Annotated in this window: 404 protein-coding genes, 29 tRNA genes, 9 rRNA genes, 2 pseudogenes, 2 riboswitches and 1 other annotated feature (1 of these 447 cut by a window edge); of the genes and pseudogenes, 381 read left to right on the top strand and 63 right to left on the bottom strand. The window is 46.5% G+C overall.

Annotated features, from left to right (window positions below):
- Positions 1-27 precede the first annotated feature (27 nt).
- The 28 genes from PTQ21_RS02520 to PTQ21_RS02385 all read left to right on the top strand — a co-directional run bounded on the left by PTQ21_RS02520 (position 28) and on the right by PTQ21_RS02385 (position 30,055).
- Positions 28-1,248, top strand: coding sequence for an FtsW/RodA/SpoVE family cell cycle protein (locus tag PTQ21_RS02520; protein WP_072733630.1), 1,221 nt, complete (start codon positions 28-30; stop codon positions 1,246-1,248).
- Positions 1,249-1,461: 213 nt separating this feature from the next.
- On the top strand, positions 1,462-2,682 hold the full coding sequence (locus PTQ21_RS02515) for an FtsW/RodA/SpoVE family cell cycle protein (protein ID WP_079695629.1): 1,221 nt from the start codon (positions 1,462-1,464) through the stop codon (positions 2,680-2,682).
- Positions 2,683-3,440: 758 nt separating this feature from the next.
- The gene (locus PTQ21_RS02510; RefSeq protein WP_274568708.1) at positions 3,441-5,000 is read left to right on the top strand and encodes a glycosyl hydrolase family 18 protein; all 1,560 of its coding nucleotides are present in this window, start codon (positions 3,441-3,443) and stop codon (positions 4,998-5,000) included.
- A gap of 290 nt (positions 5,001-5,290) precedes the next feature.
- Entirely contained in the window at positions 5,291-5,950 is a 660-nt protein-coding gene (gene spoIIR / locus PTQ21_RS02505) for a stage II sporulation protein R (RefSeq protein ID WP_079695631.1), read from the top strand.
- A gap of 319 nt (positions 5,951-6,269) precedes the next feature.
- Complete coding sequence (locus tag PTQ21_RS02500) at positions 6,270-7,391, top strand: L-threonylcarbamoyladenylate synthase (protein WP_420800368.1); 1,122 nt, start codon at positions 6,270-6,272, stop codon at positions 7,389-7,391.
- Positions 7,392-7,564: 173 nt separating this feature from the next.
- The gene (locus tag PTQ21_RS02495) at positions 7,565-8,125 is read left to right on the top strand and encodes a manganese efflux pump MntP (protein ID WP_063568347.1); all 561 of its coding nucleotides are present in this window, start codon (positions 7,565-7,567) and stop codon (positions 8,123-8,125) included.
- 124 nt (positions 8,126-8,249) lie between these two features.
- Positions 8,250-8,822, top strand: a complete 573-nt coding sequence (locus PTQ21_RS02490) for a low molecular weight protein arginine phosphatase (RefSeq protein ID WP_063568348.1) — start codon at positions 8,250-8,252, stop codon at positions 8,820-8,822.
- Between the two features lie 116 nt (positions 8,823-8,938).
- A riboswitch (ZMP/ZTP riboswitch) is annotated at positions 8,939-9,020 on the top strand.
- Positions 9,021-9,161: 141 nt separating this feature from the next.
- Positions 9,162-9,755 (top strand): TIGR01440 family protein, encoded by a 594-nt coding sequence (locus tag PTQ21_RS02485; protein ID WP_274568706.1) that lies wholly within the window; start codon positions 9,162-9,164, stop codon positions 9,753-9,755.
- 233 nt (positions 9,756-9,988) lie between these two features.
- Positions 9,989-11,236 carry a serine hydroxymethyltransferase gene (locus tag PTQ21_RS02480; protein WP_162842473.1) on the top strand — a complete coding sequence of 416 codons (1,248 nt, stop codon included), beginning with the start codon at positions 9,989-9,991 and terminating at the stop codon, positions 11,234-11,236.
- A 423-nt stretch (positions 11,237-11,659) separates the two neighbouring features.
- Complete coding sequence (gene upp, locus PTQ21_RS02475) at positions 11,660-12,289, top strand: uracil phosphoribosyltransferase (protein ID WP_053782842.1); 630 nt, start codon at positions 11,660-11,662, stop codon at positions 12,287-12,289.
- 223 nt (positions 12,290-12,512) lie between these two features.
- A complete protein-coding gene (wecB, locus tag PTQ21_RS02470; protein ID WP_072733625.1) occupies positions 12,513-13,670 on the top strand; it encodes a non-hydrolyzing UDP-N-acetylglucosamine 2-epimerase in 1,158 nt (385 codons plus the stop codon).
- 186 nt (positions 13,671-13,856) lie between these two features.
- Positions 13,857-14,111, top strand: coding sequence for an AtpZ/AtpI family protein (locus PTQ21_RS02465; RefSeq protein ID WP_063568352.1), 255 nt, complete (start codon positions 13,857-13,859; stop codon positions 14,109-14,111).
- Positions 14,104-14,484 (top strand): ATP synthase subunit I, encoded by a 381-nt coding sequence (locus tag PTQ21_RS02460; protein WP_063568353.1) that lies wholly within the window; start codon positions 14,104-14,106, stop codon positions 14,482-14,484. Before PTQ21_RS02465 ends, PTQ21_RS02460 begins: the two co-directional genes overlap by 8 nt.
- A 41-nt stretch (positions 14,485-14,525) precedes the next feature.
- Entirely contained in the window at positions 14,526-15,344 is an 819-nt protein-coding gene (gene atpB, locus PTQ21_RS02455; protein ID WP_063568354.1) for a F0F1 ATP synthase subunit A, read from the top strand.
- A gap of 76 nt (positions 15,345-15,420) precedes the next feature.
- Entirely contained in the window at positions 15,421-15,645 is a 225-nt protein-coding gene (gene atpE / locus PTQ21_RS02450; protein ID WP_062321699.1) for a F0F1 ATP synthase subunit C, read from the top strand.
- A gap of 114 nt (positions 15,646-15,759) precedes the next feature.
- Positions 15,760-16,248, top strand: a complete 489-nt coding sequence (gene atpF, locus PTQ21_RS02445) for a F0F1 ATP synthase subunit B (RefSeq protein ID WP_063568355.1) — start codon at positions 15,760-15,762, stop codon at positions 16,246-16,248.
- Complete coding sequence (locus PTQ21_RS02440) at positions 16,245-16,793, top strand: F0F1 ATP synthase subunit delta (RefSeq protein ID WP_064641894.1); 549 nt, start codon at positions 16,245-16,247, stop codon at positions 16,791-16,793. Before atpF ends, PTQ21_RS02440 begins: the two co-directional genes overlap by 4 nt.
- A gap of 16 nt (positions 16,794-16,809) precedes the next feature.
- Entirely contained in the window at positions 16,810-18,324 is a 1,515-nt protein-coding gene (gene atpA / locus PTQ21_RS02435) for a F0F1 ATP synthase subunit alpha (protein WP_063568357.1), read from the top strand.
- A 168-nt stretch (positions 18,325-18,492) separates the two neighbouring features.
- The gene (atpG, locus tag PTQ21_RS02430) at positions 18,493-19,365 is read left to right on the top strand and encodes an ATP synthase F1 subunit gamma (RefSeq protein WP_063567727.1); all 873 of its coding nucleotides are present in this window, start codon (positions 18,493-18,495) and stop codon (positions 19,363-19,365) included.
- A 94-nt stretch (positions 19,366-19,459) separates the two neighbouring features.
- The gene (gene atpD / locus PTQ21_RS02425) at positions 19,460-20,863 is read left to right on the top strand and encodes a F0F1 ATP synthase subunit beta (protein WP_063567728.1); all 1,404 of its coding nucleotides are present in this window, start codon (positions 19,460-19,462) and stop codon (positions 20,861-20,863) included.
- Between the two features lie 59 nt (positions 20,864-20,922).
- Positions 20,923-21,327 (top strand): F0F1 ATP synthase subunit epsilon, encoded by a 405-nt coding sequence (locus PTQ21_RS02420; RefSeq protein WP_062321712.1) that lies wholly within the window; start codon positions 20,923-20,925, stop codon positions 21,325-21,327.
- Between the two features lie 603 nt (positions 21,328-21,930).
- Positions 21,931-22,188, top strand: a complete 258-nt coding sequence (locus PTQ21_RS02415; protein ID WP_062321714.1) for a DUF1146 family protein — start codon at positions 21,931-21,933, stop codon at positions 22,186-22,188.
- A 520-nt stretch (positions 22,189-22,708) separates the two neighbouring features.
- Positions 22,709-24,055 (top strand): UDP-N-acetylglucosamine 1-carboxyvinyltransferase, encoded by a 1,347-nt coding sequence (gene murA, locus PTQ21_RS02410; RefSeq protein WP_083678749.1) that lies wholly within the window; start codon positions 22,709-22,711, stop codon positions 24,053-24,055.
- A 461-nt stretch (positions 24,056-24,516) separates the two neighbouring features.
- Positions 24,517-25,863, top strand: coding sequence for a stage II sporulation protein D (spoIID, locus tag PTQ21_RS02405; RefSeq protein WP_274568697.1), 1,347 nt, complete (start codon positions 24,517-24,519; stop codon positions 25,861-25,863).
- A 788-nt stretch (positions 25,864-26,651) separates the two neighbouring features.
- Positions 26,652-27,389 carry a M23 family metallopeptidase gene (locus PTQ21_RS02400; RefSeq protein WP_063567731.1) on the top strand — a complete coding sequence of 246 codons (738 nt, stop codon included), beginning with the start codon at positions 26,652-26,654 and terminating at the stop codon, positions 27,387-27,389.
- A 172-nt stretch (positions 27,390-27,561) separates the two neighbouring features.
- A complete protein-coding gene (spoIIID, locus tag PTQ21_RS02395; RefSeq protein ID WP_024632710.1) occupies positions 27,562-27,849 on the top strand; it encodes a sporulation transcriptional regulator SpoIIID in 288 nt (95 codons plus the stop codon).
- A gap of 219 nt (positions 27,850-28,068) precedes the next feature.
- Positions 28,069-29,067 (top strand): rod shape-determining protein, encoded by a 999-nt coding sequence (gene mreB / locus PTQ21_RS02390; RefSeq protein WP_063567732.1) that lies wholly within the window; start codon positions 28,069-28,071, stop codon positions 29,065-29,067.
- A 103-nt stretch (positions 29,068-29,170) separates the two neighbouring features.
- On the top strand, positions 29,171-30,055 hold the full coding sequence (locus tag PTQ21_RS02385) for a flagellar hook-basal body protein (RefSeq protein WP_063567733.1): 885 nt from the start codon (positions 29,171-29,173) through the stop codon (positions 30,053-30,055).
- Positions 30,056-30,468: 413 nt separating this feature from the next.
- Here PTQ21_RS02385 and PTQ21_RS02380 read toward each other — a convergent pair whose 3' ends face one another.
- Positions 30,469-30,633, bottom strand: coding sequence for a hypothetical protein (locus PTQ21_RS02380; RefSeq protein WP_274568685.1), 165 nt, complete (start codon positions 30,631-30,633; stop codon positions 30,469-30,471).
- A gap of 61 nt (positions 30,634-30,694) precedes the next feature.
- Here PTQ21_RS02380 and PTQ21_RS02375 point away from each other — a divergent pair, with 61 nt between their 5' ends.
- From PTQ21_RS02375 to PTQ21_RS02300, 16 genes are all read left to right on the top strand, one after another.
- Complete coding sequence (locus PTQ21_RS02375) at positions 30,695-31,534, top strand: flagellar hook-basal body protein (protein ID WP_072733622.1); 840 nt, start codon at positions 30,695-30,697, stop codon at positions 31,532-31,534.
- 12 nt (positions 31,535-31,546) lie between these two features.
- Complete coding sequence (locus tag PTQ21_RS02370) at positions 31,547-31,771, top strand: DNA-directed RNA polymerase subunit beta (RefSeq protein ID WP_024632706.1); 225 nt, start codon at positions 31,547-31,549, stop codon at positions 31,769-31,771.
- 482 nt (positions 31,772-32,253) lie between these two features.
- Positions 32,254-32,685 (top strand): 3-hydroxyacyl-ACP dehydratase FabZ, encoded by a 432-nt coding sequence (gene fabZ / locus PTQ21_RS02365; protein WP_064641900.1) that lies wholly within the window; start codon positions 32,254-32,256, stop codon positions 32,683-32,685.
- 57 nt (positions 32,686-32,742) lie between these two features.
- Positions 32,743-34,464: a phospho-sugar mutase gene (locus PTQ21_RS02360; RefSeq protein WP_163758053.1), complete on the top strand. Its 1,722-nt coding sequence runs from the start codon at positions 32,743-32,745 to the stop codon at positions 34,462-34,464.
- Between the two features lie 239 nt (positions 34,465-34,703).
- Complete coding sequence (locus tag PTQ21_RS02355) at positions 34,704-36,725, top strand: DUF5693 family protein (RefSeq protein WP_274568681.1); 2,022 nt, start codon at positions 34,704-34,706, stop codon at positions 36,723-36,725.
- Positions 36,701-37,855 (top strand): polysaccharide pyruvyl transferase CsaB, encoded by a 1,155-nt coding sequence (csaB, locus tag PTQ21_RS02350; protein ID WP_274568680.1) that lies wholly within the window; start codon positions 36,701-36,703, stop codon positions 37,853-37,855. Before PTQ21_RS02355 ends, csaB begins: the two co-directional genes overlap by 25 nt.
- Before the next feature lie 6 nt (positions 37,856-37,861).
- Positions 37,862-38,620 (top strand): WecB/TagA/CpsF family glycosyltransferase, encoded by a 759-nt coding sequence (locus tag PTQ21_RS02345; protein WP_274568678.1) that lies wholly within the window; start codon positions 37,862-37,864, stop codon positions 38,618-38,620.
- A gap of 372 nt (positions 38,621-38,992) precedes the next feature.
- Positions 38,993-40,120 carry a glycosyltransferase family 4 protein gene (locus tag PTQ21_RS02340; protein ID WP_072733618.1) on the top strand — a complete coding sequence of 376 codons (1,128 nt, stop codon included), beginning with the start codon at positions 38,993-38,995 and terminating at the stop codon, positions 40,118-40,120.
- Positions 40,121-40,283: 163 nt separating this feature from the next.
- A complete protein-coding gene (locus PTQ21_RS02335) occupies positions 40,284-44,195 on the top strand; it encodes an S-layer homology domain-containing protein (RefSeq protein ID WP_274568677.1) in 3,912 nt (1,303 codons plus the stop codon).
- Positions 44,196-44,400: 205 nt separating this feature from the next.
- The gene (locus tag PTQ21_RS02330; RefSeq protein WP_274568676.1) at positions 44,401-44,742 is read left to right on the top strand and encodes a hypothetical protein; all 342 of its coding nucleotides are present in this window, start codon (positions 44,401-44,403) and stop codon (positions 44,740-44,742) included.
- Positions 44,743-45,260: 518 nt separating this feature from the next.
- On the top strand, positions 45,261-48,326 hold the full coding sequence (locus PTQ21_RS02325) for an S-layer homology domain-containing protein (RefSeq protein WP_274568675.1): 3,066 nt from the start codon (positions 45,261-45,263) through the stop codon (positions 48,324-48,326).
- A 204-nt stretch (positions 48,327-48,530) separates the two neighbouring features.
- Complete coding sequence (locus PTQ21_RS02320) at positions 48,531-51,131, top strand: hypothetical protein (RefSeq protein WP_274568673.1); 2,601 nt, start codon at positions 48,531-48,533, stop codon at positions 51,129-51,131.
- 146 nt (positions 51,132-51,277) lie between these two features.
- Positions 51,278-51,844, top strand: a complete 567-nt coding sequence (locus tag PTQ21_RS02315; RefSeq protein WP_274568671.1) for a hypothetical protein — start codon at positions 51,278-51,280, stop codon at positions 51,842-51,844.
- A 137-nt stretch (positions 51,845-51,981) separates the two neighbouring features.
- On the top strand, positions 51,982-52,254 hold the full coding sequence (locus tag PTQ21_RS02310) for an alpha/beta-type small acid-soluble spore protein (protein WP_274568670.1): 273 nt from the start codon (positions 51,982-51,984) through the stop codon (positions 52,252-52,254).
- Positions 52,255-52,511: 257 nt separating this feature from the next.
- Positions 52,512-53,714 (top strand): methionine adenosyltransferase, encoded by a 1,203-nt coding sequence (metK, locus tag PTQ21_RS02305; protein WP_274568668.1) that lies wholly within the window; start codon positions 52,512-52,514, stop codon positions 53,712-53,714.
- A 217-nt stretch (positions 53,715-53,931) separates the two neighbouring features.
- Positions 53,932-57,660, top strand: a complete 3,729-nt coding sequence (locus tag PTQ21_RS02300; protein ID WP_274568667.1) for a SwmB domain-containing protein — start codon at positions 53,932-53,934, stop codon at positions 57,658-57,660.
- A gap of 95 nt (positions 57,661-57,755) precedes the next feature.
- On the opposite strand, the gene PTQ21_RS02295 is transcribed toward PTQ21_RS02300, so the two are convergent.
- Positions 57,756-58,906, bottom strand: a protein-coding gene (locus PTQ21_RS02295; RefSeq protein ID WP_420800367.1) for an IS3 family transposase whose coding sequence is annotated in 2 segments (ribosomal slippage) — positions 57,756-58,645 and positions 58,645-58,906 — 1,152 coding nt in all. Because the reading frame shifts where the segments join, the coding sequence is not laid out codon by codon here.
- Positions 58,907-59,272: 366 nt separating this feature from the next.
- On the opposite strand from PTQ21_RS02295, the gene PTQ21_RS02290 reads away from it, so the two are divergent.
- The 36 genes from PTQ21_RS02290 (at position 59,273) to PTQ21_RS02120 (ending at position 94,703) form a co-directional block, all read left to right on the top strand.
- Positions 59,273-61,996 (top strand): stalk domain-containing protein, encoded by a 2,724-nt coding sequence (locus tag PTQ21_RS02290; RefSeq protein WP_091001287.1) that lies wholly within the window; start codon positions 59,273-59,275, stop codon positions 61,994-61,996.
- Between the two features lie 47 nt (positions 61,997-62,043).
- Entirely contained in the window at positions 62,044-63,204 is a 1,161-nt protein-coding gene (locus PTQ21_RS02285) for a sensor histidine kinase (RefSeq protein WP_274568662.1), read from the top strand.
- Between the two features lie 4 nt (positions 63,205-63,208).
- Positions 63,209-63,931 (top strand): response regulator transcription factor, encoded by a 723-nt coding sequence (locus tag PTQ21_RS02280; protein ID WP_024631627.1) that lies wholly within the window; start codon positions 63,209-63,211, stop codon positions 63,929-63,931.
- Between the two features lie 326 nt (positions 63,932-64,257).
- Entirely contained in the window at positions 64,258-64,638 is a 381-nt protein-coding gene (locus tag PTQ21_RS02275; protein WP_274568660.1) for a hypothetical protein, read from the top strand.
- A gap of 551 nt (positions 64,639-65,189) precedes the next feature.
- Entirely contained in the window at positions 65,190-65,597 is a 408-nt protein-coding gene (locus tag PTQ21_RS31375; protein ID WP_338020305.1) for a hypothetical protein, read from the top strand.
- A gap of 460 nt (positions 65,598-66,057) precedes the next feature.
- Positions 66,058-67,083, top strand: a complete 1,026-nt coding sequence (locus tag PTQ21_RS31370; protein WP_338020304.1) for a helicase-related protein — start codon at positions 66,058-66,060, stop codon at positions 67,081-67,083.
- Between the two features lie 109 nt (positions 67,084-67,192).
- The gene (locus tag PTQ21_RS02265) at positions 67,193-67,387 is read left to right on the top strand and encodes a hypothetical protein (protein ID WP_274568659.1); all 195 of its coding nucleotides are present in this window, start codon (positions 67,193-67,195) and stop codon (positions 67,385-67,387) included.
- Between the two features lie 457 nt (positions 67,388-67,844).
- Complete coding sequence (locus PTQ21_RS02260; protein WP_274568658.1) at positions 67,845-68,330, top strand: ComF family protein; 486 nt, start codon at positions 67,845-67,847, stop codon at positions 68,328-68,330.
- A gap of 312 nt (positions 68,331-68,642) precedes the next feature.
- The gene (locus PTQ21_RS02255) at positions 68,643-69,050 is read left to right on the top strand and encodes a TIGR03826 family flagellar region protein (protein ID WP_063568399.1); all 408 of its coding nucleotides are present in this window, start codon (positions 68,643-68,645) and stop codon (positions 69,048-69,050) included.
- A 152-nt stretch (positions 69,051-69,202) separates the two neighbouring features.
- Positions 69,203-69,487, top strand: a complete 285-nt coding sequence (gene flgM, locus PTQ21_RS02250) for a flagellar biosynthesis anti-sigma factor FlgM (RefSeq protein ID WP_063568400.1) — start codon at positions 69,203-69,205, stop codon at positions 69,485-69,487.
- Positions 69,488-69,498: 11 nt separating this feature from the next.
- A complete protein-coding gene (locus PTQ21_RS02245; RefSeq protein WP_269053933.1) occupies positions 69,499-70,002 on the top strand; it encodes a flagellar protein FlgN in 504 nt (167 codons plus the stop codon).
- Positions 70,003-70,021: 19 nt separating this feature from the next.
- Positions 70,022-71,578 (top strand): flagellar hook-associated protein FlgK, encoded by a 1,557-nt coding sequence (flgK, locus tag PTQ21_RS02240; protein ID WP_274568657.1) that lies wholly within the window; start codon positions 70,022-70,024, stop codon positions 71,576-71,578.
- A 25-nt stretch (positions 71,579-71,603) separates the two neighbouring features.
- The gene (gene flgL, locus PTQ21_RS02235) at positions 71,604-72,524 is read left to right on the top strand and encodes a flagellar hook-associated protein FlgL (protein WP_274568656.1); all 921 of its coding nucleotides are present in this window, start codon (positions 71,604-71,606) and stop codon (positions 72,522-72,524) included.
- A gap of 17 nt (positions 72,525-72,541) precedes the next feature.
- A complete protein-coding gene (locus tag PTQ21_RS02230; protein ID WP_274568655.1) occupies positions 72,542-73,111 on the top strand; it encodes a DUF6470 family protein in 570 nt (189 codons plus the stop codon).
- Positions 73,112-73,215: 104 nt separating this feature from the next.
- Complete coding sequence (fliW, locus tag PTQ21_RS02225; RefSeq protein ID WP_269053929.1) at positions 73,216-73,644, top strand: flagellar assembly protein FliW; 429 nt, start codon at positions 73,216-73,218, stop codon at positions 73,642-73,644.
- A gap of 1 nt (position 73,645) precedes the next feature.
- Positions 73,646-73,891 carry a carbon storage regulator CsrA gene (gene csrA / locus PTQ21_RS02220; protein ID WP_269053928.1) on the top strand — a complete coding sequence of 82 codons (246 nt, stop codon included), beginning with the start codon at positions 73,646-73,648 and terminating at the stop codon, positions 73,889-73,891.
- A 143-nt stretch (positions 73,892-74,034) separates the two neighbouring features.
- On the top strand, positions 74,035-74,850 hold the full coding sequence (locus PTQ21_RS02215; RefSeq protein WP_269053927.1) for a flagellin N-terminal helical domain-containing protein: 816 nt from the start codon (positions 74,035-74,037) through the stop codon (positions 74,848-74,850).
- A 300-nt stretch (positions 74,851-75,150) separates the two neighbouring features.
- The gene (locus tag PTQ21_RS02210; RefSeq protein ID WP_274568653.1) at positions 75,151-78,591 is read left to right on the top strand and encodes a glycosyltransferase; all 3,441 of its coding nucleotides are present in this window, start codon (positions 75,151-75,153) and stop codon (positions 78,589-78,591) included.
- Positions 78,572-79,636: a pyridoxal phosphate-dependent aminotransferase gene (locus tag PTQ21_RS02205; RefSeq protein WP_269053925.1), complete on the top strand. Its 1,065-nt coding sequence runs from the start codon at positions 78,572-78,574 to the stop codon at positions 79,634-79,636. Before PTQ21_RS02210 ends, PTQ21_RS02205 begins: the two co-directional genes overlap by 20 nt.
- Positions 79,637-79,662: 26 nt before the next feature.
- The gene (locus PTQ21_RS02200; RefSeq protein ID WP_269053924.1) at positions 79,663-80,391 is read left to right on the top strand and encodes a phosphocholine cytidylyltransferase family protein; all 729 of its coding nucleotides are present in this window, start codon (positions 79,663-79,665) and stop codon (positions 80,389-80,391) included.
- A gap of 5 nt (positions 80,392-80,396) precedes the next feature.
- Entirely contained in the window at positions 80,397-81,194 is a 798-nt protein-coding gene (locus tag PTQ21_RS02195; protein WP_274568651.1) for a LicD family protein, read from the top strand.
- A gap of 51 nt (positions 81,195-81,245) precedes the next feature.
- Entirely contained in the window at positions 81,246-82,001 is a 756-nt protein-coding gene (locus PTQ21_RS02190) for a class I SAM-dependent methyltransferase (RefSeq protein WP_274568649.1), read from the top strand.
- A 36-nt stretch (positions 82,002-82,037) separates the two neighbouring features.
- A complete protein-coding gene (locus tag PTQ21_RS02185) occupies positions 82,038-82,637 on the top strand; it encodes an HAD-IB family phosphatase (protein ID WP_269053921.1) in 600 nt (199 codons plus the stop codon).
- Positions 82,610-83,305, top strand: coding sequence for a phosphocholine cytidylyltransferase family protein (locus PTQ21_RS02180; RefSeq protein ID WP_269053920.1), 696 nt, complete (start codon positions 82,610-82,612; stop codon positions 83,303-83,305). The genes PTQ21_RS02185 and PTQ21_RS02180 overlap by 28 nt, the downstream gene beginning before the upstream one ends.
- The gene (locus tag PTQ21_RS02175) at positions 83,295-83,930 is read left to right on the top strand and encodes a class I SAM-dependent methyltransferase (RefSeq protein WP_274568647.1); all 636 of its coding nucleotides are present in this window, start codon (positions 83,295-83,297) and stop codon (positions 83,928-83,930) included. The genes PTQ21_RS02180 and PTQ21_RS02175 overlap by 11 nt, the downstream gene beginning before the upstream one ends.
- Positions 83,931-84,024: 94 nt before the next feature.
- Positions 84,025-84,411 carry a flagellar protein FlaG gene (locus tag PTQ21_RS02170; RefSeq protein WP_269053918.1) on the top strand — a complete coding sequence of 129 codons (387 nt, stop codon included), beginning with the start codon at positions 84,025-84,027 and terminating at the stop codon, positions 84,409-84,411.
- Positions 84,412-84,424: 13 nt separating this feature from the next.
- Positions 84,425-85,900 (top strand): flagellar filament capping protein FliD, encoded by a 1,476-nt coding sequence (gene fliD, locus PTQ21_RS02165; RefSeq protein ID WP_274568645.1) that lies wholly within the window; start codon positions 84,425-84,427, stop codon positions 85,898-85,900.
- A 23-nt stretch (positions 85,901-85,923) separates the two neighbouring features.
- Positions 85,924-86,301 (top strand): flagellar export chaperone FliS, encoded by a 378-nt coding sequence (gene fliS / locus PTQ21_RS02160; RefSeq protein WP_269053916.1) that lies wholly within the window; start codon positions 85,924-85,926, stop codon positions 86,299-86,301.
- A gap of 1 nt (position 86,302) precedes the next feature.
- Positions 86,303-86,656: a hypothetical protein gene (locus PTQ21_RS02155; protein WP_269053915.1), complete on the top strand. Its 354-nt coding sequence runs from the start codon at positions 86,303-86,305 to the stop codon at positions 86,654-86,656.
- A 70-nt stretch (positions 86,657-86,726) separates the two neighbouring features.
- Positions 86,727-87,428 (top strand): hypothetical protein, encoded by a 702-nt coding sequence (locus tag PTQ21_RS02150; RefSeq protein ID WP_269053914.1) that lies wholly within the window; start codon positions 86,727-86,729, stop codon positions 87,426-87,428.
- A 242-nt stretch (positions 87,429-87,670) separates the two neighbouring features.
- Positions 87,671-87,868 carry a cold shock domain-containing protein gene (locus tag PTQ21_RS02145; protein ID WP_024631599.1) on the top strand — a complete coding sequence of 66 codons (198 nt, stop codon included), beginning with the start codon at positions 87,671-87,673 and terminating at the stop codon, positions 87,866-87,868.
- A gap of 417 nt (positions 87,869-88,285) precedes the next feature.
- Positions 88,286-88,849, top strand: a complete 564-nt coding sequence (hpf, locus tag PTQ21_RS02140) for a ribosome hibernation-promoting factor, HPF/YfiA family (RefSeq protein ID WP_053779540.1) — start codon at positions 88,286-88,288, stop codon at positions 88,847-88,849.
- 784 nt (positions 88,850-89,633) lie between these two features.
- The gene (gene secA, locus PTQ21_RS02135) at positions 89,634-92,066 is read left to right on the top strand and encodes a preprotein translocase subunit SecA (protein WP_274568637.1); all 2,433 of its coding nucleotides are present in this window, start codon (positions 89,634-89,636) and stop codon (positions 92,064-92,066) included.
- 2 nt (positions 92,067-92,068) lie between these two features.
- Positions 92,069-92,149 (top strand): SEC-C metal-binding domain-containing protein, encoded by an 81-nt coding sequence (locus tag PTQ21_RS31435; RefSeq protein WP_274570430.1) that lies wholly within the window; start codon positions 92,069-92,071, stop codon positions 92,147-92,149.
- Between the two features lie 435 nt (positions 92,150-92,584).
- Positions 92,585-93,698, top strand: a protein-coding gene (gene prfB / locus PTQ21_RS02125) for a peptide chain release factor 2 (protein WP_274568636.1) whose coding sequence is annotated in 2 segments (ribosomal slippage) — positions 92,585-92,656 and positions 92,658-93,698 — 1,113 coding nt in all. Because the reading frame shifts where the segments join, the coding sequence is not laid out codon by codon here.
- A 99-nt stretch (positions 93,699-93,797) separates the two neighbouring features.
- A complete protein-coding gene (locus PTQ21_RS02120) occupies positions 93,798-94,703 on the top strand; it encodes a YitT family protein (RefSeq protein WP_274568634.1) in 906 nt (301 codons plus the stop codon).
- Between the two features lie 225 nt (positions 94,704-94,928).
- Here the strand turns inward: PTQ21_RS02120 and cls are convergent, their stop codons facing one another.
- Positions 94,929-96,377, bottom strand: a complete 1,449-nt coding sequence (gene cls, locus PTQ21_RS02115; RefSeq protein ID WP_072733585.1) for a cardiolipin synthase — start codon at positions 96,375-96,377, stop codon at positions 94,929-94,931.
- A 330-nt stretch (positions 96,378-96,707) separates the two neighbouring features.
- Here cls and argC point away from each other — a divergent pair, with 330 nt between their 5' ends.
- From argC to argH, 8 genes are all read left to right on the top strand, one after another.
- Positions 96,708-97,757: an N-acetyl-gamma-glutamyl-phosphate reductase gene (gene argC / locus PTQ21_RS02110; RefSeq protein ID WP_269054042.1), complete on the top strand. Its 1,050-nt coding sequence runs from the start codon at positions 96,708-96,710 to the stop codon at positions 97,755-97,757.
- Positions 97,758-97,873: 116 nt separating this feature from the next.
- A complete protein-coding gene (gene argJ, locus PTQ21_RS02105) occupies positions 97,874-99,112 on the top strand; it encodes a bifunctional glutamate N-acetyltransferase/amino-acid acetyltransferase ArgJ (protein ID WP_274568629.1) in 1,239 nt (412 codons plus the stop codon).
- Positions 99,113-99,203: 91 nt separating this feature from the next.
- On the top strand, positions 99,204-99,356 hold the full coding sequence (locus tag PTQ21_RS02100; protein WP_274568628.1) for a hypothetical protein: 153 nt from the start codon (positions 99,204-99,206) through the stop codon (positions 99,354-99,356).
- Between the two features lie 74 nt (positions 99,357-99,430).
- On the top strand, positions 99,431-100,270 hold the full coding sequence (gene argB / locus PTQ21_RS02095) for an acetylglutamate kinase (protein ID WP_274568627.1): 840 nt from the start codon (positions 99,431-99,433) through the stop codon (positions 100,268-100,270).
- Between the two features lie 365 nt (positions 100,271-100,635).
- Positions 100,636-101,892 (top strand): acetylornithine transaminase, encoded by a 1,257-nt coding sequence (locus PTQ21_RS02090; protein ID WP_274568626.1) that lies wholly within the window; start codon positions 100,636-100,638, stop codon positions 101,890-101,892.
- A gap of 199 nt (positions 101,893-102,091) precedes the next feature.
- A complete protein-coding gene (gene argF / locus PTQ21_RS02085) occupies positions 102,092-103,060 on the top strand; it encodes an ornithine carbamoyltransferase (RefSeq protein WP_072733580.1) in 969 nt (322 codons plus the stop codon).
- Between the two features lie 93 nt (positions 103,061-103,153).
- Positions 103,154-104,389: an argininosuccinate synthase gene (locus tag PTQ21_RS02080; protein WP_274568625.1), complete on the top strand. Its 1,236-nt coding sequence runs from the start codon at positions 103,154-103,156 to the stop codon at positions 104,387-104,389.
- A gap of 107 nt (positions 104,390-104,496) precedes the next feature.
- Positions 104,497-105,900, top strand: coding sequence for an argininosuccinate lyase (gene argH / locus PTQ21_RS02075; protein ID WP_269054041.1), 1,404 nt, complete (start codon positions 104,497-104,499; stop codon positions 105,898-105,900).
- A 168-nt stretch (positions 105,901-106,068) separates the two neighbouring features.
- Here argH and PTQ21_RS02070 read toward each other — a convergent pair whose 3' ends face one another.
- Complete coding sequence (locus PTQ21_RS02070; protein ID WP_274568624.1) at positions 106,069-106,857, bottom strand: alpha/beta hydrolase; 789 nt, start codon at positions 106,855-106,857, stop codon at positions 106,069-106,071.
- 221 nt (positions 106,858-107,078) lie between these two features.
- On the opposite strand from PTQ21_RS02070, the gene PTQ21_RS02065 reads away from it, so the two are divergent.
- The 4 genes from PTQ21_RS02065 to PTQ21_RS02050 all read left to right on the top strand — a co-directional run bounded on the left by PTQ21_RS02065 (position 107,079) and on the right by PTQ21_RS02050 (position 110,804).
- The gene (locus PTQ21_RS02065; protein WP_274568623.1) at positions 107,079-107,702 is read left to right on the top strand and encodes a YhbD family protein; all 624 of its coding nucleotides are present in this window, start codon (positions 107,079-107,081) and stop codon (positions 107,700-107,702) included.
- Positions 107,703-107,716: 14 nt separating this feature from the next.
- On the top strand, positions 107,717-108,442 hold the full coding sequence (locus PTQ21_RS02060; RefSeq protein WP_063567513.1) for a polymer-forming cytoskeletal protein: 726 nt from the start codon (positions 107,717-107,719) through the stop codon (positions 108,440-108,442).
- Between the two features lie 33 nt (positions 108,443-108,475).
- A complete protein-coding gene (locus PTQ21_RS02055) occupies positions 108,476-109,171 on the top strand; it encodes a hypothetical protein (RefSeq protein ID WP_143038172.1) in 696 nt (231 codons plus the stop codon).
- A 73-nt stretch (positions 109,172-109,244) separates the two neighbouring features.
- On the top strand, positions 109,245-110,804 hold the full coding sequence (locus PTQ21_RS02050) for an MDR family MFS transporter (RefSeq protein ID WP_063567511.1): 1,560 nt from the start codon (positions 109,245-109,247) through the stop codon (positions 110,802-110,804).
- 160 nt (positions 110,805-110,964) lie between these two features.
- Here the strand turns inward: PTQ21_RS02050 and PTQ21_RS02045 are convergent, their stop codons facing one another.
- Positions 110,965-112,398: a VanW family protein gene (locus PTQ21_RS02045; RefSeq protein ID WP_063567510.1), complete on the bottom strand. Its 1,434-nt coding sequence runs from the start codon at positions 112,396-112,398 to the stop codon at positions 110,965-110,967.
- Positions 112,399-112,650: 252 nt separating this feature from the next.
- Between PTQ21_RS02045 and ftsE the strand changes: the two genes are divergently transcribed.
- From ftsE to PTQ21_RS02020, 5 genes are all read left to right on the top strand, one after another.
- On the top strand, positions 112,651-113,337 hold the full coding sequence (ftsE, locus tag PTQ21_RS02040) for a cell division ATP-binding protein FtsE (protein ID WP_024631580.1): 687 nt from the start codon (positions 112,651-112,653) through the stop codon (positions 113,335-113,337).
- Positions 113,327-114,244, top strand: coding sequence for a permease-like cell division protein FtsX (ftsX, locus tag PTQ21_RS02035; protein WP_063567509.1), 918 nt, complete (start codon positions 113,327-113,329; stop codon positions 114,242-114,244). The genes ftsE and ftsX overlap by 11 nt, the downstream gene beginning before the upstream one ends.
- A gap of 153 nt (positions 114,245-114,397) precedes the next feature.
- On the top strand, positions 114,398-115,675 hold the full coding sequence (locus PTQ21_RS02030) for a murein hydrolase activator EnvC family protein (RefSeq protein ID WP_063567508.1): 1,278 nt from the start codon (positions 114,398-114,400) through the stop codon (positions 115,673-115,675).
- Positions 115,676-115,809: 134 nt separating this feature from the next.
- Positions 115,810-117,279, top strand: coding sequence for a S41 family peptidase (locus PTQ21_RS02025; RefSeq protein WP_063567507.1), 1,470 nt, complete (start codon positions 115,810-115,812; stop codon positions 117,277-117,279).
- 64 nt (positions 117,280-117,343) lie between these two features.
- Positions 117,344-118,669: a PDZ domain-containing protein gene (locus PTQ21_RS02020; protein WP_274568622.1), complete on the top strand. Its 1,326-nt coding sequence runs from the start codon at positions 117,344-117,346 to the stop codon at positions 118,667-118,669.
- 52 nt (positions 118,670-118,721) lie between these two features.
- Here the strand turns inward: PTQ21_RS02020 and PTQ21_RS02015 are convergent, their stop codons facing one another.
- Both PTQ21_RS02015 and PTQ21_RS02010 read right to left on the bottom strand, forming a co-directional pair.
- On the bottom strand, positions 118,722-119,411 hold the full coding sequence (locus PTQ21_RS02015) for a response regulator transcription factor (protein ID WP_274568621.1): 690 nt from the start codon (positions 119,409-119,411) through the stop codon (positions 118,722-118,724).
- Positions 119,412-119,430: 19 nt separating this feature from the next.
- On the bottom strand, positions 119,431-120,705 hold the full coding sequence (locus tag PTQ21_RS02010) for a sensor histidine kinase (RefSeq protein WP_274568620.1): 1,275 nt from the start codon (positions 120,703-120,705) through the stop codon (positions 119,431-119,433).
- 209 nt (positions 120,706-120,914) lie between these two features.
- On the opposite strand from PTQ21_RS02010, the gene PTQ21_RS02005 reads away from it, so the two are divergent.
- From PTQ21_RS02005 to PTQ21_RS01995, 3 genes are read left to right on the top strand one after another with little or no spacing between them, the layout of a single operon-like run.
- Positions 120,915-121,850: an ABC transporter ATP-binding protein gene (locus PTQ21_RS02005; RefSeq protein ID WP_274568619.1), complete on the top strand. Its 936-nt coding sequence runs from the start codon at positions 120,915-120,917 to the stop codon at positions 121,848-121,850.
- 11 nt (positions 121,851-121,861) lie between these two features.
- Positions 121,862-123,052, top strand: coding sequence for an ABC transporter permease (locus PTQ21_RS02000; protein ID WP_274568618.1), 1,191 nt, complete (start codon positions 121,862-121,864; stop codon positions 123,050-123,052).
- Positions 123,045-124,223 (top strand): ABC transporter permease, encoded by a 1,179-nt coding sequence (locus PTQ21_RS01995; protein WP_274568617.1) that lies wholly within the window; start codon positions 123,045-123,047, stop codon positions 124,221-124,223. Before PTQ21_RS02000 ends, PTQ21_RS01995 begins: the two co-directional genes overlap by 8 nt.
- Before the next feature lie 180 nt (positions 124,224-124,403).
- Here the strand turns inward: PTQ21_RS01995 and PTQ21_RS01990 are convergent, their stop codons facing one another.
- Both PTQ21_RS01990 and PTQ21_RS01985 read right to left on the bottom strand, forming a co-directional pair.
- Positions 124,404-125,246, bottom strand: a complete 843-nt coding sequence (locus PTQ21_RS01990; protein WP_090811903.1) for a flagellar motor protein MotB — start codon at positions 125,244-125,246, stop codon at positions 124,404-124,406.
- Positions 125,230-126,027: a flagellar motor protein gene (locus tag PTQ21_RS01985; RefSeq protein WP_063567500.1), complete on the bottom strand. Its 798-nt coding sequence runs from the start codon at positions 126,025-126,027 to the stop codon at positions 125,230-125,232. The genes PTQ21_RS01990 and PTQ21_RS01985 overlap by 17 nt, the downstream gene beginning before the upstream one ends.
- A 169-nt stretch (positions 126,028-126,196) precedes the next feature.
- Between PTQ21_RS01985 and uvrB the strand changes: the two genes are divergently transcribed.
- The 15 genes from uvrB to ligA all read left to right on the top strand — a co-directional run bounded on the left by uvrB (position 126,197) and on the right by ligA (position 152,913).
- Complete coding sequence (gene uvrB / locus PTQ21_RS01980; protein WP_274568616.1) at positions 126,197-128,188, top strand: excinuclease ABC subunit UvrB; 1,992 nt, start codon at positions 126,197-126,199, stop codon at positions 128,186-128,188.
- Between the two features lie 730 nt (positions 128,189-128,918).
- The gene (uvrA, locus tag PTQ21_RS01975; RefSeq protein WP_072733565.1) at positions 128,919-131,777 is read left to right on the top strand and encodes an excinuclease ABC subunit UvrA; all 2,859 of its coding nucleotides are present in this window, start codon (positions 128,919-128,921) and stop codon (positions 131,775-131,777) included.
- Between the two features lie 322 nt (positions 131,778-132,099).
- Positions 132,100-132,312 (top strand): hypothetical protein, encoded by a 213-nt coding sequence (locus PTQ21_RS01970; RefSeq protein WP_063567497.1) that lies wholly within the window; start codon positions 132,100-132,102, stop codon positions 132,310-132,312.
- A gap of 272 nt (positions 132,313-132,584) precedes the next feature.
- Positions 132,585-133,751 carry a S1C family serine protease gene (locus PTQ21_RS01965; RefSeq protein WP_274568615.1) on the top strand — a complete coding sequence of 389 codons (1,167 nt, stop codon included), beginning with the start codon at positions 132,585-132,587 and terminating at the stop codon, positions 133,749-133,751.
- Positions 133,752-133,794: 43 nt separating this feature from the next.
- Complete coding sequence (locus PTQ21_RS01960) at positions 133,795-135,693, top strand: stalk domain-containing protein (protein ID WP_274568614.1); 1,899 nt, start codon at positions 133,795-133,797, stop codon at positions 135,691-135,693.
- 343 nt (positions 135,694-136,036) lie between these two features.
- Positions 136,037-138,550 (top strand): U32 family peptidase, encoded by a 2,514-nt coding sequence (locus PTQ21_RS01955; protein ID WP_274568613.1) that lies wholly within the window; start codon positions 136,037-136,039, stop codon positions 138,548-138,550.
- Between the two features lie 167 nt (positions 138,551-138,717).
- A complete protein-coding gene (locus PTQ21_RS01950) occupies positions 138,718-142,338 on the top strand; it encodes a DEAD/DEAH box helicase (protein WP_274568612.1) in 3,621 nt (1,206 codons plus the stop codon).
- A gap of 72 nt (positions 142,339-142,410) precedes the next feature.
- A complete protein-coding gene (gene galU, locus PTQ21_RS01945) occupies positions 142,411-143,289 on the top strand; it encodes a UTP--glucose-1-phosphate uridylyltransferase GalU (protein ID WP_274568611.1) in 879 nt (292 codons plus the stop codon).
- 183 nt (positions 143,290-143,472) lie between these two features.
- On the top strand, positions 143,473-144,021 hold the full coding sequence (gene rfbC, locus PTQ21_RS01940) for a dTDP-4-dehydrorhamnose 3,5-epimerase (RefSeq protein ID WP_064641968.1): 549 nt from the start codon (positions 143,473-143,475) through the stop codon (positions 144,019-144,021).
- Positions 144,022-144,076: 55 nt separating this feature from the next.
- Positions 144,077-145,102, top strand: coding sequence for a dTDP-glucose 4,6-dehydratase (gene rfbB / locus PTQ21_RS01935; protein ID WP_072733562.1), 1,026 nt, complete (start codon positions 144,077-144,079; stop codon positions 145,100-145,102).
- Entirely contained in the window at positions 145,099-145,980 is an 882-nt protein-coding gene (gene rfbD, locus PTQ21_RS01930) for a dTDP-4-dehydrorhamnose reductase (RefSeq protein WP_063568269.1), read from the top strand. Before rfbB ends, rfbD begins: the two co-directional genes overlap by 4 nt.
- Positions 145,981-146,170: 190 nt before the next feature.
- Positions 146,171-147,046 (top strand): phosphatidylinositol-specific phospholipase C/glycerophosphodiester phosphodiesterase family protein, encoded by an 876-nt coding sequence (locus PTQ21_RS01925; RefSeq protein WP_274568608.1) that lies wholly within the window; start codon positions 146,171-146,173, stop codon positions 147,044-147,046.
- 288 nt (positions 147,047-147,334) lie between these two features.
- A complete protein-coding gene (pcrB, locus tag PTQ21_RS01920) occupies positions 147,335-148,021 on the top strand; it encodes a heptaprenylglyceryl phosphate synthase (protein WP_413640698.1) in 687 nt (228 codons plus the stop codon).
- A gap of 428 nt (positions 148,022-148,449) precedes the next feature.
- A complete protein-coding gene (pcrA, locus tag PTQ21_RS01915) occupies positions 148,450-150,813 on the top strand; it encodes a DNA helicase PcrA (RefSeq protein ID WP_090811933.1) in 2,364 nt (787 codons plus the stop codon).
- 81 nt (positions 150,814-150,894) lie between these two features.
- Positions 150,895-152,913, top strand: coding sequence for an NAD-dependent DNA ligase LigA (ligA, locus tag PTQ21_RS01910; protein WP_063568265.1), 2,019 nt, complete (start codon positions 150,895-150,897; stop codon positions 152,911-152,913).
- A 131-nt stretch (positions 152,914-153,044) separates the two neighbouring features.
- Here ligA and PTQ21_RS01905 read toward each other — a convergent pair.
- Both PTQ21_RS01905 and PTQ21_RS01900 read right to left on the bottom strand, forming a co-directional pair.
- Positions 153,045-154,189 (bottom strand): IS3 family transposase gene (locus PTQ21_RS01905; protein ID WP_274568604.1). Its coding sequence is split into 2 segments (ribosomal slippage): positions 153,045-153,916 and positions 153,916-154,189, totalling 1,146 coding nucleotides; the frame shifts between segments, so codons are not numbered across the junction.
- A gap of 164 nt (positions 154,190-154,353) precedes the next feature.
- A complete protein-coding gene (locus PTQ21_RS01900) occupies positions 154,354-155,706 on the bottom strand; it encodes a molybdopterin-dependent oxidoreductase (RefSeq protein ID WP_274568603.1) in 1,353 nt (450 codons plus the stop codon).
- A gap of 751 nt (positions 155,707-156,457) precedes the next feature.
- Here PTQ21_RS01900 and PTQ21_RS01895 point away from each other — a divergent pair.
- From PTQ21_RS01895 to pssA (PTQ21_RS01840), 12 genes are all read left to right on the top strand, one after another.
- Positions 156,458-158,010 (top strand): 16S ribosomal RNA (locus tag PTQ21_RS01895).
- A gap of 102 nt (positions 158,011-158,112) precedes the next feature.
- Positions 158,113-158,188, top strand: a tRNA-Ala gene (locus PTQ21_RS01890).
- Between the two features lie 254 nt (positions 158,189-158,442).
- Positions 158,443-161,369: ribosomal RNA gene (locus PTQ21_RS01885) — 23S ribosomal RNA — on the top strand.
- Positions 161,370-161,513: 144 nt separating this feature from the next.
- Positions 161,514-161,630: ribosomal RNA gene (gene rrf, locus PTQ21_RS01880) — 5S ribosomal RNA — on the top strand.
- The 16S, 23S and 5S rRNA genes sit together here with 1 tRNA gene alongside, the layout of an rRNA operon.
- Before the next feature lie 200 nt (positions 161,631-161,830).
- Positions 161,831-163,006, top strand: coding sequence for a GNAT family N-acetyltransferase (locus PTQ21_RS01875; protein WP_090811983.1), 1,176 nt, complete (start codon positions 161,831-161,833; stop codon positions 163,004-163,006).
- Between the two features lie 472 nt (positions 163,007-163,478).
- Positions 163,479-163,940 (top strand): CtsR family transcriptional regulator, encoded by a 462-nt coding sequence (locus PTQ21_RS01870; RefSeq protein ID WP_063567405.1) that lies wholly within the window; start codon positions 163,479-163,481, stop codon positions 163,938-163,940.
- A 30-nt stretch (positions 163,941-163,970) separates the two neighbouring features.
- A complete protein-coding gene (locus tag PTQ21_RS01865) occupies positions 163,971-164,495 on the top strand; it encodes a protein-arginine kinase activator protein McsA (RefSeq protein WP_063567406.1) in 525 nt (174 codons plus the stop codon).
- A 28-nt stretch (positions 164,496-164,523) separates the two neighbouring features.
- Complete coding sequence (locus PTQ21_RS01860; protein ID WP_053779232.1) at positions 164,524-165,594, top strand: protein-arginine kinase McsB; 1,071 nt, start codon at positions 164,524-164,526, stop codon at positions 165,592-165,594.
- 186 nt (positions 165,595-165,780) lie between these two features.
- Positions 165,781-168,243: an ATP-dependent protease ATP-binding subunit ClpC gene (gene clpC, locus PTQ21_RS01855; RefSeq protein ID WP_063567408.1), complete on the top strand. Its 2,463-nt coding sequence runs from the start codon at positions 165,781-165,783 to the stop codon at positions 168,241-168,243.
- A gap of 295 nt (positions 168,244-168,538) precedes the next feature.
- Positions 168,539-169,906, top strand: coding sequence for a DNA repair protein RadA (radA, locus tag PTQ21_RS01850; protein WP_063567409.1), 1,368 nt, complete (start codon positions 168,539-168,541; stop codon positions 169,904-169,906).
- Positions 169,907-169,919: 13 nt separating this feature from the next.
- Entirely contained in the window at positions 169,920-170,996 is a 1,077-nt protein-coding gene (disA, locus tag PTQ21_RS01845) for a DNA integrity scanning diadenylate cyclase DisA (RefSeq protein WP_063567410.1), read from the top strand.
- Between the two features lie 43 nt (positions 170,997-171,039).
- A complete protein-coding gene (gene pssA, locus PTQ21_RS01840; protein ID WP_090811987.1) occupies positions 171,040-171,771 on the top strand; it encodes a CDP-diacylglycerol--serine O-phosphatidyltransferase in 732 nt (243 codons plus the stop codon).
- Positions 171,772-171,894: 123 nt separating this feature from the next.
- Here pssA (PTQ21_RS01840) and PTQ21_RS01835 read toward each other — a convergent pair whose 3' ends face one another.
- Entirely contained in the window at positions 171,895-172,290 is a 396-nt protein-coding gene (locus PTQ21_RS01835; protein ID WP_024633611.1) for a nucleoside triphosphate pyrophosphohydrolase family protein, read from the bottom strand.
- A 174-nt stretch (positions 172,291-172,464) separates the two neighbouring features.
- Between PTQ21_RS01835 and PTQ21_RS01830 the strand changes: the two genes are divergently transcribed.
- From PTQ21_RS01830 to PTQ21_RS01520, 63 genes and pseudogenes are all read left to right on the top strand, one after another.
- A complete protein-coding gene (locus PTQ21_RS01830) occupies positions 172,465-173,550 on the top strand; it encodes a PIN/TRAM domain-containing protein (protein ID WP_063567412.1) in 1,086 nt (361 codons plus the stop codon).
- 102 nt (positions 173,551-173,652) lie between these two features.
- Positions 173,653-174,345 (top strand): 2-C-methyl-D-erythritol 4-phosphate cytidylyltransferase, encoded by a 693-nt coding sequence (ispD, locus tag PTQ21_RS01825; RefSeq protein ID WP_090811989.1) that lies wholly within the window; start codon positions 173,653-173,655, stop codon positions 174,343-174,345.
- Positions 174,342-174,818, top strand: coding sequence for a 2-C-methyl-D-erythritol 2,4-cyclodiphosphate synthase (gene ispF / locus PTQ21_RS01820; protein ID WP_053779226.1), 477 nt, complete (start codon positions 174,342-174,344; stop codon positions 174,816-174,818). Before ispD ends, ispF begins: the two co-directional genes overlap by 4 nt.
- Before the next feature lie 33 nt (positions 174,819-174,851).
- Positions 174,852-176,315: a glutamate--tRNA ligase gene (gltX, locus tag PTQ21_RS01815; RefSeq protein ID WP_090811991.1), complete on the top strand. Its 1,464-nt coding sequence runs from the start codon at positions 174,852-174,854 to the stop codon at positions 176,313-176,315.
- A gap of 592 nt (positions 176,316-176,907) precedes the next feature.
- Positions 176,908-177,573, top strand: coding sequence for a serine O-acetyltransferase (gene cysE / locus PTQ21_RS01810; RefSeq protein ID WP_063567438.1), 666 nt, complete (start codon positions 176,908-176,910; stop codon positions 177,571-177,573).
- 29 nt (positions 177,574-177,602) lie between these two features.
- On the top strand, positions 177,603-179,003 hold the full coding sequence (gene cysS, locus PTQ21_RS01805) for a cysteine--tRNA ligase (RefSeq protein WP_063567415.1): 1,401 nt from the start codon (positions 177,603-177,605) through the stop codon (positions 179,001-179,003).
- Entirely contained in the window at positions 179,000-179,524 is a 525-nt protein-coding gene (locus tag PTQ21_RS01800) for a Mini-ribonuclease 3 (protein ID WP_079697651.1), read from the top strand. The genes cysS and PTQ21_RS01800 overlap by 4 nt, the downstream gene beginning before the upstream one ends.
- 86 nt (positions 179,525-179,610) lie before the next feature.
- Positions 179,611-180,357, top strand: coding sequence for a 23S rRNA (guanosine(2251)-2'-O)-methyltransferase RlmB (gene rlmB / locus PTQ21_RS01795; protein WP_063567416.1), 747 nt, complete (start codon positions 179,611-179,613; stop codon positions 180,355-180,357).
- 5 nt (positions 180,358-180,362) lie between these two features.
- Positions 180,363-180,884, top strand: coding sequence for an NYN domain-containing protein (locus PTQ21_RS01790; RefSeq protein ID WP_063567417.1), 522 nt, complete (start codon positions 180,363-180,365; stop codon positions 180,882-180,884).
- A gap of 171 nt (positions 180,885-181,055) precedes the next feature.
- Positions 181,056-181,700, top strand: a complete 645-nt coding sequence (gene sigH, locus PTQ21_RS01785) for an RNA polymerase sporulation sigma factor SigH (RefSeq protein ID WP_024633601.1) — start codon at positions 181,056-181,058, stop codon at positions 181,698-181,700.
- 304 nt (positions 181,701-182,004) lie between these two features.
- Complete coding sequence (rpmG, locus tag PTQ21_RS01780) at positions 182,005-182,154, top strand: 50S ribosomal protein L33 (protein ID WP_072735843.1); 150 nt, start codon at positions 182,005-182,007, stop codon at positions 182,152-182,154.
- 21 nt (positions 182,155-182,175) lie between these two features.
- Positions 182,176-182,367 carry a preprotein translocase subunit SecE gene (secE, locus tag PTQ21_RS01775; protein WP_053779219.1) on the top strand — a complete coding sequence of 64 codons (192 nt, stop codon included), beginning with the start codon at positions 182,176-182,178 and terminating at the stop codon, positions 182,365-182,367.
- 22 nt (positions 182,368-182,389) lie between these two features.
- Positions 182,390-182,923 (top strand): transcription termination/antitermination protein NusG, encoded by a 534-nt coding sequence (gene nusG, locus PTQ21_RS01770; protein WP_024633599.1) that lies wholly within the window; start codon positions 182,390-182,392, stop codon positions 182,921-182,923.
- A 68-nt stretch (positions 182,924-182,991) separates the two neighbouring features.
- A complete protein-coding gene (gene rplK / locus PTQ21_RS01765; protein ID WP_024633598.1) occupies positions 182,992-183,417 on the top strand; it encodes a 50S ribosomal protein L11 in 426 nt (141 codons plus the stop codon).
- A gap of 95 nt (positions 183,418-183,512) precedes the next feature.
- Complete coding sequence (gene rplA / locus PTQ21_RS01760; RefSeq protein ID WP_063567418.1) at positions 183,513-184,205, top strand: 50S ribosomal protein L1; 693 nt, start codon at positions 183,513-183,515, stop codon at positions 184,203-184,205.
- A gap of 67 nt (positions 184,206-184,272) precedes the next feature.
- Positions 184,273-184,421, top strand: a sequence feature (ribosomal protein L10 leader region).
- Between the two features lie 23 nt (positions 184,422-184,444).
- Positions 184,445-184,948 (top strand): 50S ribosomal protein L10, encoded by a 504-nt coding sequence (gene rplJ, locus PTQ21_RS01755; protein ID WP_063567419.1) that lies wholly within the window; start codon positions 184,445-184,447, stop codon positions 184,946-184,948.
- Positions 184,949-185,021: 73 nt separating this feature from the next.
- Complete coding sequence (gene rplL, locus PTQ21_RS01750; protein WP_024633595.1) at positions 185,022-185,384, top strand: 50S ribosomal protein L7/L12; 363 nt, start codon at positions 185,022-185,024, stop codon at positions 185,382-185,384.
- A 96-nt stretch (positions 185,385-185,480) separates the two neighbouring features.
- The gene (locus tag PTQ21_RS01745; RefSeq protein WP_063567421.1) at positions 185,481-186,098 is read left to right on the top strand and encodes a class I SAM-dependent methyltransferase; all 618 of its coding nucleotides are present in this window, start codon (positions 185,481-185,483) and stop codon (positions 186,096-186,098) included.
- A 392-nt stretch (positions 186,099-186,490) separates the two neighbouring features.
- On the top strand, positions 186,491-190,036 hold the full coding sequence (gene rpoB, locus PTQ21_RS01740) for a DNA-directed RNA polymerase subunit beta (protein WP_063567422.1): 3,546 nt from the start codon (positions 186,491-186,493) through the stop codon (positions 190,034-190,036).
- Between the two features lie 112 nt (positions 190,037-190,148).
- Entirely contained in the window at positions 190,149-193,763 is a 3,615-nt protein-coding gene (gene rpoC, locus PTQ21_RS01735; protein WP_063567423.1) for a DNA-directed RNA polymerase subunit beta', read from the top strand.
- Between the two features lie 214 nt (positions 193,764-193,977).
- Complete coding sequence (locus PTQ21_RS01730) at positions 193,978-194,226, top strand: ribosomal L7Ae/L30e/S12e/Gadd45 family protein (RefSeq protein WP_024633591.1); 249 nt, start codon at positions 193,978-193,980, stop codon at positions 194,224-194,226.
- A 152-nt stretch (positions 194,227-194,378) separates the two neighbouring features.
- Positions 194,379-194,801: a 30S ribosomal protein S12 gene (gene rpsL / locus PTQ21_RS01725; RefSeq protein WP_056697677.1), complete on the top strand. Its 423-nt coding sequence runs from the start codon at positions 194,379-194,381 to the stop codon at positions 194,799-194,801.
- An 87-nt stretch (positions 194,802-194,888) separates the two neighbouring features.
- Complete coding sequence (gene rpsG / locus PTQ21_RS01720) at positions 194,889-195,359, top strand: 30S ribosomal protein S7 (protein WP_024633590.1); 471 nt, start codon at positions 194,889-194,891, stop codon at positions 195,357-195,359.
- Between the two features lie 47 nt (positions 195,360-195,406).
- A complete protein-coding gene (gene fusA, locus PTQ21_RS01715) occupies positions 195,407-197,485 on the top strand; it encodes an elongation factor G (RefSeq protein ID WP_274568593.1) in 2,079 nt (692 codons plus the stop codon).
- A gap of 97 nt (positions 197,486-197,582) precedes the next feature.
- Complete coding sequence (gene tuf / locus PTQ21_RS01710) at positions 197,583-198,773, top strand: elongation factor Tu (RefSeq protein WP_024633588.1); 1,191 nt, start codon at positions 197,583-197,585, stop codon at positions 198,771-198,773.
- A gap of 436 nt (positions 198,774-199,209) precedes the next feature.
- Positions 199,210-199,518 carry a 30S ribosomal protein S10 gene (gene rpsJ, locus PTQ21_RS01705; RefSeq protein ID WP_017692074.1) on the top strand — a complete coding sequence of 103 codons (309 nt, stop codon included), beginning with the start codon at positions 199,210-199,212 and terminating at the stop codon, positions 199,516-199,518.
- Positions 199,519-199,564: 46 nt separating this feature from the next.
- The gene (gene rplC / locus PTQ21_RS01700) at positions 199,565-200,188 is read left to right on the top strand and encodes a 50S ribosomal protein L3 (protein WP_024633587.1); all 624 of its coding nucleotides are present in this window, start codon (positions 199,565-199,567) and stop codon (positions 200,186-200,188) included.
- Positions 200,189-200,213: 25 nt separating this feature from the next.
- Positions 200,214-200,837 carry a 50S ribosomal protein L4 gene (gene rplD, locus PTQ21_RS01695; RefSeq protein ID WP_063567425.1) on the top strand — a complete coding sequence of 208 codons (624 nt, stop codon included), beginning with the start codon at positions 200,214-200,216 and terminating at the stop codon, positions 200,835-200,837.
- Positions 200,837-201,127 carry a 50S ribosomal protein L23 gene (gene rplW, locus PTQ21_RS01690; RefSeq protein WP_024633586.1) on the top strand — a complete coding sequence of 97 codons (291 nt, stop codon included), beginning with the start codon at positions 200,837-200,839 and terminating at the stop codon, positions 201,125-201,127. Before rplD ends, rplW begins: the two co-directional genes overlap by 1 nt.
- Positions 201,128-201,157: 30 nt before the next feature.
- Positions 201,158-201,988, top strand: coding sequence for a 50S ribosomal protein L2 (rplB, locus tag PTQ21_RS01685; protein WP_063567426.1), 831 nt, complete (start codon positions 201,158-201,160; stop codon positions 201,986-201,988).
- Between the two features lie 71 nt (positions 201,989-202,059).
- Entirely contained in the window at positions 202,060-202,338 is a 279-nt protein-coding gene (gene rpsS / locus PTQ21_RS01680) for a 30S ribosomal protein S19 (RefSeq protein ID WP_053779207.1), read from the top strand.
- Positions 202,339-202,373: 35 nt separating this feature from the next.
- Positions 202,374-202,706: a 50S ribosomal protein L22 gene (gene rplV, locus PTQ21_RS01675; RefSeq protein WP_024633583.1), complete on the top strand. Its 333-nt coding sequence runs from the start codon at positions 202,374-202,376 to the stop codon at positions 202,704-202,706.
- 15 nt (positions 202,707-202,721) lie between these two features.
- On the top strand, positions 202,722-203,387 hold the full coding sequence (gene rpsC, locus PTQ21_RS01670; RefSeq protein WP_024633582.1) for a 30S ribosomal protein S3: 666 nt from the start codon (positions 202,722-202,724) through the stop codon (positions 203,385-203,387).
- Positions 203,388-203,389: 2 nt separating this feature from the next.
- Positions 203,390-203,824 (top strand): 50S ribosomal protein L16, encoded by a 435-nt coding sequence (gene rplP / locus PTQ21_RS01665; protein WP_024633581.1) that lies wholly within the window; start codon positions 203,390-203,392, stop codon positions 203,822-203,824.
- Positions 203,814-204,011, top strand: a complete 198-nt coding sequence (gene rpmC / locus PTQ21_RS01660) for a 50S ribosomal protein L29 (RefSeq protein WP_017692083.1) — start codon at positions 203,814-203,816, stop codon at positions 204,009-204,011. The genes rplP and rpmC overlap by 11 nt, the downstream gene beginning before the upstream one ends.
- Positions 204,012-204,059: 48 nt before the next feature.
- A complete protein-coding gene (gene rpsQ, locus PTQ21_RS01655) occupies positions 204,060-204,326 on the top strand; it encodes a 30S ribosomal protein S17 (RefSeq protein WP_017692084.1) in 267 nt (88 codons plus the stop codon).
- A 35-nt stretch (positions 204,327-204,361) separates the two neighbouring features.
- Entirely contained in the window at positions 204,362-204,730 is a 369-nt protein-coding gene (gene rplN / locus PTQ21_RS01650; RefSeq protein ID WP_024633579.1) for a 50S ribosomal protein L14, read from the top strand.
- A gap of 39 nt (positions 204,731-204,769) precedes the next feature.
- A complete protein-coding gene (rplX, locus tag PTQ21_RS01645) occupies positions 204,770-205,123 on the top strand; it encodes a 50S ribosomal protein L24 (protein WP_024633578.1) in 354 nt (117 codons plus the stop codon).
- 32 nt (positions 205,124-205,155) lie between these two features.
- Positions 205,156-205,698, top strand: a complete 543-nt coding sequence (gene rplE / locus PTQ21_RS01640; RefSeq protein ID WP_024633577.1) for a 50S ribosomal protein L5 — start codon at positions 205,156-205,158, stop codon at positions 205,696-205,698.
- A gap of 73 nt (positions 205,699-205,771) precedes the next feature.
- Complete coding sequence (locus PTQ21_RS01635) at positions 205,772-205,957, top strand: type Z 30S ribosomal protein S14 (RefSeq protein ID WP_013312154.1); 186 nt, start codon at positions 205,772-205,774, stop codon at positions 205,955-205,957.
- Between the two features lie 32 nt (positions 205,958-205,989).
- The gene (rpsH, locus tag PTQ21_RS01630; protein ID WP_017692088.1) at positions 205,990-206,388 is read left to right on the top strand and encodes a 30S ribosomal protein S8; all 399 of its coding nucleotides are present in this window, start codon (positions 205,990-205,992) and stop codon (positions 206,386-206,388) included.
- 30 nt (positions 206,389-206,418) lie between these two features.
- Positions 206,419-206,961, top strand: coding sequence for a 50S ribosomal protein L6 (gene rplF, locus PTQ21_RS01625; protein WP_024633576.1), 543 nt, complete (start codon positions 206,419-206,421; stop codon positions 206,959-206,961).
- A 117-nt stretch (positions 206,962-207,078) separates the two neighbouring features.
- Positions 207,079-207,447 (top strand): 50S ribosomal protein L18, encoded by a 369-nt coding sequence (gene rplR / locus PTQ21_RS01620; RefSeq protein ID WP_063567427.1) that lies wholly within the window; start codon positions 207,079-207,081, stop codon positions 207,445-207,447.
- Positions 207,448-207,474: 27 nt separating this feature from the next.
- Entirely contained in the window at positions 207,475-207,972 is a 498-nt protein-coding gene (rpsE, locus tag PTQ21_RS01615; protein WP_017692091.1) for a 30S ribosomal protein S5, read from the top strand.
- A 13-nt stretch (positions 207,973-207,985) separates the two neighbouring features.
- Complete coding sequence (rpmD, locus tag PTQ21_RS01610) at positions 207,986-208,171, top strand: 50S ribosomal protein L30 (RefSeq protein ID WP_017692092.1); 186 nt, start codon at positions 207,986-207,988, stop codon at positions 208,169-208,171.
- A gap of 43 nt (positions 208,172-208,214) precedes the next feature.
- Positions 208,215-208,655 carry a 50S ribosomal protein L15 gene (gene rplO / locus PTQ21_RS01605; protein ID WP_062836188.1) on the top strand — a complete coding sequence of 147 codons (441 nt, stop codon included), beginning with the start codon at positions 208,215-208,217 and terminating at the stop codon, positions 208,653-208,655.
- Complete coding sequence (secY, locus tag PTQ21_RS01600; protein WP_063567428.1) at positions 208,655-209,953, top strand: preprotein translocase subunit SecY; 1,299 nt, start codon at positions 208,655-208,657, stop codon at positions 209,951-209,953. The genes rplO and secY overlap by 1 nt, the downstream gene beginning before the upstream one ends.
- Positions 209,954-210,043: 90 nt before the next feature.
- Positions 210,044-210,688 carry an adenylate kinase gene (locus PTQ21_RS01595; protein ID WP_024633570.1) on the top strand — a complete coding sequence of 215 codons (645 nt, stop codon included), beginning with the start codon at positions 210,044-210,046 and terminating at the stop codon, positions 210,686-210,688.
- A 4-nt stretch (positions 210,689-210,692) separates the two neighbouring features.
- Positions 210,693-211,445, top strand: a complete 753-nt coding sequence (map, locus tag PTQ21_RS01590; RefSeq protein ID WP_053779202.1) for a type I methionyl aminopeptidase — start codon at positions 210,693-210,695, stop codon at positions 211,443-211,445.
- Between the two features lie 10 nt (positions 211,446-211,455).
- The gene (locus PTQ21_RS01585) at positions 211,456-211,764 is read left to right on the top strand and encodes a KOW domain-containing RNA-binding protein (RefSeq protein ID WP_024633568.1); all 309 of its coding nucleotides are present in this window, start codon (positions 211,456-211,458) and stop codon (positions 211,762-211,764) included.
- 3 nt (positions 211,765-211,767) lie between these two features.
- Positions 211,768-211,983: a translation initiation factor IF-1 gene (infA, locus tag PTQ21_RS01580; protein ID WP_017692098.1), complete on the top strand. Its 216-nt coding sequence runs from the start codon at positions 211,768-211,770 to the stop codon at positions 211,981-211,983.
- 152 nt (positions 211,984-212,135) lie between these two features.
- Entirely contained in the window at positions 212,136-212,249 is a 114-nt protein-coding gene (gene rpmJ, locus PTQ21_RS01575; RefSeq protein WP_003333770.1) for a 50S ribosomal protein L36, read from the top strand.
- A 20-nt stretch (positions 212,250-212,269) separates the two neighbouring features.
- Complete coding sequence (rpsM, locus tag PTQ21_RS01570) at positions 212,270-212,638, top strand: 30S ribosomal protein S13 (RefSeq protein ID WP_053779200.1); 369 nt, start codon at positions 212,270-212,272, stop codon at positions 212,636-212,638.
- Positions 212,639-212,657: 19 nt separating this feature from the next.
- Positions 212,658-213,053 carry a 30S ribosomal protein S11 gene (gene rpsK, locus PTQ21_RS01565; RefSeq protein ID WP_017692100.1) on the top strand — a complete coding sequence of 132 codons (396 nt, stop codon included), beginning with the start codon at positions 212,658-212,660 and terminating at the stop codon, positions 213,051-213,053.
- Positions 213,054-213,189: 136 nt separating this feature from the next.
- Positions 213,190-214,134 (top strand): DNA-directed RNA polymerase subunit alpha, encoded by a 945-nt coding sequence (locus tag PTQ21_RS01560; RefSeq protein ID WP_017692101.1) that lies wholly within the window; start codon positions 213,190-213,192, stop codon positions 214,132-214,134.
- Between the two features lie 34 nt (positions 214,135-214,168).
- Positions 214,169-214,534, top strand: a complete 366-nt coding sequence (gene rplQ / locus PTQ21_RS01555; protein WP_017692102.1) for a 50S ribosomal protein L17 — start codon at positions 214,169-214,171, stop codon at positions 214,532-214,534.
- Positions 214,535-214,693: 159 nt separating this feature from the next.
- Positions 214,694-215,467 carry a tRNA pseudouridine(38-40) synthase TruA gene (gene truA, locus PTQ21_RS01550; RefSeq protein ID WP_074096562.1) on the top strand — a complete coding sequence of 258 codons (774 nt, stop codon included), beginning with the start codon at positions 214,694-214,696 and terminating at the stop codon, positions 215,465-215,467.
- A gap of 205 nt (positions 215,468-215,672) precedes the next feature.
- A complete protein-coding gene (gene rplM / locus PTQ21_RS01545; protein WP_024633564.1) occupies positions 215,673-216,110 on the top strand; it encodes a 50S ribosomal protein L13 in 438 nt (145 codons plus the stop codon).
- A gap of 19 nt (positions 216,111-216,129) precedes the next feature.
- A pseudogene (rpsI, locus tag PTQ21_RS01540) lies at positions 216,130-216,523 on the top strand (30S ribosomal protein S9).
- Between the two features lie 670 nt (positions 216,524-217,193).
- Positions 217,194-217,886, top strand: a complete 693-nt coding sequence (locus tag PTQ21_RS01535; protein ID WP_063567430.1) for a phosphoadenylyl-sulfate reductase — start codon at positions 217,194-217,196, stop codon at positions 217,884-217,886.
- Positions 217,887-217,971: 85 nt separating this feature from the next.
- Positions 217,972-219,141, top strand: coding sequence for a sulfate adenylyltransferase (gene sat, locus PTQ21_RS01530; RefSeq protein WP_079697656.1), 1,170 nt, complete (start codon positions 217,972-217,974; stop codon positions 219,139-219,141).
- A 68-nt stretch (positions 219,142-219,209) separates the two neighbouring features.
- Entirely contained in the window at positions 219,210-219,965 is a 756-nt protein-coding gene (gene cwlD, locus PTQ21_RS01525) for an N-acetylmuramoyl-L-alanine amidase CwlD (RefSeq protein ID WP_063567432.1), read from the top strand.
- A 79-nt stretch (positions 219,966-220,044) separates the two neighbouring features.
- Positions 220,045-221,145 (top strand): Mrp/NBP35 family ATP-binding protein, encoded by a 1,101-nt coding sequence (locus PTQ21_RS01520; RefSeq protein WP_063567433.1) that lies wholly within the window; start codon positions 220,045-220,047, stop codon positions 221,143-221,145.
- Positions 221,146-221,242: 97 nt separating this feature from the next.
- Here PTQ21_RS01520 and gerD read toward each other — a convergent pair whose 3' ends face one another.
- The gene (gerD, locus tag PTQ21_RS01515) at positions 221,243-222,004 is read right to left on the bottom strand and encodes a spore germination lipoprotein GerD (protein ID WP_063567434.1); all 762 of its coding nucleotides are present in this window, start codon (positions 222,002-222,004) and stop codon (positions 221,243-221,245) included.
- A 125-nt stretch (positions 222,005-222,129) separates the two neighbouring features.
- Here gerD and PTQ21_RS01510 point away from each other — a divergent pair, with 125 nt between their 5' ends.
- On the top strand, positions 222,130-222,759 hold the full coding sequence (locus PTQ21_RS01510) for a KinB-signaling pathway activation protein (RefSeq protein ID WP_063567435.1): 630 nt from the start codon (positions 222,130-222,132) through the stop codon (positions 222,757-222,759).
- A gap of 140 nt (positions 222,760-222,899) precedes the next feature.
- On the opposite strand, the gene pdaB is transcribed toward PTQ21_RS01510, so the two are convergent.
- Positions 222,900-223,676: a polysaccharide deacetylase family sporulation protein PdaB gene (gene pdaB, locus PTQ21_RS01505; protein ID WP_063567436.1), complete on the bottom strand. Its 777-nt coding sequence runs from the start codon at positions 223,674-223,676 to the stop codon at positions 222,900-222,902.
- A gap of 121 nt (positions 223,677-223,797) precedes the next feature.
- On the opposite strand from pdaB, the gene PTQ21_RS01500 reads away from it, so the two are divergent.
- From PTQ21_RS01500 to glmS, 27 genes are all read left to right on the top strand, one after another.
- A complete protein-coding gene (locus tag PTQ21_RS01500; protein ID WP_269055111.1) occupies positions 223,798-224,415 on the top strand; it encodes a stage II sporulation protein M in 618 nt (205 codons plus the stop codon).
- Positions 224,416-224,625: 210 nt separating this feature from the next.
- Positions 224,626-224,856, top strand: a complete 231-nt coding sequence (locus tag PTQ21_RS01495) for a hypothetical protein (protein ID WP_017692114.1) — start codon at positions 224,626-224,628, stop codon at positions 224,854-224,856.
- Positions 224,857-225,401: 545 nt separating this feature from the next.
- A 16S ribosomal RNA gene (locus PTQ21_RS01490) occupies positions 225,402-226,954 on the top strand.
- 105 nt (positions 226,955-227,059) lie between these two features.
- Positions 227,060-227,176: ribosomal RNA gene (gene rrf, locus PTQ21_RS01485) — 5S ribosomal RNA — on the top strand.
- A gap of 37 nt (positions 227,177-227,213) precedes the next feature.
- Positions 227,214-227,290, top strand: a tRNA-Ile gene (locus PTQ21_RS01480).
- 22 nt (positions 227,291-227,312) lie between these two features.
- Positions 227,313-227,388 (top strand) — tRNA-Ala (locus PTQ21_RS01475).
- Between the two features lie 199 nt (positions 227,389-227,587).
- Positions 227,588-230,514, top strand: a 23S ribosomal RNA gene (locus PTQ21_RS01470).
- A gap of 143 nt (positions 230,515-230,657) precedes the next feature.
- Positions 230,658-230,774 (top strand): 5S ribosomal RNA (rrf, locus tag PTQ21_RS01465).
- A gap of 84 nt (positions 230,775-230,858) precedes the next feature.
- Positions 230,859-230,934: transfer RNA gene (locus PTQ21_RS01460), tRNA-Asn, on the top strand.
- 3 nt (positions 230,935-230,937) lie between these two features.
- Positions 230,938-231,010, top strand: a tRNA-Thr gene (locus tag PTQ21_RS01455).
- A gap of 10 nt (positions 231,011-231,020) precedes the next feature.
- A tRNA-Glu gene (locus tag PTQ21_RS01450) sits at positions 231,021-231,092 on the top strand.
- 6 nt (positions 231,093-231,098) lie between these two features.
- Positions 231,099-231,174 (top strand) — tRNA-Val (locus PTQ21_RS01445).
- A 10-nt stretch (positions 231,175-231,184) separates the two neighbouring features.
- Positions 231,185-231,259 (top strand) — tRNA-Gln (locus tag PTQ21_RS01440).
- 16 nt (positions 231,260-231,275) lie between these two features.
- A tRNA-Lys gene (locus PTQ21_RS01435) sits at positions 231,276-231,348 on the top strand.
- A gap of 10 nt (positions 231,349-231,358) precedes the next feature.
- Positions 231,359-231,440 (top strand) — tRNA-Leu (locus PTQ21_RS01430).
- 8 nt (positions 231,441-231,448) lie between these two features.
- Positions 231,449-231,523, top strand: a tRNA-Gly gene (locus PTQ21_RS01425).
- A gap of 20 nt (positions 231,524-231,543) precedes the next feature.
- A tRNA-Arg gene (locus tag PTQ21_RS01420) sits at positions 231,544-231,620 on the top strand.
- A 16-nt stretch (positions 231,621-231,636) separates the two neighbouring features.
- A tRNA-Pro gene (locus PTQ21_RS01415) sits at positions 231,637-231,710 on the top strand.
- A gap of 9 nt (positions 231,711-231,719) precedes the next feature.
- Positions 231,720-231,790, top strand: a tRNA-Gly gene (locus PTQ21_RS01410).
- A gap of 576 nt (positions 231,791-232,366) precedes the next feature.
- The gene (gene ppc, locus PTQ21_RS01405; protein ID WP_064640681.1) at positions 232,367-235,159 is read left to right on the top strand and encodes a phosphoenolpyruvate carboxylase; all 2,793 of its coding nucleotides are present in this window, start codon (positions 232,367-232,369) and stop codon (positions 235,157-235,159) included.
- A gap of 254 nt (positions 235,160-235,413) precedes the next feature.
- Entirely contained in the window at positions 235,414-235,980 is a 567-nt protein-coding gene (gene sigW / locus PTQ21_RS01400) for an RNA polymerase sigma factor SigW (protein ID WP_017692117.1), read from the top strand.
- A gap of 134 nt (positions 235,981-236,114) precedes the next feature.
- Positions 236,115-236,729 carry a zf-HC2 domain-containing protein gene (locus PTQ21_RS01395; RefSeq protein WP_063567043.1) on the top strand — a complete coding sequence of 205 codons (615 nt, stop codon included), beginning with the start codon at positions 236,115-236,117 and terminating at the stop codon, positions 236,727-236,729.
- A 425-nt stretch (positions 236,730-237,154) separates the two neighbouring features.
- Positions 237,155-237,994, top strand: coding sequence for a diadenylate cyclase CdaA (gene cdaA / locus PTQ21_RS01390; protein ID WP_063567044.1), 840 nt, complete (start codon positions 237,155-237,157; stop codon positions 237,992-237,994).
- The gene (locus tag PTQ21_RS01385; RefSeq protein ID WP_274568589.1) at positions 237,987-239,468 is read left to right on the top strand and encodes a CdaR family protein; all 1,482 of its coding nucleotides are present in this window, start codon (positions 237,987-237,989) and stop codon (positions 239,466-239,468) included. Before cdaA ends, PTQ21_RS01385 begins: the two co-directional genes overlap by 8 nt.
- Positions 239,469-239,542: 74 nt before the next feature.
- Positions 239,543-240,883, top strand: a complete 1,341-nt coding sequence (gene glmM / locus PTQ21_RS01380) for a phosphoglucosamine mutase (protein ID WP_064640679.1) — start codon at positions 239,543-239,545, stop codon at positions 240,881-240,883.
- A gap of 330 nt (positions 240,884-241,213) precedes the next feature.
- Complete coding sequence (locus PTQ21_RS01375) at positions 241,214-241,381, top strand: hypothetical protein (RefSeq protein WP_170867960.1); 168 nt, start codon at positions 241,214-241,216, stop codon at positions 241,379-241,381.
- A 244-nt stretch (positions 241,382-241,625) separates the two neighbouring features.
- The gene (gene glmS, locus PTQ21_RS01370) at positions 241,626-243,458 is read left to right on the top strand and encodes a glutamine--fructose-6-phosphate transaminase (isomerizing) (protein ID WP_274568588.1); all 1,833 of its coding nucleotides are present in this window, start codon (positions 241,626-241,628) and stop codon (positions 243,456-243,458) included.
- A gap of 366 nt (positions 243,459-243,824) precedes the next feature.
- Here glmS and PTQ21_RS01365 read toward each other — a convergent pair whose 3' ends face one another.
- Positions 243,825-244,475, bottom strand: coding sequence for a nitroreductase family protein (locus PTQ21_RS01365; RefSeq protein WP_090811292.1), 651 nt, complete (start codon positions 244,473-244,475; stop codon positions 243,825-243,827).
- Between the two features lie 129 nt (positions 244,476-244,604).
- Between PTQ21_RS01365 and PTQ21_RS01360 the strand changes: the two genes are divergently transcribed.
- A complete protein-coding gene (locus PTQ21_RS01360; RefSeq protein ID WP_063567050.1) occupies positions 244,605-244,970 on the top strand; it encodes a MerR family transcriptional regulator in 366 nt (121 codons plus the stop codon).
- A 43-nt stretch (positions 244,971-245,013) separates the two neighbouring features.
- Here PTQ21_RS01360 and PTQ21_RS01355 read toward each other — a convergent pair whose 3' ends face one another.
- Together PTQ21_RS01355 and PTQ21_RS01350 are read right to left on the bottom strand one after the other, a co-directional pair.
- Positions 245,014-245,688 carry a VOC family protein gene (locus PTQ21_RS01355; RefSeq protein ID WP_274568587.1) on the bottom strand — a complete coding sequence of 225 codons (675 nt, stop codon included), beginning with the start codon at positions 245,686-245,688 and terminating at the stop codon, positions 245,014-245,016.
- A gap of 22 nt (positions 245,689-245,710) precedes the next feature.
- Positions 245,711-246,592: a LysR family transcriptional regulator gene (locus PTQ21_RS01350; RefSeq protein ID WP_090954850.1), complete on the bottom strand. Its 882-nt coding sequence runs from the start codon at positions 246,590-246,592 to the stop codon at positions 245,711-245,713.
- 160 nt (positions 246,593-246,752) lie between these two features.
- On the opposite strand from PTQ21_RS01350, the gene PTQ21_RS01345 reads away from it, so the two are divergent.
- Positions 246,753-247,946: an MFS transporter gene (locus PTQ21_RS01345; protein WP_274568586.1), complete on the top strand. Its 1,194-nt coding sequence runs from the start codon at positions 246,753-246,755 to the stop codon at positions 247,944-247,946.
- Positions 247,947-248,011: 65 nt separating this feature from the next.
- Here the strand turns inward: PTQ21_RS01345 and PTQ21_RS01340 are convergent, their stop codons facing one another.
- A complete protein-coding gene (locus PTQ21_RS01340) occupies positions 248,012-249,016 on the bottom strand; it encodes a helix-turn-helix transcriptional regulator (protein ID WP_274568585.1) in 1,005 nt (334 codons plus the stop codon).
- 88 nt (positions 249,017-249,104) lie between these two features.
- On the opposite strand from PTQ21_RS01340, the gene PTQ21_RS01335 reads away from it, so the two are divergent.
- A complete protein-coding gene (locus tag PTQ21_RS01335) occupies positions 249,105-249,548 on the top strand; it encodes a VOC family protein (protein WP_063567055.1) in 444 nt (147 codons plus the stop codon).
- An 89-nt stretch (positions 249,549-249,637) separates the two neighbouring features.
- Here PTQ21_RS01335 and PTQ21_RS01330 read toward each other — a convergent pair whose 3' ends face one another.
- The 4 genes from PTQ21_RS01330 to PTQ21_RS01315 all read right to left on the bottom strand — a co-directional run bounded on the left by PTQ21_RS01330 (position 249,638) and on the right by PTQ21_RS01315 (position 254,050).
- Complete coding sequence (locus PTQ21_RS01330; protein ID WP_111620603.1) at positions 249,638-250,417, bottom strand: PHP domain-containing protein; 780 nt, start codon at positions 250,415-250,417, stop codon at positions 249,638-249,640.
- Positions 250,418-250,481: 64 nt separating this feature from the next.
- Positions 250,482-251,309 carry an energy-coupling factor transporter transmembrane component T family protein gene (locus PTQ21_RS01325; RefSeq protein WP_274568584.1) on the bottom strand — a complete coding sequence of 276 codons (828 nt, stop codon included), beginning with the start codon at positions 251,307-251,309 and terminating at the stop codon, positions 250,482-250,484.
- Entirely contained in the window at positions 251,284-253,170 is a 1,887-nt protein-coding gene (locus PTQ21_RS01320; RefSeq protein ID WP_274568583.1) for an ABC transporter ATP-binding protein, read from the bottom strand. Before PTQ21_RS01320 ends, PTQ21_RS01325 begins: the two co-directional genes overlap by 26 nt.
- Positions 253,163-254,050: a DUF8171 family membrane protein gene (locus PTQ21_RS01315; protein ID WP_063567058.1), complete on the bottom strand. Its 888-nt coding sequence runs from the start codon at positions 254,048-254,050 to the stop codon at positions 253,163-253,165. Before PTQ21_RS01315 ends, PTQ21_RS01320 begins: the two co-directional genes overlap by 8 nt.
- 204 nt (positions 254,051-254,254) lie before the next feature.
- Here PTQ21_RS01315 and PTQ21_RS01310 point away from each other — a divergent pair, with 204 nt between their 5' ends.
- The 7 genes and pseudogenes from PTQ21_RS01310 (at position 254,255) to mmuM (ending at position 262,951) form a co-directional block, all read left to right on the top strand.
- Complete coding sequence (locus tag PTQ21_RS01310) at positions 254,255-255,088, top strand: MurR/RpiR family transcriptional regulator (RefSeq protein WP_079697702.1); 834 nt, start codon at positions 254,255-254,257, stop codon at positions 255,086-255,088.
- Positions 255,089-255,392: 304 nt separating this feature from the next.
- The gene (locus tag PTQ21_RS01305) at positions 255,393-256,343 is read left to right on the top strand and encodes a methyl-accepting chemotaxis protein (protein WP_063567060.1); all 951 of its coding nucleotides are present in this window, start codon (positions 255,393-255,395) and stop codon (positions 256,341-256,343) included.
- Positions 256,344-256,500: 157 nt separating this feature from the next.
- A complete protein-coding gene (locus PTQ21_RS01300; RefSeq protein ID WP_063567061.1) occupies positions 256,501-258,219 on the top strand; it encodes a spore germination protein in 1,719 nt (572 codons plus the stop codon).
- 53 nt (positions 258,220-258,272) lie between these two features.
- Positions 258,273-259,373, top strand: coding sequence for a GerAB/ArcD/ProY family transporter (locus PTQ21_RS01295; protein ID WP_072735605.1), 1,101 nt, complete (start codon positions 258,273-258,275; stop codon positions 259,371-259,373).
- A complete protein-coding gene (locus PTQ21_RS01290) occupies positions 259,370-260,569 on the top strand; it encodes a Ger(x)C family spore germination protein (RefSeq protein WP_090811307.1) in 1,200 nt (399 codons plus the stop codon). The genes PTQ21_RS01295 and PTQ21_RS01290 overlap by 4 nt, the downstream gene beginning before the upstream one ends.
- A 100-nt stretch (positions 260,570-260,669) precedes the next feature.
- Positions 260,670-261,923, top strand: a pseudogene (locus PTQ21_RS01285) (amino acid permease); the annotation flags it as partial.
- Positions 261,924-261,967: 44 nt separating this feature from the next.
- Positions 261,968-262,951: a homocysteine S-methyltransferase gene (gene mmuM / locus PTQ21_RS01280; protein ID WP_274568582.1), complete on the top strand. Its 984-nt coding sequence runs from the start codon at positions 261,968-261,970 to the stop codon at positions 262,949-262,951.
- A 165-nt stretch (positions 262,952-263,116) separates the two neighbouring features.
- Here the strand turns inward: mmuM and PTQ21_RS01275 are convergent, their stop codons facing one another.
- The 8 genes from PTQ21_RS01275 to PTQ21_RS01240 form a co-directional block, all read right to left on the bottom strand.
- Positions 263,117-264,268, bottom strand: a complete 1,152-nt coding sequence (locus PTQ21_RS01275; protein ID WP_274568580.1) for a PQQ-binding-like beta-propeller repeat protein — start codon at positions 264,266-264,268, stop codon at positions 263,117-263,119.
- Positions 264,269-264,301: 33 nt separating this feature from the next.
- Positions 264,302-265,267: a hypothetical protein gene (locus PTQ21_RS01270; RefSeq protein WP_274568579.1), complete on the bottom strand. Its 966-nt coding sequence runs from the start codon at positions 265,265-265,267 to the stop codon at positions 264,302-264,304.
- 266 nt (positions 265,268-265,533) lie between these two features.
- Positions 265,534-265,731, bottom strand: coding sequence for a hypothetical protein (locus PTQ21_RS01265; protein ID WP_274568578.1), 198 nt, complete (start codon positions 265,729-265,731; stop codon positions 265,534-265,536).
- Between the two features lie 174 nt (positions 265,732-265,905).
- On the bottom strand, positions 265,906-268,308 hold the full coding sequence (locus PTQ21_RS01260) for an ABC transporter permease (protein WP_274568577.1): 2,403 nt from the start codon (positions 268,306-268,308) through the stop codon (positions 265,906-265,908).
- A gap of 3 nt (positions 268,309-268,311) precedes the next feature.
- Positions 268,312-269,070: an ABC transporter ATP-binding protein gene (locus PTQ21_RS01255; RefSeq protein ID WP_274568575.1), complete on the bottom strand. Its 759-nt coding sequence runs from the start codon at positions 269,068-269,070 to the stop codon at positions 268,312-268,314.
- A gap of 124 nt (positions 269,071-269,194) precedes the next feature.
- Positions 269,195-270,637, bottom strand: coding sequence for a sensor histidine kinase (locus PTQ21_RS01250; RefSeq protein WP_274568574.1), 1,443 nt, complete (start codon positions 270,635-270,637; stop codon positions 269,195-269,197).
- A gap of 21 nt (positions 270,638-270,658) precedes the next feature.
- Positions 270,659-271,363, bottom strand: coding sequence for a response regulator transcription factor (locus tag PTQ21_RS01245; RefSeq protein ID WP_274568572.1), 705 nt, complete (start codon positions 271,361-271,363; stop codon positions 270,659-270,661).
- A gap of 199 nt (positions 271,364-271,562) precedes the next feature.
- The gene (locus PTQ21_RS01240; RefSeq protein ID WP_274568571.1) at positions 271,563-272,381 is read right to left on the bottom strand and encodes a helix-turn-helix domain-containing protein; all 819 of its coding nucleotides are present in this window, start codon (positions 272,379-272,381) and stop codon (positions 271,563-271,565) included.
- A 143-nt stretch (positions 272,382-272,524) separates the two neighbouring features.
- Here PTQ21_RS01240 and PTQ21_RS01235 point away from each other — a divergent pair, with 143 nt between their 5' ends.
- Together PTQ21_RS01235 and PTQ21_RS01230 are read left to right on the top strand one after the other, a co-directional pair.
- Positions 272,525-273,301 carry a sugar phosphate isomerase/epimerase family protein gene (locus PTQ21_RS01235; RefSeq protein WP_063567070.1) on the top strand — a complete coding sequence of 259 codons (777 nt, stop codon included), beginning with the start codon at positions 272,525-272,527 and terminating at the stop codon, positions 273,299-273,301.
- A gap of 27 nt (positions 273,302-273,328) precedes the next feature.
- Entirely contained in the window at positions 273,329-274,348 is a 1,020-nt protein-coding gene (locus PTQ21_RS01230; RefSeq protein WP_063567071.1) for a Gfo/Idh/MocA family protein, read from the top strand.
- 330 nt (positions 274,349-274,678) lie between these two features.
- Here PTQ21_RS01230 and PTQ21_RS01225 read toward each other — a convergent pair whose 3' ends face one another.
- Together PTQ21_RS01225 and PTQ21_RS01220 are read right to left on the bottom strand one after the other, a co-directional pair.
- Positions 274,679-275,626 carry an aldo/keto reductase gene (locus PTQ21_RS01225; protein WP_063567072.1) on the bottom strand — a complete coding sequence of 316 codons (948 nt, stop codon included), beginning with the start codon at positions 275,624-275,626 and terminating at the stop codon, positions 274,679-274,681.
- Between the two features lie 21 nt (positions 275,627-275,647).
- Positions 275,648-276,652, bottom strand: a complete 1,005-nt coding sequence (locus tag PTQ21_RS01220; RefSeq protein ID WP_076291178.1) for a Gfo/Idh/MocA family protein — start codon at positions 276,650-276,652, stop codon at positions 275,648-275,650.
- 118 nt (positions 276,653-276,770) lie between these two features.
- Between PTQ21_RS01220 and PTQ21_RS01215 the strand changes: the two genes are divergently transcribed.
- From PTQ21_RS01215 to PTQ21_RS01205, 3 genes are all read left to right on the top strand, one after another.
- On the top strand, positions 276,771-277,607 hold the full coding sequence (locus tag PTQ21_RS01215) for an AraC family transcriptional regulator (RefSeq protein ID WP_072735596.1): 837 nt from the start codon (positions 276,771-276,773) through the stop codon (positions 277,605-277,607).
- A 109-nt stretch (positions 277,608-277,716) separates the two neighbouring features.
- Positions 277,717-278,124, top strand: coding sequence for an Rrf2 family transcriptional regulator (locus PTQ21_RS01210; RefSeq protein WP_076291179.1), 408 nt, complete (start codon positions 277,717-277,719; stop codon positions 278,122-278,124).
- Between the two features lie 320 nt (positions 278,125-278,444).
- Positions 278,445-278,894, top strand: coding sequence for a nuclear transport factor 2 family protein (locus tag PTQ21_RS01205; RefSeq protein ID WP_064640655.1), 450 nt, complete (start codon positions 278,445-278,447; stop codon positions 278,892-278,894).
- A gap of 127 nt (positions 278,895-279,021) precedes the next feature.
- On the opposite strand, the gene PTQ21_RS01200 is transcribed toward PTQ21_RS01205, so the two are convergent.
- On the bottom strand, positions 279,022-280,236 hold the full coding sequence (locus tag PTQ21_RS01200) for a sugar efflux transporter (protein ID WP_079697141.1): 1,215 nt from the start codon (positions 280,234-280,236) through the stop codon (positions 279,022-279,024).
- A 209-nt stretch (positions 280,237-280,445) separates the two neighbouring features.
- Complete coding sequence (locus PTQ21_RS01195; RefSeq protein WP_274568570.1) at positions 280,446-281,822, bottom strand: MFS transporter; 1,377 nt, start codon at positions 281,820-281,822, stop codon at positions 280,446-280,448.
- Positions 281,823-282,033: 211 nt separating this feature from the next.
- Between PTQ21_RS01195 and PTQ21_RS01190 the strand changes: the two genes are divergently transcribed.
- The 5 genes from PTQ21_RS01190 to PTQ21_RS01170 all read left to right on the top strand — a co-directional run bounded on the left by PTQ21_RS01190 (position 282,034) and on the right by PTQ21_RS01170 (position 285,137).
- Positions 282,034-282,357 carry an ArsR/SmtB family transcription factor gene (locus tag PTQ21_RS01190; RefSeq protein WP_063567079.1) on the top strand — a complete coding sequence of 108 codons (324 nt, stop codon included), beginning with the start codon at positions 282,034-282,036 and terminating at the stop codon, positions 282,355-282,357.
- Positions 282,358-282,498: 141 nt separating this feature from the next.
- Entirely contained in the window at positions 282,499-282,687 is a 189-nt protein-coding gene (locus PTQ21_RS01185) for a hypothetical protein (protein ID WP_072735590.1), read from the top strand.
- Between the two features lie 84 nt (positions 282,688-282,771).
- Complete coding sequence (locus PTQ21_RS01180; protein ID WP_274568569.1) at positions 282,772-283,077, top strand: hypothetical protein; 306 nt, start codon at positions 282,772-282,774, stop codon at positions 283,075-283,077.
- Between the two features lie 25 nt (positions 283,078-283,102).
- Positions 283,103-284,101: a cysteine peptidase family C39 domain-containing protein gene (locus tag PTQ21_RS01175; protein ID WP_274568568.1), complete on the top strand. Its 999-nt coding sequence runs from the start codon at positions 283,103-283,105 to the stop codon at positions 284,099-284,101.
- Positions 284,102-284,120: 19 nt separating this feature from the next.
- Positions 284,121-285,137 (top strand): hypothetical protein, encoded by a 1,017-nt coding sequence (locus tag PTQ21_RS01170; RefSeq protein ID WP_274568566.1) that lies wholly within the window; start codon positions 284,121-284,123, stop codon positions 285,135-285,137.
- A 175-nt stretch (positions 285,138-285,312) separates the two neighbouring features.
- Here PTQ21_RS01170 and PTQ21_RS01165 read toward each other — a convergent pair whose 3' ends face one another.
- Positions 285,313-286,875: an FAD-dependent monooxygenase gene (locus tag PTQ21_RS01165; protein WP_274568565.1), complete on the bottom strand. Its 1,563-nt coding sequence runs from the start codon at positions 286,873-286,875 to the stop codon at positions 285,313-285,315.
- Between the two features lie 177 nt (positions 286,876-287,052).
- Between PTQ21_RS01165 and PTQ21_RS01160 the strand changes: the two genes are divergently transcribed.
- Complete coding sequence (locus PTQ21_RS01160; protein ID WP_274568564.1) at positions 287,053-287,763, top strand: MarR family transcriptional regulator; 711 nt, start codon at positions 287,053-287,055, stop codon at positions 287,761-287,763.
- A 272-nt stretch (positions 287,764-288,035) separates the two neighbouring features.
- Positions 288,036-288,218, top strand: a complete 183-nt coding sequence (locus tag PTQ21_RS01155; protein ID WP_063567084.1) for an aspartyl-phosphate phosphatase Spo0E family protein — start codon at positions 288,036-288,038, stop codon at positions 288,216-288,218.
- A 61-nt stretch (positions 288,219-288,279) separates the two neighbouring features.
- Here PTQ21_RS01155 and PTQ21_RS01150 read toward each other — a convergent pair whose 3' ends face one another.
- Positions 288,280-289,158, bottom strand: a complete 879-nt coding sequence (locus tag PTQ21_RS01150; protein WP_063567085.1) for a carbohydrate ABC transporter permease — start codon at positions 289,156-289,158, stop codon at positions 288,280-288,282.
- 12 nt (positions 289,159-289,170) lie between these two features.
- Positions 289,171-290,130, bottom strand: coding sequence for an ABC transporter permease (locus tag PTQ21_RS01145; protein ID WP_371129284.1), 960 nt, complete (start codon positions 290,128-290,130; stop codon positions 289,171-289,173).
- Positions 290,131-290,395: 265 nt separating this feature from the next.
- On the opposite strand from PTQ21_RS01145, the gene PTQ21_RS01140 reads away from it, so the two are divergent.
- The 7 genes from PTQ21_RS01140 (at position 290,396) to PTQ21_RS01110 (ending at position 300,673) form a co-directional block, all read left to right on the top strand.
- Positions 290,396-292,156: a sensor histidine kinase gene (locus tag PTQ21_RS01140; protein ID WP_063567086.1), complete on the top strand. Its 1,761-nt coding sequence runs from the start codon at positions 290,396-290,398 to the stop codon at positions 292,154-292,156.
- Positions 292,131-293,723 carry a response regulator transcription factor gene (locus PTQ21_RS01135; RefSeq protein ID WP_063567087.1) on the top strand — a complete coding sequence of 531 codons (1,593 nt, stop codon included), beginning with the start codon at positions 292,131-292,133 and terminating at the stop codon, positions 293,721-293,723. The genes PTQ21_RS01140 and PTQ21_RS01135 overlap by 26 nt, the downstream gene beginning before the upstream one ends.
- Positions 293,724-293,822: 99 nt before the next feature.
- Positions 293,823-295,475, top strand: coding sequence for an extracellular solute-binding protein (locus tag PTQ21_RS01130; protein WP_274568560.1), 1,653 nt, complete (start codon positions 293,823-293,825; stop codon positions 295,473-295,475).
- Between the two features lie 304 nt (positions 295,476-295,779).
- A complete protein-coding gene (locus PTQ21_RS01125; RefSeq protein ID WP_274568559.1) occupies positions 295,780-297,468 on the top strand; it encodes a DUF6138 family protein in 1,689 nt (562 codons plus the stop codon).
- Between the two features lie 40 nt (positions 297,469-297,508).
- A complete protein-coding gene (locus PTQ21_RS01120) occupies positions 297,509-298,585 on the top strand; it encodes a hypothetical protein (RefSeq protein ID WP_274568558.1) in 1,077 nt (358 codons plus the stop codon).
- 51 nt (positions 298,586-298,636) lie between these two features.
- On the top strand, positions 298,637-300,307 hold the full coding sequence (locus PTQ21_RS01115) for a hypothetical protein (protein WP_274568557.1): 1,671 nt from the start codon (positions 298,637-298,639) through the stop codon (positions 300,305-300,307).
- Positions 300,308-300,673: a hypothetical protein gene (locus PTQ21_RS01110; protein ID WP_274568556.1), complete on the top strand. Its 366-nt coding sequence runs from the start codon at positions 300,308-300,310 to the stop codon at positions 300,671-300,673.
- 234 nt (positions 300,674-300,907) lie between these two features.
- Here PTQ21_RS01110 and PTQ21_RS01105 read toward each other — a convergent pair whose 3' ends face one another.
- Complete coding sequence (locus PTQ21_RS01105) at positions 300,908-302,011, bottom strand: stalk domain-containing protein (protein WP_269054182.1); 1,104 nt, start codon at positions 302,009-302,011, stop codon at positions 300,908-300,910.
- 652 nt (positions 302,012-302,663) lie between these two features.
- On the bottom strand, positions 302,664-302,870 hold the full coding sequence (locus PTQ21_RS01100) for a hypothetical protein (RefSeq protein WP_063567093.1): 207 nt from the start codon (positions 302,868-302,870) through the stop codon (positions 302,664-302,666).
- 337 nt (positions 302,871-303,207) lie between these two features.
- On the opposite strand from PTQ21_RS01100, the gene PTQ21_RS01095 reads away from it, so the two are divergent.
- From PTQ21_RS01095 to PTQ21_RS01050, 10 genes are all read left to right on the top strand, one after another.
- Positions 303,208-304,836 (top strand): copper amine oxidase N-terminal domain-containing protein, encoded by a 1,629-nt coding sequence (locus tag PTQ21_RS01095; RefSeq protein ID WP_274570429.1) that lies wholly within the window; start codon positions 303,208-303,210, stop codon positions 304,834-304,836.
- Positions 304,837-305,146: 310 nt separating this feature from the next.
- Positions 305,147-305,599, top strand: a complete 453-nt coding sequence (locus PTQ21_RS01090) for a disulfide oxidoreductase (protein WP_269054181.1) — start codon at positions 305,147-305,149, stop codon at positions 305,597-305,599.
- A gap of 17 nt (positions 305,600-305,616) precedes the next feature.
- Positions 305,617-306,060: a FixH family protein gene (locus PTQ21_RS01085; protein WP_079697130.1), complete on the top strand. Its 444-nt coding sequence runs from the start codon at positions 305,617-305,619 to the stop codon at positions 306,058-306,060.
- Positions 306,061-306,149: 89 nt separating this feature from the next.
- Entirely contained in the window at positions 306,150-307,130 is a 981-nt protein-coding gene (locus PTQ21_RS01080) for a LacI family DNA-binding transcriptional regulator (protein ID WP_079697129.1), read from the top strand.
- 207 nt (positions 307,131-307,337) lie between these two features.
- Complete coding sequence (locus PTQ21_RS01075; protein ID WP_218670791.1) at positions 307,338-308,657, top strand: ABC transporter substrate-binding protein; 1,320 nt, start codon at positions 307,338-307,340, stop codon at positions 308,655-308,657.
- A 201-nt stretch (positions 308,658-308,858) separates the two neighbouring features.
- Entirely contained in the window at positions 308,859-309,743 is an 885-nt protein-coding gene (locus PTQ21_RS01070) for a carbohydrate ABC transporter permease (protein WP_079697128.1), read from the top strand.
- Positions 309,743-310,570 (top strand): carbohydrate ABC transporter permease, encoded by an 828-nt coding sequence (locus tag PTQ21_RS01065; protein ID WP_079697127.1) that lies wholly within the window; start codon positions 309,743-309,745, stop codon positions 310,568-310,570. The genes PTQ21_RS01070 and PTQ21_RS01065 overlap by 1 nt, the downstream gene beginning before the upstream one ends.
- A 45-nt stretch (positions 310,571-310,615) precedes the next feature.
- Positions 310,616-312,169 (top strand): glycoside hydrolase family 32 protein, encoded by a 1,554-nt coding sequence (locus tag PTQ21_RS01060; RefSeq protein WP_274568551.1) that lies wholly within the window; start codon positions 310,616-310,618, stop codon positions 312,167-312,169.
- A 202-nt stretch (positions 312,170-312,371) separates the two neighbouring features.
- Complete coding sequence (locus PTQ21_RS01055) at positions 312,372-313,853, top strand: alpha/beta hydrolase family protein (RefSeq protein ID WP_274568550.1); 1,482 nt, start codon at positions 312,372-312,374, stop codon at positions 313,851-313,853.
- 24 nt (positions 313,854-313,877) lie between these two features.
- The gene (locus tag PTQ21_RS01050) at positions 313,878-314,285 is read left to right on the top strand and encodes a MerR family transcriptional regulator (RefSeq protein ID WP_063567097.1); all 408 of its coding nucleotides are present in this window, start codon (positions 313,878-313,880) and stop codon (positions 314,283-314,285) included.
- Positions 314,286-314,399: 114 nt separating this feature from the next.
- On the opposite strand, the gene PTQ21_RS01045 is transcribed toward PTQ21_RS01050, so the two are convergent.
- From PTQ21_RS01045 to PTQ21_RS01030, 4 genes are all read right to left on the bottom strand, one after another.
- Positions 314,400-315,077 carry a M14 family metallopeptidase gene (locus PTQ21_RS01045; protein ID WP_090811335.1) on the bottom strand — a complete coding sequence of 226 codons (678 nt, stop codon included), beginning with the start codon at positions 315,075-315,077 and terminating at the stop codon, positions 314,400-314,402.
- A 95-nt stretch (positions 315,078-315,172) separates the two neighbouring features.
- Positions 315,173-316,141, bottom strand: a complete 969-nt coding sequence (locus tag PTQ21_RS01040) for an ABC transporter ATP-binding protein (RefSeq protein WP_274570428.1) — start codon at positions 316,139-316,141, stop codon at positions 315,173-315,175.
- Positions 316,142-316,163: 22 nt separating this feature from the next.
- Entirely contained in the window at positions 316,164-316,964 is an 801-nt protein-coding gene (locus PTQ21_RS01035; protein WP_072735579.1) for an ABC transporter permease, read from the bottom strand.
- Positions 316,961-317,737 carry an ABC transporter permease gene (locus PTQ21_RS01030; RefSeq protein ID WP_274568549.1) on the bottom strand — a complete coding sequence of 259 codons (777 nt, stop codon included), beginning with the start codon at positions 317,735-317,737 and terminating at the stop codon, positions 316,961-316,963. The genes PTQ21_RS01035 and PTQ21_RS01030 overlap by 4 nt, the downstream gene beginning before the upstream one ends.
- Positions 317,738-318,042: 305 nt before the next feature.
- Between PTQ21_RS01030 and PTQ21_RS01025 the strand changes: the two genes are divergently transcribed.
- The 10 genes from PTQ21_RS01025 to PTQ21_RS00980 all read left to right on the top strand — a co-directional run bounded on the left by PTQ21_RS01025 (position 318,043) and on the right by PTQ21_RS00980 (position 327,073).
- On the top strand, positions 318,043-318,885 hold the full coding sequence (locus tag PTQ21_RS01025) for a DegV family protein (protein WP_274568548.1): 843 nt from the start codon (positions 318,043-318,045) through the stop codon (positions 318,883-318,885).
- Between the two features lie 135 nt (positions 318,886-319,020).
- Complete coding sequence (locus PTQ21_RS01020) at positions 319,021-319,740, top strand: response regulator transcription factor (RefSeq protein ID WP_275078665.1); 720 nt, start codon at positions 319,021-319,023, stop codon at positions 319,738-319,740.
- Positions 319,737-320,669 (top strand): sensor histidine kinase, encoded by a 933-nt coding sequence (locus tag PTQ21_RS01015; RefSeq protein ID WP_420800352.1) that lies wholly within the window; start codon positions 319,737-319,739, stop codon positions 320,667-320,669. The genes PTQ21_RS01020 and PTQ21_RS01015 overlap by 4 nt, the downstream gene beginning before the upstream one ends.
- 129 nt (positions 320,670-320,798) lie before the next feature.
- A complete protein-coding gene (locus PTQ21_RS01010) occupies positions 320,799-321,722 on the top strand; it encodes an ABC transporter ATP-binding protein (RefSeq protein ID WP_079697120.1) in 924 nt (307 codons plus the stop codon).
- Positions 321,715-322,413 carry an ABC transporter permease gene (locus PTQ21_RS01005; RefSeq protein ID WP_274568547.1) on the top strand — a complete coding sequence of 233 codons (699 nt, stop codon included), beginning with the start codon at positions 321,715-321,717 and terminating at the stop codon, positions 322,411-322,413. Before PTQ21_RS01010 ends, PTQ21_RS01005 begins: the two co-directional genes overlap by 8 nt.
- A 104-nt stretch (positions 322,414-322,517) precedes the next feature.
- A complete protein-coding gene (gene thiD / locus PTQ21_RS01000; protein WP_063567104.1) occupies positions 322,518-323,330 on the top strand; it encodes a bifunctional hydroxymethylpyrimidine kinase/phosphomethylpyrimidine kinase in 813 nt (270 codons plus the stop codon).
- A 243-nt stretch (positions 323,331-323,573) separates the two neighbouring features.
- Entirely contained in the window at positions 323,574-324,254 is a 681-nt protein-coding gene (locus PTQ21_RS00995; protein ID WP_064640631.1) for a response regulator transcription factor, read from the top strand.
- Positions 324,203-326,008 (top strand): sensor histidine kinase, encoded by a 1,806-nt coding sequence (locus PTQ21_RS00990; protein ID WP_143038168.1) that lies wholly within the window; start codon positions 324,203-324,205, stop codon positions 326,006-326,008. The genes PTQ21_RS00995 and PTQ21_RS00990 overlap by 52 nt, the downstream gene beginning before the upstream one ends.
- A gap of 20 nt (positions 326,009-326,028) precedes the next feature.
- Complete coding sequence (pssA, locus tag PTQ21_RS00985; protein ID WP_063566539.1) at positions 326,029-326,574, top strand: CDP-diacylglycerol--serine O-phosphatidyltransferase; 546 nt, start codon at positions 326,029-326,031, stop codon at positions 326,572-326,574.
- Between the two features lie 13 nt (positions 326,575-326,587).
- Positions 326,588-327,073: a DedA family protein gene (locus PTQ21_RS00980; protein ID WP_063566540.1), complete on the top strand. Its 486-nt coding sequence runs from the start codon at positions 326,588-326,590 to the stop codon at positions 327,071-327,073.
- A gap of 142 nt (positions 327,074-327,215) precedes the next feature.
- Here the strand turns inward: PTQ21_RS00980 and PTQ21_RS00975 are convergent, their stop codons facing one another.
- Positions 327,216-328,406: a cation:proton antiporter gene (locus PTQ21_RS00975; RefSeq protein ID WP_274568544.1), complete on the bottom strand. Its 1,191-nt coding sequence runs from the start codon at positions 328,404-328,406 to the stop codon at positions 327,216-327,218.
- Between the two features lie 373 nt (positions 328,407-328,779).
- On the opposite strand from PTQ21_RS00975, the gene PTQ21_RS00970 reads away from it, so the two are divergent.
- From PTQ21_RS00970 to PTQ21_RS00950, 5 genes are all read left to right on the top strand, one after another.
- Positions 328,780-329,364 (top strand): DUF420 domain-containing protein, encoded by a 585-nt coding sequence (locus PTQ21_RS00970; protein ID WP_170867957.1) that lies wholly within the window; start codon positions 328,780-328,782, stop codon positions 329,362-329,364.
- Between the two features lie 72 nt (positions 329,365-329,436).
- Positions 329,437-330,180, top strand: a complete 744-nt coding sequence (gpmA, locus tag PTQ21_RS00965) for a 2,3-diphosphoglycerate-dependent phosphoglycerate mutase (protein ID WP_063566542.1) — start codon at positions 329,437-329,439, stop codon at positions 330,178-330,180.
- Positions 330,181-330,407: 227 nt separating this feature from the next.
- Complete coding sequence (locus PTQ21_RS00960; protein ID WP_161490622.1) at positions 330,408-330,581, top strand: hypothetical protein; 174 nt, start codon at positions 330,408-330,410, stop codon at positions 330,579-330,581.
- Between the two features lie 152 nt (positions 330,582-330,733).
- Positions 330,734-331,642 carry an aldo/keto reductase gene (locus tag PTQ21_RS00955; protein ID WP_274568540.1) on the top strand — a complete coding sequence of 303 codons (909 nt, stop codon included), beginning with the start codon at positions 330,734-330,736 and terminating at the stop codon, positions 331,640-331,642.
- A gap of 84 nt (positions 331,643-331,726) precedes the next feature.
- Positions 331,727-332,053, top strand: coding sequence for a thioredoxin family protein (locus tag PTQ21_RS00950; RefSeq protein ID WP_063566544.1), 327 nt, complete (start codon positions 331,727-331,729; stop codon positions 332,051-332,053).
- A 206-nt stretch (positions 332,054-332,259) separates the two neighbouring features.
- Here the strand turns inward: PTQ21_RS00950 and PTQ21_RS00945 are convergent, their stop codons facing one another.
- Positions 332,260-333,048, bottom strand: coding sequence for an undecaprenyl-diphosphate phosphatase (locus PTQ21_RS00945; RefSeq protein ID WP_063566628.1), 789 nt, complete (start codon positions 333,046-333,048; stop codon positions 332,260-332,262).
- A 239-nt stretch (positions 333,049-333,287) separates the two neighbouring features.
- Between PTQ21_RS00945 and PTQ21_RS00940 the strand changes: the two genes are divergently transcribed.
- From PTQ21_RS00940 to PTQ21_RS00920, 5 genes are all read left to right on the top strand, one after another.
- The gene (locus tag PTQ21_RS00940) at positions 333,288-333,920 is read left to right on the top strand and encodes a TetR/AcrR family transcriptional regulator (protein WP_090811345.1); all 633 of its coding nucleotides are present in this window, start codon (positions 333,288-333,290) and stop codon (positions 333,918-333,920) included.
- A gap of 176 nt (positions 333,921-334,096) precedes the next feature.
- The gene (locus tag PTQ21_RS00935) at positions 334,097-334,930 is read left to right on the top strand and encodes a substrate-binding periplasmic protein (RefSeq protein WP_090811428.1); all 834 of its coding nucleotides are present in this window, start codon (positions 334,097-334,099) and stop codon (positions 334,928-334,930) included.
- 31 nt (positions 334,931-334,961) lie between these two features.
- Entirely contained in the window at positions 334,962-335,606 is a 645-nt protein-coding gene (locus PTQ21_RS00930; RefSeq protein WP_090811347.1) for an amino acid ABC transporter permease, read from the top strand.
- Between the two features lie 16 nt (positions 335,607-335,622).
- Positions 335,623-336,369: an amino acid ABC transporter ATP-binding protein gene (locus tag PTQ21_RS00925; RefSeq protein WP_274568537.1), complete on the top strand. Its 747-nt coding sequence runs from the start codon at positions 335,623-335,625 to the stop codon at positions 336,367-336,369.
- 18 nt (positions 336,370-336,387) lie between these two features.
- Complete coding sequence (locus PTQ21_RS00920; protein WP_024631426.1) at positions 336,388-336,810, top strand: OsmC family protein; 423 nt, start codon at positions 336,388-336,390, stop codon at positions 336,808-336,810.
- A gap of 97 nt (positions 336,811-336,907) precedes the next feature.
- Here the strand turns inward: PTQ21_RS00920 and PTQ21_RS00915 are convergent, their stop codons facing one another.
- The gene (locus PTQ21_RS00915) at positions 336,908-337,519 is read right to left on the bottom strand and encodes a TetR/AcrR family transcriptional regulator (protein WP_090954796.1); all 612 of its coding nucleotides are present in this window, start codon (positions 337,517-337,519) and stop codon (positions 336,908-336,910) included.
- Between the two features lie 143 nt (positions 337,520-337,662).
- Between PTQ21_RS00915 and PTQ21_RS00910 the strand changes: the two genes are divergently transcribed.
- From PTQ21_RS00910 to PTQ21_RS00760, 31 genes are all read left to right on the top strand, one after another.
- Positions 337,663-338,841 carry an MFS transporter gene (locus PTQ21_RS00910; RefSeq protein ID WP_274568536.1) on the top strand — a complete coding sequence of 393 codons (1,179 nt, stop codon included), beginning with the start codon at positions 337,663-337,665 and terminating at the stop codon, positions 338,839-338,841.
- A gap of 192 nt (positions 338,842-339,033) precedes the next feature.
- Positions 339,034-340,824: a sensor histidine kinase gene (locus PTQ21_RS00905; RefSeq protein WP_079697115.1), complete on the top strand. Its 1,791-nt coding sequence runs from the start codon at positions 339,034-339,036 to the stop codon at positions 340,822-340,824.
- Positions 340,817-342,421: a response regulator transcription factor gene (locus tag PTQ21_RS00900; RefSeq protein WP_274568535.1), complete on the top strand. Its 1,605-nt coding sequence runs from the start codon at positions 340,817-340,819 to the stop codon at positions 342,419-342,421. Before PTQ21_RS00905 ends, PTQ21_RS00900 begins: the two co-directional genes overlap by 8 nt.
- Positions 342,422-342,778: 357 nt before the next feature.
- Positions 342,779-343,762, top strand: coding sequence for an ABC transporter permease (locus tag PTQ21_RS00895; RefSeq protein ID WP_063566552.1), 984 nt, complete (start codon positions 342,779-342,781; stop codon positions 343,760-343,762).
- Positions 343,763-343,777: 15 nt separating this feature from the next.
- Entirely contained in the window at positions 343,778-344,680 is a 903-nt protein-coding gene (locus tag PTQ21_RS00890; RefSeq protein WP_063566553.1) for a carbohydrate ABC transporter permease, read from the top strand.
- A 186-nt stretch (positions 344,681-344,866) separates the two neighbouring features.
- Positions 344,867-346,555, top strand: coding sequence for an ABC transporter substrate-binding protein (locus tag PTQ21_RS00885; RefSeq protein ID WP_063566554.1), 1,689 nt, complete (start codon positions 344,867-344,869; stop codon positions 346,553-346,555).
- 381 nt (positions 346,556-346,936) lie between these two features.
- Positions 346,937-348,640 (top strand): ABC transporter substrate-binding protein, encoded by a 1,704-nt coding sequence (locus PTQ21_RS00880; protein ID WP_063566555.1) that lies wholly within the window; start codon positions 346,937-346,939, stop codon positions 348,638-348,640.
- A gap of 330 nt (positions 348,641-348,970) precedes the next feature.
- Positions 348,971-350,656 (top strand): ABC transporter substrate-binding protein, encoded by a 1,686-nt coding sequence (locus tag PTQ21_RS00875; protein WP_063566630.1) that lies wholly within the window; start codon positions 348,971-348,973, stop codon positions 350,654-350,656.
- A 265-nt stretch (positions 350,657-350,921) separates the two neighbouring features.
- The gene (locus PTQ21_RS00870; RefSeq protein WP_274568534.1) at positions 350,922-353,303 is read left to right on the top strand and encodes a glycoside hydrolase family 95 protein; all 2,382 of its coding nucleotides are present in this window, start codon (positions 350,922-350,924) and stop codon (positions 353,301-353,303) included.
- Between the two features lie 16 nt (positions 353,304-353,319).
- A complete protein-coding gene (locus PTQ21_RS00865) occupies positions 353,320-354,666 on the top strand; it encodes a GH1 family beta-glucosidase (protein ID WP_063566557.1) in 1,347 nt (448 codons plus the stop codon).
- Between the two features lie 398 nt (positions 354,667-355,064).
- Positions 355,065-355,328 (top strand): hypothetical protein, encoded by a 264-nt coding sequence (locus PTQ21_RS00860; RefSeq protein WP_024631414.1) that lies wholly within the window; start codon positions 355,065-355,067, stop codon positions 355,326-355,328.
- Positions 355,329-355,645: 317 nt separating this feature from the next.
- Complete coding sequence (gene cyoA / locus PTQ21_RS00855; RefSeq protein WP_063566558.1) at positions 355,646-356,599, top strand: ubiquinol oxidase subunit II; 954 nt, start codon at positions 355,646-355,648, stop codon at positions 356,597-356,599.
- A 21-nt stretch (positions 356,600-356,620) separates the two neighbouring features.
- A complete protein-coding gene (locus tag PTQ21_RS00850; protein WP_063566559.1) occupies positions 356,621-358,591 on the top strand; it encodes a cbb3-type cytochrome c oxidase subunit I in 1,971 nt (656 codons plus the stop codon).
- Positions 358,592-359,212 carry a cytochrome o ubiquinol oxidase subunit III gene (gene cyoC, locus PTQ21_RS00845; RefSeq protein WP_063566560.1) on the top strand — a complete coding sequence of 207 codons (621 nt, stop codon included), beginning with the start codon at positions 358,592-358,594 and terminating at the stop codon, positions 359,210-359,212.
- Positions 359,213-359,542: a cytochrome o ubiquinol oxidase subunit IV gene (gene cyoD, locus PTQ21_RS00840; protein WP_063566561.1), complete on the top strand. Its 330-nt coding sequence runs from the start codon at positions 359,213-359,215 to the stop codon at positions 359,540-359,542.
- Between the two features lie 210 nt (positions 359,543-359,752).
- Positions 359,753-360,769 carry a LacI family DNA-binding transcriptional regulator gene (locus tag PTQ21_RS00835; RefSeq protein ID WP_063566562.1) on the top strand — a complete coding sequence of 339 codons (1,017 nt, stop codon included), beginning with the start codon at positions 359,753-359,755 and terminating at the stop codon, positions 360,767-360,769.
- Positions 360,770-360,924: 155 nt separating this feature from the next.
- Entirely contained in the window at positions 360,925-363,255 is a 2,331-nt protein-coding gene (locus PTQ21_RS00830) for a glycoside hydrolase family 65 protein (protein WP_274568533.1), read from the top strand.
- A gap of 26 nt (positions 363,256-363,281) precedes the next feature.
- Entirely contained in the window at positions 363,282-364,568 is a 1,287-nt protein-coding gene (locus tag PTQ21_RS00825) for an ABC transporter substrate-binding protein (protein ID WP_064640611.1), read from the top strand.
- Between the two features lie 59 nt (positions 364,569-364,627).
- Positions 364,628-365,524 carry a carbohydrate ABC transporter permease gene (locus PTQ21_RS00820; protein WP_053780124.1) on the top strand — a complete coding sequence of 299 codons (897 nt, stop codon included), beginning with the start codon at positions 364,628-364,630 and terminating at the stop codon, positions 365,522-365,524.
- A 14-nt stretch (positions 365,525-365,538) separates the two neighbouring features.
- Complete coding sequence (locus tag PTQ21_RS00815) at positions 365,539-366,381, top strand: carbohydrate ABC transporter permease (RefSeq protein ID WP_063566566.1); 843 nt, start codon at positions 365,539-365,541, stop codon at positions 366,379-366,381.
- A 56-nt stretch (positions 366,382-366,437) separates the two neighbouring features.
- Positions 366,438-368,639: an alpha-L-rhamnosidase-related protein gene (locus tag PTQ21_RS00810; protein ID WP_274568531.1), complete on the top strand. Its 2,202-nt coding sequence runs from the start codon at positions 366,438-366,440 to the stop codon at positions 368,637-368,639.
- Positions 368,640-368,657: 18 nt separating this feature from the next.
- Positions 368,658-369,347 (top strand): beta-phosphoglucomutase, encoded by a 690-nt coding sequence (gene pgmB, locus PTQ21_RS00805; RefSeq protein WP_072735563.1) that lies wholly within the window; start codon positions 368,658-368,660, stop codon positions 369,345-369,347.
- A 21-nt stretch (positions 369,348-369,368) separates the two neighbouring features.
- Positions 369,369-371,012 carry a glycoside hydrolase family 13 protein gene (locus tag PTQ21_RS00800; RefSeq protein WP_274568529.1) on the top strand — a complete coding sequence of 548 codons (1,644 nt, stop codon included), beginning with the start codon at positions 369,369-369,371 and terminating at the stop codon, positions 371,010-371,012.
- Between the two features lie 140 nt (positions 371,013-371,152).
- The gene (gene kduI, locus PTQ21_RS00795; protein ID WP_063566631.1) at positions 371,153-371,992 is read left to right on the top strand and encodes a 5-dehydro-4-deoxy-D-glucuronate isomerase; all 840 of its coding nucleotides are present in this window, start codon (positions 371,153-371,155) and stop codon (positions 371,990-371,992) included.
- 37 nt (positions 371,993-372,029) lie between these two features.
- Positions 372,030-372,788, top strand: coding sequence for a DeoR/GlpR family DNA-binding transcription regulator (locus PTQ21_RS00790; RefSeq protein ID WP_177031288.1), 759 nt, complete (start codon positions 372,030-372,032; stop codon positions 372,786-372,788).
- A gap of 81 nt (positions 372,789-372,869) precedes the next feature.
- Complete coding sequence (gene kduD, locus PTQ21_RS00785; protein WP_090811430.1) at positions 372,870-373,622, top strand: 2-dehydro-3-deoxy-D-gluconate 5-dehydrogenase KduD; 753 nt, start codon at positions 372,870-372,872, stop codon at positions 373,620-373,622.
- 34 nt (positions 373,623-373,656) lie between these two features.
- On the top strand, positions 373,657-374,502 hold the full coding sequence (locus tag PTQ21_RS00780; RefSeq protein ID WP_274568527.1) for a sugar phosphate isomerase/epimerase family protein: 846 nt from the start codon (positions 373,657-373,659) through the stop codon (positions 374,500-374,502).
- The gene (locus PTQ21_RS00775; protein WP_274570598.1) at positions 374,481-374,708 is read left to right on the top strand and encodes a hypothetical protein; all 228 of its coding nucleotides are present in this window, start codon (positions 374,481-374,483) and stop codon (positions 374,706-374,708) included. Before PTQ21_RS00780 ends, PTQ21_RS00775 begins: the two co-directional genes overlap by 22 nt.
- 40 nt (positions 374,709-374,748) lie before the next feature.
- The gene (locus tag PTQ21_RS00770; RefSeq protein WP_063566572.1) at positions 374,749-376,056 is read left to right on the top strand and encodes a homocysteine synthase; all 1,308 of its coding nucleotides are present in this window, start codon (positions 374,749-374,751) and stop codon (positions 376,054-376,056) included.
- A gap of 371 nt (positions 376,057-376,427) precedes the next feature.
- On the top strand, positions 376,428-378,440 hold the full coding sequence (locus PTQ21_RS00765; protein WP_274568526.1) for a heavy metal translocating P-type ATPase: 2,013 nt from the start codon (positions 376,428-376,430) through the stop codon (positions 378,438-378,440).
- Positions 378,441-378,621: 181 nt separating this feature from the next.
- On the top strand, positions 378,622-379,437 hold the full coding sequence (locus PTQ21_RS00760) for an alpha/beta fold hydrolase (RefSeq protein ID WP_274568525.1): 816 nt from the start codon (positions 378,622-378,624) through the stop codon (positions 379,435-379,437).
- Between the two features lie 154 nt (positions 379,438-379,591).
- Here the strand turns inward: PTQ21_RS00760 and PTQ21_RS00755 are convergent, their stop codons facing one another.
- Positions 379,592-380,323, bottom strand: a complete 732-nt coding sequence (locus tag PTQ21_RS00755) for a ZIP family metal transporter (RefSeq protein ID WP_053779008.1) — start codon at positions 380,321-380,323, stop codon at positions 379,592-379,594.
- A gap of 253 nt (positions 380,324-380,576) precedes the next feature.
- Here PTQ21_RS00755 and trxB point away from each other — a divergent pair, with 253 nt between their 5' ends.
- Positions 380,577-381,518 (top strand): thioredoxin-disulfide reductase, encoded by a 942-nt coding sequence (gene trxB / locus PTQ21_RS00750; protein WP_063566574.1) that lies wholly within the window; start codon positions 380,577-380,579, stop codon positions 381,516-381,518.
- Positions 381,519-381,578: 60 nt separating this feature from the next.
- Positions 381,579-381,809 carry a glutaredoxin family protein gene (locus PTQ21_RS00745; protein WP_024631391.1) on the top strand — a complete coding sequence of 77 codons (231 nt, stop codon included), beginning with the start codon at positions 381,579-381,581 and terminating at the stop codon, positions 381,807-381,809.
- Between the two features lie 219 nt (positions 381,810-382,028).
- Here the strand turns inward: PTQ21_RS00745 and PTQ21_RS00740 are convergent, their stop codons facing one another.
- Together PTQ21_RS00740 and PTQ21_RS00735 are read right to left on the bottom strand one after the other, a co-directional pair.
- On the bottom strand, positions 382,029-382,226 hold the full coding sequence (locus PTQ21_RS00740) for a hypothetical protein (RefSeq protein ID WP_053779005.1): 198 nt from the start codon (positions 382,224-382,226) through the stop codon (positions 382,029-382,031).
- A gap of 145 nt (positions 382,227-382,371) precedes the next feature.
- A complete protein-coding gene (locus PTQ21_RS00735; protein WP_274570426.1) occupies positions 382,372-383,538 on the bottom strand; it encodes an ROK family protein in 1,167 nt (388 codons plus the stop codon).
- A 200-nt stretch (positions 383,539-383,738) separates the two neighbouring features.
- Here PTQ21_RS00735 and xylA point away from each other — a divergent pair, with 200 nt between their 5' ends.
- The 8 genes from xylA (at position 383,739) to PTQ21_RS00695 (ending at position 395,974) form a co-directional block, all read left to right on the top strand.
- Positions 383,739-385,055, top strand: a complete 1,317-nt coding sequence (gene xylA, locus PTQ21_RS00730; RefSeq protein WP_063566575.1) for a xylose isomerase — start codon at positions 383,739-383,741, stop codon at positions 385,053-385,055.
- A 525-nt stretch (positions 385,056-385,580) separates the two neighbouring features.
- Positions 385,581-387,074, top strand: a complete 1,494-nt coding sequence (gene xylB / locus PTQ21_RS00725; RefSeq protein WP_274568522.1) for a xylulokinase — start codon at positions 385,581-385,583, stop codon at positions 387,072-387,074.
- 292 nt (positions 387,075-387,366) lie between these two features.
- Positions 387,367-388,083 carry a glycosyltransferase gene (locus PTQ21_RS00720; protein WP_274568521.1) on the top strand — a complete coding sequence of 239 codons (717 nt, stop codon included), beginning with the start codon at positions 387,367-387,369 and terminating at the stop codon, positions 388,081-388,083.
- A 19-nt stretch (positions 388,084-388,102) separates the two neighbouring features.
- Positions 388,103-390,070: a glycosyltransferase gene (locus PTQ21_RS00715; RefSeq protein ID WP_063566577.1), complete on the top strand. Its 1,968-nt coding sequence runs from the start codon at positions 388,103-388,105 to the stop codon at positions 390,068-390,070.
- A 234-nt stretch (positions 390,071-390,304) separates the two neighbouring features.
- Positions 390,305-390,937 (top strand): bifunctional 4-hydroxy-2-oxoglutarate aldolase/2-dehydro-3-deoxy-phosphogluconate aldolase, encoded by a 633-nt coding sequence (locus tag PTQ21_RS00710; RefSeq protein WP_063566578.1) that lies wholly within the window; start codon positions 390,305-390,307, stop codon positions 390,935-390,937.
- Between the two features lie 157 nt (positions 390,938-391,094).
- Positions 391,095-392,045, top strand: coding sequence for an alpha/beta hydrolase (locus PTQ21_RS00705; protein ID WP_244552238.1), 951 nt, complete (start codon positions 391,095-391,097; stop codon positions 392,043-392,045).
- Positions 392,046-392,248: 203 nt separating this feature from the next.
- Positions 392,249-394,648 carry a YcdB/YcdC domain-containing protein gene (locus PTQ21_RS00700; protein WP_274568520.1) on the top strand — a complete coding sequence of 800 codons (2,400 nt, stop codon included), beginning with the start codon at positions 392,249-392,251 and terminating at the stop codon, positions 394,646-394,648.
- Between the two features lie 198 nt (positions 394,649-394,846).
- Positions 394,847-395,974, top strand: a complete 1,128-nt coding sequence (locus PTQ21_RS00695; RefSeq protein ID WP_063566580.1) for a transglutaminase domain-containing protein — start codon at positions 394,847-394,849, stop codon at positions 395,972-395,974.
- Positions 395,975-396,140: 166 nt separating this feature from the next.
- On the opposite strand, the gene PTQ21_RS00690 is transcribed toward PTQ21_RS00695, so the two are convergent.
- Positions 396,141-397,607: an amino acid permease gene (locus PTQ21_RS00690; RefSeq protein WP_072735555.1), complete on the bottom strand. Its 1,467-nt coding sequence runs from the start codon at positions 397,605-397,607 to the stop codon at positions 396,141-396,143.
- A 114-nt stretch (positions 397,608-397,721) separates the two neighbouring features.
- Positions 397,722-397,939: riboswitch (Lysine riboswitch) on the bottom strand.
- 142 nt (positions 397,940-398,081) lie between these two features.
- Positions 398,082-399,224 carry a virulence factor gene (locus PTQ21_RS00685; protein ID WP_064640596.1) on the bottom strand — a complete coding sequence of 381 codons (1,143 nt, stop codon included), beginning with the start codon at positions 399,222-399,224 and terminating at the stop codon, positions 398,082-398,084.
- Positions 399,225-399,449: 225 nt separating this feature from the next.
- Here PTQ21_RS00685 and PTQ21_RS00680 point away from each other — a divergent pair, with 225 nt between their 5' ends.
- Complete coding sequence (locus PTQ21_RS00680; RefSeq protein WP_090811386.1) at positions 399,450-399,890, top strand: hypothetical protein; 441 nt, start codon at positions 399,450-399,452, stop codon at positions 399,888-399,890.
- Between the two features lie 40 nt (positions 399,891-399,930).
- On the opposite strand, the gene PTQ21_RS00675 is transcribed toward PTQ21_RS00680, so the two are convergent.
- Positions 399,931-400,629: a response regulator transcription factor gene (locus PTQ21_RS00675; RefSeq protein WP_064640594.1), complete on the bottom strand. Its 699-nt coding sequence runs from the start codon at positions 400,627-400,629 to the stop codon at positions 399,931-399,933.
- Positions 400,630-401,008: 379 nt separating this feature from the next.
- On the opposite strand from PTQ21_RS00675, the gene PTQ21_RS00670 reads away from it, so the two are divergent.
- From PTQ21_RS00670 to PTQ21_RS00645, 6 genes are all read left to right on the top strand, one after another.
- Complete coding sequence (locus PTQ21_RS00670) at positions 401,009-403,810, top strand: PAS domain S-box protein (protein WP_274568519.1); 2,802 nt, start codon at positions 401,009-401,011, stop codon at positions 403,808-403,810.
- Positions 403,811-404,155: 345 nt separating this feature from the next.
- The gene (locus PTQ21_RS00665; RefSeq protein WP_063566586.1) at positions 404,156-405,502 is read left to right on the top strand and encodes a cytochrome ubiquinol oxidase subunit I; all 1,347 of its coding nucleotides are present in this window, start codon (positions 404,156-404,158) and stop codon (positions 405,500-405,502) included.
- A complete protein-coding gene (locus PTQ21_RS00660; RefSeq protein ID WP_063566587.1) occupies positions 405,499-406,533 on the top strand; it encodes a cytochrome d ubiquinol oxidase subunit II in 1,035 nt (344 codons plus the stop codon). The genes PTQ21_RS00665 and PTQ21_RS00660 overlap by 4 nt, the downstream gene beginning before the upstream one ends.
- A gap of 8 nt (positions 406,534-406,541) precedes the next feature.
- Positions 406,542-406,739 (top strand): cytochrome bd oxidase small subunit CydS family protein, encoded by a 198-nt coding sequence (gene cydS, locus PTQ21_RS00655; RefSeq protein ID WP_063566588.1) that lies wholly within the window; start codon positions 406,542-406,544, stop codon positions 406,737-406,739.
- A 71-nt stretch (positions 406,740-406,810) separates the two neighbouring features.
- Entirely contained in the window at positions 406,811-407,875 is a 1,065-nt protein-coding gene (locus PTQ21_RS00650; RefSeq protein ID WP_064640592.1) for an MBL fold metallo-hydrolase, read from the top strand.
- Positions 407,876-408,090: 215 nt separating this feature from the next.
- Positions 408,091-409,716 (top strand): ABC-F family ATP-binding cassette domain-containing protein, encoded by a 1,626-nt coding sequence (locus PTQ21_RS00645; RefSeq protein ID WP_063566590.1) that lies wholly within the window; start codon positions 408,091-408,093, stop codon positions 409,714-409,716.
- Positions 409,717-409,883: 167 nt separating this feature from the next.
- On the opposite strand, the gene PTQ21_RS00640 is transcribed toward PTQ21_RS00645, so the two are convergent.
- Positions 409,884-410,072, bottom strand: coding sequence for a hypothetical protein (locus PTQ21_RS00640; protein WP_063566591.1), 189 nt, complete (start codon positions 410,070-410,072; stop codon positions 409,884-409,886).
- Positions 410,073-410,364: 292 nt separating this feature from the next.
- On the opposite strand from PTQ21_RS00640, the gene PTQ21_RS00635 reads away from it, so the two are divergent.
- Complete coding sequence (locus PTQ21_RS00635) at positions 410,365-411,255, top strand: cation diffusion facilitator family transporter (protein ID WP_063566592.1); 891 nt, start codon at positions 410,365-410,367, stop codon at positions 411,253-411,255.
- Positions 411,256-411,360: 105 nt separating this feature from the next.
- Here the strand turns inward: PTQ21_RS00635 and PTQ21_RS00630 are convergent, their stop codons facing one another.
- Positions 411,361-411,864 (bottom strand): hypothetical protein, encoded by a 504-nt coding sequence (locus PTQ21_RS00630; protein ID WP_090954767.1) that lies wholly within the window; start codon positions 411,862-411,864, stop codon positions 411,361-411,363.
- 396 nt (positions 411,865-412,260) lie between these two features.
- Positions 412,261-412,425, bottom strand: coding sequence for a DUF1328 domain-containing protein (locus PTQ21_RS00625; RefSeq protein WP_017692264.1), 165 nt, complete (start codon positions 412,423-412,425; stop codon positions 412,261-412,263).
- A 219-nt stretch (positions 412,426-412,644) separates the two neighbouring features.
- Here PTQ21_RS00625 and PTQ21_RS00620 point away from each other — a divergent pair, with 219 nt between their 5' ends.
- The 12 genes from PTQ21_RS00620 (at position 412,645) to PTQ21_RS00565 (ending at position 424,933) form a co-directional block, all read left to right on the top strand.
- Positions 412,645-413,157 carry a DUF948 domain-containing protein gene (locus PTQ21_RS00620; RefSeq protein WP_063566593.1) on the top strand — a complete coding sequence of 171 codons (513 nt, stop codon included), beginning with the start codon at positions 412,645-412,647 and terminating at the stop codon, positions 413,155-413,157.
- Positions 413,158-413,223: 66 nt separating this feature from the next.
- The gene (locus PTQ21_RS00615) at positions 413,224-413,757 is read left to right on the top strand and encodes a hypothetical protein (protein WP_274568517.1); all 534 of its coding nucleotides are present in this window, start codon (positions 413,224-413,226) and stop codon (positions 413,755-413,757) included.
- Between the two features lie 93 nt (positions 413,758-413,850).
- Positions 413,851-414,195 (top strand): YflT domain-containing protein, encoded by a 345-nt coding sequence (locus PTQ21_RS00610; RefSeq protein ID WP_064640589.1) that lies wholly within the window; start codon positions 413,851-413,853, stop codon positions 414,193-414,195.
- 39 nt (positions 414,196-414,234) lie between these two features.
- Positions 414,235-414,402, top strand: coding sequence for a hypothetical protein (locus PTQ21_RS00605; protein WP_176854780.1), 168 nt, complete (start codon positions 414,235-414,237; stop codon positions 414,400-414,402).
- A 184-nt stretch (positions 414,403-414,586) separates the two neighbouring features.
- Entirely contained in the window at positions 414,587-415,756 is a 1,170-nt protein-coding gene (locus PTQ21_RS00600; protein WP_079697098.1) for a PP2C family protein-serine/threonine phosphatase, read from the top strand.
- Positions 415,753-419,472 carry a response regulator gene (locus PTQ21_RS00595; protein ID WP_090811397.1) on the top strand — a complete coding sequence of 1,240 codons (3,720 nt, stop codon included), beginning with the start codon at positions 415,753-415,755 and terminating at the stop codon, positions 419,470-419,472. The genes PTQ21_RS00600 and PTQ21_RS00595 overlap by 4 nt, the downstream gene beginning before the upstream one ends.
- A 71-nt stretch (positions 419,473-419,543) precedes the next feature.
- On the top strand, positions 419,544-420,416 hold the full coding sequence (locus PTQ21_RS00590) for a CheR family methyltransferase (protein WP_063566598.1): 873 nt from the start codon (positions 419,544-419,546) through the stop codon (positions 420,414-420,416).
- Positions 420,417-420,432: 16 nt separating this feature from the next.
- The gene (locus tag PTQ21_RS00585; RefSeq protein WP_063566599.1) at positions 420,433-422,109 is read left to right on the top strand and encodes a response regulator; all 1,677 of its coding nucleotides are present in this window, start codon (positions 420,433-420,435) and stop codon (positions 422,107-422,109) included.
- A gap of 86 nt (positions 422,110-422,195) precedes the next feature.
- A complete protein-coding gene (locus PTQ21_RS00580; RefSeq protein WP_063566600.1) occupies positions 422,196-422,534 on the top strand; it encodes an STAS domain-containing protein in 339 nt (112 codons plus the stop codon).
- 18 nt (positions 422,535-422,552) lie between these two features.
- On the top strand, positions 422,553-423,005 hold the full coding sequence (rsbW, locus tag PTQ21_RS00575; RefSeq protein ID WP_063566601.1) for an anti-sigma B factor RsbW: 453 nt from the start codon (positions 422,553-422,555) through the stop codon (positions 423,003-423,005).
- Positions 423,002-423,775: a sigma-70 family RNA polymerase sigma factor gene (locus PTQ21_RS00570; RefSeq protein ID WP_024631358.1), complete on the top strand. Its 774-nt coding sequence runs from the start codon at positions 423,002-423,004 to the stop codon at positions 423,773-423,775. The genes rsbW and PTQ21_RS00570 overlap by 4 nt, the downstream gene beginning before the upstream one ends.
- Positions 423,776-423,904: 129 nt before the next feature.
- On the top strand, positions 423,905-424,933 hold the full coding sequence (locus PTQ21_RS00565; RefSeq protein WP_240321509.1) for a magnesium transporter CorA family protein: 1,029 nt from the start codon (positions 423,905-423,907) through the stop codon (positions 424,931-424,933).
- Between the two features lie 25 nt (positions 424,934-424,958).
- Here the strand turns inward: PTQ21_RS00565 and PTQ21_RS00560 are convergent, their stop codons facing one another.
- The 4 genes from PTQ21_RS00560 to PTQ21_RS00545 all read right to left on the bottom strand — a co-directional run bounded on the left by PTQ21_RS00560 (position 424,959) and on the right by PTQ21_RS00545 (position 426,966).
- Positions 424,959-425,324: a DUF5665 domain-containing protein gene (locus PTQ21_RS00560; RefSeq protein WP_082935221.1), complete on the bottom strand. Its 366-nt coding sequence runs from the start codon at positions 425,322-425,324 to the stop codon at positions 424,959-424,961.
- 81 nt (positions 425,325-425,405) lie between these two features.
- Positions 425,406-425,813, bottom strand: a complete 408-nt coding sequence (locus tag PTQ21_RS00555; protein ID WP_063566603.1) for a YtxH domain-containing protein — start codon at positions 425,811-425,813, stop codon at positions 425,406-425,408.
- Between the two features lie 65 nt (positions 425,814-425,878).
- The gene (locus PTQ21_RS00550) at positions 425,879-426,136 is read right to left on the bottom strand and encodes a GlsB/YeaQ/YmgE family stress response membrane protein (RefSeq protein ID WP_063566604.1); all 258 of its coding nucleotides are present in this window, start codon (positions 426,134-426,136) and stop codon (positions 425,879-425,881) included.
- A gap of 134 nt (positions 426,137-426,270) precedes the next feature.
- Positions 426,271-426,966 (bottom strand): phosphatase PAP2 family protein, encoded by a 696-nt coding sequence (locus PTQ21_RS00545; RefSeq protein WP_274568514.1) that lies wholly within the window; start codon positions 426,964-426,966, stop codon positions 426,271-426,273.
- A gap of 179 nt (positions 426,967-427,145) precedes the next feature.
- On the opposite strand from PTQ21_RS00545, the gene PTQ21_RS00540 reads away from it, so the two are divergent.
- Together PTQ21_RS00540 and PTQ21_RS00535 are read left to right on the top strand one after the other, a co-directional pair.
- On the top strand, positions 427,146-428,165 hold the full coding sequence (locus tag PTQ21_RS00540; protein WP_274568513.1) for an asparaginase: 1,020 nt from the start codon (positions 427,146-427,148) through the stop codon (positions 428,163-428,165).
- Between the two features lie 143 nt (positions 428,166-428,308).
- Positions 428,309-429,034 (top strand): pirin family protein, encoded by a 726-nt coding sequence (locus tag PTQ21_RS00535; RefSeq protein ID WP_063566607.1) that lies wholly within the window; start codon positions 428,309-428,311, stop codon positions 429,032-429,034.
- 122 nt (positions 429,035-429,156) lie between these two features.
- Here the strand turns inward: PTQ21_RS00535 and PTQ21_RS00530 are convergent, their stop codons facing one another.
- The gene (locus tag PTQ21_RS00530; RefSeq protein ID WP_063566608.1) at positions 429,157-429,381 is read right to left on the bottom strand and encodes a DUF1128 domain-containing protein; all 225 of its coding nucleotides are present in this window, start codon (positions 429,379-429,381) and stop codon (positions 429,157-429,159) included.
- Positions 429,382-429,541: 160 nt separating this feature from the next.
- Between PTQ21_RS00530 and yyaC the strand changes: the two genes are divergently transcribed.
- From yyaC to PTQ21_RS00505, 5 genes are all read left to right on the top strand, one after another.
- Entirely contained in the window at positions 429,542-430,084 is a 543-nt protein-coding gene (yyaC, locus tag PTQ21_RS00525; RefSeq protein WP_079697093.1) for a spore protease YyaC, read from the top strand.
- Between the two features lie 76 nt (positions 430,085-430,160).
- On the top strand, positions 430,161-430,952 hold the full coding sequence (locus PTQ21_RS00520) for an alpha/beta fold hydrolase (protein WP_274568512.1): 792 nt from the start codon (positions 430,161-430,163) through the stop codon (positions 430,950-430,952).
- A gap of 240 nt (positions 430,953-431,192) precedes the next feature.
- A complete protein-coding gene (locus PTQ21_RS00515) occupies positions 431,193-431,882 on the top strand; it encodes a DUF6483 family protein (RefSeq protein WP_063566640.1) in 690 nt (229 codons plus the stop codon).
- A 90-nt stretch (positions 431,883-431,972) separates the two neighbouring features.
- Positions 431,973-433,250: a class I SAM-dependent methyltransferase gene (locus PTQ21_RS00510; RefSeq protein ID WP_090954861.1), complete on the top strand. Its 1,278-nt coding sequence runs from the start codon at positions 431,973-431,975 to the stop codon at positions 433,248-433,250.
- Positions 433,251-434,520: 1,270 nt separating this feature from the next.
- Positions 434,521-435,699, top strand: a complete 1,179-nt coding sequence (locus tag PTQ21_RS00505) for an O-antigen ligase family protein (RefSeq protein ID WP_338020303.1) — start codon at positions 434,521-434,523, stop codon at positions 435,697-435,699.
- A 186-nt stretch (positions 435,700-435,885) separates the two neighbouring features.
- On the opposite strand, the gene PTQ21_RS00500 is transcribed toward PTQ21_RS00505, so the two are convergent.
- Entirely contained in the window at positions 435,886-436,233 is a 348-nt protein-coding gene (locus PTQ21_RS00500; RefSeq protein WP_064640579.1) for a hypothetical protein, read from the bottom strand.
- Positions 436,234-436,393: 160 nt separating this feature from the next.
- On the opposite strand from PTQ21_RS00500, the gene uptA reads away from it, so the two are divergent.
- The 17 genes from uptA (at position 436,394) to PTQ21_RS00415 (ending at position 449,956) form a co-directional block, all read left to right on the top strand.
- Positions 436,394-437,008, top strand: a complete 615-nt coding sequence (gene uptA / locus PTQ21_RS00495; protein WP_063566612.1) for an undecaprenyl phosphate transporter UptA — start codon at positions 436,394-436,396, stop codon at positions 437,006-437,008.
- Between the two features lie 2 nt (positions 437,009-437,010).
- Complete coding sequence (locus PTQ21_RS00490; protein WP_079697089.1) at positions 437,011-437,580, top strand: thioredoxin family protein; 570 nt, start codon at positions 437,011-437,013, stop codon at positions 437,578-437,580.
- A 6-nt stretch (positions 437,581-437,586) separates the two neighbouring features.
- A complete protein-coding gene (locus PTQ21_RS00485) occupies positions 437,587-438,219 on the top strand; it encodes an MBL fold metallo-hydrolase (protein WP_274568509.1) in 633 nt (210 codons plus the stop codon).
- A 271-nt stretch (positions 438,220-438,490) separates the two neighbouring features.
- Positions 438,491-438,742, top strand: coding sequence for a hypothetical protein (locus PTQ21_RS00480; protein WP_143021589.1), 252 nt, complete (start codon positions 438,491-438,493; stop codon positions 438,740-438,742).
- Positions 438,743-438,840: 98 nt separating this feature from the next.
- Positions 438,841-439,377: an RNA polymerase sigma factor SigY gene (gene sigY, locus PTQ21_RS00475; RefSeq protein ID WP_231952702.1), complete on the top strand. Its 537-nt coding sequence runs from the start codon at positions 438,841-438,843 to the stop codon at positions 439,375-439,377.
- A 2-nt stretch (positions 439,378-439,379) separates the two neighbouring features.
- On the top strand, positions 439,380-439,715 hold the full coding sequence (locus PTQ21_RS00470) for a YxlC family protein (protein WP_063566616.1): 336 nt from the start codon (positions 439,380-439,382) through the stop codon (positions 439,713-439,715).
- On the top strand, positions 439,708-439,944 hold the full coding sequence (locus PTQ21_RS00465) for a hypothetical protein (protein WP_063566617.1): 237 nt from the start codon (positions 439,708-439,710) through the stop codon (positions 439,942-439,944). The genes PTQ21_RS00470 and PTQ21_RS00465 overlap by 8 nt, the downstream gene beginning before the upstream one ends.
- Before the next feature lie 126 nt (positions 439,945-440,070).
- Entirely contained in the window at positions 440,071-440,454 is a 384-nt protein-coding gene (locus PTQ21_RS00460; RefSeq protein ID WP_024631336.1) for a hypothetical protein, read from the top strand.
- Positions 440,455-440,757: 303 nt separating this feature from the next.
- Positions 440,758-441,045 (top strand): Asp-tRNA(Asn)/Glu-tRNA(Gln) amidotransferase subunit GatC, encoded by a 288-nt coding sequence (gatC, locus tag PTQ21_RS00455; RefSeq protein ID WP_063566618.1) that lies wholly within the window; start codon positions 440,758-440,760, stop codon positions 441,043-441,045.
- Positions 441,046-441,072: 27 nt separating this feature from the next.
- Complete coding sequence (gene gatA / locus PTQ21_RS00450; RefSeq protein WP_063566619.1) at positions 441,073-442,530, top strand: Asp-tRNA(Asn)/Glu-tRNA(Gln) amidotransferase subunit GatA; 1,458 nt, start codon at positions 441,073-441,075, stop codon at positions 442,528-442,530.
- A 26-nt stretch (positions 442,531-442,556) separates the two neighbouring features.
- Positions 442,557-443,996 carry an Asp-tRNA(Asn)/Glu-tRNA(Gln) amidotransferase subunit GatB gene (gatB, locus tag PTQ21_RS00445; RefSeq protein WP_063566620.1) on the top strand — a complete coding sequence of 480 codons (1,440 nt, stop codon included), beginning with the start codon at positions 442,557-442,559 and terminating at the stop codon, positions 443,994-443,996.
- A 120-nt stretch (positions 443,997-444,116) separates the two neighbouring features.
- Positions 444,117-444,581: a GNAT family N-acetyltransferase gene (locus PTQ21_RS00440; RefSeq protein WP_063566621.1), complete on the top strand. Its 465-nt coding sequence runs from the start codon at positions 444,117-444,119 to the stop codon at positions 444,579-444,581.
- A gap of 32 nt (positions 444,582-444,613) precedes the next feature.
- Entirely contained in the window at positions 444,614-445,324 is a 711-nt protein-coding gene (locus tag PTQ21_RS00435) for an MgtC/SapB family protein (protein WP_063566622.1), read from the top strand.
- A gap of 146 nt (positions 445,325-445,470) precedes the next feature.
- The gene (locus tag PTQ21_RS00430; RefSeq protein ID WP_063566623.1) at positions 445,471-446,064 is read left to right on the top strand and encodes a hypothetical protein; all 594 of its coding nucleotides are present in this window, start codon (positions 445,471-445,473) and stop codon (positions 446,062-446,064) included.
- Between the two features lie 26 nt (positions 446,065-446,090).
- Positions 446,091-447,491 (top strand): DUF4097 family beta strand repeat-containing protein, encoded by a 1,401-nt coding sequence (locus tag PTQ21_RS00425; RefSeq protein WP_274568499.1) that lies wholly within the window; start codon positions 446,091-446,093, stop codon positions 447,489-447,491.
- Between the two features lie 174 nt (positions 447,492-447,665).
- Positions 447,666-448,088, top strand: a complete 423-nt coding sequence (gene perR, locus PTQ21_RS00420) for a peroxide-responsive transcriptional repressor PerR (protein ID WP_024631328.1) — start codon at positions 447,666-447,668, stop codon at positions 448,086-448,088.
- Positions 448,089-448,225: 137 nt separating this feature from the next.
- A complete protein-coding gene (locus tag PTQ21_RS00415) occupies positions 448,226-449,956 on the top strand; it encodes a glycosyl hydrolase family 18 protein (protein WP_274568495.1) in 1,731 nt (576 codons plus the stop codon).
- Positions 449,957-450,078: 122 nt separating this feature from the next.
- Here the strand turns inward: PTQ21_RS00415 and PTQ21_RS00410 are convergent, their stop codons facing one another.
- Positions 450,079-450,483 (bottom strand): YgzB family protein, encoded by a 405-nt coding sequence (locus PTQ21_RS00410; RefSeq protein ID WP_053778954.1) that lies wholly within the window; start codon positions 450,481-450,483, stop codon positions 450,079-450,081.
- A 122-nt stretch (positions 450,484-450,605) separates the two neighbouring features.
- Between PTQ21_RS00410 and PTQ21_RS00405 the strand changes: the two genes are divergently transcribed.
- The 19 genes from PTQ21_RS00405 to PTQ21_RS00315 all read left to right on the top strand — a co-directional run bounded on the left by PTQ21_RS00405 (position 450,606) and on the right by PTQ21_RS00315 (position 459,635).
- The gene (locus PTQ21_RS00405; RefSeq protein WP_244552237.1) at positions 450,606-451,487 is read left to right on the top strand and encodes a nucleotidyltransferase-like protein; all 882 of its coding nucleotides are present in this window, start codon (positions 450,606-450,608) and stop codon (positions 451,485-451,487) included.
- A 465-nt stretch (positions 451,488-451,952) separates the two neighbouring features.
- A 16S ribosomal RNA gene (locus tag PTQ21_RS00400) occupies positions 451,953-453,505 on the top strand.
- Positions 453,506-453,749: 244 nt separating this feature from the next.
- Positions 453,750-456,676 (top strand): 23S ribosomal RNA (locus PTQ21_RS00395).
- 68 nt (positions 456,677-456,744) lie between these two features.
- Positions 456,745-456,820, top strand: a tRNA-Asn gene (locus tag PTQ21_RS00390).
- A 3-nt stretch (positions 456,821-456,823) separates the two neighbouring features.
- Positions 456,824-456,915: transfer RNA gene (locus PTQ21_RS00385), tRNA-Ser, on the top strand.
- Positions 456,916-456,921: 6 nt separating this feature from the next.
- Positions 456,922-456,993: transfer RNA gene (locus PTQ21_RS00380), tRNA-Glu, on the top strand.
- Between the two features lie 68 nt (positions 456,994-457,061).
- Positions 457,062-457,137, top strand: a tRNA-Val gene (locus tag PTQ21_RS00375).
- An 18-nt stretch (positions 457,138-457,155) separates the two neighbouring features.
- A tRNA-Met gene (locus PTQ21_RS00370) sits at positions 457,156-457,229 on the top strand.
- 27 nt (positions 457,230-457,256) lie between these two features.
- Positions 457,257-457,334 (top strand) — tRNA-Asp (locus tag PTQ21_RS00365).
- 96 nt (positions 457,335-457,430) lie between these two features.
- Positions 457,431-457,506: transfer RNA gene (locus PTQ21_RS00360), tRNA-Phe, on the top strand.
- Positions 457,507-457,524: 18 nt separating this feature from the next.
- Positions 457,525-457,600: transfer RNA gene (locus PTQ21_RS00355), tRNA-Thr, on the top strand.
- A gap of 9 nt (positions 457,601-457,609) precedes the next feature.
- Positions 457,610-457,695: transfer RNA gene (locus PTQ21_RS00350), tRNA-Tyr, on the top strand.
- 6 nt (positions 457,696-457,701) lie between these two features.
- Positions 457,702-457,775: transfer RNA gene (locus PTQ21_RS00345), tRNA-Trp, on the top strand.
- Positions 457,776-457,804: 29 nt separating this feature from the next.
- Positions 457,805-457,877: transfer RNA gene (locus tag PTQ21_RS00340), tRNA-His, on the top strand.
- Positions 457,878-457,888: 11 nt separating this feature from the next.
- Positions 457,889-457,963: transfer RNA gene (locus PTQ21_RS00335), tRNA-Gln, on the top strand.
- A 4-nt stretch (positions 457,964-457,967) separates the two neighbouring features.
- Positions 457,968-458,042: transfer RNA gene (locus tag PTQ21_RS00330), tRNA-Gly, on the top strand.
- Positions 458,043-458,048: 6 nt separating this feature from the next.
- Positions 458,049-458,122 (top strand) — tRNA-Cys (locus PTQ21_RS00325).
- Positions 458,123-458,147: 25 nt separating this feature from the next.
- Positions 458,148-458,226 (top strand) — tRNA-Leu (locus PTQ21_RS00320).
- 488 nt (positions 458,227-458,714) lie between these two features.
- Positions 458,715-459,635 carry a class I SAM-dependent methyltransferase gene (locus tag PTQ21_RS00315; protein WP_274568486.1) on the top strand — a complete coding sequence of 307 codons (921 nt, stop codon included), beginning with the start codon at positions 458,715-458,717 and terminating at the stop codon, positions 459,633-459,635.
- A 183-nt stretch (positions 459,636-459,818) separates the two neighbouring features.
- Here PTQ21_RS00315 and PTQ21_RS00310 read toward each other — a convergent pair whose 3' ends face one another.
- Positions 459,819-461,373: the 3' portion of a helix-turn-helix domain-containing protein gene (locus PTQ21_RS00310; protein WP_274568484.1), read on the bottom strand. Its footprint extends 806 nt past the window's final position; 1,555 of the gene's 2,361 nt are visible here — the last part of the coding sequence; the start codon falls outside the window, past its right edge; its stop codon occupies positions 459,819-459,821.

Genomic DNA, 461,373 nt, shown 5'->3' with positions numbered 1-461,373 from the left:
GCTGAATGCTTGGAGGAACATAACTACATGCTGCATAAATTCAAAAAAATAGACTATTCGATTGTTTTTATATTGCTCATACTGATGGCTATTAGTATTTTGTCGATTTATAGTACCACCTTCGGCAGACCAAAGCTGGAGGGACTCACGAAAAGTGCAGTGATGTATTATATTTTGGGCTTCGTGGTCTTTTTTGGGATGTCGATGATCAACTACAAATTCATTATCAAAAATTATTTGTATATCTATGGCGTGGGTATGCTGCTGCTCATTTTCGTTATGTTCTTTGGTAAAGAATATTATGGCGCCAAAGGTTGGCTATCCATATTCGGAGTCAGTTTGCAGCCTGCTGAATTGTTCAAGTTATGCCTGATTGTTTTTTTATCGGCCTTTTTAGCCAGAAAAAAGAATCGTCCGCTTTATTTTGGACGTGATGTCATTCCGATCTCACTCTGTGTACTGCCGCCATTACTACTCGTATTACTTCAAAATGACTTGGGGAATGCGTTAAGTTATGTGGTCATTCTTGTGGGGCTATTATGGATTGGTAATATTAAATTTACTCATGCCCTTATTGGTTTTATTATCGCTGTGGCTGCTTTTATCGGTGGTATACAGGCTTATATTCATTATCACGATGAGATTGTCAAATTTCTGAAGGATGTTGGACGTTCGCACTGGGCAGATCGTTTCGATCCATGGCTTGTGCCGGATTTGACCTCAAGAGATGTTCTCTGGCAGACGTATAACGCGAAGCTTGCAATTGGTTCTGGCGGCATTACGGGAAAAGGGTATTTGGAAGGAACAACGATTCAGTCGAATCGGGTGCCACTGGCATATGCCGATTCGATCTTTGTACAGATTGGGGAGGAATTCGGTTTTATAGGTGCATCCGTGTTGCTGCTACTGTACTTTATTCTTATTCACAGGCTTGTGCTGATTGCGTTGGAATGTAAGGACAGGGCAGGGCCATATCTGATTGTCGGTATTATAGCGATGCTGCTCTACCAGATTTTTGTTAATATCGGTCCGTTCATTGGTCTGATGCCGCTGACTGGGATTACCTTGCCGTTTATTAGTTCGGGTGGTACCTCAATTATGATCAACATGATCAGTATGGGGATTGTGATGAGTATCAAGGTTCACACGGAAGAGAACGAGGATATCCTTGGTTCCGCAGAACAACCAGGCATTACAGAACTGGTCATGAAGCTAGTTAGACGCAAATCAACACAGCAGGAGCAATAGTCTTTATCCTAGGACAGACTCTTTGCAAATGAATACGATACAAGCTAACCCTGGATCAACAGATCGGAGCAAGATAGATCTGTTAATCCAGGTTTTTTTTCGTTGTTTTGTTTGACGGATTTCCATTTTCTCTTCCAATTCTATACAATGGTAATATTAAATACTAATGGAAATAATTATTGGGTGTTGAGCCTCAGGGGGATACGTGGGAACATGCTGAGAATGCTGAAGAAGATGGACGGGGTTATTCTGTTTGTGTTGCTGCTGCTTATGGTCATGAGTGTATTTACGGTATACAGTGCGATTCAGTCCGATCCGAAATTGGGCAATCATCATATCAAAACCTTGCAGTTTTACGGAATTGGATTCGTAGCCCTCATTGGTATTGGATTGGTCAATTATAAACTGTATATCCAATATGCGTTTTATATTTACGGGTTTGGGATTGTCCTGTTGATTCTTGTTAATTTCATAGGGGGCACGATCAATAATGCGAATGGCTGGATAAAGATTAATGATTATCTTTCTTTTCAACCTGCAGAGTTGTTTAAAATGATCTTGATTCTGTTTCTGGCTCATGTATTGGTCAAAAGAAAAAATTCTACGCTTCGTTTCTGGAAAGACATCGTACCTATTGGTTTATGGACGTTCGTTCCCTTTGCACTCGTAATGATTCAGAATGATCTGGGCAACGCCCTTGGATACATCGTGATTCTGGTCGCTGTGTTATGGATAGGGAATATCAAGTGGTCGCATGCACTAATTGCTCTTGCCATTGTGGGGATTACCTTTTTTGGATTCGTCAAAGCATATACGTCATATCACGATGAGATTTTTACCTTTCTGGAAAAGGCGAACCGGGAGCACTGGGCCGAGCGTATTGATCCTTGGCTTGTACCGGATAAAGCAACGTCGAAAGCTTCCTGGCATACGAAAAATGCGGGTCTCGCCATAGGCTCGGGAGGCATAACAGGCAAAGGCTACATGCAAGGCACATCTGTTCAATCGGGGCGTGTACCGTATACATATTCGGATTCCATTTTTGTGGTCATTGCCGAGGAGTTTGGTTTTGTAGGTGGATCTGTTCTGCTCTTAATGTATTTTATCCTCATTCATCGTATGGTGTTAATCGCTTTACACTGTAGAGACCGGGCGGGACCTGTCGTGATTGTGGGGATTATCGGCATGTTGTTATATCAGGTGTTTGAAAATATTGGTGCTTTCCTTGGGCTGATGCCGCTTACGGGCATTACGCTGCCATTTATCAGCTATGGAGGCACCTCGTTGCTCATTAATATGGCATGTATCGGGCTGGTGATGAGCATTAAATTGTATGGCCAGGAAGAAGAGGACGAGCTTCTTATAGGTGAACAACGACCTACCTTACTGGAACGTTTATGGAGTATGGTCAAAAAGGAAAAGACAACAGCGTAATCTTGAAGTTTGGTATGATTCATCTCTGCTATGGACATCCAGCTTCTCATTAAGAGGGGGGGAGTATGTTATAGAGCAGTAAGTGATTTGTTTGTTATTCCGATCTTTGCCTGCGGCAGTCAGGTGAAGGTCTTTTTTTTGTTAAAAAGGCATGGCGATCTTTGGAACTTTGAATGAATGCCAAATTTAAATTTTATTGACAAATATTTCAATTCTGTATTATCCTAATTTTAACTAGATTATATACGTATTTTACCCGCCTTACTTACACTCTAGACGTCAGACAGTAATCAATACTTTTGAAAGTGGGTTATCAACCTACTCCTCATCCATGCAACCAGTCATGCCAATGATGAATGTAATTGTAATTTCGTTGGTGTACTTCTTCCCTAGATTATCAAAATTGTTCAGCTACAAATTTCCTTTGATATCCCATTGCCCTTCAGCTCAACGTACTATGATCCTTTTTGAGTTAGCCTATTTTTTCTGCGAATCTATGTATTCCATCCACGAATGTTCAGCGGCTCAGATTCCTTTTTCTTTAAATGAAATCGATTACATTTAATTGTAAACGCTTCCTTTATTTCGAGTCTGATTGGAACAGAAAGGGTGGAAAAGCGATGTGGATCAACAAACATAGCCTTTCAGCGGCATTAACGAGAGAAGCAGCAGGGAGTACAGGGCGTGATCCTCCTGCTAACCAAAACGTAAGGCTACTGCTGAATTCCTAAAATTAAAACCCAAAGGAGAGTTAAGTGATGAACCTAAATCGAGTTGGTACGATCCCTTCATTTGTAAAAGTGTTCATGCTCTTGTTTTTATCTTTTGCACTAACCGTTTCAACATTTGCTATCGGACCGGCGAAACAAGCTGAGGCAGCTCCTCTTCCAAAGAAAATTATTGCTTATGTGGCTGGTTGGGCCAATTGGACCGCGAATGATATCAAGGCAGAACAGCTCTCTCATATCAATTACTCCTTTGCACTCATCTCTAACGGCAAAGCAACCATTACAAACTCGGATCGTACCAAACTGCAACTTATGGTTGGACTGAAATCCAGAAACCCTGATCTGAAGGTGATATTGTCTGTTGGTGGCTGGGGAGCTAACGGTTTTTCAGACGCAGCGCTAACAGACGCCTCACGTACAACCTTTGCCGATAGCATTGTGCAGTTGGTAACCTCCAATAATCTGGATGGTGTCGATCTGGATTGGGAATATCCGACCAACCCTGCTGCCGGTACAACTGCACGGCCACAGGATAAACAAAATTTCACACAACTGCTCTCGAAGGTGCGTGAGAAGCTGAATGCTCAAGGACAAATGAATGGCAAACAATATCTGCTGACCATTGCCGCCGGAGCGAGCAGCAGTTATCTGAACGGTGTAGAAATCAATAATATCACGCCTCTGCTCGATTGGATCAATCTGATGACTTACGATTTTCATGGAACCTGGGACGCAACCACAGGTCATCATACGAATCTGTCCGGAAGAGATATTAGTGTAACGTCTGCGGTCAATCTGTTCAGAAATAGCGGTGTTCCCGCGAATAAACTGGTTATTGGCGGAGCCTTTTACGGCCGGGCTTGGACTGGTGTCCAGAATTCGAACAATGGTCTGGACAGGCCAGCTTCGGGTGGTTTTGAACCCGACTACAACACTATTGTCAGCCAATATTTGAATAAAAACGGGTATACACGGTACTGGGACAGCAGTGCCCAAGCTCCTTATCTGTTTAATGGGAATACCATTATCTCCTATGACGACCCGCAATCGCTCAGCCTGAAGGTGCAATATGTGAAAAACAGCAATCTGGGTGGCATCATGTTCTGGGAGTACAGCAATGACCGCTCAGGTGCGCTGCTTCAAGCCGTATATTCGGAGGTTACGGGTGGGGGCACGGTGCAGCCTCCGAATCCAAGTGGATACAACTATCTGGTTGCTCAAGCCAATCAGCAAATCATCTCTGCCGAGAATCAAGGTAATGACCAGCTTGTCGCCAATCGGACGACGGCAGGAGACTGGGAGCTTTTTGAATGGATCACGAACTCCGATGGAACGGTGTCCCTCAAGTCCAAAATCAATAATAAATATGTCACAGCGGATGTTAATATGGGTGGTGCCCTGATCGCCAAAGCCACAACCATTCAGCAATGGGAGAAGTTCAATCGTGTGGATTTGGGTGATGGAACAATCGCGTTGCAGGCACTCGCCAATAACCTGTATGTGACCTGTGATCTGAATAATGGCGGTAAGCTTGTAGCGAGCCGCAATTCGGTTGGCGGTGCTTGGGAAGCTTTCCGGGTGAATAAGTAACCGATACACTGATATCCATGCAGCATGCCATATTGGAACACCAAGGGTAGGTTAGAGATTTAGATTTATCAAAGAAGTGCCAGCCGACAAGCGTTCCATAGGCAGGCGCTTCTTTGATTTTCGTCACACATAAAGCGAGCTAACAGTCCTTTCGTTTTAAGTATTACCCGCCTATTAAAATTTTAGTAGATTTGTAATCTAGCAGGTTTACTTCCGTCTCTTCCGGGCATACTGATAGACATGAGAGAGTTACAGGGATCATGATCACGGGAGCCGAGGGGGAGAACGGAATGAGCAGAAGAATCGTGAAACAAATTGGACTTATAATTGTATGTCTTATGATGATTATTATGATGTGGGAAGGTCAGAAAACGGATGCAGCTGTGGCGGCCACAGCCATTCCGGAACAATCCATTCGCTTGCGTATTCTCGCAAACTCGGATGCAGCGGGAGATCAGTTGGTCAAACGCGAGATTCGGGACGCCGTCGTTGCCCAAATGAATGGGTGGGTAACCGAACTGGAGAATCCGCAAAGTCTGGAAGAAGCGCGTGGGGTCATCCGTCAGCATTTATCTGAAATCGAGGATCGTGTAGGAGAAGAGCTTGCCAATCGTGGCTTAACCTATTCATATCAGGTGGAACTTGGGGTGGTTCCGTTTCCAACCAAATTATATGGAGGTACCGTATATCCGGCTGGAGATTACGAAGCAGTGCGGATAACGCTTGGAAAAGGTGAGGGACAAAACTGGTGGTGTGTGTTGTTTCCACCATTATGCTTCATAGATGCAGGAACAGGTGATGCGCTGGCGAAGCCTGCAACAGCATCTGCAGCTGCCGTAGAGCCTGGGGACGCACAAGCATCTGTGCAGGCAGCTACACCAGAAGCGCGTTTCTTCCTGTGGGATATGGCGGTCAAATTGTGGGATTGGGTGACGGGATTGTTTGCATAACTGCATAACAAGCTGCTGGATATAAGCTTTATCAGGGGACTTCGATTCATGGAAGTGCCCTTTTGTTTTATCATAGGCTCGAGTCAAAGATCGCATGATGTTAATCGCTGGGAAGATTCAGACCGCATCCTTGGGCAGAGCAGATATGTTATAATTATAGGAATCAGAAAACATAAGCGAAGAAGGCATCTCGGAAGCGGAATGTCTTGCATTAACTACCCTACTGAAGTTTAGGAATGATGGATATATGACGAGAGAGAACGAGCAATTGCATCAGTCTTCCATGAAAGGCATGGAGAACGATGAAAGTACAGAGAAAATGGTTACAAGTATGTGGGATGTCAATGTACTGGTAACCAATGAGAACAAGAATGACGTGGCAAAAGGGAGTGCGTATAAACAGGCTCTTGCTGACTTACAGGATGCCGCAGCCTGTCTTCGTCAAGGACAGACCGTGGCATTCCCAACCGAGACGGTATATGGTCTGGGCGCAGACGCTCGCAGTACAGCTGCGGTGGAAGCTGTATTTGCAGCCAAGGGGAGGCCTTCGGACAATCCGCTGATTGTGCATATTGCACAGCGTGACCAGTTGGATTCACTGGCCACGGAAGTGAATGGCACAGCGGAGGCGCTGATGACGGCCTTCTGGCCGGGGCCGCTTACGCTTGTGCTGCCGGTTAGGCCAGGGGCGGTATCCCCGCGGGTTACCGCCGGCTTGGACACGGTGGCCGTGCGGATGCCGGACCATCCGGTGGCCTTGCAGTTGATCGCTGCGGCGGAATGCCCGGTCGCTGCGCCGAGCGCTAACCGCTCCGGGCGGCCAAGCCCGACCCTCGCAGCACATGTGCGCGAGGATCTGGCAGGCCGCATCGACGGCATCGTGGACGGCGGCCCCACCGGGGTGGGCGTCGAGTCCACGGTGGTGCAGGTCGGTGACGACGGTACCGTCACCATCCTGCGCCCTGGCGGCATTACGGCGGAACAGCTGTCCGCCGTTGCCGCCCGTGTCGCCACGGACCCGGCGCTGCTCGCCGAGGGGCCCGGTGGCGATGACAGCCCGGCGCCGCGCTCGCCGGGCATGAAGTACACGCACTACGCGCCCACAGGTGCGCTGTGCGTGGTGGAGGGGCCGCCCGCAGCGGTGGCGGCCTGGATCAGCGCCGCCCTCGCAGAGGCGGCGCAGCGCGGGGAGCGCACCGCGGTGCTGGCGTTCGCCGAGCACGCGGAGCAGTACCGCGCCGATGCCGTGTTCTCGCTGGGTGAAGCCAGCGAGCTGGGAGAAGCAGCGCGCCGGCTGTACGCCGCGCTGCGCAGCTGCGATGAGCAGGGGGCCACATATATTGTGGCTGAAGCCTGCTCACGCGAAGGGCTGGGAGCAGCCGTCATGAACCGGCTGCTCAAGGCGGCAGGTCACCGACTCATTCAGGTCGGTGACCGATAGCTCCCTTTTTTCATAATATCGCTATGAATATTTCCCTCTGGCACTCGTCCTCTAGTTACGACTAGCAATTCCATTTTTTTGAGCTGGGATTGCAAAATGTCTTCTCAGGTCATGTTTATGTCCTTGTCCGCATAAGGTGTACAAGAACCTTTACGTGACTTGGGGGTATGGGGATGTGGGATGTGTCTGCCCATGTAGGGCAGTTGGTAACCATTTTGATTATGGCCGTCGCTCTCGGACTCGACGCGTTCTCACTCGGCATCGGGATTGGCATGAAGGGCATTCGTATGAGAGATGTATTGCGAATCAGTACCGTAACGGCCCTGTTTCACATCATCATGCCGCTCATCGGCATGTATACGGGCAAATATGTCAGTTCCTTACTTGGTGACATTACGACGTATGCAGCTGGCGGTCTGCTGGTCCTGCTCGGCGCCCATATGATCTTGAACGCTTTCCGGGAGGGAGATACCAAACTGGTGGATCATCGATCTTTGCTCGGTGTGATACTGTTCTCACTGAGTGTCAGTGTGGATTCGTTTTCCGTTGGAGTCTCGCTCGGCATGTTCAGCAGTGACTTGGTGTTAACGGTACTGGCTTTTGGTGTCTGTGGTGGAGCAATGTCCGTCATGGGTCTGATGTTGGGACGGCGTGTGAGCCAGAACATGGGGGATTACGGAGAAGCGGTCGGCGGAGCGATCTTGCTCGCTTTTGGACTTTTGTTTATATTTTAAAAAACGACGTTAACCATAATTACAGCCTAGTGCAGTCTTCAATATATAATTAAGAGTTTCATTGGTTCAGATGGAGTTTCAAACATGATTCGACAACATTTGCAAAATGGGGAGGCTAACCACAATGAAACATATTTTGTTTGTATGTACAGGGAATACATGTCGCAGCCCCATGGCGGAGGGACTTTTACGTAAACTGGCGTCTGAGCGGGGCATTCAGGTGGACGTTCGTTCCGCAGGTGTAGCCGCAACAACGGGCATGCCCATTTCCCGTCATGCGGAGGCCGTATTAAGGGATCACAACGTTGAGGGACCCCCACATTCGACGCTTCTTAGCTCCAACCTAGTCGGCTGGGCCGACCTGATTCTCACGTTAACACGCAGTCATAAACAGCATGTCATGCAGGTTTTTCCTGACTCGGTACACAAGACGTATACCTTGAAAGAGTATGCGGAAAATGACGAGCAAGTCTTGAATGATCTTCAGGAATTGGACAGCCTGTTTGCGACATTCGAAATGAAACGTGCGCTAGGTCAGGAGATTTTGGCATCTGAACGTGAGCGGGCAATCGAGATTAGACAACGCATTCCGAGCTTTGATATTTCGGACCCGTTTGGCGGAAGTCGCGACGATTACAACATCGCTGCGGCAGAGATTCGGACTGCGCTCGACAGACTTTTGGACAAGTTGGAGTAATTGGATTCGTTTAATCATTCCCAGGTACCGATAGATTTCCATATAAAAAACGTACATGGGATGTAAATTACCCGTTGATTTTAAACGCAGGTTGTTTTATGATGAATGGGAAAACAGGGATCCGGTGTAACTGGCGACGAAGTGGGCATAACCACGATGGAGCACCGGAACAAACGGCCGGTCGCCTGGGCAAAAGAGCAATTCTGCGTTACCCGCAGACTGCTCTTTTTTTCGTCTTTCATCTGATTATTCGCTATAATAGTACCTGAAATGCCATACAAGAGAATACCAAGGGCAGCCAAGAGGAAGCCGGGCATGATTTTATCGGGAGGCGATAGGATGACTATTGAGTTAGATTCGGAACAACCCGGATTGCATGAACAGACCACATCCATTCTGCGTGAACTGGCGCTTGCCGGACAGCTTGGACCTGGACAGATCGTTGTGATCGGTACAAGTACAAGTGAAGTTGCAGGCAAACGGATTGGTACAAGCGGTGCTGTTGAAGTAGCGCAGCAGCTTCTTGCGGGTATACGCGAGGTGCAGCAGGAGTTCGGTTTTGATGTTGTATTCCAATGCTGTGAGCACCTGAACCGTGCGCTGGTTATGGAGCGTTCACTGCTTAAACGTCTTGGATTGACTGAAGTGGGTGCAGTACCTGTGCCCAAAGCAGGTGGTTCCATGGCATCCGCAGCGTATCGCTCGCTGACCGATCCATGCCTGGCTGAACATGTGCAGGCCCATGCGGGACTGGATATTGGGGAGACGATGATTGGCATGCATTTGCGGCATGTGGCAGTACCTTTCAGAACAGCACTCCGCTACATCGGTGATGCCCGTGTAACTACAGCACTGACCCGTCCGAAGTTGATTGGCGGCGAGCGTGCAGTGTATCGTATGGAAGAGCAACCAGATTCGACATTTTGTGACTGATATCTTCAACCTATTTAAAGCCAAATTAGACTTTACACGAAAACGGAGAGTGCAACACCAATCTGAAGAAGCAAAGCGTTCGCCTTTATCCCCGGATTTCCCCCTTATTATAAGGGAGTTCAGAAAAATCTGGGGATAACAGCGATCGGAAGATGGTGATGCAATCGAAGTCAGGAGTGTAACCACTGTAGTTTCGCTTTATAACTTCACTTATAACTGGGAGGAATTTAATCATGGAACAATTGCGCAAGAATGACCCGGCAGTACTGGAAGCGATGAATCTTGAACTGAAACGTCAACAAAACAACATTGAGCTGATCGCGTCCGAGAATATCGTAAGCGAAGCGGTTATTGAGGCAATGGGATCTGTACTTACTAACAAGTACGCTGAAGGATATCCAGGCAAACGTTACTACGGTGGTTGTGAGCATGTGGATATCGTAGAAGATATCGCGCGTGATCGTGCCAAAGAATTGTTTGGAGCAGAACATGTGAATGTTCAACCTCACTCCGGTGCACAAGCGAACATGGCAGTATACCTTGCGGCTTTGAAACCAGGTGATACTGTGCTTGGTATGAACCTTGCGCATGGCGGACACCTCACACATGGTAGCCCGGTTAATGCTTCCGGATTGCTGTACAATTTCGTGGCTTACGGTGTACAAGAAGATACATTCCTGATTGATTATGATGAAGTGCGCAAAGCGGCATTTAAACATCGCCCTCGCATGATCGTTGCAGGTGCAAGTGCATATCCGCGTATCATTGATTTTGAAAAGCTTGCTTCCATCGCTAATGATGTAGGTGCTTTGTTCATGGTGGATATGGCTCACATTGCAGGACTGGTAGCTGCAGGCTTGCATCCAAGCCCGGTTCCACATGCGCATTTCGTAACGACAACAACTCACAAAACGTTGCGTGGACCTCGTGGTGGTATGATTTTGTGCCGCAAAGCTTGGGCAGCAGCGATTGATAAAGCGGTATTCCCTGGTTCCCAAGGTGGACCTCTGATGCACGTGATTGCTTCCAAAGCGGTAGCATTCGGTGAAGCACTGCAACCTTCGTTCAAAACGTATGCACAAAACGTGGTAAAAAATGCACAAGTATTGGCTGAAACGCTGATTGCTGAAGGATTGAACATCGTATCCGGCGGTACAGACAACCACTTGATGCTGATCGACACACGCAGCGTGAATATCACAGGTAAAGAAGCCGAGCATGTACTTGATTCCATCGGTATTACCGTGAACAAAAATGCAATTCCGTTTGACCCAACTAGCCCGTTTGTAACGAGCGGTATCCGTATCGGTACACCTGCAGCTACTTCCCGTGGTATGAACGAAGAAGCGATGGTAGCTATTGGTAAGATCATTGCGAAAACATTGAAAAACCCTAAAGATACAGCTAAATTGGACGAAGCCCGTGCTGAAGTAACGGCACTTACGGACCAATTCCCACTGTACACAGATCTTAAATACTAAAAAACTTGCTCATGGTGTTTGTATTTGAGATGTTCTTATGTAAACACTCAGACGGAGCAAACCGAAAGAACCTGAAGAAGCGTAGCGCTCGCCTTTATCACCGGAATTCCACCATTTATTTATGGATCAAAAGAATTCTGGGGATAACAGCGATCAGAAGGTCATTCGGTTTGCGGAGCTTCATAGTGTTTACACATTTTTAACATTCAACTGACATAACAGCGAGAGCAAAAAGGACCGGAAGACTCATTTTTCCGGTCCTATTTTTATAGGATTCGGTTTTCTGTAATGATTAAGTGCCCTTTGATGGTGTAATTCGGTGTAGGTGATGATATAATATACAGGATTTATCGGGCCTATGAATGATGATTAGGCATATTTGGTAATGCTGAACATGAAGAACATACCGGAGGGACAAATTAGATGGGAAAATTAGTAATATGTGATCACCCTTTGATTCAACACAAACTGACGTTTATACGCGACATGCGTACGAATACGAAAGATTTTCGTGAATTGGTGGATGAAGTGGCTACACTGATGGCTTATGAGATTACAAGAGATGTTGAGCTGGAAACTATTGATGTACAGACACCAGTAGCTGAAACACAAGGAAAAGTCATTTCCGGACGTATGCTTGGGCTGGTGCCGATTTTGCGTGCGGGCCTTGGGATGCTGGATGGTGTTGTCAAATTGCTGCCGGCGGCAAAAGTTGGACATGTAGGTTTGTTCCGTGACCCGGAAACACTGCAACCTGTTGAATACTACACCAAGCTGCCTACGGACGTGACAGAGCGTCAGTTGATTGTCATCGACCCGATGCTGGCAACTGGCGGTTCTGCCATTGCTGCTATTGACGTGCTCAAAAAACGCGGCTGCACGCAAATTAAAATGATGAACCTTGTTGCAGCTCCTGAAGGAGTAAAAGCTGTTCAGGATGCGCATCCGGATGTAGACATCTACGTTGCTGCACTGGACGATCGTCTGGATGATCACGGCTATATCGTTCCCGGACTGGGAGATGCAGGAGACCGTCTATACGGCACTAAATAAGCATATCGCATGCTTTGTAAGAGGTTGTTCAAAAAGTCCAATTTTGATTACGAAGGATGCCCAAGGGCATCATCGACATCGAATATGAAATTCAGCCGAAATGTCCGTTGCTCACGTAGTTTTCCCTACGCTCCGCTACTCCATTTCTACCTTCATTCCATATTCTTGGTACTGAAAACCGGACTTTTTGAACATGAACTTATAGAAAAGGGGCTTTGCTTCAATGTCCAAGAAAATTAAAGTCATGACGATATTCGGGGTGCGCCCGGAAGCCATCAAGATGGCTCCGCTTATTTTGGAACTGCAGAAACATCCCGAATCTATTGAATCGATCGTTTGCGTTACTGCACAGCATCGTCAGATGCTGGATCAGGTTCTTGAAGTATTCGATATTCATCCAGACTACGATCTGGATGTGATGAAAGATCGCCAGACGTTGAATGAAATTACGATTCGTGTGCTGGGAGGCCTGGAGCCGGTTTTGCGTGAAGCAAAGCCGGATATCGTGTTGGTTCACGGTGATACGCTGACAACGTTTGTAGCCAGCTATGCTGCGTTCCTGCAGCAGATTCAGGTGGGGCATGTGGAAGCAGGTCTTCGCACGTGGAACAAGCTCTCTCCATACCCGGAAGAAATGAACCGTCAGTTAACCGGTGTGCTTGCTGACTTGCATTTTGCACCGACGGACTGGTCTTCTTCTAACCTTGCCAAAGAAAATAAATCGGAGTCTAGTACGTATGTCACAGGCAACACGGTAACAGATGTGTTTCAATATACAGTACGGCAGGATTACACACATCCGGTACTAGATTGGGCACAGGGCAAGCGTCTTGTGCTGATGACAGCTCACCGCCGTGAATCCCAAGGCGAGCCTCACCGTAACATTTTCCAGGCCGTCAAACGGATTGCCGACGAGTTTGAGGATATTGCCATCGTGTATCCGGTACATCTAAGTCCTGCTGTGAAGGAGCCGGCTCACGCGATTTTGGGGAATCACCCCCGTATTCAACTTATTGATCCACTAGACGTGGTGGATTTGCATAACTTTTACCCGCATACTCACTTGATTTTGACAGATTCAGGAGGTTTGCAGGAAGAAGCGCCTTCGTTTGGTGTGCCTGTTCTCGTCCTTCGGGATACAACGGAGCGTCCGGAAGGAATTGAGGCTGGAACACTGGAGCTGGTGGGTACCGAAGAGGAACGTGTATATGAGCGCACCAAAGCTCTGCTTACAGACGAAACACTGTATGCAAGCATGAGTCAGGCTGCCAATCCTTATGGTGATGGACATGCTTCAGAAAGAATTGTCAATGCGATTTTGCATCATTTTGGTGTGAATAGTGAACGTCCGGAATCATTTCACAGAAAATTCAAAAAATAATTCATTTTTTCTAACGGATTATTAAAGGGTACAGCATACAGTTAAACTGTACGGTTTACGCGGGTTTATGGGCTCTGAGGGCCTGTATTCCCGTCGTTTTCCCCTTTAAAACGCTAAAATCATTCAATTGACAAAGGCTCTCATCATTCAGTAAAATTAACTGGGATTGCAAGGGTGGCGTGGAAAATGGCCGATTCGAACAAACCAAATTCATCCCGTAACCATGACGATAATGTATGGAAAGCGATGGGGCTCGTGACAGCTTTTGGAATCGAGATTGCCATTCTCGCTGTTGCCGGATATTACGTTGGCTCCTGGGTGGACAAGACCATCGGGGGTAGCGGAATATGGATCGCCGTAAGCGTTCTCTTTTTTTTGGCAGCAGGCGGCGTAAGCATCTACTTTATCGCGAAAAAATTCATGGGGGAAAGTGATGAGTGAACTAACCAGATACCGCAGATGGATGACTGTTTTCATCATGTACTTTCTTATGATTTGTTTTCTAGCAGCGGCCTTTCTGCCCCGTGTGGAAACAATAGCTTTGGGACTGGCCCTAGGAACGGTGATCAGTTGGATCAACGCGTCTTATCTGGGTCGCAAAGTCAGGAGAATGTTGGATGGTGCAGCGGAAGGAAACCTTAAGCGTGTGAACCTGGGATTTTTGACTAGAGCAGCTCTCGCAGTACTCGCTGTTTTCGTGGCGATGCAGTATCCGCAATACTTCAATTTATATGCGGTTGTAGTTGGCTTGGTCATAGCGCAATTTTCCTTACTATTTATAGGGATATTGTTGTCCCGCAAAGCAGACTCATAGTGGTGCTGCAAGCTTTCGAATGAGAAAGGGGTGAGAAAAATATGCATGAATCTCCGATAATTAACCTGGGTGGGTTCCATCTTGATTTGTCTGTTCTGCTGATGCTGATCGTAACATCCGCCATTGTATTTATTGTTGCAAAACTGGCTACGCGGAACTTGTCAGTGGAAAATCCGGGCAAAATGCAAAACTTCCTAGAGTGGGCGATTGAGTTTGTACGTAACCTGATCTCGAGCACGATGGACATGAAGAAGGGGCAGCATTTCCTTACCTTGGCAACCACAATGATTATGTTTATCTTTGTGGGAAACATGTTGGGTCTCCCTTTGGGCTTTGTAACTGGGGCTACGGATGCAAGCCAAGCTGAAATCTTTGGCAAGCCAATTGTCTCCGTCCAAGAAGCGTTCCATGAAGCTCATGAGAAGAATCCTGAAGCTCATCCACATATCGAAGTTGCCTGGTGGAAATCACCTACGGCTGACCTTTCGGTAACCATGGGTCTAGCGTTGATCGCATTTGCTATCGCGCATGGATTGGGACTTTTCCGTAACACCAAAGCGTATCTCAAGCATTATTTCCAACCACACTGGCTGTTCTTCCCAATCAACATTGTGGAGACGGCATCCAAGTTGTTGACACACGGTATGCGTTTGTTCGCCAACATCTTTGCAGGTGAGGTTCTGATCTCCACGATTATGAAACTTACAGCATTCAAATGGATTGGCGCAATTGCAGCAATTCCGCTGTTGACGGCATGGCAGGGATTCAGTATTTTCATCGGAGCCATACAGGCATTCGTATTTACGGTTTTGATGATGGTATACATATCACAAACCGTCGAATCGCATGAGGAACATTAAGATTCAGGTCCAATACGGTTAAACCTGTAGGGCTGAACTATAAAATTTGAACGAACATTCTAAGGAGGATATACAAATGGGAGCAATGGCATTAGTGGCAGCAGGAATTGTTGCAGGATTGGGCGCACTTGGCGCAGGTATCGGTAACGGTTTGGTAATTAGCAAAACGGTGGAAGGTATTGCACGTCAACCGGAAGCAAAATCCACTCTTCAAACAACAATGTTTATCGGTGTAGGTTTGATCGAGGTATTGCCGATCATCGGTGTAGTACTCGCGTTCATGTTCTACGGAGCGGCTTAATAAAATCAGTGCAGGTTTGGCGGGGAAGGCCACAGCCATCCGCGCCTTCTTTTTAGGTAGCGTCCGTAAACCGGAGTTGCGGCCTGAGGATACCTTCAGGAAGGAGTGAACAGATTGAATTTCGTATGGGAAAATACAGTTCTGGCGATTATAGCATTTGGTATTTTATATTGGCTGCTTAGCCGTTATGCATTTGGTCCACTTTTCTCCATTATGGAAAAACGTCGTGAGCTCGTATTGGCGCAAATGAATGAGGCTGCCCAAACGCGGGATCAGGCTATTGCCTATGTTGAGGAACAGAAGCAGGCTCTTGAAAAAGCGCGTAAAGATGCTTATGACATCATTGAACAATCCAAACAAACAGGCGGCAAACAGGCTGAAACGATTCTGGCGGATGCAAAAGCAGAAGCGAATCGCCTGAAAGACGATGCTGTGCGTGAGATTGAGAGCGAGAAGAACAAAGCGGTTGCAGCCCTTCGCAGCGAACTGGGTACAGCTTCCGTTCAAATCGCTTCCAAGCTGATCAAAAAAGAAGTTGAGAACGGTCCTGCACAAGAGGAGCTTGTGAACCAATACCTCAATGAGGTAGGAGGCCGACAATGAGCCGCGATACGATTGTTGCTAAGCGTTATGCGAAAGCATTGTTTGAAGTTGCTCTCGGACAGCAGAAGGTGCTTGAAGTTGAACAAGAGCTACGTACTGTTGTAATTGCCATCACTGGTGATGCGGAAATCGGTAAATTTATCGAGTCACCCAACATCTCTGAAGAGGCAAAACAGAATGTACTTCGCACAAGTCTTGACGGCAAGGTGTCTGAACCTGTTCTGAAAACCGTCTTGCTTTTGATTGAGCGTGGACGCGTTGAACTGCTGGAAGCTCTGCTGAATGATTATGTGAAGATCGAGGGCGAATCGCTCGGCATAGCCGATGCACGCGTGTACTCGACTTATGCCTTGAATGATGAAGAACAAGAAGCGGTAGCCCGTGAATTCGGTGGCCGTGTGAATAAAAAGATCCGTATCGAGAACATTGTCGATCCGACTTTGCTGGGCGGATTGAAAGTTGCCATTGGCGATACGATCTATGACGGTAGCTTGGCTGGCAAGCTTGAACGTCTTGAGCAGTCTTTTAACAGACGAGTACAGTAGATTGGGGTGAGGACACTTGAGTATCAAACCAGAAGAAATCAGTACATTAATTAAGAGCCAGATCGAACAATACAAGAACGATATCGATGTAGTCGAAGTCGGGACGGTTATTGAGGTTGGTGATGGTATCGCTCGTGTCTACGGACTTGAGAATGTCATGTCCAACGAGTTGGTTGAATTCCCAAGCGGTGTTATGGGTCTCGCCATGAACGTGGAAGAGAGCAACGTCGGTATCGTTATCCTGGGACCTTACTATGATATTCGTGAAGGCGACCAAGTAAAACGTACCGGTCAAATCATGCAAGTGCCTGTTGGCGAAGCATTGATTGGACGCGTTGTTAACCCGCTCGGTATTCCAGTGGATGGCAAAGGGCCAATCGCTACAACGGAATTCCGTCCGGTTGAAGGTAAAGCACCAGGCGTAATGGATCGTAAATCGGTTCATGAGCCGATGCAAACAGGGATTAAAGCCATTGACGCAATGGTTCCAATTGGTCGCGGACAACGTGAGTTGATCATCGGTGACCGTCAAACAGGTAAAACATCAATCGCGATTGATGCCATCCTGAACCAAAAAGGCAGCGGCATGAAATGTATCTATGTTGCTATCGGTCAAAAACAATCTACAGTTGCACAAGTCGTAGAAACTCTTCGTCGTAAAGGCGCAATGGAGTACACGATTGTTGTAACTGCAGCAGCATCTGACCCATCACCATTGTTGTACATCGCACCGTATTCCGGTTGTTCGATGGGTGAGTACTTTATGTACAAAGGTGAGCACGTTTTGGTTATCTACGATGACTTGACCAAACAAGCTTCCGCATATCGTGAGCTTTCCTTGCTGCTTCGCCGTCCACCGGGCCGTGAGGCTTATCCGGGTGACGTCTTCTACCTGCACTCTCGTTTGCTGGAGCGTGCAGCGAAGCTGAATGATGAGCTTGGTGGTGGTTCTTTAACCGCACTGCCGTTCATTGAAACACAAGCTTCCGACGTATCTGCTTACATTCCGACGAACGTAATCTCCATTACGGACGGACAAATCTTCTTGGAAGCTGACTTGTTCAATGCTGGACAACGCCCGGCGATCAACGTAGGTATCTCCGTATCCCGTGTTGGTGGTTCTGCTCAGATCAAAGCGATGAAAAAAGTTGCAGGTTCCCTGCGTCTCGACCTCGCTCAATATCGTGAGCTTCAAGCGTTCTCCCAGTTCGGTTCCGATCTGGATAAAGCGACTCAGGCCCGCCTGAATCGTGGTGCTCGTATGATGGAAATCCTGAAGCAAGGTGTAAACCAGCCTCTGCCTGTAGAACAACAGGTAGTCAGCTTGTACACAGCGGTTAAAGGGTTCCTGGATGAGATTCCTACAGGTGATGTTACTCGTTTCGAGGGTGAGTTCCTCGCGTTCATGGAGAGCAGCCATCCGGAAATTCTCGGGTCTATCCGTGATACAAAAGAATTGACTGCAGACAATGAATCCGCTCTGAAAGATGCTATTGAGAAGTTCAGAAAGAGCTTTGCTGTCTCTGTCTAAATAGATGATATGCAGTTGCGGAGTTGTTTAACCGATTCCGCATGTCTGCATGTAAAACTTTGATCTATCAAAGTTTCAATATGCTTACGAAGTAGTTTTGACTATGTCAAAACTAGTGAATGCTTACGAAGTAACTTTGGCTCGCCAAAGTTTTGAGGTGGTGAAATCATGGCAAAAGGCATGCGCGAAATAAAGCGGCAAATTAAAAGCGTACAAAGCACCAAGCAGATCACCAAAGCAATGGAAATGGTAGCTGCCGCAAAACTGCGTAAAGCGCAGGAAAAAGCGGAAGCAGCTCGTCCTTATTCGGAGAAGCTGAAAGAAGTTGTGGCAAGTATTGCAAAAAGCACGCAAGGGGTTCAGCATCCGATGCTGGAAAGTCGTCCGGTCAAAAAGACAGCTTATCTGGTTATTACATCGGACCGCGGTCTTGCGGGTGGTTACAATGCGAATATTTTGCGTCAGGTCAACCTGACACTCAAAGAAAAGCACAACTCTCAGAATGACTACGAATTGTTCGTCATTGGACGTAAGGGACGTGATTATTTCAAACGGCGTGAAATGGCGATGACATCCACTACAACGGATCTTTCCGATTCGCCATCATTTGCAGATATCAAATCCATCGCACACGAAGCTGTTAAAGGGTTTGAATTGGGTAAATTTGATGAATTGTACATTTGTTATAACCGCTTTGTAAATGCGTTGACCCAGATTCCTACGGTAGAACGTCTTCTTCCGATGGAAACACCTGAGGTAACTGCTGCAGAAGGACCGACTGCAAGCTACGAGTATGAGCCGTCTCCTGAAGCAGTACTGGAGGTTTTGCTTCCGCGTTATGCGGAAACGCTGATCTATGGTGCTCTTCTGAACGGTAAAGCGAGTGAGCTGGGTGCGAAAATGACAGCCATGGGTAATGCAACCAAAAATGCATCTAAACTCATTAATGACTTGTCATTGACCTATAACCGTGCCCGTCAAGCGGCGATTACGCAGGAGATTACGGAAATTGTGGCAGGTGCCAACGCAGCACAAGGCTAACCGTTTTTTATTAATGAAGGCTTGCAGAGCAAAGATAAATGAACGGTACATTATTTTTGCAAAAGTAGCAGGCTTGTAGGAGGGGAACGTTAAGATGAACAAAGGACGCGTTGTGAGCATCATGGGTCCGGTTGTTGACGTCGAGTTTGATCGCGGCGGTCTGCCGGAAATCCTCAATGCCATTACGATCACTACAGTAAGCGAAGCTGGCGTAAGTGTTAATCTGACACTCGAAGCTTCGAAACATCTGGGTGACAACCGGGTACGTTGTATCGCGATGTCCTCCACGGACGGACTCGTTCGTGGTATGGAAGCCGTAGATACAGGAGCTCCAATCTCTGTACCTGTTGGGGAAGCGACACTGGGTCGTGTATTTAACGTACTCGGCGAAGCCATTGATACTGGCGGCACTGTAGCTGCTGCACATAAAAATCCGATTCACCGCTCGGCTCCTGCATTTGATGAACTGACTACCCAGGCTGAAATGCTGGAGACAGGAATCAAAGTTATCGACTTGTTGGCTCCTTACGCCAAAGGTGGTAAAATCGGTCTCTTCGGTGGTGCCGGTGTAGGTAAAACCGTAACGATTCAGGAATTGATCAACAACATCGCACAAGAACACGGCGGTATCTCCGTATTCGCGGGTGTTGGTGAGCGTACACGTGAAGGTAATGACTTGTATCACGAGATGAGTGATTCCGGCGTTATCAACAAAACAGCAATGGTCTTCGGACAAATGAACGAGCCTCCAGGCGCACGTCTTCGTGTAGCCCTCACTGGTCTGACTATGGCGGAATACTTCCGTGATGAAGAAGGCCGTGACGTGTTGCTCTTTATCGATAACATCTTCCGTTTCACCCAAGCAGGTTCAGAAGTATCTGCCTTGCTCGGACGTATGCCTTCCGCGGTAGGTTACCAACCAACGCTGGCAACGGAAATGGGTCAACTGCAAGAACGTATCACTTCGACTAAAAAAGGTTCCGTAACATCCATCCAGGCCATCTACGTGCCTGCGGATGACTATACTGACCCGGCTCCAGCAACGACGTTTGCCCACTTGGACGCAACGACGAACCTGGAACGTAAAATTTCCGAGATGGGTATCTACCCTGCGGTAGATCCGCTGGCATCCAGCTCCCGGATCTTGTCCCCTGAAGTTGTAGGCGAAGAGCATTACAACGTAGCTCAAGGCGTTAAGCGTATCTTGGCACGTTATAATGAATTGCAGGATATTATTGCGATTCTGGGTATGGACGAGCTGAGTGAAGAAGACAGAGCGCTCGTTTACCGTGCTCGTAAAATTCAACGTTTCTTGTCCCAGCCATTCCACGTTGCTGAAGCATTTAACGGTATTCCGGGTAAATACGTTCCGGTTAAAGAAACGGTGCGCAGCTTTAAAGAAATTCTCGAAGGCAAGCATGACGATCTTCCGGAAGCAGCTTTCCTCTTCGTGGGTACAATTGAAGAGGCAGTGGAGAAAGCCAAAACACTGGTATAATCTGAATCCAGGATTGTCCTTATGAAGCGAGCTATCGGATAGTTTCAGGAGGGATGGAATTGAGCACCTTTTTGTTGGAAATTGTAACGCCTGAGCGTTTGGTATTTACAGAGCAAGTGGATAGTATCATCGTTCGTGGTGTTGAAGGGGAACTGGGTATTATGCCAGGTCACATCCCTATGGTTACACCATTGCAGATCGCACCAATCATTATCAAAAACGGAAAACAGAACAAGCAGGTCGCTATTGGCGGCGGTTTTATCGAAGTCCGTAAAGATAAGGTTGTTGTCCTCGCAGAAAGTGCCGAATTCCCGGAAAGTATCGATGTGGACCGTGCGCGTGCGGCGAAAGAGCGGGCAGAACGCCGTCTCAGCAGCCAAAGCAATCAGGATCATTTTGATCACCGTCGGGCAGAGATTGCTCTGCAAAAAGCGGTTAACCGGATCAACGTATACGGCAAATAAACTGTTCACTGGAGCCTGGCGGCTTAGTCTGCCGGGCTTTTTTGAGTTTTTGGAACGTTTCCTTTTCCAGTTACAGTAAAATATATGGTCATTTTCTTCGGTTGAAGCTCTTGATTTAACGGCAAATAAAGTTAATTGTATTCACCGTTTATGGGCAGTTGAATAGAATGTAGGACTAAAGTCGTGGCGATAATGATCACTGTTGGAACCATTTTTAACGACGGAAATCCAAATTATTTCCGAGGAAATGACAGGATCGATATCGAAATAACGCTCTTTTATGTCGTTTTAGTCACAAAATCCCGGCATTTTGAATTTAAAATATTATCAAAGTGGAAATCAATGTAATTGACAATGTATGATGAAAGAGCCTATATTCCATAGAGTCAGCAGATGCAGGAAGCTGCGTTGATGAATTCCATAGTCATTCACAGCCAGATTGTTGCTGCTCCGTGATTGGGCATCCAGATTTCCTGCATAGCAGGAGTAAGTCTGACAGTAGGCTCAGTACGTTGTGTTCAAGTCATTCCATTGTTCTAACAAGTTATGGATGCCAGGCATAATTATGCTGATCGCTGCAACAAATGTGGAGGTAATGAATATATGGATACTGACCTGACAAATCAGTTGAACCAGACATTAAGTACGAATGGCTTAGTTTCGATTATCGTCTCTCTTTTATGTATAGCGTTGTCGTGGTGGGCTTTGCAGAATCTCAAGCTGGATTTAATCATCAGGCAGCCACGAGGAGCACAGGGAAGACTGTTACATTTACTGTTGGCCATTATACTTGGGCATGCTGTTTCAGGCTTTGTCATTGACTATTTGTCATGGACACAAATGTTGCGCCATTTGTTTTAATGTTGAGATGGTTGGTTAATCATCTGTTAGGTTCTTCAAGCAGTGTAATGTCGAATAACATCGATTAATTGTGTTAACAATTAGAGTATGAGTTGTCGGCAAAGAAATTAAGAAAAAAGTGTGACGTGGAATTGGATGAATTTGAGATGTTTTATGTAAAAATGCTTGTATCGTACAATTCAACAATGTTATGATGGAAGTTAGGGAATTCACAATTGTTCACTTATTTTGTGGTTATAAACGGGATATCCGGTTGAATCCGGCTACTAATCATCCCAATCTGTCTGTTCAGATGTTTGCTGGCCTGTAAGGCATTACATTTACAAGTCGGAGGGCATCATGCAACGCACGTGGTATCATCGATATGGATCATAAACCAATTCTTTTCTGAATAGACATCAAGGGCATTATTTGCCAGGCTATGTCGAAATTCCACACACAGCAACAGTCTTTTCTATTACAGAAGGGCTTACGTATTCCGGAATGAAGAAAAGGGAATAAAAGCGCGGAGGGAACCATGATGAGCAAATTTATCGTCCGCGGTGGCAAAAGGTTGACCGGAAGTGTCAAAGTTAGCGGCGCTAAAAATTCTGTTCTTCCGATCATCGCTGCCTCTCTCTTAGGGGAAGAAGGACAAAGCGTTATTATTGACGCTCCTCCTCTAGACGATGTGATGACGATTAACAAGGTGTTGGAATCGCTGGGAGCGGGTGTTACATACCGGGACGAAGTGATTACCGTAAATGCGGAGAAACTTACTTCCTGTGAGGCACCATATGAATGGGTAAGTAAAATGCGGGCGTCATTTCTGGTCATGGGGCCATTGTTGACGCGTATGGGTCATACAAGAATTTCGCTTCCTGGTGGATGTGCCATCGGTACACGGCCTATTGATCAGCATTTGAAAGGTTTTGAAGCCATGGGCGCTGAGATTAGCTTGGGCCAAGGCTATATAGAAGCTCGTAGCCAAGGACGGTTGCGTGGCGCGAAAATTTATCTAGATGTGGCTTCTGTAGGTGCCACTCAAAATATTATGATGGCTGCAACATTGGCTGAAGGTGTAACTGTTCTTGAGAATGCGGCAAAAGAACCAGAAATCGTGGATCTTGCCAACTTCCTGAATGGAATGGGTGCCAAAGTACGAGGTGCTGGAACAGGAGTCATCCGCATCGAAGGTGTGGAGAAACTGTCTGGCGTGAAGCATACCGTCATTCCTGACCGGGTTGAAGCGGGTACCTATATGGCTGCTGCTGCAATCTCCGGTGGTGATGTGTATATCGAAGGTGCGATTTCAGACCACTTAGGTTCTGTTATTGCGAAGCTGGAAGAGATGGGTGTAACCATTCATCCTGACGAGAATGGCGTTCGTGTCATTGCGGATCGTCCGCTCAAGGCTGTGGATGTGAAAACATTACCATACCCAGGTTTCCCTACCGATATGCAATCCCAAATGATGGCGCTTTTGCTTGCCTCTGAGGGAACCAGTGTTGTAACAGAGACTGTTTTTGAAAATCGCTTCATGCATGTGGATGAATTCCAATTGATGAATGCGGAGATCAAAGTTGAAGGACGTTCGTCCATCATCACGGGCAATGCCAAGCTGAAGGGTGCCAAAGTAACTGCTACCGATTTGCGTGCGGGTGCCGCACTTATTATCGCGGGTCTTGTTGCTGAAGGTACAACGGAAGTGGGTGGTGTTCATCACATCGACCGTGGCTACGTACATCTCGCTGAGAAGCTTAACGGACTTGGAGCCGATATTTATCGTATTTCGGTTGAAGAGCCTAAGCTGGATGCAGTTAAAGCATCGAATGAAAAAGTCGGGGAAGAAGTACCGCTGTTCAAAGTACAACCGACCTGGGCATAACATCGAATTGGACAATAGGCATTGCTCTCTAATATGAATCACACATCATTGTATATTGCGGATACGAGAGCATGCGTGCTGTCATTTAAATTCAGATCAAAAGCTAAGCCATCTGGCTTGGCTTTTTTTTGTGTTCAACGATCCATTGAATCAGTACCTGATTCTATTAATAGCTGGTCCTAACTTATATAGCATAACATCATATTCTGTACCAATTCTGAACAAATGAAAGAGCATGCTTTTGGAGGAACGGGTGGTACCTTATGGAAACGGATTCCGCGACAGATCAATGTTTTTTAATGATACATAGCAGAAGTAAGTTAGAAATCGCCACATATGGAATGCCTTCGTTTCTCTTAAATCAGGTTCTATCAGATCCAGCCAGCTCATACCCTAAACTATGGATTTGAACAAAAGGACCGGCGCTTGACCGGCCATGGACAACGGAGGGTTATATCAAAATGAAAGAAGCCCGTGTGCAGGTTAAGGTACCTCTTGTCCCTCGTCCACTAGTGAAGGAGCCAGAAGAGATTGCTGGTTTCGGTGTGGAAAAAGACAAGCTTGCTTCAACGAACATCAGAACTGTTCCAGATGAGCCCGTAACAACATGTACTAGACGGCCTAGCTCCCAACAGGAGTCAGCTCAACACACTGCGGCACGTATACACATGCCTGTCATTGAATTAGACCAGTTTCGTCGTGTGAAGCGCCGCCGAATGCGTACGTTTGGCCGAGGCCGCAGATGGGGAAAGAACAATACTCGCTGGCAGCCAGCGGCGGCTGTATCGGCAGTGCTTGCACTTGCGCTGTTGATCCCCGCCATTCTGGTCTGGCCGCGGACGAATGATCCGGTTAAACCGATCCCGGTCCCACCAGGTACAGGCAGTGTAACGACTCCAGCACCTTCTCCAGCTGTACCTGTTACCTACCCTGAACCTCAAGTAAGGGTGTACCTGTCTGCAACCGGTACGACGATGAATCTTCCACTTGAAGATTATGTTACCGGAGTTGTCGCTGCCGAGATGCCAGCTGAGTTCAGATTGGAAGCTCTGAAGGCACAGGCCATCGCTGCAAGGACATTTATCGTGAGAAGGCTGGCAGCCAACGATACAAGCGGTGTACCTTCAGGAGAAGCCGATGTAACAGATACCGTGAGTCATCAGGTGTTCATACCACCAGAACAAGTAAAAGCGGACTGGACGCGTCTGGGGAAAGCGAAGGAATGGGAGAAGCTGCAGCAGGCTGTCCGCGAAAGCAAGGATTCCGTCATGACATATCAAGGTAAGGCGATTACCGCATCCTTTTTCTCTACAAGTAATGGTTATACTGAGAATGCAGAGGATGTATGGGGGAACCCTGTACCTTATTTGCAAAGTGTAGCGAGTCCGTGGGATAAAAACCTAGCTCCGGGCTTTGAGGAAACCATCACGATGAAGCGCAGTGAGATTCTCCAGAAGTTGAATCTGGGGGCGAATGCCATCCCTGTGAGCGCGCAGCAGAGCGGTGGTTGGATGGAAGTATTGTCTACAACGGAAGGCCATCGGATCAAGGAGATACAGATTGCAGGTAAAACGTTTAGCGGACCGGAGGCTCGAAAGTTGCTTGGGCTTCGATCCAGCCAGTTCAGCTGGAAGACCGATGGAGATGAGGTTCAGATTACAACGTATGGATACGGTCATGGAGTCGGCATGAGCCAGTGGGGAGCCAACGGCATGGCACAAGAGGGTCACACCGCGACCCAGATTCTCAAACACTACTACACAGGCATCTCCTTCGGACAGGCATCCAAGATGCTGGCTTCAAAGTAGGAAACATGAATACGGTTGGATAAGGATAGAGCAATAGATTATTAACAGATGTAAAACGACGAACAGATTAACAACAGTTTAACAGTGAAGTGGAACTGTGCAGTTTTCCTACTCTCGGTGTACGTTTGAGAAGCTAACGAATCTCAGAAGCGCTATATCATGACATATCACGAAATGGAGCCGATAAAGCGCCAAAAAGAGTAATTAGCGTGCCTAAGGTTCGCTAGAATCTCCAGGTTGCGACTTTTCCATCAATAAGGCCACCTGAGTTCGTTAGAAAATTTCATTAACTAAGCATGATGTTAGATGGAACAGTCATTAGTGCCGCGGCCTCGCTAATCTCTCATCTCACTTTAACGAACCTATGGCTCCTTAAATCGGTATTAACGAATCACAGCCTATATCATGTTGCTTTCAGCTAATGAACTCACTTCTTAGAAGGATTGGCTATTACAGCAATCCAGGCTTCTCTACCAGCAACCCCTTCCTGAGCTTTCAAAACTTGGCTATATCAGTTGCAATTAATAGTTACACCGGAACGGAGAGAGCAGAAAAAAGCTGTAGGAGCGGAGCGTCCGCCTTTACTCCCGGATTTCACCTTTGAAGAAGGTGATAGAAAGAAATCTGGGAGTAACAGCGGCCGAAAGGTTGTTCTGCGCGCGGAGTGGTCCAGTGTATCCCCCTTTTTCGCCTTATATAGCACTCTTTGAAAGTTCTGTGAAAATAATTAGAGTCGCGCGTGTATAAAAGAGTTGCACCCGGTAACACTTGTTACTGAGGTGATTAAGATGAATGAACAAAACAAAAAAACAGGCCAAGAAGAAACTCCTAAAACAACTCAAGGAGTACCGGCTAGCCAGCCCTCTTCATGGAAAAGAGCAATGTCCAAACGTTGGGTCTTCCCGGCAGCCTACATCGCAGCAGCAGGCATTATACTAACCTTAGTGTGGGTCTATCAGGGCACAGGCGACAAAACGCTGAACTCGGACCCTACAAGTGGGGTAGTAGAAACGGGCGCATCGGGTACAGAAGGAACAGCGGTTAACGGAGAACAGGAAAGTGTGGAAGTTGTTGCAAAGTCGGAGAATTTTGTATGGCCGGTAGCGGTTCCGTCCGAAATTTCGGTAGTAAAACCTTTCTATGACAACGAAGCTTCAACTGAGGAACATGAAGCAGCGATGGTGCAGTACAATGACACATTTATTCCGAACACGGGTGTAGATCTGGCACGTGGGGATAACAAAACGTTCGAAGTCAAAGCAGCACTCGGCGGAAAAGTTACCCGGGTTGAACAAAACCCGCTGACAGGTCAAGTTGTGGAAATCACACACAGTGATAACCTCAAAACCGTATACCAAAGCCTGGCTGACGTCAAAGTGAAACAGGATGATGAAGTGAAGCAAGGAGATGCAATTGCATCGGCTGGCGTTAATGAACTGGAAAAAACGCTGGGCAACCACCTTCACTTTGAAGTTTACGAAGACGGACAACCGGTTAACCCGCAAGGATATCTTCCGGAAAAATAAAATGATTTTTACCGCAGCAACATGACGGGCAGAGGGAATTCTCCTCTGCTCTTTTTGTGCTTTTCAGAAAATAATGGGACCTTCGAAGCTTGTCACACCTTTAAACCGCGAATATATAGGCATGCTCCTCATATAATGTACCAAACTATCCACACAGTAGGGAGGCGGGAGCGTGCACGATTACATCAAGGAACGGACCATAAAAATTGGTCGCTGCATTGTTGAGACGAGGAATACGGTCCGTACCATAGCCAAGGAATTCGGCGTGTCAAAGAGTACTGTGCATAAGGATCTGACGGAGCGTCTGCCGGAAATTAACCCTGATCTTGCTGACCAGGTGAAACACATTCTGGAGTATCACAAGTCCATCCGTCATTTGCGGGGCGGTGAAGCGACCAAAATTAAATACAAAAAAACAAGCGGTAAAAAACGCGAGGTGCTGGCTTCCGCTAAATCGTAGAGACCTGCGGAAAGACGTAGGCCAAAAAGCTCACACATGCATTGAATCCCTCCCCTGAAGTATGATATGTTAAAAGCTGGTACAGGATCGAATTATGACATCTTATCAGTCCAATTTTTACATATATATGTTGCACTTTGTCGAACGAGCGGTGACGTGATAAGGGACTCTTTTTCACAGGATACGCTGACCAAATAATATCACTTTGGGGGCTCTTTTATGTTTAGCAAGGATATCGGTATTGATCTTGGCACGGCGAACGTGCTTATTCACGTGAAAGGAAGTGGGGTTGTCCTCGATGAACCTTCCGTCGTGACCATTGAAAGCGATACGAAGCGGGTCCTTGCTGTTGGGGAAGAAGCGCGTCGTATGGTGGGGCGTACTCCAGGTAACATTGTTGCCATTAGACCGCTGCGTGACGGTGTTATTGCGGACTTCGAGATTACGGAAGCAATGCTTAGACATTTCATTAATCGTGTGGGGGCAAGAAGCTGGTACAGTCACCCGCGTATTCTGATCTGTGCACCAACCAACATTACTTCCGTGGAGCAGAAGGCTATCCGTGAAGCTGCTGAGCGCAGCGGTGCCAAAGAAGTATTTCTGGAAGAAGAGCCGAAAGCGGCAGCGATCGGTGCGGGGATGGATATTTTTCAGCCGAGCGGCAATATGGTCGTGGATATCGGCGGCGGAACGACTGACGTTGCAGTCCTGTCTATGGGCGACGTAGTCACCGCCTCTTCTATTAAAGTCGCAGGGGACAAGTTCGACGAAGCGATTACCAAGTTTATAAAAGCCAAATACAAGCTCATGATCGGTGAACGTACAGCCGAAGATCTCAAAATTGCGATTGGTTCCGTGCATCCGGGTGGTCGTCAAACAGAGATGGACATTCGCGGACGGGATATGGTATCCGGTTTGCCTGTTACCGTAACGGTGTCGGGAAATGAAGTGCAAGAGGCGCTATGGGATTCCGTGCAATCTATTATCGTGGCAGCCAAGTCGGTATTGGAGCGGACGCCACCAGAATTAGCGGCAGACATTATTGACCGAGGTGTCGTGTTGACAGGTGGAGGCGCTTTGCTGAACGGACTGGACGAACTGTTGTCCAATGAATTGCATGTACCGGTATGGGTTGCAGAGGATCCGATGCATTGTGTCGTGAAGGGAACAGGCATTATGTTGAATAATTTGGATCAAGTAGTTAAGAAAAAGTTCTAATCTGCCGATATAAAAAGCAAAGGTTCGCCCAAGCTCGGGAAGCAGAACGGACAAGTAGCCATCCTGTAATGCAGGACAAGCGCTTGAGGAGAGGGGTTAATACATGTTAAGAGGTCTGTACACCGCTACCGCGGGAATGATTACGCAACAACGCCGCCATGACACCGCAACGCAGAACATCGTAAATATGAACACAACGGGATATAAACAAGTGAACAGCGTAAGCCGTTCTTTCCCGGAAATGCTCATTACTTTGGTAGGCGGAGATGCCAATCTTCCGACAAAGCGGCTGGGCAAGCTGAACACAGGTGTGTTCGCGGAAGAAAGTTTGTCCATGAATTTGCAGGGAGCCATTATGGAAAGTGGGCAAAAGAGTGATTTTGCCATTTCGTCCAATCTGGCCGTGAATGATCCACAGACAGGACAACCTGTCCCGTTTGACGGTTCAGGCAAATTTGTACGAGCTGATGGCACGGTAACTTACCAACCTCAGGCGTATTTTACAGTACAGGATGCAGAAGGCAACAGAAGATATACACGTGATGGTCACTTCGAGGTTACAGGAACTGGACAGCTGCTCAGCTCAACAGGTTCACAAGTTCTGGATAATAATGGACAACCTGTTGTATTGACAGGCTCGGTAGACCAATTTAAAGTGGATGAGCAAGGTCGTCTTGTTAATGCAGAGACGGGTGCACCCACAGGTGTTACATTGGGAATCAGTGTCATCGATCAACCCAACCAACTGGTACGTCAAGGCGATGGTAATTTCAGCCTGAATGATCAGAATGGAGCAACCGCTCGGATGATGGCTGCCGGTGATAATGTGCAGATCCGTCAGGGCTACCTGGAAGGTTCGAATGTGGATGCATCACAGGCAACTGTAGATATGAACGCAGCATTCCGTGCATATGAAGCGAACCAGAAGGTCGTACAATTCTACGACCGCAGTCTGGATAAAGCCGTCAATGAAGTTGGGCGTGTATAACGCCAACGTATAATATAGCCGCGTAGCGGAGAGCCAAACGCCCTTTGCGAAGCAAAGCAGAGAGGCTCACGCGAAGCGCAAGCTTAAACGCAGCCGAGCTTATGCGAGGATTGCGCAGCATTAAGCTGAGCGCAGCGATGGTCTCGACAGTCCTTTGCGAAGCAAAGCAGGGAGAGACCACGCGGAGCGCAAAAGCCTAACCGCAGCCGAGCTTATGCGAGGATTGCGCAGCATTAAGCTGAGCGCAGCGACGGTCTCGACAGTCCTTTGCGAAGCAAAGCAGGGAGAGACCACGCGGAGCGCAAAAGCCTAACCGCAGCCGAGCTTATGCGAGGATTGCGCAGCATTAAGCTGAGCGCAGCGACGGTCTCGACAGTCCTTTGCGAAGCAAAGCAAGGAGAGACCACGCGGAGCTACACGCCGCATAAAGAGCGTGCCGGGCTATGATTCAGCCATGTGAAACTATGGTGGGAATCATAGCCCGGCAGTCGCGGCGCACACACACCACCGTCACTTAGCAAGATCGTACCCCACGCACCCACTCCGCCTGTTTTCGGGAGTCCAGAGGGCAGCGCCATCTGGGGCCCTCCCCTACCAGGGAGGGTTTGGGAGGGTAGAACCAGGGAGGGTAACCACCGAATGAATAATTCCATGATTAGTGCAATGGTCTCCATGACCGGAATACAGCAGCGTCTGGATGTCATTTCCGATAATATTGCCAACGTGAATACGGCAGGCTATAAGAGTAAGCAAGCAGCCTTCGAAGATGTACTGACACGTGTGCAGCAGCAACCGGACAAGTACAAGCTGGATGGACGCTCGACCCCGATGGGATACAACCTTGGGTTTGGTGTACGTTTGGCTGATGTGACAAAGGATATGAGTCAGGGTACGCTCAATGAGACAGGTAGTCCTACCGATCTGGCGATTGAAGGCAATGCGATGTTCGCCGTTGAAGCGAATGGTGAGAAAATGTGGACGCGTCAGGGTGCATTCCATTTTGTCCCTGATACTAGACCCAAAACGAATCCCAATGCGCCAGACATGATGGTATTGGTCAATGGCGAAGGCCACTTTGCATTGGATCGTCAAGGTAATCGCATTACGGCACCGAATAACAGCAAGGTTGCATTTGATGAAAAAGGCAATCTGTTGATCCGTCGTGGCAATGAAGCCAATGCAACGATTGGAGCCCAATTGCAACTCGTAGATATCGAGCGCCCGGAAGGGCTTGTGCAGTATGCGGATAATCTGTTTGGTCTGGATGCGGGTCTGACCGAGGATGATGTATTTGGAGCTAATGCAGCTACACGTGAAGCAACAGCCATGATCCGTGCAGGCTACATTGAACAATCCAACGTGGATTTGACACAAGAGATGGCTTTGTTGATGCAAGGACAGCGGACTTACCAACTGGCGGCACGTGCGCTGACATCCAGTGATTCCATGGCGGGTCTTGCCAACAATATGAGAGCATAAAAGGTGAATGTGATGACAGATACACAGCAGCAGAACAGTAAGCCGGATAAGACGAAAGTCAAGAAGAAGAAGAGTGGATGGCGCATCGCAAGATGGTTTTTGGTTCCGGTCCTGCTTGTTCTTGCCCTCGCTGGCGGATTGGTGGCTGGCTACGTGGTACTGGGCAAACAGGATATCGGTTCCGTATTGCAGTGGAGTACATGGGAACATGTATATGATTTGGTGTTCGCTCCGTAGATGAACGATATATGCAAAACTCCTGCGCAGGCAGGAGTTTTCTTTTTGGCGTTGAAAACAGTATAATGATGGATGACGTTTGACGTCAAAAGAGGCCTCCCCTGCGAAAGACATTCGTCATCGCGAAGAGAGACCCCTTATCTCAACCTTCACTACTGCAGTCATGAAGGATATAACTAGTGTTAACCGAAAATATGCTTTTCATACAACATTAAAATTAAAAACCTTTTATATGAGGCCCGACTTGATCATAATCAGATTTCCCATGTCCGCACTAAAGTCAGTGGAGGGAACGGAATCGTTTGAAAGAAGCGAAGCGCTCGCCTTTGTTTCCGAATGTTATCCATCTGAAAATAGTTCAGAAACATTCGGAAACAACAGCGATCGAAAGAACGATCCGTAACCGTAACGGTCACCTGTGCGCACATGAGAACTTTATGATGGAGAATTCTCATATAAACATCCCGAGAGGAGATTATACTGTGCTCGATATCAAACAGATCCAAGAGATTATCCCACACCGTCCCCCGTTTCTTTTGGTGGACAAGATTTTAGAGATAGAGGATGGCAAACGTGCCGTTGGTTTGAAAAATGTAACCATTAATGAACCTTTCTTCATTGGTCATTTTCCAGAGTATCCGGTAATGCCGGGTGTGTTGATTACAGAAGCTCTGGCACAGGTTGGTGCAGTAGCTATTCTTAATTTGGAAGGCAATAAAGGCAAAATCGGCTTTTTGGCGGGACTGGACAATTTTCGATTCCGTGGACAAGTTGTGCCTGGAGATACGTTGATGCTGGAAGTGGAAATTACGCGTCTCAAAGGTTCAATTGGTAAAGGCAAGGCTACAGCCAAAGTGGGCGACAAAGTGGTAGCTGAAGGCGAAATCATGTTCGCACTGTCTGACCCAAGCTAAGGATTGTATAGTTCAGCATTTAATTGAATTTTATATAGAAGGAAGGGGTTTGCAGGAATGGAACAGTTAAGCACAACAGCAGCACAAACATTGCAGCAGTGGTTGGAGGATGCTTCGATTGATGAAGCGACGAAACAGGAGCTTCGTGATTTGCAGGATCAGCCGAAAGAGCTGGAGGATCGTTTTTACAGAAATCTAGAGTTTGGTACAGGTGGATTGCGTGGTGTGATCGGAGCGGGAAGCAACCGGATGAACCGTTATACCGTGGGTCGTGCAACGCAAGGGTTTGCCCGTTATTTGCTGGAGCAGCATGGTGACAAAGAAGGTAAACCTTCTGTTGTGATCGCGCATGATTCCCGTCATTTCTCACCTGAGTTCACACTGGATGCTGCCTTGGTTCTGGCTGGAAATGGCATTGTGGCTAAGTTGTTTACATCCCTGCGTCCTACGCCTCAGCTTTCCTTCAGTGTACGTCATCTGCAAGCAACCGGCGGTATTGTGGTGACGGCGAGTCATAATCCTCCTGAATACAATGGCTACAAAGTGTACAACCATGAGGGTGGCCAACTGGTACCACACGAAGCAGAGAAAGTCATTCAATACATTCAGGAAGTTCCTTCCCTCGCGGATGTGAAAAAGCTGACGCAGGAAGAAGCCGAAGCTCAAGGGTTGCTCGTATGGCTTGGGGAAGAGGAAGATCAGGCATTTGTTGATACCGTTGCCAGCCTAAGTCTCAGTCGTGACCTGATTCAATCCGGCGTCGGCCGTGATTTCAAAATCGTCTTCACTCCACTGCACGGAACAGGTAATGTGCCTGTACGTCGTGTGTTGGAACAGATCGGTTTTGAGCAGGTTCACATTGTCGCAGAACAAGAACAGCCTGATGCTGAATTTTCCACAGTGAAATCCCCTAACCCTGAAGAGCGCGAAGCATTTACGCTTGCAATGAAGCTGGGTGAATCTGTGGGTGCGGACATTCTGATCGGTACAGATCCGGATGCAGACCGCATGGGTGCAGTAGTGAAAGATAAGGATGGCAAGTATTTCGTACTGTCGGGTAACCAATCCGGAGCGATCATGGTGCATTATGTGTTGAGTCGTTTGCAAGAGACAGGTAAGCTGCCGAAGAACAGTGCAGTTGTCAAAACGATTGTAACAAGCGAGATGGGAGCGGTCATTGCTGAGCATTACGGTGCAGAAGTGATGAACACCCTGACAGGCTTTAAATATATCGGTGAAAAAATGAACCAGTTCGAAGCAACCGGCAGTCATACGTTCTTGTTCGGTTATGAGGAGAGCTACGGTTACCTGGCAGGCAGCTACGCACGTGACAAGGATGCAGTCCTGGCTGCAATGCTAATTGCTGAAGCAGCTGCTTATTATAAAAACCAAGGCAAAACGCTCTATGATGTCCTGCAAGAGCTGTACAGCCAATTCGGATATTTCCTGGAGAAGCTGGAGTCCCGTACGCTGAAAGGCAAGGATGGCGTAGCTCAAATTCAGGCGAAAATGACCGACTGGCGTTCTAATCCGCCACAAGAAGTAGCCGGCATCGCTGTACAAGATGTGCTGGATTACTCCCTTGGCTTGGATGGCTTGCCTAAAGAGAACGTTCTAAAATTTATTTTGGCAGACGGATCATGGTTCTGCCTGCGTCCTTCGGGAACAGAACCGAAGATCAAAGTATACTTCGCTGTGCGCGGAGAGAACTTGGAAGACGCCGAAAGCCGTATTGAGCGTTTGGCTACTACGGTGATGACGCGTGTAGACGCACAATAAATACGAATGCAGTACTGAGCAAGAACATGAGAAAGCCTCTCCGCACCGTAAGGTTGGTTGGCGGAGGGGCTTTTCTTTTAGGTAAAAAGGGTAAATGTCTACTTCTATTTTGGATGAATTGCGGATAGATGCACGTTTGTTGACACAAGCTGTTTGTATCCGGTATTTATTCACTATTTTGCAATGAAAATCATGAGCTGAACGTGCATTTGGTTCCAACACTTGAGGAGGTACATGTAGTGCGTCAAAAATGGCTTTATTGGAATACCGCTTCACGGAAGTGGCTGTGGATTGTTGTCATTATCGGTTTGATTGCTTCCATCCCTGTCATCAGTGATCGGGTGCAGACCGAATCTTCCGCCAAAAAGGTGGAGCTTGTCTTCAATTATCGGGGGCTATTGGATATCTCGGCTTATCAGGCCCATCCGCAAGACTTCATGAACGAACAACTGACTCGTTTGAAAGACGCCGGAGTGACAACCATGGCGGTGTTCGAAAGTACACTGGATGAGTTGAAGAAGTCTCGCCGTCTGATGATATATAACGGGCAGGACCTTGCTAACATGACCAAAAATGTCATTCCTGCTAACGATAATTACACGTATGTGCTGTTCACAAATGAGGAAAATGCACAAACGTATACCCCTATCATTGAACAAACGTTCGCCGATCGGGAGATTCCTGTGCTTCCATGGGAATATGAAGGTCGTAGCGGCTTAATATTGCAGACTCCACCGGAGAACGCCAACATGCAGCCTTTGCAACCAGATCCGGTTGCCGTGAAGATGCTGCGTGATAAAGGATTTTACATTTTGCCACGGATCTCAGACAGTGTGCCTTATAATCAGGAATCCATGGAACGCCTGCTTACCTTCTTCGAAGAGAATGGGGTAAAGCGCATCTTGTTTGATGGTGATGCTGTGAAAGGGTACAATGATAATGCAGAGATGAAGAGTATCGATATGTTTGCCCAGTTGCTGAACAAGCACCATATTGGACTGGCAGCTATTGAGAATTTGAAGAAACCACAATCCGGTTTTGAGACTCTCTCATATAAAATTGACTACAATGTAACTCGTCTGTACTCCTTAAGTGACGGGGATGCCAATCTGGATGTAGACACCATTGCTGACCGTTTTGTTTTGGCTACTAAAGACCGCAACATTCGTATGATCTATATGAATGCTTCGCCAAGTCGGAATACGGCCAAAGCCATGATCACCAATCCAATTGATAATCTGATCAATAGTTTGGGTGAGCCAGGTCATGCGATTGAACGTATGGGTAAACACGGCTTCGAACTCGGACAAGCTGAAGCGTTCACGGTTAAGGATTCTTCCATTCAGCGTTATGCTAAGCTGGTTGCCTTGATTGGTGCAATCGCAATGATTACGCTTATGGTTTCATATTTTGTACCACTGCTGACATTGCTGGTATTTGCACTGGCTCTGGTGGGTAGTGCCGGGTTATTCTTGCTCAAACCGACGTTGCTGGAGCAAGGAATTGCATTACTGGTAGCCATTAGTGCGCCAACCATTGCGATGGTGCTGGCGGTTCGTACAGTGAACTATCAGCAACAGCGTCAGCCAGACGCGCCTGCGGGGCGTCGACTGGCACAAACGTTATTCTTATATGTAAGAACATCGATTCTGTCGTTCCTGGCGGTGCCTTTTGTCATCGCATTGCTGAACAGCATTACGTACAGTCTGGTTATCAACCAGTTCCGAGGCGTTAGCCTGTTGCACTTTGCACCTATGGCGCTGGTAGCGATATATATTGTGTTTTACCGTGGTTCGGGTACGTTCTCCATTAAACAAATTAAGGATATTCTTCGTACACCGATTAACGTATTGATGGTTGTGTTGGCACTGGTTGCTGCTGTGGTTGGATACTATTATTTGAGCCGTACAGGCAACTCGGGTTCGGTTACACCGTTCGAGATGTTCCTACGTACAACGCTGGAAGATACATTCGGCGTGCGGCCAAGATTCAAAGAATTTATGCTGGGACACCCGCTGTTTATCGTTGGCGTGTTCGCCGCTTTAAAATATCGTAAAGTCATCTTTGTGCTCATTATTGCAGCAATTGGACAATTGTCCATGGTGGATACGTTCGCGCATATCCATACGCCAGCTGTATTGTCACTCATTCGTGGAGTGATGGGATTGGGACTTGGCTTAATCTTCGGTATCGTTGCTGTGGGTGTGTGGCAAGTAGCGGAAGGATGTTGGAAAAAATGGTCACCACTTCTCAAAAGTTAGTCATCTCGGGGTATTACGGATTCCGCAACAGCGGAGACGAAGCGGTACTAAAGTCAATTTTGACGGCGCTGGAAGAGGAGAGTCACAGATCGAATGTCACGATTGAGCCGATTGTGCTCTCCGGTGACCCGGAGTCGACCACTTTAATGTACGGTGTACGTTCAGTACATCGGATGAAGTTGAAGGAGGTTCGCGAAGCGATCAAGGAAAGTGATGGTTTAATTAGTGGGGGAGGAAGTCTGCTGCAGGATGCAACCGGACTGAAATCCATCCCTTACTACCTGGGGGTCATCAAACTGGCCCAGTGGTTGAAAAAACCAACATTTATTTATGCGCAGGGCATTGGACCTGTAAATCGCAAAATGTTCAATCCGATGATTCGTTCGGTCTTTAAGGCTTGCAACTATGTATCTGTACGTGATGAACAATCCGCTGAATACTTACGTGGGCTCGGATTGCAGTGGAATCAGATTCATGTGGTCCCTGACCCGGTGATGGGTCTGCCACTGCCTGAAGCCAATGCGGAAGAAGTAAGTTCAGTCGCGGTTAATGCTCAAGGAGCAAGCGTTCATAACAAACTCCCTGTGATCGGCGTTTCGGTACGTTTCTGGGAGTCGGATCGTAAAGAGCTTACAGCGATTGCTGCTGGACTTAAGAAGCTTTGCTCCAAAAAAGCCGTTCACTTGCGCTTTATGCCATTTCACTTACCGATTGATGAGCAGGCTTCAAGGTTTGTCATGGAAATGCTCGGTGACCTCGGTAACAACGGTAGCGAAGTAAGCATTACCAAGGATCTCACAGATCCGCAGCTGATGCTGCAGGAAGTCAGCAATTGTGATGTCGTTATCGGCATGCGTCTGCACAGTCTAATCTATGCAGCTTCGCAGTATGTTCCACCCGTTGGTATCTCGTATGATCCGAAGATTGATCAATTCATGCTGCGTCTGGATAGTGAAACCGTGGGCAGTACGGATGCGCTGGATGGGGATAAACTGGCGAAGACGGTGGCTAACCTGTTGGATCAGCGTTCACAGTGGCTGAAGGAACATGAAGAAGGCATCACCGAATTGAAGCAGGAAGCCAAAGTGCCTGCTCAGCAAATTATTAAATATTTAGGCCGCAAAGGGTGAAATAAGATGAATCAGACCGGACCAATACCTACCGTTTCAATCTATGGTATTCCTTTTTCCAAACTAACGATGAAAGAAACGGTGGACGTTCTTCGCGAAGCTGTGCTCACGAAGCAGCCGCACCAAGTCATCACAGCCAATCCCATCATGGTCATGGCCGCGCTGGAGAATCCAACGATGATGAAGGTTATGCAATCTGCAGAAATGATTGTTCCCGATGGAACAGGTGTTGTATGGGCTGCCAATTATTGTGGGGAGCCTGTGGCAGAGCGGGTGCCTGGATTTGATCTTTTACATGAATTGCTGCGTGTTGGAGAAAACTATCGGTGGGGCGTGTATCTGCTCGGTTCCACACCTGAGGTGATTCAAGAAACGGCAGTTCGGTTACAAGAGCAATATCCGGCGATTCGAATTGTAGGTTATCGCGACGGTTATTTTGGTCCGGCTGAGGACGAGCAGGTTGTCGCTTCCATCCGTGAAGCTGCACCTGATCTGCTGTTTGTTGCACGTGGGGCAGACACGCAGGAACCGTGGATTCACAAGTACAAAGATGCGCTTCAAGTTCCCGTTACCATGGGGGTTGGAGGCAGCTTTGATGTGATTTCGGGCAAATCCAAACGTGCACCTAAAGTGTTCCAAAAGTTAAGACTGGAATGGTTTTATCGTCTGCTTCGCGAACCTAGTCGGGCTGGCCGAATGCTTGCGCTTCCGAAATTCGCTGTCAAAGTGATGCGGGACAAAGAAAACGTGACTAAAGTCCGTTAAAATTAGGCTATTACGCGTAAAATGAACGTTTTTGCTAAAAATTGAGGTTGGCATTTCGCCTGTGATCAGCGTATAATTCATTCCGGATTACATGTGTGCCACTCAAATAAAAACTTTTAGTTGCACATGGCCACTCCGATGTCAGAATAACCTTTTGATCGCTGTTATCCCTGGATTTCTTTTATCAACCTTTCTAAGGTTGAAATCTCGTGATAAAGGCGAACGCTTCGCTTCTACAGGTTATTTCTGCCCTCTCCGTTCTGGTGCAAATGGTATTTTTATTAAAAGTGACGAACAATAATTTATATATAAAAAGAGATCAGGGGATTTATAATTTCTTACAGGTATTATAATTGGGGGTCGAATGTTCAAATGGTAGCGATCTTTATCATTGGATTTATCGTGTCAATGGGACTGGCTCTTGCCCTGACACCACTTGTCAAAAAGTTCGCAGTCAGAATCGGAGCAATGGATACACCGAATGCACGTAAAGTGCACACTCGGATTATGCCACGTCTTGGTGGTCTAGGGATTTTCCTGGCCTTTATCATTACGGTTGCTGCCCTGCTTCCTTTTGTGTCAGCATGGTTTACGACAAGAGATATGAGCTTTGTCAGTGCTTTTCTGATTGGTGGATCGATCATCGTACTGATTGGTGCATTGGATGACCGTTTTGAACTGTCAGCCAAAGTGAAACTGCTCGGACAAATTGTTGCTGCTGCTGTAGTCGTATTCGGATTCAATATCCGTGTAGACTTCGTCAATATTCCTTTTCAGGATGCTTACTCTTCACTGGAAGCTTGGGTGTCCATTCCGCTGACGATTCTCTGGATTGTTGGTGTAACGAACGCGATTAACCTGATTGATGGTCTAGATGGTTTGGCTGCCGGTGTATCCGGTATTGCCATTGGTACCATTGCCGTGATGTCCTTCCTGATGGGTAACATGATGATTGCCTTGATGTGTCTTGTACTGCTTGGTAGTATTGTTGGATTCTTGTTCTTCAACTTCCACCCGGCCAAGATCTTCATGGGGGATACGGGATCTCTATTCCTTGGTTTCTCTCTGGCAATGCTGTCCATGCTTGGATTCAAACAAATTGCTGTCGTGTCCTTCATTACACCGTTGATCATTATTGGTGTGCCGCTCTCGGATACCTTCTTCGCGATCATTCGTCGTGCGGTACAACGGAAACCGATTTTCTCACCGGATAAAGGTCACTTGCATCACTGCTTGCGTGAGCTTGGATTCAGTCACCGTCAGACAGTGCTGATCATCTACGGTATTGCCGCTTTCTTCGGTGTACTGGCGATTATCCAATCTTCCGCTGCGATGTTCGAAGCCAACTGGGTGACGTTCGTCGTGATCTGTATCATGATGTTCTTCCTCCAAGTCGGAGCAGAAGTCATCGGACTTGTTAGCAAAACCAGAAGGCCGGTCATTAACTTCCTGATGCGTATGCGCGTCAAGTTGAACCCGGAGACCCGCTCGAAATCCTAAATAGAAACGCTCGTTTACTGATCTTATTGAATATTCTTTCAACCCAAACCTTGTCCTTCTTGGACAAGGTTTTTTGTTTATTTTGCTGTTTTTACTAAATAATTGGAACCTTTCGGCCGATATATAACGGTAACTGACTTAAAAAGAGGAGAGATGATACGTAATGCAACAAAAGAAACGGCCGTTGGCATGGATCATGTTGGTCGCTATGGTGTTCTCATTGTTCCCGCAGAGTTTACTCAGTGGTAACGTTGCATCCGCTGCGGAGGCTTTGACTACTTATTTTACACCAGATAACACTTCCATCAGTAAAACAGCGGAACTCAATCTGGAGGATTCGGACAATGCGAAGTTTTTGACACGAGCATTGGCTTATCAAACGACTTCAGGGACAATTTCCATAACAGGTGCATATGCTTTCGTATCCAAAGATACGATGCGTGTAAAGGTTGAGCAGCTCAACTCCGTGCCAGTAACAGCGGGAAGTACCAAAATGAAATGGGAAGCAGATGCGACCCGTTCCAATACTACTGCAGTTACTGCAAGTACAAGTGGAAATAGTAAATTCACTGCGAATAACCTTACATTATTTCCGGGATTCAACCGGGTTACGTTTTATGGTAATCAGGGTGCGGTAGAACGTTCAGATACATTCTATGTACTCTATGATCAGGTGCCTTATATTCAAGATTTTAAAATTTTCACAGATCCGAGCAGTGGCTCTAACACATCTTATAGTCTGAATGAAGGATCGCAAACTGTAGTGAACACACAATTCGTATCTGTACAAGGTAAAGTGCAGAATGCGTCCAAAGTTACGGTTTCCCTTAATGGTAGTGTGGAACTGGATTCCTCTTTGTTACAAAATGGAACTTTTTTTACACCGCAATTAAAGTTGAATGCAGGGCTAAATAATCTGAAATTCACAATTGCCAATGGCTCAGACTCTGTTATCACGGAGCGTGCCGTTTACTATTTTGATAAAAATCAACCGTTCTCAACACTCAATGTAATTTTAAGCTCTAACGAGAACAAATCTGTCCTTGATGCCACACCTACATTCTCTACGGCAGCTACGAGTGCTCAGCTTGAAGTGCAATTGATTTTGCCATACAGCGCAAGTAATAGCACGTTCAAGGAGGTGGGAACGTTCAGTGCAAACGGCACACCTATGACATTTAACGATGTCAAAGAGACGATTATTCCAGGGCCTGACGGTACCACACCGGAATACCGTTTGGTAACGTTCAAGACGGATAATTCATATAATTTACAACCTAGCGCAACGGTACCAACGGAAACTGCCAAGAATCAGACGGTCGAAGTGGCTGTAGTATACGGCAATTTTAGCGCGGGGTATAAAGGCAAATTTACACATGCTCCAAATGTGAAGGCCATTACTAATATGTACTATCTTCCTGATTTTGACGGTGGAGCGGTTACAAATAAAGTAGCATTAAATAATGCACAGATTGAAAAAGAAAGCTTCTATATCCTGGTAGAATCCAGTCAAGACATTGGTACGGAAGTACCGACCGGAGAGTATCTTCCTACAGGTACCAACAAGGTGAATATTTCATTGCCAACTCAGGACAAGGTGGCAACAGGCCTTACGAGTAAACAAGCAGTGTATCTCGTTAAAAATTTGGCTAACGGTACCCAGCAAATTCGTTTCTACTACGGAACTCCAGATCCATCTTATGAAGTGACCGTATCCTATGCTTCTAAAAGTTATATTTATGTAGCTAACCTTTATGATGGACAGACGTACTCCTTCAATTCAAGAATAACTCATAAACTTAAAATTGATGGTGAATTTATTGGGTTTAGTACATTAGGGTCCAACCAATTTGTTGCTCAACTACTTGTGAATGGATTAAATAAGACAGTTGATGGTTTTCCAGGAACGAATGGTAAGTTTTCCTTTGAACTTGATATAGCCAAAGATGGGCCACTTGTTTATGGGGAAAACACCATTACCATTATTGGTACAGACCAGGACGGTGCTGGTAAAACGAAAGTTGTTGAAAAGAAACTGAGAATTTATATCTCGGACAGCAATGTATCCAACATCGATAAATTTATGCCAACCCTTGTTCCAACAGACGCTCGACAGGAATTCTCTAACGCTGATGTTAGTCAATATACTGCAGAGGAAATGAATAAGATTTTCAATGTTACACCTGATTTCATTATCAGAGATGGCAAGTATGTAACGAGTGAAGAGAGATACGATCTGGTGTTCAAGGGTGGGGGAGCTCAAGTAGCCAACCTGTATTCCGGGTCTAAATTGATCTTTACGTATAATCCGATTCCGGGTACAGATACACGAGATATTGGGCAACAAACTGCAGATGGGCATATTTTCGATTTTGCAGGGAATCAGGATGAATTCATGATCCGTATTCGAAACTATGTGTTTGATGCACCAGGAAGTCATGTCTACACGTTGGAGTTGATTAACGGAACAGGTGCGAGAACAACACAACGTCTTGAAATTGTAAGAGAGCCATCCTCATACCGTATACTGTCTCCTGTTGCAACTGTGGGAGAACAGATCGTTGTGAACAAAAACTTTGTGCACTTTGATATTGAAGCTGAGGGTGCGACTCAAGTTTTAATCAATAAAGAGCCTGCAACGAAACGTGCAGACATGAATGACCGTTTCGTCCTTGACTATGTAGGACTGAAACAGGATAAAAGTAATGCAATCAAAATTCAAATAATCAGAGATGGCAGTACAATTAATGATACGGTTAATGTATTCTACACAGGTACAGTGACGACAGATACACAGTACATGGCACCTAAGGTTTCCAATAAATATTCAGTATTTAACAAAAAACTTGAATTGTCGTTTCCTAAAGGAACCGTATTGCAATCAGCTGCCAAATCAAGCAGTGGGGTAGTTAAGTTTTACCCAGATAACAAGCTTCTTTTTGGTATTGCTGATCCCAAAGATGGCGTACTTGAACGGAAGAATGATTATGGCTTCGTAATAGGGCAAGCTGATCCTCGCAGCACAGGAGGATTAACTCCCATTACTGTTCCAACCATCTTGACAGAGTTGTTTAATTCTAACTTGAATACAAGTAACTTTACACCCATCTCGGATACCTACTGGATTAGTGGGGGGATAGGGGAACTGGGCGATAAAGGTACAACTGGTTATAAACCAGGAACGAACGGTGTTACGCCATACTCGCTGGAAGGAAGCTTTACACAGTTCCCAACAGAACGTATTCTGGTACCATCAACCCGTGGATCTCTGACCCTTGCCTATGATCCAACTATTGTAGACGAAGTAGGATCGACCATTACAGTATTTAGATACACAGACAACACGAGAAGAGGCGAGTGGATTCCTGTTGGCGGTGTCGTGGATACTAACAAACACACGATTACCGTTTCCTTTGATGAATTTGGTTATTACAAGGTTATGAAACAAAGTAAAAGTTATCAGGATATCACCAATCATCCTTGGGCCAGAAATCTACTAAATGCTTTGTATTCCAAAGGAATTATGAACAATCTTCGTTTCAATGCATTTGGTGCAGATGACCAGACTACCCGTGGGGAGTTCGCAACCCTGCTCGTTAAAGGTTTGGATATCCCATTAAACTATACAAGTACTCAAACCTTCACAGACGTTTCTCCTACAACTAAGAGTGATACGTGGGATTATGCCTCCATTGAGACAGCAGCCAGAGCAGGCATTATAACAGGTTTGAGCGACGGATATTTTGGGGTGGAAGACTCCATTACACGTGAACAGGCAGCGGTAATGATTGCGCGTGCAATGAGCAGCAAGTTGGCAGCTAATGACAGTAAATTGGCTGCAGCTTTATCAAAATCATTCCAGGACTCGCGCTTGATAGAATATTATGCTAGACCATCAGTACAGGCAATAACCAAGGCAAAAATTATGGAGGGTAGTCCTGTAACTATTGCAGGATCTACAAAACCGTTATATCAGTTCAATCCAAAAGGGAATCTGACTAGAGCCGAAGCAGCCAAAATTGCTGTAGAACTGCTCAAGAAAAGTACGAAGTTATTCCCTAAAACCTTAAGCTAATCGTAAGTCTTTAACATTTTTTAGGAAGGACCTGTCCATTTTCCTAAAAGGGATGGGTTCTTTTTATGGCTATCAAGTAGTTGGCAAAGAACACTATTTATAATAGAAGGAAACTGTTTATTACCAATAACTATTTTTGTAATTTGCTAGAGATTAAGATACAATAACGGTAAATACACAATGATCTAGAGGGTGAAGTTAGCTAATGAAACCGATTTATTCCAAGGCCCAACTGGGCTACATGAAAGCAAAGACACAGTTCGAGAAGCAGGCAGTCATTCTGGAGAAAAAGATAGACGATACACGCAAGACGCAGGAAGTATCCCAAGAAGTGATGGAAGGACTCGTACAGAGCACTGGCTTCCATGATGCTTATAACCAATTGGTCGTAGCTGAGAATGAATTGATTGAATGGTCTCACACCACCATGAAGCATGAGAAGACGTACCGGGAAAACAGACAGCCAATTGATGATATGTATTTGAGATTAAACAGTGATCCGAAGATGCGTGCTCAAATTATCGATCTTGCGATGAAAATTCGCTAAGTTATAGAACCAGAACTGCACGAAAGGCATTCCATATGGAATGCCTTTTATTTATTTTTAAAAATTAGAAGAATATGTCGCTTCATGGAGCGAGTTAACGGGTATAAATAAACGTTCCCATCAATTCACACACGATATATTTACACAAAGCCTGCTTCAGTACCATCGGTTTAAAGGTTTTGAACCTCGCATATACCCGCACTGCATCAATACATAAATAAGTTCAAAACTTTTTTTGAGGAATCCGCAACTTTTTGAAATCTGCTGCGTTTAAGATGTAGAGTCAAAAACATTGGGGAACTTACCAAGAATGACCTCGTGAAGAATCTTGTCTATTTATTAGAAAAAATTGCTTTACGGCACGGAAGTCCCATTGTATAATACGTAGGTAGGATTAGGAAACTACTCTATTTTCGTATGGTTCTATTAGTATGTTCGTTTACAAGTTTCTGTGATATGCTCACAGACATCATTTATATTAACTTGCTCAAAACTCTGGAAAGGGGGTGCAACAATATATGAGGAATACGAGCGACCCTATTAAAGAAAATTCAAATGTTATGAACGCCCAAGGAGGAGAAAAAAAGGTTATGAAGAAAATTTTATCCGTAGCATTGTCTACAGCAATGGCATTCTCGATGTTTGCATCTGTAGCATTCGGTGACACAGCAGTTTCACCACAACAACAGTTTGATGCATTGAAAGCAAAAGGTATCTTCTCTGGTTATCCAGATGGCACTGCAGGTCTTGATAAAGACATGACTCGTGCTGAGTTCGCAAAAGTTATCACTAAATTGCTCGGTCTGAAAGAGATCACTGGAACTCTTTCTTACACTGACAAAAACTACACAGCTAAAAACTGGGCTGTACCTTACATCGAAGCAGTAACTGCTGCGGGTATCATGGAAGGTAAAAACGTTGAGAAAAAAATCTTTGATTTCAACGGTAAAGTAACTGTTTCCGAGATGGCTACCATCTTGACTCGTGCACTTGACCTGGAAATCCCAACTGAAACTAACAACAATGCAGCTGACTGGGCTAAAGGTTATGTTCAAGCAGCGATCAACGCTGGTCTGATCGACGCTAAAGCTAACTTCGGCGCTAACGCTTCCCGCGAATTGTTGGTAGGTGCAGCTTACGCAATCGATCAAGCTCAAAGCTTGAAAGTTGCTTCTTATGAAGTAAGCGAAGCTGGTAAAGTTGTTACTTTCAAAATCAGCGATGGTGAATCCGTTAAAGTAACTTTGGATAAAGCTCTAGAAGCTAACAAAGAAACTGAAGTGAAATTCACTTACAAAGATAAAGCTTTCACTGAGAAAGTTACTTATGTAGTAACTACAGCTACTAAGGTTGAAGCTGCAGCAGCAACTAACCTTAAACAAGTAGTAGTAACATTCGACGGAACAATTAACGAAGATTCTGCTGAAACTGTAAGCAACTACACAATCAGCGGTTTGACAATTGAAAGTGCTACTGCTTCTGCTGACAAGAAAACAGTAACTTTGTTGTTGGCTGATAACAGCACTTTTGTTAACCAAAAACAAACTTCTGTTGCTGTTAACAATGTTAAAAATGCTGATGGTTCCAAAACAATTACTGGTACTGCAACTTTCACACCGCTTGATGTAGCAGTTCCGACTGTAGAGTCTGTTCAAGCTTTGGGAACTAAAGCTCTGAAAATTAAATTCAGCGAGCCAGTACAAGCTCAAGGTATCATTTCCAGTAACTTCCGTATTGATGACAAAGCAATTGCTGCGACAGTTCAATACACTTATCCAGATACTGTAATTCTGGCAACTGATTTGACTGAAGGCGCACATACACTTCGTGTAAGCAATGTTAGAGATTATTCTAACCTGACAATCGTGCCTAATACTGTAGACTTCACAGCAACAGTTGACACAGCTGCTCCTGTAGTAGAATCTGTGACTTCTAAAGATTTGAAACAAGTAACAATCACATTCAACGAGCCTGTGAAATCCGTTTCCAGCGCTTATGCGAACGTTTCTTCTTTCACTTCTGCAACTCCAGTTGTTAAAGACAACAAAGTAACATTGAACTTCACTAATCCGCTTAATGCAACTGAGAACACTATCTACTTGACTGGTGTTACAGACTATAGCGGTAACTCTGCTAATCTTGAAGCAAAAGTGACTCCTACTTTGGATACTGTACGTCCAGTAGTAGTAGATAGCAAGTTTACTCAAGATGCTAGTGGTAACTACATTGCAACTGTAGTATTCAGCAAAGCTTTGAACTTGGACTCTGCACAAGACCGTACTAACTACGTTCTGAAAAATTCTGCTGGTTCTATTCCTACAAATACTACAGCTGTTAATAAAGATGGTAACCCAATCCGTCAACCTGCACTTCAAGCTGATGGTAAAACAGTTGAAATCAATCTTGGTTCTTCCCTGAAAGATGATGCTTATGCATTGACTATTTCTGGAGTGAAAGACACAGCTACAATTGGAAATGTATTGCTTCCTTACACTGTATCTCTTCCAGTAAATCAAGCGACAACAGCTGCGATCACTAACGCATGGACTTCGCAAGAAAGTGGTCATAACTACATCTATATTCAGTTCAATCGTGCTTTAGCAACAGATGGAGCTGGTAGTGCTTTGAATGCAACGAAGTATTTCGTTGGCACTAGTACTTCTGCTTCTAAACAACTTGCTAAAAACGATTATGATGTACAATTGATTACTGCGAGTACTGTTCGTATCGAAGCAACTAACCTCACTAGTACACAATTTAGTGACGTTATTAATACACTGACTAGTGCTACTCCAAACAAAGTTTTCGTTAATTATGTAGCAGATGCTACTGGAACATTCCTTGGATCTGGAGCTAATTATGGTGTTAGTCAAACTTTGACTTCTTCGAATACTGCAGTTCAAACAACAGGTGCTATTAACGTTACTGGTAAGAAAACAGTAGTTGTTAACTTCACTGGTCCTATCTCTAATGTTGTTGCTCGCGAGTTCAGTATCGTAGATGGTACCACTACTTTGGCTACTGCTACTAGCGGTGTATTGTCCAACAACAATAAAACTCTTACATTGACACTTGCTTCTGATCTACCTACTGATTTTGCTAATACAGCAAAACTTGTACACAGTGGATCTGGTACAACTGATGCATTTGGTAATGTAGTAGTAGTTGGCACTCAAAACACGGCTGTGAACAAAATTGCTCCAGCGTTGATTTCTACAAACCCTGTAGTAGTTCAAAAAACAGGTGCTAATACATTCCAAGTAACAGTAAGCTTTGACAAAAACCTTGCAATTTCTTCCGATGATGCTTTAGTAGCAAACTTGCTGACAGCTGTTATTGGTAATGAAGAAGGCGAAGTTTCCAATGTAGTGAAAAATGATGCAGTTGCGGCTACTAACACTACGCCTGCAATTCCTGCTAACCTTACTTTCCTTGTAACAACTGATGCTGATAAAACTGTAACTGAAGGTGTGTTCAGCGTAAGCTTCGACGGAACAGCTAATGCTTCCGGAGCTGTTAAAGGAGCTAACAACGGTGTTGCTGTTGGTTCTTTCAACGAGCAAGGTACTTTCACTCTGAACTAATATATTTTTTATCAAAGTGATACAAAGAGACATCTGCCGATAAGGTGGATGTCTTTTTGTAATCTTATTTTTAAACGAGATAGAATTCAGAGTGTTCTTTAATCATTTTCTTCTTCATTATAAATCAATACAACATCGTAACTTTCTTCCTTTTCCAAACGTTTATACTATAAATGCAACAAGCAACTTATGGGAGGTTTGGAAGTGGATCAAAAGAAAATGTTTGTGAGCTTGCTCGCAAGTGCTTTGTTGATCAGTTCAACCGCTGGCATTGCGATGGCAGCGAGCACAACGAATAAAACGTCTGCCACCAGTTCAAATAGCAACGCATCAAAGAAAACAACATCAACGAACAAGGTCGTACATACACTGAGTAACTTGTCTCCTGTCAAAGTAACCGCACGTAGCTCTGTGAGGTTAACGGATGTGAACATCTTATCTCAGGATGATGGGAACGTTGTTACGTATACGCTATCATACAAGAACAATGACAGTACTCCAATGATGATGCTCGATTATTGGAGCAAAGTAAAAACCAAAGGCGGAACGCTGTTCTCACCTAAACTGATTGCGAAGGATCAGGAGAAGAAGACAGTCGCAGCAGGATCAACGGTTGATTTGACTTATGTCATGAAGGTTGGTCGTGATGTGAAACTGAGCGATCTGAACTTCCTAATTGTAAAATGGGATTTCAGTCAATCTAACTATGAACGTACGCTGGGTAAGTTTAATGTACCCGCATCCTATAGTATTACTGCACCCGTAGGCAAACCGAAGACAGTTCGTCTAAGTGATTCTGCCGTGAAGGTAAAAGTGTCTGGTATTAAAGTGTTCCCAGGTGAAGATAAGAACCAGTATGTGAAAATTGGTGTGAATTTAAACAATATTAGTTACAAATTACTTGAAAATCCGAATATCAAATGGATCTTGCGTACACCGAGTGGTACGAATTATCCGTTGACGCCAGACAAGGATAGTACAAGCGTTAGCATTCAGGCTCAGGCTAATAAGGCACTCAGTCTGATGGCATCTCTCCCTACATCGGTGAAGTTGCAAAAGTCTGAACTATTGCTCGTGGAAGAGCAGGGTGAAGAGAAGACGGTCTTACCAGTTGCTGCGTTGCAGCTGCCTGAGGCAAGCAAAGCAACGAACGTAGAGGTGGATGCTAATCAGCCGAATATCCTATCTGTTGAGGGACAACGATTATCCACATTGCTGGAATCAGCAAAGGTACGTATCGATGACGGTGAATATGATCTGAATATGCAGTTTGTGCTTAAGAACGAAGGCAAGAAAGCTGTTAAAGTACCAACCTATACATTTGAAGTACGAACTGCTGACGGAACAATTTATCCGATTGAAACCAAAGCATTGGACGCATTAAAGCTTAATCCGGGAGATATTAAAACGATTAAACTCAACGCGACCTTACAAGGTGATGGAGACACAAGTAAAATTAAGCTGTACGCGATGAGTCCTGTGGATAAGACGGAGAGCACGGATACAACGACTCCAACGAGTACAAGTGGCTTTGTTTTCTCCTATCCTGTAGGCGTATATGCGATTCCGCAATCAGTATCCACCGGAGACGGTTTGACAACAGAAACGGTTATTAAGAATAGTAAAGGAACGTTTGGTGTTTCGTTGGGATCGTTGCAGCGTTTACCATGGCTAGATAGTGACATTGTAGCTGCGAAAGTAACAATTCGTAACGCGGGCAGCAAAACGGTACAGCTTCCAGAGCTTGAAGCCATGTTTACCATAGACTCAGCGCAAATTGATGGAGATAAGAAGTTAATCTATACTCAAAGCGGAAAATTGCTTGGAGCCGGAATGACGACAGAGGCTTATCTGTTGACCAAAATTCCTTCTGAACTTCGTATAGGACGTCTTGAAGTAAGTTTGAACGAGAAAGTTAGTGAAGAAGAAACGAATGAGTGGATTACGTTAAATACGTCGGGCTTAATCCAACCCGTATCCTACGTTGGAACAGGCAAGACATATACAACGGGTACTGAGGATAGAGAGACTGAAATGGGTGTGCGCAGAACAATCCTTTATCCAGGAACGTCTTCGGACATCGTATATACTGAATTTGAAATAACAAATAAATCACTGCGTCAAAGCGGACTTGGCAAACTTGTGGGTTACTTCAAAACATCTGATGGCCAATATTACAAAGCAAGTGCCAAACAATCTGAACGTACATCTGGACCAGGCCAGAAGTCGATTGTAACGTTTTGGGCTAAAGTTCCAAAGTCAGTTACTTTCTCTGATCTACGACTGCTTGTGGGTGAGGGTATTGCGGACAGCAAGTTCGTAACTGGGGAAGGAGAAGCAACGGCATATGTGAACGCTCTGGCATTCGAAGTCCCTCCGACTTCTATCAATGTTCAAGTGACTCTCTCTAATATTGATCTCTATCCGTATCTGTTGACTGCCAATAGTGTACGGGCATATCTGGCAGGCAGCTCGTCTGTACAGGTAGAGATGAACTACAGTCTGTCTCGTAATGAAGAGATCGAGATGGGTGAGAGTGAACACAAGTTAATTCTCGCTTTAACGGATCAAACGGGTAAAACCTTCGAGAAAGAGCTGGCGTTGGGAACTGATTTGAAAACAGGTACCAATCAGACATTAAGTTGGAGTGTGGAAGATAGTCTTTATGAAAAATTGCGTGGAGGCTCATATCGCATAACCGTGTATGATCAGTTCCAAGGGCAACGTATTCGCCTTGCAGAGCAAAGTTATGGATATGATATTTCTAAACTTCCAAAAGATGAGTTTGGGTTTCCTACGTTCTAAACCAAATATATTTTGATAAATTATTCGTAAAATATTTATTTACTACCTCGCTTCTTGAACAACAGAAGCGAGGTTTTGCTTGTCGCAGAACTATTTTTTCTCTATAGTTAAAGTTAATAGATTTCCAGAGGAGGAAAATAAATTACATGAAACCTTATATGAAAGTATCCCTGGCTGCGCTGGCAATTGGTGTTGGCGTGTGGGTTGGGTCTGTATACAGCAATACGGCAATAGGTGCAGGCACAAGCCAACCGGGAACAGCAGATGATCCGGTAGTGACGAAGAGTTATGTTGATCAGCAAATTCAAAAGGCTTTGGGTGGAGGCACGAACACAGGGTCTGGAAATACATCAGGTAGTAACAGCGGCTCTACAGGAACTGGCAACTCAGGCAGCACGGGTGGAGACACAACGCTTCCTCCATTAGTCTCTGGAGCATCTGATGCCGTTGAAATTGTGACCGTGAAGCCAGGTCAACAACTGATCGGTGCATCTGGCGCGGAGTTCATTGTGCGTAGCGGTAAAGCTGTGATCGTCAGTGAAGGTACGAATGGTGTAGCTGATCTGACGGACGGGGTTGATTTGACGAATGGTCAGACAGCACCGACTAATCACTTGCTCTCTTTTCCAAGAGATGGACGGGGTATAACGGTATTGGATGGAAACAAGTACAGCCTGACTGTCATGGTACGTGGTGGATATTCTCTGAAATAGGATGAGCACTTGTCAGACTTTTTATTCATTTCATTTGTTCAGATTAACCAGTTCTAACAAACATTAATACGGCTAGCCAGCACTGTTCCTGCTCACTCTATAACTGTACACAACCAATAACCGGAGGTGCAGGAATCATGGCTAGAAGCAACCGCAAATTGGTACCGGAAAGTCGTCAGATGTTGGATCAAATGAAGTACGAAATTGCCGCTGAGTTTGGTCTGAATGTGGGATATGGCGGTAGAGGTCTTGCTGGTGCAGATACCGAATTTGGTTCTGAACTGGGTGAGGTGAGTGATCACTCTTATGGCCAGTATAAAGGCTGGGGCCATCTGACTTCCCGTGAGAATGGATCGGTCGGTGGAGAGATTACGAAAAGGCTAATTCGCCAGGCACAGCAGCACTTATAGGATGTTTTCCTTATCCCAATCCGTTTGACACGTCTTGACAAATACGTTAAGATGGCATTTGAGGTACGCAACCTTTTCCGCTAGGGAAAGGTTGATTTTTTGTTGAGGCCATTACCTGAAAAATCCTTATCTTCGTAACTGCGGACCCTGCGTCCTTATTCCGCCCGGAAAGCTTTCGAGGGTACAGTGAACGAATCAACGTAAATGTTTTGTTCGGGCAATCGCCATACTACTCGTTATGGGAGGTTGAAACTTCAATGTCTATTAAAGGCCGACATCTATTCACATCGGAGTCTGTAACTGAAGGACATCCGGATAAAATTTGCGACCAGATCTCGGACGCCGTATTGGATGCGTTCCTGACGAATGATCCAAATGCTCGTGTAGCGTGCGAAGTTTCCGTAGCAACAGGACTTGTGCTTGTCATCGGTGAGATCAGCTCCGCGTCTGAATATGTGGACATTCCGTCCATCGTTCGTAATACGATTAAGGAAATCGGGTACACTCGTGCCAAGTTCGGTTTCGACTATAATACTTGTGCCGTCCTGACTTCTCTGAACGAGCAGTCTGCTGACATCGCACAAGGCGTTAACGCAGCTCTGGAGAATCGTGACCCTGAACAAATGGCTCGCGAAACAGAGAACATTGGTGCTGGTGACCAAGGTCTGATGTTTGGTTTTGCAACCAACGAAACACCTGAACTCATGCCTTTGCCTATCGCATTATCCCACCGTATCGCTCGCCGTTTGGCTGAAGTGCGTAAGAACGGTACATTGGAATATCTCCGTCCGGATGGTAAAACTCAAGTAACGATTGAATACGACGGTGACAAACCGGTACGTGTTGATACCATCGTCGTGTCTACTCAGCATGCTGAAGAGACTCTACTTGCGCAGATCCAAAAAGACATCAAAGAACACGTAATTCTGCCTGTCGTTCCAGCTGAATTGCTGGATGAGCAGACTAAATATTTCATCAACCCAACGGGACGTTTCGTTATTGGCGGACCTCAAGGAGATGCAGGCCTGACTGGACGTAAAATCATCGTAGATACTTACGGCGGTTATGCACGTCACGGCGGTGGCGCGTTCTCCGGTAAAGATCCAACAAAAGTAGACCGTTCCGCAGCATATGCAGCTCGTTATGTTGCGAAAAACCTCATTGCTGCAGGTCTTGCCGACAAAGTGGAAATCCAGCTCGCTTACGCGATTGGTGTAGCCAACCCGGTATCGATTAACGTGGATACATACGGAACAGGCAAAGTCAGCGAAGAGAAATTGGTTGAGCTTGTGCGTAACAACTTCGATCTTCGTCCTGCTGGTATTATCCGTATGCTGGATCTGCGTCGCCCAATCTACAAACAAACGGCTGCGTACGGTCACTTTGGCCGTACAGATTTGGATGTACCTTGGGAACAAGTGGACAAAGCAGACGTTTTGAAAGAGCAAGCAGGCCTGTAAGTTAACGATACAGTCTTCCATAGAAGCCCTTGGTTCCGATGAGGAATCAGGGGCTTTTTGCATACTCAAACAATCGAATTACTGAAAGGGTCAATAGACTAGATTAATATTCCTTTTATTCCCTTTTAGCTAAAGAAAAACTACCATATGACCGACATACATAATGAGGTCTGTATATCAGACATTAGGAAAAAATCAGATTGAGGGGGAAGGATGGGTGTTTGTGAAAAAGGTGGCCCGTAAGGGATTAGTAAGTCTTATGATTCTGATGTTAATTACACAAGGCTGGTTCACGGGATGGTTAGGAATGGAGCCTGCATATGCTGCTGAAGATCTGGCGGGGAAAGGTATTAGCGCGACTTTACCTTTAGTAAATGCTACGAATGTAAGTACCTCGGCACCCCTAGTGATTGAATTCATCAACCCAGTTAAGAAAGTAGCAAATTCTACAGAGAAAATTACAATTCGAAGATTCCAGGATGATTCCATCGTGGCAGAGGTTGCAATAAATAGTAGTGACGTTACTATTGTGCCAGACAATATAAACACAGATCCGGAACTGGGGAAAATGGTGAATATAAAACCAACGGAGTCATTACCTAAAGGTAATTTATATGTTATGGTGGGTGGCCAGTCTTTTGTTTATGCGGATAATCAGCGCTTTGTGGGATTAAACAAGGAGTGGACCTTCCGTACCGAGGGAATTGCTACAGCCATACTTGTGGGACGAACTCCTGTTAATGCAGCTTCAGGTGTATCTCCTTCTGCGAATATTCAGCTTACATATAATCGAGCTGTAAAAAATGGCGCAGGAAAAATGCAAATTTATCAAGGTAATACCTTATTCGAAGAGATTGATGCGAATTCATCTCAGATTAGTTTCAACGCTGACAGAATGACGGTAACCATTGATCCTGCGAGGAATTGGAGCAATAACAGTACGATATACATAGCTGTACCGGAAGGTTTTTTCCGAGATACACAGGGGAATGATATAAGTTCTATACAGCGAAGTGATTGGGGATTCAATGTCATCTCTGACCCGACAGCACTAACTGTGTCATCCCTGTCTCCTTCAAATGGAGCAACTGGAGTATCGCTCACCAGTGAACTGACATTAACATTCAACAAAGAACTGGATACCGCTTATATAGGGTCAGCGATTTTGAAGAATACCAATGGGGGAACGGTGACGGCAACCACTCTCATCAACAGTTCCAACAATCGGCAGTTACGTATTATTCCGCAAACGAGTCTGATGAGTAACACCACGTATTCTATAGATATTCCGGCTAATGTGTTCCGTGACAAATCCGGTAATCTCTTTACAGGCTTGACGGGTGCAAGCTCTTGGTCCTTCAGAACACTGGCATTGGATACAACGGCTCCTGTAATTAAGACAGCGAAGATGTACAGTAATACGATCATTCGGTTGACTTATGACGAGTTACTCTCAGGCCTTGATCCCTTTTCCTCAAGCTTCACAGTCACGGTTAACGGAGAGAATCGAAATGTAAGTACATCTTATGTTTCGGGAGATAGCGTGTATGTTGTCCTGGATACTGGTGTAGCGGTGGGACAGGTAGTGAGAATAGCCTACACTCCCGGAACTGGGACACGTAGAATTCAAGATCTGTCACTTAATGCAGCAGCAGCATTTTCTGCCAGAGATGTGGAAAATGGTCTAGATTCCATCATGTCGAAGCCCCGCGAAGGTACGGCATATACGAATACGATTAGTCTCTATTATCCAGAAACGGTATATGTCAATTCAAGTGAGGCATACAAACAATTTAGTGTGTCTGCGGACGGGGCACCAGTGGGTGTAAGTAGTATGTCTACCAATACTAGTTCACTTGTCACTCTTAACCTCAGTCGTGCGATTACGAATGGAGAAGTTGTTCGTGTATCTTATCAGCCGACTGAGTGGCCGATCAAGGATAGCCGAGGGCAGGCACTTGCAGGATTTAGCGGGTTTTATGTGCGAAACAGTACAGATACAAAGCCACCTGAATTTCAGAATGCTGAGGTGAGTGGTAATAAGCTTTGGATTTACTATAACGAGCCGTTAAATCGATTAAACAAGCCGTTAAACAGCCAGTATTCTGTACTGGTAGATGGCAAGGCTGTATTCGTTAAGGATCTGGAAATCGAGGATGATCTTGTGACGCTAACATTGGCCTCACCTGTGACAAGCGCACAGATTGTGACACTCTCTTACGTTCCAGGTACGAATCGTCTGACAGACTTGAACGGTAACCAGGCAGGCTATTTGGAACTGGTTCCCGTGACATATACATATGGGAACGGAACCATCTTGTCTGGTGTGTTACAAGGAGATACTGTTCTGATTAACTTCCGAAATGGATTAAAAACAGAAGCATCTTTGTCTCCAGCACAGTTTAAGGTACAGCTCAACGGCACAACCTTCGCCGTTAATTCCGCTTCTGCCTCAGGCACCGTTGTTACCCTGAAGTTATCCGGATCAGTGCCTGCATTAGCAGCAGGACAAACGGGTACAGTCAGTTACACATCTGGAGGTGCAGTTACACTTAGAAATGCACTGAATGCTGAGGTAGGGACATTCGGTCCACTTACACTGCAGCAAAGCACGGACTCCAATTCTACTGGTGGGAGTACTGGGGTAGAGGGACGTCCTTCTTGGCTCACTGAATGGAGCGCAGCGGAGTCCGGATTTGGGCAAGCTATTTTTTTAATGAGTAGCGATACGGCAGCAGTCCAAAGCGCGACCTCACATAATAATCGTTCATCAAGACAATATATCATTGATGAGACAAAGCTTGGGCAGGCGTTTGATTACGCGTCTTCAATCAGGAAAATAAGTCAACCTGTATTGTTTGAGGTTCCAGCAACTGAAGAGAATGCATATGTAGGAATTCCCTTCCACAGGCTGTCCCAGATCGCTGCGAGCTACCGAACAGGCACAATTGGTATAAAGTATAAAGAAAGTATATGGAGTATCCCCTTGTCACAACTGAATCTGGTATCCATGGGACAAAGTGCAGGTATAACGACTTCTCCGGGTGCTTCTGTGCTATATGTACAATTGGAGTCTGTTCCTAAACTTTCTTCAGGCACCCTGGAATATATGTTATCGCGGTCCAATGCTCAAAGTTTGGGAGATGCAACAGATATATATATCACTCTCTACAATGGAAATACTGGAAAAAGTGTGGAGCAAAATATCAAAAGTCAGTATTCTATAAAATTACCTGGCAATACTTCAACGATTTTAACAGGATTTACAGCTGTTGATTCCAGCACAAATTCACTATCTTATGTGCCAACGGCATATAGAAGTACGTCAACTGGAATAGTTGCTAGAGGGTTATTAAATGGTAATCAAACTGTGGCTCCAGTTACTCATTTGGTCAACTATCCAGATAAAAAGTACTGGGCATATAATATAATTAATGAGTTGGCCTCAAAATGGATTATTAGTCCTGATTTGTCTTTATACAAACCTAATCAGAAGATCACCAGAGGTGAATTTGCTGAGATGGTTGCTAAAGGGTTAGGTCTTCAGGGGAATCTTGAAGCCGCCAAACGGTTTAGTGACGTTAAAGCCAAGAGTCCAATAAATGCTTATATTGGTGCGGCAGCAGAAGCTGGCATTATTTCTGGAGTCAATAAAACTACGTTTAAACCGGATAGCTTGATTACTAGGGAGCAGATGGCAATCATGATTATTCGGGCGATGGATTATGTGGGACAACCTGTATATCTTCAAACATCTAAGAAAGAAATATTATCTCCTTTTAAGGATAAGAAGGAAATTAAGTCCGAAGATGCGGTTGCCAAGGCAATTCAGGCAGGAATCGTTCAAGGCGTTAGTTCAACAGAATTCAGTCCACTTCAAAAAGCAACAAAAGTCCAAGCGGCAGTAATGCTAAAACGTATGCTCAACCGGATTGGATATATGTAAAAATAAAAAATATTACATTTCTAAAAAAGAAGCATAGCAGATGCGAATCTTGGTCATATCCCCGTCAAGTAGACAATAAAAAAAGAGAAATTCCATTAAGCGGCGACTTTTTCCCTGAATTCAATCGGGGAGAGGTCGCCGAGTTTGTTTTGGAAACGTTCCTTGTTGTAAAACAAAATATACTCTGTAATTCGGTTCCTTGCTTGCTCCAGATTCTGAGGCTTCTCCAAATACAACTTCTCTGTCTTTAAGTGGGAGAAGAACGACTCAATACATGCATTGTCATAGCAGTTCCCACGCCGAGAATGGCTTCCTGTTAGCTTCTTCTCTTCAAGCAACTTGGCATAGCTCTGTGTTGTATACTGGAACCCCTGGTCGGAATGGAGCAAGGTAGGTCCACATTTTAGTTTCTTCACCGTGTCCATAACGAGTTTTAAGTCATTTCGCTCGGATAGTTCCCAAGCTACAATCTCGTTGTTGTATAGATCCATCACAACCGAGAGATAAGCAAAATCATGCCCAATCCGGACATACGTAATATCCGTCACGAGCTTCTGCAGAGGAGCTGCCGCCGAGAATTCTCTATTTAAGACATTACGGAAAAGAACGGACGGTTTCCGGCCAGCAAATGGACGTTTCTTGCGAATCACGGAACGAATCTGAAGTTCTCTCATTAAGCGGCGTACCTTTTTGTGATTCACCACGAGGCCTTCCTTTCCTAACGCGGTTCGCATACGTTTGTAGCCAAAATAAGGACGAAGCCGGTGAATGCCTAAAATATGTGCTTTTAGATCCGCATCCCGATCTGCTCGTTTCTCTCTGAGGACGATATTCTTCTTCCATTTGTAGTAACCTGCACGAGAAATTTCAGCAATTTTACACAACCAAACCACAGGTGCCCACTTGCTTATTTCTCGAACGGACTGGCACCGGGTTTCGAAATCCAGCTTCCCTCTCCGTGCAAATTCGGATTGAGCTTTTTTAGATATTCTACCTGCGCTTTCAGATAATCATTTTCTTCTTCTGCAGTGCTAAAATGTTTCTTCGTCCAACGTCCTCGATAATCCTCAAAACTCTCTCCATTATGGCTTTTCCGTACCCAAGTAATAATCTGGCTCTCACTCTTAATACCAAACTTCTCCATGATCCGACTGTATGTCCAACCTTCTTCCAATCGCAGACGAACAGCCTCTTTCTTCGTTTCTTCACTATATTGATTAAAGGTTTGGCCTTTTTTAGCTGGTATAGCAAAAATCCCCTCCGGTTTTCAGTGTTGAGTTCATTTTAACATGACCTCTTTTTTCACTGTCTACCTTGAGGGGATAATACCATCTGGATTATATGCTTCTTTTTTTTTGTATTGGTAATGTGAAGATGTCGTTATAAGCTCTAGGAAAGGATCAAGAATATACTTACGAGAGAAAAGAATTTCCTTTGGGCGGCAACCAAATCTTCTAATGATTGAGTGCTAATATAGGATACAGGCGTAACTTTTTCCACAAAAAGTAGTCTATTAATAGAAGAGTATACTAGAAATCTCGCTGTCTGCTGCCACATGGTAGAGATCGTGATATCTAAGATTGATATACAAGATGGGAGAGACGTTTCAAACATGCTGGGGAAACAAGGGAAACGGCTGAACGACGTTAAGGGTAGCAAGGCGAAAAAATGGGCGATTGTGACACTGGCAGGCGTGATCTGGATTGCACCGGTTCTGGGAGCGGGACAACAGGTGTGGTCGGGAAGTTTATGGCAGTCGGTGGCTGCAGCAGCCTCTACAACAACAAGCAAACTGAGCGAAGAAATTCTGACTTCGGGTGCGAAGTTAATGAAATACAATTATACAACAACACGTTCCGGCTCGAAGGTGAACGTACTGGCAGACGTCATTCAAGTGGATTTGCAAAATCCCTATGTGAAGCTGGATGTCATGACAGGCAAAGGTGGCAATCTGAATAGTAAACAAAGCACGGGTGGCATGGCTAAGGAAAATGGTGCAGTAGCCGCCGTGAACGGCGATTATTTCAATGTATCCGGGGAACTTGCCCCAATCGGTGGACAGGTCTCGGATGGGGTCCTCGTATCTACTCCATCCGAACTGTCAGGGATGTATGCCCTCACCGTAACCAAGGACGGCAAGCCAATGATTGATGAATATTCATTCGATGGCACCGTGAAGGCAGATGATGGTTCAACGTTTGCTTTGCGTGGGATAAATAAAGAGGACTACACGGTCGAATCGGGCTCGGTGAAGTACAGTCATGCCAATTCGATGTATATTTATACACCAGCTTGGACGTCAACGAAGCGGCCGAATGATCCTTCCACAACACCAACCGAGGTACTTGTGCAGAACGGTGTGATTACCCAAATTTCCGATAAAAAGGCGTTAGACATGACGGTGCCGGCAGATGGGTACATTTTGCGTGCGCATGGAACGGCAGCGACATGGATTATGACTCACCTGGCGGTAGGGCAGACGTTGAATGCAGATTACAAGCTGAAAGCCAAAACGACGGGGGAGACCGTTGATCCAAGCAACCTGCAGATGATGATCGGGGGTCATACCATTCTGGTGAATGGTGGCAAGGCAGCTACGTTTTCCCGCGATATTGCGGCTTCCGGCATCGGTGGCATTCGTGCGAGAACAGCAGTCGGCTACTCTCAAGATGGTCGGTATGTCTACATTATTGCAGCGGAGAAAAACAGTAACAGCAGCGGTTTGTCGCTGACGGAACTGCAATCCTTCATGACCAGCATTGGTGTATGGAAAGGCATGAATCTGGACGGAGGCGGCTCCACAACGATGGTAACTCGTCCGCTTGGTGAGGAGACAGCAGGGCTTACGTTCAACACGGAGTACGGTACAGAGCAGCGTCAGGTCGTAAACACGCTGGGCGTGTTCTCTACGGCTCCGGAAGGTAAGCTGCAGGGCTTTGCCGTGAGTGGCAGCCAAACGTTGCTGGTAGGGCAAGAGGGCAAGTATACAGCCAAAGGATATGACACCTACTACAACCCGATTGCTACAGGCGATATCAAGATGACATGGAAATCGAGCAACAACGGCATCGTGAGTGTAAGTAATGGAACGATCAAAGGTGTGAAACCAGGTACAGTGACGCTGACTGCAACAAGCAATGGAGCTTCATCTTCCATTAAAGTTACCGTGTTGGGCGGAAGTGAACTGGCTTCGCTGACAGCAGGATCTGGCTTGGGATCGCTTCAAGCGGGTACAACGATTTCCATTCCAGTAACGGCGAAGACCAAAGACGGACAAAGTGTGACAGTTCCGGCGGATTCGCTGACTTGGGAGTTTATTGGATTCAAAGGTAAAGTGTCTGCAGACCAATTAACCGTATCCTCAGTGAACGCTGGCGCTCAAGTTGGCTATGCGATCGGTCGTTATGATGGCTACAGCACGGTGGTTGTGCTCTCCGCTGCGGCAAGTGAAACGATATGGGAGAACTTCGAGAATGTTAGCTACCCGATCAACTTCACGACCAATGCATCAGGTGTAACTGGATCGGCGTCCGTGACAGCGGGAACAGGTGAAAAAGCTGGCTCCAAGGTATTGCAGCTGAGCTATGACATGACCGCAGGAATAGGGAAAATGTATGCATATGCCCAATTGAACGGTTCCACTGGCAAAGAGGTATCTGCAACAGCTACATCCATGTCGATGGATGTTATGGGAGATAAGAGCCTGAACTGGCTGCGTGCCGAATTTACAGATGCCAGTGGCAAAACGGTATATGCCGATCTCGCTAAGGCAATTGATTGGGATGGTTGGAAAAAACTGAACGTGGACCTGAATGGGCTGAATATTTCTTATCCGGCGAAGCTGAAACGGGTTTATGTGGTGAATGTGGAAGAAGGTCAGGATGAGCGTGCGAAGACAGGCACGGTTGCTTTTGACAACATTGCTTTCACCATGCCATCCAAATCCAGTGAAGTGGGCTTGCCTACAGGAACTGCTTCATTGGTGCTTGGACAGAAATCTATGACCGTAAATGGAACGAAAAAGGCAATCGATTCTGCGCCAGTACTGAAAAATGGTACAACATATGTTCCAATCAAGCATGTATTGGATGCTTTTGGCGGACAAGCGAGCTGGGATAGCAAAAATCAACGAGTTACCGTCGTGCGCGGTGGCAAGCTGATTGATCTGGTTGTAGGCCAGAAAGAATTTATCATCAATGGCAAAAGACAAAGTGCAACAGTAGCACCTTACGTATCTGGTGGTAGGACTTTAGTCCCTCTCAGACTCGTTTCAGAGCAGCTTGGACTGACTGTAAAATGGGAACAGAACACGAAGACCGTTACCATCTCATCGTGATATGGTATGATATATACCGGAAACGATAGAAATGGAGTCGAACAAACGTGGATTTACAAGCCGATGCCATAGACCGCGTCATAAAAAACGCCATACAAGTCATGGAAAACAGTAAATATCAAATGTTTGAGATTATGGACTCGACTCGGAATGAGCTGAAAACGCTGAACGAGGAATTGAAGTCGGTTCTGAAGGAGACGGCGGAAACGATCGAGAAAGTAGATCAATTGGAGCTCAACTACCGCCGCTCCCGGATCCGGCTAACTGAGGTTAGCCGCGACTTCGTCCGTTATTCCGAGCATGATATCAAGCAGGCGTATGAGAAAGCGACGCAGTTACAGCTGGATCTGATGATTTACCGTGAGAAGGAAATGTATCTGAAAGCCCGTCGGGATGATCTGCAGAAGCGTGCCAAAAATGTGGAAGCTTCTGTGGAGCGCGCCGAGACGATCGGTTCCCAGATGGGGGTTGTACTGGAGTATCTGTCGGGTGAGCTGGGTCAAGTGACCCGCATCATTGAATCCGCCAAAAATCGACAAATGATTGGTTTGAAAATAATTTTGGCCCAGGAAGAAGAGCGGAAACATATTGCCCGTGAGATCCATGACGGACCTGCGCAGATGCTCGCAAATCTAGTGCTTAGGACGGAAATTGTAGAAAGAATGCTCATAAAGCAGGATTTTAAGATGGTCCAGGCCGAAATAGTAGATTTGAAAGGCCAGGTTCGTTCGAGTCTTGGAGAAATGAGAAAAGTTATTTTCAATTTGCGTCCTATGGCACTGGATGACCTGGGATTGATTCCAACGCTTCGGAAGTACGTGCAGGATTTTGAAGAAAAAACAAAAATCCGCTCGCTTTTTGAAACGAGAGGCAAGGAACACCGTTTATCTTCGGCAATGGAGGCTGCGATCTACCGCCTCGTGCAGGAAGGTCTGTCCAATGCTGCAAAGCATGCTTATCCCACTTATGTAGTAGTGGAAATTACATACCAGGCTCAGCTCGTTAAGATTGTCGTGCAGGACAATGGGCTTGGGTTCAAACCGGAGCTTCTTGCGAAGAAGAGCAAGGATCATACCCACTTCGGTCTGATTGGGATGAGAGAGCGGGTTGAACTGTTAGAAGGAAGAATAGAGATCGAATCCGCGGAAAATCAAGGAACCAAAATAGTGATTCATATCCCGACAAACGTGGATAAGGGAAAGGAGTAGCAGGATGGAAAACCGTGATACTGGTAAGGCATCAATTAAAGTTCTTTTGGCTGATGATCATCAGCTGTTCCGTGAAGGTCTGAAACGCATTTTAAATATGGAGGACGACATTGAGGTCATCGGCGAATGCGGCGATGGGATTCAGGTGCTCGAATTCTGTAATCAGGATAAACCGGACATCGTATTGATGGACATCAACATGCCGGTGGAAAACGGGGTTGAAGCGACGGAGAAATTGCGTGAGCTGTTCCCAGATGTCAAAGTCATTATCTTGTCTATTCATGATGATGAGAGTTATGTATTCGAGACGCTGCGTAAAGGTGCTAATGGCTACCTGCTGAAAGATATGGAGGCCGAGTCCCTGATCAATGCGATTCGTTCCGTTCATGAAGGGCACGCATTCATCCACCCTAAAGTAACTGGCAAACTGATCATGCAGTTGCGTCGGATGACGTACCTTAATGAGACAGGGGCAATGAGCGAGGGAGCTTCGAAGGAAGCAGGCGTTAAGTTTGTCGCTGGCGACAATAATCCGCTTACTCGTCGTGAGGCTGAAGTGTTGCGTCTGATGGCTGAAGGTAAGAGCAATAAAATGATTGGTGAGTTCCTGTTCATCAGTGAGAAAACAGTAAAAAACCATGTCAGCAGTATTCTGCAGAAGATGGAAGTGGACGATCGTACACAAGCGGTTATCAACTCGATTAAATATGGTTGGGTTACGCTCTAATATACGATTGTATTTAGATGTAGTTTGATTATAGCAATTATAGGATTCTGTTTACTCGCGCCCATTCCAGAATGTTGGACTGGTTAGCGGGTTAATGGACTTTATTACTGCAAATGAGCAAAGTGTGAAGTTAGGAGAACTTATGTTCAAGCTTCGGCATGAATGAGTGAACGACCTGGCCTGTCTTCTTCGTCCGGTGTCGATCAGAATGGAATATGAGCGTTTGGGATTTGCAAGTGTAACCCTTCGGGGAATGCAGCATATACTGCTGTATACAGGGATGTTCGCCATGGGTGAGCATGACCTTCCGAGGAGGTGCAGTTGCCATGGTTGCTCATCTGACTATGATTCTGCTCATATACTTCCTGGCGGCAATGGCCGTTCATGCCATGCACCAGCGCCATCTTTCCCGTCCGGACCCCGAAGGCTACGAGCAGATTATGCTCATTCCTTCCAATCAGGAGCAGCGGATTGAAGGCATTGTAAGAGCGCTTTGCCGGGAATTATTTTACCGTGGAAAGAGCTTCACATTGACGGTTGTCGCTGATCGTACGGAAGCCGAAACGGTTCGTATTATTGAAAAGCTTATGCTTAGGCAAGGAATGGAGTTATCCTACTTGTCTGCTGTCCCTACTGATATGGAACAGTGGAATCAGACTGGGAATCATTCTATTCGCCTTATCGATTTGCGTGATCCAAAGCAGTAGATGCTTTTTTTTGCAACAGTCGGACTCATTAATCGTGCAAGCTGCTGAGACAGACTGGCTAAAGCGTGTCATCAGTCAGAATACACTTTCAATGAAGTTATGCCGGCTTGCCAAAATAAGTGTGAATTTCATCATGTTTGAGGTTAAAGATTACAGCTTATGCTGTAGTCTTTTTTTGTCATTGTAGCCAAGCTTGCTGTTAAATTAAATATGGGTTTTTATGCAATCTATGGTTATTGTCCTTGTTGGGATCGCAGCACGAACCTTTTTGAAATCAGAACTCTTAAGTTAAAAGTATAGACGAAGCAGATTGGAAAAAGTTTCGCATGATCAAAGAAAGATTAACGATGCTAATTGAATTGGTAAAATGATCGTTACGATTGCTTTTGGAAACTAAACGACTTGTGGGACGACTCCACAATTGATATAGTGATAATACAAATGGATATAGAACAAATGAGATATGGACATGAAGCACATGCTCCGACGAATAGTCGGTTGGCATGTGCTTTTTTGCGTTTCGGGACATGGAGAATGAGGGAGGAGAGCAGATGAAGGTTGGGTTGTATGTGTGCCGAGTGAGAGAAGAGTGGAAGATGGTGCTGTCACTGGATGTCCGAGTGGATGTGGCGTGGTGGCTTGAGGGGGTGAGCGGACAGCGGGTTTCGCGATGGTTGATGTTAGGCAGGGAGTTACCTTTAAGTCAGGCCACGTGGATGGTAGAGAATTTTGAAGTGGAGCGAGGTATGGATCAGTGGGGAGAGGAGCATTGGCAGGTGTATATACAGCGGAAACTGGAAAAGTACGAGAGGGCTTCCGGGGAACTGGAGGCTAGGGGGGGAGATGGCGGGCAAAGCGGGGATTACTGCGGAAAGAGGCGCGGAGGTGGGCGGGATGCCAGAGTCGTATCCCGCCGGGGAGTGGGCTCATCTGGAGCGGGGCGCGGCCCTGCTGGCTGAGCGGCTTCGCGGCCGCCAATTGCTGGCGGCCGAGGCAGAGGCGCTGCTGGCGGACACATCGCCGCAGCTTGCCTCGGTTTGGCGCGCGGCTGCGCAGCTCGCGCATCTGCATGGGCGGCTGAGAATAGCAGCCGCCCTGGAAGGGCCTGCCCCGCGGCGGCAACGCCTCGCGTGGCTTGGTCGCGCGCACAGCGCGCCCCGCTGCCGCCGATGCGGCAGCTTTGCCGGGCAGCGCGTACCCTGCGCTGCCTGCGGCCAGGCGGCGTGCGCCTACTGCGAGGCTTGCCTCGCGCTTGGGCGCAGCCGTGCCTGTGCGCTGCTGCTGCGTAGCGCAGCGCCATGGGCCGTACCACGCGGTGCATCGCAGCGTGGCACGGCCGTTGCCCCCACCGAGGGCGGACTTGCCCGGTGGGGGCTCAGCCCTGCGCAGAGCGCGGCTGCAGCAGCGGCGCTGGCGTTTTTGGCCCAGCCTTCCGCAGGGGATGGGCCGAGGCGGTTTTTGCTGTGGGCCGTGACCGGGGCAGGTAAAACCGAGATGATATTTCCTTTGCTCCAATACATATTGGAGCGCGGTGGAAGAGCGCTAGTCGCTACGCCGCGCCGGGATGTCGTGCTGGAGCTTGCCCCTCGTTTGGCGAAGGCGTTCCCTGACATCTCGCTCGCTACGCTATACGGAGGTAGCACCGAGCGCTGGAAAGACGCGCAGCTCACACTCGCGACCACACACCAACTGATGCGTTTTTACCAGGCATTCGATCTGGTCATTATCGACGAACTCGACGCATTTCCCTACCATAATGATCCCATGCTCGCTCATGCGGCGACGTCCTCATGCAAGCCTGATGGCCATTTTGTGTACCTGTCCGCTACCCCACCAGCTCGGTTACAGAGGGAAGCATCGCAAGGGAAACTCACTCACGCCAAAGTTCCGGTCCGCTTCCACCGCCACCCTTTACCCGTACCACGTTTACTGAAAATGCCTACCGTCGCCGAGTGTATTCGGAAGCGGGAGCTGCCCGCCACGCTAAAAAAGAGTATTCAAACCTCCTTGCTACGGGAAGCTCAGGTATTTGTATTTGTGACACGGATCGCTCAGATTGAGGCATTTGTAAATCTCATGCGTTGCATGTTTCCACAAATCCATATTGAAGGAACATCATCCCAAGATCCGGATCGCGCGAGCAAAGTTATTGCTTTTCGTGAACGGACCATACGTCTGCTCGTGACCACCACTATCTTGGAGCGGGGCGTCACCATTCCGCGTAGCGATGTATTTATTTTGGATGCGGATAATGGTCTCTTCGACGAGGCTTCTCTGGTACAGATGGCGGGTAGAGCAGGTCGATCTATGGATGATCCGGCAGGAAGGGTCGTCTTTGCATCATCCCGTCGTACGCGTTCCCAGGTGAAAGCGGTGGCCCAGATCCAAAAGATGAACACCATCGCAAAACGCAAAGGCTACCTTCACCCGCCAACACACCCATAGATACTCAAGGAGGTTACAATCCGATGTCGAACTGGCTAACTAGCATCACTGACCACGTACACCAACTCACCCATCGCCTGCATGGATTACTCGCCCCACCCGGAGCGACTTGTCTAACCTGTGGTACAAGAGCCATATTGTCTCCGATCTACCCCGGCATCTGTCCGCGTTGTGTGCAGCAAATTCCATGGATTCGTTCCATCCGCTGTCTGCGTTGTGGTCGGGGAATCGGCTGCCCGGACTGCGTCCGCCCACACATGCAAAACCGTTCTTTCATATGCAACCGCAGCGCCGTCCAGTATAACGCTCTAATGAAGGAATGGATTGGGATGTACAAATTCAGAGGACATGAGCGCTACGCGCAACTGTTAACTGCTCTTATGATTCAAGCATTTCAAGCAATGAGCGAAGAACTGAACCCTGTTTTGGCAAAAGAAACCCTGGCCCCCGTGGCTCATCCCGCCACGCCTGCTCAATACCATGTGGATGTCATTTCACATCCACATGGCTCGAGTGCGTCAACCAATGCACTCGTTCACCGACCTCACGGGCGCGAAACAACGCCCGCGCCCGTTCACAGATCTGGATTACACGATTCAACCTGCGTTCGCCCTCATTCACCTAACGCGAGTGTGCCCCTGTACGCGCGCGCGCAAAACCACAGTACATACGCATGGTACGCAAATGCTCATCCCGGAGCAGCGACGCGCAACCGCCAGTCGCTGCTCCAAAACAACAAGCCGCTATGGCGGCCAGACGCGGTGACCTATGTCCCCATCAGCGACGAACGCCTTGCCGAGCGCGGCTTCAACCAGGCCGAGCGGCTCGCAGCAGGACTTGCCGCTGGCGTCCGCCTACCAGTTGGTGATCTGCTACAGCGTCGGATCAACACCACCAAACAAAGCTTCAAAACACGCGGCGAGCGCATTCAGACGATGCAGGATGCATTTGCAATTCAGCCAGGTGGAATGGAGATGATACTTGAACTCTATAAAGTCGCCACTCAATCCGTTCAAAAGAACGTGTATTCACAATCAGCCAATTCATATACGATTGGACAAGGAGCCTCTTCGAATTTCAGACCGACAACACAAGGCTGGCAAATTGCTCCCTTACGCTTGCTAATGATCGATGATATTTATACAACCGGTAGTACTCTGGATGCATGTGGACAGGTGATCTTAAACGCTGGATCTTCTATTAACCTTCCAATAGAGATTTACACGCTGACTTTGGCCAGATCTTAAGTTTAATAATCCATAATTGGTGTATGGAAAAATGTATATTATATTTAACGTGATTGCATATTTGCATTATAGGGGGCATATTACTGATTTTCGCATAGCATTTGTGGGTTTGTGCTCATTAGTTCTTCAACTGAGAAAGATCAGTGTGTATTTCTGCAAAATAACTTGTTCACATATCTATAAGATTGCGCATACATGCATCCTATACCCCTTTTATATTCGTAAAGAGGCTATGGACTTGATGTGAGAAAATAAGGTAATGTATAGTTATTATCCATTCGGAAGAGGAAGTTTGAGAGGGGCGTTTTAGCGATGAATCTGGGTAATTGTCCGCGTTGTGGCAAATTATATGCGTTGAATTTTCGGGATGTATGCTCGAATTGTATCAAGGAAATTGAACTGGAATACCAGACTTGTGTGGAATATCTACGCAAAAACAAAGGCACTAACATACAGGAACTATCTGATGCAACAGAAGTTTCAATTAAAAATATTACCAAGTTCATTCGTGAGGGACGGATTTCCATCGAAAACGCCCCAAATATGATGTATCCTTGTGAAGTATGCGCAACCCTGATTCGTGAAGGCCATATGTGCGACTCCTGCCGGAATCGTTTGACGAAAGATTTGGCTGGAGCGGCTCGAGAAGTAGGTCAGAAGGATAACGGCAATATAGGCGGGCGAACCTACAATGCTGTCGACAAACTGCGCGATTCATAGGAATGAGGGCTTAAATACAAGTTTTGCTATAACAAATGTTTTGGAACGTACCGATAAACTTATTAAAGATTATCGGTTTTTTTTATTATCCTAATCGTTCGAGAACATAAAGATAATGTGAAAATCCTAAGGTGGAAGGAAGTGCATTTCGTATGAAAATCAATGAACCCAATAGAATTGGTGCAATCAATTCATATCAGAGGAACGTTGAATCCAATCAGCAGGCTGATGCCAAAAAGAGCCGCCGTAAGGACGAGGTATCCATTTCTCCGGAGGCGATGAAGATGCTTGAGGAACAAGGTCGTACACAGGATGCAGGACGTATACAGCGGATACAGGAACTAAAAGAACAGGTGAGTTCAGGAACTTACCAGGTGGACAGCAGTAAACTTGCTGACAAGTTACTGCCGTATTTTAAGTCTTTTGATAAGGAATAGGTGATTATGCAATGGCAGCGCTGGACAGATTAATTGCAGTTTTGCAGCAAATGGAACAAAACCACCGAGACATGCTGGCACTCAGCGAGATTAAGAGGCAGGTCATTGTCAAAAATGATGTGGACCAACTCATTTCTCTGATGAATAGGGAATCCAAGTTTATGAAACAGCAGGAGCCGCTTGAAAGTGAACGACTGAGCGCAGTTCATGAATTACTTCAGGAGCGTGGGATCAAATCTATGTTGAACCTGAATATCACAGAGATCTCCAAGCTTATTTTTGATCCGGCTGACAAACAGCGATTGCTTGAAGTCCAGAAGAAGCTCGCGGGAACATTGCAGGAGTTGAAAGAGATTAATCAATTGAATCAAAAACTGATCGAGCAATCATTGATGTTTATTGATCTCTCAATGGACATATTTGCTTCTCGGCCGGAACAGGATGCCACATATCAGCATCCTGCTGATAAGAACGGTAATCCAGGGCGAATCGGTCTTTTTGATACACGTGCCTGATTAATTAGGGGGAAACAAGGTGACATCTACTTTTCATTCAATCGAAACGGCTAAACGCAGTTTGTTCACACAGACGACAGCTCTTAGCACAACTGGTCACAATGTGGCCAATGCCAACACCGAAGGGTACTCCCGGCAAAAGGTAAACATGCAGGCATCTATTCCTATGGAGCCGTTTGCATTTTTGCACAGTACAACACCAGGACAACTCGGAACAGGGGTGGAGTTTGATTCCATTACCCGTGTCCGTGAGAAGTTTCTCGATGACCAGTTCCGTAATGAAAACAACAACTTTGGAAGTTGGTCCATTCAACGGGATACACTTGAGAAACTTGAAGCCATTGTAAATGAACCATCTGACACCGGATTTCGGACCGTAATGGATAACTTCTATAAATCGTGGTCCGATCTGAGCAAAAATCCGGAGGATGTTACTGCTCGTCGAATCGTAAAAGAGACGACTCTTGCTCTGACAGATGCGATGAATCAGATCAGCCGCCAACTGGATGCACTGAGTCAGGATTTGGATAACAATATTGAAGTGAAGGGCAGTGAAATTCAAGGATATCTTGGTAACATTGCCAACCTTAATAGCGCTATAGTTAAAGTAGAGTCTCTTGGTGATAACGCTAATGACCTTCGTGACCAACGTGATCTGATGGCAGACAAATTGTCCAAGATTATGAATATTACTGTCACAGACTCTCCCCAGGGCTACCAGATCCAGATGAATGGGCAAGCACTGGTTACAGGTGGGGCAGTACAAGCAACGGTAGATTCGGCTTTTCTTAATACTGCTTATGCTGCGGGTAATCTCACGAATGGCGAAGTTCACGGGATGATTAAGTCGAGAGATACATTAGTCAGTGACTATCAGAAACAAATGGATGACCTGGCCAATACACTTGCCAATGGAGATATTCAAATAACATTGCCAGCAGGCTCAGTCCTGCCAGACAATACTGTTCTGGGTGGGGTGACATATACAGGGGCTGCACGTACACTGTCAGCTGATCTGACCGTTACGGTCAAAGGTTTGAATGGTCTACATCAACTTGGATATAGCATGGATGGATCGACTTCTCCTGGAGTACCATTCTTCACATCCTCTGATGGTGGAACTGCAATTACAGCTGGCAATATCTCATTGAACGCCGCGATTCTGGCGGATCCGAATAAGATCGCAACATCTCTAAGAACTACTACTGATGCCTCAGGAGCAGAGACCGTAATCAAGGGGAATAATACACTGGCGAATCTGCTTGCCAATCTTAAAGATACGCCGATGAAATCAGCTGATGGTTTGCGTAATGCAACGGTTGGTGCTCAGTTCAGTGCCATTGTGGGACAACTCGGGGTCCAATCTCAGGAAGCGGCACGTCAGACATCTAATTCGGAGTTTCTTGTAGAACAAGTAGATACTCGCCGCCAATCGGTTAGTGGTGTTTCATTGGATGAAGAGATGGCGAACATGATCAAATTCCAGCATGCTTACAGCGCCTCTGCACGTTTTATGACTACCTATGATCAGCTGCTTGATAAATTGATTAATTCTACCGGTACAGTCGGCAGATAATAAGAGGGGACTGACATAGAAGACGATGAGAATTACAAATAATATGCTTAGCTCGCAGTTGGTTCTTAACTTGAACCGCAATGCACAGCAGATGAACAATACACAAACTCAACTGGCAACAGGCCGTAAAATCAATAAACCTTCTGATGATCCTGTAGGGATAACTTACTCCCTTCGTTATCGTGCAGAACTTTCTTCCAACGAACAATATCAAAAAAACGTGGATAGCACGATTTCTTGGCTGGAATTTAATGATACGGTGATGGACCAGACCGGAAGTGTCATTGGACGTCTGAGGGAACTAATAGTGAATGCAGCTACCGGAACTAATCCCCAAGAGGCACTGGATAGCATTAACGAAGAGGTAAAGCAACTTAAGGCACAACTCGTTGATATTTCAAACAGTAAGTTGAATGGGAAATACATTTTCAATGGCGAAACCTATGATCAAAAGCCTTATGATTTTCCAGCAAGCGCGGATGGTTCATTTGATACAACTAACGCAGCTGCTGTGATAACCGATCCTGGGAAAATCAACTTTATCGTTGGTGAGAGCATACAAATGCCGATTAACGTTACCGGAAATGAGTTCTTTGGAAACTCTACAGAAACAGACAATTTATTTGTTATCTTTAATACGATTGGCCAGGCCCTTACTGACGGAAACTTAGGTGAATTGTCTAATCAGCTTGATGCGATTGACAGTCGTACAGATAAAATTCTCGCCATTCGTGCTGAGGTTGGGGCTAAAACGAACAGGGTTGATCTTATGCAAGGAAGATTGAGTGATCTTGAAGTTAACCTAACCGACCTGCAATCGAAAGTGGAGGACGCGGATTTTGCCGAGTTGTCTATCCAATCAAAGATTCAGGAAAATATCTACAATGCTTCGTTGTCTACAGGTGCTAAAATCATTTCTCAATCCTTGGTTGATTTCCTTAGATAAATAGGAAGGGTGATCTTTTGAAAACCATTCCCATCCTACAGATTCATACAACACCTTCTGTGTTGCAAATTGATGCCGATCTAGGTCAGTATTCCATTCGTCAGCCTAAGGCAGATGTTCAAATGACGACACGTCCGTCGAGGCTGACCGTGGAGAGCCATCCGATCCGATTCGAGGTAGATCAGAGTAGGGCGTTCTCCGCCTATACGGGTGGAAGCATGATTGATATGAACGCACGCATCTATTCGGGGATTGAGAAAATCTTTCTGGAAAACATGGCTGAACGTGTTCAGCAAGGAAATGAACTGGCTTCTATTCACAAGCCAGGCAATACGATTGCCAACATTGTGGGTACTAATTGGAAATCAAAGCCTTTTCCCGAAATAAGGACGCCTGCTTCCATGGATAACGTTGATATACGGATTGAAACTCAAGCACCGAGTATTCGTTTTGAATCGGCTGTCTCTGAAATGAACGTTACCGTGAACAAACCAGAGATTGAGTACCATCGGGGGAAATTGGATATCTATGTGAAGCAGTATGCTTCAATTCAATATACTCCGCCTGCTATAGATATAGGGATGTAATAGTTATAATAGAGCTATAGACGGTCTTCATTGTAGACTTCTATGGCTCTTTCTGTATAAAAATCTTCGCCAAGGAGGCGCTTATTATTAATATTCAGACAAGCATGTGGGGAGAACTTGATGTTAGAGAAGATAATATATATCACTTTTCAAAAGGTTTGCCTGGATTCGATGAAGAGACTCAATTTGCAATAATTCCATGGGAGGAGACTCCCTTTATCTACTTGCAGTCCATAAACGAACCTGAATTGTCTTTCTTGCTAGTAAGTCCTTTTGTTTTCGCTCCAGACTATAGTTTTGAGCTTCCTGAGGCAGATCGAGCTGAACTGGAGATTAGTGAAGAGGTTTCCGTATACTCAATCGTAACAATTCAATCAGAAGTTAGTAAGTCCACGATGAATTTGCTTGCACCAGTGGTACTTAACCCGAGTAAAAGAACAGGAAAACAAGTAGTCCTTCATCAGTCCTCATACGGGACACGTCATGAGATCTGGCCAGCAAAAGATACAAATTCAGTGAAGGGTGGAGTTTGAGATGCTGGTATTGTCACGTAAAAAAGGAGAGTCCATTATCATCCAGGATCATATTGAGGTGACTGTACTGGCAGTAGAAGGTGATACGGTGAGGATTGGTATATCCGCTCCTAAGCACATCGACATATTCCGTCAGGAGGTTTATGCATCTATTCAGGAGGCAAACCGTGAGTCAGCAACACCCCTTGTACCTAATGTCGAGGCATTTATGGAATTGCTCCGTGAGACAGAAAATAAAAAAAAATAAAAAAGTTCCAATTTGCTATAAACAGTTCCTTACATTCTGTCGATATATAATTTAGACGCTGCTTCGGCAGGGCGGCCGACCTTAATGTCGCGGCGTTTACCACAAGGATGTGGAACTAACTTATTTCAGGGAGGAAACACTCAATGATTATCAACCACAATATCGCTGCGATGAACACTCATCGCCAACTGGGCACTAACACAACTAACACAAACAAAGCAATCGAGAAATTGTCTTCCGGTCTGCGTATCAACCGTGCTGGTGACGACGCTGCAGGTTTGGCAATCTCCGAAAAAATGCGTGGACAAATTCGCGGTTTGGACATGGCTTCCAAAAACGCTCAAGATGGTATCTCTTTGATCCAAACAGCTGAGGGCGCACTGAACGAGACTCACTCCATCCTGCAACGTATGCGTGAGTTGGCAGTACAATCCTCGAATGATACAAACACAGATGAGGATCGTGCAGAACTTCAAAAAGAAGTTGCTGAGTTGACAAAAGAGATCACTCGTATCTCTACAGATACTGAGTTCAATACAAAAAAATTGTTGAATAACACGGATGCTTCTAGTGTAGTATTCCAAATTGGAGCTAATGCAGGTCAAAGCATTACTTTGAAAATTGGCGATATGGGTGCTACTACTTTGGGAGTCAATGCTGTAGATATTTCTAAACAAACAGATGCTAGTACAGCAATCACTACGATTAATAAAGCGATCACAGACGTGTCTGCTGAACGTTCCAAACTGGGTGCAAACCAAAACCGTTTGGAGCACACAATCAACAACTTGGGAACAACTTCTGAGAACCTGTCTGCTGCGGAATCCCGTATTCGCGATGTAGATATGGCCAAAGAAATGATGAACCAAACTAAAAACAATATTCTTGCGCAAGCTTCCCAAGCAATGTTGGCACAAGCAAACCAACAACCACAAGCTGTTCTGCAATTGCTTCGTTAATTTTCCGAAAAAAGGGCCTTCGAGATATTTCTCGAAGGTCTTTTTTTCTTTGAACCAAAAATCTTACTTTCACATAGGTATTAATATGTTTAGTTTAAAGAGAGATTAAAGATGCAAATAAAGAAAATATCAGGTAACAGTTTATTGATGATAAAGATTGGGGCTGTAGTTGGATTTTTGGCATTAGGATGCGGATATTGAAGTCCTTCCCTTCAATAGAGTACTAACAACAGGCAATGATTAGGCCGATATATTATATAGTATGGGCGTGTCATAAATGTGAAGTAACGGGGGACTCATATGAAGAAGACAGTTGCATTATGTATGATTGTTAAAAATGAACAGGATGTTCTAAGACGCTGCCTGGATAGTGTTCAAAATAAAGTGGATCAAATTGTGATAGTCGATACGGGATCGACAGATGAAACAGTCTCCATTGCGAAAGAGTATACGAAGGATCTTTTTCATATGGAATGGGTGAACGATTTTTCGGTAGCAAGAAACACATCCTTAAAATATGCAGTAACCGATTATATTCTTGTATTAGATGCAGATGAATACTTAGAAGAATCAGTAGATTTGCTAAGTGAACTAGAATCAGAAGCAGATTATTATTATACGAAAATTTATAATCTCAAAACAGGTGATAGAAAGACAGTTCATAGATCTATACGACTTTTTAGAAATAGTGTTGGTTTACACTACAAAAATCGCTTACATGAGCATCTTAATACAATGGAAAAAACGGAGTTAATTGCGGGAGGGCAAACTGATTTCAATATTACGCATACTGGCTATACGGAGGAGATGTTAACTGAAAGAAAGAAAGCAAAGAGAAACTTCTTATTAATGAAGGCAGAGGTTGAGGAGAATGCATCAGCGTACAACCTCTTTAATATGGGAAAGACATATTTATCGATGGATGAGCCTCAAAAAGCAATTCAATATTTTAAGGAAGCTTACTCAATGGGCAAAGAGATGTCATTTGCTCCTGAGTTAATAAACTATTTATGTCAGAGCCTTGGAGAACTTAAAAAATATGAGGAAGCATTGGTTATATTAAATGAAGCAGTTGAGATATATCCAAGAGAAGTAGATCTTTTCCACATACAAGCTGTATTTTACATGGAAATTTATTACTACAAAGACGCTATTCGATGTATGAAGAACTGTTTGGAAATTGGAGATCAAGGCATTGCTTATTCGGAGGGCAGTGGTTCATACATTGCACATTTTAGACTCGCAGAATGGTATACATCTCGAAATGAGTTAACTAAGGGATACGAACATATTTTGCAAGCTGTACATCAGAAAAGTGATTTCGTTGCATTTATTATTAAATATTTTGAGATTGTAAATAAAGCGGGGATTCCATTAGATGATATTTATATCGAGGCCAATCGTATATTCCCTATAACTAATAAGAAGCAATTTGAGAGCGTACTTGAAGCGTTGTATTATTTGCGCCATCCTTTATTGCAACGATATTTGGATGCACATCAAGTTACGGTCCAAGATAATGTTAGAGCTGTAGCATATCAGTTCAACAAGGAGTATAAGATGGCCGGGGAAATTTGGGCCAATGTTTCTGAGTATGATGATTCTAACAGCTTGGACATCTTACTGCTGTCCTATATTTTAAAGGATGAGTCTTTGTTTAAGATGGGTTCTTCCAGAATGAATTTGAGTCAAAAAGAGTTGAGAAGTCTTAAAAATATTACTTTAAACCATCCTAAAGATAAATTATATCTAACAAAAGATATAGAAGAAATACTTTTAAGTCTGTTGGTTAATTTAATATGTCTGCATGAGTTTGAAAAGTTTGAAGAGCTTTACAAGGTTCTATTACAAGGGAGTATGGCAACAAATATAAAAATTTGTGAGAACTTGATTGAATACGGGTTTAGTGAATTAGCCATAGATTTACTTGTGAAGTTGTTCGAGCTTCAACCTCGCAATGTAGAGGTTGTCGAGTTGCTAGGAGATCTTTGTATGAGATCTCAATACTATGAAGACGCCGAGATGTTCTACGCTAAATTGCTAGAATTATCAGACGAATATAGCTCCTACGAGCGGTTGTATCAGTTAAGTGTTGTTGTTTCTGAAAAAGAAGAGGAAGAAAGATTGAAACAAATAATAAGTAAAAAATTCCCACTCTGCTTATGGATGCGTAACGAAAAGCTGGAACCAATTAGTTCGTATGCATACGATGTTTCAAAAATGAAACAAGAATCTAGTTCTATGAGACGAAGTAAAAAGAAAGATTTAATTGATCTATTATTCACGGTAGACGAAGGTTTGGATTTTGTGAAGCTAGCAGAGAAAGAACAAGCTGAAGAAATGTTGGACAATTGTAATTATTGCTTGAATATAGTTTCGGATCATTTTACAAATGACCAGCGAATACAAGAGAGTTTGCAAAAATTAATGATGGAAGTTCTTTTCATTAAACCAAGGCTACATCAGGTAGAATTGGTAGACCAGAAGATATCAGAAATGAAATTGGCTACGTCCCAAATCAGTCAAAGTATTAATGAAATTATTGAAGCTAATCTAGAAATTGTTTTTATGCCTTACAAAGCTTCAATGTGGGATTCGTTCGATAGTATATATAGAGAAGCAGTTAACGATCCAGAATGCGAAGTTTATGTCGTTCCCATTCCGTATTATGAAAAAAATGCTGAAGGACAGTTAGTAAAATTTTGTTATGAAGGCAATGATCTGCCGACGGATATCGTAACAACTCCATTCGAAGTTTATGATTTTGAAGAAAGAAAGCCAGATGCAATCTATGTACACAACCCATTCGACGGATATAACACACTTACTATGGTAGATCGGCGATTCTTCTCTGAGAATCTTTCAAAGTACACAGATATGTTGGTGTACGTGCCATACTATGTAGCTGGAAGTTCAGATAAGCCTCAAGTCAGTCTACCTGCTGCATGTAATTATGTGAATAAAATAGTAGTGCAGTCAGCTGTATTGAAGCAAGCTTATGTTAATAGTGGAGTGGATGAGAAGAAATTATTAGATTTAGGCTCTCCAAAGATTGATGCTGCTTTGAGGCAGAACGATTCCATAGATCCGTATCTGAATCTTTGGAAAGATATTCAACGTGAACGAAAGACCTTTTTGTTTAATACCGGTATTGCAGACCTTTTGTCAACAGAAACTTGGTATAGCCAGATCGAGGAGACTATCAATTATTTTTTGGAAAATGCTCAATTTTCTTTAATCTGGAGGCCACATCCACTTACTGAAATAACTTTGAAAACAATGAGACCTAATATTAAACAGTCGTATGCAGAAATAAAACAAAAAATAGATAACTCTAAGAATATAGTTGTAGACAGCAGTTCAAATGCATACCCTGCAATCCACCTGACTGATGCAATAATAAGTGATTATAGTTCTATTATGCTTCAATATATAGCTACTAGCAAACCAGTGTTGGGGCTACTGAATAGAGAAGTTTTAGGAGCAGATAGGTACTATTTTGCTGATTATCTAGGATGCTATTTGACTGGAGAGGGAGATACGATATCCCAGTTTGTGGAGATGGTTAATAGTAATCAAGACTTCAAAAAAGAAGAAAGAATCGACCGTTTTAATAGAAGTATAACGAACTCTGATGGCACAAGTGGGGTGAAAATCCATTCATCTATTAAGCTCGATCTGTTGAGTGGAGATTTTATTTCTTTGGAGAAGGAGAAAAACAATGTATTTTGTGAATCCTAATGTGAAAAATCTATATCGTACATCTTATCAAGACATTCGGAAAGATTTTATTCGTTTGGATATGAATGAGAACCCTGAGGGGCTACCGGGCCCTTTTTTCAATAAAGTAATGAGCAGTGTGAGTCCTGAAATGATATCCATGTACCCAGAGAAAAATGATTTGATAAAAAAGATAGCAGAAAGTTTGAATTATAAGGCTGAAAACATAGCCTTAACGAATGGTTCAGATGATGCTATAAGGTTATTGTTCGAAGTATTTGGAGAGCCGGGCAAAAAAGTAATCTCCGCTTCACCTACATTTGAAATGTACTCAGTCTATACAAAAATGTATGGCTTAAAATATTGTCCGATCGAATACGGGCAGGATTTCAGATTAAACACTAACTATTTCATTAACTCAATCGATGAAGACACAAGTGTTGTCATACTTCTTAATCCCAATAGTCCCATAGGTGACCCTTGGAGAGAAGAAGAGGTAATAATGATCATAGAAAAAGCGAGAGAAAATAGAGCTATCGTGGTAATCGATGAAGCTTATCATTACTTCTATGATCAGACCTTCATATCTCTTGTGGGTAAATATGAGAATGTAGTAGTGTTTCGCACATTTTCTAAAATGTTATCCATTGCAGGATTAAGGATTGGTTATGCCATATCTAATCCAGACATAATTCGTTTTTTATCTAACGCTAGTTCAACTTACCCTGTGAATAGTCTGGCTATACGCTTTGCCGAAGAATTAATGGATCATCCTGATGTGATTCAATCCTTGAAAGCTTCTGAATTGGAAGGAAGAGAATGGTTGTTATCCAAGTTACGAGAGAGTGAATATGAACATTACTATAATAATGGGAATTATGTTCTAATAAGGAGCAATAATGATCCAAAGGTGATATTCACAGAGTTAAAAAAGAGAGGGATTCTAATTAAAATATATAGTTATCCCATTTTAATTAAGTGGATTCGAATTACAACTGGAAGCTATGATACTATGAATAGATTTTGGAATGAGTTCGAGAACATAGAAAAATCTTTACCCTGTTAAATCTATCATTGAAGGTAGGGACAGCCATGAAAGCCATCATACTAGCAGCTGGAAAGGGCACAAGAATATCCAGAATGATCGAGGCGATACCCAAATGTGTACTTCCAGTAGATGGTACTCCTTTGATTAGAAGAAATATTATGATGCTGATCGAACGAAATATTAAACCAGTAGTGTGTGTAGGTTATTACAAGTCGGAAATCTACAAAGCATTGGAAGGCATGGATGTTACTTATTACTACAATCCTTTTTACGATGTTACAAACAGTATTGCTTCAATATGGTTCGCGCGTGCTGAATTGACTGAGGACACAATTATCATGAATGGCGATGTTTATTTTAATGAATCCATACTGGATCTTATTATAAGTACGGAAAAAGAATGTGCGCTACTTGTTGATACTGAAAGGATTACTGTTGGAGATTACTTTTTGAAATTAGAAAACGGACTAATCACAAAATATGGAAAGGAATTACCTATTCAAGAACGTAGTTGCGAATATGTCGGTATAGGTAAAATTAAATCGAAATTTTTAGAATATTTTAGCGAAAGATTAAACATGTTGATTGGAGATCAACATCATCAGTTATGGTGGGAGAATATACTATATTCATTAATAAAGGAAAAGCGTATAGATACAATTGATATTTCTGGACATTTTTGGGCTGAAATTGATTACTTTGATGATTATGAACGGATTTTAGCTCATATTGATTTGAAGAATGGGTCTGTTGAGGGGAGTCGTGGCCTCTGAACTCGTTGGTAAACTATATCAAATTGAATGAAGAGCAGTTAAAGCATCTGCAGAGCGATATTCTATTGTTGCTTGTTGAACTAGATAGGATATGTAAAGAACATGATATTAAATATTATTTAGCATACGGGACTTTAATTGGAGCAGTGCGACATAAGGGATTTGTTCCATGGGATGATGATATAGACGTTCAGATGTTAAGAAATGATTATGAAAAATTTTGTGATTTGTGTAAAAAAGAATTGAATACAGAAAGGTTTTTTTTGCAGACGCAAGAAACAGATATATTTTATAACTGGGTGTATGGAAAGCTTAGGTTAAAAGACACTTCATACATTCGAGCTGGCCAAGAACATATCAAACAAGAAGACGGTATATTTTTGGATATTCTCCCGTTAGACAATATTTCGAATAGTAAACTTAAAATAACAATCATAAATTTAGTATGCAAGATTTGTAGGAAAATTCTTTGGTCCCAAGTAGGGAAAAAGAATGCCAATAAATTATATCTTAAGCTCATTTACAAGCTACTTTCGTATGTACCAAGAAACATTGTAATTATGCTTTTCGAAAAATTTGCTAAATGGGACAAAGAGAAAGAGACTTCATTGTTAGCCAGTCATAACACATTTAAGCAGACTTATAAAAGTGAATGGTATAGAGAGAGAGTTGAAGTTAATTTTGAAGGAAAAACCTTTTTTGCTCCTAAAGGTTATACAGAAATTTTAACACTAGTTTATGGTGATTTTATGAAAATCCCACCTGAAATAGAGAGAAGGGCACTGTTCTGCGTCATATATTAAATTTAAGGATGGTACTGAGATTTTACTAAATGAATAGTGGGGGGATAGAACATGAGTAGAGTATACAATGACAATGTAAGGATAGATTACCAAAGTCTCCACGAATTTTATAAAAAGAGAGCATTTAATAAAGTTTCGATTGATGTAGATGCACCAGTCGTTTTAGTTGGTGATCGAGATAAATCCAAGATAGAAGAATGGACTAATTTTGAAGTGGAACAAAGGCTACCTCTCTTGAAGCTAGATACCAATAGTGTTGTGCTTGAAGCCGGTTGTGGTACAGGGCGAATAACTAAGTATATTACTCCTTTTGCCAAAGCTTACGTGGGAGTAGATTATGTTAAAGAACTAATTGAGATAATTAAAAAAAGGGATGACATTCAAAAAAAAGAATCCACATTTTTCCTTCATTCTTCTATGCAAGAGATAGCGAACGGTCAGATCGAATTGCCTCTTAAACAGAAATTTAACCGTTTTGTTATATCTGGGGGCGTGTTAATGTACATGAATGATGAGGATGTAAAGTACGTTTTAACAGATTTAAGTGAAAGGTTAGAACAAGAAAGTATCATTTATTTGTCTGAACCTATTGCAATTAATGAACGTCTTACACTTAATAAATTTTATTCAGAGAGCCTTAAAAGTGATTATAGTGCAATTTATAGAACAGAAAAAGAGTATTTTGAATTGTTTGACGTTTTTCTTGAAAATGGATTCAAAATGGAAGTGAATGAGGAATTCTTTTTCCGAGATATAAAAGCTCAGAAGGAAACAAAACAATGGATTTTCGTTTTACGAAGGGTTTAAAGAAATAATGTTACTTCCGTCTAAGGAGGCAGTGAAGTGGAGAAAGAGTGGACATTTTTATTTGATTTGGATGGAACAATTACAAAAAAAGAATTACTTCCTATTATATCCAAAGAGTTAGGATTGTACGAAGAGATAAAAAAATTAACAGAAGATACTATAAAGGGACTCATTCCTTTTCATGAAAGCTTTCTTAAAAGAGTTGACTTGTTAAAATCAATTCCAGTTAAAGTAGTTCAGGATATAGTACTGAGTGCCCCTTTGAACAAGAAAATTGTTGAGTTTATCAATGAGAACAAGGAACAATGTAATATCGTAACAGGTAATTTGGATGTTTGGGTGGGGCCCCTTTGTCAGCAGCTAGGAGTCAAAAGTTTTACTTCGAGAGCTGAGGTAGAAAAAGGGAAAATTGTCAGAGTGTTGGAAGTGCTTGAAAAGAGGCAAGTAGCAAAGAAGATACCAGGTGAATTTGTTGCTGTGGGTGAAGGGAACAACGATGCTGAAATGATAAGAGAAGCAACTATTGGTTTAGCTTATGGGGGGGTGCACGCTCCAGCAAAATCAGTTTTGGCATATGCTACTCATGCAATATATCAGGAGGATCAATTATGTCGATTTCTAAGACAGTTGTTATAAACTGTGCGGGAGTAGGTTCAAGATTAGGGTTAGGTATCACTAAAGCATTGATTGAATTAGAGGGAAAGCCTCTTATCTCCTGGCAATTGGAAATGTTAAAGAACATTGAGGATGTTCGAGTAGTTGTTGGTTTTCAAGCTGATCAGGTTATTGAGCATGTGTTGACCGTAAGGAAGGATGTAACTTTTGTTTTTAATCATGACTATCTAACGACTGGAACTGGGGCTAGTTTATCTTTGGGAGCTAAGCATGCGAAAGGTTTAGTCATTTCGCTTGATGGAGATCTGTTGGTGCATCCAGAAGACTTCCAGTTGTTCCTAGAGTCTAGAAATGAGTGTATTGGGTACTGTGATATTAATACAGAGGACCCAGTACTTGTTAATATTATTCAAGACAAGTCTGAAGAATTTATAACTAGTTTTTCAAGGACTAAAGGAAACTATGAATGGTCAGGGCTAGTTCAGATTGATGCTGCGAAATTAGAGTCGGGTAAAGGGCATGTCTATCAAATTATAGAGAAGTTTAACCCAATGAAGGCTGTTTCTATTAGATGCCAGGAAATAGATACTCCACAGGATTATGATGCTGCGCTTAAATGGGTTCGAACTTATTTAATTGAAAAAGAAATTAATCTGAATTTAAAGGGGAGCATGCAAATTGCTAGATAAAAATAAGGTAGATAGTTTTTTTAAAAGAAGAGCGAAAATTTCTGATCCTGAGTTAGCGACACACTATAAGAAAGATGATACTATAAATTTTGATATTAACCTTATAGAGAAATATGTAAATACTGACTCGAAAATTTTGGATTTGGGCTGTGGACCTGGAAGGATAACAAATATTTTAGAATCGAAAGTTTCATATATTAAGGCCGTGGATAATCAAAAAGAATTTTTGTCGTCCTGTACTAATTCACCGAAGGTTGAAAAAGTTGTAGCTCATCTGGCAGATTTTCAAGATGATAATAAGTACGATGCTATTTTACTATTCGGGGTGTTAAATTATTTCAATAATGATGAAGTTGAAAAAATATACAATAATTGCAATTCAATGCTAAAGATGGATGGCGTTTTAATTGTAAAACATGCTTGTGGAATTTTTGAAGATGTTATTATTGATAAATTTTCAGAACAAATTAATGATTGGTACCATGTTCTATATAGGCATATTGATAGAGATCAAGTCTTACTTGAACAAGCAGGTTTCAGTTCTTCGGTAGTAGATATATATCCGCCCCGATTGAATCCTTGGAGTAATACTCATTACCATGCGTTTGTAGCAAAAAAAGTTTAAGGATACCAACTTTTTATAACTAGTATTAAATCTCTTCAAACTTACACCTTACTAACCGATAAATATAATAAATAATTCCATCGGGGGATGAACGATGAATCTACAGTTTTCATTTTCTACCAATGTGACCGGAAGCTCTGCGGTCACAAGTGGCGCACAAAGTGAGTCTCGTGGCAGTCAGGACATTCTTTTGCAAACGGTTAGGAACGGAACGGATTTATCCAAACTTGAACGCCAAGGCATGAATATACCGCCAGGCGACGAACATCTCATTAAAGCTATTGATAAAGCGATCAAGGCCCTTCAAGGACCTACAACGACTTTGGAAATGAGTGTTCACGAGAAAACGCATCAAATTTTAGTGAAAGTGCTCAATAAAGAAACAGGGGAACTGATTCGGGAAATTCCGCCTGAAAAAACGTTGGATCTGGTAGCAAAGATGATGGAGATTGCCGGAATTGTTATTGATCAAAAGGTATAGGAGGTCGACATAAATGGTAACAAGAATAAATGGTTTTTCCGGTATGGATATTGATAGCATGGTCAAGTCACTTATGACAGTGAAGAGAGCCCCGCTCGATAAGTTGAATCAACAGAAACAGGTTCTAGATTGGACAAGAGACAGCTATAGAGAGATCAATAGCAAGATTGTTCAGTTGACGAATAAATTGCAACAGATGAACTTGTCTGCAGCTACCAACACCCAAAAATCGACGGTTAGCGGAAATACGACAGCGGTAAGAGCGGAGGCGAACGCAGATGCCAGTCCTGTGAAGATGAATGTTGAAGTAGAAAAGCTTGCCAAAAAAGCAAATATGCAAAGTCAAAACGGACTTACATTTGGCGGCGTGACTGCAACCCTAACCACGACTCTTGGACAAATTGCAGGGGGGACTACTCCGTCAAAGTATGAACTTCATATTAATAATACATCGCTAGAGCTTAATCAAGAGGATTCTTTGTCAACTGTTGTTGCAAGCATTAATTCTAAGATCCCGACAGTCACCGCAAGCTTCGATGAAATCAGCGGGAAACTGACCATCACTTCCAAAGAGGGCGGGAAAAATATAGCCCTGACAGACAAGGATGGGTCGGTTCAATCGAGTACGTTGTCTAGCTTGTTAGGTTTGGTAAACAATGGACCTGAAGCAGGATTAGTGACGATTACCACTGATTCTGGAGAAAAAAAAGAATTTAAACCTGATGGAGATAGTCTGGTTGTAAATGGAGTCAAACTAACATTTTTAGAGACTAACGTAGGATCTCCTTCCAAAATTACAACTGAATCCGATCCCACCAAAGCGACGGACACGATCAAATCTTTTGTAGATACTTACAATGAACTTTTAGGTTTAATGAACTCGAAAATCTCTGAACAAAAGTATCGTGATTATACTCCATTGACAGCAGAACAAAAGAAAGAAATGACTGAAGATGATGTTAAAAACTGGGAAGAAAAAGCCAAAAGTGGATTGTTGAAAAATGATTCGATCCTTAGCACGGCAGTAGCTTCGATGAGGTCTATCATTTCGGGAAATCTAGGGATTTTGAGTGAAGCTGGAATAACAACCGGACAATATTATGAAAAAGGTAAGCTGCAGGTTGATGAGGATAAGCTGAAAAGTGCACTGACAAGCAATCCAGATCGAATTCTAAGTGCTTTTCGTGGTACTTCTTCGGATTCTAAAAACCCTACCATATTCAGCGGAGTGAGAACGGAGCTCAATTCAGTGTTAGATATGTTGGTGAAGAAGGTAGGTACTTCAAAGCAGGATACAGATGCTACTATGACATTGAAAACCGAAAGTATTATGGGCGAGCAATTGAAACAATATAACAAAAGAATCTCTAGTCTTGAACAAAAAATGACTGACTGGGAAACGCGTTATTACAAGCAGTTCGCAGCGATGGAGAAAGCAATGAGTCAAATGCAGTCCCAATCTTCCAGTTTGACAAGTTTATTACAGTAAATAAAAAGGAGGAATGATTGGATATGATTACATCTCCTTATGAGAAATATAAACAAAATTCTGTGCAGACTTCTACTCCCGGTCAATTGGTGATCATGCTGTATGATGGGGCCATTCGGTTCGTGAGGGCTGGTTTGGATGGCATTGAGACCAAAGATTATTCTAAAGCAAATATAAATTTGGGGAAGGCACAGACCATTGTCAGTGAATTAATGTCGACTTTGAATCAATCCTATCCGGTGGCCAAAAATCTGTTTGCTCTGTATGAATACATGAATCATTTGCTGATTCAGACAAACATAAAAAAAGAGAAAGCACACGGAGAAGAAGTTCTTGGCTACTTGCAAGAGTTGCGAGAGACGTGGGTGTTAGCTAACAAGCAAACGGCTGGGACCGTTTGAGATGGGTTACCAAGTTGATATAGATGATGCTTTGGATGAATTATCCAACTTGACCGAATTGTTCGTCAATGGGCTAGGTGACAAATCTTCAGATCAGGCAGAAGCCTTTGTAGGGGAACGTCAAGTTGTTGTAGATCACCTGATAGATATGACGGACTCCCATAAAATGAACGCTGAGCAACAAGAGAAACTGCGAAGCATCCTTAGTTACGATGAGTCGATCCAGACGCATATGTGGTCCTTAAAAAATATGGCCCAAAAATGGTTGATTCAGCGCAATGCTGCTCGGAATCAACGCAGCGTATACGAAGCTAAGTATGCGGCTGATAGCTATTTAATGGACAAGCGGAAATAAAAAGAAAAAACAGACCGGAAAAGGTCTGTTTTTTCTTTGCACCACTATATCGCATTTAGGAGGGGAAAATATGACAGAAAGCGGAAGCAAATCAACAAGAAATATTGTTTATTGGTACGCCAAATTATTTGAGTGGTTGACCTGGATTTCGGTGTTTAGAGGAGTAACGTGCATTATTTCAAAAAAGTCCAAATATTTTGAAAAACGTGAGTATCGCATTCGATTCATTGAATATTGGGTTTTTCTACATCTAGTTTTGTCAGTCATTTCGTTTATTTTAGTTTATTTATGGGGTGAGCAAACTTGGTTAGTCTACATACTTAGCGCATATGGTGCATTGAGAACCTTTGAAATTATGATCTATCAAGTAAATGTTCTTTTATTCGACCAATATCGACATGAAATGAGAAGAAAACAGAATTCAGAAAGTGACACAGAAAAGGAATATGAAGTTGAGGGTTATCTGAGAATGATAATTTTATTGATCCACAATGTTTTTGAAATCATCTTTTGGTTCGCAATGATGTACATGTACTCTCTGGGGTTGTTTAAAATAGAGAATGATATTTCGAATAATATAGCCCAAGCGATGTATATCAGTTTTGTTACAATGACTTCGTTTGGGTCTCCTAATTACAACATTAAGGACTCATTGGGCATGTATCTTATTTCGATTCAGTCGATTATCGGGCTGATTATGACGTTGTTGACGTTTGCGAGATTCATCTCATTACTGCCCGCAGTCAAATCTAGAACAGAGCAGGATAAATAAGTAAATCTTATCATCAGTCTGTTGTGTATCTTCCTTAAATGCCGTATGATCACTTTAAAATCTTCTATATACTTGGAGTAATTCGTGATTCCTCAAAATCCCCAATTAATCTACAAAAAATTCCAAGAAAACATTTACGTTACCAATTGACAATGGATAACTTTGGATGGTATTATCTGAATTGTGGGCTGAGGTTAAGGCCGAAGCTTCACTTCATTTGATGACGAAGGGAATGTTAGTGCATGCAAGGTAAAGTAAAATGGTTCAACGCAGAAAAAGGTTACGGTTTCATTGAAACTGAAGACGGCGGCGACGTATTCGTACATTTCTCCGCAATTCAATCCGAAGGATTCAAAACTTTGGAAGAAGGTCAATCCGTAGAATTCGACATCGTCGAAGGCGCGCGTGGACCGCAAGCAGCTAACGTAATCAAATTATAATCATCCGGACAATCCGACCTACATATATGGTTAGATGGTTACCAATTGAATTATCGCTAGCATCAGACTCCGGTTTTTCCGGGGTCTTTTTTTGTTTTAATAGATTCGAAATTTGAGAATCAGCCATAGAACATTATTCATATGAATTTGATAGATTCAAGACTTAGTTCGTATTCATTTTACATAATAGATTGAAGGAGCTCGGAAACGGTTAATTACATCATCAAGCGCCTAATAAGACCATCCATGTTAATTAACGATTATGCCTCAAAATGGTGAAATATCGCGAAATATGGCGGTAAGCCTATGTTGGCTGATGTGGCTTGAACAGATGTCATTATTCGGTCACCGGGAGTTTTTACATGGCGCTTACATTCGTGTTATAATGAAGTGGCAAAGGAAAAGGAGGAGTGCCCTATGAATTTAAGTATTCGAGGTCAACAAATCGAGGTTACCGATGCTTTGAAGGATTATGTCGACAAAAAGTTGAGTAGACTCGAGAAGTATTTCGATGCACCCCTTAACTCTGACGGTGCTGTTACCCTGAGCACGACGAGAGGCTTGCATACAGTAGAGGTGACGATCCCTTTGAAAGGCATTGTGCTCCGCGCCGAGGATGAGAGTGACGATATGTACGCTTCCATTGACTCCGTGGTGGACAAGCTGGAACGTCAGATCCGTAAACACAAAACGAAAATCAACCGTAAGTTCCGCCAGGAAGGCAGCCTGAAAACGCTCTTCGTCGAAGATCCGACAGGTACAGTGGCTACCGCTGAACTGGATGCGGAGACCGAAGATGATGACCTGGAAGTGGTACGGACGAAACGGTTTATGTTGAAACCGATGGACGTGGAAGAGGCTATCCTCCAAATGAACATGGTCGGCCACAATTTCTTCGTATTCTCAAACATTGAGAACGAAGAAGTCAGCGTTGTGTATAAACGGAACGATGGTAAATACGGTTTGATTGAACAAGGTTAAACCAATGAATTGAACTGAAATAAAAAATGTTTCTTTAATGATAACGAATGAACACAGGGACTATAGTCTTCTGTATTGGATTAAACTAACAAGAGCCTCCATCCTTTATGGGATGGGGCTCTTTTGTGCGTGGATTGCCTGGAAAAAAGTCGCTGAACCAAGATTGTGAAACTATTTCCCATGCAACTGCGTCTAATAGATAGTAGGAATAGACAAATCCGTGAAAATTGAATGCAAAATTTTCATTGCTTGCGGAGAAGTCGTTAAAGATGTATTCTTTTTCTCTATATTGAGATTTTCATCCAAATTTACCACCAAAATTCGTGAACATGCCTTATCTAACTGGAAAATGAAACGATAGAATCCAGGGCTTCCGCTAACGACTATGATTTTTTGCACTTAAACTCCATCGAAGAGGCTTCAGAAGTTCAAAGAAGTGTGCCGTGGCGTGTTGCGGCGACCCTTACAAACTGTTACAATTTATGCAAGAGAATCATTGTCCTGATGGGGAATTGTCAACGAATGATCGCTAATCATAATCAATGACAGGCACAGCACCATGAACATGATTCATAAGGCTCGGTATTCGGCTTATTTCTAATAACCGGATCCGGTTGAATACCGAATCAGCTTCATGAGGGAACCTTGGCAAGCCTGGAGTTGATTCATTTATATTATTTTTTATATCGTTTGTCACCCCCGGGCAAGTGGATGCATATCCATCCGATGGTGTCGCGCGGCGGCAACAGGGGGTCTATTCTGTTTTGCACGAAAGGGGTATACCATGCTAGGACTTGTCAAAAAGATCTTCGGCGACATGAACGAACGTGATGTTAAACGTCTGATGAAGACAGTCGATGTGATCAATAAACTGGAACCACAATTTCAGGCTCTGTCTGATGAACAACTGAAATCCAAAACGGATGAATTCCGTGCCCGCATTGAAAAGGGAGAAACAACAGATGAACTTCTTCCTGAAGCATTTGCAACCGTACGTGAGGCATCTCGCCGTGTACTGGGCAAACGTCACTATGACGTACAGATGCTCGGAGGCATTGCCCTTCATGAAGGCCGGATTTCAGAGATGAAGACGGGTGAAGGTAAGACACTGGTAGGAACACTCCCGGTATACCTGAATGCATTGACGTCCAAAGGTGTACACGTGGTAACGGTCAATGATTATTTGGCTCAACGGGATAGCCAGGAAATGGGACAAATCTATGAATTCATGGGCATGACGGTAGGGGTTAACCTGAGCGGTATGGACCATGCTTTGAAACAACATGCTTATGCATGTGATATTACGTACGGAACGAATAATGAATTTGGCTTTGACTATCTGCGTGACAACATGGTGTTGTACAAAGAGCAGATGGTTCAACGTCCATTGTTCTTCTGTATCATTGATGAAGTGGACTCCATTCTGGTCGATGAGGCACGTACACCTCTGATCATTTCCGGACAAGCTCAGAAATCCACGGACCTGTACTATGCAGCTGACCGTTTCGTGAAACGTCTAGTTCCGGAAGAAGACTTTACGGTGGACATCAAGGTGAAATCCGTAGCTTTGACTGAAGCTGGTGTGGCGAAGGCGGAGAAAGCATTTGGTATCGAAAACTTGTATGATCATGCCAATGTTACGCTCAACCATCACATCGTACAGGGATTGAAAGCTAACGTAATCATGCGTCGTGATGTCGATTATGTGGTGAGTGATGAAGAAGTACTGATCGTCGATGAGTTCACAGGCCGTCTGATGGCAGGACGTCGTTATAGCGATGGATTGCACCAAGCGATCGAAGCCAAAGAAGGCATTGAAGTACAGAACGAGAGCATGACTCTTGCTACAATTACATTCCAGAACTATTTCCGGATGTACCGCAAGCTCGCGGGAATGACGGGTACAGCGAAGACCGAGGAAGAAGAATTCAAAAAAATCTACGGTCTCGAAGTATTGCAGATTCCAACCAACCGTCCAAACAAACGGGATGATATGGCTGATGTGGTGTACAAGAGCATCGATGGCAAGTTCAACGCGGTTGTGGAAGAAATCGTTGCACGTCACAGCAAGAACCAACCGGTTCTGGTTGGTACGGTCTCCATCGAAAACTCCGAGCGTATTTCTGATATGCTGAAACGCCGTGGTGTCCGTCACCAGGTATTGAATGCCAAATATCACGCTGAGGAAGCTGAGATCATCACAGGAGCTGGACAAGCCGGTGCAGTAACGATTGCAACCAACATGGCTGGACGGGGTACAGATATTATCCTGGGCGAAGGTGTAGCTGAAGTGGGCGGCCTTCATATCATCGGTACAGAGCGTCACGAATCTCGCCGGATTGATAACCAGCTGCGTGGACGTGCAGGACGTCAAGGTGACCCAGGTTCTACACAGTTCTACCTGTCACTGGGTGATGAACTGATGAGACGTTTCGGTGCAGACAATGTACTGAACATGATGGAGCGTCTTGGTTTTGAAGAAGACCAACCGATTGAGAGCCGGATGATTACCCGTGCGGTCGAGTCGGCACAAAAACGGGTTGAAGGTAATAACTTTGACGTACGTAAAGTCGTTCTCCAATATGATGATGTTATGAACCAACAACGTGAGATTATATATAAACAACGCCGTGAGGTGCTTGAGTCCGAGAACATCAAACAGATTGTTATGGATATGATCAAGCCTTCCATTGAACGTATTGTAGAAGCTCATTGCAGTGATGACATACCGGAAAACTGGGAACTGCAGGAAGTTGCCGACTACATGAACAGCAAATTGCTGGATGAAGGCTCTGTAACGAAAGATGATCTGTGGGGCAAAGAAGCAGAAGAGATTATCGACTACCTGTTTGAGAAAGTTCAGAACAAGTACAATGCACGTGAAGAGCGAATCGGTGAAGAGATGGTTCGTGAGTTCGAGAAAGTGGTTGTGCTTCGCGCAGTAGATAGCAAATGGATGGATCATATTGATGCGATGGATCAATTGCGTCAAGGTATCCACCTTCGTGCCTACGGCGGTACAGATCCGCTTCGTGAGTACCAGTTCGAAGGCTTTGAAATGTTCCATCAGATGATTGCTTCGATTCAGGAAGAAGTAGCAACCTATGTGATGAGAGCACAAATCGAGAGCAACCAGGAGCGTCAAGCGGTTGTTGACGAAAGTCAGATCTCGACAAGCGGCGAACCTACGGCGAACCTACGGAGAAACGTCCGGTAAAAGTGTCTGACCAAATCGGACGTAACGATGCTTGTCCATGTGGCAGCGGCAAAAAGTTTAAACACTGCCACGGTCAAGAGTAGACTCTCTTATATTACCCTGTGTATAAGTTGGATCTAAATTTTTTACACCATAACGGAGAGTGCGGAAGCAATCTGGAGAAGCTACGCGTTCGCCTTTATCACCGGATTTTTCCCTTGTGAGAGGAAATCGAGAAAATCTGGGGATAAGAGCGATCGGAAGATGCTACTGCAATTGGAGTGGTAAGGTGTAACGAATGCTGGATCAACTTAAATAGAATGACATGAACGGCTCCTTGCAGCCGGGTATTCCAAATGATCAAGTGAAGGATGCATAACCTGTAATTGGTGCATAGTTATAACTATGTGACCATGATCAAGGAGAAGAGGATTGCCGATATAAAGGTAACCGAGACTCCAAGGTGAAGCATCGGATACTTGATCTGGAGGAATGCCCTGGATGCGGGGAGCTTATCTTAATGAAAAGAGGAATTGCACATGATCGATCCAAGCGTGAAGCAGGACCTGCGTGAAATAGGCAAGAAACTAACAAATCTTAGGGGGTCTCTTTGACTTAGATCTTAAGCAAGAGATGATTGAGAACTTCGAAGTGAAGATGTCCGCCCCGGATTTTTGGGATGATAATGATAAGGCACAATCTTTAATCGCTGAGCTGAACGCGGTAAAGGGATCTGTGGATCAATACACCAAGCTGCAGCAGGATTATGACGATGCGGTGATGATGGCAGAACTGGCTGACGAGGAAGGCGACGATGATCTGGCTGTGGAGATCGGCAACAGCGTGACAGCCATCGTAAGCAAGGTAGAAGCGTTCGAGCTACAGCTTCTCCTGAATCAGCCGTATGACAAGATGAATGCGATTCTGGAGCTTCACCCGGGTGCTGGTGGTACCGAGTCACAGGACTGGGGACAGATGCTGATGCGGATGTATACACGCTGGGCTGAGAAACGTGGCTTCAAGGTTGAGGTGCTGGATTATCTGGCAGGAGATGAAGCAGGCATCAAGAGTGTCACGCTATCCATCAAGGGGCATAATGCTTATGGGTATCTGAAAGCCGAAAAGGGTGTCCACCGATTGGTGCGGATCTCACCTTTTGACTCATCAGGACGCAGACATACTTCCTTCGTATCCTGTGATGTGGTGCCTGAGATTGATGACACGATTGAATTGGATATTCGAACAGAAGATCTCAAGATCGATACGTACCGTGCGAGCGGCGCGGGTGGACAGCATATCAATACCACCGACTCAGCCGTACGGATTACTCACCTTCCAACAGGTGTGGTTGTAACGTGTCAGAATGAACGGTCACAGATTAAGAACCGTGAACGAGCGATGACGATGCTTCGTTCCAAATTGTATGAACGTAAAATTGAAGAACAAAAACAACAGCTGGACGAAATCCGAGGAGAACAGTCGGATATTGCGTGGGGTAGCCAGATTCGGTCCTATGTGTTCCATCCCTATAGTATGGTAAAGGATCACCGTACGAGCGTGGAGACTGGAAACACAGGAGCAGTAATGGATGGCGACCTCGATGGATTCATCGATGGTTATTTGCGCAGCCAGATTAAAGTAGATACCGATTAATCAAAAGTTCTTGTATAGACCCGATACGTGTAGGCGTATGCTGGGTGTATACAGGGGCTTTTTTTTGAGCATATATACAAAAAAGGAGAGCAAGATGACATGCAACAGCAACAACCGTTACAAAATAACCGCAAGAAGAGGCTAACCACGCTCATTCCCCTGAACGGCCCATGGAGAAACGTTGTAGATACCGTATCCATTATTTTAGGTTCGTTTTTGATTGCCGTGGCCTTTAATTTATTTTTACTTCCGAATCAGATTGCTTCAGGTGGGGTATCCGGGTTATCGATATTGGGCAAACATTGGCTGGGACTTGAGCCGGCATACACCCAGTGGGCTATTAATATTCCGCTTCTGATCGCTGGTTTTCTCCTGATTGGCAAGCAGTATGGAATACGTTCTGTACTCGGCAGTATTGTACTGCCACTGTTTGTATACCTCACGAAAGACTGGGCCATTCCAACAACGAATCCGCTACTTGGTTCACTCTATGGAGGAATTGGGGTTGGTCTCGGGATTGGAATCGTATATCGGGGTAGAGGTTCAACAGGGGGCATGAGCATTCTGGCCAGGATCGTACAAAAATATAGTGGACTGAGTTACTCTCTCTGTGTTGTGATGATGGATGCTACGGTCATTATTATGGCTGCCTTTGTATTGTCATTGGAGCAGTCACTCTTTGCTCTGATCGGATTATACGTTACCGGAAAAGTCATAGATGCCGTCGAGATGGGGCTTGGTAACTCGAAGGTAGCTTATATTATTTCCAACCAGACCGAACCGATTACGAAGGTGATTCTGGATGATCTGGATCGCGGACTGACGAAGCTGGAGGCAAAAGGTGGTTACACCGACGATCAGCGCACTGTACTGATGGTGGTGGTCGGACAGAATGAGGTGCCTAGACTGAAAGCTTTAATTCGGTCCGTGGACCCGGGGGCTTTTGTCATTATTAGCAATGCGCATGAAGTACTGGGCGAAGGCTTTAAGCGTGGGGAATTGTAAGTTACAGCGAGTAGGGCACTCTATAAATCAAACTTAACACATTCACATGATAACGGAGAGCACTCTAGAGGTCATTCGTTTAACTTATAAGAAAGTAAATATATAATCTAAAAAAGCAGGTACTCCTCCACCAGACATAGCTGGAAAGGAAGCACCTGCTTTTTGTTTTGTCTTTTGGAACGAAAACCACTGTACTACTTACTGTATCTGCTATAACTACTGTATTTACAGAATCGGAGACAGCAGACGAGAAATCGCTTCTTTAAATTTGATCTTCACACTGCGTTTATTGTATTCCTCCAGTGTCATCTCACGGGATACAAGAAGATCATGCTCAAACGTCTGCACAAGAGTAGTCGCAATCGCTTCGTCATACATAAAAGCATTTACCTCAAAGTTCAGTCGGAAGCTGCGGTAATCAATATTAGCGGTTCCCACAGATGCGACCATACTGTCGATAATGAGCGTTTTGGCATGAATAAAGCCGTTATCGTAGATGAAAACAGTTGCTCCCACCTTTAACAACTCACCGATATAAGATAGCGTAGCCCAATATACAAAGGCGTGATCCGGTTTATTTGGAATCATAATTCGAACATCGATTCCTGACAGGCACGCAAGACGAATGGCTTCGAATACACTGGCATCTGGAATAAAATAAGGCGTTTGAATCAGAATCGAATGTTTGGCTCCATTAATCATTTTCAGATAACTGTTCTTGATATGCTCTGTCTCTGCATCCGGTCCGCTGGATACAATCTGCATGGCGGTTGTTCCTGTGCCCTCAATATGAGGAAAATGCGCCGGAACATATGGGGTATCGTGCTGCTTAGACGCTTCATTCCAATCGAGAAGAAAACGGGTCTGAAGAGCATGAACAGCATTACCCTGAATACGCAAATGAGTATCGCGCCAGTAACCGAACTTGGAATTCAAGCCGAGATATTCATCCCCTACATTAAACCCGCCTGTATATCCAAGGTTGCCATCAATGATGACGATTTTACGGTGATTTCGGTAGTTCATACGCAGGTTGATCAGACTGAATTTGGATGGAAAAAAGACCTCAACCAAACCGCCTGCTTCGCGCAATTCTTTGAAAAAGCGTTTGGATACCCGCCGCGATCCCAGCGCGTCATACAGCAGACGAACTTTGACACCTTCGCGCGCTTTACGAATAAGTGCATCCCGGATTCTTTTGCCGAGTCGGTCACCTCTATAAATGTAGTATTGCACGTGAACATGATCTTTCGCTGCCTCGATATCATCGAGCAACCGCTGGAATTTGTCTGTTCCGTCGGTAATAATCTCGACCGCGTTGTCTTCGGTCAACAGAGCATCGTTTTGCTTCAGGTTCATATAAATCATGTCCTGACTACTCTCTGTCGCTTGATTACGGAAAGGTGTTCTATTGTCTTGCAGCTGTGCAAGCTGGGCAGCAATACGTTCTTCAAGCCCAAGCTTCTTGCGCTCTTTCCACTGGAAAAGTCGGTAGCGCGTCAGGTTTTGCCCTGTTAATAAGTAGAGTACAAACCCGAACACCGGAATAAAGTTCAAGACGAGCAGCCAAGCCCAGGATGCACTGGCATCCTTTCGTTCGAAAAAAACGACCGCTGCAGCGAAAATAATATTCAGGCCCAGGAGTACAACAAGTAAAATGGATTCGATATGCACTGTAGTCCCCCATGTCTCATAATGACCATCATGAATCCATTCATAAACCCTTCATCGTGTAGATTGATTATGAATTAGACCCTGGTTGTAATGTTTCCTATAATACGTATTTTAGCAGAAGTATACGGGTTCGTCCGCAGATGTTGGAAAGATATGTTCGGAAGCGATGAGAATCCATGTAAAATTGATGATAGAGTGTTGTATTTATATAACTAGAGTCGTATAATAATACACAAATATGCATAGAAGCGACGGAATTGCTGTATGAAAGCTCTTTTGGAGCAGGAGAACAGTATAAGTAGCGCATACGACAAGATTGGGGGAGCGAGAGTGAATAACAAATTAAAAGTGGCAATCGTCGGTTCCACCGGCTACGGCGGGGTGGAGCTGATTCGTTTTTTCCAGAACCATCCGCAGGTTGAAATTACTTCGGTAATCTCTTCATCCAGCAGTGGTGAGTCCATCGCAGATGGATTCCCGCATTTGACGGACGTGATTCAGAGGCCACTCGACGGCGTAGACCCGGCTGAGATCGCAAGTCGTGCAGATCTGGTGTTCACAGCAACCCCGTCTGGTGTAAGCGCAAAGCTCGTTCCGAGTCTGCTTGAAGCAGGTCTTAAGGTCATTGATCTGTCTGGAGATTTCAGACTCAAGGATGGAACGGTTTATGAAGAGTGGTATAAACATCCGGCACCATCTGCATCATTGCTGGAACAGGCGGTATACGGCATGGCAGAGGTGTATGGCGACGAAGTGAAGGGCAAGAACTTTATTTCCAACCCAGGCTGTTACCCAACGGCTACGTTACTCGGATTGGTTCCAGCTGTTGAAGCAGGATGGATTGATCCTTCCAGTATTATTATTGATGCCAAATCTGGAGTGTCGGGTGCGGGACGGGGAACAAGTTTGACGAATCATTATGCAGAAATGAATGAGAACTTCAAAGCATATAAACTGAACAAACATCAGCATATTCCTGAAATTGAGCAAGTGCTGGGGAATATCACTGGAACTCCAGTCACTGTAACATTCACAACTCAACTGGTACCGATGACGCGTGGAATCATGAGTACGATGTATGCCAATCTAACTGGTGAACACAGTGACCGTGAAATCGTTGATCTGTACCGCAAATATTATGAGAATCGGCCGTTCGTGCGTGTACGTGAGCCGGGGATCTGGCCTTCAACGAAGGAAGTATACGGATCGAACTATTGTGATATCGGATTTGCAGCTGACCCTCGTACAGGTCGTTTGACGATTATTTCGGTCATCGACAACCTGGTAAAAGGTGCATCCGGGCAAGCCATTCAAAATATGAACCTGATGATGGGATGGGAGGAGAACCTCGGGCTGAACATGACGCCGGTATATCCATAAGGTTTGAATCATTGGGAGAGTGTCTAGACGCAATTCCGAAACCACGTGGGGAAGACGGATCAGGCAAAGCAAGCGGACAATCGGCATGCAGCCGAACGCATAACGGGGGATAACATATGGGAACAAATGTGGAGCAAAAGGCTTTTACAATAGTTGAGAACGGAACGATTGTAACCCCGCACGGGTTCACTGCTGGTGGACTGCATTGCGGATTGAAAAAAACTTCTCGTAACGATATCGGAGCGATCCGCTGTGACGTGCCGGCAACAGCAGCTGCGGTGTATACAACGAACGTGTTCCAGGCCGCACCTCTGAAAGTCACACGTGAGAGCTTGAGCAATGGACGCCTTCAGGCAGTCATCGTGAACAGCGGGAATGCCAATGCGTGTACTGGACAACAAGGTGAAGAGGATGCCTACGCCATGCGTACGGCGGCTGCACGTGAATTGGGGGTAGCAGAAGAGGATGTTGCTGTCGCTTCTACAGGTGTCATTGGTGAATTGCTGAAGATGGACGCTGTACACTCGGGGATTAGCGGACTTCCGGCACGTCTGGGCAAGGAAGCAGAAGAAGCGGAGCATTTTTCCCAAGCTATTCTGACAACCGATTTGGTGAAAAAGGAAGCCTGCGTCTCCGTTGAGGTGAACGGCAAAACGATTACCATTGCCGGTGCTGCCAAGGGATCGGGGATGATTCATCCGAATATGGCGACCATGCTGGCCTTTATGACCTCTGATGCGGTCATCGGTGCAGAAGCGTTGCAGCGCCTGCTGCGTCAGGCGACCAATCATACATTTAACATGATTACAGTGGATGGAGATACGAGCACGAACGACATGCTGGTCGCAATGTCCAGTGGTCTGGCAGGTAACGAAGAACTGACCGTGGAACATCCGGATTGGGATGCTTTTGCTGCAGGATTCACATATGTGTGCGAAGTGCTTGCCAAAGCCATTGCGCGCGATGGCGAAGGAGCAACCAAGCTGGTAGAAGTACAGGTAACGGGTGCCGTAAGTGATGAATCTGCGCAAGCTATTGCAAAGACCGTCATTGGGTCCAGCCTGGTGAAATCCGCGATGTTTGGCGCAGATGCCAACTGGGGACGAATTATCGCAGCCGTAGGGCGCGCGGGACAGCCAGTGAACCCGGAGACGGTTGATATCCGTCTGGGAGAAATCCCTGTACTCGCCCAATCCCGTCCAGTCGTATTCGACGAAGAAGCGGCTCTGGCCTACTTGCAGACCGATACCGTACGTATTGTGGTCGATCTGCACCACGGCGAGGGAACAGCCATCGCATGGGGCTGTGACCTGACGTACGACTATGTACGAATTAACGCGGCATACCGCACGTAATATTTTGTGGTTAGTTTAGTTAATCTAGCAGCTTCATTATTGAAAAGCTGCTTTACAAAAATATGTAGAACATCTATAAGGATTAAACTTTTTGAGTTTGATCATTGACGGGGATAGTGAAAAAGTCGGAATCGATTCTGTAGAAGCGCAGCGTTCGCCTTTGTCTCTGAGTTTTTCCCTTAGAGAAGGGGAATCCAAAAAACTTGGAGACAACAGCGATCAAAAGAACGATCCGAATTTGTAACGGCTAGACCCGTCTAATCTGGATTTATTAAGTGTTAGGCCTTTTAGAATATTTGAATTGAAAGGAGTGTCCTCATGAATTCAACATTGCAAAATGAGAGTACCGGAACTGAAGCAGGTGCCGAGAAGCAGACGTTTGTAATGAAATGCGGAGGCAGCACGTTGGCGGCGTTGCCTGAATCCTTTTTTGCGGATCTGCGTGACTTGCAGTCCCAGGGAACTCAGCCTGTCATCGTACATGGCGGCGGCCCTGTGATCTCGGATAATTTGGCGAAGCTGGGCATTGAGACCGAGTTTGTGAACGGATTGCGCAAAACAACGGAACCCGTGCTGGACGTCGTGGAGATGGTTCTTGCGGGGAGTATTAATAAACAGATCGTACGTCTAATCCAACGTGTTGGTGGACGTGCGCTGGGCTTGTCGGGTGTGGACGGTGGTTTGATTCAAGCGAAACCGGTTAGCAACCATGCAGAGATTGGTTGGGTAGGCGACGTAACGGGGGTTAACGCGGAGATTATTCAAGGCATTGTGGAAATGGGCTATATGCCAGTTATCGCGCCAGTTGGTGTGGATGCATCCGGGCAGCGCTATAACATCAATGCGGATACAGCCGCAGGTGCGGTAGCTTCCCATCTCGGAGTGAGTCGGATGATCGTAGTAACCGATGTCCCTGGCATCATGAAGAATGTAGGCGGCGAGAAAAAAGTACTGCAATCCGTCTCTGTACAGGAAATTGAGGATATGATCCAAACCGGAGAAATCTATGGCGGCATGATTCCAAAGGTACGTGCAGCCATCGCTTGTATTCACGGCAAAGTGCGTGAGGTCATCATCGTAGATGGCAGCGAGCCACAGATCCTGAGCCGTGTGCTCGGCGGAGAAACGATCGGAACCCGAATTATCCGTATGCAGTAAGGTGAAGTTGTGATAACCAGAGGAATCAACATTATGTACACGGCATTTTTTATATAAGATGAACTGGACATGACACGAGAACGGAGAGTGCAGTACCAATCTGAAGAAACAAAAACGCGAGAACGGAGAGGACAGAAATAACCTGAAGAAGCGGAGCGTGCGCCTTTATCACTGGATTTCCACCTTTAAACAATTAATCAAAGAAATCTGGGGATAACAGCGATCGGAAGGTTGTTCTGTCATCGAAGTGGGAGTATGCATATGTTCGGAAGGTGGACTGCAATCGGAGTGGCCTTGTGGAAAGCAGGTTTAGCTTATATGGTTTGCCTAGTGTACTCATACCAACAAATAAGGAGTGATAGGTGATGGCAAAAGGCAATGAACAGCCAGGTTCTGGCACAGCAGTAGCGGGCGTAGCAGCGACAGGTGCAGCGGCACAGACGGAAAGCTCTCTTTTCCAAACGTATGCGCGTTATCCAATCAGTTTGGTCAAAGGTAAAGGTAGCTGGCTGTGGGATGATCAGGGCAATCGTTATCTTGATTTCATGTGCGGGTTGGCTGTAACGAGTCTGGGCCATGCACCGGAGAAAGTCGGAGCCAAGCTGAAAGCTCAGATTGATGAGCTGTGGCATGTATCTAACCTGTTCCAGATTCCCGGTCAGGAAAAAGCGGCGGCTTTGTTGACAGCAAATACGTGCGCAGACGCTGTATTCTTTTGTAACAGTGGTGCAGAAGCGAATGAAGCGGCAATCAAACTGGCGCGTCGCTATCACCAGAAGGTAAAAGGCACAGGTCGGTACGAAGTCATTACATTTGCCCAGTCCTTCCACGGACGGACACTCGCAACCTTGACAGCAACTGGGCAGGATAAGGTGAAAGAAGGATTTTTGCCATTGCCAGCCGGATTCTTAACCGTACCATTGCATGACACAGCGGCTCTCGAAGCGGCAATCGGACCCAATACAGCAGCGATCATGCTGGAGATGGTGCAAGCCGAGGGCGGCGTGCATCCGGTCAAACCAGATTTTGTCCACCACGTTCGCAAACTGTGTGAAGAGCATGGATTGCTGCTGATTGTAGACGAAGTACAGACCGGAATGGGACGTACAGGCAAACTGTTCGCGCATGAGCATTATGGCATTGAGCCGGACATTTTCACGGTAGCCAAAGGTATTGGTAGTGGATTCCCTGTAGGTGCGATGCTGGGTAAAGGTTATTTGAAGGATGCGTTTACTGCGGGCAGTCATGCAACAACGTTTGGCGGTACACCGCTTGCTTCTTCTGTGGTTATTGCAACGATTGAGACCATGCTCGAAGATCATTTGCCAGAGCGTGCAGCTGAAATGGGCGAATACCTGATGAACTCTCTGCGGGAGCGTTTGGCTGGTAATTCGTTTGTAAAAGAAGTTCGGGGTTTGGGTCTGCTTGTTGGAATCGAATGTGCTGAAGCGGTAGGCGACATCGTGCTTGCTGGTCAGAAACGAGGCATTCTCTTTGTTTCCGCAGGACCGAATGTCATTCGTCTGCTTCCAAACTTGTATGTGAGCAAGGAAGAGATAGATCAGGCGGTATCCTTGGTAGCTACGTTGATTGAAGAGCATGTGGCTGCGAAGAACGCTTAATAAGGCTTTATACAACCTTTCTGACTCGGGGCCTTCATGGGCCTCGAAGCGGAACTAAATGATGAATCATGAATCCCTGTAGCCGCGCGGTAAACTAGCGGAAGATGAAAGTGAGTAGTCGGATGGCAAGATATCAACCTTCTACACTTTTCTGCCCATGCGGGTGCAGGGAACCGGAAATAAGGAGGACAACACTAACATGACACAAGCGCAACAGACGGAAAAGGTACAGAAGGTCGATCTTAGAGGCCGAGATTTCATTGAATTTACAGATTATACAGCGGAGGAAATCCGCTATTTGCTGGACCTTGCGATTGAGATTAAAGGCAAACAAAAAAACGGTGTGCCGTATCAGCCACTCCAAGGCAAAACGATCGGACTCATTTTTGAAAAATCATCTACACGTACGCGTGTATCTTTTGAAGTCGGTATGTTCCAACTGGGCGGACACGCGCTCTTCCTGAGCAAAAATGATATCCAACTCGGTCGCGGGGAAACGACACATGATACAGCCAAAGTCCTGTCACGTTACCTGGACGGCATCATGATTCGTACCTTTGGACACCATAATGTGACTGAACTGGCACAACATGCGGATATTCCGGTTATTAACGGACTGAGCGATGCAGCACATCCGTGCCAAGTACTCGCAGACTTCCAAACTGTGCTGGAGCACAAAGGCAAGCTGGAAGGTCTGAAAATGGCTTATGTCGGAGACGGCAATAACATGGCTCATTCCCTTATGCTTGGTGCAGCGAAGATGGGTATGCATGTTGCAGTAGCGACTCCGGAAGGCTATGAGCCTGACAGCGCAGTTGTAGAGCAGGCGCGCAGCATTGCACAGGAGAGCGGCTCACAGGTGACTGTAACGTACAGTGCTCAGGAAGCTGTGAAAGATGCGGATATCGTGTATACGGATGTATGGGCGAGCATGGGTTTTGAAGAGGAACAGAAGATTCGTGAACAAGCATTCGCTGCGTATCAGGTCGATGAGGAACTGATGAAAGGCGCGAAGCCGGATTATATGTTCCTGCACTGCCTGCCAGCTCACCGCGGAGAAGAAGTGAGTGCTGGGGTAATTGACGGACCTAACTCCCTGATCTTTGATCAGGCGGAGAACCGACTGCATGCGCAGAAAGCATTGATGGCTGCGTTAATGAGCGAATAGATGCTGTTTGCCTGAATGGGTTGATTTTAGGCGCAGATTTCGCGATGATAGATAAAAGTTTATAGCAACTGATCTTGGGGAGGACCACCACACATGGCTAAAGAAAAAATTGTACTCGCGTATTCAGGCGGGTTGGACACATCTGTAATTTTGAAATGGTTGAAAGAAACATATGATGCGGAGATTATCGCATTTACGGCGGATATCGGACAAAAGGATGAATTGGACGGCCTTGAGGAAAAAGCTCTCGCTACAGGCGCTTCCAAAGTGTACATCGACGATCTGCGCGACGAGTTCGCCAAAGATTTCATCTATCCAATGTTCCAAGCAGGCGCCCTTTATGAAGGACAGTATCTGCTTGGCACAAGTATCGCACGTCCACTGATCGCTAAACGTATGGTGGATATCGCTCGTGCAGAAGGCGCTACTGCGATTGCTCACGGCGCTACGGGTAAAGGGAATGATCAGGTTCGTTTTGAGTTGAACGCAGCTGCGTTGACACCAGACATCCAAGTCATCGCGCCTTGGCGTCTGGAAGAATTCCGCAATCAGTTCCCTGGACGTGCCGAGATGATCGCTTACGCAGAAAAACACGGCATTCCGGTAACCGCATCGGCGGCTAAACCATACTCCACAGACCGTAACCTGCTGCATATCAGCTATGAGAGCGGCGTGCTCGAAGATCCTTGGTTCGATCCAAGTGCGGACGAGAACAAAGACATGTTCCTGCTTAGCAGTGCACCTGAAGATGCGCCGGATCAAGCGGAATATGTTGAACTTGAATTCGAACAAGGTGACTGTGTTGCACTGAATGGTGAGCGCCTGAGCCCACTGCAAGTGATGGAGCAACTGAATGAACTTGGTGGCAAACATGGTATCGGCCGTGTGGACATGGTAGAGAACCGCTTCGTTGGCATGAAGAGCCGTGGCGTATACGAGACACCAGGTGGAACAATTCTGTTCACTGCTCACCGCAAAATGGAATCCATCACGATGGATCGCGAAGTCATGAATTTGCGTGATAGCCTGATTACACGTTACAGCACACTCGTTTACAACGGCTTCTGGTTCGCACCAGAACGTCTGGCGTTGCAAGCGCTGGTGACTAAAAGCCAGAAAAATGTAACAGGTACCGTTCGTGTGAAACTGTATAAAGGCAACATCATCGGCGCAGGTGTGAAAAGCCCTGTCAGCCTGTACAACCCGGACATTGCCACGATGGAAGCTGATCCAACACAAGCCTACGATCAAGGAGATGCAACGGGCTTTATCCGCCTGAATGCATTACGTTTGAAAGTAAATTCCGGTGTGGAACAAAACAAAAACTAATTTTTCATTATGCATATAAAGCATCACGATAATAACTGACAAGGCGGGCCGTTCTTGCACATCTGGCAGGAGCGGCTTTGTCCATGAGCGAAAGGGGAGTACTCACTGTGAGCAAGCTGTGGGGAGGACGTTTTACCAAACAAACCAATCACCTGGTTGAGGAATATACAGCGTCAATCAACTTTGACAAAGCGTTGGCCGAGGAAGATATTCAAGGAAGTCTGGCTCATGTAACAATGCTGGGCAAATGTGGAATTCTGCCAGTAGAGGATGTAGAGACGATTAAAGAAGGTTTGATCACTGTTCTGCACAAAATCCGTGCAGGCGAAGTGGAATTCTCCGTATCGGATGAAGACATCCACATGAATATTGAGAAAAACCTGATCGATACCATCGGCCCTGTAGGCGGCAAATTACATACAGGACGTAGCCGGAATGACCAAGTGGCGACGGATATGCACTTGTACTTGCGTGAGCGCGTAGTTGGATTTGTTGGCATGCTGCACTCGTTGCAGGAAGCGCTGATCGGACAAGCCAAAGATAATCTTGATACGATTGTACCGGGATATACGCATCTTCAACGTGCACAACCGATTCTGTTCGCTCATCACCTGATGGCGTATGTATCGATGTTCCAACGGGATGCAGAGCGTCTTATGGACAGCTACAAACGCATTAACGTCTTGCCACTGGGTGCAGGTGCGCTTGCAGGCACAACGTTCCCGATTGACCGTCATTTTGTGGCTGAACAGCTGGGCTTCGATGGTGTATACGAGAACAGTCTGGACGCGGTCAGCGACCGTGACTTTATCGTAGAGTTCCTGGCAGCCGCTTCGCTGATCATGACTCACTTGTCCCGTCTGAGCGAAGAGTTGGTACTTTGGAGCAGCACGGAGTTTGGATTTGTTGAATTGGATGATGCATTCTGCACAGGCAGCAGCATTATGCCACAGAAGAAAAATCCAGACGTTCCGGAACTCGTTCGTGGTAAAACAGGACGTGTGTACGGCAACCTAATCGGTTTGCTGACCGTGTTGAAATCTCTGCCGCTCGCTTACAACAAAGACATGCAGGAAGACAAGGAAGGCATGTTTGACACGGTAGCAACGCTGGAAGGTGCACTTCAATTGTTCGCTCCGATGATTGCAACGATGACGGTCAACAAGGGTCGGATGCGTCAAGCAGTCAATCAGGATTTCTCCAACGCTACAGATATTGCGGACTTCCTCGTGGGCGAAGGTTTGCCATTCCGCCAAGCGCATGAAGTTATCGGTAAGACGGTATTGTATTGTATCCAGAACGGTAAGTATCTGTTGGATCTGACCATCGATGAATTCCGTCAGTTCTCTCCGTTGTTCGATGAGCGTATTTACGACGTGCTGCAACCAGAAGCGGTTGTAAATGCTCGTAATGTTTACGGCGGAACAGCTTCCAATCAGGTGGCTGAGGCGATTGGACGGAGTGAAAAGGTGCTGGAAATTACAGAGCAATGGATCACCAATCGGGGATAATGCCACAGTTACTAGAATGAAATAAAGATATACAACGCAAAAGCAGGCCGAGAATTTCTTCTCAAGGCCTGCTTTTTTGTGTGTTACAACGATCTAGAATGTTCAACTCAACATTTACACGATAACAGCGATCGTAAGGTTGTTCTGTCATTGGAGTGCCAGTGTTCGCTATTCACGTTCACGCAAAGGCAACCATTTCAGCACATTCTGGATCTTCTCGTCCCAATATCCCCAGTCATGTCCACCGGGTTCTTCCTCGTACGTCAGTTGGAAATCGGTCTGTGCACAAGCTTGACGGAACGATTGATTCTCTTCATACAGGAAATCTTCTGTCCCACAGCATTGGTAGAGCAAAGGTTTTGGACCCTGAATTGCTTTGCTTTCTTCGAGCAGATGCAGCAAGTCATTCTCCGAACCTTTAATCTCTGCTCCGAAAATCCGCTTGAACTCAGCATCACTTAATGCCTTAACAATTCGGTTATCCATATGCGCTACCATGTCGAGCGCTCCGGACAAACTTGCCGCAGCGGCGTATTGCTCCGGTTTGTGAAGTGCCAGCTTGAATGCTCCGTAGCCACCCATGGACAAGCCGGCAACAAAGTTGTCCTCACGTTTGTGTGAAAGCGGGAAGAAGGAACGTGCAAGTGCAGGCAGCTCTTCACTGATGAATGTCCAGTAGCGTCCGCCTTCCTCCATATCCGTATAGAAGCTGCGATGTACCTGAGGCATCACAACGGCAATACCGAGGTCCGCAACATATCGTTCAATGGATGTTCGTCGCAGCCAGATGGAGTCATCATCTGATAGCCCGTGCAGCAGATACAGCGTGGGATGTAACCCCGGGCCGGATACGTTCTCCATGCCAATCTGATTGTGGGTCTGTTGTGGAAGAATAACATGCATGCTGGTGCTCAGACCAAGCGTGTCAGAGTAAAAGTCACATTTAATAAGTGCCATATATAGGAGAAACCCCTTTCATAAGTCCATTAACGATGTGTTCTGACCCGATTCAATAGGAAGGGATCTGAATCCATAATGGTTCCATAGTGTCTATCATAAACAGGTTAAACGTAAAGTCTTTTCATTGCAATATTAAGAAATTCACCACTAGTTATTCATCTTCTTTACAGCGTAACAATGTTATGTTACACTCTTTTCAACACAAAGGGGGACCATATATGACGGATGATTTGATCTCCAAAAAAGAATTGCTGGACCTGACGGGTATCTCCTACGGCCAGTTGTACCGCTGGAAACGGAAGAATCTCATTCCGGAGGAATGGTTTATTCGGAAGTCGTCCTATACGGGACAAGAAACTTTTTTTCCAAAACAACAGATTTTACTGCGGATTGACAAGATTCTCAATATGAAAGACGGCTTGTCACTGGATGAACTGGCAGACGTGTTTTCACCAACGCTGGGTGAAGTGGAAATGTCCGCTCAGGAGCTGTTAGAGCGAAACATTGTTTCGAACATTTCGCTTGAGCTGTTGAAAGAAGCGGGTCGGGAGCGGCCGCTGTATGCTTTGGAGCAGATCATGATGCTTTATGTACTCGATAAGCTGCTAATGAGCGGAGATATTACCCGGCAGGAGGGTACGCTGCTAATCGATGTCATGTCCGAGCATTATTATCGTTTCACAGGCAAACCAAGCGAGCTGGTGCTTATTCGCAAGATGGGTGTCCCTTCATTCATGCTGGTAACAGCAGGAACAGAGCTTTATTTTGATAATGGTGTGAAGGTCGTTCTCAGGCAGTCGATGGGGACGTTCATGGAAGAGTTAAAACTCAAATTGGGATAAGGAGAGGATCATATATGGAGGAACGTAATTTGCGCAATGATCTGAACGTAGCGGGCATGAGCCAAACGGCAGGCGGGAATTTTCACCGGGTATCTATCGATGGCATGGCTAAAGTAAACGGTAACCTGGACTGTACCTCCATGAATGTGAATGGAACATTGAAGATGCACGGTGCTTTGAGCTCAGAGAGTGCAACGATCAACGGCATGTGCACGCTGAACGGCCCCTTGATTAGTTCTCGTGTTCGTGTGGATGGCTTAACAACCATTAACGGAGACCTCCGAAGCCCTGAGCTTGAAGTCAACGGGAAGTGTACTGTTCGCGGACGGGTAGATGGGGAACGCATCGATATTGGTGGCGTGATTGATATTGAGGGCGATGTACAATGTGAGTCTTTGAACGTACAGGGCAATATTAAAATTAGTGGCTTTCTGAATGCGGGAACGGTAGAGATCAGGCTGCATACATCTTCTTCGGCGAGAGAGATTGGCGGGGAACGCATTGATATTCGGCGTAAGGAACAGACTGGTTTTTGGAAAAGTATTGGCCTAGGCGGTACTCCGTCCTTCAAGTCATCCTTGATTGAGGGGGATGAAATCGTGCTGGAAGATACCGAGGCTGATATTGTTCGTGGTAGCAAGGTTCATATCGGTCGTGGCTGTAACATCAGGTTGGTCGAATATTCGGGTGAACTAGAGGTTGATCCAGATGCCAAGGTGGGCAGCAGTCAGCGGATTTAAATTTTGATATGAAAAGAAAGGGATGTGATGGATTTGAATAACCATTTTGCTGGTTCATTGGATAAAAAACATGACATTAGCATCATCGGCGACGGCAGTTCTTCTGGCGGTGTGTACGGCAAGGTCAAGGTAGTGGGGGATTCCTCATTTAATGATAATCTGATCTGTGATCAATTCAAATGCACTGGCACATCCGTCATATACGGATCTCTGGAATCAACGGATATCAAAATTACGGGAACCCTTACCCTGAAAGAGCGGGCTGCTGCCCGCGACGAAGATCAGGAGGGCAATTATACTTCTAACCTGTATGCAAAAGCTGAACATATGAAAGTAGTAGGCGAGCTTCATGTGTCAGGCGATTGTCAGGTGGAGAATATGAAGTTGAATGGCCGTTTTACGATAACGGGTATGCTCAGTGCCGAAAGTATGACACTTAAAATTATGGGTCCATCCGAGGTCAAGGAAATGGGCGGTTCCATCATATCAGTAAAGAATTCGCGGGGAAAACTGCTGGAGGGTTTGTTCACTGGTAACAAGTCTATTCTCAAGGCCAATCTAATCGAAGGCGACGAAATTGAACTTGAGAACACGGAGGCCGAGGTTGTACGAGGAGATAAAATAAAAATTGGCCCTGGGTGCCGAATTGGTACTGTGGAATACCGCTCTTCTCTGCAAATTCATCCGCAATCGGAAGTTTTGGTGCAAAGCAATCGGTCCTTGGACTGATTATCCGCCGTAACTTTTCGGATATACTAATTCAGTCATATGAATCGGATGTGAATGGGAGAGATTGAGTAGAATGGCTACACGTAAAAATAATATTGGATTGGTGCTGGCAGGGTTACTGCTAAGCATACTGATGGCTTCGATGGACAATACCATCGTGGCAACAGCTATGGGCGACATTGTCGGGAAGCTAGGTGGGCTCGACAAGTTCGTATGGGTGACCTCCGCTTACATGGTGGCCGAGATGGCCGGTATGCCAATATTTGGTAAGTTATCCGACATGTACGGACGGAAGAAGTTTTTTGTTTTCGGAATACTGGTATTTATGCTCGGATCCGCATTATGTGGAACGGCAACATCAATCGTTGAGCTGACGATGTACAGAGCTATTCAAGGTATTGGTGCAGGTGCTCTGGTGCCGATTGCCTTTACGATCATGTTTGATGTGGTCGCACCGGAATCACGGGGTAAATTGGGCGGTTTGTTCGGAGCTGTGTTTGGTTTATCCAGCGTATTTGGTCCGCTGCTGGGTGCTTACATCACGCAGTATGCGACATGGGAATGGGTATTTTATATCAACCTGCCGCTTGGTTTGATTGCGTTTGTGTTTATTGCATTTTTCTACAAGGAATCTCATCAGCATCAATCCCAACAGATTGACTGGCTGGGTGCTATCACACTGATTGGTGCGGTAGTCTGTCTCATCTTCGGGCTTGAACTGGGTGGCAAAACGTATGCCTGGGGCTCATGGCAGATCCTTGGTTTGTTTGCCGGATTCGTGGTGCTAGCGCTGCTCTTCCTGTTTGCAGAAACGAGAGCCAAGGAGCCCATTATCTCCTTCGGCATGTTCCGCAATCGGGTGTACTGGTCCAGTAACGTTATTGGCATGTTCAGTGGTGCGGCGTTTATTACCGCATCCGTGTACATTCCCATCTTCATCCAGGGGGTACTCGGTGGCAAAGCGACCAACTCTGGTCTCGTGTTATTGCCCATGATGTTGGGGTCCGTTGTGACGGCTTCCATGGGTGGGGTACTGATGACCAAAATCAAGTATCGCAACATTATGATTCCTACACTGGCCTTGCTTGTGGTTGGTCTTGGATTGCTGACGACACTGGATGAAACTTCATCTCTATGGACGATACGTATATTCATGGTGATGATTGGTCTCGGTGTCGGGGCGTCATTCTCGGTACTCAGCAATGCAGCCATGAACGCGTTTGAACCGCAACGACGCGGAGCAGCAAGCTCTACACTTAACTTCCTGCGTTCACTTGGGATGACGATGGGCATTACGATCTTTGGTATCGTGCAGAGCCAGGTATTTACGCGCAAAATGAATGATGCCCTCGCCGGATCAGCGGCGGAAGCAGGGGGCGCTGGTGCTCCAGCAGGAGGCGTGCCTCAGGGAGTGGATCTGAGTGATCCACATGCGCTGCTGTCGCCAGAGCTGAGAAAAGCGATTCCGCCTCAGGTGCTGGATACCATTACGCATGCGTTGTCTTCATCTATCGTGCAACTCTTTGCCTGGGCTGCGATCCCGGCTGCACTCGCGTTGATTGCTGCCTTCTTTATGGGTAATGAGAAGATGGTTATCGGTGAGGAGCAGAAAGAGTACACAGGCGGACATTAAAAGGTTTCAGTCTAATCAATACACAATATGTATCTGTAAAACAAACGAAAGACACATCTCTCGAAGGACCCCGAATGGGGAACAGGAGATGTGTCTTTTTCTATTTGTTATTACTTTTGCTCAATTGAGCGTATCTATTTGCACTCATGTGAAAGTAAGATTAAGGCTGCTTCGTGTCGCTGATGCCATCCTCTACAACTGATGGCTCTTTGGGATCAGGCAGGTTAGTATGACCAGAGCGGGCAATCAGGCGATTCTGGGCTTTGTATGTGTCACGTGTAATGGTTTTGGATTCGACAATTTTACCATTTACCTTTTTGGTGCGCAGCGTCTCCACAATATATCCGGGTTGACCGTTTTGGAGCACCTGTTGAGCGCCGTCAGGCAGCACATTACTCGATACATATTTGACGGGAGCACTTAATGTCTCAATTGTACGGGATTCCAGGGCATAACTGACGTTCTCTGGGAAGGTCCCGAAAAATTTGACGGTTAAGCTTCCACCTTCCACTTTGGCATGAATGAGTAGAGACTTGCCGGTATTGTTTTTGAACCGAAAATTGATGGAACCTGAGGCGAACGTGGCATCCAGCCCCTTCGGCAAATATTTGACGGGCAGGGAGTGGTTGCGGCGTTCTACAATGTCCAGTCCGGTCAACAGGGCTGCGTTGTAAACGGTGCTCGATACCTGGCAGATGCCGCCTCCAATGCCGGGGGTCAGCTGTCCATTCACGATAACCGGGGCTTCCCGGAAACCATAGTCTTCCTCGGCCTTCCTAATGACCTTCTCATAATCAAAAGTACCATTTGGCGGCAAAATCATGCCGTTAACGGCTTGCGCTGCTGCGCTGACGTTATGTATCCGGCCTGCACTGCTGTTTCCAAGGCCAGTGGAGAACTGAATGATCTTCCGGTCAATTCCCTCTTGGCGCAGCGAATCGAGAGTCACTTCCGGTTGCAGTGTATACAACGGCAGCTGAATCAACAGCGGGTTGGGCTTCGCATCATGGTCCAGTGGAGCGAAATCCCGGTGCAGCTTAGCCTGCATCTGGCTCGCGAGTTCATCCCAGGCGATCCGGCGGACGCCTTTTTCCGGGATGTACTGGACCTTGTCACTTGCGGTAATGCGGCGAACAGCGTTCGCGGGTGTACCGAAGGTTTCCTTTTCCCAGGCAGGGGTAAGCTGCTCTTTCAACGATTTTGAATTGTAAGTCAGCTTCAGAGACCATTCCTTGATGAAATGATATCGGGCATACGCGCGCTCCCACAGATTGCCTTCATCCAATTGCTGCACAGCTGTCCGGAAGTCATCAGCACTGTAGCTTGCGCCTGTCTGGGCGGCGGTGAACATCATTGTTTTTGGTGTAGGATCGTCAACCTCCAGGGTGATCGGCCATGCTTCCATTTGTTTTAATCGTTCATCCAGCGCCGGTAGAACTTCCTTGCGATTCACGCCCTCAACCGACCACTCCGCAACACGTACCCCTTCCGGTAGGGCGGGTTGGTTCACGTACATATACAGCAATCCATAGGACGCGGAACCGATTAATAGGATGGAGAACAGTGCAATGACCATCAAATGTATTTTTTTCATATCCGTACGCTCCTTTGTACTTCTGTTGTTCCGCATTTCGTAACACTTTCCATATATATGATCCAATGATGGAAAACTTTCGGGTACTCAATAGGTAACAAATTTGTTACAATAAAATTCATATGAATCCATGCTTCACCATCGAAAAAGGGACGAAATGGATTTTCCCTGATGAAATTCAGGTCTTTTTAAAGGAAATGCCAAGATTGTGTCGAAATGATAATGGCTAACTATGCAACGGGAAGTGATGATGTGATAGAAATGCAGGACGTGTGGAAGACCTACGCCAATGGTACCCACGCATTACAAGGGGTGTCGGTGAAGATCGACCGCAATGAATTTGTCTATATCGTCGGTCCGTCCGGCGCAGGCAAATCGACATTTATGAAATTGATGTACAGGGAAGAAGTTCCGACCAAAGGACAAATATCCATTAACGGATTTAATATCGGAAAGTTAAAGCCACGCAAAATTCCTTACGTACGCCGGAATATCGGCGTTGTGTTCCAGGATTTCAGGTTGCTGCCACGCATGACGGCATTTGAGAATGTGGCATTTGCCATGGAAGTTATTGAAGCACCGAAGCGTCACATTAAGAAACGAGTGATGGAAGTGCTTGATCTGGTTGGATTGCGCAGCAAGGCGAATCGTGAACCTTCACAGTTGTCGGGTGGGGAACAGCAGCGTATTGCCATCGCACGTGCCATCGTGAACAATCCGTCTGTTATTATTGCGGACGAGCCTACGGGCAACCTTGATCCGGAGACGTCATGGGGCATTATGCAACTGCTGGATGAAATTAATTTCCGCGGGACAACCATTGTCATGGCAACCCACAACAAGGATATCGTTAATACGATGCGTAAACGGGTTATTGCGATTGAACGGGGACAGATTGTACGGGATCAGATGAGAGGGGAATACGGTTATGAATTTTAGTACTCTCTTGCGCCATTTACGGGAGGGATTCAAGAACGTATTCCGCAACGGCTGGATGTCCGTGGCCTCCATCATGTCCATTATCGTGTCTCTGCTCATTCTGGGCGTGTTCATGCTGCTGGTGCTCAATGTGAATTCCATGGCCAACCAGGTGGACAGCCAGGTCGAGATTAGTACGTTTCTTGAGCTGAACGTGGATGAGAACCTGCGTAACACGCTGGAGCAGGAAATCAGTGCGATGCCTGAAGTCAGTGAAATTCGTTTTGTCTCCAAAGAGGAGGGACTCAAAGAGTTCCGTGAACGTCTCGGAGAAAGTGCAGACAATGTGCTAAGCGGTTTCGATGTGGATAACAATCCACTGCCGGAGACCATTGAAGTAGAGGTTATTGAACCGGAAACCGTCACTTTTGTGGCGCAAAAAATCGAAGCATTGAACGATAAACACCCGGAGAAGCCGATCATGAAAGTGAACTACGGCAAGGAAACAGTGGAAGTGTTGTTCAAATTTACGAAGCTTGTCCGGAATATCGGATTTATTTTTGTTGGGGGACTGGGATTAATGTCCATGTTCCTGATCTCGAATACGATTCGCGTAACGATTCTGGCCCGGCGCCGGGAGATCGGTATTATGAAACTGGTTGGAGCAACCAACACGTTCATTCGCTGGCCTTTCTTTGTCGAAGGGGCATTGATTGGATTGATCGGTTCGGCGATTACGGTAGCGGTACTGTTCTTCGGTTACAGCCGCCTGATGGCCACAATCGGTCAGGATGTATTCATGCAGATGCTTAATTTGATTCCACTCGGTGATATTTGGCTGCTGTTTGGAACATTGTTGATCGGACTGGGTGTGCTGGTTGGTATTTTGGGAAGTACATTGTCCATCCGTAAGTCTCTTAACGTTTAATCGAAAAAGAATGGCAAAGCAGGTTCATATATGAACGCTGTTTGACGATATGTAGTAAAGACGGAGTCTTTAGTGTAAAGAAAGCAAAGAACATGCTGTTCACCACCTGTGCAGGTTGCTTTCTTGTGAATTCATAGGATGGGGGATCACATTTTGAAAAAAACAGCTTCGCTGCTGGCTCTAACGTTATTGGCCAGTTTGACGCTTCAGCCTTCTGACGGATATGCCAAGAGTAGCATTAGCGACATTGATCAGCAGATTCAGCAACTGGAGAGCAAGGCGGCTTCGGCCAAAAAGGAGCAGCAAAAGGCTGCCAGCAACAAAAAGGAAGCCCAGCATTACAAGAACAAGACCAATGCTTACTTGAAAGTCGTCATGGAGCAGATCAATGTGGTTAGTGATGAGCTGGCAAACGTATCCTTGCAGATTGAAAATACGGAAGAGGATCTCCGGACAACGAAAAAAGATCTGCAAGCTGCAGAAGAACGTATCGTTGCAAGAGAGAAATTACTTGAATCACGTGTACGGCTGATGTATACAGATGGTGCCGTTTCTTATCTCGATGTGTTGTTAACTTCCACAAGCTTCACTGATTTCCTGACTCGTGCCGATTCACTGAAAACGATTGTGGATCAGGATCAGCATCTGCTGGATGAACACAAAAAGGACAAGCAGCTCGTCGTGGACAAAAAAGCAGAACTCGATGTGCAATATGCAGAAGCCAAGAGTCTGTATGCGCAGAAGAAACAACGTAAGTCCCAATTGAATGAGAAGGAACAGGAGAAGCAAGTGCTTCTCGCTTCCTATGATGCTAAAATTGAAGAGTCTGAAGAGCTGACGCAAGAACAGGAAGATGTATTGATGCAGATTGCCAGCAAGCGTTCGGCCCTTCTGCAAGAGAAAAATAAATTGCGTGAGCAACAAGCGGCGGCGGCCGCCAAAGCAAAAGCAGCAGCTGCTGCACGTGCCGCGGCTGCTGCGAAGGCGCCGACCAAGGTCAGCTCCAACAGCAGTAGTAGCACATACTCCAGTGGTAACGGCATCTTTGGGATGCCAGTATCAGGTGCGCGTGTATCTTCCGGTTTTGGGCCTCGTATTCACCCGATCACGGGCGAAGTAGGTAAAATGCATGCAGGTGTAGACTTTGCTGTTGCTCAAGGAACGTCCGTTCATGCCGCTTCAGGCGGGATCGTCATCATGGCTGAATGGTATAGTGGATATGGTTACACCGTCATTGTTGACCACGGAGGCGGATTATGGACGCTATACGGTCATTTACGTGAAGGCGGATTTAAGGTTAGCAAGGGTGACACGGTAAGCCGTGGCGATATAATTGCTGAATCAGGCAGTACAGGCAACTCCACTGGACCGCATTTGCATTTTGAAGTACGTGATAATGGAACAGCAGTGAATCCATTTAACTATTTGTAGTTTTTAGCCAACAGTTGGAATGGAACAAACATATTCCGTACAAGCTAGGCATATACTAAGCTGGCATGTTCAGGGAATGATTCACGGAACAATTGAATTTGACACGCTTCAATACTAAAGGCGGTGACAAACGGATGATGAAGAAAAGATCGGCCCTGCTGCTTGTCATTGTAGCCCTTCTCGGAGGCAGCCTGCTTACGCTGGTGCTGATGAGCTCTCCTGGCCTGGCACAGACGACACCTGGGGAAGGATTGCTCGCAAGCGTTACTGGCAGTTCGCAGCAGAAGAACGATTTGAAGAAGATTGAAACCGCGATGGATTTGATCTCAAGCAACTACTATAAAGACGTGGATCAAACCAAACTGATTGATGGTGCGATCAACGGCATGATGGAATCCCTTGGTGATCCGTACTCCAACTATATGGGGCAGGAAACAGCAGCCCAGTTCGAGGAGTCGATTGAAGGTTCATTTACCGGAATCGGCGCAGAGGTATCCTCACAGGACGGGAATGTCGTAGTGGTATCACCGATCAAAGGATCACCTGCCGAGAAAGCGGGTATTCGCGCGAAAGACATGATCATGTCCGTGAATGGTGAATCTCTGCAAGGTTTGGAACTGAACAAAGCCGTTAACAAAATCAGAGGTCCAAAAGGCAGTGAAGCGAAGGTACAGGTTAAACGTGCCGGATCTTCCGAACTGATTGACTTTGTCATTGTACGTGATGACATTGATCTGGAGACGGTGTACGCCCACATGGAGGATAACGGTGTTGGTGTTATTACGATCACCCAATTCTCGCTGAACACAGGAGATCGCTTCAAAGAAGAACTGGCGAAGCTGGAGAAGCAGAACATGAAGGGCCTGATCATTGATGTTCGTAATGACCCGGGTGGTGTTTTGCAGGTCGTTATTGATATTGCAGAGCAATTTGTTCCGAAAGGCAAAGTTATTGTTCAAGTCGAAGACAAGAACGGTAAAAAGGAACAAAGCAAATCGAACGGATCAGGTAAATCGTACCCAATTACGGTATTGATGAACAAAGGAAGCGCGAGTGCGTCGGAAATTTTGGCTGGTGCATTGCAACAGTCGGCAGGCGCAACGCTGGTTGGAGAAAACTCCTTTGGTAAAGGAACCGTACAAACGAGTTATGACAAGCAGATGGGTGATGGCAGTCTGCTGAAAATCACCATTGCGAAATGGCTGACTCCGAACGGAGACTGGATTCACGAAAAAGGGATCAAACCGGATATTGCGGTGAACCAGCCGGATTACTTCTCGGTGGCACCAATCAACAAAGAAAAATTACCTTTGAAATACGACAGCAATAGCACGGATGTGAAAAGTGCGCAGACGATGCTGAGAGGACTTGACTTTAAGCCGGATCGTGTAGATGGATACTATGACCAGAAGACAGAAGAAGCGGTCAAAGCATTCCAGAAACAAAAAGGCATTCAGGCAACTGGCCAGATTGATGAGAAAACCGCGGAATCACTGGAAGCGGCTCTGATTGAACGCATTGCCAATCCTCAATATGATGCACAGCTGAAGCGCGCGATCGAAAATGTCTCAAAGGATATTTCGTCCGCAGTGTCGAAGCCATAAAGAAGGCTGATTTTCAGCCTTCTTTTTTTCTGAACCGGCTGAAGGAGAGGGGTGACCGTCCACAATGGAATGGGCTTGGCCATGGTTGACCACATTAGGAGAAGCATTGTTGCAGTTGTTTATTCAGCCGTTTTATTATATTGCGGTAATCTTGATTACTCTCGTTTATCATCGTCAACTCTTACAGGAACGTAAATTGTTCCACGTTCGTCTGCAAAGCTCGATCACACAGACCATTCGTGCAGTACTTGGAGGTATTGTGATTGGTGCAATGGTCTCAATCGTGTCGTTGTTTCTTGGGGCACATCTTACACTGAGCAGCCTGATCTGTATATGGGCAGCTACGTTATTTCTGGCATTATTCCGTATCCGATACTTATGTTTTGCTTATGCTGCAGGTTTGCTTGGCGTGTTGCAGTTTGGTTTAAATCTGGCTTCGGGCTGGCAGCCGGCAGGATGGATGGGAAGTGTCACTGAAGCATTACGTGCGCTGGATATGCCTGCACTTCTTGTGCTCGCAGCAGTATTACATATCGGTGAAGCACTGATGGTACGTATGCAAGGGGTATCCATGGCATCGCCTTTGCTCTTCGAAGGTAAACGCGGCAAGCTCGTTGGAGGATACCAGTTGCAGCATTTCTGGCCGATTCCGTTACTGATTCTTGTTCCAGTTACGGGCGGGGCCGAATTGCCATGGACCGCTTTGATCAGCGGAGGAAATGGCTACATGTTGGTTGCGTTACCGATTATGCTGGGATTCGGAGAAGTTACGCAAAGTATGCTCCCCGGGAAAAAAGTCCAGATTTCCGCAAAACGATTGCTGCTATATGGGACAGGGCTACTTGTGCTCAGTCTCTTGGCTGCATGGTGGTCTCCACTCATGTTTGTTGCAGCCTTGGCTGCTTTCATTGGGCATGAGTTCCTGGTGTGGTACAGTGGCTTCGAGGAGCAAAACCGCAGCCCGCTGTTTGTACACCCTGAGCACGGCCTGAAGGTGCTGGGTGTCATTCCTGATAGTCCCGCGGAAGAACTGGGGATTGAGGCTGGGGAGACCTTGTACAAGGTGAATGGCGTATTGGTGCATTCGCCGGAGCAATTACATCGTGCTTTGCGTATGAATCCGGCCTTTTGTAAGCTAGAGGTACGCAATCATCAGGGTGAGAGCAAATTCATGCAACGGGCGATCTATGAAGGTGAGCATCATCAGCTTGGCGTGCTCATGGCCCCGGACAATCATGAAGCCTGGGCGCTCCGCTTGCGTCCGTTAACTCTATTTCATATCGTAAGTCTCAAGTTGTTCGCACGACGTCGGAAAGATCAGCTTGATGTTGAGGCTCCACTAGCATTGCCACCCGCCCCGGCGGGGGAGCAAAGATCTGTAGAGATGTAATGAAGAAAGGGTATTTCCTCCGCCATATTAGGCGAGGGAAATACCCTTTTTGCTACTTTTTCAACATGAAAATGGCGATTTGAGTCCGGTCGCGCAAACTAAGCTTGCCGAGAATATCCGTAACATAGTTTTTGACCGTGCCTTCACTTAAGAATAGCTTCGCGGCAATTTCTTTATTGGACAGCCCTTCTGATATAGCCTCCGCAACAGCTAGCTCCATACGGGTTAGTCCGTAAGAGTCTATGGGTTCATGTGTCTGAGGCGCTGCAGCAGGACGAAGTAGACTCGCGAGCTTACGAGCAATATCGGGATGAATCAACATATCCCCGTTATGTACAGTCTTGATGCCCTGAATGATCCGGTCAGGTGGCACATTTTTGAGCAAATAACCGCTGGCTCCGTTTTGCAAAGCCTGGATAATATACTCATCATCGTCAAACGTGGTAAGCATCAGTACACGCACTTCAGGGAAACGTGTTTTAATGATTCGGGTACCTTCAACTCCATCACAATCTGGCATGCGAATATCCATAAGTACAACGTCGGCAATTGTTCCTGACTCCAGCAGTTCCAGAGCTTCCCGGCCGTTTGAAGCTGTACCTGTAACGGTAATGCCGGAGTCGAGTCCAAGCAGGACTTTGAGACTTTCACGGATAAAGGAATCATCATCCGCAAGCATCAGCCGAATGGACTGAGGGTGAACAGAATGGCTCGAGTTATTTAATTCATTCAGGTCAGACATGAGCAAATCACTTCCTTTTTCAGATCAGTTCAGCTTTGTTTGCCATGGGTAGGCGTGTAATCACCGTATAGGGATAGTCCGACTTGATCTCCAGTTTCCCACCAACCAACTGTGTGCGTAGGCGCATTCCTTCGAGCCCCATGCCGAGGCCTGTAGACTCTGACTTTACGCCCGGGTTAGCACGAGATCTTTCATGTCTTCCTTTCGTTTGTTCCTTGGTGGAAAGGGTATGGATCTTCCCATCGTTGATGATAGACATACAGATTTCTCTTTCTCCAAATTCCAGTTCCACTGTAATCGTAGTGGCATTTCCATGACGGAGGGCATTGGTCAGGGCCTCTTTTGCATTTTTGTACAAAACGATTTGCATACTGGGATAGAGTACATGTGAATGACCACGCACTTCGTAACGCGTTTTAACACCCGTTTCCCTTCCAACGTCTTCAAGCAGACGATCTAGTGCGTAGGCATCGGATATATATGAGTCAGGCCGCAATTTGTGAAGCGTGGTTCGCATGTCATCCATACTGGCGGCCAATTGATCCCGAATCTGTCTCACCATTTCCGTGCCCTGTTCTGGGTGTATAGGTAGGGTGAGGAGGGCTGCCTCAGACATCATTTTGGTGCGAATTAGGCGATGACCAATATCATCATGAAGCTGTCTGGATATCCGGGTACGTTCCTCAACCTGTGCCGCTCCTTCAAGTTGCTTCGTGAATTGCAGCAATTGTTCGCGTGCCTCCTGAAGCTCGTAATGTTTACTGCGCAGCTCATCGTATACCTGTTCAAGCTGCCCACGGCTGCTGGCGCTTCTAGAACCCTGCCAAGAGAGTGTTGCGGTGATGAGCAGAAGCAAGTTACCTGCAACCCGAGCCATTGTCTCTTGGGTGAAGCTAAAAGGAATGGCCGTGTTGGTGTGAAGTGTAAGCCATGCATGAAGCTCCTGTGGTGGGGCGTAATACCAATGTAACGCGGTATTGCTGGCGATAAGCTGAATGGCGAGCATTAACCACCGTTGGGTCCTATCCAGTCTGTACATGTACACATAAAGCGCAGATAAGGAGAGGAAAAACATAAATGGGCCATATAGAGCGATCAGCCAGCAGCTGAAGAGGATTTCGGCCGCAAGCAGCAAACGCTGCATACCTGAACGGGAGAAGTCTTTCCACACCGCGAGTCCTAGCGCAATGATAATATACAGAGTATAGCTATCTTCTTGTTCCAGGGGTAGCACCAGAATGTACAGGACCGCAGGAACTATGAGTAAACCGTATTGCAGCAACCGCATCGGCATATGTCAGAGACATCCTTTATTTTAGAAGTGAAGGTATACCTTCCGGTTATCTATGTCGATTATATCATAGGCAGTTTTCCCATCCGAAGATGACTTAAGTCACCTTTGTTTCATGACCTTTCGTACCTTCGCAGAAGATCACAATTCGTTACAATACAGATATGAAAATCCAGTCGCAGGAAGCTGGACGGAAGAGGAGTGTATAATCTATGGCTATGCTTGAAGTGGATCATGTCGTGAAAAGATACGGTAGCAAGCTGTCAGTGGATCATTTAAATCTGAGTGTCGGTAAAGGTGAAATTTTTGGATTGCTTGGACCCAATGGAGCAGGGAAAAGTACCACCATTAGCATGATTGCCGGTCTTTTAAATATGGATCAGGGTGAAATTCGGTTGGATGGCATATCGGTCAAGGAACGGCCACTTGAAGTGAAACGCAAAATCGGACTGGTACCACAGGATCTGGCTCTATATGAAACGATGACCGCTGCGGAGAATGTAACTTTTTTTGCCCGACTATATGGACTCCGTGGAAAAATGCTTAAAGAACGAGTGCAGGAATCCCTCGAATTTGTAGGTTTGCAGGACAAAGCGAAGGATGCCCCGTCCACTTTCTCCGGCGGTATGAAACGCAGGCTGAACATTGCGTGTGCCATTATGCATCGGCCGGATTTAATTATTATGGATGAACCAACAGTGGGCATTGACCCGCAATCGCGGAATCATATTTTGGAGTCGGTCCGTACGCTTAACCAGATGGGATCAACCATCATTTATACAAGTCACTACATGGAGGAAGTTGCTGCAATCAGTCACCGGGTAGCGATTATGGATCAGGGGCATATCATCGCCTGTGGCACCGAAGCAGAGCTGAGAGAACGGGTTGCATCTGAGGAAAAAATAGTGCTCACCACTTTGGGCATTGGTCCCGATGTTGTGGAGGAGTTGAAGCTTCACCCCCGTGTGCGGGCGGTAGAAGTATCAGACGATACATTGACCGTTACGCTGCCTTCTGCACAGCAGGATCTACAGGATATGCTCTTCATTTGCAGCAAACATGAAATCTCCATTCAATCGCTCAAGGTCGAAGAGCCTGATCTGGAAACGCTCTTCCTCAATCTGACCGGACGTACGCTTCGGGACTAGGAGGATCTCAGATGAAGATATGGCATATTTGCATCTTTGAGTTGAGAAGGATTCTGAGAATTCGCTCCGTTCTGCTGAATCTGTTTATCCTGCCGCTGCTGCTCATCTTTATATTGGGTACTGCTCTTTCCAGTACAATGGGGTCGGCAAATGAAGCCATTCCTGACCCGGTGAGAGTAGGGATCATTCAAACTGAGAAGAATTCCGGTTCAGATGCGATCAGTAAAGCACTAAATACATTTGTGACATCTTTGGCAGTAAGCGAAATGATGAAGGTACAGAACATACCTACTGAAAAAGAGGCTGTAAGTGCACTTAGACGTGGTGATCTGGATTTTGCCGTAATTGTCCCATCAGATCTGGAAGAGCAGGTCATGGAGGGGGAAGAGGCGAGGTTGCAATGGATACTGGGGAAGGATGGCACGCTAAATGTTGTGGGTGAGACTTTGTTTACGCGGTTCACGGATGAACTGAACAGACAGGTCGCTGCGGCGAAAGTGTTAGGTCCTGACGCAGTAGCTGCAATGGCTGAGCATTCACAGACCAATAGCGCGAACTCTTCATATATAGCCGTCAGCAGTCCCGGAGAAGTGGGCACCTCTTATAGCGCTTCACAATATTATGCGGCTTCCATGCTCGCCATGTTCATGCTTTACTCGGGTTTGACAACCAGCAACAGCCTGTTTGGTGAACGGGACAAAAAAACGCTAACTCGCTTACAGGCAGCTCCAATAGGCAATGGGGTCATTTTTGCAGGGAAAATTGCAGGCAACAGCCTAATTGCTTTCTTGCAGGCCATCATTATCGTACTGGTGACGCATTGGTTATATGGTGTGAACTGGGGCACACATCCAGGGTTGATTGTTCTGATCTGTGTGCTGATTACGCTGGCTTCCATGACTCTAGGCGTGATCGTTGCCCTAATTTGCAAAAATGCTGCATCGGCAAGTGCCGCTCTTCAAGGCTTCATTATTGCCATGACGTTTATTAGCGGTGGATTTTCACCCATTGCCGTTGGTTTTGTACAGCGAATAAGTGAATTTACGGTGAATCACTGGGCTCTACAAAGTTTCCTGCGGATGATGCTGAACGCTCCCGTAAGTGAGATTATGTACAGCATCATGATGCTTAGTGCGGTATGTGCGGTAATGGTGGCGGCAGCGGCAATGATATATAGAAAGGCGGGATATCGCTATGAATAGCCTCAATATTGCCTGGTTGATGATCCGGCGCACGATATTGCGAAAACGGGGTTTCATCACGTTCTTTCTTCTTCCTTGCCTTGTCGTCACAGGTACAATTGCGCTGTTTGGGAGCGAGGAGGGAACACGTGCCGTCATTCCTTATGTAAACGAGGATCAGGGTGCAGCAGGCAGATGGATCTTGGATGAGCTTGGCCGCAAAGAGGAATATTTGCTCAAACCCATGAAAACCGTTGGGGAAGTTAATGAAGCCATCGCGCAGCAAAGGGGGAGTTCAGGACTCGTCATCCCGGCGCATTACACGGACAATTTACTGCAAGACAAACAACCTGAAGTTCAGCTAGTGGAACTTCGTGTCAGTGAAAGCTCCTATACTTTGAGGGCTGCGGTTGAAGGTTTGGCAGCGGGATTGAGACAATCTGCTTCGGCAGTATTGGCAGCGACAGATGCGGCATCGGGTGAGACTCCTGATCCAACTCTGGCCCAAGCAAAATTTAAAGAATTGTTACTTGAACTAGGCAAACATCAAATTTCGGGTGAAGCAACTGAGCTGAAGATTTATCCAAAACCGGGTTTGAACAACGTGACCGGATTTACGATTATGTTCATGATGGGTCTGCTGACCAGTACAGTTGCTGTTATTATGGAAGACCGCAGGCAGCGGACGATGGCAAGAGTCTACACGGCTCCGGTCCGCGCCTATGAAATCGCACTGGGCAATTTTCTGGGGAGTTTTGCGATCGGATTAATCCAAATTGTTTTGGTACTGGGGATTAGCAGATGGGTGCTTCATTATGATGCGGGGATTCCATTTGTCATCCATCTGCTTATTTTGGCCGCATTTATGCTGGTCTCCATGGGGATTGCGAGTACGGTTGCCGGCTTGATTCGTGAATCCAAAAATGCAACCATGCTGAATTCTCTGATTATCACACCGACGTGTATGATTGGTGGCTGTTTCTGGCCGCTGTCGATCATGCCGGATTACATGCAAAAACTCGCTAATTTTGTTCCGCAGAAATGGGCGATTCAAGCAGTGGAAACGATCTCTGCTGGCGGTACGTTGTCGGACATTGCCCTACCGCTGCTGATTCTGTTTGGCATGGCAGCCATTTTGCTGACGGTCGGTTCTGCGATTCTTCGTCCCAGCCAGCCAGGCGTAGATGCGTAATAGTGTGAATCGTTTGTATGATGAAGGTAATCACATCGTGTGCCATTGCTGTAAAACGAATAAAAATTTTAGCAATAAAAGTATAGAAGTAAAAACAAAAAGCACGTTCTGCTGAATCGAATTCAGTAAGAACGTGCTTTTTATAATAGAGCAAAGGTGGTCCATACGAAATGTTGGAAGTTAAGGCTGGAGTTGACGCAAGACGGTGATTTCCACCCGTCTATTTTTTTGCCGCCCTGCGGCGGTAGTATTATCCCCAGTTGGGCGCGTATCCGCGTATCCGGCATATTGAAAGCCGTCAGGGTCAAGCTTTTCTTTATCGAGAAAAAATCGTAATACAGACAGTGCGCGTTCACCGGAAAGCTCCCAATTGTCTTTATAGGTAGCGTTCGCCCCGACAGGAACGTTATCCGTATGCCCTTCAATGCTAACAACGGTGCTCAGATCACGGAACAGGCTTGCCAATTTGCTTAGTGTGGGTGAAGCATCACTTTTGAGTGCGGCTTTTCCCTGATCAAACAGGAAGCGGTCGCTGAGTGTGATAGAGATGCCTTGCGGCTTGTCCGCAACAAAAATCTGATTTTCCAGTTTATTGTCCTCGATATACTGGGTAATCACATTGAACAGATTTTGCAGCTCCTGCTCCTGTGATCTGAATTGCTCTTCACGCTCCGTAAGTGGCTGATCGTCATCATCTGGCTTACTTGTCTCGGAGCCGGAAGAGGGTCCTTTGCCTTCTCCGGGGTCTTCGCCCTGAATCTGGGAAGGCGGATTCTTGGTAATAGCTTGTCCAGCTGTACCACCAATACCTTCACCTTGATCGAGCAGGGAGTTGGATTGGTTGAAAGTATTTTGCAACGATTGAGTAACCACATCGTATTTACCAGAATCCAGATGGCTCATGGCATACATGATCACAAAAAAGATCAGCAGCAGAGTAATGAGATCGGCATAGGTAATCATCCAGCGATCTCGATGATCTCCAGGTTCACGTTTTCCGCGCCGTTTACTGCGCCGACTCATCCAATCCCTCCTTCACTACAGGACGTGTAATCTGGCGGTGAGTAAGTGTGAAGGACTCCAGCCGTTTACGCACAAGCTGAGGATTTTCCCCGTTCTGGATGGATAATACGCCTTCGAGCAGCATTTCCATCGTCTGAATTTCGTCTGCTCCACGGGATTTAATTTTGGAAGCAATGGGTAAAAAGATAAGATTGGCACTGGCGACCCCGTAGAGGGTTGCGGTAAAGGCAACAGCAATCGCTGGGCCGAGTCCAGTAGGATCGGTCAGGCTGCCGAGTACCTGAATAAGTCCCATCACGGTACCAATGATACCCATCGTTGGAGCATAACCGCCTGCTGATTCAAAAATTTTGGCATAACCTTCATATTTTTGTTCGACGGAATCAATCTCCATCTCCATGATCTGGCGAACAACATCCTGATCTGTGCCATCGACAACCATCTGAATACCATCTTGCAAAAATGGATGCGGATGGTCCATTACTTTTCGTTCCAGTGCAAGCACGCCTGAGCGGCGAGCGATTGAAGACATATCTACAAGTTCTTCAACCCACTGGCTTGTGTCATTGTTGTTACGCCCAAAGGCCATGCGGAGGGCAGCAGGAATCGTACGCAGCCGATGTGCAGGGAAACTGGCAACAACTGCGGCAATCGTTCCACCAAATACAATTAGAGCAGCCGTCTTTTGCATCAGACCGGATAATTGGCCACCTTCCCATAAAAAACCACTAATGACTGCGGCAATCCCGGCAATAATGCCGATAAGTGTCGCAATATCCATAAATTAACCCACTCCTATCTTTAGTTCGCGATTGCATCACTTGCACAGACGAGGTATAATTATACGGGAACAAATATTCCTATTACTATAAGTTTTCCCATATGTAAATTCGGGGAACTTCGACAATATATAGTGACTATTATTTTAGACGATAGGGTGAGATACGGCAATGAGCGATATTATAATGAGCGACAAAACGTTCGAAATCGAATCAGAGTTTTCTCCCCAAGGTGATCAGCCTGCAGCCATTGAAGAATTGGTGAAGGGCGTTCAGGAGGGGAAGAGATATCAGACATTGCTGGGTGCAACCGGTACGGGTAAGACGTTCACCATTGCACAGACGATTGCCAAGCTGCAACGTCCCACACTGATTATTGCCCACAATAAAACGCTGGCAGCTCAGCTTGCAAGTGAGTTCAAAGACTTTTTTCCAAATAACATGGTTGAGTATTTTGTCAGTTACTACGATTACTTTCAGCCAGAGGCCTATATTCCTTCCTCGGATACGTACATCGAGAAGGATTCAAGTATCAATGAAGAGATCGATAAGTTGCGCCATGCGGCTACGAGTTCATTGTTTGAACGCAGAGATGTCATTATTGTAGCGAGTGTATCCTGCATCTATGGTTTGGGTTCGCCGCACTCCTATTCCAGCATGCTTCTGTCCCTGCGGGTAGGGATGGAGAAACCGCGCAATCAGATTTTGTCCCGTCTGGTGGAGATTCAGTATCAGCGAAATGACATTAACTTTGTGCGTGGTACGTTCCGCGTTCGCGGTGACGTTATCGAGATTTTCCCGGCATCGAAGGGTGAACATGCGATTCGGGTGGAATTGTTCGGTGATGAGATTGAGAAAATTACGGAGATTGATGTGTTAACCGGAGAACTGGTTGGGGAACGTGAGCACATTGCGATATTCCCGGCATCTCACTTCGTAACCCAGGAAGAGACGATGAAGGTTGCGCTAGTGAATATTGAGCGTGAACTGGAAGAGCGTCTTGAAGTATTGCGTGAACAGGGGAAATTGTTGGAGGCTCAGCGACTGGAGCAACGTACACGGTACGATATCGAGATGATGAAAGAAGTCGGCTTCTGTTCAGGGATTGAAAACTATTCCGGCCCACTGACATTCCGCGAACGAGGCGATACACCTTACACGCTAATGGACTATTTTCCGGATGATATGTTGATTGTGGTCGATGAGTCCCACGTGACTCTTCCACAGATCCGTGCGATGTATAACGGTGACCAAGCACGGAAGACTGTACTGGTTGATCACGGATTCCGTCTGCCATCTGCGCTGGATAACCGCCCTCTCAAATTCGATGAGTTTGAAGGGAAGATGGATCAGATTATCTATGTATCTGCGACACCAGGTCCTTACGAGATTGAGCATACGGATACGATGGTGCAACAGATCATTCGTCCAACCGGTCTGCTTGATCCAATTATTGAACTGCGTCCAACGAAGGGGCAGATCGATGACCTGATCGGTGAGATTAATGACCGGATTGCGAAAGACGAGCGGGTCCTGATCACAACATTAACGAAGAAGATGTCCGAGGATTTAACAGATTATCTGAAGGAGATCGGAATCAAGGTACGTTATTTGCACTCCGAGATCAAGACATTGGAGCGTATGGCGATTCTACGTGATCTAAGGCTGGGGGTTTTCCATGTCCTTATCGGAATCAACTTGCTCCGGGAAGGTCTGGATCTTCCTGAAGTTTCTCTGGTAGCCATTTTGGATGCCGATAAAGAAGGCTTCTTACGTTCGGAACGCTCACTGATTCAAACGATTGGTCGGGCGGCGCGGAACAGTGAAGGTCGAGTTATCCTGTACGGTGACAAAGTGACAGATTCGATGGAAAAAGCGATGAAGGAAACGGAACGCCGTCGTGCGATCCAAATTGCGTATAACGAGGAGCATGGCATTACACCACAGACGATTCGCAAAAAAGTGCGTGATGTGATTGAAGCAACCAAAGTTGCCGAATCCAAGAAAGACTATCTTACAGGCGCTGCCGAGAAGATGTCGAAGAAGGAACGTAAGTCGCTTATTCAGCGCCTAGAGGCAGAGATGAAAGACGCAGCCAAAAACTTGCAGTTTGAGCGTGCTGCTGAACTTCGTGATGCATTGCTGGAACTGCGCGCAGAATAGCTTATTAAGGCAGACAGCATAAGTTTAAGATAGAGGCACAGTAGAATGTGTCGCAGCATGGATAGATCTGCAACAAGAGAACGGCCGGGTGGCCGTTCTCTTGTTGAGTCAGGAAATCAGTGATATCTACCGATAATTAGACATGTTGAAAACGTAAAATCAGGTCTATACTGATAGAAAAGTTGAAATTGGTTAAAAGGTTTATAGGAAAACATTTGGAAGTCGTGTACCCAGGAGCCGAGCCGAAGGCAATGGCGACCATCGCGAACAAGGCGAAGCCGTGAGCGTCCGGTGTTTAAGGGGAGCCGAGCCAAAGGCAATGGCGACCATCGCGAGCAAGGCGAAGCCGTGAGCGTCCTGGTGTTTAAGGGGAGCCGAGCCAAAGGCAATGGCGACCATCGCGAGCAAGGCGAAGCCGTGAGCGTCCTGGTGTTTAAGGGGAGCCGAGCCAAAGGCAATGGCGACACTTGCGAACGAGGCAAAGCCGTGAGCGCCCTCTCGTTGTAGAGCGGCCGTCTAAGAGACCGGCATTTGGCCGGGATCTTGGACGAAGCTGCGGGCACACGACAACCTTCACATAGCAAGACCCGACCATTCACCATTGCACCGCCTGTTTCGGGTGTCCAGAGGGCTGCGCCCTCTGGGGCCCTCCCTTGGAAGGGAGGGTTTGGGAGGGATCGAAAAGCCTTTAAAAAAGGTTGGAATTTCAACATTGAAAGGATGAATACCATTGGCGAGCGAGAACATTGTCATCAAAGGCGCGCGAGCGCATAACCTCAAAAACATTGATATCACCATCCCGCGTGACCGTTTTGTTGTATTGACCGGTCTGAGTGGCTCAGGCAAGTCCTCGCTGGCTTTTGATACGATATATGCCGAAGGACAGCGACGTTACGTTGAATCATTATCGGCTTATGCACGGCAGTTTCTGGGGCAGATGGAGAAACCGGACGTTGATTCCATTGAAGGATTGTCACCAGCTATTTCCATAGATCAGAAAACGACAAGCCGTAACCCGCGTTCCACCGTCGGAACCGTTACGGAAATCTATGACTACCTGCGTCTGTTATTTGCACGTGTGGGACATCCTCATTGTCCGGATCATGGCGTGGAAATTAGCTCCCAGACCGTAGAACAAATGGTTGACCGCATAATGCAATATCCTGAGCGGACCCGGTTGCAGATTCTGGCACCTATTGTCTCGGGACGCAAGGGTGAACACAAAAGTATATTTGCCGATGTGTCCAAGCAGGGCTTTGTTCGTGTACGGGTTAACGGTGAATTGCGTGATTTGTCGGAAGATATTCAATTGGAGAAGAACAAAAAGCATACGATTGAAGTCGTCGTTGACCGGATCGTGATTAAGGAAGAAGTGCAATCACGTTTGGCCGATTCTATTGAGACTGCACTTAATTTGTCCGGTGGACAGCTGCTGGTAGATATTATGGGTGAGGAAGAGCTGCGCTTCAGTTCCAACTTTGCCTGCCCGGTGTGCGGATTCAGTATTGAAGAGCTGGCGCCGCGCATGTTTTCGTTCAACAGCCCATTCGGTGCCTGCCCGGATTGTGATGGATTAGGTGTCAAAATGATTGTTGACCCGGACCTGTTGGTGCCGGATCGAAGCAAAACAATTGAAGAGGGTGCGTTTGATGCCTGGACAGGTGGTACATCCACCTATTATCCGCAGTTCCTCAAATCGGTATGCGAACACTTTAACATTCCGCAAAACGTACCTGTAGAAGATCTGCCTGCTGAACAAATGAACAAGCTGTTGCAGGGTACAGGTACGGAGAAAATTCGTTTCCGGTACGAGAATGATTTTGGACAACGGAAAGAAGCATTGGTTACCTTTGAAGGTATTGTGAATAATCTGGAGCGTCGTTACCGTGAGACAGCATCCGAAGGTATCCGTGAATTCATTGAAGGTTATATGAGTGCCAAGCCTTGTGGAACATGTAAAGGACAGCGACTGAAACGTGAAAGCCTTGCTGTTACGATTAACGATCACAACATGGCGTATGTGACAAGTTTGTCCATTGGAGAAGCTGGCCGTTTCTTCGATTCGCTACAATTGAGTGAGAAAGAAGAAATAATCGCCAAACTTATTTTAAAAGAAATCAACAGCCGTCTCGGCTTCCTAGTAAACGTAGGACTGGATTACCTGACCCTGAGCCGTGCTGCAGGAACGTTGTCCGGTGGTGAAGCCCAGCGGATCAGACTGGCGACACAGATTGGTTCCAGCCTGATGGGTGTGCTGTATATTCTGGATGAGCCGAGTATCGGTCTGCATCAACGGGATAACGATCGTCTGATCTCCACACTCGCTCACATGCGGGATATCGGTAACACACTGATCGTGGTTGAACATGATGAGGATACGATGATGGCCGCCGATTATATTATCGATATTGGTCCGGGGGCAGGAATCCACGGTGGTACCATCATGTCGCAGGGTACACCGGAAGAAATCATGAATGACGAGAACTCGTTAACGGGTCAATATCTGAGTGGGCGCAAGTTTATTCCGGTTCGTACAGAACGCCGTAGTGTCGGGGACCGCTGGCTGGAAGTGCGTGGAGCGAAGGAAAATAACCTGAAAAACCTCAATGTAAAAATTCCAGTGGGTGTATTTACCGCAGTAACGGGTGTATCCGGCTCGGGTAAATCGACGCTAATTAATGAGATTTTGTATAAAACGCTTGCTCGTGATTTGAACCGTGCACGGGTACGTCCAGGTCAGCACAAAGAGATTCGCGGTCTGGAACATATTGATAAAGTTATTGATATTGACCAGTCACCAATCGGACGAACACCACGCTCCAACCCGGCTACGTATACAGGCGTCTTTGATGACATCCGTGATCTGTTTGCACAGACCAATGAAGCCAAAGTGCGCGGATACAAAAAAGGTCGGTTCAGTTTCAATATTAAAGGTGGACGTTGTGAAGCATGTCGAGGGGACGGCATTATCAAAATTGAGATGCACTTCCTGCCGGATGTCTACGTGCCTTGTGAGGTCTGCAAAGGCAAACGGTATAATCGCGAAACACTTGAAGTCAAATACAAAAATAGAAATATTGCAGATGTGCTGGAAATGACGGTAGAGGATGCAACGCAGTTCTTCGAGAACATTCCGAAAATTCATCGCAAAATGCAAACCTTGCTCGACGTGGGGTTGGGCTACATTAACTTGGGCCAGCCTGCAACAACGTTGTCCGGTGGTGAAGCACAACGCGTGAAGCTCGCTTCCGAGCTGTATCGTCGTAGTACGGGTAAAACGATCTATATTCTGGATGAGCCAACGACCGGTCTTCATGTCGACGATATTGATCGTCTGCTGAACGTCCTGCACCGTCTGGTGGATTCCGGAGAATCGGTACTCGTTATCGAGCATAACCTGGATGTTATCAAAACAGCCGATTATATCGTTGATCTGGGTCCGGAAGGTGGAAGCGGTGGCGGAACTATTGTTGCGACAGGTACGCCTGAGGATATTATTAAAGTGGAAGCCTCCTATACCGGTAAGTACTTGAAGCCAGTATTGGAGCGGGATACGGAACGAAGCAAGACGTTACAATTGACGGAGTAAATGCTCCAGTTTACAGGTTATTTGTGAATATCTAACCCTTCTTTTCATGAAGTAGGTGGCATCGATATATGATCTGATGCCCTCTTCTTCCGAGGAGAAGGGTTTTCTGATATTTTACCGTTGTGCCAATCTTAATATGACATCGGTGAAAGTGTTTACATATGTGGTAGAGCAAGCATTCCATCAATCTACTGCCAAACTGGATTTTTTTCATTTTTCTGGATGATAGGGCTTGCATTACAAGCAGGGTACAGATAACATAGAGGAAGATATTAGGGTATGCGTTTAGCTGTTCAACTATGGTGAGGAGGTCTGTCTATCCATGCTGTTTGCAGAAGCTGCCGCGGCGAGTACTTCGAATTTTAATGCGTTTGATATTTTTGTCATCTTATTTACGATCCTGATTTTCATTGGAGTTGTCCGACTGGTTCGCGCACCGAAGAAGAATTTGTTTGCTATCGGATTTGCAGTGGTTAGTCTGCTGGTATTCCTTTTGACGGACTATGCCATGATTACCGGTTGGTTTGGTTCGTAGAGACACCGCTGAACTTATTTGAAAACAGCAAGTAGAAGAACAGACAAACACTTTCCAGAGAATGAAGGAGGGTGTTTTTTTGTGTTTTGCAGAGTGGTTCGGATAATACGGTCTTCTCTATCGAAATTAGGTCTTAAAGAGATTGTACAGGAATAATTTGTATGTTAAATTTGAGGATACCGGTATTGCAGATAATAGAGAAAGAGATTCAGTAATGGATCATATGGTTCGGTTGCATAACGGAGGATATATAGAGAGGGTTAGGTGAGAGAATGAGAGTGTTGGGGAAAAAGGGCGTAGCCATACTGATGGCTGCTGTACTCTCGATCAGTGTTGCAGCAACGGCTGGGGCAGCGGAGTCTTCATCAAGTATGCAAGCCAAAATGGTAGATGGACAAGTATATGTTAGTTCAAAGGATTTGGTCAAAGCGCTCGGAGGAAGTGGGCAATATGACGCCAAGTCTGGAACGTTTCAGTATAAGGGCAGTGAAGCAGTCCCGAAAGTAATTGAAAAAGTATCTCCTTCTGTTGTAGGCATTATCGGCAAATCTACTGAATTACAGGATGGCGTCACATCGGATCGCTATAACCTAGCTCATGGCACTGGCTTGATCATCCGCTCCAACGGCTGGATTGTGACGAATGCCCATGTGGTTGATGGATTAATAAACCCGTTGGTCGTGACGACTGATGGCAATACATATAAAATCACCAAAACATACAGTGACCCGTTAAGCGATATCGCTCTAATCAAAATTAATGCCAAATCTCTTAAACCGGCGACCTTCGCCAAAGCTTCCCAAACAACTGTTGGAGAAACCGTCATTGCCATCGGCACACCGATTTCCTTCTCTTTGCGTAACTCGGCGACAGTGGGCGTAATCAGTGGTCTTAATCGGGGAGTGGAGGCTACCTATCGGTTGATTCAAACAGATACAGCCATTAACCCTGGCAACAGCGGCGGACCGCTGGTCAACCTCAAAGGTGAAGTTGTTGGTATTAACTCTATGAAATTTTCAGCAGTGGGTATCGAGAGCATGGGATTTTCAATTCCAGTAGATACCGTTCAATATATTATCAATCAGTTCTTTGAATACGGAAAAATCAAGCGTGCAAGCCTCGGCTTGCAACTGGAAGAGAGCTGGTCAGCGATTGTGGGCCTGCCTACTGATGATCCTTTGACGATTACGGGTGTGCTGTCAGCTCAAGCGAAGAAAGCCAAAATTAAAGAGGGAGATGTGTTATACAGTGTAGCAGGCACACGTGTGTCCTCTGTGGTGGATATCAATGAGCTGCTCAAAACGTATGTGCCAGGACAGAAGGTCAAACTGTTAATGCAAACGGACGGCGATATTGTCACTCGTACGGTGGTCCTTGCTGATCGAGCGGATATCCAAGACGATGAAGATGAGCAGTTCACTGTAGATGAAAATCAATAAAGCCCGGCGAGCAATCCGGATCCAGAGAGGACGAATGAACGGAATGAAAATATCATTTTTACGTGTGCTAAGCACAGGTATGTTAGCCGGGATGCTGAGCATTGGAGCGGCATTGCCTGCGTGGGCATCCGATCTTATAACAAGTGAGCTGCGGATCACAGCGGGTAGTACGAGCGCTTATATCAACGGCAGCAAGCAGGCAATCGCCAAACCATATCAGTTCAAAGGCGTTACGATGGTTCCTGTTGGTGTATTCAAGAAGGCTTTTGGCAGCGAGATCCGACTGGAGAAGAATGATGTGGTCAAAGTTAAGGAAGGTCCGCATACTGTCACCTTAACCATTGGCAGTTCGATTGCCTGGGTGGATGGAGTCAAAAAAGAGATGGGCGCAGCCCCAAAAATGGTTAATGGCGTGCTTATGGTACCACTCCGCCCGGTAGCTGCGGGGATTGGCGCTACACTTGCTCCAAGCAGTTCAGGAGAAATGGTCATTCGATTATTGCAAACGGACGAATCGGAGGATGAGGACGAGGGCGGCATTAATCTGGACGAAGGCAAAACGAGAATTGGTAACAGTTATTACGGCTGGTCCATTAATTACCCATCCGACCTCATGATTCTGCAAACGGGTGAGCAGGAGCGCATGATGACATTTGGCGCGGAGGACAGCAGTTATTATCTTGAAGTGTATGTGAGTGACCAGGATGTGAATTTGGATTCGGATGATTTGTTACAGCAGCTTGTTCAGGAAGCAAAAGAGAGCGGAGATACGGTGCTCGATCGGGAATCGATTGCCAAAGGGAAAACACCTTATGCCCGGATTGTGGTTAAGGATGCGGACGGGGTGTTATGGGAAATGCGCCAATATATCCATGATGGTCGCCAATATGACGTATACCTCGCGGATTATGGAGCATTGAATTACAAGGATCTGGGCAAACGTGCAGCGCTACTCAATTCATTCCAGCCTACTTATGCTCAGTCCGATCGTACAATTAAGGATCTTTCAACCGTGGATGAGGGGATGCGCTCTACCTGGAATGATGATTATGGCATTGAACTGAAGATTCCAGCAGGCTGGTCCATGGACAACACCCAGATGATATACGAAGCCAAGGATGGTGCATATCTGCAACTACGTGTTACATCTGCACCGAAGGGTGCGACGGTCAAAGAGTGGAGTGGCCAACTGGACAAGTGGATGCGTGAGACATTCACGCCGGAAAGTTATGAGCCGATAGGTTCGTATACGATGGATGTATCAGGCGAGACTGCCGAAATGAATGAGTTCCGTTATAACTTTGGCGATGGATGGCAGACGGAGTTCGATGTTCTTTTGCAAAAAAATGGCTATCGCTATTATGCAGAGTATACGTTCCCTGAGGAGCAGACGAAGGATCGGGAATGGTTTAAGAGTATCATGAAGAGTGTTGAGATTGATTTTGATACCGTATCTGATAATTTCGGACAGCTGGATGAAGACCCATATTTGACGGATAAAACAAAATCTGTGACACGAACGTCCAAACGTTATCATTACAGTGTAGATATTCCACGTTACTGGACGCCGTACAATGATCGGTTTGAGTATTCTCCTGTCGTGTATACCTTCACAGGTGGTCAATTCTCCATTGCCGCGAGTGAGGACAAATCCATTGAAATGACTGTCAGTCAACTTAGAGAGGCGTATGCGGAAGCAACCAAAACGCGTAAAAACTTCAAGTTGCTTAGCAGTGAGGAGTTGACGTTTGCGGGTGTGCCTGCGTTTTCCTTTATCTATCATGAAGTGGACAATGGTGTGCCGTATACCGGACGTCAGATCGTGTTTGAACAGAACGGAACGACGTATACCATTACGAGCGGGCTGAATGACGCCAACAAGACGGAAGTGCAGGCAGCAGCGCTGGAAAAAGCCGTGAACTCATTTACTTTTATCAAATAATACGAAATACTGAAATAAATAGATGTATGTTGCCGGAGGGTCGAGAGACCTTCCGGTTTTTAGTATATGCATGTTGAGTGAGATGGAAATGAAAATGATAAACGGTTTTTTCAGGAAAGCGTAGAAGAGTCGTTGCAGAAGTGGTACACTATACTAGTTCAGGAGTTATGACTGCTGTTCTGAAAAATAAGAATGACTGTAGGCTTGGGAATCAGGCAATACAGACATAATGTATAGATATAGCGATACAGTGACAATGCAGGCGTATGGAATCAAGGAACAGGATTAGCGTACAGGGTATTAGGGATGAAATCCGGCTATGCCGGTTATGGGGAGGATACACATGAAAACAGCAACAATACGAAGAGAAGACGTTGAGCTTCTGGCACCCGCAGGTGACTGGGACTGTATGCGTTCGGCGGTAGCCAACGGCGCGGATGCGATTTTCTTCGGAGTCGAAAAATTTAATGCACGGGCACGGGCGAACAATTTCCGTATGGACGAGCTGCCTGAGATTATGGCGTTTTTGCACAGTTATGGCGTAAAAGGTTTTTTGACCTTTAATATATTGATTTTTGAAAATGAATTGACGGATGCCAGAGAACTGATCGACGCTTGTGTCGATGCAGGTGTGGACGCCGTGATTGTACAGGATTTGGGTCTGGTCAAAATGATTCGCGAGATCTCGCCGGACTTCCCGATTCACGGTTCAACCCAAATGACGATTACGTCACCGGAAGCGGTGGAGTTTACGAAGCCGTTTGATATGGAACGTGTCGTGCTTGGACGGGAGAACAACCTGAAGCAGATTCAGAAGATCGGAGAACAGGCGAAGTTGCCGATGGAAGTATTTGTTCACGGTGCGTTGTGTGTGTCTTATTCCGGGCAATGTTTGACTTCTGAAATGTGGGGCGGACGCTCCGCCAACCGTGGGGAATGTGCACAGGCTTGTCGTCTGCCGTACGACCTGATGGTGGATGGCGAGCATAAACCAATGGGCGATGTGGCATATCTGCTGTCTCCGAAGGATCTGGCTGCGATTGACTTGATGCCGGAACTGATCGAAGCAGGCGTAACTTCCTTCAAAATCGAAGGACGTCTCAAAACGCCGGAATACGTGGCCAACGTGGTTAGTAAATACCGCAAAGCGATTGACCGTTACTTTGATGGAGATAATACTCCTCCAAGTAAGGAAGAAGTTCGTGAATTGCAGCAGAGCTTCTCTCGTGGATTCACACACGGTTTCCTGGACGGAACGAATAATAAACAGCTGGTTGACGGTACGTTCCCGAAAAGCCGTGGCGTCTATCTGGGTCGTGTAGACCAAGTATTGCGTGATGGTGTCGTCCTGAAGCTTGATGCACCAGTGAAACGTGGAGACGGAATTGTATTTGATGCCGGAGATCCGACGAAGAAGGAAGAGGGCGGACGTGTCTACGATGTACGTCGCAAAGGCGTGAAGCTTGAAGGCGAAGCAGAGGAAGGCTGGATCGTGGACGTTGTACCAGGCCGTAGTGACGTGGACCTGCGCCGCGTGAAAGTTGGCGACAAAGTATGGAAAACGAATGATCCAGCGCTGGACAAACGTCTGCGTCAGAGCTTTGAAATCGAGAAGCCTTATCGTATCTTCCCGGTAAACGTAAAAGTTATCGGCAGCCCAGGGCAGCCGCTTAGCACATGGTGGACGGACGTGCAGAAGGGCACGACGGTCCGTGTTAATTCCGAGATGGAACTGGATATTGCCCAGAAGCGTCCAATGACACACGAACTGCTCGAAGAGCAATTCGGACGTCTGGGCGGCACTGTGTTCCAGCTGGAAGAATTGGACGTCAACTTGCACGGTGACGTCATCATCCCGATGCGCGAGTTGAATAACATTCGCCGTCAGGCGGTGGAACAACTCGCGGGCGAGCGCCCTAAACCGCCCGTCTACGTGAAACGGGCGGTGGAAGTCTACGGCGATGCGGTTAAACCAGCAGCGCCAGTTGCTCGCGGTCATGCGGAGCTGACCGCGCTATGCCGCAGCCTGCCACAAGTGGAGGCAGCGCTGGAAGCAGGTGTCGGCATGATCTACGCCGACTTCGAGTTTATCAAGCAGTTCCCGGCAGCGGTGGAAGCTGTTCGTGCCGCAGGCCGCAAGATTGCGTTGGCAACACCACGCATTCATATGCCTGGCGAGAACGGGTATCACAACAACATCCTGCGTTTGCAGCCGGATGCTGTGCTCGTACGTAATACGGGTGCATTGTACTTCTACTTGCGCCACCGGATGGAGAACCCGGATGCGAAGCATCCTGAATTGATCGGTGACTTCTCACTCAACATTGCCAATCACAAAGCAGTGGAACTGTTCCTGGAAGCGGGTTGTGACTGGATTACGCCTTCTTATGACCTGAACATTCAGCAAATGGTTGATTTGCTGGGACACTCCCGTACAAGTCAGACGGAAGTCGTTATTCATCAGCATTTGCCGATGTTCCATACCGAGCACTGTGTGTACTGTACGTTTATGAGTGAAGGAACGGACTTTACGAACTGTGGACGTCCATGTGAAGATCACCGGGCTTCCTTGCAAGACCGGATCGGCATGTCTCACCCGGTACGTGTGGACGAAGGCTGCCGTAATACCGTGTATAATGCGGTGGAACAATCCGGTGCAGAATACCTGACCAACTTCATGGATCTGGGTGTATCCCGCTACCGTGTGGAATTCCTGGAGGAAACTCCAGAGCAGGTGCGTGAGGTTATTGATCTGTATAACCGTGCTCTGCGTGGCGAGATCAGTGGTACACAAGTTTGGAAAACGCTGAAAGCAACAAACCAGCTTGGCGTAACGCGTGGTCAACTGGTGAAATAATAGATCGAAACCGGAACAAACAGCAACAGGCATGAAGTATACTGCAACCCCAATCTCTGCTTTACGGAGCTCTTGGGGTTTTTTCTATAAAAGAGACTTGAATTACACCTATACTAAATTCGTATGTGGTATCTTGTTTGTCAGAGAAATATAGGAGGCGAAGAACCGTGGCGCCATTCACGATGATGGATATCAAATTGCTGTGCGGGGTCACGGCTTTCAAACGGGGAGAAGCGTATAACCAATCTGGGAGGGTGACCAATCTGGTTGCCAGTCAGGATGAACGTCATTACGAAGCTGTGGTTCGAGGTACAGAACGATACAAAGTAACGGTTGATCTGGATGATGCAGGTGAGGTTGTTGCCGGATGCAGCTGTCCGGGCGATGGGAGATATTATGACTATTGCAAACACGTGGCTGCCGTTTTGCTGGCGATTCATGAATGGGGAGAACAGCGTGACACGGGCTCTCAAACATCCTCGAAGCTGGTGTCTAAACCTGATCGTGGCTCCAGTTCCAGAGTAGGAACGCTGGTGGAGGAGAATGAGTGGGAGCGTCCAAACTCCATTTCAAATACCGACTCAGTAATGAATGTGGGATCTCATTCAACTTCATCTGCTCAGGCCTTTGCAGCCGAGCCATTGTCTTCCGAATCCAAGCTTGATGACTATTCGGATATGGATCGTCCGTCCGTACATTTCGCTCAAGCGGGTCGACCAAGCTCGGCTCCTGGATGGGGTAGATCAGCAGATAAACCTTCCTACCGCACAGCAGATCAGATTCTTTCCATGTTTGCCAAAGAACGCAGCCCCCTGCAATCAAATGATCGTAAATACACTGCGCCTGTAACCCGGTCTTCATTGCGGGAGGAGCTGCAGCTCCAATTTATATGCAAGCTTGTTCAAGTTCACAAAGGCGGAGCCAAACTCGCGCTTGAACTGAAAGTAGGAAATAAACGCCTGTATGTCGTTCAGAAAGTGAAGCAATTCCTGAATTGCATTGAGAATGGTGAGCCGATGTCGTTTACCAAGCTATTTTTCTACGACCCTTCAATGCATTATTTTCGGCCACAGGATCAGGCGACCTTGTCTATGCTTATTCGGATGATGCAGAGTGAGGAAACTTACCGCGAATCCATCTCCGGTTACTTGGGTGCTTCAGACGGAAGAGATATATTGATTGCTCCTCTGGTCTGGAAGCCTCTATTGGATTTGCTGCTGCAGGCAGATAGCCGGATGGAGGGAACAGGGTTAGCCAATGGTCCGCTCACTTTGGGTGAAGGGGCACTGCCATTATTTTATCGTATTGCGCAGGGGACTAATGAAGGATATCAGCTTGAGATTTCCGGATTGCGTGAGTTAATTCTTCTTCCAGCCTATGATGCTGCCGTGGTGGAAGGGCAATTGCATATGTTGGAGCCGATGCAGATGCGAAGTCTGGAGGATTTGAGCAGAGCGCTCACTTCTTATGGAATCAAGGAAAGTATCGATATTTCTGCTCAGCAGGTGGATGAATTCGTGCAGCATGTAGTGCCGGAATTGCGTACACTTGGACATCTGTCGATCGACTCCCAGGTGAGAGAACGAATCGCAGAGCCGGAGCTTGCGCCAAAGTTGTATATTGATTTCTACCGGGAACGGATTACTGCGCGTCTGGAGTTTGATTACGGTGTAATGGTGATTAATCCGCTGGCCGAATATTTGATCGATGAGGAAGAGAAAAAGGTGATTTTGCTACGAGACCGTCATGCGGAGCGTAACCTAATCGACCGACTAGATCGCTCTTTCCTGGAACGGGATGGCAGTGTATGGGCAAGTGAACGAGAAGATGCGGTATACGATGTGATGTATCATTTGCTGCCGGAGCTTGAGAAGCAGGTAGATGTCTATATCCCGAATGCGGTGAAGGCCATGATGCAATCCTATCCGACACCGCCGAAAGTTCGGGCAGATCTGGGCAAAGGCTTGGATTGGCTGGAGATCTCATTCGAGATGGAAGGTGTAGATGAGCTGGAGCTTCAGGAAATTATGCGCAGCATTGTGGAAAAGAAACCGTATTTCCGCTTGCGCAGCGGTGTGTTTGTTTCTCTCGAAAATGACGGAGCGGACAGCTTTGCACACATGGCGGATTCCCTTGGACTGGCGTCGGGCGATATCAATGGCAGTCATATACGGATGCCGGCAGTTCGGGCGTTACAGCTTCCGGGCCGGGACGAGGTTTCCGGACATGTGAAGTGGGGCGGTTCCCTGAAACGTTTCCTGGATGACCTTCGTGATCCCGAGCGGATGGATTTTGCATTGCCGGATGCCCTTGCTCCCGTGTTGCGTGATTATCAGGCCAGTGGATATCAGTGGCTGCGTACACTCGCATTTTACCGATTTGGCGGTATCCTGGCGGATGATATGGGACTTGGTAAAACGCTGCAAAGTATCGCCTATATCGCGGCTGAACTGAAAGAAAAGCTGAAACAGCACATAAGTAATCCAGGTGATGTTGATTACACTGTCAATGAGGGAACTTTCGGGAATAACATCCCAGATGAAGTACAGGCCGGACTGTTGGACCAACAAGCTACTCATCCCCCGGTACTCGTCGTTGCACCAGCTTCGTTAACGTACAACTGGGCGAATGAATTTGCCCGATTTGCGCCGCATTTGCGAGTTCTGATTGCGGCTGGGCAGAAAGACGAACGAGCCAGTATGCTCGCAGGCATGGATGACGCAGATGTTATTGTGACGTCCTACCCGCTATTGCGCCGCGATCTGGACACATATCTCGGGAGAACGTTTCATACGCTTATTTTGGATGAAGCCCAGTCTATCAAGAACTCTTCTTCCCAGACAGCCCAAGCGGTTAAACAGATTGAGGCACCACGTCGCTTCGCTCTTACAGGAACACCCGTGGAGAACTCATTGGATGAGCTATGGTCGATCTTTGAAGCGGTTTTCCCGGGCCTATTTCCAAGCTATCGCAGATTCCGGGACCTGCCTCCTGAACGAATCGCGCGAATGGTCCGTCCGTTTATTCTTCGCCGTCTGAAGAAAGATGTGCTGGAGGAATTGCCGGATCGTATTGAAACGGTTCAGCGCTCCGAGCTGAAGGACGAACAGAAGAAACTGTATGCCGCGTACCTGTCTCAGCTTCAGGATGAGACATCCAAGGATATGGAAGAGAACGGCTTTCAGAAGAACCGGATTAAAATACTGGCTGGTATTACACGCCTGCGCCAGTTGTGCTGTCATCCCGCTCTCTTTGTGGAGGGTTATCAAGGGGATTCCGGGAAAATGGAGCAGCTGCTGGAGACGGTCCAGGATTGTCTCGCTGCTGGGAAACGCATTCTCATCTTCTCCCAGTTCGCTAGCATGCTGAATCTGATTCGACAGACGCTCGCTGCACAGGGGAGAGATTTGTTCTACCTGGATGGTCAGACACCTGCACAGAGTCGGGTAGAGATGTGTCGCAGATTCAACGAGGGTGAAGCTGAGCTGTTCCTGATCTCCTTGAAGGCTGGCGGTACCGGATTGAACTTAACAGGTGCAGATACTGTTATTTTATATGATCTTTGGTGGAATCCCGCCGTGGAAGAACAGGCCATCGGACGTGCCCATCGTATGGGGCAGAAACAAGTCGTACAGGTTATCCGCCTCGTTACGGAAGGTACGATTGAGGAGAAGATTTTGGAGCTGCAGCAGCGCAAAAAAGATTTGATTGCCGAAGTCATTGAACCCGGAGATCGAGGATCGACCACCTTATCCGAGCAGGATATCCGGGAGCTGTTGATGGTATAATGAAGTCTGCCAAATTAGTATTCGATTTATCTAATATATAATTATTTCTCCACCAGAAGGAGCGGATCTAGCGTGCGTATTCGCAAAGCAATCATTCCAGCGGCCGGGCTCGGTACCCGGTTTCTGCCTGCAACGAAGGCGATGCCCAAGGAAATGCTGCCCATCGTTGATAAACCAACGATCCAGTACATTATTGAAGAAGCCGTGGCTTCAGGCATTGAGGATATCATTATCGTAACAGGTAAAGGTAAACGGGCCATCGAGGATCATTTTGACTATTCATTCGAATTGGAACAGAATCTGGCTGGTAAACAGAAGTGGGATTTGCTGAATGAAGTTCGCAAGCCCTCCGAGATGGCAGACATCCATTATATCCGTCAAAAGGAACCAAAGGGTCTTGGGCACGCCATCTGGTGTGCCCGCAAGTTTATCGGAAACGAACCATTTGCCGTGCTACTGGGGGATGACATCGTGGAATCCAATCATCCTTGTCTTCAGCAGATGATCGAAGTTTATGATGAATTGCAATCTCCGATCGTAGGTGTGCAGCCTGTTGATTGGAGCGAAGTGTCACGTTACGGGATTGTGGACGGGGAATTGGTATCTCGCACCGAAGGTCGTGTGTACCGTGCGCGTCGTTTGATCGAGAAACCGAAGACGGAAGAATCACCTTCCAATTTGGCGATTATGGGACGTTATATTCTGACGCCGGATATCTTCGATATTCTTGGTCAGCAGTCTGTTGGCGTGGGTGGAGAAATCCAGTTAACGGATGCCTTGTCCCGTCTGAATGACCAGCGGCAGATTCTAGCCTATCACTTTGACGGCCTGCGTCATGATGTTGGGGAGAAGCTTGGTTTTATTGAAACCACGATTCATTATGCCCTTCAGCGCCCGGATTTGCGGGAGGATTTGTTGAAGTATTTGGAGCATATAGTACAGAACAAATAGAGAAATCGCTATGATCAAGCCCAGCCGAAAGTAAAACACCGGCTGGGTTTTAATTATTTTATGGAACAACGTATTGAAATATCATGATTTAACCAGGCCAATGAACGATCACTTGCCCGATGCTTTACATATACATAGATTAATATGAAGAAATGCTGTTAATAGCAATAACGGAGGGATAACATGAAGGTGATTCCGCTGTTTATGGATGGCGCAGCTATATTGGAACCTAAGGTTTATGGCGATCATCGGGGATATTTCATGGAAAGTTATAATGAGCGTGTTCTGTATGAAAATGGTATTCATCATGTGTTTGTTCAGGACAATCAATCCCTGTCCGCCGAAGCTGGAGTTCTTCGCGGACTTCATTACCAGCTTCAGCCCAGAGCACAGACCAAGTTGGTCAGAGTAATATCCGGAGCCATCTATGATGTTATTGTAGATATTCGTACGACTTCACCAACCTTTGGACAGTGGAAAAGTGTCATTCTTAGTGAGTATAATCAGCGGCAGTTGCTTGTCCCCCAAGGTTTCGCTCATGGATTCTGTACACTGGTGCCACATACACAGGTGACATACAAGGTGGATGCATACTATTCGCCTGAACATGACCGGGGTATTTTGTGGAACGATCCAGCGCTCGGGATTGATTGGCCTGTGTCGGATCCCATTCTCTCCGAGAAAGATCAGAAGCACCCTTTACTTCAAGGGGCGGAACTGAATTTTGGCTAACTAAAACAAGCTTCTCGGATCGAACAGTATCTGGGGGCAGAAGGAGAGAGATAACATGAAACTGCTCGTTACTGGAGGGGCTGGATTTATTGGCAGCAACTTTGTGATGTATATGCTTCGTGAGCATCCTGATTATGAAATTGTTAACGTGGATTCCTTAACGTATGCGGGCAACCTTGAGAATTTGCAATCCGTAGAATCGAATTCTCAATATACGTTTATCCGAGCGGATATCACTGACGTTCAGCAAATGGAACAAATTATATCCCAAGGGATCGATGTAATCGTCAATTTTGCGGCTGAGTCTCATGTGGATCGCAGCATTCTGTCCCCCGATATTTTTGTGCGCACCAATGTACTCGGAACTCAGGTGTTGCTGGATGCCGCGAAGAAATATCAGGTTACCAAATATGTTCAGGTGTCTACGGATGAAGTATATGGTTCACTTGGTCCAACAGGTTTGTTTACAGAAGAGACACCATTGATGCCGAACAGTCCATACTCTGCCAGTAAAGCAGGTGGGGATTTGCTTGTCAGAGCGTATCATGAAACCTTTGGTTTGCCTGTAAACATTACACGTTGTTCGAACAATTATGGACCTTTCCAATTTCCAGAGAAACTTATACCGCTTATTATATCTCGTGCATTAAATGATGAGGCTATTCCTGTCTATGGCGATGGGCTTAATATTCGTGATTGGCTCTATGTAGAAGATCACTGTAGTGCTATCGACCTGGTCATTCATAATGGCAAGATTGGAGAGGTATATAACATCGGGGGAAATAATGAACGTACCAATATATATATTGTTGAAAAGATTCTAGAACAACTAGGCAAACCTGCAAGTTTGATTCAATATGTACAGGATCGACTAGGCCACGACCGACGTTATGGGATTGACCCGACCAAATTGCATACTGAGCTTGGCTGGAAGCCCGTGCACAATTTTGAGACAGGGATCAAGGAAACCATCCAGTGGTATCTGAATCATCAGGAATGGTGGACACGAATTCAATCAGGTACGTATCAAGATTATGTAAAACTTCAGTATGGTGATCGAATGGGTGATCCTACAAAATGAAGTATAGAGTAATGGTGACGGGGGCTGCGGGACAGCTCGGATACGATGTTGTAAAGATATTTCGAGCTGGTGGTCATGATGTCATGGCCTGTGACAGGGACCAATTGGACATTACCGATCAACAGCAATGCAGAGAAACCATTAACGCTTTCCAGCCTCACATCATCGTTCATTGTGCTGCCTATACAGCCGTTGATAAGGCCGAGACAGATGAGGATATGGCGTACACAGTCAATGTAACAGGCACTAGAAATATAGCTGTTGCTGCAGAGAAAGTGAAAGCCAAACTGATTTATATTAGTACCGACTACGTATTTGATGGCACGGCAACGAGGCCTTATCAGGAATTTGATTTGACGAATCCGCAGACCGTGTATGGCAAGTCAAAGCTTGCCGGAGAGAGACTGGTCGAGAGTCTCTGCACGCGATGGTTTATTATACGAACATCATGGGTGTTTGGAGTACACGGCAGTAATTTTGTCAAAACCATGTTGGAACTTCTGGAGAAGCGTCCCCGACTTCAGGTCGTTCATGATCAACAAGGGTCGCCCACATATACTGTGGATTTAGCCAGACTCGTGAGTGAACTTTCATTAACTGAGAAATATGGTATCTACCATGCCTCTAATTCTGGAATGTGCACCTGGTATGAATTTGCACAGGCCATTGCAGAAGAAGCATCCAAGCAATCCGGATTCAAACTGAGTGCTGTTCTCGAGCCTTGTACCACCGGGCAATTCCCACGTCCTGCTCCTCGACCTCAATATTCCGTAATGGATCATCTCGCTATTCGTACAAACGGTCTGCCACCCATGAGAGCTTGGCGCGAAGCTTTGATCGCATTTCTGAATGAATTGAGTGTGCAACCAACCGAATAGATGGTGCTTCTTATCCATTCGAAATACTGCATCCCTAGATTTAACAGCCGCCTTCGGGCGGCTTTTTGTTTTACACCTCTCCAATCAGGGTAGTTAGCTATCAAAAAGGAAAAACCGCACATGCTTCGTCATATCATGTTATTCGTACTCTTTTTCTTCCCTACCACCCTGATAAGGATGTGAACGCCATATGAAACGAATTGCCGCCGTCGTTACACTACTCATCGTAACCGTGGGCACACTCTTTTTTGCCTATGACAGTCAGAGCGAGGAGCAGCACGATGGGTTTACGGCCTATCGACTGATTGCTCATGCCATGGGCAGTATCCGTGAGAAGCCTTACACGAACGCCTATGAGGCGATGATTGCCAATTATGAGAAGGGCACACGTGTGTTTGAGATTGACTTTATGCTGACCTCGGACCGCAAAGCAGTAGCCAGACATGAATGGACCGCTAACATGAGCAAAATGCTGGGACAGGACGAGGAGTTACCCGAGGACAAACAGGCTGGGGCGCTGACACATGATGAATTCATGAATACGCCCATTCTGGGCATGTACCAACCGATGGATGCCGACGGCATTATGGACGTATTGGCCAAGTACCCGGATATGTATATCGTGACCGATACCAAAGAACAGAAGGACGAGGATATTCAGCAGGTGCTAAAATCACTCGTGGACGCAGCCAAGAAACATGACCCTTCAATTCTTAATCGGGTTGTAGTACAGATCTATAACGAGCCGATGCTCGAAACCGTGAAAGAAATCTACGCGTTTCCTTCTATTATTTATACCCTTTATGCTACGCAGGATACTGAAGCCCAGGTGGTTGATTTTGTACAAAAGAATGACATCGATGCCGTAACCATGCCGGAATATAAAGTAAACCAGAATTTCGTTGCCAAGCTGAAGCAGGCAGGAGCCGTCACCTACGTTCATACCATTAATGACACCGATCAGGTAGCAAACTATGAGAAATGGGGCGTGTACGGCGTGTATTCGGATGTATTAACCGAGCAGGAACTGGATGAGATGAACACACGTTTTGCCTGGAAACCTTGAGTATAAAATTATGATTCAGAGGTTGCGGTATTCCTACTTGAGACTTTGGATCCAACTCTACTCAAGATATTGATGTTCGAAGTGGCAGCAGGCGCTGGCTTAAATTCTGTAGCATCACATCCCTGCCATCTAAAATTACAGGCTTCTCCTGCAATTCCAGGGAAAAGTCTGTGATTTTTTGTTCCCCTTTTTATACGAACATTGACACTCACTCCCTGCTGACTTAGACTTAGTTTACAAGCTTTTTAGGATGCAGAAGAACCTCTGGAGGAATGTTCGTTGATAGACATGATTAAGCAGTGGAGACATGTATTTAAGCTAGACCCGGACCGGGAAATAACGGATGAAGCACTTGACCTGATCTGCATGTCGGGTACCGATGCCATTATTGTTGGTGGGTCTTCGGGAATTACCTATGACAACACGGTTGACCTGATGTCCAGAGTACGTCGCTACGAGCTGCCTTGCGTGCTAGAAGTATCCGAGCTGGAGGCAGTTGTGCCTGGTTTTGACGGATATCTAATTCCGATGGTGCTGAATGCAACGGATAGCAAATGGATGATCGGACAGCACCAGCAAGCCATCGAGCGTTACGGTTACCTGATCCCATGGGATCTGCTTATTGCAGAAGGTTATATTGTCCTTAATGCCGACTCCACTGTTGCCCGAATGACGGGAGCGGATACGGAATTAACGACGGATGCTGCGGTTGCTTACGCCCAGGCTGCGGAACGTCTGCTAAACCTGCCTATCGTATATATGGAGTACAGCGGAACGTTTGGAGATATGGAGCTGGTTGGAGAGACACACAGACAACTCACCAAGGCGCATCTTATCTACGGCGGCGGGATTGATAGTCCGGAGAAAGCTAGACAAGCTGCACAGGTAGCAGACACCGTTGTGGTTGGAAACATTGTGTACAGTGATTTGCACAAGGCGTTGGAGACTGTCCAAGCTGTGAAACAATCCGTTTAATCGGTTTAGTTTACCATTCCCCCAATTTCCCCTCTTGATCTGTTAAAATAGAACTTCGGCTTTGCTAAATAGAACAAGTTACATGAGCGCAATGTCGTTTACACAAGAACGTAGACTGCAATGGAGAAGCGGAGCGTTCTCACTTTTTCAACAACTGAAAGAACTGAAAGATAGTAATTGCAGTTCAATTGTAATTTCAACTACTCTTAAAAATAAGCTAAACTAAATTTTTACACGAGAACGAAGAGGACAGAAATAAGCTGGAGAAACGAAGTGCTCGCATTTATTACCGGATTTTCACTTTGAAAAAAGTAGATCAAAAAATCCGGGAATAACGGCGATCGGAAGATTATTCTGTCATCGTAGTGACGAGTGTAACCCTTAGTACTACTTATATCGATTTCAACCAATGAAAGGAGCATGCATGCATGCAACCTGTAAATATACATGATGCCGTAGCACGGCTTAACACCCCTCAACGGCAAGCCGTCGAGGCGACGGATGGACCGCTGTTGATTATGGCTGGAGCGGGCAGTGGCAAGACCCGTGTGCTAACACACCGGATTGCCTATCTTATTGCAACGCGAAAAGCACCCCCTTGGGGTATTTTGGCTATTACGTTTACGAACAAAGCGGCACGCGAGATGCAAGACCGGGTATCCCAACTGGTTGGCAGCTCTCAGGGTCGTGACATCTGGGTATCAACGTTTCACTCCATGTGTGTGCGTATTCTGCGCCGTGACATTGAACGCATCGGCTTCACCTCCAATTTCAGCATTTTGGATTCATCTGACCAATTATCTGTCATTCGTAGTTGTATGAAAGACCAGAACATCGACACCAAGAAATTTGAGCCAAAAGCCGTTCAATCGATGATGAGTACCGCGAAGAATGAATTGATCAGTCCGGAGCAATATGAGAAACAGGCTGCTGACTATTTTGAAGGCATTGTGGCGAAAGTGTATAAGATGTACCAAAAACGGCTCAGAGCCAACAACTCGCTCGATTTTGATGATCTCATCATGGCGACTATTCAACTTTTCAAAGAGGTACCGGAAGTTCTCGACTTTTACCAAAAGAAATTCCAGTACATTCACGTGGATGAGTACCAGGATACCAACCGTGCGCAGTACATGCTTTGCCGTATGCTTGCTGATAGTCATCACCGCATTTGCGTCGTAGGGGATAGTGACCAATCGATCTATCGCTGGCGTGGAGCGGATATCAGCAACATCCTGAATTTTGAGAAAGACTACCCTGAAGCCAATACGATTTTGCTCGAGCAAAACTATCGTTCCACTTCGAATATCCTGAATGCAGCGAATGAGGTAATCGGCCTGAATACTGGGCGCAAACCGAAGAAACTGTGGACGGACAAAGAGGGTGGCTCAAAGATCAAGGTGTACCGTGCGGATTCCGAACATGATGAGGGGTATTTTGTAACCTCTGAGATTAGTAAAAATGTGAAGAACGGCAAATCCTATCAGAACCATGCCATTTTGTACCGTACCAACGCCCAGTCCCGGGTTATAGAGGAAATTCTGATCAAGTCTGATATTCCGTATCAGATCGTTGGCGGCATCAAGTTCTATGATCGTAAAGAGATCAAGGACATTCTGGCGTATCTGCGCCTGCTTTCGAACCCCGATGATGACATCAGCCTTACCCGGATTATTAATGTACCAAAACGCAGCATTGGTGATACAACGGTAGCGAAGCTGGCAGCTGCAGCAGGAGAACGGGGGATTTCAATATACCGTGTGCTTCAGGTTGTGGACGATCTCGGTTTTGCCGGTCGAACGCGGAATGCGCTGGTGGAGTTCTATGATATGATCGCCGCGCTGCATCAGATGGTAGAGTATCTGTCTGTGACTGAATTGACCGAGAAGATTCTCGAGATGAGCCAGTACCGACTAGAGATGCAAAATGAAAATACGCTCGAATCCCGCGCGCGGTTGGAGAACATTGATGAGTTCCTGTCCGTTACGATGGAATTCGAGAAAAATAATGAAGACAAAACGCTCGTTTCATTCCTCACCGATCTCGCACTGATTGCAGATATCGACAGTATGAACGATGATGAAGAGGATCAGAGTGACGCAGTTACCCTGATGACGATGCACAGTGCCAAAGGTCTGGAATTCCCTGTCGTCTTTATCGTTGGTATGGAGGAAGGAGTTTTCCCGCACAGCCGGGCCTTTATGGATAACGAGGAGCTGGAGGAAGAACGCAGACTGGCTTATGTGGGCATTACGCGTGCGGAAGAACAACTCTTCCTGTCTTGCGCGCAAATGAGGACCTTGTTCGGACGCACAACGGCGAACCCGCCTTCGCGCTTCCTGGATGAAATTCCGGATGAGCTAAAAGAAGATACTTCGATGGCTCGTGACCGCTACCGTCGTGGTAGCAGCGCAGGTGGATCATATGGTGGCCGTGGACTTGGTGCCAGTGGAGGAAGCAACTTTGGTGGCGGAGCAAGCAAGCTGTTTGATCGTCAGAGCCAAAGCGGTTCTTCCGCTTCGTCAGTTACTTCCTCACGGGTTACCATGAGTACGTCGTCCAGCACATCCAGCACGCCTGCCCCGTCGTCGGCATCTAAACCGGTCGCTGCCGGAGCTGGTTCTGACGGATTCAAAGCCGGAGATAAAGTACAACACGGCAAATGGGGAACAGGTACCATTGTTGGGGTGAAAGGATCGGGTAATGACACAGAGCTTCAGATCGCATTCCCGGCCCCGGTTGGCCTAAAACGTCTGCTTGCAGGCTTTGCCCCAATCACCAAAGTGGAATAGATATTCATGAACGAACTTAGAGATTGCTCTAACGTTCGTTCTACATAGATCCAAATTATAATAACGGAGGGATGGCCCTGTATGGACCCGATGCACCGGATGGAGCAACTCGTTACCGAGCTAAACCAGCATAATTATCAGTACTACACGATGGATCAGCCGCAGATCAGCGACAAGGAGTATGATCTTCTGTACGACGAACTGGTTACGCTGGAACAGGAGAGTGGCATGGTTTTGCCTGATTCTCCGACACAGCGTGTGGGTGGTGAACTGCTCAAAGGGTTTACACCGCATCGCCATTTATCCTCATTGTGGAGCTTGGACAAAGCCCAGAATATAGAGCAGCTGCGAAACTGGAATACTCGTGTGCTCAAGCTGGTCAATGACTTCAACACCAAAAATCCAGACAATCCGTTGCCCGAACCTGGCTATGTGATTGAACTGAAGTTTGACGGTTTGACCCTGAATCTAACGTACACAAACGGTGAGTTGGTTCAAGCCTCTACGCGTGGAAACGGAGCTGTAGGGGAGGGCATTTTGGCTCAGGTTAGAACCATTAAATCTGTTCCGCTTAAAATCCCGTATACAGGCGGCACAATTGAAGTCCAGGGTGAAGGCATCATGAACCTGTCTGTATTGAATCGTTATAATGAAACGGCAGCAGAACCGCTCAAAAATGCCCGGAATGCCGCGGCAGGAGCACTGCGCAACTTAAATCCGAAGACTACCGCTGAGCGACGATTGAACGCCTATTTCTATAATGTAGGTTATTCGGATGATATTCAGTTTGCCAACCATCAGGAGATGATGGACTTTCTCCGTGAGAATCGATTTAAAGTCAATCCGTCCATTACGTATTTCCATGAGTTTGATGATGTGATGGAGCAGTTGGCTGCGATACAGGAGAGCCGTGGCCAACTGGACTACCTGATCGATGGAGCTGTTATCAAAATCACAGACATGCGCACCCGTGAGGCATTGGGTTACACGGATAAATTCCCTCGATGGGCGGTAGCGTACAAATTCGAGGCGGAAGAGACCACAACCGTTCTGAACTCTGTAGTCTGGAATGTGGGTCGTACCGGCAAAGTAACTCCACTTGCTCGAGTTGAACCGGTTGAGCTAGCTGGGGTAACGGTACAGAACTGCACGTTGAATAACGTAGGTGACATTGAGCGGAAAAATCTGAAGTTTGCCTTGGGTACACGTGTCTTTATCCGTCGTTCCAATGATGTTATTCCTGAGATACTGGGTAAAGTGACTGAAGAGAGTGATGGCGAGGAAATCGTGTTCCCTGAGCAATGTCCGGCATGTGGATTCCCGCTGGAACAGCGTGGAGCGCATTTATTCTGTAACAACAAGCTGGCGTGCAAACCGCAGACGGTGGCCCGGATTTCTCATTTTGCTTCCCGTGATGCTATGGACATTGAGACATTCAGCGAGAAAACGGCGATTCAGCTGTACGATGAATTGAACGTGCGTGAGCCTGCTGACCTGTATACATTGCAATTCGATGATTTGGTGAAGCTGGAGCGGTTTGGTGAAAAGAAAGCGAACAACCTTATTGCTGCACTGGAGCAGAGCAAGGATCGTGACCTCGCTTCGTTCCTATATTCACTGGGCATTCCGAATACAGGTAAATCGACTACACGTATGCTGGCTGATCATTACCGCGACCTGCATGCCATTATGAATGCAACGGCAGAGGAACTCGTTGAACTACCTGATGTAGGTGGTATTGTAGCTGAGAGCATTGTGACTTTCTTTGCAGACCCGTTTACAAAGGCAGCTATCGAGAAGATGCTGAATTTAGGCGTGAAAGCTCAGGCGCCTGAGGCACCAGCAGCGATTGTGGAAGATTCCTTCTTCAGTGGCAAAACGGTCGTGCTGACCGGAACGCTGCATCAACTTACGCGGGAAGAGGCAACGCAACGACTCGAAGCACTTGGAGCGAAGGTAACGGGTAGTGTCTCCAAAAAGACAGACCTCGTTATTGCCGGAGAGAAGGCAGGTTCTAAACTGACCAAAGCTCATGATCTCGGCATTCCTACCATTGAGGATGAGGACGAACTTGTACGTCTTTTAAATCAAGAGGGATAGATTCTGAATGTGGAGTAGGCTTTGATTAAATCGCAGCTTAACTGGAATAAGTAATAGATAACTTAAAGACCCCTGTACCACGAATGGGACTGCACCCCTTTTGTGAGACAGGGATCAAAACACCTTGCAAGTTAAGTAGCCAGTCTTCGGAAATCCATCGGAGACTGGTTATTTAGTTTTGTTTGAATTCGAATTGAGTTATAGTAAGTAATGTAGTTTCGAACGGTCTGTTCAACGATGGCCGTCGTTGTAGACATCAGATCTTCGAGGTAGAACGTTTCAGACTTTAGTGTGGAATGAAACGACTCTATGGGGGCATTATCAGCGGGCGTTCCTTTTCGGGACATGCTCATGATAATGCCCTTTCCCTTTACTACAGCCTGGTAATTCTGGGACGTGTACACGCTACCTTGGTCGCTATGGAGCAGCATATTGCTTCGCTCTGGAAGTTGATTCAATGTATCCAGAACTAAGCATGTGTCCTGCTTGTCCGCTATACTGTAAGCGACAATTTCTCCGTTGTACAGATCCAAAATGCTTGAAAGGTACAACATTTTGTTACCAAACGGCAAATACGTAATGTCAGTCACCAATTTTTGCAACGGAGCTTCTGCATGAAACTTTCGTTTAAGCAGATGTTCCGCTGGTTGTGCCGGTTGCCCAGTCGTTTTTCGCTTCTTGATCCTCACTCGGCATTGTAATCCCTCGCACTGCATGATTCGCTGAACTCTCTTGTGATTAATTGGACCTTCTGATCGAAGTAAGGCAGTGATCTTTCGATACCCATACCGAAACTTGTGTTGAGTGCAAAGTTGGATGACTTTCTCCACTGTTGGATCTGGGCGCTTCCTCTCAACGGCTGCCTTCCAGCGGTAGTAGGTCGCACGAGCAATTCCAAGCCATGTACAAGCCTCAGATATAGTTACTTCTTCTCGAATGGATTCAATCCAGGCGATGACGACCTCAGCTTCCACCTCCGTTCCAATTCCTTGTACTTTTTTAGCAGTTCCAATTGTTGCTTCAGGAAACGGTTTTCTGCTTTAACTTTTTCGAGCTCTGTGGAGTGACCTGGGCCTTTTCCATAGCTATATTGCTTGCCTACGGGTTGCTCCAGGCGATGAACTTCTCCTTTTCGATACCACCTCATCCACGTTTTCAGCTGTGATTCATTCCGTATCCCCAGTTTCTCCATAACTTCTTTTACGGGTACTTCTGCTAATCTCATTTCTATGGCTTTCATCTTTAGTTCCACGGGATAACTTACTCTAGTTGCCAATGCAAAAACACCTCCAAGATGATCTCCTTATCTTACGACAAGGTTTCATTCACTTGAAGGTGTTTTAATTTGTCTCTCGTTATGGGGTCAGTTCCAATAGTGGAACGGGGGTCTTTTGTTTGCACATTTATTTAAACTCAACTGTATATCGGCAGTAACTCAAATCAGGAACGCGCCTGAGAAGCACCAGTAAGCCATGCATCCTTGTCATAACCTCGTTCTTCCCAGTAGCCGATATGTTCGCTGTCAATCAGTTCAATACGATTCAGCCACTTGACAGACTTATAGGCATACATCTGGGGAATGACCAAGCGTACCGGACCGCCCAAATCTGCCGGGATCGGTTTGCCGTCATGCATGACAGCTACCATAATATCATCCATCTGTGCCTGATCCATCGTTATCGCATCCGTATATACACCGTCCCCGGAGTAGAACTTGACGCTGTGCGCTTCGGGTTTTACGCATGCTTGGGTCAAAAGTTGCTTAAGAGATATTCCCTCCCAAGTATTCTTATATACAGACCAGCCTGTAACGCAGTGAAAGTCGCTGACCTGAACGGTACGTGCAAGTTTCACGAACTGCTCCCAGTTCCATACCTGTGCCCGTTCAACAAGCCCATCAATCCGGAATGACCAGTTTGCATTGGAAAAGGAAGGTATCGGTGTAACCGTGTATACGCGAAAATGACCTTCAGCTCCGCCTCCGACGGGCGGTGAGGAAGCTGGCAGCGCTTGTGGCAAAGGCACCATGTGATTGGGGTCGTTCTCCAGCATGCTATCAATACTATTGTCTAGTTTGAGGTTTCGTCCAACCCATGATATAAAAGTAGGCCCCAAAGTCACAGCTAGGCCCACGCCTACAGCAGAACGAATAAATGCCCGCCGTGTATACACGGGTTGAGGTTTCTCTGGTTGATGGAGAGGACTCTCCTTAATGGTACGTATAGATTCGGTAGAAACTACCGCTGCTGGCGTCGTATATTCATCAGGAGCATCAGTTGGATGCACCCTATTTCTACCCTCTGCTACAACTGTCGTTGCTTTTACTGCACGGCGTGCAGGATCTTTTAACCATCTCGTTCGCGTGATGGAGTGGTAGATAATATAAGGCAGGCCCACCCAAGTCAGCAAATCATGAACCAGAAGCGCGGCATTCGACCATCTCGGCCCAGCGAGCTTGAACTGCCATAACACTATACCTGATAACAGCCACCCTACCAGCAGTGCAAGAACAACGATTGTATTTGCTCTCTGCCACGGCCGATTACGAAGTTGTTTCCAGTGCTTTCCGGCCAAAAGTAAGTAATACACCACAGGTGCTAGCATAGCTAGACCGACGACAATATGTAGCCACTTTAACCATACGCGTCCAATCCCGAGTAACTCACGCCAGAAACCACCGACCAACATAAGACCTGATACCGCGAGGATGACAACAATCCAGGCATTCCAGGCATGAATGGAAACGAGCTTTTTACCATAACCCTTTCGAATGTTCTTCAGCCATTGCTTCATATGCTTTCACCCCATATAGGTTATTCATCAGAGCATCCTCGATATAAATGAAGCCGATTGTGATTAGAGAGCGGTTCTGAATTTAGTATTATTGTGTACTGTGTCAGTGATTACTTGAACGGGAGTATCCTATTCATTCCTTATTCTATATTATATATACCTTATTATAGAGCGTTTTGGATCACTTGTATCAAAAGGTGAAGGGAAACACTTCTAATATAAAAGTATCCTCTAATTGGTTATCTAATACTATTGGTTCAAAAGTAGATGTACCCTTTCTGTTTTAAGTAAATAGAATTCATTTTTCAGTAACTCGAAGTATCTGTATGTAAATAGAGTTGATCCATCCGGATTCATATAATCTGTCGATTGATGTAGTTGAGAGTTTCGTTAGATAGCGGGAGTTGTGGATTATAAATCATTTATATAAAGGTTATTAAAAAGTGCTTGCTAAATAAATTAGATCATGATATATTATTTCTTGTCGCCTCAAGCGAATGATTGTCGAAACGCTTTGAACGCTGACGAAAAAAAGAGTTGACAGTTAGTTAGTCGACATGACATGATAAGATAAGATTCCTGTCCGGTTGACAAGCATTAACACAAACGGACAACAAGTTCCTTGAAAACTGAACAAATGGATAGTAACTTTTGATTCATAATGAATCGTCAGATTCAAAATGAGCTTATCGCTCTTTTCAATACCGCCGATGATTTTCATAGCGTCTAACCACGCTGCTGAAATTCATCTTTATTGGAGAGTTTGATCCTGGCTCAGGACGAACGCTGGCGGCATGCCTAATACATGCAAGTCGAGCGGACTTGAAGAGAAGCTTGCTTCTAGGATAGTTAGCGGCGGACGGGTGAGTAACACGTAGGCAACCTGCCCTCAAGTTTGGGACAACTACCGGAAACGGTAGCTAATACCGAATAGTTGTTTTCTTCTCCTGAAGGAAACTGGAAAGACGGAGCAATCTGTCACTTGGGGATGGGCCTGCGGCGCATTAGCTAGTTGGTGGGGTAACGGCTCACCAAGGCGACGATGCGTAGCCGACCTGAGAGGGTGATCGGCCACACTGGGACTGAGACACGGCCCAGACTCCTACGGGAGGCAGCAGTAGGGAATCTTCCGCAATGGGCGAAAGCCTGACGGAGCAATGCCGCGTGAGTGATGAAGGTTTTCGGATCGTAAAGCTCTGTTGCCAGGGAAGAACGCTTGGGAGAGTAACTGCTCTCAAGGTGACGGTACCTGAGAAGAAAGCCCCGGCTAACTACGTGCCAGCAGCCGCGGTAATACGTAGGGGGCAAGCGTTGTCCGGAATTATTGGGCGTAAAGCGCGCGCAGGCGGTCATTTAAGTCTGGTGTTTAATCCCGGGGCTCAACCCCGGATCGCACTGGAAACTGGGTGACTTGAGTGCAGAAGAGGAGAGTGGAATTCCACGTGTAGCGGTGAAATGCGTAGATATGTGGAGGAACACCAGTGGCGAAGGCGACTCTCTGGGCTGTAACTGACGCTGAGGCGCGAAAGCGTGGGGAGCAAACAGGATTAGATACCCTGGTAGTCCACGCCGTAAACGATGAGTGCTAGGTGTTAGGGGTTTCGATACCCTTGGTGCCGAAGTTAACACATTAAGCACTCCGCCTGGGGAGTACGGTCGCAAGACTGAAACTCAAAGGAATTGACGGGGACCCGCACAAGCAGTGGAGTATGTGGTTTAATTCGAAGCAACGCGAAGAACCTTACCAGGTCTTGACATCCCTCTGATCGGTACAGAGATGTATCTTTCCTTCGGGACAGAGGAGACAGGTGGTGCATGGTTGTCGTCAGCTCGTGTCGTGAGATGTTGGGTTAAGTCCCGCAACGAGCGCAACCCTTATATTTAGTTGCCAGCACTTCGGGTGGGCACTCTAGATAGACTGCCGGTGACAAACCGGAGGAAGGTGGGGATGACGTCAAATCATCATGCCCCTTATGACCTGGGCTACACACGTACTACAATGGCCGGTACAACGGGCTGCGAAATCGCGAGATGGAGCCAATCCCAACAAAGCCGGTCTCAGTTCGGATTGCAGGCTGCAACTCGCCTGCATGAAGTCGGAATTGCTAGTAATCGCGGATCAGCATGCCGCGGTGAATACGTTCCCGGGTCTTGTACACACCGCCCGTCACACCACGAGAGTTTATAACACCCGAAGTCGGTGGGGTAACCGCAAGGAGCCAGCCGCCGAAGGTGGGATAGATGATTGGGGTGAAGTCGTAACAAGGTAGCCGTATCGGAAGGTGCGGCTGGATCACCTCCTTTCTATGGAGAATCGTTTCCCGAGTGGAAACATTCAAATAGCAGACTAGATCTGCAACAGCAACACAGTTACTTATCCATTTGTTCAGTTTTGATGGAATTTGAGGGGCCATAGCTCAGCTGGGAGAGCGCCTGCCTTGCAAGCAGGAGGTCAGCGGTTCGATCCCGCTTGGCTCCACCAAAAAATTTCGTCTATTTAGCTTGTTCTTTGAAAACTAGATATCGAAACGAAAATTGCGAATTAGAACATTCCTTTTAGGGATGAATGCTTGTTCGGTTCAAGTAACTGAAACAACAATCATCCTAGCTGAACTTGTGTTAAAACAAGTTTTAATAAATAGTGAAGACTGCATTGCGATGGTATTGAATGGGAGCGACTTTTGGCTTTGCGTAAGCAAAACAAGGGAAGCGAGCAGTCAAAACCGGAGCAACTATGGTTAAGCTACTAAGAGCACACGGAGGATGCCTAGGCGCTAGGAGCCGATGAAGGACGTGGCGAACAACGAAACTGCCTCGGGGAGCTGTAAGCAAGCTTTGATCCGGGGGTGTCCGAATGGGGAAACCCAGCTGGGGTAATTTCCAGTTACTCATAACTGAATACATAGGTTATGTAGAGGCATACCAGGGGAACTGAAACATCTAAGTACCTTGAGGAAGAGAAAACAATAGTGATTCCGTCAGTAGCGGCGAGCGAACGCGGAGAAGCCCAAACCAGAGAGCTTGCTCTTTGGGGTTGTGGGACATCTCACATGGAGTTACAAAGGAACCGGTTAAGCGAAGAGGTCTGGAAAGGCCCGCCAAAGAAGGTAAAAGCCCTGTAATTGAAAGTCTGTTCCCTCCGAGATGTATCCCGAGTAGTGCGGGGCACGTGAAACCCCGTATGAATCCGGCAGGACCATCTGCCAAGGCTAAATACTTCCTAGCGACCGATAGTGAAGCAGTACCGTGAGGGAAAGGTGAAAAGCACCCCGGAAGGGGAGTGAAATAGAACCTGAAACCGTGTGCTTACAAAAAGTCAGAGCCCGTTTTAGGGGTGATGGCGTGCCTTTTGTAGAATGAACCGGCGAGTTACGTTCCCGTGCAAGGTTAAGGTGAAGAGCCGGAGCCGCAGCGAAAGCGAGTCTGAATAGGGCGACATAGTACGTGGACGTAGACCCGAAACCGGGTGATCTACCCCTGTCCAGGGTGAAGGTGCGGTAACACGCACTGGAGGCCCGAACCCACGCATGTTGAAAAATGCGGGGATGAGGTGGGGGTAGCGGAGAAATTCCAATCGAACTCGGAGATAGCTGGTTCTCCCCGAAATAGCTTTAGGGCTAGCCTCGGAAAACAGAGTCGTGGAGGTAGAGCACTGATTGGGTGCGGGGCCCGCAAGGGTTACCAAGCTCAGTCAAACTCCGAATGCCATAGACTTACTTCCGGGAGTCAGACAGTGAGTGCTAAGATCCATTGTCAAAAGGGAAACAGCCCAGACCATCAGCTAAGGTCCCCAAGTGTGTGTTAAGTGGGAAAGGATGTGGAGTTGCACAGACAACCAGGATGTTGGCTTAGAAGCAGCCACCATTGAAAGAGTGCGTAATAGCTCACTGGTCGAGTGACTCTGCGCCGAAAATGTAACGGGGCTAAACACACCACCGAAGCTATGGCTTGATGCTTTGCATCAGGGGTAGGGGAGCGTTGTATAAGGGTTGAAGGTGTACCGTAAGGAGCGCTGGACATTATACAAGTGAGAATGCCGGTATGAGTAACGAAAAGATCAGTGAGAATCTGATCCGCCGAAAGCCTAAGGGTTCCTGAGGAAGGCTCGTCCGCTCAGGGTAAGTCGGGACCTAAGGCGAGGCCGAAAGGCGTAGTCGAAGGACAACAGGTCGAAATTCCTGTACCACCGTAAGCCGTTATGAGCAATGGGGGGACGCAGCAGGGTAGTGACGCGGACTGATGGATGTCCGTCTAAGCAGTGAGGCTGATGTGTAGGCAAATCCGCACATCGTTAAGGCTGGGCTGTGATGGGGAGCGAAAATTATAGTAGCGAAGGTCATGATCTCACACTGCCAAGAAAAGCCTCTAGCCAGGTGATGGTGCCCGTACCGCAAACCGACACAGGTAGGCGAGAAGAGAATTCTAAGGCGCGCGGAAGAACTCTCGTTAAGGAACTCGGCAAAATGACCCCGTAACTTCGGGAGAAGGGGTGCCCCGGTAGTGTGAATAGCACGAGGGGGCCGCAGTGAAAAGGCCCAAGCGACTGTTTAGCAAAAACACAGGTCTGTGCGAAGCCGTAAGGCGAAGTATACGGGCTGACGCCTGCCCGGTGCTGGAAGGTTAAGGGGAGCGGTTAGGAGCAATCCGAAGCTGTGAACCGAAGCCCCAGTAAACGGCGGCCGTAACTATAACGGTCCTAAGGTAGCGAAATTCCTTGTCAGGTAAATTCTGACCCGCACGAATGGCGTAACGACTTGGGCGCTGTCTCAACGAGAGATCCGGTGAAATTTTAATACCTGTGAAGATGCAGGTTACCCGCGACAAGACGGAAAGACCCCATGGAGCTTTACTGCAGCTTGATATTGAATTTGGGTACGATCTGTACAGGATAGGTGGGAGCCTTTGAAACGTGAGCGCCAGCTTGCGTGGAGGCACCGTTGGGATACCACCCTGATCGTATCTAGGTTCTAACCTGGTACCGTAATCCGGTGCGGGGACAGTGTCAGGTGGGCAGTTTGACTGGGGCGGTCGCCTCCTAAAGAGTAACGGAGGCGCCCAAAGGTTCCCTCAGAATGGTTGGAAATCATTCGAAGAGTGCAAAGGCATAAGGGAGCTTGACTGCGAGACCTACAAGTCGAGCAGGGACGAAAGTCGGGCTTAGTGATCCGGTGGTACCGCATGGAAGGGCCATCGCTCAACGGATAAAAGCTACCCTGGGGATAACAGGCTTATCTCCCCCAAGAGTCCACATCGACGGGGAGGTTTGGCACCTCGATGTCGGCTCATCGCATCCTGGGGCTGAAGTAGGTCCCAAGGGTTGGGCTGTTCGCCCATTAAAGCGGTACGCGAGCTGGGTTCAGAACGTCGTGAGACAGTTCGGTCCCTATCTGTCGTGGGCGTAGGAAATTTGAGAGGAGCTGTCCTTAGTACGAGAGGACCGGGATGGACGTACCGCTGGTGTACCAGTTGTTCCGCCAGGAGCACCGCTGGGTAGCTATGTACGGAAGGGATAAGCGCTGAAAGCATCTAAGCGTGAAGCCCCCCTCAAGATGAGATTTCCCAGTATGTAAGACCCCTTGAAGACGACGAGGTAGATAGGCTGGGGGTGGAAGTGCAGCAATGCATGGAGCTGACCAGTACTAATCGGTCGAGGGCTTATCCAAATATGCAAGTTATAAATCGCACATTTCGTTTCGGATCTAGTTTTCAGAGAATAATCTCTGAAATGAAAATCGGTACATCACAGAATGTGTGTATGATTTTCAGTTCTACAATGATTTCAAGAAGCTATGCTTCGACAAATCGCGTTTGGTGGCGATGGCGGAGGGGTTCCACACGTACCCATCCCGAACACGACCGTTAAGCCCTCTAGCGCCGATGGTACTTGGACCGCAGGGTCCTGGGAGAGTAGGACGCCGCCAAGCGAAGAACCACTGCCGATGTTATTCGGTGGTGGTTTTTATTTGTGTTTTTTAATATAGATCGTTATCCCCGAGAGATGCCCGCGCATCTCTTGTTTGACTTTGTCCCGTTCCTCTGACACACTCATAAATGGATACATACATCACGTATCAGGCCATGATTTGAAAGATATCATAACTTAGAGAACGGGGTGCAGGACGACATGGAAATTCAGAAATTAACCGTAGATGATTTTGAGCCAGCTATGGCACTCTCCGAGTATGCTTTTCAAGTGGTAATGAGTGAAGAGCAAACGGAGAAGAGACGGAGTCAATTTGATTCACAGGATATATGGGGTGTATTTGAGGAAGGACAATTGGGTGCCAAACTTCATATTATTCCTTTTCAAACCTATATTCATGGGAGATCGTTCGAGATGGGCGGTATTGCGGGAGTAGCGACATGGCCAGAATATAGACGTAAAGGCTGGGTAGCTGGGCTGTTGAAGCATGCGCTGGAGGAAATGAACCGTAACAAACAAAGTATATCGTTTTTGCATCCGTTTTCTTTTGCATTTTATCGGAGATATGGATGGGAGACGTATGTTGAGTTTAAACGATATAAAGTGCCTACAGCTCATCTGCCTGCGAAAAAGGCAACCCCTGGAACAATTCGCCGTGGCGATCCGGGACTCAGTATATTAAAGGAAGTATACAGTGCGTACGCTGAACGCTATAACGGAACCTTGATTCGGGATGATGCGAGATGGGAGAATTCAGTTCTATCTAATGGCGCCAGCCAGAAGGCTGTATATTATGATGAAGCTGGTAAAGCAAAAGGCTATGTTTTATATGAGGTTAAGGAAAGAAAGTTTACCATTAAAGAGATCATTTATCTGAATGAAGAGACAAGACAAGGTTTGTGGACCTTTATTGCCAACCATGATTCCATGATTGAGGAAGTCACTTTACAGGCACCAGCCAGTGATATGCTTGCTTTTCAATTAGATAATCCGCGGATTCAGCAGGAAATTGTACCTTTCTTCATGGCACGTATTGTGAGTGTAGAACAATTTATTTCACAGTATCCTTTTGCGAGCCCAGACTCACCAGTACAGATTAATCTCCAGGTAGAGGATGCCCATGCACCATGGAATGAAGGGGTATGGCAGTTGAATGTGGCGATGAATGGTACAGCTTCGATATGGAAAACATCTGAGTCGGCAGCTAAAGATCAGACTGTTAAAGTAGACATACAGGCGCTCACCGCAATGCTGATGGGGTATCGTAGGCCCGCAGAGATGGCTCAAATAGGTAGAATTGAAGGACCGAATGGAGCGATTAAGGCTTTGGAGCAAGCGATTCCTGAACGGGAAACGTATTTACTTGATTTTTTCTGATCCTCATAGAGTAACGAGTATTTTAGGATCAATTTCATAGACTTAACTTGTATAGCATTACGATGCTAGTGTGAGACAAATGGACTTCTCCAGCTATTTTGGAGAGGTTTTTTTGTGTCAGCCGAATATTTCGTGTAAAATCGTAAAAAATGAATAGTGCTCCCTCTTGGCAAAACCACAAAATATGCTATAATGTATATAAAGTCAAAGAAAGTCAAAGTCAACTAAAGGTTAAATACTTACGTAGCTTTCTTTCTGCAATCCGGTGGTGGGAGCCATATTGAAGGTAGTACACATCAGCGGATAAAAGCAATATTAAAGGACCTTCGAGCGTCCTTCGCTCTCCTGTTAAAGACCGTTGAAGATCAGTTTCGCTGTTTCCTTGATTGGTTAAATGGGTTGAGAAGGTGTACTCTGTAGGGGCGTGTGGGTCCTTATTGACTTAACGTTTCAGACAGTGGAGGATGAGTGGATGCGTAATATCTCTGATATTATCGAACAATATCTGAAGAGTATTTTGCATGAAAGTCCCGAAGGATTGGTCGAAATTCAACGTAATGATCTGGCTGATCAATTTTCATGTGTGCCTTCCCAGATCAATTATGTCATCAGCACCCGATTTACACTCGAAAAAGGTTACCTTGTAGAGAGTAAACGTGGCGGCGGCGGTTATGTTCGCATACAGCGGATTGAATTGCCGGCTCACTCGGCTCTGCATAACCATTTGCACCATAGTATTGGAGATGAGATCGGGCAGACAGCTGCCGAAGGTCTGATCTACCAACTGGAAGAAGCACGTTTCTTAAGCAAAAGGGAAGCCGGGTTGATGCGGGCAGCTGTATCGAGAGAGATTATATTGGTCAAACTTCCTTACCGGGATCAAATTCGTGCCAGAATGTTAAAGGCGATGTTAATATCTTTGCTCGGTAAATGAAAACTATCGGGATCAAGGGGGTACATCATTGTGCTGTGCCAAGAATGCAACAACCGTCCGGCAACACTCCATTTCACGAAGATCGTGAACGGAGAGAAGACGGAATTCCATATTTGTGAGTCATGTGCTCGTGAAAAAGGGGAAATGATTCCCGGAACATCCAACGGATTTTCCATTCATAACTTATTGTCCGGGTTGCTTGATTTTGAACCCTCAGGCAAGAATGGCAGTGCGGGAGCAACACCTGCGCAATCCCTTCGTTGTGAAGAATGCGGCATGACCTATTCACAGTTTAGCAAAATCGGCCGCTTTGGCTGTAGTTCTTGTTATAAATATTTTGACAGTCGTTTGGACCCACTATTTAAACGGGTTCACGGTAGCACTTCCCACGTGGGTAAAGTGCCTGCACGGGCTGGTGGTCGCATCAAGGTCAAAAGACAGATTGCTGATCTGAAACGGGATCTTCAGGAGAGCATAACGCAAGAGGAGTTTGAAGAAGCCGCTCAAATTCGTGATCAGATCAGGGAACTTGAAAAAGAAATAGCTCAGGAGTAAAGTTTGTGATGAGTAGGAGGGATGCGTAATGCCTAATCTGCGTTTTACAGAGAAGGCGCTCAGCGACTGGATGCGTAGTGATGCGGCTGATTCCGAAATCGTCATTAGCAGCCGAGTCCGGATCGCACGCAACCTGCAGCATTATCCGTTTCCGATGCTGGCTTCCAATGAGCAATCGGAAGAAGTGCTGAATAAGCTGAGCGAAGTACTTCAATACGATGACGTTCATGCTTTTGGAGATTTTCATACCCTGGATCTGATTGATATCGATGACCTTGACAAACGGGTGCTGGTGGAGAAGCATTTGATCAGTCCCAGTCTTGCGAACGAATCCAGAAATGGTGCTGTTATTCTCAGTGAGGATGAATCTGTCAGTATTATGATTAATGAAGAGGATCATCTTCGTATCCAGTGCCTCTATCCGGGGTTCCAGGTGAAAGAAGCCTGGGAGAAAGCTTCCGCCATAGATGATGCTTTTGAAGCGCATGTGGATTATGCTTTTGATGACCGCAGAGGATATTTAACCAGCTGTCCTACGAATGTAGGTACAGGTGTAAGAGCATCTGTCATGATGCATCTGCCCGCTCTGGTGATGACACAGCAGATTGGCCGGATTCTAACCGCAGTATCCCAAGTCGGACTGACTGTACGGGGAATTTACGGTGAAGGCAGTGAGGCGATGGGTAACCTGTTCCAGATCTCGAACCAGATCACACTGGGGCAGACGGAACAAGAAGTCATCGATAACCTGCATAGTGTTGTGTTACAGATGATTGGGCATGAGCGTACCGCCAGAGAACGGTTAATTACCGACTCCAGATTGCGGATTACCGACAGGGTTATGCGTTCTTACGGCATTTTGTCCCATGCAGCCATCGTTGATTCGAAGGAAGCTGCACAGCGTCTGTCTGATGTTCGACTTGGTGTAGATCTCGGATTGTTGGACGGCTTGTCCATTACCGTGATGAACGAGTTGAATGTGATGACGCAGCCGGGCTTTTTGCAGAAAACATTTGGGGAAGACATGCGGACAGATGAGCGTGACATATATCGGGCTCAGTTGATCCGTGATACGATCAGTGCAGCCAATCAATCCTAGGTTGTTCAATAGTTGTTTATAAAGGTTTCACGCCGCATTGCGGCTTTTATATAATAGAGCATTTTTATAAATGAATGCTGAATGATTTTATTCGCAGCATGGCTGCAAACAAAAATGATATGAAGAATACGGTGGGATCCTTTCAACAGCCCCCGTTTTATCCAAAACCATGGAGGTGCAGGAGATATGATGTTTGGAAGATTTACGGAACGGGCCCAAAAGGTGCTCGCATTGGCGCAGGAAGAAGCTGTCCGTCTTGGTCATAATAACATCGGTACAGAGCACATTTTGCTCGGCCTCATTCGTGAAGGCGAAGGCATCGCAGCCAAAGCGCTGATCGGCCTGGGACTCGGATTGGAAAAAATTCAAGATGAAGTAGAGACGCTAATTGGCCGTGGCCAAGAGCAACCTACGAACATTGCATATACGCCTCGTGCGAAAAAAGTGATTGAATTGTCTATGGATGAAGCTCGCAAATTGGGCCATACCTATGTAGGCACAGAGCATATCCTGCTTGGATTGATTCGTGAAGGCGAAGGGGTTGCAGCACGTGTGCTGAACAACCTGGGTATTAGTTTGAACAAGGCACGTCAACAAGTGCTGCAACTGCTTGGCAGCAGTGAAGCTGTATCCAGTCATAATGGTACGCCTTCCAATGTCAGCACACCAACACTGGACAGTCTGGCACGTGATCTTACGGCGTATGCCAAGGAGAACAACCTGGACCCAGTGATTGGACGTAGTAAAGAAATCGAACGTGTTATCCAGGTGCTGAGCCGTCGTACCAAGAACAACCCAGTACTGATCGGTGAGCCAGGTGTAGGTAAAACAGCTATCGCTGAAGGACTTGCACAAAAAATCATCGCCAACGAAATTCCAGAGACTTTGCGTGACAAACGTGTCATGACATTGGATATGGGTTCAGTTGTTGCAGGTACAAAATATCGCGGTGAATTCGAAGATCGTCTGAAAAAAATTATGGATGAAATTCGTCAAGCGGGTAACATTGTCTTGTTCATCGACGAATTGCATACCCTGATTGGTGCAGGCGGAGCGGAAGGTGCAATTGATGCTTCGAACATTTTGAAACCGGCTTTGGCCCGTGGAGAATTGCAGTGCATCGGTGCTACAACGTTGGATGAATATCGCAAATATATCGAGAAGGATGCTGCGCTAGAGCGTCGTTTCCAACCGATTACGGTCGATCAGCCTTCTCCAGAAGAAGCGGTTCAAATTTTGCATGGTTTACGTGATCGTTACGAAGCGCATCACCGGGTAAAAATTACGGATGAAGCGATTGTGCAGGCGGTTAAACTGTCTGATCGGTACATTACAGACCGTTTCCTGCCGGACAAAGCGATTGACCTGATTGATGAGGCGGGTTCCAAAGTAAGACTGAACTCTTACACGATCCCACCTAACCTCAAACAACTGGAGAGCCGTCTCGAGGATATCCGGAAGGAAAAAGACGCAGCGGTTCAAAGCCAGGAGTTCGAAAAGGCAGCAGCTCTGCGTGACACGGAACAAAAAATCCGTGAAGAGCTGGATGTAACGAAGAACCAATGGAAAGAAAAACAAGGTCGCACGGATTCTGAGGTAACTCCTGAGGATATCGCACAAGTAGTAGCCAGCTGGACTGGTATTCCGGTGAATCAGCTGAAAGAAGAAGAGACACAACGCTTGATGAATCTGGAATCAATTCTGCATGAACGTGTCATCGGTCAGGATGAGGCTGTGAAGTCCGTCAGTCGTGCAGTTCGTCGTGCTCGTGCCGGATTGAAAGATCCGAAACGTCCAATGGGTTCATTTATCTTCCTTGGTCCTACAGGGGTAGGTAAAACCGAGCTGGCTCGTGCTCTTGCAGAAGCCATGTTCGGGGATGAAAATGCAGTCATCCGGATTGATATGTCCGAGTATGGCGAGAAGCATTCCACTTCAAGACTCGTCGGAGCGCCTCCGGGATATGTGGGATATGAAGAAGGTGGACAGCTGACAGAGAAAGTTCGTCGCAAACCTTACTCTGTCGTCCTGCTCGATGAAATCGAGAAAGCACATCCTGAAGTATTCAACATCTTGCTGCAAGTCCTTGAGGATGGTCGTCTGACCGACTCCAAAGGTCGCGTCGTAGACTTCCGGAATACGTTGATTATTTTGACATCCAATGTGGGTGCGGAAGCGATCAAACGTAACTCTACACTGGGCTTTACGGCAGTAGTGGATGCAGGTGCGGATTACGATAACATGAAGGGTAAAGTGATGGATGAGCTGAAGAAAAGCTTCCGTCCTGAGTTCCTTAACCGGATTGATGAAATTATCGTGTTCCATTCTCTTGAAGAAAAACACATTGCTGAGATTGTTACACTGATGAGTGAAGAGCTTCGTAAACGTCTGAATGAATACGAGGTCGACTTCGAGCTCACAGACAATGCCAAGGCGTTCCTTGCCAAAGCAGGCTTCGATCCGGCCTATGGTGCTCGTCCGCTTCGTCGGGCGATCCAGAAGCATATTGAAGACAAATTGTCGGAAGAATTGCTCACGGGTAATGTGACTAAAGGTGATTCGTTGCTCATCGATGAAGAGAATGGAGCATTGTCTGTAACTAAAAAAGACGTTGTTGTTCCTTCCACTGAGGAAATCGAAACGAAATAAGTAACACTTAACTAGTGACATAACTACTGTGTCTGATGTATAAAACAAAAATCCTTCCTGGCTTTAGTCGGGAAGGATTTTTTTGCGTTTTTGTGCCAGTCAGAGACCCAGAGCTGTTGTTTATCAGAAAATAAACTTTGAAGTGGCTACGAACATGTGTAAAGTTTGCGATAATCCTTTACGAAAAATCTCAAACAATGGTAAACTTTTATTAACCCTGCACGTCAGGGAGTTAAGGCAAAATTCGTCGAAAAATGCAAAATGCTGTTATAAAATAAATCCTAGGAGTGCTGAAGTGGCCAAAGTTAAAACCAAGTTTCAGTGCACGGAATGCGGCTATGAAGCCCCCAAATGGTACGGCAAATGTCCGGGTTGTCAGTCTTGGAATTCAATGGTGGAAGAAACCGAAACGGTGGTCAAAACACAAGGGAGAAATTCCCCTCTCTTTGAGAGTAAAGATAAGCCACTTCCCATCATAGATATAGATAGCGGTCAGGAACCGCGTGTACAGACTGGAATTGAAGAGCTGAACCGGGTTTTGGGCGGCGGAATTGTTCCAGGATCTCTCGTTCTGGTGGGGGGAGACCCCGGAATCGGAAAATCAACATTGATGTTGCAAACATCTCATGCATTGACTCACTCAGGTTTGCGTGTGTTATATGTCTCAGGTGAGGAATCAGTTAAGCAAACGAAATTGCGGGCTGACCGTCTGGGTGCGCTGTCTCCTGAGTTATATGTACTATGTGAGACCAATATGGAGCGGGTAGAGGAAGCGGTAGAGCAGATCCAGCCGCATTTTCTAGTCATCGACTCTATTCAGACCGTATATCTGCCAGAAGTCACCAGTGCACCCGGCAGTGTAGCTCAGGTAAGGGAATGTACCTCACGGTTCATGCGAATCGCCAAAGGGCGAGGCATTGCAACCGTACTTGTGGGGCATGTTACGAAAGAAGGCGCCATTGCAGGTCCACGTATGTTGGAACATATGGTGGACTGTGTTCTTTATTTTGAAGGAGAACGGCATCATACGTATCGCCTTTTACGTGCGGTAAAGAACCGTTTTGGTTCGACCAATGAGATCGGCATTTTTGAAATGGGCGAAGATGGACTTCGTGAAGTAGGCAACCCTTCTGAGCTCTTTTTGTCAGAACGTCCTCTGGGTGTGGCTGGTTCTACCGTAGTTGCCAGCATGGAGGGCACACGTCCTCTGCTTGTGGAATTGCAGGCGTTGATTTCAACCACACATTTCCCTTCTCCGCGGCGTATGGCAACAGGGGTAGATCTCCATCGATTAAACCTGATTATTGCGGTACTGGAGAAACGGATGGGCATGTTCTTGCAAACGCAGGATGCTTATCTGAACGTAGCTGGTGGTGTGAGATTAGATGAGCCGGCAGTAGATTTGGCGGTTGCTGTAAGTATCGCATCCAGCTTGAGAGATGTACCGACCAAGCCAGATGACGTCATCTTTGGGGAAATCGGTTTAACGGGTGAAGTTCGGGCCGTTTCAAGGGCTGAACAACGTGTGAAAGAAGCTCAGAAATTGGGCTTTAAGCGTGTCATTTTACCAGAAAAAAGCTTAAAGGGCTGGAAACATCCTCGCGGGATACAACTGATCGGTGTGAATACCGTGGCAGATGCACTAGCGGTTGCTTTAGATTAGGGGGCATAACAAGATGAAAGATTCGAGCCAACTGGATAATATGAACGAATTGTTAAGGCTGATTGCACCAGGTACACCTTTCCGCGAAGGTCTGGAGAACGTGCTGCGCGCCAAGACGGGTGCACTGCTGGTTGTAGGATACAGCCCTGAAGTAATGGAAGTGGTGGATGGAGGATTCTCGATTAACTGTGATTTCTCCCCGAACTATTTGTATGAACTCGCCAAGATGGACGGTGCCATTATCCTTAGCGAGGATTTAAAACGTATTCTATACGCCAATACTCAACTTATTCCTGACTCATCCATCTCTTCATCTGAGACGGGGATCCGTCACCGGACGGCTGAGCGTGTCGCGAAACAAACAGGCAAATTAGTCGTATCTATATCGCAGCGGCGGAATATTATCACCTTATACCAAGGAACACTACGGTATTCCCTCAAGGAAATCGGGGTTATTTTGACCAAGGCGAATCAAGCGATTCAAACCTTGGAGAAATACAAGGCTGTATTGACACAGTCCCTTACGAATCTGAGCGCCGCCGAGTTCGAGGAACTGGTTACGATTCCTGAGGTAGTCAATGTCATTCAGCGTACGGAAATGGTTATGCGCATCAAAACGGAAATCAAGCGTTACATTCATGAACTCGGCAACGAGGGACGTCTGATCTCCATGCAGATGGAGGAGCTCGTCGGTACAACAGAAGAGGAAGCCTGGTTGCTGTATAAGGACTATGCCCGTGATGACAGTGATGACAAAATCCGTGAGATTATCGTTGGTCTGAAAAGATTGTCGGACGATGAATTGCTGGATGCACATCATATTGTACGTCTTCTGGGATACCCTTCGTCAGCGGCTACGTCTGAAGATTCGGTTGCACCTCGGGGATATCGGGTATTAAATAAGATACCCCGCCTGCCGAATGTCATCATCCATAACCTGGTGGATCAATTCGAACAATTGCCTCATGTCATTATGGCTACAATAGAAGAGCTGGACGAAGTGGACGGGATTGGAGAGGTACGGGCCCGAACCATTAAGGAAGGTCTCAAGCGTTTGCAGGAGCAGATGTTTATTGACAGACAAATGTAAGGGTTTGCCTATAACGGCTTGAAAATAATGAGGTGAAACAACGATGTTAACCAGATTCATTCCGAATCTCTTTACCTTGGGTAATCTGTTTCTTGGAATGATGGCAATCCTGCTTGCAATTGATGGGAAGTATAGTTTGGCTGCCATTTTGGTCATTATTGCGATGTTACTGGATGGCCTGGATGGCCGTGTCGCACGTGCACTTAATGCCCAGAGTGAGTTTGGCAAAGAGCTGGATTCTTTGTCTGACATGGTTTCATTTGGTGCAGCTCCAGCTCTAATTATATTCATGGTCTCGTTTCAGGACGCAACTCCGGTTTTCGCCTGGATCGCAACCGCAAGCTTTCCAATCTGTGGGGCTATCCGGTTAGCCCGGTTTAACGTTCGCCCCGGTATTCCCGGGTACTTCACAGGTTTGCCGATCCCAGCGGCTGGAGGGGTACTGGCAACACTATCCCTGTTTAATAAGGATATCGGTCCCGTGAGTATGATGATTGCGACCTTGCTGTTATCGTATCTGATGGTAAGTTCGCTGAAATATCCCAATTTCAAAAAGGTTGGTCTACCGCGTAAAGCGATCTGGATTGCACCTTGGGTCATCGTCTTCGCGGTAGTGGTGGCTGTTATGTTTCCAGAACAATTGTCCAAATTGATCTTTATTCCACTTGTGTTATACGCTCTATATGGGATGAAGCATAATATGCGGACGGCAGCCTCGCGGAACCGAGCCAAAAAGCGTAAAGAAGAGAAGTCTTCCCGTCCTTCCGATCGCTAGGCATTCCATCATTTCGGGAAATAAAAAGAAAGCACGTATGCTCCTCAACAGGAGAATACGTGCTTATTTTTGTTTTTAAAATCTATACGTTAACTTAACCATTTGCAATGAAATACGTATTGTTTACGACAAATTGAACATCCCTAACGTCGAACATTTCTGTGACTCGTGATTTACGACCTCTTCCATGTTGATGTCCAGCAGATTGCAGAGAGCCGACATATAAAACAGGTTCCGCCCTAGTTCAGAGCTGATCACCTCTTTACAATTCTCGCACAATTCACCTTCCACATGCGTTTCCAGCAGGCCTTTTGATTGAGCAATGTCGCTCTCTGGGGCATATTTCTGCTTGGTGGCGTGCAGCTCAATGCAGCCGCATTCGGTAATGGCCTTGGACACGGCACGGTTGACAGAGGCGCCGGCTTGTCCTGTTTTGGACAGTACATCAATCAGGCTGCGATGACGCAGCAACAGCTCGGAAACTTGATCCTGAAAAGCCTGTAAACTTAGCGTACTCATTTTGCTACTCACCTCGGGATATGAATTGAATTCATTATATGCCAATAATTTACCTTCTTTCAACTGACGATTGCAACATTTCCAAAAAGTTCTTCAAAAGCGGGATTAGCAATCTGAGAATTGGATCATACTGGATATAAAGATGAAGTTATATTGAAGGAGGTGCAGGGACTTATGTGGAAAAAAGGCATTTTAACTTTTACAGGATTGTGCGGTGCATGGTTCGGCTACACGGCATATCATCTGGCAGGAAAATCCGTCCCTTGGATGGCTGAATGGATTCAATCAGCAGGATTATTGGGGGCTGGGGTATCAACCCTACTAGGTGCTGTATTGTTTATGTCCGTGTGTAACATTGGTGGAACATTAATGGCAACCAGACTACATAATAGTATTGATTCGTTGGCCAAAGTACCGATGAATGAATTGGCTGCGGGTGCGGCGGGTACAGTTGCAGGACTGCTGGTGGCCTTGCTGTTATATCCTTGTGTAGCATGGCTGGGGACGGCCGGAGAAGTGCTGCAAGTGGCACTGACGGTCGTAAGTAGCTATATAGGCTATATGCTTGCCATGGCGAAGAAAGACGATCTGGCGGCCTTCTGGATGTCAGGACGCTGGGGTCATCCTGAGGTGGATGAGGAAAGACGGCTAGAAGAGCACAAAATTTTGGATACCAGTGTAATTATCGATGGTCGCATCGCGGATATATGCAAAACCGGATTTATCGAGGGCACGATTGTAATCCCGGAATTCGTTCTGGAGGAATTGCAGCACATTGCCGATTCATCGGACTTGCTCAAGCGGAACAGAGGACGGCGTGGGCTTGATATTCTGAATAAAATTCAGAAGGAATTGGACGTTAAAGTGCTCATCTACGAAGGTGATTTCGAGGAGATTTCGGAAGTGGACAGCAAGCTGGTCAAGCTCGCCAAGGTGCTTCAGGGTAAAGTTGTCACCAACGACTTCAACCTGAATAAGGTCTGTGAACTGCAAGGAGTATCCGTGCTAAACATCAATGACCTCGCCAATGCTGTTAAGCCGGTGGTATTGCCAGGTGAGGAGATTATGGTGCAAATTATCAAGGATGGTAAGGAACACGGTCAAGGTGTAGCCTATCTGGATGATGGCACGATGATCGTAGTGGAAGGCGGACGCGAGTATATCGGCATGATGATGGAAGTGCTGGTGACCAGTGTGCTGCAGACGTCAGCGGGACGAATGATTTTTGCCAAGCCGAAACTGTTGGAAAAAGCCCAATAAAGCGGTATGATGGGTAGTGTATCGTTTAACGATATTTAATATCGATAGTAGATATTTTGTATCTTAGGACGATAAACTGACAGACAAGGCAGGGATTGCGGCATGGATAAAGGGTGGGGTGTTGTCATTGTGGCGGCAGGTCGGGGGACCCGGATGGGAACAACCGAGAGTAAGCAGTTTCTGCTGCTGCAGGACAAGCCCGTTTTCATACATACGCTTGAAGTGTTTGCGGCTTTGGACGAGATCAGCGAAATGGTGCTGGTCACGGGAGCTGCCGATGTTGAACGCTGCCAGGATTGGGTAAAAGAATACCGACTGGAATCACGTGTCCGTGTCATCCCCGGAGGGAAAGAGAGACAACATTCGGTCCACGAAGGCCTTAAGGCACTAGGGACAGACTGGGTCCTCGTTCACGACGGGGTACGTCCTTTTATAAACCGTGAGCAGATTATGGGGTGTATGAAGGCCGCTATGTCGGGTGGAGCAGCTGTACTGGCCGTTCCAGTGAAGGATACGATCAAACAAGTAAATGCGGATGGAATCGTTACGGCGACGCCGGACCGCAGCAGTCTGTGGAGCATTCAAACCCCGCAGGCTTTTCGTCTTTCTTCCCTGCTGATTGCGTACGAATCGGCGGACCGGGACGGATTTCTAGGAACGGATGACGCAATGCTGGCTGAACGCCAGGGAATGTCGGTCAAGGTTGTGGAAGGCAGTTATAAGAACATCAAATTAACGACGCCGGAAGATTTGGAATACGCCGCGTTTTTGCTCAAGGGAGAGAAGAAGCGATGATACGTGTAGGACAGGGATTCGATGTACATCAACTGGTAGAGGGACGCCCATGCATTATTGGCGGGGTAACGATCCCTTATGAAAAAGGACTGCTGGGTCACTCGGACGCAGACGTGCTGCTGCATGCCATCAGTGATGCCATTCTTGGTGCGCTTGCACTTGGGGATATTGGCAAACACTTCCCGGATACGGATCCGGAGTTCAAAGATGCTGATAGCCTGAAACTGCTGGAGCATGTCTGGCAGTTGGTGAAGGATCGTGGATACCGTCTGGGGAACATTGATTCAACCATTATTGCACAGAAACCGAAGATGGCACCTTATGTTCCGCAGATGGCCGAAGTTATTGCCAAGGCACTTGAAGCGGATGTAACTCAGGTGAATGTCAAAGCGACAACAACAGAGCAACTCGGATTCCCCGGACGGGGAGAGGGTATAGCTGCCCAATCGGTTGTTTGCCTTGTTCGCGTGTGATATTATCAACCAATTAGAGACGGAGGGGATATTATGAGCACCGAAGTTCGCGTGCGCTACGCGCCGAGTCCAACGGGACACCTGCATATCGGGAACGCCCGTACGGCGCTGTTTAACTATTTGTATGCCAAACATAATAACGGCAAATTCATTATTCGTATTGAGGATACGGACGTGAAACGCAACATTGCCGGTGGTGAGGAAAGCCAGCTGAAATACCTGAAATGGCTCGGAATCGAGTGGGACGAAAGTATTGATGTCGGCGGCGAGTACGGACCATACCGTCAGACGGAACGTTTGGACATCTATCGTAAATATACGCAGGAGCTGCTGGATAAAGGTCTGGCTTACCGCTGCTATTGCACGGAAGAAGAGCTGGAGCAAGAACGTGAGGAACAGACAGCACGTGGAGAAACTCCGCGTTATTCGGGTAAACACCGTGATCTGACACCGGAGCAACAGAACGCATTTGAAGCGGAAGGCCGTGTGGCGAGTATTCGTTTCCGTGTACCGGAAGAACGCATCTATACGTTTGATGACATGGTCAAAGGAACAATCTCATTCAACAGCAAGGAATCCGGCGACTTCGTTATTGTGAAAAAAGACGGCATTCCTACGTACAACTATGCAGTTGCTGTCGATGATCATTTGATGAAAATCTCCCACGTCCTGCGTGGGGAAGATCACATCTCTAACACACCGCGTCAACTGATGATTTATGAAGCGCTTGGCTGGGAGCCGCCGCAATTCGGTCATATGACGTTGATCGTGAATGAAAACCACAAAAAGCTGAGTAAACGTGACGAATCCGTTATTCAGTTTATTGAACAATATGATCAGCTCGGCTATCTGCCTGAGGCGATGTTTAACTTCATCTCCCTTCTTGGCTGGTCGCCTGAAGGAGAAGAAGAGATCTTCTCGCAGGAGCAGTTAATCTCCATTTTTGATACGAAGCGTCTGTCCAAGAGCCCGGCGGTATTTGATACACACAAGCTGGCTCACTTGAACAACCACTACATCAAAAATGCTGAACCAGATCGCATTGCCGAAATGGCGATTCCACATCTGCAAAAAGCGGGACGTATTGCCGCTGAGCTCTCACCTGAACAAAAAGAATGGGCATATACGCTTGTTCATCTCTACCAAGAGCAAATGAATTCTGCCTCCGATATCGTGGAGTTGTCGGAAGTGTTCTTCCGTTCCCACCTGGAGCTGGAAAGTGAAGGGGCTGCTGTACTGGCTGAGGAGCAGGTACCAACCGTTCTGAAGGCATTTGCTGATAAAGTACAGGCTAGCGACGAATTTACACCAAGCAAGATGGCTACGCTGATCAAAGAAGTTCAGAAAGAGACCGGATTTAAGGGTAAACAGCTGTTTATGCCGATCCGTGTAGCTCTGACAGGACAGACTCATGGACGCGATCTGAACCAAACAATTGTACTGCTTGGCCGCGATACGGTCATTGATCGATTGCATGCTCAGGTAAAAGGCGCGTAAGTAACGCCCTTGTTTAGTCTACTTTGACTTAAGGATGGAACTTCGTTCCCACCGATATGAAGGAAGATTGTTGTCAGTCCATAACCTTTTCGCTATAATAGCAACACAAAGGTTAAATGGTATGATTTTATCATTCATCATAAAAACAGCAAAGACCGGGAGAAGTAGGCTGAACCGGACAGATTCAGAGAGGATGGTCCCGCAGTAAAGAACAAGATTCTTTGCTGAGGTGGCTGTGAGCCATCCGCTGTCCGTCAGTCGAAATGCACCCGTGAGCTGCATAGCCGAATCCGGCCCCGCCTCTCGTTATGTAGGAGAGAGGAAAACGTCAGGATAGGTTGTGACGGTTGGTTCCCGTTACGGAACTGTTGAGGGTTCATTCTTGTGCAAGGATATGAGGCAGCTATAACAGGTAGCCTAGTTCTTGTATGTTAAGGCATGAACCGAGCAGAGTGGGACCGCGATAAACGCCTCTGCAGCTTAATAGCTGCAGGGGCGTTTTCTATTTAGGTCGAGTCAGAAGAACACTACCATGAGGGCCGCGCCATCCGGAAAGCCGGAGGACGAAGACCTGAACAAGAGGGGAACGAGCATGTTCAAGAAGATCAGATCAGATATCCAGGCGGTGTTTGAAAACGATCCGGCGGCCCGGGGATGGTTTGAGGTTGTATTTACCTACTCGGGGCTGCATGCGATATGGGCGCACCGGGTGGCACACTTTTTATACAAGCGGAGATGGTTTTCTTTCGCGCGGTTCATTTCACAGGTCAGCCGCTTTATGACAGGCATCGAAATCCATCCAGGCGCTACGATTGGCAATCGGTTGTTTATTGACCATGGCATGGGCGTGGTGATTGGGGAAACGTGTGAAATTGGCGACGATGTTGTCATCTATCAGGGGGTCACACTTGGCGGAACGGGTAAAGAAAAAGGGAAGAGACATCCGACAATTGGCAATAATGTGGTTATCTCATCCGGAGCGAAGGTGCTAGGTTCCTTCAGCGTGGGGGATCAATGTAATATTGGTGCGAACTCGGTTGTGCTGAAGGAAGTCCCTTCGAATAGCACCGTTGTAGGCATACCGGGCAGAATCGTGAAGCAGGATGGCCGCCGGGTGGACCGCCTGAATCAGCAGCTTCCAGATCCGGTCATCGATTCCCTGCGCACTATGCAGCAAGAAATCGAACGATTACGTGAAGAAGTGCGTACTTTGCAGAGTACACGTGAAAGTGAGTTTTCCCGTGGTACAATAGAATAATGATGGAAACGGATGAAAGGAAAGTGACTATGACGCTTCAAATTTACAATACGATGAGTCGTACCAAAGAGAATTTTGTTCCTCAAGAGCCGGGGAAAGTGAAAATGTATGTGTGCGGGCCGACGGTATATGATTACATTCATATCGGGAATGCACGTCCAGTTATCTTTTTCGACACAGTTCGCGGATATTTGGAACAGACCGGACATGAGGTGAACTATGTCGTAAACTTCACGGATGTCGATGATAAGCTCATTCGTAAAGCTGAGCAGCTTGGCACGGATGTTCCTCATGTCGCAGAGAAGTTTATTGCAGCGTACTACGAGGATCTCGAAGGGCTGGGTATTCCGAAGGCAAGCAGTAATCCAAGAGTGACCGAAAACATGCCGCTTATTATTGATTTTATCCGTGAGCTGGTTGAAAAGGACTTCGCCTATGAAAATGGGGGTGACGTATATTATCGCACAGGCAAATTTGCGGAGTACGGCAAACTATCGAAGCAAAACCTTCAGGAATTACAGTTTGGAATTCGTATTGGTGTAGATGAGCGCAAAGAGCATCCAGAAGACTTTGTCCTCTGGAAAGCTGCGAAGCCGGGTGAGATTTTCTGGTCCAGTCCATGGGGCGATGGTCGTCCGGGCTGGCATATCGAGTGCTCTGCCATGGCACGGGAATACCTGGGGGATACGTTGGATATTCACGGCGGAGGACAGGATTTGCAGTTCCCTCACCATGAGTGCGAATGCGCTCAATCCGAGGTGTTGACTGGTAAACCACTTGCAAACTACTGGATGCATAACGGATTCATCCGTATTGATAACGAAAAAATGTCGAAATCACTCGGCAACGGTGTGCTTGTCAAAGACCTTCGCAATCAATATAAACGCGAAGCCATTCGTTATTTCATGTTGTCTACTCACTATCGCAATCCGTTGAACTTCACGGAAGATACGATGGAACAGGCACAGAATAGTGTGGACCGGATCGCAAATGCCGTAGGTAACCTTAATCATCGCTTGCAGGCTGTGAGCGTGGATCAGGCTGTGTCAGCTGAGTTTGCAGCGAGACTGGAGCAGATTCGTCAGCAGTATCATGAGAAAATGCAGGACGACTTCAATACGCCTGATGCGATTACGGCAATGTTTGAGTGGGCTGGGGAAGCTAACCAACTGTTGCAGCAAGATGTGGTAAACGCTGCGGACATTCGCGCTCTGCTGGAATTGTTCAATGAGTTGAATGCAGTGCTTCGTATCTATACCGAGGCTGAACCGGAGCTTTTGGACGAAGAAATCGAACGTCTAATTGTAGAACGTAACGAAGCACGCAAAACCAAAAACTGGGCGCGGGCTGATGAAATTCGGGATGAACTGTCTGCGCAGGGCATCTTGCTTGAGGATACGGCTCAAGGAATGAGATGGCGGCGCAAATGAGCGAGGAACAACTGAAAAAGTTGTCAGAATCCGTCGAGCATACCGAGCAACGAGATGAACAGCAGACAGATGAACAGTCTCTGAGCGTTGACCAGGGAGGATGGTTTCCTTATCCCCCCTCCCGGCCTGCACGGTTGATTCCTCCCATCGCTCTCGCCTACATTGGTGATGCGGTATATGAGGTAGCAGTACGGCAGTATCTGTTATCCAAAGCCAACATGCGTCCTAACCATCTGCACCGTAGTGCGACCGGTTTGGTATCGGCGAAGGCACAAAGCCGTATTCTCACAGGTATTGAGGCTGAGCTGACCGAGGAAGAGCGTGACATTGTCAGACAAGGTCGTAATGCCAAGTCTGGCAGTATTCCCAAAAACGCAGACGTTTTGGAGTATAGACATGCCACGGCTCTGGAGTGTCTGATCGGTTACCTGTATAGCAGTGGTCGGCATGATCGCATGATTGAACTGATTCGCCGAGGCATCGAGCATGCGGAACAACATTCGCAATCACCGACAAAATAATATAAATTACAACAAAGCCGCTTCTGTAGGGTGCGCCAATTAGGGTGCAGTAAATCACAGGGCGTTATAGAGAGGATCGAACAAAGATGGAAGAAGAATGGATCGCCGGTAAGCATTCCGTAACGGAGGCGCTGCGTTCAGGCCGGACCATTAATAAAATATGGATTGCAGATACAGCGCAAAAACATTTGACGCAGCCTATTATCGCTGAAGCAAAAAAATTAGGTGTTGTCATTCAGCACGTAGACAAGCGTAAACTGGATCAAACAGTTCCGGGCATTCAACACCAGGGTGTGATGGCGCAAGCGGCTCCTTACGCTTATGTAGAGGTTGAAGACATTCTTGCTGCAGCGGCTGCTAAAAATGAACATCCATTTTTGATTTTGCTGGATGAGATCGAAGATCCACATAATCTTGGATCGATTTTGCGGACGGCCGACTGCACAGGTGCACATGGTGTCATTGTACCTAAACGGCGCTCAGCTGCAGTTACAGTGACTGTATCCAAAACTTCAGCAGGTGCGGTGGAGTATGTGCCAGTGGCTCGTGTAAGCAATCTGGGTCAAACCATTGACCGTCTCAAGGAAGAGGGCGTATGGGTCGTAGGCACAGATGTGGCTGCTCAGGAGAGCGTGTTTGGTAACGGCGTCTTTACAGGCCCGGTAGCCCTCGTGATCGGAAACGAAAACAAGGGAATGGGACGACTCATTCGTGAAAAATGCGATGTGTTGATCAAATTGCCGATGCAAGGTCAGATTAATTCCCTGAATGCTTCCGTGGCAGCGGGTGTTGTCATGTATGAAGTGCTCCGCTCGCGCCAAGCGCAGGACTAGAAGATATGGCTGATTCCCGTGATGTGCTTCTTGTAGACGGGTACAACATGATTGGTGACTGGCCGGAGCTATCCAGATTGGCGGAGAGTGGATTGGAGGAGGCCCGCAACAGGCTTCTATCTCGACTAGCCGACTATCAGGCATTCTCCGGCTTGAGAGTCATTGTTGTTTTTGACGCCTACCTCGTGCCTGGACTCGGTAAATCCTTTACACAGAGCAAAGTGCAGATCTTTTTTACAAAGGAAAAAGAGACGGCTGACGAATGCATTGAGAGACTCGTTCGGGAACTAAGCACGCGAAGACGCCAAATCTATGTGGCTACAAGCGATATGGTAGAGCAGCATGTCATTTTTGGACAAGGAGCTCTGCGTGTATCCGCAAGGGAATTGCTGATCGAAGTAGAGCAGAACGAAAAAGAGTTACAGAAACGTTTGGAAGAAGATCAGGCTAAAGCAACGCGAAATACACTTGGCGGGAAGTTAAGTCCGGATGTTTTGAAGCAGTTTGAGCGGTGGCGCCGGGAATAACAGCACGGTTTTACAAAAATTAGAATTTTGAAACTCTTGACAATTATGTTATTGATGTTCTTTTTTAGGCAGAGCGTGGTTGACGGTGTGAGGTACCATCATATATACTGATCCTATATTTCATAGAGTAGAGTAACGGGGTACCTTGCGTTGCAGCCGGAGGGATTGTCTGTGAGTGTCGACCTCAAAGATATCATGTTATCCAAGTATGATTACCAAAGTGACGAAGACATTGTCGAAGCGGTCCGTGAAGGTGAAAGCGAAGCGCTGGAGTTTTTGATTAACAAATATCGTAACTTTGTACGCGCCAAGGCAAGATCTTATTTTCTGATTGGGGCTGACCGGGAAGATATCATTCAAGAAGGAATGATTGGACTCTATAAATCCATTAGGGATTTCAAAGGGGACAAGCTCGCTTCTTTCAAAGCCTTCGCCGAGTTGTGTATTACACGACAGATTATTACGGCAATTAAGACAGCAACACGTCAGAAGCATATTCCGCTTAATTCTTATGTATCACTGGACAAACCTATTTATGACGAAGAGTCCGATCGTACGTTACTCGATGTGATTTGTGGAACACAGGTCAGCGATCCGGAAGAACTTATCATCAATCAGGAAGAGTTTGTGGGCCTGGAAGATAAGATGTCTGAGATTCTGAGTGATCTGGAACGTAAAGTATTGATGTTGTATCTGGACGGGAGATCTTATCAAGAGATTGCAGTGGATTTGGACAGGCATGTAAAGTCCATTGATAATGCACTTCAGCGCGTGAAGCGTAAACTTGAAAAGTACCTGGAAGTTCGAGATAATTGAACACATGTTGTCGTTGACGGAAAAGGCTCGGGGTTTGAGTCTTTTTTTGCTGCCTCAAGTTTATAAAGTTAAAGAATGATTATACTAGTAATCGCTTGGTCCATGCAGGAGAAGAGAAAAACAGAGATGAGAAACTGAATGTGTTTGATAGGAACTTTTTACCCAATGATGAAAGGCTATTCTTTCATTGACATGGTTATACCCTTATGATAAAGTGTTTTAGGTAGGCCTAAATTCGCGGCTTTTTTTTAGGATTAATTTAGAGACTCCGCTTGAATGTGGAAGTCTTCGGGAGGTGTACATCATGCGGGTAATTATTACTTTGGCTTGTACAAACTGCAAACAAAGAAATTACACTACGACAAAAAACAAGCGTAATCACCCCGACCGCATGGAGATGAAGAAATTTTGCAAGTTTTGTAACGAGCAGACTTCTCATCGCGAAACCAGATAGTTTTTTGGAGGTGTAGTCGGCGTGAAACGTAGTTTCAAATCTCTGATTTCCTTTTTCTCTGAAAGCTGGGCTGAACTTAAAAAAGTTCGCTGGCCTAATCGTAAAGAGCTGACCAACTACACATTGATCGTTCTTGGTACTGTTGTGGTTATGACGCTGTTTTTTTGGGTCATTGATATCGGCATCTCCGCTGTGATCGAAGCGATTATTTAAGAAGGGTCCCAGGTGGCTTGATATGGAAAAAAGATGGTACGTCGTTCATACCTATTCAGGGTATGAGAATAAGGTCAAAGCCAATTTGGAAAAACGCGTAGAGTCCATGGGCATGGAAGACAAGATTTTCCGCGTTCTTGTTCCTATGGAAGAAGAAGTGGTAAACAAAGACGGTAAGAAAAAAACCGTTATGCGTAAAGTTTACCCCGGATATGTCTTGGTGGAAATGGTCCAGACGGATGACTCTTGGTATGTTGTTCGCAACACACCAGGTGTTACGGGATTTGTCGGTTCGACAGGTTCCGGGTCCAAACCAACAGCCTTGCTGCCTGAAGAAGTGGAACAAATTCTGAAGCACATGGGCATGGTTGAGCCGAAGCCTAAAATTGAATTCGATATTAAGGAATCCGTACGTATTAAAGTTGGTCCTTTTGCGAATTTTGTGGGCTCCGTGGAAGAAATCTTGGTAGACAAAAGCAAGTTGAAAGTGCACGTGAACATGTTTGGACGGGAAACACCGCTTGAGTTGGAATACACGCAAGTGGAGAAGATATAGTCTCTTCAAGTTTCTTGTGGGAGGGCTGAGAGGCCCGTTAACCACTATTTTGCAAGGAGGTGTCAATCATGGCAAAAAAGGTAATCAAAATGGTAAAACTGCAAATTCCAGCAGGTAAAGCGAATCCAGCGCCGCCGGTAGGTCCAGCTTTGGGTCAAGCAGGTGTCAACATCATGGCATTCTGTAAAGAGTTCAACGCTCGTACAGCCGATCAAGCGGGATTGATTATTCCTGTTGAAATCACAGTATTCGAAGACCGTTCCTTTACTTTCATTACTAAAACTCCACCAGCAGCAGTTCTGTTGAAAGTGGCAGCTAAAGTAGAAAAAGGATCCGGCGAACCGAACAAGAAAAAAGTTGCTACCGTTAAACGTGATGCGGTACGTCAAATCGCGGAACAAAAAATGCCTGACCTGAATGCTGCTGACGTTGAGTCTGCAATGCGTATGGTCGAAGGTACTGCCCGCAGCATGGGTATCACCATCGAAGACTAATTTTTCATCTGAAACATGGCTTCGTAAAGCCGGCCGATTCGCGGCCGGTTGATGTGGGAGGTATATCCGCTAACACCACAAAGGAGGAATATAACATGGCTAAACACGGTAAAAAATACCTGGAAGCTGCTAAGCTGATTGACAGCGAAGCAACTTACGAGCCTTCAGAAGCTGTAGAGCTTGTGAAAAAGGCAGCCACTGCAAAATTTGATGAAACTATCGAAGCAGCAGTACGCTTGGGCGTTGACCCACGTAAACAAGACCAGGCAGTACGTGGTGTTGTTGTCTTGCCACACGGCACAGGTAAAACACAACGCGTATTGGTATTTGCAAAAGGTGACAAAGCGAAAGAAGCGGAAGCGGCTGGCGCGGACTATGTTGGTGATGCAGACATGATCAACAAAATCCAACAAGGCTGGTTCGAATTCGACGTCTGCGTAGCGACACCAGACATGATGAGTGAAGTAGGTAAATTGGGCCGACTGCTCGGCGGTAAAGGTCTGATGCCTAACCCTAAAGCCGGAACGGTAACTTTCGATGTATCTAAGGCTGTTCAAGAAATTAAAGCCGGTAAAATCGAATATCGTCTGGATCGTGCAGGTCAAATTCATGCACCGATCGGTAAAGCTTCTTTCTCGACAGAGCAATTGAATGAGAACCTTAAAGCTCTCATGGACGCTTTGACTCGTGCTAAACCGGCGGCAGCAAAAGGTGTTTATCTGAAGAATGTAAGTCTTTCTTCTACGATGGGCCCTGGCGCACGCGTGAACGCAGCATCTTTTAGATAATATCGCTTGACAGGCTTGTCCTGTTCTGATATTCTATAAAAGTTGTGAGTCCGAGTGACTGACCGTTGACATTTGAATATGCTTGCCGTAGACAGTAGGTGCCATTTTGGCTTAATTTCCTGCCGAGGTGTGATTATAGAACTTAGAACGATGAAAATCGGTTATGAGTATATATCAAGCCTTCGTGATTCTACGGAGGCTTTTCTTAATGGGATAAATTTGATCAGGAGGTGTACAGTTTGGCAAACGCAAAAGTGATTCAAGCAAAACAAGAGTCCGTTGATGCAGTAACAGCAAAATTGCGCGAGAGCGTTACTAGTGTTGTTGTTGACTATCGCGGTTTGAACGTTGCCCAAGTAACTGAGCTGCGTAAGCAGCTTCGTGAAGCCGGAATCGAATTCCAAGTGCTGAAAAACTCGTTGCTTCGCCGCGCAGCAGCTGCAGCAGAACTGACAGAACTTAACGAAGTACTGACAGGTCCTAGTGCAATTGCATTCAGCGTAGACGACGTAGTGGCTCCAGCCAAAATTCTGAACGACTTCGCGAAAAAGAACGATGCACTGGAATTGAAAGGTGCAGTTGTAGAAGGTCGCGTAATTGGAGTACAAGAAGTCAAAGCGTTGGCAGAATTGCCATCACGCGAAGGTCTCCTTTCCATGCTCCTCAGCGTGCTTCAAGCGCCAGTGCGCAACTTCGCGCTTGCGGTTAAAGCTGTTGCTGAAAAAGAAGAACAAGGCGCGTAAGCAACTTGATCTGAATGCTGCTTAGGCAGTGATGAAATACAAAAAAAATAATATTATATATGGAGGTTCAATCATGAGTAAAGAGCAAATCTTGGAAGCAATCAAAGGCATGACTGTACTGGAATTGAATGATCTCGTTAAAGCAATCGAAGAAGAATTCGGCGTAACTGCTGCAGCTCCAGTAGCTGTTGCAGGTGGCGGAGCTGCTGCAGCTGAAGCTGAGCAATCCGAGTTCGACGTAATCTTGACTAGCGCTGGTGCTTCCAAAATCAACGTTATCAAAGCAGTTCGCGAAATCACAGGTCTTGGCCTGAAAGAAGCGAAAGAAGTAGTTGACAATGCTCCAAAAGCATTGAAAGAAAAAGTTAGCAAAGAAGAAGCAGAAACGGTTAAAGCTAAGCTTGAAGAAGCAGGCGCTTCAATCGAAGTTAAATAATTTAGCTTTCATTAGCTAGATGAACAAAACAACAAACCCCTTGACTTATATCAAGGGGTTTGTTGCTGTAATTGTAAAAGGAAAGTGAGTGAGGACATGTCCAATCATTATTATTCGGACAAACCGCAGGTGGCACATGACAGACGGGCTACAGAAGCGGAGCTACGCGGATGGAAATTACGACTCGTTACGGATGCAGGGGTATTTTCCAAAAACGGAATCGATTACGGCAGCAGAGTGTTAATTGATGCTATAGAGTTGCCTGCTGGAGCTCATGTACTGGATGTGGGCTGCGGGTATGGACCTATTGGTCTTACAGCAGCTAAACTTGTACCGGATGGACATGTCACCATGATCGATATCAATGAGAGAGCGGTTGAGCTTTCCAGGGAAAATGCAAAAGCGAACGGCATAACGAATGTAACGGTTATGCAAAGCAATCTTCTGGCTGAGGTTAAAAAGGAAGACTTTGACGCGATTCTGACCAATCCTCCGATCCGTGCGGGTAAGGAAACCGTGCATACGATCTTTGAACAGGCATATCGTCATTTGAAGATGGGCGGAGCGTTATGGATTGTCATTCAGAAAAAGCAGGGGGCACCTTCGGCAAAAGCGAAGCTGGAATCTCTCTTTGGACGAGTGGAGGAAGTAACGAAGGATAAAGGCTACCGAATTTTCAAAGCGGTAAAATTGGAAGAGGCGCCTTTAGGCTAAATCCTAATTTGTAAAGTAAGCAGGGTGGCATTTTTTTTGCAATAGGACTATTGACTTGAAATTCAGGTCGTGGTATTATTGTAAAATGTCAGTATTAAGATGCCCTATTTGGCTTTAGCTAACTAAAAATGTCAACCTTTTTTACGCCGAACGGGCTTATTATGCCTACGTTTGGCGTATAATATGTACATTTTGGGCAAACTGGGGATAAGTATGATTTGGAAAGACATCCGCCGATCAAAGTTGCTCTTTTTTCGAACGACATTCGAGTAAGGGCTTTTCTTTATTTGTGGATGCATTGCTTTGCTCTGTATGTGTACCATTATAAGGTTACAAACAGAGGTTCGCAACGAAATTTTTAAAGTGAGTAGACATTGAGGGGTGAGTTTAAGTTGGCAGGACATCTTGTTCAATATGGTCGACGCACTCGGCGCAGTTATGCACGAATTAACGAGATACTCGAAGTTCCGAACCTGATTGAGATCCAACAAAAATCTTACGATTGGTTTTTGGAGGAAGGGTTGCGCGAAATGTTCCAGGATATCTCGCCGATCCAGGATTTTACAGGTAACTTAATTTTGGAATTTATCGATTACAGTCTCGGTGAACCGAAGTATACAGTAGACGACGCGAAAGAGCGTGACGTTACTTATGCAGCACCGCTTCGGGTCAAAGTCCGGCTCATTAATAAGGAAACCGGCGAAGTCAAAGAGCAGGAAGTATTCATGGGAGATTTCCCGCTGATGACCGACACCGGCACATTTATTATTAATGGTGCGGAACGGGTTATTGTCAGCCAGTTGGTTCGCTCTCCTAGCGTTTACTTCAGTACCAAAGTAGATAAAAACGCCAAAAAAACGTATACCGCTACAGTTATTCCTAACCGCGGCGCTTGGCTCGAACTGGAGATGGACGCGAAGGATGTTGTTTACGTCCGGATCGACCGCACACGTAAAATACCGGTGACGGTTCTCCTGCGTGCACTTGGTTTTGGCACAGACGCTGAGATTCTGGATCTGCTCGGTAATGACGAATATATTCGCAATACGCTGGACAAAGACAATACGGATTCCACGGAGAAAGCGCTGATTGAAATTTATGAGCGTCTTCGTCCGGGCGAGCCACCAACGCTGGATAATGCGAAAAGCTTGCTCGTAGCGCGTTTCTTTGATCCAAAACGTTATGACCTGGCTAATGTGGGTCGTTACAAAATCAACAAAAAGCTTCACATCAAGAACCGTTTATTCAACCAACGTTTGGCTGAGTCTCTTGTGGACACCGAAACTGGTGAAATCATCGCTGAAGCAGGTCAAATGATAGACCGTCGTCTGTTGGATGAAATCATGCCGCAACTGGAGAAGAGCGTTGGTTTCCGCACATATCACGTCGCTAATGGCGTTTTGGATGCCAATGATATCCCGATGCAAACAATTGATGTATTTTCACCGATTGAGGATGGTAAGGTCGTTAAACTGATTGCCAATGCTAACATTGATAAATCAGTGAAGAACGTTACACCAGCTGATATCATTTCCTCTATCAGTTACTTCATTAACCTTCTGCATGGCATCGGAAGCACAGATGATATCGATCACCTGGGTAACCGTCGTCTCCGCTCGGTTGGTGAACTCTTGCAAAACCAATTCCGTATCGGTTTATCCCGTATGGAACGTGTGGTTCGTGAGAGAATGTCCATTCAGGATGCTAACGTAATCACGCCTCAGGCTTTGATTAACATACGTCCTGTTATCGCATCCATTAAAGAGTTCTTCGGTAGCTCCCAATTGTCGCAGTTTATGGATCAAACAAACCCACTGGGTGAGTTGACACATAAACGCCGTCTGTCCGCACTCGGACCGGGTGGTTTGACACGTGAGCGTGCCGGCATGGAAGTCCGTGACGTGCATCCATCCCACTATGGCCGGATGTGTCCAATCGAGACACCAGAGGGACCAAACATTGGTTTGATCAACTCCTTGTCGACATTTGCCCGTGTGAACGAATATGGATTCATTGAAGCACCTTATCGCTGGGTAGATCCGAAGACTGGTGTCGTAACCGAGCAAATCGATTACCTGACAGCAGACGAAGAGGACAACTATGTAATTGCTCAAGCGAATGCGAAGCTGAATGAAGACAGTACTTTTGCTGAAGAAGCGATCATTGTACGTTACAACAAACAGTCGGATAACATCCTTACGATGCCGAGTGAACGTGTTGACTACATGGACGTATCTCCTAAGCAAGTTGTATCTGTCGCTACAGCGCTCATTCCGTTCCTTGAGAACGATGACTCCAACCGTGCGCTCATGGGATCGAACATGCAGCGGCAAGCCGTTCCACTCTTGATTCCTAAAGCTCCGCTGGTCGGAACAGGTATGGAACATAAAGCCGCGAAAGATTCCGGTGTATGTATTGTCTCCAAATATGACGGGATTATTGAACGTTCTTCTGCGAATGAGATTTGGTTGCGTCGTATTGAAGAAGTTGATGGTCAAGAAGTCAAAGGCGATATCGTTAAATATAAATTACACAAATTTATGCGTTCGAACCAAGGAACATGCATTAACCAACGTCCGATTGTCAAAAGAGGTGCTGTTGTCAAAGCTGGCGACATCCTTGCAGACGGTCCTTCGACGGAAATGGGTGAATTGGCACTGGGACGTAACGTAGTGGTTGCCTTCATGACTTGGGAAGGTTACAACTACGAGGATGCGATCTTGCTCAGCGAAAAACTCGTTAAAGAAGATGTGTATACATCCATTCATATCGAGGAATATGAGTCTGAAGCACGTGATACTAAGCTCGGACCTGAAGAGATCACACGTGATATCCCGAACGTAGGGGAAGAAGCGCTGCGTAATCTGGATGAGCGTGGTATTATCCGTATCGGTGCTGAAATCAGTGCTGGTGACATTCTGGTTGGTAAAGTAACACCAAAAGGTGTAACGGAACTGACTGCAGAAGAACGTCTCCTGCATGCGATCTTCGGTGAGAAAGCGCGTGAAGTACGTGATACTTCCCTGCGTGTACCTCACGGTACTGACGGTATCGTAGTTGATGTAAAAGTCTTTACCCGTGAAAACGGTGATGAACTGCCTCCAGGTGTTAACCAACTCGTTCGTGTCTATATCGCTCAAAAACGGAAAATTTCCGAGGGTGATAAAATGGCCGGACGTCACGGTAACAAAGGGGTCGTAGCCCGTATCCTACCGGAAGAAGATATGCCTTTCCTGCCGGACGGAACACCAGTTCAAATCGTTCTTAACCCACTGGGCGTACCTTCCCGGATGAATATCGGTCAAGTACTCGAGGTTCACTTGGGTATGGCGGCGATGCAACTGGGTATTCACGTAGCAACTCCTGTATTCGACGGAGCGAAGGAGTATGACGTCTTCGATACGATGGAAGAAGCAGGTATGCAGCGTAATGGTAAAACTGTCCTGTATGATGGTCGTACAGGTGAAGAGTTTGAACGTGAAGTTACCGTAGGTGTCATGCACATGATCAAATTGGCACACATGGTTGATGATAAAATCCATGCCCGTTCCACGGGTCCTTACTCACTTGTTACGCAACAGCCATTGGGTGGTAAAGCCCAATTTGGTGGACAGCGTTTCGGGGAGATGGAAGTATGGGCGCTTGAGGCATACGGTGCTGCTTATACACTGCAAGAAATCTTGACTGTTAAGTCCGATGATGTTGTAGGTCGGGTGAAAACGTATGAATCCATCGTCAAAGGCGAGAATGTTCCTGAACCAGGTGTTCCTGAATCATTCAAAGTATTGATCAAAGAGCTGCAAAGCTTGGGTATGGACGTTAAGATTTTGAGCGAAGATGAGCAAGAGATTGAAATGAAAGAAATGGACGATGAAGATGACGCTGCGAGCGATAAGCTCAGCCTCAACCTTGAGGGTACAGAGGTCGGAGCGGAGTAACCGCTTCGGGCGCATGATGACCGGCGTTTTTCATCAGGCTCGCGTCTTGCTCCGGCTTCGGCCGGAGGGGGCGTAACCTAGAATACAGGACTTGGTTAAGGAGGGTTGCTCCTTGTTGGACGTCAACAATTTCGAATACATGAAGATCGGGCTTGCTTCCCCAGAAAAAATTCGTTCTTGGTCCCGCGGAGAAGTGAAAAAACCGGAAACGATCAACTATCGTACGTTGAAACCGGAAAAAGAAGGGCTGTTCTGCGAAAAGATTTTTGGCCCTACAAAAGACTGGGAATGTCATTGCGGTAAATACAAACGCGTGCGTTATAAAGGCGTTGTCTGTGATCGTTGTGGCGTTGAAGTCACACGTGCGAAAGTACGCCGCGAACGGATGGGCCATATTGAGCTCGCTGCTCCGGTATCGCATATCTGGTACTTCAAAGGTATTCCGAGCCGCATGGGTCTCGCACTGGATATGTCTCCAAGATCTCTCGAGGAGATTATTTATTTTGCATCATATGTAGTAACTGATCCAGGAGAAACTCCACTGGAGAAAAAACAGCTGTTGTCCGAGAAAGAATACCGCAGCTACCGTGAGAAATACGGATATGGATTCCACGCTGGCATGGGTGCAGAGGCGGTTAAAAAACTGCTTCAAGACATTGATGTGGATAAAGAGCTTGAATTCCTGAAGGAAGAGCTCCGCACTGCACAAGGACAACGTCGTAACCGTGCAATCAAACGTCTGGAAGTTATTGAAGCGTTCCGCAACTCGGGTAATAAACCTGAGTGGATGATCATGGATGTACTTCCTGTTATCCCACCGGAACTTCGTCCAATGGTACAGCTGGATGGTGGACGTTTTGCAACGTCTGACCTGAATGACCTGTATCGCCGTGTAATCAACCGGAACAATCGTCTGAAACGTTTGCTTGACTTGGGCGCGCCAGACATTATCGTGCAAAATGAAAAACGGATGCTGCAGGAAGCTGTTGACGCATTGATCGACAACGGCCGTCGTGGACGCCCTGTAACGGGGCCTGGTAACCGTCCTTTGAAATCCCTCAGCCACATGCTGAAAGGTAAACAAGGACGTTTCCGTCAGAACTTGCTCGGTAAACGGGTTGACTATTCCGGTCGTTCCGTTATCGTAGTTGGACCTTACCTGAAAATGTATCAGTGTGGTCTGCCTAAAGATATGGCACTTGAACTGTTCAAGCCTTTTGTTATGAAAGAGCTTGTAAATAAAGGGCTTGCCCACAACATCAAGAGCGCTAAACGTAAAGTTGAGCGTGTAAGTCCTGAAGTATGGGATGTTCTTGAAGAAGTAATTAAGGAGCACCCTGTTCTGCTGAACCGTGCCCCTACACTTCACAGACTCGGTATTCAAGCGTTTGAACCGATTCTCGTTGAAGGTAAAGCGATCCGTCTTCACCCGCTCGTATGTACGGCATACAATGCCGACTTTGACGGTGACCAAATGGCCGTGCACGTTCCATTGTCTGCTGAAGCTCAAGCAGAAGCACGTATCCTGATGCTTGCATCAGGTAACATTTTGAACCCGAAAGACGGTAAACCGGTTGTTACCCCTTCCCAGGATATGGTGCTTGGTTCTTACTACCTGACCATGGACAACAAGGAAGAAAAGGGAACAGGTATGATCTTGCGCACGGTTAACGAAGCTGTATCCGCGTACCAACGTGGTACTGCAGGTTTACATGCACGTGTAGCGATTCCGGTTAGAGCGCTTGGCAAAACAGTCTTCACCGATAAGCAACAAGATGCAATGATGTTGACTACGGTCGGCAAAATCATCTTTAATGAAATCTTCCCGGCAAGCTTCCCTTACATCAATGATGCAACTCGTGCGAACCTCTACCAGGGTACCGCTGAGCATTCATTTGTTTATGAGAAGGGTGCTGACCTTAGAGAAGCAATTATGAACGCTCCTTTGGCTGGTGGTGTCGGTAAAGAATATCTCGGTTCTATCATCGCACGTTGTTTTGAAATTTATCATACAACGGAAACAGCCGTTATTTTGGATAAAATCAAACAACTCGGATTCACATACTCCACTCGCGCTGGTATCACTGTAGCGGTGTCGGATGTTATCGTTCCACCTGAGAAATTTGAAATTCTTAGACAGTCTGAGGAAAAAGCACAAATCGTTACGAACCAATACCGTCGTGGTCTGATTACGAACGAAGAGCGCTATGACCGCATCATTGATATCTGGTCGAAATCGAAAGATGATATCACCGAGATTCTGATGAAATCGATGGATCGCTACAATTCCATCATGATGATGGTTGACTCCAAAGCACGGGGTAACAAATCGCAAATCACCCAATTGGGCGGTATGCGTGGTCTGATGGCCAACCCATCCGGTCGAATCATTGAACTCCCAATCAAATCGAACTTCCGTGAAGGTCTGACGGTACTCGAGTACTTTATCTCGACTCACGGTGCCCGTAAAGGTTTGGCCGATACGGCTCTGCGTACAGCGGATTCAGGTTACCTGACCCGTCGTCTCGTAGACGTGGCACAAGATGTGATCGTGCGTGAAGATGATTGTGGTACAGATAAAGGCTTTACCGTAAGTCGTATCCAGGATGGTAAAGAGGTTATTGAGGATCTCTACGACCGTATTGAAGGCAGATACTGCTTCGAGACTGTTCGTCATCCAGAAACAAAAGAAATTATTGCACACCGTAATGAACTGATTGACTCTGATAAAGCTGAGGCAATCATCGAAGCTGGCGTAACCAAACTACAAATCCGCTCCGTACTTAGCTGCCGTGCACGTCACGGTGTCTGCAAGAAGTGTTATGGTCGCAACTTGGCGACTGGTAAACACGTGGAGATCGGTGAAGCAGTTGGTATTATCGCAGCACAATCCATTGGTGAGCCAGGAACACAGCTGACAATGCGTACATTCCACACCGGTGGTGTAGCCGGAGACGATATTACGCAAGGTTTGCCGCGTATCCAGGAGTTGTTCGAGGCTCGTAATCCTAAGGGTCAAGCAACAATCAGTGAGATCGACGGTGTTGTTAAAGAAATTCGCGAAGCGAAAGATCGTCGCGAAATTGAAATTCAAGGTGAAGCAGAATCCAAAGTTTACTCTGTTACCTACGGTTCTCGTGTACGCGTTAGCGAAGGCATGGAAATTGAAGCAGGCGACGAGTTGACAGATGGTTCTATCGATCCAAAAGAAATGCTGCGCATTAAAGGCGTACGTGGCGTACAGAACTACATTTTGCAGGAAGTACAACGCGTATACCGTAACCAAGGCGTAGAAATCAATGACAAACACGTTGAAGTTATGATCCGTCAAATGTTGCGTAAAATCCGTATCGTCGATGCAGGGGACACTACATTGTTGCCAGGATCGTTCGTGGATACGCATGAGTACGAAAGAGCTAACAAGACAGCGATTCTGAGTGATAAAGAGCCAGCGGTTGCAAAACCAATTTTGCTCGGTATTACGAAAGCATCCCTGGAAACAGACTCCTTCCTCTCGGCGGCTTCGTTCCAAGAGACTACACGTGTACTGACAGATGCAGCGATCAAAGGTAAAGTCGATCAGTTGCTCGGTCTGAAAGAGAATGTAATCATCGGTAAACTGATTCCTGCAGGTACAGGTATGCACCGTTACCGCAGCATCAAATTTGCTGAGCCGGAAGATGGCCAATCTTCGGTAGAAGAACTTGAGCCAGTTTCGGTTGATTAAGATATTTCACTAGATTCATCCTTATTATTAGGGTGAACTAAAGTTTTGTACGCCGGGAGGCGACGGCTGTTTTATACAGAAGGACGTTCCCGGCGAGGCAAAACTTTAAATGAAATATTTTAGGATTAGCATTGACATTGCTTGCGCTAGATGCTAATATATCAAAGGTGCGTGAGTAGCTGATTGTATTTGGTCCTATTCGGAGGAATGAACAATGTCTAATGAAAAAGGTCTGCAAGATGCTCATGTCAAAATAGGTACCAAACAGACCACGCGGATGGTTCAGACAGGTATGGCTTCTGAAGTTTATGTGGCTGAAGATTGTGATCCGCAGCTTACTTCCAAAATCATTGCTTTGTGTGAACAACACAATGTGAAGTGCACGAAAGTGGACACAATGAAAAATCTCGGCAAAGCTTGCGGGATTGGAGTAGGAGCAGCAATGGCTGCTGTCGTAAAATGATACGGTAAGGAACGTTTTTGTCCGAGAACTTTTAGGGATTCTCCAAGGCAAAAACTTTTCATTTGTCTTTTTATGAACCGCCTGGGTCTGTGGACTTAGCGTAAGAGGTTTATAAAGAAACATGAAAAATTGAGGAAGGGGGTGGCAATCACATGCCAACTATTAACCAACTGGTACGTAAAGGACGTCAAGCTAAAGTTGATAAGTCCAAATCACCAGCTTTGCAAAAAGGGTTCAATGCTTTGAAACGTGAATCAACTAACATCAGTGCCCCACAAAAACGTGGTGTCTGCACTCGTGTAGGTACAATGACTCCACGTAAACCAAACTCTGCACTTCGTAAGTATGCCCGTGTTCGTTTGACAAACCGTCTCGAGGTAACTGCTTATATCCCGGGTATCGGACATAACCTTCAAGAGCACAGTGTTGTGTTGATCCGTGGAGGTAAAGTTAAAGACCTTGCAGGGGTTCGTTATCACATCGTTCGCGGAGCTCTTGATACTGCAGGCGTGAACAACCGTATGCAAGCTCGTTCGAAATACGGTGCTAAACGTCCAAAAGCTAAAAAAGCCTAAAATATTATAAGTAGCAGTCCTGAATATCTTCTGGGTTAATCCCAGGAGGTGTAGGATGTGCTCATGAAGAAAGAAAGGGGGATATCCATGCCACGCAAAGGTCCAGTTACGAAAAGAGACGTGTTGCCAGATCCGGTATACAGCAGCAAGCTGGTTACTCGTTTGATCAATCGCATCATGCTCGACGGAAAACGCGGTGTTGCTCAAAGCATTCTGTATAATGCGTTTAAGTTGATTCAAGAACGTACGGGTAATGACCCTATGGAAGTATTTGAAGCAGCAATCAAAAATATCATGCCAGTCCTGGAAGTTAAAGCTCGCCGTGTCGGCGGTGCCAACTACCAAGTACCAATCGAGGTAAAACCAGAGAGACGTACTGCTTTGGGATTACGTTGGCTCGTGAACTACTCCCGCAACCGCGGTGAGAAAACAATGGAAGAGCGTTTGGCGGCTGAGATCATCGACGCTTCCAACAACACAGGCGCTTCCGTTAAAAAACGTGAAGATACGCATAAAATGGCTGAAGCGAACAAAGCGTTTGCTCACTACCGTTGGTAGGATTCGGTTCACAATAATAACTTCAATTTTGAAGGGAGACCCATTTCATGGCAAGAGAGTTCTCCTTGAAAAATACACGTAATATCGGGATCATGGCTCATATTGATGCGGGTAAAACCACGACAACTGAGCGGATCTTGTTCTACACAGGACGTACGCACAAAATCGGTGAAGTACACGAAGGCGCTGCGACAATGGACTGGATGGAACAGGAACAGGAGCGCGGAATTACAATTACTTCCGCTGCGACTACCGCTGCTTGGAAAGGCCACCGCGTTAACATCATTGATACCCCGGGACACGTTGACTTCACTGTTGAAGTTGAACGTTCCCTTCGTGTATTGGACGGAGCAGTTGGTGTATTCAGTGCGAAAGAAGGCGTTGAGCCTCAGTCCGAAACCGTATGGAGACAGGCTGACAAGTACGGCGTACCTCGTATCGCTTATGTAAACAAAATGGATATCATCGGTGCTGACTTCCTGAACGTTGTATCTGACATGCGTGATCGCCTTCAAGCGAACGCAGTTGCGATTCAACTTCCTATCGGCGCTGAAAATGATTTCAAAGGTATCATTGATATCGTTGCACAAAAGGCTCATATGTACAAAGATGACCTTGGACAAGATATCGAAGAAACCGACATTCCTGCGGAATTTGTTGAGCAAGTTGCAGAACTCCGTAACGAATTGGTTGAGCGTGTTGCAGAACTCGACGAAGATTTGACAATGAAATACCTGGAAGGCGAAGAGATCACTATTGATGAGATCAAAGCGGCCCTCCGTAAAGGTGTTGTTGATGTTAAGATCTTCCCGGTTATCTGTGGATCCTCGTATCGTAACAAAGGTGTTCAACTCATGTTGGATGCTGTTATCGACTACTTGCCGGCTCCAACAGACGTTCCATCTATCACTGGTCATCTTGAAGATGGAACTGAAGCAATTCGTAAGTCATCCGATGAAGAGCCTTTCTCCGCATTGGCATTCAAAATCATGACTGACCCTTACGTTGGTAAATTGACATTCTTCCGCGTATACTCCGGTGTTCTTCAATCCGGATCTTACGTATTGAATGCAACTAAAAACAAACGTGAGCGTATCGGTCGTATCCTTCAAATGCATGCAAACAGCCGTCAAGAAATCACTGAAGTTTACTCCGGTGACATTGCAGCTGCTGTAGGTTTGAAAGATACGGGTACAGGTGATACACTGTGTGATGAGAAAAATCCGGTTATCCTGGAGTCAATGAACTTCCCTGATCCGGTTATCGAAATCGCCGTTGAACCTAAAACCAAAGCTGACCAAGATAAAATGGGTGTTGCTCTCGGTAAGTTGACTGAAGAGGATCCTACTCTTCGTGCTCATACTGATGAAGAAACAGGCCAAACGATCTTGGCAGGTATGGGGGAGCTTCACCTTGATATCATCATTGACCGTATGCGTCGTGAGTTCAAGGTTGAAACTACTGTGGGTAAACCACAAGTAGCTTACCGTGAAACTTTCCGTGCACCAGCGCGTGTTGAAGGTAAATTCGTGCGTCAATCCGGTGGTCGTGGTCAATACGGTCACGTATGGGTTGAGTTCGAACCTCTCGAAGCGGGTACAGGCAGCCAGTTCGAAAGTAAGGTTGTCGGTGGTTCTGTTCCAAGAGAATACATTCAACCAGCTCTTGCAGGTATCGAAGAGCAAATGAAAAACGGCGTTATCGCAGGCTTCCCGCTTGTTGACGTTAAGGCTACAATCGTAGACGGATCTTACCATGATGTCGATTCCAACGAGATGGCATTTAAAATTGCCGGATCGATGGCGCTAAAAGCTGCGAAAGACAAATGTAAGCCGGTTCTGCTTGAGCCAATCATGAAAGTAGAAGTAACCGTTCCAGAAGAGTATATGGGTGACGTTATGGGTATGCTTAACTCCCGTCGTGGCCGCATCGAAGGTATGGATTCCCGTAGTGGAGCCCAAATCATCCGTGCTAAAGTACCTTTGTCTGAAATGTTCGGATACTCTACAACTCTTCGTTCCGGTACTCAAGGACGCGGCGTATTCTCCATGGAGCTTTCTCACTATGAAGAAGTTCCTAAGAGCATCGCTGAAGAGATTGTTGCCAAAACAAAAGGAACCGAGTAGTTTTCTCTCATTGAATGAAAGTGCATAAGAGTCATGTATTCTTTGCACTTCATTTAGTGAAAACATAAAATTATAATTTTAAGGAGGCCACGTTCAAATGGCAAAGGCTAAATACGAACGTAATAAACCCCACGTTAACATTGGTACTATTGGTCACGTCGACCATGGTAAAACAACTCTGACTGCTGCAATCACTACTGTATTGTCTAAAACTTACGGTGGCGCAGCAATTGCATTCGATCAAATCGATAAAGCTCCAGAAGAGCGCGAGCGCGGTATCACAATCTCAACATCACACGTTGAGTATGAAACTGACACTCGTCACTACGCTCACGTAGACTGCCCAGGTCACGCCGACTATGTTAAAAACATGATCACTGGCGCGGCACAAATGGACGGAGCTATCTTGGTAGTATCCGCAGCTGACGGCCCAATGCCACAAACTCGTGAGCACATCTTGCTCTCCCGTCAAGTAGGCGTACCTTACATTGTTGTTTTCTTGAACAAATGTGACATGGTTGAAGACGAAGAGTTGTTGGAATTGGTTGAGATGGAAGTTCGCGACCTTCTTAACGAATATGAGTTCCCAGGTGATGATACTCCAATCACTCGTGGATCCGCTCGTGAAGCTCTGCAAAACCCTGATGGTGAGTGGGCTCAAAAAATCGTTGAGATGTTCAAAGAGATCGATACGTACATCCCATTGCCTGAGCGTCAAACTGACAAACCTTTCTTGATGCCTGTCGAGGACGTATTCTCCATCACTGGTCGTGGTACTGTTGCTACTGGCCGTGTAGAGCGTGGTACTGTTAAAGTCGGCGAAGAGATCGAAATCGTTGGTATTACTGAAGAAACTAAAAAATCCGTAGTTACGGGCGTAGAAATGTTCCGTAAATTGTTGGACTCCGCTCAAGCGGGCGACAACATCGGTGCATTGTTGCGTGGTGTTGATCGTACTCAAATCGAGCGCGGTCAAGTACTTGCAAAACCAGGTTCTGTTAAGCCACACACAGAATTCACTGCACAAATCTACGTTTTGACTAAAGAAGAGGGTGGCCGTCACAAGCCTTTCTTCACTGGATACCGTCCACAGTTCTACTTCCGTACAACTGACGTAACAGGCATCATCAACTTGCCTGAAGGTACTGAAATGGTAATGCCTGGTGATAACATCACGGTTACTGTTTCCTTGATCTCCCCAATCGCGATTGAAGAAGGAACTAAGTTCTCCATTCGTGAAGGCGGACGTACAGTAGGTGCAGGTTCCGTAGCATCGATCCAAAAATAATTCGGCTTAACGCTGAATAAAGCATATGCAACAGTGTACTGGAACGAGTAACATTGTATTGTAACGAAGCTTCGGAAGAGTTCTTTATCCGACATCGGATAAAGAACTCTTTTATTATGTAATAGTTTCGGAACCTGCGTCATACGAAATGAACATCATTTACGAATGTAGATGGATTGGTAAGGCAGCATGAATATTGAAGATAAACACTGCACTAAACGAAGTCATTTCAGCAGAAAAGATAAGTTTAAATGTTTTTCTTAAATATGCTTGCAATACGCCCATCTTTTCTATATAATAATGAATGTTGTTCTGTGACGTTGCGATGATGTGAGAGGTTACTGGCACACCCGGCCCCTTTGCCATGGGACAGTGGCTAGAAAATTTTCACGGAGTATGTCCGATAAAAAATTGGGCGATAGAAGGAGGGACTAAAATGGCAAAGCAAAAAATTCGTATTCGTTTGAAAGCTTACGACCACAGAATTCTTGATCAATCCGCGGAGAAAATTGTTGAAACAGCAAAACGTTCGGGTGCAGGTGTATCCGGTCCGATTCCGCTTCCTACTGAAAAACAAATCATTACTATTCTTCGTGCGGTGCACAAGTACAAGGATTCTCGGGAACAATTCGAACAACGCACACATAAGCGTTTGATCGACATCGTTAACCCGACTCCACAAACTGTGGATGCCTTGATGCGCTTGGATCTGCCGTCCGGTGTAGATATCGAAATTAAATTGTAATACAAGCTACAACAAAGACCATGTATAAAGGAAAAGAGGTGTCAACATGAAAGCAATCTTAGGAAAAAAACTCGGAATGACTCAAGTATTTACACCTGAGGGTAACGTTGTACCAGTAACGGTTATCGAAGCAGGCCCTTGTGTTGTTTTGCAAAAGAAAGACATTGAGAATGATGGCTACGAAGCAATTCAAATCGGTTACTCCGATAAGAAAGAGAAAAATGCTAACAAGCCAGAAGCAGGTCACGCTAAAAAAGCGAACACTGCCCCTAAGCGCTACGTTCGTGAAGTTCGCGGTATCAACATCGCAGAATATGAAGTTGGCCAAGAACTGAAAGCTGACATTTTCGCTGAAGGCGAATTCGTTGACGTAACGGGTATTTCTAAAGGTAAAGGTTTTGCCGGCGTTATCAAACGTTGGGGACAAAGCACTGGACCTATGTCACACGGTTCGCGTTACCACCGTGGCCCTGGTTCAATGGGTTCGATCCAAGCAAACCGCGTTCCTAAAGGCAAACGCCTGCCAGGACACATGGGACATGATACTGTTACAATCCAACGTCTTGAAGTAGTTAAAGTAGACGCTGAACGTAATGTGTTGCTCGTGAAAGGTTCCATTCCTGGACCGAAAAACAGTCTCATTAAAGTTAAAGAAACAGTGAAAAAATAACCACTGAAGAAAGGAGGAACACAAAATGCCAAAAGTATCAGTTTACAATGTAGATGGTAGCCAAGTAGGCGAAGTTGAATTGAACGATGCGGTTTTCGGAATTGAGCCGAACCAACACGTTCTGTACGATGCAGTTCTTATGCAACGCGCTTCCCTTCGTCAAGGTACCCACAAAGTAAAAGGACGTTCTGAAGTACGTGGCGGTGGACGTAAGCCTTGGAAACAAAAAGGTACAGGTCGCGCTCGTCAAGGTTCAATTCGTTCACCACAATGGAAAGGCGGCGGTATCGTATTTGGTCCAACACCACGGAGCTATGCGTATAAACTGCCTAAGAAAGTTCGCCGTTTGGCGATCAAATCAGCTCTTTCATCCAAAGTGATCGACAATGACATTATCGTTTTGGACGCTCTCACGCTGAGCTCACCTAAAACGAAAGAATTTGCAGCCATCTTGAATAACTTGAAAGTTGGACGCAAAGCTTTGATCGTAGCTCCTAGCTATGATGATAATGTGGCTCTTTCCGCACGGAATATTCCAGGCGTGAAATTCGTAGCTGCTGACGGCATTAATGTTCTTGACGTGCTTTCGCACGACAAACTGATCATTACGAAAGAAGCAGTTCAGAAGGTAGAGGAGGTGCTCGCGTAATGAAGGATCCTCGTGATATTGTAAAACGTCCGATTATTACGGAACGTACTGCTGACATGATGAATGACTTGAAATATGTATTTGAAGTCGATATCCGTGCAAACAAAACCGAGATCAAGAAAGCCGTGGAAGCTATTTTCAACGTAAAAGTGAAAAACGTGAACACGCTTCGTGTTCCAGCTAAGCCAAAACGGTACGGACGTTATTCCGGATATACTAGCGAATGGAAAAAAGCGTTTGTAACGCTGACACAAGACAGCAAAACGCTTGAGTTCTTTGAAACTGTATAATTGAATTTTTGAAGTAAGGAGGGAAACCCAGTGCCAATCAAAAAGTATAAACCAACATCCCCGGCAAGACGGAACATGTCCGTTTCTACATTTGAGGAAATCACCACAGATCAGCCGGAGAAATCGTTGTTGGCCCCATTGAGCAAACAAGCAGGCCGCAACAACCAAGGTAAAATTACAGTTCGTCACCATGGTGGTGGACACAAACGTAAATACCGTATCATCGACTTCAAACGTACTAAAGATGGAATACCGGGCCGCGTTGCTACGATTGAGTATGACCCGAACCGTACATCTAACATCGCTCTGATTCACTATGCTGATGGTGAAAAACGTTATATCATCGCTCCTAAAGGTTTGAAAGTTGGAGATCAAGTATTCTCCGGACCTGAATCAGACATCAAAATCGGAAACGCATTGCCACTCGAAAATATTCCAGTAGGTACTGTTATCCACAACATCGAGTTGAAACCAGGTAAAGGCGGACAATTGGTTCGTGCTGCTGGTACAGAAGCTCAATTGCTTGGTAAAGAAGAAAAATACGTTTCTGTTCGTCTCTCTTCCGGAGAAGTTCGTCGTATTTTGAAAGTTTGCCGCGCAACAATTGGAGCTGTTGGTAACCAAGACCACGAGCTCATCAAAATCGGTAAAGCCGGTCGTAGCCGTTGGTTGGGTAAACGTCCTGAAGTTCGTGGTGTAGTAATGAACCCTAACGATCACCCACACGGTGGTGGTGAAGGTCGTGCTCCAATCGGACGTAAATCGCCAATGTCACCATGGGGTAAACCTACTCTTGGTTACAAAACGCGTAAGAAAAATAAAGCTTCTGATAAATACATCATTCGCCGCCGCACGAAGTAATACACATTGTGCATAACTTCGTGAGGCATCTGCGGATGCATAATAGCTACGTTTGAAGGGAGGATCTCCACATGGGTCGCAGTTTGAAAAAAGGGCCATTCATTGATGGCTACATGCTGAAAAAAGTAGAAGACATGGAAGCATCCGGTAAAAAGCTTGTTATTAAAACCTGGTCCCGTCGTTCTACAATTTTCCCGCAATTCATCGGACACACATTTGGCGTATATGACGGTCGTAAACACGTACCAGTATACGTAACTGAGGACATGGTCGGACACAAATTGGGTGAGTTCGCTCCAACCCGTACGTACAAAGGCCATACTGATGATGATAAGAAAACAAGAAGATAAATGAATATCTTTAATGTTTGAGAGGAGGTTACACAATGGAAGCAAAAGCACATGCTAAGTTTATCCGGATTGCTCCTCGTAAAGTTCAACTCGTTGTTGACTTGATTCGCGGCAAGCAAGTAGGTGAGGCGGTTGCCATTCTCCGTCACACTCCGAAATCCGCTTCTCCTATCGTTGAGAAGTTGCTTAATTCCGCTATTGCGAATGCGGAACATAACTATTCTTTGGATGTTAATAACTTGGTTATCTCGCAAGCTTACGTGAACCAAGGACCGACAATGAAACGTTTCCGCCCTCGTGCAATGGGACGTGCAAGTCGTATTAACAAACGTACTAGCCACATCACTTTGGTGGTATCTGAAAAGTAGAAGGAGGGGAAATGTGTGGGCCAAAAGGTAAATCCAGTCGGACTCCGTGTCGGAATTATCCGTGACTGGGAATCTAAGTGGTATGCAGGTAAAGACTTCGGCGATCTTTTGATGGAAGACGTGAAAATTCGTGAATTCCTGAAAAATAAATTGAAAGACTCCGCTATGTCTCGTGTTGAAATCGAGAGAGCGGCTAACCGCGTAAATGTAACGATTCACACTGCGAAACCAGGTATGGTTATCGGTAAGGGTGGTTCGGAAGTTGAAAATCTGCGTAATCAAATTACGAAAATCGCAGGCGGTAAAAAAGTACACATCAACATTTCTGAAATTAAGAACCAAGACCTGGACGCAATCCTGGTAGCTGAAAGCATCGCACAACAATTGGAACGTCGTGTTTCTTTCCGTCGTGCTCTGAAACAAGCTATTCAAAGAACAATGCGCTCTGGTGCAAAAGGTATTAAAACTCAAGTGGGCGGACGTCTTGGCGGTGCTGAGATTGCTCGTTCGGAAGGCTACAGCGAAGGAACTGTTCCACTGCACACGCTTCGTGCCGACATCGACTACGGTACAGCAGAGGCTCATACTACTTACGGCCGTATCGGCGTGAAAGTATGGATCTATCGTGGAGAGGTTCTTCCTACGGCTAAGAAACAAGCTGCTAAGGAAGGAGGCAACTAATCATGTTGGTACCAAAACGTGTAAAACACCGTAAGCAACAACGTGGACATATGAAGGGCCAAGCTAAAGGCGGAACTACGCTGAACTTTGGTGAATATGGTCTGCAAGCTACGGAACCGGCTTGGATTACGAACCGTCAAATCGAAGCGGCTCGTATTGCGATGACTCGTTACATCAAACGTGGTGGTAAAGTTTGGATCAAGATCTTCCCAGACAAACCAATCACTCAAAAGCCTCTCGAGGTTCGGATGGGTAGCGGTAAAGGTAACGTAGAAAAATGGGTTGCAGTTGTGAAACCAGGTAAGATCATGTTTGAACTTGCTGGTGTACCGGAGGATGTTGCTCGTGAAGCAATGCGTCTTGCCGCTCATAAACTGCCAATCAAAACGAAGTTTGTGAAACGTGAAGAATTGGGTGGTGAAGCAAATGAAAGCTAGTGAATTTCGCAACCTAACCTCTGCTGAAATCGAGCAAAAGATTGCCGGATTTAAAGAAGAACTCTTTAACCTCCGCTTTCAACTCGCTACCGGTCAGCTGGATAACCCGACTCGAATCCGTGATGTGCGGAAAGAAATAGCTCGTGCTAAAACCATTATCCGTGAAAGAGAATTGGGAATCGGTTAATTAGGGATCGGATGTATAATCCGTCCGTAATCAGGAAGGAGGCCAACAATGAGCGAAGAACGTAACGCACGTAAAGTGCAAACCGGTAAAGTGGTCAGCGATAAAATGGACAAAACGATTGTTGTTGCTGTAGAAACTTACAAAAAACACAACTTGTACCATAAACGCATTAAGGTTACTAAAAAATTCAAAGCGCATGACGAAGAAAACACTGCGAAAATCGGTGACACGGTGAAAATCATGGAGACTCGTCCGCTTTCGAAAGATAAACGCTGGAGACTTACTGAAATCGTAGAAAAAGCGGTTATCATCTAATGCATCAGCAGCATAGCTGAAAGGAGGAATACTAAATGATTCAACCATTTACACGTTTGACTGTGGCTGACAACTCCGGTGCGAAGGAACTGATGTGTATCCGCGTACTCGGCGGTACGGGACGTCGTACAGCTCAAATCGGTGATCTGATCGTTTGTTCTGTAAAACAAGCAACACCAGGCGGCGTTGTCAAAAAAGGTGATGTAGTTAGAGCGGTTGTCGTTCGTACGAAGCGTTCTGTACGTCGTAAAGACGGTTCCTACATCGGTTTTGATGAAAATGCAGCGGTTGTTGTAAAAGACGACAGAAGCCCGCGTGGAACACGTATTTTCGGACCTGTTGCTCGTGAACTTCGCGAGAAAGACTTCATGAAAATCGTTTCCTTGGCCCCAGAAGTTATCTAAAGCTTAATCTCGTGATGTTAGAAACAGGAGGTGTACGAAATGCCAAGAGTGAAAAAAGTTCTGGAATCCCATAACAATAAACTTCATGTTAAAAAAGAAGATACAGTTATGGTGATCAGCGGTAAAGACAAAGGTAAAAAAGGCCGTGTCATCGCTGCTTATCCTCGTGAGAACCGCGTCCTTGTGGAAGGTGTTAACATGATTAAAAAACACCAGAAGCCTAACCAGCAAAATCCGCAAGGCGGCATTATCGAGAAGGAAGCTCCGATTCACGTTTCCAACGTAATGCACATCGATCCAAAGAGCGGAAAAGTAACCCGTGTAGGTTACAAAGTGTTGGATAACGGAAAGAAAGTGCGCGTTGCTAAACGTTCCGGAGAAATTATCGACTAATTGAACCGAATGAGAAAGGAGGTCTATGATTCATGGCAGCAAGAATGAAAGAACGTTACCTGAACGAAATTGCTCCTGCTTTGATGCAGAAGTTTAACTATACAACGGTAATGCAAGTGCCGAAAATCGAGAAAATCGTTATCAACATGGGTGTGGGCGACGCTGTCCAAAACTCCAAAGTGTTGGATTCCGCAGTAAACGATTTGCAATTGATCGCAGGTCAAAAACCTGTAATCACTCGTGCTAAAAAATCTATCGCAGGTTTCAAACTGCGTGAGAACATGCCTATCGGTGTGAAAGTAACATTGCGCGGCGAGCGCATGTACTTCTTCCTCGATAAACTGCTCAACGTTACGCTTCCTCGTGTCCGCGACTTCCGCGGTGTATCGAGCAAAGCTTTCGACGGACGTGGTAACTACACACTGGGTCTGAAAGAACAATTGATCTTCCCAGAGATCGAGTATGATAAAGTAGACAAAGTCCGCGGTATGGATATTGTCATCGTAACAACGGCGAAAACAGACGAAGAATCCCGTGAATTGCTCACGCAACTCGGAATGCCTTTCGTAAAATAATGTTGCTATAACGTTTCCGGGTGTCTGGAAAGACTCCCTTTTCTCCGAAATTATTTAGGAGGTGTCAGGCTAAGTGGCAAAAACTTCGATGAAAGTTAAACAACAACGTACACCAAAGTTTAAAGTACGTGCTTATACACGCTGTGAGCGTTGCGGACGTCCACATTCGGTCCTGCAAAAGTTCAAAATTTGCAGAATTTGCTTCCGTGAATTAGCTTATAAAGGCCAGATCCCTGGCGTGAAAAAAGCAAGCTGGTAAAAAGTCCTGAACGGGAAGGAGGTTAACTCACAATGACTATGTCTGATCCAATTGCAGATATGCTTACTCGTATTCGTAACGCGAACACAGTTCGTCACGAAACGGTAGAAATGCCTGCTTCGACAATGAAAAAACAAATCGCCGATATCCTGAAGCGTGAAGGTTTCATCCGTGACGCTGAAGTTATCGATGATAACAAACAAGGGATTATCCGTGTTTTCCTGAAATACGGTCAAAATAACGAGCGTGTTATTACTGGTCTGAAAAGAATCAGTAAACCTGGTCTTCGTGTTTACACGAAAAGCAACGAAGTACCTCGTGTACTTGGTGGTCTGGGTATCGCTATCATCTCGACATCCAAAGGTATCATGACGGACAAAGAAGCTCGTCAATCAAAATCCGGCGGAGAAGTCGTCTGCTACGTATGGTAATATAACGTCACAAGATAGGAGGTGCAACATATGTCTCGTATTGGTCGCAAACCAATTACAGTACCAAGTGGTGTGGACATCACACTGGACAACACCGTTATTACGGTAAAAGGACCAAAAGGATCTTTGACTCGTGAACTTCATAAAGATATGAAGGTAACAGTTGAAAACAACGAAATTACAGTTGTGCGTCCTTCCGATAACAAAACTCACCGTTCTTTGCACGGCACAACGCGTAGCGTTGTAAACAACATGGTGAGTGGTGTTACTGAAGGATTCGCAAAATCTCTGGAGCTGGTTGGGGTCGGATATCGTGCAAGCAAATCCGGAGATAAAATCGTTCTGAACGTTGGCTACTCTCACCCGGTTGAAATTACACCGGAAGCGGGAATCGAATTCGAAGTTCCTTCGAATACGAAAATCATCGTTCGCGGAATCGATAAAGAGCGTGTAGGTGCTTACGCTGCTAAAATCCGTTCCGTTCGTGAACCTGAGCCGTACAAAGGTAAAGGTATTAAATATGAAGGCGAGCGTATCATCCGTAAGGAAGGTAAAGCCGGTAAGAAGAAATAAGATTTTTCTTACCGCCTTTGCGCGGTTTTCGGCTTGCTTGCTTCTTGTGTTTCTAATATACCCCGTGGCTTCCGGTTTGAAGCCAGCGAGGTAACCTGAAAGGAGTGAATCCCTGAGATGATTACGAAAACAGATAAAAACAAGGCACGTCTGAAAAGACACCTGCGTGTTCGTAAGAAAATCCAAGGAACGGCAGCACGTCCTCGTTTGAACGTATTCCGTTCTGGTAAACATATGTATGCTCAAATCATCGATGATGTTGCTGGTGTAACAATCGCTTCCGCGTCTACCGTAGACAAAGAATTGAGCACTGACATCAAAAATGGTGCATCTGTTGAATCAGCTCGTAAAGTTGGCGAACTCGTTGCTAAACGTGCTAAAGACAAAGGTGTTTCCAACATCGTATTTGACCGTAGCGGTTATCTGTACCATGGTCGTATCGCAGCATTGGCTGAAGCGGCTCGTGAAGCAGGACTTGAGTTTTAAGATATTTTTCAAAAGGAGGTTAACGACTTGCGTGTAGATCCGAATACTTTGGAACTGACTGAAAGAGTTGTAAATATTAATCGCGTAGCTAAAGTAGTAAAAGGCGGACGCCGTTTCAGCTTTAGCGCACTGGTTGTAGTCGGCGACGGCAACGGCTGGGTTGGAGCTGGTATCGGTAAAGCGGGCGAAGTACCTGATGCAATTCGCAAAGGTATTGAAGACGCTAAGAAAAACCTTGTACACGTTCCACTCGTAGGAACATCGATTCCTCACTTGGTAACAGGTAAGTTCGGCGCAGGACGCGTGCTGTTGAAACCAGCATCTGAAGGTACTGGTGTTATCGCTGGTGGTCCTGTACGTGCGGTTCTCGAACTTGCTGGTGTAGGTGACATTTTGACAAAATCTCTGGGTTCTTCGAATTCCATGAACATGGTCAATGCGACTTTGGAAGGTTTGTCCCGTTTGAAGCGTGCTGAAGACGTGGCTAAACTGCGCGGAAAATCCGTCGAAGAGCTTCTGGGTTAAGGAGGGAATTCTCATGGCTAAATTAGAAATTACCCTCGTCCGCAGCTTGATCGGACGTCCGGAGACGCAAAGAACAACTGTGAAAACATTGGGTTTGCGCAAAATCAATAGCAAAGTGGTACAAAACGATAATCCTGCCATCCGTGGTATGATTAACAAAGTAAGCCACTTGGTTGCTGTTAAAGAAGTAGAAGCTTAAAAACGGGTTAATCCCACAAATCTTTAAGGAGGTGCAACGAACGATGAAGTTACATGAGCTTTCACCATCTCCTGGATCCCGCAAAGAACGTAAACGTCTTGGTCGCGGTCCAAGTAGTGGTACAGGTAAAACATCAGGTCGCGGTCACAAAGGACAAAACGCTCGTTCTGGCGGTGGAGTACGTCCAGGCTTCGAAGGTGGACAAAATCCATTGTATCGTCGCTTGCCAAAACGTGGTTTTGTAAACCCAACTCGCAAAGAATATGCAGTTGTGAATACTGAAGACCTGAACAGTTTTGCTGCGGGTACTGAAGTAACTCCAGAATTCTTGATGACGAACGGCGTAGTTAAAAACGCTAAATCCGGAATCAAAATCCTGGGTAACGGTGATGTCACTGTGAAGCTGACTGTTAAAGCTAACAAGTTTTCTCAATCTGCTATTGAGAAAATTGAAGCTGCCGGCGGTACAACTGAGGTGATTTAATGTTCAAGACCCTAAAGAATATCTGGCGGGTTGAAGATCTGCGCAAAAGGGTATTATTTACCCTTTTTGTACTGATCATTTACCGCATCGGCTCCTTTGTTCCCGTACCGGGAGTTAACAAAGATGTGTTCGAAGCGACAAATTCTGCGGGTAAAGAAGTTTTTGGACTTCTCAATACGTTCTCGGGTGGAGCGCTCTTCCAGTTCTCGATATTTGCGCTCGGGATCGTGCCTTACATCACTGCGTCTATCATAGTGCAGCTGCTTTCCATGGACGTTATTCCTAAATTAGCGGAGTGGGCAAAGCAGGGTGAACAAGGTAAGAAGAAATCTGCACAACTGACCCGTTATTTAACGGTAGGTCTGGCATTGATTCAAGCGTTTGGTACGTCGATCGGATTCAATCGCTTGTACAATACAGAAATGGTGCCTAACGCAACATTTGCAGATTATATCTTGATCGCAATTGTACTTACGGCCGGTACTTCATTCCTAATGTGGCTTGGTGAGCAGATCACCGAAAAGGGCATAGGAAACGGGATTTCGATTTTGATCTTTGCGGGTATCCTATCAACGGTACCTAATATTATCAAACAAACGATCGAATCCGACTTCATCCAAGCTGATCAACTGTTCATGAACATTCTTAAAGGGGTAATCGTCGCAATTGTTATTGTGCTGATTATCATAGGTGTCATTTACATCCAGCAGGCGATTCGGAAAATTCCTGTACAGTACGCTAAACGTGTCGTAGGTAACAAAATGTACGGTGGACAGAACACACATATCCCGCTGAAGATTAATGCAGCAGGTGTTATCCCTGTCATCTTTGCTTCATCTCTGTTGATGTTCCCATCGATCATCGCAAACTTCTGGGCTGATCGTACGTGGGCACAGTGGATCGGAGCCAATCTCACTACTCACAAACCTCTGGGTATGTTACTCTATGTAGTGATGATTTTCGGGTTCACATTCTTCTATACTTTTGTACAGATGAATCCACAGCAGATGGCTGACAACATGAAAAAGAACGGCGGTTACATCCCAGGCATTCGTCCGGGTAAAGCAACCGAGAAATATCTGACCCGTGTCATGACTCGTTTGACAACGGCAGGTGCCATCTTCTTGGCAGTAATTTCCGTTCTGCCTGTAATCTTGGGGGCACTTTCTGGTTTGCCTCAATCAGCGCAAATTGGAGGAACTTCTCTCCTGATCGTTATTGGTGTTGCGCTGGATACCATGAAGCAAATCGAAAGCCAATTGATCAAACGCCACTACAAAGGTTTTATCAATAAATAGGCAATAGGTACCGGTCAAGCTAAGATTTACTTGCCGGCACCTATTGTGCTGTTTGTTGATGTAGGGTAGTCTTGGAGGGAGTGACATAACGTGAACATCCTATTCATGGGCCCTCCGGGGGCAGGAAAAGGAACGCAAGCAGACGTCATTGTGAAAGAGTTCGGTATTCCCCACATTTCAACAGGCGATGCATTTCGTCTGGCGATTAAGCAGGGAACTCCCATTGGCCTGAAAGCCAAAGAATATATGGATCAAGGATTGCTCGTACCAGATGATGTAACCATCGGCATTGTTGAAGAACGTTTGCAGCAGCCTGATTGCAGAGAAGGATTCCTCTTGGATGGATTTCCAAGAACCCTGTCTCAAGCAGAAGCGCTCGATGGCATTCTGGATCGACTGAACTCAGGTCTCGATCATGTAATCAACCTGAAAGTGGACCGCAACAAATTGCTCGCCCGTTTGACGGGTCGTCGTATTTGTAAGAACTGTGGCGCCACATATCATGTCGTGTTCAATCCGCCCAAGCAGGAAGGTATTTGTGATAAATGCGGCGGTGACTTGTACCAGCGCTCTGATGATAATGAAGAGAGCGTAGGCACACGTCTCGACGAATATATCAACAAAACAGCACCACTCCTCACATTTTATGAGAACAAAGGCCTTCTTCGTCAAATGGACGGAGAGCAGGATATCGATCAAGTTTCTCATGAAATCGTGTCCCTGCTGCGAGGTTAATTGAATGATCATTGGTAAGTCCGAAACGGAACTGGGCTTGATGAGGGAAGCAGGGAGAATTGTTGCGGAAACGCATCGTCTCTTGGCAGAGCATATCGCTCCCGGTATTACGACTGGAGAACTTGACCATATGGCCGATCAATACATCCGCAGTCAAGGAGCTGTGCCGTCTTTCAAAGGTTATAACGGTTTCCCTGCCAGTGTGTGCGCTTCAGTGAATGAAGAGTTGGTGCATGGATTTCCCGGCAAACGAAAGTTGAACGAGGGCGATATCGTTACGTTTGACATTGGCGCGCAGTACCAGGGTTATCACGGAGATTCCGCCTGGACTTATCCAGTCGGCCGTATTTCCGAAGAAGCCCGTCGTCTTCTGGACGTTACCGAGGCTTCGTTATACGCAGGTCTGGCGCTGGTAAAACCGGACGTTCGCTTGTTTACAATATCTCATGCGATTCAGAAATATATTGAAGATGAAGGGTTCTCGGTAGTACGTGAATATGTCGGTCACGGTATAGGAGCGGATCTGCACGAAGAACCACAGATTCCGAACTATGGTCTTCCTGATCGGGGACCACGGCTTAAAGCGGGCATGGTGCTGGCCATAGAGCCGATGGTTAACGCAGGTAGACGGTATGTGAAAACGTTGGAAGATAACTGGACTGTCGTCACTGTTGATGGATCGTTATGCGCCCACTTTGAACACACCGTAGCAGTTACACATGAAGGCATGGAAATTTTCACAAAACTGAATGCGTAGGTGATAAGGCATGAACAATCAGTCTAATCCGCAGCTCGGTCAACTTGTGAAGATCCGTAAAGGCCGCAATGCGGACCAAGCCGCAGTAATTGTTGCTATAGCGGACAGTAAGTTCGTATATATTGCGGATGGGGACAAACGTAAGTTTGATCAACCCAAGAAGAAGAATATTCTTCATCTTGAACTCCAGCCGATGATTAGCAGCGAGGTTGTAAACAGTTTAAACGAGAGTGGTCGGGTGACAAACGGAAAGCTCCGCTATGCGGTTCATTCGTTTCTGGAATCCACCAACATTCAAGCTGAAGAGAAAGGAGACTGACTAATGGCCAAGGAAGATGTCATTGAAGTGGAAGGTACGGTTCTCGAACCGCTACCGAATGCAACGTTCAAGGTTGAGCTTGAGAACGGTCATCAAATTCTCGCTCACGTTTCCGGCAAGTTGCGGATGCACTTTATTCGTATCCTGACTGGAGACAAAGTAGTTGTTCAGTTATCACCTTATGATTTGACAAAAGGTCGTATAACTTACCGTAAATAGTAGTAGACAGTTGCAATGAACTGTGAAGCTTATGAAGCGGGTTTTGCCCGGCAAAACTTGCGAAAGCTTCGAAGCCGGTTTTACAATGGTAAAACAAGGTCAATGCTTACGAAGAGGGTTTTGCTTAGCAAAACTTTGAGGAGGTAATTCACATGAAGGTAAGACCTTCGGTCAAGCCGATTTGCGAAAAATGCAAAGTCATTCGCCGCAAAGGGAATGTTATGGTTATCTGTGAAAATCCGAAACACAAACAAAAACAAGGTTAAAGAAGGGGGTGTAGCGTAAAATGGCACGTATAGCTGGTGTGGATTTGCCACGTGATAAGCGCGTTGAGATCGCCTTGACTTATATTTTCGGAATCGGTAAAACGACTTCCCAGAAAATTCTGAGCACAACAGGCATCAATCGGGACACTCGTGTCCGTGATTTGACGGAAGATGAAGTCAGCAAATTGCGTGAAAGTATCGACAAAGAGGTCAAAGTAGAAGGTGACCTGCGTCGTGAAATCTCTTTGAATATTAAACGTTTGACGGAGATCGGTTGTTACCGTGGAGTTCGTCATCGTCGTGGTCTGCCTGTTCGTGGACAACGTACGAAAACGAATGCTCGTACTCGTAAAGGTCCTCGTCGTACTGTAGCGAACAAGAAGAAATAATAAGGGGGGATAAGAGAAAATGGCTAAACCGAAAAAAGTCGTACGTACTAAACGTCGTGACCGTAAAAATATTGAATCTGGCGTGGCACATATCCGCTCCACGTTCAATAACACTATCGTTACCATTACGGACCCTCACGGAAACGCAATTTCGTGGGCAAGCTCCGGCGGCCTCGGATTCAGAGGTTCCCGTAAATCGACTCCGTTTGCTGCACAAATGGCTGCTGAGACTGCTGCCAAAGCTGCAATGGAACATGGGATGAAAGCCGTTGAGGTTATGGTTAAAGGACCAGGCGCAGGCCGTGAAGCAGCGATCCGCTCTTTGCAAGCTGCTGGTCTTGAAGTTAACCTGATCAAAGACGTAACTCCAGTCCCGCATAACGGATGCCGTCCTCCAAAACGTCGTCGTGTCTAATGAGATTTGCCCCTGCGTGTGGTATATTTCCGGCACAATCTGCTAATAATGGTTGTTTAGGCATACTACTACATGTTTTCGCAAGAGAAGGTAAATGTTTCATAGAGGACCGACGTTTTGAAGGAGGGGTATTGCAGTGATTGAAATCGAAAAGCCGAAAATTGAGACGGTAGACGTCAACGATGATGGCACCTATGGGAAATTCGTAGTAGAACCGCTGGAGCGCGGATACGGTACGACGCTTGGAAACTCGCTTCGCCGAATCTTGCTCTCGTCACTGCCGGGTGCGGCAGTGTCTTCGGTTCAAATCGATGGCGTTCTGCATGAATTTGCTACAGTTCCTGGCGTAATGGAAGATGTTACGGAGGTCATTCTTAACCTGAAAGCTTTGTCGCTTAAAATTCATTCTGATGAGGAGAAAGTGCTCGAGATTGATGCTGAAGGCGAAGGAGCAATTACGGCTGGAGATATCCGTGCTGACTCCGATGTGGAAATTCTTAACCCGGATTTGCACATTGCTACGCTCGGACCAGGTTCGAGACTTCACATGCGTATTTTTGCCAATCGCGGTCGCGGCTACGTCCAGGCAGATCGGAATAAACGCGATGACCAGCCGATCGGCGTCATCCCAGTCGATTCCATCTTCACCCCGATCAGCCGCGTTAACTACGCTGTGGAAAATACGCGTGTCGGCCAAGTAACCAACTATGACAAGCTCACGTTGGAAGTTTGGACTGACGGAAGTATTCGTCCTGAAGAGGCTGTAAGCCTTGGCGCTAAAATTTTGACCGAGCATCTGATGCTCTTCGTGGGTCTTACAGACGAAGCGAAAGATGCAGAGATTATGGTCGAAAAAGAAGAAGACAAAAAAGAAAAAGTACTCGAAATGACGATCGAAGAGCTGGATCTCTCTGTTCGTTCCTACAACTGCCTCAAACGTGCCGGTATTAATACCGTACAAGAGCTGACTACGAAAACAGAAGAAGACATGATGAAAGTCCGTAACCTCGGACGCAAGTCTTTGGAAGAAGTTCAAGAGAAGCTTGAGGAACTTGGTTTGGGACTCCGTACAGAAGAATAGACAGCCGAGTGCTTGAAGTGAAGGAGGGAAAACAATGGCATACCAAAAGTTGGGCCGTAATTCCAGCGCACGTAAAGCTTTGTTCCGTGACCTGGTAACCGACCTGTTCTTATACGAACGCATTCAGACAACTGAAGCGAAAGCAAAAGAGGTTCGTTCTATTGCTGAAAAACTGATCACTAAAGCGAAAAAGGGAGATCTTCATGCCCGTCGCCAAGTGGCAGCTTATGTTCGCCGCGAAACTATCGATGGTGAGCAAGATGCAATCCAAAAACTGTTTAGCGAATTGTCCGGTCGTTACGCTGAGCGTCCAGGTGGATACACTCGTATCTTGAAACTGGGACCTCGTCGTGGTGACGCAGCGCCAATGGTTTACTTGGAACTGGTAGACCGCGCGTAAAACAGATGAGATGAGGAAAGGGGACAGAATCAACGATTCTGGATTAACCCTTTTTTTCTCTTCATTTCGGAATTCGTGCTGTAATAGAAGCTCCGTAAGGGGCTTCTTTTGCTGTTCGGGATAGGGATATGTATAGTATGGAACAAAGGTGTGGTAATAATGCGGAACTTATGTATGACGTTAACTTATGATGGCACTGCCTATTTCGGCTTCCAAGTACAGCCGGGTGGGAATACCATTCAGGATCATCTTGAAGATGCGATTCGTGCTTTAACCGGTGAGAAGGTTAAAATTACAGGTTCAGGCCGAACAGATGCAGGTGTTCACGCCCGCAGACAAATCTTCAATTTTCCTACGGAGTCCCAGATCCCGATTGAACGTTGGTGTATTGCACTCAACTCCAGATTACCCTCCGATATTGTCGTTATTGATGCGATTGAAGTTTCGGCTGATTTTCATTCTCGCTATGCAGCGAAAAAGAAAACGTATCGTTATACAGTCAATGCGAATCAATTTCCGGATGTATTCAACAGAAGACTGCAATATCATCATCATGCGAAGCTTGATATTATGGCAATGCAGGAGGGCTTACGACATTTCATAGGGACGTATGATTTTACCTCTTTTGCTTCACGCAAGTCTCAGAAAGAGAATCATGTCCGTTCGGTGTACGAAGCATGGATGGAAGTGGACCGATCAATGTGCAGAGACCATCCGCGCGATCAGGGTGTCATTCACATTTATTTGAGTGGTAACGGCTTTTTGCAGCATATGGTTCGTATCATTGTAGGTACACTGCTGGAGATCGGAGAGGGCAAACGGAAAGCCTCTGATGTACCAAATATGATTGCTGCATGTAATCGATCTGCTGCAGGACCTACTGCAGTTAGCTGCGGTTTAATGCTCTGGGATCTTGAATACAAAAAAGATTAAATTTGGTGAGTGAAAAGCTTAATTAACACTTGCGATTTAATCGCCTATCATGTAATATAAAAGTTGTGTTTTCTTAATGGCTTTCCCACAGCCCCAATTAAGAGGTTCACATCAAATTTACAATCCATCAACACCTAAAGTTATAACTTAACGAACGAAGATAAATGAAAATGATGATTTTGAACATTTTAAGGAGGAACTTTTCATGCGTACTACGTACATGGCGAAGCCTAACGAAGTTGAGCGCCAATGGCACATCATTGATGCTGAAGGCAAAACCCTCGGACGTTTGGCGAGCGAAGCGGCAGCTTTGATTCGCGGCAAACACAAGCCACAATTCACTCCACATGTGGACACTGGCGATTTCGTTGTTATCATCAATGCTGAGAAAATCGTATTGACTGGTAAGAAAATGCAAGGTAAAAAATACTACCGTCACTCAATGCACCCAGGTGGTTTGAAAGTAACTACAGCTGAAGAGATGGTTAAAAACAAACCTGAGCGTATGTTGGAATTGGCTGTTCGCGGTATGCTTCCTAAAACTCGCATGGGCGAGAAAATGAAGTTGAGACTTAAAGCGTACAGAGGCACTGAGCATCCACATGCAGCACAAAAACCAGAAGTTTACGAACTTCGCGGTTAATTAAAAGGAGGACAGTTTCATGGCACAAGTACAATACTATGGGACAGGTCGTCGTAAACATTCGGTAGCACGTGTTCGCCTTGTACCGGGTGAAGGACGCATTGTCATCAATAAACGTGATATTAATGAATACTTCGGTTTGGAAACACTCAAACTGGATCGTAAAACAACCACTGAACTTGACAGAAACGCTCAACAACTATGACGTTCTTGTTATTGCTCATGGTGGCGGAATCTCCGGTCAAGCCGGCGCAATCCGTCATGGTATCTCCCGCGCTCTGTTGAAAGCAGATCCGGAATACCGTGCTTCCCTGAAAAAAGCAGGATTCCTGACTCGTGACCCACGGATGAAAGAGCGTAAAAAATACGGTCTCAAAGCCGCACGTCGCGCACCTCAGTTCTCCAAACGTTAATATGCATTACAAGCCTTTGGCCTCGGTCAAAGGCTTTTTTGTATTTACAGATCAATAGGTGTATTAAATGTTCTTTACTTTAGAAGATGCACCAAAGTAGCTTCGGGTTCCTCTGTATCGGTTAAAGTTTCTTCCTCCAGCTAATACTCCAGTAAACGCAACCCTCCTATAGCACAAAGATCAAATTTGCAGGTTAGGAACATCATAATGGTTGTAATCATTCATTTTTCATTCTCAATTTTCATCAGTTTTTCTTATGGTTTTGATAAAGGTCCCTTACAATTGAAGAATAGGATTCCCGCATTTATCTCATTATTAAATCCTTCTCGTTTTTCTATATTCCTTCGATTCTATAGAGTTATTCTATACATCGTTTTATCAAATTGGCACCATAAACCCAGCAGTGGCAAAGGATTTCATGACGAAGAGATAAGGATAAAATAAAAGTCGAAGACGTTACACATGGATGCTTTTATCCACAAATCGTTTAAATGCATAATTAACACCAAATTATATTCAAAACGAACAACAAAAAAATGGGCCGAAACTGATGTTTTTTACCATATGGCAGGCATTGACATCCCCCATGAAAGATTTATACTATACATAATTCATATTAGATTAGTCGGCTTTAGTGATTGTTGAAATGCAGAATGGGGGAAATGCAGACATGAACTTGTTGGAGAAAGAAGAACTTGCACGGACGAAGGCTGAAGAATTGGAAAACGCAAGTCCAGAGGATATTATTCGTTATGCTATTGAGACGTTTCCAAATATCACTTTTGCATGCAGCTTCGGTGCGGAGGATGTTGTACTTGTAGATATGCTTCAGAAGATTAGCCCATCCACGGATATATTTTATCTAGATACTGATTTTCATTTTAAGGAGACATACGAAACTCGTGACAAAATGAAAGAGAAATACAATCTTGATTTTGTACGTGTGGCTCCGAAAATTACTCCGGAGGAGCAGGCAGCTCAACATGGAGAACAATTGTGGAAGTCGGATCCTAATGCTTGCTGTAATATTCGGAAGGTTGAGCCGCTGACACGTATTCTATCCCAGTATGATGCATGGATTACCGGTATTCGGAGAGATCAAGCACCGACACGTGCAAATTCCAAAAAGGTCGAATATGATGCTAAGTTTGGACTTATGAAGTTCAACCCGATTGCACATTGGACTACAGAGGATGTATGGGATTATATTCGTGTTAATAATGTTGTGTACAATCCGCTGCATGATCAAAATTACCCGAGTATCGGTTGTGAGTATTGCACACGTCAGGTTATGCCAGGAGAAGATCCACGTGCGGGACGCTGGTCTGGGAACGAAAAAACGGAATGTGGTCTTCATAAATAATTTATTCAGAATAAGTGATGGACTTAATAATGCACTAGAATCATTCTTGATGATATAAAAAATGGTGAAACAGGGAGCTGACAAGATGACTTCGATTCTGCCTCATGGAGGTACGCTGATACAGCGTGTCGTACAAGGAGAAGAACGGGAACAATTATTACGAGAGAGTGAGAAACTGTCCTCTTTACGTATTAACAGCTGGACAATTTCGGATTTGGATCTCATTGGTGTGGGTGCATTCTCACCGCTTCAAGGTTTCATGAATGAAGAAGACTATCTTTCAGTTATATCTCGTATGCGTCTTGCTGACGGAACAGTCTGGAGTATCCCCATTACCTTAGCTGTAGATGAGCAGCAGGCTGCATCACTCCAGATCGGTGAGACTGTGGCACTTATTGGCGATAATGACGGAGTAACCTATGGATTGCTGGAAGTGAAGAGCTTATATAAAGTAGATCAGGGTGAAGAAGCACGTCGTGTCTTCAAGACGGATGATCCAGAGCACCCGGGTGTGAAGAAACTGCTGGAACGACCTGCAACGTATGTAGGAGGTCCAATTCAAGTGCTGAATCGTCCCAAACCGGCCAAGTTCGAACAGTTCTATTATGATCCTGCTGAGACACGGAAAACGTTCCAGGATAAGGGCTGGAAGACGGTTGTTGGCTTTCAGACACGTAATCCGGTCCATCGTGCCCATGAGTACATTCAGAAGAGTGCAATGGAGATTGTGGACGCCCTGTTCTTAAATCCGCTTGTAGGCGAAACGAAGTCTGATGACGTGCCTGCCGATGTACGAATGAAGAGTTATCTGGTTTTGCTGGAGAACTATTATCCGGCTGATCGTGCGTTTCTAGGCGTATTTCCGGCAGCTATGCGGTATGCTGGTCCAAGAGAGGCCATTTTCCACGCGATGGTACGTAAAAATTATGGTTGTACTCACTTTATTGTAGGTCGCGACCATGCAGGTGTGGGTGACTACTACGGAACGTATGAAGCGCAGGAGATCTTTACTAACTTCACACCGGAAGAACTCGGTATCACGCCTTTGTTCTTTGAACATAGTTTTTTCTGCACCAAATGTGGCAACATGGCATCAAGCAAAACCTGCCCGCATGATAAAGAACACCACATGGCTCTGTCTGGCACGAAAGTACGTGGCTTGCTACGAGATGGCCAATGCCCTCCACCTGAATTTACGCGCCCAGAGGTAGCTGAGGTGCTGATTGAAGGAATGGCAGAGCAAGTCCGCTCCTAACGGTATATTTGTCCATCTTGTCCCATATAGATGATTAGAGTCATTTAAAGGGACGAGGTGGTTTTTTTATGCGTAAAAATATGGGGAAGCACTTTGTGATCTGGATTAGGTTACGCACCATGAAGAGGGTCATGTTAAGCCTTTGTTTGCTTGCCATGTTTGTGGCGGTGGTGACTTATGAGTTGCCCTCCTCCAAAATGTCCGGTTACTGGGGGCTGCCATTAGCGGGAAAAGTCATTGCCATTGATGCAGGACATGGTGGGCCAGATGGGGGAGCAGTGAGTAAGCAGGGAGTCATTGAGAAAGATATCAATTTATCCATTGCGCTGTACGTACGAGATTATCTGCAGCAAGCAGGGGCCTTGGTTGTGATGACCCGAGAAATAGACACCGATTTGGCTGCTTCAGATACGAAAGGTTACTCCAAACGCAAGACGGAAGATCTGAAACAAAGAGTAAGAAGAATCGAGGATAAGCAGGCAGATCTCTTTATCAGCATTCATATGAACAGTGTACCTTCGAACCGCTGGAGTGGCGCTCAAGTTTTTTATACACCCAATCATCCCGATAATGCAGGATTAGCCAATCTGCTTCAGCAAGAAATGATTCGTAATCTGGAAAATACAGATCGAATCGCGAAAACGGTAAATACCGTTTATTTGCTCCAGGCGTTAAAAATTCCCTCGGCACTGGTGGAGGTAGGGTTCCTTTCTCACCCGGAAGAGGCGCGTCTTCTTGCAGATGAAACCTATCAGCGTAAAGTGGCTGCATCCATCTATAACGGGATTCTCCGTTATTCGTCAGGAGAACGTCCTAAAAGTTAGTCACAATGAGAAAGGTAATGATATAATTGAATCAGCATACCTAATTACATGCCAATAGATAAAGCTGAGGTGCTGTCTGATGTTATCAAAAGAACAGATACTTGAACTATTGCAGCCGTTGCAGGAACCGCAATTGGGCGTAAGTTTGACTGAACTGCAGTGGGTCCGTGATGTCATGGTTAAAGAAAATCATGTTGCTCTTACTATGGTGACGCTGGAGAACCGCACAGAGGATACAACTGCTCTAAGCGATGCCGCGCGCAACCTGTTGTCCCAACACGGAGTGAATGATGTACATATTCGTCTGCGTGCAGCGTCAGAGCATGAGCGTGAGAGCCTGAACATAGGACAAGCGGATCATGAGGAAGACCAGGACGAAGTGCTTGTCAAAGGCCATGCAGCAGGGCTGGACGGACATGAGTTGTTAAGTCCTGAATCCGGCGTACGTTTTATTGCTGTTGCTAGTGGTAAAGGCGGCGTCGGCAAATCGACGGTAACCGTTAATTTGGCTGCAGCTCTGGCACGTCAAGGCAAGAAGGTTGGCTTGATTGATGCAGATATATATGGCTTCAGTGTACCTGACATGATGGGAATTGAGGAATATCCAGTCGTTGAGGACGGGGTTATCCAACCCGTTGAGCGTTTCGGTGTAAAAGTGATGTCGATGGGATTCTTTATTCGAGAGAATAACCCGGTGATCTGGCGTGGACCTATGTTGGGGCGGATGTTGCGCCAATTCTTTACCGATGTAAACTGGGGAGAGTTGGATTATATGCTGCTTGATCTGCCTCCGGGTACGGGGGATGTCGCACTAGACGTACACCAGATGCTGCCTCACAGCAAAGAAATCATCGTTACAACACCTCATGCAACCGCTGCCTTTGTAGCTGCACGTGCAGGTGCCATGGCCATTCAGACGGAACATGAGCTGCTTGGTGTGGTAGAGAACATGGCTTATTATGAATGCAGCAAATGCGGAGAGAAAGATTATGTATTTGGACGGGGCGGTGGGGGTACTCTTGCCGAGAGTCTTCATACAGAGCTGCTTGCGCAGATTCCACTGGGAGCGCCGGATAATCATATTTCGGAGCCGGATTTTTCACCATCCGTGTATAAAGCGGATTCAAGCATCGGTGCGATCTACGACGAGGTTGCCCAAACTGTTGATGCCAAGTTTTAAATTTTCTAATGACGTAAAATATATAAAAAGGCCCACATCCATGGATGTGGGCTTTTTTTCAACATGTGATAACTTTTAACTTTGAAGTATGATCAACTTACGATCCTCCATTACTTCCGTCGCCACCACTGTTACCATCACTACTACCGTCACTGCTGCCACTTCCGCCATCCCCATTGTCGTCTTTGCTTTGGCCCTCCTGTTTGCCGCCTTGTTCTGTTTTGGGTTGCAACTCATCCTGTACTACCTTTTTAAGCAAAGTCAGCACTTCCATCCGGAATAAAGGATTTTGCATGACTTCCTGCATAACGGTCATCGTTTGTTTACGATATTCTGGCGTTTTGGTCATATCCATGAACATCTTGGACACTTCAGGAGATTTCATGACATCCCCAATGGATTTTTGATACGTTGGATCTTTGATTAATTGCATATGCAGTTGCTTGCTTTGGGAGTTGATCACTTTGGCGAATTCACCTGCAAACTGTGGATCCGTCATAATTTTCTCGAATTCCTTCTGGTATTCAGGAGCCGTGATGGTATCTTTTACAGCTATACGTATTTGTTCTGAAGATTGCATAGGCATTAACATTTTCATACCCACTGTTCCAGATCCACCGCCAGAAGCTCCACTTTGGCCAGAAGCGCCGCCTTCGCCACCACCAGAAGAACTTTGTCCAGTGAGAGCTTCCTCGACCGCCTTTTTACCTTCGTCACTTTTGAGAATATCCACGACCATCGTTTTCATCTCTTTATAACCGCCCTGAGGAGGCGAATAATTCTGATCTGAGCCACAGCCGGCGAGCATGACGGATAGTCCAAGTACGACACAGCATAACTGCCACAAAGGCCGTTTCATGTGCACAACCCCTCCTTGATTAGATACTGGATGTAGTATGTGATGGGAAACCGCTAAATATGTTGAATGATGATGGTTTTTTGCTGTGAAGGTTGGTAAAATAAACTCTCGGGGGTGGAAAACATTTGAATTTACGTAAATGGTTTTTCCTATTTTGGTCAGCCTTGCTTATAGGGGCTGCAGGATCATTAGTGACGGGTCTAATTATGATGCTGGTTAATGGAGAAAAAACGAATGGAATGACCGATTTTCTAATTTATCTCCTGATCTTGTTTGGTTCCGGTATTATGATTAGCGTGTATTCGCAAATGGGTTTTTTCGCATACTTGATATTGAACTATATGGGCAAAGGTGTATTTTCGAAACGCAGTTGGCAAATTGTACAGATTGTTCTAACCGTTTTGGCATTGCTTGATGTCATGTTTTTACGTTTGTTTGTTGGTGGGGAACGAGAACGGCTATCCGATATTGTGCTTGGAATCATTATTTTGGCAGCTGGAATTGTTACCGCTTACGTAAAGGTGAAAAAGACACATATTTCGGCGCTGGTGCCTACACTCTTTTTCATGGTGGCTGTTACCGTGGTGGAAACGATCGGTGTGCTGCGAATTGATGTGAATGCGGCTACCATCTTTATTGTGGTTCCACTGTTAATCTGTAATGCATACCAAATGCTGATATTGCACAGGCTGGTAGATGGGTCCATGGAGCAGCGGGTGAGTGGAAAGACCGAGGTACAAGAAAGTCATGCGTAGCGATTATCTTAAAAAAAACGCCAAAAAGAGCTAACCTGGTTAGCTCTTTTCATTTATGGCGCTTCAGCGCCTTTTTACAAGGCATGGAGTACAGAAGGGAAGTATACAGTTTGCCTCAGCAATACTGCTTTAATTCATGTTTACTGTGCACTGGCTTGGTCGCGAACTTCCGTACCTTTGACACTTGAATGGTTAAGCAGCTCAGAAACCGTCACGAATTCATACCCTTGATTTTTTAACTTGTCGATAATGACGGGTAATGCTTCATGCGTTTGTTTCGAGGAATCACTAGCGTGCAGCAGCACAATGTCACCAGGATGCGCCTTGCTAACTACACGATCAACAATGGTCTGTACACCAGGGTTCTTCCAATCCTGCGAATCGGTGTCCCATTGGACAACCTGATAATTCAGACTGCTGGCAACCTGGAGAACACGTTTGTCAAAGTCGCCATTAGGTAGACGCAGCAATTTCGGTTCTTTTCCCGTTAAATCGGTTAAAATGCTATGAGCTGTCGAAATTTCCTTGCGGATTTCCTCTTCAGTCAGGCTGCTGTAATTATCATGCTTGTGACCATGGCTGCCGATTTCGTATCCTGCGTCTTTGATGGCTGTTACAATCTCGGGGTGTGTCTTACTCCAGGGGGAGGACAAGAAGAAAGTGGCCTTCTGAACTTTATTTTCTTGGAGGACCTTCAGAATAGGCTCTGTCCTTTTATCTCCCCAGCTAATGTCAAAGGTGAGTGCAATAACCTTCTTCTCGGTTGGAACGCTGTATACGGCGGATGGTGCATCCTCCGAGAATACAGAAATATTGCCGCTCTCCAGATAAATAATCCCGATAGCAAAGACGGCAGCAACCAGCACAATCAGGAAACGTTTGATCTTTTTGCCGCTAAATACATAGAACGAGTTCATTTCAATAAGCGCCCCTCTCCCATAAGAAATGCTTGTTTACTCTCCAATGTATGCTCGTACCTCGCAGTTATTCGTATCAGACGTTTGTTTGTCCAACATCTTGGTTCCACAGGAGGATATTATGTTAAAATTCAGTACATTTCTTAGAGCTTTAGGTTCCATTCGTGGTGCATTAATCTGGTCGATCGTATTGTTTGTTGTTGGAATAGGCACGGGATGGGTGAGTACAGGAACACTTGAGGATATATTGTTGAATCAAATCGGGGGACTAAGGGAGGTTAGTGAGCGGCTGGAGCAGGGGAACAATGTGCAATGGAACTTCTTCCTCTTTATCTTTTTCAATAACGCCATCAAAAGTGTACTCGTGATCTATGCCGGTATCTTCTTTGGCATTCTGCCTGTCGTTTTCCTGTTAATCAATGGCATGGTTATCGGTTTTCTGGTACACACCACAATGAACTATGGGGCCAGCTTCTTTGATATTGTTGTAAAAGGACTTCTTCCACATGGCATTATTGAAATTCCGGTAATTATTATCGCTTGTGCATTCGGTTTAAGGTTTGGTGGATTAGCTCTCAAAAGTCTTGGTCAATTTGGCGGGGAGAAACGAAATACGATTGGTAGCCAATGGAGTGCGTTTATGCGCACAACGGTAACTGCATCCTGCTGGATTGTTATTTTGCTACTTGTTGCAGCGATTATTGAAAGTACACTTACCTACAGCCTGGTGCGAGGATAAATTTGTATGGGATGACATTCATAAATTTTCAGAAAGTTGACCATAACAATAAAACGGGTTTCAATAGCAACCACCAAAGGACAAATAAAGATGATCCTGGGTTTGCTACTAAAACCGGCGCTGTCCGATATATAGCCTGAATTAAAGGGGCTCGAATATGACATACACTGGGACACGCCATTATCCATATGCAGAAAAAGGAGAACTCTAATGCTGGGTATGCTGTTTAACGAGAAGGAATGCAAGGAACTGGATTATGTATTGCGCAAAGAGCTTGATGAAATGTTGTTCGACTTAAGTGACAACCGTCTCGATCAAGAAATTAAATACGCCATAGCGAGTCGCTACAAGACTGTGTTCCGTATGTATGCGCGTTTTGCGCCACCCAAAGAGTTATCCAAATATGCTAGAGGCGGCAAACTAAAAAAATCCAAGCCATAATGATGTGGTCAGTGGGATGCTGAAGTTCACCATATAAGAGAGGTGCGGCCCGTAAAGCCAGCGCTGTACCTCAGACACCATGAATCAGTAATAGGTAGAATAGGCGGCTTTGAAAAGGGATATGAAACATTTTGTCGAAAAAGGGTTGACCTTTTTTGTTCAATATGATAAATTAATTTTCGTTCCTTTTTTAAGGAAAAGTTAACCGAAACAAGCACTGGAATAAAGCGATTGAAAATAAATCGAAAAAAAGTGCTTGCAAAGTAAACTTAAACATGATATATTATAAAAGTCGCCGCTGAAAATACGGTGACAAAGAAAACAGAAACAAATTGAATGTTTGATCTTTGAAAACTGAACAACGAGTGAGTAACGATCTTGCTTGCAAGATCGACGCTGAGAAATTGGTACACGTCTTCGGACTGTATGATTTCAAAGCAAAACAATGAGATTTTTAATCTCGTCAGTTTCAAAATGAGCTTATCGCTCTTTTCAATACCACCGATGATTTTCATAGCGTCTAACCACGCTGCTGAAATTCATCTTTATTGGAGAGTTTGATCCTGGCTCAGGACGAACGCTGGCGGCATGCCTAATACATGCAAGTCGAGCGGACTTGAAGAGAAGCTTGCTTCTCTGATAGTTAGCGGCGGACGGGTGAGTAACACGTAGGCAACCTGCCCTCAAGTTTGGGACAACTACCGGAAACGGTAGCTAATACCGAATAGTTGTTTTCTTCTCCTGAAGAGAACTGGAAAGACGGAGCAATCTGTCACTTGGGGATGGGCCTGCGGCGCATTAGCTAGTTGGTGGGGTAACGGCTCACCAAGGCGACGATGCGTAGCCGACCTGAGAGGGTGATCGGCCACACTGGGACTGAGACACGGCCCAGACTCCTACGGGAGGCAGCAGTAGGGAATCTTCCGCAATGGGCGAAAGCCTGACGGAGCAATGCCGCGTGAGTGATGAAGGTTTTCGGATCGTAAAGCTCTGTTGCCAGGGAAGAACGCTTGGGAGAGTAACTGCTCTCAAGGTGACGGTACCTGAGAAGAAAGCCCCGGCTAACTACGTGCCAGCAGCCGCGGTAATACGTAGGGGGCAAGCGTTGTCCGGAATTATTGGGCGTAAAGCGCGCGCAGGCGGTCATTTAAGTCTGGTGTTTAATCCCGGGGCTCAACCCCGGATCGCACTGGAAACTGGGTGACTTGAGTGCAGAAGAGGAGAGTGGAATTCCACGTGTAGCGGTGAAATGCGTAGATATGTGGAGGAACACCAGTGGCGAAGGCGACTCTCTGGGCTGTAACTGACGCTGAGGCGCGAAAGCGTGGGGAGCAAACAGGATTAGATACCCTGGTAGTCCACGCCGTAAACGATGAGTGCTAGGTGTTAGGGGTTTCGATACCCTTGGTGCCGAAGTTAACACATTAAGCACTCCGCCTGGGGAGTACGGTCGCAAGACTGAAACTCAAAGGAATTGACGGGGACCCGCACAAGCAGTGGAGTATGTGGTTTAATTCGAAGCAACGCGAAGAACCTTACCAGGTCTTGACATCTGAATGACCGGTGCAGAGATGTACCTTTTCTTCGGAACATTCAAGACAGGTGGTGCATGGTTGTCGTCAGCTCGTGTCGTGAGATGTTGGGTTAAGTCCCGCAACGAGCGCAACCCTTATATTTAGTTGCCAGCACTTCGGGTGGGCACTCTAGATAGACTGCCGGTGACAAACCGGAGGAAGGTGGGGATGACGTCAAATCATCATGCCCCTTATGACCTGGGCTACACACGTACTACAATGGCCGGTACAACGGGCTGCGAAATCGCGAGATGGAGCCAATCCCAACAAAGCCGGTCTCAGTTCGGATTGCAGGCTGCAACTCGCCTGCATGAAGTCGGAATTGCTAGTAATCGCGGATCAGCATGCCGCGGTGAATACGTTCCCGGGTCTTGTACACACCGCCCGTCACACCACGAGAGTTTATAACACCCGAAGTCGGTGGGGTAACCGCAAGGAGCCAGCCGCCGAAGGTGGGATAGATGATTGGGGTGAAGTCGTAACAAGGTAGCCGTATCGGAAGGTGCGGCTGGATCACCTCCTTTCTATGGAGAATCGTTTCCCGAGTGGAAACATTCAAATACAAAATCTAGCCAGGTCGGCTAGTTACTCACTCGTTGCTCAGTTTTGAGAGCTCAAACTCTCAAACGTTTGGTGGCGATAGCGAAGGGGTTCCACACGTTCCCATCCCGAACACGACCGTTAAGCCCTTCAGCGTCGATGGTACTTGGACCGCAGGGTCCTGGGAGAGTAGAACGCCGCCAAGCGTAAACCCATTACGGGTTTCAATATCATATATAATGTGGGCCCTTAGCTCAGTTGGTTAGAGCGCACCTCTGATAAGGGTGAGGCCGGTGGTTCGAGTCCACCAGGGCCCACCATATATACCTTAAAATCTAATATGGGGCCATAGCTCAGCTGGGAGAGCGCCTGCCTTGCAAGCAGGAGGTCAGCGGTTCGATCCCGCTTGGCTCCACCAATAAGATTTTACAAGCTTGTTCTTTGAAAACTAGATATCGAAACGAAAATTGCGAATTAGAACATTCCTTTAAGCTGATCTTGTGTAAACAAGTGAAGTGTTTATAAGGTAGATTGCATGAGCGAGTGATCGAAATGGAACGACTTTTGGCTTTGCGTAAGCAAAACAAGGGAAGAGACAGCTCGAACACGAGCGATATGGTTAAGCTACTAAGAGCACACGGAGGATGCCTAGGCGCTAGGAGCCGATGAAGGACGTGGCGAACAACGAAACTGCCTCGGGGAGCTGTAAGCAAGCTTTGATCCGGGGGTGTCCGAATGGGGAAACCCAGCTGGGGTAATTTCCAGTTACTCATAACTGAATACATAGGTTGTGTAGAGGCATACCAAGGGAACTGAAACATCTAAGTACCTTGAGGAAGAGAAAACAATAGTGATTCCGTCAGTAGCGGCGAGCGAACGCGGAGAAGCCCAAACCAGAGAGCTTGCTCTTTGGGGTTGTGGGACATCTCACATGGAGTTACAAAGGAACCGGTTAAATGAAGAGGTCTGGAAAGGCCCGCCAAAGAAGGTAAAAGCCCTGTACTTGAAAGTTGGTTCCCTCCGAGATGTATCCCGAGTAGTGCGGGGCACGTGAAACCCCGTATGAATCCGGCAGGACCATCTGCCAAGGCTAAATACTTCCTAGCGACCGATAGTGAAGCAGTACCGTGAGGGAAAGGTGAAAAGCACCCCGGAAGGGGAGTGAAATAGAACCTGAAACCGTGTGCTTACAAAAAGTCAGAGCCCGTTTTAGGGGTGATGGCGTGCCTTTTGTAGAATGAACCGGCGAGTTACGTTCCCGTGCAAGGTTAAGGTGAAGAGCCGGAGCCGCAGCGAAAGCGAGTCTGAATAGGGCGACATAGTACGTGGACGTAGACCCGAAACCGGGTGATCTACCCCTGTCCAGGGTGAAGGTGCGGTAACACGCACTGGAGGCCCGAACCCACGCATGTTGAAAAATGCGGGGATGAGGTGGGGGTAGCGGAGAAATTCCAATCGAACTCGGAGATAGCTGGTTCTCCCCGAAATAGCTTTAGGGCTAGCCTCGGAAAACAGAGTCGTGGAGGTAGAGCACTGATTGGGTGCGGGGCCCGCAAGGGTTACCAAGCTCAGTCAAACTCCGAATGCCATAGACTTACTTCCGGGAGTCAGACAGTGAGTGCTAAGATCCATTGTCAAAAGGGAAACAGCCCAGACCATCAGCTAAGGTCCCCAAGTGTGTGTTAAGTGGGAAAGGATGTGGAGTTGCACAGACAACCAGGATGTTGGCTTAGAAGCAGCCACCATTGAAAGAGTGCGTAATAGCTCACTGGTCGAGTGACTCTGCGCCGAAAATGTAACGGGGCTAAACACACCACCGAAGCTATGGCTTGATGCTTTGCATCAGGGGTAGGGGAGCGTTGTATAAGGGTTGAAGGTGTACCGTAAGGAGCGCTGGACATTATACAAGTGAGAATGCCGGTATGAGTAACGAAAAGATCAGTGAGAATCTGATCCGCCGAAAGCCTAAGGGTTCCTGAGGAAGGCTCGTCCGCTCAGGGTAAGTCGGGACCTAAGGCGAGGCCGAAAGGCGTAGTCGAAGGACAACAGGTCGAAATTCCTGTACCACCGTAAGCCGTTATGAGCAATGGGGGGACGCAGCAGGGTAGTGACGCGGACTGATGGATGTCCGTCTAAGCAGTGAGGCTGATGTGTAGGCAAATCCGCACATCATTAAGGCTGGGCTGTGATGGGGAGCGAAAATTATAGTAGCGAAGGTCATGATCTCACACTGCCAAGAAAAGCCTCTAGCCAGGTGATGGTGCCCGTACCGCAAACCGACACAGGTAGGCGAGAAGAGAATTCTAAGGCGCGCGGAAGAACTCTCGTTAAGGAACTCGGCAAAATGACCCCGTAACTTCGGGAGAAGGGGTGCCCCGGTAGTGTGAATAGCACGAGGGGGCCGCAGTGAAAAGGCCCAAGCGACTGTTTAGCAAAAACACAGGTCTGTGCGAAGCCGTAAGGCGAAGTATACGGGCTGACGCCTGCCCGGTGCTGGAAGGTTAAGGGGAGCGGTTAGGAGCAATCCGAAGCTGTGAACCGAAGCCCCAGTAAACGGCGGCCGTAACTATAACGGTCCTAAGGTAGCGAAATTCCTTGTCAGGTAAATTCTGACCCGCACGAATGGCGTAACGACTTGGGCGCTGTCTCAACGAGAGATCCGGTGAAATTTTAATACCTGTGAAGATGCAGGTTACCCGCGACAAGACGGAAAGACCCCATGGAGCTTTACTGCAGCTTGATATTGAATTTGGGTACGATCTGTACAGGATAGGTGGGAGCCTTTGAAGCATGAGCGCCAGCTTGTGTGGAGGCACCGTTGGGATACCACCCTGATCGTATCTAGGTTCTAACCTGGTACCGTAATCCGGTGCGGGGACAGTGTCAGGTGGGCAGTTTGACTGGGGCGGTCGCCTCCTAAAGAGTAACGGAGGCGCCCAAAGGTTCCCTCAGAATGGTTGGAAATCATTCGAAGAGTGCAAAGGCATAAGGGAGCTTGACTGCGAGACCTACAAGTCGAGCAGGGACGAAAGTCGGGCTTAGTGATCCGGTGGTACCGCATGGAAGGGCCATCGCTCAACGGATAAAAGCTACCCTGGGGATAACAGGCTTATCTCCCCCAAGAGTCCACATCGACGGGGAGGTTTGGCACCTCGATGTCGGCTCATCGCATCCTGGGGCTGAAGTAGGTCCCAAGGGTTGGGCTGTTCGCCCATTAAAGCGGTACGCGAGCTGGGTTCAGAACGTCGTGAGACAGTTCGGTCCCTATCTGTCGTGGGCGTAGGAAATTTGAGAGGAGCTGTCCTTAGTACGAGAGGACCGGGATGGACGTACCGCTGGTGTACCAGTTGTTCCGCCAGGAGCACCGCTGGGTAGCTATGTACGGAAGGGATAAGCGCTGAAAGCATCTAAGCGTGAAGCCCCCCTCAAGATGAGATTTCCCAGTATGTAAGACCCCTTGAAGACGACGAGGTAGATAGGCTGGGGGTGGAAGTGCAGCAATGCATGGAGCTGACCAGTACTAATCGGTCGAGGGCTTATCCAATATGCACGTTATAAATCGCACATTTCGTTTCGGATCTAGTTTTCAGAGAATAATCTCTGAAATGAAAATTGGTACATCACAGAATGTGTGTATGATTTTCAGTTCTACAATGATTTCAAGAAGCAATGCTTCGACAAATCGCGTTTGGTGGCGATGGCGGAGGGGTTCCACACGTACCCATCCCGAACACGACCGTTAAGCCCTCTAGCGCCGATGGTACTTGGACCGCAGGGTCCTGGGAGAGTAGGACGCCGCCAAGCGAACTCTTTCATCCTACATAGAAAACAGGCTCTGCATGTTAACGTTGTATGATGAATTGCATTTGCACTGCAAATGCATATTATTCCCTGATAGCTCAGTTGGTAGAGCACTCGACTGTTAATCGAGTTGTCACAGGTTCGAGCCCTGTTCGGGGAGCCATTTGCTCTCATAGCTCAGTAGGTAGAGTGCATCCATGGTAAGGATGAGGTCACCGGTTCGATCCCGGTTGAGAGCTTTGGAAATGGGGCCCGTTGGTCAAGGGGTTAAGACACCTCCCTTTCACGGAGGTAACAGGGGTTCGAATCCCCTACGGGTCATAGGATGGAGGCTTAGCTCAGCTGGGAGAGCATCTGCCTTACAAGCAGAGGGTCGGGGGTTCGATCCCCTCAGCCTCCACCACTTAACTTAATGGGGATTAGCCAAGCGGTAAGGCAACGGACTTTGACTCCGTCATGCATAGGTTCAAATCCTATATCCCCAGCCATTTTAGTTTTTAGTTTGAGTCATTAGCTCAGTTGGTAGAGCACCTGACTTTTAATCAGGGTGTCGAAGGTTCGAGCCCTTCATGACTCACTTTTCACATGCGCGTGTGGCGGAATTGGCAGACGCACTAGACTTAGGATCTAGCGTTTCACGACGTGGGGGTTCAAGTCCCTCCACGCGCATAGGTTTTGCGGACGTGGCTCAGCGGTAGAGCATCGCCTTGCCAAGGCGAGGGTCGTGGGTTCGATTCCCATCGTCCGCTCCAATCTTTTTAAAGTTTTATATGCGCCCTTAGCTCAGCTGGATAGAGCGTTTGACTACGAATCAAAAGGCCGGGAGTTCGAATCTCTCAGGGCGCGCCATTATTTTCATAAGTATCGGGATGTAGCTCAGCTTGGTAGAGCACCTGGTTTGGGACCAGGGGGTCGCATGTTCAAATCGTGTCATCCCGATTTTTATTTGCGGGTGTAGTTCAATGGTAGAACTTTAGCCTTCCAAGCTAATAGCGTGGGTTCGATTCCCATCACCCGCTTCATGTTTCATTGGAAAGTCTCTGTATATACAGGGACTTTTCTTTTATTTATAGAAACAACATCTCATTATAATACCAATCTCCTCTATATTCGTTTGATAAGTGAAAAAATACCTCCGAACTCCTTCATTAAATTCTGCTAAAAGAATCAAAAAATTATAAATACACTCTTTAATTTATTGCGTCACTGTGATAAAGTATACAAAAGCTTGCTTTGCCGGTCATGTTTCTTTATGTTTCGTCTGGTTTGTAACAATGGAAATCATGCAGATACGAATCGATTCAGGTACAACAAACATTCCCAGTCTAACTGTATATTTATGAAAAATTTAGAATAGGTATGAGTTATTCGAGTAATGAAAAGTACGTGAAAAAGGTATCATGCGACAGCATTTGACCATTAATCGAAGCAGAACAAGAAAATGAATAATAAAGCGTGTTTTTGTGCTGTAAATCAGGGTAAATCCCCATTTTTACTAGTAGAAAAATAAAGATTTTCGTACCATTTTATTGTATGATGTTATGAAGGTGTCAAATTTACGTGTACGAATGGAACGATCAGATGGGAGGATAAGCATGACTGAAACTATGGTAACCGCCAGCAAAAGCCAATCCAACAACCTGCTTCGGCGAGACGTGCGGTTCCTGGGCAATATACTCGGAGAAGTTCTTGTCCATCAAGGAGGCACGGAGCTTCTAGATATCGTTGAGAAGATTCGGGAAACGAGCAAATCGTTGCGTGCAGAGTTCTTGCCAGAACTTTATGCAGAGTTCAAAACGATGATCCAGGAATTAGACTCGGAAAATCGCCATCAGGTGATTCGAGCTTTTGCGATTTATTTTCAATTAGTTAACATTGCTGAACAAAACCATCGGATCCGGCGTAAACGGGATTATGAACGTTCTGCAGGGGACGCTGTGCAGCCAGGATCGATTGAAAAAGCAGTACAAGATCTGAAGGAACGCGGACTGTCTCACACGGAAGTAGAGGATATTCTAGACGAGTTATCGCTGGAATTGGTGATGACAGCTCATCCAACCGAAGCCATGCGTAGGGTTATACTGGACATCCACAAACGGATATCCGAAGATGTCATGTCACTTGATAATCCTACGCTGACGTTGCGTGAACGTGAACAGTTGCGGGAGAAGCTGCTGAACGAAGTCATTACACTATGGCAGACTGATGAGCTTCGTGACCGTAAACCGACTGTGCTTGATGAAGTACGGAACGGAATGTATTACTTTCATGAAACGTTGTTCCATGTACTTCCGGATGTATACCAGGAGCTTGAACGCTGCCTGAATAAATTTTATCCTGACCATGACTGGCATGTGCCGACGTATTTGCGGTTCGGTTCCTGGATCGGTGGAGACCGGGATGGAAATCCTTCGGTAACTTCAGATGTAACATGGCAGACACTGTTGATGCAGCGTAAGCTCGCTTTACGTGAGTATCAACGGATTATGATTGAACTTATGGGACATCTCAGCTTCAGTACGAACATCATCCACGTATCGGATGAGCTGGTACAGTCGATTGAGCAAGACCGTAGTTGTGTAACATTGAAAAAAGTGGATATGTGGCGGAATGAAAAAGAGCCATATCGTATTAAATTGGCATATATGATTGCCAAGCTGAACAATGTCCTGGATGAGAACAAAGTAGGACAGCCTGATCGCTATGACAGCGCTCAAGGACTGATGGATGATCTGATGATTATCGATCGCAGCCTTCGTCATCACTTTGCAGACTATGTAGCGGATACGACCATTCGCAAAATGATTCGTCAAGTGGAGTTGTTCGGTTTCCATACAGCTGCATTGGATGTGCGTCAGCACAGCAAAGAGCATGAAAATGCGATGTCAGAGATTTTGGCCAAGATGAACATCGTAGAAGATTATGCTCGTTTGACGGAAGATGGCAAAATCGATTTACTGGCTCGTTTGCTGGATGATCCTCGTCCGTTGACTTCCCCTTATCACCAATACACAGAGGGGACCAAAGAGTGTCTGGACGTATTCCGTACGATCAAGCGTGCTCAGAGCGAGTTTGGGGCCGGTTGTATCACAAGCTATCTGATTAGTATGACCCAAGGGGCAAGTGACCTGCTTGAGGTTATGGTATTTGCTAAAGAAGTAGGTTTGTTCCGCAAAGAACATAACGGTGAAGTGGTATCTACGCTTCAAGCGGTTCCATTGTTTGAAACGATTGATGATCTTCATGCCGCTTCGGAAATTATGGAGAAGCTGTTCAACCTTCCGGTATATCGCGCAAGTGTGAGTGGACGGAATGAACTGCATGAAATCATGTTGGGTTACTCGGACAGCAACAAGGATGGCGGAGTGGTTACAGCCAACTGGGAGTTGCGCGTGGCGATGAATGCTATCACTGCTGTTGGTAATAAACACGGCGTTAAGCTGAAGTTCTTCCATGGTAGAGGTGGGGCGCTCGGACGTGGAGGCATGCCTCTCAACCGCAGTATTCTTGCTCAACCACCACACACCATTGGTGGAGGAATCAAGATTACAGAGCAGGGTGAGGTTATCTCTTCCCGTTATTCCCTTCAGGGCATTGCATACCGCAGTCTTGAGCAGGCTACATCGGCTTTGATTACAGCTGCACTAAACGGTCTGGAGCCGCAAGAGTCGGAATCAGAGCGTCAGTGGGACAGCATCATCAAAGATATTTCCGAAGTATCTCTGACGAAATACCAGGATCTCATTTTCCGTGATCCAGACTTCTTTACTTTCTTCAAGGAATCGACACCGCTACCTGAGGTTGGGGAACTGAATATTGGTTCACGTCCATCCAAAAGGAAAAACAGCGACAAGTTCGAGGATCTTAGAGCGATCCCTTGGGTATTTGCCTGGACCCAAAGTCGTTATCTGCTTCCCGCATGGTATGCGGCAGGAACGGGACTTCAAAGTTACTATCAGGATAAAGAAGAAAATCTGGTTGTCCTGAAAGAAATGTATGAAAACTTCCCATTCTTCCGTACACTAATTGATACGGTGCAGATGGCTGTTGCCAAAGCGGATCTAGTCATTGCGAAGGAATACTCGGCTATGACTTCCAATGAGGAAGCACGTGATCGCATCTATGGTCAGATTGAATCGGAATTCAAGCTCACCAAAGAGCTGATTCTGAAAATTACCGGAGAAGCTGAAATTCTGGATGATGTACCGGTGATTCAAGAGTCGATCCGACTTCGTAATCCGTATGTCGATCCTTTGTCCTACATGCAGGTCCAACTACTGAGTGAGCTCAGAGATATGCGTGAGCGTGGCGAGGATGACACAGAGTTACTGCGTGAAGTGTTGCTTACGATTAACGGCATTGCAGCAGGACTTCGGAATACGGGTTGATCGTTAATCTGCTTAAAATATATGAAGTGAATTTTCCAGCCGTATAGATAGTAAAAGCTTAATTCTTTCCTCAGCTTGAGTGAGAGATGAAACGGGACTCCTTCGGGAGTTCCCGTTTTTACTGTTTTTGGCGGATATTTTCCGGCACAGTCTTGATTTTTGACCAAAGTTGATTTACGATTTGATTGGTGAATTACAAGTGTGGACGGGTATCAGAAGGCGGAAGACCCATCAGCATGTCTGGGGGAATAAGGGTGGACAATTTGGAGAACAGGCTTGTTAAGCTGGTACTGAAGGGTGACCAGCGGGCCTTTGCAGAAATCGTTGAATTATACAAGGACAAGCTGTTTCATCTGGCATACCGGATGCTGAACAATCGTCATGAAGCCGAAGACGTTGTACAGGAGACGTTTTTGCGTGTGTTTCGCAATATGGAGAAGTATGATCCGAACCAGAAGTTCTCAACCTGGATATACCGGATTGCAACCAATCTGTGTATTGACCGCTTACGGCGGAAGAAACCTTCTTATTCATTGGATGCAGAACTGAATGATCAGGAAGGGTCTGATGGTTATGCGATGCTTCCAAGCGATGATCGTACACCAGAAAGTGAAGCACTTTTGTCTGAAACACAGACACTAATCCGTGAAGCGATTGACAGTTTGCCGGCCAAGTATAAATCAGTCATGATTTTGAGATATTTACAGGACTTGTCGCTACAGGAAATCAGTGATGTGACAGGTATGCCCGTAACAACGATTAAGACTCGTGTTCATCGTGGGCGTGATTTTTTGCGTAAAAAACTGGAGTATAAGTTGTAAATGTAAAACGTCTTTTATTTGGGCGAATTTATTTGAAACATATCCGAAACGGATACGTATGTAATGTATGCAAGTCTTATGCGTGCTTTTGGCGATGCAAGGACTAAGTGATCTAAGAAAGGATTGGCTCTCATATGGATTGCAACTCGGCCGTCTCTTTAATGCATGAATGTTTGGATGAGTCGTTGTCCCCGGCCCAGAAGGTTGAACTGAAAAGTCACCTTGTGACCTGTCCGGATTGTCGCATGCGCTTTAAAGAGTTGGAACAGACGGAAATGCTACTCTTTGCCATGAAACACTATTCACCGTCTGCCTCGGATGAGCTGACCAATCGAATTATGAATGCTCTGCCCCAGCCCAAGAGACAGCAAATATGGCTCAAATGGGTCAAAGGACATCCCGCGCTGACGGCGGCAGCCTTCTTTTTGGTCGTGATGCTCTTTAGCGCCTGGAATTTCTGGAATCAGAATAACGAAATGGTCGTTAAGGGAAATAATCTGGACCAGATCGTGATTGAAGGAAACACGGTTATTGTTCCGGAGGGCAAGTCCATTGCTGGCGATCTTACGATAGAGAATGGAACTGCTCAGGTATACGGTGATGTAAATGGCAATCTGACGGTCATCGACGGACAGTTGTATCAGGCTTCAACGGCACATATTTCCGGTCAGGTGAAAAGTATTGATCAGGCGCTGGACTGGTTCTGGTACAAAATAACCAATATGGTAAATGAAGTGGCTTACCGCTAAATCAGGGTAGATTCTTCAATGGTATATACCAAGCAGGGTACCTCCAGATTGCTGGGGTACTCTTTTTTTATCTAATGACTTTGTAATTTATGGGATTTGTGTTGTTTCTGCGCAGTTTGTGACTCCCGTAACTTGCAACCTGAACGTTAACGTTATAACCTAGATACTAAAGAGAACATACTACTACATATAGATAAGCTTTTTGCATAAATCCAAAGAGCGTATTCCAATCAGCAAAATATAGATCGAAATGATTCTATTCGTCTATACGTTGGTTGGATCAGAGTGCTCCTTCCTAGCCAACTTTTGTACCTGAGAGTGAGCTTGAATGGATTATGCAAATGCGAGAAAAGGATTAATTAAATCCTAATGGGTTAATATGAGAGCAGGGTTTACTCATCAATGGGGATAGCGGGGGCTGGCTTATGAACTATTTTGCTGACTTAACGTGGAAAGAGTCCATTAAGGACGTTATCGATATATTGATCGTTACCTATATTATGTACAAATTGATTTTACTTGTGCGGGGTACCCGTGCGGTTCAACTGCTTAAAGGTATTCTGTTCCTTGTAGTGATCTGGGCACTAAGTACGTGGCTAAACCTCTATACACTCAAATGGCTAATGAACCAGATGTTTACGTTTGGTGTCGTTGCAGTCTTTATTATCTTCCAACCGGAACTTCGCCGCGGTCTGGAGCAATTGGGTCGAGGCAAACTGTTTGGACGCTCGGCAGCAGCAAGTGATGAAGAATTAACGGTGTTAATTGGTGAGATTATTAAGTCCGTGAATTATTTGTCACGACGTAAAATTGGTGCACTGGTTGTATTCGAACGGGAAACGGGTCTGAACGATTACACAGAGTCCGGTATCCAGATGCAATCTCTGGTCAGCTCAGAGCTGATGATTAACATTTTTATTCCGAATACACCGCTCCATGATGGAGCCGTCATTATACAGGGCAAACAGATTTCGGCGGCAGCCTGTTATTTGCCTTTGTCCGAGAATCCATTTATTAGCAAAGAGCTAGGAACGCGTCACCGTGCAGCAATCGGGATTACCGAGGTTGCGGATGCGATCTGTTTGGTTGTTTCGGAGGAGACAGGACAAGTGTCGCTTGCGATGAATGGACAGGTTGTTCGTGATATTAAGGAAGAATCGCTGATTGCCAAACTGTACGAAGAACTGCGTCCAACATCCAATCTGACTAAAAAGAATGGTTGGACTACCTTCTGGAAACGGAAGGGGGGACGTAAAAATGGATAAATGGTTCAATAACAACAATTTTGCCAAGATTCTCGCTTTAGCGGTGAGCTTGTTGCTCTGGTTCATGATACATCTGGATGAAGTACCAACTACGCCAACAATCTCGACCGGGACAACGAATAAGGTTGTGGAGCGCACTGTGCCTGTTCAGCCTTATGGACTCGACAGCAACTCCTATGTACTTACTTCATTAAGTACGGATGAGGTCCGTCTGGAGATTAAAGGGCAGCGTTCGATGTTAACTTCGATTTTTACAAATGATGATTATAAAGTGCTAGTGGATCTTAGTCAGGTGAAAGATGGGTCCAATACGTTACCGTTAGTACCCGATCTGCCTTCCGGGGTTGAGGTAGTCAGCATGGAGCCTTCTATGGTTACGGTCAACGTGGAAAAATTGGGCACCAAATCCTTTGATGTGAATATTGTACCCGAAGGAGAACCATCCGCCGGATATAACGCTGGAACGCCCGTTGTTGAACCTTCAGGTCCAGTTAAGGTAACTCTGCCAGAAGGGCAGCTTGACGCCGTAGCGAAGGTTCAGGGCAGCGTGAGCGTGAAAGATGCGAAGGATGACGTGACACAGAAAAAAGTGAAGCTTCAGGCATATGATGCGGAAGGCAAGGTCATTGAAAATGCGATTGTTACACCAGATACCGTAGAAGTCCGTATTCCTGTCAGTCAGCCCTATACAACTGTGCCCTTAAGAATCAAATATTCGGGACAGTTGCCTGAGGGAATGGTGCTCTCCACGGTTGAGCCAAGCGTGAAAGAAGTCTCGGTTTACGGAACAGAGGATGCGCTTGCGGGTATACAGTCCTACGACCAAGTAACCCTTGATCTTACTCAGTTCGATGAGGCAGGGACGTCGACAGTTAACGTGGACTTGACGCCGCCGCCCGGTTTTGAGAAAATCGAGCCTAGTTCGATTCAGCTTAAGGTGACGGTATCGCCTTATGATGAGCTTCAGGAGACGACCAAAGTCTTTCCGGACGTGCCCATTACGCTTACTGGCGCGGGAAACGGGCTGGAAGGGACACTGGTTACTCCCAAAAGTGGCGGCTTAAATATTACGCTTAGAGGTTCTTCAACGATGCTTGAAGGTCTAAGTAGCGATGATATCAAGTTGACTGCGGATCTTGCTGGACTTGCGGTAGGTACGCATGAAATAAAGCTTGAGGCTGACTTGCCTCGGTTTGCCAAACTGGATGAATCATCAGTTGATCTGAGCGCTACCGTCAAAATTAGCGAAAAGTCTGATGATACGACGGTTGCTCCTGGCGAAGATCCGAATGATGAAGGGACGGTGGGGCCTGATCCTTCACCAGCCGAAGTCGAGAATGGGGATACCGAAACTGCTCCTGGAGAAGAAGAAACAGAATCGAATACGGACAATCAGGAGCAGAGCCAGCAGGGGAATACCAGTCGAGGTAACTCCAATAACAGTGGTAGCAGTAATAGTGGCTCCAATCCGTAAAAGAAAATGTTTAGTACAGAATTTTAAAAATAACGTTTATGCTCTTATATGATGCGAATAGAAGGAGTTAGATCATGGGGAAATATTTTGGTACAGACGGCGTAAGAGGTGTTGCCAATAAAGAGTTAACGGCGGAGCTGGCTTACAGCATCGGACGTTGTGGTGGTTATGTGCTTGCAGGTGGTGTAGAAAGACCAAAAGTGGTTATCGGTATGGATACCCGAATCTCGGGGCTTATGCTGGAATCCGCACTGGTTGCAGGTTTGCTGTCCATTGGCGCCGATGTAATTCGTCTGGGCGTTGTATCCACTCCTGGAGTGGCGTATATTGCTCGTCTGCTGAAAGCTGATGCAGGGGTAATGATCTCGGCTTCCCACAATCCAGTTGAGGATAACGGAATCAAATTTTTTGGGGGAGATGGCTTCAAACTGTCGGATGAGACGGAGAACCGGATCGAAGAATTGATGGATGCAGAAACGGATCAATTGCCGCGCCCTGTGGGTGGTGGTTTGGGAACCGTAATAGTGGATGAAGAATCCCGTTATCGCTATTTGGACTACCTGAAAACAACGGTAAATGAATCGTTCTCAGGACTCAAAATTGTTCTGGACTGTGCTAATGGAGCAGCTTATGAGCTGGCACCCAAATTATTCAGAGAACTTGGTGCAGAAGTCATTGCCATTGGTGCTGAGCCTAACGGCCTGAATATCAATGAGCAATGCGGATCAACTCACCCGGAGCATTTGAAACAAGAGGTGCTGAAACATAATGCGGATCTGGGCCTTGCTTTTGACGGGGATGCGGATCGACTGATTGCTATTGATGAGACAGGCGCTGAGGTTGATGGTGACTTCATTCTGTGCATCTGTGGTGATGCGATGAATCGTGCAGGCAAGCTGAAAGACAGTACCGTGGTATCTACCGTAATGAGTAACATCGGATTCTACAAAGCAACGGAGAAACTGGCACTGAAAACAGCAAAGACTGCCGTGGGTGACCGTTATGTGATGGAAGAAATGCGCCGTGGGGGTTATAACCTGGGTGGAGAGCAGTCCGGTCATGTTATTTTCCTGGATTACAATACAACAGGCGACGGCATGCTGACAGCGATTCAGCTCGTGGACACGATGAAAGCTTCCGGTAAAAAACTGAGTGAACTTAAGGCGCTGATGACCCAGTATCCACAAGTATTGGTGAACGTTCGCGTTGAAGATAAGAGCAAATACGAGGGCAATTCGGCGATTGAGCAAGCTATTGCTACAGTCGAGCAGCATCTGGGTGATAATGGACGTGTACTCGTTCGTGCGTCCGGGACTGAATCCTTGATCCGCGTTATGGCGGAAGGACCAGATAAGGATGAACTTGAACAATTCGTATCTCAAATTGCAGATGTTGTGCAAAAAGAACTGGTATAGGACCTGATCTATAGGCCTTCCAAACACGGTTGTATCAAGGGAATCACTGTCTCATAAGGTTTAATCTAACAGGGTTTATGCCATACAAACCCATATTCCTACGTCCCGGCCTAGTGAGACCATGGGTCTGTTTAACCGGTCGGGATTGTGGGTAAATATGCCGAAATTGTCACAGGTACTTTGCTCCATTGCAAAATGAACCTGACGTGCATATAATGAGTGGAGTCGTCATTCAGACACAGAAAGTGAGGATCGTAAGGTACTAGTTACACAAGCGCCAGAGCTTGAAGATGCGCGGGAAGGATTTTGATCGGTATGAATCTTGAAATAATGAAGATGCTACTGAGCAAGATCGACGGCAATCAAGCTGACGAGGTGGAGGTGTTCGGATTGTTCGGCGGGGACCTCCCGGTGATGCACCAGAGCCGTGAACCGGATTGCGGAAAATGGATGGGTGACTGTCCACACAACGCGCCGGTAGGTGCAAGATTCAACTAAAATTCAAATGAATGTGCGCGAAGAGCGTGAACAGTGCGCGGACGGGAAAATGATGTACATTCATGATTGCATCTAATAACAGCTTATGACTGCGGAGCGGCAAGAGGCAGCTCTGATCATTGATAATTGAATAATTGAAAGTTTTCATGATACGTTAGGCAATCATTTTCATTTTTTCGATATGCCGTGCCAGCCTGTTTCTCTTCGTGACACAGTATTCATATACAATCGGAGGAAATAAACTATGTGCGGTATTGTTGGATATATTGGTAATAAGAACACTCAATCGGTATTGGTCGAAGGATTGAAGAAACTCGAGTATCGTGGTTATGATTCTGCAGGTATCGCGGTATTCACACCAGAAGGTCTGCAAATCACGAAAGCTCTTGGTCGTCTTGCGAATCTTGAAGCTAAGCTGGATGGTGCACCACTGGTAGGTAATGCCGGAATCGGACACACACGTTGGGCAACTCATGGTAAACCATCGGATGAGAACTCTCATCCACACACGGATGGAAGCCAGAAGTTCTCTGTTGTGCATAACGGTATTATTGAGAACTACCTGGATCTGAAGGACGAATTGATGGCTCAAGGTCACACGTTCACTTCCGAGACAGATACTGAGGTTATTTCTCACCTGATCGCACGTGAATACAATGGTGATATCGTTAAAACAGTGCAAAAAGTGATCACGCTGTTGCGTGGCGCATTCGCACTGGGTGTATTGACAGAGCATGAGCCTGAGAAACTCGTAGCTGTGCGTCAAGCAAGCCCATTGATTATTGGTATTGGTGAAGGCGAGAACTTCATTGGTTCCGACATCCCGGCAATTCTGGAACATACACGTAACGTGTACATTCTGAATGATGGTGAAATGGCTGTATTGACACATGATGCTGTCGAATTGATGACGATTGAAGGTAACTTTATTTCTCGGAAAATGATTCGTGTCGATTGGGATGCTGTAACTGCAGAAAAAGGCGGATTCGAGCACTTCATGCTGAAAGAAATTCATGAGCAACCAAAAGCATATCGTGATACAATGCTGGGTCGCATCGATAATGAAAGCAAAAAGGTTCAACTTCCTGAGTTGAAAATGACTGAAGAACAAATCAAAAATATCCGTAACGTTCAAATCATTGCATGTGGTACAGCGTACCATGCAGGTCTGGTTGGACGTACTGTAATCGAGCAACTGGTACGTATTCCGGTAGAAACAGATGTTGCTTCCGAATACCGCTATCGTTCCCCGATCGTAAGCAAAGATACACTTGTGATCGTGGTGAGCCAATCCGGTGAAACGGCTGATACACTTGCTGCACTGCGTGAAGCACAGTCAAATGGTGCACATGTACTCGCCATCACTAACGTTGTAGGTAGCTCCATTGCACGTGATGCGGACGATGTGATTGCAACACTGGCAGGACCGGAAATTGCAGTAGCTTCTACCAAAGCGTATACTTCGCAGTTGATCGCGTTCAACCTGCTGGGTCTGTACCTTGCACAAGTTCGTGGCACGCAAACAGCAGAAGAGATTGCTCACATGCTGGCAGCAATGCAAGCATTGCCTGAGCAAGTTGAATCCATGCTGGAGCAAGCGGAAGCTATTAAAGGATATGCAGAGCAAATCTCCAAACATGAACATCTCTTCTTCATCGGCCGCGGTCTGGATTATGCAGTAGCACAAGAAGGATCGTTGAAACTGAAAGAGATCTCTTATATTCACTCCGAAGCGTATGCTGCGGGTGAGTTGAAACATGGTACGCTCGCATTGATCGAGGACGGTATCCCTGTCATTGCTCTGGCAACGCAGGAGAACGTTTTGGAGAAAACCGTGAGCAACATCAAAGAAGTGAAAGCACGTGGCGCAGACGTACTGGCAATTACGTACGAAGAGCACGTAGCATCATTGCTGAAATCCGTTGACCAAGCGTTTGCAATTCCTAAGACGCTGCCATTGCTTAGCCCGGCTCTGTCCGTTGTAGCATTGCAATTGCTTGCATACTACGCTTCCCTGGCACTGGGTCACGATGTGGATAAACCACGTAACCTGGCGAAAAGCGTAACGGTAGAGTAAGGGATTGTTAAATTCTTATAATATTTAAGTTTAATTAAAAAGGGTCCTGATGACAGTTGTCATTAGGACCCTTTTTGTTATGAACCTTTCCATTATGAATCTAACGTTAAAGTTCCTATGTCGAAATCAGTAGAGGGCACATTTGTGAAATCCTTTGACTGAAGCCAAGTTCATAGGGTAAGCACTCTGGTTATAAGGACCGCACAGAGATTTTATCTATTTTTCGAATGAAAGTAATGACTCTCTACACGATTAATTTCTAACTGGTAATACCCACGAGCAACAGGATAATTTGAAATGAGTTTAAAAATGATGCTCATAAATAGAGTTCTCCATTGGCATGTTCGTGTTGAAATTTATTGTTGGTTACGCCCAAGTCGTAATCGTTTCAACCGGGAGACGATAGGAAGGATAGCCATCTTTGGCTGCTTTACCTATGGAGATCAACATCACGGGCTGGAAACGCTCTTTATCCAAGCCGAAGGCTTCAGCGATCTTGCCTTTGTCATAACCGGCCATAGGGTTGGTATCATAGCCATGAGCACGGGCAACGAGCATGAGTTGCATGGATATGAGACCTGAGTCAATGAGATTAATATCACGTAGTTCGGATGCGTTTATGTTCGCATAATAAGGTTTTACCTGCTGCATTTGCATATCCATGATGTCTTGTGGCATGTATCCAAGTTCCACTGATTTATTGAAAATCTCTTCCATGTATTCAACGTTATTGGCATCGTAAAACACGGCAATGACAGCCGAGGACGTTAGTGCCTGTGTCTGGTTAAAAGAGGCTAGTGGTGCAAGCTTCTCTTTGCCTTCAGCACTGTCGATGACAAGAAAACGCCACGGTTGCATGTTAATCGCCGAAGGGGCACGTGAAGCTTTCGCCAGTATCTCGGTCATCTCCTGGCGGCTGATTTTGACTTCAGGGTCATAGACTTTAACGGAATGGCGCTCCAAGACTATGGTATCAAAATCATTTGTTTTGTTGAATTGGCCGGTAATTGTATTCATATGGATATCTCTCCTCATATCTAATATTGGTGAGAGTGGGTTATGGGATTACCTCAATTCGTCTCACTATGAGGATTGTAAACTATGAAGTATACTTTATAGCAAGAAAAAGAAACGAGGGCGATCCATATGAAAATTAGTGAAGTAGCCAAGAGTGTAAACCTTCCGATATCCACTATTCGTTATTATGAGAAGATAGGTATTATCACGGATGAACATATGCTGAGAGATCAAAATAACTATCGGATATATGCCGAGAGCATTATTCAGCATCTGGATGTAGTTAAACAATGTTTAGCTGTTGGTTTTACGATCCATGAGATCCAATCTATGATCTCTAAACAGGGATTTTCAAGTAATGAACAAGCGAGCATTATCCAAGCGAAAATAACAGAAATTGAAGATGCTCAGAAAAAATTAGAGAATTCCAAACAAAATCTGTACGATATTCTTAAGGCGGATATCACTTGTGAGGATGGTTTTGGTAAGTATTGAGCCGCACGTCCCTCTTGAGCTTTTCATTCAGTACACTCTAACATCAAATCGAAACAATGGAATACAGACCATCCTGTATACGTAGACTACCGGGTTGCCCCGTTGCAACCTTCACCTCAGTGGCAAAAACGCCGGGCATACGCCCGTCTGGGAACCAGGGCATCTCTTTGTCGATTACAATAAACATGCCTTCTGCGTCACCGATGGGGGCAAATTGCTTTCCGTCTCCGGCAAAGGGTTCAAGGTGATACTGTCCATTCATTTTGCTTATGGTACCGGGTACATCTTCGACAGGCAGGCCAATCTCGCTAATGCATAGCAGCTGCCTAGAATCAAAGGTTTCTTCGACTGCATTATCCAACGAATGGTGAGCGATGAACTCCATCAAATTACCACTCGGGTCATAGAAATAGAAAGCAGTTGCGTCCCAGTAGGGAAAATAGAACTCGTCTTTATCGTCCTTGGAAAGCAAAGAGATGTTTCGATCTTGAGCCCACTTCTTGGCTTCAGCAAGTTGGTTTGTCGGAATCGTAAATGCGACATGATAGAAGGGCTTTTCCTGAGCAGGAGTTTGCTGAAATGAAAGGACCGAATTTCCTGTGCGAAGCGATACGGATGATGTACTCTCCTCCAGTAGCTCCAACTCCAATAACGTACCGTAAAACTGCTTCATTGCCTCGATTTGACCTGTGAACAAGTTAACCTCTTTTATTTGCATTCAAGTCACTCTCCCTCTGAACTTATCCTTGATTAAAATAATCAATGGTTTTCTCAATAAATGCTTTGGCAGATTGGGTCAGGTAACGGTCGGACCGATGAATGATCTCAAAGTGACGGTAAGGGGCATCGTCCGTGATTCGGATGATGCGTAGTGTCGGTTCATTCATTGCCTTGATCAGTGGATAGGGCAGTATCGTACCGCCAACGTTAGCTTTGACCAGACTAATAATGGAGGTTGCCGAACTTGTCTCCATAATTGTATTCAAGGTGAAACCATATTTCCGGCAATAGCCATCAACCAGTTCTCTGCCTGTGAATCCTTCTGGGAACATTACGGTCTGAATATCGCGCAGTTCCTTAATTCCAATCTCATTTCGTTCAGCCCAAGCGTGGTTTTCCGAAACGACGAGTACGTATTCTTCGCTGCACAAAGGAATGCGGACAAGACGGTCATCTGAAATGGAAGTAAGCTCAATGCCGATGTCTACTTCGTTATCCAACACTTGATTCAATACATAAATCGAAGAAACAACCTTTAATTTCACCTTGGGAAAATGGGCATGAAAATTAACGAGCAATGGAGTAAGACGGTAGTCCAAATCGGACGGTAGGACTCCAATCACCAGCTTGCCTCGCTGATCATTGCGGAATTCAGCTAATGCATCTTGGGTATTCTGTAAATGCCGAACCATTTGTACACAGTGCTCTAAAAATAGCGTTCCCGCCTGCGTCATCACAATCTTTTTGCCTACCCGGTCGAACAAGGGAACACCTAACTCATCCTCCAACGCTCGAATCTGTTGGCTCAAGGTAGGTTGAGAAATACCGATTTTATCTGCAGCACGTGTGAAATGGAGTTCCTCACAAACGACGATAAAGTTCTCCATTTGACGTATTTCCATATGCATCCCCTCTAATCATTGGTTTTTATAATCATTTTAATAGAAACTATTGTATTGTTCAATCATTATAATACTTCTATACTAGTCTTGCACCACAAAAGATCTACAGCCTGGATCAATAGTGAATGCAACTATATAAGAATACATGAGGTGAGCCATAGTGAAACTATTTTATATCGTCCTGGCGCTTATTCTGGCTTCATTGAATTTGCGACCACCCATTACATCCATTTCTCCACTAATGAGTACCATACAAAGTGATCTGGGTATTAGCGGAATTACTGCAAGTCTGTTAACTACGCTTCCCGTATTATGTATGGGTATATTCGCTCCATTTTCCGTAAAGCTGAGCAGGAGATGGGGAAATGAGGGCGCGATCGTTTTGGCTTTAATCCTCATTGGAATAGGTACGGCATTGCGGTCGTTCGTGGGTGCAACACCTCTGATGATGTTTACTTCATTTCTATCCGGTGTAGGGATTGCATTGGCTGGTCCGTTGTTGTCCAGCTTTATCAAGCAGTACTTCCCTACACGAGTTGCTGCCATGGTGGGGATCTACTCTACAGCTATGGTCGTGGGGGCCAGCATTAGCGTTGGATTATCGGTTCCCCTTCAAAATCTCCTGGGGGGTTCGTGGAAGGGATCGTTAGCGATGTGGGCATTGCTCGCGGTCATTGCTTTGCCGATCTGGATGAAATTAGCCTTGTCAGCACGAAAGGATCGACAATCGGGGCAGATTCCAGCTGTAAATGTTGAAGCTCTTCCAGTGAAAAATAGTCGAGCATGGGTGCTGACGTTGTTCTTCGGACTGATGGCAGCGATCTTCTATTCATTGACTGCATGGCTTGCGCCTGCGATCCAGAGCCAAGGATATACAAAAGAGACTGCCGGAAGCATCCAAACGTTATTTACGTTAATTTCATTGCCGTCTACGTTATTCATTCCAATGCTCGTTCATCGTTACCAAAGACGTGTATTCTGGCTTGTTGGATGTGCGTTAATGGAGTTGATCGGAGTTTTAATGCTGAACCTGTCTGTCAGTCCTTGGCTTGCCGCAATACCACTCGGCATTGGTGCCGGGGGACTGTTTCCAATCGCTCTGATGCTGCCCATTGATGAGACGAATAACGCTCAGGAAGCCAGCGCTTGGTCAGCCATGACTCAATCGGGCGGTTACATTCTGGGGGCTCTCGGTCCACTGGCGATCGGTTGGCTCCATGATACCACGGGCAGTTTTGTCCAAGCGTTCTATGGTCTGGCTATAATCATCGTGCTGCAAATCATAGTTCAGTTGGCGATAGGCAATAAAAAAAGCTCTCCAGCGGTTCATGATAAATCAGAGTCCAGAGTTTGACGGAAAAAGAGTGATATCAATGTGCGATGAAGTCGTAAACATTAAGTGGTTATTGGTGGCGGTAGTTAAACATGGTCGAGTAAATCCACATAGTGCTGTCTTAAGGATTCCTTTAAGGTATCGGGCTCCATGATCTTGATGGACTTGCCAAAGTTTGCGAGATAGCGAATGATGAACTCAAGCTCATGGAATTCATACGACCCGACTAAATAGGCGTATCCAGTTTGTTCAGTATCAGTTCCAGATTCGTTAATGATCCGCATGGATGGAAACTGTTCTTGCAGGAACAGCTCAACCCCGGCTTCATTGATCAGACATTTGAATGGGATAGCGTTCTCTGATGGTTTCCATAACGAGTGGGCATCCTGTAGATTGAGTTCATTAATATGTGGTATAGGTTCGATATCTGTCGCCTCGGATGAGGTGATCCGGTCACATCGGAACACACGGTACGCCTGTTTATCGAGATCATACGCCTGACAATACCAGTAGCCTTTCATGGCATAGAGGGCGATTGGCTGAATGGTGCGTGTGCTGGGCTTAGTTTTATCGGGATTTGAGCTGGTATCTGGGTTACTACTACTGCTGCGAATATGTTGATACGTAATCTGTATCACTATATTCTGTACAGCGGCCATTAATAGAAACTCCAAATGCTCACTATCCCGGATTTGCTCGGTGTGTCGAAAAGAGACCCGATGCTGGATTTGTTCAATATCCTGTCTCTGGTTTTCGGATAAGGCACTTAGAAACTTCTCGTGAATGGAACGAAAAGAGATCTGAAAGGGCAGGTTGGTAAAGCTGCGCAATGCCTGCATGGCAAAGTAGAGGGCATGAAGCTCACTTGTATTAAATGAAATGGGTGGCAGCTGCATTTGCTGAAGCAAACGATATCCCCCATAACGTCCATACTCGGCATAAATGGGAGCACCAATTTCCTCCAATGACGCGATGTCTCGTAATGCGGTTCTCTTGGATATCTGAAACTCCTGCATGAGATCTTGCAGGGTGAAGTGTTGTTTTTGATTGATAAAGCGCAGCATCTGGTTCATGCGTTCTGATTTTTTCATAAAAAAACCTCTCAATGGTGCCATGGATTGGCACCTTTTGTCGTTATAGTAAACAGTGTAATCCAATCACACGAAGGAGGCAATACAGATGAATTTTGAAGTGATCCCGTTTCTGTCGATGAATGGAGACGCTGCGGCAGCCATTGCTTTTTATGAGAAGTACCTGGGGGCTAATGTGTTGTTCAAGAAAAATTATAAAGAGATGAAGGAAATGAATCCGGGGTTTGAGTATCCTGAAGGGCAGGATGAATATATAACACATTCGGTACTCCAGATCGGGGTAAATAAATTGATGATTGCTGAGGAAGAAATGGATACGGGTCGACCGTGGCAGCAGGGAAACAGCACGTCATTATGCATTCAATCGAAAGATAAAAGTACGATGACGGAGCTGTATAATTCGCTGGTACAACATGAGCAGGTTAGGGTGTTGGTGCCTTATGAGCAAAACGAGTTTAGTCCGGGGTATGGAATCGTCCGTGATCCGTTCGGAATCGTGATTCAGCTTTGTGTGACGGTGCATGATTTTTAATTAGGTAAAAGTGAATCCGCAATGAGCCTGGAGGATGTATATCCTTTGGGCTCATTTTGAATTCTTTAGAAGTTGTGGTCTTCTTTTCCCTATACTTTTTGCAAACGGGTAGCGTCCAGCTTGGCAAGACGTTTCATCACTTTCTTCAGCATAACGGAAGCTTTGACACGGAGAGGAAGATCGTTGGATATTTCGATGCTGTACGTACCAGCGAGAATTTGCTCTTTGAGCTCGGCAACTGATGCACATGGACGATCCAGCACATTGAACACACTACCGTATTGCAGGCACTGGTGGGTATCGCTTCCGGCAGTGACGGGTTTACCGAGGGACTGGGCGAATGGTTCAACCTGACCGCGGCACGCCTCGATGCCGTATTGATACATATCCTTGGCGTTCAGATCAAAAGCGTCCAGACGTCCCAATAAATCACGGTCGAGTTGATACAGCGGGGTGGACTCGCGGAAAGGGTGTGCGCCAATTTTGAGCAAAGGCCATGCTTCGGCCATATCCAACAGATCGGCAAAAGGAATGAATGAACCTTTGGCTGTATATTGCTCCAGGCCGTTGCGGACGGCAAGGATATGTTCTTTTTGACCCACCAGCAAAATATGTCCTGTCTCCTGAATATCCACTTCCATGCCGGGAAAAATGCGCAGTCCATCTGCATCGTAGTACTCCCCGTTGTATGGATAGAGACGATCCAGCGTCTCATAGACCTCGTAGAAGTTGCGGGTGTTAAAATGTTCGGTAAGCGCAAGGGCTTCGAGCCCGCTGGCTTTGGCTTCGTTGACCATTTCGGTGAAGTAATCCACCGAGAAATCAGAGTTTTTGGATAATTTGCCGTGTGTATGAAGATCAATGCGCATAGAAGACACTCCTTTATTCCATGAATGATTAATGGTATGAATAGTTACAGCATTTTATTTTGAATTACAGAATCTCGTAATGCCCGCCGAGCCAGAACAGCAGTGCAACATAGATTGCCGATCCGGCGAGAAATCCGAGGTCACGTGAGGTGATTTTCAGATGGGCCAGCTTCAGGAGTTTGGACTCAGGATGTTTCATGCCGTACGAGAAACCACGTGTCTCCAATGCTTCCACCGTTGTGCGAGAACGTTTGGCGGTAGCCAGCATTAGCGGGAAGAAGGACACAACGAACAGCTTCATATAGTAGACAACGAGCCGCCAATAGAGCCATCCGTGCCGGGAGGGAACCTGACCTCGCAGTCTGTAGGACAGCATGATGTTGCGGAATTCACCGAACAGCACCGGCAATATGCGGTAAGCATAAGAGAGGCTGAAAGAAAACGTCGCAGGCATGCCGAGCGCAAGTAACCCATCGCCGATCCGTTCCGGGTCCATGCCCGAAAAGACGGTGATACTCGCCAGCGAGACGATGGACAGCTTCAAAGTAAGCAGCAGCAGGGGGAATGCAGATTCCAGATTGCCACCGAAGAACAGCGAGATGATAAACATCCACCCGACCTGGCCGATTAATCCTAAGCAGAGAATGATAATGATAAAAGGAGCGGCTCTGGACAATATGGTGGTAGTCACCATCAACAGAAACATGCCGAGCAGCACAGTTCCGTTATGAACAAACCAGGGAACGATGGCAAAAAAGAGATACCAGATCAGCATGGCACGGGGATCAATCCGCGACAGGCTGGCATGTCCGCTGCCATATACGGTATTCATCAGCTCAAGCTGAATGCGTTCAATGGATATTTTGTCAAACCAGTTGCGGACAAGCTGCATGATGCATATCCTCCTTGGTGAGTGATTGATTCAAGAGAGTATCAACAAAAGCCTCGGTTGTCGGTGAAAGTGTCGGTAGACCCATCCGGTGAGAGAGCTCCATGATCTGTGTAAGCGCAAGTCCGGAGCGGCGCAGAAGGGACTCATCCGCAAACACGTCGGCAGGTGTGCTGTCTGCTTCCACCTGACCATTGTGAAGCACGATAACGCGACTAGCCCACTGGGTAACCAGCTGCATATCATGCGTGGCAATGACGGTTGTTCGCACATGCTGATCCAGCTCATCCAGTACACCTATCAGTTCCTCGCGGGTGGCAAGGTCCAGATTGGCGGTGGGCTCATCCAGCAGCATAAGTGAAGGCTTCATGGCTGCACCGATGGCAAGTGTGACACGCCGCTGTTGTCCGCCACTGAGAAGCCGGGCATCCCGCTCTTGCAGCGGAGTAAGCCGAAAACGCTCCAGTACATGTGCAATTTGCTGGTCAGCTTCCGGGATGCGACGGTTCTTCAGGAAATACGCGACTTCTTTACGAACACTGTCTTCGATAAACATTTCGGAAGAGTTCTGAAAAATATAGGCGACCTTCCCCGCCAGCTGCTCCAAAGAGGAACGGTGCGTAACTTCACCCAGAACACTGACACTGCCTTCTTGAGGTAGGCTAATGCCAGCCATCATCTTCAGTAAGGAGGATTTACCCGCACCATTGTTGCCAATCAAGGCAATCCGTTCTCCTTCATGGAGTGAAATATTAACTCCACGAATGACTTCATGTTCTTTTTTGCCCAGTCCTCTGTAACGCAGCCGGGTTTGATGAAACTGTACAATAGGCATCAACGGTTCAGCAGCCGAGGCAGGCGTTGAACGCTTGGTATTTGCAATTTGGCTAGAAACGTCGCGTGCCAAGTTCGAATAGGATGAAGGTTCATTTTGCAAAGAAGCGGATGGAATGGATGGGTAATGCTCGGCAAAATAAACGTTTGCTTCTTCCACAGTAATCGGGAAGCGTTGTTCTGAACCTGAGAGGCCCGCATTTGCTCTTTCTCCCTGCGATAACTCTGCAGCCTGAATAGCTGCCCGTGTAACCTCAGGAGGTTGAATGCCCAGCCGTTCCAGATCCGCAATTCGATTCAAACCTTCCTTAACAGGAAGGTTCCACAAGACCCGGCCTTTGTCCATCAATACCACATCTGCGCAGAAGTCGGCGATAAATTCAGTATGGTGCTCGATGACGATAATCGTCTTGCCATATTCCGTATTCAATTTCGAAAGACACTCATAGATGAGTCTTGCATGCTGCGGGTCAAGCTGTGAGACAGGTTCATCCACGATCAGGATATCGGGGTCGAGCGACAGAGCTCCGGCCAGAGCGAGCAGATGTTTCTGCCCACCACTCAATTCCCAGATGTATCGGTTATGAATGGTATCCAGACCACACATGGCAAGTGCGCGTTCTCCGAGCTCCCGATAGTTGGGCAGTCCGTAGTTGAGTGGTGCAAAGCAAGCCTCGTCCAAGACGGTGGGACGCACGAGCTGGTTATCGAAATCCTGATAGACGTAACCGATCTTTCTGGACAGATCTGCAACACTTCGCCCTTCGGCAGGCATGCCAAGTACATGAACTTCACCGGAGAAGTCTCCTGTGTAGAATTGAGGAATAAGGCCATTGAACAACTTGCACAGGGTGGATTTGCCGCAGCCGTTGCCCCCGATAATGGCTGTAAAACTGCCTCGTGGGAGTTCGAGTGAAGCTCCGTTCAGGACGGGCTCTTCGGAGCCAGGATACGTAAAGATGACATTTTGAATGGAAATGGCAGAATCCGATGCGGAAACAGAAGCTGATGTGGACATTTCATTATGCATAAGGGCGATTCTCCGTACCGGGTACCGTTTTGTTTTTGCTTCGTTTAGCGCGCATGATCAGTAATGTCACCACAGCAACCAATGCGGCAGCTCCGATACTAATCCATATTGAAGCCGAACCATATTGATCTGCATAGTCCGTCTCCCAAACAGCGAAGTTGATATCCATTTCGGACAGGGATTCCGCACCAAAGGCCAGCCCAAGCAGCAGCACACCGATCAGGATCAGTTTCGGACGGAAGAAGCCGATTCCTTCATACTTCATCCCTGGATTACGAGGTTTGATGCCGAGCAGTGGTTCAATTTTGCCATAGAGTAGGGGTACGAGATACAGCGTAGGCAGCAGAGCGAACAGGATGCCTGAGAACAGTACGTCATTCAGAAAGCCAACCCCTTCAATCAGCACAACACTTTCCGCAAGTCCAGGGACGGCTTCCAGCTGCTCCACACCAATCCACACTTTACCGATATCCACCAGTGAACTAAGGAACTGATGAATGATGACGCCTGTCATAGCTGCGATTCCGACCTGTCTGCGATTGCGAGGATCACTGACCATACGTCCTGCGACATACATGGCAAAGGAAAAGGTAAGGAATTTCTCCAGCTCGCCCAGTCCGCCAAATTGCCCCAGCATCAGCTCACCGAAGATCACTTCGCCAAGAGCCGCACCAAGGGCAGCAATCATGGGGTGGAACAAAATGCAAAGTGTCAGCGGAATGAAGGCAAAGTACTCAACAGACAATTCAATCGGTCCAAGCTGGAGCTTGGGAATAAGCTCTGTGAACATGTTGGACAAGCCGTACAGTGACATGGAAAGCACAAACACCATCATTTTCTGTGAAGACGTCAGCGTATAACGCTCAGTCATCTTCTTCATCGTTACATACCTCCCTGAAAGTTGGTGATCATCATAGCCACAGTCTAGGGGCAGAGTATTAACGGGAAAGAAGACATTTGTAAATCAAATGTAATTTTTATTACATATTAAGAGTTTAATGAAAAAAATATTACATACATTACCCACTTCTCTTCCTTTCAACTGATATACTGAGTGCAGAGCGAGAAAAGGAGTGCATACGGAATGAATTTGTTTACTCATAAAGAACAGCTGTCGCCAGGTCATCTGAAAATTGCTGATTTTGTTGAACGCAATCCGGAAGAGATTCTGTTCATGACGGAACAGGAGATTGCGGACAGGTTGGGGGTCAGTATTGCGACCGTATCCCGTTTCTGGCGGGCGGTTGGATATGACAATGCCAAAGCATTCAAAATCCGGCTTCGTACATCCGAAGACACTACACCTGCCCTTAAATTAAATAAAACCATATCCCGCATGGATACGGACAGCCTTCCCGTTCAGTTACTGGAGGCCTCCGTCAGCCATTTGCAGGAGACGTTATCCCATATGAAGCAGGGGGATCTGGAGCACGCAGCAGCGATCCTTGCTGAAGCACGAAGAGTATATGTGTATGCTCCAGGGCCTTCCGCTGGTTTGGCGGAATTATTGTCCTTTCGGCTATCCCGATTCGGATTGACGGTCATCCACCTCGCCGGAGGTGGCCATGAATTATTGGAATCACTGATGCATATGCAACGGGAGGATGTTGTGCTGCTGATGTGTTTTACAAGACTCTTGCCTGAAGCAGAGGTCATTCTGGATTATGCCAGAGATACAGGCAGTAAAGCCGTACTTGTAACAGATCGGGAAGACCTCTTATATGGATTGGGGACGGAGTTATCTTTTTACGTTAGTAGAGGGGAGCTTGGCGAATTTCATTCCATGGTTACTCCACTACTGTTAATGGAACAACTGGTGCTGGCGGTGGGATTGATGCAGAAGGACCATGCGCTGTCTAAGCTGGAGCGGCTCGCTGACTTGCGCAGTCGGTACGCAGATAAATTGCCGCGAGACTGATGGATGAAACAGGTAGCGTAATATACAGAGACGACTACTGATAACATCAAAGCTATGGAAGGTTATACCATAATTAGGGGCGGTTAATCCGCTCCTTTTTGTGTTAGAATTTGCTCATGAAAAATATTGTTTAGACAGTTAGTTTATTGGGTATAAAAAGTCAAGCCGTAACGAATTGTTAGAAATTGATTTGGGAGTGATCCAATTGACTGCAATTGGAGTATACAATAATAGAGTCGTCTCTATTCAGTTGAATACATAATTGCACTACAACAGGAACTGCCAGAATGAGAACGGTTTAATCATGGGAAGAAGTCAGGGAGTGGGGATCGCTTTGCCTATAGTAGATGTGGAAAAAAAAGATGTTGTTACCGATGCGCTGGTCATTAAGGCCATGGAGAAAAGTCTGGCTATCATTCGATTCGATATGGATCGACGGGTTACGTATGTAAATGAAGTTTTTGCCCAGACGATGGGCTATTCCGTAGCTGAGATGTATGGCATGCAGCATGAGCAATTTTGTTTCGACGAATTCGTGAAAAGCCCTGACTATAATGCGTTTTGGAGTAGTATTTTTAACGGTACTAGCTTCCAGGATAAGGTTGAACGCAAGGATGCAAAGGGAAATCCCGTATGGCTTGAAGCGACATATATGCCCGTCTATGATGAATTGAATCAGAATATATTGGGTGTGTCCAAAATAGCTACAAACATCACGACCCGTCAGAATAATATTTCAGCTGTAGTTAATGAACTGAAGACGATGTCACATGATCTGAACGAACATGCTGATATCGGCATTGAGCGAAGCCGTGAGCTGATGTCCAGTATCACGTATATATCTGAAGTTTCCGCCCACAACCGAGCGACACTGAATCATTTGCAAGAACAGGCACGTTCTATCCAGGGAGTTGTTAAAACGATTCGCGAAATTGCGTCGCAGACCCAGCTTCTGGCCCTGAACGCTGCGATTGAAGCGGCACATGCAGGCGAATATGGGCGCGGGTTCGATGTTGTAGCCAAGGAAGTACGCAAACTATCGGCCATGGTCGAAAATTCCATTAATGAGATTCGGGATAGTGTGAATGGGATAACCAAAGAGATTACGAACATTTCTGGCGGAACACAGAAGGTGGAAGGCTACGTGGAGCGAAGTCAGCAGCAGATCGAGGTGGCGTTGAATGATTTTACAACCATTGCGGCGTCTGCACATCTACTTGATGAGAAGGCGCAACACGTAACCAAAATCGTATAGATAAGGTAAACTCCAATAACCCCTAGGGAAGCGGGTGCCAATAGAGGCATCTGCTTTTTGTTGTTCAAAAAAACGGGAATTATTGTGAGCAATCGGGGAAACAATACTCTGGAATACCTGCAAGTTCATAGCGCAGAGAAATGTTGGGGTGAGGGTGATGTGGTCAACGATTTGGTCGTACGTGCCGGAGTGGCCCATATGGTTACAGGCTTTTTTGTTATGTGTCATTCCGCTATCGATTCTGAAAATAACCCGTTGGATTCGTTCTTCCGTGGATCAGGGAAGCTTCGCAATTTCTACAGATCAAAACCAAGGCAATAACGACGAGCAATCTGTATCATCAGGATCTGATGAGAACCAGAGTTTAGAAACAGGGCGTTATGCCAATATCAAGCTTACCGGGAATTATGTTACCGATTTAATTAGTTCAAAGGAGACCTTTGCTCAGAATGCTGATGTACATATTCGAGAGTTTACAATACGAGGCACGAATACAAGGGCAGCGGTCATGTATATTGATGGTCTTGTGGACCAGCAATTGATTGATGAGCATCTGATTACACCTCTGATGATCAGGGGTGTACCGGAACTGCAACAGGAGAGCTTCCTTCATCCAGCCGATATACATCAGATTAAGAACTATTTAAGTAATCAACTTCTGCCTGTCAGCCAGATACAGGAGACCGAATCGTTACAGGAGCTGGCCTTGGGAGTACTTGGGGGTAAAAATGCACTCCTTGTGGATGGCATGCAAGGTGCACTGATGATTGGCACACCCAAAGGAATAAGCCGCAACATTGAAGAGCCCTTGTCCGAAGCATTGCTTCGCGGGCCAAGAATTGGATTTACGGAGCATCTCAGTGACAATACAGGTATACTGCGACGCTTCGGAAGCAATCAGAGTTTGTTTATTCAGAAATTTGAAGTGGGTACCCGGATCAAGAAGGATCTTGCTATCGCGTATATAGAGGATATTGCCGATCCTGAGCTTGTGGCAGAGGTCCAGAGGCGCATAGAAGGATTGGATATGGATGTCATGCTGGAATCCGGTTATGTGGAGCAGCTAATTGAAGACGATGAGCTGAGTCCGTTTCAACAGATCCAAAACACGGAAAGGCCAGACCGCGTAATCAGCGGAATGTTAGAGGGACGTGTTGCCATACTGCTTGATGGTACACCGTTTGCCTTAATTGTGCCCGCAACCTTCAGCATGCTGCTGCAATCTCCTGAGGATTATTATGAGCGCTGGATACCAGGCACATTTCTGCGCATGCTTCGTTTTCTGGCAGCCATGATTGCGCTATTTGCTCCTGCCTTGTACATCTCCTTTATTTCATTTCATCCTGGTCTGATTCCCACGAAGTTGGCATTGACCATTATTGAGACGCGAAATGGTGTACCGTTTCCTTCCATTATTGAAGCACTCATTATGGAGACAGCCATTGAAATATTGCGTGAGGCTGGTATCCGTCTGCCCAAACCGATCGGTCCGGCGATGGGCATCGTCGGTGGTCTCATTATCGGGGATGCAGCCGTACAGGCCGGTATTGTCAGTCCATTTCTCGTCATCGTAGTTGCGGTAACGGCGATCTCCTCATTTTCCATCCCTACCTATAGTGCTGGAATTACACTGCGAATTTTACGTTTTACAGGCATGTTCAGTGCAGCGGCGCTTGGATTATTCGGGGTGATTATGTTCTTCCTGCTTATTTGCAGCCATCTCGTGCGCCTGAAAAGCTTTGGGGTTCCCTATGTCAGTCCAGTGGTCCCGTATAGCTTGAGCGAATGGAAGGACCTGCTGATCCGTGCACCATTAAAAATGATGAGGCGGCGTCCGCGCATGATGAACCCTACCGATCCGGATCGCAAGAAATAGATGAATAGCAAGATTAACATAAACATTTTAAACCAGAGCAAAGAGGTGATAACGTGAATCGTCCCACGGATAAGCTGACGACAACCCAGACCGGAGTCATGATTATCAATTACATGCTGGGCGCTGGGATTTTGACACTTCCGCGTACTACGGTTGAGGCGGTAGACACACCGGATGTCTGGATCTCCATCATCATATCCGGGCTAATCGCCACGTTTATCGGCATTATGCTCGTCATCCTGTGCCGACGATTTCCTGGCAAAACGGGTTTTCAGTTTGTTCAGGAAATAACAGGTTCATGGATTGCTTTTATACTGGGAGCGGTTGCGATTATCTATTTTCTGGTCATTTCGGCATTTGAAATTCGGGTCATGGCAGAAGTAACCGGACTTTATCTGCTGGAAGGAACACCGGTCTGGGCTATTGTTATGGTCTTCATGTGGGTGGGCATCTATTTGAACTCAGGTGGCCTAGGTGCAGTAGCACGTCTATTCGAGATTATTTTGCCCATCACACTTATCATTTTTGTCATTGCGATTTTGCTTAGCAGCAAACTGTTTGAAATTAATAACCTGAGACCCGTATTGGGAGAAGGGATTATGCCGGTATTCAAGGGACTTAAGTCAACTTTGCTTGCGTATACGGGCTATGAAGTGATGTTTGTCATCATGGCTTATATGCAGCACCCGCAAAAAGGGATCAAAGCGGTAATGTGGGGTACGCTCGTTCCGACAGGCATCTACTTAATTACGGTAGTTATGGTAATCGGAAGTCTTTCCATTGAAGGCATGAAAACTCGAACGTGGCCTACCCTGGATCTGATGAGAAGCTTTGAGCTACAGGGATTGATCTTTGAGCGTTTTGAATCGCTGCTGCTCGTGATCTGGATCATGCAAATCTTCTCGACCTTTTCGATCACACACTATGCAGCTACCGTTGGCTGTGCCCAGTTGTTCAAAAGCAAGAAAATTTTACCCGCCATGTTTATCCTGCTGCCTGTAATTTATATCATCGCCTTAATTCCCAAGGATGTGAACGAAACATTTCAACTGGGGGATGCGGTGGGTAATTTATCTATTTACCTATTTGGAATTCTGCCTACAGTCCTGCTGTTGATTAGCATCCTCCGCAAAAAAGGAGGGAAGTATGCATGAGTCGCAAAGTCAGATTAGCGCTATTGCTGCCTGGATTAATGCTGCTGTTGTTTACCTCTGGATGCTGGAGCAGCAAAGAGATTGAGGATCTTAGTGTGTACGTGGGACTGGGTATTGATGTTGCCAAAGAGACAGAATTTGAGAAGAGTGTGAATGAACAGGGTGGACACTATCCGAAAAGGAATAATATCACAGCTACGGTTCAGATTGTTCCTAAGGGATCATCCAAGGAAGAGAGTCAGCAAGGATCCCCTGGAGCAGGGAAGTCCTATTTTAACGAACAATTAACAGGCGATTCAGTTATACAGATATTTCGTCAGTTCTCTCTGAGAAGAGACCGGCCGCTGATTGGACATCATCTGAAAGTCATCGTGGTGTCCTCCGAGGTGACCCGGAAATTCAGACTGGATCAACTGCTTGATTTTGTGTTGCGTGATAATGATATTCGGCCAAGCTGTCTGGTTGTTGTCAGTGATCGCAGGGCACTGGATGCATTGACGTCCAACGATCCCAGTGAGATTCCTTCATTCTACCTTACCGGACTTGTGGACAATGTGTATCGTACCAATAAAATTCTGCCACCAGTCTCACTCGCCAAATTGGATGCAACCATGCAATCGGGGTCGAGCTATTTGCTGCAAAATGTCATCTCCTATGAGGGGGAACACAAGTTTTCGGGAGCGGCCATTTTTAGCGGGAAAACGAACCGATGGATCGGAAGTCTGAATCAGACGGACATGGAGGGACTATCCTGGGTACAAGGAAAAGCGAAAGGTGGAGTCGTTAAGACGTATACACACAAAGACGGCAGCACTATAACCTACGAGATTAAACACATAAAATCGAAAATTATTCCCACAGTTAAGGGGGACGATATTTCATTTCATGTTCAAATTGAATCAGACGGCTGGTTTATGGAAAATTGGACAGCTCCGGAAGCGCATGGTTCTGAGCATTATCTGGATGGTCTGGAGAAGGACTTCGGTCATATGGCTGAACAACAGGTAGATCAATTGCTTCACAAAATGCAGGATGTCTACAAGGTGGATGCAGCAGGGTTTGGCGATAAGCTGCGAATTAAATATCCACGGGTATGGAAGAAAATTAAAAATAACTGGGACGAAACGTTTAGTGAAATTCCGATCACGTATGATATTAAAGTTAAAATCACAAATCAGGGATCATCGACGGAATAAGAGAGACGTTTCTTTTTATTTGTCAGTAACGGCGCACTCTTCAGGAAGAGTGTGTCTTTTTGTTTTGTTGTTTTCTGGATGAAGAAGTAGGGGAGCAGACATGAATAACAACAAAGATACAGGGCATTTTCAGCGCAAAATGCAGGCACGTCATGTAATCATGCTCTCACTTGGTGGTGTCATTGGTACAGGTCTTTTTCTTAGTTCGGGTTATACCATCCAGCAGGCAGGACCGATCGGTACCATTCTGTCTTATCTGATCGGAGCGATTGTCGTCTAGCTGGTCATGCTCTGTCTAGGTGAACTTTCTGTTCATATGCCAGAGACAGGGGCGTTTCATAGCTATGCGGCAAAATATATTGGACCAGCAACAGGATACACTGTAGCCTGGTTGTATTGGCTCACTTGGACGGTTGCCCTCGGTTCCGAATTTACAGCGGCCGGGCTGTTGATGCAGCGCTGGTTTCCTTCAGTGAATGTTTGGATCTGGAGCACATTGTTTGCTCTTATGATCTTCCTGTTCAACGCGCTGACCGTCAAATTTTTTGCGGAATCGGAGTTCTGGTTTTCCGCAGTTAAAGTCCTTGCAATTTTAGTCTTCATTATTCTTGGGGGCGCAGCCATGTTCGGTATTATTCCAATGGCAGATTCGGAACCTGCACCGTTTCTATCCAATATTACAGCATCTGGTTGGTTCCCCAATGGGGCTACTGCGATACTAATGACGATGCTTGCCGTATACTTTGCGTTCTCGGGTACCGAATTGATTGGGATTGCTGCCGGGGAAACAGAGAATCCGGAGAAGACGATTCCAAAAGCGATCCATACCACACTGTGGCGTTTAATTATCTTTTTTATCGGAACGATTGTTATTCTCTCGGCCTTGTTGCCTATGTCGGATGCCAGTGTATTGGAAAGTCCGTTTGTAGCGGTAATGGAGCGGGTGGGAGTACCCTATGCAGCAGACATTATGAACTTTGTTATTCTGACGGCGATTCTCTCTGCTGCCAATTCGGGCCTCTATGCATCTTCACGGATGCTCTGGTCTCTGGCTGACAAGAGAACGATCTCTCCGTGGTTTGCCAAGTTGACCAAACGCGGAGTACCATTGAATGCGCTTCTGATCAGTATGGTGGGTGGTGCACTGGCTCTGCTGTCCAGCATCATTGCGCCAGGTACCGTGTATATTACACTGGTCTCCATTTCAGGTCTGGCTGTCGTTGCGGCATGGATGAGCATCAGTGCTTCACAGTATATGTTCCGCAGACAGTATATCCGGGAAGGACATGCGGTCAAAGATCTTGTCTATCGTACGCCACTGTATCCAGCGGTGCCTATTATCTCGTTTATATTGTACAGACTAATCCCATAGAACAGATCCTGCGTGAGTATCCGGTCATGATTCTGGATGGAGCGCTGGCCACGGAACTCGAACAGCATGGGTGTGATCTGGATGATCCACTATGGTCGGCTCGTGTATTGCTCGAGAATCCAGATGTTATCGTTCAGGTCCATGCGGATTATTTCCGCGCAGGAGCCGACTGTGCAATTACATCCAGTTATCAGGCGACGGTGGAGGGGTTCCGCAAGAGAGGAATCGGCGAGCAAGCAGCGTTGGACCTTATTCGCAAGACGGTGGAACTGGCTGCACAGGCGAGAGATGACATATGGGCAGAAGTGCAGGACGGGGGATTTGAAAACACGGCAGTCAAACCGGAGGGCAATCTGGTATTCGGAACGGCACAACAAACGTCTGATGTCTTGGAGACAGGGGTCTTGGCTCGGCCACGACCGATGGTTGCTGCATCCGTTGGGCCCTACGGCGCTTATCTAGCTGATGGATCGGAGTATGTCGGTCACTACGGCGTGTCGGATGAGACGTTGGCTGCATTCCATCGTCCGCGTATGGCGGCGCTGATTGAAGCGGGTGCTGATATTCTGGCGTTTGAGACGATTCCTTCGTTGCAGGAAGCACAGGTGCTGGTTGATTTACTGAAGGAGTTTCCTCATGCGTATGCCTGGTTATCTTTTTCTTTAAAAGACGGGACGGCAATCAGCGAAGGCACGCCGATTGAGACATGTGCACGATTGTTTGGTTCCGAGCCGCAGATTGCTGCGATTGGCCTGAACTGTGCTCCCATGGAAGTGGTGACAGAAGCCGTAAGTATTCTCAGCCGTGCCAGCGACAAACCTGTTATTGTGTATCCGAACTCGGGAGAAGTATACGATGCTGCAACGAAGACGTGGAGTGGACAGGGAACGTGTGGCAGTATGAGTGATGCTTCGGAACAGTGGGTTGCTGCGGGTGCAAAAATTATTGGCGGCTGTTGCCGCACGACGCCACATCAGATTGGTGAACTTGCAAAGAAGTGGCGGAATTAAAAGACTTGATGTAGAGTTGTACCCCGAAAAGCTAGAGATACAACCAAATATAAAGAAGCCCTCACGACCCATTACTGGATTGGTGAGGGCTTTTTCAGTGTGATTTAGCGTTAACATCAACATGAGGACATTCCTCTTGTGATGCTTTTGATGCTTCTGATTATGCTATTTAATTAACTGAGTGCTAACTAAGGTACGACCTTCGTCGCTTAGGATGTACAGACCCGTTGTGTTATTGAGAAATAGACGTTCCTTATGAAGATCAAATTCGCCATTTTTGTAAGTGTACAAAACCTTCAGGTTGTTTGTGTCCATAATTATTAGTTCTAGTTCATCTGCGTCATTCTTTTCAGATTTAAACATCAAACTTGTGCCATCCAAAGCCATATTGGGATATGATACTGGCAGGTATGCCTTCTCAGCAATTAATCTACCTGAAGATGAATATAGCTTGATTCGTTTATTTTTATAATCCACAAATATAAAACGACCTTTCAATGCAAAAAGCTCTGTTGAATATTCCTTATAAGGAAGTTGTTTTGTCCAGTTTAGCTGCCCTGTGCTGTTGTAGCCTTTAAGCGTTATTGTTTTTTTGTAGATATTATAATGCAGGAATGTGCCGTCAGATAGACTCTTAATCCCATTGTAACCTTTACCACCAGTAATCGTTTTAATTTTTTGTCCGCTGGTCAGGCTAATCAAGTAAAAATCGGGATTATCGCCAAATTTACTGCCGACAATCACATCACCATGAATCTGCTGCATAAAATATGGAACCTTGAACTTTCGACTTAAATTTCCACTAGCATCGTAATAGTAGAGTACATTGCTTTTATTATCATGGGAGACTGAAATCAAATATAGACTTCCATTTTCGCCTGGAATGGCTGATTCAGCCGAGTATAGTCTCCAATCTTCTGGCGGCCCGGGCAGAGGTGCTGTCCAACGGATCTGACCTGTGGCTATATGCTTGGCACTCACTTGATTATCGGCAAAAATAAACATGTATCCATCATCGGAAAGCGTGTACTCGTTGTCCGTTGGAATCGACCAAAGGAGCTCCCCTGTTTTGGCATCTACACTGTCGATATAATAATCATTATTCTTGTCTACTTTAGTTACGAGAAGACTTTCATTCCCCATGGCATCTGTAACACTCTTCATTGAATATGAGCTTGTTGCACTCTGTCCACCGTTGGTAATATCATACCCCCATTGGAATTGCAGCAGATCTTTAGCCAGAGCTGGCTCGGATGGGATTGCAAGGAAGAAGCATAGGCTGGCTATAAGCCAATAGTTGATTCGCTTTAAACTCATGATTGGTAGACTCCTTATGTAATGTTCTCTGGATTATGGAAGTAACTGATACTTTCTTATCGTCTGCCCGTCGGAAGGCAGGAAAAATAATTCATTTTGCTTATTGAGGAACAATTCATCTTGATTAAACCTTACATCGTTCCAATCGTTCTGTGTCACCCGATAGAGCTCTCTCAGATTATTTGAATCTCTAATCACGAGTTCTATTCCCTGTTCCGTGTATTGGATGTACATAAAACTCTGTAAATCGATTGCCATTTTCAGAGGGCTATTTGGATCACCTTGCATGTAGAAGGGATTTTCATTGACTCCTGTAATGAATTTTCCATCCGAATTCATAAGCATGATATTGCCTGCGGTTTGTTCCAGATACAGCACACGATTATGGATGATAAATATCTGGGGAGGCCCTTTTTTAAAAGAAAAATCATACTTCCATTTCAAAGCTCCCGTAGGCGAGTACGCCCTCAACTCAAGTTCACGGTTATTGATAAACTTCCGGGTTATTAGGGTTCCATCGTCCGTAACCCTATTCCCGTAGGGCAAGGTTGTTTCATTGGTCAGCACCGTTAGCTTCTTACCTGTAGAAAGATCAAAAACATGAGTATACGGACTTTTGTTGCCCGGTTGACCTAAAATAAAATTGCCTTCTATTGTGTAGTATTGCATATAGGGGAGAACAAGCTTTTTGCTTCGATGTCCCTGTTCATCATAATAATAAAGAGTTATATATTTGTTTTTGTGATAAGTAAAAGAATAAACTGTTCCGTTTTTGGTGAAATCTGAGGACTGACCTTCACGAAAGTAAGGGTTTATTGAGGACCATATCGGTTTACCGGTTGTCAGATCCGAGACCGTAATAATATCATCAAATCTTTTTTCATAGTCATCAGTTTCAGCAGGTTTGAAAGTATACATGTAACCATCACTGGTTGAACCATAATCAGATTCTGGCTTGGACCATCGGATGTCCCCGGTTTCACCACTAATGTTCTCCACATATATGAGGTCCTCATTCACAACCTTTCTCACCAGAATGTTTAGGTTGCCGGATGAATCCAGTCTGAAGTAATGCGGAGTGAATCCATCCCCCCATTGGCCAGAATCGACCTGCTTGACCCATTCAAGTTGTGGCACGGTCTTAGCCCAGGCCGAAGGCGTGCCAATCGACAACAATCCTACACTCAGGATGCTGATTAATAAACAAATTCGAATACAAAACCATTTCAAAATAAACAGCCCCTTAACAAAGATCGAGGTCAAACTTAATCTGGACCTACCGTTTCATTTTTAATATCCTGCACCAACCGTATGATCTCCGCAACACCTAGTAACAATAGTCCTGCTATAATACCGTTCATCATAACTGGAAGAGCCAAAGACCATTGAAAGCCATTGAACTCATTTTGCCCAACGAGGATACCGGCAATAATGGATAGAATGATGCAATCCAAGCGATCCACTTCAACAATTTACTCGTTTTATTTTTGTTGTACAAAGAAATTAACTCCTTTACCATAGTATGCCATTAAGTCTATCATATCTATCATTGCTAGGTATATAGGACTATTTTTGTGTCGGATTTAGAGTTTTGTTGAAATATATTGTCATGTGTTTTAATGTCTGTCTGCTGCATATTATTCAATAACAAGAATGCGCGGGGATGCCTGACGAATCACCTTGGTTGATCTCCAGGAGCCAAAAGCTGCTGCAAGGATACTCAGAGAAGAGAAAAGTATAATCCCCCACCAATTCAGAACCAACGGGATTTGTACGATACCGTATCCAGAGAGCACCTTTTCAAGCAATAATGGAAGAAGGTACACACCTGCAATAACGCCAAACATCGAACCGATCAGGGATAACAATACAACTCCCAATGTAATAGAGGACCGAATACTGCCGGATGTCATTCCAATCGACTTATAAATGCCATACGTCTTGCTCTCTTTGCGAATACTGATCCGGCAGGTGCTGAAGATAATGATAAATGTAACCAAAATGAACAGCAGACCAATTAGAGCCATGGGGTACACAAAAATGCTTGCAGCTTCTGCATAAACAGAATCCAGCAGCGTTTTTTGTGTGACGATGGAAGCAGAGTCTTTGAACCGCTCATTCAATTGGTTAGCAATAGCTCCTGCCTGTGAAGGATCGTTGACATTGATAAACGCCACATTTACATCTCCGTAATCCGGATTCACGCTTCGAACCGCTTGAGCTGTGATTCTTCCGGATACCGACAAGTCGGAGATGGCCTGATAGATGCCCGAAATCATGAACGTGCGCTTCTCTCCTTCAATGTAGAGATCAATGAGATCTCCAATATCCTTGTTGAACATCTTGGCAACACTAACCCCGATTGAAATTTCATTTTCGAGTTCCGGATTGTTTCCTCTCAACGTCTCAAAACCAAGATCTTGATAGCTTCCATCCAGTACTCTTAGATAAAGACTGGTAGACTGGCTGGCCACGTCGGTTGAATCATCTGGAAGGATAACCCCTGTGATGTTCCCTTGCCAGCCCACATTTTTGATGCGAAGGTCCTCTTCCAGCACCTGCTTTAACTCATCCTTGGGGAAGGTAGATTTGTTCACAACGACGGCGGCGATGTTAGCATTGTCGTAGCCCCACTTGGCAGCTGTCTGATAAATTCCGGTAATGCTGGTCAGTACAACATATCCAAGGACAAGCACAGAGGCAGCCATCGTGGTTAACAGCAGCATCAGAACAGAGCTCTTGGTATTCTTGATCAGATTTCGTATGCCAATGACGGCGGCTACTGGCAGCCGGGCAAATCCAACCCGGTTGGCTAGAGGCGAATTCATTCGTCGGGCCAAGCGGGTATTTTCAGTTTCCGACATACCGTAGCGGATGGCTTGCACAGGCTCGATGCTGCGCGCCTTTTTGGCGTATAACACAACGAATAATATTACCAGCGCAAACAGTAGTATGCCGACTAACATGGCTGCTCCGATGCCTTCCATCGGTACATCTCCATTGCCAGTTCGCAGAGAAGACACAGAAATGTTGATAATGAATTTGGATACAAACACGCTCAGCGCCAGTCCTGGAATAACGGCAATGATGGACAGCAAAGCATATTGAATAACATAGGTACCGATTGTTCTCCCGGAGGTCAATCCCAGTGATTTCAGAATCCCTATTGTTTTGTAGTTGGCCAGAATAGCATCCGAAATGGTAAATCCAATGGTGATGAGAGCGATAACCATCATGACAGCACCCAGGAAAATCATAATGAATCCAATAATCTGATTGATAATCAGATAGAAGGAAGAGATACTCTCAAACTCCATCTTGGTTTCCAAGAAAGGGGTATGGGTCTCACTGGTGTAACGATCCCAATAACTGGAGTTGGTTCGATAATCATCAAAATGGATACCCATCATATAATTATCTTTTCCTGCGAGTGCCTGGAAGTCATTCTGGTAGTCTGTACTGTTCATCCAGATCCTTGCCGCATTGGTGAATGGTGCACCGTAAGGTACATCGACTACAATCGCGGATACCCGAAGATCAAGCGCGGAGGACCCTGTTTTGAAATTAACGGTATCTCCTACGGCTATATCATAGGCATTCGCCATTGAAGTGGGAATCCATACGCTCCCTTGTTCGGGAGCCGAACTCTGCGCACCACTCGAAAAGATCAGTTCATCGACGGCCCAGGGCGGCTGAGGGGTATTCATCATGTACAGATAAAGGTTGGGAATGTCCATGCCTTTGAAGGCGATTCCGGACAAGGTACGATACGTGAGCAAAGGTGAAACCTCAACTCCGTCCTGTTCAGCCCACCATTCATAGACGGCTTTAGGGTCATTCAGTCCTTTATCAAACGTCAATATTTGATGGGACCCGTTGGTCCGGGTGTGCATTTCGTTGAACAGATTGCCCGTGTTGGCCAGAATAATAACCGCAGTAGATACCAGTAGTGTAGATAGCAAAATGAGCAAGGTGATAAACAGATTCTGTGTCTTATTTTTGCTCAGGTAGGAAAGGCTCAGTTTCAACATAGCAGCCATAAATTACTCCTTTCCCGACACAAACGCGAAGACCATCGATTCCCGATTCTGGATCTGGTGTTCGTCATATTTGTCAAACTCGAGAATACCTCCAACCTTGCCATCCCGGATAAAGATCAGACGATCCGCCCGGCAGGTTGCCTTGATATCATGCGTAACCATCACAACAGACTGTCCCTTACGGTTGATATCGGTCAGGATATCCAGCACGGCTTTCCCGTGCTCATAGTTGAGGCTTCCCGTGGGTTCATCTGCAAAGATGATGTCCGGTGAATTGATCAGCGCACGTGCAATAGCTGCTCGTTGCTGCTGGCCACCCGAGGTTTGGGAGGGGAGACGGCTATTCTGTCCGTCGATATCCATTGCCTTCATGAGGTGGGTGGCACGTGCCTTGACCTCACTTTTTTTGCTTCCGGCAATGTAACCTGGCAAAGCGATGTTATCCTGGATGGAAAGATCGGGCACCAGATTGATACTTTGGTAGATGTAGCCGATTCTACGGGTACGGAATTCGGACATTTCCCGCTCACTATAGGCGTCAATACGCTGATCCTGAAAATAAACCTCGCCGGCTGTCAATTGGTCCAGTCCGCTCAACAGATAGAGCAGCGTTGATTTGCCTGAGCCGGAATTACCCATGATGACGGTAAAATCCCCTTCATAAATATCAAGATCAACATTGCGTATGGCATGATATTGCTCGCTTCCAGTATTATATGTCTTGCATAAGTTTTGAGCGCGGATAATGGATGTTTTGGTCAAGCAGATCACTCCCCATGACAGTATACGATTCATTCTAATAGGGGGATGTTGAGAAAGACTTATCAAATTATGAATAAAGTATTACAGCCCTATTGGTAAATGGATAGAAAATACACTTTACTGCTCAGCAGATTGGAAGAGTAAACTGAAACAAGGTGCCCTGACCCTCTTTGCTGGAAAAGGAAATATGTCCTCCGTGGGCTTCAATGATACTTTTGCAGATGGACAAACCGAGACCGGTTCCCTCATGAATATTCCTTGCGGAAGGTGAGGAATTCCCCCTAAAATATCGTTCAAACACAAAAGGCATATCCTGAGCTCGAATTCCCTGCCCTGAATCAGCGATACTAATCCTCAATTTACCTAAATCAAGTTCCGCGTTAATCCGAATAGAATCTCCCGGGACGGTATGTTTGAGCGCATTGGAAACCAGATTGGACAGGACCTGTTCAATTCGTATAGGGTCCATTCGGATAAGAACATTGGGAATGTACTCCGGCTCCTCATACTTCAGACCGTTCATTCGTACGCTATGTCCAATGGGGTTCAACATCGTTTCAAATGCGGAACGGCTGTAAACCTCACGCGGCTCCACCGATATCTGGCCCAGCTCTTGCAATGCATGAACAAGCAGGTCCTCGACAAGACGGGCTGTTTTGTCCGTATTGGTCTGCATGACTTTCATATACTCCATCAGAGTTTCTTTATCGGAGCATATTCCTTCCAGAATAGCTTCTATGTAGGCTTTTACTGTTGTAATCGGTGTTTTGATATCATGAGAAATATTGGTAATGAGTTCTTTTTGCGCAGTTTCCTGCCGGATACGAAGTTCGCTTAAATGCATAATTTCTGTACGCATCAGATCAAACATGGCGTATAGTTCGCTCATCTCATCCATGCGGTTATACTGTACCGGTTCATTATATTGTCCTTTGAGAATGGATTCGGCATGTTTCTTCAACTGATGAATGGGGGAGAGCAGCTGTGTCTTAAATTTTCTCTTCATCAACACTAGATAAATGCCAAGAACCATAGAGGTGATCAAAAGCGTACCCAAAATAAAGAAAGGGAATATCACCGTTTCTTTCACCATAACCAATGCCTTAGGAATCGTGAAGAGGGCATTGCCGATCTGGCTTCCTTCGGGACCAGCCATAACAGGGAAAGCGATGTTAAGCGAATCGTTTCCGTTCGTGGCCTGTACGGCATGATTCAGATCATAATGCAGGGCTGATCGCAGATTGACTTGTTTTCCTTCGGAGGTGGGAGAAGAGGACAGCAATATAGTCCCATCCAATCCAACATAAGAAAGCTCTACCCCGTTTTCCTTGACGATAGAAAGAAGATTTTCTCGTACTCTTGTTTCCTGCAGGAGATGAATATTCTGTTCCAGGTTAAGCAGGATGGGGTTAACCCGGAGACGAACTTGCTGGATGGACACAGAAGACTCAGTCGAATTTCGGTTTTCTAGCAGATTAAGAAATAAAACCAGACTACATCCGATCAGAATAAACAGGAGGAAGAACGATGCTTTGAGCCATCGTGCCGACCAGGTGTTCAGTGACATGTTGTCTCCTCCAATCTTTGCCTATTCATGATTGAATTTGTATCCTACGCCCCAAACGGTCTTTAGAACAGACGGATGGGAGGGATATGCCTCGATTTTTTCTCTCAGCCTGCGAATATACACAGTTACCGTATTTTCATCCCCGTATGCAGCATATCCCCAGATTGCATCGAGCAACTGAGACTTGGAAAAGACCTGATTTTTATTGCTCGCGAGATAATGCAGCAGCTCAAATTCCTTGGCGGAAAGAGAAACCTCGTTACCGTCTAAAGTGACCTTATAGGCTTTCTTATCAATTTCCAGGTTAGCCAAACGTAGTAGATTTGTTCCGTCTCGTTCGGTCACTAAAGCTAAACTGTCATATCGTCTGAAATGAGCATTGATGCGGGCGAGTAACTCGCTTAGGGAGAAGGGTTTGGTCATATAGTCATCCGCCCCGAATCCCAGGCCGAGCACCTTGTCGGTATCACTGCCTCGTGCACTCAATATGAGAATGGGAATGTTGTTTCTCCGCCGAATTTCCCGGCATACATCGATCCCGTCCATATCCGGAAGCATGATATCTAGAATAATGTAATCCGGCTGGAGCATATCCATCATCTGCAACCCGTCTTGTCCATTGCTGGCCACTGCGGCTTCATACTGATTTTTGGTCAAATAATCTCGCGAAATGCGCGAAATATCATGTTCGTCTTCGATAATTAAAATTTTACGTTTGGTTTCCATTGAAATCTCTCCAAATAGTAGAGTGGTAGTGTATAAGACTAATCCTATGTATGAATCTGTAAGAATACTATATTTTAACTATACAGGTTTGTTTTCGTGAAGTCATGGGAACTACAAGAGGTTTTTTTGAAAGAAAGCAGCCGATTGAAATCAGCTGCTTTCATTATAAAGAAGGAAGAGGATCGAGCCACAACTACACTTATAAATGCTCCAGATCAATGGATTGATGGGCCTGGGATTTGAGATATTCAGCCGGGGACATTCCAAAGTGGGATCGGAATACCCGGTGAAAATAGGAATAGCTTGCAAAGCCGCATGTTTCGGCAATATGCTCTAGGGTCATATCGCTGTACTTCATACGCTCCAAGGCAGCGTTCAGCCGAATCTCAATCGCATACTGGATCATCGTTTGGCCATAGTGCTCCTTGAACAATCGCACCGCACGAGACAGGCTTAGTCCTGCGTAGCGGGCGGCTTCTTCGAGTTTGAAGGTCACAGTGGCATGCTCTTCAATGAATCGTTTCAGCTTCAGTGTCGAGGAAACAGAACGATCCGTCTGGATATTCTCCTTGATGGCCCGATCGATATACAGACACAAACCACGCAGCAGTACGTCATTCAGTTCTATATTTTCCTCCAGCGGTCCACGGCGTTTCTCCAGGAGCATACTGCGCCAGAGACTGACCAATTTATCATCCAGCCCGATGTGGCTCACTGTGGAACGATGGTGACGCTTCCACCAGCTATCAATCCAATCCCCTTCACAGAACAAATAATAGTCTCCGCTGGACAATCGGCCCTCCTTATGAGGTTCTTCTACCACGAGATAGTAATCGTCTCCGGGTTTAAGCAGTAGTAAATCGCCGCCAGTCATCTTAAATTCTTCATCCTGCACATATACCTTGCAAGATCCTTCGGTTTGCAGACGGAACAGATAAGTCTGCAACTCGCCCTTCATATTATGGTTAAACGCCTTATAGTGATAGGAATAGTCACAGATCAGTACTGAGGTTTCCACAAGATGTATCCTCCAAATTTAAAAATTTGATCAGATAGTTCATGTTCTGACGATATTGTATATGTTCATTCTAGCCTGTTTTGCGTTAGGATGATACCAGATAGAGCAATGAAAGCAAATTTGAGAGCAGAGGTGCATCTATTATGAAAAAACTTAATATTGGTTTGCAATTGTTTACACTCCGTGATGAAACTGCAGCAGATTTCCGTGGAACTTTGCGCAAGGTAGCAGAGCTTGGTTATGAAGGTGTCGAATTCGCCGGATATGGTGACATTCCTGCCGAAGAAATGAAAGCGCTATTGGATGAGCTTGGACTGAAAGGTTTCAGCAGCCACGTTTCATTACATGCTATGCGTGAAGATCTGCAACAACAAATCGACTACCTCAAAACTATTGGGGCTCAATATATGATCTGCCCTTACCTGATGCCCGAAGATCGTCCAGAGAATGCAGAAGGCTGGACCAAACTGTTCAACGAATTGCAACAATATGGTGCAGAAGCGACTAAACAAGGTCTGATCTTCGGTTATCATAACCATGATTTTGAATTCCACGGTCAGGTTGGCGACGAAAATGCCTTTGATGCAATGTTTGTTCAAACGACACCTGAAGCGGTTCAAGTGGAAATGGACGTATGTTGGGTGCAATTTGCTGGACAAAATCCGATTGAGTATATCAACAAATATGCAGGCCGTCTGCCGTTGCTTCACTTGAAAGACTTCAGCAAAGACGAACAGGGCCAGATGAAGACACTGGAACTGGGACAAGGTTCAGTTAATCTGCCAGCTGTTATTGAAGCGGCTACAAGTGCAGGTGTAGAATGGCTGATCGTGGAACAGGACGTTTGCCAGAATCCACCGCTTGAAAGCGTAGCCAACAGCCATAACTGGCTGAAACAGAATTACTTGAACCAATTCTAATTTATTTGTCAAAGGAGACATTTGTACATGAGTAAAATTAAAGTTGCTGTATTCGGCTGTGGAGCCATTGCCGAGCGCAGACATATTCCAGAGTACGCTGCCAATGAGAACGTAGAACTTGTCGCTTTTGCCGATCCGATCGTGGAGCGTGCGGAGAAGATGGCCGAAACTTACGGCGGTAAAGCTTACTCTAGCTACGAAGAATTGCTTGCAAGCGAAGAAGTGGATGCGGTCAGCGTTTGTACGCCGAACTACCTGCATGCTTCGATGGCCATTGCTGCTGCGAATGCCGGTAAACATGTACTGGTGGAAAAACCGATGGCGGTTACTACCGAAGAAGGCGAGCAAATGATTGAAGCTGCCAAGAAAAACGGTGTGTATCTGATGGTTGGACACAACCAACGTTTGATGCCTCCACACGTAAAAGCCAAAGAAATTCTGGACTCCGGCAAACTCGGTAAAGTCCTGAATTTCCGTACTTCCTTTGGTCATCCAGGTCCGGAAGGCTGGAGCGTAGACGGTGCAGAAAGCTGGTTCTTCCGCAAAGAAGAAGCGATTATGGGAGCCATGGGTGACCTGGGCGTGCACAAATCGGACTTTATCCGCTATTTGCTGGATGATGAAGTATCCGAGGTTGCTGGTTTCATCAGCACACTGCACAAGGAAAACACCAAAGTGGACGATAACGCAACATGCCTGCTTCGCATGAAGAGCGGTGCAATCGGTACGCTGGTAGCGAGCTGGACACAATACAGAGCAGGAGATAACAGTACGGTTCTGTGGTGTGAAAATGGTGTGATGAAGATCGGAACGGTAGATGGTGACGAGGTTATCGTTGAGCTGACTAACGGTACGGTTGAAACATACAAAGTAGGCGCAATGTCTACCAACGAGAAACAAGTACCAAGCGGCGTTATTGACGCTTTTGTCGAGTCGATTGTAACGCAAACACCTCCAAGCATTTCCGGTGAAGAAGGTCTGCGTTCCCTGCAAGTGATTCTGGCAGCATTTGAATCCGAGAAGACTGGTCAAATCGTGAAGCTGTAATCGTAACGATATCATCGTCATTACTTTAAAAATTTGACTATCTCATATTAAAAAGGGGCTTACCTCCAGAGAAATATTTCTGGCGGGTAGTCTCTTTTTATTACTTTTTCATGACAGCCAGATGGGTGTAATCCGTAATAGAGGACAAGTCTGGACCCGAAGTTTGGCGATATGCTGATCCTAGCGAAAAGCGATTATTGATCCTGCCTGCGGCATGGCTACAATGGTTGAATGGTTAGCTGGCATTCCAAAAAGGACTGACCACTCCGCTACATCGCGGAAGAGTCAGTCCTTTCACTATCAAGATTGAATTAAAAGTGTATGCCAGTTTTACACGCTTGGTTTTACATTACTGCCCAAATCCAGCCAATCGAGTTCTTCACGAGTTAGTGTGATACGAGAACCTTCGTCACAGGAGAGCAATTCTGCCTGATTCTGGGCACCTATCAACGCACAGGTTGGAAACGGCTGATTCAATACATAAGCGAGAGCAATCTGGATGGGGGAAGTCTTTTTCGACTCGGCCAATTGTTCAGCACGGTGCAAACGTTCCCAGTTACCGTCACTGTAAAACACACGAACCAGATCTTCATTGTCCCGAACTTCAGGTGTGAATCGTCCGGTAAAGAAGCCACGAGCCTGGGATGACCAGGACAGCAAAGGAAGCTTGGTGCGTTCATGCCATGCCAGTGTTTCATCGTCTGCCGATACACAGCCGGCCCAGAACGGTTCATTCGCTTTGGCGAGACTGAGATTCGGACTGCTGAATGTAAAACCTTTCAGACCGTTAGCAGCTGCATATGCATTAGCTTCTTCTAGCCGCTGCCAGGTCCAGTTGGAGGCGCCGATCGCGCCGATTTTGCCGGATTCAATATGTTCGTTCAATGCTTCGAGAATCACTCCAACGGGTGTGTTGGGATCGTCCCGATGCAGGGCATATAGCTCCACATGTTCCGTTTGCAGCCGTTCCAGACTGGTTAGAAGGTCACTGCGGATAGCATCAGCGTTAACGCGTGGGCCATTCTGGTCATGATGCGCACCTTTGGTCAAAATAACGATCTCGTTACGGTTACCCCGTTCCTGCATATAACGTCCGAGCACTTCTTCACTCTGCCCGCCACAATAAATATGCGCGGAGTCAACGGTATTACCGCCAATCGCCAAGAATGCATCCATGTTCGTAGCTGCTTTCTCATAGGAATCATGGTAAAAATAATCGGTTCCTTTAATCAGTCGGGAGATAGGTTTACCTGCACCAGCAATTTCAATGTATTCCATAATTCAGTTCATCCTCTCTACTTATAGTGTAATGCGTGTACGTTCTTCCGCTGAACGAAGACAAGCTTCGAGTACTTTCATATTGGCTATAGCATCGGATGGATCGAAGCGCAGAGCTTTACCTTGAAGCACAGCTCGTGCCATATCGTCGCCCTGGAGGGAGTAGTGATTGACCTGTGGGACTTCAATCTCCTTACGCTCACCGTCAACAGTTACGAAGAAGTTGGAGCTGCGATCCCTATTGCTGATAAAGGCAGAAGGAACCTCAATGATGCCATCTGTTCCAAGTACCTCCAGTGTGTTGCGGAAGGCTGCCCACATGCTGCTGTCAAAGGTGACGCCAATATGATTGTCGAACTCAAGCAAGCCGGAAGCCATCATATCCACATGATCATGTTCAGGGGAGAACATGCCAATGACGGTTGCCGCCGAAGGCTCTTGACCAAGTATCAAGCGTGCTGCACTGATGGAATAACAGCCGATATCATACAGCGCACCGCCGCCCCAATCACGCCGAAAGCGAACATTACCTGTAGAGCCTGAACTGTTGAACGAAAATGTACTATGAATGCCGCGGATCTCACCAATTTCTCCGCTGGCGATAATATCCTTAATCTGATCATAACGTGGATGATGTCGGTACATGAGAGCTTCAGCGAGATGCACACCAGCGTCTTCGCAGGCTTGCACCATTTCCTGAGCTTCCTGCTCCGTCAGTGCCAGTGGCTTCTCACACAAAATATGTTTACCAGCTTCTGCGGCACGGAGTGTCCACTCCCGGTGCAGATGGTTCGGAAGCGGGATGTAGACCGCATCAATGGAATCGTCAGCAAGCAAAGCTTCATAGCTGCCATAAGCTTGAGGAATGCCGAGTTTGTCAGCAGTTTGTTTTGCTTTTTCTTCATCTCGACTAGCAATGGCAGTCACTTCATTCAACTCGGATTGCTGCAAACCTGGAATAACGGATCCTACGGCAATGCTAGCGCTACCAAGAATTCCCCAGCGCAGTTTTCGATCTGAATTCATTTGTTGTTTCCTCCTATGAATGAATGTATATTGTGATTATAAGTAATAGATGAATGAATTAAAATGATAATATATTGAAATGAGTTAACACAATATTGTTTAGAAAAGAGAATGGGCCATGATGAGACAGACTGTATTGTTAACCCTACAGGATATTCCGTATTTTTGTTATCCAGAATCCGTTGGACTTTATGTCGACCACCCTGAGCACACCGTATTACGAGAGGCTGGCGCGCTTAACAACTTTAATATTCACTACGTTGCTGCGGGCAAGGGCTACGTGGAAGTGGAGGGGGTAGTGCATGAGCTTCGTGCGGGTCAGGCTGTACTGTATTTCCCGTTGCAGCGGCAGCATTACTACAGCAGCGAAGATGATCCATGGGATGTGCGGTGGGTTCATTTTTACGGTGAACGGCTGCATGATTATATGATTGAGCGGGGGTTGCATCGCAACCTGTTGTGGACGCTGCGGCAGCAGGCTCCATGGGAAGAAGCACATATGGCCCTACTGAATGAAGCCGAGCAGAACCGGATGCTGCGTCCTGCCCAACTATCTACCCTGACCTACGCTGTGCTGGCCGAATTCGTGCAGCATGCTGTTCCACTGAAAAGCACACGCACAAGCAAGGCTGAGAGCCGTATCCTTGGACTTCTTCCACAGATGCAGCAGGAGGCATGCCAACCGTTTTTGTTACAGGATTGGGCAGATATGGCGGGTGTGAGTTCGTATTACTTTTGCAAAATGTTCAAGAGTGCCGTGGAAATGACCCCGATGGAATTTATAACCCGTTCGCGGTTGCAGATGGCGAAGCAGTGGCTGCTGGAACGGCCAACGGCCAACATTGGACAGATCGCAGAGGAGGCGGGGTATCCCAATGCCAGTTATTTTAACCGCCAGTTCTTAGCCCATGAGGGAATGACTCCAACGGATTATCGCGGGCTTTACCACAGTTAAATGTAATGATGTCCGTTTGTTTGATTTTGCGGTAATTCTCGACGTTTGACAGAGCGTTCAATCAAGTCTATTATAGATAAATTAAATCCGTATACAATGAGGTGCCCTCATGAAATATTCGAAAGCTACAAACTATGCCCTGCACACCATGCTTTTTCTGGTTGCGACCGAACCGGAACAACTGGTCAGTGTACATCAATTAGCTGAGATGCAGAAAGTATCTCCAACCTACTTATCTAAAATATTGACCAAGCTGGTCAAAGCCGGCATGATTGAATCGACTTCGGGTGCCAATGGTGGTTATCGGCTTAGTCGGAAGAATCCGGACCCTTCATTTCTGGAGATTATCCATGCCATTGAGGGGCAGGCTTCCTTGTTCGAATGCTCGCAGGATCATAACGAAGGCTGCCTGATTCAGCAGGTGATGGTCCGTGCGGAAGAAGAGATGGAGAGTTATTTGCACAATAAAAAAATGTCTGAGCTGGCTGCCCAGATGAAAGCTGCACATTCCGTATAACCTGAATCGGAGGTCCAGTTGATCCTATAACTGCGCCTGTTGAAGCGCGAATTTAAAAACCTTCCTCCCCGCTTAAGGGGGATGGAAGGTTTTTTTTGCTGTACTCGGATGAGGATTGAAGTTATAAGTCTACAAAGGACTCTGGAAGAGAGCAATACAAGGTATACCCTCAGCATCAGAGTGCTTCAACGATAGGAGAAGATAGTTAATATACAAACGTATAATATGCCATTGTACCTAATATAAGTGGGATGGTACAATAAGGAAGAAATTTATTAATACATATTTGCTTACATCTTAGATTTCTGGAGGGACAACACATGAGCCAAACAACCATCACAGGACTGGAACAACTGCTTGCACTGGAAAACATTCGGAACACCAAAGCTCGCTATTGCCGTTATATTGATACGAAGCAGTGGGATACATTAGGTGAAGTGTTCGCTCCGGATGCCGTAGCTGATTTCAGTACAGAAGGCAATCCCATCCCGGTATTAACAGGTCGCGACACCATTGTTCAAGTATTCCGAGATTTGGTGCATGTTGCCGTAACTGTGCATCATGTACATAGCGCGGAAGTTGAATTTGTATCCGAGAATGAAGCCAAAGTCATCTCTCCAATGGAAGATTGGGTGACGTTTCCTGAAGGCAATGACAATAAATCCTTTCACGGCTTTGGACACTACCATGAAACGTTTGTCAAAATTGATGGTCAATGGCTCATCCAGCATACTAGCCTGAAGCGTCTTCGTCTGGATCTGTTTGAATAATGTTTGTATTCATATAAGAATATTTAAACGATAATAACGAAAGCCCCAAGAGCGCTATAGCTGCGTCCTTGGGGCTTTGTTTTGTTCAAGCTTTTTCGTTCACTCAGGCTTGCATCCGAGGATCTGCTTAGAGTGAAAGGGTCTGACGTTTCTCTTTTGATAATTGTTGTGTGATAACAAGCATGCCTAATGAAATCAGAACGAGCAGTAGACATACCCAATAGGAATTTCGATATCCCCACGCTCCGGCTGTCCATCCCCCGACCAGACTACCAAATAATCTTCCCAACGTGGAGGCATTGGAATAGAGTGTTGACGCATAGCCGGGCATGGACGGAAGCAGATCCTGCATGTAACTGATACCGATAGCAGAGATGACGGCGACAAAGAATGCGAGCAATAGTTGTCCGGCCAGCAAGTGCCACAGTTCCGTGGAGAACAAAACAATGACATAATAAGCGGCACCCATCAAGGAGCCCCATAACATGAGTGAGCGGTTGGGATATTTAGAGGCGAGCAGACCCAAGCCTAACATAATCGGAATTTCGAGCCCCGCGCAAAGACTGGAGATCCAGCCAACTTCCCGGGTTCCCCCGCCCAGATGGTGAATAATGAACAGTGATGCATTCAGATTATTCATCCAATGTGCCATATACAGGAGTGTAGTAATGAGAAAAGGCATATAGATTCTTGCATCCTGATGCAATTTCATTTGTATTCCGCCTGTAGATGCACGGAGGGTAGAAGGCTCGGGAGCCTTTTTTAAGAGAAAGAAAAATAATAACGCATTGATCAAAAAAATAAAACACGTTGAACTAAAAATACCGGTGTATCCAATATACGCAATCAGTAAAGTTCCGAGTAAAGGTCCTGTAATAAATCCCAGTGAAAACGCGGAGCGCAGGGTTGAATTGGCCACAGCATGATCGACGTCCGTTGCGGTATTGACCGCTTCTCTTGCAGCTGCGAACAATTGTGGCATGGCGGGAGATCCGAGCGCAGTCAGCACCGTCATATAGATAAATAATAAAGTGAAGTCGTGAATCCACAGATATCCGGCAAAAGCCAGAGCATTGCAAATCATGGCAGTCACCAGAATTATTTTACGAGCTCCGGGTTGATCTGATCGTCTGGCGATCCAGGAACTGAACAACACACCCGCCATAAGAGTTACGGCAGTGAATAATCCGAATGTTGCGATGGATACTTCAAGGCGGGTTGTAAAGTAGACCGCAAGAAAGGGCGCGCTGATTGAAATAGCCATACCTTGCAATAACATACAAACGAGAAACAGCCGGTATGTAGGGATACGAAATAGTGAATTAAACTGTTGAAGCTTCATGTGCGAAAGACATCCCCTTGGTTTTATCATTTTCAAAATATCTATACGATCTGTTTATAATATAAGAATAACAGAGATCAAGTAATACGTATTGATACCTTATAGTCTAATAACAAACAAACAAAAAAGCCAGAGATCAGACTCTATCGGTCCAATCCTGGCTTTCTTATATGAAGAATCTATTATAAGTAAGAACCTATATAACCTGCTTAGTGTGAAGCGATGGTTTTCTTCCGTGACTGCATTCTCAGATACACCTGGGAGAAAACAATGGATGCCAGAGCAACCACAGTCATGCCCCAGAAAATATTAGTATAAGCCGATGATAGTGGCAATTGCTGCATGGCTGTCAATGCCACGCCAGTTACGGCAACACTAAATGCTCCACTGAAGAACTGGCTGAGCTGGAACAGTCCCATGCCTGCGCCTACCTGATCCATCGTCAGATTGCCCGACAACTCATTGGAGACACTCGTTGTCAGTGCAGAGAAGCCTACGCTAAGCAGAATGTATACGGCCATAATGGCATAGATGCTGTCGTCTGCAAATAGAGCAAACAATCCGGCCGCAGCGAGCAGCAACCATGGTGCGAACTTGAGCAGTTGTGTATTGCCGTGTCGGTCAATCATGCGGCCAATCCGATTGGATAACAGCATGGACACGATTGCACCCGGGAAGATGACAAGCCCGGACTGGGCCGGAGTCAGGCCATACAGATGTGCCAAAATTTGCGGCAATAGGAACAGCGTCGAGAAGTTGTTAATATACGATACAATCCCCAGTGAGCTGAGCATCATATTTTTTTTGTTTTTGAACAGAGCTGGTTGCACAAAGGGATCAGCCGCACGGCGAATTCGTAGCCAGAACAGGACGAGTGCAGCCGCACCAATAACGAGGGTTACCCATTCACGTGAAGTCAGGAATAGCAGGACGCCGGTTGTTCCGATCGCCAGTAACAGCGCGCCGAGCAAGTCGAATGAACCCTTTTGCGGCATCTCACTTGGAAGCAGTTTGAAAAATACAGGGATCAGAAACAAGGTTAGTCCGGTAACGATAAACAGATCATGCCATCCGAGAAACTGTGTAATACTGCCGCCGATCACAGGTCCAAGTCCAAGACCCAGTGAGCTGGCAGACATAACAACAGCCATGGATTTACCCCGGCGGTCACTTGGAATGTAACGAGTAATAAGAACGATAGCTAGCCCTGGTACAGAAGCTGCACCCGCAGCCTGAATCAGTCGCGCAATGAGCAGAAGGATAAAATGGTTACTGAAGAAACCAAGAACGGATGCCGCACCAAGCAGTGTAAGACCGGTCGTAAACAGGGTACGAATTGGCACAAAATCCGATAGACGTGAGAACGTGATCGAGGAAATAGCAAAAACGATGGAATAACCGGTGACAATCCAGGAAGAAGAGACGGATGAGAGCATAAATTCAGCTGCAATTTTGGGCAGGGCCAGATTGAACATCATCGTATTCATAACGACAAGCACAACCGTGAATCCCAGCAGACTTACGATTAACCCTTCCTGTATTCCTGCTGTCCGTTCCCCAGATGATGCAGTTGCGGTATTGTTCATAAAAACCTCCTAGTTTGATGTGTATTTCGCAACATTTCAGAAACGGTGTGTAACATTTGCAAAATGTGGTATAGAGTGAATCCCATGCCTGACAGCAGGGATACATAAACGAAATATGTTTGTAAGTTCGATTGGTATCGAACATTAGAAATATATCATGGAACTATGCTAAAATACAATGGATAGTCTGAAAAAAAAGGAGACTACAACGATGAAAATTTTGCACCATCCTCAAGTGCAGGATATCGAACTTTCTTCCGTATTGTACGCATTAAGTGATCCGATCCGTCTTGGGATCGTAACAGAAGCAGCCAGAAATGGTGAGCAGCCATGCAGTCATTTTCGTGTACCTGTTGTAAAATCTACGATGTCACACCATGTTCGGACCCTGCGGGAAGCCGGAGTCATTCGGGTAAGAGTACAAGGTACACAGCATTTCCTGACGCTAAGATCCGAGGATCTGGAAGTGCGTTTTCCTGGTCTGTTGCAGCCTTTATTACAAGCGGCAGCTCAGTCTGAAATACATGATTCCTAAAAAATGTCCTTTCTTCAAGTTGAAGAGGGGACATTTTTTTATGTTGGGTATATTCCATACTGCTGCGACATTCTATGTCGTACCATGCCCTCTATAATAACGGTGAACACACAAACCATATCGAAAAGAGGTTCACAAACGTTGGCAAAAACAAAAAGAGGACGCGTCCTGTGGAATCTACCATCCCGAGGAAGAGGAACATGCCCGGTGTGCAGCAGCACCCGGATTAAATTGTTGTATTCGCAAACGAAAACTGATGGTACAAGTTTGAAAGTATGCAAGAAATGCTCCAAAGCTGTGCAGTCCAGAGTGGACAAGGTAACCGTATAATATAACAGGCCTGTTCTTCGGAACGGGCCATGTCTTTTGGTATAATACAATTACGAAATACGGAATAAGCCAGGGGGCGGGGAAATGAGCAATATGCATCGTATTCACTGGTTTGACGAGCAGATTCGGAGTGGACGTTTTCCGAACAGCAGCTGGCTTGCACGTGAATTTGAAATATCCCGGCGCCAGGCCCAGCGTGATATCGAATATATGGCGATTTCTCTACGTGCCCCCCTGGTGAATATAGCAAAATATCGGGGGCTACAGCATTTGTTCATTAGTGAGTGGGAGGAATTGTTGTCTCCATCGTGGCTTAGACGAAAGCTGCAACAAAGTGCTGAAAGCATAATCGATAGGCTCGCCGTACAGCACAAGGCCAACGTGAATTAGAACAACCATGGAGAGGAGATTTTTTTTGACTGAAGTTGTGTTAGACAACCTGATCATGAAGCGGGAGTCCAAATCGTATGTGGATAGCCTACACGCTGTATTGACCCATGCGGGTCTGTTTCAGGCTTCCAAGTATGTGCTCGCTGGATATACGGGTATGGCATTCAAACTTTCAGTGCATCGCAGACTACTGCCCATGTCGGTTACAGCCTATGGTCAATGGGGAGAATCCCATCGCCCTGGAATCGATAACTTGGGGATATTCACGATCTGGGATGGGGGACGGACACGTCATTCCACATTCGGGTATTACCAGCGGGATGCGGTAAATTGGGTGAAGCGCAGTCTGGATGAAGGCATCGGGGTGATCTACTGGATTCCGGAATTTGGTGTCATTCATGGGTATGATGACGGTGATCGCATCTTTTACGTGCAAGATGGCTGGAGTAAGGAACCACAGATTTTGCTGTATGACAATTTCGGATTGAACTTCACCGGGTTCTGGTATTGTCAGGTCTTTGGTGACCAGGTACATATGCCCGAACAAGAGATGCTGTTGGAATCATTGAGATTGGCGATTGAGGATTGGGATATTCCTTATCGACTGCTGCCTGATCGGAATATCGCTTCGGGCAGACTGGCGTATGACGTGTGGGTGCAAGCCCTTCGGAGTGGAGATTACGATCAATCGGGTGCTGCGTATATTTTGGAATCCTATTGCCAGTCCAGAACTGAAATTCAGATGTATTTGCAGGATGCGCGGGGCATATGGACCGAACTGGACCAAGCCTATGCATGTTATGAACAGCTTGGAGCATTGATTATACAGATGAAGGGATGCATAATTCAGGAACATAACAGATGTATTATGCAGACAGACGCAACAGAGAAGCTGGCACAGGTTTTATTGGAAGCGAAAGCATTGGAAGAGCAGGCTGTTGATTATTTTCGTTTGATCTCCTCGAAGTATCCTGATCGTAAACGCAACACTGTACCACGGTGGGGAGCACATTCAGCAAGGTAGGGGGAGGGAGGATAAGGTGATGAGGAGTAAAATACTGCCGGATTTGATTCGTTTTCCACAGACTCAGAATTTGGCAGATGAACAACGATCCTGGAGCGGTGCAGGCTCGTACATCGATGCGATGTATCGCATTCTGATGCACAAGCAGTGGACGGATTTACCGCGTCACATGATTGCGGGTATGACCGCAAGTGTATTTCGATTAGTAGTGGATCGGCGTCTAACGACAGAATCGATCTCAGCATACAACTGGATGGCCGAGAACTTTGTAGCTTCTGATTTCATTGGCGTCACGACCGGACAACACGGGGGATTTTCGTTCGAGCCGACCTTTCCGCTCTATCAGAAGCAGGCCCTGTTGGATATTAAAGCTTCCATTGACCGGGGTGTAGGGGCCATTCTATGGCATGACCAGTTTGTCATTTGCACTGGATATGATGATGGGGAGCAGATGCTGTTCATTTGTGAGAGTCAAGAAAATGAAGTCATTTGTCTGCCCTATGATTCTTTTGGTCGGAACAGTACACCATACTGGTACTATCAGGTGCTTGAATCCCATTCAACTGTAGACATATGGGAAGTATGTAAGGAATCATTAATTCAGGCCGTATACAAATGGGAGACCCATGATTACATGCTACCACCTCAGGATTACGCAAGTGGACCCGCTGCTTATGCAGCCATTGCTGATGCCCTACAATCTGGTGTATATGAAACCGATCAAGCTGCCATTGTTTTGCGCTATTATGCTGATTCAAGAAAGGATATGGCCTCCTATGTTGCAGAGCTTGAGCATTTATCCAATCAGATGAATCATGTTGTGCAGGCGTACGTGTTACTCGCAGACCTATATGCTCAGATGATGGAGATGGTTGAGGATTCAACAGCGTGGGATGCGAAGGAACCAGGGCATGTGCTAAGGGTGATCCATCTGATTGAGCAAGCAGGGGAAACGGAACAGCGTGCCATTGATGCCATTAAGCAGGCCTTCCCAGAGACGATCGGCAATCGTTTTGAGGATATTGGATTAAGATGAATTCAACAGTGCACATACTTCAAAATGGAAAGATTATTGACAAATAGACCGGAAATGACCGCTGAGTGCGGTCGTTTTCGGTCTTATTTGAGTTTAAGTAAGCCACATATATGGGCGGGTTGAAAGACGACCCTCATACATTAACTGCACTAGCTTTCATAGTCTCGCATGAGCTTCAATTCGAGTTGGATCCGATGGAACATGGCGGGGCCAACATTCTGGCTACATTGTCGAAGGTTGCCTGCCAGTCGGTCGTAATGATGTTCGCGATATAACCATCTGGCCGTATCATGACCAGCGTGTCGCTGGTGATGCCGTAGATACGAGTCAATTTGCCGCTGGAGTCATGGAGGACGTTTTGTTCTGAATCGTGTGCGGTATCAACGACGTAGCAGTATAATTCGGCACCGCTGGTCGGCCAGTTCAACTTGGGAAGTATCTTGGCAGCGTTAGGACCAAAGGCAAGCAAAGTGAAGTGAGGCCCTTGATAGATGTCGAACAGACGCCGTTCCCCACCAGGTCCGTTGCAGGGAGCATCTGGCGCCCGGTCACCGACATGAAGGGTCTTTGTGGCCGATTCTTCGCTAGACGCGAGCGGCCCACCATGGTACGAAAGTCTAAGCTGTCGCTCCTCATCTCCGCGCTTCAGGCTAGCCAGGCGATTTTTGTCTAGATTGGCGTACAGCTCGCTGGATTTGCTGAGGACTCGAGCGGCAATGGGTTGACGCTCGGCCTCGTAGCTGTGAAGCAGACTATCGGGTGCCCCAGCAATGACCTGCCCTATTTTCCAGCCGAGGTTATAGGCGTCCTGTATACCCGTATTGAGACCCTGTGCACCGGCCGGGGTATGGACATGAGCAGCATCGCCTGCAATGAAGACACGTCCCGACCGATAGTGTTCAGCCAGTCGAACGTTGGGGCGAAACACCGAACTCCAGGTAATGTTGTAGAGACGCAAACCTGTGAGTTTGTGGAATTGAGTGGCCAGTGCGGCTTCGTCAAGGTTAGGCTTTTCATCTGGTGCCAGCCTGATCATGACTTGGAACTGATCGGAGTGTGGCAGCGGGCAGGCTCCGACAAACGTGCCACGTGTGCGTGGCCACATATGCCACCTATTGCGAGACAGTTTGTCGATCGAGCCGTCAATGATGAGCGTACGGTCAGAGTCGGTAGTCTCTCCGATAAATCGGATACCTGCCCCTTTGCGAACGCTGCTCGAACCTCCATCTGCTCCGACGAGATATCTGCTGCGAACCTTCTCACCGGAAGAGAGAGTCGCCGTTACTCCATCGGCATCCTGTTCGAATTGCTCCAACCCGTTGTTAAATTCAATGGTTAAGCCGAGACGTTTCAGTAGGCGGTGTAAGATGGCATCCGTTCGGTGTTGCGCCAACAGGAGAATGTTTGGATACGGATCGCTCGGTGTTGGTTTATTTTGCTGCTGCATGCGCCAAGGCACAGTTAGCGGTCCAATATGAAAACCGGCAAGCGGGTAAGAACTTCCCTCTGACTGAGCCTCTTCCAGCACGCCGAAGTCCTCCAAAACCTCCTGGGTTCTTGGTTGAACTCCCTTGGCACGGGAACCTTGAAAGGCGTGAGGGGCTTTGTCAACGAGTCGGACACGAAGGCCGCGTCGAAGCAGGTCGACTGCAAGAGCGGAGCCAGTCGGTCCAGCTCCAGCGATGAGTACGTCAATATCGTAATGTTGGGTCAGTTGAATCTCCTCCTGATCACCCATATCGCAATGGATGAGATATCATGCTTTGTTTATTATTTCTGAGAAACTTTTTGGTTTCCGATGAAACAATCATAATTTAATCCTTTACTGCTGTCAATATTGTTTCCAGGAAACTTTAATTGTCGGACATACCCTGATATACTGGTATGAAGCTAACAATCGTTGGAGGAAAATTGAATGATCAACCCATCGGAAAATCAAAATAGAGATCACTTAATTCAAGAAGTATTGGAAGCAGTGAAAGATATACAGATCAGATTCCAATCAGAAGATGACGAAGAAAAACAGTGGTTGCTCCAAAATAGTCCTAATCCGGCTGTTGAAGAGCTAATCAAAGAAATGACGGTGACGATGCTGCATGTGCTGGATGCTATTGGTACACTCGAGCCAGTAAACGGCATAACCATTTCAAAACAATTCGGCTTCTCCAAAGGGACTGTCTCCAAAATCACGAGAAGACTCGTGTCTCAAAACATCATCGTAACCGAGTCACTTCCGGATAACAAAAAAGAAGTTCTATTCCGTACCACATCGCTCGGAAAAGAGATTTATCGTTTGCATCAGGGCCTGCATCATCAGATTGATCTTGGGGTTCATCATTTCTTGCAACGGTATAACGAGGATGAGTTACAGTTTCTCGTCAACACCCTCCAGAAGACATTGCATACATCATGGATTCATTCGCAGACAGAGGAGGAGGCCACTGAACTCGTCTCAAGAGAGGCGCCTACAAGCAAGGATTCAGAAGCTCATAGGGCCAATAGTTCTACATCGATGACCGATGAAATGAGCGAAATCATGTCTATGCTCAACAAGTTGGATTCCCGTAATTTGAAGAAAGCAAAAACCATATTAAATGATGTTTTTTTTGTAGACTATGAGGACTAGCCACATAATATTTCATAAGGAAATGGTGTGCAGGTTTCTGCGAACAATAAATGTAGCTATAGCAAAATACCGGATAAGGCTGATAGGCCTATCCGGTATTTTTTCGTATTTTGCCACATCTGAGTCCATTGCTCATCCTTATTTCAACCTGTACAAGAAAAAATAACCATAAATTCGATTTTGGGGTAATGTGAAGCTCCCTTTGTTCCGAATATTATAATAGATGGTCTTTTTTGGATGGAGGATATTGAAGGACAACAGGGGGCGGGAGTATGGTGCATAATCCGGAAACCATTCAGGAATGTATCGAAAAGGCACGACAGAGGCTCTACCAGATTGCAAACGCTCATAAAGAACTGTGGCATCCGGAGGTCATTCGTCAATCGATGGTTCTGGATGAACTCATTAATCAATATAACAATGCCATTCGCGGAAAGACATCCCGAAGTAAATAACGGCGCGTTATAAACCTCGGGATGAAATGATGCGAATGCATTCAGTTTTAGTATACGAACCCTATTCTTTTACGGCCCCAAGCACAATTCCTTTTACAAAGAAACGCTGCAAGAATGGATACACGAGGAGGATTGGCAGTGCCCCAATAAAGATCTGGGCTGCGTTAACGGTACGCTGCGACATGTTCTGAAGCTGCGTCGCATCGACATTCATATTGGAGAAATCCTGTTGCACGATAATGGTTTGCATTAACGTAGCGAGCGGATATTTGGCTGCGTCATTCATATAGATCAACCCGTCGAACCAGGAATTCCACTGCCCCACCATGGTGAATAGGGAGATCGTTGCAATGGCCGGCATGGACACAGGCAGATAGATGCGGAACAATGTGGTGATATGGTTGGCACCATCGATGAACGCCGCTTCTTCTAGCTCTTTGGGCACGTTACGGAAGAAGTTCATCATGAGAATCAGGTTCCAGACCGCCACAGCGCCCGGCAAAATCAGAGCCCACATGGTGTTGATCAGTCCCAGCTTTTGAATCAGGATATAGGAAGGGATCAGTCCGCCACTGAACAGCATCGTGAAGATGAAAAACCACGCGTACAGTGAACGTCCCTTGAAGTTCAGACTTTCCTTGGATAAAGGATAGGCTGTTAAGGTGACCAGCACCATACTGAGCAGCGTACCGAACACGGTACGTTGCACTGAGATCCAGAGCGCGCTAAGAAAGTTACTGTTACCAAACGTTTTGGTATAAGCGTCGACTGTAAAATCAATCGGCCAGAGCGTTACCAGATTGGCGGAAGCTGCTGCTTTACCGCTGAAGGAAACCGCCAGAATGTGGACAAGCGGCAGCACACACAGCAGCGAGACGGCCGCGATGAAGAACAGGTTGAAGCCGTTAAATATACGGTATCCGGTCGTTTTGTGATACACCTTAATTCCTCCTTAGAAAATGCGGTAATTAGCGATTTTGTAAGCCATCCGGTAGGCAGTAATAACGAGGAACATGGCGACAAAGGATTTAAACAAACCAACCGCAGTCGCAAAGCTCATTTTGCCATTCAAAATACCCATCCGATAAACAAACGTGTCAATAATATCGCCTTTATCATATACAAGTGGATTGTACAGGTTGAAAATCTGGTCAAATCCAGCATTAAGAATATTCCCCAGTGATAGCGTTCCCACCACAATGATCATCGGCACGAGTGCAGGCAGCGTAATGTGTAGGGTCTGCTTAAGCCGTGTTGCCCCGTCAACTTCGGAAGCTTCGTACAGAGCAGGGTTAATGCCCGCAAGGGCTGCAAGAAAGACAATGGTACCAAATCCGAATTCCTTCCATACATCACTGATGACCACGGTTACACGGAACCAGTCGCCATCTCCCAGAAAGAAGATCGGTTCAACGCCAACAGCCGCCAGCACCTGGTTAATCAGACCGCCTTCGGGGGAAAGCATGTCCAGCAGTATGCCGCCCAGTACAACCCAAGACAAGAAATGGGGTAGGTATACCAGCGTCTGTGAGAACCGTTTGAACGTGGAATTACGTACTTCATTCAGCAAAATGGCAAACACGACCGGGGCCACGAGTCCGGCCACAATCTTCATGGCGGCAATCAGTACGGTGTTCCAGATGACCTGAACACTATCCGGATATTCGAACATGAATCGGAAGTTATCCCATCCTACCCATTTGGAGCCGGTGAATCCCAGCCATGGTTTGAAATCCTGAAACGCAATAATAATGCCGCCCATAGGCACATAGGCGAACAGCAATGTGAGCAATACCGAAGGCAGCAGCATCAGATGCAGCGGCCAATTGCGTTTGAAATTCCAGCGGGTACGTTTGCGTGGATTGTGTGTTGCCTGCCGCACCGGCGTATTGGTCGTTAGTGGTTGTTCCATAGCCATCAGGTCCCTCCTTTATATCGTCCAGCCTCTGCATAATGAGGCTAGTAAGCCTCTGCAAATAGTGGAGCAACTGAATTATAGCAATGGAAACGAGCGGGCTATAGAACAACATTTCAAGGCGGATGTTGATTTATTAACTTGTTAAAAACGTATACCGAATAGTGACTCATTTGAAATTCAGTATAGATATGTAAGGGGTTTCAATATAAAATAGGACTTCGATGTGTATCTTTACTTTAATACGGGACAGGGTGAAGCAATGAAATTTACAGTATTCTCAAAAACAGTCATGCTGCTGGTCTGCTTGCTGGTACCCATCTTGCTGCTCTATACCTACGCGAATCAGGCGAACGTGGACATGATCGTCGAGGAGAAGCAACAGTCCAGCTTGAACCAGTTCAACTATTTTAGCTCTCAGGTGGATAAAAATATTGAACAGCTCTCGCTTTATGGGCTGACTTTACTGCGTGATCCAAGCATTCTACACTATCGTTACATGACAGAATCGACCAGCCAATATGAGAAAAACAGCATCTATCTCGATATTCTCGACAAATTGTCACTATACCAGTCCACCAGCCGCTGGAAGAACGATATTACCATTGTTCTGCCTCAGGCAGAGCTGGTCCTATCCACCATGTCCAACCGGACGGTCTTCAATGAGAAGATGTTAAACTTTCCACAGCCAGGCCGATGGCAGTTGAACGAAGGCAGCTTCACTTATTTCTTTACGGATAACTACGAGTGGAATGAAAAACCTGTGACCACGGATGTACGAACGGTGATGGAGATTGATTTTGACCCGATGAACATTGTTGCCATGCTGGATGATTTCAAGGAGGCCCAGGGAGGAGATCCCTTTCTTCTCGTCCCTGGCAACGAGCCTCTGTTAAATCGGAGTGCGGACCCCGAGCTCGTGGAAGCGGTGATGCGGGACATGCCATTAACCGAATTGGATAGTGAAGGCAACCATCAGCTGGAGGTGGGGGGCAAGCAGTACTTGGTCAGTTATGTGCTCTCCAAACAACTAAACGGAATCTATGTTAACCCGGTTGTACTGGATGATTTGCTTACGCCGATGGACAAGAGCCGAAATATGTTTATAACCTCGATTTTGCTGCTGCTCGTGCTCAGTATTGGCGCTGCCCTGTTGTTATACCGAAAGGTACAGGTGCCGATACAACGTCTGATGAGAGGATTGCAGCAGATTCGCAAAGGACAGCTGTCCACACGAATTCCGGTCGATCACTCCCGGGATGAATTCGCTTATCTGACGCAGAGCTTCAATCACATGGCCGAGCAGATTCAGGAGCTGATCGAAAAGGTATACGAGGAACGCATTCGCTCGCGGGAAGCGACGTTGAAGCATCTGCAATCACAGATCAATCCTCATTTCCTGTATAATTGTCTGTTTTATATTAAAAATATGACGCAGCTCGGCAACCGCGAAGCGGTTATTGCCATGTCGCTCAGCCTGGGAGATTACTATCGCTACATCACACGTGATGAGAACGATATGACGACCGTGGAAGAGGAAATCCGGTTGTTGGACAATTATTTGTCCATCCAACAGATGCGCACCAACCGTTTGTCGTATGAGATCGCTGTACCGCAAGAACTGATGCAGCAGCACATTCCGAGGCTGCTGATCCAGCCTATTGTGGAGAATGCAGTCATTCACGGCATTGAACCGATGGAGGGTAGCGGTCACATCGTAGTTACAGGTATGGCAGCACAAGAGCAAATCGATGGAAGGGAATACACACGATACAGTCTGTTTGTCGATAACGACGGTGTTACTTTGACGTCGGAAGAGATTGCTAGTCTTGAGCGAGAAATCAATGAACCGATGGGTGAAGAAATAGGCACGGGTACCTGGAATGTACACCAGCGGCTCGTTACACGATATGGTCATTCTTCAGGGCTTCATTTTGGAGTGATCCCTTATGGGGGTCTCAGTGTGGAAATACGATGGTTTGAGGAGGAATATCCTAATGATGAATCTAATGGTCGTGGATGATGAACATTCAGCGGTGGAATCGATTGCAGCCTCCATACCGTGGAGAGAACATGGGATTGGGCACGTATATAAGGCGTACTCGGTGAAAGAGGCATTGCAGCAAATGGCCGCACATCAGGTCCATATTATCATCACCGATATTCGTATGCCGGGCTTGTCTGGTCTGGATTTGGTGAGTCATATTCGTCAAAAGTGGGAGCGGACCAAATGTATCATTTTATCTGGACATGCATCCTTTGATTATGCGAAGCAGGCACTCCGTCATGGAACAGTGAGTTATCTGCTGAAACCAGTGCGGGATGAGGAGTTGATTGAAGCCGTGCAGCAGGCCTCCGTCCAGATTCGGCTGGAGGGAGAGAAACAGTTGATGCACCAGCGCGCCATGTATTCGGTGAGAGAACATTTACCGGAGAAGCGGGCGGGATTAATGAAGGATGTGCTGCTTGGACATAAATTTGTAGAGAGCGAACTTGTGGAGAAGCTGGAGCAATTCGAGATTGGATTCCGTCCCCAGGACAAAATGCAGCTGCTGCTTATCCGCTATGATGACCCACAGCCAACAAACAAGGCATTCCGTTTAATGAAATACGCCATCTCTAACGTCGTGGAAGAAATCTTTGGCAGCAGCTATCATCTCTGCCATACGGACGATGCGTATGATGATCTCGTTTTCATGGCAAGTCCGAAACAGGCACAGTCTGAACCGGAACTGCTGATGGGGCGGCTCGGAGAACGGCTGCTTCACAGTGTGAAGCAGTATTTAAACGCGACGATTTCACTATCAGTCAGCCGGATAGGCCGTTTTCCAGAGCAAGTTCCGCAGCTTTACCATCAAGCTGTAAGTGCCTTGCGCAAGCAGGCGGAAGCAGGCAAAGGGTTGCATCTCAATGCGGCTGCCGGCTCCCATGGATCAACATTGAAATCACTTGCGGCACTGTATGAGCCACCCGGACTGACCGCACTGCTGGAAGCAGGACGGATGGAGGACGCCAATCGCAAGATTGATGCGATTTTTGCCGAGTTATCGGATAGTGTGTTCCCGGAGCATGTCTATGTTGCTTTTCACTATCTCGCAGCCGCGTTCTCCTACATGGCTCATCGGGAGGGCAGACAGTTGTCCGATGTCCTTGGTGAGCAGTATCAGCAACTGTTGAAGGACGGCTACGGCGTGTCACTTCGGAGTCTGGAAGCATGGACCCGGAGCGTGATGGAACAATGGGCTCTAAGCACAACCGATACGGGCCAGGAAAGTGGATCGAACATGATCAGACAGGTCCAGCAATGGATTGACCACCATCTGGGAGAAGATCTTTCCTTGCAAGTTATTGCGGGGGAGGTTCATCTGCACCCGGTATATTTGTCCAAAATGTATAAACAATCGACGGGTGAAGGCATTAGTGACTACATTATCCGTTCCCGGATGGAACGTGCTGTTCACTTGCTGAAACACACGGCAATGAAGATTTATGAAGTCGGTCAGGAAGTGGGATATAACAATACCCCTTATTTCATTCAAGTATTCCGCAAACATTATGGCCTGACCCCGCAGGATTTTCGGAACGGTTAACAAATCAATATGAACATTGAAATTGTGATATATGTTTGCTTCCCCGGCTGCACTATCCTTTTCATGTAAGGGTATTCAAAGTGATTGAGGAGGGGTTTCATGTATAGAAAAATGATGACTGCATTGCTTGCACTGACGATGGTTGCCGTAACGGCATGCAGTTCGGGGGCAAAGGAAGAACCATCCAAGGAAGCGGCTGCACCACTTGCGCTGCAAGATGGTAAGTATGAACCTTCGGTTCAGATGAGCTATTTGCGAGCCTGGAATGATGATACAAAGTTTAAGAACGGAGAAACTGCACAGAACAACGTGCACACCAAATGGGCCAAAGAACGTTTGGGCATCGATCTGACCACACCTTGGGCTGTATCCGTGACCAATGATGCTTTTTACACGAAGCTTCGTCTCTCCTTGTCGGCTAATGAAGAGCTGCCGGATATCGTCTCTATCCGTGGTGACTACAATCTGGTGCGTGAGTTGATTGAGTCGGGTAAATTCGCCGATGCAGGTGAACTGTTCGATAAGTATGCATCCGACACATGGAAAGGGGCTGCCGAATCCGCACCGGAAGAGTGGTACCCATACATGTATGAAGGTAAACGTTATGGTATTCCGATCTTCGATTATGCCTACAATGGCGACCCTGTTATGTTCATCCGCGAAGACTGGCTGAAGAAGCTGGGACTGGAAGAACCAAAAACGATCGATGAGCTCGTTACGGTGATGGATGCATTCACAAATCAGGACCCGGATGGTAACGGTAAGAAAGATACGTACGGTCTGACGGTCGGTATGAAAATTGCCCTCAATACATGGATGACCGAATCCGGCTGGATCTTCGGAATGTATAACACGATGCCGGGACAGTGGAATCTGAATGCAGAAGGAACACTGGAATATGGCTCGGTTCAACCGGGTGTGAAAGAAGGACTTGCAACGATGAAAGACTGGTTGTCCAAAGGCTATCTGCCGAAGGAAGCCGGCGTATATGATGAAATCAAGGCAGCTGAACTGTTTACAGCAGGCAAAGCCGGAATCATTGTGGGACCACACTGGATGCCGAACTGGCCGATCGATGATGTGAAGAAAAATGTGGACGGCGCTACCTACAAAGCAATTGCCCTGCCAACCGGACCGACTGGGGAGAGCCATCACCACGGTTCAGGTGCTAGCAACGGGGTCGTGTTGATCAACAAGGATATGGCAAACCCAGAAATTTTCTTCACATATCAAAATTATTTGTTTGATAACTTCGCTAATCCAGAAGTGGGTGGGGAGTTCGAACATGGCTTTGCTCAAGGATATGACTTTGATATTGTAGATGGCAAAGTGCTTGGTGAAGCTGATCTGAAAGACGGCGTATCACCGCTGAAGTATACACTCACTTATGATGGTGCCCGTATTCCTAACCTGATGATGGATACGTTGGCAGAACTCGCTACAGGTAAGGAAGCAGAAACACCTTTCGAGAAAAATACGAAAATCGCCAACAAACCTGAAGTATTTGCTGCGGCTCAAGTCGTGGTAGCTCATAAGGATGATGCAATCAAGAACAAATTTACGGGTGCACCTACGGATACGATGAAGATGAAGAAAGATGCGCTCGACAAGCTGGAGAAAGATACGTTCAGCAAAATTATTTACGGTCAGGTTGGCATCGATGAATTCGACGCGTTCGTAACGAAGTGGAAATCCATGGGCGGCGATCAAATCACAACGGAAGTCAATGAATGGTTCAAAACAGTTAATTAATACCGTGAATGATTTACGAGATGAATCATACTAAAGTAATACAAGAAGGAAGAGGTATTTCGTGAATACACCGGATTTGGGCGGAAAGTCGCCTGAATCCGGTGTTTTTGTTTTGTATGCGGAATGCTTAGACATGTACGAAAGAGCTTATCCATTAATTTCTCTGCGTACAACCGTGCGTAAGACTTATTGTTTCGCAGATGCGTGAGAGAGTAAGATAATAGGTAATATACGAACATCAATACGTAATTTTTAGCATAGATGGTTTGAGGAATGATCTGATAAATGGGAAGGCGGTCGAAGCATGAGTACACTCTATGATCAGGCAATGGAAGAGATGATTGAGGTCATTGAAGAATGGTTTAGTGAACAGTTGAAGCGGGATGACCTGGAAAAGGCTGTGAAGCGAACTACGCTGCAAATGGGGATTTTTAATGATATTTTGCTGGATTACAGACCTGGACGGACTACAGTAGACAGTGTGGATCTTGGATTGGATGAGGGATTGAAATCGAAGAATCCCGGTCCCTTTACCGAGGAACAGGTACGAAATGAGATCCAGCCCAAGCTTGTAGAAGTGGTTCAAGAGAAATTGGACAAGCTGGTGGATACACCGTTGATCGATTATCGGTTTACCTTTCGCGGGAAATTTCCAACGACAGAAGGAAAGCTGCAAGTGACCATGCTCGAATATATCAACGAAGGGAAAAGGCAGCAGTTGCTTGAGCGCATTCATACATACGTAGACCATAAGCTGCTAAAAGGTTCATATCCAACAAAGCCGTTGGAATCCTTTTTTTTGACGCGTCACCTGCTTGACCCGAAATTGTTCCCTGAACTGGACGTAGCGTGGACTATAGCGCAATATGATCGAATACAGGAGTTAAATAAAGGGCGTCAGGAAGCTCTGGCGGAGCATCGTGGTGATATTATTCGTGCGATAACGTCTTGGGCGGAGAATCATTTTTTGCCACGTTACTTTGATGTACAGCCTTCTGCATACAGCGCCAATGTATATACACTTAAGCCAGGTGCTTCTTTGGAGGAGGACCAGCCAAAGATTGAGCATGGGCAGCAGGTGGCACAGCCTATCGATCTGCTGCTGTATGCAGCCGTGATGATTCTTCGTTATGAGCCTAGTTACAGTAAACCGAAAGGCCTTACTTTCTTGGAACTGGCCAAACAATTGGGTAGTAGCCGTGCGGTTCGTATGATGACGGAAGGTAGCGGAACCTATGCCAAGGAAGATATTCATGTAAAAAATGAGCAGATGGAATGCACAGCCAACGATGTGTTCTCGATCATTACTATCATCATTCGCAAGGAAGAAGTAGCTGCCTACAAACAGGCCCTTGGTTTTATCACCCGTTTGCTGAAGCAGGGCTTCCCCAAAAGTTACAAGATCAAGCTCAAATCCAGCGTGAAGCAGTATCTGCCGATTAAAGGGCTTGCGAAGTCGGATACCCATCGATTTTTCGCAAACGCACTGGAGTACCCGGAGCTGCGTCCGCTACTTGAAGAGTATGCACGTGCAGCGATCGAAGAGTTCGAATTTTATGCGGATACAGAGGGTGAAAAGAACTGTATGCCAGGCAGTTATGCAACCTTCGGACTTGGATTGGCAGATGAGCGGTATTTCCCGTTGGTTGAATATTACATGGGTGAAGTGGATGATGAGCACCAGTTGGTACAGGATAAATTCACCGTTGCCTTTGCTGAGACACATGGTGTAACGGCCAGTTCCATACCTGCATTAGTTACCTGCCTGCGTCGCTCTACGGATTCCCTGAAGCTGAAGATTCAGCCAGAGTTGGAGGATGAGGAGAAGCTTGAACTTCTGGTCCAATCGCTGCAAGGAATGGAAACCTATGAAGTGGAGCATGTGTTGTATCCGATCTGGGGCAAGGTAGAGAAGCTTGCAACGCTGGCACGCAAGGCTGAGGGAAGACGGAAAGAATTGCTGTTAGAACTGTTAAAGGCCGCAGGGAAATAAGGATATACCCGTGAGTGGCTTTTCAAGGTTGATGTGATGTATGAGGATACAAGTAAAGGTGGATGAGTATATGGGGCCATTGAATCGAGATGCATGGAAAGGGCTGTCTGCTCAGGAAAAAGAGGAACTGTTGCGTGGGATGGTCAGTTATTTTCCCACAGGTTTGAAGTATGAAGAAATGGAGACATTTGAACGATTCGGTCAGCGAATCGAGACAGGTGTATTTTCGTATGATGAGCAGAGATTTGTGTTTGTGCCTGGTGATCGGGTGACACTCGGCTGGGATCGCTGGCAGGATGGAATGAACGAAGAAACGTCAACCGATTTATTAGAGACGGTCAGTGAGTATGGTGTGGAAGACGTGGATTCTTTTTTAAGTAGCCAGATGTCTCCGGTCAGGGAAGTGCACATTGCTCCCATGCTGGTGGAGTGCAGGAACCATTCACTTGGCTGGATTGAAGTGACGGAAGCTGAAGCGATGGCGCAAGAGAGTGCCTATTTTGCAGAAGAGTTGGAGAAGTTTAAGTTGTCCGATCTGAACCAGTATGAACTGCATCAAGAGTTCCGTCTGGTTCGTCAAGGTGAGGCAGTACAGGTATTTTGGTTCAATGAAGATTTGACGTTGGAGTATTTAATCAATGAAGAAGCAAAAGCGGGTTTTGGTTTGCTTACTGAAGATGAGTGGGAGTATCTGTATGGAGGGGGCTGCCGCACGTTATTTCCATGGGGAGACAGCTTCGACTACACGATGAAATTGAAGCATTTTGGAAGCCTCGAAGAGGTGGAGGGAATTGTGGATGAATCGGCAGAGCCGGACCCTTCTCTAGTAGTTGAGAATGACCGTCCGTATGACTTGGAGCTGCCCAACTTTTTTGGTGTCCAGTTTGCCGGAGATCCCTATAACTATGAGCTTACGCTTGATGTTTCTGGAAACATGATGCCCAAAGGTGGCGACGGTGGAGCGATGATCTGTGGTGGCATGGGTCCGTTGGTCGGTTTCCTACCCGCTGCGGCCGTATACTATCGTGACAGTAACGCAGGTGAGTTGGACTGGGAGGATATGATCGATTACATGAACTATCGGAGAGTGATTCGTTTAGCGGATTTGGAGGTGTAAACGTTATTTAAAAATAGATCTTCGACTGCGAACTGGAAGTAAATGTAATGAATGTTTAGGTCGGAAGTTCTATACTTAACAGGTCACATAAAATATACATTACTAGAGAAGGAGTTAAGTATGTCCAGAATATCTATTTGTTTAGTTACTGTGTTGGCTTGCGTTATGCTTTTTTCCTTACCCGGACTAACAGTTGCAGCTTCTAGCCCTGAAACCAACAAGCAAAGCACGCAATCCGCAACCACTTCTTTAAAGGAACGTGTGAGGCACAGCATTAATTTTTCGATCAGAGAACATGAGGTTGTTGTAGAAACCATCCGAACGAGTTTTGATACAGGTGAAAGAAAGGTGAATGAATATCACTTTACCGAGAATGCAGTTCTCCCCCAAATTTATACGGGCTCAACGATAACTTCAGGGCATTCTGATACAATTGTTTCCGATACACCACTAGGCTTAAAGGGTTACATAACTTACTATGCTACGGATAACAATCAATATTATTACGTCTTATATGAGTATGATTACAGTAGCAACTCTCTTCGCAAGGTACATGAAGGTGAAAATAGAATTTACTTGGAGCCACAATTAGGGATATTTTATACGCTTTATGTAAAAGAAGAACATAAACCAATATACTATTCCATGACTACAGGCAACAAGGTATATACTGGCGGGCAAATTTTGCTTGAGAAGGATTTTACCGATACGGATTATGCCATCTCACCACTCCCGCAAACCCGTAACGTTGGTGTATATTGCACAAGTAAGTACCAATGTAACTATATTGAATATGGTGGTGCCAAAGGAAAGACAGCCAAGGTGAAACAGCTTTGGATGAAGCATGACATAAAGACAGGGCTGTCTACCAAAGCTTTTCAGGCAAGTACAGATGTTAATCTGAATATCTCACAAACCAACACAAGAGACCGCAAATCCGATTGGACTGTTGTTGCGACCAAGAATGGAAAGAAAATAACACTTCTGAAAGATCGTATTGGCTATGTTCATACGTCTGTCTCACCAGAAAGAAAAACGCTGATACTGGTTACTGAGAATGGACTGGATAGTAAGATGGAATCGTCCACGGTTCATTTATATGACCTAAAGACCCTCAAACTGATTCGAACTTATGATTCTCCCTATCGTGCTCGCACAGAGGGTGTTCAGTGGATAACAGAGGATGAATACATTATTGAACAGTATTTTTCAGCTCCAGGTTCATTTCCTCCCTCTCTATATATCATTTCAGAGAATAAACATCTGAAACTGCAATATGATACATACCGAGAATGGAAGGGCTACTGGGATTCATTTCAATTTTCTGGCATATTCTTCCCTTTACAACCCGTAGCCATCAAGTCCGGAGAGGGAGTATTGAATTATAAGGGACAACCTTCATTTTATTTGGAGGGGCAACATTATGTTCCTCTAGAGGAATTTGCCAAGGCTTTTCATATTCAATATGTATTGGGTAAGGACCAAATCACATTCAGTCGTGGACAGCGTTCTTCCAGTGTGGCTCGATCCTCAAGTAAATTGCTGACACTCTATAACCAGACCTTTATTCCTTTGGGACAATGGAACAAGGATTTGGGGCTCAAAGTGTCTGAAACGAAGGCTTACTGGAGTAACAAAGAATTATTAATTAGTGATGATGAGCGTAATACGAGTACAGTCATGACACCAGAAAACCTTGCTTTTCATGCGAGTGCCCGGTGAATGGAAAGAGTAGGGGATATGTACAAGTTGGATCAGATCAATACAAAGTCATTGGAATCATTTTATCCGGATCGTATTGACGGTGTGGTTCTGAATTTTGACCGAACTTTGACTTTATCAACTTCTACTCTCCATTACATGGATCTAACTAGAGTGTTGTTTACCAATCAGGACTATACCAAGGTGCTTGGGACGTTTTCCATAACGGACATGCCAGAAGCGAGGTGGGGAATCAGTACGGAAAAGATTCCAGAGCAGGCGTTACAAGATGGTGTTCTGACCATGATTATACCAACGAAGGAAGATGAATCTACACTTGTCTACACTTTGAAACTTCCAGGCCCTTTTGACAAAAATAATTTCTAATCCTAGATGCTCAGAAGTACAGCTGAAATTTTATATAGCTGTGCTTCTGGGCATTTATTGGTTCAATATAATGAAATTTGTTGTCTGAGCATCTTGAGAAGGTGGATTTTACAGTACAGATGATTTTTACATCAGAAAAAAACACATCGAAGTCTCACTTGTTTATAGAGAACTTCAATGTGTCTTGATATAAATATTTATTTTTATGTTAGTTGATTTTCTAAGAATTAGCCTTTATTTCACTTTTTGCACAGATACAGCCATTTGCTCCAGCTGTGTGTGAGTCAATGCATTATTTGCCGAGCTGAGAGTCACATAGCGATCATCCAGTTTGAATGTCAGCATGTCGGTTTGATCCGGTGTGTACCACTTGGCGGTAACGCCGTTTGGCAGTTTAACATTTTTGCCGTCATAGCTGAAGGAATAGTCTTTAGGTGACACACTGACATTCATGTGATTGAAGACAAAGTTTACTCCATCACCACCAGCACCCACACTTTTGAATGAATCCCCGGCAATCATGTGTTGTGGTGCGTAAGCAGTCTCGAATCCTTGGAATTTCGCAAAGGCTTTGCGGATGGCGGCTGACTGTTCTTGGGTATATTTCACATCAGCGAAGCCCGTAACGCCCTGATCATTACCTTGAACCTTTTGCACAGATACAGCCACTTGCTGCAACTGAGCCTGAGACAGCTTATGGTCAGGTGAGCTTATTGTGACATAACGATCATCCAGTTTGAACGTGAGCATACCCGTTTGATCCGGTGTGTACCACTTGGCGGTAACGCCATTGGACAGTTTTACATCTTTGCCATTGTAACCGTCCGAATAATCTCTTGGAGACACATCCACTTTCATATGGTTAAAAGTAAAGCTTACTCCATCGCCACCAGCGCCTACACTTTTAAACATATCACCTGCAATCATCTGTTGAGGAGCGTATGCTGTCTCGAAGCCGTCGAACTGTGCAAACGCCTTTTGAATGGCTTCTTTTTGCGCTGCGCTATATGTTACATTGCTCAATGCGGACGCATTGCTTGTAGCTTCTCCGATGATAACCTGTCCTTTTTTACCGTCATACGATACAGGTACATGCAGCGCATCAGCAATGGCACGTACAGGCAGATAAGTTGAATTGTTGTATGTGATTGGAGCCAGTTTCTTGCCGTTGCCATCAGTCGGTGAGTACGCCGCACCGTCAACATTGAAGCTGATCCCATGGTTGAGGTATGCCGAGATTTTCTCCAGCTGAGTTCCTGCGAATACGCCCGTTGCTCCTGTTAATGTCATGCCCAGTACCATCATCGTTGCTGCGGATTTCTTGAAGTTTTTCTTCATGTGTATAACTCTCCTTTAGTTTATATAAGTTGAATTGGGGGATTTACACCTTACCACTCCGAGTGCAGTACCAACTTCCGATCGCTCTTACCCCCAGATTTTCTTGAATCCTTTTATAAGGGGAAAATCCGGGGATAAAGGCGAAGCCTATGCTTCCGAAGAAGCTTTCTTACAGAAAGCTTTTAGCTACGCTTCTTCAGATTGGTTCTGCCCTCTCCGTTATGGTGTAAAAGTCAGATTCAACTTATATATTGTGTTTTTTATAAATGGCTTGCTGTCCTTATGGCTTTATATTACCCGCTGAACATATCCAGAATAATTCTGAATTATCTCCAACTTGTAAACATGTGTAAGGATCTTGGCATTTGGAATTTGTTATTTACAGAGGAGAGCATTCACATTATAGATGTTGGAGAAGCAAGGAGAGAGAAATGGGAGAGAATGTAGATGATTTTGAGCAGGGATACACGCAGGAAGGTAAGTTTTTCAGCAGGAAAAGTCTTTATGAACAAATTCATTTGTGGGTGATACGTGGACTCTTGGCCATCATAAGAGAGAGGGGAATGGTTCGCCAAACCATCCCATATGTACAACGAAATTTTAAAATTACTCGAAAAGTTCAGACATGTACTTTGCTGAGAGTAAGCGCTATTCAGTTCACTAAATACAGGACGAAACCGCCTATGCCGAGAACGATGGCACCAACGTATACATAAGTAAGTTTGCTCAGATTTTGCTTGGTCCTGCGATCATATTCGGGGTTGCTGGTCTGATTCGCTTTCGAATTCCCGATGATCATGGTAGCAATTCCACCGAACAGGGCAATGCCAATAATTAAAATATAGGGCAGCAATGTCATGCGATGAACCTCCTTCATTGAAATCAATTGTTCTGTTCATTGTACTTCAAGTTTACCTTGGATGTAAGCTTTTTATTGATAAATTAAGGAAAATAAAGTCCTTCACTTACAGTATGTATGCAGTGCTGAATGGAGCAGATCACTATAATTTTAAATTTTTAAATTTGAGATAAACCTTGTTGTGGCGCGTATTTGCGGCTTTCCTGGACGGAGGCTGCAATTTTTTTTGCCCAGAGAGGTGATCCAGATTGAAGAACCCTGCGTTACACCCTATGAAGACGACGACGAGGAAACAAAGGATAAACAAAACTAACCGAGGAGTGAACACGTAATGAAAATGAAAATGAAGAAATTTATCGCACCCATGCTGAGCTTGACGTTATTGATGCCGGGAATCGCCGGGGCTGCTGCAGCAGCACAGACACCAATGACTACAATGAAGGCAAGTGTTAATACACCTGCTGCTGACCTGAGAGCGAGCCTGGATCACCTGTTATCCGAACACTTTGCACTCGCAGTAACCGCAATGGCGAAGGCATATGACGGAGCAAAAGATGCAGACGCAGCTTACAAAGCACTCGACCAAAATGCATTGGATATGCAGCCGGCAATCGCTTCCCTTTACGGTGATGCAGGAGCCAAAGAATTCGAACGTATCTTCCGCGCTCATAACAAATATACAGATGATCTTGTGAAAGCAACTAAGATGGGTAACCAGGCTGGAATCAAACAGGCACAGAATAATATTAACGGTTTTGTAGAAGAATTCTCTACATTCCTCAGCACCGCAACGGAAGGCAAATTGCCAAAAGCGGCAGCTAAAAATGCTTTGAAAGTACATGAAGATCTCGTGCAAAAAGTATTTGATGAATATGTAGCAGGTGACTATACAGATGCATACAAAGCTTACCGTGAAGGTTTCAAAGAAATGTTCGACGTGAGTAAAGCACTTTCCACAGCAATCACAACACAAATGCCTGAGAAATTCGAGAATAGCAAAGCGGACACACCAGCAGCTGATCTGAGATCTGCACTGAACCACTTGGCTTCCGAGCACTTCGCTCTGTCGGCTCTGCAGATGCAAGAACAATATGATGGCCGCACAGCAGCATCCAATGCACTGGTTACAGCTGAAGCTGGAAACACAGCGGATTTCAAAGCAGCGATCGCTTCCATTTACGGTAATGACGGTGCCAATGCGTTCGAGAAAATTTGGGTAACCAACCACGTGAATGCACAAAGCGACTATGTAACAGCCGTTAAAAACAATGATGCAACCGCTCGTGCAGCTGTCGAGAAACGTATTGACGGATTCACCACGGAGTTCGCGACATTCCTGGATTCCGCAACAGCGGGTAACTTGCCAAAAGCTGCCGGACAGCAAGCATTGACTACACATGAGAAGCAAGTACAACAAGTATTGGATCAATACGCTGCGGCTAACTACGGAGGTTCGTACACGACCAACCGTGAAGGATTCAAAGTTATGTTTGGTGTAGGTCAAGCCTTGGGTAATGCAATTGTCACGCAATTCAATGATAAATTCCAAGAGCAACCCACTACACCGACAATGCCTGAAACAGAGACAACAACTGTATGGATGCAGCTGAACAGCAAAACGCTGAAAATCAATGACAAAACAACCAACATGGACACCACGCCAATGCTCTGGAAAAACACAACCTACATTCCATTGCGCTTCTTGAGCGAAGGAATTGGTGCAACCGTGAAATGGGATAAAAAAGCACAACAAGTAACTGTAATGGCTGGCAATGATACACTGAAGTTCTGGGTGAACAACAATGTTATGGAAGTGAACGGCATGAAGAAAAATGTGGGCGCAACAGTCTTTGTTAACAAAGATGGACGTACACAAGTGCCACTGCGTTTCATCGCTGAGCTTCTTGGCTGGGATGTAAAATGGGCGCAAAAAGATGGCTCCATCACACTGACTAAATCCATGTAATCACTATTTATAAAAAGAAGAACGAAAAAAGCTGCCCCATACGGCAGCTTTTTTCGTTTTCATTTCAGCGCCTTTACCTTCATCTTACTTGGTGAACCTGCAATCCAATCTGCATCACATGGACGCAAAAAGGCCACATCAAAATATTCAAAAATTTGGTATAATTGAGGGAGCCAGCAACCTCGCCGTAACGTATAATTGATCACGGTACGGTGGTGGACTGTACATAATCGGATTCACTAGCCCGTTGGAGTCATGTATGTTGTATTATTATTCGGTATGATCAAACAAGAAAAGGGGGTTCAAGCGGATGGACACAGCTTCAAAGCCTGAGCGACGGGCAAAACATATTGATACCCGTCTGTTTATTGCCTGGGCCGTATCAGTCATTGCGACTGGAGGCAGCCTTTATTTTAGTGAGATTAAGGGATACATCCCCTGTGATCTGTGCTGGTTCCAACGGATCTTCATGTATCCGTTAACGATTTTACTTGGCATTGCCTACTTCAAGGATGACGCGGGAATTACCAAGTATGTTCTTCCCCTTAGTTTCATTGGAGGCGGAATCTCGTTATACCATGTAACGATTCAGCGTATTTACTCGGCTACGGGCAGTTCAGTGGCATGCGGACAAATTCCGTGTTATACCGATTACTTGAACTGGTTTGGTTTTATCACAATTCCGTTACTTGCACTGATCGCATTTATCATCATTATTGTTATGCTGTGGGGAATTGGCAAAACATCAAAATCTTCTTCATAAGAAAGGACAGATGATTGATGAGCGGACAAGTCCGTTGGTTCATGCCCTTCATCATTCTGATCCTCCTGACTGCGGGATGCTCCTATGAGGAGCAGTCCCAGTCTGGTGAGATGCCGGAGATGATCAAAGTACAGCTTGTGGTCCCTGACGATGCTCCTCTCCATAAGCCCGTTACCTTGCAGGTGAAGCTCACTCAGGGTGATGTACCGGTAAGCAATGCAGATCAAATTCAATTCCAGATCTGGAATGAGCTTGAGGATGCCCCAGCAGTCTCGCCTGAACTAGGAATGATGACAGAGGATAAGCTGGAGAAACAAGGCGCCTTGAAGGCAAGCGAGGTTGAGGATGGTCTGTATGAGGTGCAGTATACATTTGAGCAGGCAGGTACGTATGTGGTTCAGGTCCATGTGACACATGGGGCCATGCACAGTATGCCCAGAGCGAAGATCCAGGCGGAGTAAAGAGTAGGCGGTCGGGGGGATTGGTTCCGAACTGGAAATACGTATATAATCATTAAGATATGAAGAATGTTGTAGGAAAAGAGGTTGTTATGGCAACAATTCATGATGTTGCACTCAAAGCAGGCGTTTCCGTAACTACCGTCTCGCGTGTATTGAACAATCGGGGTTACATCAGTCAGAAGACCCGGGATAAAGTGTATCAGACCATGAACGAACTGAATTATCGTCCCAATGAAATTGCCCGTTCTCTGCTGCGCAAGCAGTCCAACGTCATCGGCTTGATTATTCCTGATGTGTCACATCCGTTTTTTGGTGAACTGGCAAATTATATCGAGTATCATGCATACCGGAACGGGTTAAAAATGATGCTGTGCAACTCACACATGGACCCTTCCAAAGAGCGAGAGTATGTGGAAATGCTCAAGGGTAACCGGGTCGACGGAATTATTATGGGGAGTCATACGCTCGAAGTGGATGAGTATATGAATCTGCATTCTCCCATCGTTACATTGGACCGGCAGATTGGTGCCGATATCCCATTTATTTCATCCGATAATTATCAGGGCGGAGTTATGGCGGCCGAATTGCTGCTCGCGAAGGGCAGACGGCACGTGGCGCATATCTGCGGCAATCTGGAACTGCAGATGCTGTCTAATCGCAGAACGACAGGCTTTACGGATACATTGGAGGCACATGGAATCAAGCCGGTCATAATCCATGAAACCGATCTGAATGTGTTCAGTCAGCATCAGTACACCGAGTTGGTCGGAAAACTGCTTGCTCAGCATCCCGAAGTGGATGGACTGTTCGTAACCAGTGATTTGATGGCCATTCATGCCTTGAAACAGATCGTGCTTCATGGCCGCAAAGTGCCCGAGGATATCGCAATTGTCGGTTATGACGACATCCAGGCGGCGGGGTATGCGATGCCAGGCATTACAACCATAAGACAGCCAATGGAGGCCATGGCTGAGCTTGCCGTCGAATTGATCCGAAGCCAGATCGCTGAGGAGGAAATCGGGATGGAGCATATTTTACCAGTCACACTGGTGGAGAGAGAGACGACCTGAACAAGGTCGTTTTTTGCATGCTTCTATTTTTCTATACACTGTAATGATCATTGTGCTTCTTCCAAAATACGTAATATAAGATGGTATAAATAGGGGAAGAAAAATTAGTTTATTTTTTATGTCAAACGATTGACATGTCAAACCTTTGACATTATAATCTGATTTGTAAGCGTTTCCTTTTATATTAATGAACGGGGGCCATGACAGATGAAAAGAGAGCAGAAATGGATGAAATTATCGGTATTATCTTTAATTATGGTTGTTATGTTATCCGCATGTGGCGGTGCGAAGACAGAAACAGGCTCGGGATCATCCTCATCGGACGGTGACGTCAAAATCACGCTTCTGAATTCCAAAGCGGAGATTAACACTCAGCTGGAACAGGCAGCCAAGGATTTTCAGGCCGAGAATCCCGGTATTACGCTGGAGATTGTGCCTGTAGGCAACGGTCAATCTCCATTTGAGAAAGCATCTGCGCTGTATGCGTCCGGTAACCCGACAACGATGATGATGCTGGATACAGGGGATGTTGAGAAATTCAAGGATCGCGTTCTGGACCTCACTTCAGAGAAGTGGATGAAGGATGCCGTCGAGAATAGCACATCGGCTACCACATTTGATGGCAAAAATTATGCATTTCCTTTCTCCATTGAGGGATACGGTTTCATCTACAATCAGCAGGTGCTGGATCAGGCTGTAGGTGGCACATTTGATCCTGAATCCGTACAGACTACTGCTCAGCTTGAAGAACTATTCCAGAAGATTGCAGCCACAGGAAAATCTCCTTTGATTGTCTCTCCGATGGACTGGTCGCTCGGCGCCCACTACCTTGGGCTTGCATATGGTGGACAGTCTCCGGATCGTACGAAGGTCGATCAATTTATTAGTGATCTCAAGGCAGGGAAGGTTGATTTGGCTTCCAACACCGTCTTCAATGGTCTGATGGATACGTTTGATCTGATGAAGACCTATAACATCGACAAAGCGTCCCCTTTGTCCGGGACGTATGAGCGTGGACCCGAAGTGCTGGGAAAAGGAGAGGTGGGCATCTGGTTCCAGGGGAACTGGGCTTGGCCGCAAATTCACAGCTTTGATACAGCGGATGGAAAATACGGCTTCCTGCCGGTTCCTGTGAGCGACAATCCGGACGATTTTGGCAACACCCAAATTTCCGCTGCCGTATCCAAACGTATTCTGATCGACAAGGAAAAGAGCACACCAGCGCAGCAGGAAGCAGCGAAGAAATTCCTAGACTGGATTGTCTATGAGGCTAAAGGACAGGATTTCCTGGTGAATCAGGCGACCATCATTCCGGCATTCAGCAATATCACTCTTGAACCGGCTGATCCGCTCGGCAAGTCGATTGGGGATTACATTAAGGCAGGTAAAATCGAGGAATCAATGAGCACGCTTCCAGCCGATCATTGGTCCAAACTGGGTGCTTCCATGCAGAAATATTTGGCTGATGTAATTGACCGCAAAGGACTTGCCAAGGAAATTCAAGACTATTGGACCAAGGTAAAATAAATCCTACGTCAAAATAAACCAGAGTAGCACAGGGCACAGGCGAGGAACATCCTTACCTGCTGCCCTCCGGTCTTCTGGTGTTGCATACAGAGAATGGACGGTTGCTGGGGACAAGAGGTGGAGCGACGAGGGTTTTCGAACTACCATTCCCCTCTCCGGCCAACCGGCAGTCAATACAGTTGGACAGAGTGGAGGATGACAATGCTGACCGAAAAAGGATTATGGACCCGTCTGCGTACCCGACTGATTTTTACCGGACCGACGCTTTTTGCGTTCGCTACCGTCATGATTATTCCGTTTTTATACGGCATCTATTTGACGTTTACAAACTGGGATGGCATTGCTGTGGAGCAAAGTCTTGTGGGTTGGGACAACTATATCGGCGTGTTCAAGGACACCGTGTTCTGGACATCATTCGGGATGACGCTGGAATACGTATTTATTACGGTAGTACTAACGAATGCGGTTGCATTCCTGCTTGCCTACGCGGTAACACGGGGCATAAAGGCGCAGGGATGGTTCCGGGCGGGCTTCTTTCTGCCTAATCTCGTCGGTGGAATTGTGCTCGGCTTTATATGGCAGTTTATTTTTAATCAGGTGCTGGTATTTGCCGGACAGAAAATGAACATCCCGTTGTTCGCAGCCTCTTGGCTGTCAGACCCCGACAAAGCCTTCTGGGCCCTGATCGTCGTTACCGTATGGCAATATGCCGGGTATATGATGGTCATCTATATTGCTGGGCTGATGAATGTGCCCAAGGATGTGATGGAGGCAGCCAGTATTGACGGGGCAAGCAACCGCAAGATGCTCGCACGGATTGTATTGCCGCTGATGGTGCCGTCATTTATCGTGTGCGTGTTCCTGTCACTCCAGCGGGGCTTTATGGTCTATGATCTCAACGTCTCCCTAACCAGCGGCGGACCGTTCAAAAGCACGGAAATGGTGTCCATGCATGTGTATGAACAGGCCTTTCTGGCTCGTGATTACGGGCTTGGCCAAGCAGAGGCGTTTGTCCTGTTTATCCTGGTTGCCACCATTACACTGCTCCAGGTTTATTTCAGCAAAAAACTGGAGGTGGAGGCATAATGGCTGGACAATCTCGTATTTTTGGCTGGGCTAAGCTGCTTTCATTAATGGTAGCGCTGGTGTTGTTCATTTTTCCGTTTCTGCTGCTAATCACGAATTCATTCAAGGCCAATCAAGCCATTACATCGGACCCACTGGGTCTTCCAGCGTCCTTTCAATGGGATAACTACGTTAGCGCCTTTGATAAAATGGGATATATGTCAGCATTCGGGAATTCGTTGCTGATTACAGTGGCAGGTGTACTGCTGATCGCCCTGCTCGCAGCGATGACGGCTCATTATTTTGTACGGCATAACAGCAAGCTGAACCAATATCTTTTTTTCCTGATGGTAGCGGCCATGATTATTCCTTTTCAAGCCATTATGATTCCATTGGTGAAAATATACGGTTCACTCGGTCTGCTGGATAACAAATGGTCGCTCATTTATATGTACATCGGCTTTGGTAGTCCACTGGCTGTATTCATCTATCATGGCTTTATCAAGAGCATCCCACTGGAGTTGGAAGAAGCAGCATTAATGGACGGCTGCGGCAGAGTGCAGACCTTCTTTCGCATCGTATTGCCGGTGCTGCTGCCCACAAGTGTTACGATTGCCGTGTTGAACGTCCTGTGGATATGGAACGATTTCTTGCTTCCTTCTCTGGTACTGACTTCTTCCGAGCAGCGTACGCTCCCGTTATCCACCTTTTATTTCTATGGGACCTATACGGTCGATTACGGCCCATTGATGGCTGGTCTCGTGCTGACGCTGCTGCCTGTGCTGGTGGTGTATCTGTTCGCGCAAAAGTATATCATTCAGGGTGTGATGCAAGGGTCCATCAAATAATCGGCTTGAGGAAAATTGCAGTAGAGAGACAGGAGTGATAGACATATGAATCAGGAACTGGACGTAAAACAGGAACCAGAAACAGACCTCAAACACAAGTCAGATAACCCACTGCCGGATACACAGCATCAGACGCAGGAAAGCTATACACTTGACCGGGCTGATGCTTACATCAGGGAAAATCGGCAACATGTGAATCCAACCTATCGCCTGGCGTATCATTTGATGCCTGAAGTAGGCTGGATGAACGATCCGAACGGTTTTGTATACTACAGCGGAATGTACCACATGTTCTATCAGCATTATCCCTATGCCCCGGTATGGGGACCCATGCACTGGGGTCATGCCGTCAGTCATGATCTGATCACGTGGTCTTATCTTCCGGTCGCGCTCGCACCGGATCAGAGCTACGACAGCGGGGGATGTTTCTCTGGCAGCGCGATCGTTCAGGATGGCAAGCTGCTGCTCATGTACACGGGACATGTCGTGACGGGACCGGATAAGGATAACGATTACCGACAGACGCAGAATATTGCTGTATCGGGCAATGGGGTGGATTTTGTCAAAAGCGGCCTGAACCCGGTTATCCGTCTGGATCAGATTCCGGAACACACGAGTCCGAAGGACTTCCGTGATCCAAAGGTGTTTGAACGAAATGGGACATTCTATTGTGTATTGGGTTCCAATGATACGGAAGGCGGTGGCTTAATCCTTCTGTATCGTTCAACCAATCTGCTGCAGTGGAGCTATGTCAATGTACTCGCTCAAAGTGACGGCACACTCGGGGATAACTGGGAATGTCCCGATTTCTTTTCTCTCGGCGGCCGGGATATTCTGATCATGTCTCCGCAGCGAATGCCAGCCCAGATGGACAACTATCGCAATTTGCACTCCACCGTTTACATGATTGGCGCACTGGATGAATCGCGGGGCGTACTGGAATATGAGCAATATCATCCGCTGGATTACGGGTTTGATTTTTATGCGCCGCAGACAACGGATGATGAGCAAGGACGTCGCATCATGGTGGCATGGATGGAGACGTGGGAGATGGATATTCCAACTCAGAACGGTCACCAATGGGCAGGGGCGATGACGTTGCCTCGCCAGATCGTTCTAAAGGGGGAGCGATTGTTCTTCCTGCCAGTCCCGGAGCTGGAGCAATATCGTTCGAATGAGGTTGAACAACATGACATCCGCTTGGACGGCACACGGGACTTGGGGATGGAAGGAGATCAATACGAACTGTTTGCCGTCTTTGAAGCAGATCGGGCAGAGCAATTTGGATTGAAGCTGCGTACCGGCGAGGGAGAGGAGACGGTCATTGCCTATGATGTGCAGCAGTGTAGACTCCGTCTTAATCGGGATCATGCAGGAGCCGGGCCCGGAGGTGAACGTGCTGCTGAAGTGCAGCTGCATAACGGTAGACTGGAGCTGCGAATTTTTGTGGACGTCTCGTCGGTTGAAGTATTTATTCAAGGTGGAGAGAAGGTCATGACAGCTCGTATTTATCCAGGGCCGAAATCCACAGGGATCACAGCGTTTTCCTCAGGAGAGTGTACCTTGACTGAAGTTCGCAAGTGGGATCTGAAGGTATAGCATTTTTCGACCTCTGTAGAGATGCTTGCTTAAATTGTGTTAAAAAGAACTGTTAACGTGGACGTATTTGATCCCAAACAGTTCTTTTTGATTTGAACGAAAATGTTTAACTTATCGAAATTCAGATCAAAATATACCTTGACCTTGAAGTATACTTCAAGGTTTATCCTTGATGTATTACAACATGTTGGAGGTAAGATCGATGAGAATTTTGGAATGGATTTTGGTCATTGTGACGGTTATTAGCGCAATTGTCATGTTGATGGCTCCCAAACGTCGGGCAGTGAAAGTGGGTACGTTGTCGGCATTGGCACTGGTTATTCTATTGCATGGGGTAATCGATCGTTTTCGTGTGCAGCTGTTGCCCACCTATATCGTAGCCCTTGTTTTACTGATTGTATTGGCGATTCAACTGTGGAAGTCCGGACGCAATATGCAGAACATACAAAAACCGAAACGTCGTTCGTGGTTCAAAACCATCTTGGCATCTATTCTGGTGCTGGCTCTCAGTGCAGGTTCAATGGTGCTAACGTCGCTTTTCCCTGCATTCACGATGCCTGAACCGACAGGTTCATTTGCCATAGGCACCTATTCGCAGCAGTTAACGGATGAATCTCGGGAAGAGACCAAGACGGCTGAAGCGGGTGATAAGCGAGAACTTATGATTAATGTCTGGTATCCTGTAGATCAGGAAACAGCCAAAGGATTACCGCTAGAGCATTATCCTGCCGAGTTGGGAGAGGCGATCAGTCTCGTATTTGGCATTCCACCGGTGGTGTTCAGTTATCTTGATACGATTCCCACGCATGTGGTCAAAGGCGCTGAGGTGTCTGCCGCACAGAGCAAGTATCCAGTATTGCTGTTTTCACCTGGAATACGCTCTGCACGCTTTCAAAGTATGACCGCGATTGAGGAACTGGTAAGCCACGGCTACATTGTTGTTGGGATCGACCATCCGTATACCTCAGCTCAAGTGACATTCCCGGATGGACATGTTGCTTCTTATGAGCCGGATCCTGAAGATCTAACGTCAGAGGAAGTGTATCAACATAATATAGAAGGTGTTGGCATTCGTGCAGCTGACGCAAGCTTTGTACTGGATACGCTCACCCAGTGGAATAAACATGATCCGAATCAACTGCTCGAAGGCAAGCTTGATCTGGATCATGTCGGTATCTTTGGTCACTCTTATGGTGGTGCGACAACAGCGGAAGCACTAGCGCAGGATAGCCGTTTCAAAGCAGGACTCAGTTTGGAAGGCGGATTCTGGGGGAGCGTATCCACTACAGCCTTGAAACAGCCGTTTATGTATATCATGTCAGGTGGAACAGCCAAAAGTTTTGACCCGAACGCCACTGCCAAGGATAAAGTGTTTTATCCCGAGTTTGAAACGGATTTGGATCGGGTGATGACAAGCAGTCTCAATGACACGTATTACTTGACCGTGGATCATTTCTTCCATCAGAGTTTCACGGATATTCCGTTAATTTCACCTAAACTGTTTGCCAAAGGCATAACACCAGAGCATAATGTGGACATTACAAGATCATATACATTGGCCTTCTTTGACCGTTACTTGAAGGGAGAAGAGCAGCAGCCTTTGCTGGAAGGGTCGTCAGACCGTTTTCCCGAGGCTACTTATGATAACAAGTATACCAAGTTGCGGAGCAACCAGGCGGAATAACGCGGAGATGGATGGAGGAGTAGCATGAAAACCATGACAAGAGGAGAGTTAGCCAAACGTACGGGTGTGAGCATGGCAACGCTCCGGTATTACGAGGACAGTGGAATTCTGCCTGCTCCCCGTCGTTCGTCCAACGGATATCGTGTGTATACCGAGGATTATCTGGTTAAGGTCAAATTCATTAAGGATGCTCAATCGCTGGGTTATTCTTTAAAAGAAATACAGGATACGTTACAGCTGCTTAGTCAAGAGGACATGGAGAGTGAAGCACTTAAAACACTTGTACGTGACCGAATTGAAGAGATTCAGTCGCATATCGATAACCTGCAGCAGATGCAGACACTTCTTGCCGGGTTGCTCCTGACGCCAGAGCATGATATTCACAATTACATTGAATCTTTCCGGATCAACAAGGAAGATGGCAATTCATAAGATAACCCTTTAATCAATAAACACCTTCATAGATCATCCCTGACGCGTTTGGCGTGAGAGATATCTTTGAAGGTGTCTTTTATGTTTCCGGCTCTGCATAACGATTCAAGCAATTCAAAACAGGCCTGCTTCGCGCAGGAAATGGTGCACAATTTCTGTCTGGTATTTGATCCGGTCTGATCGGTTCAGACTCCAGCAGGTCTCCACGGTAACCGAGCGGGCTTGAAGCAGGCGAGCTGCGGCTGTTCGTGCTGAACCGGGCAACTCGTGTTGCTTCAGATTGAAGTGCCTGTCACGAATGGGAATCGACCGATTCATTCGCCCTATAATTCGTTTGCATAACGGAACAGCCTTGCTGCCCGGATTGGTAATCAGAGTTTGTCCTAGTACCCGTGAGCTGCGTTGGGATAATCCATTGGCTTCATGCAGGTCCAGCCACCAGGTAGGTCCATATTGACGAGCAAGCCGAAAGACAGCGGAAGCAAGCGGATGTTTGGCTTTGCCAGAAATATGCCGTGGGAAGGTGCGATTTAAATCAGGTTTTCCTCGGCTTTTGTTTCGATAAGCCTTTTGATTTACTCGTGGAATAATAATGAGGAGTCCACGAGCCACGTGTCGACGCCCTGCCATGCAGTCATTAGCCAGCTTCTGCGCAGCGGCCATGCTCGCGGTTTCATTTCCGTGAACTCCCGATGTAATCATGATAACGGGTCCTGGCTTCGTGCCTCGAACGAGGTAATAGGGAGTGGCGTGTGCACTGGATGCAGCAAGTGTGTGTTTGGTAACAAGCATGACACTTCACCTCCGCTATTACAGTACGTTATGTCCTTCCCGTATGTAACGGCATTTGAACAGGCCTTCATCCAGTTCTGAATAAAATAGGCCAGTCAGTACACTCGATGAATAATATCCTCGAAATCCGGTTCTTTCATCTCGACATCCTCAATCTCGCCCCATTGTTCGAGCTGTTTCAGAATGTCCATTGTGCTCCACTCTTTTCGATTTACCTCGACATTGACGATCTGGCCCTCTGCCCCTGTGATCTGAATGGCGGATGATATAACATCCGGGATATGATACGAACCGCGATACGTCACTCGAATAATCGTTGGCAGACCGATGGTGTCCCGCAGAGAGGGGATGGAACCGTCATACGTAAGTTGACCGTGATTGATCACCATCACCCGACTGCATAGCTGCTCAATGTCGTCCATGTCATGGGTGGTCAGCAAAATCGTTTTGCCAAACTCTTCATTTAATGTACGAAGAAATTGACGAATGTTCCGCTTCGCGTTCACATCCAGTCCAATCGTCGGTTCATCGAGAAAAAGCAGTTCCGGGTCATGCAGCATGGAAGCTGCCAGATCAGCACGCATCCGCTGTCCAAGCGAGAGCTTGCGGACAGGCGTAGCCCAGAACGATTCCAGATCCAGCAGCTCCGCGAACTGGGCTAATCGTTTCGTTTTGTCCTCGGCACGGACTCCGTACATTTCGGCCAAAATATCATACGAATCCTTCACGGGCAGGTCCCACCAGAGCTGGCTGCGCTGTCCGAACACAACACCGAGACGTCCAACCGTACGGCGTCTTTCCTGGTGTGGATTCATACCACCGAGCAACACCTCACCCGAGGTCGGATGAAGGATGCCCGTCAGCATTTTGATCGTGGTGGATTTGCCAGCCCCATTGGGGCCGATATATCCAACAAATTCTCCTTTGCCAATATCAAAGCTAATGTCTCGAACCGCTTCCTTGGACAGATACTCACGTGAAAACAAGGTGCGAAGCCCGGAGAACCGGCCCTCGCGTACCACAGGGGTTTTGAATTCCTTTTGCAGATGCCTCGCTGTAATCATAGTCATGACGATACTCTCCTCCTTAGCTACCTGTACTTTGATATTTGGTTAAACCGAATTTCCAGAAACGCAGACTTGCGGCCAGACTCAGGACGGCTACAACGATAATGGCACCAAGAACCCACGCACCTAGTTCGCCGCGAAGCAGATAGAGTGACGGAACATAGTTGACGAAACCCACCGGGATTACGGTCAGCAGAATGCCAGACATCCATTTGGGATACAACGTCAGCGGATATTGGGCAGCCGTACGCGCCGCATCCTCGGTAATGGTCTGCAATTCCTCAATGCGTGTGGTCCAGAATCCAAGCGTTGCCGTGGCAAGACCAATCGAAAAAAGAATGATGGCACCGGTTAGGATGACGAGCAGAGAGAAGGGGATGACAGTCCAACCGATCTGTCCGCTATGCATCATGCCTGCCAGAGACCAACAGAGAATAAAACCGCCTTGTAACACTTCACCAGCCATGATGCGGAAGTTTTGTGGCAGTAAGGCCAGCAATACGGGCATAGGACGGGTTAACAGTTGATCGAGTTCGCCGCCGACCAGATACTTTTCCAGATGATGCACTTCGTTGCCAAACGTTCGATACAGTGTCTTGGATAGGGTCATGATCGCGAAGAGGTAACCAATTTCATGAAGGGACCAGCCTTTAATGGCTCCGAATTTGTGCAGCACCAGAGCAACCATCAGAAACTCGGAGATTTGAATCAATGCGGCCAGAACGGAGGCCATGACAAAATTGAACTTGTATTGCATCCGACTGCGGATGCTTGTTCGAATGAGCATTTTATATAAAGTGAGCCAGGAAGTTGTTTTCATCCGCCCTGCACCTCCACTTTACGGCGCAATACCTGGGTGATCGCCAGACAGACGAATGTCATGAGGACGCACCAAATCAAGGTTCCCCATAACAAGGAGCCATTTTCATAACCCAGATAGATTCGGGTCGGGACATAGAGCAGGAAAGGATAGGGAGATAACCAGGCAATTCGTTCAAGCCAGTCTGGCAGCCATTCCAGCGGAATGAAGAAACCAGCAAGCAGATTCATCATGGCGTGATTGCCCCAATGCAGCCAGGAGGACTCCGTAGTCCACATCGCGGTGGCGCCAATAATGTAATTCATACAGATGGATAAATAGGATGCGCCGGCAAGACCAATTGCGGCAAATAGCAGGGTTGAAGCTTCTGAGGGCCATTGCAGAGAAAATACGATGGAGAAGAGCAAGTAAATCGGAATGCTTTTGTACACGAACTGGTAGGAAATCTGCCCCCATTCACGTGCCATCAGGTGGGTGAACAGATGAACCGGCCTCATGAGATCAAGCGCGATCTGCCCTGTCCTGACCGTGAGTGGAATACCAAGTCCATTGGTGAGAAAACCCGAGATCCAGAGAGAGGATTGCGTAAACGCAATGTAACTGACCATCCCCTGTGTCCCGTATTCTCCGAGAGAGTGGTCGGCCCCGATGCCAATCCAGAGACAGGCATACATGTAACCGAACATGGCGCTTGCCAGGTTATGTACCATGTGGGCCCCGCGGTATTGCAGGTTCCGGGAGTAGGCTTTGGAAGCCAGAGTGAAATAAAGCATGTGACACCTCCGATAAGTTGGTTGAACGGCGGTTCCGTTCACTTCAGTCAAGGCGAAAAAGAGAGAAGGACAACAGCATACCAATATATTCCTTCACAGGCAAGACATTTTTTTGGCATATACCGGAAGAAATGAGGCTGTTCAACAATGCGCCACAAGACAGTGGTTTGTCCGTTCCTTTATAATTGGGGGGCAAAGACGCAAACGTTTACAATATGAACTATTCAAATTTTAAATAATCCGCCGGGCATGTGCCTGACGATTGAGGATACAGCTTCAACAATCCGGCAAGAGAGAAGGTTGGAATGAGTAAAATTGCATGGGTCACGGACAGTACGAGCACACTCGATCCGCTATTTGCTGAGCAGAATCATGTGTACATCGTACCTCTTCGCATCGTTTTTGGAGAGGAATGTTATCGAGAGACAGAAGACATCTCGTCGGAATTATTCTATGAGAAACTTGATGGGGCTTCACGCGCAAGCAGCTCACAGCCGCCGATTGGTGAATTTATTGAACTGTATGAGTCGTTGAAAGGTAAGTACGATGAGATCATTACCATTCATTGCTCCACTGCGCTTAGCGGTACGCTGCACACATCGATGCAGGCTGCCGAAATCGCAGGTGTGACGGTTACCGCCATTGATTCCAGAGCAGGGGCTTATCCGCTGCGGGAGATGATTTTGCAAGGATTGGAATGGCAGAAGCAAGGCCAGACAGCATCCGAAATCAAACTTCACATCGAACAGATGATTAATAACATGTCCTTTTACCTCATTCCGGCCAGTCTTCAGCATCTACACCGCAGTGGGCGTGTGTCGGGGACCCAGCTTATTCTTAGCCAATTGTTGAAAATTCATCTGCTGCTTCGATTCGAAGAGGGCAAAGTGGTTGTGAATGAGAAAATTCGTACGTTCAAACGGGCCAAACAGCGTATGCTGGATGTGCTCAAGGTGGATATGGGGAAAGTGAAGCATGTATGTATCATGCATGCGAACAATCAGGAAGAAGCCGTTACAATCAAACAGCAGATTGCAGATTTGCTTCCCCGCTTGAAGACGGAAATTATGCCTTTTATCCCTGTGGTCGGAATTCATGCAGGTGCGGGCACGATTGGACTGTGCTGGATACGAAGCGAGAAGGTATAAGGTTGTAAATGAGACCTGGCAGGAGGTTCACTTTGAAACATGAAGTGGCGAACCTGCCGGGTTTTTCGTATTTCATTGCCAATTGATGCAAACTGTGAGGTAATAAAGGAAAACGTTCAAGTTGGAGGGAATCTCGTGTCAAGTTATCGCTTGCTGCTTGTTGAAGATGATCGCTCAATTAGTGAAATGGTCGGTCCTTATTTGGAAAAAGAGGGCTATGACGTCTCTTATGCATATGACGGACTGGAGGCGGAACGTCAATTCAGCCAATCACCGTCAGGCTATGACTTGGTCATTCTCGATCTGATGCTGCCACATAAAAATGGTATGGAAGTGCTTCAGACCATCCGTGCCACCAGTCTGGTGCCTGTGCTCATCCTGTCTGCAAAGGACGGAGAGGTGGACAAAGCCCTCGGCCTGGGATTCGGAGCTGATGATTACTTGAGCAAACCATTCTCGCTGATCGAGCTGACAGCTCGGATCAAGGCGGCTATTCGTCGAGCCAACTATACCGCACAGCCTGCAACTGTGGTCGCTCCGAAGGTACAGCGCATTCACATTGGCGGACTTGTGGTCGATACGGAAACGTATGAGGTCGAGCGTGATGGCATACCTGTAAAGCTTACATCCAAGGAATTTGGTATTCTCAAAATGTTTATCACCCACCCTGGCAAAGTATTTACCAAGGCTCAAATCTACGCTTCTGTCTGGAATGATCATTATTATGGCGACGAAAATATCATTAATGTTCATATGCGTCGTCTGCGCGAGAAGCTGGAAGTTGACCCCTCCAACCCCCGGTATATTAAAACATTGTGGGGTATCGGCTATAAGCTGGAGGTGGACCCGGCGTGACGTTGATCTTTGCCTTTTCTACCGGGATATTGGCTCTTATCGTCATTCTATTAAGCGTAAGGCTGCATAAACGTAGTACCCATCTAACTTACATACATGAGAAATTGACCTCTATTATAGATAAGAATACATTTGAACGCCTGCTCGTCTTTAACAGTGACCCCCAGATAAGCCAGCTCCTTAAGGACATGAATCAGTTACTGGATCATGCACATCGGGCTGAGGCGGGTTATGCCAATCAGGAGAAGGAGATGCGCAACATGCTCTCCAATATCTCACATGATCTGAAGACGCCGCTTACGGTTGTGCTTGGTTATAGTGAAACGCTGCTGCATAGCACTTCCCTAACCGATCAGGAACGCGTAATCATGACTGGAAAAATCCAGGATAAAGCGCAGGAGGTGCTGCGTCTGATTCATTCCTTTTTTGACCTGGCGAAGCTGGAGTCGGGGGATAACGAGCTTACTCTGACCAGGGTCAATATAAGCGAATTGTGTCGCTTGAAGATGATCTCTTTTTATGACATGTTAACGAATCTGGGTCTGCAAGTGGAGCTGTCCATTCCGGAAAGCGATGTCTTCGTGAAAGGTAATGAGGAAGCACTGGACCGTGTGCTGGATAATCTGATCACCAATGCCATGAAATATGGAGCTGATGGCAAGGTACTTGGCCTTTCACTGGAGTATTCAATAGGCGAACAAGTAACACTTAGCATCTGGGATCGAGGCAAGGGCATTCCTGAACAGGAGCACAGCCGTGTATTTGAACGTATGTATACGCTGGAGGATTCCCGTAATCGTCTCTATCAGGGAAGTGGTCTAGGTCTAACCATTACGAAGCGGCTGGTGGAGCGGATGGGTGGAAGTATTGAGCTGCATAGCGTACCTTTTGTACGAACTGTATTTTCGGTTTCTTTGAAACCTTGTTAGGCGCAATTTATACCTTTCACGATAAGCTTAAGGTTTTTGTAAGATTTGATTAATAAAAAAGAAGACTTTTCTCTTTACAATACAGATATAAGAACTCGTCAGGGACGAACGTAAAGGAGAATAAAGAACATGACCTATATTGCGCGGACCATAGGTGTGACTAAGACGTATGCAGGGGCAGAGGTTGTATCGAACGTCAATATGAGTATCAAGCAAGGGGAGATTTACGGGTTTCTTGGTCCGAATGGAGCGGGGAAAACGACGATGATGAAGATGCTGACCAACCTGGTGAAGCCGACTGTAGGTGAGATTGAATTGTTCGGAGAAAAGCTCACGCCTACTTCCTATGAATTGCTGAAACGAATGGGCAGCATCATTGAATATCCTTTTTTCTACGATAATTTGTCCGCCAAGGAAAATCTGGATCTCCATTGTGAATACATGGGGTTTCATAACAAGAAGGTCATTAACGACATGATGGAAAGTGTAGGTCTCAAGGACACAGGCAAGAAGCCTGTTCGTGACTTCTCTCTAGGAATGAAACAGCGTCTGGGCATCGCTCGTGCGCTGATCACAACACCGGAACTGCTCATTCTGGATGAACCGATCAACGGGCTTGATCCCGTAGGCATCAAGGAGATGCGCGATTTGTTCAAACGTCTCAGCTCCCAGTATCGCATTACCTTGTTGATCTCCAGCCATATCCTTGGGGAAATCGAGCAGGTTGCAGACACCGTTGGAGTCATTCGAAATGGGCGTCTGGTTGAAGAAGTATCGATGGACAGCATTCGTGGGAGCCACAGCGAGTACATTGAGCTGCAAACGTTGGACCCACGTAAAGCGACCTATGTGATGGAACATCAGCTAGGGTTGAAAAATTATAAAATGATCGATGACCATACCGTACGTATCTATGATCCGGGCATTGCTCCATCGGAATTGACAGGCAAGCTGATCGGGCATGGCGTTGAGATTGAATCCATTTTCAAACGTGCTCATTCATTGGAAGAACACTTCATGAGCTTAATGAAAGGGGATGGGGACGTTGCTTAAACTGATCCAGCTGGAACTGCGCAAACATCGGTTTGCTCGAAATTTCAGAACGGCAGGAATCGCCAATCTCGTCCTTATCCTGTTTCTCATCATGATAGGATTCACCGACCAAGGGGCAGAAGATTATACTTTTGCTGATTACCATGTCTCCTTCATGTTAATAGATACGTTCGCCAGAGCCGTATTTATCATCTTTGGGGGTGCGCTGATAGCGAAACTGATTATCAGTGAGTATCGAAATAAAACGATGAACGTCATGTTTACCTATCCGATCAAGCGCCAGAAAATCATTGCTGCCAAGTTGATTATCATCTTTATTTTTACCTTTATGATGATTTTGTTTACCGATCTGCTGATGGGAGCCTTGCTGGTTATCACAAACCAATTCTACTCCTTCATTCCCGACACGTTGACGATGAGTGATGCACTGGTACTGCTGCTGAAGTACACGATTAGTTCCTTGTCCGCTGCGGCCATGGCTCTGATCCCTCTATTCTTCGGAATGCGCAAACATTCGGTCACGACCACACTGGTATCATCCATTCTGCTTGTACTTGTGGTGTGTTCCGGATTTAATGGACCTTCTGTGTCAATTAACTCTATCGTCTTCATTCCATTAACGCTGGGGGCGATCGGACTGTGGATTGCTTCGCTGTCCATGATTCGTCTGGAGACAAAAGATGTGAACTGATTCCTTTGGAAACCATACTCCGTATGGCTTCACATGCCATTGACATCTGCTCGTACAAGGGATAGGATAATGTCAACTGAAGGACGAAGGAGAATGCAACTACCATGACGATTCCAAAAACATTAACAATCGCTGGTTCGGATACGAGCGGCGGTGCTGGGATTCAAGCAGATTTGAAAACTTTTCAGGAGCTTGGTGTGTATGGCATGACTGTGCTGACTACTGTTGTGGCTATGGAGCCTGATACGTGGGATCACCAGGTCTTTCCTGTGGAATTAAATGTAGTCGAAGCTCAACTGCGCACCGTTTTGGATGGTATCGGCTTTGATGCAATGAAGACGGGCATGCTGGGTTCTGTAGACATCATTGAATTGGTTGCGAAGCACATCCGCCGGAGCGGACTGCCACAGATCGTTATCGATCCGGTAATGGTCTGCAAAGGTACGGACGAAGTGCTGCAACCTGAGAATACAGAAGCAATGATCGAATTCCTGTTGCCGGGTGCTGATCTGGTTACCCCGAATCTGTTTGAAGCATCGCAGCTCGCGAAAAGTGGACTGATCCGCTCCAAGGAGCAGATGGAAGCTGCGGCAGCTGTCATTCATGATCATGGGGCGAAACATGTCCTGATCAAGGACAGAGGCGTTATTAACCCGGGTAAAGCAATGGATCTTCTCTATGACGGAACGAACTACGAATGGTTTGAAGCCGATGTTGTTGGCTCCGGATATACACATGGTGCAGGCTGCACCACATCTGCGGCAATTACCGCAGGTTTGGCGCGCGGTCTTACTGTGAAAGAGGCTGTTCGTGAAGGTAAAGCCTTCGTGACCAAAGCGATTGCTGGCGGATTCCCGCTAAACCGCTTTGTTGGCCCAACGTTGCATGTAGCACACCGACTGGAGAATCAACGCTAAGCGGTGCGCACATGTAGTGTGTAATCGCGGAGAAAAAACGTGGTTTCAGCCGGAAGTAGCTGTCAATGAGCAGGGGTTTGCTCGTTGACGGCTTCTTTTTTGTGCAAAAACGTATGGGATTTAGTAACTTTTGGTATATATTAATCGTATATAAGATGGAGTTCATTCCAGAACATGGCTGGACACACGGACGACACACGGAATCGTTATGTTAACAACAGAATGCTAAAAGGAGAGTCGGCCATGGTCAGAACAGTGCTTCTGGTGGAAGACGAAAGCCGCATTCGTGAGATTGTGGCCGATTATTTCATAAAAGAACAATGGAACGTTATTGAAGCAGAACATGGGGTAGAGGCGCTGGAATTGCTGGCACTGCATGAAGTCGATCTAGTCATTCTAGATGTGCTGATGCCGGAAATGGATGGATGGACCCTCTGTGGGCATATTCGTTCCCAGTCGACCGTACCTATTATAATGCTGACTGCCCGATCCGAAGATGATGACAAGATTCATGGCTTCCAGCTCGGCGTGGATGATTATGTTACGAAGCCATTCAGTCCTCGTGTACTGGTGGCACGTGCAGAGACATTAATGAAGCGAGTAGAGGGTGCCGTTAGCAAGGAGCAGAGTGTGATCCGGTTTGGATGTGCCACAATTGATCCCTGGGCGCGGCGGCTTGAGAAGGATGGAATCGAAGTGGAGCTTGCTCCCAAAGAATATGACCTGCTGCTGTATTTAACTCGCAATCAGGGAATTGTACTGTCCCGTGATGCCATACTTAATCGGGTATGGGGATATGATTTTGAGGGCGATTCGCGTGTGGTGGATACCCATATCAAAAAGCTTCGCAGCAAACTTGGGGATGAAGCCAAGTGTATCCGAACCGTTATCGGTACGGGTTATCGATTCGAGGCCGAGGCATGAGACGTAACGGTGTAACGATGAAACTGTTTCTGGTCATGGCCGGGTTTCTGCTTCTTCTATATGGAACAACGGTGATTGCCCAACTCGTCTGGTTCCCGGACTTTTACCAGCATCAGAAGATCAGCAGCATTAAGAAAAAATTGACGAAATTTGAACAACAATATTCCACGGGACATTGGAACGATGTGCAGCTGGCCAAGGAAACCGGGAAGTTCATGCGGCAGAATCAGTCGCATCTAGTCATCCTGACGAATACAGGTAAGCTGGTCAATGACCCATTTCACATCGTGCTTCTGCAAGAGGATGGCAAGCAGGTAAATATATCGCTGTCGTTGTTTATCAACAGCGAGAACGCAGGATGGCTTGCTTCACACTTGAAGTATGGTCAGCAATTGACCGTTACAGGCTCAGCAAGTGGAATGAATGATCCTATGGTTTATCCACTCAGGATAAAGGATCAGAGCTCCGTGGTCAGTGGAACGGAAGATTTTCAGGAGTTAACAGAGCCGGTAGAAGAATGGTCAGGAACATTGAAGGACGTTGTTCTTCCCAACCTGGGGACATGGAGCCAGAGACAGGGTCTGCTCGTGCAGGCGCTGGATAGCCGCTTCCCACTATCTACGGAAGATCAGCTCAGTCTCGCCAACGGAAAAATGATTAATGAGGAATGGACCGATAGCTGGAGTGGTGTACGAAATGTGCTTACGATTGCTCCGGTGCACAGCTCGGGACCCCAGCAACAGCTCATTTTTTCCCTGACGTCCCTGCAGGAGATGAGGGAGGCGAGTGAAGCTACACAACTATTTTATGCGTATTTTGGTATTGCTGCATTTGTGCTGATTGTGTTCCTTTCACTGCTTCTGTCCCGAATTGTCACCAAGCCATTGCTTGCCCTGAACCATGTTGCCAAAAAGATGTCCACCCTTGATTTCACAGTGAAATCGCCCATCCGCCGCAATGACGAGATTGGCAGTCTGTCCAACAGTCTCAACGCGCTGTCGACGACATTGGGTCAGACTTTGGAAGAACTAAGGCAGGCGAACAGTCAGATGCGTACCGATATGGAGATGAAGCAGCGGATTGAACAGCGTCAACGGGAGTTTTTTGCCGATGCATCCCATGAGCTCAAAACGCCTATCAGCATTATCAAAGGGTACTCCGAAGGGTTGAAAGATGGAGTCAGTGAGAGCAAACGTGAGCGTTACATCGAGATCATTGCCGATGAAGCGGTCAAAATGGAAACGATGGTCGAAGAGATGCTGGATCTGGTACGGTTGGAATCCCAAGCGATTAAGCTGAACACCGATGCAGTGGCTCTTGGAGATATGATTGAAGATATTGCCGGACGTCTGGGTCCACAACTGAAGGAAAAGGAACTGGAGGTTGTACTGGTCTCCACCACAGAGCAGACCGTTGAGGGAGACCGCAGCAAGTTGGAGCAAGTCTTCTACAATATGATGATGAATGCTATACGTCATGCCGTTCCTAAGACCGATATTATGATTGAGATCAGCAGGCCGGAAGGGCAGGTTCGAATCTCCATCGAGAATCAGGGTGAGCAGATTTCGGAAGCGGAGCGGCAGTACATCTGGGAAAGATTCTACCGCGTGGAACGCTCGCGTAATCGCAAAATGGGGGGGACCGGGCTCGGCCTGGCCATCGCGAAGCAGATTCTCGATTTGCATGGATGCAGTTATGGCGTGGAGAACACGCCGGACGGAGTCCGTTTTTATATTATTTTTCCTAATGCTTAGTACGAAGGGGAGTCAAGTCTATGAAATCTTTACCGTCCATTCTAACGTTGGGCAACTTAACTTCAGGCATGCTAGCTGTCATTATGGCTATTCATGGTGAGTTTGCGCTGGCCGTGACGATGATCTGGGTAGCCATGTTCTTTGATCTGTTCGACGGGTTTGCAGCCCGCAAGCTGCATTGCGAGGGGGAATTCGGCAAAGCGCTGGATTCATTGGCTGATGTTGTTTCGTTCGGGACCGCACCCGTGTTGATCCTATATTTGAACTCCATGAATGAGGTAAGTGCACTGGGTATGGCGCTGACAGCATTATTCCCGGTTTGTGGTGCATTGCGTCTTGCCCGTTACAATTGCCAGAAGACAGCAAGCCATGGTTTTGTGGGTATGCCGATTACGTTTGCAGGCGGTCTTATGTCCTTTTTCGCGCTCTGGAGTCCTTATTTTACTCATGGTGTAGCCTATCTTGTTATTATCGTATTATCCGGTCTAATGGTTAGCCAAATCCGATTCCCGTCTCTAAAACAAGTGCTAGCCCCCCATGAGAAGGATATTGTGGAACCGAAATAAGGAGCGAGTCAGTATGGAATTTGCAAGAGAATTTATTGGTCAATATGGTTATTTCGCAATTTACGGACTGCTGGCTCTTGGCGTGATTGGTATGCCTATTCCGGATGAGGTGATGATGACCTTTGTCGGTTATCTCGCCTCCATCTCGGTGCTGAATTATTCGGTGTCCATCGTTGTCAGTTTTGGTGGAGCGTTTACTGGAGGACTTCTGAGTTACACGATTGGCAAGAAGGCTGGCCGGCCACTGGTTGAGAAGTATGGTAAATGGGTCGGGGTCAACGCGAAACGGCTGGGCAGGGTGGAGTCCTGGTTTTTGAAATACGGGTACTGGTCCATCATACTGGGCTACTTCATTCCAGGCATTCGCCATCTGATGTGCTGCTTCTCCGGGATCAGCCGTATGGCTATAGGACGATACGTCCTTTTCTCCAGCATTGGGGCATTTATATGGTGTGTTGTGTTTATATCGATCGGCTTTTATGTAGGTGTGTTAACTTAAAATGGGACAGCCTGTTATGAACTGGCGAGGATAAAGACCTCTTGTTAATGGAGTGGTCTTTTTTTGTTTGTATTTAATAAAATCCCTTGAAAAATGAAAAGCCCACCGCAATATGCACGGTGAGCTGATAATAAATTTGGCTTCACCCATTCAAATGGGATTCCTCAATGCCTTTTTCAACCTGTGGCTCCCCTTTTTTGCGTGCAAAGGTGATTTTGAGTAAAGGTGGCGTAACCAGGGTTGTAACGATAACCATGATGACCACACTGGTGAAGTACTCAGGGTCGAGTAATCCGGAAGCAAGTCCAGTGGAAGCAATAATGAGAGCAACTTCCCCTCGGGAAATCATGCCTGCACCGATGGCGAGGGAGGACGAGCGATCAAATCCGGTCAGACGCGCACCTGCTCCTCCGCCCAGCAGCTTGGTTACAATGGCGATGAGACTGATGACGATAATGAACCAGATCTGTGAACCCACGCCGTCAAAAGTCACGTTCAAACCGATGCTTACAAAGAATACCGGAACAAAAATCCCGTACGCGATCGGTTCAAGTTTCGTTTCGACCTCATGTTTGAAGTTCGTTTGAGAGATGGCGATACCTGCCGCAAAAGCCCCGATAATGCCTGCAACACCCATCCATTCCGCAAAGTACGAAAAGCCAAAACAGATGATTAGTCCGGCTGTAATAACGGTCTCCGTGACCTTCAGCGGTGCCATCCACTTCATGATCCGTGGAACAAGGAACCAGCTGGCAGCGATAATGACAACAAAGAATAACAGCTTTTTGCCAATGAGCAGAGGGATTGAAGTATCGGTTGCCCCTGTTCCGAGCAAACTCATCATGACAGCGAGGATGACAACAACCAGTACATCATCGACGACAGCGGCTCCAAGAATCGTTGTACCCTCACGAGAGCTGAGCTGATTCATGTCTTTTAACGTTTGAACTGAGATGCTGACCGAAGTGGCACAGAACAGAAGTCCAAAGAACAAAGCGTGTGTCTGCGACATGCCGAACGCAGCGGCAGCTCCATAACCTCCGATGAATGGTAAAATGATACCACCCACGGCAACCGCAAAGGCTGCCTTCCAATTTTTCTTCAATTGCTCCAGATCCGTTTCGAGTCCAGCAATGAACATGAGCAGTAATACCCCAATTTCGGACATATAGTGGATGAAATCATCCGGTTGTACCCAGCCGAGCAGGGCAGGTCCAAGAATAACACCGACGATCAATTTGCCCAATACCGATGGTTGACCGAGTCTTACCGACAAATCTCCAGCCAACTTGGTGAAAATAAGAATGAGTGCAAGTACCAAAACAAATTCCATAGTTGTTCTCCCTTCCAGTAATAGCGTTTATAGGGTAACCAGCCCAAGGGAAGATCATTCCAGCCTTAAAACAGAAAAAGGCATAAAACGGCGTATGTTAGTGTGCCGCTTTATGCCTTAAAAAAGACAAGGAGGGCCCTTGGTGACAGGCTCCTCCAGTTCAACGCGTATGTGATTAATTACATTAATTATACCATGAATACAGGGTGGGGTAAACCAGTGATGGTGGGCTTTTAATGAAAATGGCCTGAAGGGGGCACTTTAAAGGTATCTGACGAGGCTTTTTGTTCAGAGTGTTGTCACTTAACAGTCGAGAAATGGCAAGATATAATGAGATAGAACATAGAAGTTAGGATATGAGGAGGATTTTTCATTGGGCAAACAGGACAAAGGGGACCCGAACATTCAATCCAATCAGATTGCCCCGACCAGTAATAAAAATTTTGCAGGTCTCATTATTACCATTTCCATTATCGCCAATGTCATTATTTTATTGTTGTTCTTTGCACCGTCGATCGGATACAAAGGCGATGTAGCCTTTGACATTACAGTGTTGCCGCGGTTTAACGCCGTTTTCAACAGCTTCACCTTTATCTTCCTGCTTGCGGCCCTGATTGCAATTATCAAGCGGAATGTGAAATTGCACAAACGTTTCATCCTTGCTGCATTTTCAACGACCCTTTTATTTCTCGTTACGTATCTGTCGTTCCACTATTTGTCTCCGGAAACGTCCAAATACGGCGGGGAAGGCATCATTCGTTCCATCTATTTCTTCATTCTGATCACACACAGCATTCTGGCAGCGATTATTGTGCCGCTTGCTTTGTTCACTCTGGTATGGGGCTGGACGAATCAATTGAAGAAACACCGTAAAATTGCTCGCTGGACGATGCCAATCTGGCTCTACGTGAGTTCCACGGGTGTAGTTGTATATCTGATGATGGCACCGTACTATTAATAATTTCACATATCATGGGCATATCCGGCTCGCCTTGCGGGTAATGGTTTCATGGAAGGAGGATTCACGCTTATGTACAGAGTCGTATTGATTCGCCATGGACAGAGTATGTGGAACGTGGAGAACCGTTTTACCGGTTGGACGGATGTGGATCTGACGACCGATGGATACGGAGAAGCGCGCAAAGCGGGAAAGATCCTGAAAGAACAGGGTTTTGATTTTGACTACGCTTATGCTTCAGTCCTCAAACGCTCCATTCGAACACTGGATATTGCACTTGATGAGATGGACCGGATGTGGATTCCGATCACGAAGACGTGGAAACTGAACGAACGTCACTATGGTGCACTGCAAGGACTGAATAAACAGCAGACTGCGCTGAAGTACGGTGAGGATCAGGTGAAGGAGTGGAGACGCTCCGTTAGCGTATCTCCCCCAGCACTGGACGAAACTGATGATCGGTATGTTCAGGACCAGGACAAGTATCAACGGTTGGGCTGCACCATCCCTCGTACCGAGAATTTGATGGATACATCGAAGCGGGTGCTGGAGTATTGGAATGCGGAGATCAAACCGGTAGTGTCAGCGGGCAAAAGGGTACTCATCTCCGCGCACGGCAATACGCTCCGTTCACTCGTCATGCATCTGGACCAAATGTCCGAAGCGGACGTAATGGCGCTTAATATCCCGACAGGCATTCCACTGGTCTATGAACTGGATGAAGATCTTCATCCGATCGGGCATTTCTACTTGACTGCGGATGGCTCCACGTACAAACATGAGGAAATGACTCATGTCGCACCGCCGTCCGATTGATCGGACGATTGTTATGACCAAGCAGATTATGCAGTAGTAACAATGATCTCGACTTATACATCACGTTTGAAGATGGCTCCTGAATTTTCATTTTCAGGGGCCATCTTTTTTACGCTGTAATAAGCCATTCTCTAATTTAAGGCATCGCATCTGACGTTTCGTTTTTCTCCCACAGGGTAATCTCAAGCAAGAGACGATGTACATTAATCCTGAAGGAGGAACAACATATGTCTAAAAAAAGTGGAATTATTGTAACAGCCATTGGAGCAGGCGTGACTTATTTGATGAGGAATAAAGAAGCAAGGGATAAGCTGTTCAGTACGGTATCAGGACTGATGAAAAACTCTAGTCCATCTTCAAAACCGTCTTATGGAAGCAAAAAAGGTTCACGTGTGATTTAAAATAGATTTTGGCATAGAGTCAATTAGCATGAGAAGCCCGGAGCTGGTATGGTCCCGGGTTTTTGTGTGCGCTCATATGTCATATGCGATTTTTGCCAGCAAGAATGATACAATGGAAACTTGCAGAACGTATGGAAGGGGATGCACAACATATGAAGAAAAATCGTCTGGGTTCATCCGAACTCATGGTTGGTGAAATTGGGTTAGGCTGTATGTCGCTTGGAACCGAAGTGAAACCTGCCGTAGCCTTGATTCATGAAGCATTGGATCGTGGCGTTAATCTTCTGGATACCGCTGACCTGTATGATGCAGGATTAAACGAAGAAATCGTGGGCCAGGCTATCCAGGGACGCCGGGAGCAGGTCATTGTGGCAACCAAGGTTGGTAATCGTCGCATACCGGGAAAAGAAGGCTGGTCATGGGACCCGTCTAAAGCCTATATCAAACAGGCTGTACGAGACAGCCTGAAACGGTTGCAGACAGATTATATCGATCTGTATCAACTGCATGGTGGCACTCTGGATGATCCAATTGAAGAGACGATCGAAGCCTTTGAGGAACTGAAGCAGGAAGGTCTTATCCGGTATTACGGCATATCCTCCATCCGGCCTAACGTGATTCGTGAATATGTGCAGAGAGCTTCCATTGTCAGCGTGATGAACCAATACAGCGTTGCGGATCGCCGGGCCGAAGAGGAAGTATTGCCTTTATTGGAGCAAAAGGGCATTAGCGTTATCGCTCGTGGACCTGTGGCAAGTGGGGTTCTCGCCGATTCTGGTGCTGCCAAGGCAGATAAGGGTTATTTGGATTATACTCCTGAGGAGTTGCACATCATACGAGAAGGCCTGGGCCGTTTGGTTACAGACAATCGCAGCATGGCTCAAACGGCCATTCGTTATGCTTTGGCGCATCCGGCTGTTGCCGCTGTCGTGCCAGGTGCCAGTTCGAGAGAGCAGTTGTTGCATAATATCGCTGCTTCGGAATCTGCACCACTTACGGCTGCGGAGATTAACGAAATACGGGAGCTGAGTCCCGCCAATCTCTACAAGCAGCACCGTTAAACGTTGGCAGCCTATTTTCAATTGTAACTATACGAGGTACAATGAAGGTCAACCATAAAGAATCAAATAAGGGAGAGAAGACATATGGAAAGAATTCAAAGTGAACAACAATATCGCGATACAATTAATTCTGACGGAATGACCGTCATTAAATTTGATACAACCTGGTGTCCGGATTGCAAAAACCTGGATCGCTTTATCGGGGACGTTATCGACCAGCATGCGGATAAAACCTTCTATGCCCTCGATGCAGAAGAGTTCCTGCCGTTTGCTGAAGAGAACGGTGTACGCGGCATTCCAAGCCTGCTCGTATTCCAGAACGGCAAGAAAATTGCACATCTGCACAGCAAATGGGCAAAAACGCCTGCTCAAATCTCGGAGTACCTGCAAACTTTGGAGTCCAAGGTATAACCATAATCAGTTCGTTTAGGTTGCAGTAGTTATATGAAACGCCTCCTATCGCTGATAGGGGGTGTTTTTGCTGTGGGGGAGGGGGGTGTAAAGGCCGAAATGAAAATCCGCTTGTTGAAAAGGTTGTGTGAAATTAAAAATGGCAACCTGGTTCCGAAAGGAACAGGTCGCCATTGGCTTTTTTGTTACATGACTTGAAGATAGGGTTACATCATTAAAATGATAAAGAATACGGCTGCCAGCACGAAGCGATACACTGCAAAGACGGTCAGACTCAGTTTTTTCAAAATAGACAGGAACGTCTTAATGGCAAGCATGGCTACGATAAATGCGGCAATGAATCCAATCGCGAAGATCGGGAAATCGCTGGTATTCAGATGATCGATACTTTTGTATAGATCATATCCTGTGGCTCCAATCATAATCGGCACAGAGACCAGGAATGTAAATTCTGCTGCAGCAACTCGGCTTACCCCTGCGAACAGTCCACCGGAGATCGTCGAACCGGAACGTGAGAAGCCTGGCCATAATGCGAGAATTTGAAAAAGACCCACTACAAATGCCTGTTTATACGTAATATCGTCTACATCATGGGTTGTAATGCGTTCGCTGCGGTGGCTCCAACGTTCAGCGATAATCATCAGAATACCACCAATAACAAGACTGTACAGCACCGTTTGTGCTCCAAACAGATGCGCCTTGATCCAGTCCCGGAATACAAGTCCAATGACTACGGCAGGAACCATCGCCAAAAAGATATGTATGAGGTTCAGGCGGGAGGTGTAGCTCCTTTTGCCTCCGGTGAAGCGGAACATATCAATGAATTTGTTCCAGTACAGCACAACGACAGCTAGTACAGCTCCGAGTTGCACAACCACCTCAAACGTTTTGACTGACTCGTTGTCCTCCGATAATCCCAACAAGTGGGCAGTCAGAATCATGTGTCCGGTTGAGGACACGGGCAAAAACTCAGTCAAACCTTCGATGATGCCCATAATAATCGATGATATAAAGTCCAATTCTCTTCCTCCTTGAAATGCAGATGACAGCTTATAGGCTGTCCTGCGTGACAATGCCTGCTCATTAGAACAAGGCTATCATCTATTATGATCACAAATGCGCCCAACTTCAACTTATGCTCGTAATGAATTGTTTAAAACCATATTGACAAAAACCTAGTTATCCAATAGGATATACATTAACTGACTGACTGATCAATCGGGAGGATAGGCAAATGTCTAAAAACAATCATTTGGAACCCGGAGAAGAACGCCGGGACCAAATTATACGCATAGCGATGGAGCGTTTTGCGACCCAGGGCTACCATCAGACGAAAATTTCCGATATTGTCCGGGAAGCTGGCGTCGCGCAAGGTACTTTTTACTGGCACTTCAAAAGTAAGGAGGCCATTGCGTCGGAAATTGTACTGACCGGCAGGGAGAAGTTGCTTGAAGCGATCGGACAAGGCTACCGCAAGGATGCCGGATCGGTTGAAGATATGGTGAGAGCTTCGGAACGGCTGTTTACCGACTTATTCTCCTTTGCAGCGGACAATCGTTATTTTATGGAGTTGTTGCTTAAAGGCATCGTGTCCGAGGATTCAGTACGCCGTCTGGTCGAGGAGACACGTAATGCAGTGGAACAAGCATTTCGCCACAACATGCAACGGGCCATTGAGCTGGGCATGCTGCCGGAATCCATGGATGTACCGCTTCGCGCTGCGCTGCTGGTTAGCATGATTGAAGGTATGATTACGCGCTGGCTGTTTGGCTCGGAGGAGTTGCACAGCAAGTTTTCATCAATGACAGCAACAAAGCTCGCAGCTGAGGCGGCAAGCTTTGAATTTTATGGACTGCTCGGCACATAAAAGCGTGCTGGCCCTGGAGCTTTATTTTCAACAACTGGATTAAATATTCACATGATTAAGCCAGCAGCAGGGAATAATGGGTACAACTGCAGTTTAGGAAGACAGGAAACAGAAGTTTCAACAAGACATGACTACATGGATGAGAGGAAGTTAATGACATGAATAAAACATATGGAATGAAATCTCGCAAAGGCTGGACTTTAACAGCCCTGCTGCTAATGACCGTGCTGGTACTCAGCGCTTGTGGCAGTAAAACTACGGACAATGGAAGCAGCAATGGAGCACAGGCGAACAATGAACTGGAGCAGATCAAGTCTGCTGGCGTCATCAAAGTGGGAATGATGGGCACGTACGCTCCATACAACTTCCTGAACGATAAGAAAGAAATGGACGGCTACGATGCAGATATCGCACGTGAGGTTGCGAAGCGTCTTGGAGTTAAGGTGGAATTTGTATCCCAGGAGTTCTCCGGCCTGACACCAAGTCTGCAAGCCAAAAAGCTGGATGCCATTATCAGCCAGATGACGATTACTGATGATCGTAAGAAAGTACTGGATTTCAGTGATCCGTATATCACGAACCAAGTTAAAATCATTGTCAAAGAAGACAATAACGATATTACCAAGCTGGAAGATTTCAAAGGTAAAACGATTGGCGTAGGTTTGGGTACGAATGATGAATCATATCTGCGTAATGAAGTGTTGCCAAAAGTGGGAGACTTCACGATCAAAACCTATGACGATGTCATCTCTTCACTCAAAGATCTGAATGCTGGACGGATTGATGCCACAATCAACAACATGTATGCACTGAAACCCATTGTGGATGCCAACGGCTTCAACATCAAAGCCGTAGGTGAGCCAATCAAGAGTGACCAAGCTGGTATCGCTGTTCGCAAAGACAACCCGGAACTTGTAGCTGCATTGAATGATGCACTGAAAGGCATGAAGGATGACGGTACGTACAATACCATCTTCAAAAAATGGTTCGGTGAAGAGCCTGCGCAATAATGAACCGGCAGGGCGAAGGGAAGTTTGATCCATGGAATTGGTATTTGAGAATATCCCCTTCTTTCTGAAGGGGGCATATTACACGCTGTATGTAACTGTGATTTCAATGTTTTTTGCTTTTATCATCGGGTTGCTCGTCGCCATCGCGCGTCTGAAAGGACCGATGTGGCTTAGAATGATCGCCCGTTTCTACGTATCCATCATGCGGGGAACCCCGCTGTTGGTGCAATTATTCGTTATTTATTATGGGCTGGTCGATTATGGCGTAACCTTGGGCTCGCTCACCGCAGCCTGTCTCGGGCTTAGTCTGAATGCGGGTGCATTTCTGTCCGAAACGTTCCGCGGAGCAATTCAAGCTGTACCAAAAGGGCAGACGGAGGCCGCATATGCTACAGGCATGACACCGGCTCAAACGATGAGAAGGATTATATTCCCCCAAGCGGTGCGTATCGCGATCCCTCCAATGGGCAATACGTTTATCGGCATGCTGAAAGAAACATCACTTGTGGCAGCCCTCGGGGTTACGGAGTTGCTTCGCTCGGCACAGCTACTGGTCGCGCAATATTACGTTAATATGCCGTTTTATCTGGCGATTGGCGTGATCTACTGGATCATGAGTATCGGATTCTCGGCCATTCTGGAACAAGTGGAGCGCCGGCTGGCCCGGGCTTACTGATAGGAGGGGAGAACCGGTGATTACAACTACAGGATTGACCAAACGTTTTGGGAAAAATGAAGTTCTCACAAATATAGATCTGCATGTCGATGCCAAAGATATTGTGGTATTGCTCGGACCGAGTGGCTCTGGCAAGAGTACCTTACTGCGCTGCCTAAACGGACTGGAAGAGTTATCTGGAGGACAGATTGAAGTGAACGGTGTTGTGGTTAACAGCGCAGATCCGCTGCGAGTCCAGCGTGCCCGGGTACTGGAGATTCGTCGCCAGACCGGCATGGTCTTCCAGCAGTTCAATCTGTATCCGCACAAGACGGTGCTTGGCAATGTGATGGAAGGGCTCGTGACTGTGAAAAAAATCAAGCGGGACGAAGCGGCCGAACGCGGCCGGATTCTGCTGGATCGGGTCGGTCTGTCGGACAAGCAGGATGCATATCCATCCCGTTTGTCTGGTGGACAGCAGCAGCGCGTAGCGATTGCCCGCGCACTTGCCATGGAGCCTGAGGTGATGCTGTTTGACGAGCCTACCTCAGCCCTTGATCCCGAACTGGTGGGAGAAGTGCTCTCCGTTATGAAGGAGTTGGCACAGGAAGGCATGACGATGCTGGTCGTTACGCATGAGTTGAAGTTCGCCCGGATTGTGGCTAACAAAATCGTCTTTATGGCGGATGGATCAATTGTGGAAGAAGCGAGTCCACAGGCCTTTTTTGAACACCCGACCCAGGAGCGGACACGAAGATTTTTGCAGCAAATTACTGAATTCTAAGAAAGAAGGATAAACATCATGAATGTAACAACGGTATGGAAAGGCAAACGTGCATTTACTTCCGAAGGACCCTCTGGCTACGCGGTTGGCATGGATGCCACAGCAGCCTATGGTGGTGACAGCAAGGGTGCTACACCCATGGAATTGTTACTGGCAGGTCTCGGAGGTTGTATGGGGATCGATATCACGATGATTCTGGACGCTTTCCTGGACAAAATTACTGGCATTGAGATTGAAGCACAGGGTACACGTAGTGAAGGTATGCCGAAAGGATTTACTTCCATTGACCTGATCTTCAAGGTGGACGGCGATATCCCGGATTACCGGATCTGGAAAGCCATCCAAATGGCTGAAGAGAAGTATTGTGCAGTTTCCGCTTCGCTTAGCGCTGATATTCATCCCAAGCTGATTCTGAATGGGGTAGACACACCCCGTCCATAACGGGACGGACATGGTTAAAGTATACAATGAAGAGGCACTTCCAATTATGGGAGTGCCTTTTTGATTGTTCTAACATTTCGACCATTAGGAAGTAAGGTCACGCTGGATGTTGAGCAAGGTCCCAGACGCCCATAATTTCGGTGATAGCCTGATCAAGCGTTGCAAAAGGGATACCGTCCCGGGCTTGTGTAGAGATACCTTGCATAAAAGTATCAAATACGGTGGTCAGCATTGCCACATTCGTGGAGGCAGGCAGTTGGCCGATTTCCACAGCGCGCTGGATGCAAGCCTGCAGGCGGTTGCGAGTCAGCTTTCTTTTCTCGGCGGTTATGTCACGGATATGATTGTTTTTGGAAGAACATGTGCTGGCTGACAGCACAATTAAACAGCCAGATGGATGTGCGCTGTCTGTTTGCATTTTGGCGGTACTTCTTAAAGTTGTTTCAATCGCTTCTCTTGGAGATAGCGTAAGATCTGAGAAGCTTTCCGTAACGCGTCCAAATGAACCCATATATCGTTCTACCGCTTCTTTATAAAGAGCTTCTTTGGATTCAAAGGCTGCATAGAAGCTGGCTGCTGAAATATCCCCCATGACCGCTCGAAGTTGAAGCAATGAGGTGGCTTCGAATCCTTGTTCCCAAAAGAGCATCATTGCCTGCAACAGGGCTTCATCCCGATCAAAAATGCGCGGACGTCCGGTTCTTGCCATTAGAGATTCCCCCTCGTTTTTCTTAATTATATACTAATCGATCCAAAAGTCGTTGACAAGGTAGGAGAGGGTGGATAATATAAGGAATGATCGATCCATAATTCGATTCTATGTCCTATATTATCTAAAAAGGAGCTGCACAGATGTCCGATAAATCTTCTCAACGTTTCCCATGGTTTGGGCTGCTGGCCTTGGCTATGGCTGGTTTTATAGCTATTATGACTGAAACTCTTCCCGCGGGGTTGCTGCCGCAAATCAAGGAAGGGCTGCAGGTCTCTGAGGCAGGCGCAGGGCAGCTTGTCACATTTTATGCAGTAGGTTCTCTGATTGCCGCCATACCTGTGGCCGTGCTGACAAGGGGCTGGCGACGCCGTCCGCTTTTACTTCTAGCGATTATCGGTTTTCTGGTCTTCAACACGATTACAGCCCTCTCTTCAAACTATGTACTGACCCTTGTCGCTCGGTTTTTTGCCGGTGTTGCAGCCGGTGTCTCCTGGGGCCTGATTGGCAGTTATGCACTACGGATGGTGCCAGATCATCTCAAAGGCAGGGGCATGGCTGTTGCGATGATCGGTACACCGATTGCCTTATCATTCGGTGTTCCTGCAGGTACATTGCTCGGTTCCTTTATGGGCTGGCGCTCGGTATTCTGGCTGATGTCGCTGCTGGCGTTTGTATTGATCTTCTGGGTGCTCTGGACAGTACCCGATTATCCGGGGCAGTCTGCTGATCAGCGCATTTCTTCAATAAAGGTGCTGCTGACTCCTGGCGCAATTCCCATTCTGGCTGTCGTTCTGGCCTGGATGCTTGCTCATAATATTTTGTACACCTATATTGCCCCTTTCCTCGCCGATGTCGGTCTGGAATCAAAGGTTGGACTTATGTTACTTGTATTTGGCCTGATGGCATTGGTGGGCATCTGGATTACAGGTATTCTTATTGATCGTTGGTTGCGTATGCTGGTTCTCATCAGTCTTGCGGGCTTTGCCCTGATCTCTCTGGTATTGGGTCTTTGGAGCGAGCACATTGCCGTTGTATTTAGTTCAGTTGCGCTCTGGGGTCTAACTTTTGGCGGTGCGGCTACACTGTTGCAGACCGCCCTTGCCCAAGCTGCCGGGGAGCAGGGTGTGGATATCGTTATGCCAATTAATACGACCGTTTGGAATCTCGCTATTGCTATTGGTGGATTAGCGGGAGGTGTGCTTCTGAATCAATGGGGAGCCTCGTCCTTTACCTGGGCTATCCTGTTCCTATCACTTGTAGCTCTGGTTGTTGCGCTGCGTGCCAAAGGACACGGTTTCCGCTCAGCACGCAGCCGCTAAGCCATCTGTTTTACTTCTTACATTAGAAATAGTTATACAAACTTCATGTTTGTTTTTCACTCAGCATACAGCCTTTTTTTGAAGCCCTCTTGTAGGGCTTTTGCTGTTATGTGGTATGATGAATTGGAAGGGCAGGCGTAATATGTACTGACCTTTATATGTAAGCGCTTATAAGCGACGGAAGGTGCAGATATGTTTAAAAGGCTCATACGAACATCCAACAATCTTAAATTAAAGCATAAATTGCTCATATCCTATGTACTTGTCGTCATGATTCCGGTACTGATTATTGGCCTGGCTGTAACCGGATACTTTCGGAAGCAGGCGCTGGATAATGCCATTGGACAGACGATTAACAACGTGGACAAAGTCAAAAGTCAGACCACCACATTGCTGCGTGTGCCTACGGATATTTCCAACATTCTGATGTTCAATAATGATTTGAAAGAAATTGTGAACAAACAATACCAAAGTGTTGTGGAGCTGACCTCGGCTTACCTCGCATACAAAGATTTTCAGGAATACAAGCGTCTGTACCGCGAGGTTGCGGGCATCCGGTTTTACTCCACCAATCCGACGCTGATCAACAATCTGGAGTTCATTCCTGTGGACAAGCAAACCGAGGAGAGCTACTGGTACCAGAAGGCGTTGAAAACGACGAGCATCGGTTGGTTTTACATTCCTGACAAGGGAGATAATCCGGTGCATAAGCTCAGTCTGGTGCGCAAAGTGCCTTTTGCCGAATATCGGACCGAGGGTGTGCTGATGATTGTAATCAATCAGGATGAGCTGAATGGATTATTACGTCAGGAACCGTTCGAGACGTTGATTACGGACGAACAGGGTTATGTGGTTGCGGCCAAAAATACCGAACTAGTGGGCAAGACGCTGGACGAGCTTGATTTTGGTGTAGATCTACAAAATCAGACCAAAGGCACAATTGAAGCAGATTTTCGGGGGGAGCCATCCAATATTGTCATTGATGAGCTGCGTCCTGGATCGAGCATGAACAGCCTGAAGATCATTTCGGTTTTTGCCACCAAAAATATTGTCAAAGACGCCAATACCATTAGCATGATCGGTATGCTCTTCATTACGCTTGTGCTGGTCATTGCATTGTTGCTTGTATATATCATTTCATTTCTCACATCGAACCGATTGTTACGCCTTAGCAAACATTTGAATAAGCTCGCACTGGGTGATCTGAACGTCACCTCCCGCATTGACGGGAATGATGAGATTGGGCAACTGTCGAGGCAGTTCAATTACATGGTGAAGAGCATTAATGAACTGATGACTCAGGTGGTGGAGGCAACGGAACAGAACAATCAATTGGAAATCGCACAGAAAGAGATTAAACTGAAAATGATGGCCAGCCAGATCAATCCTCATTTTTTGTTTAATGCACTGGAGTCGATCCGTATGAAAGCCCATATCAAAGGCGAGGCGGAGATTGCCAATATTGTCAGGCTGCTAGGCAAACTGATGCGCAAGAGTCTTGAGATTGGCAGCGGCAAAACGACGTTCAGAGCCGAACTGGAGATGGTACGTTCTTATCTGGAAATTCAGAAATTCCGTTACGGCGATCGGCTTGCTTTCCAGATCCATATCGATCCGGAGGTGGAGAAGATGTACATTCCTCCTTTGATCATTCAGCCTCTGGTTGAGAATGCGATTGTGCATGGTTTGGAAAATAAAGAGGGCACGGTCCGTGTGAATATAAATATTCGTTTGGTGGAGGATGTCGTTCAGGTGCGTGTCGATGATGATGGGGCAGGCATTACGCCGGAGCGTCTGGCTGAAGTGATGCAGTTCATCTGTGGACCGGAAGAACAGGAGAAGAGCCGGATTGGCATGCGTAACGTACATCAACGTTTAACGTTGACTTACGGCGAGCCATACGGATTACAGATTAAGAGTGTGTACGGGGAAGGAACAGAGGTTTCTTTCACCTTGCCAGTAGGAGGAGACCAGCATGTATAAAGTGTTATTGGTAGATGATGAACCTAGCATACGTGAAGGACTGACAACGATCATTGATTGGGAAAAATACGGCTTTCAGGTGATTGGTACAGCTGCCAGCGGGCGTGAGGCCATCACCCGCTTCGAAGAGCTGGAACCGGACCTGACGATCATCGATATTCGCATGCCCGGCATGACCGGACTGGATGTGATTGAAGAAGTGCGGCAGCACCATCCGGGGTCGCACTTTCTGATCCTGAGTGGGTACGCGGATTTTGATTATGCCAAGAAAGCCATCAGTTTTGGCGTAGATGGGTATCTGCTCAAGCCGGTGGATGAAGAGGAGATTATTAGTGAGCTGGAGCGGATCTCTGTGATGCTAACAAGGGAGCGTCTGACACTGGCCCGCCATGCTGGTGAGGATACAGCCTACCGGGAGCACCAGATTGAAGCATTGCTTTTTGATAGCCTGGAAGGTACAGAAACGATGGAAGCAAATGCTCTAGGATTGAATTGGTCGCAGTATCAGGTTGTGCTGCTGGAGATGCATGCCGAACCTGATTTACAGCGTGGTAGTGTAGTGAAACGCAGACTGGCGGAAGCTTTTGACCAGAAAGATCGGGGCATTGTGTTTTCGTTCCATTCCGGACTGGGACTGTTATGTAAAGAGCCTATTTTGACTGTCCAATCTGCCCAGAGTTTATATGATGAGTTGGAAGGGCTGCTGGGAGAATGGAATATTCACATGTACGCGGCAGCAGGTCAACCTGTAAACTCCACAGCAGACATCGCACATTCCTATAATCAGGCCAACGGCGTATTGGGCGGACGTTTCCTGTTCGCGGAACAACGTATTATGTTATGGAACGAAGGCGAGAAGAGCAAAAGTACTTCTGGGCCGGTTATTGCGCTGGATGAAGTTAGTGGTGAACCGGATGAAGCAGAATTGGCGGACAAGCTGTATTATGCGCTCGACATTCGGAGTAGCGAGTCCGTGATGCGTGTGCTGACCGAAATCGAGGAACGTCTGATCCCCCATCATCAGACAGAACAGGCGATTAAGACGGCGTTCTCCCAAGTGTTTTCATTGGCTATTAACAAACTTGCGGCAACGAATCAGCATATGCAATCTATTATGCAGGAGCATTCCGTTCTAATTACGGAGGTCTACCATCAATTAACGTTACTGGATCTCAAAGTGATGGCTGCTCAACACCTGAACCGGCTTATTCAGCGCATGGGTGGAGGAAGCAAGGATACGGTACTGAAACAAATGATTGAATTTATCCGTCGTAATCCCGGCGAAAATCTCAAGCTGGAGGTACTCGCTGAGGTATTTAACTACAATAGCAGTTATTTGGGCAAGCTGTTCAAAAACCATACCGGGGAATATTTCAATGCATTTCTCGATAAGGTCCGAATGGAGAAGGCGAAGGAACTTCTCGATGAAGGCTTAAAGGTGCACCAGGTTGCCGCGAGGGTGGGGTATGCCAACGTGGATTACTTCCACGGCAAATTCAAGAAGTATGTAGGGGAATCGCCTTCCGCATACAAACATGCTAGAGAGCTTGCTAGATCACAGCCCAAAGATTCTTCAGGAGAGCCAGAACGGGAGTAGCCCATGTTTCAGAGGATGGTACTTCTGGAGTTTGGTATTTCTCCTGATTAGGTAAAAAACGTTTTCGAACTAATAGTCTATTTGAAGGACCCTGGAGGTCCTTTTTCTTTTTAGTTTTACATGAAGTAAACGATTTCTATAAAACGTTTTCGATCATTACCAATTTCAAATTAAATTCCCTTTTAATTTCAATAATTATTAATAGATAGCGTCATTATCACTAATTTTATAGATATAATATCGGATTTTATAAGGGGATATCTAATTTTCATATGATTTTCTCTAAAATCCAGATGGTATTTTGAAAACGCTCTATCAGGTATGATTATTTTATAAATCAGAGGAGGGGGAACGGAGATGGAAACGCTAACAGAAAAATCCGCTTCCGCGAAAAAAAGCAGTGACCCCAATCCGCCAACACAAAAACGGCGGAACAGAGTTTGGGACAGTATGAAACAGCAAAAGTATCTCTATCTCATGTCATTGCCATTCGTAGCTTGGGTTTTTGTATTTAACTATCTGCCACTATGGGGATGGACGATGGCTTTCCAAAACTATAAACCGGCCAGATCGTTCGGTGATCAACAGTGGGTTGGTTTTAAACACTTTGCAGAGCTATTCAGTGATGATCGCTTCTATCTGGTACTTCGAAATACGCTTGCAATGAGCTTGATGGGACTGGTTATCGGTTTTATCGTGCCGATTTTCTTTGCGATTCTCTTGAATGAGATGAAAGGCATGTTCTTCAAGCGCGCCGTGCAAACGGTATCATATCTGCCTCACTTTGTATCCTGGGTCGTAGTGGCAGGGATTATTACCAAGATGCTCTCCACCGATGGCGGGATTATCAATGACCTTTTAGTAAACCTAAACATTATCGATCAGCCGATCCAATTCATGGCTAAGGGGAACCTGTTCTGGTACATTGTAACCGCTTCAGATATGTGGAAGGAAACCGGCTGGAATGCGATCATCTATCTGGCGGCCATTACCGGTATTGACCAAGAACTTTACGAAGCTTCCCGTGTAGACGGAGCGAACCGCTGGAGACAAATGTGGCATATCACGTTGCCAGGCATTCGGACTACGATCTCTGTACTGTTCATCATGTCCATCGGGCATCTGATCAGTATCGGTTTTGAAAAGCAATTTTTGCTGCAAAATAGTCTGGTGCTAGACTACTCGGAAGTGCTTGATCTATACGCGCTCAACTATGGTTTGAATATGGGACGATTCTCGTATGGTACAGCCATAGGCATATTCAACTCCGTTGTCAGTATCATCCTTCTGTTTACAGCGAACGGATTGTTCAAAAAATTCACCAAAGAAAGCATCATGTAGGGAGGGGACGACATTATGGCGAACAAAGCATTCAATGCTACTCGGGGCGATAAGCTGTTCGATATATTCAACATCCTCGCGATGACCCTGGTGCTGATTGTAACACTGTATCCATTCCTGAACGTACTGGCTATCTCACTCAATAACTCGACAGATACCGTACGTGGTGGAATTTACTTGTGGCCACGTGATTTCACATTGCAAAACTACAAAACGATTTTCCAATACGATGGATTGCTGCAAGGTTTGCAGGTATCCATTCTACGTACAATTGTAGGTACCGTACTCGGTTTGATCAGTTCCTCAATGATCGCATTTACACTGAGTCGTCCTGACTTTAAGTTGAGAAAGTTTGTTTCTACTGCACTTGCACTCACGATGTATTTCTCCGGTGGTCTGATTCCGGTGTACATCCTGATGCGTGACCTGAACCTGATCGGTACATTCTGGGTATATGTATTGCCAGGTATGATCAGTGCGTTTAACGTGTTCATTATCCGTTCCTTCATTGATGGTCTGCCGTATGCATTGCAGGAATCAGCCAAGCTGGATGGTGCGAATGACTTTAAGATCTATTACAAAATCATTTTGCCGCTCTGTAAACCGGTACTTGCAACCATCGCGTTGTTCCTGGCTGTAGGCCAGTGGAATGCTTGGTTCGATACGTACCTGTATAATGGTTCGAAGGCGCATCTGACCACGCTCCAGTACGAGCTGATGAAAGTACTGCAAAGTACACAGCAAGGCTCGGGAGCCGGACGTAACGCCAATGACATGGCACAGCAAATGACACAGATTTCACCGGAATCCATCAAAATGGCGATCACGATCGTTGTTACGGTTCCAATCCTGATTGTGTATCCATTCCTGCAAAAGTATTTTGTTGGTGGTATGACATTGGGTGCAGTAAAAGCTTAAGTAAGTTTGTACAGGCCGCCACATAGATAGAGTGGCCGTATAATAAAAGAAGCATCAGAATGCCCGAAGCGCAGCCATTTGGCCTGCGCTTCACCGTATAGGGCTGCGGAGTGGCATTCATGGAGCTATAGACAGGGACAAAAAAGTCCCGGATAGACAGACATATGAAACGGGAGGATTACCATTATGGCAAGAAACAAAATGAAGATTGCACTGGCTCCAGTACTTGCGATGTCTTTGCTCGCAGGTTGCGGTGGAGGAAACAGCGGCGAAACGTCGTTTAAGGACACTAGCGGTGATACGTCTCCGATTACTTTTGACTTTTTTAGCGTCGATCCCAGTCCGAACTGGAACGGTATGAAGGATGAAGTGGGGAAGGTCCTTACAGAGAAAACAGGAGTAACCCTTAACGGTGAGTTTGCCGTCAGTGGTGGTCAGGATAAAGTATCCTTAATGGCAGCAAGCGGAGACTATCCGGATATCGTTTCACCCAAAGGAGAGCTAAGCAAGCTCGTGGATGCTGGGGCAATGGTCGATCTGACTGATCTGATCGAGCAATATGCTCCCAATCTGAAGAAGCTGTATGGTAATTACATGGACCGGCTGAAATATAGCAACGAAGATCAAGGAATTTATGTACTGCCTACGTATTATGCGGTAGACCAGAAGTATTTTGATGCAGGCGGCGGATTTGGGATTCAGCAGCGTGTATTGAAAGAGCTGGGATACCCTGAAGTGCGTACACTGCAGGATTATGAAAATGTATTGAAGGCATATAAGGAGAAACATCCAACGATTGACGGTCAACCAACGATTCCGTTATCCCTGGACGCAGATGACTGGAGAATCATGATTACGGTAACGAATCCGGCCTTCCAGGCAACAGGTGCTCCGGATGACGGCGAGTACTATATTGATCCTGAGACATATGAGGCAAGTCTGCATTACAAACGTCCGGAAGAGAAAGAGTATTTCCGTTGGTTGAACCATATGTACGCAGAAGGACTGCTTGATCAGGACAGCTTCGTACAGAAAACAGATCAATACAAATCCAAAATTGCAAGTGGACGTGTTCTGGGCGTCATAGACCAGGATTGGGGTTATTCCGATGCGGAAAACGCATTGAAAGCAGCGGGCAAAGATGAAGCGACCTATTCACACTTCCCGGTAACTCTGTCTAAAGATATCAAGGATCATTCCTTCCAGGACCCTGGTTTTGTATCTGGATGGGGTGTAGGGATTACAACATCGAATCCGGACCCGGTTCGTACAATTAAATTCTTTGATTACCTAGCTTCTGAGGAAGGCCAAGTGTTGATGAACTGGGGTATTGAAGGTGAGCAGTACGAAGTGAAAGATGGCAAACGTGTGATTCCGGCCGATATTCAGGACCAAAAAACGAATAATGCTGCCGTATTCCAGAAAGAAACAGGTATTGGCCTCTATACCAATATGTCTGGTCACTATGGAGATGGTGTCAAGGATTCAACGGATAACTATTACACAACGAATTTCCCTGAACAGATTGTAGCGGCGTATTCCGATGCAGAGAAAGAGACACTCAAAGCATACGGCGCAACAACGTGGAAAGATCTATTCCCAAGTGAAGATGAGTTCCCAGTTAAACCATGGGGAGCAGCGTACAATATGCCAACTCCAGGTGACTCGGATTACAACGTTATTTTCCAAAAAACACAGGATATTATCCGTAAACGGATCCCTGAAGCGATCCTCAGTTCCCCTGAACAATTCGATGCCATTTATGATGGGATGATTGCCGAGCTGAATAAAGCCGGAGCAGAGGACATGGAAAAACAATACACTGAGCTGGTACAAAGCCGTGTTCAATTGTGGAGCGGTGAAGAGAGCAAGTAATGCGTTTCAGCAGAATAGTTTTTCGGAAAAAAGGGCCCAGGAAACTGGGTTCTTTTTTATACATAAAACGTTTTCCGAAAAACGTTTTCAATTTTGTGAATTCACTATTGACAAGGACTTTTAGAGGGATTATTATTCAAATATGAAAGCACTTTCATTAGTGATTTATCAAGGCATGTACATGAATCTCTTCAGTCAAAGGGAGTGCGGATTAGTTCCTCAAATTACTGGATAGAGTGAGTGTTTTTCACTTCATTTTAGAAAACGCTTTTTATGTTATAAAATCAAACGTTTTACAATGAGAATCACCCAATTACGGTATGTGCAGGTCAGCCTGTTCTACAATAGATAGCTTCATTTTATCCATAAGGGGGATTACACATGAAGGGCAAAACACCAAAAACATTCGCAATGCTTCTGTTAGCCAGCGCTCTTGCCATTACAGCAGGGTGCAGTGGTAGCGGAGGAGGAACTACGGCTTCAGAAACACCAACGGACACAGGGGATACGACCAGTCCAATCACCTTCACGTTCTTTGGTGCTGACGCAAGTCCAAACTGGAACAACATGAAGGACGCAGTCGGCCAAGAAATTACGAAACAAACAGGTGTTACAATTGAAGCTGAGTATGATGTGAATAATGGTGGCGACCAAAAGATACCTTTGATGGCTGCCAGCGGTGAATACCCTGATATTATCTATCCTAAAGGTAACTTGTCTAAACTTGTGGATGCAGACGCAATGCTTGACCTGACAGATCTGATTGACAAATATGCACCTAACCTGAAGAAAATCTATGGGGACCAGATGAACCGTCTGAAATACAGTTTGGAAGATCAGTCCATTTACACGATCCCAACGAACATGGGTGTAGATAATGTTGCGTTTGATGCTACAGGCGGATTCGAGATTCAGCAAAAGGTATTGAAAGAACTCGGCTACCCAGAAGTGAAAACGCTTGAGGATTACGAGAAAGTTCTGAAAGAATATTATGCAAAACATCCAACACTTGACGGACAGCCAACCATTCCGCTGACGCTGAATGCAGATGACTGGAAGATTATGATTACGGTAACGAATCCAGCCTTCCAGGCAACAGGTGGACCGGATGACGGTGAATATTATATTAACCCTGAAACGTATGAAGCGGTGTTGCACTATAAACGTCCAGAGGAGAAAGAATACTTCCGCTGGTTGAACAAAATGTACAATGAAGGCATTCTCGACAAAGATACATTTGTGCAGAAGGACGATCAATACAAATCCAAAATCGCAAGCGGTCGGGTACTGGGGCTGATTGACCAGGAATGGAACTATGGTGAAGCTGAGAATGCTTTGAAATCAGTTAAAAATGGCGAGAATACCTACGCTCACTTCTCTGTATCCCTCAACAAGGATATTGTGGATCATACGTTCCAACCAACCGGATTCGATGGATATGGCATCGGAATTTCCAAAACTGCAAAAGACCCTGTACGTATTATCAAATTCATGGATTGGCTCGCTTCGGATGAAGGCCAGGTGCTGAGAAACTGGGGGATTGAAGGCGAACAATACAAAGTGGAAAATGGCCAACGTATCATTCCTGAGGATGTACAGGACCGCAAGACCAATGACAACTCGGCGTTTACCAAAGAAACAGGAGTCGGTATGTATAACATCTTCAGCGCAAGATATGGCGATGGTGTCAAAGATTCCACAGGCAATTACTACACAACGAACTTCCCTGAGCAGATCCAAGCAGGTTATACTGCGGCAGAGAAGGAAACATTGAAAGCTTATGGCATTACAACGTGGAAAGATTTCTATCCTTCTGAAGACGACTTGAAGCTGAAAGATTGGGGCGCAGCATATAACATGCCTGTACCTTCGGATACGGATTATAACGTAACGTTCCAGAAAACGCAGGACATTATCCGTAAACGTATTCCTGAAGCCATCCTTGCCAAACCTGAGAAATTCGACCAAGTGTATGATGATCTCCTGGCTGAACTTGATAAAGCAGGGGCGGTAGACATGGAGAAACAATATACCGTTTGGATCAAGGAACGTGTATCTCTCTGGACAGGTAAAGACGTGAAATAATACTGAAAATAAGGCATGATAAACGATCATTTCCAAAGCAAAATGGGTCCCCTAAAAGGGGCCTTTTTTGTTGTTGACGAAAGGGGGAGGATAGCATATAATCGTTAATGTAAGCACTTTCAGTAAGCGTTTTAAATTATTTTTCGAAAACGTTTTATGTAAGTTGATAAGAGAGATTTCATGGGTTTATATTTTGATAAAAAGAGTGCAAATTTAATTTTTAGTAAGCGCATACAGAAATGCGTCTTATAACGGTATCCTCAGGCTTAAAGCCTGTTATACAGATAAAACCTTCATAAATAATAGGGGGACTAGACAATGAGAGGCAAAATGAAAGGCAATACACCCAAGACGTTTGCAATGTTGATGCTCGCAAGTGCAATGCTGGTTACAGCTGGCTGCGGAAATTCGGGAAGTAAAGAAGCCTCAGAGTCCAGTGGAACCGAACCGGTTACTTTCACATTCTTTGGTGCGGATGCGAGTCCAACCTGGAACAAGATGCAGGATGCAGTCGGTAAAGAGATTACCAAGCAAACAGGCGTTACGATTGAAGCTGAGTATGATGTAAACAATGGTGGAGACCAGAAAATTGCACTTATGGCGGCTAGCGGTGAGTACCCTGATATTGTTTTTCCAAAAGGTAACTTGTCTAAACTAGTAGATGCAGGGGCAATGCTTGACCTGACGGATCTGATTGAGGAGCATGCTCCAAACCTGAAAAAAATATATGGGGACCAGATGAACCGGCTGAAATACAGTTCGGAAGATCAGGCCATTTATACAATCCCAACGAATATGGGTGTTGATAATGTTGCGTTTGACGCAACAGGCGGATTTGAAATTCAGCAAAAAGTACTTAAAGAGCTCGGATACCCTGAAGTGAAAACACTTGAGGATTACGAGAATGTATTGAAAGAATATGTGAAAAAACACCCAACGATTGACGGTCAGCCGACCATTCCATTGACGCTGAATGCAGATGATTGGAAGATTATGATTACAGTAACGAACCCGGCCTTCCAAGCAACTGGAGCACCCGATGATGGAGAATATTATATCAACCCTGAAACATATGAAGCGATGTTGCACTACAAACGTCCAGAGGAGAAAGAATACTTCCGCTGGTTGAACAAAATGTACAATGAAGGACTGCTGGACAAAGATACATTTGTCCAAAAGGATGACCAATATAAATCCAAAATCGCAAGTGGTCGCGTACTCGGTCTGATTGACCAGGAGTGGAATTATCAAGAAGCAGAAAATGCACTCAAATCAGCGGGCAAAGATGACAGCACATATGCTCACTTCTCTGTATCCCTGAACAAGGACATTGTGGACCATACATTCCAGCCAACCGGATTTGACGGATATGGCATCGGGATTACAACTTCTGCCAAAGATCCGGTTCGTATTATCAAATTCATGGACTGGCTCGCTTCGGACGAAGGTCAAGTTTTGAGAAACTGGGGCATTGAAGGCCAACACTACAATGTAGAGGATGGTCAACGGGTGATTCCTCAAGATATTCAGGATCGTAAAACCAATGACAACTCCAACTTCACCAAAGAAACAGGAATCGGTATGTATAGCGTGTTTAGTGCGAGATACGGTGATGGCGTGAAAGATTCCACGGATAACTTTTACACAACGAACTTCCCAGAGCAGATCCAGGCTGGTTATACTGCCGCAGAGAAAGAAACGTTGAAAGCATATGGCATTACAACATGGAAAGAATTCTATCCTTCTGAAGATGATTTGCAACTGAAAGACTGGGGCGCAGCATACAACATGCCTGTACCATCAGGTACAGATTATGAGGTAACGTTCCGAAAAACACAGGATATCGTGCGCAAACGTATTCCTGAAGCTGTTCTGACTACAGCTGCGAACTTTGATAAAGTATACGATGATTTCCTCGCCGAGTTGGACAAAGCCGGCGCAGTTGAAATGGAGAAACAGTACACTGTTTGGGTTAAGGATCGTGTTTCCCTGTGGACAGGTAAAGACGTTAAATAACTTATGTTTTAATTGAATAGGCAAATATACAAAAAAGGCCCTGAGCAAGGGTCTTTTTTGCTGTCCATGTGATGTTTAACATTGACGCAAATTTCGAAATCAAATATAATTTTCTTACTGTAAGCACTTTCAGATAAACGACAATTTAGCCTTGTAGGTAAGCGGATTGCGATCAAGTAAAACAGTATTTATATTGGTTATTTAGTTATACCGAAAACGTTTTAGTAATGAATGAAAAATAGTTGATTAGGAACAGGAGTTATCTATGTCCCCATTTAATGAGAGAACAAAAGAAAATCGTCTGTGGTATCGTCAGCCTGCTACTCGCTGGGAAGAGGCGTTGCCTATCGGTAATGGTCGCCTTGGCGGTATGGTATACGGCGGAGCATCGGGTGAACAAATCCAGCTAAATGAAGATACATTGTGGTCCGGATTTCCACGCGACACCATTCAGTACAGCAGTCAGCGGTATCTGAAACAGACCCGTGAACTGATTATGTCCGGGCAATATAGCGAAGCTGAACAATTGCTGAACCGCGAAATGCTGGGACGTGATGTGGAAGCTTATCAGCCGATGGGCCACTTTAAGTTGCAGCACGATGAACTGGATGGGATCCCGTACGATGAATTTGAGCGGGAGCTTGATCTCCATAGCGGCATTGCAACGACGAAGTATTCATATAAAGGCATTCGTTATGTACGTGAAGTATACGCCAGTGCAACAGATGATCTCATGATCTGTACCATCACTGCTGATCGTATGGGATCTGTAAACGTAAGCGTTACGTTGGACAGTCCACATCCTTATAACGTTGAGACTTCGGACAATTCACTTACACTGTTCAGTCGCTGTCCGAGTCATGTTGAATCGAATTATTTCAGGGATCATCCGGAGTCTGTCATCTACGAAGAAGATCGTGGAACGGCTTATGCTATGCGACTGGCCGCGACTGCGACGGGCAAGAATGCCGAAGTAACGGTTATGGACGGAAGACTTCATATTCAGGGAGCTGACCAGGTTATTTTTTATCTGACAGCGGCGACCGCCTTTGAAGGCTATGATGTGATGCCTGTTAAAGATGGTGTGCTTCTGGATCAGGAGTGCAGGGAGGTAATCACTAAAGCGATGGCTCATGGCATGAAGGCTCTTCGGGAGCGACATGTCCTGGATCATGGGACTTTATTTTCAAGAGTATCTATTGATCTCGGCGCTTCAGCCAATGAAGAATTGCCTACAGATGAGCGACTGCAAGCGTACCAGGCTGGAGCCAATGATCCTGGCCTGGAGGCACTCTATTTTCAATATGGTAGATATTTGTTAATGGGTAGTTCACGTGAAGGTAGCCAGCCAGCCAATCTGCAGGGAATCTGGAATCATCAGGTGGAGCCGCCCTGGCACAGTGATTACACGATTAATATCAATACCGAGATGAATTACTGGCCGGCAGAAGTATGCAACCTGAGTGAATGCCATGAGCCGCTGTTTGGCTTGTTGGAGGATCTAAGCGATACCGGGAGAAGAACGGCACGTATTTTGTACGGAGCACGTGGCTGGACAGCCCATCATAATGTAGATATTTGGAGGACATCCACGCCTACAGGCGGAGACGCAAGTTGGGCGTTCTGGCCAATGGGCGGCGTGTGGCTGACTTCACATCTATGGGAGCATTATCTGTTTACCCGTGATCAACAATTTCTCGCGGAACGCGCGTATCCAATCATGAAGGAAGCGGCACTCTTCTGTCTGGACTGGTTGGTGGAGGGACCAGACGGATATCTGGTTACGGCTCCATCGACCTCTCCGGAGAACAAGTTCCTGACTGAGGAAGGAGAGGCTCGCAGCATCTCCATGGCTTCGACGATGGATATGACATTGATTCGTGAGTTGTTCGATCGGTGCATTGAAGCAACGAAGCAGCTGGATGTGGATCAGCAGCTGGCGAAGGAGTGGAGCGAAGCACGCAGCAAGCTCTATCCATTCAAGATCGGAAGCGAGGGGCAGCTGCAGGAATGGTTTAAGGATTTTGCCGAATCCGAACCAGGGCATCGTCACGTCTCCCATCTGTATGGTCTGTATCCGGGGGAGCAGATCAACCGACTGGATACGCCAGAACTGGTGGAAGCAGCACGAGTGTCACTTGAACGTCGCATCTCACAAGGTGGCGGGCATACAGGTTGGAGCTGTGCTTGGTTGATCAATCTGTATGCGAGGCTGCTGGATAGCAAGCTGGCACATCAATTTGTCCGTACATTGTTGGCTCGATCCACGCATCCTAATCTGTTCGATGATCATCCGCCGTTCCAGATCGATGGCAACTTTGGTGGCACTGCCGGTATTGCCGAGATGCTGTTACAAAGCCACTTGGGCGAATTACATCTGCTGCCAGCGCTGCCTGAGTACTGGGCCAGTGGCAGTGTGAAAGGGCTTCGGGCAAGAGGTGCATACACAGTGGCAATCGCGTGGGCAGATGGCAGACTCTCAAGCGCCGAAATTAAGGCTGATCACGCTGGTTCGATAACCATTCGGAGTGCATACCCAATGCGTGTGGAAGGAAACGATCAGCCTAAGGCGCAGTTAACACCTCAGGGTGATTATGTAGTGATTTTAACCATGACCGCAGGACAGACGATCCGCGTGTCATCATGAGACGGAGGAGTAGACGATGACGATTTTTAAATTTCCACAAGATTTCCGCTGGGGAACAGCAACAGCTTCCTATCAAATAGAAGGTGCAGCGCAGGAAGGCGGACGCGGGGTATCCATCTGGGATACGTTTGCCCGTACACCCGGCAAAGTATTCAATGGAGATAATGGTGATGTCGCATGTGACAGTTACCACCGCTATGAGGAAGACATCGAGCTGATGAAAAAGCTTGGGATCAACACCTACCGATTCTCGATCGCCTGGCCGCGTATTATTCCTGATGGAGATGGCGAGATCAATCGGGAAGGATTGGACTTCTATCATCGATTCGTAGATAAGTTGCTTGAAGCGGGAATCGAACCTTTCTGTACGCTGTATCATTGGGACCTGCCTCAGACGCTGGAGGATATCGGAGGTTGGGGCAATCGTAGGACGGTGGATGCATTTGTAAAATATGCTGAGGTCATCTTTAAGGAGTTTTCCGGTAAAATTAATTTCTGGCTGACTTTCAATGAACCATGGTGTATTGCTTTTCTGTCCAACTTGCTCGGCATTCATGCACCAGGAAATAAGGACCTGCAAACATCCATTAATGTTGCTCACGGACTGCTGGTTGCTCACGGTAAAGCCGTTCAGTCGTTCCGTCGCTTGGGTACAACAGGACAGATTGGTATTGCACCCAATGTATGCTGGGCTGAGCCTTACAGCAAATCTCCAGAAGATCAGGCAGCCTGCGACCGTTCCATTGCACTGAATACCGATTGGTTCCTAGACCCGATCTACAAAGGATCGTATCCACAATTTATGGTGGACTGGTTCGCTGAAGCTGGAGCTACCGTACCAATTCAGGAAGGTGATATGGAAATCATCTCGCAACCCATTGATCTGTTGGGCATTAACTATTACACCATGGGAATCAATCGTTTCAATCCAGAGGCGGGTGCATTGCAATCCGAAGAGGTCGATATGGGACTTACTAAGACAGATATTGGCTGGCCTGTGGAATCACGCGGACTGTATGAGTTCATGCATTACTTGCAAAAATACGGAAATGTGGATGTCTACATCACAGAAAATGGTGCATGCATCAATGATGATTTGGAAAATGGCAAAATCAATGATGATCGCCGGATTGCATACTATGAGCAGCATTTGGCCCAAATTCATCGGATTATCAACGACGGAATCAACCTGAAAGGCTACATGGCTTGGTCTTTGATGGATAACTTTGAGTGGGCGGAAGGATACCGTATGCGCTTTGGTCTTGTGCATGTGGATTACCGTTCATTGGTCAGAACACCTAAAGAAAGCTATTACTGGTATCAAAATGTGATCAAAAATAATTGGTTGGAAACACGAATTTAAGCTTTAATTTCAATATTCCAGGAAGAAGTGCTCAGAACCTGACATAACTAAGTAATTACGTTATTTCAATTGTTAAATGCAGGGACATACGTGTTTAATCAGAAAAAAGACGTTGATTCGATTATCCGAATCAACGTCTTTTTTATTGTTTTATTTTCAGCCAGGACTCACATGTTCATGAAGGTTTCATAAGGTCTAAGCTGTTTCATGTTATGAGGAGAGCGTTTTTGGGTTATAAGAAGTAAGAAGAAGTGATCTGCTCCTTGTCAACAGTTAAAATACAAATAAAGTGTCCAAATTGCGAAATAAATTTGAACATTTGTTGACTAAAAATCATACTGATGTGGTATATTGGTATAAGGAAAGCACTTACAAAAAGGGAAAAGGAAGTGTTTACTATGGCATCGAAGACAGCAATGGTAAGCCAATTGGAACGCAAAGATAAAAATATGCGGCGTGCAGTGCTAACGATGACAGTTCTGGCTTGGATTGCCCTCATTACGGGAGTAGTCATGTGCCTGATCAACCTGAATGATTTTAATGATCGTAACCTCGGATTAATGGTGGGTATCGGTTTCTTGGTTGGCAGTGTATTTATTTACGTTATTGCCAAATCGATTGGACTTGTTCATACACGCCGGGAAGACGAAGGCGCCGATTAAATAATCTTGCGTTAATTCGTTCATAATAAGACTGGATGAGCACCCGGAATCCCAGTCAATAAAGCCCTTTGCGGATTCGTTGATACTGTTCAACGGGACTGCAAAGGGTTTTATTTTGTGACTTGAAGTGTAAAGATTACAATGAGGAAATATCAAGTATGCAAGTGATTTGTGAGAAAAAATTCACACATTTAAGGTGTAAAATCGACAAATTTGTTAACATGAACAAAAAAGTTGCTCATTTCTGATATCTTTAGAAGGAAGAGAGTAGTATACTGTTTTTTCAGTATGAGCGAATTTAAGGAGAGGGGATCAAGATGAACAAGAAACCTAGGTCGCTAATTCGGATAATCATTCCGGTTGTCCTGACGTTGGTTACAATTGCATTGATTGTCTGGCCAATGCTGGCAGGCGGGCAGTACGTTGTTCTGGATCCGAAAGGGCCTGTTGGCGCTTCGCAGAGAGATTTGATTGTCATTTCGACAATTCTGTGTGCAGTCGTTATTGTGCCTGTATTGATTTTGTCTGCTGTAATTGTATGGCGTTACCGCGACAAACCGGACAATAAATCTGCTTATGAGCCTAACTGGTCTCATAGCACTAAAGCGGAGGCTATCTGGTGGACCGTTCCGATTATTATTATTGGGTTGCTGGCGGTTGTAACAATCCGCTACACCTATGATCTGGAACCTTCGAAGCCATTGGCTTCCGAGAAAGCACCGGTGACCATTCAAGTATCTTCACTGGACTGGAAATGGTTGTTTATGTATCCGGAGCAAGGTATTGCAACGGTCAACACGTTGAATATCCCGGCAGACCGGCCCGTAAAATTTGAGCTCACCGCGGATTCACCGATGAACTCGTTCTGGATTCCGCAGCTTGGTGGACAGATTTATACAATGTCGGGTATGGCGATGACCTTGTACTTGCAAGCTGATCATGAAGGTCAATATTGGGGTTCAGGTGCCAACTTTACCGGGGAACACTTCGCCCAAATGCGTTTTGACGTCAATGCTACATCGGAGGAAGACTTCGACAAATGGGTAACTGAAGTGAAACAACAATCCCAACCGCTGACGCAAGAAACGTATAAAACACTGGCGGAACCGGGAACAAGCAATGTAGCTTATTATTCTTCCTTCCCTGAAGGACTGTTCCAAGACATCGTGACCAAGTATGTTATTGACGGTCAAAGCGCTCACAGCAAGCACGGTGAAGCTTCAGGTGCCAAAGAGATTACTACGCAAGACGTGGACAAGAGTGCTAACTAAAGATTCGAAAGGAGGCCCCCAATGTTAGAGAGACTTAAGGAGTTTGCATCGGAGTTTTTCGTTACCGGTGATCCGCTGATTTATGGTGCGGACGTGGCGATCGGAATTACGATGATTACCATCGTAGCGGTGTTGACTTATTTCAAAAAATGGGGCTGGCTCTGGCGTAACTGGTTAACTACCGTCGATCACAAAAAGATCGGTATTATGTATATTATTGCTTCCATTATCATGCTTTTCCGTGGTGGTGTGGATGCACTGATGATGCGTCTTCAGCTAGCTATGCCTAACATGGATTTCTTACATCCTGAGCATTATAATCAGGTCTTTACGACTCATGGTACGATCATGATCTTGTTCATGGCGATGCCGTTTATGTTCGGTTTATTTAATGTTATTGTACCGCTTCAAATAGGGGCAAGGGACGTTGCGTTCCCATTCCTTAATGCACTAAGCTTCTGGTTATTCTTCCTGGGAGCAATGCTGTTCAACCTGTCCTTCGTTATCGGTGGTTCACCGGACGCAGGTTGGCTCAGTTATCCGCCTTTATCGGAGCTATCGCATAGCCCGGGGGTGGGACAAAACTTCTATATATGGGGTATTCAGATTTCGGGTATCGGTTCCCTGGCTACCGGTATCAACTTCCTGGTTACCATCATTAAAATGCGTGCGCCAGGCATGAAATGGATGAAAATGCCGATGTTTACATGGTCGGTATTCTCCACTTGTATTATCATTCTGTTTGCATTCCCAATCTTGACAGTGACACTTGCATTGCTCTTCCTCGACAGGTTCGCGGGGGCGCATTTCTTCACACTTGATCTGGGCGGTAATCCGATGATGTATATCAACTTGATCTGGATGTGGGGTCACCCTGAGGTATATATCGTTGTCTTGCCGGCATTCGGTGTGTTCTCCGAGATTGTAAGTACATTCTCGAAGAAAAAATTGTTTGGTTACAAATCAATGGTATTTGCGATGCTGATCATTAGCTTCCTGTCCTTCTTTACATGGGCGCATCACTTCTTCACGATGGGTTCGGGAGCAGACGTTAATGCATTCTTCGCCGTAACCACGATGTTGATAGCCATACCAACAGGGGTTAAGATCTTCAACTGGCTGTTTACCATGTTCCGGGGAAGGATACGCATGGATACCCCGATGCTATGGACACTTGCATTTATTCCATGCTTTATCGTCGGAGGTATGACGGGGGTTATGTTATCCGTTGCACCTGCTGACTTCCAGTTCCACAACAGTTACTTCCTGATTGCCCACTTCCACCAAGTATTGATCGGTGGTGTAGTATTCGGATACTTTGCAGGTCTGTACTACTGGTGGCCTAAAATGTTTGGATTCCAACTGCCAGAAAAACTGGGTAAATGGGCTTTCTGGACTTGGAATATCGGTTTCTATGTCTGCTTCATGCCGCAGTACGCTGTCGGTTTGATGGGTATGACACGTCGTCTGAGCACCTATGGCTGGGATACTGGCTGGTGGGAACTGAACTTTGTATCCACAATCGGGGCTTTCCTGATGGGTGTCGGATTCTTGTTCCAGGTAGCACAAATCGCAGACGGCATTCGGAAATACAAAACACTCAAAGCATCTGGCGACCCTTGGGGTGGTCGTACGCTCGAGTGGTCGATTCCTTCACCTGCTCCTGAATATAACTTCGCCATTACACCGCGCGGAGATGATATTGATGAGTGGTGGGAAGAGAAAGAACGTCGTGCCAAAGGCATCTATCCACCTGAACAGCCGCTTGAGCCGATTCATATGCCTAAAAATTCCGCGATTCCGTTCATCATGTCTATATGCTGGTTCGTTGCCGGTTTCGGCTTTGTATTCGGATGGCTGTGGATGGCGATTCTTGGACTCGCTGGCGTAGGGATTTGCATGATCGCTCGTTCATTCTCATACGATACGGATTATTATATTCCGGTTGACGAAATTAAGCGTACCGAAGCGTCGTTAAGGGGGTCGGTATAAATGGCTCAAGCAGCCGCGAAGCACGGTCATGACCATGCACATGATCATGACCATGGTCACCATGACCCGCAAGAATTGAAAATACTCGGATTCTGGTTCTTCCTGATTTCCGACGTTATCCTGTTCTCCGTGTTGTTCGCAACCTTTATTGTGTTGCGTGACAATTCGGCGGGCGGACCTGTATTGTCTGAACTGATTAAAATGCCTGGCGTTATTGCCGAGACATTTATCTTGCTCACAAGTTCATTCACAAGTGGACTTGCGGTTCTTGCTATGAATCAGGGCAAGGTGAAGCAATTGATCAGCTGGCTGGCAGTTACAGCTGTTCTGGGTGCGAGCTTTATCGCCCTGGAAGTAACGGAATTTATTGAGTTGATTCATGAAGGGTTCAGTTATACAACGAGTGCAGCTTCTGGTGCATTCTTCACCCTTGTGGGAACTCACGGACTTCACGTATCGCTCGGTCTGATCTGGATGATCGGATTGATGCTTCAACTGAAAAAACGTGGAATTACCGATGTTACTCGCGGTAAAATCAACGTAATCAGCTTGTACTGGCACTTCTTGGACGTCGTCTGGATTTTCCTCCTGTCGATCGTCTATCTGATGGGGGTGATGTAGATGGCAGAGCATAACTCACATGAATCCCATGGCCACGAACAGCATGGTTCACTCAAGTCCTATGTCATCGGCTTCATTCTGTCCGTTGTCCTGACCATTGTTCCTTTGGTAGTGGTTCTGAATGACATGATGGGCAGAACAGCAACACTGAGTGTCGTTCTGGTAACAGCAGCACTTCAGTTTGTGGTTCAACTCTTCTTCTTCATGCATATCCGTGAATCGGAGAAGCCGCGTTGGAATGTAATGGCTTTGATCTTTGGTCTGTTGATCATGATGACCATCGTTATTGGTTCCATCTGGATCATGTTGAACAATACAGTTGCACATTAAGTTTTATAGGTTCAGGGATCTCCCGACTTTATTTAAAAGTCGGGAGATCTTTTTTTTATCCTTTTTCCATCCTGAATGCGGGCAGAATAAGGGAAGGGACGCATGAGATACAAAAAGTCGAAAATATTGTCGAAAAAAGTTCTTGATTTTTTTTCTTGAATCCGTATACTCAGAAATATAAGTAATCCGAAACGTTTTGGAGGAAAGCAATTGGCTACAATTAAAGACATATCACAAATGACGGGATTTTCGATTACGACCGTATCCAGAGCATTGAATGGGTACTCGGACGTCAGCGATAGTACGCGCAAACTGATTAAAGAAGCCGCCGAAACCCTGAACTATAGTCCAAATGGTCTAGCGAGAGGCCTGGTCATGAAGGAAACCAAAACGCTGGGGTTGCTCGTATCAGGCATGACGTACAAAAACATCGATAACAACTTTGTTTTCGAAGTACTTTGCGGTATTAATGATAGCGCTGCCAATTCGGATTATGATCTGATTTTGTTCAGCACAAATACAGCGAAGCAAAAGATGAAAACGTACACACAGCTGTGCAGGGAACGAAAGGTGGACGGTGTCATTCTTCAGGGTGTGAAGACGGATGATCCGTATTTGCAGGAAGTATTGGATAGTGACATTCCTTGTGTATTGATTGATATACCCATTCACAGTGAGTATGTTGGTTTTGTATCAACGAATCACAAACAAAGTGCACAGACTGCTGTAGAGCACCTTATTGGTTTGGGTCATCGGCAGATTGCCATGGTGAACGGGTACCCCGAGGCTTTTGTATCCAAGGAGCGTTATGAAGGATATTCCGATGCAATGCGAAATGCAGGGTTGAGCTTGAAGCCTGAATGGATCGTAAACGGGAATTTCACGGAAGAGGAAGCACAGCAACAAGCTTCTGAATTGTTGAAGACATATCCGGAAATTACTGCAGTCTTTTGCGCAAGCGATATGATGGCTTTGGGTGTAATGAAGGCTGCGAATGAAATAGGCATCTCTATACCGGATGAATTATCTGTAGTAGGATTTGACGACATTCCAACAGCCGCTTATTTTCAACCACCACTCACCACCATCGGCCAGAACATGTATCAGTTGGGACATGAAGCTGCAAACCTGTTGATGGGCATGCTGAGATCGGAAGACAGTCCCAAATTTAATATTTTGCAAAATGAATTGGTTTTGAGATCCTCGACAGCCAAACCAGGTCGCTGAGTTTAGCTGAGAAACGGTTCGCGAGGGATTGCAAAATGAACGAGATGAAGAGAGCACCGAAATGTTTTATTTAATCCGAAACGTTTCGGTATTATTTTCACTCAAATCCAAAACGTTTCGGATACAACATAAGATAGACATAGGGGGAATACAAATTGCTGAAATACGATGCAGGACAAGGAGAATGGAGTAACTGGCTGGTAACTGAAACCGGGTTTGATCCGGCTCATCAAGGGAAAGGCGAAGCTGTGCTCTCACTTGGAAACGGCTACATGGGACTTCGCTCCGCAACGGACGAGAATTATGTTGGACAAGTGCGGAACTGGTTCGTAGCTGGAACCTTCAATAAGTTTGACGAGCATGAGGTAACAGAACTCCCTAATGCAGCGGATGTAACGGAACTTTCAATCACTCTGAATGGGGAAACCTTCAGCTTGGAAAAAGGAAGAACGATCAGCTACAGTCGTCAACTGAATCTCAAGAACGGTGAGCTGACCCGTAACGTGGTGTGGCAGAGCCCAACTGGAGAAAGCTTTGAACTTCAATTCCGTCGCTTTGTTTCCTTGAGCAACCGTCATTTGGTTGGTTCATCCGTAAGTATCAAGCCACTGGATGGTCAGGCACGTGTTCACATTGCGTCTGGTATTAACGGACAATGGACGAACTCGGGTGCACAGCATTTCACGGAAGGCGAGAAACGGATATTTGAAAAGACTTATATTCAAATGACGTCAACGACGACACAATCGGCGGTTGATTTTGTAACCAATACGGTGCATCACTGGCAGCTGAATGGTGAAAAAGTTGAGCCGGAATTGCGTCAAACGATGGGACGCCGCAAGGTTGGCATCGAAGGCACAGTGACCGTGGAAGCCGGACAATCGGTAACACTGGAAAAAATCTCGAATGTTCATACCAGCCGCGATCTGGTGTACAGCAACGGTGGATATTCACTGGATCAAATGCGTGAATCTTCACTGACAGAACTGAAGCAAGAGTCGCAAAAAGGGTATGATCAGCTGTTTCGTGAAAGCGCTAACTCCTGGGCGGATACCTGGTCCACGTACAACATTGAAGTGGACAGCACAAGCGGATATGACCAGCTTGCTATCCGTTTCGCCATCTATCATCTCGTCATTATGACACCTGCTCATGATAATCGCATGGGAATCGGGGCGAAAGGATTAAGTGGTGAAGGGTACAAGGGACATTCCTTTTGGGATACGGAAATCTTCATCCTGCCTTTCTTCATCTACAGCAATCCCAAGATCGCAAGATCCTTGCTGGAATATCGATATCAGGGGTTGGATGGAGCTAGAAGCAAGGCCAAGGAGAACGGATTCGAAGGAGCCATGTATCCGTGGGAAGCAGCCTGGATCGAAGATGGCGAAGTTACACCGGTATGGGGAGATGTAGATATCGTAACCGGAGAACAGACGAAGATCTGGTCCGGCTTCATTGAACAGCATATTACCTCTGACATCGCTTATGCCGTTTGGCATTACGTCCAGTCTACAGGCGATGAGGCGTTCATGGATCAATATGGCTACGAGATCATTTTTGATACAGCAACGTTCTGGGCCAGCCGTCTGGAGTGGGATGAGGCCAAGGGCCGCTATCACATCAATGAGGTTGTTGGACCGGATGAATATAAGGAACATGTGGACAACAATGCATTCACCAATCATATGGCTCACTTCAATATGGAACTGGCCATTCAATATTATGAAAAGCTTGAGCAGGAAAAACCTGAATTACTCAAGGCATTGTCTGGGAAGCTTGACCTGACATCAGCTCGGAAAACATGGAACAAGCTGGATCAAATGTATCTGCCAGGGCCAAATGAACAAGGACTTATTCCACAAGATGATACCTACTTGCAGAAGAAAGTCATTGATCTTACCCCTTATAAAAATCAGACGAAAGTCGCCAGCATCTTCAATGATTACAACCTGGATCAGGTTGGTGAAATGCAAATTTCGAAGCAGGCTGACATCATGATGCTGTTCTTCCTGCTTGAGAATAAATTTGAACCCGCTATCAAACGTGCGAACTATGACTACTATGAGGAAAAAACATTGCATGATTCCTCATTGTCGCTGTCAACGCACAGTATCCTTGCCAGTGACTTCGGTAATCGTCCGCTCGCTTATGATCTGTTCCGCCGGGCGTCCGAGATTGATCTGGGACCGCATATGCACTCTTCGGATGCAGGCATCCACTCAGCTTCTCTGGGCGGAATATGGGAATGTGTCGTGATGGGATTTGCCGGAGTTCGCATGTTGGATGGCCAGCTTCATCTCGATCCGAAGCTGCCAGAGTCCTGGAGCAGTCTGAAATTCCCGCTTTACTGGCAAAACCAGCTGTTGCATATCACAATCACGTCCGAGGGTATTCTAATCGAGAGTGATGCAGAGGAAGAAATTTCTCTCCTTCTGTCCGGTCAGCAAGTTACTTTCAGCAAACGGTTTCAAACCTTGGTTTAATATAAATCCATGTGGAGGTCATTCAAATGAAAAAAGGGTCCGCAAGTTTGGTCATGATGCTGATTTTGGTATTAGTGTTATCTGCGTGTTCTTCAGGTGGAAGCAACAGCGCGGAAGGCGGAAAAGGAGAAAAAGTAAAACTCACCTTCTCCGTATGGGGGGATGTCAACTCTGGTGCGGATGAAGTGAAGCTTGCGGAAGAGTTCAATGCTGCACACCCGGATATCGAAGTGAAGTTTGAGCCTATTCCAAGTGAAGGTTATGGAACAAAACTCACTACATCTCTGGCAGCAGGTCAGGCTCCAGACGTATTCCTGGTTGGTGAAGGCGACTACTACAAATACGTTGATAAAGGTGTAATTGAGCCACTCGACGATTATTTGAGCAAAGACACTGCCTTTAATCTGGATATTTTCCAAAAGGATCTCATTGAAAATATGAAAATCGAAGGCAAACAATACTACTTGCCTAAAGATTTCAACCCACTTGCACTTTGGTACAACAAACGCATGTTTGATGAAGCGGGAATCCCTTATCCAACAGATGAATGGACTTGGGATGACATGATTGCAACTGCACAGAAACTGACTAAAAAAGATGGAAAAAAATATACTCAATTCGGATTCAACGCAGGCAAATGGGAATATCCGATTTATACGTACCTGTGGGATAACGGTACAGACATCGCGAATGAGGATGGAACAGCTGCGGAAGGCTACATGAACAGTGAAAAAACGATAGCGGCAATGGATAAATATGTATCCTGGTCTCAAGGAGATAGCCGTGTATCCCCGACGCCACTGGATTCCGAGACACTTGGCGGAGATTCATCGATGTTCATGACAGACAAGCTCGCCATGATGATTACAGGTCGTTGGATCAAAGGTGATCTCGACAAATCCGATGTTCAATATGGTTCTGCACTGATTCCACAAAATACGGACGGTACTCGTTCAAGCATTATCGCAAGTGCAGGTTGGGCGATCAACGCAGCCGGTAAAAATAAAGAAGCGGCTTATGAACTGGTGAAATGGCTCTCGGGTACAGATGCACAGAAGCTTCGTTCTGCGAACGGTAAAGTACTGCCAGCGACTGTGAAAGAACTGGACGAAGTCAAAGCCAAAGAAGTAGCAGACAAACCGGTCATCGAAATGATGGATTATGCTAAAAAACCGGTTACCATGCGTTCTACAAACGGACCTGTGTTTGTTGAAGAATTCACCAAGGCGCTGGAAAAAGTGCTGCTTGGCAAACAGGATGTCAAAGGCGCTCTGGATGAAGCTGCGAAGAACGTTGACAGCAAAATCAAGTAAAAACCATGCGGGTGAGTCGGCGGCCATGCTGATTCACCCTCTTCATCAAGGAGGCTGCTATGCGTAATTCTAAATCCGAGCGTGCCGGGTATTGGTTCATATTGCCCTGGCTTATAGGCTTGTTGCTCTTTACCATTGGTCCAATGTTATTCTCCCTGCTGCTGGCATTTAGTAAATGGGATATTATCACCGGCGTACAATCGATCGAATGGGTCGGTCTGGATAACTTCAAAACGATGTTTCATGATGAGCTTTTCTATCAATCGTTGAAAGTTACCTTTATCTTCGCTCTGGTATCCGTACCACTATATCAAGTGGCATCACTGCTTATCGCCTTGCTGCTGAATATGCGGAACAGAGGCATGAAATTTTTCCGATTGATCTATTTCATGCCATCCGTCATTCCAGCTGTAGCGGCATCAATGATGTGGATTATGATTTTCAATCCGGAATACGGCATTCTGAACCGGGCGCTTGCCTTTTTCGGCGTACAGGGGCCAGCTTGGCTTCAAGATCCGAGCTATGCGCTGGGCGCACTGATTGTCATGGGTTTGTGGGGCGTCGGCAATACGATCATCATTTATTTGTCCGGCTTGCAGGGCGTTCCTGAAGAGCTGTATGAAGCTGCCAATCTGGATGGCGCGGGACCGTTTCAACGGTTTTTCAACATTACATTACCTATGATTTCCCCAACGGTGTTCTTCAACGTAATTATGGGTATCATCGGTGGATTCCAGTATTTTACACAAGCATTTGTTATGACCAACGGGGGACCGCTTAACTCGACCTTGTTCTATAACTTGTATCTGTACAATAAAGCTTTTACCGATTTTGAAATGGGTTATGCTTCGGCATTGTCCTGGGTATTGTTCATCATCATTCTGGCGTTTACGTTGCTGGTCATCCGCAGCTCTTCGATGTGGGTCTATTACCAGGGCGATAACGAAAAGGATTGAGAGGAGGACAAATGATGAATCAAGCAACGACACGGAAACCGGTCTACTCGAAACTATTCTCTATGCTCATGCTTATCGCTGGTGCAGCCGTCGTGCTGATCCCACTGTTATGGACGTTTGCAACGTCTCTTAAAACACCTGCCGAGGTGTTCAAAGATGATTTTTTCCCGGCTGTATGGATGTGGTCTAACTATAAAAATGCCGTCTTGGCCATCCCGTTTTTTACATTTTTGAAAAATACGCTGATTATTCTGATTCCGGTATTAGTCGGTACCGTATTCTCGTCTGCCCTATGTGCGTATGGTTTCGCCCGGTTTAACTTCCGCGGCAAACGCACGCTGTTCCTGGTGCTATTGGCGACGATGATGCTGCCTTCACAGGTAACGATGATCCCGATGTTCATCATGTTCAAGGAAATCGGCTGGGTTGATACATTTTTACCACTCATTATCCCTGCATTCTTCGGGGGCGGAGCGTTTAACATCTTCCTGATTCGCCAGTTCATGCGCGGTATTCCGCGTGATCTCGATGAGTCTGCTTTTGTTGACGGAGCCAATAAAATGCAGATTTTCACTAAAATCATGCTGCCGCTTTCCATGCCGCCACTGATTGCCGTATCGATCTTTACCTTTATGGGCGTATGGAATGACTTCCAAGGACCACTCATTTATCTGAACTCCAGTGAGAAGTATACGCTGGCTCTCGGATTGTCCATGTTCAAAGGGTTGTATAACGTGGAATGGAACATGCTCATGGCTGCAACGATGCTGATTATGCTTCCGCCACTCCTTGTATTCTTTGTTGCACAAAAATACTTTATTGAAGGCATTTCCATCTCTTCTGCAATCAAGGGCTAATCGTCCGTATGAATAGAAGAGATGAGCGGTGAGCCAAACCGCAGAGGAGGACTATCATGGCCACATTAACAAGCAGACATCCTTTTAATTTGTATTATAACGCAGGTGAATATGTAAAGATTTGCGGTACCCAGGACGGATACTTTCCCGACTTTGGGCATCATATGGCTAACGAAATGGGCGGTGTATGGCTGCATCCGATCAAGCTGCTGGACGGCTTCTGGCTGAAGGTAACCGATCTGGATCGCAACATTGCGGTATGGGCAAGGGCAGACGGATTCACAAGTGAATCCTGGGGCGGAAGCCGGTTCGATTATGATCACGGATTGAGCCACATTCCGGTATCCATTGAACGCAACCAGTTTGCCCCCGATTATGAAAAAGGCATGGTCGCAGAGTATGAGATCAGCGCTTACGGCAAAGGAACAACCCGGCTCAAGCTGGAGCTGCTGTCACGTACCGATCTCCGTCCAGTGTGGTATTCCGATGAGATCGGAATTATCCCAGGAGCGGGTGAAACGGCAGAAGCTATTTCTTCGCGCAAAGTCATCGTCAAAGATGATGCCCAAGACTGGTATGCCATGATTGGAAGTGACCTGCCTGGAACGGTAATGACGGTTGGTCCTGAGATTTACGGACCAGAACTGACGGCAGGCAAGGGCACAGGCATTTCTTTTGTAACCGAATGCACGCTGGAGGAGAAGGATGTGTTCCGCTTCCGGTTATTTGTTGCCGGTTCGGAGTCGTCCCGTGAAGCCTGTGAGCAGACTTATGCAGTCATCGAACGTAACTACGTCAGCTTGAAAGAGCAGAAGCAGCAACTCTACGACCAGTTGGATCAGCGCGCAGTGCTGACCATTGAAGGCGAGGATGAGCTGAACGAGCAATTTGCCTGGGTGAAGCGTAATAATCAGTGGCTGGTGCAGCAAGTAGACGGCATTGGTCGTGGATTGACGGCAGGTGGACCCACGTATCCGTGGTGGTTCGGCTGTGACAGTACGTATGCGCTTCAGGGTGTGCTTGCTACGGGAGACCATCAACTGGTGCGGGATACGCTGAATTTGTTGCTGGAGAAATCCAAGGAAGCAAACGGTAATGGACGTTTTGTGCATGAAGTGACCACGATAGGAGCCGTGTCTAATCGCGGCAACACGCAGGAGACGGCACACTATATCGCCTTTGTATGGGAAATGTTCCTGTGGACCGGAGATGGTGCACTTCTGCGCGAGCATTATGACTATTGTGTTCAGGGAATCGACTGGCTGCTGGGTGAGATGGACCCGGACGGAGACCTGTTCCCTTCCGGTTACGGCATCATCGAGATTGCCGGATTGAATATGGAGCTTATTGATAGTGCCGTATATACAGCCAAGGCTCTTCAGGCGCTGGAGCATATGAGTCTCTATTTGGGTGAAACGAAGCGGCATCAGACATATCAAAAACTGGCTGAAAGAGCGGTACGCGCAGTGAATGATGTGTATTGGTCTGAAAAAGACAGCCTCTATGCGGATGCCGTTGCACCTGTTTCTGATATTGTGCCCAAGGTGGATTACATGGTTTCTCTCGCTGAAAAGCAAGGGATCACAGACTACCGGGAGTACGTGGAAGGATTGCTTGCCGATGCAGGTGAGGATCAGAAAGATCGCGGTTGGCTGCTGAACAAAAACTGGGTCATTGTCACCCCGATGGAAGCAGGAATTGCCGATCAGGACAAAGCACAGCGTGCTCTGGAAGCGATGCGAAACCGTGACTTCATTGGTGAATACGGTACTTATCTTGCGGCCATGTATCAACAAGGCACGATGACAATCTCTACCGGAGCACATGCGGTTGCAGAAGCGGCGTACGGACATCCGGATCACGCACTGGATTTACTGCGTCGGATGGGGAAAAGCTTCTCACGTGTAGTGCCAGGTTCTTTCTCGGAGATGTCCCCGGACTACGGCTGTGTAGTGCAGGCGTGGACCATCTATGCACTGGCTGTACCAGTCGTACGACATTTCTTCGGCGTTCAACCGGAAGCACAGCATCGCCGTGTAACCTTATCACCTAATATGCCGCAGGCATGGGATACCAAAACATGCAGTCTGGAGCACCTGATGGTAGGCGATGCGGAGTTCGATATTCATTTTGAATCCCGTGAGGGCAAACGTTATGCGAGCATTTCCAACGCATCGGGCTGGACGGTCGTTCTGGACTGGAAGGGCGAAAGACGGGAAAGCAACGAGAAACGAATCGAATGGCAACTAGAGCAATGACATGGGGAGGAACGGGTAATGAAAGGGAACGGAGCACTTCAAGCCGTTATTTTTGATTTGGATGGTGTCATTACTGACACGGCGGAGTACCATTATGTAGCGTGGAAGAAGCTGGGGGAATCGCTGGATATTCCGTTTGATCGGGAGTTCAACGAGCAGTTAAAGGGCATTAGCCGTGGGGAGTCACTGGCGCGCATTTTACGTCTGGGTGGCAAGGAAGAGGCGTTTTCGGCTGAGGAAAAGGAAGAATTCGCACAGCGTAAAAACGAACATTACGTCTCGTTGCTGGACTCGCTGACACCGGAGCATACCTACCCTGGAATTCGGGAATTGCTGCTTGAGCTGCAAGCTTCAGGCATTCCTGCGGTGATCGCCTCGGCCAGTAAAAATGCCCCTCAAATTCTGAAGGCGCTAGAGTTGGACTCGCTGTTCCGCTTTGTGGTACATCCGGATTCCGTACCAAACGGCAAGCCAGCACCTGATCTATTCCTGCGCGGAGCGGAAGAAGTGGGTGCTGACGTTAAAGCCTGCATCGGCATCGAGGATGCGCAGGCGGGTATTGAGGCCATCAAATCCGCAGGCATGATCGCCGTGGGTATTGGTGAAGAAGCTGTACTTAAAGGTTCCGGAGCGGACGTGGTGCTGAAAGATACTACACAGCTCACGCTGTCCTTCCTGGAGCGTACGTTGCAGGAGCACAGCCATTAAGCAGAAAAGGGGAGATGCAGCATGAACCGGGCATGGTGGAAAGAAGCCGTGGTATATCAGGTCTACTGGCGGAGCTTCCTGGATGCGAATAGGGACGGCATCGGGGATTTGGAGGGCTTGATGCTCAAGCTCGACTATATCAAAAGTCTGGGTATTGATGTCATCTGGCTTAATCCCATTTATGAATCGCCGGATAAAGATAACGGATATGACATAGCGGATTATTACCGCATCATGGCGAAAGCCGGAACGATGGAGCAGTTCAAGCAATTGCTGGACAAGGTCCATGAACTGGGCATGAAGCTCATTATGGATCTGGTGGTCAATCATACATCAGAGCAGCATGCATGGTTTGAAGAATCACGTTCATCCGTCGATAATCCGAAACGCGACTGGTATATATGGAAGCCGGGGAAACAGGATAGCCCGCCGAACAACTGGCGCTCCTATTTTGAACCGTCGACCTGGACCTACGACGAGCGGACGGGAGAGTATTATTTCCACTCCTTTGCCAAGGAGCAGCCTGATCTGAATTGGGAAAATCCCGAGCTGCGTCAGGAAATTTACCGGATGATGCGTTTCTGGCTAGATCAGGGTATTGACGGCTTCCGCATGGATGTTATTAATCTGCTCGCTAAGCTGGAAGGTTTCCCGGATGCGGAGCACCCGGAGAACATTGATTATCTGGGCAATAATCCGGGCATTCATGAATATTTGCAGGAAATGAATCGGGAGGTTCTCCAGCATTATGACATCATGACTGTAGGAGAAATTCCGTTTGTCACACCAGAGGATGGCCTTCTGTATGTGGGGGATAACCGGAAAGAGCTGCATACGTTATTTCATTTCCAGGTGGCGGATGACATGCCTACATGGGATCTGACACGGTACAAGGAAATTCAGGAGAGCTGGTATGAAGCGTTCCGACATGAAGGTTGGAACTCCCAGTTCCTGAACAATCACGATCACACCCGGCAGGTTTCGAGGTACGGCAATGATGGACAATACCGTGTGCAATCCGCCAAACAACTGGCGACCATGATTCATACCCTTCCGGGAACACCGTATGTATTCCAGGGAGAGGAGATCGGCATGACGGGTGTCCGGTTCTCTTCCATTGATGAATATCACGATATTGCAATGAAGAACAAATATAAAGAAGAAATCGGTAAAGGCCGTGCGCCAGATGAAGTGCTCCACAGTCTTCAGCCGCTGAGCCGGGATAATTCCCGCACGCCAATGCAGTGGGACAGCAGCAAGCACGCCGGGTTTACCGAAGGGCAGCCGTGGATGAAGGTGAATCCCAACTATGAAGAGATTAATGTGGAGCGGGATTTGGCTGCGCAGGACTCCATATTTGCATATTACCAGCAGCTGATTGCCCTGCGTAAAACACACGCGGTTATGGTCTATGGAGATTATAGTGACCAATCGGCAGGGGAAGAGCATGTATATGCATATAGCCGCAGTCTGGATGGAGAGACATGGCTTGTCATTCTCAATCACTCGGACCGGGAGCAGTCCTATCGTCTGCCTGCTTCATTCGCTGATCGAGCGACGAATGCCCGCTTGATCATTGGCAATCTGGATCGGTCAACCTCCGATGAGGTTAGAAACGGCACCGTTCGTTTGCGTCCTTATGAGGCGCTCATTTACTCCTTATAATACATCGCAAGATCAGCAGAGCCTGGCGGGGATTTTCCCGTCGGGTTCTTTTTTATAAAAAAAGGTACACAAAAGATACATAATGAACTAAAATAAACTTATATGAACATTATCTGACTAACGAAAGGAATGGATTAATGATGCAAAACCGTTATGCTGCACACCCAAATGAAGTGAAAAACTATGATACCTCCCGTCTGCGCGAGGAATTTCTGATGGAGCAATTGTTTGCCACAGATGAGTTGGTAACCGTTTACTCTCATGTAGATCGTTATATTGTAGGAACGGCTGTACCTCAAAGCAAGGATATCGCACTTGAAGTGAATCTGAAGGATATCGGAACGAACTTTTTCCTAGAGCGTCGTGAAATCGGTATCATTAATGTTGGAGGCCATGGAACCGTGACAGCTGACGGTCAAGGCTACGAGATTGGTGCGAAAGAATGCCTGTACATCGGCAGAGGTGTAAAAGAAGTCGTGTTCAAGAGCAGCGGCAAGGATCAGCCGGCTCAGTTTTATTTTGTATCCACACCGGCTCACCACACATATCCAACAGTAAAAGCAACGCAAGAACAAGCTCAGCCGAACCACCTCGGCAGCATCGAAAGCTCGAATGAACGGACGATCTATCGCTATATCCATCAGGGAGAAGGCGGGATTCAGAGCTGTCAGCTGGTGATGGGCATTACGGAACTCGACAAGGGTAACATGTGGAATACGATGCCTGCACATACCCACAACCGCCGTTCCGAAGTATACTTGTATTTCAACCTGCCGGAAGATGGCGTCGTATTCCATATGATGGGCGAGCCAAATGAAACACGGCATCTGGTTGTACGTGACCGTCAGGCCATCATCTCTCCAAGCTGGTCTGTCCACAGTGGTGTCGGTACGAGCAGCTATACCTTCTGCTGGGCAATGGCTGGGGAAAACCAGACGTTCGAGGATATGGACGGCGTGGCGATGAAAGACCTGAAATAGGCGCGTAAATTCCAAAGAAACAGGAAGTTGATCTGTGATGAATCCATTGAAAAGACATGAAAAAATTATGGAGGCTCTGCTGGAGCGGCAGGAAGTCACCGTGAGTGATCTGAGTGAACTGCTGCAGGTGACGGGCAAGACCGTACGGGAGGATCTCGATAAGCTGGAAGGTATGGGATTGCTCGTACGTGTCCATGGGGGTGCGATGCTGGCTCAGAACGACCAGTACGGCATCCTCACGAGTCGTGGGGCTACGGAAAAGCATCATTCGGAAAAAACGGAGATTGCTGAGCGAGCCCTTGCTTATATCCGGCCAGGAGATATTGTTGCGCTGGACGGCGGAAGCACCACGTTGGAGATGGCGAAGCGTATGGACAATCAGTCCATTACGGTGGTTACCAATGATCTGTTCATCATTGCTGAGCTGACCAAAAAGGAGCAGGTGCGACTGGTTGTGCCCGGTGGGGCAAGAGTCCGCAATATGCTGGTGGGAGACGATACGGCGGCCTTCATTTCCGGTCTCAACATTCATAAAGCGTTTATCTCAACGACGGCACTTCATCCGGAATTTGGACTTTCCATATATACAGGAGATCTGGTGCCGCTAAAAAAAGCAATGATCTCTGCTTCTCAGCAGGTCTATGGCGTCGTGGATCATTATAAATTCGGACAATTTGCCCTTCGGACCTTTGCACACTGTTCGGAGCTGGACTGTATCATCAGCGATAGTCGCTTGGATGAGGAGACAGCAGCCCTATACAGACAAAATGGCATCGAAGTGGATTATCAGAGCTGACCTTCAGTTCCACAGTGGATACGTGACTGCCGAGACTGAAGACACGGTTTGCAACCCAATAACCATGCGGAGGAATCATTCATGAATCCATTTGATTTAAGCGGACAAGTTGCACTTGTCACTGGTACGTCAGGAGGACTGGGGCAAGGAATGGCGATTGGCCTTGCTGAAGCCGGCGCGGATGTTGTGCTGGTTTCCTACTCCAATCCATCGAAAACAGCGCGTGCTATTGAGGCTCTCGGACGTAAAGCGTATGTGATTGAAGCTGATTTGAGCCGTGAGGACGAATTGACCGGGGTGTTTGAAAAGGCATTAGCCTTTCAAGGGAGAATTGATATTCTGGTCAACAATGCAGGAATTATTCGTCGCACACCTGCAGCCGATCACGGTCAACAGGACTGGCATGATGTCATTGGTCTTAACCTGAACACGGTATTTTTCCTGAGCCAGTTGGCTGGCAGACATATGATTGAACGGGGAAGTGGCAAGATCATTAACATTGCATCCATGCTATCTTATCAGGGTGGAATTAATGTACCGGGATACACGGCCAGTAAACATGGGGTAGCCGGTTTAACGAAAGCACTCGCGAATGAATGGGCAGGCAAAGGTGTTCAAATCAACGGGATTGCACCAGGCTATATGGAAACAGACAATACAACTCAGATTCGCGCCGATGAAAATCGGTACCGTGACATCACGGCACGGATTCCGGCTGGACGCTGGGGAACACCTGAGGATCTGAAAGGTCCGGTTGTTTTCCTGGCATCGGCGGCTTCGGATTATTTGAATGGTCACGTACTGAATGTGGATGGCGGCTGGATGGCTCGTTAACGCTGTCAGCGATCGATGCAAAGGAGGCAATGACATGAAACTTGGTATTCTTGCGCATACGTTTGGTAAACAGCCTACAGCACAGCTTGCACAGACCATCGCAGATAACGGATTTAATTCGGTCCAGCTGGCATTAGCCAAGGCCTTGTCGGATGTGGACTCGGCCAACGGCAAGCTGAGCCCTGGACTGGCGAATGAGATCGGAGATCAATTTGCACAGCGCGGAGTCAAGATTGCGGTACTAGGTTGCTACATTAACCCGATTGATCCTGATCCTGTGGCTCGTCGTGCAGACATTGAACGATTCAAGGAGCATCTGCGTTATGCCCGGGATTTCGGTTGCAGCATGGTGGCAACGGAGACAGGGGGCCTGGATACGTATCGCGACACTCATCCGGATGCATATGAAGAAAAGGCATGGACGGTGCTGCGGGAGACGGTAGAGGAACTGGCGGAAGAGGCGGAAAAGTGGGGCGTTCATGCGGCGATTGAGCCAGTATCTACCCATACGCTTCATACACGTGAACATATGATCCGTCTGTTTGAAGAAATTCCTTCATCCAATCTGGGCATGCTGTTCGATCCTTGTAATCTGATCAAACAACCTCATGTGGCTGACCAGTCTGCATTCCTGCGTGAAGTGATGGAAACGCTGTATCAGCGTATCATTGTCATTCATGCCAAAGATGTGGCTTTCAATGCGCAGGGTGAAAAGTTCAATCCGGTGCCGGGTGAGGGCATTCTGGATTATCCGTTATTTTTTGAACTATTGAAGACCTATAAACCACACATCGATATTTCACTAGAAGGGGTAACGGCGGAAGAAGCTGTCCTAGCGGCCAAGCATTTACGTGAGATATGGAGTGGCGTTCGGGTATAAACGGTATAAAATCACGCAGAATTTCAGCAGGTGATGGTTGGAAAAAATCCGGAAAACCTTTGCGGGAGCAAAGGTTTTTTTGGTGTAGCAGTCTTACTGATACATATTTAATATTTCTCATCGGAAAAATCGGAAATATTTCTTTTCAAAAGCGACATCTTGTGAGAGAATATGGAAAACATACGCCACCATGTCATGACATCTAGGGATTTGCCAAACGTATAAGTTAAGGGAGGAAACAGATTTATGTCAAACGAACGTGAGCTTTCATTTGAAACATTGGCAATTCATGCCGGCCAGGAGATTGATCCGACCACCCATGCACGTGCAGTACCGTTGTACCAAACAACATCCTACGGATTCCGTGATACGGAGCATGCAGCCAATCTGTTTGGATTGAAAGAGTTTGGCAATATCTATACACGTCTGATGAATCCGACCACGGATGTGTTCGAACAACGTATTGCTGCACTTGAGGGAGGCGCGGGTGCACTGGCTACGGCTTCCGGTCAGGCAGCGATTACGTTCTCCCTCTTAAACATCGCAGGTGCGGGAGATGAGATTGTTTCCGCAGCGAGTCTGTATGGAGGAACGTACAATCTGTTCTCAACCACACTACCGAAACTTGGCCTAGATGTAAAGTTTGTAGATTCCAGTGATCCTGAAAATTTCCGGGCGGCGATTACGGACAAAACCAAAGCATTGTACGCTGAAACGATCGGTAATCCGCAAGGCAACGTACTGGATATTGAAGCTGTGGCAGCTATCGCCCATGAACATGGCATTCCTTTGATTGTAGACAATACATTCCCAAGTCCATATCTGCTTCGTCCAATCGAGCATGGAGCTGATATTGTCGTTCATTCGGCTACCAAATTTATTGGCGGTCACGGTACTTCCATTGGTGGAGTTATTGTGGACAGCGGCAAATTCGACTGGAAAGCGAGTGGCAAGTTCCCGGGACTGACAGAACCGGATTCCAGCTATCATGGTGTCGTATATACAGAAGCGGTTGGACCGATTGCTTATATTATCAAAGCTCGTGTACAATTGCTGCGTGACTTTGGTGCTACGATCTCACCTTTCAATTCATGGTTGCTCATTCAAGGGCTGGAGACACTGCATCTGCGTGTAGAACGTCATAGCAGCAACGCACTGGCTGTGGCGCAATATCTGGAGAAACATGAGGATGTGGAATGGGTAAGCTACGCAGGTTTGCCGAGTCACCCTTCCTATGAACTGGCACAGAAGTATTTGCCGAAAGGCCAGGGAGCCATTCTGACCTTTGGTATCAAAGGCGGAGTGGATGCAGGACGCAAACTGATTGAAAATGTGAAGCTGTTCTCTCACCTTGCCAACGTAGGTGACTCCAAGTCACTGATCATTCATCCGGCAAGTACGACGCATCAACAGCTGACAGAAGATGAGCAGACTGCAGCCGGAGTTAATCCTGAGCTGATTCGTCTATCTGTGGGTACAGAGAATATTCAGGATATCCTCTACGATCTGGAGCAAGCCATTAAGGCTAGCCAGCAATCAAGCGTTAGTGTTTAATTCATAACGTGAACAAATTAAATTCATACGAGCCGCTTGTCCTTATGGACGAGTGGCTTTTTTAATTTTACACCGGCTAAGGTGAAAAACCCATTTACAAATGCAAAGCACAGGCATATAATGAATCAAAAGTTGTATTGGGTAAAAATAATTGCATAAGCACAAAAATGATTATCATTCTCATTCAAAATGATTTGAAAATCATTCGACAACCATTCAATAACCATGCTGCTGCGGGATTCCCGCAGCAGCATGTGTCATTTTTAGGGTATTAACAATGGCTCTCATTCTCAATACGACTTCAATACACGGGACATGGATGCAGCAAAATGCACTCCACAACCCGACATTCAGAAAGGATTGTGATTCATATGCAAGCGATACACCAACCCATTCAAACCCAAGCAAAAGCTGAACAGCGTTCAGCCAATACACCTGGTCCAGGCCGAGGGCGCAAACCAGACTTTCGGGCTATGCTGCGCAACAGGGAAATGCAAGCTGCTCTGGGCAGTGGACTTTTGATGCTTATTGCCTGGGCGACGGCATCATGGTCTAACCCGTTATCTGTACTGCTATATATTGTTGCTTATGCCATAGGTGGATGGACCAAAGCCAAAGAAGGCATAGAGACACTGGTCAAGGATCGTGATCTCGATGTAAATCTGCTCATGATTGCAGCATCATTGGGAGCGGCAGCCATCGGCTACTGGAATGAAGGCGCCATGCTGATCTTTATTTTTGCGTTAAGTGGTGCACTGGAAAGCTATGCAACGGAGCGCAGTCACAAGGATATTTCATCACTGCTGGCGCTCAAACCGGAAACGGCGCTGCGTATTGAGGACGGTAAAATGAATCGTGTATCCATCGATGATTTGCAGCCGGGGGATCTGTTGCTGGTGAAGCCGGGCGAACTGGTTCCGGCGGATGGTGTTGTGTACCGAGGCAGCTCTTTTATCAATCAGGCCTCGATTACAGGGGAATCCTTACCCGTAGACAAAATTGCTGGTGACGAAGTATTTGCAGGTACTGTGAACGGTGAAGGTGCATTATATGTGGAGGTGACCAAATCCGCTGAAGGATCGTTGTTTGGCAAAATCATTAAACTGGTGGAAGAAGCGCAGACGGAAGTGCCGGATTCCCAACGCTTTATTGAGCGATTCGAGGGAATATACGCCCGTATTGTTGTCGCCGTAACGGTACTGGTTATTGCGGGAACACCTCTATTGCTTGGTTGGACGTGGAATGAGGCGTTTTACAAAGCAATGGTCTTTCTGGTTGTAGCTTCACCTTGTGCCCTGGTTTCTTCCATTATGCCGGTCATGTTATCAGCGATGTCCAGCAGTGCACGTCGCGGTATTCTTTTCAAAGGTGGCGCTCATGTGGAGAACATGGCCCAGACCCGGGTGGTTGCTTTTGATAAAACAGGAACATTGACGATGGGTACACCACAGGTGACCGATATTATAACGGCAGACGGATATGACCGTACACAGTTGTTGGGAGCGGTAGCTGCCATTGAGAACCTTTCGATGCACCCACTGGCTCGGGCTATTGTGGAGCAGGCAAGCAAGGAGGACATCAACCTCCCGATCGCTGAACAGGTTCAAGCTCTGACGGGCTGGGGGATTGAAGGGAAAGTAGACGGCGTTCTCTGGAAAATTGGGAAAACGGATGAGTTGGATACGCATCATATCACTGAGGTAAATAACGCAAATGATACAGAGAAGCAATTTATTGCTTCTAATATGGACGATCTTGCTGTGTGGTATGGCATACGTGCCCAACTTGAGGGAGAAGGAAAGACCGTGTCTGCCATAACAGCGAACGGGCAAATGGCCGGATTGATCGCGATGAGGGACACCGTGCGCCCACAAGCGGTTGCAGCGGTGAAAATGCTGGAAGCGATGGGTGTGAAAGTGACTATGCTGACAGGTGATCGTCCCGAATCGGCAGCAGTGATCGCCCGTGAGACAGGTGTAAGCCTGGTATACGCAGGTTTGTTACCCGAAGATAAAGTGAAGCAGGTGCATCTGCTTCGCGAACAGTACGGGCAAGTGTTGATGGTTGGGGATGGTGTGAATGATGCGCCTGCACTTGCAGCGGCAACGGTTGGCATGGGCATGGGTGTATCAGGCAGTGGCACTGCACTGGAAGTAGCGGATGTTGTACTGATGAATGACAATATTGAAGAAATCGCCTGGGTAATCAGGCAGGCACGTCGGGCGCAGCGGACGGTGAAGCAGAATATGTTTTTTGCCATCACGGTAATTCTGGCTCTAATCGCGGGTAACTTCTTACAAGATGTTGCATTACCATTGGGTGTGGTAGGCCATGAAGGCAGCACGATCCTGGTTATTCTGAATGGACTAAGACTCCTGCGATAACGATATCCAATTGAAAAAAACGGCGTTTGAACCTTGGGTCAGCGGGTAATGAATCGAAGAGACGATTCCAGAGGAACGTTCTACATGGAATATGACTAAGGGAACGTTGTTATTGATACATTACCATGCAGTGCGGCAATTTGCCGCTGCAACGATATGACAATAAAGGGAGCTGTGAAATATGGGACGTTACGTACAAGTGGAACCGAATGTGAGTATATTTGTTGAAGATATTGGTCAAGGAACACCGGTTGTCTTTTTGCACGGCTGGCCAGTTAATTATAAAATGTTCGAATATCAATTGAATGTACTGCCCAATCATGGCATTCGTGCCATTGCAATAGATTTCAGAGGTTATGGCAAGTCGGACGCACCATCCACAGGCTATGACTACGACCGGATGGCGGACGATGTTCGTGCCGTGATTGATGATCTGGAGTTGACCGACGTTGTACTTGCAGGTTTCTCCATGGGTGGAGCGATTGCCGTGCATTATATGGCCCGCCATGCGGGACATGGTGTATCCAAGCTGGCGCTATTGTCAGCGGCGGCACCAGTGTTCACGCAGCGTGAGGGTTATCCGTATGGCCTGACTGCAGCGCAGCTTACCGAGCAGATTATTGAGCCGATCTTCGCTGATCGTCCGAAGTTGCTGGAGACGTTTGGCGGCATGTTTTTCGCGAAGCAGCACAGCCAGCCGTTTATGGATTGGTTTCATGCACTCGGTATGGAGGCCTCGTCTTACAGTACGATTAATAGTGCGATTGCCCTGCGGGATGAGGATTTGCGAGGTGACCTGAGTTCGATTCAGGTACCTACAGCCATTTTGCACGGGAAGAAGGATGAGATATGCCCGTTTGAGTTCGCCGAGGAGATGCACAAAGGCATTGCCGGTTCTCAATTGATTGCTTTTGAAGAGAGTGGTCACGGGGCATTCTATGATGAATTGGAAAAATTCAATGCCGAATTGATTCGATTTATCAAATCCGGACTGTGATCGTCAAACGATCTTTACAGATCGTTCCAACTATTTCATTGAATCTTCATTTGTGAACAAAAAAAGAACCTGGAAGTTCAGCGAACCGCTGTCCTTTCAGGTTTTTTGCCGTCCATTCTTGTGTTCATGTGAGGGCTGTTCTTTGTTCTTTCCATTAAAAGAGTTCAGTCAGACCAATCATCGTGATTAGTCCGAGCAAAAAGGAAACCGTTGCCGCCCGTGCATTGCCGTCGCCGTGGCTTTCGGGAATCAATTCCTTGTACACGATGAACATCATCGCACCCGCTGCAAAGGCAAGACCGTAAGGGACCAGACCGGAGACCAGACTACTGAGTGTGTAACCAATCATGGCTGTAACAATTTCAACTGCACCCGTCAGCGTGGCGATACCGAGCGCCTTGAAGCGACCGATGTTCTGATTGACGAGGAAGAGGGCGACCAGGAATCCTTCCGGCGCATTCTGCAATCCAATGGAAAAGGCAATCAGATTGCCAAGTCCTGCGTCACTGCTCGCGTAGCTGACACCTACCGATAGCCCTTCGGGCAGGTTATGCATGGTGATGGCTGCAATGATCATGAAGGCTTTGGCTTCAATTTTAAAAGGCATCTTCTCGGGATTTTCCAGATCCACATGGGGAATCTTCATCTCCAGCACAAGCAGAACCATGCTGCCCAGCATGATACCAAGGGCAAGTACAAACAGATTGGATTGCCCGAGTGCTTCCGGTATGAGATTGTACACCGAGGCAGAGGTCATGATGCCTGCTGCGTAGGCAAGCAAAATATCACGCAGACGGTGGGTTACTTTGCGCATAAATAGAATAGGTATGGCCCCAAGGCCGGTAGACATGGCTGAGATAAAGCTGCCAATGAGTGCATCGTTCATGCTTCCATTTTCCCTCCTGATGAAGACTTCTTCATAATCGCTGCCGAGCATTGACACCGTACATAAAAGAGATCATAATGAACAACAGATTAGAATGATTATAAATTAGAATTCCGTTTCTGCATAGGTTAATTGTCATAACGGGCAGGTCATGTGGACATGATGTAGGCTTTCGTTCTAGTGTATGCAAAAGCCTTTGCTTTTGATGCCGGAGAGCCTGACCTTTTTGCAGAACCCGGGGGAGGAACTATACATGTATAAATCAATTATTATTGGAACAGGCCCTGCAGGGCTGACAGCAGCAATCTATTTGGCACGTGCCAACTTGAGCCCACTCGTTATTGAAGGACCGCAACCTGGTGGTCAATTGACAACAACAACAGAAGTAGAGAACTTCCCAGGTTTCCCTGACGGCATTATGGGTCCTGAACTGATGGACAATATGCGCAAACAAGCAGAACGCTTCGGTGCAGAATTCCGTACAGGCTGGGTAAACAACATCGATATGAGCGAGCGTCCATTCAAAATTCAGGTTGAAGGCATGGGTGAACTCGTATCCGAAACCTTGATCCTGTCTACAGGCGCATCTGCTAAATACCTCGGTATTCCTGGAGAAGAAACGAATGTAGGCCGTGGTGTCAGCACTTGTGCGACATGTGACGGATTCTTCTTCCGCAACAAAGAAATCATCGTTATTGGCGGTGGCGACTCCGCACTGGAGGAAGCGAGCTTCCTGTCCCGTTTCGGTTCCAAAGTAACCTTGGTACACCGTCGTGAAGAACTGCGTGGTTCCAAAATCATGCAGGATCGTGCACGCAGCAACGAGAAAGTGGAGATGGCATTGAACCGTACCCCTCTTGAAGTGCTGGCTGGCGACAACGGCGTAACTGGATTGAAAGTACTGAACAACGAAACAGGTACAGAAGAAATCATTCCTGCTAGCGGTGTATTCGTTGCAATTGGTCACACACCAAACACTGGATTCCTGGGCGGACAGATCACAACCGACGAACACGGTTATATTCTGACTACACCGGGCACATCCGAAACCAATATCCCAGGCGTATTCGCTTGTGGTGATGTGCAGGATACCCGTTACAAACAAGCGATCACAGCAGCAGGTAGTGGATGTATGGCTGCGATGGATACAGAGAAATATATTGAGAGCTTGGAGCACAGCGCAGTAGTTCTGTAAGGGAAGAGCTGTTTTGATCAATAGATTAGTCTATAAAATAACAATATGAGGTGAATAAACATGGAAAACGTAATTGTATACACATCAACCAACTGCCCAAACTGCAAATCGGTAAAAAGCTTCTTGGCTGACAAAGGCATCTCTTATGAAGAGCGTAACATCGAGACAAGCGATGAGTTCGCACAACAAGTATGGGATATGGGCGTACGTGCCGTACCTCTGACTGTCATTGGTGAACACCGTATTCTGGGTATGAACAAAACTCAATTTGCTAAAGCGTTGGACGCTTAATCTATACTGTATAGCTTAAGTTCAAGTCACATGCAGCTATTCCGGTTCGCGCGAGCCGTTTGAATATATATTGGAGAAGCCTTAGTCCGAATCAGGACTGAGGCTTCTTTTATTTGCAATATGAAAAATCCCCTTTCACAGCTACAACAGAGCACATGTTTCATGAACTCTTTTGTGGATGTAAAAAGGGATTTGACGTTAAAATCAATCATATTTTATCTAAAAAAATATACTCATAAAGGTCTGAAATACTACATACACCAGTACGCCTGACAGCATGTACATGAAACCAGCCTTCTTTTTGCTCTGAAACAATCGAAGTATGCCAAGGCTGAACAGCGGCGCAAGCACGATCAGGAACAGGAGTACGGTGACAAACATTTGCGCCGAGATATCTGAAGTATCCACGTAGGTCACGAATTTTCACTCCGTTTCGTCATCGGAATTAACACGGCGACATTCATGCCGCCATGACAAAAATCACATAACCCTATTATACCTCTGGATTTCTTTAACAAAAAGGGAGGAAATGGGGCAAAATGATGTCAATTTTCATTGGTTATTAGACGGACACTCTTATTTTACCTAGAAATTGGGAAATTGCTGAGTAAGCGGCACCCACACGTGTGGACCGACTGCCCAGAGCAGCCCATTCAATCTGCAAACTGCGGCGGTGATAGGGCAACGTGCGTTCCTCCACCACTTGTTTTAGCGCCGTTTCAATCCATGGTCCTGCTTCCGAAAGAGGGCCGCCGATAATGATGCGCTCAGGATTAAAACTGTTGACGATATTGGTGATGCCAACCCCCAGTTTGCGGCCGATTTCCTGGTATAATTTCAATACATCTTCATGGCCTTGCTGTGCATAATCAATCAATTCCCGTGTGGTATGTGCCGGCAAAAGCAACTGATGATCCGGGTGCTCATAAGCTTTCTCCGAAGCATATAACTCCCAGCAGCCACGATTGCCACAGGAGCAAGGTCTGCCCTCTGCTTCAATGGACATATGGCCTGTTTCTCCGGCATATCCCCAGGCACCTTTGTACAGCTCGCCATCCACCATAATGCCTGAACCAATCCCGATGCCTGCACTAATATAGATCAGATGACGTACACCGATACCCGCACCAAAATTCAATTCTCCATGCGCACCTGCATTCGCTTCATTGTCGATTGTGACAGGCAGTTCAAATACTTCTTCCAGCATGGCACGCAGGGGAACCTTCTCCCACCCCAAGTTGGGTGCAAACAGCACCGTCCCTTCCTCGTCCACCATACCCGGCACCCCGATTCCAATGCCAATTACCCCGTGAGGAGAGGCAGGGGCTGCCTGAATCAGACGTTCTGCCGCAAGTTTCAACTGTTCAAATACAGAGGACACATCATGTTGTTCCAGCTTCACGGCGTACTCTGTGATGATATGACCTTCCAGATCGGTGAGCACACCCTTTAAATGGGTCACGCTAAGTTCCAAACCCACGGCATATCCCGATGTACCGCGAAATAGCAACATCAGAGGTTTACGTCCACCGCTGGATTCCCCAGGACCAATTTCCTGCAAGAGTTCATCATTGATCAGATCGGCAACCAAATTGGATACCGTTGCTTTGTTCAGCCCTGTAATCTCGGATACCCGTGCACGGGAGAGGGGGGCATGACGCCGAATCGTATCGAGGACGATCGACTTGTTTATTTTTTTGACCAGCATCTGGTCTCCGGTAATTTTCATATCCATAAAGCACTCCTATTCTTCTATAAAAGGGTTCAGACCCGCAATCCGTAAACAAGCTATTCGACTATTATAGCGTAAACAAACATTCAAAAAACATTTTTATTTTTACTTTGTTTAACCAATAGACAAAGTATAACCGATGTGTTAGGATAACGTTGTAAACGATTACTTTCAAAACTATTGAGGAGGCATTTTACATGGCCTATTTTGAATCCGTTAATAAAATTTCGTTCGAAGGTAAAGATTCCACGAATCCATTTGCTTTTAAACATTATAATCCGGAAGAAGTTGTAGCCGGCAAATCGATGGAAGAGCACTTCCGTTTCGGCATGGCTTACTGGCATACATTAACAGCGGGTGGTAGTGACCCGTTTGGTGCGGAAACTGCTGTTCGTTCTTGGGATAAATACTCCGGTCTGGACCTCGCGAAAGTACGCGTGGAAGCAGCATTTGAATTTTTGGAAAAAATGAATCTCCCGTTCTTCTGTTTCCACGATGTGGACATCGCACCAGAAGGCAACAGCCTGCGTGAGTTCTACAGTAACATCGATACAATCGTTGACCTGATTGAAGGTCACATGAAATCTAGCGGCAAAAAATTGCTCTGGAATACAGCAAACATGTTCTCCAACCCACGCTTCATGTTTGGTGCAGCTTCCACTTGCAACGCAGATGTGTACGCTCATGCTGCAGCGCAAATCAAGAAAGGTCTGGAAGTGGGTAAACGTCTGGGCGCAGAAAACTATGTGTTCTGGGGCGGTCGTGAAGGTTATGACACATTGCTCAACACAGACATGCAACTGGAACAAGACAACATTGCCCGTATGTTCCACATGGCAGTAGACTACGCGAAGGAAATTGGCTTCGATGCACAATTCCTGATCGAGCCTAAACCGAAAGAGCCAACGAAGCACCAATACGACTATGATGCAGCAACTTCCATTGCCTTCCTGCAAAAATACGGTTTGGACAAACACTTCAAACTGAACCTGGAAGCTAACCATGCTACACTGGCTGGTCACACATTCGATCACGAGATCCGCGTTGCCCGTACAAACGGCATGCTCGGTTCCCTCGATGCCAACCAAGGCGACATGCTGATCGGTTGGGATACGGATGAGTTCCCGGTTGATATGTACGATGCTACATTGACAATGTACGAAGTATTGAAAAATGGTGGTATCGGACGTGGTGGTGTGAACTTCGACGCCAAAGTACGTCGTGGTTCCTTCGAAGCAGACGATCTGTTCCTGGCACACATCGCTGGTATGGATACGTATGCTAAAGGTCTGAAAGTAGCAGCGAAATTGATTGAAGATCGTGTATTCGATGACTTCATCGAAAAACGTTACAGCAGCTTCAGCGAAGGTATCGGTGCAGATGTGGTTGCAGGTAAAGCAACACTGGCTTCCCTTGCAGAGTACGCACTGAACAACGAAAGCCCACGCAAAAACCAATCCGGACGTCAGGAATTGCTGAGAGCAAAACTCAACCAATACATCCTGGCTGACTAATATCAGTTAGGCTTTTGGTATGGAAGATTGTGAACCAACCATACGTTTTGCCTGTAGTGACGCTTGTGCAGGAGTATAACAAAGTGTGCACGCCAGCATAGCCTAAGCTTGTACCACGGAACGCCTGAACAAGCATGACATTCGGACCGTCCCCGACTTTCCCCTGGGAAGGAGGGGGCGGTTTTTTGATCCTTGAACCGAATGAGTTTCTTGTGCATTATGGTTTGCGTGTCCACTACTAATGACAGATATAGGTCGTAGGCACGATTTTAGCTACAGAAACGAGTACGTTTTACTCGTTTCATATCCATGTGTGTCCATGATTAAGCATGCAGAACGGAGTGAGCAGAAAGGACCCGGAGGAAGCGAAGCGGTCGCATTTATCTCCGGATTTCTCCCATGTAAAAGGGATGAAGGAAATCCGGGGGTAACGGCGATCCAAGGGTTTTCTGATCACGGAGTGACTCTCATGTAAACTTGGATTCTTCGTGGATATAACCTGAGATAAACGAGAGGAGTTAACCCATGAGTTACGTAATTGGTGTCGATCTGGGAACAAGTGCAGTTAAAACGGTGCTGGTTAACCGTGAAGGGAAAGTGGCGTTCGAAGCTTCCGAGGCTTATCCGCTGTACCAGCCCAAAGCTGGGTACAGTGAGCAGAACCCGGAAGATTGGGTAGAGCAAACGATTGTATCGCTGCGCAAATTGCTGGAGGTGTCAGGCGTACATCCTTCGGAAATCGAAGGACTGAGCTTCTCCGGACAGATGCATGGATTGGTGCTGGTGGATGCCGAAGGTAAACCGCTGCGCAATGCAATTCTGTGGAACGATACACGGACAACGGCGCAATGCCGCCGCATTGAGAAGGTGCTGGACGTGAAATTGTTAAGTATTGCCCGCAACCGTGCGCTCGAAGGTTTTACCCTGCCCAAAATCCTGTGGGTACAGGAGAACGAGCCAGAATTGCTGCAACAGTCAGCTCTGTTCCTGTTGCCGAAGGACTATGTGCGGTATCGCCTGACAGGTGATTATGCCATGGATTATTCGGATGCAGCAGGCACATTGCTGCTGGATGTTGCAGGCAAGCAGTGGAGCAAGGAAATTGCAGAAGCTTTTGAGCTGTCGCTCTCCTTGTGCCCACGACTTGTGGAGTCATTTGAAGAAGTGGGCACATTGCTGCCTGAGATTGCGGATCAAACTGGACTTGCAGCCGCAACGAAAGTCTATGCAGGCGGTGCGGATAATGCTTGCGGAGCCATCGGCGCAGGCATTCTGAGTGAAGGACAGACGATGTGCAGCATCGGAACGTCCGGGGTAGTGCTTTCCTATGAAGAGCGTAAAGATCTCGATTTCGAAGGCAAAGTGCACTTTTTTAACCATGGCGAGAAAGATGCCTTCTATATTATGGGAGTAACCCTTGCGGCAGGATACAGCCTGTCCTGGTTCAAGGATACGTTTGCAGCAGACAAATCATTTGATGTGCTCTTGCAGGGCATTGATGCGATTCCAGCGGGAAGCAACGGGTTGCTGTTCACCCCTTATATCGTCGGCGAGCGTACACCGCACCCGGATGCAAACATTCGTGGCAGCTTTATCGGCATGGATGCCGGACATAAGCTGGAGCATTTTGGACGTGCTGTGATGGAGGGCATTACGTTCTCACTGCGTGAGTCCATTGATATTCTGCGTAACGCTGGCAAAACAGTGAATGAAGTTATTTCCATTGGTGGCGGCGCCAAAAATGAAGCCTGGCTGCAAATGCAGGCCGATGTCTTCAATGCAACCATTGTGAAATTGGAAAGTGAACAGGGCCCAGCAATGGGCGCGGCAATGCTGGCGGCTTATGGCTGTGGCTGGTTCCCATCCTTGCAGGAATGTGCAGCAGCATTCATTCGTCCTGCCAAATCCTATGTGCCTAACCCAGAAACGGTTAAGGTGTATGACGGGTTATTTGCACTGTATCAGGATGTCTACGGACAAACACGCAGCTTGAATGACCGTCTGGCAGCATATCGTTGATTATTGTGATCACTTCTATATTGAGATCTCAATAGGTCATTAACTATTAAACCAATGAAATATTCCATTAAGGAGGTACCTGCGAAAGCGGGTGCCTTTTTTGTCGTTGTTCATGAAAGAAGGGCATATCATATTTCAAGATTCCTAAACGTCATGAAAGGTTTCCCTGCCAGACATAACCCTGTTCCAGACGTGCATAGATTAGATATTGAGGTTAATAGAGGTTCAGCCAATTAATCATTCATATCACATCAATTATTACGCGTGACAGACTCAGCCTGGAGGTGGGGAGTTGGAAGATCGTGAAGCAACCACGAGGCCGCATGTCACCTTGTCCATGATTGTTCGCAATGAGGAGCACAGGTATCTCAGACAGGCGTTGGAGACTCACCGGCCGTGGATTGATCGTGCGGTGATCATTGACGACGGAAGTACAGACCATACCGTTGCTTTATGCCAGGAAATGCTGGAGGGAATCCCGCTTACGTTGATTGTGAATCCGGTCTCCCTATTTGCAGATGAGGTGAGTTTACGCAAGCAGCAGTGGGAGACAACAGTGGCTACAGGACCGGAATGGATCTTGAACCTGGACGCGGATGAAATTCTGACAACGGATTTTGGTATTGTACGGAATCAACTGCTGGGTGGAACGGAGGATGCCATTTATTTCAGGTTGTTTGATATGTGGAGCGATACACATTACCGGGAAGACCAATACTGGCAGGCTCATGCGTATTATCGGCCATTTCTGGTCCGATACCGACCGGAATGGAGCTATGAATGGAAGGAAACCCCGCAGCACTGCGGCCGTTTTCCGCTAACGATTCAGCATTTTGCCTATGGATGTCACTCCCCTCGAGTGAAGCACTATGGTTGGGCGCGTGCAGAGGACCGGATTCGTAAATACGAGCGTTATCAAGCACTGGACCCGGATGCGAGATATGGCTGGAAGGAACAGTACGAATCCATTTTGGATGCAGATCCAATACTTCTGGAATGGTCGGAATAAGGGAAGGAGGACAATAGAGTTGAAGAAGGAAAAAGAAAAAGGTAAAGAAGAGCCAAAGGAAAAGATTCTTATCGCAAGCCCTGTTCGGCAGACGGCTGCGGTACTCCGTGAATTTCTCCAGTCCTTGGAATCGCTTGAGAGAACGACGGTAACGACAGACTATCTGTTTGTGGACGACAACGAAGAAGAAGCGGCATCCAATATGCTCCAGGAGTTTGTACTTCGGCATGAAGGCAACCTTTTGGATGCGAATGTAGATGAAACAGATGCCAATCAGGGAAAAGGAATTTACAACAAGGACGAGGGTGGGCACTATTGGCGTGACGAACAGATCTGGCGGGTAGCCGGACTGAAAAATCGTATTTTGGCATATGCCCGTGACCAGAAGTACGATGCCGTGTTCTTGATTGATTCCGATCTCGTCCTGCATCCACGGACATTGGAACAGCTCGTATCGAACAGGAAGGAGATCATCTCCAATATCTTCTGGACTCGATGGCAGCCGGGCACAAGGGAAATGCCACAAGTCTGGTTGCAGGATGAGTACGCCCTGTTTCGCAAGGGAGGCAAACGCAATACAGGGGAGGAAGCAGAGGACGAAGGTACACAGACGGATGCATTCCTGAGGCAATTGCGTACCCCGGGTTGTTATGAAGTGGGTGGACTTGGGGCGTGTACCCTTATTCGCAGGAACGTATTGGAGTCCGGAGTTTCCTATGACCAGATTCCGAATGTATCTTTCTGGGGAGAAGATCGCCATTTTTGCATCCGTGCTCAGGCACTGGGGTTCCGTTTATACGTAGATACACATTTTCCGGCCTATCACATCTACCGACTATCGGAATTGCCCGGAGTAGCTGCTTTTAATCGCAGAGCCATACGCGGAGAGGAATCGATCAGTATTTCGCTGTGTATGATTGTGAAAAATGAAGAGGCTTCCCTCTCCAGATGTCTGGACTCTGTTAATGGGATCGCTGACGAGATTGTAATTGTAGATACGGGTTCGACGGACCAGACGCGTCAGATCGCAGCTCGTTATACGGAACGCATCATTGATTTTGAATGGGTGGATGATTTTGCGGCAGCAAGGAACTTTGCCTTTGAACAAGCAACAAGTGAATATATATTATGGCTGGATGCAGATGATGTGTTTGAACCGGATGACCGGGTGAAGCTCATTGATCTGAAGCGCTCCCTGGACCCTGCTGTGGATAGTGTGACGATGGATTATCATCTGTCCTTTACGGCGGAGGGGAAGGTGGCATATAGTCTGAGGCGGAACCGACTGGTGCGCAGGGATCGGAATTATCGCTGGATTGGTGCCGTGCATGAATATTTGGAAGTGGCCGGTCATCTGCTGCATAGCGACGTGGCAGTCACGCATAAGAAAGATAAGGAATACACGGATCGCAATCTAAAGATTTATCGCAAACGCGAACAGGCAGGGGAGGAGTTCTCTCCGCGTGATTTATATTATTTTGGCAATGAATTGAAAGACCACGGGCATCTTGAAGATGCAGTACAGTACTATGGAAAATTTCTGGACACCGGGCTGGGATGGGTGGAGGATCAGATCGCAGCATGCCAGAAAATAGCTGATTGCGAGGTATCACTTGAACGTTCGGAAAAGGAAGTCTCGGCATTGTTGAGATCCTTTGCCTTTGATTTGCCGAGGGCAGAGATCTGCTGCCGATTGGGTGGATATTTTGCCGACCGTGCCGATTACCGCAAAGCCTTATACTGGTATGAACAGGCGACCCGCGCCGTACGCCCGACCGATCCAATGGTAGTATTGAATGAAGCTGCATGGACATGGATGCCGCATCTACAATTGTGTGTGTGTTATGACCGGATGGGCAATCGGGCAAAAGCCAAAGAGCACAATGACATTGCTTTGATGTACCATCCGACACATCCCAGCATGTTGTATAATGATAAGTATTTTAAGGATCTGGAGAAGGATAATAACGTGCTGGAAAATGCTTAGAGCAAACCTCTCTAATGGAATAAAGTGGATGAATAATCCCTTTCTCCATGGAGAGGTTTTTGTGTTCTTATTTAACTTTATAACGGAGACATTGGTGCACACACTCTCACAAGAAATTGGATCAAATGATTTCATCCAGGGGACGATATGCTTTACAATAGTGACTAACGGAAAAGCGGTGATAACGAATACTTGTCTTCGGCTGCCGAATCTATGAAACAAGGGGAAGTTGGCATGAATCTGACGGAAGTATTATTGGAATCGAGACTGGTGGCTATTGTTCGTGGTATTAGCCGTGAATCTGCTCAGGCAGCAGGGCAGGGAATGACTGATGGTGGAATCCGACTGATGGAAGTGACGCTGAACACACCTGGGGCACACGATATTATTGCAGACTGGCGTGCAAGGCATGAGGGGAAGGCTTATATCGGGGCGGGCACGGTACTCAATGTGCAGATGGCCAAAGAAGCCGTCGCAGCGGGTGCTCAATTTCTCGTGTCTCCGAATGTCGATCTGTCTGTTATTGAATATGCTGTAGAACATGGAGTGGAGATCTGGCCCGGTGCGATGACGCCAACGGAGATTGTGGCTGCCTATGAAGCAGGAGCAAGAGTGGTGAAGCTTTTCCCAATGGCAAGTCTGGGTATTCCGTATTTACGTGAAATTAAGGCTCCACTGAATCATATTCCACTGCTTGCAACAGGAGGAGCCACCCTGGATAACATTGCAGATTATTATGCAGCGGGTGCGGCGGCAGTGGGGCTTGGAAGTGCACTTTTGCCACGAGAAGCACTTGCAGCAGGGAATGATGAGCAGATTGCCGCTTGCACACGTGCATTTGTGGAAATAGCGAAACTCGAGGGTTGAACCAGGAAACCAACAGAAGTGGACCAGACACATCGGGGTATATATAAGGAGAGCTTCTGTACCATTAGATAATATAAGAAGTGATGTGGATTAACGTCCTGTTAACCTTGCTGTCTTATGATGGAGTTAGGCCAGAAAACGGAGAGGAGTGACACCAGTGAAAGCTAAAACGATGATTGGCGGGATGATTGCTGTTGCCGCGGTAACTGCGGGTGGTTTATGGAAGGCAGCGGTGAATAGTCAGACCCCCAAAAAGATTCCGATTACGCTCACACCGCCCATGCCATTTGAGGATATAACCTTTGAGAGTGGAGGCGGGCGAGTGCATGGCTGGTTCATTCCGGCTGGAGCTCATATCCCGAAGCCTTGGCCTTTGGTTATTATTGCACATGGATGGGGCTCCAACCGATCACGTGTCCTCCGTTATGCTCGTCCCATTTGGGAAGCAGGTTATGCGCTCTTTATGTACGATGTTCGAAGCCATGGAGCCAGTGATCCAGTTAAGGCGGCTTCAGCTTACCTGTTCCGCGACGATTTGCTATCAGCATTGCAATATACGTCCTCACGGCCGGAAATTGATCCTGCTGCAATCGGTGTGCTTGGGCACTCCTTGGGCGGGCTAGGCACGATCCTCGCTGTGACGGAGGGCATTCCTGTATCAGCGGTGATCACGGACTCCATGCCATCCCAATTCGAGGTTATCGTAAGTTCCGAGCTGAGACGGCGACGTCTGCCTCTGTTTCCGCTGGCCCAGCTGATTCCGCGAATCTGGTTCTGGCGGCTTGGTGAATCTCTGAAAACGTATCGCCAGCGCGATCCAGTTATGCTGCTGAACGAACGGCGCAAAGGCATGCAGCTGCCGATGCTTATGGTGCATTCCAAAGGTGATAACTTTATTCCACCAAGCGAACTTGAATATTTTATGTCCAAAGCGGATCCGCCCGTGGAGCATCTATGGGTCAATAGCGGTGGCCATAGCTGTTCAGAAGAAGATCCCGCGTTCTGGAATACGGTGATTCCATTTTTGAAAACTCATGTACAGGTGCAGGCTCAGTCCAATGAATCTGTTATACCGAACGTCAATATGGAGGAAATTCAGCCCACTTAATGCTTAAGCTGATCATCGAAACGTCAACCCGGTTGGCGTTTTTTTGCTGTTTCTATAAAATATGCAGAAATTCACATTTGTAAAATTGTTGGGAAAATGACGATTAAAAAGGAAGCTTATGGTATCATAGAATAGACTGGCAATATTCATGCGAGGTTATTTTGCATGCAACCTTGTATGAAATTGAAGGGAGAGGTCCAGATTTGAGTTTTGATTGGAATTTTAATGTGCGATTCAAAATGTTTACAGCCAAAGCGGCTACAGCAGCCATGGCAACTTTGCTTCTGGCATCACAGACACCAGGGTTTGCAGGCAGCGCGTCGGCAGCGACAGCGGAACAGGTAACAGAATCCGCAGCGGGGGAAACGGAACAACCACTTGGATTAACAGACAACGAGGTGCCTGAAGGAGCCAAAATCTCCTCCAAGCAAGCCAGCGAGAATATACTGAAATTATTTCCATTGTTAAAAAAGGCGACGATTTCATCTGTACGATTCGATTCACCGAACTCTTACCCACCACCGGATTACAAGGCGTGGGAGATTGGCTTTCAAATTGTCGAAGGAAATCATACGATGGGATTCAGCGCAACGGTACATGCGGGCACGGGGGAAGTGCTAAGCGTACATTTGCCTTCTGAATTACTGGATAAGCAGTCTACTGCTTCTGATGTCAAATTGACCAAAGACGAGGCTGAGAAGTATGCAGAGGCATTACTATTCAAAGCTATTCCCGGATTGAAAGAAAATGAGTATGCTTCTCTTGGAGATGTGTATCAATTCACTGCACAGCAATCTTTGTTTGGCAGAACGGAATATCGATATGGTTACCAACTCAAGCATGAAGGTTTGTTGTCTGAGGCAGAGACGATCTACATAAGTGTGGATGAAAGTGGCCTGGTGACAGGCTATTCAAGAAGTACAACTGGAGCTGAATATCCTTCATCGAAGTCGGCAGCATCGGAAGAGAAGGCCAGTCAACGATTTGAGGAGCAATTTGATGTACAGCTCGCTTATATCTCGAATGATCGTCTATCCTCGCTCAAAGGACAAAAGTATTATCTTGGTTATATGCCGAAGAATTCCAGCATGGTTCCGCTGGATGCTAATACACTGGAGCCGATTAACGCGATGACTGGAAAAGCTATTGGTGATGAAGATTCTTTACAGCAGAATAAACCTTTAAAAGGAAGTGTAGCTCCTTTTGTCGCAGCGAACGGCCAGAAATTAAATGCACAACAGGCTGAGAACATCATTAAAAAGAACTTTGATATTCCGAAAGGTTACAAGTTGGAGCATAGTCAGTTAAGCAAAGGTGAGTATGCGAGTCCTAACAATCAAGTATGGAGCCTGAGCTGGAGCAATCGAAATGCGAATGTATCCTACATGTTCATGCGAGATATTTCAGCACAGGTAGATGCGCTTACTGGACAGATTTATAGTTACAGCTTGTATCAACGGGTGGAGCCGGGTGCTGCGCAGGAGAAACCAGCGGATGAGAATGAGACTAAGTCTGTAACCCGGACACAAGCCGAGAAACTTGCAATCAATAAGGTGATTGCATTGGTTCCAAGTGCAGCAGAACAATTCCGGTTGTCCAGCGTGCTTGAATTTGAAGGTGCACGTACATTTATGTTCCAGCGCTACATGAACGGAATTGCGGTTATGGATGATACAGTACAAGTACAAGTCCTGAAGGATGGAGCCATCAACGAATTTTATACAAGAATTGCTGCAACGCCTGAACAATTACCTAGAAACACCAAACCAGCCATCAGTTATGAAAAGGCAAAGGCAACCTATCTGGAAGCATTCAAGTTAACACTGGCTTACTCCCGCTACGGTGGTTATGCCATGAGTACAGGTCAGGTCGTTCCCTCGGGTGTAAACCTGGTTTACCAGCCTACACGAAATGGAAATTCGATTTCCGCCAGTTATGAAGTACTTGATGCTAACACTGGGGAATGGAAGTTTTTATACGGTACTGGAAGTGTCACAGCGAATGTTGAACCTAGTGATATTTCGGGTCATGTGGCGGAGGCTGCGCTTCGGAATATGACTCAACATGCCGTAATTCTTTCAGATGAGCAGGGACGTGTATTCCCAGACCGGGTCATCACGAAGGGTGATTGGTTTACCTATCTGGCAAGAGCGGTTAACCCAAATATGGATATGTATTACAGTGGAAACGGGACTGAGAAGCTATATGCTGACATTACCCCGGAGAGCCCTTATTACCAAGCTGTGCGGACATTGATCGATCAGCGCTGGTTAGCGGGTGCTGATTCTGAAACGAAGCTAAGTCCAGAAGAGGAAATGACTCGTGAAGAGTTGGCAGTATTGCTCGTGCGCATTTTGCGCTATGAGAAACTGGCCGGATTCTACACATTGCCATCGGATCTTCCCAACCTGGCAGATGCCAGTGCAGTCAACAACAAGGGAGCGGTCTCCCTCAGCATCAAGCTGGGATTGTTGCCTTCGATTGAAGGACGATTCATGCCTGCACGCAAAGTGACGGTTGCCGAGGCGGCTCAGGTATTGGAACGTCTGGCCAAGCTTCAGGGCAAGACGGATACCTTTATGAGCGGCAATCGTTTATATTGATTGGAGTTTGTTGCATAAATGCCCGGAAGAGTCATATGATGAGGATAACGGGTAGGTTAGGGTGTTTTGCTGAAGACAGGGGGACCTTCTACGGAGGGTCTCTTTTGATGCTTTTCGACAAAACTAGAAGCCTGCCGTCAATCCCTTTTGTGATACAATGAGGCATGAGAACTTTGCAAAGAGAGGTGGTATCCTTTCATGGGCAAGCACGGAAAACGAGTGATAACCCTGCTATTGGCTGGTTGTCTTGTTGCTGTGGCACTGCCACATGCAGTCGATCTGGATCAGCTGTACGCGGCGTCGGGAACATCGGACATATCCACGAATACGGATCTGCGCGAGACGTTGCTGAATGCGATGTCCCAGCGCACAGAGGAACTTGTTTTTACATACAAAGGCAATGTGAAAGGCCTCAAAAAACAGTTGCAGAGCTCCATTGACGAAGCAATGACCAGTGATCCTTATATTCAATATACCGTTAAAAGCTATGCATTTAACTATAAAGGCTCCAATGTATCCGCAGAGGTACATGTGAAGCTGGCCTATCGGGAAACGAAGGAGCAAACCGACTACGTGAACCGCAAGGTGACCAACGTGCTCAAAGAGATTATCGTGCCTGGCATGACGAATCATGAGAAAGTTAAAGTCATTCATGACTGGATTGTACTTAACCTTTCCTACGATACATCCTTGCAGAAATATACTGCATACGATGGACTTGTTACCGGCAGTACTGTATGTCAGGGATATTCATTGCTGGCTTATCGCATGCTGGAGCAGGTGGGTATAGAGAACCGGATTGTGGAAGGAACGGCTGGTGAGCAATTACACGCCTGGAATCTCGTCAAGCTGGATGGCAAGTGGTACCATATGGATACGACGTGGGATGATCCTACTCCTGACCGTAAGGGCAAGGTAAGTCACAATTATTATTTGCTCAGTGATGATGAGATGGCACGTGACCATGTATGGACAGCTAAAGGCAAGTATCCTGCTGCATCTGCTCCCTATCGTGAAGCTTTGCAAACTTTGGTGAAGGCGGGAGGCAGCAAGGCAAACGCGTACCAGAAGCTGTATCATACACTGGAATACTCGCTCTACGACGAAAGTGATGCGATTAGTGGTCATTCCGCGCTGAAAACTAAAGTTCAGAGTGTGCTCAAGGATGGCGGAAGCTCGCTGACTTTCAGATACAAGGGTACTGAAACGGGACTAGTAGAGGATTTGCAGGATCTGTATCAGCTTGGCATGAAGTCGATATCGTATTACGTGTCCAACATGGAGGATACCGTGGATCTGCGTGTGAAGATTACCTGGACCATGTGACATCAAACTTTGTATGAATGATTATAATAGGACACACCTTATGGTGAACAAGGACGCTCATGGATGAGCGTTCTTTTTTTACGTGGATGATGGCTATCCCGAAACTTGGACGAACCAAAAAGGCAACCTTCTCTCCAGTGGAAAGAAGGTTGCCTGTGCAATATCGTTATTCATTTGTAGTTGTAAAATCACATTCCTGTAATGGTACAACTTTTGTTTTCTTAATAAATTTATAACCCAGCCATAAGATCAGGAACAGCGGAACGCTCAAGTAAGCGACGAGGGCTCCGCTCCAATCGATCTGATCACCCGTGAACGCCTGATAGTTCTGTCCAATAATGACGATGATACATAACACAAAAGCAAAGATCGGACCAAATGGGAACCAGCGTGCACGGTAGGGCAGATCGTTCAAATCCCGACCTTGGGCCACATACGCACGGCGGAAGCGATAATGGCTGATGGCAATGCCGAGCCAGGTGATAAAGCCACACATACCGGATGCATTAAGCAGCCAGGTGTATACAATGCCATCACCGAAAAGGGAGGCTAGAAAGGCGAGCATACCTACCGCTGTGGTCAAGAGCAGGGCGTTCATTGGAATGCCCTTTTTGTTCAGCCGACCCAAGAAGCGAGGCGCTTTGCCATCCCGGGCAAGAGCATACAGAACACGACTTGAAGCATACATGCCTGAATTCCCGGCAGACAGTACAGAGGTCAGAATAACGGCATTCATGACGGAAGCAGCAATGGCCAGACCGGCTTTTTCAAAGACAAGAGTAAACGGACTAACTCCGATGTTGTTCAGATCACCTTTAAGCAGATTCGGATGTGTGTAAGGAATGATCAGACTGATGACTGTAATTGCCAGAATGTAGAAGATCAGAATACGCCAGAACACTTGCCGAATAGCACGAGGGACATTTTCACGCGGATTTTCGCTCTCACCGGCTGCTACGCCAATGAGCTCCGTTCCCTGGAATGAGAACCCGGCAGCCATAAATACACCGAGAACCGCAAAGAATCCGCCATGGAATGGGGCGTCTCCTATAGTAAAGTTACTGAATCCAACCGCTTCTCCGCCGATAATGCCGAAGATCATGAGCACACCAACGGTAAGGAAGATGATCACTGTAGCGACTTTGATAATGGCAAACCAGTATTCCGACTCTCCGTACCCTTTAACAGACAGTACATTTAGGGCAAAGATTAATACGAGGAACAACAGACTCCACAACATGGATGAACTGTCAGGAAACCAGTATTTGATGAGTACGGTTGCTGCAGCGAGTTCTGCTGCAATGGTGACGGCCCAGTTGTACCAGAAGTTCCAACCCATGGCGAACCCGAGGGCAGGATCGACGAAGCGGGCCGCATACGTATTGAATGAACCGGAGTCAGGCATGAAGGTAGCCAGCTCTCCGAGACTGGTCATAAGAAAGAAGACCATGATGCCGACGGCAACGTAAGCAATCAGTGCACCGCCGGGGCCTGCATTGGAAATAGCGGTTCCGCTTGCGAGGAACAGTCCTGTACCAATGGATCCACCGAGTGCAATCATGGTCATATGCCTTGCGCGTAGTCCTTTTTTCAGGGTAGGTCCTGTGTTAGTTTGGTTGTTGCGGTCTTGCATGGAAACACTCCTTCTTTCAGCGTACTAATGGGTTCAGAACAATGGAAATAACCAAAAGACCGCAGGCATTAGCCTGCGGTCTTTATTATCAATCGTCCGCACCTCGTCCCAGATGTTTAAGATAGCTCAACACAGAAGAAATCATACCCTCCGAGGAAGGCATCATACATCTGTGACAGTTCTGCACCTTTCGGCAACAGCCCCAGCCGCGCTGGACAACGTAAGGAACCGTCCTGCGAGCTTCGGCGGGTGCACCTTTCGGCTGAATTCATAAGCGGCTCCTTAGCGCCTCCTTCAGCGTACTGATCGCACCCGCGACCTCTACCTCATCATCATGGATGAGGTGTATCTATTGTCTATGAAATTATAAATCACAGAACGTAACACTCAATGTCCTGTTTAGTAAACAGACAATCAGTATAACCCCCATGGTATTCCAGTGCAATAACAATTGTTGGATATGAATCGAAAGGACTATTCCGACGTCTTGTTACGCCCAGCCATCTGCTGCCATACGGTTCCAGCTGCCTGTTCCCCGGATTCAATCCGTTCCAGTGCCATTTTGGCTTGCAGGCTGACTTCAAACTCAGGATCTTCGGCTGCCTTCCGCAGAGCTTGCTCTGCTTCTTCGGTTCCCACTTCGTACAGGAAGCGGGCCGCACGCCAGCGTACAAGCTTGCTCTTGTCGGATAACGTAGCTGTCATGGCTGCCGTTGCTGCAGAATCACCGATATCGGAGAGGGTATCTCCGGCAGTTCGACGTACAGCAGGCGAACTATCCTGCAGAGCTTCGTACAGCAATTCCATCGCTTCCGGTGTACGGATATCACCAAGATATACAACAGCCAGCCGGCGTATCTGCATTTTATTGTCATGGAGTGCATGAGCAACGAGTGGCAGCCGTTCTGCTGTAGGTTCCATGCCATCAAATGCAGCATAGCGAACATTCCAGTCCTCATTATGCAGAGCCTCTTCAAGCTCGGCACCATCCAGCTGGCGGCGACGTTCCACGAATTCTTCGGCATTGGAGCCGTGCTCAATGGCTTGTTGAATCACGCGTTCCAGACGCTCAGGCGGATATGCTGCTTCCAGCTCCTGTTCAACTTCTCTTGCGATTTCAGGCAATTCACCGTAGCGAACGCCATAGTCACTCAGTTTCCGTTCCTTGATCAGCGTTGCACTGGCGACTTCAGTAACGGCTTTGACGAATCGATCCGAGAGCGAAATGCGCTCTTCCTTGGCGCCGGCTTTGACCCGAATTTGCATCGGTACACCTCTGAAAAATTGAACGAATACCTGTGCTTCACCGAAGTGCTCGCCAGAGGCATCTTCAGATTCAATCCAGTCCAGATCAATTCCCTGTTGGCCAAGACGGCTTTGGACTTCGCCAAGTATGACGGACCAATCCGCATTTCCCTTGCGGTCAAGAGCTACGAAGTCGGTCGTGTGGAATACACTTTTTACTCCGGGAATATGAAGCATCTGGCGAATAAACGCCGGAGCAGACCGTTCGTTATCCAGTGTATATGTTCTGCGGATCCCGTCCTCCAGACGTTCGTCCAGATGCAGCATCATCGTATTGGGACTGGGTGTTGGTTCAATGGAAACAATATTCATCGGTTCATAACCTCCTGTACCGGATTCATTCTTAAAGTTCCCGCAATGGACACGGGCATATCCCTATTTTACATGAATTGCCGCAAACTGCGAAATGGGTAATGAACCTTACACAGTTTGTTAAGACGTACGAAGATAGTTAACACTTCTTTTATGTTCACACACGAACATTTTTAAATGAAGATTGGCACAATAAGAAGAGAGAATGAACTGGAGGTTATACCTATGGAACCCATTACCGTACTTTCGGACGGAAGTCGTGGTATTGATTATGACAATATGATTGAATTGTTGAATGAATGGATAACAGACGAGCAGAGGGAGCCCGCAATGAAGAGAGAAAAGAACGTAAATAACGAGGAGGGGGAGGAATGGGGCACAGCTCACTATTGTATTGTGGATTATCAGGACGCTGGGCAAGCCGTATCAGCAGCGAATGCCATTCGGGCATTTATGCCTCAGATTCCTTTGCTGGTGATTACGGATTTTCAATCGTTGATTCGCAAGCGCCATTTGCAGCTTATTACGGGTACGGGCCTGATAAAGATGATCCTCTGGCAAGAGGAAGAACCAGATCGGCTGATCATGGAAATCCAGCGGTTGCTGCATTCTTTTGCATACAAAACAAAAACAGCTCAGCCCTCAACCCAGTCGATTAGACGATGACAGAGAGAGGACATGAGCCATTATTTCATTTCGGCGTGTACTAAATGACGTATTTATATCCCGTTCCCCAAACCGTCTTGATATACCTTGGATTTTTGGGGTCGGGTTCAATTTTTTTACGCAGGCTGGAGATGTGCACATCGATTGTACGGTCCAGATATGCCCGTTCTGAGCCTTTAATACGATCCATGAGTTCATTGCGGGTGAACACTTTGCCGGGATTTCGGTACAATTCCTTCATAATTTCAAACTCAATATGAGTGACCTCAATTTCAAGGCCATCCACAAACAAAGTTCTTCTGTACTCATTCACACTGACATGTCCAACAATTTCAGCAGGTTTGTCCTCTTTTATCGGCTTGTCCGGGTAGGAGATGGCCGATCTACGCAATAATGCCTTAATTCGTGCGTCAAGCTCTTTTAGACTAAAGGGTTTACAAAGAAAATCATCCGCACCATTGTGCAATGCTCGGAGCCGATCATTCAGCATGGTGCTGGCTGAGATCATTAATATGGGTACAGTCGAGTGTTGGCGAAACGCATCAACCAGATCATTACCGTCTGTTTCAGGCAGCATCAAGTCAGTCACTACAATATCGGGCTGGAATCGTGGGAAAAGTTGAAGTGCTTCGCGTGCATGATGGACCCGTTCAGTTATGTAACCCTCCTCCTCAAGAAAGAAAGCAATCATGTCGGCCAGATTTTTCTCATCTTCTATAAGAAGAACTTTGATAGACATTGAGGTCACACTCCTGATGAAATGAATTTGTTAAGAAACTTCTTAGAAAAAGCCGTAATTGTGTGGAAATGCTGCAAATTTTTTAATGTTTGTATTCCAGAATATAGGATGCATATGTAGTAAGTTCTATAGGGTTTCAGCTAAACTTCAGTATTTTACCATGAATGCAGCTCAATTGCCGATCATTCAAAATTTCCCAAAGCTACATCGAGTAGTTATTACAGTATAATGTATCAGAACGGTTTGAGGGAAATAAAGTAGATCTTACGAGCTTTAATCCATAGGAGGTACCAACGTTGTTGTTGAATGCAAACATAGAAATCAGTCATAAGGCCAGCTGCCTATGGACTACATAAAGGTAAATAAGGTGTTGGAGTGGATGGTAATCAAACTCCGTATTCCTTGGTTGGGTACGGCCATCCTAATTATCCTTGGTACGCTGGGAACGATATTTCCGCTGACTCTGTTTTATGGGGTACAGCTGTTGTTCGGCACAGCCGCAACTTTTATTGCCTTGCGCTTACATGGAGCCATATACGGATTCACTTCTTTGATAGCAATCTGTACCTTGGGTGTATTATTCGGGGGTCTAGTCCCAAATAGTTTTTTTATGATTGGCGCTCATACTATTGAATTAATCTGGATGCTGGGATGGCAGATCCGATGGAAGAATGGAAGTGTCATGAAGGCCAATGCTGCATTCTGGGTCGTGATGTTATTGCCAGTGACCTTTTATGGATATTTCATGATGAGCATGAATCTTGAAGAATTAAAGTATGGATATATGCATGTTGCTGTGACTAGCATGGTGAATGCACTAATTGCAGGTATTGTGGTGGACTTCTGGATTACCAATGGCGAGCTGAAGTCGAAACGGACAGGAACCATTCCGCTCACACGGATTGCTTTTAAATACGTCGTAGCTTTTGTAGTCGTTGTCTCTCTTGTTCTGTTATCGGCCGATAGCCGAAGACAGCTAGGTCAGATCAATGACACCATTGTATCTAATCTAAAACATGCTGCGAATGCTGTGATCAAGGATTTAAATGATCGATATCTAACCCAAGAGAACATGCATCAAAGTATGGAGCGTTATCATCATCTACTGGGTGTGAATGTCATCATTCTTGACCCAAATGATAAGGTCATTGCTTCTGGGCTGGATACGCTCCAAGTGGGAGAATACCTGGATATCAACAAATATCGTGTTCTCAAGCCAGGCGAGAACAGCATACTATTTCATTCCGGGGATGCTTATTATAGTGATGTACTTACTCACTGGAAACAGGCATCGTTCATGTACGAAGCAGATATGACTACAAGCACTCCATATCGAGTATTTGTTGAGACCAACTCAGCCAATTATTACACTCGGATTGAGGCGATCTACTTGACCACACTTCAATCTCTGTTCATCATTTTTGTGGCTTCCATGATTGTCGCCGCTCCTCTCAGCCGAAAAGTGATAAGTCCATTGAAGCGTCTTACACGCATGACTGGTTCTCTTCCGAGGCTGTTATTTCGTAATGGGGAGATGGAATGGCCAACCAGCCATGTAACAGAAGTACAGATACTGATTGGTAATTTGCGCAAAATGGCTGATGTGCTTCTAGAGCAATTCGAACAGATTCGTCAGGACAAGCTCACCCTGGAGGACAGGGTTAGAGAGCGAACTAAAGAACTGAAGAATAGTGAGGAGATCAAACGCGCCATTATTGATTCATCCATCGATGCCATTATTGCTGTAGATTCAAACGGACTGATTATCGAGTTTAATCCCGAAGCCGAAAGAATGTTTGGTCTGAAACGAGAAGAAGTAGTATTCGAGAAGGATGCCCCTTCCCTTTTTCAGGGAGCGAGCTGTATGGAAATCAAAGAAATGCTGGAAAGATTCGAATATATCCGGGGTAAACGGCATGTCATCGTGGAAGAGATCTCAGGTATCCGTTGGGATGGTTCGGTTTTTCCGATTGAGTATAAAATTGTAGAAATTCAATTGGGCAATAACGAAACGCTGTATAACTTGTTTATCAAGGATATTACCGAGCGCACAAGGGCTGAAGAAGATCGTGTACGTCATGCGCTGGCTCTGGAGAAGCTGAATGCGGAGCTGTTTCATGAAAAAGTTGCCATTCAGGAACAGCGTGACATCAGTGAGCATTTCATTGAATCCGTTCGGGAAGGTCTGGTCATGTCAGATCGTTCCGGCACCATCACAATAGTGAATAGAAGAATGGAAGAAATGTTTGGCCTCGGAGATTTTTCGGGCAGATCGATCGAAGATTTAGCCAATGCCATTGATACCCTGGTGTTAACCGCCGATTTCAATTTGGTTGAGCAGACTCGTGCTTTTCTGAACGGAGAACTGGCCTTTGTGGAGACTGAATTTATATTCAATGATGTGGAAAAGAGTGTATTTTCCCTGTACATGAAGCAAATGGATGTTCCCGGTAAAAACCATGGATTTCTTCTGGTGTTCCGTGATCGTACGGAGGAAGAACGCCTGAATCGGATGAAAAACGAACTGATCAGCGTGGTGTCCCATGAGCTTCGTACCCCTGTAGCAACCATTATGGGCTATGTGGAACTAATGATGATGTATGATCTTCCCGCCTCACAGCGTCAGGACTTCATGGAGACCATTTCTTCGGAAGGCGCACGGCTGAGTAGTCTGCTGGATGATGTACTTGATATTCAACGTCTGGACAATGAAGGCATGACCTATCATAAGACGTATGTACCGTTGCTTGAGTTGGTTGAGGGTGTTGCTGAGCAATGGAATATGCAATCCATTCAGCGTATTTATGTACATGCGTTTAATGGAGACTTTTTTGCTTACGCGGACCAGAATCGGATGGTTCAGTTGCTGCATAATTTGGTAGGTAATGCAGTCAAGTACTCACCTGGAGCAGACCGAATTGATATTACGTTGTGGGAAGAAAAAGAATGGTTATGCATCGATGTACGTGATTATGGAATAGGTATTCCAGAGAACGTGCAGGACCTGCTATTTACGAAGTTTTATCGTGTGGACAATTCGGATCATCGTCAGATTGGCGGGACTGGACTGGGGCTTTACATTTCGCGCAAAATTGTAGAGGACCACCAGGGGAACGCTTACCTTTATATCCGCGCCGCACAAAGGAAGTACGTTCAAGGTTCGATTGCCCAAGCAGGATGAACTCTTGTAGAGCAAGAGAGGTCTTTATTTGTTAGGATGGATGCTTTCATCCTGAAACAGGTAAAGGCTTTTTTTGTTTTTCAAAATTTCCCGGATAAAAAAACAACTTCTTTTGCAAACTGTCTATAGAGCCATAATTTGCATGCCATGCAAAAGGAGGACGGCAGGTCTATGTTCCGTAAACAAGAGAAAACCCTTATTATCGTCTGCCTGGTCGCAGCCGTGATCGTGCTGTATGCCGTTGTCAAAAGTATTATCCGGATCATGAGTTATTGAGGCATATCGTCACACAGGCGGTATGAAGTCAGTCGTACATAACGATTATGTGAAAGAGGAGTGTAACCCATGTCATCCCTGGATCCTGTTCTGCTCAGCCGGATGCTGACCGGTCTTACCCTGTTTGTGCACATCATTTTTGCTTCCATCGGTGTAGGCGTTCCACTCATGATCGCCTTGGCTGAATGGCGCGGACTGCGCACCAATGATATCCATTACACCTTGCTGGCGCGCAGATGGGCGCGAGGTTTCGTTATTACCGTTGCAGTTGGTGTAGTTACAGGCACCTCAATTGGTTTACAGCTCAGCCTGCTGTGGCCGATGTTTATGCGAGTAGCGGGGCAGGCGATTGCCTTGCCGCTGTTTATGGAGACGTTCGCCTTTTTTATAGAGGCCATCTTTCTTGGAATCTACCTTTACACATGGGACCGTTTCAAAAAGAAATATACCCATATGCTGCTGTTGATTCCGGTGGCTCTAGGATCCTCTGCCTCCGCGATATTCATAACAACGGTGAATTCTTTCATGAACCAGCCTCAGGGGTTTACCCTGATTAATGGCATCATGAAGGACATCCATCCAATTGCTGCGATGCTGAATCCGGCTACCCCGACCAAGGTATCTCACGTGCTCGCCTCGTCATACACATTGAGTGCGGGTATATTGGCAGGCATCGCCGCATTCAGCTTGCTTCGGGGTCGGGATCATGTGTATTACAAAAAGGCGCTTAAACTCACAACGGTATGTGCGCTCGTATTTGCGGTCAGCACCGTCATGATCGGAGATTCTTCCGGTAAATTTCTGGCCAAATACCAGCCGGAGAAGCTGGCCGCCGCAGAGTGGCATTTTAAAACGATGACGAAGGCGCCGCTAGTGTATGGGGGTATCCTTGATGAGAACAATGAAGTGAAATACGCCATTGAGATCCCCTATGCACTCAGCATACTGGCGGGAAACAGACCGGACACGGAAGTGAAAGGACTTGAAGAATTTCCGGCCGATCTGAGGCCACCGTTGTCCATTCACTATATGTTTGACCTGAAAGTAACGACCGGTGTGATCATTCTGCTGATCCCGGTGCTCTATGTGTTCCGACGCTGGCTGCCGGGGCGCAAGCCTTATCCCAAATGGCTCTTGCTCGGCATCGTCCTGCTTGGACCCTTGGCCATGATTGCCATTGAGCTCGGCTGGATGTTTGCCGAGGTCGGCAGACAGCCATGGATATTGCGCGGGTACATGAAGGTGTCGGAAGCAGCAACAACATCGTCCTCCGTAGGCTGGATGCTGGTTCTGTTTATTCTGCTGTACCTGATCCTTTGCTTTTCAGCGATTCGGGTACTCAGCAAGCTGTTCCGTAACAAGGAAGCAGAGAAGGAACTGGAGTCTCTTGGTCTGGAAGGAGGGATCGTGCATTGAGCTTTGAAATTGCAGGCATCGCGATCTTGTGGACGTTTCTGTTTGGATATCTGATCGTGGCTTCGATTGATTTTGGGGCCGGATTTTTCAGCTTTTACAGCATATTAACCGGACACGAGAACAAAATCCATAACATTATTCAGCGCTATCTCTCACCCGTGTGGGAAGTGACGAATGTGTTTCTGATCTTTTTTGTTGTTGGTCTGGTCGGATTTTATCCGGATAGCGCTTTTTATTATGGGACAGCGCTGCTTGTTCCAGGTTCATTAGCGATTGTGCTGCTTGCGATCCGGGGCGTGTACTACGCCTATAATACCTATGGGAACAATGGTCAGAACAGCCGGATTTACATGGCATTGTATGGAGCGACGGGATTGCTGATTCCGGCGGTGTTTTCCACCATTTTGGCGATATCCGAAGGTGGAATTATTGAGCAGGTGGGTGATCAGGTATTTTTTCGCTGGCGTGAGTTTTTGACGAATCCGTATACCTGGTCTGTTGTATTGCTTGCACTGGTAAGTGTGCTCTATATCTCAGCGATGTTTCTTTCCTACTATGCCAAGCGGGCGGAGGATGAGACTGCGTTTGAAGTTCTTCGGGAGTATGCACTCTTATGGAGTCTGCCTACGATTTTTGCCAGCTTTCTGGCATTTTTACAGATTAACAAACAGAATCCCGCACACTTTGAGCAGATGTTAAATATCTCATGGATGTTTATCGCATCTTTTATCTGTTTTGTGATCGCCGTCTCGCTGGTATGGAAACGTAAATATTTGGGCTGGTGTTTTATCGCCGTGATGCTGCAGTTCGCCTTTGCCTGGTACGGCTATGGGCGCTCACATCTTCCATACATTCTGTATCCGTACATTAATATTTTCGACAGCTTTACGAACAAGACGATGGGTATTGCGCTCATTACGGCGTTCAGCCTGGGACTGCTGGTGCTCATTCCTTCACTCGTGCTCATTATGAAGCTGTTTCTGTTTGATGCCAATTATGTGCGAGGTAATGCTGGCAAAAAGAAAGGATGAGTCCGTTCATGCTTCCCAACAAGCTGTTCATCATGCTTCCACGGTTACTTCTCAGCTCTGACGAGGGAGTGAGGGGTATTCCCGGTATAACGGGATTAAGTTTTTTTGAGACCTTTACGATTATGTACGCCCCGCCACTGATTATCGTGGCTGCAATTGCGTTTTTGTTCGTCTACTTGGCGAAGTGCAAAAATCCAAAGGATTGATTCGTTGGTACGTACTTTCCAATTCGGGGTAATCTTTTGTTAAGATACGAGGAAGGGAGGAGGGCCCTTTCATGCCGAAAATCCGTTATAACAACATTGATAATGTAAGTACGGACAAAACGCTGAAGGAATTCAAGCAATGGAGGGAGCAACGGCGCAGCAAAGTTAAGGATTATTCCTACACCGTGCCCAAGCACCCACCTGAACTGGATTATCTGCACGCCAACCGGGCTGAAACCACGATTACCTGGATTGGTCATTCCACGTTTTTCATTCAATATCATGGACTAAACATCGTGACAGACCCGGTCTGGGCGGAAAAAATGGGGTTTCAGCGCAGACTCGGTGCCCCTGGCATTCCGATTCAGGATATTCCGCCTCTGGATGTCATTTTGATCTCGCATTCACACTATGATCATTTGCATCTCGCATCGCTGCGGAAGTTGGTCACAGCCAAGACACTGCTCATCGTTCCCGATGGTCTCAAGCGCAAAATGGTGCGCAAAGGTTTCCATCGGTGTCATGAGATGAAGTGGTGGGAACATATTACGCTTGGCGGGGTCAAAATAACCTTTGTACCCGCGCAGCACTGGACACGCCGAACCCTATTTGATACCAACACGTCCCATTGGGGCGGTTATGTATTGGAACAAAATCACCCGGCAGTCATTCCGTCGGAGGAGAGTGCCGCGACGAGCGAAGGACATGGTCATGAAATTTCCCGAGCAGCAGGAACGGATGAGTCAATAGAGGCATCGGCTGATCAATCTTCTGGCGGTCCGCCAATCATTTATTTTGTAGGGGATACAGGATACTTTCAGGGATTCAAAACGATTGGAGAACGCTTCGACATCGGTGTTACCCTGATGCCAATCGGTGCGTACGACCCGGAATGGTTCATGACATCCCAGCATGTGACGCCGGAAGAAGCGTTGCAGGGATTTGTAGAAACGGGTTCCCAGCTTATGGTTCCCATGCATTATGGAACATTTAAGTTAGCGGATGACACACCTAAGGAAGCGCTGGATCGAATGGAAGTTGAACGAGAACGACTTGGAATCAACGCAGAGCGCATTCGGGTGCTCGGACATGGGGAAACATTGCGTATTCGACACGAAGAAAGCAAACAGGACTAACAAAAGTGATCCAAATATGCTAATGTAAGGGTATATCCGCATGAATAAACGATTACCAAATCTTTAACGAGTAAAAAGCGGCCAATTTTCGAATTTGCCGCTTTTTTGTGTTATAATATGGTGCCAGAATAGGCATCGGGATATTGAATCCAAGATTAATGCAAGTTGCTATTCATGCAGTATGCAGATTAATAAATAAAGGATGGTAATGCTTAATGATCAGTACAAGCGGCATCACGCTTCGCTACGGAAAACGTGCACTCTTTGAAGATGTGAATATCAAATTCACACCAGGCAACTGTTACGGCCTGATCGGCGCCAATGGAGCCGGCAAATCAACATTTTTGAAAATTTTGTCCGGTGAAATTGAATCGAACTCGGGAGAGGTGCACATCACCCCGGGCGAACGCATGGCCGTATTGAAGCAAAACCACTTCGAATATGATGAATATCAAGTGCTCGAAACGGTAATTATGGGCCACAGTCGCCTCTATGCCATTATGAAAGAGAAAGATACGCTGTATGCCAAAGCGGACTTCACTGAAGAAGACGGCCTGCGTGCCGGAGAGCTTGAAGGCGAGTTTGCTGAGCTGAACGGTTGGGATGCTGAGCCGGATGCAGCGGCACTCTTGATCGGTCTGGGTATCGATCGTGATATGCATGAGAAGAAAATGGTTGAACTGAGCGGTAACGAAAAAGTTCGTGTCCTACTTGCACAAGCCTTGTTTGGTCGTCCAAACAACCTGTTGCTCGATGAGCCTACCAACCACTTGGATCTCGAATCCATTCAATGGCTGGAAAACTTCCTCATGGACTATGAAGGTACCGTTATTGTAGTATCCCATGACCGTCACTTCCTGAACAAAGTATGTACACACATTGCAGATATTGATTTCGGTAAAATCCAGCTGTACGTAGGTAACTACGATTTCTGGTATGAATCCAGCCAATTGGCACTTGCTTTGCAACGTGATGCTAATAAGAAAAAAGAAGAGAAGATTAAAGACTTGCAAGCCTTTATTCAACGCTTCTCGGCGAATGCTTCCAAATCGAAGCAAGCGACTTCGCGTAAGAAACAACTCGACAAAATCACGCTGGATGACCTTCGTCCATCAAACCGTAAGTATCCGTTTATCAACTTCAAACCTGAGCGTGAAGCCGGTAAACAATTGTTGACCGTTGACCGTATCAACAAAACAATTGATGGTGTGAACATGCTGAATGATCTCAGCTTTGTGGTGAATAAAGGGGATAAGATTGCCTTTGTTGGCCCGAACGGTAATGCCAAATCATTGTTGTTTGATATCCTTATGGGTGAAACAGAAGCGGATAGTGGCGAATACACTTGGGGTATCACTACAACCCAGGCTTATTTCCCGAAAGACAACTCCAAATATTTTGACGGAGTAGATATGAGTCTCGTGGACTGGCTTCGTCAATATTCCAAAGATCAGGATGAAACGTACCTGCGTGGATTCTTGGGTCGTATGTTGTTCTCAGGCGAGGAATCCCTGAAAAAAGCAAGTGTACTCTCCGGGGGAGAGAAAGTTCGTTGTATGTTGGCGAAAATGATGCAAACAGGCGCTAACGCTCTGATTCTAGATGAGCCAACGAACCACTTGGATCTGGAGTCCATTACCGCACTGAACAACGGTATGATTGATTTTGACGGCACCATGCTGTTTACATCCCATGACCATCAGTTCATTCAAACCATCGCTAACCGGATTATTGAAATCACGCCAAACGGCGTTATTGATCGCCAAATGAGCTATGATGAGTACCTGGAAAGTGACGAAATTAAAGAATTGCGTAACAAAATGTATCCGGTAGAAGCTTAAGATAAGCTATTCTGTCTACATTGAGTATGGTTAACGTAGTTAACCATACGTTCTTATAAAAGATAAAAAGAACCGCAAGCTCTCCAGAGGAGACTTGCGGTTCTTTTTTGGTCATACAGGGTGATCCTGTAACCATAGAAACATCTCATACAAGAGCTTCTTGCGGTCTAGGATCCGCCAGTACGGCGGCGCTGATTGTTAGGCTTTTTGTTGTTTTGGCTCTTCATTGCTTTAGGGCCGCCTTCAAAATAGGCACTGGATTGGTTACCGGTGTTTGCCTGTTCTTTCTTCTGTGCCAGTTTCTGGCGTATAGCATCCTGCAAACTGACCTTTTTCGGTTCGTTATTATCGCTCATCGTTATTTCCCTCCCGGTCTTACAGTAAGCCGTCCAAATTGGACGGGATGTACTCATTTTATACGTTTTACAAAAGCCCCACAAGGGCAACCTGATAAAATGCTGAAAACCTTCACTTTTTTGACTGAGCCAACATTTTTTCTCTTCACCTACAGCCCTGCGGTCTGGCAACTTTGTTTCGGCTTCCCTACAGCAATGCAGCTTGGCAACACTGTTTCTATAGACCCACACAGTACGCATTTGGTAACATGGAACAACCGTAATACGAAACGTTAAAGGAGTGTCGCCCGGTTTGAACGCCTACGAAGAAATACGCAAAGGAGAGCGCGGGGCTTGGGTCAGTATTGTGGCCTATCTGGTCTTGTCTGCTTTTAAATTGATCTGCGGATATTTGTTTGCTTCCAGCGCTTTGCTGGCGGATGGTTTTAATAACCTTACAGATATTGTTGCGTCGGTTGCTGTATTGATCGGACTTCGCATATCCCAGAAGCCACCTGATTCCGATCATGCCTATGGTCACTTTAGAGCGGAAACAGTCGCTGCCCTAATTGCTTCATTTATTATGGCCATGGTTGGCCTGCAGGTATTGGTTGAAGCAGTTCGTTCCTGGTATGAAGGAAACTTTGTAGCACCAAACCTGTGGTCAGCAGCAGTTGCCGTTGTCTGTGCGCTGGTAATGCTGGGCGTATATCGTTACAATCATCGTCTTGCCAAACAAATTAACAGTCAGGCCCTGATGGCTGCGGCCAAAGATAATCGTTCGGATGCCTGGGTCAGCATAGGGGCTGCGATCGGGATCATCGGTGCACAATTTGGCCTTCCTTGGTTGGACAAAGTAGCTGCAATTGCTGTAGGTCTGTTGATTTGTAAGACAGCTTGGGAGATTTTCCGTGATTCAACACATCGTCTGACGGACGGATTTGATCAGAAAGAACTGACAGACCTAAGATCCTCTGTGGCGCGGGTTCCTGGTGTGGAAATGATCAAGGACGTGAAGGCGCGTGTGCACGGCAGTCATGTACTGGTGGATGTGGTTATTGAGGTGGATGGAGGACTGAGCCTAATCGAAGGTCATCAGATCTGTGACCGGGTCGAAGAGCGCTTGAAACGTTCACATAATATTATGCATGTACATGTGCATGTGGAGCCGAAGATGGAAGAAGGAACGACGGAAAGTCCTTGAAATGGGTAGGGACAAACCGGAAATAAGCGCATTTTCAAATGAAAAGAGGACAGCCGCTGCCTGCGTGCTGTCCTCTTTACTTATCGTTAGAACGATTATACGATACTATTGAATAGCAACGTGGATCCAAGCTTTACCTTTCCATGTATACACTTGTACCCATTGACCACCATCGAATCCATCTACAACTTCACCTGTCGTATCGATGACTTGGGAACCCAGTGCACCGATTGGTTTGCCATTAGGTGCATCATAGAACCATGTGCGCTCCAACAGGTTGAGCAGCATTGTAGGGACCAGAACCTCATCTCCTGCTTTCACAACAGGCTCATCAAAGATTTTGTCATCCTTTGTTGAAGTTGTTGTTTCAGTAGTCGTTGAAGTACCTTCTGTACCCGTTGTGTCTACTGTTGTGCCAGTTACGGTCTCAGCTGTGCCTTCTACAGTGTCTACAGCAGGTTTGTTCACTTCAACAGCTGGCGTTGTTGTGGTTGTAGGAGTTCCTGTTTCTGGAGCTACCGTTCCGGTAACCGCTTCCTCAGCACCTGCGGCAGCAGCCATGGATCCCATCAAAGTCAGAGCAGCGGCAAAACTTACGATTTTTTTCATTTGTTTTTCCTCCTCGGTTAGGTATGTAGTTTGTTGTCCTGTGTTAAAAGTAACCAAGCAAGCTCACTTGTGAATCACAAATTATAACAATATTTTCTTGGATTCTCCAGTGTCAACTGGAGCATATGTGGGTATAAGGAGAGCCTGTAAATATCATACTTCGGTGGGAGAAAACCGGGTTGGCTATGTCATAATGGTCCTGTTTTTATGATGTAATCGGGGAGAAGCGATGAATAGACCAGAAGGGAGCGTAATACATAATAGAGAGAAGTCGTAATGTGCTTTGGGAAAATTGTTGTAAAAAAGATATTATGAACGCACAAAAGCCTACCGGCTTTTGCAAGCGCGATAGGCTTTTGTATGTATCGAGTGCTGTTCATAATTGGGAAGCCCTATTCATCGCATTCGACTGCGTCCCGTAATCAGGGAGATGACGAACAGTACAACAAAGATGAAGAAGAGTACTTTGGCAATCGAAGCAGCTGCTTCAACAATACCGAAGAATCCGAAAATACCTGCAACAAGAGCAATAATTAGAAATAGTACCGACCATTTCAACATGTGTATCATCCTTTCGTTTATAGAACTTGGTAGCGAGAAGTGTTCGTCTCACTGCCGTGTGTAGTTGTTCTTTAACCGAGGCCTTTAGGGTTGAAACATTGCGATATTTTACCAGGAGGAGTTGTTTATACAGTTCATATCCTATTTGTTTCGCCTCGGAATGGGTCGGGTAACTAAGCAATAACAAAACCGATTTATACTGGAAAGTGAGGTTCTTTTATGATCTATCAAATTAGTGTGGCTTTAATTGCAATTGCATTTGCAGTACTTGTATTCTTTTTAATTCGTACCTTGAAGTCCGCTCAGGGTTCACTCGACAATGTGTCACAGACACTGCAGGAAGTTCAGAAGACCATTGATGAGCTTAGTTATGAAGTTAAACAGACGGTAAGGCATGCCAATGATATTACAGTTGATGTGCAGCACAAAATGAAACAAATTGATCCCGTTATGGAATCTGTACAGAATCTGGGTGAAGTGCTGAACGAAGTGACGGAAGCAGCAAAGCAGGTGTCATCCACTTTGATGGCCAAGTTTCAGACGAAACGCAGCAGCACTGAACAGAACAAACGTTCAGAAGTAGCGAATGTAGTACAGACGCCGCCTGCTACACCGACAGATCGGACACTGCAATCCTATGAAGCTACATATCATGATGATGCCAAAGGCGGAAAAGGCTGGCTGAAATATGTGGATGTAGCCGCTAATGTATGGCAACGTATGCGGAAATAGCATGACCGTTTTGTAATGAATAGAAGTCTTCAGAGCGGTGATGAACCTGATGAAAGGGTGAGAATCATGATGAAACTACTGCTTGTTATGTTTAGCGTAATTTCTCCCTTTTCCGTTCAACCGGCAGCGGTACCCGCTGCTCATGATATGCAATGGACGGTAGTGAAAGAGGAGACACCAGAGATCATTCTGGCTGCTGATCGATCCGGACCTGTCCAGCACTTTCGGACTCTGAATGACATTTCTCTGGATGACAGCGTGAATGATATATTAGCCAATAAAGGCAAACCGGTTCATAAGGAACTTGATCCATACCTGGGTTGCCCTGAGTATCAATTCAAAGATGTAACGGTTGGGCTCTGCGAAGATACAGGAGTGGTCAATTATGTGCATATTGATGCTTCCGAGAAACGTCTGAAGCTTAATCAGGAATGGATTGATATGAATATTGAGGCCATTCGAGATGTTTTGGGCAAGCCGTATTATGTAGCAGAGGATGGAGAAGTATTTCTTCGAGGAAGTCAGGCGCTGAAGGTATATATGAAGCCAGGCTCCAATCATATTGAAGGAATAGACCTCTTTGATGAATCGGTTTCCTAGGATTGGTTAATCCAGAAACGTTTCAACCCGATATCGTATGGTTATATACTAAGTAGCTCGATAAAGAAGAACAATCAGAGGAGAGTGGAAACGATGAATTCAACCAATGCGCAAGCTTATGCAAAAGTGGTAGAAAACGGAGTCCAAGCGGTAGAAGCGGTGAAAGAATTGCAGATTACCGGATACCTTGCTGATCATATCTTCGTTCTAGCCCATGAAAAGGATCGTACAGATCGGATTGCCGATACGGCAGATGCCAAAGAGATTGGCATCAAGGAAGAAGGCGTATTTGATTCCTTGGCGAATCTGTTCCGCTCCCGCGGTGATGAACTCCGGGCCAAAATTGTTTCGATGGGCTTCACCGAAGCTGAGGCAGATTTTTACGAGAGTGAACTCGATAAAGGCAAAGTACTTGTGATTGCCAAAAAGAAAGAATAGCTTAGCCGATACAAACACGTAAGCTGGAGCCTTCTGAGAATGGACAAGCTTCAGAATCAAGTATTTTGCATCATTCAAAAGAGCTTTCAAGTTGATGACGCAGAATGCTTAACCAAAAACATAGATAAGGAATGGGGATATCCCCATTCCTTATCTATGTTTTTGCAAGTTTGGAAGCGGGATCAGGACGCAGCAAAAACAGGGTAACAAGCGGGTGAATTCTCCTGCGATGGTGCCATTTACTGATAGAAGTTTTTTGATAATACGATTATAGTTATACTAGGAATTATTATGTCTACCGCTGTGTTGTATGCGAAATTTGTATAATTAAGGTTGTTAGATGACCTGATAAGAATCGACAAACCCGGACGCCACAGATAAGGAGATAGAAATGAGAATACTTATTGTTGACGACAATCCGACGAATGTCATTATCATTCGAGAAATTCTGAAAAAAGAAAACTATCGTGACATTGTAACGGCAAGTTCTGCCATGGAGATGTTTGAAGTCCTTGGGATAGGTGGGGAAAACAATGAACTTCGTCCCAAGCCGTCGGATATTGACCTGATTTTGCTAGATATGATGATGCCAGAGATGGATGGAATCGAAGCATGCAGTATTGTGCAGAAATTTGAAAATCTCAAGGATATACCCATTATTATGGTAACCGCGATCGGAGATTCCAAGAAATTGGCCGAGGCGCTGGATGCAGGTGCATCCGATTATGTGACCAAACCTATTAACAAAGTCGAACTGATGGCTAGAATCCGTCTTGCGCTTCGTCTGAAACAAGAGAAGGATTGGCATAAAGAGCGGGATCAGCGGATTCAGGATGAACTGAAACTTGCGGCTATGGTACAGAATGCTGTGTTAAGCCCTGCTATTGAAGATCCATTGTTCCACGTTAATGCAATTTACAAACCTTCGTTTGAACTTGCGGGTGATCTGTATTCGTGGTATCCGCTTGGTGAAGGCAGATATGGAGTCCTATTGCTTGATATGATGGGGCATGGGATATCTTCATCCCTATTTACCATGTTCATTGCTTCCGTGCTGAAAGACACCGTTACAACGTATGTAGACCCGGAGAAGGTTATTCAGGAGCTGAATCGTCGCTTTAATCAGTTGCATCTGGAAAAACAGCTGGTGCAGTACTATTTTACAGCGATATATCTGGTCGTAGATACACGAATGAAGCGAATTGATTATGTTAACGCGGGTCACCCGCCAGCACTCTTTTTCCGCCAGGACGGAAGTGTGACAACGCTTGACAGCGTCTGCTGTCCTGTAGGCCTGTTCGACAAGATGGATATTGAACCACAGACCATTCACTATGAAGGCGAGGGGCATATCGCCCTTTATACGGATGGTTTGACTGAAGCCGTCCAGGGTGATCAGGAAATGCAGCAGGCATTTTTGAAGGAAAAACTGGCGGGTTCCCATCAGTGGGATGAAGCGGCCATGCAGGCGTTGTTCTTCGATGATGAGATTCCGCAGGAGCGGGATGATGATAAATGTTTGGTATGGATTACCTTAAATAAAGGGGTCGAAGCTGAATGAAGATCAGAAATAAACTGCTGATTGGCTTTACAGCTCTGATGGCCATTATGATTGTGCTTACGTTTGTGAGTTACGAACGGCTGAACAGCAGCAATAAACAGATCGATCAGATGTATCAGGAGCGATACCTCAAAGTCAGATATACTTCTGCTGCACGTGGAGAGGTCAATGATATAGCCAAAGTGCTGGCTAACTTGTTGCTGAATCCCAACAATTCGATAAGTGCTGCAGACGGCGATTTGAAGGAGATGCAGAAAAAAGGCGAAGGCTACCTTGAGGAAGTGCGGGATCGGGCGGACAGCGCACCAGAGCATCAACTGGTGGATCGTGTGAATACGGCCTGGGAAGCTTATAATGCTTATGCTGAAAGACAGGTCAGTTTGATGTCTCAGAATCGGGCAGAGGATGCCAATAACTACCGGAACTCAATCGGTTTGGCAGTGCAAAAGGAAGCTGTAGACAGCCTGAATGCCCTATCCCGTTATCAGGACCAGGAGATAGATACCGAGATTAAGGATGCGAACGCAGCCTATATGCGCGCGGTACAAATTACAGTAGCCATCATGATTGCCGGATTACTACTCGCGTTGGGTGTCATTATGTGGGTGCTGCCAAGTATTACACGCGGTCTGAATACCGTGTCCATGATGATTACCAGTTTTGGCAAAGGGCGTTATCGAACCATTCGCCGCATACAGGTGAAGTCTACCGACGAGATTGGTCAGATTGCCAGTGTGTTCAAGGATGTATCCAATGATTTGGAAGAAAAACTGGAAGTCGAGAAAGCTTATTTACAAGCACAGCAAGATCAGAATTGGATGAGTTCGAACATTGCTAGAGTTCCAGAATTGTTGCGGGGTATAGGGTCGATTCGTCAGATCTCGCAGATGTTTATCAGCGAATTTACACCTGTGCTTGGAGCTCAACTAGGTGTCGTATACCTGATCGATGAAGAGAAACATCCAGACGAACTGAGACGTTATGGGGCTTATGCGTTTGAAGAAAATGAAGATGTTGGCAAAGAGGTTTACCGTATCGGCGAGGGGTTAATTGGTCAAGCCGCATTGGATATGACACCAATCATTCTGGAAAAAACTCCAGAGGATTATGTGAACATCGGATCAGCAACGGGATCATCGCGTGCTTCTGGTGTGATGATCTATCCTGTCGTATTTGAGGATGAACTGATTGGCGTTGTCGAATTGGCTTCGTTTGAAGGGTTCACGAATCTGCATACACAGTTGTTCTCACAACTGATTATGAATTTGGGCGTTATTCTTAACAACGTTCGTCGTCGTTTGCGGGTGGAGGAATTGCTGCGTGAATCCCAGGCGCTCACTGAGGAATTGCAGGTGCAATCCGAAGAGCTACAGACACAGCAAGAGGAGCTGCGCCGTTCGAATGAGAATCTGGAAGAACAGACGGGAGCTCTCAAACGTTCTGAAGAGCTGTTACAGCGTCAACAGGAAGAATTGGAGCACTTCAATACTGAGCTGATTGCCAAGACTCGTGCACTGGAAGAACAGGTACGTGAAGTGGAAGAGAAGAACGACGAGATTGAGAAAACCAAAACTCAGTTGGAACAGCAAGCCATGCAATTGTCGATGACGAGTAAGTACAAGTCAGAATTTTTGGCAAATATGTCGCATGAATTGCGCACACCACTTAACAGTCTTCTGATTCTGTCCCAATTGTTATCGGAGAATAAGGATGGAAACCTGAGTGTTAAACAGCAGGAATATGCGCAGACCATCTATATGTCCGGTGCGGACTTGCTGAAAATGATTGATGAAATTTTGGATCTGTCCAAGGTGGATGCAGGCAAAATGGATATCAATTACGAAACGGTGCGAATGGAAGAACTGACCAGCTTTGTTCAACAAAATTTTGGTCCAATGGCGAATAAAAAAGAACTCAACCTGAACATTGAGTTCGACAGCAATTTGCCGGAATGGGTATATACCGACAGCCACCGCGTCAAGCAAATTTTGCGGAATCTGTTGTCGAACGCGTTCAAGTTTACGAACCGTGGATCTGTAAGCCTGATTGGGCGGAAGATGAAAATGGAAGAGCTTCCTGGGTACCTGAATACGAACCAGGAATATGTAGGCTTCACCGTGAAGGATACCGGGATTGGAATTCCATCGGACAAGACGGATCTGATCTTTGAAGCATTCCAGCAGGTGGACGGTACAACCAGCCGCAAATATGGTGGAACGGGTCTGGGATTGTCCATAAGTCGCGAACTTGCCCGCTTGCTTGGAGGAGCTATTCAGGTAGAGTCTTCCGAAGGTGTGGGCAGTAGCTTTACCTTGTTCCTGCCGGATAATCACGAAGAGGAGGTTCAGGTGGACGATGTAGCAAGAGAAGCCGCTGCTACTTCTGAGATTGAAAACTTCGGAAGAGACTCACAGACGATGCGTTCAGGCAGACAGAGCTTGCTGACACCTGATACGGAAAGCATTTCAATTATGGAGCTGCCTCAATCCGACTCCCCTGTACCTGTACAATTGGAGGATGATCAGGAAAACCTCTTGGAAGGTGACAAGATTCTCCTCATCATTGAGGACGATGTGAATTTTGCGCACATTTTGATGGATATGGCGAGAGGCAGAGGATTTAAGGCTATTGTGGCGCTTCAGGGAGACATAGGACTCGAAATGGCCCGTCAATATTTGCCGGATGCGATTATCCTCGATATCCAGTTGCCTGTGATGGATGGCTGGGCGATTCTGGGTGAGTTGAAAAGCAGCTCGGCCACACGTCATATCCCGGTACATGTCATCTCAGTTATTGATGATATGAAACAAGGTTTGATGATGGGAGCCATTGCTTATCTGAAAAAACCTTCCAGTAAAGATTCGCTGGATAAAGCTTTCTCGCATATCGAATCCTATACAGAGAATCAATTGAAACGCCTATTGATTGTGGAAGATGATGAAATACAGCGGAAAGCCATCATTGAACTGATTGGCCACGATGATGTTGCAATCACAGCAGTGTCCACTGGCAGTGAGGCCTTGAATGAATTGCATAGTCAACGCTATGATTGCATGGTTCTGGACTTGATGCTGACAGATATGACCGGATTCGAGCTGCTTGACCAGATTCGGGACGATCAGTACTTGAATGATCTTCCGATCATTATTTATACAGGCAAAGAGCTGGACAGCAAAGAAGAGATGAAGCTTCGCAAATATGCGGAGTCCATTATTATCAAAGACGTGAAGTCACCTGAACGTCTGCTCGATGAGACGACCTTGTTCTTGCACCGGGTAGAAGCTAACCTGCCGGAAGACAAGCGTCGAATTCTGCAGAAGCTGCATAATAAGGAAACCTTGTTTGAAGGCAAGAAAATATTGCTAGTAGATGATGACATCCGTAATGTATTTGCCCTTTCAAGCGTGCTTGAAGGCTATCGCATGGATGTGACATTTGCGGAGAACGGCCGTGAAGCTCTGGAGATTCTGGATAAGAACCCGGAGATTGATCTAGTATTAATGGATATGATGATGCCGGAGATGGACGGTTATGAGGCCATGACACGGATCAGACAGATACCGAAGTTTGAAAAATTGCCAATTATCGCCTTAACCGCAAAAGCCATGAAAGAGGATCGTGGCAAGTGTATCGAGGCTGGAGCGTCCGATTATGTAAAAAAACCGATCCAAACGGATCAATTGTTATCCCTAATGCGGGTATGGCTGTATTCGTAACCCGATAGTTTGGGTAATGAAGGACAATACATCTATTACGCAAGTAACAAATGAAGAAGTGGAGAGAAGATATGACACCGTGGGAACCTACCGAGGCGGAGGCAGAATCGATCCGCATGCCGCAAGATGAAGAGCGTGAACTGATCGAGATCGAGTTGCTATTGGAAGGTATGCACCGTTTATATGGATATGATTTCAGGAACTACGCGTTACCGTCGTTAAGACGTAGAATCTGGCATTATGTACATGCCGAAGGACTAAAGACCATTTCAGGTTTACAGGAAAAAGTGCTTCATGACCGTTCTGCATTTGATCGTTTTGTACAGAATCTGTCCATCCCTGTAACAGAAATGTTTCGTGATCCAACCTTGTTTCGGTTCTTCCGGGAACAGATTATTCCTGTACTGAGGACTTATCCATACATCCGGATATGGCATGCTGGCTGTTCTACAGGAGAGGAAGTCTATTCCATGGCGATTATGTTGCATGAGGAAGGACTATACGACAAGGCAAGAATATACGCAACAGATATGAATGATCGCTCATTGCAGCAGGCCAAGGAAGGCGTATATGGCATTGAGAAAATGAAATTATATACTACAAATTATCTGGAAGCCGGGGGCACCCGCGCATTCTCGGAGTATTACACTGCGAAATATAATTCCGTTATATTTCATCCTTATTTACGGAAAAATATTATTTTTGCCGAACATAATTTGGCGACAGACCGGTCATTTAACGAGTTTAATGTGATTTTTTGCCGCAATGTCATGATTTATTTCAATGATGAATTGCGAAACCATGTGCACGGACTTTTTCATGAAAGTTTGAGCCACTTCGGCATCCTTGTTCTGGGATCTAAAGAATCGATACATTTTACGGAATTCAGCGATGCCTACGAGCCGTTAGACCGGACGGAAAAAATATACCGGAAGATTAAATAGGGGGTTAAGCTTAGTCATGGGGCTCAATGAACCAATCCACATATTATTGGTAGATGACCGCCCCGAGAACCTGCTCGCTCTCGAAGCGGTTCTGGAATCGGAACAGTACAAGCTCGTCAAGGCAACCTCCGGGGAAGAGGCACTTCGCTGTTTGCTGAAAGACGAATTTGCGGTCATTGTGCTGGATGTGCAGATGCCTGGGATGGACGGAATTGAGACAGCAAAGTTAATCAAGGCGCGTGACAAGTCCAAGGACGTGCCGATTATTTTCATCTCTGCAAATAGCAGAGAGGCAGAGCACTTATTTGCAGGTTATTCCGCAGGAGCCATTGATTATATGGTCAAGCCGTTTATCCCTCAAATTTTGAAATCCAAAATCGAGGGCTTTGTAGAAATGTTTATCACGAATAAACGTTTGAAAACACAGACGATGCTGCTGCATCAGAAGACGCAGGAACTGGAGAAAATGAACCAGCAGCTCGTTCAGGCCAAAGAGGAAGCGGAAATTGCTGCAAATGCGAAGACCGAGTTCCTTGCCATGATGAGTCATGAGATTCGTACCCCGATGAACGGCGTTATCGGTATGGTTGATCTGTTGATGGAAACGGATCTGAAGGAAGATCAGAAGGAATATGCGGACATTGTACGTCGCAGTGCCGATGCACTTGTTACGGTGATTAACGATATCCTTGATTTCACCAAGATGGAATCCGGCAAAATGGAGCTGGAAGAGCATCCGTTCGAACTTGTTTCCTGTATTCGTGAAGTACTGAGACTCTTCGCGGTTGAAGCTGGCAAAAAGAATATTGAGCTGGAATATTTCCTGGAAGATTCGGTACCCGAACTGATCTATGGAGATATGGCAAGGCTGCGCCAGGTTTTGTTGAATCTGATTGCCAATGCCATCAAGTTCACGGACCATGGCGGCGTGTATCTGATCGTATCCGTTAATGAGGAAAAAGACGGGCGAATGACGCTGGAGTTTGCTGTAAAAGATACAGGAATAGGCATAGCGCCAGACAAAGTTGATCGTCTGTTCCAGCCGTTTTCCCAACTGGATACATCCATGACGCGTAAGTATGGTGGAACGGGTTTGGGGCTGGCTATATGCAAAACGCTCGTTGAAATGATGGGTGGAAAGATATATCTGGATACGTCGGAGCTGCGTGGTGCTACGTTTGTATTTACCATTCAAGCGCAGCGGTATGTCGAGACTGAGCTGACCACAGGTATGGGGGAAGATCAGCTTACGGACATTAAAAAAAATTATGAAATGCATCCAAGCGTATTAATCGTCGATGATCATCCTATTAATCAGAAACTAATGTCTATTATGCTGGGCAAGCTTGGACTCGTCGCAGATATCGCCGAAGATGGCAAGAAGGCGCTGGAGATGGTTTTAGCGAACCGCAATTATGATTATATATTTATGGATTTGCAAATGCCCGTGATGGATGGATTGGAGTGTACTCGCAGAATTCGTGAGAGCCTTCCTCAAGACCAGCAGCCGGTTATAGTAGCGATGACCGCCAATGTCATGGATGGTATTCAGCAGCGATGTTCCACTGTAGGTATGGACGATTACATCAGTAAACCTGTGAAAATGGGCAATGTGAAACAGAAGTTGTCCCGATTTCAGGAAGAAAGACAAGGGTTCAAATCCAACGCATCGGCCATAAATCAGGCGAATTGAAATATTTGCTAATTCGATTACTGTTTCATATGTGCTGTAGATGGGTTATTAGGTAAAGAAACCATTGATCAGGAGAGAGATGTCTAATGAATACAAATAAAAATGAAAAATTCAATGCAAGAACAGAAACACTTGATGGCGTGTGCACGGTGTATCTGACTGGCGAACTGGATTTGTCGGTTGCTCCTGAATTCCGTTTAGTGATGGAGCCGCTTGTGGACAACAAGGAACAAGATTTGATTATTAACATGCAAGACTTGAAGTACATCGATAGTACAGGGATTGGTATCCTGTTATCTGTTCTGAAAGCACGGCATGGAATGGAAGCTCGCTTTGAAGTACAGGAAGTTCCTGCGCAAATTCAGAAACTTTTTGATATGACGGGTATTGCCAAATTCTTTGTCTCACAGAAGAATTCCCAATAGGAAAGGATCGAAAAAGGAATGAATGCAGAAGTTCAAAGAGTCACCCTTAATTTACCGGCGACAGCTGATTACGTTGATATTGTAAGACTCAATCTTTATGGTGTTGCGTCCAAAATGGGATTTTCTTATGAGGACATTGAGGATATGAAGGTTGCTGTATCCGAGGCCTGTAATAACTCTGTACTGTATGCTTACTCACACGAAGGCGGCATGGTTGAGGTTGTGTTCGAAGTGGATAATGACACGCTGGCTATTACCGTCAAAGATGAAGGAGCCAGCTTCGAGAACATTAACCCGGCGGTATCCCGTGCAGGCCTTCATGACAAAGAACTGACGGATGCCCAAATCGGTGGACTTGGATTTTACCTGATGCAAGCTCTGATGGACGATGTCAGTGTGGAAAGTGAGACGGGCAAAGGTACGAAAGTAGTACTCGTAAAACGTCTTGCAAGAAGTGAGGAGAAAGTATGAATGAAAAAGTGACTCCCCCAGAGTCCATGTCTGAAGCAATAGGTTTGATCTGGGAATACCAGCAAACCCAGGATAACGAAATTGCAACAGTTCTTATCCGCAAATATGAACCGATGGTGAAGATGGCAGCAGGTAAAATTGCGCGGAACCGACCCGATCTGTACGAGGATTTGTATCAGACCGGGCAGATGGCCCTAATTCGTTTGCTCAAGCAATACGATATTAATCTGGGTATTCCGTTTGAACCTTATGCCATGAAGAGCATGATCGGTCATATGAAGAATTATTTAAGGGACAAGTCCTGGTATATTCAGGTGCCCCGTAGAATTAAGGAAAAGGGAGCACTTGTCCAGCATGCCATTGATGAATTGACAGTGAAGCTGGAGCGTTCACCAGGTGTGAACGAGATTGCTGAATACCTGGATTTAACCCCTGAGGAAACCATCGAAGTCTTGGCTGGTCGGGAATGTTACCACTATGTGTCACTGGATTCTCCGCTATCACAGGATGAGAGTGCAGCCACTTTGGGCGAACTAATCAGTTCTGATGTGAATGACTTCGATTCGGTTGAGAAGCGGATGGACTTGCAGCAGGCATTGGGACAATTGAAGGAACAGGAACAAAAAGTGCTTATTTTGGCATTTCAGGATGGTCAGTCGCAGCGGGCAATTGCCCAGAAATTGGGAGTATCCCAAATGAGTGTATCTCGTATCCAAAAGCGAGCCACTGAGAAATTAAAACAGATTATGTCGAATGCTTCATTATTATGAAATGTAGATCGGTGACGATATTGAGCACGGCATAGAGAAGGACACGTGATTCCAATGGAATGCATACGTGTCCTTTTTTTGGGATCAATGATTTTCTAATGAACAGTATGAATGCAGGAGTGGATGTTTGTGATTGTGGATAAAGTCAAGCTGGAAGCGCGTCGGGACAAGCTTACCTACTCAGACCATTGGGAGTGGTGGGATTGGGTTGCACCTGATCAGGAGAGTATGGCTGATGCCTTGGAGGAACTGACGAACGCATTTCCAGAAATGCAGTACTGGCTTCGCAAAATACCGGAGGTAGAGTCCAACTACCTGTCCGTCCGCTTCATGAACGGCACGGAGCCCGTGATATTCGGGTCATTATTATATGCGGTCAAGAATGAAAGAAACGATCCACGTAAAGATAATCAGATGTTTTTCTATGTGGATCAAGAAAGACTGGTTACCTTGAATGTAGATGATAATACCAGAGGTATTATGAATACAGGTGAACGTGCAGCCATGTTACAACAGTGCAGTGAAGCAAGGGACGGCATGTTTGTGCTCTTTCGCGCGATATTGCATTATTACCATGTGGGTATGGACCATTTTGAGATGAACCTGAGGGATTTGGAGCGGACGATGGAATCCCGCAATGCACGCACGTTGATGGATCAGATTCTTGCGGCTAGATTTGAGCTGCTGTATTGGAGTAACCTGTTCATTCCGTATTCCGAATTGATGGCTGCTGCCAGGGAAGCCTACCTGGATGAATTGAAAGAGAATCGCTTTTTCCAGCAGCTCCAGCACCGGATCGAACGGATGGAGCGTTTGTTCAAACATTATGAGACAGAGATTGATACATTGATCTCCATCGATAATGCCATTTCAGGGGTGCGGGGCAATGAGATTATGAAGACACTGACCCTTGTAACCTCGGTATTCACGCCCGCAACGGCTGCAGGAGCCATATGGGGAATGAACTTCGAGAATCTGCCTTGGATCGACAAAACATGGGGTGTTGTACTCGTCCTTGCGCTTATAATCATTAGTATGATCGGCATGTATGTATGGATGATGATGAAGGGCTGGACAGGGGATCTGCTCAAAGTGAAGTCTTCCCAGCCGTCGGCCAAAGAAACAGAGAAGCATGCCAATGGCAAACGAAGGCGATGACTTTGTCAGCCTCACCCTGTGCCTTTTATTTTTTATAATCTTCAATGTATCCCAGTAAGTCAGCAATATATTGTCCTACAATTGGCATGTTCACGAATTGACTGAGAATAAAAGCGAGCAGACCAAGAACGACGAAGGTCCCTACCGTCAAACCCAAACCACGTGCCATACCAGCGGTGAAGTTGGTAATGATACGTTTTTTGGGACTGCTGTAGTTTTCGATAATATCCTTGATTTGAGATTTTTCCAAACTGTCTGCAATCTGATCCAGACGAGTATTCAGACGTTTGACCTCATGTCGCAATTCAAAAGGGTGTTCTGTTGTATCATACTGTTGTGCGGGTTTTCCTCCGGTTATGGGCGTATTGCCGTTCATTGTGACTTTACTCATGTTCTTCCTCCTTTAATCTCGCCGTGGATAAAAAATAGCCAGCTGGAATACAGCTGGCTATTGGTCACTCGATCCAAAGCCTTACAGGCTGGTCGAGTTCAATTCTTTACGTGCATCTTCCTTCGCTTCTACAGAAGCGGTAGCCACTTCGTCCGACGCTTTGGATGCTTCATTCGCTACATCAGCGGAAGCTTTTCTTACGGAGTCCATAACGTCATTACGGCCTTGGTTTACCGTTTTTGCAATATCAGAAGTTTTGGAAGAGACCGTTTTAGCCAGTTCGGAAGCTTTATCACCGACAACCGCTGCAACTTCTTTTGTGCGATCTGTAACGATCCCCACTTTCTCGGAAAGGTCATCACGCAATTCGCGTCCTGGTTTAGGGGCAAAGAGTAGTGCTGCTGCTGCTCCCAGCAAACCTCCGATGAAAATACCTTTGGCGAAAGTGGAACCGCTTTGTACAGGATATTGTTCTTCTGCTTTATTCATGTCAAATCACTCCTTCTTCAAATTTAAGAAACGAATACGAAACAACGAACACCTTGTTGCACCGATCAGGCAGCCTGTCTGAACAGTCTGGACACAAGCCCCAGCAAAAAGACAAAGACTGCTGTTCCAATGATAGCAGGAATTACGGCAAAGTTACCGATGACCGGTCCCCAGTTACCAAGCAAGAGTGCTCCCAGCCAGGCTCCGGCAAATCCGGCAACCATTGCACCAATAATTCCTCCAGGCATGTTATGACCGGCAAGTGCATCACCGATTACACCGATAATGACTGCCATCACAATGCTGATAATAATACCCCACATAACAACCGCCTCCTTTGTACTTGATGTAGGATGGTGTCTGTTCGCGTTTGCTTACTTCGTATATAAACGCCGTGCTTCCAGGTGAAACAATCAATGTAGGGAGATCTATACTGGAAATTATAGGATAGTACAATTCAGACGGAACGTTGAATCCCTTTAATCATACAGAAGATCCAAGCCAGTCCTGCAGCAAATCCGGTGAAAACGTCGGTTGGAAAATGTACACCCAGCATGATGCGGCTGAGGCCGACCAGAAATATAAATGTGATTCCGCAAATGACAGGCAGTGCAACTCCAGACATACGTTGATGTCGTTCAATCGTCCAGATGACAAAGAGCATGCCATAAAACCCCATCGAGATCATCGCATGACCACTTGGAAAACTATATCCATGAACAACCAGCAGATGTTCCAGCTCAGGTCTACTACGCCTGAATATTTCCTTCAATAAGGTGTTGAGAATCCACATCATGGCAAAACTGCTGAGTAACGCATAACCATATATGAGGAAACGGGGACGACGCTGCCACAAGAAAAGAATTGAAAAACCGATAGCTGCGATGGCAGAAAGTCTGAAAGAACCGAGCGCAGTAATGAATGAAATGAAAGGCAACAGATGAAGACGTGAATCTGAGTTCAGATAAAATAACTGCTGGATCCTGTCATCCAATGAAAGGATAACATCGTTACCCAGCAACGCTCCCAGAGCCGCCAGCAAGAAGACGACCGAAACGCTGGCTATAATTCCGACACCAGCCCAGTTGAGCAGTGGACGTACTGAAGTTTTGCGAGCTAACCCGGAAGTGGGTAATTGCGTTTTGCGCAGCATAAATAAGTATCTCCTTCAGTAATGGTAGTAGGTAGATAAAGATTGATAAAGGATTACCCCAAATGTCTGTCGAAAAAACTGTAAAAACGTCGCTTTTGTACTATACTATTTAAGATATCCCATGCGGCGTCGTGACGCAAAGCAGAGATGAATTCGGGAGTATAAAGGAGAGAACTCGCATGGAGAGTGCCCTGTTAATTAAAGAATACCGTGCGGGCGTTATGGAATGCGCCCATTACGGACACATAAGCATTACGGATGAGAACGGCAATGTTGTATATTCAGCCGGAGATCCGCATTTTAGAGCGTTTACCCGTTCATCTGCCAAGCCCTTTCAGGCCATTCCGGGAATTCGTGCTGGTATTGCTGGGCATTACGGTCTGACAGCTCAGGAGATTGCCATTATGTCTTCCTCACACCGTTCGGAGCCGATGCATATTCAGGTGTTGGAGCAGATAGAAAGCAAAATAGGGTTGGGTGAAGAGTGCTTGATTTGCGCACCGAGTTACCCCCTCAATGAAGAAAGCCGAAATCAATGGCTACGATCTCAAGGAGAGAAGCGTCGTATTCTCCACAACTGCTCCGGTAAACATCTGGGCGTTCTCGCATACACTCAGATGAAACAGGCCGATTTGGGAAGTTATGCAGAACCAGAACATCCGGTACAGCGTGAAATTCTGGAGACCATGGCCTATATGGCAGGGATTGAACAGCAAGAGATTAAACTTGGGACGGATGGCTGCGGCTTTCCGGTATTTTCGTTGCCATTGTCGGCATTGTCGAACGCATATCTGAAGCTGGCTTGCCCGGATCTGATCGAGGACCTGTCTACACGTTCCGCGGTAGAGACCATTACTGGAGCCATGAACGAATATCCGTTAATGGTAGGAGGAACGCAGCGTGTGGATTCCGTGCTGCTGGAAGACAGCAACATTGTAGCTAAAGGTGGCTTCAAGGGTGTATTTGGTTTTGCCCTGAAAAAGGAACGCCTCGGAATTACGTTCAAAGTGCTTGATGGTTCGGAAGAAGAATGGGCCTATATTGCCCAATCCATTCTGGAGCAGATTGGCTACAGCAATCGGAAAACCATCGAACGACTGGCAGAAGTATATCCACCTGACATTCGGAACGACGCAGGTAAAGTCGTAGGGCGGGCAGAGAGCGAATTCAAGCTTCACTCACCTGAAGAAAGCGTATAACCATATGCAAGGGGCGTGATTAGAATTCCCGGACCACGGGTAAAGATGACATACCAACTCGTATTGATCTATAGAATTCTAAATATACACGCAAGAACTGCTGCGAAAGTGCGGCAGCTCTAAACCCTTGGAGGTGGATGAACATGATTAAAGTAGTGACATCGGAAGAAAGGCACACGTCGGATCGAGGTTGGATACACAGTGAATTCAGCTTTTCCTTTGCGGACTATGATGATCCAAGCAATGCCCATTTTGGCTGTCTTTTGGCTCATAATGACAACACACTGATGCCGCAGGAAGGCTTTAAGCGACATCCACATCATGACTTGGAGATTGTTAGTTATGTCATATCAGGTACGTTGAAACATACGGATAGCATGGGAACGGAGCAATTGTTGGAACCGGGAACAGTTCAGGTCATGAGTGCGGGCACTGGCGTAGAGCATTCAGAGACTAACCCGTCAGAGGATGAACCGGTACGCTTTCTACAGATGTGGTTCCTGCCATCCCAGCGCATGTTGAAGCCCTCGTATACTAATCGTCGTGTAGAGGCTCAGGAGCATCTGAACCGTCTTTGTCCGATTGTATCGGGGCAAGGGGGAGAAGGAGCCGAGGGAGCATTGCCTATTTCACAGGATGTAACTTGTTATCTATCCCATCTGGAATCCGGTCAAAAATTAATGTACCCTCAACATGAAGATAGGCGTACACATCTCTTCCTGATTAGTGGCCATATCGAGATTGTATGTTCAGACGGCAATTTCAATCTCAAGCCGGGTGATGCTGCACGAATCCGCAAAAGCTGTGATCTGCAAATTACAGGTACAGGCAGCGAGACGGCTGAATTTGTATTGGTGGATTTGCCTTGACGAAAAAAACAAACGCAAGAGGACCTGTCTCCACTGTGATGTGGAGAACAGGTCCTTTTTGTACGGCTTGTTGTAGCTGCCTTCGTAAAAGAGTCTCTCAAAGTTTGGTGGGCGATACCGCCCTAGGATTTGCGGAGATTACCCAGTTCGGAAGCGACAGCTTCCACTTCAGAGATACTCAGATGTTCCTTGCTTAGGACCATTTCATACAGGTCAAACAAATCTTCATACTTCGCAAGTGGGAAAGACGAAGCCTGCATGGCAGCTCCACTGGCCATCCGCAACTTCGTTTTGATTGCTTCAATCATATATTCCATGTTGGCTGCGCTTGCTTGCGTTAAATCCATCGTTATGTCCATCCCTTCCGTATCGGAAACTGTTGTCATTGTATCATGATTGGACAGGCTCAGGCCAATGCTTTTGCGACGAAATCAAGCATCGGGTAAAATGAGGAATATAACAATAGAGACTCAGGCAGGAAGTACATGTGTATAAGGAGGTAAGAGATTGGCCGTATATAAGCGGGAATTGGTTCGTCATCAAAGTAGGGAAGCCCGCCACAATGTGCAGGGAGAAGACTTGGTATTATTTTTCAAGCACATCTATAAGCTTCATTCACCGGATGAAATCACCTTTGTCTGTATCGGGACGGACCGTTCCACCGGAGATGCTCTGGGCCCACTGACAGGCAGTCTACTGCAGGAGTATGGAGTGAATCACGTTGTAGGAACTCTGGCTTCTCCTTGTGATGCGGATACACTGGAGAAGAGGCTGGCGCTTGTCCCGTCACATCATGCCATCATCGCCATTGATGCTTGTCTGGGTCCAAAACAGGCAACAGGTACATACTATCTTGCGGAACATCCACTGATTCCGGCAAAATCGGTTGGAGGCAAGCTGCCGCCAGTTGGTCATTACAGCGTGGCTGCTGTAGTGAATGCTAATGGACCGAGACCTTATTCCATTCTACAGATGACCTCGCTTCATTTCGTTATGGGCATGTCCAGATCGATTGCAGAGGCGGTCGCCGAAGCAGTGAAATACAGATAAACGTTTCATTAATGATATGCAGGCTTAATAATATACAACTTGAATTAATTTAATTCGCGCAGAGAGAGGGATTTATATGGAAAAAGTGATGTGTGACGGAACGACGATTTGTTATGCCGAACAGGGTAAGGGAGAAGCACTCATTTTGCTCCACGGATACTGCGGCAGTTCATCCTACTGGGATGAAGTGGTGCCTGAGCTTGCACGCAGCTATCGTTGCATCGTACCCGATCTGCGTGGACACGGAAAAACGGACGCACCTGTAGGTAGTTATACCATTGATCAGATGGGCAATGACGTATTGCAATTAATGGATGAGCTAAAGGTGGACAAGGCTTTCCTGCTCGGTCACTCCATGGGCGGATATATCGCACTTTCTATCGCACAGCGCCACCCAGAACGATTGAATGCCTACGGCTTGATTCATTCCACAGCCTATCCGGATAGTGAAGAAGGCAAAGAAAAACGCCTTCGTGCAGTATCCACCATTCAGACGGAAGGCATTGTTCACTTTGTAGATGGGCTGGTTCCCGGTTTGTTTGCACAAGAACATTTGGAATCGCTATCGACGCAAGTGACTCGTGTGAAGGAAATTGGTTACCAGACTGCGCCACAAGGGGCAACTGGAGCTGCACTGGCTATGCGGGAACGACCGGATCGTCGTGATGTATTGTCCGCTACACCGCTTCCTGTCCTACTGGTTGCCGGAGAGAAGGATGCCGTCATTCCGCCGGAACGTACATTCACAAGTGACAAACCACATATTACACAAGCCGTGATTCCTGGGGCAGGACATATGAGCATGTATGAAGCTCCGGAAGATTTAATTCAGGTCATTAAACAATTTTTGACGGGATTATCGAAGTAATAATGGAACATGAATAGAGTATCGGATGATTTCGCCTCCTTGGCGGAGCGTCGGTATTTTGCTAAACCCCTGCAACGTTCGCTCAAGAACGGCAGGGGTTTTATTTGTTCAGGGCCAGAGCATAGGACGAGCCATAGACCATGTTTTGGCTTTTTGTCATGGCATGAATTAAAATGATGAGAATGGATCATGCAAGTGAAACTGGAATGTACACGATCGAATGATGAGGGGGCACATAGCATGTTCAGGAAAGATTATCTGCTCCGCATGATGGAGGAAATGACAGAAGCGATCGGCAAAGTATTTACACTTAAACAACAGCGAAAACACACGGAGGCTCTGTCCGAGCTGGACGAGCTGCTGCGTAGGCAGTTTGGACTGAATTTATCTCTGCTGAACTCACTGCCGGCCGAGGATGTCATTGAAATGTTCCGTTTTCGCGGCGTCATTGAAGTGGACAATCTGCAACAAGCCGCCAGGCTGATCGAAGAAGAGGCGTACATTTATAATGAAAAGGCCAAAGTAGAGGGCATAGATGACCAGGAAAAAATGGAGTCGGAGAATGAAGCACTTATTCGTCTGATGAGATCACTTCATTTTTACCTGTACGCACTGAATAATGGGGCTAATCCGAAGCTGCTGGATGCACCAGATCGTGTGGAGGGAATATTGGAGCAGACGAAACAATACGAACTTCCGGCACGAACGGAAAAGCAGCTTGCCCTGTATCGTGAACAGCAGGGGCGTTATGATCAGGCTGAGAATAGCTGGTACAGACTGCTGCAGGTAGATGACAGCCATCCCATTCAGTATCGGGGTGAGGTACAGGCTTTCTATGAAAGGTTAAGACAACTGGAAGATGAGCAATTGCAACAAGGTGGTTTGCCTCGTGAGGAAGTGGAAGAGGGGATTGCCGAGCTGAACCGTTAAACCGATGAATAGGCCGTTAACTTGGAGAGGGAACGGAATTGTGTTATGGTAACGGTTGACCAAACCAAACCGAAAGTGAGATGTACCCCCGTGGATTCATTGCGAAAGCTTATACAAGACATCTTTGAACAGAATTCGCTGATTACAGCGACCTGGAGCCAGCTGCGCAGACGGGACAATGTCTCGTATACGAAAGTGCAAGTCAAGCCGGTAACGCTCAAGAATCAGCTTCATTATCAATTCGCATTTCATTATACCAACAAAGTGCTGCACGAGAATTTGACTCCGGATGAAGCGGCAGAGCGCATGACTTTGCTATGCGAAGAGACGTTTCGTCAAGGACTGCTCTGTACTACAGACGCAGACTATCAAATTTTGATCAGCAAAAAATATAAAGTGTCCATCTTGACCAAGTCGCCTTCCAAGACTGCGGTGGACCTCTCGCATAATCGCAAAAAGCAATATGTGCTGGAAGATGGAGTTCCCGTTTCATTTCTGGTGGAGCTGGGGATTATGAGCGAGGAAGGCCGCGTTTTGGCTCGCAAGTACGACAAGTTCAGACAGATCAACCGTTTCCTCGAAATGGTTCAGGACGTCATCCCGCATCTGCCGGAGGGCCGTCCACTTACCATTGTTGATTTTGGTTGCGGGAAGTCTTATCTCACCTTTGCTTTATATCACTATTTGTCCGTACAGCAGCGCAGATCGCTTAAAATTATTGGCCTCGACTTAAAAGCCGATGTTATTGAACACTGCAATGATCTGGCAAACAAATTGCATTACGGTGACCTGAAGTTCCTCGTTGGAGACATCGCTGACTATGACGAGTTGAATGAAGTGGATATGGTTGTAACGCTGCATGCCTGTGATACAGCAACCGATGCTGCTTTGGAGAAAGCCGTTCGTTGGGGCGCTTCGGTCATTCTGTCTGTACCGTGCTGTCAGCATGAGCTATTTGATCAGATTGAATCCAACGTGATGAACCCGTTGTTGTCACACGGTATTCTGAAGGAACGTTTCTCCGCTTTGGCAACCGATGCCATTCGGGCCAAGCTGCTCGATCTGATGGGATACAAAACGCAGCTGCTTGAATTTATCGACATGGAGCATACGCCGAAAAATATTTTAATCCGTGCCGTACGAGGCCAGGCTGGGCAGACTGCTGACATGTGGAACGAATATACCGCATTCCGTGATTTCATTCACGCAGATCCTTATTTGGAGCGGGCTTGTGCGGACTTGCTCCCAGGTGGTGGCAAGCTGAAAGAAGCTGCACCGAACCAAGGGGCAGATGCGAGCCAGGAGAATTCAAATGGGGAATCGACCAAAGGTGTCACCCAAGATGCCAGCCACTGTGATCACTGTTGAATGTGAATGTCTATGGAACAATGAAAAGTGATGCATAATGTTTGATGGCAGATGGCAAGAAGGATGATACATGATTGAGTTGCTTGATCCTTTGAGACGATGCAGTTCGTCTGCCATCGCCGTTGACGGGACATACTGATAAGAGGGTCCCGTGAAAATAAATATAATGTGCCAAAGGCATGAAATCAGGCAGAAGACCCTAATGGGGCTTCTGTCTTTTTTTGTTTGAAATTCATTAAGAGGAATACGGAGACGGGAGAAAGGAGAGGGACATATGAAGGGAGGAAAATCAGATGAGAAAGCCAAGTGGAGTTCAGAATCGGCATTAACGGCAGTTCTTGGTTTAATTGCAGTGGCTTTACTGTTGACAGGATGTCTATGTAGGGGATTGTTTTATACTACGGACGTATATCCCATGGTACTCATGGCATCAGGAAGTGTACTTATTTGGTTTGTTTTGTTCATTATGTGCTTTAATGCACCGAAGACGAGAGGGCAGTTAGGGATTGCTCAGTGGTTGGATTACCTCAAACGACTATATGAGGCGATTATGCAGTATGCTCACTTCCGCTGGATGCTTTGGCCCCTGGCAATAGCAGTCTGGTTTGGCCTGCATGTATGGATGGGCTCTGTAAGCGTACAGGGAAGTTTGGATGAGATGCTGCGCTGGAGCCTTCTGGCGATATTTGCGTTGCTAACCGTCATACTGGCATCACGCGCGAACGGAACGCTTTGGTTTGCCTGTGGCTGGCAATTGGCAGGCGGCCTGATTGTGCTAAGCGGAGTGCTAGCCGCGTGTGGTGTGCTGCCGCTGCCTTATGGGGTCATGCGAACCGCTGACCCCGAGATCAGCTCCGCTGGAGCCCGGCTCGGCGGATTGCTGCAGTACCCTAATGCGTACGGTGCCATTGTTGGCATGTACGCATTGGAGCGGCTGGCTGCCGCCGCGCGCGCCATGGCCCGGCCGTTGTCGGCCGGGCGGCTCATCGCGGCAGCACTGCCGCTCATGCCCGCGCAAGCCGCGCTCCTGCTGAGCGAGTCGCGCGGCGCTTGGCTGGCGACCGGCTGCGCCGCGGTCGCCGCCTTCGCTTTGCAGCGGCGCGGTGCCCGCCTGCCGCTGCTGCTGGCCACGGCCGCGCCCTTGGCGTGCGCGGCCTGGCTCTACCGCCAGCTGGCTGCGGCCCAGCTGGCGCCTGCACCCGTGCCCGGCCTGCTGGCACTGGCCGGGGCATGGGCAGCTGCGCTGCTCGGCACGCTGCTGCTGTGCCGTTTGTGGCACAGCGGCGCTCGTGCACGCGCCGCTGCCCTCACGGCCACAGTGCTGGCGGGAATCGCTGCCGCCACTGTGGCCGTGGCCTCCACAGCCGACCGCATGGCGGCTGGTGTCGGCACAGGGCTGTCCCGCCTTCAGATGTGGCGGGACGCCCTGAAGCTCTGGACCGAGGCCGCATGGCTGGGCCACGGGGGAGAGACATGGCGCAACATGTTTCACGCCATCCAATCCTCGCCTTATGTCGGAGGCGAGGTCCACAACGGCTTCCTCGATCTGGCACTCGATACAGGCGTGATCGGGTTGCTGCTCATCGCCGGATGGTTCTTTTCCACCCTGCGAACGATGTGGAGGCATGCACCGCAGCTGCTGCCTTCGGTTATTGTTTTTGTCCTCCATGGCGCTATGGACTTTGACTGGAGCTTCACCTTCAATTGGATGCTGTTCATTTGGCTTGGGGGCTGGGCCCTCTCGTCGTCAACTCTTCAGGAATCCGTGGCTGACAAAAAACGGTCTCGTTTTCTCCGTCGGTTAAGCCCGTGGCCTCAACGGATATTAACCGGACTGTTCGTCATGTTTTGGCTCGGCGGCACAGTCTGGCTTGCTGGACAACAAGTGGCGGCAGAACAACAATATCGTTTAGCCATGTCAAAAAATACAGAAGGTGCTGAACGTAAAGCGCTTCTTACTGCGGCGTACAAGTTCAACCCTTACAGACCGGATATCGCCATCTCCTTGTCCCGTACGCTTCCAGCGAAAAAGGCTGACTCCATATTGGTGCAGAGCTTGTCCTTTTCCCCTGTTTCACCCCAACTCTACGGAGAGCTGGGGCGGTTAGCCGCTCAATCGGGTAGAGGAGAGTCGGCCGGGAACTATTTTGAACAAGGCCTGGCCCAGAATCGTTTTGACGCGTCCAGCCAGTCCCAAGCCCTGTATTGGATGGAACAGGCATCACGGAGGGAACTGGCGTCAGGGTATGCTGAACGAGGAAGGCAGACCGCTGCTGCTGGAGTAAGGATATATGAACGTTACAGACAACTGGCAGAAAAAGTAGCATCAGAGAAGGATAGAAATGATCGGCGTTTTGAGCTTGGAGAAGACGCATTACGTTACGGGGATAATCTGCGCCTCCTTGCTTTTGATCCACTTGCTTCAGAGGTGACCAGAAAGATTCCCTGAATATCTGACCTCATCCAACGCTAAAAGAGAACGAGATCCATGAAAACAATGATTCAACTTTTAACGGCATGAACGATCTCGCATGGATCCAACGAAAGTATTGGCTTACGCCTCAGTTCGGGTTATTCAAAATCGAACAAAATGCTGCACCATAAGCTGTTCGTCTACCTGTTCATTGCTCCCAACCTACAAGCGATATCCGCCAAACGCATTCTTAAAGGCAGCTTGCAGCGGTTCTACCTCTACACCCCATAGAGTCGCAATCTCTAAGCTGACATCCGCGTTCCACCATTCGCATAATTTTTTGCGATTATCCCGATTTTCTCCGATCCAGAGCAGATTGGCGATGACCTTCCCATAATACAATTCTTCCGCCTGCTTCATCAGCTCTGGGGAGATATATACCTTTAGCTTTTTGGCTGTTCGATACAGCTCTTTGCTGCATGCTCTTCGGATACCGCGGGCAGAAGGCAGTTTCTGGCCTGGGGTGTTATGTTTGACCGGGGGAGTACCGGGTGCTGATTTGAATGACATCTTCTCACGCTCCTCTCCCGATACCATATGCAAACGCCTGCCTGCGGGACACTATCCCAGACGGGTGAAGTAGCAACAGCTACAGGCCTGTGATAAAATAGGGACGAACATCCATGGTGCGGAAGGGCACTGCCAATCAGGATGAAGAAAGAGGGTCGAGATGGACGTTATTCATAACATTGTCAATCAATTATTCGATTGGATTCAGAGTCTTGGATACTTTGGAATTATGCTTGGACTAATGCTTGAAGTTATTCCGAGTGAAATTGTACTGGCATATGGAGGTTTTCTCGTTTCACAAGGCCATATTAATTTTTTCGGTGCATTGATTTTTGGTACCGTGGGCGGTGTCATAGCCCAGCTATTTATTTACTGGATTGGCCGTTATGGCGGAAGACCTGTACTTGAACGCTACGGAAAATACATACTGATCCAGAAAAAGCACATCGACCATTCCGAAGAGTGGTTCCGCAAGTATGGGACAGGGGTCATTTTCACGGCGCGTTTTGTTCCGGTCGTAAGACATGCCATATCGATTCCTGCCGGTATATCCAAAATGCATACGGGTCGATTTATTTTGCTGACAACCCTCGCTGTTATACCGTGGTCTGCATTGTTTATATATTTAGGGATGATACTTGGAGATCAATGGCAACATATCAACGAGAAAGCGGCACCTTATATTATGCCGATTCTGCTCGTTGCTCTCGCACTTATGATTGTTTATGTACTTATTAAATGGATGAATGCTCGTAAAAAGAAGGGAAGTGTCTAGTTATGGGAAAACCAAACTTGTCTCACAAATTCGGTAAAGGTCTGCCACCGAAAGATTTCATTGAAAGCATGACGAAGAACCAAAGTGAGTTTCAGGCAAACTATGACAGCTTTGTATGGCCAAGTGAGGATGATCGTGAATTTTTCGAAAGCCTGAATCACCGCGATGATTTGCGTGTGTTAATTTTGGCTGCTGACTGGTGTGGAGACGTGGTACGCAATGTTCCGGTCGTGTTCCAGGCGCTGGAAATCTCCGGCATTCCGACAGAAGTTCTTATTTTGGAAAATCACCCTGAAGTGATGGATGAGTTCCTTACGATGGGCGGACGCTCTGTTCCTGTCGTTATTTTTGCAGATACGGGCGGACATGTACTGGGTCAATGGGGACCTCGTCCGCAACATGTGCAGGAAGTTATGGTTGAATTCAAACGTCTCAACCCGGACCGTGAAGCAGCAGATTATCAGGATAATTTGGCTGTAGCACGTCAAGAGATTGGTAAACGTTATGGGGAAGGAACGGAGTCAAATGCAGCTATTATTCGTGAGTTGCGTGAACTGATTTCGGGTTACTGAGCCGATATGCTTAACATTCGTACATTTTCTTTGGGACCGCTCCAGACCAATGCGTATCTGTTGCAGGGTGATGATCCAGGTAAAGCCGTAATCATTGACCCTGGAATGAATCCGGGCTCATTACTCAAAGCTATTCAGGACCTGGAGATCGAAGCGATCCTGCTTACTCACGCGCATTTTGATCATATGGGCGGCGTGGATGAAATTCGCAAATTGAAAGGCTGTCCCGTTTATTTGCATGACTTGGAGAGTGATTGGCTTACGACGCCGAAATTGAATGGTTCTTTGAACTGGCCGCAGGCTACCCCGCCGCTTTCGACAGATCCAGCTGAATATGCCTTGGACGAAGGGCAGACTCTGAACTTTATTGGTCATACGTTCAAAGTGTACCATACACCGGGACACTCCCCAGGCAGTGTAAGTCTGCTGTGTGGTGACGATCTGTTTGCTGGTGATGTTCTGTTCCGTATGGGTGTAGGCAGAACGGATCTGACCGGAGGTCGTGAACGGGATCTGATTGATTCCATCCAGAACAAGTTATACACCTTCGCGGATGAGGTCAAAGTGTATCCAGGTCATGGTCCCAAAACGACAATCGGATATGAGAAGAAGAACAATCCTTACGTGTCTGCAAGATGATCCGACAATTTATGTGAAGAAAGTCTGGACAAGTGACAACTTTTTCATTAGAATAGCAATTAGTTGTTACAAGCGTTAAAGCACCATCTAACTGAAGCAATACAAAGAAACACCCTAACTTGCGAAGCACGCAGACTGTGGTCTATACCCGGTTTGCGTTCTTTTTTTGTTTTCAGCCACTTTTTTATAAAAGTTACATCCGTTTAACCCTACATACAGATCGTTGACAAGTATCTACAGAAGATCGTCTAATGAGAGCGAGGAATTAGAAGTGGAGAAAAAGCGAGTGATTCAGTTTGGACAACGTGCCGAGAACCTGATCATCGAAGAAAACCGTCTAGCAATGGAAAGTGGCAGAATAGAAGCAGTTACCCAGCGTCCTCAACTACATAACTACATGAATAATGAGATGAATCCAATCAAGGATCAACAGCAAAATATATGGAGGAGTCGTTTATTAAGCAGTGGAGCCCGCAACCAACCGTGGTTCGACAAACTGCAAGATTACCGAAATGAAGTCTGATTGCCCGGGAAATTGTCGGCTTCAGATTTTTTTTGGATTGAATTGAACGTTTCTGCAGAGCCTGTCGTAATAACATAAGACTGAGCGGAGAGCAGGTGATGATGCAGATGGAGGCAGCCGAACTGGAAGAGGTACAGAGAGCGATACAGGGGGATGACAGTGCACTGGCAGAACTACTGCAGCGTCACTACGCCTTTGTGTATAAGTATCTTGTCAAAGTAACGATGGACCCCAACGTTGCTGAGGAGACGGTGCAGGATACGATGATTCGATGTATGGAAAATATTTATAGATACGATGGCTCGTCTGCCTTTTCGTCATGGATGATTACGATTGCCACCCGTATATATATCGACAAGTCCAGGCGCAGACGAAGAGAACAGATTTGGCTGGAAGCCATTCGTAATCAGGCTGTACGGAAATTGCGGTGGCAATTTGAGAGCCGGAATGAAGAATGGACAGATGTTATGGATGCTATGACAAGGTTAACCCCAGAACATCGTATTGCCGTCCTGCTGAAGCATTATTATGGTTATGGCTATGATGAAATCGGTGAAATGCTGGGTATTCCATCCGGAACGGCGAAGTCTCGAACTGCCTATGGCCTTCGTCAATTGAGAAAGGAGCTGGGTTGAGCATGAGCAGATCTGAGGAACAGGATGAACAAGAGATTCTGAAGCGGATGCAACAACAGATGAGAGTGCTCGATGATGCATATGAGCCTGTAAACATTCCTTCATTAGCCTCCATTGAAGCCCAAGTCAAGGAACGAAAACAAATGAGACGACGAGCCAATCGGATCGAAATGATTTTGTTCTGGATTGTGGGATTGTTCATTATCGCTTTTGGTGCCTTATTGTTCCATTCGGCTCCAGCTCTATATTTGGGTATCCAGGCGATTAGCTTGTGCGCAGCGATTGCCGTGGGAGTAATCTGGTCAGGGAGACGCCGGAAGGAGACTCGTCATGAATGATCTGCATTATTCTTTAAATGAGATTCCTCTCATATGGCTTATTCTGATTGCCGTTCTTTTGCTAATACAGGGAACATGGATCTTTCAGGATGCACGCAGACGTGGCCGTTTCCCCTGGTTATGGGGATTGTGGGGCATTACCGGATTCCCAACACCTTTGATCATATATTGGTTCATTGTGGTGCGAGCAGATCGCAGACCCCCTAAGCAAACGTCGGACAAACCATAGAGTTCACGGGTTGGAAAAAAGATTTTGCACAAATGTTTTGTTTAATTCTAGTAATCGTAGACAGCGCTATTCTTTTCTAGTAGACTATACAAATAATAAAAAGATAGACTACCAGGAGGTTAGACGATGCTGCGATTAGGAGAGAAGGTTGTCATCGTCGCGGATGCGTTTGAGCAGAATCTTCCTGTGGGGGAATATGGTTTCATCATCGCTTATGACCGGAATCCGGACAATGCGTTCGATTACGTGCTTCGAGTGCCGCAGGTGAATCGGAACTTTTTTGTTCCATCCGGCGACGTCGATCTAGAAGAGGTTCTGCTGAAGCAGGAAGCTGAGCGGGTCGAGCGAGAAGCGTTGATAGATTACGCCCTTGCGACACACAATGAGAAACTGTTTCATCATCTGATGAACGGAGATTTTCAAGCTGTGGAAGAGGAAGAGGAAACCGCGAACGATGTTATGTCCCAGGCGGATTTTATAAAGCAGGTTAACCTGCGTGCATGGATTTAGAATTTTAAGAGTCGGCTGATGCCGGCTCTTTTTTGATTAGACTGGAACATATGAACGTTGAAGCTCCTCATTATCCTGGTTAACGCGTAAAAATTCAGTTAATAGGTTTTGAAATTCGCATTAAAGGAAGACTCCCCTGATGTGGTGTTATTTTGCATATTCGGTAACTCGGGTCATTTGCATTGAATTGTCGAACTATCTCACCTATAATGAAAAAAGTTATCTTGGGACTTTAGCCCGTTAAACGGACGATTCGTTTTCGGCGGTTTCAGGAATTAGAACGAATGAAGGAGGCATCCGGAAATGAGTATTTCGAATAATGACGTTCAGCATGTGGCCAAGCTGGCCCGGCTTAATTTGACTGCTGAAGAAGAGCAAACCCTGACAGGGCAGCTGAACGCGATTTTAAAATATGCTGAGAAGCTGAATGAACTGGATACAGAGAACATTGAGCCTACCACTCACGTGCTGCACGTCAGCAATGTGATGCGTGAAGATGAGACGAAAGAAAGTCTGTCGATTGAACAGGTCATGCGCAATGCACCAGATGAAGAAGACGGGCAATTCAAAGTGCCTGCTGTAATGGAATAACGGATAACCGGAAGGAGGACGAATTACGTGAGTTTATTTGAACAATCGTTGCCGGAGATACATAACAAGCTGCACGCCAAGGAGCTGTCGGTCAGCGATCTGGTGAATCAGGCATATCAGAACATTGGTGAACGGGATGAAAAGGTTAAGGCTTATCTGGCGCTGGATGAAGAACAAGCACGTGCTCGTGCACGTCAACTGGATGATCGTCTCGTCAGCGGTGAGGAGAAAGGTTTGCTTTTCGGTCTGCCAGTCGGCATTAAGGACAACATCGTTACGAACGGACTGCGTACAACATGCGGCAGCCAGTTTTTGCGCAATTTCGACCCGGTGTATGATGCAACGGTTGTCGAGAAGCTGAAAGCGGCAGATACCGTGACGATCGGGAAGCTGAACATGGACGAATTCGCCATGGGCGGCTCTAATGAAAATTCAAGCTTCTACCCTGTACGTAACCCATGGGCACTCGATCGTGTTCCAGGCGGCTCCAGTGGTGGATCTGCTGCGGCTGTTGCGGCAGGAGAAGCTTATTTCACATTGGGATCAGATACAGGGGGCTCGATCAGACAGCCTGCATCCTATTGCGGCGTTGTTGGTTTGAAACCTACCTACGGACTCGTTTCCCGCTTTGGTCTGGTTGCATTCGCATCTTCCCTGGATCAAATTGGACCTTTGACGAAAAATGTCGAGGATTCTGCCTATGTGCTGCAAGCCATTGCTGGTTATGACGCCAAAGATTCGACATCCGCGAAAGTGGATATCCCGGATTACTTGAGCGGACTGACAGGGAATGTCAAAGGACTTCGCATTGCTGTTCCGAAGGAATACATTGGTGAAGGCGTCGATCCTCAAGTTAAAGAAACCGTCCTGTCTGCCCTGAAAGTCCTCGAAGGACTCGGTGCAACATGGGAAGAAGTATCGCTTCCGCATACCGAATATGCGGTGGCTACGTATTATCTGCTCGCTTCCTCAGAGGCTTCTTCGAACCTGGCTCGTTTCGACGGCGTGCGTTATGGTGTTCGTGCAGACAATCCGGAAAACTTGCTGGATTTGTACCACCAGTCCCGTAGTCAAGGTTTTGGTCCTGAAGTGAAACGACGCATCATGCTTGGAACCTATGCACTCAGCTCGGGTTACTACGATGCGTATTATTTGAAAGCTCAGAAAGTGCGTACGTTGATCAAACAGGATTTCGACGACGTATTTGCCAAATATGATGTCATCATTGGACCAACTGCGCCAACAACGGCATTCAAACTTGGTTCCCAAGTCGATGACCCACTTACGATGTATCTCAACGACATTCTGACTATTCCGGTCAGCCTGGCTGGTGTACCTGCAGTCAGCATCCCTTGCGGATTCTCGGATGGACTGCCTGTTGGCATGCAGATTATCGGTAAAGCTTTTGATGAAACGACCGTACTGCGCGTAGCGCATGCGTTTGAACAAAATACGGAATTCCACAAGCAGCGTCCGCAGCTGTAGACTGCCCGGAACGGAGGAATATAGAAATGTCCGCATCTAAATATGAAACGGTCGTTGGACTTGAAGTCCATGTCGAGTTGCATACAAACTCCAAAATCTTTTGCGGCTGCTCCACTGCCTTTGGAGCTCCGCCAAATACACATACTTGTCCGGTCTGTCTCGGACACCCAGGCGTATTGCCTGTATTGAATCGCCAGGCTGTAGATTACGCGATGAAAGCAGCCATGGCCCTTAACTGCACTGTTGCTGATGTCAGCAAGTTTGACCGCAAAAACTACTTCTATCCCGATTCTCCGAAAGCATATCAGATCTCACAATTCGATCAACCGATCGGTGAGAATGGCTGGATCGATATTGAAGTCAACGGTGAAACGAAGCGAATCGGCATTACGCGTCTTCATCTGGAAGAAGATGCAGGGAAGCTTACCCACGTGGACGGCGGCTATGCTTCATTGGTCGATTTCAACCGTGTTGGTACGCCGCTCGTGGAGATTGTCTCTGAGCCGGAGATTTCTTCTCCGGAGGAAGCTCGTGCATATCTGGAGAAATTGCGTGCCATCATGCAGTACTGTGATGTATCCGACGTGAAGATGGAAGAAGGTTCACTGCGTTGTGATGCCAACATTAGTTTGCGTCCGCATGGACAAGAGAAGCTGGGAACGAGAGCCGAACTGAAAAACATGAACTCCTTCCGTGGCGTTCAGCGTGGTCTGGAATATGAACAATTCCGCCAAGCGGAAATTTTGGACGACGGCGGCGAAGTGGTTCAGGAAACTCGTCGCTGGGATGAGGCTCAAGGGAAAACACTGTCGATGCGTGGTAAAGAGCAAGCGCATGACTATCGTTATTTCCCAGACCCGGACTTGGTTAAGCTGCATATCGATGCAGCCTGGAAAGAACGGATCAGAGCTTCCATACCGGAGCTTCCGGACGAGCGTAAAGCCCGTTATACCGCTGATTATGGACTGCCTAATTATGATGCTGAGGTTATTACCTCTTCCAAAGCGGTCGCTGATCTTTTTGAAGACAGTCTGAAATACACCAAGGATGCCAAAGCCGTATCCAACTGGATTATGGGTGATTTGCTTGGTTATTTGAATACAAGCAACCTTGAATTGACTCAGGTGCCACTGACTGGCCAAGGTCTGGGTGAGATGATTGGATTGCTTGAAAAAGGTACAATTAACAGTAAAATCGCCAAAACGGTATTTAAGGAAATGCTCGAGAGCGGCAAGCTTCCACAGCAAATTGTTGAAGAAAAAGGTCTGGTCCAGATTAGTGACTCAGGTGCCATTCTCGCGATTGTGGAGCAGGTTGTTGCGAACAACCCGCAATCCGTGGAAGATTACAAGGCTGGTAAGCAGAAGGCCATTGGCTTCCTCGTTGGTCAAGTCATGAAAGAAAGCAAAGGCAAAGCCAATCCGGGACTAGCCAATCAACTGCTTACAGATGTACTGAACCGCTAATCCATCCGGTGAGGCCGGACAGAAAGAGGCTCGTCCCTGTGACAGCCTCTTTTTGTTAGGGCATAAGTTTGATTTTATTGTCCTGGATTCAGTGGACGTACGAAGGAGATGAGGTAGGTTATGAAGATTCAATCTTTGTCATTGAATGATCTGGAGACCGTAGGGCAGCTCTGGCGACTGCAGCATGTAGCTTATCGGCTCGAAGCCGAGATCATCGGGTTCCAGGAAATTCCGCCTTTGATGGATACGATGGAGACACTTCAGAACTGTGGAGAGACTTTCTATGGCTATCTGGACACGGATGGGGAATTGCTTGGTGCGATTGCGGTGGATGAGGAAGAGATCAATACATTGACGATCACACGCATGATGGTGCATCCTGATCATTTTCGTAAAGGGATTGCTGCTGCTTTGATGACGTATGTGTTTGAACAGTATCCGGATCTTCCGCGTTATATCGTTTCCACAGGAACGTTGAACCAGCCAGCCGTGAAATTGTATACCAAATTCGGTTTTAAGCCCGTGGAGGTTGTACAGATTGCACCTGGAGTGGAATTAACGACATTTCATAAGAATAAAGATTAATGATGTGAACAACTGGAGGAGGAATACCGGCTTTGGGCAATCCCTGGTTAATAGATGAGTGGCACATTTTATTGCGATTATTACTGGCTATGCTGCTTGGAGGGCTTGTAGGCCTGGAGCGGGAGCGTTCCAATCATGCTGCCGGTCTGCGTACCCATATTTTGGTATGTCTTGGATCTGCACTAATCATGATGTTGTCTATTTATGGTTTTAAAGATTTTGCAAATGAATTAAACGTAAGAATTGATCCGGCCCGTCTGGCTACAGCCGTTATTACAGGCGTTGGGTTTCTCGGAGCGGGCACGATTCTTTTTACCGGCAAATCGATTACCGGACTGACAACGGCGGCTTCCATTTGGGTTGTGGCAGCCATCGGACTAGCAACAGGCGCAGGATTCTTTTTTGCCTCCATCGTGTCAACCGTCTTGGTATTACTTAATCTCTGGGTATTCAACAAGTTGGAGCTTAGGTATATACGAGGAAACAAACTGCATGTCGTTACACTTCATACTTTGTCTGAGCCCGGTTTTCTGGAACAGGTATCTTCATTTATGGAGCAGGAGAAGATCAAAATCCGTAAAATAACGGTGAATGAACAGGATTTGGCTTATGCTGAAATGATATCGGTTGAACGCAAAATTGAAATTGTGCTGCATGTCTACATGCCACATGAATTGAGTGCAGTGCATCTCGTATCCAAGTTAAGACAGTGGGAACATGTAACGAAAGTGTCAGTCGAATAATTGAATTAAACCCTCTGAGGCCTTTAGTGCCGGAGGGTTTTTGCTCATAACCATATTTCTTCCAGTTACTCTCCCGGCTCTTTAGGGTACTATCTAACCAAATGCATGAAGAGCGGGAACATCAGCCCGGAAGAAAGGAGTCGTTTATGAAACGCAAACGTCAGTCGAACAACACTTCCAGCGGAACGCGCGGAAAACCTGTCCGAAATCGAACTCACAAGTTTATTGCCGGGTTACTAAGTGCGGTTATTCCGGGTCTGGGCCATATTTATCTCCGATTATACATGAGAGGTCTGACTTTCATGATGCTTGTACTACTGGACCTGTCAGCACTCTTGTACTTCTCAACCATTGGAATACAGATCAATGTACCATTGCTTATCCTGTTGGCGTTGTTTATTCCGGTGATTTACTTTTACAATGTATTCGACGTATTGCAATCTGCGGACTGGGTGATGATGCGCAGGAGAAGAGCGGTTACCCACAATAGCTCGGACAAGCCCATTCCTAATGAACGTTCTGCAGGGGAAGCCATGATGGTGTGGGAAAGAGGCATTTCGTTTGGATTGCTCCTGATTGTAGGGGGATCGCTGCTGGTATTGTTCTTTCGTAAACCACGTTGGTTTAAAGAGTTAATCGCTGTGTATGGCGGATACACTTTTGCTGTTCTGATGATCGCAGGAGGACTAATCCTTTTCGGACGGGAAATCTGGGTCATGCTTCGCAAGAAGAAAATCTAGTGTGAACTATTCAAGGAGGGATAGCCATGAACCGTAAAGTCCGGGTCGGCCGCTATACGGCTGCCGCCTTACTCGTAGCTGTCGGTGTGCTGTTGATTTTGGATAAACGGTGGGGAACGGACTATGTATATGAGATGGTCGATTGGTGGCCCCTCTTGCTCGTTGTGTTAGGTGTAGAATACATACTGTTGTTCTTAGTGACACGTCGAAGAGGGAATGCAGGTTCAGACAACCAAGGTGAGAAAATTAAAATGCGCTTCAGACCCGATGCGAAGGGCATCCTGACGTCCCTTGTCCTGACGGCTTCTGTATTTATCGTTTCTGAGCAGGATCATTATATGCATTTGTGGAACAGGGTGAGTCTTAATCTCGGAGCGGCATCCATGGACTATAGTCAGGCAGCAGGATATATGGAAGATAAGGGCACGATTCGGGTGCCTGTAGGTATGGATACATCGGACCTTGTTGTTGAGGGAGTGAACGGGGATATCTCGATACAGCGGGGGGATACGGAAGAAATTGAAGTGCGCACGGTAGTTTGGGTGGATCAGACAACTGAAGTACAGGCCAAAGCAGTGGCGGACGCTTCTTTTGTTGAGGCAGACGGGACAAAAGTGATTCATATCAAGACTACAGGCAAAACGTATGGAGAGAACGAGAAAACACAGCCGCGGATGAATATCACCATAACGATCCCGGATGATCGTCGTTTCAATCTCGATATTCGGACGTCCAATGGAGCCATATTGTTGAATCGTCCGGAAGCCATTAGTACCATTTTGGCCGAGACCGGAAATGGACGGATAAGAATTACGAATGCCGTAGGTGATATTTCCGGTAAAACGCTGAATGGTGATGTCGTTGTGGCAAATGCGATCGGAAATGTGGACTTGAACAGTAATCGTGGGGACATGAAGGCCCGTGGGGTTTCTGGAAATGTGAATCTGACTACACAAGTCGGAAGTATTAACATCACGGACTCCGTCGGAGAGATCACAGCGGATACCCGAAACGGAAATATCAATGTAGACGGCGCAAGCTTGGCAGTCAAAGCTCAATCCCTCAATGGGAGTATAAGTATTGTTTCCGCCAAAGTAGGCGGTGACTGGGACGTTTATAGCGCTGTAGGTGCTATTAACATTCTGCTTCCGGAGCGGGGGGATTATAGCCTCAGTGGTTCCAGCAGTTATGGAGATCTGCAAACGGATCTGCCGTTTAAAGTGAAGAATAAAACGATTGAGGGCCAGCTTGGTGAAGGAGAGTATACTGTTAAAGTTGAAGGTAACAGCGACCTTACTATTGATCGTAATCCTGCAGTGCCTCCTGTTGGAACGAATTCATTGGATTCGGAAGATACAGACGATAACTTGGAACAAATGACCGAAGACGGACAGAATTCCCAAGACCAAACGTCCGAAGTTCCCTGACTGGCGCGTTGACAATAAACTTGCAATCGCCGTACAATAAATATAAACTGGCAAGGTTACACGGCAGGAAAATGTAATGTCGTTGTTCCAGCCGAGGATCAACTCTGAATGAAGAGAACATGTGATCATACATTCTGTCTCTGCAGAGTAATGAAAGGTAAGGCGGTGGGTTTTATGGCAACACGTGTCCAACATGCGTTGGAGCATCTGAAAACGACCGGTGTCCGTATTACACCCCAGCGTCATGCCATATTGAACTATCTGATGGAATCCATGGGGCATCCGACAGCCGATGAAATTTACCGTGCGCTTGAACCCCAGTTTCCCAGTATGAGCGTGGCGACTGTATATAACAATTTGAAGATGTTTCTGGAAGCGGGCATGGTCCGGGAGTTGACATACGGGGATAACTCAAGTCGCTTCGATGCCAATGTGACGGATCATTACCATGTTATCTGTGATAAATGCGGCAAGATTGAAGATTTTAGTTATCCTTCGCTAAAAAGCGTGGAGCTCCAGGCGGAGTCAAGTACAGGATTTGAAGTACATGGTCACCGGTTGGAAGTATATGGTGTTTGTAAAAGTTGCAGGGATTAAGAGAGATGAATTACAATATTAACGTGCAGAATTCAGTTTGGATTCTTCACGTTTTTTGTTTTTAGGACGATAGAATGTATATAGTCTTCAGCAGTTTAGCTATTTCATGATTCAGCATGATTAACGGAGGTAGACGTTTGAGTAGAAAAAGCAGATATACACGTCAGAAGCGCCGCTCGTTCTGGCCTGGATTTTTGGCTGCCTGTGTTGTTGCAGGCGGTGCTTATTGGCTAATAACGAATGTTTGGCTTAATCAGATTCACGAAGACCCCGACTGGATTGGTATGAATCAACCTATTTTTGTAGACGGACAATTGATGGATGGCGAGGCTTCAGGAACGGGAGATCAGCTTAAATTGCCTGTATCGGTGCTGCAAGAGGCGATCGATTCCGGAATACGTTATGAAGCAGACACAGGAGATATCATTATTGCAACACCGCAGCGAGTACTCCATATGAAGGAAGGCAGTACGAAAGCGGAACTTAATCATCGAGATTATCCCATGACGGTTAAACCGGAGGTGGTTGGGGGGGAAGCTTATATTCCGCTCAAACCATTGAAAGAAGTATATGGGATAGCTATACAGGAAGATGTTACAACGGGTGCCGTTCTGCTGATGCGTGGAGGTGACACGATTCAGTATGCGGAGATTAATACATTGTCTTCCAAGGCAGACAAAACGGTTCCTTTGTACAAACGCGGGGGAGAATCTTCTCCCATCATCGCCGATATGGAGCAGGACGCACGAGTAAGGGTATGGCAGACAGGTGATGACCAGAGCTTTGTTCAGTTGGATAATGGTTATGCCGGTTATGTGGCTAATAAGTATGTCACTATTACGGAGAAAAAGGAACTGGACAAGCCTAAATTTACCCTGACTGCGGCGGAGAAAAAGTGGCAGAATAAACCGGTCAACCTGGTTTGGGAAGCCGTATACAACCGACAGCCTGATGTGTCTTCGATTGGCAAGATGCCTGGAGTTAATGTGGTAAGCCCCACATGGTTCCATATTACAGATGGACAAGGCAACGTAAAAAGTAAAGGGGATAAAGCATACGTCAACTGGGCTCACCATTCCGGCATGGAAGTATGGGGCTTGATGGATAACAGCTTTGATCCGGATGTTACGAAAGAAGCCGTGGCCTCATATGAGACACGTACGCGTATTATAGAGCAGATGCTAGAGTATGCACAGACGTATCATTTGGACGGCATTAACATTGACTTTGAGAATGTCTATACAGACGATGGACCGAATATCACTCAATTTGTCCGCGAAATCAAAGCAATGGCGCGCATTCATGGTTTGATGCTCTCGGTTGATGTGACGCCGAAATCGAACAGTGAGATGTGGTCTGCTTTTCTGGATCGTCGCTCGTTAGGCTCTTTTGCCGATTATATTGTCGTTATGGCGTATGACGAGCACTGGGCTGCGAGTCCAAAGGCCGGTTCGGTTGCCTCGCTTCCTTGGACCGAGTCTTCTATGAGAAAGATCCTAGAAGAGGATGAAGTACCATCGAACAAATTGATTATGGCTGTGCCGCTATATACTCGAATCTGGACGGAAGAGACCAATGATCAAGGAGAAGTGAAAGTGTCCTCCAAAGCGGTAGGCATGAGCACCGTCGCAGACCTGATCAAGGAAAAGAAACTCAAACCTATTCTGGATAAACAAAGCGGACAGAATTATGTGGAATATTCCGAGGATGGGGCCACTAAGAAAATCTGGATAGAAGATGCCGTTTCGCTTCAGGCACGTGTTGATTTGGTTGCTTCGTTGAAATTGGGTGGAGTAGCTGCATGGAATCGAAGCTTCGCCGATGCATCAGCATGGGAGACGCTAAAACAGGCAGGGTATTCGAAATAAACATGAAATTGCTCTTTTGAACTTATATTAATTAATTTAAAAGTCTTTCTGAAATTCAAAAAAAAGGTCCGGTGAAGATACCGGGCCTTTTTTTTGTCTCTGGGCTTTGATGAAAAGAAAATCTAGCTGTTGGAACTCATGCCATGATCTGTGTCGGAAGGGGATGGAGGTGTGGAATGCGCTTTCAGTTGTGAACTGGTAGTATTGGCCTGATTAGGGTCCAGGGTAAGGATGGTGTGACAGAACATACAACGATCCGTCTTGCCGAGCATTTTGGTTAACTTGCCACATTCCGGACAGTCCACTTGTACTGCGCTTGTGGAAAGCATACCAGCCCAGAAATAAATGGCCAGACTAGCCATCATGGCGATCAGGCCGATGACGAGCCCCACAGCAGCAAATACTTTGCCTGCGTGTCCCCAGAATACAATTCCTGCCGTTCCCAGTACCATTAGGCCCATGCCTAGCATGGTAAGCAGTAGTCCCCAAGTGCGAAAAGCATTAATTTTTGCTGATTTAAAAATCATGAAAAATGCTCCTATCGTATGAGTAGTATCGGACCTGGATAAGAAGGAAACTTCAGCCTACATGTAGAATTACATTATAACTGACTTGGCGCTTATCTGCCATGAATTGTATGGAGGGAATCGTGGAACTAAAGAACCTTGCTTTTTTGTCCGAACAGTCGGAAGAGACAGGGGCAGTTGGGGCTATCGCTTATTCCCACCCGGGAGAGCGATTCCACGGCTCCCTAATCCAGGATTTTGAATTGCTCGTACTTGTTGTTCATAATACCGACCAGTTGATATCCAAGGTTGGACACTACAAATATGGTGATCTTCGTTATCAAATAATCTATGTCAGCCGTCATGAGCTGCAGAGCAGTGTAATCACGGGGGATAACAATAACATCATGCAGTGCCTGATTGAAGGTGAGATCATCTGGGAAGCGGATAACGCCTTGAGCGATTTGCGAGAGGAACTATCTGCTTTTGGAACCGAACTGCGTGAGCAAAAGCTGCTACATGAATTCGCCAGTTTTTTGAGAATGTATGTGGAAGCGAAACGTTACATTCAAGAAGGACATGTTGTTGATGCCTATTACAATGTTCTTGAGGCTCTGGGGAACTGGGCAAGAATTGTACTTATTGAACAGGGGATCTACCCAGATCATGCGGTCTGGACACATGTGCAGAGTTTGGATCGTGCTTTGTGGAAGCTCTATCAGGAGCTTACAGTAAGTTCAGAGACGCTGGAACAGAGAGTTGAGCTTGTGCTGCTTGCTTGTGAATTCTCAGTGATGTCCAAAATGAGCGATTGCTCTGGATTGCTTCTGCGTGTGCTTGGAAGTCGAAGAGAACCTTGGAGTATGGATGAACTTGTCCATCATCCACAGTTGAGATTCGTACGGGAGGATTTGCCGCTTATCCTTCGTAAGCTGGTGTTTCGTTCTATAGTAAAAGAATCGGCAGGATGGCCATCCTTTATAGGAGGAGATGGGCGGGAAATCCGCTATTGGATTGAGGCGTAGTTACTCGTGAAGCCTGACGTTATATGGATTATAAAGTGGGAGGGGAAACCTTCCTTTTTTGTTTGTTTAATAATTTATAAAAAGAGGTTGACTCTTATTCAGGAAATATGATACATTATATTTCGTTCCTCAAACGAGCTTATCGTCAACAAATGATAAATTCTGCATAGGAATTAGTGAAGAACGGAAGCTTCAAAAAAAGAAATTAAAAAAAGTTCTTGACGAAAACAAACGAGATGTGATATATTATTTAAGTCGCCGCCGAAAACACGGTTGAGACGAAAAAGAGTAACGCAAATCGAGTTTGATCTTTGAAAACTGAACAACGAGTGAGTAACGATCTTGCTTGCAAGATCGACGCTGAGAAATCGGTACACGTCTTCGGACTGTATGATTTCGAAGCGAAATAAATGAGATTTTTAATCTCGTCAGATTCAAAATGAGCTTATCGCTCTTTTCAATACTTTATTGGAGAGTTTGATCCTGGCTCAGGACGAACGCTGGCGGCATGCCTAATACATGCAAGTCGAGCGGACTTGATGAGAAGCTTGCTTCTCTGATAGTTAGCGGCGGACGGGTGAGTAACACGTAGGCAACCTGCCCTCAAGTTTGGGACAACTACCGGAAACGGTAGCTAATACCGAATAGTTGTTTTCTTCTCCTGAAGAGAACTGGAAAGACGGAGCAATCTGTCACTTGGGGATGGGCCTGCGGCGCATTAGCTAGTTGGTGGGGTAACGGCTCACCAAGGCGACGATGCGTAGCCGACCTGAGAGGGTGATCGGCCACACTGGGACTGAGACACGGCCCAGACTCCTACGGGAGGCAGCAGTAGGGGATCTTCCGCAATGGGCGAAAGCCTGACGGAGCAATGCCGCGTGAGTGATGAAGGTTTTCGGATCGTAAAGCTCTGTTGCCAGGGAAGAACGCTTGGGAGAGTAACTGCTCTCAAGGTGACGGTACCTGAGAAGAAAGCCCCGGCTAACTACGTGCCAGCAGCCGCGGTAATACGTAGGGGGCAAGCGTTGTCCGGAATTATTGGGCGTAAAGCGCGCGCAGGCGGTCATTTAAGTCTGGTGTTTAATCCCGGGGCTCAACCCCGGATCGCACTGGAAACTGGGTGACTTGAGTGCAGAAGAGGAGAGTGGAATTCCACGTGTAGCGGTGAAATGCGTAGATATGTGGAGGAACACCAGTGGCGAAGGCGACTCTCTGGGCTGTAACTGACGCTGAGGCGCGAAAGCGTGGGGAGCAAACAGGATTAGATACCCTGGTAGTCCACGCCGTAAACGATGAGTGCTAGGTGTTAGGGGTTTCGATACCCTTGGTGCCGAAGTTAACACATTAAGCACTCCGCCTGGGGAGTACGGTCGCAAGACTGAAACTCAAAGGAATTGACGGGGACCCGCACAAGCAGTGGAGTATGTGGTTTAATTCGAAGCAACGCGAAGAACCTTACCAGGTCTTGACATCTGAATGACCGGTGCAGAGATGTACCTTTTCTTCGGAACATTCAAGACAGGTGGTGCATGGTTGTCGTCAGCTCGTGTCGTGAGATGTTGGGTTAAGTCCCGCAACGAGCGCAACCCTTATATTTAGTTGCCAGCACTTCGGGTGGGCACTCTAGATAGACTGCCGGTGACAAACCGGAGGAAGGTGGGGATGACGTCAAATCATCATGCCCCTTATGACCTGGGCTACACACGTACTACAATGGCCGGTACAACGGGCTGCGAAATCGCGAGATGGAGCCAATCCCAACAAAGCCGGTCTCAGTTCGGATTGCAGGCTGCAACTCGCCTGCATGAAGTCGGAATTGCTAGTAATCGCGGATCAGCATGCCGCGGTGAATACGTTCCCGGGTCTTGTACACACCGCCCGTCACACCACGAGAGTTTATAACACCCGAAGTCGGTGGGGTAACCGCAAGGAGCCAGCCGCCGAAGGTGGGATAGATGATTGGGGTGAAGTCGTAACAAGGTAGCCGTATCGGAAGGTGCGGCTGGATCACCTCCTTTCTATGGAGAATCGTTTCCCGAGTGGAAACATTCAAATATGCAGCTTAGCTGCAAAAATTACTCACTCGTTGCTCAGTTTTGAGAGCTCAAACTCTCAAACAGCTTGCTTTTGCATGGAGCTTGTTCTTTGAAAACTAGATATCGAAACGAAATTTTGCGAATTAGAACATTCCTTTTTAAGCTGAACTTGTGTTAAACAAGTTTCAATAAAAACGGTAGATTGCATTTGCTCCTTGGAGCAATTGGTTAAGCTACTAAGAGCACACGGAGGATGCCTAGGCGCTAGGAGCCGATGAAGGACGTGGCGAACAACGAAACTGCCTCGGGGAGCTGTAAGCAAGCTTTGATCCGGGGGTGTCCGAATGGGGAAACCCAGCTGGGGTAATTTCCAGTTACTCATAACTGAATACATAGGTTATGCAGAGGCATACCAAGGGAACTGAAACATCTAAGTACCTTGAGGAAGAGAAAACAATAGTGATTCCGTCAGTAGCGGCGAGCGAACGCGGAGAAGCCCAAACCAGAGAGCTTGCTCTTTGGGGTTGTGGGACATCTCACATGGAGTTACAAAGGAACCGGTTAAGCGAAGAGGTCTGGAAAGGCCCGCCAAAGAAGGTAAAAGCCCTGTACTTGAAAGTCTGTTCCCTCCGAGATGTATCCCGAGTAGTGCGGGGCACGTGAAACCCCGTATGAATCCGGCAGGACCATCTGCCAAGGCTAAATACTTCCTAGCGACCGATAGTGAAGCAGTACCGTGAGGGAAAGGTGAAAAGCACCCCGGAAGGGGAGTGAAATAGAACCTGAAACCGTGTGCTTACAAAAAGTCAGAGCCCGTTTTAGGGGTGATGGCGTGCCTTTTGTAGAATGAACCGGCGAGTTACGTTCCCGTGCAAGGTTAAGGTGAAGAGCCGGAGCCGCAGCGAAAGCGAGTCTGAATAGGGCGACATAGTACGTGGACGTAGACCCGAAACCGGGTGATCTACCCCTGTCCAGGGTGAAGGTGCGGTAACACGCACTGGAGGCCCGAACCCACGCATGTTGAAAAATGCGGGGATGAGGTGGGGGTAGCGGAGAAATTCCAATCGAACTCGGAGATAGCTGGTTCTCCCCGAAATAGCTTTAGGGCTAGCCTCGGAAAACAGAGTCGTGGAGGTAGAGCACTGATTGGGTGCGGGGCCCGCAAGGGTTACCAAGCTCAGTCAAACTCCGAATGCCATAGACTTACTTCCGGGAGTCAGACAGTGAGTGCTAAGATCCATTGTCAAAAGGGAAACAGCCCAGACCATCAGCTAAGGTCCCCAAGTGTGTGTTAAGTGGGAAAGGATGTGGAGTTGCACAGACAACCAGGATGTTGGCTTAGAAGCAGCCACCATTGAAAGAGTGCGTAATAGCTCACTGGTCGAGTGACTCTGCGCCGAAAATGTAACGGGGCTAAACACACCACCGAAGCTATGGCTTGATACTATGTATCAGGGGTAGGGGAGCGTTGTATAAGGGTTGAAGGTGTACCGTAAGGAGCGCTGGACATTATACAAGTGAGAATGCCGGTATGAGTAACGAAAAGATCAGTGAGAATCTGATCCGCCGAAAGCCTAAGGGTTCCTGAGGAAGGCTCGTCCGCTCAGGGTAAGTCGGGACCTAAGGCGAGGCCGAAAGGCGTAGTCGAAGGACAACAGGTCGAAATTCCTGTACCACCGTAAGCCGTTATGAGCAATGGGGGGACGCAGCAGGGTAGTGACGCGGACTGATGGATGTCCGTCTAAGCAGTGAGGCTGATGTGTAGGCAAATCCGCACATCATTAAGGCTGGGCTGTGATGGGGAGCGAAAATTATAGTAGCGAAGGTCATGATCTCACACTGCCAAGAAAAGCCTCTAGCCAGGTGATGGTGCCCGTACCGCAAACCGACACAGGTAGGCGAGAAGAGAATTCTAAGGCGCGCGGAAGAACTCTCGTTAAGGAACTCGGCAAAATGACCCCGTAACTTCGGGAGAAGGGGTGCCCCGGTAGTGTGAATAGCACGAGGGGGCCGCAGTGAAAAGGCCCAAGCGACTGTTTAGCAAAAACACAGGTCTGTGCGAAGCCGTAAGGCGAAGTATACGGGCTGACGCCTGCCCGGTGCTGGAAGGTTAAGGGGAGCGGTTAGGAGCAATCCGAAGCTGTGAACCGAAGCCCCAGTAAACGGCGGCCGTAACTATAACGGTCCTAAGGTAGCGAAATTCCTTGTCAGGTAAATTCTGACCCGCACGAATGGCGTAACGACTTGGGCGCTGTCTCAACGAGAGATCCGGTGAAATTTTAATACCTGTGAAGATGCAGGTTACCCGCGACAAGACGGAAAGACCCCATGGAGCTTTACTGCAGCTTGATATTGAATTTGGGTACGATCTGTACAGGATAGGTGGGAGCCTTTGAAACGTGAGCGCCAGCTTGCGTGGAGGCACCGTTGGGATACCACCCTGATCGTATCTAGGTTCTAACCTGGTACCGTAATCCGGTGCGGGGACAGTGTCAGGTGGGCAGTTTGACTGGGGCGGTCGCCTCCTAAAGAGTAACGGAGGCGCCCAAAGGTTCCCTCAGAATGGTTGGAAATCATTCGAAGAGTGCAAAGGCATAAGGGAGCTTGACTGCGAGACCTACAAGTCGAGCAGGGACGAAAGTCGGGCTTAGTGATCCGGTGGTACCGCATGGAAGGGCCATCGCTCAACGGATAAAAGCTACCCTGGGGATAACAGGCTTATCTCCCCCAAGAGTCCACATCGACGGGGAGGTTTGGCACCTCGATGTCGGCTCATCGCATCCTGGGGCTGAAGTAGGTCCCAAGGGTTGGGCTGTTCGCCCATTAAAGCGGTACGCGAGCTGGGTTCAGAACGTCGTGAGACAGTTCGGTCCCTATCTGTCGTGGGCGTAGGAAATTTGAGAGGAGCTGTCCTTAGTACGAGAGGACCGGGATGGACGTACCGCTGGTGTACCAGTTGTTCCGCCAGGAGCACCGCTGGGTAGCTATGTACGGAAGGGATAAGCGCTGAAAGCATCTAAGCGTGAAGCCCCCCTCAAGATGAGATTTCCCAGTATGTAAGACCCCTTGAAGACGACGAGGTAGATAGGCTGGGGGTGGAAGTGCAGCAATGCATGGAGCTGACCAGTACTAATCGGTCGAGGGCTTATCCAAATATGCAAGTTATAAATCGCACATTTCGTTTCGGATCTAGTTTTCAGAGAATGATCTCTGAAGCATATTCCCTGATAGCTCAGTTGGTAGAGCACTCGACTGTTAATCGAGTTGTCACAGGTTCGAGCCCTGTTCGGGGAGCCATATGGAGAGGTGTCCGAGTTGGCCGAAGGAGCACGATTGGAAATCGTGTAGGCGCCACAAGCGTCTCGAGGGTTCGAATCCCTCTCTCTCCGCCATAGTAAGGCCCGTTGGTCAAGGGGTTAAGACACCTCCCTTTCACGGAGGTAACAGGGGTTCGAATCCCCTACGGGTCATATCTAACTTCAAAAAAAGAAGTTGATTTTCACAGCAGTTTTATGATAAGATCATAAATGTGTTGTTCGGAGGCTTAGCTCAGCTGGGAGAGCATCTGCCTTACAAGCAGAGGGTCGGGGGTTCGATCCCCTCAGCCTCCACCATATAACTTTTAATAACGACGCGGGGTGGAGCAGCCCGGTAGCTCGTCGGGCTCATAACCCGAAGGCCGCAGGTTCAAATCCTGCCCCCGCAATTATACTTTCTTTCAAGAAAGTGATCTGGAACCGTGGTGTAGTTGGCCTAACATGCCTGCCTGTCACGCAGGAGATCGCGGGTTCGAATCCCGTCGGTTCCGCCATTTTAATCTTTACATGAGGAAGCTGTTCACTAAATCTGCTATATGGCACCGAACGCCCTAGATAAAGTGTAACGTTTCGAGATTAAACTTTATTGTGGCTCGGTAGCTCAGTCGGTAGAGCAGAGGACTGAAAATCCTCGTGTCGGCGGTTCGATTCCGTCCCGAGCCACCATTTATCACAACTTAATACGCCGGTGTAGCTCAACTGGTAGAGCAACTGACTTGTAATCAGTAGGTTGGGGGTTCAAGTCCTCTCGCCGGCACCATGTAATCCTGGAGGATTAGCGAAGTGGCCAAACGCATCAGACTGTAAATCTGCTCCCGTACGGGTTCGGTGGTTCGAATCCATCATCCTCCACCAGTTTTTAGGGGCATAGTTTAAAGGTAGAACAACGGTCTCCAAAACCGTTGGTGTGGGTTCAATTCCTGCTGCCCCTGCCAATTAACTTTTAAGAGCATATTGTATTATGGCGGTCGTGGCGAAGTGGTTAACGCACCGGTTTGTGGATCCGGCATTCGGGGGTTCAATTCCCCTCGATCGCCCTTTTGTTTTTTGGGGATTAGCCAAGCGGTAAGGCAACGGACTTTGACTCCGTCATGCATAGGTTCAAATCCTATATCCCCAGCCATTATGCGGACGTGGCTCAGCGGTAGAGCATCGCCTTGCCAAGGCGAGGGTCGCGGGTTCGATTCCCGTCGTCCGCTCCAAAATATGGCGCCATAGCCAAGTGGTAAGGCACAGCTCTGCAAAAGCTTTATCCCCAGTTCGAATCTGGGTGGCGCCTCCAGTATATTTTTATAAAAACATCATATGCCGGCGTGGCGGAATGGCAGACGCGCTCGACTCAAAATCGAGTGGGAAACCGTGGAGGTTCGAGTCCTCTCGCCGGTATTCAAGCAAGTAAGGAAAAGCTCATTAGATGCAAAATCTAATGAGCTTTTTTTATTTGATGGGTTGAAAGATGACTTGTGGTACTTAGGCAAAGAGGGGGATCCTGAATGGATTCTTGTAGGTCACCACAACAATTACTGCAGGGGAATTCAGCATGATGTGCTTGGGCAAATACGCGACATTCTGGTATCTCTAGATTCAAAGTAGTGCTTTACCTGTAAATTGGCGACCTTTCAATTGCTGTGCTACTGCGTCAATTTCATCCCCTAATTTCTTATGGCTTATAGAAGGAGATGAAGTTATTTTTGTTTATGTATTGACGCATAACTTCAATGAGTATATTGTAGACATATAAAGTCTCTGATATTATTTTGAATAATTATGGATATTATAGCTCTTTTAAACATATAAAAGATGCTTATCAAAACAAGATAATATCCTTTTTGCGAGCGGATTTATATTTTATAAAAGAAATGGAGGGAAGCAACGTGTCTGAGGAAAAACATATATCCAAGCATTCTGAAATATTATTCGATCTATCTATGTGGGAAGAAGCGTGGAAGAATCAGTCCACAGCTTCAACATACAATATGAAGAGCGCAGCGTTTGACGCGAAATCAGCGTTTGAACGATGGGCTAGAGAATATCATCAACAATCGTTTACAGAAGAAGGAAAGCAGCGATCCGGACGCATCATAGGCTGGATTGAAAATCAGGGAGTGAGTTTTGACGGGGTATCGATATTAGACATTGGAGCAGCGTCGGGCATCTTTACGATTCCTTTTGCAACCAAAGGAGCGACCGTTACAGCTGTAGAGCCCTCTGAACTGTTAGTTTCATTAATGAAGGAGACAATTCCTGCATCCCTTACATCCAGTATTGATATCGTTTCAGAGCGGTTCGAGGATATATCGATTCAGGACAAGGGTTGGGAGAAGAAATATGATTTTGCATTTGCATCCATGTGCCCGGCAATGTCGAATTGGGAAACGATTGAACAGGCGATCAGCACTGCCCGAAAGTATGTTTATATCAGCACGATGGCTGGACCGAGAGAACACACACTAATAAATGAGCTTAAAGAGGTACTAGGTGTCTATCCATCATACAACGCTGGAGATATGGGATATATACAACAGCTGCTGTACCTGAAAGATTATTCTTACACCACCTTGATCACTAAAGAAACAAGTTATATGGAGATGTCTGTTGAGGAAGTCGTTGATAAGCTTCAGGAGTGGCTTAGTACGCATGAACTGCCAACGGATGAAGGTTCACTTGCCCTGGCTGAGCAATATATTAGAGACACTTACAAGGATGGTATGGTTACATTCTCACGTGGAGGGAAGTTCGGTAAAATTCTGATTCAATTGGAGCAACCGAATATGAAAGTGGTACGGCCCAAGTAACAGTACACCCATTTCAGCAATAATCAATTTAGATGAAATTTTAAGGGAGCAAAGGGAGCAGTTATACTGCTCCCTTTTGATGTTCATATATAAAACAACTTATTCTTCGACTAAATAACAAACGTTCTTCTTCTATAGATAGAAATAGTTATAACCGTCGTACTTCATCACCAAAAGAGCCAATTATTGCTTTATGGATAGATCAGGCTTCTGCTTTCGTTCCCTATACTGTCCAGGAGTGATCCCTTCCCATTTTCGAAAAGAACGGATAAAGTTCTGCGGGTTGTTATAACGAAGCCGTGCGGCAATATCCTTGACCGCTAGCTCGCTTTCGTCAAGCCACTTTTTAGCTATACTGAAGCGGTACTTCGTCAGATACTCACTGAAAGCACAGCCTGTCTCTTTGCGGAACACACTACTTAGGTAGTTGGCATTGTAGTGAAGTCTGGATGCGCATTCCTCCAACGTCAGATCCTTATCGTATTCTTTCTGGATGATGGCAATCATTTTCTCGGATATGTGCTGATATTGGGCGTACTGTCTTTCTTTCAAAATGAGAATGATCGGTATGATGATATGATTGTTAAACCATTGCTCAACCTCAGCTGCGTACTGTAGAGCATGAAGTTCATTGAAGATAGACCCATGGCCTTTGGAGATCTGTCCCAATCGTATACCGGATTCCTGCATCATCTGCAAAATATGTGTTAACAATCGGGTAAGTGCTACCTGATATTCTTCCGGTGTACATTCCATGCCGAACAGCACTTCAAGCAACTGATGGAGATGAGAGGAGGCCTGGGCTTCATCGGCATTTTGGATAGCCTGAATCAGCGTATACTCCAGTGATTCTGGATATGGAAGTGCCCAATGGGAGGTACGATTATCGATCGCCTCAAATTGAAAGATGATGCCTGCTCCCAGTTTCATTCGATGCTTGAGCGCTTCAAGGGCCTCCGTATAAGCTTGCGGTATCTGAAATAGGGAGACGTGGGGCCGACTAAAGCCAATGCTTACCTGGAGACTAAGGATCTCACTGATCTGAAGTTGTAGTTGTTCCGTTAACGTATACACATGCTGTGAAAAGCGAACACGATCTTTCTCAGGGGTACCGATAATTGTAATAACAGCCTGTTCATATACGACAGGAAGTAACTGTTGTTCTGCATAAACACTCTCCTCCAGTATATTCTGAACGGCAAACAGCAACAAATCACGATCCTTGGCATGATATTTGGTGTGATTCATAAGATCAGCCTGGATTGCAATGACGGCTATTTGTTGCCATTTTTGAAGCTGTGAACCATAACCATTCTCTCTGAGTGTGTCATGAAGAGTGGATGGAGCATTTTTGCCCAGAAGCAGGTTGATTAGAAAATGAGTGCGGATCTGCAACTTATACTGATTCAATTTGCTTTCAAGTTGGGATCGAGAAGCAGACAGCTGTGAAACGCCAGCTCTGATTTGCTCAAATTCATCCATATGAAGGGTAGAATTGGTTTCCAAGTTACCTTTGGATAAGCGTTTATCACCAAGTTGTACGAGAAGCTTGCGTATGGGTATAACCATTCTTCTCGAACCTGCCCATGAGAGCAACAGTGAAAGCAGTAGCATAGCGACACTGATATACATGGTGTGCAACCCAATTTGAACATACTCGTGAGTAAGAATATTCGTAGGCGAAATGAGAATATATGTCCACCCTTTTAGAGAAGAATGCGTATAGGACAGCGAGTAA

The organism is Paenibacillus marchantiae, assembly GCF_028771845.1.
GTDB classification, from domain to species: Bacteria; Bacillota; Bacilli; order Paenibacillales; family Paenibacillaceae; genus Paenibacillus; species Paenibacillus marchantiae.
The sequence above is the reverse complement of the archived record's forward strand: the minus strand, read 5'-3'. Positions and strand labels throughout refer to the sequence as shown.

Coding starts and splice junctions, on each gene's coding strand:
- cdaA (WP_063567044.1), top strand. CDS start 237,155: ATGAACTATTTTGCTGACTTAACGTGGAAAGAGTCCATTAAGGACGTT.
- PTQ21_RS00585 (WP_063566599.1), top strand. CDS start 420,433: ATGGGGCTCAATGAACCAATCCACATATTATTGGTAGATGACCGCCCC.
- PTQ21_RS01130 (WP_274568560.1), top strand. CDS start 293,823: ATGTATAGAAAAATGATGACTGCATTGCTTGCACTGACGATGGTTGCC.
- PTQ21_RS01395 (WP_063567043.1), top strand. CDS start 236,115: ATGGATTGCAACTCGGCCGTCTCTTTAATGCATGAATGTTTGGATGAG.
- flgL (WP_274568656.1), top strand. CDS start 71,604: ATGAGAATTACAAATAATATGCTTAGCTCGCAGTTGGTTCTTAACTTG.
- ispF (WP_053779226.1), top strand. CDS start 174,342: ATGATACGTGTAGGACAGGGATTCGATGTACATCAACTGGTAGAGGGA.
- PTQ21_RS00550 (WP_063566604.1), bottom strand. CDS start 426,136: ATGTGGGGTATTATTATCAGCATTGTGATGGCAGTCATTATCGGTGTA.
- PTQ21_RS02145 (WP_024631599.1), top strand. CDS start 87,671: ATGCAAGGTAAAGTAAAATGGTTCAACGCAGAAAAAGGTTACGGTTTC.
- tuf (WP_024633588.1), top strand. CDS start 197,583: ATGGCAAAGGCTAAATACGAACGTAATAAACCCCACGTTAACATTGGT.
- PTQ21_RS01100 (WP_063567093.1), bottom strand. CDS start 302,870: ATGACATTGCTGCCCTATATTTTAATTATTGGCATTGCCCTGTTCGGT.
- rpsM (WP_053779200.1), top strand. CDS start 212,270: ATGGCACGTATAGCTGGTGTGGATTTGCCACGTGATAAGCGCGTTGAG.
- PTQ21_RS00465 (WP_063566617.1), top strand. CDS start 439,708: ATGAATGATCTGCATTATTCTTTAAATGAGATTCCTCTCATATGGCTT.
- disA (WP_063567410.1), top strand. CDS start 169,920: ATGAAAGATTCGAGCCAACTGGATAATATGAACGAATTGTTAAGGCTG.
- PTQ21_RS01135 (WP_063567087.1), top strand. CDS start 292,131: ATGATGAATCTAATGGTCGTGGATGATGAACATTCAGCGGTGGAATCG.
- rplX (WP_024633578.1), top strand. CDS start 204,770: ATGCCAAGAGTGAAAAAAGTTCTGGAATCCCATAACAATAAACTTCAT.
- PTQ21_RS02190 (WP_274568649.1), top strand. CDS start 81,246: ATGAGTAGAGTATACAATGACAATGTAAGGATAGATTACCAAAGTCTC.
- PTQ21_RS00975 (WP_274568544.1), bottom strand. CDS start 328,406: ATGGAATTTGTTTTGGTACTTGCACTCATTCTTATTTTCACCAAGTTG.
- uptA (WP_063566612.1), top strand. CDS start 436,394: ATGGACGTTATTCATAACATTGTCAATCAATTATTCGATTGGATTCAG.
- rplQ (WP_017692102.1), top strand. CDS start 214,169: ATGGCATACCAAAAGTTGGGCCGTAATTCCAGCGCACGTAAAGCTTTG.
- PTQ21_RS02155 (WP_269053915.1), top strand. CDS start 86,303: ATGGGTTACCAAGTTGATATAGATGATGCTTTGGATGAATTATCCAAC.
- PTQ21_RS01495 (WP_017692114.1), top strand. CDS start 224,626: ATGCTGGGTATGCTGTTTAACGAGAAGGAATGCAAGGAACTGGATTAT.
- PTQ21_RS00535 (WP_063566607.1), top strand. CDS start 428,309: ATGATTAAAGTAGTGACATCGGAAGAAAGGCACACGTCGGATCGAGGT.
- rpmD (WP_017692092.1), top strand. CDS start 207,986: ATGGCTAAATTAGAAATTACCCTCGTCCGCAGCTTGATCGGACGTCCG.
- PTQ21_RS00825 (WP_064640611.1), top strand. CDS start 363,282: ATGAAAAAAGGGTCCGCAAGTTTGGTCATGATGCTGATTTTGGTATTA.
- atpG (WP_063567727.1), top strand. CDS start 18,493: ATGGCAAAAGGCATGCGCGAAATAAAGCGGCAAATTAAAAGCGTACAA.
- PTQ21_RS01790 (WP_063567417.1), top strand. CDS start 180,363: ATGGCTGATTCCCGTGATGTGCTTCTTGTAGACGGGTACAACATGATT.
- PTQ21_RS02080 (WP_274568625.1), top strand. CDS start 103,154: ATGGCTAAAGAAAAAATTGTACTCGCGTATTCAGGCGGGTTGGACACA.
- PTQ21_RS01990 (WP_090811903.1), bottom strand. CDS start 125,246: ATGAGTCGGCGCAGTAAACGGCGCGGAAAACGTGAACCTGGAGATCAT.
- PTQ21_RS01230 (WP_063567071.1), top strand. CDS start 273,329: ATGAGTAAAATTAAAGTTGCTGTATTCGGCTGTGGAGCCATTGCCGAG.
- PTQ21_RS02275 (WP_274568660.1), top strand. CDS start 64,258: ATGGTTGCTCATCTGACTATGATTCTGCTCATATACTTCCTGGCGGCA.
- PTQ21_RS00820 (WP_053780124.1), top strand. CDS start 364,628: ATGCGTAATTCTAAATCCGAGCGTGCCGGGTATTGGTTCATATTGCCC.
- trxB (WP_063566574.1), top strand. CDS start 380,577: ATGTATAAATCAATTATTATTGGAACAGGCCCTGCAGGGCTGACAGCA.
- PTQ21_RS00470 (WP_063566616.1), top strand. CDS start 439,380: ATGAGCAGATCTGAGGAACAGGATGAACAAGAGATTCTGAAGCGGATG.
- PTQ21_RS01325 (WP_274568584.1), bottom strand. CDS start 251,309: ATGCAGCTTGTCCGCAACTGGTTTGACAAAATATCCATTGAACGCATT.
- PTQ21_RS00995 (WP_064640631.1), top strand. CDS start 323,574: ATGGTCAGAACAGTGCTTCTGGTGGAAGACGAAAGCCGCATTCGTGAG.
- perR (WP_024631328.1), top strand. CDS start 447,666: ATGGCAACACGTGTCCAACATGCGTTGGAGCATCTGAAAACGACCGGT.
- PTQ21_RS01215 (WP_072735596.1), top strand. CDS start 276,771: ATGATGAGACAGACTGTATTGTTAACCCTACAGGATATTCCGTATTTT.
- PTQ21_RS02485 (WP_274568706.1), top strand. CDS start 9,162: ATGACTATTGAGTTAGATTCGGAACAACCCGGATTGCATGAACAGACC.
- PTQ21_RS02460 (WP_063568353.1), top strand. CDS start 14,104: ATGAGTGAACTAACCAGATACCGCAGATGGATGACTGTTTTCATCATG.
- rplE (WP_024633577.1), top strand. CDS start 205,156: ATGGCAGCAAGAATGAAAGAACGTTACCTGAACGAAATTGCTCCTGCT.
- secY (WP_063567428.1), top strand. CDS start 208,655: ATGTTCAAGACCCTAAAGAATATCTGGCGGGTTGAAGATCTGCGCAAA.
- PTQ21_RS01125 (WP_274568559.1), top strand. CDS start 295,780: ATGAGTACACTCTATGATCAGGCAATGGAAGAGATGATTGAGGTCATT.
- PTQ21_RS01090 (WP_269054181.1), top strand. CDS start 305,147: ATGGACACAGCTTCAAAGCCTGAGCGACGGGCAAAACATATTGATACC.
- PTQ21_RS01195 (WP_274568570.1), bottom strand. CDS start 281,822: ATGAACAATACCGCAACTGCATCATCTGGGGAACGGACAGCAGGAATA.
- PTQ21_RS01030 (WP_274568549.1), bottom strand. CDS start 317,737: ATGCTTTATTTCACTCTGGCTTCCAAAGCCTACTCCCGGAACCTGCAA.
- PTQ21_RS00780 (WP_274568527.1), top strand. CDS start 373,657: ATGAAACTTGGTATTCTTGCGCATACGTTTGGTAAACAGCCTACAGCA.
- PTQ21_RS01350 (WP_090954850.1), bottom strand. CDS start 246,592: ATGGAAATACGTCAAATGGAGAACTTTATCGTCGTTTGTGAGGAACTC.
- PTQ21_RS00815 (WP_063566566.1), top strand. CDS start 365,539: ATGAATCAAGCAACGACACGGAAACCGGTCTACTCGAAACTATTCTCT.
- thiD (WP_063567104.1), top strand. CDS start 322,518: ATGACGATTCCAAAAACATTAACAATCGCTGGTTCGGATACGAGCGGC.
- PTQ21_RS01375 (WP_170867960.1), top strand. CDS start 241,214: ATGAAGATGCTACTGAGCAAGATCGACGGCAATCAAGCTGACGAGGTG.
- fliD (WP_274568645.1), top strand. CDS start 84,425: ATGGTAACAAGAATAAATGGTTTTTCCGGTATGGATATTGATAGCATG.
- rplF (WP_024633576.1), top strand. CDS start 206,419: ATGTCTCGTATTGGTCGCAAACCAATTACAGTACCAAGTGGTGTGGAC.
- PTQ21_RS00410 (WP_053778954.1), bottom strand. CDS start 450,483: ATGATTTTTAAATCAGCAAAAATTAATGCTTTTCGCACTTGGGGACTA.
- PTQ21_RS00760 (WP_274568525.1), top strand. CDS start 378,622: ATGGGACGTTACGTACAAGTGGAACCGAATGTGAGTATATTTGTTGAA.
- pgmB (WP_072735563.1), top strand. CDS start 368,658: ATGAAAGGGAACGGAGCACTTCAAGCCGTTATTTTTGATTTGGATGGT.
- rpsK (WP_017692100.1), top strand. CDS start 212,658: ATGGCTAAACCGAAAAAAGTCGTACGTACTAAACGTCGTGACCGTAAA.
- PTQ21_RS00675 (WP_064640594.1), bottom strand. CDS start 400,629: ATGTCTATCAAAGTTCTTCTTATAGAAGATGAGAAAAATCTGGCCGAC.
- PTQ21_RS01385 (WP_274568589.1), top strand. CDS start 237,987: ATGGATAAATGGTTCAATAACAACAATTTTGCCAAGATTCTCGCTTTA.
- PTQ21_RS00770 (WP_063566572.1), top strand. CDS start 374,749: ATGTCAAACGAACGTGAGCTTTCATTTGAAACATTGGCAATTCATGCC.
- PTQ21_RS00515 (WP_063566640.1), top strand. CDS start 431,193: ATGTTCAGGAAAGATTATCTGCTCCGCATGATGGAGGAAATGACAGAA.
- flgM (WP_063568400.1), top strand. CDS start 69,203: ATGAAAATCAATGAACCCAATAGAATTGGTGCAATCAATTCATATCAG.
- PTQ21_RS01965 (WP_274568615.1), top strand. CDS start 132,585: ATGAGAGTGTTGGGGAAAAAGGGCGTAGCCATACTGATGGCTGCTGTA.
- sat (WP_079697656.1), top strand. CDS start 217,972: ATGACTTCGATTCTGCCTCATGGAGGTACGCTGATACAGCGTGTCGTA.
- spoIID (WP_274568697.1), top strand. CDS start 24,517: ATGAAAGAAGCCCGTGTGCAGGTTAAGGTACCTCTTGTCCCTCGTCCA.
- PTQ21_RS01730 (WP_024633591.1), top strand. CDS start 193,978: ATGTCTAATGAAAAAGGTCTGCAAGATGCTCATGTCAAAATAGGTACC.
- PTQ21_RS01330 (WP_111620603.1), bottom strand. CDS start 250,417: ATGCGCATTGATCTTCATACACACGGCAAATTATCCAAAAACTCTGAT.
- PTQ21_RS01900 (WP_274568603.1), bottom strand. CDS start 155,706: ATGAAGCAATGGCTGAAGAACATTCGAAAGGGTTATGGTAAAAAGCTC.
- PTQ21_RS01860 (WP_053779232.1), top strand. CDS start 164,524: ATGCCTAATCTGCGTTTTACAGAGAAGGCGCTCAGCGACTGGATGCGT.
- rpsH (WP_017692088.1), top strand. CDS start 205,990: ATGACTATGTCTGATCCAATTGCAGATATGCTTACTCGTATTCGTAAC.
- PTQ21_RS01275 (WP_274568580.1), bottom strand. CDS start 264,268: ATGAGTTTAAAGCGAATCAACTATTGGCTTATAGCCAGCCTATGCTTC.
- PTQ21_RS02180 (WP_269053920.1), top strand. CDS start 82,610: ATGTCGATTTCTAAGACAGTTGTTATAAACTGTGCGGGAGTAGGTTCA.
- PTQ21_RS01250 (WP_274568574.1), bottom strand. CDS start 270,637: ATGTCACTGAACACCTGGTCGGCACGATGGCTCAAAGCATCGTTCTTC.
- PTQ21_RS02210 (WP_274568653.1), top strand. CDS start 75,151: ATGAAGAAGACAGTTGCATTATGTATGATTGTTAAAAATGAACAGGAT.
- PTQ21_RS00865 (WP_063566557.1), top strand. CDS start 353,320: ATGACGATTTTTAAATTTCCACAAGATTTCCGCTGGGGAACAGCAACA.
- PTQ21_RS00885 (WP_063566554.1), top strand. CDS start 344,867: ATGGCAAGAAACAAAATGAAGATTGCACTGGCTCCAGTACTTGCGATG.
- PTQ21_RS02520 (WP_072733630.1), top strand. CDS start 28: ATGCTGCATAAATTCAAAAAAATAGACTATTCGATTGTTTTTATATTG.
- PTQ21_RS00765 (WP_274568526.1), top strand. CDS start 376,428: ATGCAAGCGATACACCAACCCATTCAAACCCAAGCAAAAGCTGAACAG.
- rpsL (WP_056697677.1), top strand. CDS start 194,379: ATGCCAACTATTAACCAACTGGTACGTAAAGGACGTCAAGCTAAAGTT.
- PTQ21_RS00935 (WP_090811428.1), top strand. CDS start 334,097: ATGAAATCTCGCAAAGGCTGGACTTTAACAGCCCTGCTGCTAATGACC.
- PTQ21_RS01155 (WP_063567084.1), top strand. CDS start 288,036: ATGGTGCATAATCCGGAAACCATTCAGGAATGTATCGAAAAGGCACGA.
- PTQ21_RS01075 (WP_218670791.1), top strand. CDS start 307,338: ATGAAAAGAGAGCAGAAATGGATGAAATTATCGGTATTATCTTTAATT.
- PTQ21_RS01995 (WP_274568617.1), top strand. CDS start 123,045: ATGAATAGCCTCAATATTGCCTGGTTGATGATCCGGCGCACGATATTG.
- mreB (WP_063567732.1), top strand. CDS start 28,069: ATGTTTAGCAAGGATATCGGTATTGATCTTGGCACGGCGAACGTGCTT.
- PTQ21_RS01360 (WP_063567050.1), top strand. CDS start 244,605: ATGAAAATTAGTGAAGTAGCCAAGAGTGTAAACCTTCCGATATCCACT.
- cyoC (WP_063566560.1), top strand. CDS start 358,592: ATGGCTCAAGCAGCCGCGAAGCACGGTCATGACCATGCACATGATCAT.
- rpsJ (WP_017692074.1), top strand. CDS start 199,210: ATGGCAAAGCAAAAAATTCGTATTCGTTTGAAAGCTTACGACCACAGA.
- PTQ21_RS01225 (WP_063567072.1), bottom strand. CDS start 275,626: ATGGAATACATTGAAATTGCTGGTGCAGGTAAACCTATCTCCCGACTG.
- PTQ21_RS01235 (WP_063567070.1), top strand. CDS start 272,525: ATGAAAAAACTTAATATTGGTTTGCAATTGTTTACACTCCGTGATGAA.
- PTQ21_RS01800 (WP_079697651.1), top strand. CDS start 179,000: ATGAGCGAGGAACAACTGAAAAAGTTGTCAGAATCCGTCGAGCATACC.
- PTQ21_RS02315 (WP_274568671.1), top strand. CDS start 51,278: ATGAAACCTTATATGAAAGTATCCCTGGCTGCGCTGGCAATTGGTGTT.
- gltX (WP_090811991.1), top strand. CDS start 174,852: ATGAGCACCGAAGTTCGCGTGCGCTACGCGCCGAGTCCAACGGGACAC.
- PTQ21_RS00955 (WP_274568540.1), top strand. CDS start 330,734: ATGAAGAAAAATCGTCTGGGTTCATCCGAACTCATGGTTGGTGAAATT.
- PTQ21_RS00810 (WP_274568531.1), top strand. CDS start 366,438: ATGGCCACATTAACAAGCAGACATCCTTTTAATTTGTATTATAACGCA.
- PTQ21_RS00630 (WP_090954767.1), bottom strand. CDS start 411,864: ATGAAAAAAATCGTAAGTTTTGCCGCTGCTCTGACTTTGATGGGATCC.
- rpmC (WP_017692083.1), top strand. CDS start 203,814: ATGAAAGCTAGTGAATTTCGCAACCTAACCTCTGCTGAAATCGAGCAA.
- PTQ21_RS01065 (WP_079697127.1), top strand. CDS start 309,743: ATGGCTGGACAATCTCGTATTTTTGGCTGGGCTAAGCTGCTTTCATTA.
- PTQ21_RS00940 (WP_090811345.1), top strand. CDS start 333,288: ATGTCTAAAAACAATCATTTGGAACCCGGAGAAGAACGCCGGGACCAA.
- PTQ21_RS01165 (WP_274568565.1), bottom strand. CDS start 286,875: ATGGGTGATCAGGAGGAGATTCAACTGACCCAACATTACGATATTGAC.
- PTQ21_RS00460 (WP_024631336.1), top strand. CDS start 440,071: ATGCTGCGATTAGGAGAGAAGGTTGTCATCGTCGCGGATGCGTTTGAG.
- PTQ21_RS00500 (WP_064640579.1), bottom strand. CDS start 436,233: ATGTCATTCAAATCAGCACCCGGTACTCCCCCGGTCAAACATAACACC.
- rplO (WP_062836188.1), top strand. CDS start 208,215: ATGAAGTTACATGAGCTTTCACCATCTCCTGGATCCCGCAAAGAACGT.
- rplP (WP_024633581.1), top strand. CDS start 203,390: ATGTTGGTACCAAAACGTGTAAAACACCGTAAGCAACAACGTGGACAT.
- rplM (WP_024633564.1), top strand. CDS start 215,673: ATGCGTACTACGTACATGGCGAAGCCTAACGAAGTTGAGCGCCAATGG.
- clpC (WP_063567408.1), top strand. CDS start 165,781: ATGATGTTTGGAAGATTTACGGAACGGGCCCAAAAGGTGCTCGCATTG.
- PTQ21_RS01145 (WP_371129284.1), bottom strand. CDS start 290,130: ATGGAACAACCACTAACGACCAATACGCCGGTGCGGCAGGCAACACAC.
- PTQ21_RS00520 (WP_274568512.1), top strand. CDS start 430,161: ATGGAAAAAGTGATGTGTGACGGAACGACGATTTGTTATGCCGAACAG.
- gpmA (WP_063566542.1), top strand. CDS start 329,437: ATGTACAGAGTCGTATTGATTCGCCATGGACAGAGTATGTGGAACGTG.
- PTQ21_RS02380 (WP_274568685.1), bottom strand. CDS start 30,633: ATGGCGCTGCCCTCTGGACTCCCGAAAACAGGCGGAGTGGGTGCGTGG.
- cwlD (WP_063567432.1), top strand. CDS start 219,210: ATGCGTAAAAATATGGGGAAGCACTTTGTGATCTGGATTAGGTTACGC.
- pcrA (WP_090811933.1), top strand. CDS start 148,450: ATGCAACCTGTAAATATACATGATGCCGTAGCACGGCTTAACACCCCT.
- PTQ21_RS02005 (WP_274568619.1), top strand. CDS start 120,915: ATGGCTATGCTTGAAGTGGATCATGTCGTGAAAAGATACGGTAGCAAG.
- secA (WP_274568637.1), top strand. CDS start 89,634: ATGCTAGGACTTGTCAAAAAGATCTTCGGCGACATGAACGAACGTGAT.
- wecB (WP_072733625.1), top strand. CDS start 12,513: ATGTCCAAGAAAATTAAAGTCATGACGATATTCGGGGTGCGCCCGGAA.
- rfbC (WP_064641968.1), top strand. CDS start 143,473: ATGAAGGTGATTCCGCTGTTTATGGATGGCGCAGCTATATTGGAACCT.
- PTQ21_RS02465 (WP_063568352.1), top strand. CDS start 13,857: ATGGCCGATTCGAACAAACCAAATTCATCCCGTAACCATGACGATAAT.
- PTQ21_RS00945 (WP_063566628.1), bottom strand. CDS start 333,048: ATGGGCATCATCGAAGGTTTGACTGAGTTTTTGCCCGTGTCCTCAACC.
- glmS (WP_274568588.1), top strand. CDS start 241,626: ATGTGCGGTATTGTTGGATATATTGGTAATAAGAACACTCAATCGGTA.
- PTQ21_RS00710 (WP_063566578.1), top strand. CDS start 390,305: ATGAATCTGACGGAAGTATTATTGGAATCGAGACTGGTGGCTATTGTT.
- rpmG (WP_072735843.1), top strand. CDS start 182,005: ATGCGGGTAATTATTACTTTGGCTTGTACAAACTGCAAACAAAGAAAT.
- PTQ21_RS01875 (WP_090811983.1), top strand. CDS start 161,831: ATGGAAATTCAGAAATTAACCGTAGATGATTTTGAGCCAGCTATGGCA.
- PTQ21_RS01025 (WP_274568548.1), top strand. CDS start 318,043: ATGAGTAAAATTGCATGGGTCACGGACAGTACGAGCACACTCGATCCG.
- PTQ21_RS00775 (WP_274570598.1), top strand. CDS start 374,481: ATGGAGTGGCGTTCGGGTATAAACGGTATAAAATCACGCAGAATTTCA.
- PTQ21_RS02280 (WP_024631627.1), top strand. CDS start 63,209: ATGGAAAACCGTGATACTGGTAAGGCATCAATTAAAGTTCTTTTGGCT.
- PTQ21_RS01585 (WP_024633568.1), top strand. CDS start 211,456: ATGAACAATCAGTCTAATCCGCAGCTCGGTCAACTTGTGAAGATCCGT.
- pssA (WP_063566539.1), top strand. CDS start 326,029: ATGAAATCTTTACCGTCCATTCTAACGTTGGGCAACTTAACTTCAGGC.
- fliW (WP_269053929.1), top strand. CDS start 73,216: ATGTGGGGAGAACTTGATGTTAGAGAAGATAATATATATCACTTTTCA.
- PTQ21_RS01830 (WP_063567412.1), top strand. CDS start 172,465: ATGTGGAAAAAAGGCATTTTAACTTTTACAGGATTGTGCGGTGCATGG.
- PTQ21_RS01310 (WP_079697702.1), top strand. CDS start 254,255: ATGAATTTGTTTACTCATAAAGAACAGCTGTCGCCAGGTCATCTGAAA.
- PTQ21_RS00690 (WP_072735555.1), bottom strand. CDS start 397,607: ATGCAAGACCGCAACAACCAAACTAACACAGGACCTACCCTGAAAAAA.
- PTQ21_RS00595 (WP_090811397.1), top strand. CDS start 415,753: ATGAAGATCAGAAATAAACTGCTGATTGGCTTTACAGCTCTGATGGCC.
- PTQ21_RS02500 (WP_420800368.1), top strand. CDS start 6,270: ATGGTTACAAGTATGTGGGATGTCAATGTACTGGTAACCAATGAGAAC.
- PTQ21_RS01960 (WP_274568614.1), top strand. CDS start 133,795: ATGAAAATATCATTTTTACGTGTGCTAAGCACAGGTATGTTAGCCGGG.
- PTQ21_RS01120 (WP_274568558.1), top strand. CDS start 297,509: ATGAGGATACAAGTAAAGGTGGATGAGTATATGGGGCCATTGAATCGA.
- PTQ21_RS01260 (WP_274568577.1), bottom strand. CDS start 268,308: ATGGCTGCTATGTTGAAACTGAGCCTTTCCTACCTGAGCAAAAATAAG.
- pssA (WP_090811987.1), top strand. CDS start 171,040: ATGTTAACCAGATTCATTCCGAATCTCTTTACCTTGGGTAATCTGTTT.
- PTQ21_RS01520 (WP_063567433.1), top strand. CDS start 220,045: ATGTTATCAAAAGAACAGATACTTGAACTATTGCAGCCGTTGCAGGAA.
- hpf (WP_053779540.1), top strand. CDS start 88,286: ATGAATTTAAGTATTCGAGGTCAACAAATCGAGGTTACCGATGCTTTG.
- PTQ21_RS01045 (WP_090811335.1), bottom strand. CDS start 315,077: ATGCTTGTTACCAAACACACACTTGCTGCATCCAGTGCACACGCCACT.
- PTQ21_RS00980 (WP_063566540.1), top strand. CDS start 326,588: ATGGAATTTGCAAGAGAATTTATTGGTCAATATGGTTATTTCGCAATT.
- PTQ21_RS02245 (WP_269053933.1), top strand. CDS start 69,499: ATGGCAGCGCTGGACAGATTAATTGCAGTTTTGCAGCAAATGGAACAA.
- PTQ21_RS00755 (WP_053779008.1), bottom strand. CDS start 380,323: ATGAACGATGCACTCATTGGCAGCTTTATCTCAGCCATGTCTACCGGC.
- PTQ21_RS02120 (WP_274568634.1), top strand. CDS start 93,798: ATGCAACAGCAACAACCGTTACAAAATAACCGCAAGAAGAGGCTAACC.
- PTQ21_RS00600 (WP_079697098.1), top strand. CDS start 414,587: ATGAGAATACTTATTGTTGACGACAATCCGACGAATGTCATTATCATT.
- PTQ21_RS02025 (WP_063567507.1), top strand. CDS start 115,810: ATGATGAAGAAAAGATCGGCCCTGCTGCTTGTCATTGTAGCCCTTCTC.
- fusA (WP_274568593.1), top strand. CDS start 195,407: ATGGCAAGAGAGTTCTCCTTGAAAAATACACGTAATATCGGGATCATG.
- PTQ21_RS00890 (WP_063566553.1), top strand. CDS start 343,778: ATGGCGAACAAAGCATTCAATGCTACTCGGGGCGATAAGCTGTTCGAT.
- PTQ21_RS01055 (WP_274568550.1), top strand. CDS start 312,372: ATGAGAATTTTGGAATGGATTTTGGTCATTGTGACGGTTATTAGCGCA.
- pdaB (WP_063567436.1), bottom strand. CDS start 223,676: ATGAACTCGTTCTATGTATTTAGCGGCAAAAAGATCAAACGTTTCCTG.
- rplW (WP_024633586.1), top strand. CDS start 200,837: ATGAAGGATCCTCGTGATATTGTAAAACGTCCGATTATTACGGAACGT.
- PTQ21_RS01925 (WP_274568608.1), top strand. CDS start 146,171: ATGAAACGAATTGCCGCCGTCGTTACACTACTCATCGTAACCGTGGGC.
- PTQ21_RS02335 (WP_274568677.1), top strand. CDS start 40,284: ATGCAACAAAAGAAACGGCCGTTGGCATGGATCATGTTGGTCGCTATG.
- PTQ21_RS02480 (WP_162842473.1), top strand. CDS start 9,989: ATGGAACAATTGCGCAAGAATGACCCGGCAGTACTGGAAGCGATGAAT.
- PTQ21_RS02370 (WP_024632706.1), top strand. CDS start 31,547: ATGACAGATACACAGCAGCAGAACAGTAAGCCGGATAAGACGAAAGTC.
- metK (WP_274568668.1), top strand. CDS start 52,512: ATGTCTATTAAAGGCCGACATCTATTCACATCGGAGTCTGTAACTGAA.
- PTQ21_RS00695 (WP_063566580.1), top strand. CDS start 394,847: ATGGGCAAGCACGGAAAACGAGTGATAACCCTGCTATTGGCTGGTTGT.
- PTQ21_RS00425 (WP_274568499.1), top strand. CDS start 446,091: ATGAACCGTAAAGTCCGGGTCGGCCGCTATACGGCTGCCGCCTTACTC.
- rpsG (WP_024633590.1), top strand. CDS start 194,889: ATGCCACGCAAAGGTCCAGTTACGAAAAGAGACGTGTTGCCAGATCCG.
- PTQ21_RS01320 (WP_274568583.1), bottom strand. CDS start 253,170: ATGCATAATGAAATGTCCACATCAGCTTCTGTTTCCGCATCGGATTCT.
- PTQ21_RS01315 (WP_063567058.1), bottom strand. CDS start 254,050: ATGAAGAAGATGACTGAGCGTTATACGCTGACGTCTTCACAGAAAATG.
- PTQ21_RS01115 (WP_274568557.1), top strand. CDS start 298,637: ATGTTTAGGTCGGAAGTTCTATACTTAACAGGTCACATAAAATATACA.
- PTQ21_RS01355 (WP_274568587.1), bottom strand. CDS start 245,688: ATGCAAATAAAAGAGGTTAACTTGTTCACAGGTCAAATCGAGGCAATG.
- rplA (WP_063567418.1), top strand. CDS start 183,513: ATGGCTAAACACGGTAAAAAATACCTGGAAGCTGCTAAGCTGATTGAC.
- PTQ21_RS00560 (WP_082935221.1), bottom strand. CDS start 425,324: ATGAGTAAAGTCACAATGAACGGCAATACGCCCATAACCGGAGGAAAA.
- PTQ21_RS01970 (WP_063567497.1), top strand. CDS start 132,100: ATGCTGTTTGCAGAAGCTGCCGCGGCGAGTACTTCGAATTTTAATGCG.
- glmM (WP_064640679.1), top strand. CDS start 239,543: ATGGGGAAATATTTTGGTACAGACGGCGTAAGAGGTGTTGCCAATAAA.
- xylA (WP_063566575.1), top strand. CDS start 383,739: ATGGCCTATTTTGAATCCGTTAATAAAATTTCGTTCGAAGGTAAAGAT.
- PTQ21_RS02045 (WP_063567510.1), bottom strand. CDS start 112,398: ATGAAAAAAATACATTTGATGGTCATTGCACTGTTCTCCATCCTATTA.
- gatC (WP_063566618.1), top strand. CDS start 440,758: ATGAGTATTTCGAATAATGACGTTCAGCATGTGGCCAAGCTGGCCCGG.
- PTQ21_RS01160 (WP_274568564.1), top strand. CDS start 287,053: ATGATCAACCCATCGGAAAATCAAAATAGAGATCACTTAATTCAAGAA.
- PTQ21_RS02090 (WP_274568626.1), top strand. CDS start 100,636: ATGGCAAAAGGCAATGAACAGCCAGGTTCTGGCACAGCAGTAGCGGGC.
- pcrB (WP_413640698.1), top strand. CDS start 147,335: ATGATTAAGCAGTGGAGACATGTATTTAAGCTAGACCCGGACCGGGAA.
- PTQ21_RS01365 (WP_090811292.1), bottom strand. CDS start 244,475: ATGAATACAATTACCGGCCAATTCAACAAAACAAATGATTTTGATACC.
- PTQ21_RS00640 (WP_063566591.1), bottom strand. CDS start 410,072: ATGAGCGATAATAACGAACCGAAAAAGGTCAGTTTGCAGGATGCTATA.
- mmuM (WP_274568582.1), top strand. CDS start 261,968: ATGATTCTGGATGGAGCGCTGGCCACGGAACTCGAACAGCATGGGTGT.
- PTQ21_RS00530 (WP_063566608.1), bottom strand. CDS start 429,381: ATGGATTTAACGCAAGCAAGCGCAGCCAACATGGAATATATGATTGAA.
- cydS (WP_063566588.1), top strand. CDS start 406,542: ATGCTTCCCAACAAGCTGTTCATCATGCTTCCACGGTTACTTCTCAGC.
- PTQ21_RS01245 (WP_274568572.1), bottom strand. CDS start 271,363: ATGGAAACCAAACGTAAAATTTTAATTATCGAAGACGAACATGATATT.
- PTQ21_RS00580 (WP_063566600.1), top strand. CDS start 422,196: ATGAATACAAATAAAAATGAAAAATTCAATGCAAGAACAGAAACACTT.
- rlmB (WP_063567416.1), top strand. CDS start 179,611: ATGGAAGAAGAATGGATCGCCGGTAAGCATTCCGTAACGGAGGCGCTG.
- csaB (WP_274568680.1), top strand. CDS start 36,701: ATGGTCACCACTTCTCAAAAGTTAGTCATCTCGGGGTATTACGGATTC.
- PTQ21_RS01340 (WP_274568585.1), bottom strand. CDS start 249,016: ATGAAAAAATCAGAACGCATGAACCAGATGCTGCGCTTTATCAATCAA.
- PTQ21_RS02215 (WP_269053927.1), top strand. CDS start 74,035: ATGATTATCAACCACAATATCGCTGCGATGAACACTCATCGCCAACTG.
- PTQ21_RS01085 (WP_079697130.1), top strand. CDS start 305,617: ATGAGCGGACAAGTCCGTTGGTTCATGCCCTTCATCATTCTGATCCTC.
- PTQ21_RS00650 (WP_064640592.1), top strand. CDS start 406,811: ATGCCGAAAATCCGTTATAACAACATTGATAATGTAAGTACGGACAAA.
- infA (WP_017692098.1), top strand. CDS start 211,768: ATGGCCAAGGAAGATGTCATTGAAGTGGAAGGTACGGTTCTCGAACCG.
- rplN (WP_024633579.1), top strand. CDS start 204,362: ATGATTCAACCATTTACACGTTTGACTGTGGCTGACAACTCCGGTGCG.
- PTQ21_RS00590 (WP_063566598.1), top strand. CDS start 419,544: ATGACACCGTGGGAACCTACCGAGGCGGAGGCAGAATCGATCCGCATG.
- csrA (WP_269053928.1), top strand. CDS start 73,646: ATGCTGGTATTGTCACGTAAAAAAGGAGAGTCCATTATCATCCAGGAT.
- PTQ21_RS02330 (WP_274568676.1), top strand. CDS start 44,401: ATGAAACCGATTTATTCCAAGGCCCAACTGGGCTACATGAAAGCAAAG.
- PTQ21_RS02325 (WP_274568675.1), top strand. CDS start 45,261: ATGAGGAATACGAGCGACCCTATTAAAGAAAATTCAAATGTTATGAAC.
- PTQ21_RS00625 (WP_017692264.1), bottom strand. CDS start 412,425: ATGTTGAAATGGTCGGTACTATTTCTAATTATTGCTCTTGTTGCAGGT.
- PTQ21_RS00680 (WP_090811386.1), top strand. CDS start 399,450: ATGGAACCCATTACCGTACTTTCGGACGGAAGTCGTGGTATTGATTAT.
- PTQ21_RS01835 (WP_024633611.1), bottom strand. CDS start 172,290: ATGAGTACGCTAAGTTTACAGGCTTTTCAGGATCAAGTTTCCGAGCTG.
- gatB (WP_063566620.1), top strand. CDS start 442,557: ATGTCCGCATCTAAATATGAAACGGTCGTTGGACTTGAAGTCCATGTC.
- PTQ21_RS01105 (WP_269054182.1), bottom strand. CDS start 302,011: ATGAAGAAAAACTTCAAGAAATCCGCAGCAACGATGATGGTACTGGGC.
- xylB (WP_274568522.1), top strand. CDS start 385,581: ATGAGTTACGTAATTGGTGTCGATCTGGGAACAAGTGCAGTTAAAACG.
- PTQ21_RS00430 (WP_063566623.1), top strand. CDS start 445,471: ATGAAACGCAAACGTCAGTCGAACAACACTTCCAGCGGAACGCGCGGA.
- PTQ21_RS00960 (WP_161490622.1), top strand. CDS start 330,408: ATGTCTAAAAAAAGTGGAATTATTGTAACAGCCATTGGAGCAGGCGTG.
- PTQ21_RS02060 (WP_063567513.1), top strand. CDS start 107,717: ATGGAGGAACGTAATTTGCGCAATGATCTGAACGTAGCGGGCATGAGC.
- PTQ21_RS00545 (WP_274568514.1), bottom strand. CDS start 426,966: ATGCTGCGCAAAACGCAATTACCCACTTCCGGGTTAGCTCGCAAAACT.
- PTQ21_RS00895 (WP_063566552.1), top strand. CDS start 342,779: ATGGAAACGCTAACAGAAAAATCCGCTTCCGCGAAAAAAAGCAGTGAC.
- PTQ21_RS02000 (WP_274568618.1), top strand. CDS start 121,862: ATGAAGATATGGCATATTTGCATCTTTGAGTTGAGAAGGATTCTGAGA.
- PTQ21_RS01080 (WP_079697129.1), top strand. CDS start 306,150: ATGGCAACAATTCATGATGTTGCACTCAAAGCAGGCGTTTCCGTAACT.
- PTQ21_RS01040 (WP_274570428.1), bottom strand. CDS start 316,141: ATGATTACAGCGAGGCATCTGCAAAAGGAATTCAAAACCCCTGTGGTA.
- PTQ21_RS02345 (WP_274568678.1), top strand. CDS start 37,862: ATGAATCAGACCGGACCAATACCTACCGTTTCAATCTATGGTATTCCT.
- truA (WP_074096562.1), top strand. CDS start 214,694: ATGCGGAACTTATGTATGACGTTAACTTATGATGGCACTGCCTATTTC.
- ppc (WP_064640681.1), top strand. CDS start 232,367: ATGACTGAAACTATGGTAACCGCCAGCAAAAGCCAATCCAACAACCTG.
- PTQ21_RS02415 (WP_062321714.1), top strand. CDS start 21,931: ATGGATACTGACCTGACAAATCAGTTGAACCAGACATTAAGTACGAAT.
- PTQ21_RS02495 (WP_063568347.1), top strand. CDS start 7,565: ATGTGGGATGTGTCTGCCCATGTAGGGCAGTTGGTAACCATTTTGATT.
- PTQ21_RS01335 (WP_063567055.1), top strand. CDS start 249,105: ATGAATTTTGAAGTGATCCCGTTTCTGTCGATGAATGGAGACGCTGCG.
- PTQ21_RS02070 (WP_274568624.1), bottom strand. CDS start 106,857: ATGGCACTTATTAAATGTGACTTTTACTCTGACACGCTTGGTCTGAGC.
- PTQ21_RS01170 (WP_274568566.1), top strand. CDS start 284,121: ATGAGGAGTAAAATACTGCCGGATTTGATTCGTTTTCCACAGACTCAG.
- PTQ21_RS00570 (WP_024631358.1), top strand. CDS start 423,002: ATGAATGAAAAAGTGACTCCCCCAGAGTCCATGTCTGAAGCAATAGGT.
- PTQ21_RS00685 (WP_064640596.1), bottom strand. CDS start 399,224: ATGAATATTGTTTCCATTGAACCAACACCCAGTCCCAATACGATGATG.
- PTQ21_RS02360 (WP_163758053.1), top strand. CDS start 32,743: ATGGAACAGTTAAGCACAACAGCAGCACAAACATTGCAGCAGTGGTTG.
- rplL (WP_024633595.1), top strand. CDS start 185,022: ATGAGTAAAGAGCAAATCTTGGAAGCAATCAAAGGCATGACTGTACTG.
- PTQ21_RS01010 (WP_079697120.1), top strand. CDS start 320,799: ATGACCTATATTGCGCGGACCATAGGTGTGACTAAGACGTATGCAGGG.
- PTQ21_RS02015 (WP_274568621.1), bottom strand. CDS start 119,411: ATGTCTGACCTGAATGAATTAAATAACTCGAGCCATTCTGTTCACCCT.
- PTQ21_RS00930 (WP_090811347.1), top strand. CDS start 334,962: ATGGAATTGGTATTTGAGAATATCCCCTTCTTTCTGAAGGGGGCATAT.
- gerD (WP_063567434.1), bottom strand. CDS start 222,004: ATGAAACGGCCTTTGTGGCAGTTATGCTGTGTCGTACTTGGACTATCC.
- atpD (WP_063567728.1), top strand. CDS start 19,460: ATGAACAAAGGACGCGTTGTGAGCATCATGGGTCCGGTTGTTGACGTC.
- argF (WP_072733580.1), top strand. CDS start 102,092: ATGACACAAGCGCAACAGACGGAAAAGGTACAGAAGGTCGATCTTAGA.
- rplR (WP_063567427.1), top strand. CDS start 207,079: ATGATTACGAAAACAGATAAAAACAAGGCACGTCTGAAAAGACACCTG.
- PTQ21_RS02170 (WP_269053918.1), top strand. CDS start 84,025: ATGAATCTACAGTTTTCATTTTCTACCAATGTGACCGGAAGCTCTGCG.
- PTQ21_RS01300 (WP_063567061.1), top strand. CDS start 256,501: ATGTGGTCAACGATTTGGTCGTACGTGCCGGAGTGGCCCATATGGTTA.
- PTQ21_RS00490 (WP_079697089.1), top strand. CDS start 437,011: ATGGGAAAACCAAACTTGTCTCACAAATTCGGTAAAGGTCTGCCACCG.
- rpsS (WP_053779207.1), top strand. CDS start 202,060: ATGGGTCGCAGTTTGAAAAAAGGGCCATTCATTGATGGCTACATGCTG.
- rplC (WP_024633587.1), top strand. CDS start 199,565: ATGAAAGCAATCTTAGGAAAAAAACTCGGAATGACTCAAGTATTTACA.
- PTQ21_RS00670 (WP_274568519.1), top strand. CDS start 401,009: ATGGTAATCAAACTCCGTATTCCTTGGTTGGGTACGGCCATCCTAATT.
- PTQ21_RS02440 (WP_064641894.1), top strand. CDS start 16,245: ATGAGCCGCGATACGATTGTTGCTAAGCGTTATGCGAAAGCATTGTTT.
- PTQ21_RS00790 (WP_177031288.1), top strand. CDS start 372,030: ATGAATCCATTGAAAAGACATGAAAAAATTATGGAGGCTCTGCTGGAG.
- PTQ21_RS00745 (WP_024631391.1), top strand. CDS start 381,579: ATGGAAAACGTAATTGTATACACATCAACCAACTGCCCAAACTGCAAA.
- PTQ21_RS01050 (WP_063567097.1), top strand. CDS start 313,878: ATGAAAACCATGACAAGAGGAGAGTTAGCCAAACGTACGGGTGTGAGC.
- PTQ21_RS02150 (WP_269053914.1), top strand. CDS start 86,727: ATGACAGAAAGCGGAAGCAAATCAACAAGAAATATTGTTTATTGGTAC.
- PTQ21_RS01205 (WP_064640655.1), top strand. CDS start 278,445: ATGAGCCAAACAACCATCACAGGACTGGAACAACTGCTTGCACTGGAA.
- PTQ21_RS00615 (WP_274568517.1), top strand. CDS start 413,224: ATGATGAAACTACTGCTTGTTATGTTTAGCGTAATTTCTCCCTTTTCC.
- PTQ21_RS02340 (WP_072733618.1), top strand. CDS start 38,993: ATGGTAGCGATCTTTATCATTGGATTTATCGTGTCAATGGGACTGGCT.
- kduI (WP_063566631.1), top strand. CDS start 371,153: ATGCAAAACCGTTATGCTGCACACCCAAATGAAGTGAAAAACTATGAT.
- PTQ21_RS02400 (WP_063567731.1), top strand. CDS start 26,652: ATGAATGAACAAAACAAAAAAACAGGCCAAGAAGAAACTCCTAAAACA.
- PTQ21_RS01200 (WP_079697141.1), bottom strand. CDS start 280,236: ATGAAGCTTCAACAGTTTAATTCACTATTTCGTATCCCTACATACCGG.
- PTQ21_RS00920 (WP_024631426.1), top strand. CDS start 336,388: ATGAATGTAACAACGGTATGGAAAGGCAAACGTGCATTTACTTCCGAA.
- rsbW (WP_063566601.1), top strand. CDS start 422,553: ATGAATGCAGAAGTTCAAAGAGTCACCCTTAATTTACCGGCGACAGCT.
- PTQ21_RS00910 (WP_274568536.1), top strand. CDS start 337,663: ATGTCCGATAAATCTTCTCAACGTTTCCCATGGTTTGGGCTGCTGGCC.
- cysE (WP_063567438.1), top strand. CDS start 176,908: ATGTTCAAGAAGATCAGATCAGATATCCAGGCGGTGTTTGAAAACGAT.
- PTQ21_RS02050 (WP_063567511.1), top strand. CDS start 109,245: ATGGCTACACGTAAAAATAATATTGGATTGGTGCTGGCAGGGTTACTG.
- ftsX (WP_063567509.1), top strand. CDS start 113,327: ATGAATTTTAGTACTCTCTTGCGCCATTTACGGGAGGGATTCAAGAAC.
- PTQ21_RS00620 (WP_063566593.1), top strand. CDS start 412,645: ATGATCTATCAAATTAGTGTGGCTTTAATTGCAATTGCATTTGCAGTA.
- PTQ21_RS02065 (WP_274568623.1), top strand. CDS start 107,079: ATGACGGATGATTTGATCTCCAAAAAAGAATTGCTGGACCTGACGGGT.
- PTQ21_RS02375 (WP_072733622.1), top strand. CDS start 30,695: ATGAATAATTCCATGATTAGTGCAATGGTCTCCATGACCGGAATACAG.
- sigY (WP_231952702.1), top strand. CDS start 438,841: ATGATGCAGATGGAGGCAGCCGAACTGGAAGAGGTACAGAGAGCGATA.
- PTQ21_RS02490 (WP_063568348.1), top strand. CDS start 8,250: ATGAAACATATTTTGTTTGTATGTACAGGGAATACATGTCGCAGCCCC.
- atpB (WP_063568354.1), top strand. CDS start 14,526: ATGCATGAATCTCCGATAATTAACCTGGGTGGGTTCCATCTTGATTTG.
- ligA (WP_063568265.1), top strand. CDS start 150,895: ATGGACCCGATGCACCGGATGGAGCAACTCGTTACCGAGCTAAACCAG.
- argB (WP_274568627.1), top strand. CDS start 99,431: ATGAATTCAACATTGCAAAATGAGAGTACCGGAACTGAAGCAGGTGCC.
- PTQ21_RS00610 (WP_064640589.1), top strand. CDS start 413,851: ATGAATTCAACCAATGCGCAAGCTTATGCAAAAGTGGTAGAAAACGGA.
- PTQ21_RS01305 (WP_063567060.1), top strand. CDS start 255,393: ATGGGAAGAAGTCAGGGAGTGGGGATCGCTTTGCCTATAGTAGATGTG.
- PTQ21_RS02290 (WP_091001287.1), top strand. CDS start 59,273: ATGCTGGGGAAACAAGGGAAACGGCTGAACGACGTTAAGGGTAGCAAG.
- PTQ21_RS02010 (WP_274568620.1), bottom strand. CDS start 120,705: ATGCCGATGCGGTTGCTGCAATACGGTTTACTCATAGTTCCTGCGGTC.
- cysS (WP_063567415.1), top strand. CDS start 177,603: ATGACGCTTCAAATTTACAATACGATGAGTCGTACCAAAGAGAATTTT.
- rpmJ (WP_003333770.1), top strand. CDS start 212,136: ATGAAGGTAAGACCTTCGGTCAAGCCGATTTGCGAAAAATGCAAAGTC.
- cyoD (WP_063566561.1), top strand. CDS start 359,213: ATGGCAGAGCATAACTCACATGAATCCCATGGCCACGAACAGCATGGT.
- PTQ21_RS00605 (WP_176854780.1), top strand. CDS start 414,235: ATGGACAAGCTTCAGAATCAAGTATTTTGCATCATTCAAAAGAGCTTT.
- PTQ21_RS00905 (WP_079697115.1), top strand. CDS start 339,034: ATGTTTAAAAGGCTCATACGAACATCCAACAATCTTAAATTAAAGCAT.
- PTQ21_RS01985 (WP_063567500.1), bottom strand. CDS start 126,027: ATGGATATTGCGACACTTATCGGCATTATTGCCGGGATTGCCGCAGTC.
- PTQ21_RS00485 (WP_274568509.1), top strand. CDS start 437,587: ATGCTTAACATTCGTACATTTTCTTTGGGACCGCTCCAGACCAATGCG.
- PTQ21_RS00860 (WP_024631414.1), top strand. CDS start 355,065: ATGGCATCGAAGACAGCAATGGTAAGCCAATTGGAACGCAAAGATAAA.
- PTQ21_RS01210 (WP_076291179.1), top strand. CDS start 277,717: ATGAAATATTCGAAAGCTACAAACTATGCCCTGCACACCATGCTTTTT.
- PTQ21_RS00440 (WP_063566621.1), top strand. CDS start 444,117: ATGAAGATTCAATCTTTGTCATTGAATGATCTGGAGACCGTAGGGCAG.
- PTQ21_RS00735 (WP_274570426.1), bottom strand. CDS start 383,538: ATGAAAATTACCGGAGACCAGATGCTGGTCAAAAAAATAAACAAGTCG.
- cyoA (WP_063566558.1), top strand. CDS start 355,646: ATGAACAAGAAACCTAGGTCGCTAATTCGGATAATCATTCCGGTTGTC.
- map (WP_053779202.1), top strand. CDS start 210,693: ATGATCATTGGTAAGTCCGAAACGGAACTGGGCTTGATGAGGGAAGCA.
- spoIIR (WP_079695631.1), top strand. CDS start 5,291: ATGAGCAGAAGAATCGTGAAACAAATTGGACTTATAATTGTATGTCTT.
- PTQ21_RS00875 (WP_063566630.1), top strand. CDS start 348,971: ATGAAAGGCAATACACCCAAGACGTTTGCAATGTTGATGCTCGCAAGT.
- PTQ21_RS02200 (WP_269053924.1), top strand. CDS start 79,663: ATGAAAGCCATCATACTAGCAGCTGGAAAGGGCACAAGAATATCCAGA.
- PTQ21_RS02255 (WP_063568399.1), top strand. CDS start 68,643: ATGAATCTGGGTAATTGTCCGCGTTGTGGCAAATTATATGCGTTGAAT.
- PTQ21_RS01060 (WP_274568551.1), top strand. CDS start 310,616: ATGAATCAGGAACTGGACGTAAAACAGGAACCAGAAACAGACCTCAAA.
- PTQ21_RS01035 (WP_072735579.1), bottom strand. CDS start 316,964: ATGAAAACAACTTCCTGGCTCACTTTATATAAAATGCTCATTCGAACA.
- PTQ21_RS02510 (WP_274568708.1), top strand. CDS start 3,441: ATGAACCTAAATCGAGTTGGTACGATCCCTTCATTTGTAAAAGTGTTC.
- PTQ21_RS00540 (WP_274568513.1), top strand. CDS start 427,146: ATGGAGAGTGCCCTGTTAATTAAAGAATACCGTGCGGGCGTTATGGAA.
- PTQ21_RS00645 (WP_063566590.1), top strand. CDS start 408,091: ATGATCAGTACAAGCGGCATCACGCTTCGCTACGGAAAACGTGCACTC.
- nusG (WP_024633599.1), top strand. CDS start 182,390: ATGGAAAAAAGATGGTACGTCGTTCATACCTATTCAGGGTATGAGAAT.
- atpE (WP_062321699.1), top strand. CDS start 15,421: ATGGGAGCAATGGCATTAGTGGCAGCAGGAATTGTTGCAGGATTGGGC.
- PTQ21_RS00880 (WP_063566555.1), top strand. CDS start 346,937: ATGAAGGGCAAAACACCAAAAACATTCGCAATGCTTCTGTTAGCCAGC.
- PTQ21_RS00900 (WP_274568535.1), top strand. CDS start 340,817: ATGTATAAAGTGTTATTGGTAGATGATGAACCTAGCATACGTGAAGGA.
- uvrB (WP_274568616.1), top strand. CDS start 126,197: ATGAGCGATATTATAATGAGCGACAAAACGTTCGAAATCGAATCAGAG.
- upp (WP_053782842.1), top strand. CDS start 11,660: ATGGGAAAATTAGTAATATGTGATCACCCTTTGATTCAACACAAACTG.
- murA (WP_083678749.1), top strand. CDS start 22,709: ATGAGCAAATTTATCGTCCGCGGTGGCAAAAGGTTGACCGGAAGTGTC.
- PTQ21_RS00950 (WP_063566544.1), top strand. CDS start 331,727: ATGGAAAGAATTCAAAGTGAACAACAATATCGCGATACAATTAATTCT.
- rplV (WP_024633583.1), top strand. CDS start 202,374: ATGGAAGCAAAAGCACATGCTAAGTTTATCCGGATTGCTCCTCGTAAA.
- PTQ21_RS01070 (WP_079697128.1), top strand. CDS start 308,859: ATGCTGACCGAAAAAGGATTATGGACCCGTCTGCGTACCCGACTGATT.
- PTQ21_RS01500 (WP_269055111.1), top strand. CDS start 223,798: ATGTTAAAATTCAGTACATTTCTTAGAGCTTTAGGTTCCATTCGTGGT.
- fliS (WP_269053916.1), top strand. CDS start 85,924: ATGATTACATCTCCTTATGAGAAATATAAACAAAATTCTGTGCAGACT.
- rpsQ (WP_017692084.1), top strand. CDS start 204,060: ATGAGCGAAGAACGTAACGCACGTAAAGTGCAAACCGGTAAAGTGGTC.
- rfbB (WP_072733562.1), top strand. CDS start 144,077: ATGAAACTGCTCGTTACTGGAGGGGCTGGATTTATTGGCAGCAACTTT.
- PTQ21_RS01140 (WP_063567086.1), top strand. CDS start 290,396: ATGAAATTTACAGTATTCTCAAAAACAGTCATGCTGCTGGTCTGCTTG.
- PTQ21_RS01745 (WP_063567421.1), top strand. CDS start 185,481: ATGTCCAATCATTATTATTCGGACAAACCGCAGGTGGCACATGACAGA.
- PTQ21_RS00850 (WP_063566559.1), top strand. CDS start 356,621: ATGTTAGAGAGACTTAAGGAGTTTGCATCGGAGTTTTTCGTTACCGGT.
- PTQ21_RS02020 (WP_274568622.1), top strand. CDS start 117,344: ATGGAATGGGCTTGGCCATGGTTGACCACATTAGGAGAAGCATTGTTG.
- PTQ21_RS02205 (WP_269053925.1), top strand. CDS start 78,572: ATGTATTTTGTGAATCCTAATGTGAAAAATCTATATCGTACATCTTAT.
- PTQ21_RS02385 (WP_063567733.1), top strand. CDS start 29,171: ATGTTAAGAGGTCTGTACACCGCTACCGCGGGAATGATTACGCAACAA.
- PTQ21_RS01190 (WP_063567079.1), top strand. CDS start 282,034: ATGAAAATTTTGCACCATCCTCAAGTGCAGGATATCGAACTTTCTTCC.
- PTQ21_RS02310 (WP_274568670.1), top strand. CDS start 51,982: ATGGCTAGAAGCAACCGCAAATTGGTACCGGAAAGTCGTCAGATGTTG.
- PTQ21_RS01290 (WP_090811307.1), top strand. CDS start 259,370: ATGAGTCGCAAAGTCAGATTAGCGCTATTGCTGCCTGGATTAATGCTG.
- PTQ21_RS02515 (WP_079695629.1), top strand. CDS start 1,462: ATGCTGAGAATGCTGAAGAAGATGGACGGGGTTATTCTGTTTGTGTTG.
- PTQ21_RS01095 (WP_274570429.1), top strand. CDS start 303,208: ATGAAAATGAAGAAATTTATCGCACCCATGCTGAGCTTGACGTTATTG.
- PTQ21_RS31375 (WP_338020305.1), top strand. CDS start 65,190: ATGAAGGTTGGGTTGTATGTGTGCCGAGTGAGAGAAGAGTGGAAGATG.
- kduD (WP_090811430.1), top strand. CDS start 372,870: ATGAATCCATTTGATTTAAGCGGACAAGTTGCACTTGTCACTGGTACG.
- PTQ21_RS00555 (WP_063566603.1), bottom strand. CDS start 425,813: ATGAATAAAGCAGAAGAACAATATCCTGTACAAAGCGGTTCCACTTTC.
- PTQ21_RS01180 (WP_274568569.1), top strand. CDS start 282,772: ATGAGCAATATGCATCGTATTCACTGGTTTGACGAGCAGATTCGGAGT.
- PTQ21_RS00870 (WP_274568534.1), top strand. CDS start 350,922: ATGTCCCCATTTAATGAGAGAACAAAAGAAAATCGTCTGTGGTATCGT.
- rfbD (WP_063568269.1), top strand. CDS start 145,099: ATGAAGTATAGAGTAATGGTGACGGGGGCTGCGGGACAGCTCGGATAC.
- PTQ21_RS00665 (WP_063566586.1), top strand. CDS start 404,156: ATGTCATCCCTGGATCCTGTTCTGCTCAGCCGGATGCTGACCGGTCTT.
- PTQ21_RS00800 (WP_274568529.1), top strand. CDS start 369,369: ATGAACCGGGCATGGTGGAAAGAAGCCGTGGTATATCAGGTCTACTGG.
- ispD (WP_090811989.1), top strand. CDS start 173,653: ATGGATAAAGGGTGGGGTGTTGTCATTGTGGCGGCAGGTCGGGGGACC.
- PTQ21_RS01870 (WP_063567405.1), top strand. CDS start 163,479: ATGCGTAATATCTCTGATATTATCGAACAATATCTGAAGAGTATTTTG.
- rplK (WP_024633598.1), top strand. CDS start 182,992: ATGGCAAAAAAGGTAATCAAAATGGTAAAACTGCAAATTCCAGCAGGT.
- rplD (WP_063567425.1), top strand. CDS start 200,214: ATGCCAAAAGTATCAGTTTACAATGTAGATGGTAGCCAAGTAGGCGAA.
- PTQ21_RS01955 (WP_274568613.1), top strand. CDS start 136,037: ATGAAAACAGCAACAATACGAAGAGAAGACGTTGAGCTTCTGGCACCC.
- PTQ21_RS01110 (WP_274568556.1), top strand. CDS start 300,308: ATGGAAAGAGTAGGGGATATGTACAAGTTGGATCAGATCAATACAAAG.
- PTQ21_RS00915 (WP_090954796.1), bottom strand. CDS start 337,519: ATGGCAAGAACCGGACGTCCGCGCATTTTTGATCGGGATGAAGCCCTG.
- PTQ21_RS01220 (WP_076291178.1), bottom strand. CDS start 276,652: ATGAATTCAGATCGAAAACTGCGCTGGGGAATTCTTGGTAGCGCTAGC.
- PTQ21_RS01535 (WP_063567430.1), top strand. CDS start 217,194: ATGAACTTGTTGGAGAAAGAAGAACTTGCACGGACGAAGGCTGAAGAA.
- argJ (WP_274568629.1), top strand. CDS start 97,874: ATGGGAACAAATGTGGAGCAAAAGGCTTTTACAATAGTTGAGAACGGA.